This is a genomic window from Youngimonas ophiurae (nom. illeg.), assembly GCF_049803795.1.
Lineage (GTDB): Bacteria > Pseudomonadota > Alphaproteobacteria > Rhodobacterales > Rhodobacteraceae > Thalassobius.
Genome location: NZ_JBNAGJ010000002.1, coordinates 233,921 through 666,982 on the forward strand (window position 1 = coordinate 233,921; position 433,062 = coordinate 666,982).

Genomic DNA, 433,062 nt, shown 5'->3' on the forward strand with positions numbered 1-433,062 from the left:
CTGCCGGCGGGCGTGGCGAACATCCTGACCGGCCCTGCCGAGGATCTGGCCGATACGCTGGCCGCCCATATGGATGTGGATGCGGTCTGGAGCTTTGCCTCGGCCGATCTGTCCCCCCGGATCGAGGCCGCCAGCACCGGAAATCTGAAACGCACCTGGGTGAATAACGGCCAAGCCCGCGATTGGGGCCAGACGGACGCCCAGACTTTCCTGAACGCCGCAACCGAGATCAAGACCATCTGGGTGCCCTACGGCGAGGGCTAGGCCTAAATGTCTGACAGCTCTTTCTGGTGCATCCATTCGGCGTGTTTGGGGGCTTTCTTGGTGCGTGACCATTCCTCCAGCATGTCCCATTTCACCGTGTTCAGACGCGCCAGCATTGCGTCCTCTTTGGGATCGGGGCAGGCCAGCTCTATGCGGTGACCGTTCGGATCGAAGAAATAGATCGAGTGGAAAATCGAATGGTCCGTGACGCCCAGAACCTCGACGCCGCTGGTCTCCAGATGATCTTTGAACGCGATCAGCTCGGCGCGGTCCTTCACCTTAAAGGCAATGTGCTGCACCCAGACCGGGGTGTTTTCATCGCGGCCCATTTCGGGTTTCATGCGGGCTCTCCTCTGGGTCGTGTGACGATTGAGGAGTGGATGTTTGTTGCATTTGCAACCATCAACGGGTGTATTCAAAGATCAGAGCGGCCCAGTGCGGAACAGGCGTACCTTTAGCCCGCCATGGGCGATGGGCGGTCCGGGGGGCACAAAGGGCAGCCCGGTCGCCGATGCCAGCGCATTATCCGAGGTCACGATCCCGACGCGCCACCCCTGGAACCGCTCTTTGAGCACCGCGCCCATCGCGCCATAAAGCCCGAACAGAGGTTTCTTATTCCCGATCCGCGCCCCGTAGGGCGGGTTCACGATCACCAGACCGGGCGGGCCATCGGGCGGGGTGATGTCCGCAATCGGCTTCATCTGGAAATCGGTCCAGGCGGAAACGCCTGCGCGTTCGGCATTGGCCTGACTCATGCGGATCGCCCCCGCATCCCGATCCGAGCCATGGTAGAGCGGCCGCGCCTCATGCACGTCGGGCGTAGCCTGCGCCTTCATCCGCGCCCAGGCGGCGGCGTCGAAACTGGCCAGGTGCTCAAAGGCGAAAGAGCGCGTCCGGCCCGGAGCCAAACCGGCGGCCATCTCGGCCGCCTCGATCACGAAAGTACCCGAGCCGCACATCGGATCCAGCACCGGCATCCCGGCCACGTAACCGCATTCCCGCAAAATCAGCGCGGCCATGGTTTCGCGCATGGGGGCCTTGTTGACGGCCTCTTTGTGGCCACGCTTGTGCAGGCTCTCGCCCGAGCTATCCACGCTGAACGTCACCAGATTATCGTCAATCCGCGCCTTAAGCACCATCTGCGCATCCGGCGCCACGGTCAGACCAGCCGAGGTCAGCCCGCCCTCGATCCGCTGCGCGGCGGCACCGGCGTGGTAGATTTTGGACTTCTTGCAGGTCACCTCGACCCGGACAGGCACGTCCGCACGCAGCACCGCGCGCCAGTCGAATTTCCTGGAACGCTTATCCAGCTGCGCCAGATGGAACGCCCGAAACCCGCCGATCCGCGCCAGCACCCGTGTGGCCCCGCGCAGCATCAGATTTGCGCGCCAGACCTCGGGCCAACCGCCCTGCAACGTCACCCCGCCCGGCACCAGCGCCGCATCGGCAAAGCCTGCCTGCTGAGCTTCGACGCACAGGGCGGGCTCCAGTCCGGGGGTGGCCACCAGAAAAATTTCAAAACGATCCGTCATGGCCCAGCCATAGACCATTCACGCGCCCGCAGCGACCGAATTTTAGCGCTTTAATTCGCGATCAGACCCTTGGGCTGCCCGACCACCACAAAGGTCAGCTTTGCCGGGTCAATCAAGCGTTTCGCAACGCGCTGCACATCGGCCAAAGTCACCGCGTTCACGCGCTCATTCCGGGTGGCGATATAGTCAATCGGCATCCCGCTGACCTGCATTCCCACCAGAATCTGCGCGATATTGCCATTGCCGTCGAACCGCAGCGGATAGGCCCCGGTCAGATAGGTTTTGGCGTCCTGCAATTCCTGTTCGGTCACGCCCTGATCCAGCAGTTTTTGCCATTCATCGCGGATCACCTGAATGGCCTGACCGATGCGCTCATTGCCCGACGCAACCGAGCCCATCCACATTTGCGCCCCGTCCTTATCGGCCAGATAGCTGTAAATCCCATAGGTCAGCCCGCGTTTTTCGCGCACCTCGTGCATCAGGCGGCTTTCGAAACCGCCGCCGCCCAGGATCAGATCCAACACATAGGCGGCAAAGAAATCCGGATCTTCCTGCTTGATCCCCGGCTGGGCGAAAAGCGCCATGGACTGCGGGGTTTCAAATTCGGTGACATGCACGCCGCCGGGCAGGTTCAGATCGGCCGCAGGGGGCAAGTCCGGGCCGGTTGCGGGCAGATTGCCCAGCAGCTCATCCATCAAAGCAGACAGATCCTGCGGCGAGATGTCCCCCACCGCCGAGATATACACCCGGTCTTGTGTCAGGGCGTTCTGGTGGGCGGCGCGCAGATCGTCCTGCGTCAGGGCCGAGACCGTCTCGATCGTGCCGCTTTTGACGCGGGCATAGGGGTGATCGCCATACACCAGCGTCCGAAGCGAAACCGAAGCAATATCCCGCGGGCTTTTCTGATCCGACAGAATGCCCGAAAGCACCTGCTGGCGCACGCGTTCCACCGCATCCGCGTCAAAGCGGGGCTGGATCAGGCTGTCGCGCAGCAGTGCAATGGCCTGATCGCGGTTCTCGGTCAGGAATTTGGCGGACACGGACACGAAATCATCCGACAGATCATAGGAGAAACTGGCGGCCAAATCCTCGGTGGCGCGGGCAAAGGCGCGGGCATCACGGTCGGCGGCACCCTCTTCCAGCAGGCCGACCATCAGGTTCGAGGCCCCGGCCTTATCGGCAGCGTCCAGACGAGCCCCGCTGCGAAACCGCAGTTCCAGCGCAGTGAAGGGGATCGAGTGATCCTCGACCAGCCAGGCCGTCAGCCCACCGGGCGATGTCACCTCTTGGATCTGTACCTCGGCCCGCAGGGGCAGCGCCAGAACCGTCAGGGTCAAAGACAGAAGAATACGTTTGATCATTGGCCTACCTCCTGGGACATCAGCCAGCCGGTGACAGATTTGCGCCGGTCCAGAACATTGCGCGCGGCGGACAGCACATCCTGGGCGGTGACGGCTTGCAGGATATTCGGCCAATCCTGCACGTCCTGCACCGTCAGCCCCTGCGTCAGGGCACGGCCATAGCGGTTCGCCAAGCCTTCGGTATTGTCCAGCGCGTAGATTTCCGAGGCACGGATTTGCAGTTTCACGCGCTCCAGCCGGTCGTCGTCAATGCCGGTTTCCAGCAGGTCCACCAGCACCTGATCCATCGCGTCCTCGGCCTGTTGCAGCGTCACGCCGGGGGCGGGGACCACAACCATATCGAAGGTCGTGTCGTCCAGCGATCCACCACGATAAAACGCGCCGGTATAGATCGCCGTCTGGCTATCGAACTGTAGCTTTTCCGCCAGAATCGAGGTGGTCGAGCCGCCCAGCACCTCGGCCAGGATGGTCAGGGCGGCGGCCTCTTGCTGGGCGCCACTGTCGCGTTCGGGCGCCAGATACGAGCGGCTGACATAGGGCTGGGCGACACGCGCGTCGCGATAGGTCAGCCGGCGCTCGGCGGTCTGAGGCGGCTCGGCGCTGCGATAGCGTTCCATGGGCAGGGCGGGATTGGCGGGAATGGTACCATAATATTCCTGCGCCAGCGCCAGTACCTCATCGGGCTGCACATCGCCGGCCACCACCAGAATCGCGTTATTGGGGGAATAATAGGTACCGTAGAAAGACAGGGCGTCCTCGCGGTCCAGCTCTTCCATCTCGTGTTTCCAGCCGATCACCGGCACACCGTAACGATGGTTCAGATACTGCACCGCGTCTTTTTGTTCCCGAAACAGCGCCGAGGCATTATTTTCGACGCGCATGTTACGCTCTTCCAGAATGACATCGCGCTCGGTCCGGATATCGTCCTCAGAGAGGCGCAGGTTTTTCATCCGGTCGGCCTCCATCCGCATCATCAAAGGCAGACGATCCGCAGCGACACGCTGGTAATAGGCGGTGTAATCGTAGCTGGTAAAGGCGTTGTCCGTGCCGCCATTCTGCGCGACCGTGGCAGAAAATTCCCCCGGTGCCAGCGTGTCGGTGCCCTTGAACAGCAGGTGTTCCAGAAAATGCGCGACACCCGACTGGCCGGGCGGTTCATCGGCCGATCCGGCGCGATACCACACCATATGCACGACGACGGGGGCGCGGTGATCCTCGATCACGACGACCTGCATTCCATTATCCAGAACGAAATCGCTGACGTCCCCGGCGGCCCGCAAAGGCGCAGACAGGGACAGGGTCGCCAGAACGGCAAGGGCGAGACGGATCATGGGCGCTCTCCTGTTGTTTTCCAGCAAGATACGCCCTTCGCGGCCCGCTTCAAGCGCACTGACGCGGATGTGAGATTATTCGTATTCCGGCGGAGCCGTGGGCACATTCGCCCCGGCAGCACGCCAGCGGGCGGCCTCTTTGTAGGCGTCCAGCCGCTGACGGCGATAGGCCTGATTGTAGCGGTCCACCTTGGTGATGCGAATCTTGGTGAACCGGGCCTGGCCCTTGCGGAATTTGGCATCCTCGGCCGCCAGATCCTGACGGATCGAGGGGCTCACCCCGTTGCGGCTGACATAGGTGACCAGCGCGCCCTCGGTTGCGGGAACGCCCGTCGGCACCAGCGCCGAGGCTCGCCCGCCCAGGGCCGCAACGGCATCGCCGCGCGGGTTCTGATCGGTGACATTCCCCCCACCCGGCGTGGGCGCGGGCAATGCGGTATAATCGGCCGGTTTTTGCAGCTCCTTGCCCGGCAGCACCGAGAATTCATCCGGCCCCCCCGTGAACGATTGCAGATCGCGCAGACGCCCGTCACCGCTACAGGCCGACAGGCCCAGAATTGCCATCAGAACTACTGCGCGCGACAGTCGCATCGCCACCCTCCAGATCAGATTGCCCCAGCATTAGCCGATCCTGCGGCCAAGGTCACGAGGGCTTTTTCGCCCCGCCCCACAGGATAAGCCCAAAAGCGCCGATAAAGATCGCAATATCGGCCACGTTGAAGGCATAGGGGTTTTCAAATCCGCAGCAGGACATGTTCAGGAAATCCGCAACGGCACCATACAGGAACCGATCCACCACGTTGCCCAAAGCCCCGCCAATCAGCATCCCGGCGGCGGCCAGTCCCAGTTTGTTCGGCGGATCGCGATAGACCCACCACAGAACGGCGCCGGAAATCACCAACGCAACCGCAATCAGCCCATAGCGCGCCAGATCCGAGCCACTGGACAACAGTCCGAAATTCACGCCCTCGTTCCACGCCATGCGCAGATTCAGCAGGGGCGGCAGCACGTCGATCTCGCCCAGCGTGCGCAGGTCAAGCATATGCACGACCAGATATTTGCTGGCCTGATCCAATAGAAATGTCCAGAAGCCTGCCCAGAAAACCAGCCTCATTTACTTGCCCTATTCTGCCCCGGTGCGGGTCCGTTCAGCGGACCTCGGTCATGGTATTTCCGGCGAGCATACAGCAGCCCGCCGGATTAGTGTAGGTTTGATTCTTCCGCCCTTAGTGGCGGAAATGGCGCATCCCGGTGAACACCATCGCCAGCCCGCGTTCGTTTGCGGCGTCGATGACCTCTTGGTCACGCATAGAGCCGCCGGGCTGGATCAGCGCCGTCGCGCCGGCCTCGGCCGCGGTGATCAGACCGTCGGCAAAGGGGAAGAACGCGTCCGACGCCACAACCGAGCCTTGGGTCAGCGGGGCATCCAGGCCCATGACCTCGGCCATGTCCTGGGCCTTGCGGGCAGCGATCCGGGTGCTGTCCACGCGGCTCATCTGGCCTGCGCCGACACCGACGGTGGCCCCGTCCTTGACATAGATGATGGCGTTGGATTTGACGTGCTTGGCCACTTTCCACGCGAACAGCAAGTCGCGCAGCTCGGCCTCGGTGGGCTGACGTTCGGTGACAACCTTCAGATCGTCCAGCGTGATCGCCCCATTATCCTTACCCTGCACCAGGAAGCCGCCCGCGACCTGACGATAGGTGGTGATCACCGATTTCGGTTCAGGCAGCGCGCCGGTGGTCAGCAGACGCAGGTTTTTCTTGGCGGCAAAGACGGCTTTGGCCTCGTCGGTGGCCTCGGGCGCGATGACGACCTCGGTGAAGATTTTCGAAATCTCCTCGGCGGTGGGGCCGTCCAGAGTCTGGTTCAGCGCGATGATCCCGCCAAAGGCCGAGGTACGATCACAATCGAAGGCGCGGCTGTACGCCTCGGCCAGGGTCGCGCCGGATGCCACACCGCAGGGGTTGGCGTGTTTGATGATCGCACAGGCGGGCGCATCGGTGCCGAATTCCGCGACCAGTTCGAACGCGGCATCGGTGTCGTTGATGTTGTTATAGGACAGTTCCTTGCCCTGATGCTGCTGCGCGGTGGACACCCCGGCGCGGGCGCTGCCATCCTTGTAAAACGCCGCCGACTGGTGCGGGTTTTCGCCGTAACGCAGAGTCTGGGCCAGCTCGCCAGCGAACACGCGGCGGCGTGGGGTTTCTTCGCCAATCGCGCCAGCCATCCAGGTGGAAACAGCCGCATCATAAGCCCCGGTGCGGGCATAGGCGATCTGCGCCAGTTTCTGACGGAACGCGTACGAGGTCTGGCCGTCATTGGCGTCCAGCTCGGCCAGCAGGGCGTCGTAATCCTGCACATCCACAACGGTGGTGACAAAGCCGTGGTTCTTTGCGGCGGCGCGGATCATGGCGGGGCCGCCGATGTCGATATTCTCGATCATCTCGGCATAGTCAGCACCGCGCGCCAGGGCGGCCTCGAACGGGTAGAGATTCACGACCAGCAGGTCGATCCCGCCGATGTCATGCTGCTCCATGGCCGCAACGTGATCATCATTGTCGCGCAGCGCCAGCAGACCGCCATGCACCTTGGGGTGCAGGGTTTTGACGCGGCCGTCCATCATTTCGGGAAAGCCAGTGACATCCGCCACGTCGCGCACATCCAGCCCCGCATCGCGCAGCGCCTTGGCCGAGCCCCCGGTCGAGAGCAGCTCCACACCGCGCGCGGCCAGCGCCTGGCCCAGCTCGGTCAGGCCGGTTTTGTCGGAAACGGAAATCAACGCGCGGCGCACGGGATAGAGATCGGTCATGGGGCAGCTCTTTGGTTCAGTTCAGGTCAGGTCCGGGTCGTCCCGGTTCAGGTCACGGATACTGATGGGCGTATCCTGCGCCTTGGCCAGGGACCAACGGATGCGCGTCGCATAGTCCATCGCGCGCCCAGATAAAACGATTTGTTTGGTCGCACGGGGGCGTAAACGGCCTTTTTCCAGATAAACCGAGGGTTCAAGCGTCATTTGCGCCACCCCTTCGTGCCGGAACAGCCACAATTCCCCGCTTTTCAGCGCCAATGAAATCGAGGCCCCGCCCATATCCACGGTCGCGTCCACCTCAGGGTGGAGGTGGAAACGGATCTGGTAGGGAATGCCCTGCAAGGCCACCGTCTGCGGGCGTTTGTCGAATCGGCGCTTGGCCTTGGTGTTCAGCGCAACCAGCAGTTCCTCGCCGGCCATGGCGCGTCCGTCAAAGGTCATTTCCAGCGTGCGGGCATGGGTCAGCCCGTAGGATTTGACATACCCGTCATGCGCGCCTTCGAACCGGGTGCCGTCCGGGGCCTGGGACACCTCGATCGGGACATCCGTGGGCAGGTCCACCAGCAGGTCGGATTTGCTGCGCGCGCCAAGCCGGGCGCTGGACAGACCGTCCAGACATAATGTCGAATGGCTGGGCGTTGCGCGCCCCGCACGGCGCCATTTCGCCCCAAAGATCGCCCCCGACCCGCAATTCACAATGACCGGACGCCGCCCCGAGGTCAGCTCGAATGCCAGGGTCGAGGCATGGGCATTATAAGACGCCTTGCCCGCGGGCGGCGGGCCGGCATCCACCACAACCGAGCTGCGCCCCGCCGACAGCCGCGCATAGCCCATCGCCAACCCATCGGGCGCGCGGCCTTTGACACCCGAGGCCGCCAGGGCCGTGTCCAGCCGCCCCTCGGCCCCGCGTCCACCCCCATGAAACCGCGCCAGCCCGCCATCCGCATGGCGCAGCGTGCGTAATGTCGGCGCAATCCGTTCTATCGCGGCCTGATGTTCGGGGGGGATCGGCCGGCCGGCCTCGGACAGGGCAGCGGCGGCCCAGGTCAGCAGGGTAAAGACCTCCAGCAGCTCTTCGGGGTTGCGAGTGGGGATACCGCCCTGCCCGTCCACCTGCGAGGCGCAATCCTTTGCCAGCGCCTTCACCGCCGGTTCCACATGTCGGGCCATGCCCTCTAGGGACAGCCCCGCATAGATCAGCCCGGTCAGCGCCTCGAAACGCGGCAGCCCCGGTGAACAGGTGTGCCAGCGGCGCGACAGGAAAATCGTCTGCCGCGAAAGCGAGCGGTAAAACGCGTCGGACTGGTCCTTGTCCACCCCGCGCAGCACGAACAGAGCATGATGTATCCAGCGAATGATCCGCCGTCCGGTCAGATCAGGGATCCAGCCTTCGCCCTTGCCCGCGCCGAACCGCGCGATCCATTCCCACAGCCAGTCCTGCGCGCGCTCGCGAGTTTTCATATCCGCCACCGCCGCCAGATCATCCAGCCAGCCAAACCCGTGCAGCTCTTCTGCATAGGCCAGGTCCGGGGCCTCGATGTCCCACAGCTGCCGGTCCGAGGATTCGACCAGATGTCCGGCAAACAAGAAGTTCCCGGCCACCAACTGACGCCCACGCGCAAAGCTGCCGATGGTGCGGGGCTCGGGCTGGCTGACGAAACCTGTGGCAGGGCGCGCAAAACCGCTGAGCCGGGCATGAAGCCGGTGCATCCAGCGCGTCGGGCGCGCCGTCATCCTGTCGGGTTTGACCATTTGCTCTGCCTCTCGCGCTCTGACGGCGGGTTGCAGGCAGGATACCGTGCGCGCGGGCATCTGTCACCGCCCAATGGGCTGCGGCTGACAGGATTGTTAACTTTTCCTAACGCTTGCGCAGACAGGCCACATAGAACCCGTCCATGCCGCCCTGTTTGCGCCAGTATCCGGGCAACAGACGCAGCCCGCCCTCGGGGGTTTTCCAGGCCGGATCAATCCCCGGCAGATCAAGCGCCTGAGCGTCCACCGTCAGGCCGTCATGGCGCGGCAGAGCCTCTTCGATCTGGCATTCGCCCTCGTCCGGCAGCAAGGAACAGGTGGCATAGACCAGCCGCCCGCCGGGTTTCAGCAGGCTGACAGCGTGGTCCAGCATCTGCGCCTGCAACTGGAACAGTTGCCAGAAATCCGAGCCATCCTTTGCGTGCGGCAAATCCGGGTGGCGGCGAATCGTGCCGGTGGCCGAACAGGGCGCATCCAGCAGGATCGCATCATACTGGCCCGCATGTTCCAGCGCATCGCCGGTTATCAAGGTGGCGCTCAGCCCGGTGCGATCCAGATTTTCCTGCACGCGCGCCATCCGGCTGGCGGAAATATCCAGCGCGGTCACCTGCGCCCCCGCGGCGGCCAGCTGCATCGTCTTGCCCCCCGGTGCAGCGCACATATCCAGCACGGTTTCGCCAGGTTGCACGTTCAGAACCCTTGCCGGGATCGCGGCGGCCGCGTCCTGCACCCACCAGTCGCCCGTCTCGAAACCCGGCAGGGCCGAGACCTGCCCGGCCTCCGCCAAACGAATCGTCCCGGTCGGCAGCAATTCCCCCCCCAGAGCATCGCACACGGCCTGCGGATCGGACTTGGCGGTGATGTCCAGCGGGGCGCCCGCGAAATGGGCCTGCTCCATCCGGGCAACATCATCGGGGCCGTAGCCCTCGATCAGCGGATCGCGCAGCCAGCGCGGCAACCGGGGGGCGCGCAGCTTGGCCCAGTCCTGGGGCGCGGTTTCAGCCACCCGGCGCAGCACCGCGTTCACCATGCCCTTCATCGACTGGATACGCTTGTTGCGGGCGGTCAGGGTGACGGCCTCGTTGACCACGCCATGCGCATCGCCGCCCAGGGCCAGCTCGACCGCCGCCAGCCGCAGGATATTCCGCACCGCCGCCGGTGGGGTTTTCTTCAGATGGCGGGCCAGCAGCTTATCCGCCCGCTCCAGCCCGCGCAGCGTGTCCAGCGCCAGCCGCTGCGCGCGGGCGCGCTCTGCCGGGTCCAGCCTGGCCAGCGCGTGGGCCGTCACCTCAGAGATCATCCGGTGCTCGACCAGAACCTGGTTCAGCAGGTTCAGAGCCGCCATGCGCGGGGTCAGTCTGGGCCGAGAAGTCATCCGTTATCCTTGCGATTGGGGTGCAGGGGCGTATATCAACAGGCAGCCGCATAAGGAAGAGACCATGAGCGAGCCCGAAAAAAACCTGCCCCCCGCCGCCCTGCGCGCCCTGGCCGAGGCCGAAGAGCGCCGCCAGAAGGCCGAAGCCGAGGCCAAAGCCCTGCCCAAGGAACTGGGCGGCCGCGACGGCCCCGAGCCCGTGCGGTTCGGCGATTGGGAAAAGAAGGGCATCGCCGTCGATTTCTGATCGCTATCGCAGCTTCAGATCCGCGAAATCCCCGCGCCCGCGGTCCGAGGTGAATCGCAACACATCGCCTCTTAGCCGCACCGTCTGGCAATTATAGCCGACGGGGGTATCGCCCCACTGCATATCCCGGCAGAAATACTGGCCCTGCCATTGCCACCCCCCCGAGACCGGACGCCCCAGGGCACGCCCGGTGATCCGCCCGTCCGCCAACACAGTCAGGCGTATCCCCGCCCGCCGCAGCTCGCGCCCTTCAATCAGCGACAGAAAGCGTGCCCGGTCCGTGATCGGCACCAGCCCCTCGGCCAAAAGAGGCCGGGGCAACGCCAGGAAAATCATCAGCAAAAACGCAGACCTCATGCTGCCCACCCCGTTTTCTGTTGGTCTGAATACGGAGCAGGCGGCAGATTGGATCAGTCGGGGATTACAGCCCCAGCACGTCCATCATGTCGTATTCACCGGGTTTTTGCCCCTGCCCCCACAGCGCGGCCTTGACCGCCCCGCGCGCAAAGATCGCCCGGTCGGTGGCCAGGTGGCGCAGCACGATACGCTCGCCGGCAGCGGCGAACAGCACGTCATGTTCGCCCACGATGTCGCCGCCCCGGATGGCGGTGAACCCGATGTCGCCCCGTTTCCGAGCCCCCGTGATACCGTCACGGCCCCGATCGGCCACGGCCTCCAGCGACACACCGCGCCCCTCGGCGGCGGCCTCGCCCAGCATCAGAGCCGTTCCCGAAGGCGCATCGACCTTCTTATTGTGATGCGCCTCGATGATCTCGATGTCGAAATCCTCGTCCAGGGCAGCGGCGACCTGTTTGGTCAGCTGCACCAGCAGGTTCACACCCAAGGACATGTTGCCGGCGCGCACAACGGTGGCATGTCGCGCGGCAGCGGCGACCTTGGCCAGATCCGCGTCCGTCATGCCGGTGGTGCCGATCACATGCACGATCCGCGCCTGCGCGGCGATGGCGGCAAATTCCACGGTGGCGGCGGGGGCAGTGAAATCAATCACCGCCTGCGCGTGCAAAAACGTCTCCAAAGGATCATCGGACACGACCACCCCAACAGCACCCCCGCCCATACATTCACCTACATCGCGGCCCACCCAATCGTGGCCCTTGCGTTCGACCGCGCCCACAAGCTTGCACTTGTCGCTGTCCAAAATGGTGCGCATCAGCATCTGGCCCATACGGCCCGAGGCTCCGGTCACGACAATTCCGGGCAGGTTGGTCATCGGTCTTACTCCAAGAAAACTGCGGTGCGCCCTCATAGCCCGTCGCGTTGCGCTTGGCAAAGCCCTTGCGACAGCGTAGATGCAGACCATGGCCAAAGGTAACAGCTCTTTCGGTTCCGGACCCGGTATGCGTCAGCTGCGGGTGGGGGAACAAATCCGCCGGACAATGTCCGAAATCCTGATGCGTGGGGACATCCACGATCCGGACCTGAACCGCATGTCCATCACCGTGGGCGAGGTGCGGCTGAGCCCGGATTTGCGGGTGGCAACGGTCTATGTGCTGCCTCTGGGCGGCGAAGGCAAAGAGGACGCGATCAAGCTGCTGGCCCGCCATCAGGGCGAATTGCGCCGCCTGATCGGCCGCAAATGCGGGCTGAAACACGCGCCCGAGCTGCGCTTCCGCCTGGACGAGACCTTTGACAGGATGGAGGAAACCCGCCGCCTGCTGAACCAGGACGAGGTGCGCCGCGACATCGAGAAGGATCAGGAATGATCCGCCTGTGGGCCAGCTTGTGCCTTCTGGCTATGCTGCCCCGCGCCGCACAAGCGGTTGACTGCCGCGATCTGCAACAGGACGATAATCGCTTCACCATCTGCGAAGTGACCGCAACCGAGGATCTGCGCCTGTTCCTGCGTAACCGGAACGGAGACATCCTGGGGCATTTCTCGGCTATTCAGGACAGCCTGCCGGATGGTCAGGTGCTGGAATTCGCCATGAACGCGGGCATGTATCACGACAATCGCGCGCCCGTGGGGCTGTATATTCAGGACGGCCAGCAGGAAATGCGCGTGGTGCCCAATGCGGGCCCCGGTAACTTCGGCCTGCTGCCGAACGGGGTGTTCTGCATCCGCGAGGGCCGCGCCGATGTGATCGAGACCCGGCGCTATATCGACGAAAACCCCGCCTGCCGCGATGCCACCCAATCGGGGCCCATGCTGGTGATCGACGGCGCGCTGCATCCCCGGTTTCTGCCCGACAGCACGTCACGCTATGTGCGCAACGGGGTGGGCACCTCGGCCGATGGCAGTCGCGCGGTCTTTGCCATCTCGCGCAATCCGGTGACGTTTCACGAATTCGGCAGCCTGTTCCGCGATACGCTGGGCCTGCCCAACGCGCTGTATTTCGATGGTAAGGTCTCGCGGATGTACGCGCCCGCGATTGGGCGTGATGATCCGGGATTCTGGCTGGGGCCGATTGTGGGTGTTGTTGCGCCCGCAAATTGACAGCGCGCGCCGCATGTTCTAACCCGCGCGCTCGGACTGCAACAGGATCGGTGACACATGGGACGTAGACGCAAGGGACGCGACATTTCCGGCTGGCTGGTGGTGGATAAGCCTGCGGGCATGACCTCGACCGCCGTGGTGAACAAGGTGAAATGGGCGTTCAACGCGAATAAGGCGGGCCATGCCGGCACGCTGGACCCTGATGCCACCGGCGTTCTGGCCGTTGCCCTGGGCGAGGCGACCAAGACCGTCCCCTATATCACCGACGCGCTAAAGGCCTATCGTTTCAGCGTCCGTCTGGGCCAGGCCACCAACACCGATGATGCCGAGGGCGAGGTGATCGCCGAATCCGACGCCCGCCCCACGGATGAACAGATCAAGGACGCCCTGGGCGGGTTCCTGGGCGACATCATGCAGGTGCCTCCGAAATTTTCCGCCGTGAAGATCGACGGGCAGCGCGCCTATAAGCTGGCCCGCGCTGACGAAGAGTTTGAGATCGCCGCCCGCCCTCTGTGGGTCGAGGAACTGGTGATGGACGATCGCCCCGACGCCGATCATGTCATTCTGGAAATGGTCTGCGGCAAGGGCGGCTATGTGCGCGCAATCGCACGCGATCTGGGGGCGGCCTTGGGCTGTCATGGCCATGTGGAATGGCTGCGGCGCGTGTGGTCCGGCCCCTTTGACGCCGATGAGGACGGGATCAGCATCCAGCAGATCGACGACATGGCCAAAACCCCTGAGCTGGACGAATTCCTGCGCCCGGTCGAGGACGGCCTGGCCGATCTGCCCGAGGTAAAAGCCACCGATCAGGGCGCCGTGCGCCTGCGCAACGGCAACCCCGGCATGGTGATCGCGCATGATGTGGACTGGGGCGAGGATTGCTGGGCCTCGTATAATGGCAAACCTCTGGCCGTGGGGCAGCTGCAAGGGGCGGAACTGCACCCCAACCGCGTGTTCAACCTGGATTGATCTCTTGCGCTGCGGCCCTCGCGGGGGCACAAACGGGCCATGATCACGCGTGAATTTCAAAAGGGCGACGCCCATTCGACCGCCATCTACTCGGATTGCGAGAAATACCGCTACGAGCTGACCCGCATCTGGGATCCGGCCGGGCGCAAGGCGCTGTTCGTGATGCTGAACCCGTCCACCGCGACCGAGGTGCAGAACGACCCCACCGTGGAACGCTGCGAGCGCCGCGCGCGGGCCTTGGGCTTTGGCGCGTTTCGCGTGACGAATATCTTTGCCTGGCGCGATACCGATCCGCGCGCCATGCGCGCCGCGGCCGATCCGGTGGGGCCCGCCAATGATCAGACAATTGTGGACGGCTGCGCCTGGGCAGATCAGATCATCGCCGCCTGGGGCACGCATGGTGAACATCTGGATCAGGGGCCGCATATCGCGCGGCTGCTGCGCGGCACCGGACGCCAAATCCACCATCTGGGCCTGACCAAAGCCGGCCACCCGAAACACCCGCTCTATATCGCCTATACCCAGCAACCCGCGCTGTGGGACATCCCCAATGACTGACCAGACCGACAAGGACACGCTGGAGGCCATGCGCCACCTGACCCGCGAAATCGAGAAGCTGAACAGCCATCGGTTCATCGCCATTCAGAACTCGCCCCGCCGGATGATCCTGTTTCAGTTCGGGCGCGGGCTGGCCTTTGGGCTGGGCTCGGTGCTGGGGGCGACGCTGCTGGTTTCGCTCATCACCTGGTGGCTGGCGCAATTCGAGTTCCTGCCGATCATCGGCGACTGGATGGCCGTTCTGGCAGACGAATTCGAACGCGCCACCGGAACCACCGGCGGCAGCTCATCGGATATTAACCAATCGACTCAATAGGTTTTGACCGACTCGGGGCACGTATGCCGTAATGCCTGCGGGGTAATCCGTGGGTGAAACATGCTACTTCTTGCTGGACTTTTAGGTGTGGTCGCGGTTGGCGCGGTCTTTGTCGGTTCCGATGTCATGACAGAGGATGACGAGAGCGAAATCCTTGCCGCTCCGGAGGACGAAGAGTTCGAGGACACCGACGGCAATGACATCCTGGCCGGCGGTGACGGGGCCGACATTCTGGATGGCGGCGCGGGCAACGATCAGTTGAACGGCTATGCCGGCGATGACGATGTGACGGGCGGCGCGGGCGACGATGACGTGCACGGCTGGGACGGGGCCGACACGCTGCATGGCGGCGATGGCCACGACACCCTCCACGGCGAGGACGGAGCCGACCTGATCGAGGGCAATGCCGGTGACGATCAGATGTTCGGCCATAACGATGACGACACCCTATTCGGCAACGAGGGGGCCGACAGTCTGGTCGGCAGCGCGGGCGATGATGTGCTGGATGGCGGCGCGGGCGACGACGCGCTGCATGGCGATCTGGACGATGACACCCTGACCGGCGGCACCGGCACTGACACGCTGTTCGGCGGCGCAGGCGATGACATGCTGCGCGGGGACGATGACGCTGAAATGGATTTCTTGAATGGCGGCGGCGGCGATGACACGATCGTTGGCGGCGACGGGGATCTTATTCACACGGGGGACGGCGCGGATACCGTGCTGATCGGCGATTGGGTGGACAACCCGCTGACCATTCAGGACTTCGATCAAAGCTCGGATCAGCTGGCCGTTGTTTTCGACGACGAAAACGGCGCTCAGCCCACTTTGGAGCTTACCCCCTCCGAGGATGGCTCGGGCACCATGATCCTGACCATCAATGGCGTGCAGGCCGCCACGCTGGACGGCGCCGCCGGGCTGAATGTCGAGGATATCGCCCTGATCGCCCGGTCCGCTGCGGGGCTCTGACCGCTTTTTTCCTTTTCTTTTCGGGGGAATCCCCGTAAGAGCGCGCATCCGGTGCGGTTCTGCTGCGCCGGGCACTCCATGGACCTTGCTGGACGACATCCCGGCCTGCGCCCTAACCCTTAACATAACAGGAGACCCCGATGTCGATCACCGCTGAAGAAAAAGCACGCGTTATCAAAGAGTTCGGCACCAAAGAAGGTGACACTGGCTCGCCCGAAGTACAAGTTGCAATCCTGTCCTCGCGCATCGCCACCCTGACCGAGCACTTCAAGACCCACAAAAAAGACAACCACGGCCGCCGCGGCCTGCTGATGATGGTTGCCCAGCGTCGTAAACTGCTGGACTACCTGAAAGGCAAGGACGAAGCCCGTTACCAAGACCTGATCAAACGTCTGGGCATCCGCCGCTAAGACCCTAGGTTCTTGTAAATCGCAAACGCCCGCTCGGCCCCGAGCGGGCGTTTTTCGTTGGCGCCGCTTCTTAACCTTCCAGCACTGGAAGGTTTTGATCCATGTCATATTAATTTTCGCGAATACATGTTGAGACGTCAGCATCTTAAATTCAGGAGAACCCAATGCGCTCTTTCCTCGCCAAATTGATGCTGGCTTTTTCATTGATGTTGATGCCAATCGCTGCGAATGCAGAAGGTAACAAACCCGGCCTGTTCGTAAATCTCACCACTGACGACACCTGGGCCGCCGCCAAGGCCATCATGTTTGCCCACCAGAAATCGCTGAAAAATGGCCATCCAACCGCGATCTGGATGAACGTGCGCGCCGTGTATCTGGCCGATAAAAAACGCCCCAGCCACGTGCATGGGTTAATGGCCGAACACGGCACCTCGATCCAGGATATGCTGCAAAACTTCCTCTCTGATGGCGGCGTCGTCATCATGTGCGGCGCATGTTCAAAAGCCGCCGGATTGACCAAAGCCGACTATATTGATGGCGTTCAGATGGGCAGCGCCGAGCTTGTCGGGGGCTGGCTGTTCGATCCGAATGTAAAAACCCTGGGCTGGTAAGAAACCAACCGAACCAGTTCACCAAAATCGTCGGGGCGGCCTGCCGGGCCGTCCTTTTGCATTTTCCGGGTTCAGATAATCATGGCTTTCAAAACTCTGCGATTTCCTGTATGGCCCCACACATCTGAGACGTGACGCCTTTGACTCCGGGCGCATGAGAAAGATTGGAGTCGGCGGCAATGGGGCCGCCATGCAAAAAAGGAGACGCGGGAGGGCCCGCGAGTGCTCCTTATAAGGATACGATGATGTTCAACGTAACAACCAAATCCATGCAGTGGGGCGATGAGACGCTGACACTGGAAACCGGCAAGGTTGCCCGTCAGGCCGACGGCACCGTGATTGCCACGCTTGGCGAAACCAGCGTCATGGCAAACGTGACCTTTGCCAAGGAACCGAAACCGGGACAGGATTTTTTCCCGCTGACGGTTCACTATCAGGAAAAATACTATGCGGCCGGTAAAGTGCCCGGCGGTTTCTTCAAGCGCGAGGCACGCCCGACCGAGAAAGAAACCCTGACCGCGCGTCTGATCGACCGTCCGATCCGCCCGCTGTTCGTGCCTGGCTTCAAGAACGAAGTGCTGGTGATGTGCACCGTGCTAAGCCACGATCTGGAAAACGACCCCGATATCGTTGCGATGATCGCCGCCTCGGCGGCGCTGACCATCTCGGGTGCGCCGTTCCGTGGCCCGATCGCCTGCGCACGCGTTGGCTTTGTTGACGGCGAATACACGCTGAACCCGTCCGTGGACGACATGCAGGATCTGCGCAACAACCCTGAACAGCGTCTGGACCTGGTTGTCGCCGGCACCAAAGACGCCGTGATGATGGTGGAATCCGAAGCTTACGAGCTGACCGAAGCCGAAATGCTGGGCGCCGTGAACTTTGCCCACCAGCAGATTCAGCCGGTGATCGACCTGATCATCGACCTGGCCGAAGAAACCGCCAAAGAGCCGTTTGACTTCGCCGCGCCGGATTACGCGGATCTGTTCGAAGTGGTCAAAGCCGCAGGCGAGGCCGCCATGCGTGACGCCTATGCGATCACCGATAAGCAAGAGCGCGTTGCCGCTGTTGCCGCCGCCAAAGAGGCCATCAAGGCCGGCCTGACCGAAGAGCAACTGGAAGACGCGAACCTGGGCTCGGCCCTGAAGAAGCTGGAATCCACCGTTCTGCGCGGCTCGGTCGTGAAAGAGGGCAAACGTATCGACGGCCGCGCCCTGGATCAGGTCCGCGCCATCGAATGCGAAACCGGCCTGCTGCCCCGGACCCACGGTTCGGCGCTGTTCACCCGTGGGGAAACTCAGGGTCTGGTCGTGACCACGCTGGGCACCGGCGATGACGAACAGTTCATCGACGCGCTGCACGGCAACTTCAAATCGAACTTCATGCTGCACTATAACTTCCCGCCCTACTCGGTCGGTGAGGTTGGCCGCGTGGGTGGCCCCGGCCGCCGCGAGATCGGTCACGGCAAACTGGCATGGCGTGCGCTGCAGGCAGTTCTGCCCTCGGCCACCGATTTCCCCTACACCCTGCGTCTGGTGTCCGAGATCACCGAATCGAACGGCTCGTCCTCAATGGCGTCGGTCTGTGGTGGTTCGCTGTCCATGATGGACGCCGGTGTTCCGCTGAAGGCCGCCGTTGCCGGTGTGGCCATGGGTCTGGTGCTGGAAGATGACGGTTCCTACGCCGTCCTGACCGACATCCTGGGTGACGAAGATCACCTGGGCGACATGGACTTCAAAGTCGCTGGCACCGAAGCGGGCATCACCTCGCTGCAGATGGACATCAAGGTTGCCGGCATCACCCCGGAAATCATGGAGAAAGCCCTGGCCCAAGCCAAAGAGGGCCGGATGCACATCCTGGGTGAGATGAACAAGGCGCTGTCCGGCACCGCCGAATTCAGCGTCCACGCCCCGCGCATCGAAACCATGCAGATCCCCACCGACAAGATCCGCGAAGTGATCGGCTCGGGCGGGAAGGTCATCCGCGAAATCGTCGAAGTGTCGGGCGCCAAGGTCGACATCAACGACGACGGCATCATCAAGATCGCCAGCCCGAACGGAGAAGCCATTCAGAAGGCATACGACATGATCCACTCGATCGTGGCCGAGCCCGAAGAAGGCAAGATCTACAAAGGCAAAGTCGTGAAGATCGTCGATTTCGGCGCCTTCGTGAACTTCTTTGGCAAGCGCGACGGCCTGGTGCACGTCAGCCAGATCGAAAACCGCCGCCTGAACCACCCCTCGGACGTCCTGAAAGAGGGCCAAGAGGTCTGGGTCAAGCTGCTGGGCTTTGACGATCGCGGCAAGGTGCGCCTGTCGATGAAAGTCGTCGATCAGGAAACCGGCGAAGAGGCCAAAAAAGAAGAAAAAGAGGACTGATCCGTCCCCTTTTGAGCAAAAGAAAGCCCCGGTCGCAGCGCCGGGGCTTTTTCATTACTGGGCACACTATCGCGCGCATTTTCGGCCTTTTACACGAAGATCGGGATCGACGCCGCCCTGAAACACGCCAAGGCCGCCGCCCATAATCGACACAGCCCCCATACTGCGTAGCGTCACCCTTGATGCGGAGCGCCTATCAGACCTTTGAAACCATCGCTTCAAATGTCGCAGCACACTCCCCACCCGACCATTGCATCGGTAAACCCGCAACGCATTCATCAAGAAAACGACAGCAGCCAATATGATGCCGGGCCCTCCAAAACAGCCCGCCATCACCCGCCTTTTCCGGTATCAATAGCGGTAGCCCCAGAGGCACGACTTCATCTTGCCGAAATACTCCGGGGGGAGGCCACAGGCCGGGGGGCAGCGCCCCCCTCTGCCTTGACGCTCCCGTCCTCAGGCCGGGTCTTTGATGGTGCGCAGATAGGGCAGCTTGACGTCCAGCTTGCCGAATTTGGCTTCGGCCTGTTCGTTGCTCAGCGACAGGGCAACGATCACATCCTGACCAGAGGTCCAGTTCGCCGGGGTGGCCAGCGGCTCGCCATAGGTCTTTTGCAGACCGTCCAGAGCGCGCAGAACCTCGGCAAAGTTACGCCCCACCGACATCGGATAGGTCATGATCAACTGCACCTTCTTATCGGGCGAGATGATGAAAACCGAACGCACGCTGGCCGAATCCGCAGCCGTGCGACCATCGGGCAGATAGGCCTCGGCGGGCAGCATATCAAAGGCCTTCGACACCGCCAGATCTTCGTCCGCGATGATCGGGAAGCCGGCCGTCGCCCCCGAGAACCCCTCGATGTCCGATTTCCATTTGACGTGCTCGTCCGCCGCGTCCACCGACAGGCCGATCACCTTTGTGTTCCGTTGCGTCCATTCATCGGCCAGTTGCGCCACGGCACCGAATTCAGTGGTGCAGACGGGCGTAAAATCTTTCGGATGCGAGAACAGGATAGCCCAGCTATCACCGATCCAGTCATGGAAGGTGATGGTGCCCTGGTCGGTTTCGGCGGTGAAGTTGGGGACGATATCATTGATGCGCAGGCCCATTTTCTTTTCCTCTCAAAATGGTCAGGATTACATTCCGTAAATTAGATACATTCTAAACCGCACTTTACCAGCCCCAGACTCGGGGATTTTTCGCAGGGTGACAGAGTGTCGCGATTCCTCAAGGGTCTTAATTTGATCAAATTTCCGAAACCTGTTCAGACTCCCCCTTGCGAAGGGTCAAAACCCCTGACAAACTGCCTTTCAACGTCGCGGCAAAGAATTCTGCATAACGGAATTCCCCGCGAGACGGGAAGGTCTTTTATCGGAGGTCAGAGATGATCGAGAAACGTCAATTCTACATCAATGGGGACTGGGTGGACCCGATTGAGCAGCGCGATCACGATGTGATCGACCCCTCCACCGAAGAACCCTGTGCCGTTATTTCGCTGGGCGCTCAGGCCGATGCGGATGCGGCCGTTGCGGCGGCCAAGGCTGCCTTTCCGGCCTGGATGAACACGCCCCCCGCGGACCGTATTGCCCTGGTCGAAAAGCTGCTGGAAATCTACAAACGCCGCAGCGCCGAAATGGGCGAGGCGATCAGCCTGGAGATGGGCGCGCCGATCGACATGGCGAACACCTCTCAGGTGGGGGCCGGCACCTGGCACATCACGAATTTCATCCGAGCGGCCAAGAATTTCGAGTTCATCCGCCCGCTGGGAGATCATGCCCCCAATGACCGGATCGTGCACGAACCCGTCGGCGTCTGTGCGCTGATCACACCGTGGAACTGGCCGATGAACCAGGTCACGCTGAAGGTGGTCGCCGCCGCGATTGCGGGCTGCACCATGGTGCTGAAACCCTCCGAGGAAAGCCCGCTGGACGCGATCCTGTTCGCCGAAATGATGGACGAGGCTGGCTTCCCCAAGGGGGTGTTCAACCTGGTGAACGGCGATGGTGTGGGCGTGGGGGCGGCGCTGTCCGGGCATCCGGATGTGGATATGGTCAGCTTCACCGGCTCGACCCGCGCGGGCATCGCGATTTCCCAAAACGCCGCGCTGACGCTGAAACGCGTCCATCTGGAGCTGGGCGGCAAGGGCGCCAACATCATCTTTGACGATGCGGATGAAAAGGCCGTCAAACGCGGCGTTCTGCACATGATGAACAACACCGGCCAGTCGTGTAATGCCCCCAGCCGGATGCTGGTGCAGAAAGGCGTCTATGACCAGGCGGTCGAAGCCGCTGCCGAGGTCGCGAATACGGTCACCGTCGGCCCTGCCAGCGCGCATGGCAAGCACATCGGCCCCGTCGTCAACGAGGCCCAGTGGAACAAGATCCAGGGGCTGATCCAGACCGGCATCGACGAAGGCGCGCGCCTGGTTGCCGGCGGCCTGGGCCGTCCCGAGGGGCTGAACAAGGGCTTCTTTGTGCGCCCCACCGTTTTTGCCGACGTCAACAATCAGATGACCATCGCACGCGAGGAAATCTTTGGTCCCGTGCTGTCGATCATCCCGTTCGAAACCGAGGAAGAAGCGGTTCAGATCGCCAATGACACGGTCTATGGCCTGACGAACTATGTCCAGACCACCGATGGCGTAAAAGCCAACCGCCTGGCGCTGCAATTGCGCTCGGGGATGGTGGAAATGAACGGCCAGAGCCGCGGGGCCGGGGCGCCCTTTGGTGGCATGAAACAGTCCGGCAATGGCCGCGAAGGCGGCGTTTGGGGCATCGAGGACTTCCTTGAAGTCAAATCCGTGGCCGGTTGGGCCGCTGAATAAGCGCAACACCATTGCAACACGGTTCAATCCGGGGCTATCACGGCCCCGGATTTCTTTTTCATGGGGGCCTTGGTGGCTGACTTCCCTTCGATCCAGCGCTTTGTGCCCGACACGGTTCTGAAACGTGATGTGTTTTCCGAAACCATCATGGGGCATCTGGCGGATGATCCGTCGGTTAAGGTGGTGCTGCGCCGTCTGGACGGGGTGCCCTGGTGGGCGCGCCCCCTGTCGCAGATGCTGGCCCGCAAAGAGGCCCGCGGGCTGCGCGCCGTTCAGGGAATCGAGGGCTGCCCGATATTGCTGGAAGCCGACCGGGGCGGCATTCTGCGTGTCTGGAGCGAAGGCACACCGCTGCATCTGGCCAAACCCCGTGACCCGCTCTGGTTCAAGGATGCCAAACGCCTGCTGGCGCAGTTGCGTCAGCGCGGGGTCTGCCATAACGACATTGCCAAGCCTCAGAACTGGCTGATGACGCCGGACGGGCGGGCCGCCGTGATTGATTTCCAACTGGCCAGCGTCCATCCGAAGAAGGGGAAGCTCTATCGCGTCGCCGCGCGCGAGGATCTGCGGCACATGCTCAAGCAGAAACGCAGCTTTGCCCACGATCTGCTGACGCCCCGTGAACGCGCGATGCTGGCGCGCAAATCTCTGCCCTCGCGGATTTGGATGGCCACGGGCAAGAAGCTGTATAACTTCGTCACGCGCCGCCTGATGAACTGGTCCGATGGCGAGGGCACGGAAAACCGCATTGCCGAGGATGGCCCGGCGATCCGTGCCGCCCTGATGACGGCGGGCGCGCAGGATGTGGCCTTTGCCGCCTATGCGCTGCCAGCGGGGGGCGTGGGGCTGTATGCCTTTGCCGAGGCCGGGGCAGAGCTGCAAATGCCCGCAGGCGGGCCGCAACCCAATCTGCTGCAAACAGTCAGCGCCCTGCCCCGCGATACTGGGGGCGCCCCGCGTCTGGACCTGCTGGAGCTGATCGCCACCAACCGCCTGGACGAGCTGGAACAGCTGCGCGGCGATGATCCCGCGCTGGAGTCAATCGTGAAACCCATTGTCAGCGCGCGTTTAAATCTGACCGATCGGTCGATGAAATAGGCCCTAAAACGGGGATTTCGTGCGGAAACGAATGCCCTCGCCGCTTTCGGGGTGGTTCACGCGCAGCTCTTCGGAATGCAGCATCAGGCGCGGGAAATCGGCCGCCGCGCCCGTCGCATACAGCGGATCGCCCAGAATGACATGCCCCAGCGCCAGCATATGCACCCGCAGCTGATGCGAGCGCCCGGTCCTTGGCATCAGCCGCACGCGGGTCTCGTTCTCAGCATGGCGCAGCACGCGCCAATCGGTGACGGCGGGCTTACCGTTTTCATGATCCACCATCTGACGCGGCCGATTCGGCCAATCCACGATCAGCGGCAAATCCACTGTGCCCGTCTTTGGCTCTAGCCGGCCCCAGACGCGCGCGACATAGGTTTTCCGCGTGCTGCGTTTTTCGAATTGCATGGACAGGTTGCGCTGCGCATGGGGGCTGAGCGCAAACACCATCACCCCCGAGGTATCCCGATCCAGCCGATGCACCAGCAAGGCCTCGGGGAACACCGCCTGCACGCGGGTCAGCAGGCAATCGGCCAGATGTTCGCCCCGTCCGGGCACAGACAACAGACCCGAGGGTTTGTTAACCGCCAATATCTGGTGATCCTGATGCAGAATCTCCAACGGGTCAGAGGGCGGAGTATAATCGGTGCTGAAGGACATGGGCTCCCTTACGCCGGGATGCCCGCACGCGCAACCCGACGTCACACTTGCGCGATGGCAGGCCCGCTTGCCACCCTGCCCAAAACCGGAGGAGCCCCAATGCACCCAACCATTCAGCGCATGGCCGAGATCGTCGCCTCGGGCGAGGATGAAAAAATCGCAACAATCCTGGCCGAGGACGTGAAATTCCTGCCCCCGACCTATTGGAAAACCTGGCAGGGGCGCGCCCCCGTTGCCGCCGTTCTGGGCCATGTGGGGCAGGTGTTTTCGGATTTCCGCTATCGCCGCATCATGGGTGAAGGCAACGACTGGGCGCTGGAGTTTCAGTGCAAAATCGGTGATCGCGACGCGGTGGGCGTGGACCTGATCACGCTGAACGCAGAGGGGTTGATCTCGGATTTCGAGGTGGTCATGCGGCCGCATAGCTCGGTCGGGGCGCTGCGCGAGGCGATGAATGCCCGCGTGATGACGGACCCGCGTTTCCTGAAATACAAGGACGCGCTGAGCTAACCGCTCAGGGGCGCTGCGGCAGCCCGTCAGTCAGCTGGTAATAGCTGCCCTTGTCGGCGGTAAAGATGTGCTTTTCCAGTGTGACCGACACGGGCGCGTCCAGCGTGCCCAGGCCAATGCTGATGCTGTCCTCGTTCGTGCCCTGCCAGAATAAAAAGGCTCCGCAACCGGGGCAAACCCCGCGCCGCGCCCGTGGCGTAAGCGAGATCCAGTGCACCGGCCCGGTGATCGTCAGCGCCTCTTGCGGCACCTGTGCAGAGGCCCAGACATGCCCCGACATTTTCCGGCACTGGCTGCAATGACAACACGAGCCATTCATGAGCGGCACCTCTGAACTATAGCGAATCTGCCCGCAGGCGCAGCTTCCGGTTGGCATGTTTTTCTCCTGTTGCGCGGCTTATTGGATAAAAATTTCCGCCGCCGTGCAAGCCCGTCTGGCTGCCTCAACGTGCGGGCAGGCAGCGGCGCGTTAAGGTTTCAGACCCACAGTTGCCTAAGTTTTCAGCGATCAACGGAAGCATCCCTGCCCTAAATGCCGCACCGCAGCAATAATGGATGGGCAGCCCCCGCATCTGCCCTACCCTCGTTCCAGGCAAGGGTGCCGGAGGACGCTCTGTGTCGCTGATCAAAAGCGAAGGAGAGTTGCCATGTGTCTGACGACCGAAGCGATTGCACTGTTTATGAACCTGCTAAGCCCGGATGTGATCTCGATGGAGGCCGGGCGGATCACCATTCACGCCACAGAGCGCGATGCCGTCTGGGTCCAGGTCGAGGATAAGTGGTGCACCATGGCACCCCAGATCGACCGCCTGGCGCGATTCGACTGAAATCCGCACCTGGCTGGCGGCTGAATACGGAATGGTAAGGATTTCGTCTTAGCGTCGCTCGGGAAAGAGTGTCGTGAAAGAGGTTTCCATGCAAATGTCCAGTGCCGCGCAAGGCGGTTATCAAGTCGTCTCGGTCGAGGAAGACCGGATTGATGCCGCCGTCGCCATCGCGTTCAAGGATCAGATGCGCCAGCTGACCGAGGGCGGATCTTCAGAGGTGGTGCTGGATCTCAGCACCGTAAGCTTTATCGATTCCAGCGGCCTGGGCGCGATCGTGGCTGCGATGAAACAGCTGGGCAATGCGCGCAAACTCCACCTGGCCGGCCTGATGCCAAATGTCGAAAAGGTGTTTCGCCTGACCCGTATGGATATGGTCTTTGCCATTCATCCTTCGGTCGAAGATGCTGTAGGCCTTCATGCTGATCGGGCCTGAAACGGATTTTCATTTCCCCAAGCGGAGCGAGCTAACCGTGCCGAACCGGTTCGACATCCGATTTGACGCCACTGAAATGGGTGTCCGCCAGACTTTGACCAGCCTGCTGTCCTTTCTGACTGAAATCGGAATCGGAGAGATGGACAGAGGCACCGTGGAAATCGTCCTGGCCGAAGCGCTGAACAACGTGGTTGAACATGCCTATGCCGAAACCGGGCAGGGCAGTATCGAATTGCAGTGCAAATCACAGGTTGACCGGCTGGACGTCGCCATCATGGATCAGGGCCCCCCCGTACCCGTCCACGTTTTTGCCGAAAGATCCGCGCCCGACACAGACGTCCCCCTGGACGATCTGCCCGAAGGCGGGTTTGGCTGGCTGCTGATTCAGAACATGACTGAAAATCTGGCCTATCATCGTGTGGGGGATACAAACTGCCTGCGGATGGCGATTCCCCTCACGTAATCCTGGCGCAAATCCAACGCGCCGCAGAATTGCCCGATTCACCTCATATTCGCGCCCGAAACCTGAGTCAAAAAGACGGTGTAGCTGCAAGAGCTTCCCTCGGCGTCGCGCGTTTACAGCCCCCACCCAGTGCGCGACGTCGAGGTCTACCTTTCTCCTGATCGTTCCGCGGGGCATGGACTTGGCAACAAGATTGCCTAAAGTCCGAAGCGGAACTCAGGGAGCCTCAGATGAGAGATTTTCACCAGCCCGGCCGATCAGCCGTCTTCGCAAGCAATGGCATGTGCGCAACCTCGCATCCATTGGCAGCCAAAACCGCAATCGACATCTTGGAACGTGGCGGCAACGCCGTCGATGCTGCGATTGCCGGAGCGGTGCTACTGGGCATCTGCGAGCCGCAAATGACGGGCATTGGCGGGGACTGTTTTGCTTTGATCAGCCCGGCAGGGTCCGACGAAATCTTGGCGCTGAATGGCTCGGGGCGCGCGCCCGGCAAAGCCACCGCCAGCGATTTGCGCGCAAAAGGGCTGACAACGGTGCCGCTTGACAGTGCAGATGCGGTGACAATCCCCGGCGCGGTCGATGCCTTCTGCCATATGTCGGAGCAATACGGCAAGCTTGGGCTGGACGTGCTGCTGGCGCCCTCTATCCACTACGCCGAAACCGGCGTCCCCGTCGCCCCGCGCGTTGCCTTTGACTGGCCCACTGCGGCCGCGTGCCTGAATGACGCGGGCAAACGCCATTTTCTGATCGACGGACAGCCAGGCAAAACCGGCCAGCTTTTCACTGCCCTCGGACAGGCTGACGTGCTGCGCCGAATCGCCCGCGATGGGCGCAGCGCCTTCTACGAGGGTGAGGTGGCCGAGGACATGCTGGGCGCTTTGCAGGCCTTGGGCGGGCAACACACAGCCGAGGATTTCGCCGCAACAGCCTGCACACCGACGACACCGATCAGCGGCACGTATAAATCCGTCGATCTGGTTGAGCACCCGCCAAATGGGCAGGGCGCAACGGCCATATTAATGCTTAACATACTGAAGCATTTTGATATTTCTGGGATGGATCCATTCGGCAGCCGCCGCGCACATATCGAGGCAGAGGCCGCAAAACTGGCGTATGACGCGCGAAACCGTTTGCTGGCCGATCCTGATCATACCTCGCGGCTGGCGCATATGCTGGCACCGGAAACCGCCGCGAAACTGGCCGGTCTGATCAATCCTGGGCGCACGATTCCTGCGGCAGCCCCGCTGACCGAGGCAATCCACAAAGACACGGTTTATATTACCGTGGTTGACCGGGATCGCATGGCAGTGTCCCTGATTTACTCGATTTTTCATGGGTTTGGATCGGGGATCGCCAGCCCGAAATTCGGGATTTTGTTCCAGAACCGGGGCGCGGGTTTCAGCCTGGAGCCCGGACACCCGAACGAGCTGGCCGGCGGCAAACGCCCGATGCACACCATCATTCCGGGCATGTTGCGCCAAAATGGGCGCGTGACCATGCCCTTTGGTGTGATGGGCGGGGCCTATCAGCCGAACGGCCACGCGCGTTTTGTCTCGAATATCGAGGATTTCGGCTTGCCCCCGCAAGAGGCAATCGACGCGCCCCGGACGTTCAGCGATGCCGGGCAGATGAATGTCGAGCGGGGCTATTCGGAGGCTGTCCGGCAAGAGCTGGCCGATCTGGGCCATGATGTCCGCATCCCCGAACAGCCGATTGGCGGGGCCCAGGCCATTCTTATTCGCGAAGATGGCGTACTGGAGGGCGGCTCGGACCCCCGCAAAGATGGCTGCGCCCTGGGCTACTAAACCCTAGTTCAGCTGAAATTGCAGCGGGTACTGGCCATCTTCGAACGGGCCGAACAGATCAGGGATGTCGGGGTGGCTGACCGGCTCTCCGGAATAGTCGGCGATCAGGTTTTGCTCGGACACATAGGCCACGTAATAGCTCTGATCGTTTTCGGCCAGCAGATGGTAGAACGGCTGCTCTTTCGAGGGGCGGCTGTCCTCGGGGATCGAGTGATACCATTCCTCGGTGTTGTTAAAACGCGGATCAACGTCAAAAACCACGCCGCGGAACGGGTGTTTTTTGTGACGGACAATCTGTCCCAAATGGTATTTCGCACGCGTCTTAAGCATTAGATTGCAGCCCCTTAAAGCCATGGATAGACGTAAACTCGGGTGAATGTCCATGAATTGACAGAAAATAGCGGGAAACAGTCTGTGAACCTTGCTTTGACAGTGTTGGAAATAACGGCGCCGGTGTTCATTTTGGCGGCGGTCGGGTTTGGATGGGTGAAGGTCGGGTTCGAATACCGGGTGGAATTTGTCACGCGGCTGGCCATGACGCTGGCCGTTCCCTGCCTGATTTTCACCGCTCTGATGAAGACGCAGATACAGCCCGAGGCGCTGACCTCGTTGTTTTTTGCCTCGGCGGCCGCATATGGCGTGGTCTCGGTGGCGGCCTGGGCGCTGGTCCGGCTGACGCGGCTGGATGTCCGGACCTTTCTGGCCCCCATCATTTTCGGCAATACGGGCAACCTGGGCCTGCCGCTGGCGATGTTCGCCTTTGGCGAGGTCGGGCTGGGCTATGCTGTCGTGGTCTTCGCGGTGATGGCAGTCTGGTCTTTCACCTTTGGGGTCTGGCTGGTGGCGGGCGGCGGATCGCTGGCCAAAGTCGTCAAGGAGCCTCTGGTTGCGGCGACCCTGCTGGGCGGTCTGTTCCTGTGGCAGGGCTGGCAGACGCCGATTTTTCTGACCAACGCGCTGGAGCTGATCGGCCAGATGGCGATTCCGATCATGCTGATCACCCTGGGCGTGGCCGTGGCGCGGATGACGCCGGGCCATGTGGGCCGCGCCATCTGGATTTCGCTGGCCAAGCTGGCGCTGTGCTTTGGGCTGACCTGGGGGGTGGGGCTGTGGTTTCATCTGGATCGCACCGCCTTTGCCGTTCTGGTGCTGCAATTGTCCACACCCGTGGCTGTCACCTCGTATCTGCTGGCCGAAAAATACGGAGCCGATGCCGAATCCGTCGCCGGGCTGGTGGTGGTTTCAACGGTAATGTCCGTGTTCGCGATCCCGATCATGCTGGCCGTGCTGTTGTAACGCGGACAATCACGCGGAATTGTCATTTCCCCAACGGGCAATTTTCGCTAAAATGCCAAAAAACAAAGAAAGCGAGAGGCAAATGAGCAGAACTCTTCGCGTGTTGGTCATGATTGTGCTGCTGGCATCCTGCGGCGGGGGGAACTATTCGGCCCCGCGCAATTTGGATAATGCCTGTTCAATCCTGGCGCAGCGCCCCAAATATGCCCGCGCCTTCCGCGCGACCGAGCGCCGCTGGGGCGTGCCGGTACATGTGCAGATGGCCACGATCTATCAGGAAAGCAAATTCATCGGCAACGCCCGCACACCGTTCCGCTATGTGCTGGGCGTGATTCCGATGGGGCGGCAAAGCTCGGCCTATGGTTATGCGCAGGCGCTGGATGGCACCTGGGATGAATACCGGCGCGCCACCAACAGTTACGGCGCCCGGCGTGATAAAATCCGCGATGCGACGGACTTTATGGGCTGGTACATGAACAAATCGCGCGAAAAGAACGGGATCAGCCTGCACAATGCGCGTCACCAGTATCTGGCCTATCACGAAGGCCACACCGGCTATGCGCGCGGCAGCTATAAGCGCAAAAGCTGGCTGATGCGGATCTCGGCCGAGGTGGGCGCACGCGCTCAGCGCTATGAGGCGCAGCTGGCCACCTGCCCGCGCCGCTTACGCTAAGCGCGCGGGTCAGCGCCCGTCGGTGATGTTCTCGGTTGCGGCCCGGATGTCGAAGATCGAGTTTTTGATCCGCGGGCCGAACTCCATTTCGCCCAGAACGACGGTCGTTGCGCTGCCGGCCTGATCGTTGATCACCCATTGGCGCAGCTGCACCGGCGCGTCGGTGAATACCAGCTGGATATTGCCGTATTCGGGGCTTTCGGGGTCCATCGCGGTTACCGTCGTGGCGGTGCCGTCATAGGATTTCCCCGCCACCATATCCGAGCGCGTCAAATCCACATTCCGCCGCAGCACGATATTCAGCGGGGTCTGTTTCAGCGGATAGGTTTCGGGGCCGGTGTTGCTTTTGGGGTCAAAGATCGCGACAGCCCCCTGCCCGGCCAGCACCAGCGCCTGCGTCGGCGGGTCGTATTCGAACCGCGCGCGCCCCGGACGTTTCAGCCAGATACGCCCCGTCGAAACCGAGCCATCATCGTTAATTTGGGTGAACTTACCCTGCGCCGTGGCGAAGCTGTTCAGATAATCCGAGATCTGATCCAGGCTCAGCTCGTCGGCTGCGGCGGGGATAGCCAGCGCCGCAAAGACCGGCGCAAGAAGGTAGCGATACATTTTCATATCCCCTAGATAGGCATTCGGGCGCGCGAACGCACCCGAACTTAGCTCACAAATCTGCGATGCGGCGGCTTATTGCTCGGGCACCAGAATTTCGCGTTTACCGACGTGATTGGCGGCGCTGACGACGCCTTCGTCTTCCATCTGTTCCACCAGACGCGCGGCCTTGTTATAGCCGATCGCCAGTTTGCGCTGGATATAAGACGTCGAGCATTTGCGATCCTTGATCACAATCGCCACGGCCGTGTCATAGAGCGCATCCTCGGCGTCCGTGTTGCCGCCGGTGTTCAGGCCCAGCACCGCGTCGATATTGTCGGCCTTATCCTCACCCGGACCTTCGACCACACCGCCGACGTAATCGGGCGGGCCAAAGCTCTTCAGATGGGTGACGATTTCCTCGACCTCTTCGTCGCTGACGAACGGGCCGTGGCAACGGGTGATTTTCGCGCCCCCCGCCATATACAGCATGTCGCCCATGCCCAGCAGCTGCTCGGCACCCATTTCGCCCAGGATCGTGCGGCTGTCCACTTTGGACGTCACCTGGAAACTGATCCGCGTGGGGAAGTTGGCCTTGATCGTGCCGGTGATCACATCCACCGAGGGCCGCTGCGTGGCCATGATAATATGGATCCCCGAGGCCCGCGCCATCTGTGCCAGACGCTGAATGCAGGCTTCGATTTCCTTACCGGCGACCATCATCAGATCGGCCATTTCGTCAACGACAACAACGATATAGGGCATCTTGACCGGAGTGATCTCCTCGGTCTCGAACACCGGATCGCCGGTTTCGTCATCGAACCCCGTCTGCACGGTCCGGCTGAAGGTTTCGTTCTTGGCCAGAGCATCCGCGACGCGGCTGTTATAGCCGTCGATGTTGCGCACACCCATTTTGGACATCTTGCGGTAACGGTCCTCCATTTCGCCGACCACCCATTTCAGGGCCACGACCGCCTTTTTCGGATCGGTCACAACGGGGCTCAACAGATGGGGGATACCGTCATAGACCGACAGTTCCAGCATCTTGGGGTCGATCATGATCATGCGGCATTCATCGGGCGTCAGGCGATACAGCAGCGACAGGATCATCGTGTTGATCGCCACAGATTTACCCGAACCCGTGGTCCCTGCGATCAGCAGGTGAGGCATCTTGGCCAGGTTCGCCACGATCGGCTCGCCGCCGATGTCTTTGCCCAGGGCCAGAGGCAGTTTCATATTCGCATCGCCAAAGGACCGCGCGGCCAGGATTTCGCGCAGGACGACCTTTTCACGATTTTCATTGGGCAGTTCGATCCCGATCACGCTGCGCCCCGGCACGGTGGACACACGCGCGGACAGTGCGGACATGCTGCGCGCGATGTCATCGGCCAGGCCGATCACCCGGCTGGCCTTCAGGCCCGGCGCAGGTTCCAGTTCGTACATGGTGACGACGGGGCCGGGGCGAACGCTGACGATCTCGCCTTTGACGCCGTAATCATCCAGCACGTTTTCCAGCATCCGCGCGTTTTCTTCCAGCGCCTCGTCGCTTAGGTGATGGCGCTGAATATTGGCCGGGTTGGTCAGCAAATTCAGCGGAGGCAGCTCGAATTCCACAGCCATTTCATCGAATTGCAACGACGGCTGCGCCTCTTTCTGCGCCTGGGTCGAGGGCTGGATCGGTTTGCGATTCAACGGTTTGACCACCACTTTGCGCGGCTGTTCTACCGGGATTTGCGGCGGGGCCACGGGCTGCGGCGCAGGGGCCGGGGCCGGGGCCGAAACAGAGGCAGGCGCGGTGTAGCTTTCCTCGGGCATGGTTTCGAACGAGGCATCAAAGATGTTTTCCTGAGGCAACGCGTCCGTATAGGCCGGCTCAACAGGCAGTTCAGGCTGCATTTCGATCGAAGCCGCAGGGACGGCGGTCATCGGCGGCTCGCTGGGCAGGTCCGCATGGGCGGCGGTTAGCGGCGGTTCGGGCGGCAACGGGCCCGGATCGGCCTCCAGAACCAGAGCCGAAGGACCACGGCCCCGGCCCTTGGTCAGGGGCGCGGCAATCTCGGGCTGGGCGGCGGCGCGGCTACGGATCACATCCGCGATCTTGGCCTTAATACGGTCATCGCCGGGGGCCTGGCCGGGATCGGCCGCCAGGGCGGGCTCGACCAGTTCGGATTCGGGCAGCGGCTCGGGCCGGCGGATCAGGCCCGGCACACGCTGCAACAGGCTGGGCTTGGCCGGCTCTTCGATCGCGGGGGCGTCCTCATAGTCATGCGCGGCGTAATTGTCGAAGGGTTCAACCCATTCGTCCTGCGCGCCAGGCGTGGCCGCAGGCGCAGCGGCAGCGCGCGCATCGCGGCGGGCCCGCTGACGCGCCTGCAATTCCTGTGCCGCCACCACAGCCCCCGAGGCCCCACGCCCCAAAGCCGTCAGCAGCACCGCATAAAGCATCACCACCCCGACCAGCAGGAACCGGAACAGGCGGCGCAGTTCGGCCACGGAAAAGCCCAGCACATAGGTGCCCAGAACAATCGCGGCCACAGCAAAAAGCATCGACATCAGGTTGATCCCAAAGGCCATGCTGAACGGCAGGATATTCAGCAAAACCCCCAGAACGGTATCCCCGAAATGCCCCCCCAGGCCAAAGCCCTGCCCCCAATCGGGACCGGGCGCCAGGGTCGAGGCATAGACGGACAGCACCGCCATCCAGATCGGAGTCAGCAGCGCACGGCTTAGCGCGCGCTCCTCGCCCAGATGCAGGCCGAAACGGAATCCCCAGGCCAGCAGGGCAATCGCCAGCCCCCAGGATCCCAGCCCCAGAATCATGAACATCGGCGCAGTAATCGAGGCCCCCAGCCGCCCCAGCAGATTCTGCACCGGCGCGTCCGTGGCCAACATGAACGAAGGATCATCCGGGCTGTAGGACGCCATCATGGCCACGGCGGCCACCCCCACAATCGCCAAAGCGATCCCGATCAGTTCCTTCCCGCGTTTTTCGATCGCAGCCTGCATATCGCTGTCAAAAAGCGGGTCTCGTCCTCTGGTTTGAAATGCCATTCCTGCCCTCGTTCTCTTACCTGTAGATGCAGTCGCGCAGACGGATCAGGCCTGCGCGCAGCTCTTCTTTTGGGGCCACCATGGCGACCCGGATATAGTTTTTGCCGGGGTTTTCCCCGTTCACGTCGCGGCTTAGATACGCGCCCGGCAGGACGCGGATGCCGGTTTCTGTCCAGGCCTTCAGCGCGGCCTGCTCGCCGTCCTCGACAGGAAGCCACAGGAAAAACCCGGCCTCAGGCCCCTGATACCCCTGGATCGAGGCAAAGACCTCATCCGCGACGGCATATTTTTCCCCATAGAGGCGGCGATTCTCGATCACATGCGCCTCGTCTTCCCACACCTTTTGCGAAACATGCTGAATCGGCAGCGGCAAAGGCGCCCCCGCATAGGCGCGCAACTGTTTGATCCGCTTCAGGCTTTCGACACCGCCCGCCACAAAGCCCGAGCGCAGCCCCGGCAAGTTTGACCGTTTCGACAGAGAATGGAACACGATCACGCGCTCGGGATCGGCACCCATGTCCCTGGCCACCTCCAACGCGCCGGGGGGCGGGGTGTCACGGTAGATCTCGGAATAGCATTCATCCGCGAAGATCTGGAAATCATATTGTTCGGCCAGACGGATCAGATCGGCCCAATAGGCGCGGCTGGCCACCGCACCCTGCGGGTTGGCCGGGCTACAGATATAGGCCGCGGCGGTGCGCGTCAGCACGTCGGGCGGCAGGGCGGTATAATCCGGCAGATAGCCGTTTTCACGCGTGGCCGAGACGAAAACAGGCTCGGCCTGCACGGACAGCGTGCCAATCATATAGACCTGATAAAACGGGTTGGGGATCAGAACGGTGGGTTTCTGTCCGTTTCGGGCCTCGGGGATCAAGGCCATGGCCGCGTTATACAGCCCCTCGCGCGTGCCGTTCAGCGGCATCACCTGCGTATCGGGGTCCAGCTGCACCCCATAGCGCCGATCCAGAAACCCGGTGATCGCAGCGCGCAGACCGGGCGTGCCGTCATTGGGCGGATACTGCCCAAAACCCGCGATATTCTGCGCCAGCAGATCGCCCACCCAATCGGGAAAGGCGTGTTTGGGCTCGCCGATCGTCATATGCATGACCGGCCCGCCGGGTTCATGCACATCCAATAGGGCGCGCAGACGCGGGAACGCATAAGCCGGTAGGTTGGAAAACCGCTCGGGAAACATCAGATACTGCCTCGGTGTTCGGGATCATTATCGCCCCGTTTGACGCCAGAGTACCCAAGCGCGCGGCTTTCGTCCAGTCATAGCGATGTAAACGCTGCCCCGGATTGGGAAATCCTGCAACAGATCGGCTGGATCAGCCGCGCAGGACGGGATCGGCGGCGGCGGCCAGGCGCAGCAGGCGTTCCTCTTGCAGGGGCAGCCCGTTGAAGATCACACCACAGGACGGCACGCCCGTCGGCAGCGTCACCCCACAATTGCCCATCAGATTCCCCACACGGGTGTTTTGCAGCGCCAGCAGGTTCTCCGAGACATAATAGTCATCGTCGCTTAGCAGCCGATCCACGTTTGGCGGCAAAACCGGAGAGCTGGGGCACAGCACCGCATCAAAACCCTGCACCCGCGCATACCATGTCAGCCGGAGCTGCGTCAGCTGTTCCCATGCCTGTACATACTCTGGCGCGCTGAACTGCGCCCCGCCGCGGAACCTGTCCAGAATGCGATCGAACATCAGGTCGGGGTTGGCCTCAATGACGTCGCGCCACTGGCCATAGGCCTCGGTTGGGAACAAAGGACCGGCCAACGCCATGGCCTGCGCCACTTCGGGGGCCTCGATGGGTTCGATGATGGCCCCGGCGTCGCGCAGTTTGTCCAGGGCAGAGTTAAACGCGGCCAGCGGCTGCGGGCGAATGCCATCCAGCACCACCGATTGCAGCGCGGCAAAGCGTTTCCCCTTCAGTGTCGCGCCGCGCAGATCGGCCGGTTTGCCGCCCTCCAGCATGGCCAGCATCATCGCCGCATCCGGAACCGAGCGGCACAGCGGCCCAATCGTATCGAAGCTTTTGCACAGGGGCACCACCCCGGTTAGCGGGATGCGCCCGGCGGTGGTTTTCAGCCCCACCAGATCGTTCCAGGCCGCCGGAATGCGCACCGACCCGCCGGTATCCGATCCAATCGCGCAGGCCGCCAGCCCAAAGGCCACCGAGGTCGCCGCCCCCGAAGAAGACCCGCCAGAAACCGCTGCATGATCATTCACACACGGTGACGTCTCGGTCACCGGGTTCAGCCCCAGCCCGGAAAAGGCCAGCTCGCTCATGTGGGTTTTACCCAGGCAGACCAGCCCCAAAGCCGTGGCATTGCGCAGCACCCAGGCGTCGCGGTCCGGCACGCGGCCTTTTAGCAGGGCCGATCCCGCCTCGGTCGCGGTGCCGGCCGAATCGAACAGATCCTTCCAGCTGACCGGAACCCCATCAACGGGGGACAGACGCGCCCCGGCCCTGGCACGGGCCGCCGCGGCCTCGGCCTCGGCCAGTGCGCGGTCATGGGTGACAGCGGAATATATCCGATCCCGAAATTCATGGCCGTCGATCGCCGCAAGATAGGTTTGCGTCAGCGCCACCGCATCAATCGAGCCATCGCCAATCCCGCGCCCCAGATCCGTGGCGCTTTTCCAAAGCCAGTCCTGCATAGCCATCCCTTTTCGGTTTTGTCGCACGGTAGCGGCAGCGGAACGCATGGACAATCCCGCATCACGCGCCATATTTGCCGCATGAACACCGATAGCGACATCCTGATCGTCGGAGGCGGGCTGAACGGCCCCGCTCTGGCGCTTGCCCTGGCTCAGGCCGGGTTCAGCTCAACCGTGATCGACGCCCTGCCGGGCGGCGTTCAGACCGATGACAATTTCGACGGGCGCGGCTATGCGCTGGCGCTGGCCTCGAAACGCTTGCTGACTGGCATCGGCGTGTGGGATCAGGTCGCGCCGCAATCGCAGCCGATGCTGGAAATCAAGGTCAGCGATGGCCGCGCCGGCGAGGGCCCGCTGTCCCCATTCTTTCTGCATTTCGACCATACCGAAATCGAAGAAGGCCCGATGGGCTATATGCTTGAAGACCGCTTCTTGCGCCGCGCCCTGGCTCAGGCGATGGCCCTGACCGACCGGATCACAGTGCTGAACGGCGAAACCGTCACCGCACAAGAAAGCGATGCAACCGGGGTCACGCTGACCCTGGCCTCGGGGCGGTTGCTGCGCGGTAAGCTGCTGATTGGCGCAGACGGACGCCGCTCGGGCACGGCCGAACGCGCCGGGATCAAGCGCAGCGGCTGGGATTACGGGCAAACTGCCCTGGTCTGCGCAATCGAGCACGACCTGCCCCACAAAGGCATCGCGCACCAGTTTTTCATGCCCCCCGGCCCGCTGGCGATCCTGCCGCTGCCGGGCAACATGTCCTCAATCGTCTGGTCCGAAACCCACGAAAACGCCGCGCTGTTCCATAGCCTTTCGGATGAGGACTATGTACAGGTGCTGCGCCCCCGTTTCGGAGACTTCCTGGACAATATCCGTCTCGTCGGGAAACGCTTTACCTACCCGCTGAACCTGACAGTCGCGAACAGCCTTACCGCCCCCCGGCTGGCCCTGATCGGAGACGCGGCCCACGGGATGCACCCCATCGCGGGCCAGGGGCTGAACGCTGGCCTGCGCGATGTCGCCGCCCTGGCACATGTGCTGACCCACGCCAGACAACGCGGCGAAGATTTCGCCTCGGAGCTGGTACTGAACCGCTACCAGGAATGGCGCCGCTTCGATACATCCACATTGGCGCTGACCACGGATCTAACCAATAAACTGTTTTCAAACGACAATCCCCTGCTCAGACTGAGCCGGGACATTGGTATGGGCGCCATCAACGCCTTTCCCGGCTTGCGCCGCAGCTTCATGCGAGAAGCTGCAGGTCTGAACGGAGACCTGCCCGACCTGATGCGCTGATACTCTAGGTTGGAAAATGAGTATTTAGATCAGAAAGAAACAAGATGCTCGGCGATCGCCATGCGCATATCTTGCTGGAAGCGAGGATTTAACCCTCTGATCACCATGGTCCAGACTGTGGCAACCTCAGCCTGCTGATCTAGAGCACAGCAAGCCTTCTGGTACTGATACCCCGCAAGAGAACCACCTCTGCCCTGATAGCACAGATCCTGAGGCCGGGTCAGCCTATGGTCCTGATCAGCGGTAGCACTCATCCCGAACACACGGGACGCGCCCCTCAGAAAAAGCGGATCAGTCCTTCCACAACCGATGACCGACAACAACTCTGCTTATAAGAATATCGCTCAGAGTTTTGCATCGCATCACACTGTCAAGCATGGGAAACAGCACTCCGGCGCGCGCCTCGCTATGCTTAACGGCATCTGATGCAACAATATTCGCTCATCACAAGAAAACACTCTGCCTGGTGGATAAGTGGATTTCTTTTTGACCCAAATACTCCCGCCGGAGGCATCAAAAATCACCACATCAACAATCTGCGTCACGCCCGAGGACGCGGCCGCAGGCCAAGGACGAGACATCCAGAGCGCCGCAGGCGCCCAATCTGATACCGCAAAACGGCAAAAGCCCCGCCAGACCGGCGGGGCTTTCATCGCATTCAGGGGTCGTCAGGTTTAGGCCTTTTTGGCGGCTTTCTTGACGGGGGCCCAGATTTTCTTGTTGGTCAGGTACAGCAGAACCGACAGGATGGTCAGCATCAGAACGGCGACGAAGCCGGTCTGCTGGCGGGCCATCATCTTGGGCTCGGCGGTCCACATCAGGAAGGCCGCGACGTCCTCGGCTTCGTGGTGCAGATCGGTCGAGTGGCCATCGGCGTATTCGACATCCTCACCGGCCAGCGGGGGGGCCATCGAAATCCAGCCGCCGGGGAAGGCGGTGTTTTCGTAGTAGGTGGTGCCCGCTTCCTCTTTTTCCTTGCCGGTATAGCCGGTCAGGATCGAGACGATATATTCGGGGCCACCGATACCTTTGAACAGCTGGTTCATGCCGGTGCCGTAAGGACCGTGGAAGCCCGAGCGCGCCTTCGCCATCAGCGACAGGTCAGGCGCGTTGGGATCGCCCCCTTCGGGGAAGAAGTCCGACGCTTTGCGCGGGCGGTCGTCTTCCAGCTCTTCATCGTAGATGTCGAACTGAGCGGCATAGGCACGCACCTGATCTTCGGGCAGATGCGGGCCGCCTTCGTCGGCCAGGGTGCGGATCGGCACGAATTTCAGGCCGTGACAGGCCGAGCAGACCTCGGTGTAGACCTGCAAACCGCGTTGCAGCTGGTTCTGATCGAATTTGCCGAAAGGCCCTTCGAACGAGAAGTCCACGTCATGCACATGGCCTGCACCACCGGCTGCCAGAGCAGCGCCAGCCGAAAGGGTCAGGGCGGCAACTGCGGAAGTCGCGAGTTTCTTAAACATTATCCCGTTTCCTTACTTATTCGGCGGGTTTGCCGTAGTGGTTGTTGAAGTCTTCCTCGATCGTTTCCGGCATTGCGCTGGGTTTTTCGATCACACCCAGCAGCGGCAGGATGACCAGGAAGTACGCAAACCAGTAGGTGGCGCCAATCAGCGAGATGGTCGAGTACGGAGGCTCGGCAGGCATTGCACCGGCCCACATCAGCACGACAAAGTCGACGGCCAGCAGCCAGAACCACCATTTGAACATCGGACGATACCGGCCCGAACGCACCCGCGAGGTATCCAGCCAGGGGGCCAGCGCCATCACGGCGATGGCACCGAACATGGCCAGCACGCCGAAGAACTTGGCGTCGATGATGCCGCCGGTGATCCAGCTGGCAAACATCACCACCCAGACATCGCCGGTGAAGGCACGCAGGATCGCGTAGAAGGGCAGGAAGTACCATTCAGGCACGATATGTGCCGGGGTAACCAGCGGGTTGGCCTCGATATAGTTATCGGGGTGGCCCAGATAGTTCGGCATGAAACCGACGATGGCAAAGAAGACCAGCAGAACAACGGCCAGGGCAAAGATGTCCTTGATCACGAAGTAGGGCCAGAACGGCAGGGTGTCTTTCTCGGCCTCTTCTTTGGAACCGCGACGCACCTCAACACCAGTGGGGTTGTTGTTCCCGGTGGTGTGGAAAGCCCAGATGTGTACGGCGACAAGCGCAGCAATCACGAAGGGCAGCAGATAGTGCAGCGAGAAGAAGCGGTTCAGCGTGGCGTTATCCACGGCCGGTCCGCCCAGCAGCCAGGTCTGGATCGGCTCACCAATGAAGGGAATCGCGCCAAACAGGCCGGTGATCACGGTCGCCCCCCAGAAGGACATCTGCCCCCAGGGCAGAACATAGCCCATGAACGCGGTGCCCATCATCATCAGATAGATCAGCATACCGATGATCCAGGTGATTTCGCGGGGTGCCTTGTACGAACCGTAGTACAGGCCGCGGAAGATGTGCAGATACACAGCCACAAAGAACAGCGAGGCCCCGTTGGCGTGCAGATAGCGGATCATATAGCCGCCATTCACGTCACGCATGATATGCTCGACCGAGGAGAAGGCCAGGCTGACATGCGGGGTGTAGTGCATCACCAGAATGATGCCGGTGACGATCTGCAAAGCCAGGCAGAAAGTCAGGATAATACCCCAGATCCACATCCAGTTCAGGTTCTTAGGCGTGGGGATCATGATGGTATCATAGAGAAGGCCAACGACGGGCAGGCGCGTATGCAGCCACTTCTCTGCGCCCGTTTTGGGCTCGTAATGATCGTGCGGGATTCCGGACATGTGCGCGCTCCTTAACCCAGTTTAATGGTGGTTGCGTCTTCGAACGCGGCGACAGGCACGTCCAGGTTCCGCGGGGCCGGGCCCTTGCGGATACGGCCGGCGGTGTCATAGTGCGACCCGTGGCAGGGGCAGAACCAGCCGCCAAAGTCACCCGCACCGTTACCGATCGGAACGCAGCCCAGGTGGGTACACACGCCGATCATCACCAGCCATTCGCCAGCTTCGTCCAGGGTGCGGTTCGCGTCGGACGCGTCCGTATCGGGCTTGTTCGCGTTCTGCGACAGCGGGTCGATCAGGGTGGCGCTGTCATCGGCGCGGCCCTGAGCGATCTCTTCCTCGGTCCGGCGGCGGATGAAGACCGGCTTACCCAGCCATTTCACCGTCAGCTGCGTTCCGGTTTCCACACCCGACACGTCAACGCGAATCGAGGACAGAGCCTGCACATCGGCGGAGGGGTTCATCTGATTGACAAGCGGCCAGACGGCGGCACCCGTCGCCACAGCACCGGCGCCGGCGGTGGCGTAATACAGGAAATCCCTGCGGGTGCCTTCGTGATCTTCTGCGTGGGACACGAGGTTTTCTCCATTCTTCGGCCAAAATCGGCCTATACGACGTGGGGCCGCGTGTTGCGCAGCCTTTCCGTGGCGCTATTTAGCCGGGGATTTGCGTTCAGTCCAGCAGACAATGCCGCGCAGGGGTGCCCCATTTGCAACAGGTGCGCATGTGTCGCGCTTGTTGTGTGGAAATTCGGGTCATATGTTCCGATCTGTAGCCTTGTAATTTTCATCCCGCACCGGCCCGAGTCGCATATATCTGCGTCGCATATATCTGCTCCATCAGGGCCGCAGCAAAGAACGGACCGACAGATGTTTAGGAAACTGATCGTCGCTCTGGCTGCCACGACCGCCATGGCCGCGCCTGCAGTCGCAGAGATTGAAATCGACCTTTACCTGGGGGGCGAACAGCCCGGAAACAGCAGTATCAGCGGCTCGGACCCGGCGATTGGCGGGTTTGACGCCGATATCGACTGGCGCGGCAGATCCAATGTGATGCCGCCCTACTATGGGATGCGCGCCGTGTATTGGCGCCCCGACAATCTGGGCTTTGGCCTGGAGTTCAGCCACAACAAGGCCTACGCCCCCGATGCCGACATGGCCGCCACGGGGTTTGACCGGCTGGAATTCACGGATGGGCATAACCTGGTCACTCTGAACGTGATGAAACGCTGGCCCGGCAAGTGGAACCGCTGGACACCCTTCGTGGGGGCCGGCGTGGGCGTTGCCATTCCGCATGTGGATATTCAACCAACGGGCGGAGCGCACACGCTGGGCTATCAGGTCACCGGCCCTGCCATCCGCCTGCTGGCAGGCGCACGTTATCAGATCAATGACAACTGGTCGTTCTTTGGCGAATACCAGTTCACCTGGTCCGACAATGACGTGGACCTGGACGGCGGCGGCACGCTGTCCACCACGCTGACCTCGAACGCATTCAACATCGGGATCGGCTACGCGTTCTAGACGTCGCGCACCCAAGGCCCCCGCGGGGGCCCTTGGGTCTCAGGCCGGGGCCGAGGCTGTCATGCTGGCGCGGTCGGAAAACACCGCGTACCAGTCGTCCAGCGCGCCGCGCCCGGCGCGCCAGTTGCGGGCTCCGTGGCGGAAATCCAGGTATCCCAGCGCGCAGCCCACCGCGATTTGCCCCATGTTCAGCGGCCCATTCAGGTGGCTGATCCAGCGTTGCTCAAGCGCGTCCAGCGCGCCGCATACCTTCTGCCATTGCGCCTCGACCCATTCGCTGTAGATCAGGTGATCGGGGCGCACCCGGCCCTCATAGACCATCAGCACAGCAGCATCCATCAACCCGTCCGCCGTGGCCTCGAGTGTCAGAATTTCCCACAGCGATTCGCCCGGATAGAGCCCGGCCCCCGCGCGATCATCCAGATACCGGCAAATCACCCGGCTGTCGTAAATCGCAGGCCCGTCAGAGCGGATCAGCGCCGGGATTTTGCCGATCGGGTTGGCGGCGCGCACCTCGGACGGGGTGGCAACCGGGGTTGTCATTACCTCGATCAGTTCGATGTCATCCACCTGCCCGGTTTCGTGCATCACAACATTGACCTTGCGCACAAATGGCGAGGCCCCGGAATAAATCAGTTTCATGTGTCCCTCCTATGCTCCGCGCTTAACGGTAGGGCGCGGGCTGGGCGCTGTCCATCATTCAGACCCCGGAGGCGCACGCATCAGATCGGCCAGGGCGGCCAGCTCCATCCCGATTCCGTGCTCGGCCACCACATCGGCCACGGCCAGACGCGCAAAATCCGGTTTGTTCTGCGCCAGTTTCCACGTCCCCTGCACATCCGCGATATTCAGGCAGCAGGGCACGATCATCCGCATCAGGCGCGCCATCTGTTCGTCCGAGACCTTCTCCGCAGTCCATATCGGTTTCGGCAACAGCTGCTCTTCGAAGCGCAAAGACAGCCGATCCAGCACATCCCGCAACCGATCCTGGGCCAGCCTCTGCACGGGGCCGGCCAGATGCACCGCCACGTAATTCCAGGTTGGAACCTGATCCTCCAGCCCGTACCAATCGGGCGAAATATAAGACCCAGGCCCCTGCACGAAAATCTTTCCCGGCAGCCCATCGCCCAGAGCCCGCGCAATCGGATTCGAACGCACCAGATGAAACAGCACCCGCCCGTCTTCGATCACAAAGGGCACATGCGCCATCAACGGCATTCCATCTGCCCCCGACACCGCCAGCGTACCCACCCCGGCCTGGGCGGCAAAAGCCAGGTTTCGCGCCTCGGTCTGTGTGTGAAACACGGGGTTTGGATGCATTGGGGGCTCCTTTGGGTTCCGGCACCGGAGGCGGCTGCCATAAACATATCGCAATTCAGCTGGCTGAACACATTCAATACTTGCAAAAAGACACCGGATGCGCTCATTCAGGCGCAATCGTACTATCGGAGACTGCATGATGCGCGTACTTAAGATCATTTTCGCCCTGACCATGGCGGTGTTTGTGGCTGCCTGCACCGGAAGCGGCACCTCGGGCCGGGCCACCATTCTGGCCGAGGTGGAAAAAGCCGAACCCAACAGCATTTATGTCTATCGTGACACCGGGTTTGCCGGGTCTGGAGCACTGATGGAGGTTCTGATCAACAATCAGAAAGCCGGCACTATCGGAATCAAGGAATCGCTGAAAACCACCGCCAGCAAAGGCCAGAACACGCTGACAGTCCGCTATACCGGCCTGGCCTCGTTTAACACGCCCGGCACCCTGACCTTTGAAAGCAACGGAACCACGCCGAATTTCTTTGTCGTGACGCAAAAGCAATCCCTGATGGGCGCAAAGATCCAGGTTGCGGAAACCACGGCGGGCTCGTTCGCCAATTTGCTTGAGTGATACAGCTTGCGGGCGTGGCTCGGCCGTTACGCCCGCAGACGATCCCCGTCACGGCCGAAAATCACGGCCTTGACGATGGCACCTTCGGTTTGCGGATCGGTGAAATGCACCTCGGCAAACTGTTCGGTCCGGCCCATCAGCGGGTTTTCCATCAACACGTTATGACGGCGTCCCTGCTGGCGGTCCAGATGGGCATCTACCCGCCGCTGCCCCGCCGCGCGCAAAGCCGCCGCCCGCGCTTTGATCAGCCGCCCCTCGACCTGAGGCATCCGCGCCGCAGGCGTGCCTGGGCGCGGGCTGTAGGGGAAAACATGCAGCCAGGTCAGCTGGCATTCCTCGACCAGTTTCAACGAGTTTTCGAAATGCGCGTCGGTTTCGGTGGGGAAGCCCGCAATGATGTCCGCGCCGAATGTCATGTCGGGACGCAGGCGGATTGCCTCCTCAGCAAAGCGGATCGCATCGTCGCGCAGATGGCGGCGTTTCATCCGCTTCAGGATCAGATCATCGCCGTGCTGTAGCGACAAGTGCAGATGCGGCATCAGGCGCGGCTCGGTTGCGATGGCCTGCATCAGGTTTTCATCCACCTCGATGGAATCAATCGAGCTGATGCGCAAACGCGGCAGATCCGGCACCAGTTTCAGAATCCGCATGACCAGATCGCCCAGCTGCGGCTGCGCGGGCAGATCCGCCCCCCAACTGGTCAGATCGACCCCGGTCAGCACCACCTCGTTAAAGCCCTTATCGACCAGCCGTTTGATCTGATCGACCACCACACCGGCGGGCACGGACCGAGAATTCCCCCGACCATAGGGAATAATGCAGAAGGTGCAACGATGATCGCAGCCGTTCTGAACCTGCACATAGGCGCGGCTGCGGGTGCCGAACCCATCAATCAAGTGCCCCGCCGTTTCGGTGACGGACATGATGTCATCGACCTGCACGCGCTCGGTCTGGCCAATGAAATCGGGGCCCATCGCGGCCCACGTTTCCGGCTGCATCTTTTCGCTGTTGCCGATGACCACGTCGACCTCGTCCATATTGGCGAAGGTTTCGGGCTCGGTCTGGGCGGCGCAGCCGGTGACGATCAGACGGGCCGAGGGGTTTTCCCGGCGCAGCTTGCGGATTTCCTGACGCGCTTTGCGCACGGCCTCGGACGTCACGGCGCAGGTGTTTACCACCACCGCGCCCTCGATCCCGGCCTGCTGGGCCAGATCCTTCATCGCCTCGGTCTCGTACGCGTTCAGACGGCAGCCAAGCGTGGTGAAAATGGGCGGTTTGGCAGTCATATCGAGGCCAGGAATTCAGGCGTCAGCTGCGCGGTAAACACATGCATCGTGGCCCCGGTCATCCAGACGCCATCGGCGCGCCAGTCAATCCAGATCGTGCCCCCGTCCAGATCAATCCGCACCTTGCGCCCGGTCAGCCCGCGCCGCGCCGCCGCAACCGCCGTCGCACAGGACGACGAGCCCGAAGCCAGCGTGACCCCCACACCACGTTCCCACACCCGCATCCGCAGATGATCGGGGCCAATGACGCTGGCGAACTGCACGTTGGTGCGTTCGGGGTACAGCGGGTGATGCTCAATCTCAGCGCCGCGGGTTTCCAGATCCACCGCCTCGGCATCGTCCACGAAGAACGTGCAATGCGGGTTGCCCATGCCGGTGGCCGTGGGCGCGCCGTCAATCGGCAGCTCCAGCGTATCCATTTCGCGGGCCAGGGGGATTTCATGCCACATGAGCTGCGGCTGCCCCATATTCACCGAGGTCAGCCCGCCCCCCGCGTCCACCGCATACAGATCGCCGCGATCGGTGGTCAGATGCAGGCTGTCCTTGCCAGTCTCCTCGAACAGATAGCGCGCAATGCAGCGCGTCGCATTCCCACACGCCGCCGAGGGCGATCCGTCCGCGTTATAAAACACCAGATGCGCATCGCCCGCGCCCTGTTCGATCACCGCCAGCTGATCATAGCCCACACCCTTGTGCCGATCAGCGATTGCCACCACCAGATCGGCAGGCAAAGGCACGTCCTGCGCCCGCGCATCCACGACGACAAAGTCGTTGCCCAGCCCATGCATCTTCATGAACGGCAGAGTTTTGACCACATGGTTTTCCATCGCGCCGATATACGCGCGTTTCCCGGACGTTTCCAGACCGACCCGCAAGTTTGTTCCCCCCGCCGCCCCTTGTTTTATTGGACCGGGCCGACAAAAATCGAAAAACTTTCAAAAAGGCGGCTTTTTTGGGTTGACCCTATGGGCGTCTGTTTCTAGAAGCTGCCTCCACAGTGGGCCGTTAGCTCAGTTGGTAGAGCAACTGACTTTTAATCAGTGGGTCGTAGGTTCGAATCCTACACGGCTCACCACTGAAATCAATAACTTAGCGGATTTGAATTCGTTGCCCCGTTTCTAGTGGCTACCACGGGGCTACCACGCTTTGCGATTTCGCACCACTTCATGCATTTGCGGGAAGCAGTATGAAATCCCCGCGCCCCGCAGGGGCAAGCGGCACCGTCGCGCCAGCTTGAGGCCAAACAGGATACCATGAAGAACAAGAGGCGATTTGGGCAAATCGGTGGGTGACATATTGTCCCCAAGGCTCAGGAGTTTGCCGGGTCACTTCAAAAAGCCTGTAACTTCTGTAACTTTGTTACCTGTATATATAACCTATTGTTTTTATTTGTTTATATTTTCCTTCACTAGTTACAAAAAAGGTTACAGAAATATTGGGCTGTTACACCTAACCGATTGATTTAATTGTATAAGTATTTTTGAGACACCCCCCCTTTCAACTTTGCACGCGAAAAAATCTCATTACCGCCGCCGGTCCCCTGATCCACACGCGTGAACTTTTTGTACCCCCTGCCCATGGGCTTTTTTGCCTGACACTGGCCACGCGCAAACAAAGCTATGGTGCGCGGTCGGCACCCAAACGCACCTAACCCCCAGCGAGGTAGCAATCTCACCCGCAGCTGCGACAAGGGCAAAGCGATCCGCAACCCTACGCACTTGGCCATCAGACCCCGGCGGCAAAGCAGATTGAACAAAGCCTTTGCGCAGATCGGCAAGCTTTTCCCGGTATTCCGCCAGATCATCAACCAAAGCGGCCACAAACGCCCGGCCAGCGGTGCCATAGAACGTATTGGCGGATTTTTTCAGGCGCTGGGCAAAGCTGGCTGGATCAACTGCACCGTGGGTATCCTCGAATAGCCCCATGCCAGCGCCAGCATCGGCCCGTAGATCAATGACTCTGACCTCCATCCCAGCCGCGATACGTCCACCACCTTCCTTGATCTTATCAGCGAGGGCGATCTCACCATTGCTCAGAAACAGAACACGCCATTCCAGAACCTTGCGGGCCTGTCCTTCGCGCCCTGCGCGGGCCTTGCCCTTGCCGTTGGCAAGCATATAAGCCGCAGCGCCTGCTGCCTTTGGGTCCACCTGTGACAATTCATCAAGGCACAAGACGCTGTCACAGGACATGCCCGCCACGCTTTCCAGCGCGTTGTCAGTCGCCCGCCAATGGCGCACAAAACCCTGTGTGCCACCGCCACCCCAAACCGATCCGGCCACTGTTAAGGCAGTAGATTTCCCAGAAGATGACGCGCCACGAAAGTGGAAGCCGCCACCGTCATCACCGGACAGAGCCAACATGGGAGCCGCGAACCCAGCGGCAAGGGATAGAACAAGGCGGGAGTTGCCCAGCGCTGGGCTTGCAACTTCTGCCTGCCAATCTGACAGAGTGCCCGCGACATTAAAGGCGTGGTCAGGTTTTTCAGATGTTTGCAACAACACCCGCTCACCATCATCTGCCACACCTATTGCGCCATCGGGTAGCACATAGGTTTCCCCATGCCAGCCAATACGAGAAACACACCGCGCGCGGCCATCAGGATCGGCGCTTTGCAGATATTCGAGAACCCAAGCCCGCGCTTCGCGGCGCGGCTCAATTTCGCAGCCAAGACGTAGCAGCTCAGCCCGCAAGGGTTCGCCTGACCCGGCGAACAAGGCCGCAGGCATAGCCCACCGATGCACGACCCCATCCCGATCCAATACCTCGACTTCGCGGCCCCAGTCTTCGCCGTCTTCATTCCGCGTAAGGGCCTGCACCCAGACAGGTGACATAAAACGCACCCATGTCGTCTTTGTGCCTCCGTCATCGGCTTCACGCTCGACACGCCGATAGGTGCCAGTTTCATCTACCTTGAACGGAAAGGGGCGTTTGATCTTTTTGCGCTGGGCCTTTCCGCTCCGCCCAGCGCCTGATTTTGACTTTGCTGCCTCGACCGCATCGTCTACAGCGGATTTGATGTCCTTTTTACCCATGGGTGTCACCCCGCAGCACATCATTGAAATCAGCCCCGTTGGCTTGAGGTGCAATGATCGAGACTGCGCGCCCTTCTGCCTCAAGTCTTGCCGCTGTTTCTTCAGCTGCGGCCAAGCCCGCCGGGTCATGGTCAGCCGCGATAACGACAACCTCAGCGATCGGAGGGGGCGGCAAAATCAATCCCTTGAGGCCAGAGGTCGATAGCGTAGCCCATACAGTCAGGCGTGACGCGACACCGATGCTCAAGGCAGTCTCTATGCCTTCAGCCAGTGCGATCACGCGCCGATCTGGCCCAAAGCGAACGGAGCCGCCGCCGCATGCACCCAGCATCATTTTTGCGCCACCTTGGAGGTCCGCTTTGTCTGAGCCGTCCGGGCGCAGGTATGTACGGTGGATCCCCATGGGTTTGCCATCCGGCCCGCGCAAACGGGCAATCATCGCGGGCAGATTTTGCTTTGTCCGCGCGTGAGGCAATGCCGCATGGAAGCGCAGCGTGTGGCGCATTTTGTGCCATTGCGCCTTGATCCCGCGACCCTCCAGATAGGATTCCGCCGGGGTGCCTGAGATCGGTACCGCTTGGGAAAAGAGGTCATCGCAATAGCGTTGCGTCTTGATTTTCTGTTTGCGGCGGCTTTCGCGATCACGCTCAATTTCAGCTGGGGACCGCTGCAAGCTGTGCCCATGACCTTGAACAATACCGCGCGCCCGCAGTTCCGTGAAAATGTCAGGGGCTGAGCAACCAGCTTTGTGGCAGGTCACAAGAGTTCGACCAGCCGAATCCTTCACAGACAGCCCGCGTTGATCCCGCCGCCCTTCGGGCTGGCAAATCGGGCACGGCGAAAGGCCATAGTTACTACGCCACTCGCCGCCCAATGCCTTAACGATGTCTTGTGCCTCACTCATCTTGCGCACCCCCAAGGATCGGCAAGGTGGCTTGCTCGTAGCGGCAGATAAGACCCTCAATCTGCTCGACCGAGCGCACAAAAGCATCCCAGCGGTTCAGGGCATCAATAGCAAAACCCAGCTTATCCAGCGTGGAGAGGTCATGCCGTGACAGATCAAGACGGGCATGGTGGCCTTGGTCAGCCTGAGAAAACGAAATTTGCCCGTTTGGCGCGCACAGGACTTTCACAGGTTTGCGATTGACGGTCATTGGCCAACCTCCTGAGAAGTGGATGCGACACGGCGCGCCTCGATCCATTCCCGCACGTCTTGAACGCGATAGCGGACGGCCCGCCCCAAGCGCACCATTGTGGGGCCATCGCCCTTGACTGCGGCAACCTCAAGGAAGCGCCGCGACAAACCGAAACGGGCTTCGACTTCGGCCCGCGCCAGCAACTTATCAGCATCATTTTCTTGCATATTCTTGCACTCCGTTTCGTTTGAACGTGAGTGCAAATTGCGTTCGCCCAGCGCTGGGCTGCCATTCATTCAAACAGCAACCTTTTCAATTGAATCCAATGGGTTCAATTGAAAAGAATGTCATTAGATTGAATTGACAAACCGTCAGAGGGCGCGCGAAATTTCCCGCTTGTCCATCTCAACTACGATTGAATTTAAAGCGGACCTTTCATCCGTGGCGATGTAGGCGGATTTCGCGCTGCTAAGATCAGGGGAACGCGGCAAAATCTCCAGATTCAACTGCTTCAAGGCTTGCTTAGCAGAACCGTTTTTGGTTCCGCCTGCCTTACGCAGAGCAAAATATATCGGTTCAATTTCATCCCAGTGATGCTGATTTGGCGAACTCCCCTTCTTTCGCCCCTTTGGCTGCACGTCTGGCGGATTGACCAGATCAGATACAAGTAATGCGAATATCTTTTCGTTTTCACTGCGCGGGCTACGTTCATAGGTTTCGCCAAAATATGCGCTGTGGACTTCCTTGAAAAATATGCTTTCCAGAGCATCCAACGGACGCCCCCAGAAACCCCAGTCGACTATCGGCTTGTTGCCGTCATAGGTGTCATCCAATCGAATGAATGAGTTCCACCCCGGCAAACGAGGCTTGAGGTAAATCGCCAAGATTTGGTGATCGTACAAATGGCACCAATTGAAGCCAAACGACGAAATTCCCAATTGGGCATAGTCATTAAGATCAGCTGGGCCACCCACGAAAGATAAGCGGTCTTCAAGTCGCTCACTTGCCGTGATTTCTCTCTGATAGCTTTCATCCGAATTTCGGGGGCGAAACTCTGGCGGAACTTTTGACACACTCAGCTTCTGAATCGTGCTTTCGCGCCACCGCAGAATATCGCGCCTCTTGTGCAACAAGGCGCTGCCAAGCAGACGCAAGCCATCTGGGTCTAGTTCTATCTTGTCCATATCGCCCTCGCATGGCGCTCGCACAAAGTTCATGGGCGGCAAGCTGGGTGCGAAATCCAGCCTTTCAGCCGCTAAACCTAATCAACGCTTAGATCGTATACTGCCATTGATCACTGGGCTTTACGCAAGGCTCCGTCCAAATTCCAATTTTCAGGAGATCAGCTACAAGCTTAGAGGGGAGTTGCGGCGGCATCTAAGTTTCAGTGTTGGCGACGATATCAATCCCCAGTTCGTTTATTCTAGTGGTCAGCGACGGGCAACGGGTCTCGCCTTTCTGATTGCGGTGAACCTTTCCATGGCATGGAGCCGTTGGGCATCGGTCTTGCTGGATGATCCCGTCCAGCACATCGATGATTTTAGGAGCGTCCATCTCTCGGAGCTCCTTGGTCAATTGGTTCGTGAGGGCAGACAAGTGATATGTGCGGTTGAAGATCCGGCGTTGGCGGATCTTCTGTGCAGGAAAATGCCAGTAACCAGTTCAGGTGCTGCACGTAGGATTACTCTCGGCGATGAACCAGGCCGAGCTTTACGCCATTTTCAATGGTGCAGACGCCGCGCGGAAAGAGTTCGCCCTCTCTGCCGGAGGAATATCCAAACAATTCGCGATGGATAGGATCGAGTTTGATGAATGCGAAGTTGATCTCTTCACATATTTCACCAATCTGGGCATCTACGATCATCTTCCCAAACACGTTCAGGAGAACCTCCCGCGCGGGCGCCGGTGGATTTGCGCTGCGATCGATACCCGCACACGTGTCATCTTAGGTATTCGGGTAGCAGCTAAACCCTGTGCGGAAGAAGCTGTCAAATTGCTGCGAATGGTTGTTCGCGACAAAACGGACATTGCGAAGGCGATGGGCGCAGAGTCGCCTTGGCCGTTTCACGGCGGTTTGGGCATGGTTGCCTGCGATACCGGATCGGCGTTCGTAAGCGACGAGTTCATCTCAGCTGTGACAGCGCTTGGCGGAATAATGTTCTTTCCACCGGTGAAGATCCCAGAACTTCGCGCCGGATCGAGCGGGTGTTCGGCACAATCAATTCCAAGCTACTGACCCGGATCTACGGGCGTGCTTTTCACAACCCGAAGGCTCGTGGCGACTATGATTCCGAGGGGCGCGCCGTTCTCGATGACGACGAATTGGCGCGAATACTGACGATCTTCTTCGTCGATTTCTACCACCACAATCAGCACACGGGGTTGGATTTCAAAACGCCGGCAAATTCCTGGTTAGAAGTAGAAGACAAATACTACGTCAACGCGCCACCAGATCGGCACACTGTTCGATCTGCCGTCGGTATTGAGATGCAGCGCAAGCTCTCGAAACGCGGAATCGACGTCTTCGGCAACTATTACACCTGTCCCGAGCTGCAAGCCTTTTGGCATGCGTCTTCAAAACGGCAGATGCGCATCAGGGTAGATCCCCACGATATTGGTGCCATCTCAGTGCTGTTCGGAGAAATTTGGGTAACGGCTGATGCTTTGGATTGTGACCTCGACGGCGTTCACATGAGCAGTTGGGTCACCGAATTTCGTGCGATCAAAGCGCACAACAAAGCCGAAAGCGAGTTATCCAGCGACCTGCGGGACCGCGCATTGAAGAACATCGATGCAATTTGTCACAAAGCTGCGCTGCGTGCCGGCATTGGTCCCCACGACCTCACAAAAGAGCAGGTCCTCAAACTTCAGAAAGACTTGTTCCACGGGACCACTTTCAAGCCTCGGCCGGAGATTGGAGCACCCGTGGAGGAGCTTGGCCTGATGGGAACTCGCTTTGAAACGGCTACCGCGCTGGAAGGGTCAAAGCCTTCTCGAGAGCAGATTGCAGATGACGAAACAGATTCCAACGAAACATCTCAACCAATCACAAAACCGACTTGGAATTTGGAGGATAAATAATGTCACTGAAACAGCAGAAAGCGCTCGCCACGGGCAAGATCATCTCTGACCTGTGCGCCAAATTTGTGCCTCATACTCCCTTCTCTGACTTGCAAGACCAGTTCGATCTGTTGCTCTATCGACGTCGCGCCGAATTAGAGACAGGGCGCTCAAGCGAGGCGCGTGGCATCGTTTTGATCGGCCGGTAAATCGACAGCGATGGCCCATCTATTCAATCGACACAAGCACCTGGCCCGACTCGAGCCCAACAAGATAAAGGCGGAGGCGATCAGCCTATCGGTTCCATCCCCGGCAACGCTGAAGCACGTCGGAATGTCATGCCTGAATGCGATCGGCTACCCTATCCGTCGCGATCGTACGGCGGGCATCATCTGGGAACTCCTGCGGAGCCATTTGCGGGAACGTGAGACGCTGTTCTTGCACCTCGACGAGGCACAAGATCTGCACATCAACCGTAACGAACGCGAGATGCAGTCCGTCGTCAATACACTTAAATCTCTCATGCAAAACCCGGTGTGGCCAACCGGTCTGATTTTGAGCGGGATGCCAGCTTTAAAGGATTTACTGCACCTTGATCCACAGCTGTCACGACGCTTCATACCAATCCATCTCGCTCCGATCAGCTTCACAACCCACGGGAACATCTTGCCTGAAGTCGTGGCCAACTACCTCGCCGCAGCCAAACTTCCCATTGCGGATGGAACCTACGATTCCGAGTTCACAAAACGTTTGATCCACGCTGGTGCTGGCGAGTTGGGGCTCGCGATTGAAATCATCATTGCGGCAATCGAAGAGGCTCTGCTGGCTGATCATATGACGGTTGGTTTGGATGACTTCGCATCAGCGTTCCGGCGTCGGTCGGGATGTGTCGATGATCTGAACCCCTTCATTACTGAAGATTACCGCACTGTCGATGCGCGCAAATTGCTTGCGGAGGTCGACGAGGATGAGCCGGATGCCCTGATGCCGCACGCTAAGAAACGCCGGAGGGGAGCGTGATGCAGCTTGGATTGACCCTACCTCTTCGCCCTGCACAAACGACCACCTCGCTGGTTACAAATATCGCAGCCTTCAACGGCAGCCAATATGTGCAGGATTTCTCGCTAGATATGCGGATAAATTGGAAAGGCCTTGTCAAAGGCCTTTCTGAAGAACTCGATCTCGTCTCCAAACTATCAGGCGTGCCGCGCGAGCAGATGGACAAGTATGCCAGCCGTCTCGTTGTCGAACCTGGTGGTCGTAAGAGCTTTGTGATGGCGGGGCAGCACCTGTCAAATCGGCAGTTCGCGCGTGGCAGGCTGCGGGTTTGCCCGAAATGTATCATGGAAGACAAAACCAGATTTGGAGATTTTGGTCCCTACACACGTGTCTACTGGCACGTCTCATCGATCCGGACCTGTCCAGAGCATCAGGTCGCGCTGCTGGAGCTTCCTGCAGCGGAATTCCCGCGTGACATCCATGACACCTTTGGTCGCATCAGAGATCACTGGAGCCTAATCGAGGCGGCTACGCGGTGCCTGGAATTCCGAAAACCCTCATCCTTTGAGCGGTATCAAATCAAGCGATTGGACGGGCAGAAGTCGAAAGACTGGATTGATGAACTGCCCTTCGAAATCGTTGCAAAAACATCGGAAATGTTGGGCCTGGTTTGTGCCTTCGGTCCCCAGAAGGCCTTTTCAACTACTAGTGATGCAGAGCTTGCCGAGGCCGGCCGTCTCGGATTTGAGGCGTTCCGCAAAGGAAAGCAGGGAATAGAAGCTGCGCTGAGTGGCGTGCAAAGTCACTCGGTTGGTTTTCGCTCGGGCCACTACACCGATTTTTGTCATCTCGCGCGCTGGCTGGACCGTCGAACTCATGACGAGCGTTACGATCCTATTTGCGAGGTTTACCGCGATTTTGTCTTTCGCAATTACCCGATTGGGCAAGGCGAGATCGTGTTGGGGAAACCTTGCCCACAGCGACACCTGCATTCCTTCGCCACAATAGCAAAGGAGTTCGACATCGATCCCATTCGCTTGAAGAACCTATTGTGGGGTTTTGGTTTTGGGAACGGCAAGCGAACCAGAGCGCTCTCCACCTGCGAGATCGGATACTTTCCAGCTACTGAAAGCGAGGCAAAAAATCGAGAGATGTTAGATGTGGTGGACCGCGTGGAAGCCGCGAAGCGACTTAATATAAACAGGCCGCTATTTGACCGTTTGCGAAAAAATCGGAGTCATCCAGCCAGCGGCAACATTCGAAGGCTTGAAAGGGCTATACCAGCCCGATCATTTGGATGAGGTTCTTGCGCGCTTTCTCAATCGCGCTGAACCGATCGATGATTTGGTTGGAAAGCAAATGGATGTTGGCGTCGCCTGCAACAAAGCCAAAGTTAAGATCGAACACGTTGTTCCGCTGATTTTGGATGGTCGTCTGAAATGGCTCGGAAGGCAGAAAAGCGTTGAGGGCCTGGCCGCGCTTGCCGTCGACCTCGAAGAGATCCTCGACCTGTTCGAGGGCCCACCTTTGCAGGGATACACGAAACAAGAGCTAAAAAGATTGTTGCGCGTCAACGATCCAACGATAACCCATCTGATTCAGGAAAAATACATCCGGGCACAAAAGACACGGCATCCGCGTTCACGCCGCCCGATGTCGGTCATTCCGCATGAGGCCTATGACGCGTTTTTGAAGCGCTATGTGACTCTGGGCATCCTCGCGCATCAAATTGACACACAGGCCAAGCATGTGTCGTCCCGGCTCGAGAAGCTGAAAATTGATCCGATACAGATGGCGCCTCGGTTCAGCAAAATCTATGAACGCGAAAAGTTGGACGGATTAATTGAAGGCGACATGTGGGTCTCGGGTCCGTCGTTGCAAGCGGAAGGTTGTTAAGATGGTAAATTGGTACACTGCCGACACCCACTTCGGGCATGAAAACATAATTGGGTTTTGCGATCGGCCATTTCGTGACGCTGGGCACATGGATACCGTGTTGATTGAAAACCTTTGGTCCAAGGTCGGTCCCAATGATGATCTATGGATCGTCGGTGACTTTGCATTCGGTCCGAAGGCCAAAGAAGCCACCTACCTAAACGGCATCTTTGGGCAGCTACCTGGTGCTCGGAAGCATTTGATAATTGGCAACCACGATCTTGAACCAACGCTAATGCTTCCGTGGGACAGCATCTCGCATCTGGTCGAGATCCGCGACGGGCCACACGATCAATCCCATACTCTCTGTCATTATCCGATGATCACCTGGAACTATGCACGCCGCCAATCCCTCCAATTCTTTGGCCACGTCCATAACAACTGGCGTGGATCACGGAACAGCGTGACTGTCGGTGTCGATGTTTGGGATTTCATGCCGGTGCGGTTTGAAGATATCACACGACGTGCCAAATCGCTGCCGGTCAACAAGCATTGGCAGGATGTTGAGCGCAATGCGAGGGAGCTCAAGTAATGGAGAAATCTATTATTTTTGGATTGGAGGTAGCCAACGACCGCAGCGTTCGGCCCACCGACACCGCAAGCGAAGAGTGATTGGCTCATGTGTATGACTGACGAGCAGTCTCCACTGCTATTCATTGCAACCCGGTGCCACCATTGGAAAGCGCGTACGGCGTTCAAACCCGTCCAAGCGATACTAAGTGAGAGAGAACAAAATGGATCCCATCCAAAACGAGGCCCAAAGCAAAGCACCCAGTTCGACAGACAGACCTGAAATGGTGTTGGAGAAATGGTTGATTTATGCGACTGGCGCAGTGGCTGCGGTCGTCCTAAATGCCCTATCTGGCTCAGGTGATCACCCGCACTTAGCGGCCATGTTGATCAGATGGTTTGCAGCAATACCACTCTTGATGGCAGGCATTTACTATGCTGGATTGGTGTATTTTAGGCGTTACAAGATACCAGAGCCTTTAGAAGTGGATCGACGGCCCAAGTGGATGATCTCGGTCGTCGACTACTTGGCAAACAAAACACCAGAAAACATGAAGACCGTCATTGTGTGGTCCACGGAAACTTACCTCCTGGTTTTCATGCTAGCAGTTTCGGGACTCTGCTTGCTTTTAGGGTGGGCACTACTTGCCGACGGGTTCGAATTGTTTAACCGGGTAAATTCGCTCCTTTACCAGCAACAGCTTGATTCACTGACCCCTTAGTATGTTCCAAGCATCAGCTTACGCCGATGCTTGGAACGACGGCGGTCAGCAATAGAGGAACACATCAATGACTATCGAAACTTCGAGCGCAGAAACCATTCTGCCCGCAAACGCATCTGCACTGATTGCAACCGTTGCAGGCGATCTTGAGTTCATCATGGCCCATGGGCCGGACGACTCTGAAGTTCCGGCCAATGTACAATTGCTGTGCGCAGTACTCTTGCGCGGCAAAGATCCGGTCTGGGTCAATAAAATGTCCTCATGGCTTGAGGCGCAAAACGGCACCATATGAGCAAGTGGCATTTTCGATGGGCGGCACCTCGAAATAGAGGCCTGTTCGAACGCATACAGCAGACGACGGGCTAGATGTCCGAGAAAACAGAGCCTACTTTAGCGGCCAAAACATCCGCAAGCGACAGGGCTCATTTTCGTCACATACAACCAAACTAATGTGACTTTCATCAAGCATGTTGCCCGGCGTGATGGGCCCCGACGGGTTCGCCGCCCTCCCCATCGCCGCACTCGATCCGCCCCACAGTGCGGCGCCTCCTGCGGTCCCCGCGCTTGATGGGTCCGGGTCCCCAATAACCGTTTCAATCAGCCGCGAGAGATCATGAAGTGAAGGCCTCGTTCTCGGTAATTTTTTCAAATGCGGGTAAAAACGCGTCATGGTGCAGCGACAAGTAACGCGTAATCCGGTCGCAGCGCATCAGTTTCGCGATGTAACCACGGGTCAGGACCAAATTGAGATGATCGGCACCAAAGCTGTCTTCAACAAGGCGGACTTCGCGTTCCAGGTTGGCAGACTCGCGCTCCATAAGCTCCAGTTGCTCGCGTGAAATACCTTTGATCTTTTTTGGCGTTGCCGCCGACACTAACTGGTTTTCGGGCGTCGCGGCCAGAAGCGATCGGGCATAGTTGATCGTGAACTTGTTCATGGCGACCATGAGTTGCGCCGCTTCAATCTGCCGGATGGGCTTCATTTTTTTCAGAATCTGAAACCCGGTCAAAGCCACTTGTTTGTCTTTCAACAATTCCGCCGCCTCATCGCAGATACCATCCAGAAGCTGGCGTTTCTGTTTCAGGGTCTTGATGTTGACATTGAGCGCGCGCGCCAGACGGGCCTCGGGCACGCCAAGAGAGAGGGCTCTCAGGATCATCTTGTGCTCTTGAATGGTCGCGAGACGAGAGATGCGTTTGTTATACGTGAAGGCTTCATCGTCGGTGGAGACAAGACATCGCGCATGTGTCTGACCCTGGTCCTTCAAAACCTCAAGGCGCAGATGCCCATCAAGCAATGTATATTGACCAGCGTTGTTAGGGTCGCGGGACACGACAATAGGTTCAACAAGGCCAATTTCCAGAACAGATGCCGAGATCTGTTTGAACTTAATGCTGGCCTTCTTTTGCGGGGTGACCACGTAGAGTGGCGCGATCTCATCGAATGGAAGCGTTACCAGCTCCTGTTCAAAAGCAGCCGCAACGGTCCGTTCTTTCCGGGTCACTGACATTTGGATGTCTCCTTGGGCTGCATTAGGCGCTCTGCAATTTGTTTTGGCAGACTGGCCACCCCTTCGGCGCGAAGCAATGTGACGAAGTTTTCGTCAGCCATCAGCACCTTGAGCGCTTGTGTCAGAAAAAGCAGTTCGCTCCGCGTTGCGCCTGCCTTTCTCAGCAACACCTTCTTTTTCTCGACATCGTTTTCATAGGTCTTGAGCAGAGTCTCGACAGATAGACTCTTGCGTGGCCGTTCGACAGTGTTCGCGCGGCCCTTGCCGTGTTTCTGGCGCGCTTCAACAAGACGCTTGGCTGCAAGGAGTCTTCCGCCGCGTAGGAGCTTTTTCTCATAAGCCTGCCGGAGAACACGTTGCACGCCGACATCATCGGCGTCCGCAATGTCAACGGCAACACTGACCGGAATCTTACCGCTCTCCACTGCACGCAGGAGGCGATGTTCATGACTTTCCAGAAGCTTAATAACGCCGTGGACATACTTCTTGGACAGCTGGGTCTTGGCGGCGATTTCAGCTGCGGAATATCCGCATTCCTTGAGCCGCCCAATATCTCTGAGCAAATCCAGCGAATGGTGCTGCCTGCGCGCCAGATTTTCTACCAGGCTCATGACAAGGCAGTCTTCGCTGCTGGCATTGATGACGATTGCCGGGATTTCAGATTGGCCAAGAACCTTGAATGCCTCCAGTCGGCCCTGGCCGCAGACCAATTCGTATACCGGCTTGTCTCCGTTTTCAGTCTCACGCGCCGCAACCGTAATGGGTCTTTTCAACCCAAGCTCTGCAATGTTCGCAGTGATCTCATCGAACACCTTTTTGTTCCTGAGCCTTGGGTTGACTACAGTGATTGCATCGACGGGAACAAGAACAGTGTGCTCGACTGGGGCGTGGTTCATCACGCGACCTCCAGTATCGGCGCCCGTGCAGCCATGTCGAAGAAATGCGCCAGACTGCCTGCGCGGAATGCATCAAGGGACAAGCCGTTGTTTTCCGCCAAGCGTAACTGTGATTTGGTCATGTCAAAGGTAGGCAGCAAGTAGTAGTCGAGGGGCGCGGTATTGGCCTGTCCCATCCTGACGACGATGGACAGGTCCGGAAGCTGGCCGGTGCCCAGGCGAATGTTCCAACGATACGCGCCCGCGCCTGTTTGCAGACAGCGGGCGATGACAATGGAAACGGTGAACTCGTCATTGATGATGAGAGTGTCTGCATTGTGGCTTTGGGCGACATTTCCACCAACGGCTTCGACCCCGGCGATGATGTCCCGGACGATGTCGGAATGCAGGCTGCGCAATCGTCTGTTGATCTCAATGTAACGGTAATCTCTGTCAGGTTTGAAGCCAACGAGGCTGTAAGCACGCAACAGGCTACCAAATCTGTTCTGGTAGGCCCCGCTTGATGGAAGCTTTGGTGCTTCATTGATGACAAAGCCTGAGAGGTAGCCGTTTTCTTCCAGTACCTCCTTCAGCCGATCCAGCATTTCGTCGTCGGACAAGACATGTGAACGAGCTGCAATGATTGCTCCGGCAGCGTTGAACAGGTTGGTGTCAACAATTGCTTCAAAGGCACCAACAGCACGGACCCAGTTTTCCGGATCGTTCTGGACATGGCGTTTCTTGAGTTTGAAAGAGTGGCGATTCCAGAGATTGTTCCCGATGTATTTTTCGTTGGTCAGCATTTGACGTACAACCGCTGGTGACCAGTCCCGATCCAGATCGGTTCGGATGCCGCGTCGGTTCAGGTCTGACGCGATTTCGGCTTCTGACCAACCATCCTCCACAAACCTCAAGAAGATCTGGTTTACTATAGCGATTTCATCAGCCGGACCCGGAACAAGCGTAACCCGGTCGGTTTGAATACTCTTGTGCTCTCCTCGCGACAGGATGCCTTTGGTACGACCCGCTTCATCGATCAACATGCGTCGCAGCCCGAACCCAGGTGCGCCGCCTTGTCGATAGCCCAACTCAATCAGCCGGCGCTGTCCTGCAAAGACCTTTTGCGACAGCTCGCGACTGTATTCGCCAGCCATCGCGCGCTTGACGCCTTTCACAATGGTGGAAACGGGGCTTCCGTCATTTTCGAATTGCTCGGCGCAATACTCGACAGAAATGCCTGCGCGCTTGCAGATATACTCATAATAGGCGCTTTCATCCGCATCCTGAAAACGGCCCCAGCGACTGACATCATAGACGAGGACCGTTTTGAAATCGGTCTCACCTGCTTCGATGTCGTAGATGAGTTGCGAAAGACCGGCTCGGCCTTGAATGCTCAACCCGCTTTTGCCAGCATCAGAATAGGTTTGGATGATCTTGTAGCCGCGCTCGATCGCATATCGCTGGATGGCGTCGGCCTGGTTTTCGGTCGAGTACCGCTGGTGCTCGGTCGACATACGGACGTATTGCGCTGCGTTCCGGCGTTGTCCTCCGTCCGACTTGTTAATTGGCCAACTCAATGACGTGCCCCTCCATATTCAAGTTCGTAATTTTGCGCAGCTGTTCTGCGATTCCTTTCACGAACTTATCGGAAGGGAGACGGAAACATGTTTCATAAAAAGGGCAACATCTTTCATGGAGGCAGCCAGGATCTGGTGTCGGCTGTAGAATATCGAGAGGCAGTTAGGTCTGCGCTGACTTATGAGCTGGGTGGCGCGGGCCGAGCGGCGAAAGCAACGATAAAGTGGACAGGAGTAAGCGAAAGAACCGCAAAGAACTGGATAGCGGGTTCATACGGCCCAAGCGGTGAGCATCTGATTGGCCTGATGAAGCATTCGGATGCAGTGCTGGATGTGGTTTTGCAGCTAGCCGGACGCAATGAAGCTTTGGCGATGGAGCGCGTGCGGATTGTCAGGCGAGAATTGGTAGAGGTTCTGAAAATGCTTGATGAAGTATGTGTATCACAAAGTGAGAATTAACCCGGGACCTAGATATTTGATGGTTTTCTTGCAGTGGAAAAAATCTTTGTCGAAAAAGGAAAAACTGTAGTCGGCGAACTTTCTAATAGTTTTTATAAATCAAGCAGATAAGATATCGAAAAAGGAACGATCTCGTGTCATTTCACACGAAGACTTAGACGATTTCGACGTGTAGCCGTGTTTTGCGTGGCTACCACTGTTTCAGATTTCGCGCGGCTTGGGGCGTTACAAAGCGCTGGGATTGTGGTGCAGTAGAATCATTTCCCCCGCAGGGGCAGGCGGTTAGGTTCCGCTCGTTTCAACCTCAGCCTTAGCCATGAAACTAAATGGGCGGCTTTGGGTGTGATCCCGCATACATCGGTCGGGAAGGTGCATGCCGTGGGCTGGGGCGGGCGCGGGGTTTGCCAGCCTAAAAACAAATTCCAGACATGTTCAAAATCCCTGCAACTCTGTAATTTTGCCGAAAACATATATAACACATTGATTTCAATTATGCTTTTCGCACCTCTTTTTGGCGACCGAAAGTAACAAAAAATCGACTTTTACGCGTAAGTCACTGATTTTTATCAATACATACCTTTTGACACACCTCGCGCAAAAGAAAGGTATGTATACACGCCAGTATGCGGCGCAGGTGTCACCGGCTTCAATTAGCGGCCTGGAAACGGTATTGATTGAAACGCCAACCCGCGCAATTGGACTATAGAAATCAGTCTCCTCATCCGTTTATTCGCTTTCATTGCACTTTCCACGAGACACAACGCCCTGGGCCGCGTTTCCCAGCAGGGATTGATCAGAGCCGCATACGAAAAGTGTAACGCCCTTAGCGTGCCATGCCGCAATTTGGTTTGGGTTGCCTACAAAGAGGCCAATGGGAGTATCTGCCCGCTGACTCGCAGCTATAATACGTTCAATCGCCGCGTCCAGTTCGTCAGACGGATACCCCACCTGCATGGATTGGGCCAGATCGGCAGGGCCAATGAACAGCATGTCCACGTCTGCTATCGCGGCAATGTCGTCCAGATTGTCCAGGGCACAAGCATCTTCGATCTGCACCATTACCACGCTGCGCCCATCACACAGCGCTTGATACTCGGGTATCGCAATTCCGCCGTAATTTCCCGCACGCGGAGATGGAGAAAGGCCACGCTTACCTCGGGCAAATCGCACTGCATCGCAGACCGACTCGGCGTCGGGTTTGTCCAGAACGTGGGGCACCATGACCCCGGTCAGCCCCAGATCAAAGAGCGGGGCAATCCAGTCCCGCGTTGCGCCCCAACGTCGCGACAGTAAAGGCAGGCCAGACGCTTTGGACGCCAGCGCCATCATATCCATCTGGGCGATGCCAATTGGGGCGTGCTCTTGGTCAACCACAGCAAAATCCAACCCGGCATGGGCAAGGATTTCAACATTCTGGGGCGCAGGCGTCTTGATGAAAGTGCCAATCAACAGCTCTTTGGCTTTGATTCGGGATCTGAGGTCTTGCATTCGGGTTCCCTTATCCATTCAGGCCGATGGCATCGGCAGCGTTGCTGGCGACCATCTGACGGATTTGCGCATCCGAGTACCCCAGCCCGATGCAGGCGGCGATGCCGTTCTGGAAACCTTCGAGCGGTGTGATCGTACCCACCTGCCCCAGATCAGAGCACAGGATGGTGCGTTCCGCTCCGACCAGATCAATGAAATCGCGCAGTTCCTCATCCGTACGATTTTTGAACTTGGAGCCTTCGGCAAAAAACGCCAGCGAATGTTCAACATAGGCCCCCATGTCGGCGATTTCCTTGGTGTCCTCCATCGAGGCGCCGACGATATCTTCGGGATGGGTAAAGATCAGCTGCTCCACCCCGCGTTTCTTGGCCTCGGCAAAGACGATCTTGGTTTCAGACACATGGATATGACCACTGGCCAGCGCCATGCCGGTGGCGGCCATGACGTCCAGCAAATCCAGCACCTCGGGTCGTAGTTTGTCATCGTCACACAAAGGCACAGCCGACGCCGGGCGTATTTTCTGAGTCGAAGCCGGATGTTCCCACCCGGAAGAGCGCTCCCATTCCAGATGGTTTTCGGCGGCCAGCGTCGGCAGCCAGACAATCCGCCCGTCCATCGCCGCAGTGTGTTCGACCGCGTAGGGGTTAATCCCCCCCACCACGTTGTTGAGCACAATGCCCGAGTAAACCTTGGTGGCCAGATCAGGGTAGTGATCTTGTACCATCCGCGCACAGATCACGCCGGAATAGTCATGATCCTTGGTCACCATCGCGGCAAACCCGTTGTCCGAATACACCTGCGCCAACTCCAGATGATCGACAGCGCGAGGCGCGATTGAAGGGCCTGAATGCACATGCGGATCCACTGCACCTTTTAGGATGTCCGCAATGCGCGCGGCCTCTTGGACTTTGATGCTTTCGATGTCATTCATGGGAGCCTCCTGCTTATTGGTGTTCGTGTCTGTCATGGCTTATCCTTTGCGCGCCCACGCGCCTTCGGGCACGGTGTCTAGCGCGGTGCGCCAATCATCCGTGCGTTGAATGGGCCGTGCTGCAAGGTCGAGCGCTGCTTGGGCCGCAGCCGCAAGGTATTCGGCGCGGGCGGCAGCATCGGTGCGCGGGACGCCATAGCTGACCACCGGCTCAGCCACCTCAAACCCCATGTATTCCAGCGCCAGCTTGCGAATCGGCATTAGCAGCGGGCCGATGGGGCCATAGACACCCGTGTCAGAGAACCGTTCCCGCGTGCCGCCGGTGGTGACACTGATCATGGCGTGGCGGCCTTTGAACAACCCGGTGTCAAAGCGACGCCCATCAACATAGGCAAATCCATAGCTCAGCACGCGGTCGATCCAGCCCTTCATCAGGGCGGGCGCACCACCCCACCACAGCGGAAACTGCAAGATCACATTGTCCGCCCGCGCTACGCGGGCCTGTTCGCGCGCGATATCAGCGGCGAAAGCCATGTGCCGCGCGGCATGGGCCTGTTCGGCCTGCACATGAAAACGACCTGGATCGGCAACGCTGTCTATATCATGGCGCCCAATGTCCGCGCGGAATCTCTCGGCCGCCAAGTCCGAGATGACCACCTCGTGCCCCGCCACGTGCAGCGCATTCGCCATATTATGCGCCAGCGCATGATTGAACGAGCCCGGTTCGGGATGGGCGACCACGATCAACGTATTACGCGCGTCTGACATGGCTTAAAATTCCACCTTGTCAGCGCCACTTAGGCTCAGCATCTCACGGGTCTCATGCACAGCGGTGGCGGTTCCCTCGACTGTGATAAGCTGATGCCGCGCACTCGACGAGGAGCGAATCCCAACCGTCACGGCACAGGAGATGATGATCTTACGTTTGGCCATTTGGTCCTCAGAACAGGGCGCGTGGAATGAACAGGGTCAGTTGGGGGAACAGCGCGATCAGGGCCAGAATGCCAAGACAGATACCGACCAGCGGCAGGGCCTCGCGGATGACTCGCGTTACTGGCTCGCCTGAAATCGCCGAGGCGATAAACAACAAAATGCCCACCGGAGGTGTTGCCATGCCGATCACCACGTTCAACACCACCACGGTGCCGAATTGCACAGAGTCCATGCCGATGATGGCCTGCATTTTCAGCAGGATCGGCATGGTTAGGATCAGAATCGAAATCGGCTCAAGGAACATCCCCAGCACCAGCAGGAACAAGTTCAGAAACAGAAGGATTATCCAAGGATTATCGGTGATCTGAAGCATGGCATTGGCGATCAGGGTCGGGACTTGTTCCAGTGTAAACACAAAGGACACGATGCTGGCCATTGAGGTGATAAACAGGATCGAGGCTGAAACCAGCGCCGTGGCGATCAGCGCATTCCAGACTCGCTCCACAGTCAGATCGCGGTAGATAAACCCGATGAACAAGGCATAGGCAACGGCAACAGCTGCCGCCTCGGTCGGGGTGAAGATGCCTGCCTTGATACCCACCAGAATGATCAGAGGCAGGATCAATGCGGGCAGGGTGCGGCGGGTGGCGGCCAGCCGTTCGGCCAGCGCCATCTTATCGGTCACCGGAAAACCATCGCGCCGGGCGCGCCAACTGGCGTATGTCAGCAAACCTAGGGCAATGCCAATGCCTGGCACCACCCCGGCTAAAAACAACTGGCCGATCGAAGCGCCGGACAGCACGCCGTAAATGATCATAGTTATTGAGGGCGGGATGATCGGCCCCATGACCGAACTGACTGCGATCAATGCCGCAGCGTAGGCAGACGGCATCCCTTGTTTTGACATGGTCGGGATCAGGATTGTTCCTAGCGCCGAGGCCTCGGCCGTGGCACTGCCGGAAATCCCCGCGAAAAAGCCAGAAGACAGGATCGACACAGACGACATCCCACCGCGTCGATGCCCGACCATCGCGCGGGCGAAGTTGACGATCCGATCAGTCACACCGCCCACATTCATCAACGAACCGGCCAGAAGGAAAAGCGGAATGGTCAACAGCACGAACTGATCAATGCCCGCGATCATCCGCTGCGGCAGCATCAGGGCCATCATGCCGTTGCCCGATAGGTACAGATAAATCGTGCCGCCAATCCCTAGCGCCAGCGCGATCGGAATGCCACTAGCCAGCAGCCCGGCGAATACAAAAAAGAAACTGCCCATCACTGTGCCCCTTCGGACGGCGGAGGGCCGTCGTAATCTGTGTTTTTTAGGAATTCAGGGCGAAACCGGGTGATCAGATCAGCCAGCACATGCAGCGCCATCAGCGACAGGCCAACAGTGACCGACACATAGACCCAGCGTATAGACAGGCCCAAAGGAGCACCAGTTAAGGTTTCCCAGATGAAATCCAGCGCCGGGATGGTCTGACGATCAAAGTTCGAAGCAAAGTCATAGCCATGCCACGCCATTAGCCCCAGAAAAAGCAGGATCGGCACGGCCATAACGGCGCTTAACAGCCATTTTCCGCGCGGGGGCAGCTGCGCAGGCACGAAATCCAGCGCCACGAATTCGCCTCGCGTGTAGGCCATGCCAAGCACTAAGAATGTCTGCCAGATCAACAGGTAACGGCACAGCTCTTCAGCCCAGATAAGTGAGTCCCCAAGGACATAACGGGCAAAGACCTGTGCGATCATGATACCCACGATCGACGTCATGCACAGGCCAGCTAAAACGCGTATGGCCCATAAATAAGTGCGGATGATCCATGGAAGTTGGGGTGCCGTTGACATGACCTGCCTTTCAGGTTGCCCCCCGCACGCCTAGAAAGACGTGCGGGGGGTGGACATTTATCCAGCGGCGGCGACCAGCTCGGAAATCAGCGGATTCTTGGCTGCCCATTCAGAGGTCATGCCGGCGGTTTTTGCGCGCATCGCGTCCAGGTCGGTCAGCTCCAACACTTCGACACCTTTGGCCTTCAGCGTTTCCCGGCCCTCTGCATCCTGCGTCTTGGCATAGTCCAGCGTTGCGGAAACCGAACGGCGACCGGCTTCGGTCACTGCGGCTTTCTCGTCGCTGCTCAGCGTGTTCCAGTAGCGGTCTGACATGAGGGTGGTCATGTGCCACGGGTAGTGGCCTGTCAGGGTGAAGTTCTTGCCGACCTCCCACAGGTTTTCGCCCAGCATAGACGACACGTTGATCTCGACTGCGTCCAGAACGCCGGTTTCCAGCGCGCCGTAAATCTCGCCATAGGGCAGCCCTACGGGCGCGGTACCAAGAGTTTCCCAAATCTGTTTGTGCAGGGGCACCGGCACGATGCGGGTTTTCAGGCCGGACAGGTCATCCAATGACGCCACCGGATCTTTGACCGATAAGAAGTGACGCTGGCCGGTGTCGGCGGTAGCCAGGCTGATAAGCCCAGCTTCGCGCAAATCGTCCTGAATTTTCAGGCCAACCTCGCCCAGGGCCAATTCGCCGAAGTGATCATAGTCCCGCACCAGGAAAGGCAACTGCCAAGCGTTCATAGCCAAACGGCCAGTAACCAGTGGGACCAACACGCCAGACACGGCGGTGACATCCATGGTGCCCGCGACGGTGCCTTCCAGCAACTGCTTGTCCCCGCCTAGTTGGCGGTTAGGGAAAATGTTGATATTGAAAGCGCCGGGCATCAGCTCTTCCAGCGTTTCGGCAAAGCTGGTGGCGAGACGGTGGCCTGGGTGTACTTCGCTGGCCGCGTGGGCAATCTTCATGGATTTCCCGGCGGCACGGGCCACATGCGGCGCAGCCAGCGCACCTGCAAAGGCTGCGGCCCCTGTACGCAAAAGAGTTCTTCTAGTGATCATCGGCATCTCCTCCCGAAATATGTGATCGTATGAGTGTTTTATGATTCAGCCCCGACGGTGGTCAGTCTGGCATGGGGTAGTCCTCGGCGTTCAGCACCCAGCCCGGCTTTGCCGAAAAATCCTCTCGCGGGGGGCTGAAAATATCGACCAGATCATTCTCTCCCGCACCTGTTGCCCGTGTGGTGTGGATGACGGGGGGCGGGATCACCAGCATCGACGGAGCCCCCATTTTTACGGCGCGATCTTCGCGCCAATCGGCCATATCGCTGGTCCAAGCCCATCGCAGATAATGGGTAAAGTCCCCCTTTAGCGCCAAAGAGCCTTGCTCGAAATCATCATGGTGGTGCGGAGACATCTTGGACGGGTCACGCGGCCCTTCAAACGGTTCAAGCACGTTGATCATCAGGGTCGTGCAACGGAATATCCGGCCAAACCGCCCCTCTTGTTTGGGCACATCCAAGCTGTATGACCGGATTTTCCAGCCGCCCACCGGATCGGGCCAGGGTGTGAACTCGGGAATGTGGCCGCGTGGCACCTCATAACCTTGGGCATTGACGCAGGCCTCGGCCAAATCGGTGTTCCGGGTCGAAAAGAACCGCACAACCACACCGCCTTCCGGCAGGCACAGACTGCTGTCTCCGGGCGGAACAAAGGTCAGACTGTTGCCCGACACCTCTTCAGCGCTGCCTCTCCAACTGACCACCGCCTCGGCTTTGGGCAGCAATACCGCGTATTCATCTTGTTGCGCGTCCCGCGTAAAAACTGCCCCCGGCGCAGCCTCGGTGTAGGCCACAAGAAAATTATGGCCACGCAACAACCAAGTCTTGCCCGAGGCATCGTTAATCTGGGGGGGCGAGGCATAAAAGAACCCTTCTTGCGGCTCTGCGATCAGCCCGGTTTGGGCAATCGTACTTGCAGCTGGTTTCGACACCAAGGACGCGCGCGGATCAGATTTATCATACATGCTGTATCCACCGCGTCTGGCGACGGAAACACCCGCATGAAAAACCTGCGACTTCATCTAACAATTTTGCGTCCCTCCCTTGATTTTGTTTCACTATGCAATACACTGTTGTGCAATACAGAACGTAAACAACGACTCGCAGAGCTGTCAAGCATTGCGTGAAAAACCGTCTTCACGGGTGTGAGCGGACATACGATTGAAAGTGGAATCGCCAATGGCATCCGAAAAAGACAGCAAAACCGATCTGATCCAAAGTGTCGCCCTTGCCCTGCAACTCCTTGAAACTCTTGCAAATACGGACTCAGATATCGGCGTAACCGCTTTGGCATCGGCATTGGGAACGACCAAAAGCCGGATTCATCGCCACCTGCGAACCTTGATGTCTTTGGGCTATATTACGCAATCCGCCCAGACCGAGCGCTATCGAATCGGTTCGCGCCTGATTGCTTTGGGACAAGCTGCATCCGGCTCTGCCGACCTGACCTCGGTCGCGTTGCCGCACATGAGGGTTTTGCGCGACACCACGGGCCATGCAGTCAGCTTAGGGCAGATTGAAAAGAACGGGATTCGCATCCTCAACACTCTGCACGGCAACATGCAGATAGATGTAGGTGTGCGCCCTGGCTCTTTGCTGGGCTTTACCAATTCGGCCCAGGGCAAGGTCGCCCTGTCCACCATGTCAGAGAAAGCCCGCAGCGCCGCTCTTCCGCGTAAGCTGACGGCCGCCACCCAGTTTACCATCACGGACCAGGACGAGTTTAAAGCCCACATCGCCACCATCCGCAAACAGGGCTGGGCGACGGCTCCAAATGAAACCATGTTGGGGCTCAACGCGTTGTCTTGCCCGATTTTCGATGCAGGCGGCAAAACTATCGCCACCATCGCAATTGTAAGCCTGACCCAGTACATAGAATCCCCCCCAGACGCCAAACAAGTCCACGCCGTGTCTGAAGCCGCGCGGCGTATATCGGCGGAACTGGGCTATGTACCTGCGAGCACTCAATAACGTGGACCATACCGGGGCCCTTTTACAACAATTTTGCTCAATCACAGCCTGATCAGATAATACTGGATTCTCTTCTGACGGGTGAAATCAGGTATCTATGTACTGCCAGCGCACTAATTCTAGCTGACCGCCGCAACCAATTCCGTCAGCATCAACGCCACCTCCTCGGCAGCGTGATCGGCAACGTGGTGGCCCGCATCAAGGCTTCGCAACTCCGCCCCCGGTGTGAGCGCAGCCAACTCTTGCATGTACTCTGGCGTGCGCAATAGATCATGCGCACCCGATCCGTACCAGACGGGGCAAACGATCCGCTTCAAATCGTTTCGCACGTCCGACGCCGCCAACATACGGAAGAAATGCGCAAACGAGGTCGGATCGTTGGCATACCAGCGCCCACGAACTTCGGCAAAATGTCCCGGATGGCGCTGCCGGTAGCGCTCAGGATAGGTGCGGTCGAGCAGGATTGGCTCCATCGCGCGCATCCCCTCGGCCTCCATTTTGTCGGCCAGAGCCAGTACGCCCTCGTGCCCCCCGTCGATCACATTTAGCGCCGGATCGAGCGGCGCAATGGCAAGGCAGCGCTCCGGGGCGTCCAGCGCGAACTGCACTGCAATCGCCCCGCCAATCGCGCAGCCGGCCACCACCACCGGCTCGGTGATCCCCAGATGGTCGAGCAGCGCAGCCACATCCGCCGCCACCGCAGCGAAACTCGGCGTGGCGCTCAGCTTCTGTGATTGGCCCATACCACGCATTTCCGGCAGTACCACACCCTGGTCTGCCGGCAGATGTTCCATCACCCAATCCCAACTTTCGATAGAGCCGCCCATCTCGTGGATCAGCACAAGATACGGACCCTTACCGTACCGGACATGGTAGCGCAGCACCATTTCGTCACTCTCAAACCAGCGCATCTTTTCTCCATATGTTCGCAATACGGACTATTGTCCGGCAATTTGAGGGCAATATTTGCACAGCCCTTTTGCAAACATCAAGGAAAAGCAGCGCACCTGGTGCCGCTACCAGCCCATCGTACCAGAAAGTTTTTGCGCGGACTTCAGCAGCTCGGGCAGAAAATCGTTGCGCAGCTCATCCACGTTGTGGCGTGCCGATATGGTCGAAGCGTTCAGCGCCGCCATGGTTCGCCCGTTGGGGCTGCGGATCGGCACTGAGATCGAACGGATACCGATCTCCAGCTCCTCATCGATAATCGCATAACCCTGCTCACGTATCACACGGATCTCCTGCCAGAAGCGCTCCATGTCGGTGATCGTCTTCTCTGTAAGCTGCTTGAGCGGATAGGAGCGCAGCCAATTGTGCAGATCGCTGTCGGAAAGCGAGGCAAGAAGCACTCGCCCGATCGAGGAGCAGGCCGCTGGCAGCCGTGTGCCGTTCACAATACGCGACGAGTAGATCCGCCGCACTTCTACCCGCTCGATATAGATAATGTCTTCGCCATCGAGGATGCCCACCGAGGCCGACTCGTCAAGCGTGCTGGTCAGCTCCTTCAGGATCGCCGCCGACCCTTCGCCCACGCCAAGCGGCATCAGGAAGCCACGCGAGAGGTTGATCAATTTTGGAGTGAGCCAGAAGAATTTTCCATCGGTATCAACATAGTGAATCTCGGCAAGGGTGAGCAGTAGCCGCCGCGCCGTACCACGGCTCAGATCGGTGAGCTTGGCGGCATCGGTGAGCGTAAGCCGTCCGCGCTGGCGCACTGCTTCGTCAGATGTGAAACACTCCAGGATCGACATCGCTCGTCCTACTGCGCTCACGAAATCCGTGCGGCGCGTGTCCGATCCGGCTTCGATCACCTCATTCTTTCCTGGCATTCACACCCTTCCTCAATAGCGCACTCAGGCCGACCATACACAATTTTCGACACTTGCACCCGTCTCATAGCACGTCACTCAAAAACGGACAATCGTCCGTATAGCAGACACACCCTTGACATGCTATTTGCTGACGTGCATTTTTTGGACAACTGTTCACATTGCGGACATTTGGCGGGAAGGAGCCGGCGCCATTGCTGGCGACGTTGCGTTGAAACCACCGAGAGACGAGGATCAAACTGGAATGATTGACAAATTTGCCCCAGGCATCGCTGAGGCGCTCGCAGAGGTTCCCGATGCAGCCACCATCCTTCTTGGCGGCTTTGGTGCTGTTGGACAAGCGAATCCACTCATTGAAGGGCTGTTAGACACTGGCGTGAGCAACCTCACAATCGTGGCCAATAATGCCGGATACGGCAAAGTCGGACTGGCGCGGCTGCTTAGGGAAGGCCGTGTGCGCAAGTTGATCTGTAGCTATCCGCGCATCGCCGGATCCACCATTTTCGAAGAGCTCTACAGCGCTGGCAAGCTAGAGCTAGAGTTGGTGCCTCAAGGCACGCTGGCCGAACGGATGCGCGCCGCAGGCGCTGGCATCCCAGCCTTCTTTACTCCCACTGGCGCCAACACACTGCTCTCGCAGGGTAAGGAGATCCGCGACTATAACGGCCTCCCCCATGTGCTCGAAGAAGCACTTTACGGCGATGTCGCACTGATCGAAGCCTGGGAGGCCGACAGGTGGGGCAACCTCACCTACCGCGACGCAGGCCGCAATTTCAATCCAATCTGCGCCATGGCAGCCAAGCTCACCATCGCCCAGACGCAGCACACCCGCGAATTGGGCGAGCTGAACCCCGAGCACATCATAACTCCGGGCATCTTCGTCGATAGGGTGGTTCATGTCCCATGCGGCGATCCAGTCGGTTAAGGAGGCACAACCTATGTCAGAACAAAATTATTCCCCCCGTGGCCGCAGCGCCATCGCCAAGCGCGTCGCCGAAGACATTCCTGAAGGCTGGTATGTGAACCTCGGTATCGGGGTCCCTACGCTGGTAGCCGATCAGGTACCCGAAGAGCGCGAAGTGGTGTTTCACGCTGAAAACGGCATTCTCGGTATCGGCCCGTCCCCGGCGCCTGAAGATGTTAATCCGTGGCTCATTAATGCGGGCAAGCAACATATCACGCTGATGAAAGGCGGCTCGTATTTCCATCACGCCGATAGTTTTTCTATGATCCGAGGCCAGCATCTCGATCTGTGCGTTTTGGGCGCTTATGAGGTGGCGGCCAATGGCGATCTGGCCAACTGGGCGCGCTCCTCTACCGATACCGCGCCCGCTGTAGGCGGTGCGATGGATCTTGCCATCGGTGCCAAGCGCGTCTGGGTCGCGATGCAGCACCTCACCAAGGATGGCACCCCCCGCCTTGTGGAGCGCTGCTCCTACCCGCTCACATCGGCTGCCTGCGTCAAGCGCATCTTTACCGATCTTGCTGTGATTGATGTCACCCCGCAGGGCTTCGAAGTCCGCGAAATCATCGACGGGCTGAGCTTTGACGAGCTACAATCCAAAACGGGCGCGCCCTTGATCATGCGGCAAGCCGCCTGATCCGCGCCACGAGGGAGGAGGCCACCATGGCAGACACGATTGAAACCCGGCTCAAAGCACTGGAAGATCGCGCCGAAATCGCAGAACTTCGCGCCCGCTATTGCCACGTACTCGATCACCGCGACTGGGACGCGCTGGCTGAGATGTTCACCGAAGACGGCGAATTCAACGGCCTCGCACACGCTAAAGGCCGGGCCGAGATACACCAGTTTTTCAGCGGCTTTGTCGATAGCATGGCCGAGGGCTTCTGGCATTTCTGCACCAACCCCACGATCCAGCTGAACGGTGATACCGCCACAGGCCGCACCTCAATGCAATATCTGTCGGTGAAACAAGGCGTCAGCTATGTTTCCGCCGGACATTACGACGATAAGCTGGAGCGCGTGGATGGCGTCTGGAAGTTTCGCGAGCGCAAGATCACCTTCTACTATTTCGCGCCGCTCTCTGAAGGGTTTGTCGGCAAACCAACCTATATCGAAATCGACGGCACACCGCGCGTGCCCCAAACGGCCTGAGCCTTTTACGGCAAAAAGGGAGAGACTACATGATTCAAACACGACAAATCGGCAAGGCCCGCGTGTCGCGCGTTGTGGAATATTCCGCGCCCACCCATGATCCGGCGTTCCTGTTTCCCGATCTCGCGCAGACCGATCTGGACGCGCTAGCCGGTAAGCTTGCGCCGCATCACTACGTGCCGGCAATGAACCGCCTCGTGGTCACTATCCAGATGTGGGTGGTGCAGATCGACGACAAAGTGATCATCATTGATACCGGCGTCGGCAACGATAAGCCGCGCACCGCGCCGCGCATGAAGAGCCTCAACAACCGTGTGGGCGAATGGCTCGAAGCCGTGGGCGCGGGTTTCGATAAGGTCACGCATGTCGTGCAGACACACCTGCATTCCGATCACACCGGATGGAACACGGTGCTTGAGCGTGGCAAATGGATCCCTGCTTTTCCAAATGCCCGCTACCTGATGCCGAAAACAGATTACGACTACTGGGTAGACGCCATCACCAAATCCCCCGACATTGCAATGGACAACAGCTGGGAGGATAGCGTGGCCCCCATTGTGGAAGCCGGGCTGGTGGAGTTCATCGCGGATGACGCGGGTGAAATCCTTGGCTGTCTGTCGGTCGAGCCAGTGCCAGGGCACACACCGGGTATGCTGTCCTACCGGCTGCGCTCGGAAGGTGAAGAGGGCCTCTTCTGCGCCGACGTGTTTCACTCACCCGTTCAGATTTACAAACCAGAGATCAACACCGCCTATTGTGTGCTGCAAGATACCGCCCGCGAAACCCGCGCGCGCGTTCTGGCCGAGGCTGCCGACAGCGGCGCACTGATCATGCCAATGCATTTTGGCCTCCCCTGCTGCGGATACATCCGCCGGGAAGGTGAAGGGTATCGGTTCGAGCCCGCGAGCTGGCCAGATTTGAAACTGCCCGCATAAGGCCCTCAGAAAAAGCCCCGACCATCTGGCCGGGGCTTTCTTTTTATTCCTGCGGGCGCGGGTCGTCCTGAAACTCCGTCGCCTTAAACGAGGGCCGCTCTAGTAACCCGTCATGCAACACCGCAAGCGCAGGGCGGGACTTGCGCCACGCCAGCTCATCAAAACGGAAATCAAGATAGCACAGTGCAACACCAATAGAGATATGGCCCGCATCGAAGTCTCGCGCAGCCAGGCGCTCTGCGTTGGCTTCCAAATAATCTAGAGCTGACTTAAACTTGGCCGCACACACATCGAAAACCCGCGGATCCTGTCGAGCTGCCTCACGCATGTTTCGTTCGATCAGCAATGTCACGCCGACTTCGATTATCCCATGTCCTAGTGCCTCATCCGACAAAGCCTGAATCCGATTTGCATCTGCCGGAAACAGACAGGGCCCAAGCTCCGATTGCATGTCCGCCCATTCCATAAGAACGCGCGAGTCCCAGATCGGCGGCTGCCCCGCACGTTCAAGCGTCGGGATCTTGGCCAGCGGGTTCGTGGCGAAAAAATCCTGAGGCGGATACATCGGATCCGCGAGCGTCCGAACTGTTTCGATCTGCTCTGTCAGGCCTTTTTCATGAATCGCGACCATAACCTTGCGCACATAAGGCGAGCGGGGCGACCAGTGTAATGTGTCCATATTCTTCTCCTCCAAAAGGTTCAGGGCTGTCAGCGCCACGCCGCCATGCCAGTGATATCGCGTCCATGAATGAGCGCCAGTATGCCTTGTGTGCCGTCGGGCACTTGGAACACGCGGGCGTCAGCCCAAAGCTGCGCCAGGCCCAGCTCTTCGGTGACGCCCATGCCTCCACAAAGCTGCATCGCGGTATGTATTGCTTTGTTTGCATTCGCCGTGGCCAGCCGTTTGGCCATCGCTGAGAGCCCGTTCGAGCGCGCGCCCGTATCGAGCGTGGCCAGCGCCATTAGGCAGGTGAGCCGGGCCGAGGTGATCCCCGCATCCATGTCCGAAAGATCCTGTTGAACAAGCTGTTTGGCCGCTAATGGCGCTCCGAATTGCTTCCGGTCAGCGACATGTGCCAGCGCGATGTCATACGCCCGTCGCGCGACGCCAAGCGCCATCAAGCCGATCAACGGACGGTTCGCGTTCCACACGATGGTCATGTATTTCCCGGCGTCCCCAGGACTACCGATCAAATGGTTCAACGGCACCTCAGTGCGATCAAAGGTCACCTCGCACAGGTGCCCCTGTTTGAGCCCTGCCAATTCCGTTTCCCGGAAGGCATCGTAGACAAGGCGCTGAAAGGCGAAAAGCCGAACACCGACCGCCCCGGCAAGCATTTGAAGCCGGTAGATATGGAAGCGACCCGCGCAGATTTATCCAAACAGCTTCAAGGCTTTGAGGTCGATGATGAGGATCTGAACGGTTACCTGATGTATCCAAAGGTCTTCTTGGATTATATGGGCCGCCACCGTCAGTATGGCCCTGTGCGCACATTGCCAACGAAAACGTTCTTCTATGGCATGGAGCCGGGCGAGGAAATTTCCGCAGAAATCGATCCTGGTAAGACCTTGGAAATCCGCTTGCAGGCTGTCGGAGAAACCGATGAGAACGGCGAAGTGAAAGTCTTCTTCGAACTTAACGGTCAACCACGCGTGATCCGTGTTCCAAACCGCATGGTCAAAGCTTCAACGGCGGCGCGGCCAAAGGCAGAACTTGGCAACGCGAACCATATCGGCGCGCCGATGCCGGGTGTGGTTGCCTCTGTTGGAGTAACGGCTGGCCAAGAGGTCAAAGAAGGGGATCTGTTACTGACACTCGAAGCAATGAAGATGGAAACTGGCATCCACGCAGAACGCGATGCCTTTGTGAAGGCAGTCCACGTTACGGCAGGGGGCCAGATCGACGCAAAAGATCTGCTGGTTGAGCTAGAGTAAGAGAAACCGAAAAGAGAAGACCCGCTTATGAAAGTGCTTGGGTTTCAACACGCGAGGCCATACGGCCTTCTATAAGAGTGCGCTGATTGCTGCAAACCGCTCTGAAGGGCCTGTCACCTGTCTGGAAATCAGTCTACACCTAAGATTGCACTGAGTATTTAGCTTGCGCCATCAAATTGTGTGATGCAGGCGCGGAATTTGGCAGACTGTGATGAATAATGAGTTCTATGAGACTTTGGGTTACTGGCGTGCGTCGTTGGCAGATGGTGCATTGGGGCGGGGGCGCTTCAGGCAACGGGACCGGAAGGAATTCATCGAACTGTCGAAAGACACGCTGCGCAATGGAGTGCTGCCTAAGAACCAGATCCGCAGGGCTTTTGAAGGACAGAAGCCGGACACCAAGATGGTAGCCGTACAAATCTGGCCGATGGTCATGGCCCGGAGAACTTCCCACGGTGCAACTATATCCAATGGTTTTCCAGAAATCGTCGCACCTGTAGTAACAGAGGCGACCATTGATAGAGACGGCAACATTCGCCCATCCCGAAACGTCATTGCGAGAGACCTGCTGAAGCCACTCCCTAACGATGTTTTTTCGCTCGGCACGGTCGAAGATTTCGATACCTTTCTTTCGGCATCGCCCTTCTTGCCTGACGAAAACTCCTCTGTTTGGGAGCAATATCTAAAACACTGTCGTGCGATGCTTGATGCCGTATCTCCGGGTTGGCCAGCTGACGATAAAAATTATGTCTCTGCTGGCGTCGGGTTTATGGAGATTTCCGGAGAGGCCACCGCCGCTATCGCGCAAGTTATCAGCCTATATGACACGCTGCTTGGTGAAAAACACAAAGCGCCGCTGTTGGAAAATCTGGCCAGGCCGTCTTCGGCCCAAAAGGAACTTTCCCCCCAGACGGAAACGAACTTCATCAATCGACTGGGGCACGCCAGCGATGAATTTCCGCTCGCAGATCATCAACGTCAGGTTCTTTCATATCTCTCAACCGGAAAACCCAGCGATGTGCTTGCTGTCAATGGGCCTCCTGGAACGGGTAAGACGACAATGCTCTTGTCGGCCATTGCGGATGCGTGGGTGCGCGCGGCGCTGCAAGAAAGTACCCCACCTGTTATCGTCGCAGCGTCCACCAATAACCAGGCTGTAACAAACATTATCGACGCGTTCGGCAAGGACTTCTCCGAAGGCGAAGGCCCATTTGCGGGCCGTTGGTTGCCTGATCTCAGAAGCTATGGGTTGTTTCTTCCGGCAAAGTCAAAAGAGGCAGAGGCTGCTCGCCGGTATCAAACTGAGCGGCTCTTCATTGAATTAGAAAGCCATGATTATGTTCCCCGCGCCCGAGATGCATTTCTGGAGGCAGGGAAAACAGCATTTCCGGACCTTGAAAACCCGGATGTGAAAGAGATCGTATCCTCCTTGCACACTCAGATTACTGAAGAGGTCGCAAAACTGTCTGATGCGAACAAGGCGCGGCACTGGGTTGAGGAGACAACATCGAAAGTTGCCAGCCTGCTGGGCGACGATGCCGAGACAGCTTTGCAGCAACTGGCAGAAGCTATGCAGGATAGCGCAGCAGAGCTGGAATGCCACAAGGCTTGGGAATCCGGATGGGCCAAACATCATGCAGAGCAATCTGTCTTTCTCGCCATGTTCAGCTTTCTTCCGTCAGTGGCCCGGAAAAGAGTGATGAAAGGGCGTGTTGCACTGGAAGCCATCGGCTGCACGCTGGATTTCTCAGATAGTCGTTCGGTTGAAAACATCGGGAATAGCCTGCGAGATGCAGTTCGTGTTGCACAGGAGGCTGCTCAATCCTCCGGTGCCAGATATGAGGCAGCCCGATCTGCGTTAGACAATCTAGATCAGGCACAGAGAGCATGGGCGCGCGCAACGGAAAATCTTGGTGCGCCTGCCGTTCCAGCAGCGGATACGTTGGACGTCGATAGGTTTGCCGATTGCCACACCCGTTTTCATCTTTTCCGACTGGCTTGCCACTATTGGGAGGGGCGGTGGCTTCTGGAAATGGAAGATAACCTGGACGATATCGTGGCGTCGCATCGGAAAACCGGACGGAAAACAATCGAACCACGCTGGCATCGCCGTATGATGTTGACACCCTGTGCTGTCTCTACATTTGCGAGCTTGCCAGGCAAAATGAGCTTTGGCCTGAAGTCTGGCGGTGAATGGGGCACAGGTTATTTGTTCGACTTCATTGATTTGCTGATTGTTGATGAAGCCGGGCAAGTCTTACCAGAGGTTGCGGCGCCGTCGTTTGCCTTAGCGAAGCGCGCCTTGGTCATTGGGGACACCCAACAGATCGAGCCGATCTCATCGGTGCCCAAAGCCGTCGATATCGGCAATCTGCAACGTGCGGGTTTTCTGAAAGAGACCTATGCTGAGACCGATTTGAACACACTGTCAGCAACTGGAATGCGTAGTGTTGACGGCAGTGTAATGCGTCTTGCCCAGCAAGCCTGCGCCTACGAGCCCTACCCGGAATTAGAGCGCGGGCTTTACCTGTTCGAGCATCGGCGCTGCTATGACGAAATCATCAATTTCAGCAACAAACTCTGCTACAAAGGATCGCTCAAACCGATGCGAGGCAGTGCGCCCGCGGGGCGCGCTGTGCCGTCGATGGGTTACCTGCATATCGACGGGATGGCGTTAAGCTTCGGCGGCAGCCGCGCTAACGCGACTGAAGCTGCAACAATTGCAGACTGGCTTGCAGAAAAGCGGCAGGATCTTGAAGGCCAGTACAACAAAAAACTGGAAGAGATCGTCGGTGTCGTCACCCCCTTTGGGCGGCAGGTGCAAGAAATCAAACGCGCTTGTGCCGATCGGGGCATTGACGCGAAAATGACCGTTGGCACGGTTCATTCGCTTCAAGGGGCTGAGCGCCCAATCATCCTGTTTTCACCAGTCTATTCCAAACATGCCGACGGGCATTTCATCGACATGTCGCCAAGTATGCTGAACGTGACCGTGTCGCGTGCAAAAGACAGCTTCCTTGTGTTCGGTGACATGGACGTATTTTCGTCGGCTGCGAAGGGTACGCCCAGATCGGTCTTGGCTGAGTGCCTGTTCTCTCAGAGCGATGGGGGGCTTGAGTTTACTGCGCAGCCGCGCCCTGATCTTCAGGATTCAAGTCACCCGCTTTCGACACTAAGAGACGCAGAAGAACACGATCGGTTCCTAAAAAAGGCCCTGTCCACAGCCCGCAAAATAACCATTGTCAGCCCGTGGATCATTGCCTCAACAATGAAACGTGCTGGGCTGCTCGATGCCTTCCAAAGTGCGGTGGCGCGCGGAGCAGAAATCGATGTTTTCGCGGATCCTCTTTTGAACCAGCTTAAATACGATAACGGCGTGACACAGTTGGAAGCGGCAAAATCTGCGTTGCAGGATGTGGGCGTTCGCATTCATGAGGTGCAGCAACTGCATAGTAAGATTGTCATCGTTGACGCTAATCTTCTGTGCATCGGATCCTACAACTGGCTGAGCGCTGACCGAAAAGGCCGATATGCCCGCCATGAAACGTCGATCGTCTACAACGGCGCGCATCTGCAAAACGAGATTGACGTCATCAGGCAAAGCCTAGATGCCCGCGAGAAACGCTAACGCCTCCGCCAAATTTCGTGTCATCTTGCATCTCGCGTGCCGGGCGGCACCCGACTTGGCCATTTGAGCGCTATTTCAAGAGCACAACATGCCGCTGTGCGGGCGGATATGCTGGGCTAGTGCCGCGAAAATGGCATACGCACCGCTGGTTTGACCTGCCCTTCAAGGCCTTAGCGATTTTTGATGCGAAGTAGGAGTAATGGTGGCGGTACAGGGACTTGAACCCCGGACACGCGGATTATGATTCCGCTGCTCTAACCAACTGAGCTATACCGCCGAAAGTGGACGCGAAATACGAAAGCCGCGCGCCCGCGTCAAGACCGAAAACACAGATTCCCGAGGTTTTTTCCCCGCATTCAGACCGAGACCGCTTGCACCAGTTCTTCGCGGGTCAATTCGGATTTGGCACCCTGTTTGAGAACCTCTCCGCGGCGCATCACCACGAACTGATCGGCCAGCCCATAGGCGAAATCGAAATATTGCTCGACCAGCACGATGGCCATGTTGCCCTGATCGCGCAGGTACTCGATCACGCGGCCGATCTGCTGGATGATATTGGGCTGGATGCCCTCGGTCGGTTCGTCCAGCAGCAGCAGCTTGGGTTTGGTGATCATCGCGCGGGCGATGGCCAGCTGCTGCTGCTGCCCGCCGGACAGATCGCCGCCCCGGCGGTGCAGGAAATCCCTGAGGATCGGGAACAGCTCGAACACTTCATCGGGGATAAAATGTTCCGAGCGCGGCAGGCAAACAAACCCCGTTTCCAGGTTTTCGCGCACCGTCAGCAGCGGGAATATATCGCGCCCTTGCGGCACATAGCCCACACCCTTGCGCGCCAGCGCGTGGGCGGGCAGTTTGCCGATCTGCTCGCCGTCCAGCTCCAGCCCCCCGCCAGATCGCGGATGCGTGCCGGAAATAGCCTTCAGCAGGCTGGTTTTGCCCACGCCATTGGTGCCCATCACGCAGGTCACCTGCCCCACATCGGCCTGCATTGAGATACCGTTCAGGATTTGCGAGCTGCCATAATGCAGGGTCAGATTTTCAGTCTTCAGCATGATTCAGCGCCCCAAATAGACATCAATGACGTCCTGATTCTGTGTCACATGGTCCAACGAGCCCTCGGCCAGAACGCTGCCTTCGTGCAGCACGGTGACCTTGCAATTCAGGCGGCGGACGAACTCCATGTCGTGTTCCACGACGACGACGGCGCGGGTTTTCGCGGCCTCGACCAGGATGTCGGTGGTGTGTTCGCGTTCGGACAGAGTCATCCCCGCGGCCGGTTCATCCACCAGCAAAAGGCGCGGTTCCTGCGCCAGCAGCATCCCGATTTCCAGCCACTGTTTTTGCCCGTGCGACAGCTCGCCCGATTTGCGGTCCAGCTCGTCTGTGAGGCCGATTTCGCTGGCCAGTTCCTCGACCTTGCCCAGATCCTTGAACTTGGGTTTGAAGGTCAGCACCTGCCAGGGCGAGCGATCATTTTTCAGCGCCATCAACAGGTTATCGAAAACCGACTGATCCTCGAATACGGTGGGGCGCTGGAATTTGCGGCCCACGCCCGCGCGGGCGATCCTGGCCTCGGACATTTTCAGCAAGGACTGGGATTTTTCGCCCCACAGCACCCGGCCCTCGTCTGGTTTCGTCTTGCCGGTGATGATGTCCATGAATGTCGTCTTACCGGCCCCGTTCGGGCCGATGATGGCGCGCATCTCGGCGCTGCCGATCTGGAAGGACAGGTTGTTGATCGCCTTGAACCCGTCAAAGCTGACGGAGACGCCGGAGACCTCTAGCAGAGTGCTCATTCCTGGGCCTCCTTTTCCTGCAATGATCCGGCATCCGGGCCCAGCGGCTGGCCGTGACGGCGCGGCGCGGCGACGCCTTGCAGCAGGTCGAACAGCCCGCCGATGCCCTTGGGCGCGAACAGCGTGACCAGCACAAAGCTAAGCCCCAGCACCACCTGCCACCAGTCCACCCAGTCGATCGTGTAGACCCCCAGCGGAATGGACGGCGCCTGCCCCCCGGTGAACCACGTGGACACCAGCGACACGAAAGCCGCGCCAATCACGGCCCCATACAGCCGCCCACGCCCGCCAATGGCCACCCAGACGGCCAGGTAGATCGAGGCAATGGGCGCGATTTCAGCCGGGTTGATGATTCCGGCCTGCGGATAATACAGCGCGCCGGCGATACCCGCGATCATCGCGGTCAGCACGAAAATGAACAGCTTATACCCCTCGACCGAGTAGCCCAGGAAACGCACGCGCTGTTCGTCGTCGCGGATGCCTCGGATCACGCTGCCGAATTTTCCGGACACGACCCAGGCGGCCAGAACGTAGCCCAGCCCCAGCGCCAAAGCGGACACCCAGAAGAACCAGATGGACACGGTTGCCTGCGGCACGTCATCCAGGCCGGGCAGGTTTTGCAGGCCCGACAGACCGTTATTGCCGCGCAGCCCGCTGTCGTTCTGAAACAGATACAGCGACAAGGCCAGCGTCATGGCTTGGGTCAGGATCGACAGGTAAACGCCGGTGACGCGGCTGCGGAAGGCCAGCCAGCCAAAGACCAGCGCCAGCAGCCCCGGCACCAGCACCACCAAAGCCAGCTGAATCGCCAGACTGTCGGCAAAGGCCCAAACCAGCGGGAATTCCGAGCTGCCGACCACGCCGAAAATCTGTGTGCCGATGGCGTCCACGATCTCTTGGGGGGTAGGGGGGATTTCCGCATTGGCCATCGAGCTTTCGACGATGCCGCGGGTGCGTTCGTACATCAGCCACATGCCGATCATATAGCCGCCCAGCCCGAAGAAGGCGAAATGGCCCAGGCTGAGGATACCGCAATAGCCCCAGACCAGATCCATCGCGATGGCAATGAGGCACAGGCACAGGGTCTTACCCAGGGTTTTGACGAAGGAGGTAGAGAGCAGCGACGCACCGGTGGCCTCGGACATGAGGGTGACGGTCAGGGTAAAGAGCGCGAGGATACCCAGGAAGATCAGAACCGAAGGGTTCCGCATGATGAAGGTATTTTTCATGGCTTTGACCCGTTTTCAGTGTGGCGGCGGAGGGCCTGTTCCTCAGGCGCGCGGCGGGGGGCCTGCCCCCCGGACCCCCCGGAGTATTTTGACCAGAAAGAAGCGCAGTGGTGCATGTCAGTCTCCTGCTGCGCGACCCTTGAGGGCGATGATGCCTCGGGGACGGAACTGGATGAAGATGATGATAAAGATGATCATGTAGGTTTGGGCGGCCAGGGTATTGGAGGGGTTCAGCCACTCGATCCCTTTTTGCAGGAAGCCGATCATCGCGGCACCGGCCAAGGTGCCCCAGATGTTGCCGACACCGCCGACGACCACTGTCATGAAGCTTTGGACGATGTAATCGCTGCCCAGTTCCGAGGTGACCTTGGCGAAGAGGCCAATGGCGACGCCCGCGATGCCCGCGATGCCCGAGCCGAGACCGAAGGTGAGCATGTTCACGCGGTCTTTGTTAATGCCCATGCTGGAAGCCATCCGCGGGTTTTGCGTGACGGCGCGGGTTTCCAGGCCCAGGCGGGTGCGTTTCATGATGAACAGGAACACGCCCAGGAAGATCAGCGCCAGCACGAAGATCGCAATGCGGATATAGCTGATGGAGACCACATCATTCATCACCCAGGCGCCATCCAGCCAGGCAGGTGAGGTCAGCGGGCGGGCCTGCGTGCCGAAGATATTCTTGGCGATCTGTTGCAACGCGATGGAGATGCCGAAGGTGGCCAGCAGGGTTTCCAGCGGACGGTTATAGAGCCAGCGGATCACCAGGCGCTCCATTGCGACACCGGCGGCGAAGGTCACGGCAAAGGCCAGCGGGATCGCGACGATGATGGACACGGTGTAATCGGGGATGATCTGCTGCACCACATAGCCGGTGTAGGCGCCCATCATGATGAATTCGCCATGGGCCATGTTGATCACGCCCATCACGCCAAAGGTAATCGCCAGGCCAATGGCAGCCAGGAAGTAGATCGAGGCCAGCGACAGCGCGTCCAGCCCCAGATCCAGCGCCTGGTTCATGCCGACGCGCAATTCAATGGATTTCAGGGCCTCGGAGGCGGCATTGGTAATGGCCTTGGCCGGTTCGTCATAGACATCGGCAAAGCTGTGCGCGGCCAGCGCAGCCTGAACATCCGCCGCCGTCGGCGCGGGCGGGACAGTGCCAGCTGCGGCCAGGGCGGTGTAGGCGCGGGTGCGGGCGGCCTGTGTGTTCAGCTGCGCCACGGGGATTCCACCGACCTGCCCCTCGATAATATTGGCGGCTAGGGCGGCGCGCACTTCGCCGGGGGCAATCAGGGCGGGGGCCAATCCGGCTGAGACCAGCAGCTCATAGGCCTCGGGCTGCGGCAGGGCATCGCTGCCCGGCTGAAGCACGGTGGCGATATTCAGCGTGTCGTCAACCGTGCCCGCAAAGGCCATGCGTTTCGTCGTTAGCAGCGGGTTCAGCGTGGCGCGGACGTCCACGCCCAGATCGGTATCAAATGCGTTGATTGCGACGATCCGGTTGGACAGTTCCGTGTCGTAAGCGATGGTCAGCAGGCGCTCCAGACGGCGTTTCTTGGCCTGCAATTCGGGGTCGGGCTCGTTGGCGATGGCCTTGCGCAGCGGGGTCAGATGCTCGGGCGCGGGGTCGCGCTCGATCGAGATCACCGCATCCCAACGCCGCGCCGGATCGGGGTCAGACAGCTGGAACTGCACCAGCGCGGTGCCGATCAGCGCGCGGATGCCGCTGTTTGGCTTCAGCTGTTTCAACTGTTTCTTGGGGTATTCGCCGACAACCTGTCCGGTTTCGAAATCCGTCAGCCGGTAGTCTTTCGAGGGCAGCTTCTCTCCGACAAAGAACAGCCCGTCTGCCTTGCGTTGCCACATGTTTTTGGCTTGCCAGGTTTCCAGAACGGTCTGCGCCTGAGGCAGGCCACTGCTGGCCAGGGCATCAATCGCGGGCTGGATGGTCTTGCGCGAGCTTTTCTCGATCACGCTGCGATATTGTTGCAGAAGATCCTGCACCGGACCGGCGGCGGCCTGCATCGGCAGGGCAAGCATCACCAGTGCGAGCAAGAGAGAGAGAAGGTGCCGCATACCAGGAGATCCGCGAATGTAAGGGTCGTGTTTGGGGAATGAAGGGGGCGCGCCCGCCCCCTTCGGCAGTCACAGAGACAGATCAGTAGTTGGATTTGATCTGAACGCAGGTTTCGGTTTCGGTGTTGTACATACCGCAGCCCAGACCTTTCCAATCGGACTTCAGCACAGCCGATTCCGGCAGGAAGTCGGTCCAGGCGTCGCCGGGAACTTCGGTGGTCTGGCTGATGATGTCGAACTGGCCGTCTTCCTGAATTTCACCGATCAGAACCGGCTTGGCCAGGTGGTGGTTCGGCAGCATCACGGCGGTGCCGCCGGTCAGGTTCGGAACTTCCAGGCCGTACATGGCTTCGCGGACGGCGTCCACATCAGTGGTGCCGGCGGCTTCCAGCGCCTTGATGTACATGTTGAAGCCGATCACGTGCGCTTCCATCGGGTCGTTGGTGACGCGCTCTTCACCCATGCGGGCTTTCCATGCGGCGACGAATTCGTCGTTGATTTCCGATTCAGCCGACTGGAAGTAGTTCCAGGCCGCCAGGTGGCCCACCAGGTTCGAGGTGTCCAGGCCGGCCAGCTCTTCTTCGCCAACCGAGAAGGCAACGACGGGGATGTCGTCAGCCGACACGCCGGCAGCGGCCAACTCTTTGTAGAAACCGATGTTGGCGTCACCATTGATGGTGCTGATCACGCCGACTTTCTTACCGTCTGCGCCCAGGGCCACAACGTCAGCCACGATTTTCGACCAGTCCGAATGACCGAAGGGGGTGTAGTTGACGAAGATGTCCTCTTCGGCAATGCCTTTACTCTTCAGATAGGATTCCAGAATATTGTTAGTGGTCCGCGGGTACACATAGTCGGTGCCCAGCAGCGCGAATTTCTCGACGCCCAGTTCATCCAGGAAATAATCCGTGGCGGGGATCGCCTGCTGGTTCGGGGCCGCGCCGGTGTAGAACACGTTTTTCGAGGATTCTTCGCCTTCGTACTGGACCGGGTAGAACAGCAGGCCGTTCAGCTCTTCGATCACCGGCAGAACCGATTTACGCGACACCGAGGTCCAGCAGCCGAACATCACGTCCACGTCCTGCACGGTCAGCAGCTCGCGGGCTTTTTCAGCGAACAGCGGCCAGTCGGAGGCCGGGTCAACAACGACGGCTTCCAGTTTCTTGCCCAGAACGCCGCCCTTGGCGTTTTGCTCGTCGATCAGCATCAGCATGGTGTCTTTCAGAGTGGTCTCCGAAATGGCCATGGTGCCCGACAGCGAATGCAGCACGCCAACCTTAATGGTGTCTTCGGCAGCAAAGGCCGGGGCGGTCAGGCTTAGCGACAGCGCCCCCGCCAGAGTGGCTTTGATAAAGTTCATGGTCATCCTCCGAGGCGGGGACGCAGGTTTCATCCTTGCATCAGGCAGGCCGAAACCTTACCTGACCCCCGCAACATTGTTTTTGTTGCACAAGTGTGGCGGCCGCTTCTGATTTTCACGTCTTGATCGGTCGTCCACACGCCCTGGCGGCTTTTGCGCCCTGGGCAGGCATAGCAAAGTCACGAAGATCTGCGTTCGGCAAATACCTGACCAAGAGTCACCTTTCCATTCCGCCTCTCTGCACAATTATTAATCCACACAAGCCGCAATTGCCTATTAATGGTGCAAATTAGGCGTGATTTGACGCGATAAGCCCGCTTTTTGAGCATCCATCTTTCATGTGCTGCCTCTCTGTGCGACTCGTTTCAGGCGATTGACGGAGGGGATGATTCAAATTCTGGCGGACATATCACCCAAGGCAGACATGCTGCACCAGCCTCGCGCGGTGGGTCAGGCGCTGGTGTCTTCCAAGGCGCGGGACGGGGGCTCGGCCCTGTCGGATTTCCGCACGTCAGGCTGTCTGAAGACCTTGTTCCCGCATGGCAGCCGTGATCGCCTGACCGGCGTTTTCCTGAACACCGCCGGGGGGATAACCGGCGGTGACCGGCTGAAATTCCGGGCGCGGGCCGGGACAGAATCGCATCTGTGCCTGACCACCCAGGCCGCCGAGCGAATCTATCGCGCGCAACCCGGCGAAATCGGCCATGTCGAAAACCGACTGACCATCGCGCCCGGCGCGCGGCTGGACTGGCTGCCGCAGGAAACCATCCTGTTCGATCACGGCGCGCTGGACCGGACGCTGACCGTTGAAATGACCGCCGATTCCCGCCTGTTGGCTGTCGAATCGCTGATCCTGGGGCGCAGCGCGATGGGCGAGACCCTGACCAACACCCATCTGCGCGACCGAATTCGCATCCGCCGCGACGATGACCTGATCTTTGCCGATACGCTGCGGCTGGACTCCGATACGCTGGCCGATCTGCCAGGCACCGCCATGCTGAACGATGCCGGAGCCATGGCCTCGGTCCTCTTTGCCGCCCCCGAGGCCGAGGCTCATCTGCCCCCCCTGCGCGATCTGATGCCGGACACCGGCGGCGTGTCTCTGATCCGTCCCGGCCTGCTGTTCGCCCGCATTCTGGCCTCTGACGGCTTTGTTCTGCGCCAGTCTCTGATCCCCGTTCTGACCCATCTGAACGGTGCCAACCTTCCTCGAACCTGGATGATCTGACATGCAACTAACCCCCCGCGAAAAAGACAAACTGCTGATCGCGATGGCGGCCGAGGTCGCCCGCAAACGCCTGGCCCGCGGCGTGAAACTGAACCACCCCGAGGCCATCGCCCTGATCACCGACGCCGTGGTCGAAGGCGCGCGCGACGGGCGCAGCGTGGCCGATCTGATGATGGCCGGGGCCCAGGTCATCACCCGCGATCACTGCATGGAGGGCATCCCCGAGATGATCCACGAAGTGCAAGTCGAAGCCACCTTTCCCGACGGCACCAAGCTGGTCACCGTCCACAACCCCATTCGCTAAAAGGACAGCCCCATGAAGACTCTGACCACCGCCGCCCTGACCGCCCTGATCGCCGCCCCCGCCCTGGCGCATGACGGGATGCATCTGCACCCACATGCCGATGACAGCAGCTGGCTGCCGCTGATCGCCAGCTCGATCGCCATTGGCCTGATTGCCCTGATCGCCTGGGGCCGCAAATGATCCCCGGCGAGCTGTTCCCCGCGGCTGGCGAGCTGACCCTGAACGCGGGCAGCGAGCCCATCACCCTGATGGTGGCCAATACCGGCGACCGGCCCGTGCAGGTCGGCTCGCACTACCATTTCTATGAAACCAACCCCGCGCTGGAGTTCGACCGCGAAGCCGCCCGCGGTCTGCGCCTGGACATCGCCGCCGGCACCGCCGTGCGCTTCGAACCCGGTCAACGCCGCGAGGTGACGCTGATCCCGATCTCGGGGGGGCGCACCGTCTATGGTTTCAATCAAAAGGTCATGGGCGCGCTGTAAGCGCCTGTCCGATAACGTCCGAAGGATCTCGCAATGCCCGCCAAAATCTCTCGTTCTGACTATGCCGCCATGTACGGCCCCACCGTGGGCGACAAGCTGCGCCTGGCCGATACCGATCTGATCATCGAGGTCGAACGCGACCTTCTGGCCGAGCGCGCCAACGGCATGGGCGGCAACGCGCCTCTCTATGGCGAAGAGGTCAAATTCGGCGGTGGCAAGGTGATCCGCGACGGCATGGGACAGGCCCAAACCACGCGGGCCGAGGGCGCCGTGGATACGGTGATCACCAACGCTCTGATCGTCGATCACACCGGCATCTACAAGGCCGACGTGGGTCTGAAAAACGGCCGCATCCACAAGATCGGCAAGGCGGGCAACCCCGACACGCAGCCCGGCGTCGACATCATCGTCGGCCCCGGCACCGAGGCCATCGCGGGCGAGGGCAAGATCCTGACGGCGGGCGGTTTTGACAGCCATATCCACTATATCTGCCCGCAACAGATCGAGGACGCGCTGCACTCGGGCCTGACCACCATGCTGGGCGGCGGCACCGGGCCGGCGCATGGTACGCTGGCCACCACCTGCACCCCAGGGCCGTGGCATATCGGGCGGATGCTGCAATCGGCGGACGCTTTCCCGATGAACCTGGCCTTTGCGGGCAAGGGCAACGCCAGCCTGCCCGCCGCGCTGGAGGAACAGATCAAGGGCGGCGCCTGCGCGCTGAAGCTGCACGAGGATTGGGGCACCACCCCCGCCGCGATTGATTGCTGCCTGGGTGTGGCCGACGCGATGGATGTGCAGGTGATGATCCACACCGACACGCTGAACGAATCCGGGTTCGTGGAACACACCGTCGCCGCCATGAAGGGCCGCACCATTCACGCCTTCCACACCGAGGGCGCGGGCGGCGGCCATGCCCCCGACATCATCAAGATCTGCGGCGAGGAACACGTTCTGCCCTCGTCCACCAATCCCACGCGCCCCTTCACCGTGAATACCGTGGATGAACACCTGGACATGTTGATGGTCTGTCACCATCTGGACAAATCCATCCCCGAGGACGTGGCCTTTGCCGAATCGCGTATCCGCCGCGAAACCATCGCCGCCGAGGACATCCTGCACGATATGGGCGCGTTCTCGATCATCGCGTCCGACAGTCAGGCCATGGGCCGCGTCGGCGAGGTTCTGATCCGCACCTGGCAAACCGCCGACAAGATGAAGAAACAGCGCGGACGTCTGCCCGAGGAAACCGGCGAGAACGATAACTTCCGCGTCCGCCGCTATATTGCGAAATACACCATCAACCCGGCCATCGCGCATGGCATCGCGCATGAAATCGGCTCGATCGAAGAGGGCAAACGCGCCGATCTGGTGCTGTGGAACCCGGCGTTTTTTGGCGTAAAGCCGGAAATGGTACTGATGGCCGGCACGATTGTCTGTGCGCAGATGGGCGATCCCAATGCCTCGATTCCGACGCCGCAGCCGGTCTATTCGCGGCCCATGTTTGGGGCCTATGGCCGGTCGGTCGAACATTCGGCCGTTGTCTTCGTATCCGAGGCCGCGCAGGCCGACAGTATCGGGGATAAGCTGGGCCTGGCCAAGCAGACCGTCGCCGTCCAGAACACCCGCAACATCGGCAAATCCGATCTGAAACTAAACGCCGCCACCCCGCAGATCGAGGTGCACCCCGAAACTTACGAAGTCCGCGCGGATGGCGAATTGCTGACCTGTCAGCCCGCCGAGGTGCTGCCGATGGCGCAGCGCTACTTCATGTTCTGAGCCCGGCATGAGCCTTCGTATGTGCCATCCTCTGAATGGGCCAGCCGGGCCGAATGCCGCTTTGCGCGCTGTTTTCACGCAGATTCGCTTGCAGCGCGGCCTCGCGTTTCTGCAATCGCGCGATCTGGGCGCGAATTTCCGTCAGTTCATTGGTCAGGGTCAAAGCGTGCATCTGGGCCTCTGGTCTTGTGCGGTGCTCACACCCTCCGGCAATCTGCTTAACAAACCTTGAATCACCTGGGAAAAACCATGCCCCTGCCCACTGCTCATACATTCACCCGCGATCTGGACGCCAGCGATGCCGCAAAAACCGTCACCCTGTCCTATGACGACCGTTTTTTGCGCCGCAAGCGGTTGCAGGCGGATGACGGCACCGCCTTTCTGGTGGATCTGGAGCACACCGAGAACCTGAACCAGGGCGATGCGTTCACCCTGACCGATGGCACCCATATCCGCGTGCTGGCCGCGCCGGAACAGCTGCTGCAAGTCACCGGACAGCAGCTGCCGCGTCTGGCCTGGCATATCGGCAATCGCCACACCCCCTGCCAGATCGAGGCCACGCGCCTGCTGATCCAGCGCGACCATGTGATTATGGCGATGCTGTCTCATCTGGGGGCGACGGTGACGGAAGTTCAGGAACCCTTCCTGCCCGAAGGCGGTGCCTATGGTCATGGCCGCACCCATTCGCACGAGCACGGCAAGACCCTGCACACGCATGAGCACGATCATTCGCACAGCTACAGCCATGATCACTGACACGCATATCCTGACCCTCATGCAATGGCTGTCGCCGGCCTATCCGGTGGGCGCGTTCAGCTATAGCCACGGGTTGGAATATGCGATTCAGGCGGGGCATGTCACCGATGCGGCCAGTTTTCAGGCTTGGTTAACAGACATCCTGCGGCACGGGACGGGGCGCAACGACGCGATCTTGCTGCACGCCGCCTATCGCGGGGACGATCTGGATGAGGTGGACGCGCTGGCCCGCGCCTTTGCGCCCTCGGCCGAACGCCTGCTGGAAACCCAGCAACAGGGCGCCGCCTTCTGCCGAACCACCGCCGCGATCTGGGGCGCGGATATGCCCGCGCTGACCTATCCGGTTGCCCTGGGCCACGCCGCCGCCCGTCAGGGCATTCCTCTGTCGCAAACCTGCGCGCTGTACCTGCACGCCTTTGCGTCCAACCTGACCTCGGCCGCGATCCGGCTGGTGCCACTGGGCCAGACCGAAGGCCAGGCGATCATCACCGCCCTGTCGCCCCTGTGCGAGGACATCACCCGCGCAGCCGCCAGCCAGACGCTGGACGATCTGGGCGGCACCACCATTCTGGCCGACATCGGCTCGATGAAACACGAAACACAATACACAAGGCTTTTCCGCTCATGAGCTCTCCTCACGGTCCTTTACGTATCGGTATCGGTGGCCCCGTTGGCGCGGGGAAAACCACGCTGACCGCCAATCTGTGCAAGGCGCTGTCCGGCAAATATTCCATCGGCGCGATCACCAATGACATCTACACCCAAGAGGACGCCGAGGCCCTGATGCGCCTGCAAATCCTGCCGCAAGACCGGATCATCGGCGTGGAAACCGGGGGCTGCCCGCATACGGCCATCCGCGAGGATGCCTCGATCAATCTGGCGGCCGTGGACGAGATGCGCCAGCGCCACCCCGATCTGGAAATCGTGCTGATTGAATCGGGCGGCGACAACCTGTCGGCCACCTTCAGCCCCGAACTGGCGGACCTGACGCTTTACGTGATCGACGTGGCCGCAGGCGAGGAAATCCCCCGCAAGGGCGGCCCCGCCATCACCAAATCCGACGTTCTGATCATCAACAAAACCGATCTGGCCCCCCATGTGGGTGCCTCGCTGGACGTGATGGAGCGCGACGCAACCCGGATGCGCGCGGGCAAGCCCTTTGTTTTCGCGTCACTGCGTCATGGCAAGGGCGTGGACGAAATCGTCGCCCTGATCGAAGAGATCGGCGGGCTGGTCGAAACCGCCTGATTTTTCAGCACCCACCACAGGGGGGCCCATCCCCAACGCGGCGATGGGCGTTTCCTCCGGACCCGGCCGACCGGCTGTTTCATACTGAGGGCAGCACTTACTGACAGGCACGCAATGGCCATTATCGCAAGCATCCATCACCTGACCCATTACAAATACGACCGGCCCGTCACCCTGGCCCCGCAGATCATCCGCCTGCGCCCGGCCCCGCATGGGCGCACACGGGTGATCTCGCATTCGCTCAAGGTCGGCCCGCAGCCGCATTTCGTGAACCACCAGCAGGATCCTTACGGTAACTGGCTGGCGCGGTTCGTGTTCCCCGAGCCCGTCACCGAATTCAGGATCGAGGTCGATCTGACCGCCGATATGTCCGTCTACAACCCTTTCGATTTCTTCGTCGAGGAAAGCGCCGAGCACTGGCCCTTTGACTACCCGCTGGATGTGCAGCAGGATCTGTCGATCTATCTGGCGCCCGCCCCCACCGGCCAGCATTTCGACGCGTTCATGGACGCGATCCCGCGCGATAAGGCTCAGATCGTGGATAAGCTGGTGATGCTGAACCAGATGGTTTCAAACCAGGTGGATTACACGATCCGGATGGAGCCAGGCGTGCAAACCCCGGACGAGACGCTGGAAATCGGCTCGGGTTCGTGCCGCGATTCCAGTTGGCTGTTGGTGCAGGTGCTGCGTCACATGGGGATCGCCGCGCGGTTTGTTTCCGGCTATCTGATCCAACTGAAACCGGACCTGAAGGCGCTGGACGGCCCCTCGGGAACGGATCACGATTTCACCGATCTGCACGCCTGGGTCGAGGCTTATGTCCCCGGTGCCGGCTGGATCGGGCTGGACCCGACCAGCGGCTTGCTGGCGGGCGAAAGCCACATCCCGCTGGCCGCCACCCCGCATTATCGCAACGCCGCGCCGATCTCGGGCATGGCCAGCTATGCCGAGGTCGATTTCAACTTCGACATGACAGTGAAGCGCGTGGCCGAACATCCGCGCATCACCAAACCGTTTTCAGATGACGCCTGGGACGATCTGCTGAAACTGGGGAAAAAGGTGGATCAAAGCCTGGAAAGCGGCGACGCACGCCTGACCATGGGCGGCGAGCCCACGTTCGTGTCCATCGACGATTTCGAGAGCGACGAATGGAACACCGCCGCCGTGGGCCCGCAAAAACGCGGACTGGCGGACGATCTGATACGCCGCCTGCGCGACCGTTTCGCGCCCGGTGGGTTCCTGCATTACGGGCAGGGCAAATGGTATCCGGGCGAAAGCCTGCCGCGCTGGACCTTCTCGCTCTATTGGCGCAAAGATGGCAAACCCGTCTGGAAAAACCCCGATCTGATTGCCCGCGAAGCGGCTGACACGGCCCCCACCGCCAAGGACGCGGGCAATTTCATGCAGACCTTCGCGGCCAAACTGGGCATTGATCCCGCCTGCGCGCAGCCCGCCTATGAAGACCCCGGCGAATGGATCCTGAAAGAGGCGCAGCTGCCGCCGAATGTCTCGCCCGAAAATTCAAAACTCAAAGACCCCGAGGAACGCGCCCGTTTCGCGCGCGTGTTCAGCCGCGGACTGGATGAACCGGCCGGATATGTGCTGCCCGTGCAACGCTGGCAAAGCGCCAGCGCCCCCGGCCGCTGGATGTCTGAGGTCTGGAAGGCCCGGCGCGGCCACCTGTTCCTGATCCCCGGCGACAGCCCGGTGGGGTTCCGCCTGCCGTTGGGGACGTTGCCGTTCATCCCGGCCTCGCAATACCCTTATACCTATCCGCCGGATCCCACGATCCCGGTGTCCGATCTGCCCGATTTCCACGCGCAGGGCGCAGCGCGCAAACGCGCTATTCAGGCAGAAATTCAGGCGGAAATCGACCGGATCGCCACCGAAGATGCCGAACGCGCGCGCCTGATCCCCCAGGTCTCGCCCGGACATACGCAGCACGCTGAGACATCCGCGCAGGACGACGCCCACCAGCAGATCAACGCGCAGGGTGTGGACCCTGCCAGCGGCGCCGTGCGTACCGCCATCGCCGTGGAACCGCGCGACGGGCGGCTGTGCGTATTCATGCCACCCACGGAATCGCTTGAGGATTACCTGGACCTTCTGGCCACCGCCGAGGACACCGCCGCCGAGCTGAACCTGCCCGTCCATATCGAGGGCTACGCCCCCCCGCATGACAGCCGCCTGAACGTAATCCGCGTCGCCCCCGACCCCGGCGTGATCGAGGTAAACATCCATCCCGCCGCCAATTGGGACGAATGCGTCGCCACCACGCAGGCCATCTATGAGGAAGCCCGTCAATCGCGTCTGGGTGCCGACAAATTCATGATTGATGGCCGCCACACCGGCACTGGCGGCGGCAATCACGTTGTCGTGGGCGGCGAAACGCCCGCCGACAGCCCGTTCTTGCGGCGGCCCGACCTGCTGCGCTCGCTCATCTTGTATTGGCAGCGACACCCGTGCCTGTCTTACCTGTTCTCGGGGCTGTTCATCGGGCCAACCAGCCAGGCACCGCGCATAGATGAGGCGCGTCACGATACGCTCTATGAGCTGGAAATCGCGCTGAGCCAGATTCCCAACCCAGACGAGGGCACAACGCCTCCGCCGTGGCTGGTGGACCGGCTGCTGCGCAACATGCTGATCGACGTGACGGGCAACACGCACCGCGCGGAAATCTGCATTGATAAGCTCTATTCCCCCGACGGGCCCACCGGGCGTCTGGGGCTGGTGGAATTCCGCGGGTTTGAAATGCCGCCCGATGCCAAAATGTCCCTGGCGCAGCAACTGCTGATCCGCGCCATCATCGCCCGCATGTGGAAATCCCCGATCAAGGGCAAACCCGTCCGCTGGGGCACTGTGCTGCATGACCGCTATATGCTGCCGCATTTCCTGTGGCAGGATTTGCTGGATGTGCTGCGCGATCTGGGCGATCACGGGTTTGATATGAACCCCGACTGGTTCAAGGCCCAGGCCGAGTTCCGCTTTCCCTTCTGCGGCGCGGTCACCTATGAGGGCAACACGCTGGAGCTGAAACAAGCGCTGGAGCCCTGGCACGTGCTGGGCGAAACCGGCGCCATCGGCGGTACCGTGCGCTATACCGACAGCTCGGTTGAACGGTTGCAGATCAAACTGCAAACCCCCAATCCGGATCGCTATATCGTCACCTGTAATGGCCGCCGCGTACCGCTGACCGCCACCGAAGAATCGGGCACGTTCGTAGGCGGCGTGCGGTTCAAGGCCTGGCAACCGGCCGAGGCCCTGCACCCGGTGTTGCCGGTCAATGCGCCTCTGACGTTCGACATCTATGACACATGGTCCAACCGCTCGATCGGGGGGTGCGTCTATCATGTGGCCCATCCGGGCGGGCGCAACTACGATACCTTCCCGGTCAATGGAAACGAGGCCGAGGCCCGCAGGCTTGCGCGGTTCCAGGCAAACGGGCATACATCTGGTTCCTATATCCCGCCCATCGAAACGCCGCACCCCGAGTTCCCCATGACACTGGATTTGCGGCGGCCCACAGGGGTCTGATCCATGTCTGACGCGTTCTCTGCCTCGGTTCCGCCGCCGCACGCGCATATCCTGAGCGACTATACGGTTCCGTCCGGAACCGCAGACGAGCTGTTCGCCCCCAACGGCCAGATGCGGGATGTGTGGGCACCGCTGATCGCGCGATTGCAAGAGCTCTCGCCCGACCAGATCGAGGAACGCATCGCGCGCGGCGATCAATATCTGCGCGATGCGGGTGTTTTCTTTCGCCGGTACTCTGACAAGACACTGGATGAACGCGACTGGCCGCTCAGCCATATTCCGGTGCTGTTGCCGCAATCCGAATGGGACCAGATCGCCGCCGGCCTGACCCAGCGCGCCGAGATATTAGAACGTATCCTGGCCGACATCTACGGCGATCAGATCCTGGTACGGAACGGGTATCTGCCCGCCTCGTTGCTGGCTCAGAATCCCGAATGGCTGCGCCCGATGGTGGGCGTGCGCCCTGTGTCAGGGCATTTCCTGCACCACATTGCCTTTGAAATCGGCCGCAATCCCGATGGCAGCTGGTTCGTTCTGGGGGATCGTACGCAGGCGCCCTCGGGGGCGGGGTTTGCGCTGGAAAACCGCCGGGCCACCTCGCGCGTGTTTCCCGGCCTGTTCGCCCATGCCAATGTGCATCGCCTGGCCGGGTTTTTCCGCGCCTTTCAGGCGGCCTTGGGTGCAGGGAATACGGCCGGAGGGGCGGACAGGGCCGCGATCCTGACGCCGGGGCCGGGCACGGACACCTATTTCGAACATGTCTATATCGCGCGTTATCTGGGGCTTTTGCTGCTGGAAGGCGAAGACCTGACCGTACGCGATGGCCGCGCGATGGTGCGCACGGTGGATGGGCTGCAACCGATCAGCCTGCTCTGGCGGCGGCTGGACGCGCGTTTTGCCGACCCGCTGGAGCTGGACGAGACCAGCCAGATCGGTACGCCCGGCCTGGCCAACACGGTGCGCGAGGGACACTTGCAGATGGTCAACGCCCTTGGCTCGGGCGTGCTGGAGACACGCGCGCTAATGGCCTTTATTCCGCGCATTGCCGAGGCCGCCTTTGGCACGCCCTTGCAGATGCCCAATATCGCAACCTGGTGGTGCGGCACCCAGGCCGAGCGCGATCATGTCATCCGCCACGCCGATCAGATGACGATCTGGCCCGCATTAACCACCGGCCTGCCGTTCGATACGCGCTGGGTCCATGCGATTGCCGGTCAGATGCGCACGCCGGATGCCGGCCCCCTGGCCGATTGGCTGGCGCGCAAGGGCGGCGATCTGGTCGGCCAAGAGGCCGTCACCCTGTCCACCACCCCCGTCTATACCGAAGGCAAACTGCTGCCTCGGCCCATGACAATCCGTGTATTCCTGGCCCGCACGGCCCAGGGCTGGGCGATCATGCCCGGCGGCTATGCCCGTGTCGGAATTTCAGGCGAAAGCACCGCCCTGACGATGCAGGGCGGCGGCTGTGTGTCGGATGTCTGGGTCATGGCGGACGGGCCGGTCGATACGGCCACCCTGGTCCCCCAAACCGCATGTCAGCGCCTGCCGGAAACGCCTCTGCCCAGCCGGGCGGCGGATAATCTCTATTGGCTGGGCCGTTATGTGGAACGGGCCGAGGCCACGATCCGCCTGCTGCGCGCCTATCATCTGCGGTACGAGGAAACCGGCAGCACCGAGGACGCCCGCGTCCGACAGATTGCCACCTATCTGGCGGGGTTCGGCACCGACCCGGCAGAGCCCCTGCCCCGCAGCCTGCGCGATCAGATCGAGGCCGCCGCCGGATGTGCCTCGAAAGTGCGTGACCGTTTTTCCGTCGATGGCTGGATTGCCCTGCGTGACCTGCGGCGCACCCTGTCTGTTCTGGAACGCTCGGCGCAGCCCGGACAGGACAGCGCCAAGGCGATGGGCGTGCTGCTGCAAATGCTGTCCGGTTTTGCCGGTCTGGTGCAGGATAACATGTACCGTTCCACCGGGTGGCGGTTCCTGGAATTCGGACGCGCCCTGGAGCGCGCACAAGGCATGTCTTTGATGCTGGCCGCCTTTGCCGACCCCGCCGCCCCCGAGGGCAGCCTGGATATTGCCGTTGAACTGGGGGACAGCGTGGTGACGCATCAGCGTCACTATATGGGCGATCCAACCCCGCAGAGCGTCACGGATCTGCTGGCGCTGGACCCACGTAACCCCCGCTCGGTCCGGTTCCAGCTGGACACGATGCGCGAGCTGCTGACCAATCTGCCGCAACGGGATGCACCCGGACATATGCCTGACCTCAGCAGGGAAACGCTGCGCCTGCACACCGATCTGGCCATCGCCACCCCTGCCGAGATCCCCCCCGACCGGCTGCGGGATCTGGCTGCGGCGCTGAACAGGGTTTCGAACACCCTAAGCGCGACCTATCTGGGATGACTGAGCATGTTGTACGATCTGACTCTGACGCTGGAAAACACCTATCGGGGCAACACGGACACCGCCCGTAATGTGATCCGGATGCTGCCTCTGACCCTGCCCAATCACCAAGAGCTGATCGCCGGCCGCATTGACATCAACCCCGCCCCGGACGAGCGGCGCGAGCGGAATGATTTCTTTGGCAATGCGGTGACAGAGGTCGCCTTTCGCAAACCGCTCAGAACACTGACTGTCACGCTCAGGGCGCGTGTCGCCCGGCGCCCGCAACCCACGGGAATGGACCTGTCGCCCTCCTTGCCGGGGCTTTTGGCCGAGCTGCGCGCCTGTTCAGATCTGACGCCGAATTCGCCCCTGCATTATCTGACGGCCTCGCCCCGGATCACGCTGGATGACGCCTTTGCGGCCTATGCGCGGACATGCGTTCAGCCGGGGATGACCGTGCTTCAGATCATGCTGGCAATCGGCAAGCGGCTGCACCGGGACATGCGGTTCGATGCCAAGGCCACGGATGTGGACACCCCGCCCCTGACCGCATTCCAGAACCGCCACGGAGTCTGTCAGGATTTCAGCCATGTCATGATCGCCTGCCTGCGCTCGTTGGGTATTCCGGCCGGCTATGTCAGCGGGTTCCTGCGCACCACCCCGCCCAAGGGGCAGCCCCGTCTGGAAGGGGCCGACGCCATGCACGCCTGGGTTCGTGCCTGGTGCGGCAATGAACTGGGCTGGGCCGAGTTCGACCCCACCAATGACCTGATGGTCGGCACCGACCATATCGTCGTGGGCTATGGGCGCGATTATGCGGATGTGGCGCCTTTGAAGGGGGTATTGCGGACCTCTGGCCAGCAATCGGGCACCCATAGCGTAGATGTGATCCCGGTTCCGGCCTAGGCCGTCCCCACAAAGAAAAGCGCGCCCCAAAGGGCGCGCAGTCAGGGGAGGAATTCAATATCGGTTACCAGTCGTTCGGGCCTTTTTCCGCGAACTTGTGAACCAGAAAGTCGATGAAGGCGCGCACCTTGGGCTGTGTGAACCGGCCCGGCGGGTAGACGGCGTAAATCCCCTGCGTCTCTGTCGGCAGATCGGGGATCGCATCCTCGACCAGCCCCTCAGCCATTGCATCGGCATAGAGGAACGAGTGCAGATAGGCGATCCCCAGCCCCGAAATCGCGGCATTCAGCAGGGATTGCCCGTCATTCACGCTTAGCCAGCCGGCGGTACGCACCTGGCGTTTCTCGCCCGAGGGGGCAGTGATTTTCCACACATTCCCCGCCGACTGGCTGGAATAATGCAGCAGTTTATGCTCGTTCAGATCGTCGATTTTCTGCGGACGGCCGTATTTTTCGAAATAGGCCGGGCTGGCGATCATACGTTTGGTGGTCTCGGTCAGCTTGCGGGCGCGCAGGGTGCTGTCTTCCAGCTCGCCGATGCGGATGGCCATGTCAAAGCCTTCGCTGATCAGTTCGACATAGCGGTTGTTCAGCACCATATTGACGGTGATGTCGGGGAATTCGGCCAGAAACTCACCCAGAACAGGGCTGAGGTGATTGACGCCGAAATCCGTCGCCACGCTGATCCGCAGCAGCCCCGAGGGCGCCGATTGCATTGAGGTCACCAGCGCGTCGGCCTCGCCCGCGTCATTCAGGACGCGGCGAGCGCGGTCGTAATAGGCCAGCCCGATTTCCGTGGGCGATACGCGGCGCGTCGTCCGGTTCAGCAGGCGGGCCCCCAGGCGGGCCTCAAGGCTGGAAACATGTTTCGAGACAGCCGATTTCGAGATGCCCATCTTCTTTGCGGCATCCGTGAATCCACCCTGGTCTACCACGGTGGCAAAGGCTTCCATCTCGGTCAGGCGGTCCATGTCGATCCTCTCGGCTCTTCTGATTTCTGGACTACAGGTATCGAAGAAGATTGGGGCGCGACTGGGGCAGTGGGCGGACAATATCAGGGTATTGTCAGGGATCGTTCAAGGCACGGAAACAGGGAAACAACCTGTTTCCGCGCCCTTTCATCACAAAGAGGCCGCCAGGCGCGTGCCCTGATTGATGGCCCGTTTGGCGTCCAGTTCAGCGGCCACATCCGCCCCGCCGATGACGTGACAGGGAATGCCCCCGGCCTCAAGCGCGTCGGCCAGGCTGCGTTCGGGCAGCTGCCCGGCGCACAGGACAATCGTATCGGCCTCGATCAGCGTGGGGTTTTCGCGCGCTTCGCCAAACGAGACATGCAGGCCCTGATCGTCGATCCGTTCGTAATTCACGCCGCCCAGCATTTTCACGCCCTTCATCTTCAGCGTGGCGCGGTGAATCCAGCCGGTGGTTTTGCCCAAGCCCTTGCCCAGGGCCTTGGCCTTGCGCTGCATCAGCGTGACCTGCCGAGCGGGGGCTTCGGGCTGAGGGCCCTCGGGGGCCAGGCCGCTGCGGACAGTGCCCGGATCGGTGACGCCCCATTCCTTCAGCCATTCGGGCAGATCCAGCGTGGGGCTGTCGCCCGTCACCAGATATTCGGCCACATCGAACCCGATGCCGCCCGCGCCGATGATGGCAACACGTTTCCCCACCGGGGCCTTATCGCGCAGCACGTCGATATAGCTAAGCACATTGGCCCCGCCCTGCCCCGGAATGTCCGGATCGCGCGGCACCACCCCCGTGGCGATAATCACCTGATCGAAACCCGTCAGGCTGTCCAGCGTTGCCTCGGTTTCCAGCTGCACAGTGATGCCGGATTTGGCGACCATGCGTTCGTACCAATCGACCAGCCCGTGGAATTCCTCTTTGCCCGGCACCTGACGCGCCATGTTCAGTTGCCCGCCGATCCGGTCGGCCCGATCGATCAGCGTCACGTCAAAGCCCCGCTGCGCCGCGGTCAGCGCGGCGGACAGACCCGCAGGCCCCGCGCCGACAACCGCCAGTTTGCCGTTCGCCGCACCGCCAAGCTGCAATTCGGTTTCATGACAGGCGAACGGGTTCACCAGGCACGAGGTCAGCTTGCCCCCAAACGTGTGATCCAGACAGGCCTGATTGCAGCCGATACAGGGCGCGATCAGGTCGCCCTCGCCGCGCTGCGCCTTGGCCACGAAATCGGGATCGGCCAGGAAAGGCCGCGCCATGGACACCATATCGGCGCAACCCTCGGCCAGGACGTCCTCGGCCACGTCGGGCGTGTTGATCCGGTTCGAGGTGATAACGGGGATACCAACATGCCCCATCAGTTTTTTCGTCACCCAGGCAAAGGCCCGGCGCGGCACGGATGTGGCGATGGTGGGGATACGGGCCTCGTGCCAGCCGATGCCGGTGTTAATGATGCTGGCCCCGGCCTGTTCGATTGCCTGCGCCAGCTGCACCACCTCGTCAAAGGTGGAGCCATTGGGCACCAGATCAATCATCGACAAACGATAGATGATGATGAATTCCGGCCCCACGGCTGCACGCACACGGCGGACGATCTCCAGCGGCAGGCGGATGCGGTTTTCATATGACCCACCCCAGCGATCCGTGCGTTTATTGGTGTGGGTCACGATGAACTGGTTGATGAAATACCCCTCGGAGCCCATGATCTCGACCCCGTCATAGCCCGCCTGCTGCGCCAGCGTGGCGGCGGTGACGAAATCAGCGATCTGTTTTTCGATGCCCTCCTCGTCCAGCTCGGTCGGCGGAAAGGGAGAGATCGGCGATTTCACCGGCGAGGGCGCGACGCATTTGGGATTATAGGCATAGCGGCCCGCGTGCAGGATCTGCATGGCGATCTTGCCGCCCGCATCATGCACGGCCTGGGTGATCACCGAATGGTTGGCCACGTCCTTTTCGTTGATCATCATCGACGCGCCAAAGGCGACCGAGCCTTCGGGGTTCGGACCGATCCCCCCGGTGACCATCAGCCCCACACCCCCACGGGCGCGGGCGGCATAGAATTCGGCCACGCGCGGCCAATCCCCGGTTTCCTCCAGCCCCGTGTGCATCGAGCCCATCAGGACACGGTTTTTCAAAGTGGTATGGCCCAGATCCAACGGGGCCAAAAGGTGCGTATACGTCATTGCGTGCCTCCCAGCTTTGGCCCATCTGGGCAAAGCCGGCCGGGTTTGTCACGCTCAACGCAACGTCAGAGCCGCCACGTCACACGCCGTTATCAATGATGAACATCGTGTCGAAATAGGCGAACTGCGGCGCGCTGCCATACATCTGCGTCGCCATCTGGCACCACTCGGCGTCATGGGCGGCCAGCGCGGCCTCTTTGGTTTTCCACAGGTAAATCCCCCCGCCCCGATTGGTGACAGGATCATACAGATAGGTCTTGCGGATCAGATCCGCATTGGCCCGCCAGCGCGGCACGGTGGCGTTGTATTTGTCCAGAAGCTCGGATTTTGAGATGCCCGGCGGCAGGGCAAAGGTGACGATTTCGGTGATCATGGGCGCCTCGCTTGCTGCGCCCATGATAGCATGGATCGCGTCTCAGGTCGCCTGTTTGAGGTTCACGCGTTTTGACAGCGCTTCCGGGCTTTCCTTGCGTTCGGAATAGCGGTCTACCAGATAGGCCGACTGATCCCGCGTCAGCAGGGTGAACTTGACCAGTTCCTCCATCACATCGACCACCCGGTCATAGAAAGGGCCGGGCTTCATACGGCCGCTTTCAAACTCCAGAAACGCCTTGGGAACCGAGGACTGGTTCGGGATGGTCAGCAGACGCATCCAGCGGCCCAGAATGCGCATCTGGTTGACGGCGTTAAAGCTTTGACTGCCGCCGCAGACCTGCATGATGGCCAGCGTTTTGCCCTGCGTCGGGCGGATGCCGCCGATGGGCGCCAGGGGGATATGATCAATCTGAGTCTTCATGATCCCGGTCATCGCCCCGTGGCGTTCGGGGCTGCACCAGACCATGCCCTCGGACCACATGACCAGATCGCGCAATTCTTGGATCTTGGGGTGTTCGGTGGGGGCGTCATCGGGCAAGGGCAGGCCCGAAGGGTCGAACATCCGGGTGTCGCAGCCCAGACGTTGCAGAATGCGGGCGGCCTCTTCGCTTATCAGGCGCGAATAGGACGTATCGCGCAACGAGCCGTACAGCAGCAAAATACGCGGAGAATGATCCGAGCGCTGCGCCGGGAACAGGCTGTCTTGGTCAATCGGTTTCCAGCTGGGCTCGTCAATATTGGGGGTATCGGTCAACGCGTTCTCCGTTCTTGTTCAAAGTCTTCGGGCGTGCCGGCGAACAATTGTTTCGCCAGGGCAAAGGCAATCAGCCCGCCCATGATCTGCGCGATGATGAAGCCCGGCACATGCGCCGGATTGATCCCCGCAAACGTGTCGGTAAAGGCTCGTCCGATCGTCACCGCCGGATTGGCAAAAGAGGTAGAAGCCGTGAACCAATAGGCCGCCGTGATGTACAGCCCCACCAGCATCGGAATCGCCTGCGCCCGAAACCGGATACCCCCCAGAATGGTCAGCAGCAGGCCGAACGTGGCCACGCCCTCGGCGAACCATTGGGAGGAGCCCGTGCGATCCTTCGTCGAGAATTGCAGGATATCCAGGTCAAACATCCCGTGGGCCATCAGGCTGCCGATAATCGCACCCACAGACTGTACGATAGCGTATGGGGCCAGATCCGCCCATTTCAGATCCCCGCGGATCGCCATCACCAAAGACACCGCCGGATTGAAATGCGCGCCCGAAATCGGCCCCAGGATGGTGATCAGGACAAACAGAATCGCGCCGGTGGGAATGGTATTGCCCAGCAAGGATACGGCCACATCATCGGACAGCGCATCGGCCATGATCCCCGAGCCAACAACGGTACAGACCAGCAGACATGTGCCCAGAGCCTCGGCCAGCAGGCGGTTGGGCAGGGTCATGCCGCGCCCTCCGTTTCTGTGCCGATTTTGGCCATTGCAGCTTTTTGGGCGGCGGTGTCCATCTGATCCAGCGGCAGCGCCAGAAAGGCGTCCACGCGGGCTTTCATCCGGGCAAAGGCCACGCGAAAGGCCTGGCGGTTTTCCTCGTCCGTTTCGCCCGCCCCCGCCGGATCGGGGATGCCCCAATGAGCGCTGACCGGCGCGCCGGGCCAGAACGGGCAGGTTTCCCCCGCCGCGCTAGAGCAAACGGTGATCACGTAATCCATTTCCGGGGCGTCTTCGCCGGCGAATTCATCCCAGCTTTTGGATCGAATATAGGAGGTGTCGTGCCCCAGCCCGTCCAGCAGCTCGATCGCAAAGGGGTTCGGCTTGCCCGTGGGCTGCGACCCGGCCGAAAACGCCCGGAACCGGCCCTTGCCCAGCTCATTCATCAAGGATTCGCCCAAAACAGAGCGCGCGGAATTTCCAGTGCACAGGAACAGCACGTTTTTCATATCATCGGTCTCAGCATTTGCAGGTGAGTGTTTCCAGAACCGGGCGACAGATATCGGGATTGCCGCCGCAGCAGTCTTCCATCAGGAACGCCAAAAGCCCGCGCAGCCCGTCAAAATCGGCAAAATACCGGATCGAGCGCCCCTCGCGCATGTTGCGCACCAGCCCGGCCTGAAACAGGACGGACAGGTTGGCGGACATGGTGTTTTGTTTCACCCCCAGCGCGGCGGCAACGTCCCCCGCCGCCATGCCCTTAGGCCCGGCTTTGACCAGCAGGCGAAAGGCTTCCAGCCGGGTGTCCTGCCCCAGGGCAGCAAAGGAATCGAGAGCTTTTGTTTTATCCATAATTCATGAATTATGGATATTTCAAAGCAAAGCAAGCGCTTTCTTGCGCCCGTTACAAAAACTTCATCTCAGGGCTATTCAGTCTCTACGCAATGCCGGCGGAAGGCGCGTTTGAGCATGTCCAGCTCTTCGCGCAGCAGGCTGACCTCGGCGCGCAGATCATCGCCCAGCGCCTCGCCCGCCAGAACCGAAAAGCTTTCCAGCACATCTCCGTCCCGCTTATCGCGGATCAGAAACGTCTGGATCCCATCTGACAGGGTTTCCAGCGGGACCGGCACGCGCACCACCCAATGCCCGTTTTCCCGATCCTCGGTGATCTCCAGGCCCAGAACCGGCTCGTTCAGATGGGTGACCTCCAGCTGCGGCTGCAGGTTGTCCATGGACGAGGACGTCAGGAACCCTTCCCACACGCCTTCGAACAGGCGGGTCTTTGTCAGTTTCAGCTCGCTCATGTCCTGTCCTTTTACAAATCGGCGCGGGGGCGGCGCGAGAATGTCAGATCGCGGATCGTCACCTGGTTCATCTCGGGGCCTTCAAAGATCAGGTCAATCCAGGCTTTCTCGATCCGTTTTTCGTTCAGGCGGGAATAGGCCAGATCAAATTCGACCATGATGTCGGTTTCATGCAGGGGCAGCTCACGCACCAATTGTTCGGTATTGGGGCCGTGGCGGATGTTCAGGCGGGCGAAAATCTCCAGCGGTTTTTCCATTTCCACGATCGTGTCCATCCGCACCAGATGCAGTTTTTGCAGGCCCTCCACGGCCTCGGGGGGCAGGTCGATCACCAGAGACAGGAACGAGCCGTCGAATTTGAACACGTCCAGCCGCAACCCATAGGGTGCCAGATCCGTTTCGCGGTGATTGCGCAGCTGGCGCAGGGTCAGCTCCGAAAAATGACAATCGTGAAACAGGGTGACCTCGTTCCCCAACTGGCTGCCGCTCTGAACCGAGGACATGCCGGGCACGGGCAGCGGGCCGCGCCACAGTTCGGGCCGCCAGGCCCAATCGGACCCATGCGGTTTGTGAAACGCGGTATTGCCGATCAGGGGCAGGGCCAGCCGGTTGTCTGCCTCGTGAATAAGGCTGTCCAGATGGGCCCGCAATTCGCGCGCCATGGTGCGGCGCTGCCGCAAACGCCGCAGCCCTGTCGTGCCGGCCTCACGCGCCAGGGCAGCCCAGTGACGAACCACCCGGCGATGCATCAGAACATTAAGAATACGGCGATTGATCAGAGACATACGACCCGGCCCATGACTGTCGTTCCTATCCTACGGCTTATGATCATAAGGGAAAGCCCGTTAATTAAATATGCGCTGGAACAGGGATTTCGGCGGGTTTTTGGCATTCTGCGCGGCCTTTTTCACCCGGTTGGCGCTGGCGGCGCGGATTTTCGTGGCGGTTTCGATCAGCAAGGCTTTGCCGCGCCGAGAGCCGATGCTCTGATCTCCGTAGACGGCCAGGGTCAGCAAGGCCTCATTCTGGACCATTGCCGCGCGCCAATGATGCGGGGCGCCGCCGTCAGGAACCAGATCGGGACTGGAGACCTCAACCAGCAGCAGCCCGTCCTGCGCGCTTTGCGACAGAACGTCCTCGGGCTCTAGCGCGCGCAGCATATCCTGAACGTCGGCCCCGCCGTCACGCGGCACCAGCGCCGAAACCGTCAGGATCGCCGGCTTTACCAACGTCCCCGCAGGCAGGCCCATCAGCCCATCGCACCCGGCAATCAGAACGAAACCCGCGCGCGGATGATTGCGCAGGCTGGACGTATCCACGCAATAGCCTGCGGGCGTCTCGATCCCGATGCGCCCCTGTAGCAGCTCGGCCGAGCGCACCGCCGTGGCCGCGGGCTGCGTCTGGGTCTGCGACCGCCCTCCCGGCAGACACCCCGCCAACAGAACCACCGCAGTGATCGAAACCGCGCGATAAAAATGTGTCATGACGCTCGTGATGGCGCTGCCCTCCTGAACCCGTCCGGTCTGGATACCCAAGCCCCTCGCCGCACACAAGAGTCTGATCACGGGGAAGATTGGACGTCTCTTGCCCCTGTTGCTGGCCGCCTTTTCCGGATACACACGGACAAACCCACCCGAGAAAGCCCCGCGCCCCAGCCGATGCAACCTGCCGATGCGACCAGCCTACGCCCCCCATCAGGAATTCCTGCGCCCGGCCCGGCCACGGTCTGAACTCTGGCGCTTGGGGCTCGGGCTGCTGACGGCCTTTGCGATCTTTGCCGCCCTGCAATGGGGGCTGGGGGCGCTGCTGATCGCCACGCTTTCGCCGCAGACATTGATGGAGGTGCAGGCTCAGCTGGCCCTGGGCAACACCCCCGGCGGAGCCACGATGATGCTGGCCAGTTTCGGGCTGATCCTCGTTGCGGTGGGCCTCTCGGTAACGCATGTCCACAAACGATCCGCGCTGACTCTGCTGGGGCCAAAGGCGTTGCTGCTACCGCAATTTACCCGCGTTCTGACAGCCCTGATTGCCCTGAACTTTGCGATCTGGATTCTGCCGCCCTCGGAGTTTCTGCACCCTATCGAGGCAAACCTGCCGCTGGCCACCTGGCTGAGCTTCCTACCGCTGGCCGTGCCTGCCCTGCTGATCCAGGTCAGCGCCGAGGAAATACTGTTTCGCGGTTACCTACAGCAGCAACTGGCGGTGCGCGTGAAATCTCCTTTGGTGTGGATGGTGCTGCCTTCGCTGGGGTTCGGGCTGCTGCATCTGCGCCCGGACCTGCCCGAGACCCGCTGGATTCTGGTGGCCTGGGCCACGCTGTTCGGAATGCTGGCGGCCGATCTGACGGCGCGCTCGGGGTCTTTGGGGCCGGCGATTGCGCTGCATTTCGTCACCAATGCCATGGCGATTTTATGTGTCTCGTCGGATGACATCCTGTCGGGGCTGGCGCTCGGGCGGATGCCCGTCGCGCTCGGAGATCCCGCCCAGTTGACGCCCTATCTGTTGATTGATCTGGGGGGGATGCTGTGCGCGTGGCTGGCGGCAAGGCTGGCCCTGCGATGCTAAGCGCCTATGCCCCTCATGCCCGCTATATCGCGGATGCGCGCCTCACGGCCGATCTGCCGCGCGTGATCCTGGGCGTCGCCCTGATCGAGGGGCTGTATAATATCATGTTGCGGTTGCTGGATACCGGGCTGCTGGGCCTGCCCAGCGGCTTTACCGAAGGGTATTACTATGGCACCACCCGCGCCGGGCTGATCGCGCAACTGCTCAGCTTCGGGCTGCTGGCGGGCGCGGTGATTGTGGTGGCCCGCCTGCTGCACCAACGCAGCGCGCTTAGCCTGATGGGCGGGGCCTGGGGGCTGCGCCAGATGAAACAGGTCACGATTGGCGTGCTGCTGCTGTTTCTGGTCTCGGACCTGCTGCCACCCTACTGGAACACCGAGGGCCTGCATATGAACGGCGGGCTTAGCTGGCTACTGCTGCTTCCTGTTTCCCTGGCGGCGCTGACCGTGCAAATCGGTGCCGAAGAGCTGCTCTATCGTGGGTATATCCAGCAGCAGATCGCCGCCCGGTTCCACAGCCCCTGGATCTGGCTGACCCTGCCCAACGTGATGTTCGCGCTGGCCCATTGGGACGAAACCGCCCCCCTGCCCGAGGCAGTCCAGTACATGATCTGGGCGTTTTTCTTTGGGCTGGCGGCCTCGGATCTGACCGCGCGCACCGGATCGCTGGGGGCTGCCGCCGGGTTCCATCTGGCCAATAACGCCTATGCGTTCCTGCTGTTTGGAGATGCGGGCATGGATGACAGCGGCTTGGCGCTGTTCGTGTTCGATGCCCCTGACGCTCGGCCGGTTGACGCCGCCACAGATGCCCTGCCCCAGCTGTGGCTGCCCCCCGGCTTCGTGATCGAGCTGAGCTTTGTCTTTTTGATGTGGCTGACAGCGCGTTTGGTGCTGCGGCGCTGATTGCATTTCCGTTGCGTCCGCCTTATCTGACTGTGAACATCGGCTATCAGGGGCGCCTCTCGCATGAACTGGATCACCAACTACGTCCGTCCGCGCATTAACTCGATCTTCTCGCGCCGCGAAGTGCCCGAGAACCTGTGGACGAAATGCGACGAATGCGGAACCATGCTGTTCCACCGCGAACTGTCCGACAATCTGAACGTCTGCACCAATTGCGGGCATCACATGGCCATCACCCCGCGTGACCGCTTTGCCGCGCTGTTTGACGGCGGCATTTTCGCCGAGGTCGAAGTACCTGAGCCTAACGCCGATCCTCTGCATTTCCGCGATCAGAAAAAATATCCCGACCGGATGAAAGCCGCCCAAAAAAAGACCGGCGAAAAAGAGGCCATGCTGGTGGCCACCGGCGAAATGGGCCGCACGCCCATCGTGGCCGCCTGTCAGGATTTCAGCTTCATGGGCGGATCCATGGGCATGTATGTGGGCAATGCGATCATCGCCGCCGCGGAAAAGGCAGTCGAGCTGCAACGCCCCCTGATCCTGTTTTCGGCCGCGGGCGGCGCCCGTATGCAAGAGGGCATCCTATCGCTGATGCAAATGCCCCGCACCACCGTCGCTGTGCAGATGCTCAAAGAGGCCGGCCTGCCCTATATCGTCGTGCTGACCCACCCCACCACCGGCGGCGTCACCGCGTCCTATGCGATGCTGGGCGACGTGCAGATCGCCGAACCCAATGCCCTGATCTGCTTTGCCGGTCCGCGCGTGATCGAACAGACCATCCGTGAAAAACTGCCCGAGGGTTTCCAGCGCGCCGAATACCTGCTGGACCATGGGATGCTGGACCGCGTGACCCCGCGCACCGAAATGAAGGACGAGCTGGTCACCATCATCCGGATGCTGCTGAACATGCCTCCCGCGATCAAGGGCGATCTGCCGGCCCCCGAGCCCACAGACGCCCCCACCGAAGACACTCCGGCAGAAAAATGAGCCAGCAAAACTCGGACGTCATCCTGAATCGGATGATGGCGCTGCACCCCAAGGTCATCGACCTGACGCTGGATCGCATGTGGCGGCTGCTGCACGCGCTGGATGACCCGCAGGATCGTCTGCCGCCCGTGATCCATATCGCCGGCACCAATGGCAAAGGCTCGACCCAGGCGATGATCCGCGCCGGGCTGGAGGCCGCGGGCAAAACCGTCCACGCCTATACCTCGCCGCATCTGGCGCGCTTTCACGAACGTATCCGCCTGGCTGGCGATCTGATCTGCGAGAACCATCTGACCGCCGTTCTGGACGAATGCTATGCCGCGAATGACGGCGAAAACATCACCTATTTCGAGATCACCACCGCCGCCGCCCTGCTGGCCTTTGCCCGCACCCCCGCCGATTACACGCTGCTTGAGGTCGGGCTGGGCGGCCGCCTGGACGCCACCAACGTGATCGCCCGCCCCGCGCTGACCATCATCACCCCGGTTTCCATCGACCACGAACAGTTCCTGGGCAACACCCTGGCCAAAATCGCCGCTGAAAAAGCCGGAATCATCAAACGCGGCATCCCCTGCGTCGTCGGCCCTCAGCAGGATGAGGCAATGGATGTGATCGAAGCCACCGCCGCCCGCCTGAACGCCCCGCTGATCGCCTATGGACAGCACTGGCATGTGTACCGGGAACGCGACCGCCTGATCTATCAGGACGAAACCGGCCTGCTGGACCTGCCCCTGCCCAACCTGCCCGGCGCGCACCAGATCCAGAACGCAGGGGCCGCCATCGCCGCGCTGCGCCATCTCGGCACAGATACCACCGCCGCCGAGGCCGCCGTAACCCAGGCCCACTGGCCCGCCCGGATGCAGCGCCTGCAAACCGGCCCGCTGGCAGAAACCGCCCCCCAGGCCGAAATCTGGCTGGACGGAGGCCACAACGCCGCCGCCGGCCAGGCGCTGGCCGCGCATCTGGCCAGCCTGCCCAAACGCGACACATATCTGATCTGCGGAATGCTGAACACCAAGGACATCGGCGGCTACCTGGCCCCCATGGCCCCGCATGTCAGCGCGCTCCATGCGGTCTCGATCCCCGGCGAAGCAAACACCCTGCCCGCCGAAAAAACCGCCGATTTCGCCACCCGAAACGGGATAAACGCGCAGATTGCGGAAAATACCCACAGCGCCCTCCGGAACATCGTCCAGAACACCCCCCAAGCCCGCATCCTGATTTGCGGCTCGCTCTATCTGGCGGGCGCGATCCTGCGTGAAAACGGCTGACGACACGGCAGCTTCCTTGATTCGCCTAAACCGAATCACTTCGCCGTTGACTGATTCGCACCGATTCGCCTATGGTCATCGCAAGGCATTCGTCGGTGGCCCACCCACCGAACCGTTGAGGGCCACACGGCCGATCCGGAACGACAGGTTTGACAGGCAGGTAAGAAAGAGGGGTCGGTTCAACGACCCCCTTTTTATTTCGCGCAACGCCCCCCCGAGGAGGACGCCGCAGGCGACCGACGAGACATCAAGCGTGCGCGCCAGCGCACACAATCGGATCACGCCTCGTTCGCCCAATCCTCCGATTGCATTTCGCGTAAACGGCTGGCCGTCCGCTCAAATTCGAACACGCCTTCGCCCTCGATATACAGGCTCTCGGGTTCGTCCGCTGCGGAACAAATCAGCCGTACCTGCGCCTCATACAGCGCATCGATCAGCGTCACAAAACGCTTTGCCTCGTTGAAATTCGATCGTCCCAGCCGGGGGATTTCCTCTAACACCAGCACCTTCACGGCTTCGGCAATCGCCAGGTAATCGCCGGGCCCCAGCATCTTGCCACACAGATCAAAGAAACTGGCCCGCGCCACACCGTTGCGGAAGGCTGGCAGTTCGACATCGCGCCCCTTGACCTTCAAAACCAAAGGCGCGGCCTCCCCGCCTGACAGGTGCTCCCAGATCTCGCGCAGTTTCTGGCGACTGTCCTCGTTGACCGGAGAAAAATAGACCGGCGCGCCCTTCAGGCGATCCTGGCGGTAATCGCGCGGGCTGATCATTTCCCACACGACCATCTGCTCTTTGATGATTTCGATGAATGGTAGGAACAGCTGCCGGTTCAGCCCGTTTTTATACAGATCATCCGGCACCCGGTTCGAGGTCGTCACAACCACCACGCCCTTGGCAAACAGGATCTCGAACAGCCGCCCCACGATCATCGCATCGGTAATATCGGTGATCTGCATTTCATCAAAGGCCAGCACCTTGACCTCGGCCGCAACGGCGTTCGCGACAGGGGCCAGAGCATCCTCGAGGCCCTTTTTGCGCGCATCGTGCATGGCGGCGTGGATTTCCTGCATGAAAGCATGGAAATGGACGCGGCGCACCGGCACTGTCAGATGTTCCACAAACAAATCCATGATCATGGATTTGCCGCGCCCCACGCCGCCCCACAGATACAGCCCCTTCGGCGGCGGAGGCGCCTTGCGGAACAGCCCCTTTTTCACCGGCCTGGCCAGGTCGGCATGGATTCGTTCAAACTCGGGCAGAACCGCCTGCTGCGCCTCATCCGAGTGCAACAGACCCTCGGCCACACGCTGGGCATAGGTGTCTTGGATACGCGTCATACCGTTTCGCATAGCGAACGCGGCACCGATTGTCACGAAAAGTGATGCTGCACCGCACAAATCCGGAATTGACGCGGTTTCCAATTGTCTTACATTCGGCCCTGCGAAACAGGAGCCCCCATGGAAACCCGCACCCCCTTGTTCAATCCCGTCCTTATTGTCGGCTGTCTTATCATCCTGATCGGGTTTTCCGTGCGGGCCAGCTTTGGGGTGTTTCAGATCCCGATTGCAAGCGAATTCAACTGGCCCCGCGCCGAGTTCTCGCTGGCCATCGCGATTCAGAATCTGGCCTGGGGAATCGGGCAGCCGCTGTTCGGTGCCATGGCGGAAAAAGTCGGAGATCGCAAAGCCATCCTGCTGGGTGCGCTGGTCTATGCGGCGGGGCTGGTGCTGTCGTCCTTTGCTGTTACGCCCCAGGCGCATCAGCTGTATGAAATCCTGGTCGGCTTCGGCATTGCGGGCACCGGGTTTGGCGTGATCCTGGCGGTGGTCGGGCGGGCCTCGTCGGATAAGAACCGCTCGATGTCATTGGCGATTGCCACGGCGGCGGGATCGGCTGGGCAGGTTGTGGGGGCGCCTCTGGCCGAATGGCTTCTGGGGTTCCTCAGCTGGCAAGAGGTGTTCATGCTGTTCGCTGCGGCACTGATCCTGATGCTGGGCACGCTACCGCTGATGCGCAGCCCCGCCGCGCCCGCCGGCAAGGCCGAGCTAGAGGAAAGCATGGGGGCCATTCTGGGCAAGGCCTTTCGCGATCCGTCCTATACGTTCATCTTTCTGGGCTTCTTTTCCTGCGGGTATCAACTGGCTTTTGTCACCGCGCATTTCCCCGCCTTCGTCACCGAGATGTGCGGGCCGATTGCCACGGATGGCCTGCTGGCTTCGATGGGAATCGGAACGACCTCGGCGCTGGGGGCGGCGGCGATTTCGCTGATCGGGCTGGCCAATATTGCCGGCACGCTGCTGGCCGGATGGCTGGGTGATCGGTTCACCAAGAAATACCTGCTGGCGGGCATCTATGCCCTGCGCACGATGATCGCGGCGGCCTTTATTCTGGTGCCGATGACGCCCGCGACGGTGCTGCTGTTCTCGGTCTCGATGGGGGCGCTGTGGCTGGCGACGGTTCCCCTGACCAGCGGGCTGATCGCGCATATCTATGGTCTGCGCTATATGGGGACGCTATATGGTGTGGTGTTCTTCAGCCATCAGCTGGGCAGTTTCCTGGGCGTGTGGCTGGGCGGACGCATGTATGACATCTATGGAGATTACACCGCTGTGTGGTGGATCGGCGTTGGCGTGGGCGCGTTCTCGGCTTTGATCAACCTGCCGGTTCGAGAGAAACGCGCGCCTATCGCAGCCTGAGCCGCTATTGCGCCGCGCGCCATTTATCCAGAACAAAGCGGCTGGTCATCAGATCCAGATGCGCGCCGCCGCCGTTCTTGAACAGAGTGATTTCATCGTCGCTTTGGCGCCTGAACGCGGGCAGGTCATAGTAATCGGCCAACAGATCGCCACGCGTGATCGCGCCGGATTGCAGGGGGATTTCAATCTCGCCGATATGGCCAATAGTGGTGTCCAGACTGTCCACAAAGACCGAGGCACGCTGCAAGGCGGTATCGTCGACCTCGCGCATGTCGGGGCGGTAGGCGCCGATCAGGTCGATATGCTGACCCGGTTGCAGCCATTCGCCTTTGATTGCGGGCTGGGTCGACATGGTGGCGCTGGTTACGATGTCCGCGCCGCGCACTGCGGTTTCCAGATCCTCGGCTGCGCGCATTCCGGGGAAGTCCGCCGCCATCTTTTCCGCATTCGCAAGCGTACGGTTCCAGACGGTGAACCGGGCCTGCGGGAAAGCGGCGCCATAAGCCTGCCGTAACGAGCGCCCCACCGTGCCTGCTCCGACGATCAGGATATTCCGGCTGTCAGGCCGCGCCAGTCTGGTGGCAGCCAGCAGGCTGTCTCCGGCGGTTTTCCATTTGGTGACCAGGTGAAAATCCACCAGCGCCTCAAGCGTGCCATCGGTGTCCGAAAACAGCGACACACCGCCATTCACCATCCCCAGCCCCCGCGCCGGATTCCCCGGAAAGATCGAGGCCGTCTTTACCGCCATCCCCAACCCGTCAATCCAGGCCGAGCGCGTCAGCAGCGTGTCCTGATCGCGATACAGAAACGTGTCGGCGATCTGCGCCTTTGGCAGGTCGTGCCCTGCCGCCAGAGCCTGCATAAACTCGGGCCAATTGAGATGTTTTTCACCCTCTTCAAAGGAAATAATCGGGATCATGGCTGGGTATCTTCCCTCTGTATCAGGCCATGGCTAAGCAGGCATTCGGCCCAGCCATGGGGGCTTTCGAACAGGTGTGTTTTCCAGCCGCGCGCTGCGGCGGCTGCGATATTATCGGGCTTGTCATCGGTGAACAGCAACCGTTCGGGCGCATATCCGCTGCCCTTCTCCAGCGCTGCGTAAAACGCCGGGTCGGGCTTGATCATCTTCATATCCCCCGAGACATACCGCGCGTCGAAACTGTTCAGAAAAGGATAGTGCTGGCAGGCAATCCGGAAGGTCTCAGTCCCGAAATTCGACAGGGCCAGAACCGGAATATTGCGGGCTCTCAGCACCTTCAGCAAATGCACGGACTCTGGGATTTCGGGGCTGGCCATTTCGATCCAGCGATCCCAGAACATCCGGATTTCGGACGCAAATTCAGGGTGTTCCTGCGCGCATTCCTGCATGACCTCTTGCAAGGATTCCCCCGCATCCGAGCGCAGATTATAGCGTTCCAGATCCACCGCTTCGAACAGGGCTTTGCGCCGATCCGGGCCGATCGCAGAATCGAAAAACCGTACGGGATCGTATTCAATCAGCACCCGGCCGATATCCCACACCACCGCATCAATCATGACATTGCCTTTCGCAATACGCGCTCCAGCGCATCCAGAAACCGGGATCTGTCGGATTTCGAGAACCCCTTGCCGCCACCCTGCCGGAACGGATCGGCGGCGCGCAGGTCATACATTAAATCGCGCATCGCCAGAGCATTGCCGATATTGGCCTGGGTCAGCGGCTCTCCATCGTGTTTCAGAACCAGCGCGCCAGCCTGAACGCATTTTGCCGCCAGGGGAATATCGCCGGTGATCACCACATCCCCAGCCCCGGCCCGTTCGGCGATCCACATATCCGCGATGTCCGGGCCTTCGGGCACGATCACCGTTTCAACCAGCGAATTGGCCGAGGGCCGCAGCCCGCCGTTACACACCATTTTCACCGGCACGCGGTGGCGCGTGGCGACGCGTTCGGCCTCGGATTTTACCGGGCAAGCATCGGCATCGACATAAAGAGTGGTCACGAATACAGCGCCTCGGCATGGAACGAAATATGGTCTTCCATGAAGGTCGAGACAAAGAAATAGCTGTGATCATAGCCTTTTTGCAGACGCAGATCGGCGGGGATGCGGCGTTTCATAACGGCCCGAGCCAGCGCCTCGGGCATCAGCAGATCAATGAACTGATCGCTGCTGCCAGTGTCCACCAGCAAGGGAATATCTAGCCCGTTTTCCTGAATCAGCAGGGCGGCGTCATGGGCGTTCCAACTGTCCTCGTTAGGGCCCAGATAGGCACCCAGTTGTTTACGGCCCCAATCGCCCGCCGTCGGATGGCAGATCGGCGCAAAGGCCGAAACAGAACGGAACCGCCCCGGCAAAGCCGCAGCCATCGTCAGCGCCCCGTGCCCGCCCATGGAATGGCCGGTGATCGACTGGCGGTCCTCATCCACGTTGAAATTCGCCGTCAGAATGCGGGGCAATTCCTCGGTCACGTAATCCCACATCTGGAAATGCGGGGCCCAGGGCGCTTGCGTGGCGTTCACGTAAAACCCCGCGCCCTGACCCAGATCATAGTTCGGATCATCGGCCACGCCCTCGCCGCGGGGCGAGGTATCGGGGAACACCAGCGCGATCCCCTGCTCTGCCGCCCAGGCCTGCGCCCCGGCCTTGACCATCGCATTCTCATGCGTGCAGGTCAGGCCCGACAAATACCACAGCACGGGCACGGGGGCGTGATCCGCCTCTTCGGGCAGGAACAGGCCAAAGGTCATATCGCAATTCGTGCTGTGCGACGCATGACGATAAACGCCCTGCACTCCGCCGAAACATCTGTTTTCCGATAGGGTTTCCATGCGTGCTCCTGTTATATGTCAGACCGAGGCCCACCCCGAGCCTTGCGCGAACCTTAGGGCGCTTCGTCCGGGCGGTACACCGTCAAAATCTGCTCGGGCGGTTTCTTGATCTTCGCGACGGCCGGGACGGTGGCGGTTTCGGCCGGGTGCCCCACGGCCAGGATCATCACCGGCTTTTCCGCATCCGGCCGCGCGCACAGACCATTGAGAAACTTCATCGGATTCGGCGTATGGGTCAGGCAGCACAGCCCCGCCTGATGCAGCGCCGTGATCAGCATTCCCGTTGCGATGCCCACGCTTTCGGGGACATAGTAATGCTTGTAGCGGTCGCCTGCGTCGGTGACACCATAGCGCTGCGCGAAGATGACGATCAGCCAGGGCGCGACCGTCAGATGCGGTTTGTCCACGCCAGTGCCGATGGGCTCTAGTGCTTTCAGCCATTCATCCCCCGCGCCGCCCGCATAGAAGCGCTGCTCTTCTTCCTCGGCGGCCGCGCGGATCTGCGCCTTCATCTGCGGATCGGCGATGGCGACGAAATGCCAGGGCTGATGATTGGCCCCGCTGGGTGCCGTTCCGGCCGCGCGAACCGCTGTGGCGATCACCTGCTCGGGCACCGGCCGATCCGAAAAATCACGAACCGAGTGACGCCGCCGCATATGATCGTAAAAAGCCTGAACCGCGTGTAGCATCTCCGGATCGCTCAGGTCGAAACGGTCGGGCAGCGGCACGGGCTCATAGGCCAGCTTGTCTTTTGAATACATGTTGGCCCCTCCTTAGTGCGGCACCGTCACCCAGGCGATCACGGCGGAAACCGTCAGCACGCTGACCGCCGTCGAAATCAGAATCGAGGCCGACACCCGATGCGGCGCAACCCCATAATGCCGCGCCAGAATATAAACATTGCCGGCCACGGGCAACGCGGCGGCGGCAATCATCACGCTGGCCGCATAGGGCTCTACCGGGAAAACATACCACGCGGCCACGGCCACAGCGGCGGGGTGCAGCACCAGTTTCGCAAAGGACAGCCAGCCGGCCACCGCCAGACGCTCGGCCGATTTCGAGGCCAGCGAGGCCCCGATTGCAAACAGCGCGCCGGGCGTGGCCGCATTGCCCAGAATCGTCACGAATTCGTTCAACGGCACCGGGATCGGCAGCCTAAGCGCCGACCAGGCCAGCCCCACCGTGATCGAGACAATCATCGGGTTCTTCAACAGCCCCAGCCCCACCGTTTTCAGGATCGCAGGCGATACCCGCCCATCGCGCGCGCCGGTGATCAGGATCACGATCAGGCTGCCAAAGACGATCAGATCCACCGCCAGCACCAGCATCACCGGCCCGATGGCCTGCGCCCCCATCAGCAGCACCAGCATCGGCACCCCCAGAAAGCCCACGTTGCCGACAACCGCGCATTGCGCCTCGACGGCGGCCTCCTCGATCCCGCGTTTGCGGATCAGCGCGATCAGCGTCGCCAGCACGTAAACCGCCCCGGTCCCCGCCACATAGGCCAGCACAAAGGGCAGGTCGAAAACCTCGGACAGGGACAGGTTCGCCGAGAACCGGAACAGCATCGCCGACAGCGCAAAGTAGAAGACGAATTTCGTCAGCCAGGCCGTGGCCTCGTCTGGGAAAAACCGCGTTTTGCCAGCGCCATAGCCCAATCCGATCAGCGCAAAGAACGGCAGCGTTTTCAGAAAAATCTCAACCATGCAACCTGCGTAACAGGATGCTGCGCCCGGTCAATGGTTTTGCCCTAGCCCGAGCCGATCAGAACCCCGGCCGCAAACACCAGCGCGCCGCCCAGAACCACCTGAAAAGCCGCGCGGAAAAACGGCGTGTCCATGTATTTGTTCTGAATCCACGCAATCGCCCACAGTTCGAAAAACACCACGACAAAAGCGGTGATCGTCGCCGTCCAGAAATCGGGGATCAGATAGGGCAACGCATGGCCCAGCCCGCCCAACGCGGTCATCACCCCCGAGGCAATCCCGCGTTTAAGCGGCGATCCGCGCCCCGACAATTCCCCATCATCCGAGGCCGCCTCGGTGAAACCCATCGAAATTCCCGCCCCGATCGAGGCCGCAAGCCCCACCAAGAATGTCTCCCATGTGTTTTGCGTGGCAAAGGCGGCGGCAAAGATCGGCGCCAGGGTCGAAACCGAGCCATCCATCAACCCCGCCAGCCCCGGCTGCACCCATGTCAGCACGAATTGCCGATGGGCCGAGCGGTCCTCGGCGCTGCGGGCGTCATCGTTCAGATGCTCGGCCTGCAACTTGTCTGCGGTGTATTGATGCCCGGCCTCGGCCGCAGCCAGATCGCCCAGCAATTTGCGGGTATCGGCGTCCGTCGTGCGCTGCGCGGCGGTCAGATAGAACCGTTCGGCATCCTGCTCCATCCTTTCGGCCTCTTCGCGGATGCGTTCCAGGCCCAGATTTTCGACCAGCCAGACCGGGCGGCGTGCATAATAGCCCGCCACATGTTCACGCCGGATCAGTGGAATACCCTTGCCAAAGCGGCGATCATGCAGGTCGATCAGGCGCTGGCGATGCTCGTCCTCTTCGGCGGCCATGCCCTCGAATACCTTGGCCGTATCCGGGTATTCGGCCTGCAACATCCGCGCATAACTGCGGTAGATGCGCGCGTCGTCCTCCTCTGAGGAAATGGCCAGCGCCAGGACTTCTTGCTCGGACAGGTCCCGGAATTTACGGCGGTGGGTCAGAAAACGCATGGCGGCCTCTTGTTTAGAATGATTCTAATATATACGCTGCTTTCCGCCACGCAACCCCGCCGGATGACTTGATGAAACTAAACTGGTCGGTTTATAATTTGGCACAATCTTTGGGCAATACAGCATGAACACAGCCACCAAACCCATCATTCGGACGGGCCGGAAATTCGAACAGGTCCTGCTGGGGGCCCGTGAAATTTTCATGCGCGATGGGTTCGAAGGCGCCAGCGTGGACGATATTGCCAAGGCCGCAGGCGTGTCCAAGGCGACGCTTTATAGCTATTTCCCCGATAAGCGCCTGCTTTTCGTCGAGGTTGCCAGCAACGAGTGCAACCGCCAGGCCGAGGCCTCGATTCAGCTGATTGACCAGACCGCCCCCGCGCGCGAAGTCCTGACCCAGGCCGCGCAGCAGATGGTGGGCATCCTGATCAGCCGCTTCTCGCAGCAGATGTTCCGGGTTTGCGTGGCGGAATCCTTTCGCTTTCCCGAGATCGGGCAGAAGTTCTATCAATCCGGGCCGCTGAACGCACGCCAGCACATGACCGAATACCTGCAAGAGGCCGTTGAACGCGGAGAGCTGCGGATCGCGGATATTACCCTGGCCGCCGATCAATTCCTGGAGCTGTGCAAAACCGACATTTTCCCGCGCGCGGTATTTGGGATTTCCACCAGCTTCTCAGAAACGGAAATCGACCGCATCGTCACCGGCGCGGTCGATATGTTCCTGGCACGATACGGTGCCGTATAGACGCTAAGGTCAGTATTCCACGACGGCCCGGATGGACTTGCCTTCATGCATCAGATCAAAGCCTTCGTTGATCTGCTCCAGCGTCAGTTTGTGGGTAATCATCGGGTCGATTTCGATTTTACCGTCCATGTACCAGCCCACGAACTTGGGCACGTCCGTCCGGCCCTTGGCCCCGCCGAATGCCGTGCCTTTCCAGACGCGGCCAGTGACCAGCTGGAACGGACGGGTCGAAATCTCAGCGCCTGCGGGGGCGACGCCGATAATCACCGACACCCCCCAGCCCCGATGCGAGCATTCCAGCGCATCGCGCATCACCTGCACGTTGCCCGTGGCGTCAAACGAGTAATCCACGCCGCCGAACTGGTCCTTCTCGGTTTTGGTCAGCTCGACGATCGCCTCGACGGTGGATTGGCCGTCCAGCTTGGACGGGTTCACGAAATGAGTCATCCCGAATTTCTTGGCCATCTCGGCCTTATCGTCGTTCAGATCCACACCGATGATCATGTCCGCGCCGGCCATCCGCAGCCCCTGAATCACGTTCAGACCGATGCCGCCCAGCCCGAAGACAGCCGCGGACGAGCCGATCTCTACACCCGCCGTATTGATCACCGCGCCGATGCCCGTGGTCACGCCGCAACCGATGTAGCAGATCTTATCAAAGGGCGCGTCCTCACGTACCTTGGCCAGCGCAATTTCCGGCATCACGGTGTGATTGGCAAATGTCGAACAGCCCATGTAGTGATAGATCGGCGTGCCATCCAACATCGAAAACCGCGTGGTCCCGTCGGGCATCAGGCCCTGACCCTGAGTGCCCCGGATCGCGGTGCACAGGTTGGTCTTGCCCGACAGGCAGGCATGGCATTCCCGGCATTCGGGCGTATAGAGCGGGATTACGTGATCGCCCGGTTTCAGCGTGGTAACGCCTTCGCCGACCTCCAGCACGATGCCCGCGCCTTCGTGCCCCAGAATCGAGGGGAACAGCCCCTCGGGATCCGCCCCCGAGCGGGTGAACTCATCCGTGTGGCACAGGCCGGTGGCCTTGATTTCCACCAGAACCTCGCCCGCCTTGGGGCCCTCCAGGTTTACTTCCATAATTTCCAGAGGTTTGCCCGCCTCCAGCGCGACGGCTGCCTTGGTACGCATCTTCAATCTCTCCCAAAAATTCCCACCCCGTTCGCAGGGGATAATTTTCACTATAGGTAGAGGTTTTCCCGAGGCGCCAGAGCTAATTCACGACCAAAGGCGCGCCCCAAACGACGAGGCGCCAGAATCAAAGGGCGCGCAGACCGCCCACAACGAAATCGGTGGCCAGATCGGCATATGCGGCGCGGCTCATGCCTTTGCCGGGGCGGTGCCACATGTAGAACCAGTTCAGGATAGCGAAAACCGTCATTGTCGCCGCGCGCAGACGGGCCGGATCATCCGCCAGCGTGGGCTGCACCTGCAAAACGGCAGTGCCCATGATGTCCACCAGCGCGCGCTGCGTGGCGATCAGCGGCGCTTTTTTATCGTCCGGCAGAATGTCCAGCGCGTCGATTTGCAGCTTATGTTCGGCATCCGCGTCCTCATAGGCGGTCAGAGTCGCAGCGATCAGTTTGCCCAGCCCCTCGCCTTCGGAGGCCTGCACCAGATCCAGTAGCTGCCCCAGGTGATCGTCCAGAATGTCGAACAGCAGATCCTCCTTTGAGGACCAGTAGTGATAGATCAGCGCCTTGGACACACCGCAGGATTTCGCCGCGCCCGTCATGCTGGCACGGTCGAACCCATGCGCGGCGAAATAGGCGGCGGCCCCTTTGCGCAGGGCCGCTCGTTTTTCGTCGTGATCGCGTGCCAGTCCGCGGGCCATCAGCTCTCCTTGGGGCGATTGTCGATGATGCGCACTGCTTTACCCTCGGAACGCGCCACTTGGCCAGCCCCAGCCACCTGAACCTTGGCGCTGATACCGACATTCGACTTGATTTTACCCGACAAATCGCGCGCGGCGGCGTCCGGATTGCCGGCGCCCTCGGCCAGTTCCACATGGACGGTCATCACGTCCATCCTGTCAGGACGGCTAAGCTCGATCTGGAAATGCGGAGCCAGGGCAGGCACGTCCATCAGCTGTTCCTCGATCTGAGTGGGGAAGACGTTCACGCCGCGCAGGATGATCATGTCATCGCTGCGGCCTGTGATCTTCTCCATCCGCCGCATCGAGCGCGCAGTGCCCGGCAAAAGGCGCGTCAGGTCGCGGGTGCGATAGCGGATGATCGGGAAACCCTCTTTGGTAAGCGAGGTAAAGACCAGCTCGCCCAGCTCGCCATCGGGCAGCACTTCGCCGGTGTTGGGGTCGATGATCTCGGGATAGAAATGATCCTCCCAGATGTGCAGGCCATCCTTGGTTTCCACGCATTCATTGGCCACGCCGGGGCCGATCACCTCGGACAGGCCGTAGATGTCTACCGCGTGCATGTCAAAGGCGTCCTCGATCTCCTTACGCATGGCGTTGGTCCAGGGCTCGGCACCGAAAATCCCCACCTTCAGCGGGCTTTCGCGCGGGTCCAGACCCTGCTGCGCGTATTCATCCAGAATGGACAGCGCATAAGAGGGCGTCACCGTGATCCCGTCGGCGCGGAAATCCTCGATCAGGCGGACCTGGCGCTGGGTCATGCCACCGGACACGGGCACAACGGTCAGGCCCGCGCGCTCGGCCCCGCCATGCACGCCCAAACCGCCGGTGAACAACCCATAACCATAGGCATTGTGCAGCACATCCCCCGGCCGCAACCCCGAGGCCCGCATACACCGCGCCACCACATTGGCCCACATGGACAGATCGTTCCGGGTATAGCCCACAACCGTCGGCTGCCCCGTCGTCCCCGAGGACGCATGTACCCGCGCGATCTGCTCGCGTGGGACGGCAAACAGGCCGAAGGGGTAATTGTCACGTAGATCCTGCTTTACCGTGAATGGAAATCTGGCCAGATCCGCCAGGGATTTCAGATCCTCCGGATGCACCCCGGCCTTATCGAAACTGTCCCGATAGAAGGGGACGTTTTCATAGGCATGTTTCAGCGACCATTTCATCCGCTGCAATTGCAGCGCGGCAATCTCATCGCGCGAGGCAGTTTCGATCGCTTCCAGATCGCCGGGTTTTGGCGATAGATCTTTCATAGCACGTTCCTCCACTAAACGGTGCCGTATGGTTTTTGGGCTCAGACAGATTCCAGCATCAAGGCGATACCCTGACCGACGCCGATACACATGGTGCAGATCGCCCGTTTGGCGCCCGCATCCACCATGTTGATCGAGGCCGTCAGCGCCAGCCGCGCGCCCGACATGCCCAGCGGGTGCCCCAGGGCAATCGCGCCACCGTTCGGGTTCACATGGTCCGCGTCATCGGGCAGGCCCAGCTGCCGCATGGTGGCCAGCCCCTGCGCGGCGAAGGCCTCGTTCAGTTCGATGAAATCCACATCACTGATTTTCAGCCCGTGCCGGTCCAGCAAAGCCTGCGTCGCCGGGGCCGGGCCGATCCCCATGATCCGCGGGGGCACCCCCACCGTCGCCATGGACGCAATCCGCGCCCTGGGGGTCAGCCCGTATTTTTCCACCGCAGCGCCGCTGGCCACGATCAGCGCCGCCGCGCCGTCATTCACGCCGCTGGCGTTCCCTGCCGTCACACTGCCGCCCTCGCGGAAGGGGGTGGGCAGTTTCGCCAGCTTCTCCAGCGAGGTCATCCGCGGGTGCTCATCCGTATCGAACACGATGTCATCGCCGCGCCGCTGCGGGATCGTCACCGGCGTGATCTCGCGCGCCAGCCGCCCCGAGGCAATCGCCGCCGCCGCCCGTTCCTGTGAACGCAGGGCGAACGCATCCTGATCCTCGCGCGAGATATTGAAATCAGCGGCCACGTTTTCCGCCGTTTCGGGCATGGAATCCGTCCCGAATTGCTTGTGCATCTGCTTATTTACAAAGCGCCAGCCGATGGTGGTGTCGTAAATCTCGGCCTTGCGGGAAAAGGCGCTGGTGGCCTTGCCCTGAACGAAAGGCGCGCGCGACATGGATTCCACACCGCCGGCAATGATCACCTCGGCCTCGCCGCATTTCACGGCGCGCGCGGCGGTGCCGATCGCATCCAGACCCGAGCCGCAAAGACGGTTCATCGTGGTGCCCGGCACGCTCTCTCCCAGGCCCGCCAGCAGGGCAGACATGCGAGCGACATTGCGGTTATCCTCGCCCGCGCCATTGGCGTTCCCCATGATCACCTCGTCCACCTGCAACCCGTCAAAAGGTGCGGTCACCTCGCGGATCACATGCGCCAGCATGTCGTCTGGCCGGACCGAGCTAAGCGCCCCCCCATAGCGGCCAATTGCGGTCCGCGTTCCCTCGCACAGAAATGCGTCTCTCATTCTTCGCTCTCCTCGAAATGCTGGCCCTTGATCTGCCGCGACAGGCCCCGGAACAAAGCAACCTTGCGGCCGTCCTCTCCGGTGACGGTGACGTCATATACGCCTGATCGGCCGGTCAGAGCCGCCTCTTGGGCATGGGCTGTCAAGATCTCATCCGGCTGGCCGGGCGACAGGAACGTGATCGAGTTTTCCTGCGCCACCACCAACCGATTGTAACTGTTGCACGCAAAGGCAAAGGCCGAATCCGCCAGGGTAAAGATGTATCCGCCATGGCAGATGCGGTGCCCGTTCAGGAAATCCTCGCGTACCGGCATCGACAGCACGGCACGGCCTGGCCCGATCTCTTGCAGGGTCATCCCCGCGGCCTGGCTGGCCACATCCCTGACCCACATCGCTGCTGCACTGCGCTCGGCGCGCTCTTGCGGTGTCATTTCGGTATTTCCTCCCCGTCGCGATTCAAAGCTTGCACAAAACCGACCAGTCGGTCAATAGTATTGCAATAGGAATTATAATGCCACATACTGCGGACAACCGTTCGAGGAGACCCCAATGCTGAAACCCGAAAGCTATATCGCAGGAAACTGGATCGCGCCCGGCGCTGCGGCCAGCCCCATCATCGGCCCTGTCACGGCCAGCGAAATTGCCCTGGCGGGCGGATCTGCGATGGATACGGACGCAATGCTACAGTATGCGCGCAACGTGGGCGGGCCAGCCCTGCGCGCCCTAACCTTCCATGATCGCGCCAGAATTCTAAAGAAACTGGCCCTATACATCGGCCAGCGCAAAGAAGAGCTATACGCGATCAACGGCCTGACCGGCGCCACCCGGCGCGATGGCGGCGTGGATATCGAAGGTGGGATTGGGACGCTATTCGTCTATGCTTCGAAGGGCCGCCGCGAACTGCCGGATGCGCAGGTCTATGCCGATGGCGAGGTCGAGCAGCTGGGCCGCACCGGTGCCTTCATTGGGCAACATATTGCAACACCTCTGCAAGGTGTCGCTGTCCATATCAACGCGTTCAACTTCCCCGTCTGGGGCATGCTGGAAAAGCTGGCCCCCACCTTACTGGCTGGCGTGCCTGCGATCGTGAAACCGGCGACGCAGACCTGTTACCTGACCGAAGCCTGTTTCCGCATGATCATCGAATCGGGCCTGCTGCCCGAGGGTGCCGTGCAGTTGATCATCGGCCGCACCGGCGATCTGCTGGACAAGATGGGCCCGCAGGATGTGGTCAGCTTCACCGGCTCGGCCGACACCGCGCAGATGCTGCGCACGACGCCTGCGCTGATCCAGAACTCGACCCGTTTCCTAGCGGAACAAGACAGCCTGAACGCCTCGATCCTGGGCGTGGATGCCGATACGGACAGCCCCGAATTCGCGCTGTTCATCAAAGAAGCCGTGACCGAGATCACCACCAAGGCCGGACAGAAATGTACCGCCATGCGCCGCCTGCTGGTGCCCGATCACATGGCCGATACGGTGGCCCAGGCCCTGTCGGCAAAACTGGCCACGATCACCGTCGGCCACCCAGATTCCGAAGGCGTACGCATGGGGGCCTTGGCATCGATGGCGCAGAAATCGGACGTGCTGGCCAAGGCCGCGCAGATCGGCACCGAGGCGCGTCAGATCTGCGGCGCTCTGGACGGGTTCCAGCCCGTGGACGCGGATGCCCAGGCCGCCTTTATCCCGCCGACCCTGTTCCAATGCGACGATCCGGACGGCGCGGAAATCATCCACTCGGTCGAGGCATTCGGCCCCGTATCGACCATCCTGCCCTATCGCGACACGGCCCATGCGGCGGCGCTGGCGAACCGCGGCGAGGGCTCTCTGGTGGCCTCGGTCTTTACCCATGATCCGGCGATTGCGCGCGACATCACCCTGACCAGCGCGGCCTGGCATGGACGGCTGTACATCAACAACCGCGACACCGGACGCGAGGCGACGGGCCACGGCGCGCCCATGCCGCATATGGTCCACGGTGGCCCCGGCCGCGCCGGCGGCGGCGAGGAACTGGGCGGCATTCGCGGCGTGAAACACTACCTACAGCGCACCGCGATCCAGGGCACGCCCGAGATCATCAGCGCCATCACCGGCACCTGGATCAAGGGCGCTCCGCAGTCAGAAAACCCGACCCATCCGTTCCAGCGGACGTTCAACGAAATCCAGATCGGCGAGACGATTCACACGGGCTCGCGCACGATTTCGATGGAGGATATCGAGCATTTCGCCCATTTCACCGGCGACACGTTCTATGCCCACATGGACGAGAACGCGGCGCAGCGAAACCCGTTCTTCCCTGGCCGGGTGGCGCATGGGTACCTGCTGTTGTCCTTTGCTGCGGGCCTGTTCGTGGAACCGAACGAAGGCCCGGTTCTGGCCAATACGGGGCTGAACGGTCTGTCCTTCCAGAAACCCGTCAGTGCTGGTGACAGCATCAAGGTTGCCCTGACCTGCAAGCGCAAAACCAAGCGCACGAATGACTATGGCGAGGTTGCCTGGAACGCGACCCTGACCAACCAGGACAACGAGCAGGTCGCCGAATACGAACTGCTGACCATGGTCGCCTACCAGCGCTGATCCCACGGGGGGCGGCCCGGCGCTGCCCCCACTTCCCCTCAGACATAACCGGGTGTATCAATGGGTTATGGATCCGCTTTCCCCTCTGATTTCCGCCCTGCATGACGAAGGCCGCCTGCGCGTGTGGTCTTTGGTCATTACTGTATTCGGCGACAGTGTGCAGCTGCGCGGCGGCCGGATTGCCAACCTGCGTCTGCAAAAACTGTTGGGCCGGATCGGGATCGAGCCAGGGACGATCCGTACCGCGCTGTCTCGGCTGGGGCGTGATGGCTGGGTGACGTCCGAACGCGAAGGGCGCAACAGTTATTACCGGCTTACCGCCGAGGGCCTGGCGCAATTTGCCGATGCCACCAGCCGGATTTACGCGCCCCCACGCACGTCCCCGGTGACGGAATGGGTGCTGGCCATCGGGCCGGATCAGCCCGGAGTTCCAGTCGCCCCCGGCGTTGTGCTGCGCCCTGCGGATCAGGCCGCCCCCACCCCCGAGTGCGCCGTTTCCGGGGATTTGTCCGCCCTGTCGAAAGCGATGCGCGCGACCCTGCTGACCAAAGCACATCAGGAAGCTTTGACAGCCCTGTTTGCCGATCTGGATGCGCTGGCCGGGTGCAGCCTGACCCCGCTTGAGGCCGCGGCCGCACGCACCCTGCTGATCCATCGCTGGCGCCGGATCGTGCTGCGCCACCCCGAACCGCCCATTGATCTGCTGCCAGAGCGTTTCAGAGCGCGCGATCCGCGTGCTCAGGTGGCTGCGGCCTATGGCGCCCTGACGCAAAGCGCCGAGATTTGGTTCGATACTGCGCTGCAAGATGTCTCGGCCATGCCCTCTGCGCACCCGGATTTCGGCAAAAGATTCCGGCAGGCTTGATTTAACCTCCGATTGGCGCAACTCTGGGCTTATGAACATGCAAGGCCCCACCCCATTTCCCCGTCCCGACGTCCCTTCTCAGGTGGCTTTTGACCGCAAAGAGATGGGCGTGATCATGGGCCTGTATGGCCGCATGGTGGCCGCTGGAGAATGGCGCGATTACGGGATTTCCTGCCTGCGGGAAATCGCGGTGTTTTCAGTGTTCCGCCGCACCGCTGAAACTCCTCTCTATCGGATCGAAAAACACCCCAAGCTGCGCAACAAACAGGGCATGTATGTCATATTCGGCATGGACGGGCAGATTCTGAAGCGCGGGCATGACCTGAAAACCGTGCTGCGCGTGCTAGAGCGTAAGCTGATCCGCTCGGTCGATTAGACCATCTGCCAGCGCCCAAAGCGCTTACCCACCAGCGCGCCGGCGCAATCTGGGCAAGCGCCGGCGCGAGGTCACAGGCCCATCGCCCTGCGCCGCGATCCGGGCGATGGCGGCCTCCATGTCCTCGTATGCCACGGCCATGTGGTGCGCGTTGGCATGAAGCAACCGGCCCTTTCCGGCCACCAGCGCGACATGCCCTTTCCAGAACAACAGATCGCCCCGGCGCAGCTTTGCGGTCTCGCTCAGGGCGCGACCTGTCTGCGCCTCTTGCATGTCGCTGTCGCCCAGGCAGGGTACGCCCACACCGACGCAGGCCGCCTGCACCAGCCCCGAACAATCTATGCCCCAGATCGAGTTCCCGCCCCACAGATAGGGCACCCCCAGATACCGCTCGGCCACTTCGACAGGATCCGAGGCCAGCCGGTCCAGAGCTGCCAGATGCGGACGTGGAATATAGCCCAGCGGCGTTTCAAAAAACCGCTCGGTCTCGCCGATGACCCGGAATTGCGAGCCCATCGACAGGTTCATTCGCTCGTGGCTTTTGAAATCCGGCTCGGTGTACAGATGCGAGGCCCGCGCGATCACCCAATGGGTGGCGGGGCGGCGCTCTTCCAGCTGATCGAAACGCAGATAGCCGACATAGCCGTCCTTCTCGGCCTGTACAAAGGCCCAGCCAGCGCGCTCTTCGAACATCTGAACCCGCTCGCCCAGCAGCAATTGCCGCTCGCGCCGCCCATGCGGGGCGGACAGCAGATCGGCCAGGGGAACGGCGACCATTTTCTCGGTGCCGGCCACATAGCTGGCCGCCTCAACCTGCCCCCGCAAATGCTGCGCAGCGACACGTTTGTTGGCCGGGGTCAGACGACGATCCATGGCTACAGTCCCAGAACGTCCGGCAGGGCCTCAAGCAGGGCGCGCGCGCCCATCCCGACGCCACCCTTGGGCCGCGCGGGCAGAGCCTTGGGGGACCAGCCGTAAATATCGAAATGCGTGTAGCGGCAGCCCGTTCCGGCAAACCGGCGCAAAAACAGGGCCGCCGTGATCGCCCCACCGAAACCACCCTTGGGGGCGTTGTCCAGATCGGCGATACCGGGTTCCAGATCGGCTTCATACGGATCCCAGAAGGGCAAGCGCCAGACCGGATCGGCCACGCGCCCCGCCGCATTCGTCAACGCCTGGGCCAAGGGATCGTCATCGGTGAAAAACGGCGACAGATCGGGGCCCACGGCCACCCGCGCCGCGCCCGTCAGCGTCGCCATCGAGAGCATCAGATCGGGGTTTGACTCGGCCCCCAAAGCCAGCGCGTCGGCCAGAACCAGCCGCCCCTCGGCATCGGTGTTGTTGATCTCAACCGTCAGCCCCTTGCGGCTGGTCAGGATGTCCCCCGGACGGAACGCATTGCCCGAAACGCTGTTTTCCACGGCAGGCACCAGAACCCGCAGGCGCAGGCTCAGCCCCAGCCCCATGATCATATGCGCCAGCCCCAGAACCGTCGCGGCGCCGCCCATATCCTTCTTCATCAGGCCCATCGAGGCCCCCGGTTTCAGGTTCAGCCCACCCGTATCGAAACAAACCCCCTTGCCCACCAGCACCAGCAACGGCCCGTGATCACCCCATTGCAGATCAATCAGACGGGGTGCCTGCCCGGACGCGCGCCCGACCGCGTGGATCATCGGGAAATTCTGTTCCAGAAGCGCATCGCCAAGCGTAACCGTAATCTGCGCGCCATGCTGCGCGGCCAGCCCGCGCGCGGCTTGCTCTAATGCGTCGGGGCCCATGTCGCTGGCCGGGGTGTTGATCAGATCGCGGGTCAGAAACTCGCCCGCGGCGATAGTTTCCAGACGGGGCCCATCCACCCCTTCGGGCGCGATCAGCCGTGCCCCGCCCCCCGATTGAGCGCGATACCGATCGAAGGCATAACCGGACAGCAGCCAGCCCAACGCCTCTTCTTCCAGCTTATCGCCCGGCACGCCGCTGGCAATGCGATACGTCCCTGCGGGCAGGCTTGTCGCCGCCGAGGCCAGATGGAACCGCCCGCGCGCCCGCTGATCCGCCGTGCCATACCCGGCCAGAACCGCCTGAATGCCCCCCGTCTGAGACGGAATCAGTAATGTTTTACCCAGCCCCGCCTGAAACCCCGAGGCCTTCAGCCAGTTCCGAACCTGATCGGATTGCCCCTGCGCCCAGGCGTCAACAGCGCCGGTTTCCAAAACATGAACAGGAATAGCATCGGCTGTCGCCGTGGCAAAAGTAGCAGTCATCTGGGCCCCATTTGTTAATCGCGCCCAGCCTACGCCGATTGTCGGCACCTGCAAGGGGGGCTAGATGGATAGCCCCTGCATATCCCATACCGCTGTCAAAGATTGCTCTCCGATACGCATCAATCGGGCGATTGTGGCGGCCAGCGCCACCGGATCCCCCTGATCAATACACTCGACAACATCCCCGGCAACCGTCGCCAACGCCCACATCCCCACCTGATCCGCAATGCCAATCAATGAACGGACGGTTTTGCGCAGGTCCAGAAACTGTGCGGTCGAGTATTGTCGCTCGGCTTCGGTCAGGCGTTGGGTCAGCTCGTCCATAGCGCGGCAAATCACATCGCCTGCGCCGGCCTCGCCCAGTTCATAGAAAAGATCCCCTAATCTGCCGGCATCCAGTCTAACGGATTCTTCCGGTTTCAGTGTCGTTATGTAGTTCACAGTCTCACCCCATAGTGCGCCCCCACAGGCCCGGATCGAGCTTGCCGTCAAAGTGGTTCCCAAAAGGTTGAGACCGACAATTGTTTTCCCTCGAAAACCGTTTAAATGCAGGGTAATTTCCCCGATCAGAACGACAAGAAACGCAAGGATGACGACATGGACAACGCTAAGCCCCTGCCCGCCTATCTGGTGCAACGGTATCAAGGATGGAAGGCAACGACCTACACGGAAAACCAGAATTGGTATCGTCGCTTAGCAGACGAGGGCCAACGCCCCCGCGCCATGGTGATTTCCTGCTGCGATTCGCGCGTGCATGTGACCGCGATTTTCGGGGCTGATCAGGGCGAATTCTTCATCCACCGCAACATCGCCAGCCTGGTCCCCCCGTTCGAGCCCGATGGCGGCCAGCACGGCACCTCGGCCGCGATTGAATACGCGGTGACGGTGCTGAAGGTGTCGCATGTGGTGGTGATGACCCATTCGCAATGCGGCGGTGTGGCCGGCTGCCATGACATGTGCATGGGCAACGCCCCCGCGCTGGAGGAAAAAACCTCGTTCGTGGGCCGCTGGATCGACATCCTGCGCCCCGGATTTGAAAAGGTGAAGGATGTCGAGGGCGACGACGCGCGCAAGACGGCCCTGGAAAAACAGGCGGCGCTGACCTCGATCGAGAACCTGATGACCTTTCCCTTCGTGCAGGATGCGGTGCAAAGCGGCCAGCTGGCGCTGCACGCGGTGTGGCACAACATCGGCGAAGGCACCGTGGAACAGTATATCGCCGAGGAAGGCCGTTTCGCGCAGGTCTAATCTCTGCATTGGACAAACAAAAAGGGCGCCCCGCCGGGCGCCCTTCGTCATTTCTGGGGGCAAGATCAGCCCTTTTTCAAAACCTCACGGCCCAGCAGCTCGGCGATCTGAACGGCGTTCAGCGCGGCACCCTTGCGCAGGTTATCCGACACGCACCACATGTTCAGACCGTTATCAATGGTGCTGTCCTGACGGATGCGGCTGATGAAGGTCGCGTAATCGCCCACGCATTCGACGGGGGTGACGTAGCCACCGTTTTCGCGCTTGTCGATCACCATGATGCCGGGGGCCTCGCGCAGGATGTCACGGGCTTCGTCTTCGTCCAGGAAATCCTCGGTTTCGATATTGATCGATTCCGAATGGCCCACGAACACAGGCACACGCACGCAGGTGGCCGTGACCTTGATCGAAGGGTCCACGATCTTCTTGGTCTCGGCGACCATTTTCCACTCTTCCTTGGTGGAGCCGTCTTCCATGAAGACGTCGATATGCGGGATCACGTTAAAGGCGATCTGCTTGGGATAGACCTTGGGGGCCACCTCTTGGCCGGGGACATACATGCCCTTGGTCTGATCCCACAGCTCGTCAATCGCGTCCTTGCCCGAACCCGAAACCGACTGATAGGTGCTGACGACGACACGCTTGATTTTCGCGCGGTCATGCAGGGGCTTGAGCGCCACAACCATCTGCGCGGTCGAGCAGTTGGGGTTCGCGATGATGTTCTTTTTCGAATAGCCGTGCACGGCCTGCGGGTTTACCTCGGGGACGATCAGCGGGATGTCCGGATCGTAGCGATAGAGCGAACTGTTATCGATCACCACACAGCCCGCCGCGGCGGCCTTGGGCGCGTATTCCTTCGTCGCGGCCGAACCCACGGCGAACAGCGCCATGTCCCAGCCAGTGAAATCAAAGGTGTCCAGATCCTCGGTGGTCAGGGTCTTGTCGCCAAAGCTGACCTCGGTGCCCAGCGATTTACGGCTGGCCAGCACGGCAATCTTCTCCACCGGGAACTGACGTTCCGCCAGGATGTTCAGCATTTCACGGCCCACGTTCCCCGTGGCGCCGACGACGACGACATTATAGCCCATTTCGAGCAACTCCTTTGTTTAGGACGAGGCTCCATACCGCAGGGGAACGCAGGATAAAAGAGGTTTTGCTAGTCCACGCGGTCTCGGGAAAAGAGGTATAGCGCCAGCCCCACAGCCATCGCGGCAAGAAACAGCACAAAGAGCGCCTCATACGGGGCCTGAGGCGCGCCGCCCTTTGCGCTGACCGCGCGATGCAGCTGCCCCGTGGCCACCTGAAACACGCCCACGCCCCCGATCGAAAACAGGTTCATCAGCGTCACCCCGCGCCCCACCAGATGCGCCGGGAAAAAGCTGCGCCCATGGGCCATGATCATCGGATAGGCCGCGGCAAAGAACCCGACCATCGCAAACAGCGCCATCGCCATCCAGGGGCTGCCCACAGGCAGCAGCCACAGCGCCGCCAGGGCCCCCGCCCCCACCAGATTGCCGGTGAAAATCACCCATTTTCGGGTGCCCAGCAGGCGATCCAGCGGGCCATAGGCAAAGGTGCCCAGGATCATCGCCACCCCCATGATCAGCGTCGCATTCCCCACCCGAGCGGCATCGAAGGCGAAAACCTCGGTCAGGTAGGGGCCGATCCACAGCCCCCGCAGCCCAGCCGCCGGCGCGTATTGCACAAAGGCCAGCGGGAATATCAGCCACAGGGCGGGCATTTTCAGCAGGTCCAGAACGCTGCCCTTTTGCTGGTGATGCACGGTCTCGGGGTCTTTGACCGTCAGCCAGATACCAATCGCAACCGCCGCGCTGACCGCCGCCAGCCCGAACAGAGTCTCGCGCCAGCCAAAGGTCTCTGCCGCCATCGCCATGGGCAACGCGCCCAGCAGGTTCCCGGTGCTGCCCACCCCCAGCAGAACGGCCGCCAGGGTTGCAAACACCTTGGCCGGGTAATTGCGCGCGAAAATGTAATAGCTGGCCATCAGCACGGGCGAGCACCCCACACCGATCAGCGCCATCGCCCAGGAAATATGCTGCGGAGCCGTGGCCACGCCGAACAGGACCGCACCACCGGCGCCTCCGATCAGCAGCAGCGCCCCGGCCGTACGCCGTGGCCCGATCCGATCCAGCGCAGCGCCCACCGGAATCTGCATCGCGGCAAAGGCCAGGAACCATAGCCCCGAGGCATTCGCCAGATCCTGCGCCGTCGCGCCCACGTCCTGCTCCAGTACCGTCGTCAGCACCGCCAGAAACGAGCGATAAAACTGACTAAGAACATAGGCCGCGCAGAGCAGCACCAATCCGGCTCCCATGTTGATCCCTCCTCCCAAAGGTCGTGCAGATTGATCCGAAAACACAAAAGGGCGCAACCCGGAACTTGGTTGCGCCCTTAGGGTTTTGACTGGCGGCGCGCGCCTATTTCCCCGCGCGCAGACGCCCAACCACGCCTGTGGGGAAGAAATAGACGCTTAGGATAAACAGGATCCCCAGCCACAACAGCCAGCGATCGGCATCCAGCAGGTCCGGCAACAAAGGCACCCCCTCAACCGCGCCCGAGGCCGCGCCCATCAGCCCCTGAAGGTAATTTTGCGCAATCACCAGCAGAGCCGCCCCAATCACGGCCCCATACATGGTGCCCATTCCGCCGATCACCACCATCAGCAGGATGTCCACCATGATATCGAAGCTCAGCACCGTGTCGGGCCCCACATACCGCAGCCAGATCGCATAAAGCGCCCCCGCCAAAGCCGCCACCGCCGCCGAAATGCAGGTCGCCGCAGTGCGATAGTTCACCACCCGATAGCCGATGGATTCCGCGCGAAAGTCATTCTCGCGAATGGCCTGCAACACACGGCCAAACGGCGAATTGACGATCCGCAAGAGCAGCAGGAACAACAGGAACGAGCCGATGAAGACCACATAGTAATTCAGCAGCTTGCCGTTGGTTTTGACGCCCAGGATCTCTCCGCCGAAGGTTTCCTTGCCAAAACGGAAAGCCGGGGTCAGCTCGCGCGGGATCTTATAGTTCAGCCCGTCCTCGCCGCCCGTCAAACCGGACAGCTGGCTAACCAGAACCGCCACCGCACTGGCCACCGCCAGGGTGATCATCGCAAAGAAAATCGCACGCACCCGCAGGCTGAACAGCCCGATCAGAAAGGCCACGACTGCCGCCAGAATGGCCCCCGATCCCGCGCCGACAATCAGCGCGCCAAAGCCGCGATCCATATGCGTACAGGCCAGCGCCACGCCATAGGCCCCCATGCCAAAGAACATGGTGTGGGCAAAACTGACGATGCCCCCATAGCCCAGCATCAGATCGTAAGACGCCACCAGCAGGATAAACACGCAGATCCGCGCCGCCGTATCCACGGATCGCACACCAGGAAAAATGAAAGGCGCAAAGGCCAGCGCGAACAGGATCACACCCAAAATGACAGCCAGCACGGTGCTGCGGGGCATATCGCCCGAGAGAAGCTTCACAATCATCTTATTTCGCCTTCACAACCGGGATCATTCCCTGCGGGCGCCACATCAGAATGGCCACCATCAGGGCGATGTTCGAAATCAGCGCGGCCTTGGGTTCCAAAAACGCGATATAGTTTTGCAGCAGCCCCACCAGCAGGGCACCGATGAAACAACCCTCGACACTGCCCAGCCCGCCGATGATCACCACAATGAAAATCAGGATCATCATGTGCTGGCCCATATGCGCAGTGATCACCTCTTGGTAGAGCCCCCACATCACGCCGCCCAGCCCCGCCAGGGCCGAGCCCGCCACGAACACCCCCACAAACACCAGCCGCAGACGATAGCCCAGCGCCTGAACCATCTCTCCGTTTTCAACGCCTGCGCGGACGATCAGCCCGATCTTGGTCGAGCGCAGCACATAACGCATCCCCAAAAACAAAGCCAAACCAACCCCCACAGCCACCAGACGGTATTTCTCCAGCGCCGCCCCGGCAAAGGTGATCGCCCCCTGCAAGGCCTGCGGGCGCAAGATGTAAATCTCCTCAGGGCCCCAAAGCACCACGATCAACTGCTCTACCACGATCAGACCGCCCATCGTCACCAGGATCTGCTTCAGATGAAACCCATAGACCGGCTTCACGATCACCCGCTCGAACGCCCAGCCCAGAACACCCGTCGCCAGCGCCGCCGCGATGATCGCCAGCAGAACGGCCAGCAGATTCAGCATCAGACTGGGGGCCTCGGTCATGCCCGCCAGAACCAGCAACACACTGACCCCCACAAACGCCCCGACCGAAATAAACACCCCATGGCCAAAATTGATCACATCCATCAGACCAAAAACCAAGGTCATCCCACTGGCCATGATGAAAATCATCATCCCCATCGCCAGCCCGCTCACCGTCAGCGTCAACCAGCTCGAACTCGAAGGGATCAGCACCAGCCCCACCAGCATAATCATCGGCACCAACAGAACAGGCAGCCAGGGCCCGATCCGATCGGCCACACTCATCTTCGCCATTGTCGGCGCATGTTTCGGAGCCGCACTCATACGCCACCCCCCTTCTTTTTGACGAAAATACTCCCGCCGGAGGCGCAGAAAACGTCACCTTTTCCACCCACGCCCCCGTGACGACCGTTTCCCAATGCCCCTGACACCCGACGCGCACTCATTGGTGTGCCTCCATGCTCAGCCCCATCAGGCGTTCCTGCAATTCGGCGCTGCCGGCCAGTTCGGCCATCGCGCCGGTCCAGACGACACGCCCATCATCCATCACCACGCAGCTGTCCCCCAGGGCCTTGGCCACGCTGAAATTCTGTTCCACCAGCAGGATCGAGGCCCCCTGCTCTTTCAACTCACGCAGCGCCCGCGCCATGGTCGAGATAATCGCCGGCGCCAGCCCCTTTGTGGGTTCGTCGATCAGATACAGGCTGCGCTCCTCAATCATCGAGCGGGCAATGGACAGCATCTGTTTCTGCCCGCCAGACAGGTTTCCCGCGTGCCCCTTCCAGAAAGTTTTCAGCGGCGGAAAGACGGTGAAAATCCACTCCAGCCGCGCGTTGTCAATCGGCCCCGAGGCCGCCGCCAGGATCATGTTCTCCTCGACCGTCAGATCGCTGAAGATCCCCATGTTTTCGGGCACATAGCCCACACCCATCCGCGCAATCTGCGGCGTCGGCCGGGCGGCAATGTCCTGCCCGTCCAGCAGCACTTTACCGGCCTTGGCCCGCCAATGGCCCATAATGGTGCGCAAGGTCGTGGTCTTGCCCACCCCGTTGCGGCCCAGCAGCATGGTCACCCCGCCGCGCGGCACCTCCAGATCGACACCCTGCAAAATGTGATATTGCGCAATATCGGTATAGACGCCTTCCAGCTTCAGGATCGGGTCAGACATCTTCCAGCTCCTTGCCCATATAGGCCTCTTGGACGACATCGCTGGCCATCACTTCGACCGGATCGCCGTCAGCCGCCAGCGCACCGTTATGCAAAACGATGATACGATCCGCCAGCGTCCGGATCACATCCATCTTATGCTCGACCAGCAGGATGGTGCGGTCTTTCTCGGCCTTCAGCTCGGCGATCAGGTCCAGCACGACGGGGGCCTCATCAACGCTCATGCCGGCGGTGGGTTCGTCGAACATATAAACCAGCGGATCCAGGGCGATCAGCATCGCCACCTCCAGTTTGCGCTGGTTGCCGTGGCTCAGCGCTGAAACCGTCTGATCGCGCAGATCATAGAGCTTTACCTTCTCCAGTACCGCGATCGCCCGATCGGTGATTTCCGCGTGCCCATCCGCCATCGAGAAAAAGCTGAACCCCATCTTGGCCTTTGACTGGATCACCAGCCGGACGTTTTCCAATACGGACAGGTTCGGAAACAGGTTCGTCAGCTGAAACGCGCGCCCAATTCCCAAATCGCAGCGCTGCGAAACCGAGCCTTTGGTGATGTCGCGCCCGTTCAGCTCGACCCGCCCCTCCGAGGACGGAATCTGCCCCGAGATCAGATTGAAATACGTGGTTTTACCCGCCCCGTTGGGGCCGACAATGGCCGTCAGCTGGCCGGTTTTGAAGGCGCAGCTGACGTGATCCACGGCCACATGCCCGCCAAATCGGACCGTCAGGTCATGCGTTTGCAGAATTACCCTGCTCATCGTCTTATCCTGTCAGAGAAAGCCCCACTGTGGGGGAAATACAAACACCGGGGGCAGCGCACAGCCACCCCCGGCGCAAAGCCGTTCAGATTATTCGCCAGTCCGGACCGGGATCGGCAGGTCATCAATGGTCAGTTCGCGCACCAGTTCGGGGATCGCCCATTCGACGCCGTCCTCGACCTTGATCTTGAAGTGATACATGGATTGCATCGCCTGATGGTCCTCGGCGCGGAACTTCATCTTACCCTTGGGCGTGTCCCATTCCATGCCTTCCATGGCGGTGATCAGATCCTCGGTGTCGGTGCCTCCGGCCTTTTTGATCGCCTCAACCACGGCCAGACCGGCTGCCATACCACCCGCAGTAAAGAAATCGGGCGGCGTGCCGTAACGCTCTTGGTGGGTTTTCACCAGCCAGTCGTTGATCTCGTTTTTGGGGTTTTCGTAGAAATAATAGGTCGCGCCTTCCATTCCCGGAAACTGTTTATACGAGGCCAGAGCCGCCAGGATATTGCCCCCGGTTGCCATCTGGATGCCAAAACGGCCCGGATCCATCGCCTGGATCTTGCTCATGGGGTTGCCGCCGCCGGCCCAGATCACGAACAGTTTCTTGGTGCCTTCGACATCCTTCATCGCGTTGAAGATACGCTCGGCCGCAGCGGTGAAATCAGTGGTGTCGGTGGGCACGTATTCCTCGGCCACGATTTCGGTGCCGGTTCCGGCCAGGGCCTCTTTGAACGCAGCGATCCCGTCACGGCCAAAGGCATAATCCTGCGCCAGGGTTGCGATTTTCACGTCATCGCCCGCCAGCGCAATCGCATTCGCCACCGCATCTTGCGAACTGTTGCGCCCGGTGCGGAAAATATAGCGGTTCCAGTTCGCGCCGGTGATGCTGTCGGCCACGGCCGGCTCGACGATCAGGATCTTTTCATATTCCTCGGCCACCGGCAGCATCGCCAGCGCCACGCCCGAGCTGACCGGCCCCACGGCCAGATCAACCTCGTCATCGCCATAGGCCTCTTCCAGCAGGGCCTTGCCGTTGTCGGGCTTCAGCTGAGTGTCCTTTTCGATCACCACGATCTTTTCGCCGTCAATCTCCATCGTGCCGCCGGTCGCATATTCCAGCCCCAGCATCAGCCCGTCATGAGACTGTTTCGCATAGGCCTCGAACGGGCCGGTTTTGCCATAGACATGGGCAATCTTGATGTCCGCCATCGCGCCGGTTGCAGCCAGTGCCAGCGCCGAGACAAGCCCGGTCAGAACTGTACGTTTCACGGTGATCCTCCCTGATCAATATAGACGTGTTGTCTTGGGCTAATGCTAGAAACTGAGCGGGTTAACCGTCAATTCAGTATAAACCCGTATCCTTCTGAACGGGGTTTCCGGGCTTGACGCCAGAAATGTAATGTTATTACCTAATCATTCATAAAACCAAGTGCCGCAATGACCCGAAACCTGTCTACCCAGCTAAAGAAACGCAGACGCGCCGCCGGGAATCCGATGGCCGCCTTTGACAATCTACCCCCCGAGGCCCGCGCCTGGGCGGCCCAGGCAGTCCTGCCCTGGTCTGCGCAGTCCGTTCGCAAAATCTGGAGCCGCGCCCTACGGGAAACTGGGTGCAAAATCAGTGCCTTGAACCGTCTTGACGCGGCCGAGAGGGCGACCCTCTCCAAAGAGCCCGCCCCCAGCCTTTAGATACAGCGCCCGCCATCCACCTCCATCGCGGTGCCGGTGATCATGCTGGCCTCGTCCGAGCACAGAAAGCAGGCCGCATTTCCCAGATCCTCGGGGGTGGAAAACCGCCCGATCGGAATGGTGGACAGGAACTTGGCGCGCATCTCGGGCGTATCCTCGCCCATGAAACTGGACAAAAGCGGCGTTTCCCCCGCTACCGGACACAGGGCATTCACGCGGATGCCCTTGGGGGCCAGTTCCACCGCCATGGTTTTCGTCGCGGTGATCATCCATCCCTTCGAGGCATTGTACCAGTTCAGGTTCGGACGCGGGCTAAGCCCCGCTGTCGAGGCCACGTTCAAAATCGCCCCCGCTCTGGCCGCCACCATCATCGGATTGAACGCCCGCGCCATCAGGTAGACGCTTTTGCAGTTCACGTTGAAAACGCGGTCGAATTCCGCGTCCGTGACTGTCTCCATCGGTTTGGGCAGATGAGTCACCCCGGCGTTGTTGACGATGATCTCCACCCCGGCCCAGTCCAATTGCACCTTCTCCGCCATCGCCGCCACGCTGGCGGCATCCGAGACATCCACCTGCACCGCGATCCCACCGATATCCGCAGCCACCTGCGCCGCCAGATCTGCGTTCAGATCGGCCACCATCACCTGCGCGCCCTCGGCGGCGAATTTCCGTGCGATGCCAGCGCCGAACCCGCTGGCGCCCCCTGTCACGATGGCGCGCTTTCCTTCAAGTCTCATGCATCTCTCCCAGTTTTTCAGTCCAATTCTTCAGTAACTGCCGCGCCGCTTGCTGGCGCAACAGCTGGAATTCCGGCTCGGCTGTGTCCTGGCCGGCCTTGTATCGCTGATCCCCAAGGCGCGTGATCATGACACCGGGCGCACCGAATTGATCGGCCGTCACATCCACGATCCATCCCCCGCTTTGGACCCAGGCATGTCCGTGCCACACCCCGTCCAGCCGGTATCCCTGCGGCCCAAGCGCCGGACTGCCGATCACAAATTCGGCTGGGATTCCACGGCTGCGCAGCACATCCCGCACAAACAGGCTGGAGCGGCCACACGTCCCCTGGCTAAGCGTCCGTTTCTTCGGGCTGCCCGCACGCCGGTGCCATGCCGCCCAATGAGGCTCCAGAAAGGCGCGGGCCTGGCGCGCGGCCTCCAGCAGCCGGTGCGGCGCCGCGTCATCCATGCAAGGCCGCGACAGTTTTCAGCGTGGTGAATCCATACATCGCCTCAAACCCCTTTTCCCGGCCATGCCCGGATTTCCCCATCCCGCCAAAGGGCAGCTCGACCCCGCCACCAGCGCCGTAGTTGTTGATAAACACCTGTCCCGTACGGATGCGTTTGGCCATGCGCATCTGCCGCGCGCCATTCTGCGTCCAGACCGAGGCCACCAGCCCGTAATCCGTGCCGTTCGCGATGGCGATGGCCTCGTCCTCATCCTCGAACGGGATGACCACCTGCACCGGGCCGAAAATCTCGTCCCGCGCCAGCGCGTGATCGGGGGCCACACCGGCGAACAGCGTAGGCCGGAGGAAATTCCCCCCCTCGGGCGCGTCCTGCAAAACCCCCTGCGCCGCGGTTTCCAGATCGGCCCCTTTCGCCAGAAAACCGCTGACAATCCCACGCTGCTTGGCCGAGATCAGCGGCCCCACGTCCAGATCGGCCAACGCAGGCCCCACCTGCAAGGCGCTGTATCGCTCGGCCATCCGCGCCAACACCTGATCGTGCACCGAGCGATGCACCAAAATCCGGCTGGAGGCCGAGCACGTCTGCCCCGCATTCTGAATCCCCGCATTCACCAAAAACGGCAGGGCCGCGTCAATATCGGCATCGTCGAACACGATCTGAGGCGACTTGCCCCCCAGTTCCAGCGTCACCGGCACCACGTTCGGCGCGGCGGCCATCTGCACATTCACCCCCGTCGCGACCGAGCCAGTAAAACTGATATGGTCGATCCTGTCCGAAGCGCTAAGCGCGGCCCCTGCCTCGGATCCCAGCCCAGGCACGACATTCAGAACGCCATCGGGCAGGCCCGCCTCTTTCGCCATATCGGCAAAGGCCAAAGCGGTCAGGCAGGCGTCCTCGGCCGGTTTCAGAACGCAGGCATTGCCCGTCGCCAGAGCCGCGCCAACCGAGCGGCCGATGATCTGCATCGGGTAATTCCACGGCACGATATGGCCGGTCACACCATGCGGCTCGCGCAGCGTATAAACGGTATAGCCCTCCAGATAGGGAATCGTTTCCCCATGCAGTTTGTCCGCCGCACCGCCGTAGAATTCGCAGTAGCGCGCCAGGGCAATCGCGTCCGCCCGCGCCTGTTTCAGCGGCTTGCCTACATCCATTGCCTCGATCCGGGCCAGATCCTCGACTTGGGTCATCACAAGGTCGCGCAGCTTCAGCAGGATACGCCCCCGTACGGAGGCCGGAGTCCGCCCCCACTCCCCTTCAAATGCGGCGCGGGCGGCGTCAATCGCAGCGTCAATATCCTCGGCTCCACCGCGGGCTATCGCGCCGATCTCGGCCCCGGTGGAGGGATCCATCAGCGGCAACACCTGCCCCGAGGCCGGCCTTACCCATTTCCCATTGATCAGGCATTTCGTGGGGTCAAACCACAGGTTCAGCTCGGTCATCGTTCTCTCCGTTTGTCACGTCCTCCGGCAGAACCGGCGCGGCGGCAATCAATTGCTGGGTATAGTCATGCTGCGGGTCGTCAAAGACCTGCGCGGTGGCGCCTTGTTCCACGATCTCGCCCGCGCGCATCACCATCACCCGATCGGTGATCGAGCGCACAACGCGCAGGTCGTGGCTGATGAACAGATAGGCCAGCCGGTATTCCGTTTGCAGCGTCGCCAGAAGATCCAGAATCTGTGCGCGGATGCTGACGTCCAGCGCGCTGACGGCCTCGTCCAGAATTACGATTTCCGGCCGCAGAATAAGAGCGCGCGCAATGGCGATCCGCTGCCGCTGCCCCCCGCTGAATTCATGGATGTAGCGCTCCATCGCGTCGGCGCCAATGCCCACGTCCTCCAGCACTTTGGCGACCCGAGCGCGCCAGTCATCGGGACGTCTGTGCGCCAGATGAAAAGGCTCGGCCACCAGACGCGCAACTTTCCAACGGGGGTTGAAGCTGCTGTAGGGATCTTGAAAAACGACCTGTATACCGGATCTAAGAGAATTGGGAAAATCCCGTCCAACTCTTTGACCAAAAGCGATAATTTCTCCGCCCTGAGTCTCTTCCAGCCCCAGAATGGCACGGGTTAACGTGGATTTTCCGCAGCCGGATTCGCCCACCAAGCCCAGGCTTTCGCCCTGACGCAATTGGAAACTGACGCCTTTCACCGCGCGGAATGTCTGCGTGCCGCCCCACCAGCCCTGACGGTGAATCGTGTAGTCGCGCACGACATTGCGAACGTCCAGAAGAACCTCTGACGGCTCGTCTGTGGAACGGTCGGGCTGATGGGCCGAGGCCTCAAGAAGCGCCTTCGAATACGGGTGCCGCATGTTGCGCAACAGCCAGTCCGCCGCGCCAGATTCAACGACTTCACCTTGGCGCATGATCACGATCTCATCGGCCATATCCGCGACCACCGCCAGATCATGGCTGATCAGCAAAAGCCCCATGCCTTCCTCTTGTACCAGCTTGCGCAGCAGAGTCAGGATCTGCGCCTGCGTGGTTACGTCCAGCGCCGTTGTCGGCTCGTCCGCGATCAGCAGTTTGGGGCGCAGAGCGATGGCCATCGCGATCACCACACGCTGTCTTTGGCCGCCGGACAGCTCGTGTGGATAACGCCCCAGGGGGAACCTGTCTTGGGGAAGTTCGGCCCGTGTCAGCGCCTCGGCTGCGCGGGTCAGAGCCTCGGAGCGACTGACGTTCTCATGAATCAGAATGGTCTCGGCCACCTGATCGCCGATGGTCTTGATCGGGTTCAACGCGGTCATCGGTTCCTGAAAAACCATACCCACATCACGGCCACGCATCTGGCACAGGGATGGCTCGGGCATGTTCAGAACATCCTGCCCATTCAGAATGATCCGCCCAGAACATACGGAGCCGTGTGGAAGCAGTTGCAGCGCCGCAAAAGCAGTCATCGACTTGCCCGAGCCGCTTTCGCCAATCACGCCGACGATCTGGCCGGGCGCAACTGACAGCCCCACATTCTTCAGGATCGGAGCGCCATGAATGGACAGGTTCAGCCCTTCGATCTGCAACAGGCTCATGTCCGTGCTCTCCGCAGTTTGGGGTCAAACAGATCACGCAGCCCATCGCCCATCAGGTTCAGCCCCAACACCGTCAGCAAAATCGCCAATCCGGGGAACAGGGCCATATGCGGCGCGAATGAAATCATCGTCTGACTGTCCGCCAGCATCCGCCCCCAGGACGGCGTCGGCGGCTGCGCGCCCAGCCCCACATAGCTCAGCCCCGCCTCGGCCAGGATGCCCAGTGAGAACTGGATCGTCCCCTGCACGATCAGCAGGTTCAACACGTTGGGCAGGATATGCTCGACCGAGATCCGCGCCGCCGATTTCCCCGACACCCGCGCCGCCATCACATAGTCCCGCGTCCACAGGCTCAGCGCCCCCGAGCGCGTCAGCCGCGCGAAAACCGGGATGTTGAAAATGCCAATCGCGATGATCGCATTCAACGCCGAGGCCCCGAAAACGGCGGTGATCATGATGGCGATCAGCAGGCTGGGAAAGGCAAAAACCAGATCGTTGCCGCGCATGATCAGCTCGTCCATCAGCCCGCCCTTGCGCGCCGCCGCCGCCAGCCCCAACGGCACCCCGACCCCCATACCGATCCCCACCGCCACCAAGGCAACCGCGATCGAGGTCCGCGCCCCCACCATGATCATGCTCAGAATATCGCGGCCAAAATGATCCGTCCCCAAAGGATGCGCGGCACTGGGCGGCTTGATCTTGTTGGCGATGTCCAGCCCGGTCACGTCATAAGGCACCCAGGCGAAACTCAGCACCGCCGCCCCGGCAAAAATCAGCGTCAGAATCGTGCCGATCCACAGGTTCCGATTGCCCATCAGCGCCGCCCCCTCAGCCGAGGATCCACCAGCGCATAGGCCATATCCACCGCGAAATTCACCACGATCACGGCAAAGACAAGCAGCATCACCACCGATTCCACCACAATCAGATCCCGCGCGCTGATCGACTGGAACACCAGCCGCCCCAGCCCCGGCAGGAAAAACACGTTCTCGATAATAATCGCGCCAGCCAGCAGAAACGAAAACTGCAATCCGATAATCGTCAGCACCGGAATCAACGCATTGCGCAACGCGTGCCCCCATAATGCCTGCCGCTTGCTCAGCCCCTTGGCCCGCGCCGTGCGGATGAAATCCTCGCTCAGCGTATCCAGCAAAGACGACCGCATCACCCGCGCCAGAATACTGGCCTGAGGCAAAGCCAACGCCACCGCAGGCAGGGTCAGCGACTTCACCGCCGCAAAAAAGCCAGCCTCCCAGCCAAAAAACCCGCCGGCCGAAAACCACCGCAAATTGATCGCAAAAACCAGCACCATCAGCATCGCAAACCAGAAATTCGGGATCGCCACGCCCAGCTGCGTCACCCCCATCACCCCTACATCCACGGCCGATCCGCGTCTGCTCGCCGCCCAGATCCCGGCAGGAAAGGCAATTGCCGTGCTCAGCGTCAGCGCATAAATCGCCAGCGGCAGCGACACCCAAAGCCGCTCGCCAATCATCTCGGCCACCGGCGTGCGATACGTATAGGACACCCCGAAATCCCCGGTCAGCATCCCGCCCACCCAGGACACATACCGCTCCAGAACCGAGTCATCCAACCCCAGTTCCTCACGCAGCGCAGCCAGCGTATCCTCTTGCGCATTAATCCCCAGCATATAGGCCGCCGGATCCCCCGGCACGACCTCAAGCGCCAGGAAAATCACCACCGAGGCCACCGCCAGGCTCAGCCCCAAAGACACCATTCTTTTCAGAAAATAGCGCAGCATCTCGCCCGTCACCCACCTTACGAGGGCCCCGCACCCTTCTTCGTTTCTTTCTGACGGAAATACTCCCGCCGGAGGCGTCCGCACATCCCCTCATGCACGAACGCCCGCGCTCAGATCACTCGGCCCAGTAAACCCCGGTCATATCCGTCGCCTGGGTCGGCGCATCCTTCCACAGGCCCATCACCTTGGCATTCGCCACGGTCGGGAAGGCCAGCTGGAACAGATAGCCGTTCACATAATCACCGCTGATCTTCTCCTGCATCGCTGTCAGCAGCTCAGAGCGCCGCGCCGGGTCGCTCTCGGCGGCCAGCGCCGTATTCAAGGCCTGAAACACCGCGCTGTCATACTGGAAATAGTAATCAGGCCGCGCATAGATCCCGATGTCAAACGGTTCGGTGTGGCTGACAATGGTCAGCCCGTAATCCTTGCCGCGGAACACCTGCTCCAGCCATTGCGCCCATTCCAGATTGCTGATCTCGGTCTCGATCCCCACGGCGCGTAGCTGGGCCGCGATAATCTCGCCTCCGCGCCGCGCATAGGACGGCGGCGGCAGTTTCAGCGTGGTCTTGAACCCATCGGGGTATCCGGCCTCGGCCAGCAGTTTCCTGGCCATTTCCGGATCATAGGCACTGCCCCCCGTCAGATCGACGTAATCGGGGTTGTGCGGTGCAAAATGAGTGCCAATCGGCGTACCATAACCAAACATCGCGCCGTCGATGATCGCCTGCCGGTCGATCGCATGGGCCACAGCCGCGCGCACTTTCACATTATCCAGCGGAGGCATCTTGTTATTGGTGGACAGGATGGTTTCCCCTTCGGTCGAGCCAACCAGCACCTGGAACCGCGGGTCCGCCTCAAACTGAGGCAGGTTTTCCGGCGCGGGGAAGCCGACGAAAGCATTCACATCCTCGGCCATCACGGCAGCGAATGCGGCGGTCGGGTCGCTGATGAATTTGAAGCTCACCTTATCCAGCTTGGCCGGCGTGCCCCAATACGCGGTATTCTTCTCCAGGTCGATCTTATCGCCCTGCACCCAGTTAGAGAACTTGAACGCCCCCGTGCCCACCGGGGCGGTTTTGATGTTTTCAATCGATTCAGGCGCGACAATCACCGCGTCGCCCCAGGCCATGTTGAACAGGAAGGATCCGTTCGGCCCGTCCAGCGTGACCTTGACGGTCATCGGGTCCACCACGGTCACATCCGTGATCCCTGCAAACAGGGCCTTCTGCGCATTGGCGCTGTCCTCGGCGCGGGCGCGATCCAGGCTGAATTTCACGTCCTCAGCGTCCATCGCGCTGCCATCATGGAAGGTCACGCCCTCATTCAGATGAAAGGTATACTCGGTCCCGTCCTCGGAAATCTCCCAGCTTTTGGCCAGGCCGGGGTTCACAGACCCATCCGCGCCAAACCGGGTCAGCCCCTCGAAGACGTTGGAATACAGCACCGAGTCAATCGCCCCGGCAGCGGCCGAGGTCGGGTCCAGATGCGGCGGCTCCAGCTGCATCGCCACGACAATATCGGTTTTCGCGTGAGCCACCCCAACGCTGGCCGCCAGCGCAAGCGCGCTGATCAAGCCGGTCTTAAGTCCCTTAAAAGTCATCCTCTTTCTCCCTGTTGTCAGGCCGCCTCTTCCGGGCTTGCCAAAAGCTCGATCAGCGTGCGGCCCATCACCTTCGCAGAATCGAGCATATCATCCACACCGACATATTCATCCGGTTTGTGCGCCAAATCCAAAATCCCCGGCCCATAGGCGATGCAGTTATGCAGCTTGCCGATACGGTCGATATGCTTTTGATCATAGGTGCCGGGGCTGACCACGAATTGCGCATCCGTCCCCATCGTGTCCAAAATCGCCTGCGCCACGGTTTTCACAATCGGAGCGTCTTTTTCCGTCATGGTCGGCAGGACGCGGTGCAGCTCGCGCACGTCATAGCGGAAACTGTCGCGGTCGGCCTCGACCTTGCGCAGCACCTCCATCACCTCGGCCTGCACATCGTCGATATCCTCTTCGATCAGGAAACGCCGGTCGATGACCATCCGGCAACTGTCGGGCACGCAGGGGCTGGGCAATCCGGTGAAATCGGCATCCCCCTCGGCCTGACCGCCGTGGATCGAGTTGATATTCAGCGTCGATTGCTTGGCCCCTTCGGGCACCACCGGCATATCCGTGCGTTTCTGCGCCAGGGCAGGGAACAGGCTGTGCTCCATCTCCTCCATCACGGCCCCCATGTGGCGCACGGCGCAGTCCCCCAGAAAGGGCATCGAGCCATGGGCGATCTCGCCAAATGTCTCGATCTCGGCCCACCATACGCCGCGGTGGCCCAGGCAAATCCGGTCCTTGTTCAACGGCTCGGGGATGATCACATGCTGCACCCGCTCGGGGGCGAAAAACCCTTGCTGCGCCAGATAGGCTACCCCGCCAAATCCCCCCGATTCCTCATCGGCCGTGCCGCTGATTTCAATGGCTCCGGCAAAATCCGGACACACGGCAATAAACGCCTCGGCCGCCACGATACTGGCCGCCAGCCCGCCCTTCATGTCACAGGCCCCGCGCCCGTAAACCTTCCCGTCGATCAACGCGCCGCCAAACGGGTCCACCGTCCAGCCCAGCCCCACATCCACCACATCAATATGGCTGTTGAAATGTACGCAATCGCCCAAACGCTTTCCCTCGCGCCGCGCAATCACATTCCAGCGCGGGTATTTCTCACTGTCGCCAGGGACCCCATGCGCCCGCACCAGCTCAATCGCAAACCCCTGCGGGCGCAACCGATTGGCCAGAAACTCGCAGATGTCACGGTAATTCTCACCCGGAGGATTCAGCGTCGGGATGCGGATCAGATCGCCCGTCAGCTGGATCAAATCCTCACGGCGGGCATCAATCTCGTCACTCAGGCGCTGGTCGATGGTCATGCAGGCGATGATCCTCTGCTGCTTGCATTTGCTCTCAAAACCATGCATCCCTAGCGCATACGGTGCCAATACCGTATGAACACGGTGACATATGAACGATCTGGAAACCCTGGCCTTCGACAGCGCCCCCATGGGCATCGCCCTGACCGAGCAACGCGTGATCCGCGCCTGTAATGGCTCGTTTGCGCATATGTTCGGCTATGACAAACAGGATCTGATCGGTCAAAGCTTCCGCCTGCTCTACGGCACCGATCAGGAATTTCACCAGATCAGGGACATCGGGCTGGAACCGCTGCGCCAATCCCTGCCCTATTCCGACGAACGTCTGATGCGCCACCGCGATGGGCACCAATTCTGGTGCCGCTTCCGCGCCCGCACCCTGACCCCGGACAGCCCACTGGACCGCATCGTCCTCAGCTTCGCCCTGATCGACACCGACCCCGAAGGCCCCACCCTCACCCCGCGCGAACGCGAAGTCCTCATGTGGCTCTCACGCGGCTACACCAGCAAGGAAATCGCCAAGGTGCTCAGCCTGTCCCCCCGCACGGTCGAGGACGTCCGCGCCCGCCTCTTGCGCAAATTCAAAGTCAAAAACGTCGCGGTCCTGCTCAGCCGTCTCGCAGGCGTGACGCATTAACCCCGCTTCTTTGCTCTGCAAATACTCATTCCACACTCAAATCCCGGCGCGCCCCAGCGGACAGGCCGCCTCCACCAACCCCGGCAACTCCGTGAAATCGCCAAACACATCCTGATGCGGAATCTGATCGACCGGGCTTTTACGATAGCCTCCGGTGAACAGCGCGAAACGAATACCCGCGCGCTGAGCCGTCTCCGCATCCACCTCGCTATCCCCGACATAAAGCACATCCGCCCGCTCCAGATGCCCAACGATATGCAACAAGGGCGCGGGATCGGGTTTCTTGACATTCAGCGTGTCGCCCCCCACCACCCCGTCAAAGAAATGCGCCATCCCCAGATCACGCAAAATGGCGCGGGCCGGCGCTTCGGGTTTGTTCGTGCATAGCGCCAGAACGTGCCCGGCCTGTTTCAGCCTCTCCAAGGTCTCTGCGACACCGGCATAGGGGCGGGTCAGATCCGTGGCCGCCGCGCTGTAATGAGCCAGCGTGATCGCCGTCAGTTCGGCCTGGCGAGCCTCATCCAGCCCGACCCGCGCGATCACGCGCTCAACCAGCTTCGGCAATCCATTCCCGATAAACGAGACAATCGTCGGCAGATCCAGAGGTTCGCACCCCTCCTCGGCCAGCATCCTGTTCACCGCCGCGCGGATGTCCGGCGCGCTGTCGATCAGCGTGCCATCCAGATCGAAAACGATACTTGCCATGGGCACATCTTTCCTGCCGGGCCCGCCCAGGGGCAACCTGCATAAATTACAATACCTTACTGCGCGGCCTGTGCCGCCGCACGGATTGCGCGGATGTTTTCGCCATAGACCTCCGGGTTCTCAACCGAGCCCCCTTTGAACACGGCCGAGCCAGCCACGAAACAATCCGCCCCAGCCGCCACCAAAGGCCCAACAGTGACGGGATCCACACCGCCATCCACCTGAATCATGATCTCGCGTTCGCCGATCATTTCGCGGATTTGACGGACCTTTTCCACGGATGAGGGAATGAACTTCTGACCGCCGAAACCGGGGTTCACGCTCATGACCAGAACCATATCCACCAGGTCCAGAACCTCAGAGATCACGCTGGCCGGAGTGCCGGGGTTCAGCGAAATGCCCGCCATTTTCCCCGTCGCCTTGATCGCCTGCAAGGTGCGGTGCGGGTGGGGGCCTGCCTCCCAATGGGCGGTGATCATATCGGCACCCGCATCGGCATAGGCCTGAATATAGGGGTCCACCGGCGCGATCATCAGGTGCACATCCATGAAGGTTTTCACATGCGGGCGGAACGCTTTGACCGCGGGCGGGCCGAAAGTCAGGTTCGGCACGAAATGCCCGTCCATGACATCCACATGCACCCAATCGGCGCCCTGGGCTTCGATGGCTTGGATTTCCTGGCCGAAATTGGCGAAATCGGCAGACAGAATCGACGGAGCGATCTTGATGGAGCGGTCAAAGGACATGTGCGTTTCCTTGTCAGATGGGCGATTGACGTGCCCCTTCTATAGTACGCGCTCGGGCGTTTTCGAAGGGGCCCGCCAGCTATTGAACGGTTTTTTTGCCCGCCTTACGGATCCAAAGACCCGTCTGCATAGCGCGCGGCCATATCATCCATCGAGATCACCTTGATCTGGCTGGCATGGCCGGCCGTGCCGAAGCGTTCGAAACGGTCGCGGCACAGGTCTTCCATCTCCTGCATCGCCGGGATCAGGAACTTGCGCGGGTCGAATTCCTGCGGTTTCTGGGTCGCGATTTTGCGGAACTGGCCGGTCATCGCCATGCGGCAATCGGTGTCGATGTTGACCTTGCGCACACCGTGTTTGATGCCGCGCTCGATTTCCTCGACCGGCACGCCGTAAGTCTGAGGCATGTCCCCGCCGAAAGCGTTGATCATGTCCTGCAACGGCTGCGGCACCGAGCTGGAGCCATGCATCACCAGATGGATGCCGGGCAGTTTGCGGTTGATCGCCTCGATCGTGGACATCGACAGGATGTCTCCGTCCGGTTTGCGGCTGAATTTATAGGCCCCGTGCGAGGTGCCGCAGGCAATCGCCAGCGCATCGCATTTGGTGGTTTTCACGAAATCCACCGCCTGATCGGGATCGGTCAGCAGCTGGTCCTGGCTCAGCTTGCCCTCGGCCCCCGAGCCATCCTCGGCCGCCGCCTCGCCGGTTTCCAGACTGCCCAGAACGCCCAGCTCGCCCTCGACACTGGCCCCGACCCAATGGGCCGCATCCGTCACGCGTTTGGTGATCTCGACATTGTAGTCATAGGACGCGGGCGTTTTCATATCCGCCTCAAGACTGCCGTCCATCATCACGCTGGTGAACCCGTGGCGAATGGCGCTAAGGCAGGTGGCTTCGTTATTGCCGTGGTCCTGATGCATACAGATCGGAATATCGGGGTACATTTCCGACAGCGCCTGCACCATGTGACGCAGCATGATGTCCCCGGCATAGCTGCGCGCCCCGCGCGAAGCTTGCAAGATCACCGGCGCGTCCACCTTCTGCGCGGCCTGCATGATCGCCAGACCCTGCTCCATGTTGTTGATGTTGAAGGCCGGCACGCCATAGCCATGCTCGGCCGCGTGGTCCAATAATTGACGAAGGGTGATCAAAGCCATTGGGCATCCTCTTGGAATTTTGACCCCCACGGGGCTGGGCAGCATGAGGCACCAGGTACCTTGCTCAGCCCATAGCCCGCCAGGCGGCGGCGTTCCACCCTTCGGGCGCGCACCCTGTCCTTTTGGACAGGGTTCTGCCGCTTATTTATGATAGGACGCCACGCCATCCACCAGTTCGGCACTGCCAAACACCAGCGGCGCACGTCCGTGCAGCGTGTCGGCGGCCTGCTGCATGATCGGGGTTTCGCCATCGGTGGCCTCGCCCTGCGCCTGTTCCACCAAGAAGGCCATGGGCGCGCATTCATAGACCATCCGCAGGCGGCCGTTCTCATAGCCTGCGCGCGCGTCACGCGGATAGAGGAACAGCCCCCCGCGCGTCAGAATCCGGTGCGTTTCCGCCACCAGAGACCCGACCCAGCGCATGTTGAAATTCTGGCCCAGCGGGCCCTCGGCGCCGGCCAGGCAATCGTCGATATAGGCGCGCACGGGCTTGACCCAATGGCGCTGGTTCGACGCGTTGATCGCAAACTCTTTCGAGGTCGCAGGGATTTTCATCGCCGTCTCGGCCAGCTCGAACAGGCCCGTCTCGGGGTTCAGCACGAATTGCAGCGTCCCCGCGCCAAAAGTCACCACCAGCGCGGTCGCCGGACCATAGACGATATACCCGCCCGCCAGCTGTTCATTGGCAGGGCGCAAGAAGCTTTCCTCGGCCCCGTCCTTGGTGGCGTAAATCGAGAAAATCGTCCCGATCGACACGTTCACATCAATGTTCGAAGACCCGTCCAGCGGATCAATCGCCAGCGCATATTTCCCGGCCGCATTCAGCAGAACCGCGTCTTCCTGCTCTTCCGAGGCATACCAGCGCACCGAGGTATCCTTCAGCGCTTCGGCGAACATCTCATCCGAAAGCACGTCCAGCGCCTTTTGCCCGTCGCCATCGCTGTTCTCGCCCACCTGATGCGCCAGGGACTGGCCCAGCGGGCCCTTGGCAATGATCTTGGCCACATCTTTGGAAACGGCGCACAAAGCCGCGATAATCGGGGCCAATTCGGATGGAATGAGGTCACTCGAGATGACTTGGGTCTGACTGGTCATTTTAATCTTCCGGATTCTATCGATTGCAACACGATGGGTCCGATATGACATGCTTGGCGCGGGAGTTGAATTTAATAAATCCGTCACCGGACAAAGAAAAACCTATCACCGGGCAAAGAAACCATCACGATCAAGCGGTTACACATCCTGCGCGCGGCCCTCGAAAACCGCCTATTTCCGCCATTGCCACGAAACTGGGCGCTCGCCCCCCCTGCGTGGCACGGGCAAATGAAACGCTCGAATCGCATGGCGTCCAACGGAAGAGCCATGGCTGAACACATTGCTTCCACTATGCGGAATTCTATTTCACACCATTGATCGACTCTTCCATCTGTGCCACCTTCCCAAAATGAGGAGGAGGGAACGGTCATGAACAAAATGCACGCGGCCGACAGCCAACCATACGCCTGCGTATATAAGGGCGGCAGAAATGTCTGATCGCCATTTCTCTGTCTGGCCCGAAGGTGTCCCGCATCACCTGGAACTGCCCGATCAGACGATTTTTCAGAACCTGCTGAACAGCGCAACCCAGGCCCCCGATCACCCCGCAATTCTGTATCATGGGGCGCAGATGTCCTATGGGCAGCTGCTGGCTCAGGTCGAATCCCTGGCCGGTTTTCTGCAACATCATGCCGGCGTGCAAAAGGGTGACAGGGTGTTGCTGTATATGCAGAACGCGCCTCAGTTCGTGATCGCCTATTACGCCATTCTGCGCGCCGATGCCGTCGTGGTGCCCGTCAACCCCATGAGCCGCCATGCCGAGCTGATCCACTATACCGAGGATTCAGGGGCCCGGATCATGATCGCGGGCCAGGAACTGCTGAGCCAGGTCTCCCCTCTGCTGGACGAGGACCACCTGCAATGCGTCATCGCGGCAACCTATTCCGAGCAGGCCAATCCGGATTATGACATCCCCCTGCCTCAGGCTCTGGCGCAGCTACGCGCAAGCCAGATCAAGGGGGCGGGCATCGTGCGATGGGCGGATGCTGTCGCCAGCCAATGCCCCCCCGATCCGCATACCGCCCAGCCCGACGATCTGGCGGTGATCCCCTATTCTTCGGGAACGACGGGCCACCCGAAGGGCTGTATGCATTCGCATCGCACCGTTCAGGTCACCTGCGTCGGCGGCGTGGCCTGGAACCCGATGACACGTCAGGACATCAGCCTTTCGGTGCTGCCCCTGTTCCACGTCACCGGGATGCAGGCCGCTATGAACGGGCCGATTTTCTCGGGCGGGACGCTGGTGATCATGACCCGCTGGGATCGCAGCACCGCCGCGCGGCTGATAGAGCGGCACAGGGTCACGCGCTGGCGCTCGATTTCCACGATGGCGATTGATCTGGTCAACGCGCCCGATCTGACGCGCTACGATCTAAGCAGCCTGCAAGCGATCGGCGGCGGCGGTGCCGCCATGCCCAAGGCCATCGCCACCCGTCTGAAAACGCTGACCGGGCTGGATTACATCGAAGGCTACGGCATGTCCGAAACCATGGCCGCGACCCATATAAACCCCACCCATGCGCCGCGCCGTCAATGCCTGGGCGTGCCGGTGTTCGACGTGGATTGCCGCGTGCTGTCCGTCTCTGACGGAACCCAGCTGGGCCCGCATGAGGTGGGCGAGATCGTCACCTCGGGTCCGCAGGTTTTTCTGGGCTACTGGCGCAATCCGGGCGCAACGAACGAGGCGCTGTTCGAGATGGAGGGCAAAACCTTCATCCGCACCGGCGATCTGGGCTATTATGACGAGACCGGCTATTTCTACATGGTGGATCGCGTCAAACGCATGATCAATGCCAGCGGGTTCAAAATCTGGCCGGCCGAGGTTGAAAACATGATGCACAAACACCCCAGCATCGCCGAGGTCTGCATCATCGCAACCCCGGATCAGCGGCGCGGCGAAAGCGTGAAGGCCGTGATCGTTCCCAAACCCGGACAAGCCCCCACCCCCCAAGAGATCATCGACTGGTGTCACGCGGAAATGGCCGCCTATAAATGCCCCCGCGTGATCGAATTCACGCCAGAGCTGCCGAAATCGGGATCAGGCAAGGTGCTCTGGCGCGAGCTGCAAAGCCGCGAAAACGCCAATGTTTAAGGCTGTTAAGCTTGACCCGCGAAGGCCCCATACAGTAGGTCCGATTAACGCCCGCGCCCAAAGACCAGCCCCCCGCCACGGAGACAGACTTGAGAAAGCGTAGCACCGAACTCTCGGAAGATCTGATCGAGAATGAACATTCCGGTGATCGCCAATTCGTAACCGCCCTGCATCGCGGGCTGGAAATCCTGCGGGCTTTCCGCCCGAGTGATCACTCGGGGCTGGGAAATCGCGAGCTGGCCCAGCGGACCGGCCTGCCGAACTCGACCGTTTCACGCCTGACCTACACCCTGCTGAAGCTGGGCTATCTGGTCTATCACGAAGAAACCGGACGCTACCGTATGGGTGTCCCGGTTCTGGGGCTGGGCTATGCCTGTCTGGGGGGGCTGCGCATCCGTGAAACCGTACAGCCGCACATGCAGCGCCTGGCCGATGAATCCGGCGACGGCGTTATGGTCGCGCTGGGGGGGCGCGACGACATGAAGATGACCTATATCGCGGCGGCGCGGGCCTCGGCTGGGATGATTTCGCTACAATTGAACGTGGGCTCGCGGCTTTCCCTGGCGCGCTCGGCAATGGGGCGCGCCTATATCGCGGGCACGGATGAACACGAGCGCAACCAGATCATGCAACGCCTTCAGGAACGCACTCCGCCCGCGGACTGGTCCCGGCTGCAAGATGAGATCGAGGAAGCCGCCCAACAGATACGCACCCGAGGCTTCTATCTGAACAAAGGTATGTGGCAGCCGGATGTGAACGCGGTCTCGGTGCCGTATCGGTCCATGCATGGCGACACGCCGATGCTGGCGTTCAATCTGGGCGGCCCGGCCTATATCCTGCCCATAGACCGGCTGGAAAACGAACTGGGCCCCAAGCTGGTTCAGATGCGCAACACAATCGCCCGGACCAGCGGGTAAGGCGCGGCGCTGCACGCGCCAGCGCCAGTAATATCAGGGGATCAGCACCAGCTTCCCCGTCGCGCCGCGGCCCAGGACACGTTTCAAAACCCCGGCGGCCTCGGACAGCGGATAGCGCCCCTCGATCAGAGGTTTGACCTTGCCGTCCTGATACCAGCCGATCAGCTGCTTCATGTTGTCGGCATAGACCTGCGGCTCGGCGCGGGTGAAATTGCCCCAGAATACACCGACCACGGCATATTCCTTTACCAGCGCCAGATTCACCGGGAATTTCGGAATTTCACCGCTGGCGAAACCGATGATCAGCAGACGGCCATTGCGCGCCATCGAACGCGAGCACGCGTCAAACGCCGCGCCGCCCACCACATCATAGACCACATCCACGCCCTTGCCATCCGTCAGCGCCTTCAGATCGTCCTTGAGACTGTCATAGCCGATGGTTTCGTCCGCACCGGCCTCTTGCGCCAGCTTGCGCTTTTCCGGGGTCGAGCACACGGCAATCACGCGCGCGCCCATGATTTTCCCGATCTGAATGGCCGCGATCCCGGTGGCGCCAGCGCCCCCCAGCACGCACAGAGTCTCGCCCGGTTGCAGCGCCGCGCGCTGTTTCAGCGCATGATGCGAGGTGCCATAGGCCACCATCAACGCGCAGGCATCCGCGCTGTCCATATCCCCGATGGGAAAGACCCGGCGCTCGTCCGCGGCGACTTTTTCAGCATAGCCACCCAGCTCGCAAATCGTGACAACACGGTCCCCGACAGACAGGTTGCGCACATCTGGCCCAACGGTTTCGACCACCCCGGCCACCTCCATCCCCGGTGTGAACGGATGCGGCGGCTTCATCTGATACAGCCCCTGCACGACCAGCCCGTCAGGATAGTTCACCCCTGCGGCCTCGACCCGGATCACCACTTTGCGCCCTTCGGCTGCCGGGTCTGGCGCATCTTCGTATTTCAGCGCGTCCAGCGGCGCGAATTCATGGCTGACAATTGCCTTCATCAGGCTTCCTCCCGTCCAGTTACGGCCCTCCCCGAGCCTCTCGCTGCGCCGCAGCCTAGGGTTAGTCTGACCACAGGGCAACCACCGGAAAAAATGACGGAGCGGCACAGCCCCACATGTAACCGCTTGAAATATTGCCTAAATCCCTGAAATCTCCGGCCTTTTCCATATGTTGAAAAAATCGCATAGCGGAATACATTTTCGCATTTGCGCGTGACCGACTTCGCGCTAACCTCCCCAAGGGAGAAAACGGGAGGAGACTCATGCAAGGCATGATGATGCAGCAGCCGCTGCGGATCAGCGATATTCTGACATATGCCGCCGAGGCCAATCCGAATGCCGAGATCGTCTCGGTTCGGACCGAAGGGGATATTCATCGTCAGACCTATGCGGAAACGCTGCCGCGCGTGTGCCGGCTGGCCCATGCCCTGCGCGGAATGGGCGTGCAACTGGGGGATAGGATCGCCACGCTGGCCTGGAACGGATACCGGCATTTCGAGCTGTACTACGCCATTTCAGGCCAGGGCGCGATCTGTCACACGATCAACCCGCGCCTGTCGGCCGAACAGCTGATCTATATCGTCAACCACGCCCAGGATAAGGTGCTGTTTGTCGATGTCAGCTTTGTTCCGATCCTAGAGGCCGTGCAGAACGACCTGCCCGCCGATCTGACCTATGTGATCATGACCGACCGGGCCCATATGCCTGAAAACAGCCTGAATGCGCTCTGCTATGAGACATTGCTGGACGGGCAGCCCGATCATTTCGACTGGCCGGTTTTCGATGAAAACACCGCCTCGGGCCTGTGCTATACCTCGGGGACGACGGGCAATCCCAAGGGCGCTCTTTATACGCATCGCTCGACCGTGCTGCACGCGCTGATCGTGGGCAATGTGCTGGGCAGCGCGCTTCCTAAAGAGGGCAAAATCCTGCCCGTTGTGCCTCTGTTCCATGTGAACGCCTGGGGGCTGCCCTATACGGCACCGCTTTTGGGAATGTCGCTGGTGATGCCCGGTCAGCATCTGGACGGCGCCAGCCTGTTCAGGCTGATGGATGACGAACAGGTAGACAGCGCCTGGGGCGTGCCCACGGTCTGGCAGGGCCTGATGGCCGAAATCGACAAACAGGGGCGCAAGCCCGCCGGATTCAGCGATGTGGTTGTGGGCGGTTCCGCCGCGCCGCGCGTGATGATCGAAAAGTTCGAGCAAATGGGCGTTGCAGTCGGCCATGCCTGGGGCATGACGGAAATGAGCCCCATCGGCACCCACGGCAACATGCCGCGCTGGGTGGAAAGCCTGCCCTTCGACCAGATGATCGACAAGAAATCGCTTCAGGGCCGACGGGTCTTTGGCGTGGATCTGAAAATCGTGGACGAGGACGGCACCGCGCAGCCTCATGATGGCACCGCCATCGGCGAGCTGTACGTGCGCGGCAATACGGTGGTGTCCGGATATTTCAACAACCCCGAGGCCAGCGCCGCCGCGATGGATGCCGACGGCTGGTTTGGCACCGGAGACATCGCCAGCATCGACCCGCACGGTATCCTGTCCATTCAGGACCGCGCCAAGGATCTGATAAAATCGGGCGGCGAGTGGATTTCTTCGATTGATCTGGAAAATGCGGCCACCTCGCATCCCGGCATCGCCACCTGTGCGGCGATTGCGATGGCCCATCCGAAATGGGACGAGCGCCCGGTTCTGGTGGCCGTCGCGGCAGACAGCGCCCGGCCCTCGCTAGAGGACATCCACGCGCATATGTCCGAACATTTCGCCAAATGGCAGCTGCCCGATGATGTGATCTGGGTGCCGGAACTGCCCCTGACCGCAACGGGTAAAATCTCAAAACTGACCCTGCGCAGGCAGCTGACCGACTATGTGTTGCCGGATCTGCGCTAAGGTCTGATTGCGCAGCACGCCCAGAACGTCACGTCATTTGGCCTGACTTTTGCGAATCTTGGCTTGGCCCACATCGTCTGACGAAAACTACGCGGCGTCACTGGCTTTTGCCGCGCGGGATGGCTTGCTTAAGAGGCGTGAAATTCTATTCTGCATTGCAAAACATGCACCAGAGGGAGGGGTGTCATGACCGATGATTTGGCCAGGTTCCGCACAGACATTGCGGACTGGATTACTGACAATTGCCCGAACACGCTGCGCGGCGAAACGATGGATGAAAATCTGATCGTCTGGGGCGGTAAAAACTGGGTCTTCAAACGGCAGGATCAGAAAAACTGGATGGAGGCGGCGATTGCCCGTGGCATGACGGCTCCGCGCTGGCCCACGGAATACGGCGGCGGCGGGCTGACCCGCGCCCAAGAGAAAATCCTCCGCCAGGAAATGACCCGGCTGGAGGCCCCCACCCCGCTGGAAAGCTTCGGCCTGTGGATGCTGGGCCCGGCCTTGCTGGAATTCGGAACCCACGAACAAAAGGCGCATTTCCTGCCGCCGATCACGCGGGGCGAGATCCGCTGGTGTCAGGGCTATTCCGAACCGGGGGCCGGCTCGGATCTGGCGAATGTTCAGACCAGAGCCGAGGACATGGGCGACCACTGGCTGATCAACGGGCAGAAAATCTGGACGTCCTACGCGGATAAGGCCGACTGGATTTTCGCCCTGGTCCGCACGGACCGCGAGGCCCCGAAACACAAAGGCATCAGCTTTATGCTGATCGACATGAGCAGCCCCGGCGTGACGACGAAACCGATCAAGCTGATCTCGGGGAAGTCACCATTCTGCGAGACGTTTTTCGACAATGTGAAAGTGCCCAAAAGCTATGGCACGGGGGTTTCCTCGATTGTTGGCACGCAGAATCGCGGCTGGGACGTGGCCAAACATCTGCTGACCCACGAACGCGAAATGATCGGCGACGGCGCGCGCGGATTGCTGGGCGAGCGGCCGCTGGGCGGGTTCTTGGCCGGGCTGGAAAATGGCGCGGCAAAAGATGCGGTGATCCGCAGTCAGGCGATGGAGCTGGAGATAGACACCCTGGCCTTCGGCCTGACGATGGAGCGCTACAAAGACCAGGCCGAGGCCGGGCGCGGGTTGGGCAATGCCTCGGCCATGCTGAAATATTACGGCACCGAAATTAACAAACGCCGGTACGAGCTGCTGATGTCCGCCGCCGGATCCGAGGGGCTTGAATGGGACGGGCCGCACGGCGGGCTGGCACCGGAATGGCTGCGCACCAAGGCAAACTCGATCGAGGGCGGCACCAGCGAGGTCATGCTGGACATCATCGCCAAACGCGTCCTGCAACTTCCTTCGGTATAAGGATATTTTCGATGACGAACCTTCTGGAAACCGAAGATGAAACCATGCTGCGTGACGCCGCGCGCGGGTTTTTGGCGGATGCTTCTCCGATCAGATCGCTGCGGGAAAACCGCGATCAGGGGCGGGCGTTTGACCCCGGATTGTGGCGTGAAATGGCGCAGATGGGCTGGGCCGGCGTGCTGATCGGCGAGCCGCAGGGCGGGGCCGACATGGGCCATCGCGCGGCGGGGATTCTCTCCGAGGAGATGGGCGCCGTTCTGGCGGCCAGCCCGTTCATCTCGACCGCGGTCATGGCGGCAACGGCCCTGCGCAGGGCTGCCTCGGATCGTGTGGGGCAGATCGCCGAGGGCAGCGTGACCTATGCGCTGGCCGTGGATGAAGGCAGTAAACACACCCCCGCCGGCACCGCATTGCGCGCCGAAAAATCCGGAAACGCCTACATGCTGTCCGGCGTCAAACGCTTTGTCGCCGAAGGCAGTACCGCTGATCGTCTGCTGGTGCTGGCGCGCACAAGCGGCGCGGCGGGCGACACACAGGGCCTGACGCTTTTCGACATCGAGTCCAGCCGCCCCGGAATTTCCCGCCAGCCCCGTCCCAGCATCGACAGCCGGGACCATGCGCAGATCACTCTGGACGCGGTTGCTGCAACCGGCGACGACATCCTGGGCGAGCTGGACAACGCCACCCCCATACTGAACCGTACGCTTGAGGCCGGACAGGCCGCCCTGGCCGCCGAGATGATCGGTGTTGCAGGCGGGGCCTATGGCATGACCATCGGCTATCTGAAGGAACGCAAACAGTTCGACCGGACGATCGGCAGTTTTCAGGCGTTGCAGCACCGCGCCGCCCATCTGTGGAGCGAAATCGAAGTGACCTCAAGCGCGGTCATGAACGCGGGGCGGGTGTTGGATGCCTCTCCGGAAGAGGCCACATTGGCCGTATCTGTGGCCAAGGCCCGCGCAACCGCAACGGCAAAACTGGCCGTGTCCGAGGGCGTTCAGATGCATGGCGGCATCGGTATGACGGATGAATATGACATCGGTTTCTACATGAAACGCGCCCGCGTCGGGGCCGAATGGCTGGGCGACTATGGCTACCATGCCGAACGCGTCGCTGCGGCGCGCGGGTTCTAAGGAGGACACCATGAAACCCACTGATCTGTTTGATTTAACTGGAAAAGCCGCTCTGGTCACCGGGGGTGCCACCGGGATTGGGCGCATGGCTGCTGAGGGGCTGATGGCCGCTGGTGCCCGCGTGCTGATTGCCAGCCGCAAGGGCGACGCCTGCCAGGCCGTCGCCGCCGAGCTGAACGCGATGGATTACCCCGGCCAGGCCGAGGGCTTTGGCGGGGATGTGTCAACCGAAGAGGGCATCGCCGCCCTGGTGGCCAAGGTAAACGCCCGCACCGACCGCCTGCATATCCTGATGAATAACGCCGGTCGCACCTGGGGCGCGCCCCTGGGCCAGCACCCCTATGAAGCCTGGGAAAAACTGCTAAGCCTGAACGTCACCGGCATGTTCCATCTGACGCAATCCCTGCTGCCGCTGCTGCTGCGGGCCAGCACTCCGACAGATCCGGCGCGGGTGGTCAATGTGGGCTCGGTCATGGGGGATGTCCCCAAGGGCACGGCAACCTATTCCTACGCGGTTTCCAAAGGCGCCGTGCATCACATGACCCGCGTGCTCTCGAACGATCTGGCACCGCAGGGGATCACCGTGAACGCCATCGCGCCGGGGCCGTTCGTGTCGAATATGACCGCCTTTGCCATTGGCTCGGAAGAGGGGCAGGAGCGCTCGGCCAAGGGTATCCCGCTGGGCCGCGTCGGCTGCCCCGAGGACATCGCCGGCGCGCTGCAATACCTGTGCGGCAAGGCGGGGTCTTATGTCTCGGGCGCGATTTTGCCGCTGTCGGGGGGGATGCAATCGTCCAGCACTCAGACCCTGTTTAACGAGAATATCTGATCATGACCGACACCCCCCAGAAAATCTCACGCGCGGAATTCGAGGCGCTGGTCGGCCAGCCGATGGGCAGTTCCGACTGGATGCAGATCACCCAGGCCCAGATTGACGCCTTTGCCGATTGCACCCATGACCATCAATTCATCCACGTCGATCCCGAACGCGCCGCGCAGACGCCCTTTGGCAGCACGATCGCGCATGGGTTCCTGACGCTCTCGTTATTGTCGGCGATGGCCTATCAGCTGCCCGACGTCGAAGGCACCACGATGGCTGTGAATTATGGGTTCGAAAAGGTGCGCTTTGTGTCGCCGGTAAAGGTGGGCGCGCGCATCCGGGGCCATTTCACCATGGCCAGGGTGCAGGAAATCCGCCCCGGTGAATTGCAGACAACGATGACCGTCACGGTCGAGATCGAAGGCCAGGACCGCCCCGCGCTGATCGCGGAATGGATCGGCCGCCGTTATTTCGGAGGCAATTGACATGAGCGAAGTACGTTTTGACGGCCGCGTGGCCATTGTCACCGGCGCGGGGGCCGGGCTGGGGCGCAGCCATGCGCTGGGTCTGGCCGCGCGCGGGGCCAAGGTGATCGTGAACGATCTGGGGGCGGCGACCGACGGCAGCGGCTCGGGTTCTCAGGCGGCGCAGGCCGTGGTGGAACAGATCCGCGCCGCAGGTGGCAAAGCCATCGCAAACGGCGCAAACGTGGCCGAGCCCGACCAGGTTCAGGCCATGGTGGATCAGGCGATTGCCGAATATGGCCATGTGGATATTCTGGTGAATAACGCGGGCATTCTGCGCGATAAAACCTTTGCCAAGATGACGCTGGATGATTTCAGGATGGTGGTGGACGTGCATCTGATGGGCACCGTCAACTGCACGCACGCCCTGTGGCGTCACATGCTGGAACGCGAGTATGGCCGGATTGTCCTGACCACCTCGTCCTCGGGGCTGTATGGCAATTTCGGGCAGTCGAACTACGGCGCGGCCAAGGCCTCGATGCTGGGGCTGATGAACGTGCTGCACCAAGAGGGCAGCCGCAAGAACATCCGCACCAACATGCTGGCCCCCACCGCCACCACCCGCATGACCGAGGAACTGTTCCCCGCCGAGGTGCGCGGCCTGTTGCAACCCGAAACCATCACTCCCGGCCTGCTGGCCCTGGTCAGCGAGCACGCCCCCAGCCGGATGATCCTGGGCGCGGGTGGCGGCTGCTTTGCCGAAACCAAGGTTTACGAAACCCGCGGCGTGGCGCTGATGGGCGATGATCTGTCCCCCGAAGGCGTGCTGGCCAACATGGACACCATCCGCAGCGCAGACGGCCAGACTCCGATGGCCGGCGCCTTTGATCAGACCAACAAATACATCCGCATGGCCGCCGATCTGCGCGGCATCAAGCTAGAGCAAAAGGATTAACCCATGCGTGACGCAGTTATCGTTTCCACCGCCCGTACCCCGATCGGCAAGGCCTATCGCGGCGCGTTCAACAACACCTCGGCGCAGGAGCTGATCGGCCATGCCGTCAGTAACGCCGTCAGCCGCGCAGGGCTGGACGGGTCCGAAATCAGCGATTGCGTGATTGGTGCGGCGATTCAGCAGGGCTCGACCGGGGGGAATATCGGCCGTCAGGCGGTGATCCGCGCGGGCCTGCCCGTCACCATTGGCGGCATGTCGATGGACCGCCAATGCGCCAGCGGCATGATGGCCATCGCCACCGCAGCCAAACAGGTCATCCATGACGGCATGGACATCTGCATCGGGGGCGGCGTGGAATCCATCAGCCTGGTGCAGAACCAGAAAATGCGGATGGACTGGCTGGCCGATCCCTGGACCAAGGAACACAAGCCCTCGCTATATATGTCCATGCTGGAAACCGCTGAAATCGTCGCGGATCGCTATAACGTCAGCCGCGAGGATCAAGACGCCTATGCCCTGCAATCGCAGCAGCGCACCGCAGCCGCGCAGGACGCAGGCAAGTTCGATGACGAGATCGTGCCGCTGACCAGCACCATGGGCGTGATGGACAAGGAAACCAAAGAGGTTTCGTTCAAAGAGGTGACGCTGACCAGGGACGAAGGCAACCGCCCCGGCACCACGCTGGAAAACCTGCAATCTCTGGCGCCCGTGTTCAAGGACGGCCAGGCCGTGCAGGAAGGCAAGTTCATCACCGCCGGCAATGCCAGCCAGCTGTCCGACGGGGCCTCGGCCTCGGTCATCATGGAGGCAAAGATGGCCGAGCAACGCGGACTACAGCCGCTGGGCCGCTATGTTGGCGTGATGGCCGCCGGTCTGGAACCCGACGAAATGGGCATCGGCCCCATCTATGCCGTCCCCAAGCTGCTGGCCGCGCACGGGCTAAAGATGGACGACATCGGCCTGTGGGAACTGAACGAAGCGTTTGCCTGTCAGGTTCTGCATTCGGCCCGCGTGCTGGGCATCCCCGAGGATATTCTGAACGTGAACGGGGGGGCAATCTCGGTCGGGCACCCCTACGGTATGTCGGGTGCCCGTATGGTTGGCCACGCGCTGATCGAGGGCAAACGCCGCGGGGCCAAATACGTTGTCTGCACCATGTGTGTGGGCGGCGGCATGGGCGCTGCCGGCCTGTTCGAAGTCCTATAACATACGGGGGCGTATCCCCCCGGCCAATCGGAAAGACTCATGCCCGAACTTTACCTGATCCGCCATGCCCAAGCCTCGTTCGGGGCCGCAAATTACGATGTTCTGTCTGATCTGGGGCATCAGCAATCCTTTGAACTGGGCAAGGCCCTGGCACGTCAGGGCGTGCAGCCGGACACCCTGTTTATCGGGGCGCAGCGCCGCCACCGCGAAACGCTGGAGGGAATCCTGAAGGGCATGGGGCGCGATCCTGCCGAAGCCTCGATCCTGCCGGGGCTGAACGAGTTCGACTTCAAGAACCTGCTGGACGCCCACTATGCGGACCGCCCCGCCCCCGAGAACATGCATTCCGAACGCAAATCGCATTTCCGGACGCTGCGCGACACGGTGCTGGCCTGGCAACGCGACGAGATTCGCAATCCCCCGGAAACCTGGGCCGCGTTTGCGGCACGGGTCGAGGCCTCGCGTCAGGCGATCACCGCCAGCGGCGGGCAGACGATCGTCGCGGTCAGCTCGGGTGGGGCGATCGGACAGATGATTGCCTCGGTTCTGGACGCCCCCTCTGAACAGCAGATCAAGCTGCAATTGCAGATGAAAAACTGCGCCGTGAACCGCTTTGTCTTTTCTGAACGCAGCTTCTACCTGCACGGTTTCAACGAAACGCCGCATATCACGGCGGCCAATTCCGACCCCTTGCTGACCTATAGCTGAGGAGCGCCCATGACACAAACTGACCCAACCAAGCTGGATACCGACGCCGTTGCCGCCTATCTGACCGGCAAGATACCGGGTTTTACCGGCCCCGTAGAGGCGCAAAAATTCAACGTCGGCCAGTCCAACCCGACTTTTCGGCTGATCACCCCCGCTGGCACCTATGTGCTGCGGCGCAAACCGCCCGGCGTGCTGCTGAAATCGGCCCATGCGGTGGATCGCGAATTCCGTGTGCAACATGCCCTGCAAAACACAGATGTCCCCGTCGCCAGAATGTACCACCTGTGCGAGGACGACGATGTCATCGGCTCGGCCTTTTACGTGATGGAGGAAGTGCAGGGCCGGCATTTCAATGACCCCCGCCTGAACGAACTGACCACCCCAGAGCGCCGCCCAATTCAGGACGCGATGAACCGCGTGCTGGCCGCGATCCACAATGTCGATCTGCCCGCCGTCGGCCTGTCCGATTATGGCCCCCAGGGCAATTATTATCGCCGTCAGATCGACCGCTGGACAAAACAATACCGGGCCTCGGAAACCGATCACCTGCCCGTCATGGAAGAGCTGATCTCCTGGCTGAACGGCAATATCCCCCCCGAGGACGGGCAGCGCACGCTGGTGCACGGCGACTATCGGATCGACAATATGCTGTTCCGTCAGGACCGGCCTGAAATCGCCGCGGTTCTGGATTGGGAACTGTCCACCACCGGCCATCCCTATGCGGATCTGGCTGCCGTGATCATGCAATGGATGATGCCTCCGGGCACCGATGGGCGCGGGCTGGCTGGGGTTGACCGCCAGGCCCACGGGCTGATGAGCGACCAGGAATTCATTGACGCCTATTGCGCCCGTCGCGGACTGCCGGGTGTGGATAAATTCGGCTTCTATCTGGCGTTTACCTTCTTCCGGATGGCCGCGATCATCCAGGGGGTTTATAAACGCGCGCTGGACGGAAATGCCTCGGATCCCGAGCGCGGCAAAGCGCTTGGCAGTTATGTTCAGATGTTCGCCGGGCACGGGCTGGACGCGGGCAAAACGGTGTAACCCATGGATCCTGCCCTGTCCGAAGACCCCTATGCCCTGCAACGTCACCTTGGTTTTGAAATCACCGAATGGCGGCGGGATTTTGCACGGGTCGAGCTGCCCATTCGCCCGCATTTGGGAAATCGCTATGGCATCCCGCATGGCGGGGTTTTCGCTACGATTCTGGATACGGCCATGGGGTTCTGCGGCTGCTACACGGGCTCGGCCACAGAGAAGAAACTGGCGATGACCCTCTCGCTGACCGTCAATTACGAGGCCCAGGCCAGAGGAAAGCTGCTGATTTGCGAAGGCCGCCGTACGGGTGGAGGCCGCCGCACGTTCTTTGCCGAGGGCACGATTTGTGACGAGCTGGGCACACGAATCGCGGCTGGCACCGGGGTGTTCCGTGTCCGTGGCACCTAGGAATTTCGAACAGGAGGAAACCATGACTGATACAATGCACCGCGTGGTGTTGGCCCGCCGCCCCAAGGGCGAACCCGTCCACGCCGATTTCCGTTTTGAAGAGGTCTCGATGCCCGTTCCGGGCGACGGCGAGGTTCTGGTCCGCGTGACTCACATGTCGCTGGATCCTTACATGCGCGGGCGTATGGATGACGCGAAATCCTACGCCGTTCCGGTAGAACTGAACGCCACAATGGAGGGCGGCGCCGTGGGCGAGGTCATTGCCTCAAACCACCCGAAATTCACCCCCGGCGACACCGTGTTCGGCATGTTCGGCTGGGCCTCGCACGGGTGTCTGCCCGGCAATCAGCTGAACAAAATCGACCCATCCGTGCCCTCAACCGCGGCGCTGGGGGTACTGGGGATGCCGGGCTTTACCGGCTGGTTCGGACTGATGGAATATGGCCGCCCGAAAGAGGGCGAAACCCTGGTCGTCGCAGCCGCCACGGGGCCTGTGGGCTCGATGGTTGGGCAGATGGCCAAGCACCTGGGCCTGCGCGTCGTCGGCATTGCCGGGGGCGCGAAAAAATGCGCTCTGGCCAGGGACGAATTCGGATTTGATGAATGTCTGGATCACCGCGACTATGCCGACGCCAAAGAGCTGCGCGCCGCCCTGGCCCAGGCCTGCCCGGATGGCGTGGACATCTATTTTGAAAACGTCGCGGGCAAGGTTCTGGAGGCCGTCCTGCCCCTGATGAACGTCGGCGGGCGCATTCCTCTGTGTGGTATGATCGCGTGGTATAATGCCGGGGCGCTGGGGGGTGACATGACCGGCACCAAGGACAATCTGCCCAAGATGTGGCGCACAATTCTGGTGAATCGCCTGCATGTGCATGGCTTCATCATCTCGGATCATTTCAACCGCCTGCCCGAGTTTCTGGCCAGCGCCGGCCCGCTGGTCGCGCAGGGGAAAATCAAGTTCATCGAGGATGTTGCCGAAGGGCTGGAAAACGCCCCCGACGCCTTTATGAACATGCTGCGCGGGGGTAATTTCGGCAAACAGATCGTCAAGATTTAAGCGAAATAAAAACCCCGGCAGCATCAGTCTTGCCGGGGTTTTCTGTTTATAGTGAACGGCTTAGGCCGCAGCGTTGCCCGCCATCACGCGGCTAAGGTGGTAATCCGTATCCCCCAGCTGCGCGTCCAGCATGATCAGGCGCTTGGCGTAATGCGACACCGGATATTCCCAGGTCATCGCGATTCCGCCATGCATCTGGATTGCCTCTTCGGCCACCAGCCGCGCCGCGCGTCCGATCAGGTTTTTCGCCATGGACGCATAGCGCGAGGCCTCATCGCCACCCAGTTCGGCCGCGGCCTTGATGGTGATCGAGCGCGCCTGCTCGATCTCGGTCAGCATATCCACGGCACGGTGCTGCAACACCTGAAATTTGCCGATCGGAATGCCGAACTGTTTGCGCTGTTTCAGGTAATCCACAGTGATCGCATGGGTGACATCCATCGCGCCCACGGCCTCGGCGCACAGGGCGACGATTCCAGCGTTGATCGCATCCTCCAGCGCCTGCGCCGCGTCCGCAATCAACAGTGTGGCCGGAGTGTCATCCAGCAGCAGCTCGGCCGCGCCGGCACCGTCGATCATCGCATATCCGGTGACACTGGCATCGGCGGCCTGCACCTGGAACAGGGCCAGCGAACCATTCAGCCGGGCGGCCACCAGAACGACATCCGCAACCTGCCCGCCATACACGGTGCTTTTGCGCCCCGACAGGGTATAGGCATCCCCGGCACCCGTCGCTGTGCAGGCGATCTGATCCAGCTCATACGCAGCATCCAGTTCCGAGATCGCAACAGCGTATTTCGTGGCACCGGACAGCAGGGCCTCTTGATCCGCACCTGCCGCAGTCAGCAGACGCGACGCCATGCAGGCCCCCAGGATGGGTTCGGGGGTAATCTGACGGCCCAGAGCCTCGAACACCACCGAGATGTCGAAACCAGTACCGCCCATGCCGCCAGCCTCTTCCGGGGCCAGCGCGAAAAGCGTGCCCAGCTCGGCCATAGCCTCCCATTTGGCGGGGTCGTGGAACGGCGCGGCATACGCTACCGTATTGCGATGTTCCACCGGGTATTGATCGGCCAGGAAACGGGTCAACGTGTCCGCCAGCATCTGGCGGTCTTCGGTCAGGTTAAAGTCCATCTCACAGCTCCAGCATGGTCTTGGTCAGGATGTTGCGCTGAATCTCGTTCGATCCACCGAAAATCGAGGTCTTACGGTTGTTGAAATACCGCGCCGCATTGTGGGCGGTATCGGACGGGCCGAACATCATATTGCCGTCGTTGATATAACCTGGGAAAGGCGCGGCGGCCGGTCCCAACGCGCGGCGCGCCAGATCCTTTAGTTCCTGATGGATCACCGTGCCCTTGATTTTCAGGATCGAGGTTTCAGGCCCCGGCGCCCCCTGCTGCTGCGCCTTGAACAGCATCCGCAGGTTGGTGATCTTCATCGCCTCCAGATCAATCTCGGCCTGAGCGATGCGCGCGGCGAACAGGGGATCCTGGATCAGCGGCTTACCGCCCCGCATCGTTTTACGCGCCAGTGCCTTGACCTCTTCCAGCGCCTGCATGGAAAAGCCAACGCCGGCGATCCCGGTGCGTTCATGCGTCAGCAGGTATTTGGCGATGGTCCAGCCTTTGTTTTCCTGCCCCACCAGATTGCCATAGGGCACGCGGACGTCGGTGAAAAACACCTCGTTTACCTCGTGGCCGCCTTCGATCAGCTTGATCGGGCGCACCTCGATCCCCGGCGTGGCCATGTCCACCAGAATAAAGCTGATCCCTTCTTGCTGTTTGGCATCCGGATCGGTGCGGCACAGGCAGAAAATCCAATCCGCGTGCTGGCCCAGCGTCGTCCAGGTTTTCTGGCCGTTGATCACCCATTCGTCGCCCTCGCGCACCGCACGGGTTTTCAGCGAGGCCAGATCCGAGCCCGCGCCTGGCTCTGAGTAGCCCTGACACCACCAGTCCGTCCCGTCCAGAATGCGCGGCAGATAATGGTCCTGCTGTTCCTTGCTGCCGAATTTTTGCAGCACCGGCCCCAACATCGACAGGCCGAATGGCACGATCCGAGGGGCATAGGCGCGGCAGCATTCCTCCTCAAAAATGTGCTTTTGCACCGGGCTCCAGCCGGGGCCGCCGAACTCTTTGGGCCAGATGGTGGCCAGCCAGCCCTTGGCGTTCAGAATGGCGTGCCATTCCTCCATGATCGGTTTGGTCAGTTCGGCGCCTTCGCGCACCGCATCCGAGATGTGTTTGGGCAGATTTTCCGCCAGATACGCCCGGACTTCGTCGCGAAATGCGATGTCCTCGGCAGAGTAACTCAGATCCATTCATTCCCCTCCGTTATGAATTCAGATCGGCAAAAGTGGTGCCATCATCGGCCATTTTTTGCAGCAGCGCCGGCACCTGCCAGTAGCGGCTGTCCTCTTTCGCGTATTCGGTGATGCGGCGGACCAGCTCGGCCGCGCCGATGGTGTCTGCGTAATGCAGCGGGCCACCCCGATGACGCGGAAAGCCGTAGCCGAACAGGAACACCATATCCACGTCCAGCGGGCGTTTAGCGGTGCCGTCTTCCACGACGCGGGTGGCCTCGACGATCATGGCGGTCATGTAGCGATCCACGATATCCTGATCCGAGAACGTCTGCGGGGTGATGCCTTTTTCGGCGCGCACCCCGTCGATGATTTTCGCAACCTCTGGGTTCGGAATGGGCGCGCCGTTGCCGTAGATGTAATAGCCCTGCCCGGTCTTGCGTCCGAACCAGCCGTTTTCGCAAATCCGATCAGCGACATCGCCGCCATACCGATCCGCCGGGTCGCGCGTGTCTGCGGTGCGTTTACGGTTCGCCCAGCCAATGTCCAGGCCGGCCAGATCGCCCACTTTGTTAGGGCCCATGGCAAAGCCAAAGCCTTCCAAAGCGTCGTCCACCTGTTGCGGGCTGGCGCCATCCAGCACCAGATAGGACGCGGTTTTCAGGTAATGCGCCAGGATGCGATTGCCGATGAAGCCGTCGCAAACCTGCGCTAGAACACCGACTTTTTTCAACCGCTTAGCCAGCGCGAACCCGGTGGCCAGAACGTCGGGCGCGGTCTGAGCCCCCTGCACGATTTCCAGCAGACGCATCACATGCGCAGGGCTAAAGAAGTGCAACCCCAGCACATCCTGGGGCCGGTCGGTGCAATCAGCAATATCGTTCACGTTCAGATACGACGTGTTCGAGGCCAGAATCGCGCCGTCCTTACAAATGGTGTTCAGCTTGCCAAAAATGTCCTTTTTGACGTCCATGCTTTCGAACACGGCCTCGATCACCAGATCGACATCGGCCAGATCCTCCATGTTCAGCGAGGGCTGCAAACTGGCCAGCGCGGCGTCTTTTTTGGCCTCGCTCAGCTTGCCGCGTTTTACCCCGCCTTCCAGGTTTTTGGTGATGGTCGCAACGCCGCGGTCCAGACCGTCCTGGGCGACCTCAATCAGGCGCACGGGAATGCCGGCCATCAGGCAGGACGTCGCGATCCCCGACCCCATGGTGCCGCCGCCGATCACGCCGATCTTGTTAATCTCACGGGTGTTACCCTTGGCCTCGGGGATGCTGGAGACGGCGCGTTCGCCGAAAAACGCGTGGATCAGACCGGCGCGCTGCGGCGTCTGCATCGAGTCCCAGAACGCCTGACGCTCGATTTTCAGACCCTCGGTGCGCGGCAGATACGAGGCGCGGACGGCCTCGACAATCTTATGCGGGGAAAACAGATGCGCTTGCTTGGCCTTCAGCATTGCGGCTGTTTCGTCCAGCGTTTTGTCATCCTTGGGCGTATCCAACGAGCACGTCGGGCGCGCGATCAGTTTTCCATCAATAATGTCCTGCGCGGCGGCCAGGGCCAGATCACGCGGATCGCCCGTTTCCAGACGATCAATCAGGCCCTTTTCCAGCGCTTCCTGCGCGCCAACCATGCGGCCCGACAGCGCCATATCCAGCGCCATGGGGATGCCCGCCAGACGCGGCACACGCTGCGTGCCACCGGCGCCGGGCAGCAGGCCCAGGTTGATCTCGGGCAGGCCAACGCGCAGGCCTTCGATACCCACACGCGCGTGCGCAGCCAGCCCCAGCTCCAGCCCGCCCCCCAGGGCGGTGCCGTGCATGATGGCGACAACCGGGATGTCACTGTCCTCGATCACATTATAAACGTCGGGCAGATGAGGCGTTTGAGGCGGCTTACCGAACTCGCGAATATCCGCGCCGGCGACAAAAGTCCGCCCCGCCGCATAGATCGCGATCGCCTTGGCGGTGTCTTGCTGGTTCAGCTGTTCGATCGCCTCTTGCAGGCCCTGGCGCACGGGCTGCGCGGTTGCGTTCACCGGCGGATTATCAATGCAGACCAGCGCAATCTCGCCCGCATGTTCGATGGAAATCAGGTCATTTACAGGGATTTTCGGAGCCATGTTTCTCTTTCCGTTCTGACTTTTGAACAAGAGGATATGGCCGTCTCCACTGCGGGCGTCTCCTCCTTCGCATGCAAACTAATTCGTCGCAAAAGAGGCGTCAACTTGTGGAATTAGGTTTTGCTATGCAGAAAAATAGAAATGTCGCAGGGTCACGAGATGATCTCGAACTTATTCACGTCCACCAGCCCGCGATCCGTGATTTTCAGCGCAGGAATCACCGGCAGGGCCAGGAACGCCAGTTGCAGGAACGGCTCTTCCAGTGTCACGCCCAGAGATTGCGCGGCTGCCCGCAGATCGACCAGCTGATCGCGGACCCTTTCGTAGGGATCGAGGCTCATGAGCCCGGCAACGGGCAGCGCCAGTTCGGCCAGAACCCGACCATCGCGCACAACGACGAATCCGCCCTCGATCTGGCTCAAACGGTTGGCGGCCAGCGCCATATCGTCGTAATCGGCGCCCACAACGGCGATATTGTGGTGATCATGGCAGACTGTCCCCGCAATCGCACCATGTTGCAGGTCAAAGCCGCGCACAAACCCGGTGGCGATATTGCCGTTTTTGCCGTGCCGTTCGATCACGGCGATCTTGATCAGATCGCGCGCGGGATCGGGACGTTTGTCACCGTCCTGAATGGGGATCACCTCGTGCAGATGTTCAGTGATGATCTTGCCTTCGAGGATACCAATCACGTCCGTGTCTTCGCGGTTACCCGCAGTGCGGAAATTATCGGCCGTGACGCTGGGGGCCGTGACCGAGTGCCGCCCGACCGGATCAATCAGATCACGCGCGGCAAAGGCGGCCTCGGTGACCTGCACACCTGCGCAGAGCACCATCTGAGGGTCGCATTTCTCCAGATCCGTGATCGCTACGATATCGGCGCGTTTGCCCGGCGCCAGAAGGCCGCGATCCTTAAGCCCAAAGGCCTCGGCCGCCGAGATCGACGCGGCGCGGTAGACGGCCAGGGGCGGCGCGCCCAGTTCAATCGCGGTGCGGATCATATAGTCCAGATGGCCGTATTCCGCGATGTCCAGCGGGTTGCGATCATCCGTGCACAGGCAAATATAGGGAGAATTGCGTTCAGTAATGATGGGGGCCAGCGCGTGCAGGTCTTTGGACACCGAGCCTTCGCGGATCAGCACCCGCATCCCCTTGCGCAGTTTTTCCAGGGCCTCGTCAGCGGTGGTGGCCTCGTGCTCCGTGCGGATGCCGGTGGCGATATAGGCGTTCAGGTCGTTGCCCAAAAGTTGCGGGCAATGACCGTCGATGTGCTGACCACGGAAGAGGGCCAGTTTCTCCATCACCACGGGGTCTTTGAACAGGACACCGGGGAAGTTCATAAACTCGGCCAGGCCAATGCCGGTGGGGTGGTGCATCACCTGTTGCAGATCGCCCGCGTCGATGCGGGCGCCGGCGGTCTCCATATCCGTGGAGGGCACACAAGAGGACAGCTGCACACGGATATCCATCAGACAACGCGTCGCCGCATTCTGGAAATAGCGGATACCGTCGAGCCCGATCACATTGGCAATCTCATGCGGGTCGCAGATGGCGGTGGTGATGCCGCGGGGCAGCACGCAGCGGTCAAATTCGAACGGCGTCACCAGCGAGCTTTCGATATGCAAATGCGTGTCGATGAAACCGGGGACAAGGATCTGCCCGCTCACGTCGATTTCGCGGGTGCCCTGATAGGTGCCGCAGGTGCCGACGATGGTATCGCCGCAAATGGCCACGTCGCCCTCTAGCAGGTCACCTGTAATCAGGTCGTAAATCCGCCCGCCCTTCAGGACAAGATCGGCGGGGGCAATGCCCCGGCCCTGGTCGATGATCTGCGATAGCTGGGTCATGGTGTCTCGGGCTCCTTGGGGGAATGGTGGCACAGGTTTTCAGCAATGGCGAGGGGCAGCCGCCCCCCATTGCGGAAAACTGCGGCGCGGTGCGGGCTTGAGCGCAGGGCGCGCGCTTGGTAGCCAGAAAACCAACCAAAAGGAGCCCGCGCCATTCGTATTTTACTGGTCGAGGATGAGCCATTGATCGCGGATGCGATCCGCGTGTCGCTGACGCGCGCGGGCTATCATGTGGATTGGGCCAGCGATGGCGACATGGCGGACGAGGCCCTGCATGGTGACGGGTTTCATCTGGTCATTCTAGATCTGGGCCTGCCGGAGCGCGATGGGCTGTCGGTGCTGGGGGCGTTGCGGCGGCGGCACTCGGACGTGCCGGTGATCATCCTGACCGCGCGCGAGGCAACGGAGAACCGGATCGAGGGGCTGGATCTGGGGGCGGATGACTATATGACCAAGCCCTTTGACATGGACGAATTGCTGGCCCGCTGCCGGGTGCAATTGCGGCGCGGGGCCGGACGGGCAGCCCCGGTTCTGACCCATGGCGCGCTGGAGCTGCGCCCGCAGGAACAGGCGGTGTTTCTGGACGGCGCGCGGGTGGAGCTGCCCTTGCAGGCCTATCGGTTGTTGCTGCTGATGCTGGAACGACGCGGGCATGTCTGTGCGAAATCCGACCTGACCGAGGCTCTTTATGGCTGGGACGAAGGCGCCGAAAGCAATACGATTGAGGTCTATGTATCCCTGCTGCGGCGCAAGCTGGGCAAGGATCTAATCCGCACAATCCGGGGGATTGGTTATGTCATCGACAAACCGGCCTGAGGGCTCTGCGCCCAGCATACGGCAGCGTATCCAACGGCGGCTGGTGCCGCTGATCCTGTTGGCGGGGGTGGTGACGGCGGCTCTGTTGCTGCTCATCACCATCGACGAGGTGGACGAGGCGATCCTGAACAATCAAAACAATCTAAACCACGCGGCGGCGCAGATGTATGGCACCGAACTGGACCTGTCGGGCCTGCCCGCGCTGGAGGCCATCGAGGAACTGCGCAATCCCGAATTCCTGCTGATGATTCAGGGGGCGGACGGGGGGATGGTGCATCAGTCGCACCCGCAGCTGCCCTTGCCCGTGGCGGCACAGGACGGGCCCTTCGAATGGCAGGGCTGGCGCCTGTTTCAAACCCACACGCGCGACGGCCGGGTGATCATTTCCGGCGTCAAACAAGAAGAGCGCGACGAGATGATCCTGGAAATGGTCCTCTCCGCCGTGCTGCCGATGCTGGTGGTGCTGGGCACGCTGCTGCTGTCCGCGCTGTGGTTCGTGCAGGCCGGGCTGCGCCCCTTGCAACACCTGTCCGAGGCCCTGCGCAACCGCGCCCCCCAGGCTCTGACCCCACTAGAAAGCGCAGGGCAGCCCGCCGATCTGGTGCCGATCGTACGGGCGCTGAACGGGCTGTTCGCGCGGGTCCGGCAATTCGTTCAGCGCGAACGGAAATTCATCGACGATGCCGCGCATGAATTGCGCACACCGCTGACCATCATCAAGGCGCAGGTGCAGGCCATCGACCCCGCCGAGCTGTCGCCGGAAAACCGCACCCGGCTGGACCATGTGGTGGCCGGCGTGAACCGCGCCGAGGCCCTGGGCACGGGGCTGTTGCAACAGGCGCGGGCCGAACAGCCCTCGGGTCAGGGGCAGGCGGTGGATGCGCGCGCGGTGGTGCAGCAGGTGCTGAACGATCTGGAGGTGCTGCACGGGGCGCCGATGACACAGGCCGTACTGAGCACGCAGGACGCGCCGCCAATCTGGGCCACCCCCGAAGACTTGCGCGTAATCCTGCGCAACCTTCTGGACAATGCCGCCCGTCACGGCGGGCCGGCGGGCACCCCCGCGCAGCTGCGGATCGAGATCACCACAGAGGGAACCCAGACCCTGATCGCCATCGAGGATGACGGCCCCGGCATCCCCCAAGATCACCGCGCACAGGTGTTCGAACGGTTCTGGCGCGCCGGTCAGACCGAGGGCTCGGGGCTGGGCCTGTCAATCGCCCACACGCTGGCGCGGCGCAACGGCCTGACGCTAAACGTAACCGAAGGCGTGCATCTGGGCGGCGCCCGGTTCGAATTGCGCGGACGCACAGCGGCGGAATAACCGCGCTGTTACCGGGGTGTTACGCAAACTTCAGGTTGGCTTCAGGTTCGATTGTTAGGCGGGGGTAACTGACCCTAGCCCGAGCCCCGGCCATGACCGACACCTCCTTCTCCGGCGCCACAGAGACCCTGCGCCCATCCTGGCAACCCTCTGATTTTTCACGTACAAAGCTGGGATTTCTGCTGGCGCGCAGCCTGCGGGACGAAGGGATGCTATCGCTGTGGTCTGAATCCGGACTGGCCCTGACACAAGCCGCGCAGGGCGCACGAATCGCGGTGGTCGGCAACGCCCGCTCGCTGAGCGAAAAGACCCTGGGCGCGCAGATCGACAACCACGATATTGTGCTGCGGCTGAACACGGCCCCGATGCCCGATCCGCGCAGCCACGGACGGCGAACCGATTGGCTGGCCAGCTCGATCCCTGTCCCCCAAGGCCGGATCGACGCACTGGCCCCGTCGCGCGTGCTGTGGATGACGCGCAAACGCAAACGGCTGCCCTTTGCGCTGGCACAACGCAGCGGGTTTTATCTGAACCCCCAAGGCCCGGTGCACGCTCTGGCCGCACAGATCGGGGCGCCCCCCTCGACCGGAGCAATGGTGCTGGATCTGGTGCGGCGGCTGCCAGTGACGCAGGTGTCGGTGTTCGGGTTTGATTTTTTCGCATCGCTGTCCCATTCGGGACGCCGTACCGCCGCGCGAGTGCCCCATGACTTCGCCGCCGAGCGCGACCACGCCATGACCCTGTTTCAACAAGATGCGCGATTTAAGCTGTACTGAAACGCAAAACGGGGCCTGATGAGGCCCCGTTTTGTTTCATGCGGATGGATCAGAAATCCAGGTTTTCGACGCTGAGCGCGTTTTGCTGGATGAACTCGCGGCGCGGTTCGACGACATCGCCCATCAGTTTGGTGAAAATATCGTCGGCCTCGACCAGATCGTCGATGCGGACCTGCAACAGCGTGCGCGCCTCGGGGTCCAGGGTGGTTTCCCACAGCTGATCGGGGTTCATTTCGCCCAGACCCTTGTAGCGTTGTAGGGTCAGGCCCTTTTCGCCCTCTTTCAGGATCGCATTCAGCAGATCCAGCGGCCCCAGAATCATCTGGCTGCGGTCCTTGCGCACCAGCGTGGCGGGGGTGTCATAGACCTCTTGCAGGCTTTCGGTGAAGCTGCCGGTTTTGCGTGCCTCGCCCGAGCGCAGCATCGGCCCGTCCAGGGTGCGCACTTCCTCGACCCCGCGCAGAATACGCGCCAGACGGATGCCGTGATCCTGTGTAATCCGGCCGGTCCAGCCGCGTTCGTATTCCAGCGCGATCAGATCCAGACGGGCGGCAACCTTGTCGGCCACGCCTTGCAGATCGGCATCCACCGCGCCGGGCACAAAGGCACCGGCCACGGCGGCCTGTTCCAGAATGTGACGCGGGTAATGGGTGGGGAAGGCATCCAGCACGCGTTTCAGTTGCCGGGCTTCCTCGACCACGCGTTTCAGATCTGCGCCGGCCATCTCGACCCCGGAGCCAAGGCGCAACACCGCATCCGCCGTGCCCTGCTCGATCAAATAATCATCCAGCGCGGCCTGATCTTTCAGGTAGACCTCGGATTTTCCACGCGCGACCTTATAGAGCGGCGGCTGCGCGATATACAGGTAACCGCCCTCGATCAATTCGGGCATCTGACGGAAGAAGAAGGTCAACAGCAGCGTCCGGATATGCGCACCATCCACGTCCGCATCGGTCATGATGACGATCTTATGATAGCGCAGCTTGTCGATGTTGAACTCATCCCGGCCGATGCCGGTTCCCAGCGCCATCACCAGATTGCCGATTTCCTGGCTGGACAGCATCCTGTCAAACCGCGCGCGTTCCACGTTCAGGATTTTACCGCGCAGGGGCAGGATGGCCTGGGTCTGACGGTCACGGCCCGTCTGTGCGGACCCCCCGGCGCTGTCACCCTCGACCAGGAAGACTTCGGTCTTGGACGGATCTTTTTCCGAGCAATCCTTCAGCTTACCGGCCAGGAAATTCACATCCATCGCGGTTTTGCGGCGGGTCAGTTCGCGGGCTTTACGCGCGGCCTCGCGGGCCAGGGCGGCTTCGACGATCTTACCGACGATCATCTTGGCCTCGTTGGGGTTTTCCTCGAACCACTCGGCCAGTTTTTCGCCGACCAGGCTTTCGACGGCCGGGCGGACCTCGGACGAAACCAGCTTATCCTTGGTCTGCGAGCTGAATTTCGGGTCGGGCACCTTCACGGACAGCACGCAGGTCAGACCCTCGCGCGCGTCATCGCCGGTGAAATTCACCTTTTCCTTCTTGGCGATCCCGGATTCGGTGGCATAGCGCGTCAGCGTCCGCGTCAGCGCCCCACGGAAGCCCGCCAGGTGCGTGCCGCCATCACGCTGCGGGATGTTGTTGGTAAAGGGCAGCACCGTTTCGTGGTAGCTGTCGTTCCACCACATCGCGACTTCGACGCCGATGTCATCCTTTTCGCCGCGCACAAAGATCGGCGCGTCCATCAGGGACGTCTTCGAGCGGTCCAGGTATTTGACGAATTCCTTCACGCCGCCTTCGTAGAACAGCTCGGTTTTCAGGGGTTCGGCGGGGCGCAGATCCTCTAGGATGATGCGCACGCCCGAGTTCAGAAAGGCCAGTTCGCGCAGGCGTTTTTCCAGCGTTTCGAACGAATATTCCAGGTTCGAGAACGTATCGGTCGAGGCCAGGAACCGGACCTCGGTGCCTTTTTCGCCATCCGCATCGCCCACCACGCGCAGGTGCTGGGTGGTCTCGCCATGTTCGAACTTGGCGTAGTGTTCCTTGCCGTTGCGCCAGACGCGCAGCTCCAGCCAGACGGACAGCGCATTCACAACGGACACGCCCACGCCGTGCAGACCGCCCGACACCTTGTAGGAATTGCTGTCGAACTTACCGCCCGCGTGCAGCTGGGTCATGATGACCTCGGCGGCGGAAACGCCCTCTTCCTCGTGCAGGTCCACGGGGATGCCACGGCCATTGTCGCGCACGGAAATGCTGTTGTCGGGGTGGATCACCACGCGCACAAAGTCAGCATGACCGGCCAGCGCCTCGTCAATGCCGTTATCCACGACCTCATAGACCATGTGATGCAGGCCCGAGCCGTCATCGGTATCCCCGATATACATGCCGGGCCGTTTGCGCACGGCCTCCAACCCTTTGAGAACTTTAATGGAATCCGCGCCATATTCCTGCGCGGTTTGCTCGGTCCCGGACATAGAGCCCCACCTTTTGTTTCGTTGGGGAATATATACGAAACCTTGGGGGGCTTGTCACGCGCAAGCCCCAGAATTTGTAACGTCACGGTAACAGCCGGTCAGCTGATCTGAAGCGGCTCGCGGGTTGCCTCGCGGGTTTTTTCCACCCAACGGTGAATGACGGCCTTGGCGGCCAGCTCGTCCTCGATCTCAATCGCGGCGCGCAGGTCTTTCAGCGCGTTCGCCATCTCCAGCTCGGACAGATAGGCCTCTTGCGCGCGCAGGATTTTCGGATGCGGCGTGGTCAGCATATCGGGCGAGATCAGCAGCTCTTCGATCAGCTTTTCGCCGGGGCGCAGGCCGGTGACGACGATTTCGATCTCCCCATCTGGGTTATCCTTGTCCATGACCGTGTGGCCGGCGCCCTCGATCATCTGGCGGGCCAGTTTGTTGATCGGGACCAGCTCGCCCATGTCCAGCACAAACAGATCCCCGCCCCGCGCGAACGAGCCTGCCAGCAGCACCAGACGGGCCGCCTCGGAGATTGTCATGAAGTAGCGGGCCACATCGTTATGCGTCAGCGTCACCGGGCCACCGCGGGCGATCTGTTCTTCGAACAGCGGAATAACGGACCCGGATGAGCCCAGCACATTGCCGAACCGCACCATCGAAAAGCGGGTATTGCCCGCCCGCGTGGCCAGATCCTGCACGATCAGTTCGGCCAGCCGCTTTGAGGCCCCCATCACATTTGTCGGGCGCACGGCCTTATCCGAGGACACCAGAATAAAGCGGCTGATATCCGCCTTGAAGGCCGCATCGGCAATGGTTTTCGTCCCCAGCACATTATTGCGCAGCCCCGCGATCTGGTTTTTCTCCACCAGCGGCACATGTTTATAGGCGGCCGCGTGCAGGACCACCTCGATCCCGTGGTTTTCCAGAACATGGGCGCACAGCACCGGATCGCAGACCGAGCCCAGAACCGGCACGATCTCGATCCCCTGGGTGATGTCCAGTTCCAGCAGTTCCTTTTCAATCGTGTAAAGCGCCAGCTCTGAATGATCCAGCAGCACCAGTTTTTCCGGGCGACAAGCCACCAGCTGACGGCACAGCTCAGACCCGATCGAGCCCCCCGCCCCTGTGATCAGAATGCGCCGGGCGTGATAGCTGTCGGCCACCTTGGGCAGTTCGGACTCCAGCTTGTTGCGCCCCATCAGATCCTCAAGAGACACCGGCGTGCTGCGTTTGCTCAGGTCTTTTTGCTTGATCAGTTCGGCGAACGAGGGCAGCGAGTGCACCTCGCAGCCCAATTGCCGCAGGCGCATCCCAATGCGAGCCTGCACCGCCGGCGTGGCCGAGGGCATCGCCAGAACAACACGATCAACGGATTTATTGGCGATCAGCTCTTTCAGGCGGCTGGGCGCATAGACCGGCGCCCCCGAGACAGTCAGGCTCTGTAATCGCGGGTTATCATCGACAAAAGCGATCAGAACGATGGTGTCATCCGTCCGCAAAGCCGCAGCCAGCTGCTGCCCGGTCTGCCCCGCGCCATAGACGATCACGCGCGTCCGATTATTGGCATTGCGATAGATCGACAGCAGGATATTCCGCATCAAATTGCGAATCGCCACAACGGAAATCAGGAAAATCATCCCGAACACGATGAACAGCGCCATGGGGAACGGCGTGTCCAGAACGATGTTCAGCACCCCCCCCGAGGCCGCCAGAATCATCGCCAGAATGGCTGTGGGTTTGATCCCTCCGGATTCGAAGGCGTTCAGGCGGATGCGCGGCAGACGCAGCAGCACCGACACCGCGCTTCCCAGCGCGACCAGAAACAGCGTCAGCACCGCCCCATCCGTAACCGTATGGGAAGTCTCGAATTTTTCCCCGAACAGAAAAGCCGAGAATGCCAGGCTCAGGACAATCAGCGCCCCATCAATCAGAACGAATAATTCGCTTTTCTGTTTGACGGTGAGTGACGTGACCAGATCATACAGGTCCGCTTTGCCCTTGAATAAAGTCTTCAGCAAAAACCAGATCCCACCTTAGTTTGTCTTTCCGGAAAGCAATACACACAAAAAGAAACATCTATAAACAACAGTATATTAAGAAAGAGGGCCGTTGCTCAAGGAAGGTATTCCACACCTTTGCTGCAATAGCAAAACTTTGCCGAGCACCGCCACCAATATGTTCAATGTATGCGAATGCGCCGAAAAACGGTTTTCAGCATCAGCAGCATGTCGAAACACAGGGTTCTTTTGCGTTGGTAGATCAGATCCAGGCGTGCCTTTTGCGGGATGCAACGCCGGGTGTATACCTGCTCGGTTTCTTCGGGGGTTTGACAGCCCGCCAGTAGCATTTCCTCGTGGCGGTGATACACCAAAGTGGCCAGCCCCGTGATACCGGGACGGGATTTCAGCACCTGCCCGTAAAGCGCCGGAAACTGTTCGACATAGCGGCGCAGTGGCGGGCGGGGGCCGACAAAGCTGATGTCTCCGCGCAGGACGTTCCACAGCTGGGGCAGCTCATCCAGGCGATACTTGCGCAGCATGGCCCCCGTTTTGGTGATCCGCGCGGCCTTATCCCCCCCAGACACCCCGGAATCATGCTCGACCACGGTCATCGAGCGGAATTTCCACAGCGGAAACCCCTCGGATGCGGTTTTCATACGTTCCGAGATATACAAAACGGGGCGCCCGTCCCGAATCAGGATCATCCCCATCACCCACAGGATCACCGGCGCCAGCAACACCCCCAGAAACAGGGCCGCCAGAATATCCAGACTGCGTTTCGACCAGGTCACTTGCGGCCCTCCAGACTAAGCCAACTGCCCATGATGTGCCTGGGGTCGGTGTCCAGCGGGCCCACCAGCGTTTCCAGTAACGCGCAATCCATCACGGCCTGCTGCCGAGCCCCGTCCGGGGCAGCGCGCCACTGGAACGGATGCTGCGCCGCGCTTAGCAGAGACTCCATATAAACAGGCGCATTCGCCCCGACATTCACCACCTTTGGCAGAGGCTCTGGGTACACCGCCAGATCAACAAGCACCCGCGCCAGATCGGTGGGCGCGATATAGCTGCGCGCAGGGCCACGGCCATCTGCAAACTGATCCAGCGTCACCGCGGCGGCCTGATCGCACCAACCGGCACGAACCGAGCTGGCCAGGCTCTCGGCTCCGGCAACCGATCCGATCCTCAGGATCGTCGCGGCTGGCCCTGCGGCTGTTTGCAGATCCTGCTCCATCCGCAGCTTGGCCCGGCCATAGGGGTTTGGCGGCGCGGTTGGATCCTGCTCGGTCAGCGGGCCTTCTTTGGGCGCATAAACAGCCACCGAAGAACAATGCAGCACGCGCCCGGCCTGGCATTCTGCCGCCACATCCTGCGCAGCAAGGGCCAGTTCTGAATTCATATCCAGCTCTGCCTCAGACCCGTGCGTCACCCCCCACAGCGCAATCACCGCATCCACCCTGCCGAACGGATTGGGCTGGCCGGGGCACCAATGCTGGCCGGGCCCCTTGCGCGATTGATACAGGATTTCCACGTCGGGCCGCTGCGCCGCCTGCCAGGCCAGCCGCATCAATCGGCCAACCCGTCCTGACGCCCCCAAAACCAAAATACGAGCCCGTGCCACTGGCTGAACTTCCTACCCAATTCTCTGCCGAATTGCCTAACACGCCCGCCCCGCCACGAACAGAGCCCGCATCACAGAACCGAAGAAACCGCAGACACACCCTGCGTTTCCGTCACCTCCAGATACTGAGCACGCCGGCCCAGATCGGCAAACAATTCAGGGCCCGTGCCGGTCATCCACGCCTGCGCCCCCAAAGCGCAGATTTCATCATACAGCGCCGCGCGGCGTTCGGCATCCAGATGCGCCGCCACCTCATCCAGCAACAAAATCGGAGCCGCCCCGAAATCCTGCGCCAAAGCGCGCGCATTCGCCAGGATCAGCGACACCAGCAAGGCCTTTTGCTCGCCCGTAGAACAGTCCCTGGCCGGAACGCCCTTGGCCGCATAAACCCCATACAAATCCGCCCGATGCGGACCAACCAAGGTGCGCCCAGCCGCAAGATCGCGAAACCGGCTATCGGCCAGAGCCTCAGCCAGCTCCCCCTCGGCCAAGGGCATCTCGCCCTCTGTCATCGTCAATTCCAGATCGGCCACGGGGAAACCTGTCTCGGCCTCGGCCTGCGCAGCCTGCAACAAATCCAACGCCGCCAGACGATTGGCATGTATCGCCGCCCCTGTCCGCGCCATCTGCGCCTCTAACGCCGCATACCAATGAGCATCGCGCACCTGATCCTTCAGCAGCCGGTTCCGTTCACGCATGGACTTTTCGTAATCCAGCGATAATTCCGCATGTGCGGGAAAAAAGGACAAGGTCATCCGATCCAGAAACCGTCGGCGTCCCTCGGCCCCCTCCAGCCACAGCCGGTCCATCATCGGAACCAGCCACAACACCCTTGAAATCCTGGCCAAAGCATTCTGTGTCGCCGATTTCCCATCTATTTTCAGCTGTCTGGCCGCCCCTTTATCGGACCAGATTTCAACCTCACAGGTGCCAGCCCCATGCAAAACCCCGGTCAGTTTCCACCCCAACGCCTCAGGCCGGCGCGTCATGTCCTCAGCCGAGGACCGCCGCAACCCGCGACCGGGCGAAAACAGCGAAACCGCCTCCAGAATGTTCGTTTTGCCTGCCCCATTTGGCCCATGGATCGCTACGGGCCGCCCGTCACATGCAATCCGCGCCACCACATGCGAGCGAAAATGCGACAACGTCAGTTGCGTCAGGAACAAACCAGACACGCCCCGCCCCTTCTTTCTGAGGAAAATACTCTCGCCGAAGGCACGGGCGTCAGCCCGTTCAGACGCGCATCGGCATCACAACATAGACGGCGCTGGTGTCATTACCTTCGCGCATCAGGGTCGGATCCCCAGCCGAGTTGAACATGAACACGGCGTTTTCCCGATCCACCTGGCTGGCGATCTCCAGCAGGTATTTGGCGTTGAAACCGATTTCCAGACGTTCGTCGCCATAGGCCACAACCAGCTCTTCCTCGGCGGCACCGCTATCGGGGGCATTCACCGACAGGACCAGCTTGTCCTCATCCAGAGCCAGCTTCACCGCCCGCGACCGCTCAGACGAAACGGTCGCCACACGATCCACCGCAGCGGCAAACTCACCGGCATCCACCTCCAGCTTGCGCGTGTTCCCGGCGGGAATGACGCGGGTGTAGTCGGGGAAAGTGCCGTCAATCACCTTGGATGTCAGCGTGATGTCGGGGGTCGCAAAGCGGATCTTGGTTTCGCTGACGGACACAGCGATTTCCATGTCATCGTCATCCAGCAGCTTGCGCAGCTCGCCCACGGTTTTACGAGGCACGATCACACCGGGCATCCCCTCGGCCCCGGCGGGCAGATCTGCGTCGATCCGGGCCAGACGGTGGCCATCGGTGGCCACGGCGCGCAGCACCTTACCGCCATCTGAATCGGCCACATGCAGGTAGACACCATTCAGGTAATACCGGGTTTCCTCGGTCGAGATGGCGAATTTCGATTTATCGAACAGACGCCGCAACACCGGCGCGGGCGCGCTGAAATTCGAGGCATATTCCGAGGTCGCCATGACCGGGAAATCCTCTTTGGGCAGGGTCGCCAGATTGAAATGAGACCGGCCGGCCTCGACGTTCAGGCGCCCGGCAACACCATCATCGGACAGGGTCACCAGCGCCCCATCGGGCAGCTTTCGCACAATCTCATGGAGCGTCACCGCCGACACGGTTGTCGCGCCCGCTTTTTCAACCATCGCGGGGGCTTTATCGACAACCTCGATGTCCAGGTCGGTGGCCCGGAACTGGACGTTATTCCCGTCGGCCTCGATCAACACATTGGCAAGGATCGGAATGGTATTCCGCCGTTCGACAACCGATTGCGCCTGGCTGACGGCTTTCAGTAGAACTGCGCGTTCAATGCTGAATTTCATACCCTTGCTCCTATCGTCTGGCGGCCAGATGCCGGGTGGGGCAAGGTACCAATTTCCCCAAGCGGCTCAAGCTCTTTCTTGCTTTGTCCGCTGGTTTCGCAGGCCCGTCAAGGGGCGTCTGGGCTGTCCATGGTCTGAACAGCCCTGAATATGGGCTTAGGCCTCTAATGCGCGGCGCAGAAGTTCCAGATCTTCGGCAATCTGGCCGTCCTTGGCGCGCAGTTCCTCGATACGTTTGACGCCGTGCATGACGGTGGTGTGGTCACGCCCGCCAAAACGGCGACCGATTTCCGGCAACGACCGCGAGGTCAGCTGTTTACACAGATACATCGCCACCTGACGCGGGCGGGCATAGGTGCGCACGCGCTTGGGCCCGATCATGTCGGACAGGCGGATGTTGTAATGCTCGGACACTTTGCGCTGGATTTCCTCGACGGTGATTTTCCGTTCCGAGGCGCGCAGTACATCGGCCAGGCAATCCTGCGTCAGCGCCATGGTGATCGGCCGCCCCACCAACGAGGCAAAGGCGAACAGACGGGTCAGGGCACCTTCCAGAACGCGCACGTTAGTGCTGATCCGGTGCGCCAGGAATTCCAGAACACCGCTTTCCAGTTCCAGTTCGGGATATTGCTGACGATATTGTTCGACCTTGGACTGCAAAATGCCCAGGCGCAGCTCATAATCCGTGGGATGCAAATCAACGACCAGGCCGCATTGCAGGCGGCTTTTGATACGCTCTTCCAGATCTTTGATTTCCCCCGGCGCACGGTCCGCCGAGATGATGATCTGCTTGTTTTGATCAACCAACGCGTTGAAAGTATGGAAAAATTCCTCTTGCGTTGAATCCTTGCCAGCGATGAACTGCACATCATCCACCATCAGCACATCGACCGAGCGGAACAGCTGCTTGAAGTCCATCATCTTGCGATCACGCAGCGCCTGAACAAAGCGGTACATGAACTGTTCAGCAGACAGATACACCACGTTCAGATCGGGGCGCTGGCTCTGCAATTCCCAGGCGATCGCGTGCATCAGGTGGGTTTTCCCCAGCCCGACGCCACCATACAGGAACAGCGGGTTGAAGCTGACCGGGCCGCCCTCGGCCACACGGCGGGCGGCAGCATGCGCCAGCTCGTTCGGCTTACCCACGACAAACGTGTCAAAGGTAAAACGCGCATCCAGAGGGGCGTTGGGCAGTTGTTCTTCGGTGGTGCGAACAGGCTGCGGCGCATGAGTGGCGGCAGGGGCCTGCGGGCTGTTCTGCGGCGCGGCCTGAGCAGCGGGCCGGGGCAGGGTCTCGGTGCTCACACGGAAATTCAGGCGGCGGACCGCCTCGCCGGCTTGGGTCAGCTGATGCAAAATCAGATCCCCGAAATTGCGCGAAACGTAATTCCCCAGAAACGTCGTCGGCACCGCAAAAGTGGCCACGCCCTCGGCGATTTCTTCGATTTCGAGCGGTTCGATCCAGTTCTTAAAGTTGTGCTGCCCCACCGTGCCAATAAGCGATTGTTTTAGTTGGCCCCATTGATCTTGCGTCATTATTTGTTCCGTCCAGCCTGTTTCCCCAACATGCGGCATTACAGTTGGCGCCGCCTCACACTCGATACCTCAACAATGGCCAAAAGGGTCCGGCTCCCGCTGACACGAATGCAGCGGGCCTTGTCATCCCGATCGGTCCAGTTGCCCCGCAGGCCCGTGCCCTGGTCGTCCCGAAACCAGAGCCAATTTGGGCGCATACGGCGCGTCTTGCTGGACAAGTCGTGGTTGTACCCACATTCAAAGCTAATCATGTCCACACCCGGCAGATCGGGTGCGGTTTGGCAGCTTCTTCAGACCGTGCGCCGCGTAGCGAATAGCGCGTGGTCAACCTGTCCCCCCAAGGCGATGTGAATCGCAAGGAGAAGCTAGCAAGTCGCCTGCGGAGGGGGCAACTGATCTTCTGGGCTTGACTCGGAGAATCCGAAAAAGAATCTCTTGGGATCGCTAAAGATGCGGCCAAGATGTCACAATTTGGGAAAAATGAAAAAGGCGCCCCAAATCAGGGCGCCTTTTTAATCTTGTGATTCCAGTGCCTTAATCGGCGGCTTATGCCATCGATTTAACGCGCGCCGACAGGCGGGACATTTTGCGGGCAGCGGTGTTCTTGTGGAAGATGCCTTTGGTGACGCCGCGCATCAGCTCGGGCTGAGCTTCTTGCAGGGCGGCTTTGGCGGCAGCCTGATCGCCCGATGCGATGGCTTCTTCGACCTTACGCAGGTAAGTGCGGATACGCGAGCGGCGGGCTTTGTTTACGTCGGCACGACGCTCGTTCTGACGGGCGCGTTTTTTTGCCTGAGGCGAGTTTGCCATTTCAAATCATCCCTTTACTGGGGTTAACATTTCGATTGCACGGGGCCCCAGCTGACAGCGTTCATGTCGGGAATGATTCTAGCCAGAGCGGGCCTCACGCGCATGTATTGGGGGCGTATAGAGCCTGTATGCGGAAAACGCAACCCTATTCCGGCGCACCGAAATAGGGCCCTGTGTCAGCGGCCTTAGCGGTCGCGGAACTGCGGGGTACGTTTCTCGACAAAGGCGGCCATGCCTTCTTTTTGGTCTTCGGTGGCGAACATCGAATGGAACAGGCGGCGTTCAAACAACAGCCCCTCTGCCAGCGGCACCTCGAACGAACGGTTCACCGCCTCCTTGATCGCGCAGACCGAGATCATCGACTTTTCCGCGATCTTGGCGGCGGCGGCCAGGGCCTCCTCTTGCAGCTTCTTGACCGGCACGATGCGGCTGACCAACCCGGCGCGTTCGGCCTCTTCTGCGTCCATGAAACGGCCCGTCAGGTTCATATCCATCGCCTTGGCCTTACCGATAGCCTGAGTCAGGCGCTGCGTGCCGCCGATTCCGGCCATCACGCCCAGGTTGACCTCGGGCTGGCCGAATTTGGCAGTGTCCGAAGCGATGATGAAATCGCACAGCATGGCCAATTCGCAGCCACCACCCAGCGCGTAGCCCGAAACAGCCGCGATGATAGGTTTGCGCACACGGCCAATTTCAGCGGTTTCGCCACCGAACAGGTCTTCGGAGAACACGTCGGTATAGCTTTTCTCGCTCATCATCTTAATGTCGGCGCCGGCGGCAAAGGCCTTCTCGGATCCGGTCAGCACGATGCAGCGCACCTTGTCATTCTTCTGAGCCGCGCTCATCGCGTCGGCCAATTCCGTCAGCAGCTGCGCATTCAGAGCGTTCAATGCGTCGGGGCGATTCAGTTTCACCAGTGCAATGTGATCTTCAATTTCTACGATGAGCGTCTCGTATGCCATGAATCCATGCTTTCCTTGTTTCCGGTCAGGCTGATTGATGGCCCGTCCTGCCGCGCGGATCAAGCTATCTTTGACAGGTCGGGCAGTAAAAGGTGGACCGCCCCGACTGCACAATCCGATGGATGACCGAGCGGCAACCGGCGGTGGTGCAAGGGTTTGCCTCTTGGCCGTAAACCCGGAAATTGTGTTGAAAATAGCCCAGTTCCCCGTCCGCCTGGCGGAAATCCTTCAGGCTCGATCCGCCGGCGTCAATGGCTTCGGACAGCACATCGCGGATCACCGGCACCAGAGCCCGCAGCCGGGGCGCGGCGATCTGCCCCGCCTTGCGTTTGGGATGAATTCCAGCGCGAAACAGTGCCTCGCAGACATAGATATTGCCCAGCCCCGCCACGATTTTCTGATCCAGAAGGGCGGTTTTGACCGGGCTCATGCGCCCCCGGAGGGCAGCCACCAGATAGTCTTCGTGAAAATCGTTGCCCAGAGGTTCCGGCCCGATCGAGGCCAGCAATTTATGCTGATCCGCAGTGGCGGTCTCCAGCAGGTCCATTGCGCCAAAACGGCGCGGATCGTTGAACGTAATGCGCGCGCCATTGTCCATGTCCAGCACCACGTGATCGTGTTTTTCCGCCGCCGGATGGCCATGCACGAACTGGCCCAGCGGATCCCCCGATACCGTCATCCGGCCGCTCATGCCCAGATGGATCAGCAGCGTTTCCCCCGATCCCAAATCCGCCAGAATGTATTTCGAGCGCCGCCGCAGCCCCAGCACTTTCTGCCCCGTCAGGCGCTCGGCCATCCGGTCAGGAAACGGCCAGCGCAGATCGGGCCGGTTCACCTGCGCGCGGGTAATCACCGCGCTCTCCATCGCGGGGGCCAGGCCCCGGCGGACGGTTTCGACCTCGGGCAATTCAGGCATGTTTGCTCCTATTAGACAGTTCGGCGCATTGCAGCGCCGTCTCAGCGCCCTATAAGAAGGGGCAGAACAACGCACTGGCAAGAGCCCATGACCCAGACAAATCAGAAAACCACTCATTTCGGCTTTACCGAGGTTCCCGAGCACGAAAAGGCCGGGCGCGTGCAGGGGGTGTTTGGCTCGGTTGCGTCGAAATACGATGTGATGAACGATGCCATGAGCATGGGCATCCACCGTGTGTGGAAAGACGCGATGATGGATTGGCTGGCGCCGCGTCCGAATACGCGCCTGCTGGATGTGGCCGGGGGCACGGGGGACATCTCGTTCCGGTATCTGAGGCGCGCGGGCCGGGCCCATGCCACCGTATGCGACCTGACCGAACCGATGCTGATCGCTGGCCGTCAACGCGCCGAGGCCGACCAGATGGCCGACAGTCTGGACTGGGTGGTTGGCGACGCGATGGCGCTGCCCTTTGCCGATAACAGCTTTGACGTTTACACGATCAGCTTTGGCATTCGGAACGTCACCCGCCCGCAAGAGGCCCTGAACGAGGCCTACCGCGTGCTCCGCCCCGGAGGCCGTCTGATGGTGCTGGAATTCAGCCAGATCCCCAATGATCTGATGCAGAAAGTCTATGATCTGTATTCGTTCAATATCATCCCGAAAATGGGCCAGGTGATCGCGAATGACCGGGACTCGTACCAGTATCTGGTGGAATCCATCCGCAAATTCCCCGATCAGGACACATTCCTGGGGATGGTCAAACAGGCCGGATTCGAGAACGCGAAATACCGGAACCTGACGATGGGCATCGCCTGTCTGCACTCAGGCTGGAAGGTCTGACGATGCGCGGACCTCATAACATTTGGCGGCTGATCCGCACGGGTGCCACGATGGAGCGCACCGGCGCCATGGGCGTGATTCTGGACGCAATGGACGCCCCGCGCCCCGTCCGCATTCTGGCGCGCACCCTGGCCTGGCCCTTTGCCTGGCTGGGCTATAAGGGCGATCCGAACATGCCCCCCGCCACCCGCGCGCTGACCGCGTTGGGCCCGGCCTATATCAAATTCGGGCAGGTGCTTTCGACCCGCCCGGACGTGGTGGGCGCCGATATGGCGCTGCAACTGCGCGTGTTGCAGGACAAATTGCCCCCCTTTTCCATCGAAGCCGCAAAACAGGCCGTCACCAACGAGCTGGACCGCCCGGTCGATCAGATTTTCAGCGAATTTTCCGAACCTGTCGCTGCCGCCTCGATTGCACAGGTACACAAAGCGCGGCTGACAGACAGCGGCGAAGAGGTCGCCGTCAAGGTGCTGCGCCCCGGCATCGAACGTGCCTTTCAACGCGACATCGACGCATTCTATTTTGCCGCCGACGTCATCGAGTTTCTGTCGCCCGCCTCGCGCCGGTTGCGCCCGCGGGACGTGATCTCGCATTTCGAGGGCGTCGTTCAGGGCGAGCTGGACCTGCGTCTGGAGAGCGCCTCGGCCTCGGAATTCCAGGCCAATACCGTGGATGACGCAGGGTTTCAGCTGCCGCAGATCAAATGGGATCTGTCCGGCCGCAGCGTGATGACCATGACCTGGGCCGAGGGCGTCCCGCTGGGCGATAACGATGCCATCGACGCCGCAGGCCATGACCGCCGCGCCCTGGGCGAACGCGTTCTGGGCCTGTTCCTGAACCACGCGCTGCGCGACGGTTTTTTCCACGCGGACATGCATCAGGGCAACCTGAAGGTCGCCGCAAACGGCGACATCATCGCCTATGATTTCGGGATCATGGGCCATATCGACGAATACACGCGCCGGGTTTACGCTGAAATCCTGTTCGGCTTTATCCAGCGCGATTATCAACGCGTCGCCGAAGTCCATTTCGAGGCCGGCTACGTGCCCGCCGATCAGGATGTGGACGAATTCGCCCGTGCCCTGCGCGCTGTGGGCGAGCCGATTTTCGGCATGGATGCCACGCATATCTCGATGGGGCGGCTGCTGAACTACCTGTTCGAGGTGACCGAGCGTTTCGGCATGGAAACCCGTACCGAGCTGATCCTGTTGCAGCGCACCATGGTTGTGGTCGAGGGCGTCGCGCGCTCCTTGCATCCGCAGGTCAACATCTGGGAAGTCGCCAAGCCGGTGGTGCAATCCTACATCACGCAATCCATCGGCCCGCGCGCCGTGGCCCGAGATCTGGCAAAAACGGCCCGAGTCCTGACCCGGTTCGGTCCCCGCCTGCCCGGTCTGGTCGAGGCAATGCTGATCCGACAAACAACAGCAGCCGAACCCCAAACGCCCCCGTCGCGCAAAACGGCGGCCATTTGGGCATTGTTCGGCGCGGTTGTGGGTGGCGGAGTGGTCAGCCTAATTCAGGCATTGCTCTAACGCGGTCATTTCCAACCGCATCGCCTGTGCGTAAACCTTGGCGCCTCTTTGGGTTTTCCACGCGCAATAGGCCGTCATCGCCCAGTGGTACCAGGGCTGCATCTTTTCCAGTCGCTGCTGTATGGCCGAATCCCGATAGGCTTGCAAAAAGGCCTGTCTTTCGTCCCACGTCAGCGCCGCGCCGCGATACACCCATTGCATCGCAGGCGACAGAAAGATCGCCAGATCTTCAACGGCATCGCCCACTGCGGGGCATTGCCAGTCAATAAGGCGCGCACCATGCGGTGTCATGACAATGTTGCCGGGAACGGGGTCTCCGTGCAAAAGCACATACCGCTCCGAGGCAGGCAACGCCATCTGCGGTTTGTGTTTCGATAACCAGCCCGCAATATCCGCTGGAAGCTGTTCCAGAAAGCCAGCCACCCGCTTGGAAACCGGCCCCGAACCCCCAGGTAAAACACGCAATCCCGCGGGTGCCGGCGCTTCATGCAGGCCGCGCAGCAGCTTACCCACTTGCCCGGCATCGGTGGCCCATGCTTTGCCCTCTAGGAATTCGTACACCAGAAAATGCTGTTTGTTGGTGCGAAGCTGCCCCAGGAAACCTGGCGACATCCCACGCCCGGAAAGCGCGCGAAGCACCGCAGCCTCGCACTCCGGACTGTTGGGAAACACCGGATTGCCGTCTGGCTGGGCATAGCTTTTGACAACCGCGCGCCCCACGCGCCACAGCTGGTTGGTCTGCCCCCCTGGCAATGGCTCCCACGTCTCACCCTTTGTGATCAAACCCTTTTCCGATAGCAGGGCTTCTATTTCCAGGGCTTTGGACATGCGGGCTCCGTCCGGATTGGGGATCGCCGGAACCTATGCGATCACAGCAGTCACCGCAATCAGGACTGCGGCCTGCGCACCCCCGTCACACCATCCGAGTAAATCTCACCGCCTCCTTCCAGAACCAGAATAACGGCCCCCGAATCGCTGCGTGCCTCGACAATGGTGCCCCAGGTTTCGCCATAGCTGGTTTCCGTCAGGTTCCCGTCCACATAGCTTTCCACCTGGAACGTATAAAGCCCGCTGGCCAGAGCATCCCCGTCCGGGTCGGTCCCGTCCCAGGTTACCATTTGCGAATCGGCGTCGATACTCATTCGATCCACTTCATTGCCATCGGCATCGTACACCACCAGTTCCGCCGTTTCGGCATAGGTCACGGGGTTGACCAAAACCTCGACCCCTTCGGTGCCATCAAAATGAGCGGGCCCGGTTGAGCGCCCCTGCATCCCAATCCACCCCGCCAGATCCGACATCCCGGATTGGCTGTTCATGTAGATCAAAGACCCCAGCAGATCATTTGTCAGCACCTGCTGCTCCAGCCCCGAAAAAGTCGCCAGTTGCATGGCGTATTCCGAGGAATCCATGGGATTCAGCGGATCTTGGTTCTGCATCTGCACCGTGAGCATCTTAAGAAAAGTCTCAAAATCCGAGTTCAGAACGGTGGCAGATTGCGCCGCCGAGGCGCTGCTGGTGGCCGAGCTTGTTGTATCGATTGTCGTCATGTTGGCTCCTTCCTCAAAGGCGCAGATCCAGGCCCGTCGCCTGAACCATCTGGGTTTCCGGGTCTTCTATCGGCGCGGCGTCCGCCCTGATCGCCGTCCCTGCCCTCTCTTGATTCTGCTGCTGCTGTTGGTCCGAATAGCTGACATCGCCAAACCCCATATTTTTCAGGTCTTGCATCAGATCGGGCAGATGCCGGCGCATCAAATCCAGCGTCTCGGGGCGTTCGGCCTGGACGATCAGCACAACCCCCTGATCTGTCTGACTGGCGGTTAGACGCACCCGGCCCAGCTCTTCCGGGTTTAGAGAAATTTCGACTTTACCGTTGGGTGTCAGGGCATTTTCGGCCAGTTGCTGAACAACCTGCCGCGCAACATTCGCTGATTGCGCTTCAATCCCGCGCCCTGTGGGGGAAAGCTGCGCGGTTAAAATCTCTGTACCTGCCGCGATGGCCATCGCCTCGGGCTGTCCATCGAACCCGGCTGATTCGGCCAGGTTTTTTTCACCCGCGAGTGCTCGCTCGGGTCTGGTGACAAAGGCCATTTCGGCCGGGCTGGGCTGCTCGCCCGCTGGCAACGGGTTTTGCTCTGCACGAGGGGATCTGGCGGCGCCCCATTCAGGCGCCGGGTGCGCAATCGCGGTGTCGTTTTCGACCGTTGCAAGTGCTTTTGTCTCTTCAAGAGGCCCACTGGTGCGCGGGGCAAAAGGCTCTTGCTGCGGGCCACCGACCGCATTCACCGGAACCGGAGTGTCACGGGCGGGTGTAAACTGACCTCGTGACGTCTGGTCTGCCTGTGAAGAAGACGGCGCGAACGACGGAGTATTCGCGCTCAGAAAAAAGGCGGCTGCTTCCTGCACAGGCCGGCTGGCCGGCAGGGGCGCGAAATCTGGGCCCAGGACCGCATCTTTCTCAAACGCCTGCCCCGATTTTGAAGGCGCGTTTTCCGCAGAAACCGAGATATCGGCCCGAGGCGCATCCTGACGCGGCATCGTTTCAATCCGCGCAAAGGCACGAGGCTCTGTATGATCTGCGGCCATTCTCGTGGTTTGGACGGGTTGCGGAGAAACGCCCTCAGCCTCCGGCCCCCAGGACATTTCAGGTGTTGCGGACTGCGCTGAAATCACGGTCGCAAGGGGCGGAGAACTTGCAAATCTGCTGGTTTCTGCGGGGCTCCCCCCCCCTGAAAGAGGGGTTTCCACATGCTGTACCGACGATGGACCCGCGTCAGACGCGGGCATAATCGCCCTCGCCGCGCTATCGGAGTTTGCACGATTCGTAGCTTGCGGTGACGCGACGGATGGCTCTTCCCCCTTCGTAAACCGGGACAGCGAATCAGTGCCCTGGGCGATAAAGGCGCTGGAGTGAATGGCCTCAATGCCTGTGCGGGCCCCTTTGGGGCCAATGGGCTGTATATGATCAGTTTCACTTTGGACTGAGGGCTGGATTGGGCGCAGATTCGGCTGAGACTCGGCGCGCGGCTCACCGGGCGCGTTCGGCGCCTTGCCCGGAGCGGTGGCGACATACGCAGCCTCCTCCGGTATGCGATCGGGCGTTGCTGCGTTCTGCGCGATATCGTTCGTGGCCGGTTTCTCGGCCAGTTCCGCATCTTCGGCGGGTGGCGCATCCTCTGCCTCGGGCAACGCAGCTTCGGAGCTTACATCCGATTCACCCTCTGCTTGCGGCACGGAAATCTCTTGATCCTCGCTCTCCCGAGCAAGAGCTTCCAGCACGGAATCAAAGCTGAAACCAGGGGTTTCAGAGCCTGAAAGAAGCAGTTTTTCTGCATTTTTTCCAATGGTTATACCCAATTCGGATGTCAAAAAGGACAGATTCATAAGCCCCTCCGAAATTCTTTCGTAGGCCTGCAAACTCCGTGATTTTAGTTACCGCTTCTTTACCGCTTTGCCGTCATGCTTGGAAAAAATTGCTCAAATTGGAGAGACCTATGACCCAAATTTCGTCTCTGCCGGAACCGATGGCAGACCGGCTGAGCCAGCTACGCCATGCCGCCGAAAAAATGGAAGCGGCCTTTTTATCCGAAATGCTGAAGGCGGCTGGCGTCGGCAAGCCGTCCGAATCCTTTGGTGGGGGGGCCGGCGAAGAACATTTCGCCTCTTTCCTCCGCGAAGCCCAGGCCGAAGAAATGGTGCGCGCAGGCGGCATCGGACTGGCCGAAACCTTGTTCCACGCACTTAAGGAGAGAGAAAATGCAAAATAACACTGATCTGATCGCCAAGCTGCAAACGCTCTTGGATGAAGAACGCAGCCTGCTGTTACAAGGCAAGCTGGACGCCCTGCCCGACCTTCTGGAGCGCAAACGCGATCTGGTCGAGGGGCTGGGAGAGCCCGGAGAGGCAGATTTGACCGATCTGCATAGTAAACTGACGCGTAATCACGCGCTGCTGAATAGTGCGATGGAGGGCATCCAGCGCGTCTCAGAGCGTCTGGCCACGCTGAAACGTATGCGGCTGTCGCTTGAAACCTATGACAGCCAGGGGCATCGCCAATCGCTGGACACCCGTGCGGTCAGCCGAATGGAAAAACGTGCCTGACCGTTTGAATCAAATTCCAAATATTCAATTTAGGGGTTTAGCGTTCTCTTAGTCTTTGGCGGCACATGGTGATCCCGCATCCAGATTGGGTGGCACAGCGTCGAATGATCTTCGCTGTACGGTCTGAAGGGCCCTCGGTCCGTCCTTTGGGGGCGGGATGATCAACCGGCTGCGAAACGCGGCCAAAGACTTGAGGAAAATGCTATGTCCAGCATTCTGACCAACAATGGCGCAATGGTTGCGCTGCAAACACTGAAATCGGTTAACTCGAATCTGGCCGATACGCAAAATCAAATTTCGACTGGTAAAGAGGTCGCCTCGGCCAAGGACAACTCGGCTGTTTGGGCCATTTCGAAGGTGATGGAATCGGACGTAACCGGCTTCCAGGCTATTTCGGACAGCCTGTCGCTGGGGGAATCCACTGTGGCGGTCGCCGCGAATGCGTCGGAAACCATCACCGATCTGCTGACCCAGATGAAAGAGAAAATCGTCGCCGCACAGGGTGGCAACGTCGATCGCTCCAAGATCAACGATGACGTGACAGCCCTGAAAAACCAGATCGATTCGGTCGTCTCGGCAGCGCAGTTCAATGGTCTGAACCTGGTGGACGGTTCGACGGCTTCAACTTCGGTGTTGGCGTCGCTGGATCGTGACGGCTCGGGCAACGTGACCGCATCGTCCATCTCTGTTTCGGCGCAAAACCTGTCGACCGGTGGCTACACGGCCAAGGCGGTGTTCGATGCAACTAACACCGAGGGCGTCTCGGCTGACGGCCAGGACAGCTTCGGCTTCTCACTGGATGCGAACGGCGGCACGGACGATGACGGTGTCATCGAATTCGAACCTCACGGTACCGCTGCCTATGCGGCAGGCGATAGCATTACGATGCGCCTGGGTGATGTCGAAGTGAGCTATACTGTCACCGCTGAAGACATCGCCTCGACATCAACCGCCGATGTCATTGCCGTTGGCATGAAAGACGCGATTGAAGCGTCCGAAGCGAACGTGACAGTGGACTACAACATCGCCAACTCGGGGCGTCTGACCATCACCAATGATGGTGGTGACAGCCTGCATGTCTCGGGCCAGTTTACCAACGCCAACTCGGGTGGTCTGGGCGCTTTGGCGGCAATTGACGTTTCGACGTCCGGCGGTGCCGCTTCTGCACTTGGCTCCATTGAGACGCTGATCGATACCTCGATCTCCGCAGCTGCGGCATTCGGCTCCGCTCAGGGTCGGATCGAAACTCAGGCTGATTTCGTATCTAAACTGACCGACTCGCTGAAATCGGGGATCGGCTCGATGGTGGATGCGGATATGGAGGAAGCTTCGGCGCGCCTGCAAGCCCTGCAAACGCAGCAGCAACTGGCAATCCAGTCGCTGTCGATTGCAAACCAGGCACCGCAGTCGATTCTGTCGCTGTTCCGGTAATACGGCTTGGCTGAGGCGCCTAGGTGCCTCAGCCCTCCATCACTTGCATTCTTCAGCGACAGGAAGGTTCTTTCGTGAACGCTTTTAATACCGCGCAGCGCGCATACGCGCAAACTGCGGGCCCTATTCGTACGCCCCGCGGCCTTGAATATGAGGCATTTGCCCGGATCACACATCGCCTGAAACGCGCATCGGACAGTGGCTCCGCAACTGCGTTAGCTGCTGCGGTGCACTTGAACCGGCAACTTTGGACGCTTCTGGCCACGGATGTCGCCGACGAGGCAAACGCTCTGCCAAACGATTTGCGCGCGCGCATTTTCTACCTGTCCGAATTCACCGCGCAGTATAGCCGCAAAGTTCTGCGCAGAACATCCGACATCCAGCCGCTGGTGGATATCAACACCGCCATGATGCGCGGACTGAAGCAACAGGAGGGGCATCAATGACTGGCCTCGTGCTCAAGCTAGGACCCAAGGAGCGTTTGCTCATTAACGGCGCCGTCGTCGAAAATGGCGATCGCCGCAGCAGACTGTCCATCGTGACACCGGATGCAAACATTTTGCGTCTCCGTGACGCCATTCATCCAGATGAGGTCACCTCGCCCGTCAGGCGTGTCTGTTATGCAACACAACTGGTACTATCGGGGGACTCTGACCCAGACGAGGCGCGGTTACAACTGCTGCGGCGCATCGAGGAATTGAGCCATATTCTGACGGACACCGACAGCCGGTATTTACTTGATGCCGCGTCGGATGCAGTAATCCACAACCGTTTTTATCAATGCCTCAAAGCGCTGCGTAATCTGCTCCCACGGGAGGATCGCCTGCTGGCGGCGCGACTATCATGAGCTTTCAGCCTATTGTCCCAGCAAGTGGTCTGGTCGGCTGGAACTTTCTGGAGCGGACTTATGAAACGCAAACAGAAGTGTTTAATTCTTCGGTCGTGATCACACGTGACACCGAGTATTTCGAAGCGAATATCTCGAAAGTACAATCTGCCGAAGATCTGGTTAGTGATCGTCGTCTGATGCGCGTGGCCCTTGGGGCATTCGGCCTTCAGGATGACATCAACAATACCTACTTTATTCGGAAAATTCTTGAGGAAGGCACCATTGAGCCCGGCTCCTTGGCCAATAAGATGTCCGACAGCCGCTATGCAGATTTTTCCGAGGCCTTTGGTTTCGATCTTGGCATAGCCAACACTCAATTATCCGACTTCGCAGATAAAATAATCGCAAAATATCGCGCACAAGAATTTGAAATCGCGGTTGGCGAACAAGACGAAGACATGCGCCTCGCGTTGAACGCCCAGCGTGAGCTGACCGAACTGGCCGAAAGCGATGCCAGCGAACGTGCACGCTGGTTTCAGATCATGGGGAATACCCCGCTGCGAACAGTAATGGAAACAGCCTTGGGGCTGCCTGATAGCTTTGCCCAGATCGACCTGGACCAGCAGCTGGAGGTATTCACCGAGAAGGCAAAGCAGCAGCTGGGGATGGACAGCATCAGCGACCTCTCTGATGATGAAACAATGAACAAACTGGTAGAGAGGTTCTTGTTGCGCTCACAAGTTTCTAACTTCGCCAGCACGAACTCAGCCTCGATTGCCCTTACCCTGTTGCAAGCGTGATGGTTGCGCGCCTTGCGCCAAAGGTGCCCGCACAGAAGAACGCGACCGGCGCAAAAGCAATTGCAGCTTGGCAAAGCTGGCATCGCCGCCTTGGGTTTCCTTCAGGCCAATGAACGCGTCCAGTTCCGGCCAGATTGCAACAGCGCGATCCAGCGTTTCATCATTCCCAGCTGCATAAAGGCCGGCCCGCACCATCATTTCAGATTGATCATAGGCCCCTAACAATTGGCGCGCCTCGCTCAGCATCGCATTTTCATCCGCAGTCGCCGCATTCGGCAAGCTGCGAGAAACAGAGCGAAGCAGATCAATCGCGGGATAGCGGCCACGCTCGGCAATCGTCCGGTCCAACACAACATGGCCGTCCAGCACACCTCGCAGGATGTCAGCGATTGGCTCTTCCATATCGGACCCCGCGACAAGCACACTGAAAATGCCCGTGATGTCCCCTGTACCTTTCTCGCCAGGCCCCGCCCGTTCACACAAAGACATGATCATATGCGCCGTTGAGGGTGGGAAGCCACGCAAAGAAGGGGCCTCTCCGGCGGCTACAGCCACTTCTCGGTGCGCTTCGGCAAAACGGGTGATGGAATCGGCAAGGAACAGCACCTGTTTCCCCTGATCCCTGAAATATTCGGCAACGGCCATCGCCGTCCAACCGCAACGACGCCGCGCCAACGCCGACTGGTCCGAGGTCGCCGCAACCACGACAGCGCGCTGCATTCCTTGCTCTCCTAAGGTGTCCTCGACGAAATCCCGGAGTTCCCGGCCTCGTTCCCCGATCAGGGCAATAACCACCACATCGGCCTGCATATTGCGGGCCAAATGCGCCAACAAACTGGACTTTCCGACACCAGAGCCTGCGAACAATCCAATCCGTTGCCCCTTCACAATTGGCAACAGAGTATTCATGATCGCCAGCCCGGTTTCCAGACGGCCGCCCATGGCCCGCCGTTTTGCTGGCGCGGGCGGCGCAGATTGCAGAGATCGGGCCTGCAAGCCACCCAGCAGCGGGCGACCGTCCAATGGCCTGCCAAACGGATCAATCACACGGCCGATCCAGGCCTGCGACGGCGCAATACTGGCCGGAGGGCACAAGGCCACAGCATCGTCCAGGGACACGCCATCATAGGGCTCATCCGGCAGCATCACCAGTTCATCCTGCTCCAGGCGCACCACCTCTCCTCCGATCTGATCGCCGTTTTGACGGGTCAAGCGCAGCTGATCACCGATACGGGCACATTGCGTCAGGCCACGCACCTTTATGATCCCCCCGCTCACGCCCGCAACGCGCCCGATCCGCCGAACCGGCGCAATTGCAGCTATTTGGGCACTCAGGCAGCTCAGGTCAGTCGCAAGCATCGATCTCTCCAATCATTTCCTGACAACGGTTTCTAAAGGAATCAGGGTTAAGCCTTGATTGAAATCGCAGAGGGAGAATCCCGAATGTTTGAAAATCTGGAAATTTTTCGCATGGCACATTCCATGTCAGTTCATGCGGGCAAGCGACAGGCATTGATCGCGCAGAATATCGCGAATGCGGACACTCCGGACTATAAGCCCATGGATATAAAACCTTTTTCCGAGGTTATGAACAGCATGAACGGGTTCTCCAGCGCGCGATCTGGGGAATTGGCGAACACGATCTCTGCGTTGGAACCCTATCAAAGGGCCAGTAACGATTCGCCCAATGGCAACGCCGTCTCGGTCGAAGAGGAAATGGTGAACGCCATCGAGGCCCGCCGCCAGCATGACCAGGCACTGGCAATTTACAAATCCGCGCTGAACATCATGCGCAGCAGCCTTGGCCGCAAATAAGGAGCGTCTGAATGAGTGATTTTGGCAAAGCTCTAAGCGTCGCAGCCAGCGGTCTGAAGGCACAGGCCACCAGGCTGCGACATGTTTCGGAAAATATCGCCAATGCGGATACGCCGGGCTACCGCCGCAAAAGCGTGTCCTTCGAATCCGAAGCCACCGCACAAAATACCGTTGCCAAGGTGCAAACCGGAAATGTGCAGCTGGATCGAAGCGAGCTTAAAAAAATCTATGATCCGGCCCATCCGATGGCGGATGCGACTGGGCATTATCAGGGATCGAATGTCGATCTGATCATCGAAATCGCGGACGCCCGCGAAGCCCAACGCAGCTATGAGGCGAACCTCAAAATGTTCGAACAGGCAAGGCAGATGTCTTCCAGCCTGTTGGACCTGCTGCGCCGTTAACGCCGGAAAACCCGGCCCGAGCAAAGGAGAATCAGAATGGAAATCCGCTCACCTTTTGCCGCACAGAATTATGCGGCAGCCAAGCCTGCAACCGAACCTAAACCGGGAACCGGCGATGTCGGCGCGGTCATGAAAGACGCCGCTCTTGATTTCGCTTCAACCCTGCAAGAGGCCGAAAACACGGCCAAGGCCGCCATGTCCGGCAACGCCGATCCCCATGCGCTGGTGCAGGCTTTGGCACAAACGGAACTGGCCGTCGAAACGGCAGTGACAGTCCGCGACAAAGTGGTCGAAGCCTATCAGGAAATCCTGAGAATGCCCGTCTGATATGGACGAGGCCGTCTTCTTTGACACGCTACGGCAAGGGCTGTGGGTCGCGGTAACCGCTTCGGCTCCCATCCTGGCGGTGGCACTTGTCGTCGGGCTGGCCATTGGCCTGTTTCAAGCCCTGACCTCGATTCAGGAAATGACCCTGACCTTCGTGCCGAAACTGGCCGCGATCGTTGCGGTTTTCTGGGTGTCGATGGGCTTTATGGCTGAAACGCTCGTCTCATTTTTTCAAACCAAACTGATCCCAGCAATCATCGGAAGCTGACAGATGGACAACGCAAGCTACACAACTTTGACGCGTCAATCCGGTTTGATGCGCGAGATGCAAATCGTTGCGAATAATATCGCAAATTCGGCAACGACAGGTTTCCGTCAGGAAGGTCTGATCTTCTCTGAACATGTCAGCAAGGTCGCCCAGGGGGATTCGCTCTCGATGGCGACAGGCAATGTGCGGCAAACATCTATGACCCAAGGCACGTTGACTCAGACAGGCGGGACGTTCGACCTGGCCATCGAAGGAGAAGGCTTCTTCTTAGTAGAAACGCCCGCTGGCGAACGTCTGACGCGCGCCGGCAGTTTCTCTCCGAACGCGGTGGGGGATCTGGTGACCCATGATGGTTTCCGGGTCCTGGATGCCGGTGGAGCCCCCGTTTTCGTTCCGCCTGATGCTGCGGATCTCAGCATCGCATCAGACGGAACGGTTTCGACAAACGGGCGCCCCATTGCACAGATTGGCCTATTTCAACCTCTTGATTCTGTTCAGTTGTTCCGAGAGGACGGCGTGATGTTTCGATCAGACGCCGGGTTTGAGCCCACCGAACAGGGTAAAATTCTGCAAGGCTTTCTCGAAAGCTCAAACGTCGATCCGATTTCTCAGATCGCACGCATGATCGAAGTTCAGCGCGCCTATGAAATGGGCCAGAGCTTCATGCAAGCCGAAGATGAACGAATTCGTAACGCTCTGCGGAGCTTTTCCAAGTAACCCAGTCAAGGAGGTGCAGAATGCGCGCTCTGAAAATTGCAGCCACCGGGATGTCCGCTCAGCAAATGCGAGTCGAGACGATCTCGAACAACCTCGCGAACATGTCGACCACGGGCTACAATGCCCGCCGCGCCGAGTTTGCCGACCTGCACTATCAGCAATACGCCCGCGCGGGGACGGTTAACGCTGCGGATGGCACGGTGCTGCCGACCGGCGTGCAATTGGGGCTGGGTGTACGCCCGTCCGCCGTGTCGGTTCACCTGTCGCAAGGGTCTTTGACCGCAACCCAAGGCGATCTGGATGTCGCCATTGACGGCAAAGGCTTCTTGGAGGTGACCCTGCCGTCAGGCCAGACGGGCTACACCCGTGATGGCGGCCTGAAGCGTTCGGCGGATGGATTGATCGTAACATCGGACGGGTATCCGGTCTCTCCTGAGATCACCATTCCCTCGGATGTTCAGTCGATTTCTATCAATGGGCAGGGCGAGGTTTACGGCTATTTCTCCGAAACGGCCGAGGCGCAGTTGCTGGGGCAGTTCACGCTTGCCGGGTTTGCCAACCCTAAAGGGCTAGAAGCGATTGGCAGCAACTTGTTCACCGAAACCGAAGCGTCTGGCCCAGCGCTTGTGTCCACGCCCGCCGAAGACGGTTTGGGCACACTACGCCAAGGCTATCTGGAGGCCAGCTCGGTAGACGCCGTTCGCGAAGTCACCGAACTGATCGAAGCCCAGCGCGGCTATGAGCTGAACGCCAAGGTGATTTCTGCGGCCGATCAGATGCTTGGCGCAACGACCCAGGTCCGCTGATGCGCACGATTCTGGCTCTTCTTATTCTGGCCACACCTGTGCAGGCTGATGTGGTTCTGGCGGCGCGAACCTTGCGCCCGCAGACCATTGTCACCGCAGCAGATCTGGTGGTGAAAGGCGGCACAATCCCCGGCGTGATTGAGGATCCCGCAGCCCTTCTGGGGATGGAAACGCGCGTTGCGCTCTATGCGGGGCGCCCAATCCGCCCTGGGGATGTCGGCCCCCCCGCGATTATCGAGCGAAATCAAATCGTTTTGCTCACCTTTAATAAAGGCGGGCTATCCATTCAGGCCGAAGGCCGCGCCCTGGCGCGCGCAGGTGCCGGTGATCGCGTGCGCGTTATGAATCTTGAATCACGCTCGACAATTTGGGGCTTTGCCCAGCCCGATGGCAGCGTCTTAGTGAAATGAGGTACCTATGAATTTCCGAACCCTTACCCTCATGTCCATTTGCGGTCTGGCCACTGCCTGTGGTGGTCAGGGCCCTATTGGCGAAGCTCCTGATTTTACACCCATCCAGGGCAGCAACGAGCAAAACGCCATGCTAAGCCCCGGACTGCCCATGACCACCCAACGACAACGACGCGTGGATCGGTCTTCGTTGTGGACTGCGGGCCAAACCTCGCTTCTTGGGGATCGGCGCGCCGAAAAACGCGGAGACATCATGACAGTCGTGATCGAAATTGATGACGAAGCCGAAATCCAGAATTCGACCTCGCGTTCACGCAGCGGCTCTGAATCCATGAACCTGCCGCATCTGTTTGGCATTCCGCAACGACTGAATGAAAAGCTCCCCGAAGGGGCCAGCATGGAAGAGGCTGTCTCGCTCGGGTCCAGTAGCGATTCGAGCGGAGACGGAAGCGTTCGGCGAAACGAGAAACTCACCCTACGCGTCGCCGCGACTGTCACGGGTGTTTTACCTAATGGAATTCTGGCCATCGAAGCCCGGCAAGAGGTCCGCGTGAACTTCGAACTGCGTGAGCTTTTGGTCACCGGATTCGTGCGTCCCGAAGATATCTCGCGTCAGAATGAGATCACCTACGACAAAATCGCTTCGGCCAGAATTTCCTACGGAGGGCGCGGACAGATTTCAGAGGTCCAGCAACCGCGATATGGACAGCAATTCCTGGGCCGTATTTTGCCATTCTAAAGGGGGATCACAATGAAAAAACTACTCCCACTTATTTTACCCATCATCGGTATTGGCGCTGGCGTCGGCGCTGGTATCTTTCTGCAACCGGACCCTCCGCCTGCGGCAGAGGAGTATGCGATGGAGCACAAAGCAGAAGCCCATGAGACCGATGTTCACGAAGATGTCTCCGAGCACGACGCCGAAGGCGATCCGCAATACGTAAAACTGAACAATCAGTTTGTCGTTCCAATCATTGAGCAAGGCACGGTAACCTCGATCGTTGTTTTATCGCTCAGCCTGGAGCTGATGTCCGGCAACCCCGAAGACGTCTACGCCAAAGAGCCGAAGCTGCGGGATGGGTTTTTGCAAATTTTGTTCGATCACTCGAATATGGGTGGCTTCAGCGGCGCATTTACCAGTGCGTCCAAAACCGACACGCTACGGCGCGGCATGTTGTCCTTTGCACGTAAAACCGTAGGGCCTGGCGTGGCCGGTGTTCTGATTACCGATCTCGCCCGGCAGGACGTTTGAGAGCGCGCGCCTGATCCACCAGGCCCGTCGCCACCTCTTTCCGCCCGAAAGCCGTTTTCAATTTGGAAAGGCTTCTTTCCTTTTCGGCGCTCACCTGAGCCAGACGTAAGTTGAGCGCTGATTTCTGTTCGCCGATCCAAGCCTGCCAGAGCACATCCATACGGGTCATCCTAAGCTGCATGTCCTCGGCGATCATCCGTTGAGAGCGCTCCTCTTCCTGAGCTAAATCCGCCAGCTTCTCACGCAGCTTCTGCTGTTCTTGGTTCAGCTTTTGCACCTCTTGGGACTGCGCAGTGAAAACCAGCTGAGTGATCGCTTGCAGGTCTTGGATTTGCTTGATTTTCTTCATGACAGTTTTCGTGCTTTTTCACGCATCTCTTCTGAGAATCTGATTGCAACAGCCACGGCGCGGAAATGCTCTTCGTGAATCTGATCACCAGGTTCAAGCTTGGCATAAAGCGCACGGGCTGTCGGGGGGTCGGAATAGACAGGAATGCCGTTCTCGCGTGCGATTTCGCGAATTTGCAACGCCAGCGCATCGACACCTTTGGCCGCGCAAACCGGGGCCTCACCTGGTTTGCGGCTCCACTTGAGCGCCACGGAATAATGAGTCGGGTTCACAATCACCACATCCGATTCCTTCACCTCGGCGACGGTCTGACGCGAGGCCACCTGCTGTGCCCGGCTGCGGCGTTCCTGTTTCAGATGGGGGTCTCCTTCGGCCTCTTTGTGTTCGTCGCGCAGTTCTTTGTGCGACATGCGGTGTTTCACCAGATGCCGATGGCGCTGCCAGAAATAATCAATGCCACCGAACACCGCCATGATCAGCACAACGATCAGGACGAATTGAATAGCCAGTTCGCCCAGTAGCACCGCGATGCCGCCAGGATCATACTGGACACTTTCGGACACGCGGGGGAACTGTGCCCACAAGAAAAATCCCAATAAAACAGAGTAGATAGAGAGCTTCAAAAAGCTCTTGAAGAACTCAAAAAGCCCACTGATCCCAAATTTGTTCTTTGCGTTCGAGATCAGTGAAACCCGAGACAGTTTCGGCTGTAACTTGCTAGGAGTGAACAGGAATGCTCTTTGTGCGGCCACCGCAGCAATGGCGGCCACGGCCGGCAAACCGAACCAGGCCCCGATCGAGAACGCTGTATCAGCGATCAGCCAAGATGTCAGTCTGTGGGCACCGCCCGAAAGCATATCCTGCGAAATTGCATCCGCTTGCGACAACAGAAGCATCATCGTAGTCCCGAAATGGCGCGCCCCTTCGGCCCCTGCGATCAACAGCGCCAGCAGCAGCCCCCCATAGGCCGCCGCAGTGGTGACATCTGTTGACCGGGCGATTTCACCCTTTTTCTTAGCCTCATCCAGTTTGCGCTGGGATGGCTCATGAGACTTTTCGCTATCGTCTTCCGCGCTCATGGTAAGCCTCCGGCGGGGTTAAGCAAAAATGCCTCCATCGCTGCGCGCCACGCGATTAGAATAGAGGGGCTCAGCAACGCCAACAAAACCATGCCTGCCGCCGTGATTGCCGGCGCGCCAACGAAGGCCACCATCAACTGTGGCATCGCGCGGTTGATGGCCCCAAGCGTCAAATTATACAGCAGCGATACAACAATGAACGGCGCCGAGAGCCGAAACGCCAAGGCGAACGCATCTGCAATCTGGCGCAATCCCCATTCGGAAAGCGCCGCGCCGTCGGGAACCGTTCCGGGCGCAATCAGATCGTAACTATGCAAAGTATAAGCAAGAAATTTAACGTGAACGCCTGAAAGCATTGCCAGAGCCAACCCGCCGATCAACAGAACGTGGCCGATCGCAGGCATTGGCTCGGCCGTGTTACCCAATATCTGCGACAGTGACGTAGATTGCGCCGCAATCGTGCCCGCTGTTTGCAATGCCATTACGAACAGGCGCAGGCCGATCCCGAATAACAAGCCAGCTACAGTCTCGGTCATCAGAAAAATCGCCAGGCTGGAGATATTAAACCCTGCCCCGCCGAAAGGGGGGATCAGCGGGGCCAGAACCATTGTGCTTGCGATTGCCAGGGCCAGTTTGACACGGACAGGGACGGATTGTTCGCCGAAACCCGGTACCAGCCAGATGATTGCCCCTACCCGCAGAAACACCAGGAACCCGTGCCAAAGCCATTCCTGGCTAAGATCGAGCGCTTGCGCCAGATCATTCACGCTGACACCAAGCCGACCAGCGAGGGCCGCGCTTCAAGGCCGATCTCCTCGAATGAAAGGACGGGCGCGGTAATGCCCTTGGCCTTAGCCAGGGTTTTCATAAATCTGCGCCGCTGGGTTGAGGTGACAAGCGCTGGATAAATACCGTGCTCGGCCGCTTCGGTGACTTTGTCGGAAACACCGGCCGCCAGTTTATTAAACAAGTCGGGGGGCAGCGCGATGTTATTTCCGCTCATGTCGCCATCAAGCTGGTAGGTCGAAAAGGAATCCTCCCATTCCGGGGCCAGTTGGATGAGCGGAATCGTCCCGTCTTCGCGTTTCAGACCGGCCACCAGTTGGAACCCCAGACGTTGCCGCACGTGTTCACAGATCAGCTCGGAATTCGGGCTGATTGAACGCCCCTCTGCTACGGCCTCCAGAATAAGGGGGAGGTTGCGGATGGAAACTTGCTCTTCCAACAAAAGTTTCAGAACCGCGTGCAAGGTTTCTAACGGCACCCGTTCGGGGATAAGCTCTTCCAGAAGTTTACGGTTCGCCTCGGATCTGGAGGGATCGGACAGGCTGGTCATCTCATCGAGCAGGCGCCGCATAGCCTTGAATGTGAACAATTTTCCAAAGTTTCGCTTGATAACTTCCAGCAAATGAGTCGCCAGAATTTCTGCGGGCATGACAATCGTCGCGCCAGCAAGCGCGGCCGCCTCTTGATTGCGGGCATCCAGCCACCGGGCGGGCGCATTATAGACAGGCTCGGCAACATCTTCGCCTGCGGGCAGGGCTTCGGCATCGCCCGATACAAGCGCAAGTACTTGTTCAGGCCGAATTCTGGCTCTGGCAATCTCGACCCCCTGAATCCTGATGACATAGGTGCCGGGGGTCAGACTGGGCTCATCCGTCAGGCGAATTTCCGGCAAGATGAGGCCATAAACGCTTGCCACATGCGTCCGCATATTGGCGATCCGCACATCCAGACCCGTTCCGGGCTCGAGTACCATATTCACCAAATCCGGTGCAAATTCGAGATGAATGTCATCCAGCGCCAGGACATCGCCAATCGGTTTTTCTGCTGGCAGGTTCTGGGTTTGCTCGCCCGTTTGTTCGGCCTGAGCTTCGTTTTTTTGCGCGTTATATCTAAGGTAGGCCGCGCCAGCCAGAACCACACCGCCGATCATGAACGGCACAAATGGCAGACCGGGGACCAGCGCAAACAGCACCATCAGAACCGCCACCGTCGCAAGCGCTGCCGGATGGCTACCCAGTTGCTTGACCAGGGTCAGATCCGTGGCGCCAGTCGCCCCGCCACGCGCCAGCAACAAAGCAGATGCAATCGAGATGATCACCGCCGGAATCTGCGTAACCAGCCCATCACCGACCGTCAGAATGGCATAGGTTTCGAAGGCGTCTCCGACGGGCATCCCGTGGATAACGATCCCCATGATCAGCCCCATAATCAGGTTCAGCAAAGTGATCAGAAGCCCCGCAACAGCATCGCCCTTGACGAACTTCGACGCCCCATCCAACGAGCCGAAGAATGTCGTCTCCATCTGTTCTTTCTCACGGCGGCGCCGGGCTTCGGCATGATCAATCGCCCCGGCAGACATGTCGCTATCAATCGCCAGTTGCTTGCCCGGCATCCCGTCCAGGGCAAATCTCGCCCCGACCTCGGCCATGCGCGCGGCCCCTTTGGTGATCACCATGAAGTTCACGATGAGCAGCACGCCAAACACAACCAGCCCCAGAAAGACGCTGCCCCCCATGACAAAATTCGCAAAGCCCTCGATCACATTTCCGGCCGCACGGGTTCCGGTATGCCCCTGCCCGATGATCAGTTTGGTGGATGATACGTTCAGGGACAGGCGCAGCATCAAAGAGGCCAACAGAACCGTCGGAAAGGACGAGAAATCCAGAGGGCGCTCGATAAACAGTGTGACCGTGAAAATAAGAATGGCCAACGCAAAGGATGTCGCCAGGCCGATATCCAGAACGAAGGCAGGCACCGGCAGAATCATCATGACAATGATCGCCATAAGCGCCAGCGCCAGCAGAACCGTCGGTTTGAACAATGTGCTGAGGGATTCGGTATTCATCCTTGCCCTCCGATTGCGATAAAGGGTTTCGCGCCAGTCGTTTGTGGCCCAACAAGCGATCCCAGGCCTCCGCCGGAATTTCCAAGTTGCAGCAATGGAAATCCATTGGCGCGCGCGACGCCCGGTTTGGGCAAAGGCGTGGAGGACAGGGCAGTGCGAATTGCCGTAAACCGCCGTTTGTATTTCTGCGCATAACTGGGTGTATTCGAGTGATAGGCGCCTGCGGCCTCTTCCCAAGTGTGATTGGGTTTTTTCAGGCTTTTCAGAAAATTAGCCGCATAAAGCGCGTTTTCTTCGGGGTCGAACATGGCCTCGATCGACCGAAAAGCATTCCCATGCCATTTATAGTTAATCTGGAAGCAGCCCACATCGAAGCTGCGCGCCCCTGACTTGAAGTGTTTGAAAACATAGGCGCGGGCGGAATCCTCATTCGCGAACCAATGGCCGGCCCCTTCCATATTCACGGTCCAGGGCCAGGGTTGCAGCTTTCCATCCTGACGACGCCCCGTTTCGGTTCGCGTCAAGGCCAGCAGGACATCCAGCGGCACCCCAGTTTTCTGAGCTGCCCTTTGCGCAGCACGATCACAGGTATTCGCCTGCGCCACACAAATCTGAGGCAACAGGACGACCAGCAGAATCCACATCAATTTCAAGCGCATTTCTTGCGTCCGCCTCCGGCTGTTCACATCGGCTTTGCCGACACCGGGACAGATTGCAGACATGAGAATTGAGATTCGGTTACCAGCTTGGTTAATTCTGCGCGCGCATCCACTTTTTGAGATAAGTCTTTAATTTAATACATTATTTTCCCACAATGGTATGGAGAATATTGGTTCATCTCAGGATGCCAACGACACCTCAGTCGATTGTCGGCCTGTATCGACCAAAATACCTAACAATTGATTTGAATTCTCTCCGCTGCGTCTGCCTGGCCTGGCTATCGGCCGGATTCTGACAGCTATGCAACACCTTGATTCGCCGTGATTATTTCCAAATCCAGGCAGAATGTTCGAATTTAGCTTGAATTGAGGCAAAATTTGGGCAGCCTAATTCTCTGCACAATCCCATCAAATCGTTAAAAATCAATACTTTGCGCTATTTTCAACAAAAATGAATGTGACAAGATAGTGGCCAAATCGGCAGCAACCCCCTAGTCTCGGGGCATCTGCTTAGCCGTTTGTGACCACGAAACGGGACCGTCGCGATGGGGATCGCATTATGGGTTCCGTGGAAAGATACGACGATGATTGAATTTGCGCACCGCTGCCTGCGCAGACTTTTGGCGTGTATCCCACGCTTTCTTGTCTGTGCTTTTTTGACGCTTCCTATGGTTCTCGGCCCTGCTGCGGCTGGGCCCACCGCTATGCTTGTCAAAGTTGTCCACAATGATCGTGGCGGCGTTGTCGGGGCGCGAGCTCAGGAAATCGCGGGCATCCAGATGCGTCAACAACGTGTGGAAATTCGCGGGCGCGTTTGCCTGTCCACCTGCACGATGTTTCTGGGCGCAGGGGATGTATGTGTCAGCCCCAACACGAAATTCGGCTTTCACGGGCCCAGCTATTATGGTCGTCCGCTGAAACCTGCGCAGTTCGAGTACTGGTCGCAGGTGATTGCGTCTTACTATCCCGCGGGCCTGAAAAATTGGTACCTGGCCGAGGGTCGCTACAGATCCAAGGGGTATTACACCATGTCTGGTGCGCAGTTGATCAGCATGGGCATTCCCCAATGCTGATGAAACCGGGCGCAGGCCCGGCTTGTGCTTGCCTCTAAGTTACTGAGTGTCCGACGTACTGGACCCGCCGCCCAGCACACCGGCAACAACCGCGCCGCCGCCCAGACCCAGCAGCGGCCCCAGGCCACCGACCAGAGGCACAAAGTTCGTCGCCTCCCCGACATTTGCCGGAGGCACAATCCCACCGTCGCACAGCACACCTACGTTTCCGTGACGACGAAATTCGGCGCGCAGGATTGCCAGGTCCCCGCACATACGGCTCTGTTTGGCGATGCGCAGTGCTTCTTTGTCACTGCGGATCTCGGCCATTGCCGGCGCTGCCGTAAGGGCAACCGAAGCGAGGGCCAAAACTCTGAAAAACATGCTCGATCTCCGTTTTTATTGCCGCACCATAACATGGTTATCCACAAGGTTGAATGAAACCTTACCGAAAACAAGGTTTGGTGCCTTTCCGGGCGACTGACACTCGATTTTCGCGCTTCCGTCCGGATTAGAAGATTGCTTTTGCCCCGGCGAATATGCGAATCATGTCGCAGATAACGAAGGCCTCGATCCACGGGGCGATGAAACAGGCAACAAACAAGAGATGGTTAGGTAACATGCGTCGCGTGCTTATCACCGGCACCGCCGGGTTTATTGGATTTCACCTGGCAAAATGCCTTCTGGCCGAAGGCTTTCGCGTGCACGGGTATGACGGGATCACCGATTATTACGATGTGAACCTGAAAAAACGCCGCCACGAAATCCTGCTGGAGAATCCGAATTTCAGCTGCACTGTCGGCATGCTGGAGGATGACGCGCTGGTAAACCAGGTCGCGGACGAATTTCAGCCGCAGATCATCGTGCATCTGGCCGCCCAGGCCGGGGTGCGGCACAGCCTGGAACATCCGCGCACCTATATCGACTCCAACATCGTCGGCACATTCAACATCATGGAGGTCGCCAAGCGTCTGAAGGTGGAACATTTGCTGATGGCCTCGACCAGCTCGGTCTACGGCGCGAACGAGGACATGCCCTTCGTCGAGACCGAAAAGGCCGACACGCAGCTGACCATCTACTCGGCCACGAAAAAGGCGACCGAGAGCATGGGCCATTCCTATGCCCATCTGTGGGATCTGCCGGTCACCATGTTCCGGTTCTTCAGCGTTTACGGCACCTATGGGCGCCCCGATCTGGCGCTGTTCATGTTCGTGGATGCCATTCTGGATGGGCGCCCGATCAACATCTATAACCACGGCGATATGTATCGCGACTTTACCTATGTCGATGATCTGGCCCGTGCGATCCGCCTGCTGATTGACGCCGTGCCGGAACGCCCCGCCGATAAACAAGTGCCCGAGTGGGACAGCCTCAGCCCTGTTGCTCCGTTCCGAATCGTGAATATCGGCAATTCGGACAAGGTGCGCCTGCTGGATTTCATCGACGAGATCGAGAACCAACTGGGACAAAAGGCAATCCGCAATTACATGGGGATGCAGATGGGCGATGTCCCCGCCGCCTGGGCAGATGCGACGCTGTTGCAGCGCCTGACGGGCTATACTCCGAAAACCGATGTCCGTGATGGGATTGCCCGGTTCGTTGAATGGTTCCGTGGGTATTATGGGAAATAGCGGGGGGCAAACCATATGAGCCATGCAGACAAGAAAATCGCTGTCATCGGGCTGGGCTATGTCGGGCTGCCCCTGGCGGTTGAGTTTGGTAAGAAACGCCCCGTTGTCGGGTTTGACATCAATCTGGGCCGCATCGGCGCGCTGCAATCGGGTGTGGACACCACGCTAGAGGTAGACGCCGAAGAACTGGCCGAGGCCACCCATCTGACCTATAGCGCCGATCCGCAGGATCTGGCTGATTGCCAGATTTTCATCGTTACCGTGCCCACGCCGATCGACGCGCATAAGCGGCCCAATCTGACACCTCTGCTGAAGGCCTCGGAAACCGTGGGGGGCGCGCTGAAAAAGGGCGACATCGTCATCTACGAAAGCACCGTTTACCCCGGTGCCACCGAAGAGGATTGCGTGCCGGTGCTGGAACGCGTTTCCGGGCTGACCTTCAACCAGGACTTTTTCGCGGGCTATTCCCCCGAACGGATCAACCCCGGCGACAAGCTGCACCGCCTGCCGGACATTCTGAAGGTCACCTCGGGCTCGACCCCCGAAGTGGCCACCGAGATCGACGCGCTGTATGCGCAGGTTGTCACGGCGGGCACCTACATGGCGGAATCCATCCGCGTGGCCGAGGCCGCCAAGGTGATTGAAAACACCCAACGCGACCTGAACATCGCCCTGGTGAACGAGCTGGCGATTATCTTCAACAAGATGGGCATTGATACCGAGGCCGTGCTGAAAGCCGCCGGGACCAAGTGGAATTTCCTGCCCTTCCGTCCCGGTCTGGTGGGCGGGCACTGTATCGGCGTGGACCCGTATTACCTGACCCACAAGGCCGAGGCGACGGGCTATCACCCGCAGGTCATTCTGGCCGGGCGCCGGATCAATGACGGGATGGGCGCCTATGCGGCCGGGCAGATGGTGAAATCCATGCTGCGTCAGAAAATCCAGGTGAATGGCGCCCGCGTGCTGGTCATGGGCCTGACCTTCAAGGAAAACTGCCCCGATCTGCGCAACACGCGCGTTGTGGACATGATTGCCGAGCTGGAAACATTTGGCGTTCAGGTCGATGTGCATGATCCTTGGGTCGATCCAGAGGAAGCCACGCAGGAATATGGCATTGCCCCGGTCGGCGATCCGCAGGACGGCCAGTATGACGGTGTGATCCTGGCGGTCGCGCATCAGGCGTTCCGCGATATGGGGCTTCGGAAAATCCGCGCGTTGAGCCGCGAGCCCAGCGTGTTCTTTGACCTCAAGAATGTGTTCGACGCCTCGGACAGCGATCTGAGGCTCTAACCTCAGGAAAGGCCAGACCATGACCGCGCCCGCCCGTCGGACCTTGTTTCAGGATCTTACACAGGTTCTGAAGTCCGGCCTGTTCAAAACAGGGCTGGGTGCGGGGGCCGTTCGCATCGCCGGATTGGCTCTGATGCTGGCGGTTTCGGTCGTGTTGGCGCGGGTGCTGGGCGCGAACGGTCTGGGGCAGTATGCGCTGGCGATCTCGGTAATCAATCTGCTGGGTCTGCCCGCGCTGATGGGTTTGCCTTCGCTGGTGACGCGTGAAACGGCCCGCGCTCTGGCCGTGCAGGACTGGCCGATGATGCGCGGGCTGTGGTTCTGGGCAACCGGGCGCATTCTGGCGCTGTCCTGCGTGGTCATCGCTCTTTGTTTGCTGGTGTTGCTACTGTTGCCCGCACTGATCGAGGACAACGCCCGACAAGTCCTGCTGTGGGGGCTGCCTTTGGTGCCGTTGCTGGCGCTGTCCGCCGCGCGCAGCGCCGCACTCAGCGGGCTGGGCCGGGTGGTTTGGGCACAAATGCCCGATAACCTGTTTCGCCCCTTTGTCATGATCGTGTTGCTGAGTGGGGCATTCATCCTTGGCGGCTCTGACATATCGGCGCAATTGGCCATGAGGCTACAGGTCGGCGCGGCTGCGGCGGCCTTTGCCATCGGGTTGGTGCTGTTCCTCAAGGCCCGCCCGACAGAGGTGACCGAAAACACCACCCGCACCCAGCAGACCCGCGACTGGAACGCCGCGATCTGGTCGATCGCCCTGATCGCCTCGGCCCAAAGCCTGATGGCGAATGCGGACCTGCTGATGCTGGGCTGGTGGCGCAGCGCCCCCGAGGTGGGCTACTATAAAGTTGCCTCGACCGGCGCCAGCCTGTGCGCCATCGGCATGGGAATCGTCGCCAGTGTGATCAACCCACGTTTCGCCGCGCTCCATAAAACCGCAGAGACTGGCAAACTGGCCCGGATCGCCAGCTGGGGGGCTGCGGCGGGGTTCGCGATGGCCTTGCCCATGGCTCTGGTGTTCTTTCTGTGGGCCGGGCCGGTGCTGCGCCTGGTTTATGGCGAGCCCTTCGTGCCGGGCGCGACCGCGCTGATCATTCTGACCGCAGCGCAGGTTGTCAGCACGTTCTTTGGCTCTTGCATCGGGCTGCTGAACATGACCGGGCACGAGAAACACACAATGCGTGCCTTTGTGCTGGCGACCGTTGTGAATATCGGTCTGAATGCGGCTCTTATCCCCCAATTCGGCGCATCCGGAGCCGCCTGGGCCACGTTCTGCGCGGTTGTGCTGTGGAATGTGATGCTCTGGCTGGCGGGGCTGAAACTGCTGCGCATCGACAGCTCTGTCCTGGGTCTTGTGCGGAAGGGAACGGCATGAAACCGATCCGCGCCTTGCATGTCATCGACAGTCTCGGCCGGGGCGGAGCCGAGCAGATGCTGGTCACGCTTCTGCCCGCACTGGCCAAGCAGGGCTGCACCGCGCAGGTCGCTGTGCTGCGCCCTCCGTATGATTTGCAGCCCATGCTGGAATCGCACGGTATTCACGTGCATCGCCTTACGGCATCGAGCAAATGGAACCTGCCCCGCCGTGCCCGCGCGATTGCCCGGATCGCACGAAAAGCCGACGCTGACATCATCCACGCGCATCTGTATTTCCCCGCGATCACCGTGGCGCTGCTGCGCCTGATGCGGCTGCACCGCGCCCGGACGTTTGTCAGTTTCCACAATCTGGCCTATGCGGGCGCGAACAAAGCCGGGCTGGGCCTGTGGGCCAAGCGTCAGATCGCGCGGGTTCTCTATCCGTTGGGAATTGATCAGACGCTTGCCGTGTCGCAGGCCGTTGCACAGCATTACCGCGCCGCTTTGGGGCTGAAGACGCCCAAGATACTGTACAACCCGGTTGAGATTCCGCCCCTGCCGGACCCGCACCCCGCACGTACTCTGTTTCGTGTGGTTGTGCCTGGCAGGCTGGTCCATGAAAAAGGGCACCAGGATCTGATTCAGGCTCTAACCTTGCTGAAAACGCCCATCGAAATGGTGTTTGCCGGCGGCGGGCCCTTGCAGGAAATCCTGTCCGAAACCGCCCCTGATGTGCGCATAACGGGCCCGCTGTCTCATGCGCAGATGCAACAGGAAATCCAGTCTGCCGATCTGGTGGTCCTGCCCTCACGCTACGAAGGGTTTGGCCTGACCGCAGCCGAGGCAATGGCCCTTGGCCGCCCTGTTCTTGCGACAACGGCCGGTGGTTTGCCCGAAGTTCTGGGCGATGCCGGCCGCCTGGTCCCCGTGCAGGATGCGCCGGCCCTGGCTGCCGCTCTGGACGCATTGTTACAAGATGATGCAGAACGCCAGCGTCTTGGTGCCGCCGGACGCCTACGCGCCCAGACGTGCTTTGCCACGCCCGCGATTGCGGCCCGATTGGTGGGCTTCTATCATGAGGCCCACCGCAAGGAGCCAAGATGAACACCGCCCCGAAATCTGCTTTGCCACCGGCCGTCGTGATGGGGCTGTCGCCGACCGGGCTGCACGTCATCCGCGCTCTGGGACGCGCCGGAATCCCGGTCATCGGCGTGACAGACGGCACTCAGGCGGGGACACGCTCACGCTATTGCAAGACGGTGATTTCAGTCTCTGATCCAGCAGAAAAGCTGGAAAAACTGTGCCGCGCCTTCCCCGCAGACGGGCCGAAGCCCATCCTGATTCCAACCTCGGATCAGGATATTGATCTGCTCTGTGACAATGCCGAAAGACTGGCCCGGCATTTCCGGTTTCAGCCCAGTTATCGCGATGGGCTGGCCCGGCAGATCATGGACAAAGAAAGCTTCTATCGTCTCTGCAAAACGCATGGCGTTGCCTATCCTCAGCTGTGGTCCGGCACGAAGGATCAGATTGCCGGACTGGCCTTGGACATTCGGTATCCGTGCATGATCAAGCCCGCCCTGATCCAGCTGGTGAAGGACCAGATGAAGGGACAGAAAGGCTGGATCGCCCAAAACGCGCAGGATTATGCGCGCCAGATTGAGCAAATCCCCGCCCAGGCGGGAACCCTGCTGGTGCAGGAAATCGTGCCCGGCCCCGAGAGTAATATCTCGCTCTGGTGCGGTTATCTGAATGGCCAGGACACGCACGCAAGCTTTACCGCGCGCAAGCTGCGGCAGTTTCCACCGGGTTTTGGCTCGGCCTCTTTGGTTCAAAGCCACCCCGAGCCCGACAGCGCCGGGATTGCCACCCGTTTTCTGACGGCTCTTGGGTATCGAGGCATTGCTGCGGCAGAGTTCAAAACAGACCCTAACACAGGCAAACCCATAATTATCGAGATCAACGTCCGCCCCTCGCTGTGGTTCTCGATCACCGAGCCAGCCGGGCGGCCGGTGGTGCTCAGCGCCTATTGCGATATGGCGGGCCTGCCGGTGCCGCCCGCACGTCCGCAGATTGACAGTCTGCGCTGGCGTTATGGCCCAAAAGACCTGTATTCGAGCCTGTTTTATCGTCTCAGACATGGCTTTGTGCTGCCCACCCCCAAGACCGAGGCCACCGGCCCCGCGCAGCAGCGAACCTATGCGGTTTTCGCATGGGACGATCCAATGCCCGCGCTGGCCGAGCTTGGAAATTTCGCCCGAAAAGCCCTGCGCCGCCTGATTGGAGGACGTAATGGCGGGTAGGCTGATTATCTCTTTGGATTTCGAACTGATGTGGGGCGTGCGGGATCATCGCAGCGCCGAAGACTATGGCGATGCGGTGCTGGGCGGGCGGCAGGCGATCCCACGGATGCTGGCGCTGTTTGAACGGTTCGGCATCCGTGCAACCTGGGCCGCGGTTGGGCTGCTTTTTGCCCGGAACAGAGACGAAATGTGGCTCTATTCCCCCTCAACTCGTCCAGAGTACGCGCACGAAACCCTGTCCCCCTATCCCGATCTGAACCAGATTGGACAAGATGAATCCGAGGCGCCTTTGTATTTCGGGCGTTCCTTGCTGGACCGGATTGCGCAGACAGACGGGCAGGAAATCGCCTCGCACACCTATGGCCATATTTATGCGCTAGAGCCGGGAATGACCCAGGCCGCCTGGCACGCGGATCTGATGGCGGCGCAGGCCATTGCAAACCAGGCCGGGCACAGGCTGACCAGCATCGTCTTTCCCAGAAATCAGTTCAGCGAGACGCATGTTCGGGCCGCGCGGGACTGCGGCATGACCGCCTGGCGCGGTGTCCCCACGGGCCAGGTGTATCGCAGCCGCGCCGAGCACGAGCTGTCATTGCCCATCCGCGCCGCGCGTTTTTTGGACGGGGCGCTGCCCTTGCTGGGCACGCAGGCTGCCCCTCCGGTACAGGCGCGAAACGGCAGCCTCGATGTGCCGGCCTCGCGGTTTCTGCGTCCCTGGTCGGCGCGGTGGCCGCTGTATTCCCTGCTGCATCAGAAACGGATCATAACCGAGATGACACATGCCGCGCAGAGCGGTAAACACTATCACCTGTGGTGGCACCCGCATAATATGGGCCGCAATATCGAGCAGAACTGCGCACAGCTGACCACCCTGCTGGAGAGTTTCCAAAAGCTGCGGGATCTCTATGGGTTTCAGAGCGCCTCGATGGCCGACATCGCCAAACAGGAGGGCGTCTTTTGATCACCTATCTGACGCTTTTCACCACGGCCTCGGTACTGGGCCTGTCAGTGTCCGATCGCCGGAATCTGGCGGCAATGCTGGGGATCAGCCTGTTTTTGCTGTGGTTCATGGGGTCTCGTGTGAATGTGGGCTGCGACTTTACCGGGTATTATTTCCGCTATGTCAACACGCTGCCCGGCCTGCATCTGGGCGAAATCCTGTCCCGGCAAGAGCCAGGGTTCGAGCTGCTGAACGGTATCCTGAAAACCATCGGCGCGCATTATATGTGGGTGAATGTCTGCGCCTCGGCGCTGATGATCGTTGGGTATTTCATCTTTGCACGCGCCCATATCAACCCGGTGATGATCATGGCATTGCTGTTTCCGGTGATCATCGTGCAGCTGGGCATGTCCGGTATCCGGCAGGGGATTGCGACTGCGGCGTTGATGCTGGCCTCGGTTAGTTTTCTGAAAGGGCAGCGGCTGACGACGGCTTTGATCATCCTGGCTGGCGCGCAGTTTCACAGCTCGGCCTATATGTTCCTGCCCCTTGCGTTTCTGGCCGGGCGCCGCGTCAATGCCATGCAGATCGGAGCGGCCGTCCTGTTGCTAAGCCCGCTGGCGATCTACCTGCTGAGTGACCGTCTGGACGTCTATACGGATCGCTACGTGGATCAGACCTATGGCGAGGTCACCTCGAAAGGAGCGTTGGTCCGATATGCGCTGATCATGATCCCGCAGGTGTTTTTCCTGTTTTATTACAAACAGCTGCGCGCTCAGTTCCCGCAAGTTTACGGGCTGCTGAAGCTGTTTGTAATCATCTCTTTCTGCCTGTTGCCCGTGGCGGCCTATTCGTCCATCGCGCTGCACCGGCTCAATTTCTATATCATGCCGTTCAGCATTCTCAGCTTTGTGTATCTCAGCCATGCAATCGCCCCCAAGGGCCGCGTGCTGTTCACGCGGATGATGCCCCCGCTGGCCTATGGGCTGTATCAGCTGTTCTGGTTTCTGACCTCCAGCCACGCGCAGAATTGTTATGATCCCTATAACAGTTTCAGCCTTCTGATTTTCGCCGGAGGATAAGCGCCGATGCGGGTTTTGATGACGGTCAATACGGCTTGGAACATCGTCAATTTCAGGCGCCCCCTGGTCGAGCACCTGCTGGCCGCCGGGCATGACGTGACCGTGCTGGCCCCCGCCGACGGGGCCGAGCAAACTCTGCGTCAGATGGGCTGTGCCTTCGTGCCGCTGAGGATGAACGCCAAGGGCCTGTCCCCTGTCGATGGATGGCGTCTGATGCGGCGGATGAAGCGGGCCTTTCAGGAACTGAACCCCGATCTGGTGCTCAGCTTTACTATTAAAAACAACCTGTTCGGAGCCCTGGCCGCGAAATCTCTGCGTATTGCCTTCATTCCGAACGTGACGGGGCTGGGCACGGCTTTCCTGTCCGGGCCGGCGCTGCAAAAAGTGGCTGAAACGCTGTATCGGCGGTGTTTTCAAGACCTGCCCGTCGTGTTTTTTCAAAACGAGGACGACCAGGCACTGTTTCTGGAACGCGGTCTGATCCGGGCGCATCAAGCGCGTCTGCTGCCCGGTTCCGGTATTGATCTGCAACGGTTCCAGGCAACGCCCCTGCCTGCGGACACGCCTCCGGTTTTTCTGATGATCGCCCGTCTGATACGGGACAAGGGCGTGCTGGAATATGCGCGGGCCGCGCGGATCGTGAAACAGACTGTCCCGCAGGCGCAGTTCCGGCTGCTGGGCCCGCTGGGGGCAGAAAACCGCACGGCAATCCCGCCCGAGACCGTCGCGGAATGGTCCCCTCGGGTGGATGTCGATTACCTGGGCGAGACCGCAGATGTCCGCCCGCATATCGCTGCGGCGCATTGCGTCGTGCTGCCGTCGTACCGTGAGGGTGCGCCCCGCACGCTGATCGAGGCCGCCGCCATGGCCCGCCCGCTGATCGCCACCGATGTCCCCGGTTGCCGCGCGGTTGTCCAGAACGGCGTGACCGGCTTTCTGTGCCAGCTGCAAAGCGCCGAAAGCCTGGCCCGGTCGTGCCAGGAATTCATGGCTCTGGTCCCCGAGCAGAAACGCTCGATGGCGCTGGCCAGCCGCCAGAAAATGGAGCGCGAGTTCGACAAATCCGTCGTCGTCAGCGCCTATCAGCAGGCCATCAGAGACGTCACCGCAAAATGATGGACACCGGGTTTTTCATTCTGTCCAAACTGGTCGGTGCCCTGCTGCGCGCCGAAACCTGGATAGTATTACTGTTGCTACTGGGGGCCTGGGCCGGCTGGCGCGGGCGGGTTCGGCTGGGGCGCATCCTGTCCGGGCTGGGGATTGCTCTGCTTCTGACGCTATGCGTGTTTCCCGTGGGCGAGCTGCTGCTGCGCCCGATCGAGGCCCGCTATCCCGTCGCCCCGCCCCTGGGCAAAGTGGACGGGATCATCGTTCTGGGCGGGGGTGAGCGCGCCGGTCGGGCGTTGCGCTGGGGGCTGCCGCAAACCAACGAAGCAGGCGAGCGTTTCATCGAAGGCGCCGCCCTGGCCCATGCGTATCCGCAGGCGCGGCTGCTGTTTACCGGGGGCAGCGGCGCGTTGGGCGATCTGGGGCGCGCGCAGGTTCCGCAGGCACAAATGGCTGCCCAATTATTCACCGCGCTGGGGATTGCGCCGGATCGGATACTGCTGGAACGGACCTCGCGCAATACGGCCGAGAATGCCCGCAACTCGATGGCCCTGATCCAGCCCAAACCCGAGGAAGTCTGGGTGCTGGTGACCTCGGCTTTTCATATGCGCCGCGCGATGCGCAGCTTCCGCTCTGCCGGCTGGCCTAATATCGTGGCATGGCCTGTGGATCATCGCTCGGGCAGTTTTCGCGTCGGGATAGGCTGGAACTTGGCGCGCAATCTGCATGTGCTGAACACGGCCACGAAAGAAACCATTGGTTTGATGGCCTATAAGATGACGGGACGCTAAGTTCTTTTGCGTCTTGCCAATGGGTTACCGCTGAGTATTCATGAAACAATGGCAGCGCTTAGGACGATCTTTGGCCGGAAAAACGGCCCCGAGAAAGCAAACGGTTTCTCCAGCCCGATTGCACCCGATCAGCCGTTTCTGGCGATTGGCGACGTGCACGGGCGGGTCGATCTGGTCCAACATCTGGAGCAGCTGATCCTAGAAAAAGCCCCCGGCCTGCCCGCAGTGTTCGTTGGTGACTATCTGGACCGCGGCGAGCAGAGCGCCGAGGTGCTTGACCTGCTTATGTCCGCATCAGAGCACGGCCCCCAACCCGTCCATTGCCTGCGCGGCAATCACGAGGACATGTGCCTTAAATTTCTGGATCACCCGGTCGAATACGGAGCCCGCTGGCTGAAATTCGGCGGGCTTCAGACTCTGTCCAGCTATGGCGTAAAACTGATTGGCACCGATGACAAAGCGCTGCTGAAACTGCGCGATGCCCTGGCCCAAGCGATGGGGGACGCGGCAATCGACTGGCTGCGCGCACGGCCTGTCCACTGGCGCAGTGGCAATGTGCATGTCACCCATGCGGGCGCCGACCCCGCCCGCCCGATTGATCAGCAACCCGAACGCAATCTGATCTGGGGGCACCGGGATTTCGCCGAAAAAACCCGGACAGATGGCCAATGGGTGGTCTATGGCCACGTCGTTGTTGACAAACCCAAGGCCGCGCGGGGCCGGATCGCTATTGATACGGGTGCCTATGCCACAGGGCGGCTGACGGCGGCCCTTATTTCACACGGCACGGTCGAGTTTCTTTCGACCTGATCGCCCTGAGGCGCAAAAATCCGCAAAAAAACGGTTAAAGACCCCCTACATATTGTGTCATACTCAGGGGGACTGCTGCTGTATCGTGATGATAACCGAAAACCTGGGATGAAACGCCGGACTGTATACAACTGGTGCAGGACTATTCTGTCCTGCGGAGCGCTGATCAGCGCCACCCCCGCCGTGCCGCAACAGGCGGGCGGGTTTGCGGGCTATGCGGGGTATAACAGCTACGGCTATCCGGGGATGATCGACATGCCCTCGGCCTTTAGTCGCCCGGATGGAGAGCTGTCCTATACCTCCAGCCATTTTCGGAACCAGACACGCAATACGCTGACGTTTCAGATCTCGGACCGGCTGTCGGGCAGTTTCCGCTATGCGCTGCTGTATGATGTGCAGCCCTATCTGGATGGAGTCATCTCGGACTATCGGTTCGACCGCAGTTTTTCCGTGCATTACCGCCTGATGGACGAGGACCACCGTCGCCCCGCCGTGGCCATCGGCCTGAACGATTTTCTGGGGACGGGGCTGTATTCGTCGGAATATGTGGTGGCCTCGAAATCCCTGTCGCCAACGCTGCGGGTGACGGGCGGGATTGGCTGGGGGCGGCTGGCAGGAGTCGGTGCGTTCCGCAACCCGCTGTCGGTGATCTCGGACAGGTTCGATACGCGGCCGGGTCGGGATGGCGATAACGGTGGCCTGGTCCGCACCAATAACTGGTTCCGCGGAGATGCGGCCTTTTTTGGCGGGATCGAATGGCAGGCCACCCCGAAACTGCGCCTGATCGCTGAATATTCCTCGGATGCCTACCCGCACGAGGACGGCAGCGCCTTTGACCGCAAATCGCCGATCAACCTGGGCCTGAACTATGCGTACCGGCCGCATATCAATGTCGGGCTGAACTATCTTTACGGTTCGGAAATCGGGGTGATGGCCACTTTCGGAGTGAACCCGAAAACGCCGCCAGCCGGGGCCGGCCAGGATAAGGCCCCGCCCCCCGTGGTGCCCCGCGCCGATCTGGCCAAGCTGGGCTGGACGCCAGAGATGCTCGATACGCAGGCCGAACGGATCAACGCGGCCCTGCTAAACGACGGTATTCGCGTCCATGGCCTGTCCGTTGGTCAACACAGCGTCACGATCGAGATCGAGAATGAGACCTACGCCACCATGGCTCAGGCGGTGGGGCGCACCGCGCGGCATCTGACGGGGCTGGCACAGCCCTCGGTAACACATTTCGTGATTGTCCCCATGGCCGCCGGAATGCGCGGCGAGGCCATCACGCTGCGCCGCGCAGACATGGAGCGGCTGGAATTCAAGGCCGACGGATCCTGGGCCAGCTATACCCGCGCCCGGTTTGATACTGTCCAGCAGGGGCTGAGCCCGATCTCCGGCCGCTATCCCAAATTCGAATGGGACTTCAAACCTTACCTCTCCCCCAGCTTTTTCGACCCTGACGCCCCGTTGCGCGCGGATTTCGGAGTCGAGCTGTCGGGCAAATACGAACCCGCCCCCGGCCTGATTTTCCGGGGCACGATGCGGAAAAAACTGCTGGGCAATCTGGATGAATCCAACCGGCCCTCGACCTCGGTGCTGCCGCATGTGCGTTCTGATTTCAACATCTACGAACGCGAGGGCGACCCCGCGCTGACGGAACTGACGGGCGCCTATTACTTCAAACCGGGCAAGGAACTATACGGCCGCTTTACCGCTGGCTATCTGGAGCAAATGTACGGCGGCGTCTCGGGCGAGCTGCTGTGGAAACCCGACAATCGCCGCTGGGCCCTGGGGGTTGAGGTGAACCACGTTCGTCAGCGCGATTTCGATCAGCTGTTCGGGTTTCAGGATTATGAGATCACCACCGGCCATGTCTCGGCCTATTTCGATCTGGGCAAAGGCTATCGCGGGCAGGTGGACGCGGGCCGCTATCTGGCCGGGGATTGGGGCGCGACGCTCAGCCTGGACCGGGAATTCCGCAACGGCTGGAAAGTCGGGGTTTTCGCCACGTTCACCGATGTCAGCTTTGATGATTTCGGCGAAGGCTCGTTTGACAAGGGGCTGCGGATCACGGTGCCTTTGAACTGGGTGTCGGGCCAGCCCTCGACCGACCAATACACCACCACGATCCGCCCGGTAACGCGTGACGGCGGCGCGCGGCTGAACGTGAACGGACGGCTTTATGACACAGTGCGCGGCCTGCAACGCGAGGATCTGCGCGATGGCTGGGGGAGGTTCTGGCGATGATCCGTTGGTTTGCTGCCCTCTTGGTTTTGGCCGCCTGCACGCCGCCTCGGGCCGTGCCGGTCAGCATTGACAGCCTGGTCAGTCGCAAACAGCTGGATCAGGTGGAAACGCCGCTGCTGGCGGCCTCGCTGACCGGGCCGGGAACATTGGCCACGATGCAGCCTGCGGGGCGGAACGGGCAAGTCGTGACCTGGCGCGCCGCAGACGAAGTCACCCTGTCGATGAAAAACGGGCTGATTGTGGCCACGCGCGGGCTGGGTGACGATCTGATGGCCGCCGATATCGAGGACACGCGCGCCGTGCTGTCCGGCCACAGGGCCGGCACTGATTACGCCCGGATTCACACCTATCTGGATGGCGAGTATCAGACCACCTTTCGCGCATTCCGATGCCGGATCGAGATCACCGCCCCCGACACGATCCGCATCGTCGGCGCCACGCATCCAACCACCCGGTTCGAGGAAACCTGCTTCTCACCCGAGGGAAATATCGCAAATACCTACTGGCTCGGCGACGACGGGACCATGTGGCGCTCAAAGCAGTGGATCAGCCGCTCTCTGGGTTATATGGAAACCGAGTTGCTGGTAAAGTAGACGCAAATCAGGGCCGGACGGACAGGCGGCCCCAATAAAGGACGAGCATCATGGCAATCAAAAGAGTTACACAAGCTCTGCTATTGGGAACAGCGCTGGCTACCAGTTCTTGTGGTGTGTCGTATCACAGCCCCTCGGTCAAACAGCAGACCAAGGGGGCCGAGGTGCGGGTTGTCTCTTTGAATGCTCAGACGGTTATCGTGGCCAATCGCCAGCCCTACACGCCGCGCAGCCTGCCCGCAGAATTTTCCCAGGTCAGCTATCCCGGCACGCCGCGCGGGCTGGGCGCTTTGCCCGAACCGCCGCTTAGCTCGTATGATCAGAAACCCGTGCTGGAAACCCGGCTTCCGCCCTCGGTGACGCCAGAATCCTATCGGATCGGCGTGGGGGATGTGCTGCTGCTGGCCACCAAATCCGCCGCCTCGACCGTCGAGCAGCTCACCGGGCTGCTGGCCGCGCAGAACCAGCGTCAGGGCTATACCGTGCGCGACGATGGCGCGATTGCGATCCCCGACATCGGGCCGGTCAACCTGGCTGGCATGACCCTGGACGAGGCCGAGGCGCAACTGTTCCAGGTTCTGGTGGAAAACCAGATCGACCCGGCCTTCTCACTGGAGGTCGCCGAATTCAATTCGCACCGTGTTTCGGTGGGCGGGGCCGTGCGTAATGCCTCGATCGTGCCGATCACGCTGAACCCGCTGAACCTGTCCGAGGCTCTGGCAGCGGCCGGCGGTCTGACCGTAAAGGACCGCGAATTTGCCTCGATCCGGATCTATCGCGACGGAACCCTGTACCAGATCCCGATGGAACAATTCATCAAACAGCCCAAACTGGGGAAAACCCTGCTGCTTGATGGCGACGCGGTGTTTGTGGACACGTCCTATGATCTGGATCGCGCGATTGAATTCTATACGCAGGCCCTGCGCGCCAAAGAGATGCGCCGCACCGCGCGCTATACCGAATTACAGGCGCTGCACGCGGAAATGGATCTGCGCCGGCAAGTTCAAATCGACAAACGCGAGAATTTCCAGGCCCGGACGGAATTGGGCGCCACTCAGCGCGACTATGTTTACCTGACCGGCGAAGTCTACAAGCAAAGCCGCGTTCCGTTGGCCTTTGAGCACCAGGTCACGCTGGCAGATGTGCTGTATGAAAAGGGTGGTTTCAACACATCCACGGGCAATCCGGCGCAGATTTACGTGCTGCGGGCCTCGGCCAACCCCGAGGAATTCGGTGCCGTCACCGCCTGGCATCTGGACGCACGGAACGCCATCAACATCACGCTGGCCACCCGAATGGAGATGCGCCCCAATGACGTGATCTTTATCGAAGAGCAGCCGATCACGAAATGGGGCCGCGCTGTGCAGCAGTTCTTCCCCTCGTTGCTGGGCAGCCTGCAAACGGCTGCAAACTAGGCCCTTGCTGAAGTCCGCGATGCCTTACAGCTCGTAATAGGAGGCGCCGTAGTTCGCATAGGCCCCGTATTTTCCGCCATAGCCGTAGCGCTTCATTTTGGACGGGTCGATCTGCGACAGGACCAGCCCGGCGACCTTCTGGTTGACCAGCTCGAACTGTTGCAATCCCTCGACGACCTGCGCCTTGGTGGTGCTGTCCCACGCAACCGAGAACACCACAGCATCCACGGATTGCGCAATCACCCGCGCGTCCGGAACCACCAGAACGGGCGGCGTGTCGATGATGATCGAGTCATATTCCGCGCGGGCCTGTTCCAGAAAATGGTGAAAGGCCTCAGAGCTGAAAACATCCGCAGCGTTCACATTCGTTTTCTCGCCCATCAGAACATCGGCATTCAGCAGGCTGTCCCGCACCACGGCATCCTTCAGCGGAACCGAGCCCGACAGGACCGACAGCACTCCATAATCGACAACCTTGTCGAAATACTTGGTAAAGGTGCGGCGGCGGATATCGCCTTCGATCAGCAGCACCTTTTTACCCAGCCCCGACAGGTTATGCGCCAGGGCAATCGCCTGCGTGGTTTTCCCTTCGGCCGGAACCGAGGAGGTAGACATGATCACCTGTGGCGGGTTGTCCAGATCAGACAACAGGATCGAAGTCCTGAGATTCCGCACGGCCTCGGCGGCGGCCGAGGTGGGTTTGTCCACCAGATAGGGCAGCAGTTCGGATCGGGATTTGATCGGGAATCGGGGGATCTGACCCAACACCGCCAGCCCGGTATGTTTGCTCAGGTCATCGGCGGTGCGGAACCCGCTGTACAGGAACTGCCGCAGCAGGATGACCAGCGTCCCCAGCACCGCACCCAGAACCATCGAAATGGCCAGGATCATGGATTTGCGCGGCTCAACATATTTTCCGCGCCCCGCTTCCGAGATCACTCGCACATCGGCCTGTTGCAGACCGCGCTGCACTGTTGTCTCTTTCAGGCGCGATAAGAAGGTTTCGTACAGAACGCTGGTGGCCTCGGCCTCGCGTTCCAGCTGCACCAGCTTGGCCAGATCCTCGGCCTGTTCGGCAATCTGGCCATTCAGACGTTCAACAGCGGTTTGCAGGGCCTTTGCCTGCGTCTCAAAGCGCTCTGCCCCCGTCCGAACGCGGGACAGCAGCAACTCCGCGCGCGCGTCAAACAGGCGGCGGGCGTTTTCTGTGCCGACCTCGGTTTCCTTCAGCAGGCGTTTCAGGGTGGGATCGTTCAGCGCGTCAGACAGCGTCTGAATGTCCCCACCTTCCCGCAACTGTTCCAGACGCGCCAGTTCGGCACGGGCGGCGGCAGCGGATTGCAGCGTTTCCTGCAAACGGTCACGGTTTTCCTTGGCCTGACGGTTCAGCGCCTCCAGGGTCTGCGCGTTGATCAGATCGGTCTGAGAATGGATCTGCTTGATCGCGTCCTCTTTCTCTTTCAGATCTGCCTCAAGCGCGGCAACACGTTCGGACAGCCAGTCGATCGCCTGCTCGATCGCCTCGTATTTCACGGCGATCTGGTTCTCGATATAGGTTTCGGCAACCGCATTGGCGATCAGGCCCGCCTTCACCGGATCCCGAGAAAGCGCCGTGATTTCAAAGATATAGGTATAGCGCTTGGCCTCGGCAAATACCGAGCCACGGACGCTGGACACCGTAGTATTGAACGTCGCCGGAGAATCCACATCGAAGTTTTCAGGCGCATTAGGCAGATTGATCCCGAACAATCCGCGGATGCTGCGCTTGATCCCCGCCATTGAAAACGCCGGGATTTCCCGCAAAGCCGGGTTAAATTCAGGGTCTTTCGTCAGGTCCAGCTTGCGGACCACCTGCTCCATGATCCGGCGCGAGGTAATGACCTCTAGTTCGGTATACATAGCCGAGAAATCAGGCGGGATCGCGGCCACGGCGCTGTCAACTTCACGCACCAGCTGGCTGCGCATCTGCAAGGCCAGGTTGGACGTCGCCGCGTAGCGCGGCACCGCGACCTGAAAGGCATAGTAGCCCCCGATCAACGTGGCCAGCACGATGCAGGCTGCGATCAGCCATTTTCCCTGCCACAAAGTCGTCAGCAGATGAAGAAGGTCCAGCCCCTCGTCATCATGTTGGCTGTTTTGCCCCCTGGATCCCGTATGCGCCATGTTTTATCGCCCGCGCCGCCCTTTTACCGGGCGGTCTGCCTGTTCTGGTGCCACGCACCGCCTGTCTGGCGCCAGCCCCTGATCAGGCTCCGGCGCGTCCGAATACGGTCATCAGAGTACGCCAGAAAATCCAAGCTTCCAACGCAAAACCCGTATGGGTGATATAGAAAAGATCCGCCTGAACCTTACGCTGCGTGGCCTCGATGCCTTCGACATAGCCGACCTCGGTTTGCGCCAGGCCGCTGATGCCGGGACGCACCAGATGACGTTCGCGGTAACCCTGCACGGTTTCCAGATAGGTAACCGCATGGTCATAATAGTCGGGGCGCGGGCCGATCAGGCTCATGTCGCCCAACAGGACATTCAGGATTTGCGGAACCTCATCCAGACGGGTGCGGCGCAAAAAGCCGCCCAGACGGGTGATGCGGTCTCGTTCCAGCGGGTCATTGGGGCCGCGAGTAACCTGTGCCTCAATCATTGTGCGGAACTTGATCGCGCGAAACGCGCGGCAATTCCGGCCCATACGGGACTGCACAAAGAACAGGCTGCCTTTGTTGAAAAACGGGTTCAGCACCAGAAGAACGACCATCAGACCGATCAGGACCGGCATCAGGAACAGGCTCATCAGGATGTCAAAGACACGTTTAAGCGCGCCAAACGCTGTCCAGCGCACGGATGCGGGAAGGCGCAGTTGCGCGCCGACAGAATCCGTAAGGATCCCTTGGGAACCAAAATCAAACATTACGCACCTGCCTCGGTGATCTTTATCTGCTCGTTCAGGCGTATTTCGCCTTTGGGGCAATTTTTTGCCCTCATTGAGGTAATTTCTCCGATAATTTTAGCGATTTGAAAAGACATTTTTTCCCCTTTCGCTATGGATCAGTCGAAAATTCGCCCTTGAATCGAGCATCTTAGCCACCACACCCCGTCAGAAGTGTGCATTCAGGCCCTGGCCAGCTTTGTGGCTTGGCCCTTAAAAATATAGGAAGCGCGCGTGCGGCCGACCTGTGGGAAAGTCATGGTTAATTTCCCCGGAGGGCTTGGAGCAGGCAGAAAGATGTTGTCAAAAGGCAACAAAAAAAGCCCGAGACCTTAGCGATAGGCCATCGCCTGCATGTCATCCCCATCCAGAATTGCGCGGTAGATCTGACTGGTCCGCGCACCTTTTTCAGCCCAGGGGAACAGCTCGAACGCATAGTCGCGCCCGGCCTGCGCCAGGGCGGCACTGCGCGCACGGTCAGTGACGGCTGTCTCCATCGCCTGACGGAACCCCTCGGCCAACTGCGCAAAGGGCGCCATCCGAACCGCATCCCCCCGCGCACCATGACCCGTCAGATCGCCGGGCGCGCCGTAATCCACGCAGATCATGTGCTGCCCGCAGGCCATGGACTCGATTACCACACCGGCGCCCAGCTCGCGGATCGAGGGAAAAACGAAAACGTCGCAATCGCGCATCCAGTCGGCCACTTCGGATTGGGATTTCCGCCCTTCCAGCGTCACACAATCCTGCAAGCCATGCTGTTCGATAAAGCCCTGCATTCGCGGCAGCTCTGGCCCGTCGCCCAGAATGTGCAGATGATGCTGACGCAGCAGATCGGACCCGGCAAAAGCGTGCAACGGCAATTCGGGCAGCTTGTAAGGCACCAGACGCCCGGCAAACATGAAGCGCACCTTATCCCCACCACGTTGCCCGGCAGGGCGCGCGCCGTGGTCATGGAAAATCGCCGGATCAAAGCCGATTTCGGGGAACATCACGATCCGATCGTCCGGCACTCGCGCCAGATCTGCACGCGTGTGGCTGAATCCCGTCAGCACGCAGGCCGCGTTATCATAGGTCGAGCGGGCAAAAGGCAGAAATTTATACAGGTCACGCAGTTTGCGCAGCCCCTCTTTTTCGCGGGTCTGCTCTTCTGCAAAGGCGGCCGGCCAGTCCAGAGCCCCATTCAGCGGACCAAGCACAAAAGGCACTGGGGATTTATGCGCGATATAGCTGGGCATCGTCGGAGACATCGGCGTGATCCGGTGCACGATGTCAAATTCGCCGGCCTTCAGCTGCGGCTTGAAACGCTTCCAGACGCCGCGTTCAAAGGCGACATAGGGGACATAATTCATGATCTGCGAGGTGGACCAGCCCACCTCTTCGCCGCCACGCAACAGCCGCGCCAGTTTGAACATGGGGGCGGCGATATACTCATTGTCGATATAAACGATGTCCAGCGGGGCCTGCGCCTTCTCTAGGTTTTCGCGGTTGCGGACATGGGTGGCAATCGTCAGGTCGCAATGCCTGGCCAATTCCAGCGCATATTTATAGGCCACGATCGGCAACGAGGGCCACTCGGGGTTAAACTCATCCGCAAGGATCAGAATGCGCGGTTTGCGATTGCCTTGTGCCACTGGCTGCCCCTTTGCCTGCCCACCGGCAGTATAGCCCCGTTTTTCAGACCGTGTAGGGGCCAAGATGGGCGGAATAATGGCGGCAGAGGGGTATTCCTGGCGCTCAGCGCGGGTGATTGTACTTGAACGTGCCCATAGCAGTGGCGGCCAGATTACCGGCATCGTCCCGCAATTCAGCCTGCGCATAGAAGATCGAGCGCCCACCACCCGTGCGCCGCCCGCTGCCATGCAGTACGCCCCCCGCCACAGCGCTGACGAAATTGGTGGTCAGAGACAGCGTTACACAGGTTTTCCGCGTCTCGCCCTCATCAAAATACAGGCCAGCCATACCGCAGGTGAAATCCAGAAAGCTGCAATAAACACCCCCGTGCACAATACCCTGAGAGTTCATCAGCTCGGGGCGTAGGGTCAGTTCGGTGCGGGCCAGATCCGGGGCCCAATCTACCAGCCGCCCACCCAACAGCCGATTGAACCCGGACATCTGTTGCACAGCATCGTCCAGACGCGACATCGCCGTACCCTATTCCTGAACCGAGCGCGGCAGCACGATGTCGGGATCGTCTTTCATCGCTTCCAGCAGGTTTTTGCGGATGTGATGCATGGTGCTCAGCAGGGTTTCGATTTCGGCATCCGACAACCCCTCCATCGAAGCGGCGTTCACATTCTCAGCGGCTTCGCGCAGGACCTGTTTCTTTTCCTCGGCCGCCGGCAAAAGCCAGATCCGGTTCGAGCGCCGATCCCGTGGGTCAGGTTTACGCACCACCCATTTGGCGGCTTCCAGCCGGTCGATCAGGCCGCTGACGGCCACCGTTCCGATCCCCAGATAGCGCGCCAGTTCAACCTGGGTCAGCCCATCCTGGCGCATCAGATAGTTCAACGCAAAAACCTGAGCCGAGGTCAGCCCATGCGGCGCCAGTTTCTGATCATACAGACGGCTGCGCAGACGCGCTACGTGTTGAAAAATTAGCCCGACGCGTTTTTCGATTTTGTCTTGATCGCTCATACCAGTCCGCTGTGCCACGAAGGTTAAAAGCTTATCGGCAAAATCCGTTCCGGGATCAATAGACTTGCCGCCGCAGGCCCAGAGAACTGTCTATTTCGAATCACTCTCGCCTGTCATTTGGTCGGTTTCCGAGACAATTCCGCGGAATTTCCGCCATTGTTTGACGTCATGTTTCCACCAAAGGTTGTTTTGACACAAAGTCGCAAGAGCGCCACATTTCCCACCACCCTCTGCCACCGATACGCCCGCAGGTTGCCACATTCCTGCCCTATTTGGCCTAAGTGACGCACGAGCCGCCACCATTTCGGCCAATTTGTCTTAAATTATCTTCGTGGATTAAGTAAAAAATTTGGCGAATTAGGGCAGGATTGTTGCGCTATCTGTGCCCCTTCCATTCTATTTTTCGGATTTGTTCCCAAATTCACAACAATTTCTTTGCTGACTCATTTGGTCGCGCTGGCCCGGCTCTACCCAAAAGTGCACGTTGCCCGCCTTCTCTGTGTAGTCTCCTCTGGGGCGATTTGAAGACGCGTGAAACGGCGAATTCGGGTGGTTTGCCCCATCGTGCCTCAGTTGCATTTTCGTCAGGTCAATTGACGTTTGAATCCGGAATTTCGTAAAAATAGACACAAGAGAGCGCAAAAACTCTCTTAAACGCCACAGGAAATCGGATGGGTACCGAGATCAGGTGGAGCGCGGTTCACAACGGACCGACATCACAAATTTTGCAGGCGCTTCTGCCGCGCTTGTGAATTTACCGAAACCGAATGGCTGTAGCCACCGGACCTGTCCGGTGGATCGGGTGGATTTTTGTCGGGCAACCGACGTCACGAGTGAAGAGACATCAGGGGAGTTATCCTGTGAATATCCAAGCTGATACAGCCTTTGAACTGGCCCGTCCGGTTCTTCCGTCGCCCATCGCCGCCAAGCCACGCACACAAACCGGCCATGGCGCGTATCGGTCCTACGGCAAACGCGCGCTGGATCTGACAATCGTCGCGATGGCTGCCGTTCCTGTTGTGCTGGTTACGCTGGTTCTGGCTCTGATCGTGATGCTGGACGGCAAATCCCCCTTCTATTCGCAAAACCGGGTTGGCCTGAATGGCCGCAGCTTCCGTATGTGGAAATTGCGCAGCATGGTCCCGAACGCGGACGATGTGCTGGCCGACTATCTGGCCACCAACCCCGAGGCCAAGGCCGAATGGGATCGTGACCAGAAACTGAAAAACGACCCACGCATCACCAAATTCGGCCGGATCATCCGGGCCACGTCTCTGGATGAGCTGCCGCAGCTGCTGAACGTCGCCACCGGGGAAATGTCTTTGGTCGGGCCCCGCCCCATCATGTGCAGCCAGCGCGTGATCTATCCGGGGACCGAGTATTACGCCATGCGTCCGGGCATCACCGGGTTCTGGCAGACATCAGAGCGGAACGAGACCAGCTTTCGTCAGCGCGCCGACTATGACGCAGACTATTTCGCCCAGATGTCGCTGCGCACCGATGTCAAAACGATCCTGCGGACCTTTGCCGTAGTTTTCAAAGCCACCGGGCACTAAGCCGCGCGGGCGCGCTGTGCGGCATCTTTGACAATCAGGTCCGCCGTGGTTTGCGCCCAGGCGGACCAATTCAGTTTTTCCTCATAGAGCGCGCGGGTGCTTTGACGCAAAGCCGCATAGCGCGCGGGCGTATTCAGGTAGCCCTGCACAAGCGCAACATAGTCCTGCGGGCTGGCCTCTAATGGCAGGGCATGGCCATTCACCCCGTCCTCGATCGGCACGCCGCCTGCGTTCAGGCATAGCGAGGGCAACCCAAAGGCCGACGCCTCGCAGAAGGCAAAGCCATAGGATTCGAACGAGGGCATCATCATGAAATGCGCCTGCTCATACAGCGATTGGAACAGGGCCAGCTCATCCGGCAGAGTTTTGTTCAAAGACGGATAAACGGTCAGCGCGGATGCGGGCAGGTTCAGATCCGGAGGCACGCAGCCGACCACCGTCAACCGCGCCTCAATACCGGCGGCCCGCAAGGCGTGGATCGTTTCAGCCGTCAGCGCCCCACCCTTGGCCCACCAATCCCGGCCAACGAACAGAAAATCAACCGGAGCACCGGCAGACAGCGCCAGCGCAGGGCCAGACAATTCCGGCGCCGGAATATTCGCGCCCCAGGGCACGACGATAGATTTCGCGGGGTCCAGATCATACAGCGGATCAGCGGACTCTTTCAGCCAGCGCGACGGCCAAAGCAACAGGTCAGCCCCCTGAAACGTGCGGCGCTCGGCCTTTAGGATCAGCGGGTCCAGACGGCGCGACAGGGCAAACCAGGACTGGAACGCCTGCCCGACAACCGAGTTCTTATAGGCCGTCGGCGTCGCATCCGACGTATAGACCACCGTTACCCCTTTGGGCACGCGCACGCGAAACAGCGAATGAAAACTGTAGGCACAGAACAGAACGTCATAGCCCCCCTGGCGCAGCTCTTTTTCGACCTGGCGACGGATAATCCCGGCAAACAGCAGATGCAGCCGCCATCTGGCCCGTAGTTGCACACCAAAGGGCAGCTTCAGCAACAGACGGCGCAGCGGCTCGATCAGTCCCCAGGACTGGCTGAGAATGCCGATATTGGGCAGTTCCTCTTTCAGGGCGTTGTATATCCGCGTATTGCCCCCCGAATAGGGCCACGGGTCCAGCGGGGTCGAGTCGCACAGATAGGCAACCTTGAGCGTGGGTTTCTGCGGATCGGAAACAGGCATAAGAGGGTCAAATTTCCCTTAGGTCAGCGTTAAAATACGAGATGTCACTTAATTGCGTTCACAGTTTAGCCAACACGAGGCATTTAGGCCATTATTTTGCCGTACCACTTTGCTAAACAGGATAGAAACAACAAGAACCCCGAGCAGATGCGGCGCCACAATCCGGCCCGCGCATAGGATTGATGCCAAACAGTTTCGCATTTCTGGTACTGGCCCTGTCGCCACTGATCTGCCTGGTGATTTTCCGGTCGATGCCCCCTGGCCGCGCGCTGATTGTCAGCCTGTTGGGGGCCTATCTGTTCCTGCCACCGCAGCCGACGGCGTTTGACCCGCCTCTGTTGCCGCCGCTGAACAAGGAATCTCTGCCGAATCTGACGGTTCTGATCCTGTGTCTGGCGCTGTACCGGGACCGCATCCAATTGCTGCCCGACAGCCGCGTGGCGCGGGTGTTTCTGGTGCTGTTCGTCATCAGCCCTCTGGGCACGACCATCACCAATCTGGAACCCGTCTTCTTCGGGCGGATCGGTCTGCCGGGCATGGGGATCAAGGACATGGTGTCCACCATGTTCCGCCAGATGTCCATCATCGCGCCCTTTTTGCTGGCGCGCAGCCTGCTGAAAACCTCCAAGGACCAGCGCGATCTGCTGATCGCTTTTGTCGCGGCCGGGCTGATCTATTCGATTCCGATGCTGCTTGAAGTCCGGCTAAGCCCGCAGATCAACATCTGGGTCTATGGGTTTTTCCAGCACAGCTTTGAACAAATGATCCGCGAGGGCGGATTCCGTCCCATCGTGTTCCTGTATCACGGGCTGTGGGCTGCGTTTTTCATCATGGGAACGATGGTGTCTGCGGTAATCCTGCTGCGCGGCGAAACCGGGCGCACCAAAACCTACGCCATGGTCGCGGCTGCGTATCTGTTCGGCGTTCTGGTGCTGTGCAAATCCCTGGCGTCCCTGATGTATGCGATCCTTCTGCTGCCGCTGCTGTTGTTCCTGCCGCGCCGGATGCAGTTGCTGACCGCAATGTGTCTGGCAATTCTGACGCTAAGCTACCCCATGCTCAAAAGCGCCAATCTGGTGCCCGAGCGCCAACTTCTGGAACAGGCCGAGAAAATCAGCGAGGATCGCGCCGGATCGCTGCGCTACCGGCTGGAAAACGAAAACGTCCTGCTGGAACGCGCCCTGGATAAGCCCCTGTTCGGGTGGGGCAGCTGGGGGCGCAATCTGGTGCTGAATCCGGCAACCGGCACGCCTGAAACCGTAGCCGACGGTTACTGGGTGATCATTCTGGGCGTCTTTGGCTGGGCCGGATGGCTGGCGATGTTCGGGCTGCTTTTGTGGCCGATCTTCCTGTTATGGCACAAGCTGCGCGGCTCGGTGCTGGAACATGCTTCGCCCTATGTAACGGGCATGGCCCTGTTTTTAGCCCTGAATGTGTTCGATCTGTTGCCCAATGCGACGCTAACGCCGCTGACCTGGCTGTGGGTGGGCGCTCTTTTGGGCTATGCTGAGCGGGATGACATCTATGTCCGTTCATCGAAGATGAAATTGAAAAGTGTGATGTAAAGAGGGAACCCCAAGCTCATGCGATTTGCCAAGTTCTGGCTGGCGGCCTGTCTGTCGCTGCTGGTCAGCCCCCCCGTCCAAGCGACCGAACGCAGCCAAGTCACCGCCTATTTCTTTGGCAACAGCCTGGTTGAACACCCCAGCGACACGCATGAGACCTCGGCGGTGTATTGGCTGAACTATATCGCCAGGGCCGCCGGCAAAGAGCTGCGCGCCGATGGCACCTGGGTGTTCCTTCAGGACATCATGGGTAAACTGCCCCCCCAGGCTGAATGGAGCGTGAAGGGCGTGAAATCCGCCTGGCGCGGGGATGTGTCAGCCTATGACGCGATGATCCTGACGCCGACGAACTTCATCCAATACCTGCGCCCCGATGAATCCTTTGACGAAAACAATCCCAATGGGCTGACCGCCAATAAGGCCGCGCAGATGGCCTTTGATCTGGCTGGGCCCCAGACGCGCCTGTTCGTCTACGAGGGCTGGGCCGATATGGGTGTGGTGATCGGGCGCTATCCGCCCTCGGCCCGGCAATTGCGCAAATATCACCGCGCCAACGGCGGGGAGTATCATGATTGGTACGTGGATTATGTGCAGGCTTTGGGGCAGATTTACCCCTCCAACCCGCCAGAGCTGATCCCGGTGGCCAGCGTATTGGCGCAAATCTATGCCCTGCCCGAGCTGAAAAAGCTGGAGGGCACCGATCTCTATCTGGATGACGCCCCGCATGGCACGCCCACCACCTATTTTCTGGCGGCAATGGTGACCTATGCGGTGCTTTATGATGTGGCGCCTCCTGCGGCTTTGGTGTTGCCGTCCTCGATCCATCCGCTGGTGCGAGCGAATTATGCGGAAATCTCGGCGCTGGTCGCGCAGGCCACGGGCACCAAACGCGCCGCGCTGAACAGCGTGGCCCCGGTGCCGACCTCTGCTCAGCCTGCCCTGGCGATGGGGCTGGACGGGATTCACGACTGGGCGACTCAGTACCCTTTTTTGAACGTGATGAAGACCGCGCGCCCCTGGCTAGGCCATGTGAACGGTCAATTCGGCGGCTTCGAGGCCACCCAGCTGGAGGAAGAACTGTATCTGGACGAACACGGCTGGCCAATGGAACTGCCCGAAGGTGTGGACAAGCTGGAAAGCTATCTGCTGACGGATCTGCCCCGCGAGGCGCAGTATTTCACCGGCCGCTATCGGCTGACCTACGAGGGCACCGGCACCCTGCGCGTTGGCGGCCGCGCCCGCAATGCCCGGTATGAGCCCGGCCAGGTCAGTTTTACCTTTGAACCGGGCGAAGGCCCCGTTGCCGTGTCCATTCTGGCCACCGATCCGAACGATCACATCCGCAACATCGCCATCGTGCATCAGGATCACGCGGATCTGTACGATATGGGGGTGACGTTTAACCCTCTGTGGGTCGAACTGATCCGAGACCTGCGCGTCATCCGTTTCATGGATTGGATGATTACCAATGGCTCTTTCGTCAGCGATTGGCAGAACCGTCCCGTCCCACAAGATTACACCTATGGCCGCCGCGGCGTCCCCGTCGAGGTGATGGTGCAACTGGCCAATCAGATCGGCGCGGATCCGTGGTTCAACATGCCTCATGCCGCCGATGACGCCTATATCGAGGCGTTCGCCACTTATGTGCGCGATCATCTGGACCCGCGCCGCAAGGCCTATGTGGAATATTCGAATGAGATGTGGAATTTCCTGTTCTCACAGACCCGCTGGGCGATCGAGCAGGCCAAAACCCGCTGGGACGGGGCCGAGGGCGATGCCTGGATGCAATGGACAGGGATGCGCGCGGCGCAGGTGATGGACATCTGGACCCGCGTGTTTGGTGGCACCGAACGGCTGACCCGCGTGGCGGGCGTGCATACCGGCTGGCCGGGGCTGGAATCGGCCCTTCTGGACGCGCCTCTGGCCGTAGCCGAGGGGCTGCCGCGCCCCGCCGACAGCTTTGATGCCTATGCCGTGACCGGCTATTTCGGCCTGGACGGGGATGACACGGAAATGCCCGCGCGCCTGCTGCGCTGGGACACGCAGGGCATTCTGACGGAAAAACTGACCGCCTATCTGCGCGATGGCCCGCTGAAAAACCTGACCGAAGAGGTATTTCCCTATCACGCCAAAACCGCCCAGCGGTATGGCCTGCGCCTGATCATGTACGAAGGCGGCACTCATCTGGTGGGGCTGAATGAATGGGTCGATAACGAAGACCTGACGCGCATCCTGACCGCGTATAATTATGCGCCCGAAATCGGCGGGTTATATCAGCTGCTGCTGAACGGTTGGCAGGCATCAGGCGGTGTGTTGTTCAACGGGTTTGTGGATGTGGCCAAGCCCTCGAAATGGGGCAGCTGGGGGGCCAAACGGCATCTGGCGGATAAATCGCCCCGATGGGATGCGCTGATGGCTCATAATCGCAGCGGCCCTTCGGATTGGGAAACCCGGCCAAAGGACGCGTTTGACGATGGTGTGTTCCTGCCCGGCGACGCCAGCAACCAAGAGCTGATCGGCACCCGCTGGATGGATATTCTGATGGGCCAGGGCGGGGATGATCGGATCGTCTCGAGCGGCGGGCCGGATATTATCCACGGGGGCACAGGCACGGATACCGCCGTTTTACCCGGTATTTCAGACGATTACGCGCTGGCGCTGTGGGGGGACACCTGGCTGGCCGTCGGCCCGGACGGAGAAATCGCCCTGCGCGATATCGAAGCCCTGGAATTCGAATCCGAACCCGGCACCCGGCTGGAACTGGCCTTCTGACCCTTAGGGCCAGATTTCCGAAACCAGCGTTTCCGCCCCCAGCCGCGCGGCAAAGCGCTGCTCGATGGTCTGGCGCCCGGCCGCGCTAAGCTGCGTCAGCAAATCCGGATCGCCCACCAGACGCGCAATGGCATCGGCCATGGCCTGCGGGTCTTTGGGAGGCACCAAAATCCCGTCGCGCCCGTTCTGTATCAGCTCGGGCACGCCGCCGGCATCGGTGCCGATTGTGGGGGTCGCGCAGCTCATGGCTTCCATATAGGCAACTCCCAAAGGCTCGGCCCAGCTGGCCAAAACAAAGAGATGCGCGTCGCACAGGCGGCGCTTGACCTCATCCGCATCAATCGCCCCCAAAAGCGTCACATGCGCTGACAGGTTCAAAGCCCGGATTTTTTGCTCCAGCACATGACGATACCCCGAGCCGCCATCGTCATCCTCGCCTGCGATGTCCAGCCGGACGTTCTGACCCCGCTCCACCAGCAACCCGATCGCATCCATCAAATCCTGATGGCCTTTGACGAAATGCAGCCGCGCGCAGGTGAAAATTCGCAAGGGCTGTCCCTCGCTGGGCGGCTGATAAGGCGCATCCCGCCGCAGAACATCAGTATCCACCCCCATGCCCCGAACGGTGACGCGGGCCGGAAAATCAGCGCCCAGCTCTGCCTGCGTTTCGCCATAGATCTTCTGCGTGATGATCGTCGCAAACCGCGCGCGGCGCCATTTGAAATGCTGTCCGGGGCCGTAATCCTGCATAGGGCCATGCAGCGTAACCGAATACTCCTGCCCGCCAAACCGATTGGCCAAAGCCGCAATCATCGCCGCGCGCCCGCACGAATGCGCGTGAATATGCGTGATCCCGCGCGCCTGACATTCGCGCACCAGCCGCTGCGCTGCGGGAATGCAGATCAGCGCATCCTTGGCCACGGCGCGGCCATCGCGTCGCACCTCATGGATCAGCTCGGCCAAGGGCAGGCGGGGCAGCGACCGCATCAAATCCAACACCGAGCGCGAGCCCAGATAGGTCGTCCGTGCCATCGCCTCATCCGACCAGCTATGCGAGATCAACCCCGGCGGCGGCGGCAGGGTCGAGAACAGATGCACCTCGATGCCCATCTTTTCCAGATGCTGAATCTCGCGCCAGAAAAAGATGTGGGTCTGACCCGGAAACTGGGGCACAAGATACGCAAGTTTACGCGGCATGGACGGGATCCCGGTGTTATTCGCACTTGCAACATAAACCGCGTTCCGGCCCAATTAAAAACATAAACCACCGATATTTCTGTGCCCCGGCAAGAAAGAGCAGAGCCTTTACATGATCAGCATCATCATCCCTGCGAATAACGAAGAGCAGATGATCGGCCGGTGCCTGGATGCCCTGGCCCGCTCTGATGCGACGCCCGAGCCGGTCGAGGTGATCGTCGCCGCCAATGCCTGCCAAGACCGGACGGTGCAGGCGGCGCAGGGTAGACAGACGGCGCTAAAGGCCCGAGGCTGGGCCCTGGCCGTGCTGGACCTGGCCGAGGGTGGGAAAATGAACGCGATGAACCGCGCGGATGACATCGCCCAGGGGGACAAGCGGATTTATCTGGATGCGGACGTGGTGGTGGACCCTGCGCTGATCGGCCAAATCGGGCGGGTGCTGGACGGTGACCAACCGCGCTATGCCAGCGGTTCGGTGCGGATCGCGCAGCCCGAAACCTGGGTCAGCCGCGCCTATCGTCAGATCTATGCGCGGGTGCCGTTCTTTGCTCAGGATGTGCCCGGATGCGGTGTGTTCGCAGTGAACGCGGCCGGGCGCAAACGGTGGGGGGATTTTCCCGACATCATCTCGGACGATACCTTTGTGCGGCTCAGCTTTGCCCCGTCCGAGCGGGTGAAGACGCGCGCCGGCTATGACTGGCCGATTGTCGAGGGGTTCTCGAACCTGATCAAAGTGCGGCGACGGCAGAATATCGGCGTGGATCAGGTTGGCGCGCTTTATCCGGATTTGCTGGCGAACGATACCAAACCGCGCATGTCTGTCCCGATGCTTCTTGGGTTAATGTTGCGCCATCCCTTAGGGTTTGTGGTATATGCCGGGGTCGCGCTTTGCGTGAAACTGACCCCGGACCGTGATGGCGCGGACTGGATTCGGGGGCGCTAAGGCAATGGCCAACACACTGAAAAAAAAGGATTCCAAATGATCAGCCGGGTGGTCGGGCGGTATACAAAGGGCGGAGGCCTGATGGAACGGGCTGTGCGCAGCTCTTTGCTGACCATGGTGGGATTTGCCTCGTATCAGGGGCTGCGGCTGCTGTCGAACCTGGTGCTGACACGCATTCTGTTCCCCGAGGCCTTTGGGATGATGGCCCTGATCACCGTGTTTCTGGTGGGGCTGACGATGTTCTCGGATATGGGGGTGGGCCCCGCCATCATGCAGAGCAAACGCGGCGACGAGCCCGCGTTTCTGGACACCGCCTGGTCCCTGCAAATCCTGCGCGGCGGCGCTTTGTGGGGGGCCGCCTGCCTGCTGGCCTATCCTTTGTCACTGATCTACGAGGAACCCGCGCTGGCCTGGTATCTGCCGGTCTCGGCATTGACGCTGCTAATCACCGGGTTCAACCCCACGAAGTTCGAAACCGCGAACCGGCATATGCGCGCCGGCCGCGTCACCATCGTTGAGATCGCCACCCAGGTTGTCGGTTTGATTGCCGCGATTGCGCTGGCCTATGCCACGCGGTCCGTGTGGGCGCTGGTGGTGTCGGGGATTGTCAGCTCGGTCGCGCAGCTGCTCTTTATGCATGTGCTGATCCCTGGGCCGGGCAATCGGTTCCGCCTGGAAAAAGCCGCCACCCAAGAGTTGATACATTTCGGCAAATGGATTTTCCTGTCCACGCTGTGTGGCTTTGTGATCATGCAGGGGGATAAGCTGATCCTGGGTAAGTATCTGGATCTGGATCAGTTCGGCGTCTACAATATCGGGTATTTCCTGGCGTCCTTTCCCCTACTTCTGGGGGCGATGGTGATCCGCCGGGTCGTCATTCCGGTGCATCGCGAAAGCCCGCCCAGACAATCGCGCGAGAATTTCCTGAGACTGCGCAAAATGCGGTTCATCGCCACCGGCGTGTTGATGGTGATGCTGCTGACGGTGGCTCTTTTGGGCGTGTGGCTGGTGCAGGTGTTGTACGATCCTCGCTATCTGATGGCCGGGCCGGTGGTGGTGGCCTTGGCCTGTATGCAGGTGCCTCAGATCATCGTGCTGACCTACGATCAGGCCGCCCTGGCCGAGGGCGATTCTCAGCGGTTTTTCGTGCTGTCGGCGGCCAAGGCCGTGGCGATGACTCTGAGCCTGCTGATCGGATTTGAGATGGGCGGCCTGTTTGGCGCTCTGATCGCGCAGGGCGTAGCGATGGTGGCGATTTATCCCGTGGTGATCTGGCTGGCGCGCGCCCAGGGGGCCTGGGATCCGCTGCACGATCTGGTGTTCTTTGGGGCAGGCACAGTATTGGCCACATCGGTGTTCTGGCTGCATTGGGATGATATTTCCCACCTTATTCAGTAAGTTACCCAGAATCGTGAACAATCTGGCCAAAATGACAAAATTGACCAGAAATTCACTCTAGCGCCCTATTGAGACCTTATTTTATTGGCATAAACGAGCTTGGATATTTTCGTGTGAGTGGGCTTTATGACGGACGAACAGCATTCAGGAGCTGACATTGCAATTGTCGGGATGGCTGCGCACCTGCCGGGGGCGCAGACCGTTGATCAGTATTGGCAAAATCTGCGCGACGGCGTGGAATCCATCCGTCACCTGACCCGCGATGACCTGATCGAGGCCGGAGAGGCCCCTCACCTGATCGACCGCCCCGATTACGTCCCCGCCGCCGCCGTGCTGGAGGGGTTCAAAGGGTTTGACGCCGATTTCTGGGGCCTTGGCCCGCAGGACGCCGCGATCATGGACCCGCAGCACCGTCAATTCCTTGAGGTCAGCTGGGAGGCCCTGGAAAACGCCGGCCACATGCCCGAGAATTTCGACGGCCCCATTGGCGTTTTCGCGGGCTGCGGCATGGGCAGCTATTTCTATTTCAACATCTGCTCGAACCCCGATCTGGTGCAGAACGTGGGTATGTTCCTGCTGCGCCACACCGGCAACGATAAGGATTTCATGTCCACGCGGCTTAGCCACATTCTGGATCTCAAGGGCCCTTCGGTGAATGTGCAGACGGCGTGTTCTACGTCTCTGGTGGCCACGCATTATGCCTGTCAGTCGCTGCTGAACGGGGAATGCGACATGGCCCTGGCGGGCGGCGTCACGATCGAGCTGCCCCACGCCCGTGGATACCTGTTCAAAGAGGGCGAGATTCTGTCGCCCGACGGCCATTGTCACGCGTTCGACCATCGCGCGCAGGGCACGGTGTTTGGCTCGGGCGCCGGTGTCGTCGTGCTGCGCCGCCTTGAAGACGCGATCAAGGATGGCGATCACATCTGGGGCCTCATCAAATCCTCGGCGGTGAATAACGATGGCGCGGATAAGGCCGGGTATCTGGCCCCCAGCGTCGAAGGCCAGGCCGCCGCGATTGCCGATGCTCATGCGCTGGCCGAGATTCCCGCCGACACGATTGATTACGTCGAATGCCACGGCACCGGCACCTATCTGGGTGACCCGATCGAGGTGGCCGCCCTGACCAGCGCCTTCCGCGAAAGCACGGATGCGGTGGGGTTCTGTCGGATCGGCTCGGTAAAGACGAATATCGGGCATCTGGATACGGCGGCGGGCGTGGCCAGCCTGATCAAGGCCAGCCTGGGCCTGACGCATAAACAGATGCCGCCCTCGTTAGGGTATGAAAAGCCGAATCCCGCGATTGATTTCGATGGCTCGCCCTTCCGGGTGAATGACCGGCTGACCGATTGGATCAGCCGCAAAGGGCCGCGCCGTGCTGGGGTGAATTCATTGGGCGTGGGGGGCACGAACGCGCATGTGGTGCTTGAAGAGGCACCCGAACGCGCGCCCTCGGACGCCGCGGATTTTCCGTTTCAGCTGCTGACGCTTTCGGCCCGGTCGAAAAAGGCCCTGGACGATAGCGGCGCACGCCTGGCGCAGCACCTACGCCAGCGTATGGATCAACCCTTGGCCGACGTGGCCTGGACCCTGCACAAGGGACGCCGTGCCTTTGATCGCCGCCGTGTGATCGTGGCCGATACGCATGACGAAGCCGCCAGTCTGCTAGAGCAAAACGACCCGCGCCGCGTGTTCACCCACCAGGTGGTGGGCCCGGACCCGGACGTCGTTTTCATGTTTCCGGGCGGCGGCGCGCAATACGCGGGCATGGCGCGGGATCTCTATGAAACCGAGCCGGTTTTCGCCGACTGGATGGACAAGGGGCTGGAGGTTCTGCAACCCAAGCTGGATTACGACATCCGCGCGCTGTGGCTGCCCGAAGAGGGGGCCGAGGACGCCGCGAATGAGGCGCTCAAACGTCCGTCCGCGCAGCTGCCGCTGATCATGATCACCGAATATGCTCTGGCGCAGCTGTGGATGTCCTGGGGGGTAAAGCCCGCCGCGCTGATTGGCCATTCGATGGGTGAAAATACCGCCGCATGTCTGGCCGGCGTGATGAGCTTTGAGGACTGTATCGGGCTGGTGCATCTGCGCGGCTCGCTATTCGATACGGTGCCGTCTGGTGGTATGCTCAGCGTGCCGATGGATGCCGCCGAATTGCGCCCTCTGCTGGGCGATGATCTGGATCTTGCCGCCGTGAACGCGCCGGGGCTGAGCGTGGCCAGTGGCGCTCAGGACGCGCTGAACGCCTTGGCAGGCAGGTTGGCCGGGATGGACATCCAAACGCAGCGTATTCCGATCGACATCGCCGCGCATTCGGCCATGTTGAATCCCATTCTGAAACCGTTTGGCGATTACCTGCGGTCGATCAGACTCAGCCCGCCGCAAATTCCATTCATCTCAAACCGTACGGGTGCGTATATAACGGATGCCGAGGCCACAAATCCCGACTACTGGGTGCAGCATCTGCGCGGAACCGTGCATTTCGCGGATGGGATCACCACGCTCAGCGAGCAGCCCGAACGGGTGTTTATTGAGGTCGGTCCGGGTAAGGCTCTGGCTTCGTTGACGGGGCAGCATCCGAACGTGCAGGCAAACCAGGTGATCGGGACGCTGCGCCACCCGGACGATCAGATTTTTGACGATAAGTATTTCATGGCCATGTTGGGCCGTGTCTGGGCCGTTGGTGTCGAAATCGACTGGCAACAAATCTGGGGAGACGCGCGGCGCAACCGCGTGCCCCTGCCCAGCTATGCCTTTCAGCGGTCGGAATATTTCATCGAGCCGGGCACCGCGCAGACGGACACCCCCGAGGCATTCCTCATGCGCTCGGATAATCTGGAAAGCTGGGGCTATCGCCCGTTCTGGAAACCCGCGTTCGCGGACATTGATCTGGACGTAACCGAGGAACTGGGCGCCCCGCAAACCTGGCTGTTTTTTCAAGACGATACCGGCGTGGCCGAGCAAGCCGCCGCGCGTCTGCGCACCGGCGGGCACCGTGTGATAACCGTGGTGCCCGGCGACGGGTTCGCGCAGCTTTCGGACGACAGTTTCGTCCTCTCGCCCGAGCGGGGGCGCGAGGATTATGACCTGCTGGTGCAGACGCTGGCAGCACAGGGCAGCTTGCCTGACAGGATCGGCCATTTCTGGTTGGTAACAGAAAAAGAAAGCTATCGCCCCGGCAGCAGTTTCTTTCATCGCAACCTAGAGCAAGGCTTCTATGCGCTGACGTTTCTGGCTCAGTCCCTTAGCGACGAGGGTGTCGAAAACGCGCATCTGACAGTCATCACATCGGGCGCGGCGCAGGTGAAATCCGAACCGCTGCCCTATCCGGAAAAATCCACCGTCATGGGCCCTGCCCGTGTGATCCCGCGTGAATTCCCCGGCATGACCTGCACGGTTCTGGATATTGAAACCAAACGTAAGCGTATGGATATTCAGCCGGTGCTTGAGGAACTGCTGGCCAACCCTGCCAATAGCGTCGCCGCCCAACGCGGATCCAAGCGTTTTGCCCAAATTTACCGGCCCGTCGATCTGACCGAAACCCCCGTCACCATCGACGGCGGCACTGTGATGATCACTGGCGGATTCGGCGGAATTGGCCTGACCATCGCAGCCGAATTGATCAGGCAACACGGCACCAACCTCGTGCTGCTGTCGCGCGATGGCCTGCCCGATCGCGCACACTGGCAGGACGTGCTGGCCAAAACCGCGCCCAGTGCCTCGGTCGTGCGCCGCATTCAGGCCGTTCAACAGCTTGAAACCCTGGGCGGCAGAGTTCTGGTTATCGGTGCCGACGTGTCGAATGTCGAAGAGATGAAAGCCGCCAAAGCGCAGGCCGAATCCGAATTCGGCCCGATCACCGGCCTGATCCATGCCGCCGGTGTCATCAGTGACGCACCGATCCTGGGGAAATCCCTGACCCAGATCGAGGATGTCTTTACCCCGAAAATCCACGGCACACAGGTGCTGGACGGGCTGTTCCCCGATGGTAGCCTGGATTGGATGGTGCTGTTTTCGTCCTCCTCGACGGTGACGGCGCCGGCCGGGCAGGTGGATTACGTCGCTGCCAATGAATATCTGAACGCCTTTGCCAAGGCCCGTCAGGGCGGCAAAACCCGCGTGCTGGCGATTGACTGGGGGATCTGGGCCGATGTCGGCATGGCCGCCGAGGCAATGGCCGCGCGCACCGGAACGCAAGAGCCCGCACCGGAGCAGCCGATCTCGGGCTCTTTGCTGGATTGGGCCAGTTTCGACACTGACGGCAACCGGACATTTTGGGCCGAATATTCCCCGCAGGATCGCTGGATTCTGGACGAACACCGCACCCGCACAGGGCAGGCCCTGGTGCCTGGCACCGGCTATCTGGAACTGGCCTACGAGGCCCTGCGGGCGCAGGGGGAAACCGGCCCGTTCGAGCTGCGCAACCTGACCTTTCTGGCCCCTTTGCAGGTGGACGATCAGGGGCGCTCGGTTCGTGTGACGCTGCCGCGATCCGATCTGGGGTATGATTTCCGGGTCGAAAGCACCGGCCCGGATGGGGCCCTGGAACAAAACGCGCAGGCCGAGATTTCCCTGTTGCCAATCCGCCAGCCTGCGGCCTTGCCGCTTGCTGAAATCCAAGCGCGCTGCCCGCGGGTTCAGACTTCGGACACGCATATCCGTTCCCCGCAAGAGGCACATCTGATCTTCGGCCCGCGCTGGCATGTGCTGCGCAAAACAGCCCTGGGCGAAAACGAGGGGCTGGCGCATCTGTCGCTGGATTCCACCTTTGCTGGGGACGGTTGCGGCCTGCATCCGGGCCTGATGGACCTGGCCACCGGCTGGGCGATGGAACTGATCGACGGCTATCAGCCCACCCATCTGTGGGTGCCGATGTCCTATGGCTCGGTCCGGGTGTTTCAGCCGATTCAGGACCGGATCGTCAGCCATGTGCGCAATGCCAGCGCCAATTCCGCAGATGGCATGACCGCCAGCTTTGATGTAACGATCTGCGAACCAGACGGCACCGTATGCGTTGTGATCAAAGACTTCACCATTCGCCAACTGGACAAGGGATTCGAGTTCGCGCGCCGCAACAGCGCTCCGCAGGCCGAGCCTGCCGCGCGTCCGCTGTCCCCCGCCGAGCAGCGCCTGCGGCACAACCTTTCGCAGGGTATCCGCCCGTCCGAGGGCGCGCAGGCCTTTTTCCGCGCGATGACGACAGGCCTGCCACAAGTCATTGTTTCCTCGATGGATTTGCAGGGGCTGATCGCTCAGGCCGCCATGACCGAAGCCACGCAAAGCGCCGAACAGAAGTTTGAACGCCCCGAGCTGGACAGCGCATATGTTGCCCCCGAAGGCGAGACCGAACAGCAGCTGGCCACCATCTGGCAGGATCTTCTGGGCGTCGATAAGATCGGGGCCGAGGACAGTTTCTTTGATCTGGGCGGGCATTCCTTGGTTGCGGTGCGCCTGTTCGCCAAGGTGAAAAAGGTCTTTGGCGTGGACTTCCCAATCTCGGTTCTGTTCGAGGCGCCAACGATCCGCAAATGCGCCGCCCTGATCGCTGAGGCCGGAGGCTCCGCCGAAAGTGTGACTCCCAAGGACGCGCAGCCCACCGCAGCCAAGCGCCGCTTTACCCATATCGTGCCCATGCACTCGGGCGAGGGCGGGCCGGAAACGCCGTTCTTCCTGGTGGCGGGCATGTTCGGCAACGTGCTGAACCTGCGTCATCTGGCACATCTGGTGGGGCATGACCGGCCCTTCTATGGGCTGCAAGCGCGCGGCCTCTATGGCGAGGACGCGCCGCATGACGATCTGGTGCAGGCAGCGCGGGATTACATCGCCGAAATCCGCCAGGTGCAACCGCACGGGCCCTATATGGTGGGCGGATTTTCAGGCGGCGGGATCACCGCCTATGAGATCGCGCAACAGCTGAAGGTTGCAGGCGAAGAGGTGCAGGTTCTGGCGCTGCTGGACACGCCTCTGCCCGTGCGCCGCCCGCTGACCCGTCAGGACCGTATGGAGATCCAGAAACAAGAGCTAAAAGCCGGCGGGCTGGGCTATATCGCGAAATGGGCGATCAACCGGGTGAAATGGGAAATCGCCAAACGTCGCGGTATTCAGCCCGATCAGCCCGAGGCCGCCCATAGTTTCCACAACGCCCAGATCGAGGAGGCCTTCCTGCGTTCCGTCGCCAAGTATCGTGTCCGCCCGTGGGACGGCCCGCTGTGCCTGTTCCGCCCGCCTCTGGTTGGGAAATGGGAGGTCGGGCCGGGCCGCTGGGTGAACTCGGAACGCGCCTATGTGCTGGACGATAACGACTGGGCCCAACACGCGCCCAACATCGCCGTGTATGAGGTGCCGGGGGATCATGACTCGATGGTTCTGGAGCCCAATGTCCGCGTTCTGGCCGCCCGCATCCGCGAGTGTATTTCAGAGGCCGCGTCGTTTGAGCTGCCGGAGGCTGCCGAATGACTCAGGCCAAGCTTCTGACCGTTATCCTGAACTGGCGCACGCCGGATATGACCCTGCGCGCAGTCAAAGCCGCGCTGACCGCAATGGAGGGTATCGCAGGGGAAATCGTTGTGGTGGACAACGACTCGGGCGATGGGTCTTTTGAGAAGATGCAAAACCATACGCAAGCGCATGGTTGGGATCAGAACAACCGTGTGCGCATCCTGCAATCCGGCCATAACGGCGGGTTCGGCGCAGGCAATAACGTGGGGATGCGCGCGGGGCTAAGCGACGGAACACAGCCGGATTTCGTGTATATTCTGAACTCGGACGCTTTCCCGGCTCCGGATGCCATCCGCCGGCTGATTGACGCGCTGGATAAGGACGAACAGCTTTGGTGCGCGGGCAGCTACATCCACGGCGAGGACGGAGCGCCGCATCAGACCCTGTTCCGCTTCCCCTCGGTTGCGTCAGAATTCGAGGGGGCCATTCGCTTTGGGCCTGTGTCCCGGCTGCTGCGTCGGCATATCATCGCCCTGCCCGTACCGCAGACAAATGCCCAAGCCGACTGGATGGCAGGCGCAAGCGTATTGATGCGCTGGAATGCCCTTCGGGAAATCGGCCTGTTTGACGAAACCTTCTTTCTGTATTTCGAGGAAACCGATCTGTTTCTGCGCGCCCACCGCAAGGGGTATCGCTCGGTCTATGTGCGCGATAGCCAGGTGATGCATATTGGCTCGGTCTCGACCGGGATGAAGGAATGGGCCCGCGTTCCGGACTATTGGTTCGACTCGCGCCTGCATTATTTCACCAAGAACCATGGCGCAGCCTATGCCGTTGCTGCCACCTGCGTTCATCTGCTGGGCGGGGGGCTGTATTGGCTGCGCCGCCAGCTGGACCGCAAACCCACCGGCATGGCGCCGCATTTTCTGCGCAGCCTGCTGGCCCATGATCTGAAATCCATTCTGCGTGCCTCGGTCGGGGCGCGTGAACCCAGCCTTGCGCGCCCTGTTCCAGACGCAGAGGGCAAACCGGAGTAGTCACCATGTCCAATTTTTCCACGCTTCTGATCGGAAATGAATCGCTCGCCATTCAGTGCGGAGACGTGCTGCTGTCGCAGGGGCACACGGTGTGCGCGGTCGTGACCCGCAACGCAAGCGTCGCGGCCTGGGCAACAGGCAAGGGGCTGACGGTGATCGAGGCAGGCCCCGGCCTGGCAGACCGCGTGAATGTGGGCTATGACTGGCTGCTGTCAATCGCCAATCTGGACATTATCCCGCAGGCTCTGCTGGAACGGGCAGCCAAGGGCGCGGTGAATTTCCACGACGGCCCCCTGCCCCGCTATGCCGGACTGAACGCCCCCGTATGGGCGCAGATCAACGGTGAGCCGCAGCACGGCATCACCTGGCACCTGATCGAAGGGGGCATTGATGAGGGGGACATTCTGGAGCAGGCACTGTTCGACATCACCCCCGATGACACGGCGCTGACGCTAAACACCCGCTGCTACGAAGCCGCGATACAGACTTTTCCGGCGCTGGTTCAGCAACTGGCCAGCAAGGCCCCGGCGCGCCGCGCGCAGGATCTGTCTCAGCGCAGCTATTTCGGGCTGAAGGACCGCCCCGAGGCCGCCGCCGTTCTGGATTTTGACCGCCCAACGGCCGATCTGCTGCGCTTTGTCAAAGCGCTGGATCATGACACGTTCCGCAACCCTCTGTTTCTGCCCAAGGCGCAGCTCGGTGAAGATGTGATCCTGCTGCGTCATGCTGATTCGGCTGCCGGTCAGGGGGCCCCCGGCACCGTGCTGGCGACCACCCCGGATACGCTGACCGTGGCCACCTCGGATGGGGCGATCAGCCTAAGCGGCCTGACCCTGCTGAACGGCGCCAAGCTGCCCAAGGCCGGGGATATTCTGGATCGTCCCGACCCCGCGATAACCGAGACGATGAAACCCGCCGTCGAGGCCGAGCTGGCCTATCGCCCGGTGCTGGACAGCTACGCGCCTGTCCGTCTGGCCTTTACCCGGACCGCAGACGCCGGCATCCGCCAGATCTCATTAAGCGCGGGCGATCATCTGCTGCCGGCGATGGCCCTGATCGCAGCGCGTCTGTCGGGAACAGAGACCGCCGACCTGTCGCTGATCCTGACAGCGGACACGCCGCATGTCACGGGTTGGGCTCCGATCCGCGTGAACCTGCACGCCGATGCAGCCGATCAGGCGCAGGCCATCCGGTCACAGATTGAACGCGCGCAGGCCAAGGGCGGGTTCCCCGCCGATGCCTTTGCCCGCCGCCCCGATCTGGCGGATATTGCCGTGCCGGATGTGGCTCTGTCTTGTGTCCCTGAACATGCCCCCGGTGCGGCGCTGACCCTGTTTCACGATGGCGCTCAGGCCATGCTGTTCGCCGATGCAGCCCGCGTGTCTGAAACCGCACTGGCCCGCATGGCCGCGCGCCTAGATAAACTGGCCGCAGGAGTCAGCGGGCCTGTCTCGGCGCTGAACATCATGCCCGATGGGGAACGCCAACTGGTGCTGACCGACTGGAACGCCACACAGGCCGATTATGACGATCAGCTGTGCATCCACCAGATGTTCGAACGGCAGGTCTCCAAAACCCCGGACGCCCCCGCGCTGGTGTTCGAAGGCGAAGAGCTGACCTATGCCGAGCTGAACACCCGCGCCAACCAGCTGGCCCATGTTCTGATCGGCAAGGGGGTGAAACCCGGTACGCTGGTGGGGCTGCACACGCAACGCTCGGTCCATCTGCTGGTCGGGGCGCTTGGCATCCTGAAGGCGGGCGGGGCCTATGTGCCGCTGGACCCGGCCTTCCCTGCTGATCGGATTGCTTTGTATATAGAAGACTCCGGTTGCCCGCTGATCGTGGCGCAGCAATCGCTGGTCGCAGAGCTGCCCAAGGGCACCGCCCAGATCGTGGCAATTGACAGCGATCCGGCGATCCTGACCGCGCCCACGGATAACCCGAATGCGGGCACGCGCGGCGAGGATCTGGCCTATATGATCTACACCTCGGGGTCCACCGGGCGGCCAAAAGGCGTGATGGTGGAGCACCGCAACGTGTCGAACTTTTTCACCGGCATGGATGACCGTATCCCGCATGAGGGCGGCACCTGGCTGGCCGTGACCAGCCTGTCCTTCGACATTTCGGTGCTGGAGCTGTTCTATACCCTGGCGCGGGGCTTCAAGCTGGTCGTCAGCAGCGATGAGAACCGCGCGCTTGTGTCCTCGGGCGCGATGAATGTCACCGGCAAGGGGATGGAATTCAGCCTGTATTACTGGGGCAATGACGATGGCGTCGGCCGCGATAAATACGAGATGCTGTTCGAAGGCGCCAAGTTCGCCGATAACAACGGGTTCGTCGCTGTCTGGACGCCCGAACGGCATTTCCACGCCTTTGGCGGGCCGTATCCGAACCCCTCGGTGACGGGCGCTGCCGTGGCTGCGCTGACGAAAAACCTGGCCGTGCGCGCGGGCAGCTGCGTCGCCCCGCTGCACCATCCCGCCCGCATTGCCGAGGAATGGGCGGTGATTGATAACTTGACGAACGGGCGGACCGGGCTGGGCATTGCCTCGGGGTGGCAACCGCATGATTTTGTGCTGCGTCCCGAAAATCGCCCCCCGAACAACAAAAAGGCCATGCTGGAAAGCATCGAAACCCTGCGCAAGCTCTGGTCCGGGGACGAGGTGGAATTCCCGCTGGGCAATGGCGAAACCCACGCCGTGGTGACGCAGCCGCGCCCCGTGTCCAAGAAGCTGCAAGTCTGGGTGACGACCGCTGGCAACCCTGAAACGTGGAAAGAGGCCGGCAAGATCGGCGCCAACGTGCTGACCCACCTGCTGGGCCAGTCGGTGGACGAAGTGGCCGGGAAAATCCGCCTCTATCACGAGGCGCTGCGCGAGGCGGGGCATGATCCGGCCGATTTCAAGGTCACGCTGATGCTGCACACTTTCGTGGCCGAGGACCGCGAAAAAGCGCGCGAAATCGCCCGTGGGCCGATGAAGGATTACCTGCGCTCGGCCGCCGCGCTGATCAAGCAATTCGCCTGGGTCTTCCCCGCGTTCAAACGCCCCGAGGGCGTCAGCAACCCGTTCGAACTGGACCTTGGCAACCTGTCCGAAGACGAGCTGGACGCCATCCTGGAATTCGCCTTCCTGCGGTATTTCGAGGATTCGGGCCTGTTTGGCACCGTCGACGACTGTCTGAACCGGGTGGAACAGCTTAAACGTATCGGCGTGGATGAAATCGCCTGCCTGATCGACTATGGTATTGAAAAACAAACGGTTCTGGACGGGCTGCAACACCTGGCACGCGTGCGTGAGCAGTCGAATATCCAGGCCGAACTGGACGCGGATGATTTCTCGATCGCGGCGCAGATCATTCGCCATGACGTGACCCATCTGCAATGCACGCCGTCCATGGCGCGGATGATCGCGATGAATGACGAGGCGCGCTTTGCCCTTGGGCACGTCAAACACATGATGATCGGTGGCGAGGCCCTGCCCGGCGCGCTGGTCAACGATCTGCGTGAAACCACCAGCGCCACCATCGAAAACATGTATGGCCCCACGGAAACCACGATCTGGTCCACGACGCAGACCGCCGGGCTGGGTGAAAACATCGTGAATGTCGGCACGCCCATCGCCAATACGCAGGTGTATGTTCTGGACGAGACGATGCAGCCCGTGCCCGTCGGCGCGGCGGGGGAACTGTATATCGGGGGTGCCGGTGTCACGCGCGGCTATTGGCAGCGCGAGGATCTGACGGCGGAACGCTTCTTGCCCGATCCTTTCGTTCCCGGCAATCGCATCTACCGCACGGGCGATCTGGTGCGCTGGCGTGATGACGGGCGGCTGGACTTTATCGGCCGCGCCGATCATCAGGTGAAAATCCGCGGCTACCGGATCGAACTGGGCGAGATCGAGGCGCTGATGGATGCCGACCCCGCCGTCCGTCAGGCCGTTGTCATCCCGCGCGAGGACACCCCCGGCGCGCTGCGTCTGGTGGGGTATTACACTACCTCGGGCCAGGTCTGTCCGGTGAAACTGCGGGATCGTCTGGCCGCCGCTTTGCCCGATTACATGGTGCCTCAGGCCTTCATGCAGATGGAGGCGTTCCCGCTGACTCCGAACAAGAAAGTGGATCGCAAAGCCCTGCCCGTGCCCACCGAAGGCCCGCAGACCGAAACCGCCGAATATGTTGCGCCGGAAAACACGGTGGAACAGGACATCGCCGCGATCTGGACCAGCATCCTGGGCGTACAGAATATCGGAGCCAGGGATAATTTCTTTGCGCTGGGGGGGCATTCCCTGCTGGCCGTGCAGGCGCACCGGGAAATCCGTCAGAAACTGGGGGCGGAGAAGCTGTCGATCACCGATATCTTCCGTTTCCCGGTTCTGTCCGCCCTGTCCGCCAAGGTGATCGAGATGACCGGCAGTGCCTCCTCCCAGGCACCGGCCACCGATACCGAAGAGCAAAAGGCCACCCGCTCGGACGCCATGGCGAAACGTCGCCAGATGCGCGCCCGGCGGATGTCGCGCACCGGATGACACCATCGCAAATCGCAGCGCTTTTTGAATGCCCGGTGGGTGTTGGGGTTACAGACCCCAAGCGCCCCTCGGGCTTTCTCTATCCAGAAGAGGCGGCGCAAATGGCCCGCGCGGTTCCCAAACGCCGGGCCGAATTTCAAGCCGGGCGCACCGCCGCCCGCGCCGCTCTGACTGCGCTGAAGGGCCCCGCCTGCGCGCTGCCTGCCGACGCTGACCGCGCCCCGATCTGGCCACGAGGGTATGCCGGTTCGATCACCCATTGCGAGGATATGTGCCTGGCCGTTGCCACGCGCGCCGCGCGCTCGGTTGGGCTGGATATTGAACCCGCCCTGGGGTTAGAGCGCGCGCTGTGGGACACGGTATTGCTGCCCGCCGAACAACGAAAAGCCGACGCCGCCGCGCATCCCGGCCAATATGCGAAACTGATCTTCTGTGCCAAAGAGGCCGCCTACAAGGCGCAGTTTCCGCTCAGCCGGACCCTGTTCGATTTTCACGGTTTGCAGATCAGTTGCGATGCCAGCGGCCAGTTCTCGGCCACTTTCCGCCTGAAAGCCGGAGAGTTCCAGCCAGGCCAGCAACTGACCGGGCGGTATCTGATCGATTCGGATCACATTGTGACGGCTGCTCTGATCGGCTGATCCCACGGTGCCCCATTTATCGCCACATTTTCGCCGCATGCGTACAGCCTGGGCTTGCCCCAGTTTTGCCCGATTTTTCAGAATATTTCGGGTGAAATTCGCCTTAAAACCCCACTTTTCGCACAAATATGGCGAAATTGTGTTCCCGCTCCACAGAGTCGAAATGCACTGTTTCCAATTTGGCGCGTCGCAAAGATGGAAAGAATGTGGCGACTAAGGTAAATTGTGACGCAATTAGGGCAGCTTTCTGACGCAAAATGGCGTCTGGGGGCGAAAGGTGCCTCATTCTGGTAACCGCGCGACGGGCATTTATATGCTGTTCGCGCCGGACGATGTATGAGGAAAACCAATGAGCCAGGCATTTTCGATCTCGGCAATTTTTCAGGCGCTGTTGCGCCGGTTCTGGATGATCTTTGCGATCACCGTTCTGGGCACGGCCGGGGCCGTCGCCTATGCGCTTAGCCGCCCCGCAATCTTTGAGGCCACAGCCGTCATCCAGATTGAAATGGCACAGATCGAGGAAAACCTGGCCGTGCCGGGAACCTCGCGCAGCAGCGCAGTGGAAACGCGCCTGAAGCTGATCGAACAAAAGCTGATGTCGCGCGATAGCCTGATCGAAGTAATTGAAAAATATGATCTCTTTGCCGGCGATCCGTCGATGTCCATGGCACAGAAAGTGGGCCTGTTCCGCGGGGCCGCGCAGATTCAGCAGCTTCTGGATCCCGAGCAGGCCTGGCGTCCGAATGCGCAGCCCTCGGGTCTGATCATCACCGTTCGGATGGAGGACGCGCAGCTGGCCGCCGACGTGGCAAATGACCTGCTGTCCCGTGTCCTGATCGAAGGCAAATCCCGCCGGTCCGGCCGTGCGGCCCGCACTCTGGCGTTTTTCGAAGCCGAAGAGGCCCGCGTCGGCACTGAAATCGCAACGCTTGAGGAACAGATCGCGACCTATAAAACCCAGAATCGCGCCTCGCTGCCGTCGAATCTGGTGAACCAGCAAACGCAGCTGACCCGTCTCAAGGAAAGCCAGCTGGAGATCGAGCAGCAGTTGATCGAATTGCAAACCCAATCCGATCGCCGCCGCGCCGAGGATTTGCAACGTCAGACCACTCTGCTGCGGCAGCAACAGTTGCTGCTGGAGGAACGGATCGTCGTGATCGAACGCGCGCTGGCCGCCGCACCCGAAGTTGAACGCCAGCTGGGTGCCATGGAACGGCAGATGTCGCAACTTCAGGAAGAGCTGTCCGTCATCACCACCCGCCGCACCGAGGCCGCGATGAATCAGCAACTGGAAAGCCAGAACCAGTTCGAACGCTTCGAGGTGCTGGAAACCGCGATTGTGCCGGAATACCCGGTCTCTTCAGGGCGGCGCAAGCTGGCCATGGCGGGGGCGATGGGCTCGGGGATGCTGGCGGTAGGGCTGGCGCTGGGGCTGGAATTCATGAGCGCCGGGATTCGCAGCGCTTCGCAGCTTGAACGAGAGCTGAACATGCGCCCCGTTGTCGTTATCCCGAAGCTGGATCAGAAAAAGGCGCAGCGCCGTCGCCGTCTGGGCTGGATCGCCGGGCTGCTGGCGCTGATCGCGGGGGCAGTGATTTTGCTGAAAGGCCAGGCGCAGGATCTGCTGAATATGCTGAACATTTTCCGCAAGGGGCCACGCCGCGCCTGATCAGTAGCCGTATTCCTCGATCGGAGCGCCGTCCGCCTTATTCAGGATGACCCCCAACAAGGGCACATCATCCCCCAGACGCCGCATTGTCTCGCGGATTTCGGCGGCGGTGGTTTGCCCGCCCCCCGCGACGATAAACACGCCATCATACATGTGACGCAGGGCCATCACATCATCCTGCGCCAGGGCCGGCGGCAGATCGAACAAGACAATATCGGGTGATAGCTGCTCATCCAGCTGTTCAAGCCGCTCTTTTGTTTCGGGCTTCTGAAGCAATTCGGCAGCGTATGGTTCAACCTTATCGTTCAAAGCAACCGCCAGGGTTTTCCCGATTTTCAGGGTGTTATCTGCAAAGCGGCGGAACTGCTGGCGCGTCTGGCGCGTGCCGCGCAGCCAGTCCCCCAGGCTTCCGACGTCTTCAAGCCCCAGAATATGCGCCAACGAGGGGCTACGCATGTCCATATCCATCAACACCGTGCGGCAATTGTCATATCGGGACAATGTGATCGCCAGGTTCATCGCAACAAAGCTTTTGCCGCACCCGCTGGTCGGCGAGGTGATCGCAACCCGGCGCCAGCCGTGCTCGGACAGGGTTTGTACCAGACGCGTGCGCAACACATCAAAAGTCGCGTGTGCCGGATCATGACGCGTGGCGGTGATAATCAGATTTTCGTCCATCTGACGCCCGTCCACCGGGATCAGCGCCAGTTCGGCCCATAAATCCGGCTGCGCGGGGATGTCAGCGCGCAGGGCCTCTCGAACGGCGTCTTCCTGCGCATCGGTTTGCGCAGCCTGCTGCGCCACACGCTCCATCAGAACCGGGCGTTCGGTTGGCTTTTCTTGCTCAATCTCTTTGCGCCGGTTGCGGCGCAGGACGTAATTTACCATGTGCTCTGGCCCCCGAAATGAGGCTCCTGTTTCTGGCGAATATGTAAACGACCCAGCCGAATCCTGAGTTTTGTTCACGCCCAGATGACAAAAAAATCTGGGCGAAATTAAGCCGGAAACACAGCATTTCCGGCTTAAAACAGCCTACAAACCGAATAGATTAGCCCTTGTGATCGCTTTTTCAATGAATGCAGAGCGATCCGTTTCCGGACGCCAGCCCAGGATGTCCTTGGGCCTGCGGTTATCGAACTGAGCGAAATGCGCTCGCGATTTCCAATCGGACAGGGACGGGCGCACCACGCCCTTTTTGCGCAGCACGAATTTCTTAAGCGCGTATTTCACCCCGTCAGCCGCGTAGAAACTGGTCAGATCGCCCGAGTTCACCTTGATCCGCGCGCCCGTCGCCTGATGGATCGCGTTAAAATAGTCCAGCGCAGTCATCATCGGCTCGCCGATCAGGTTAAAGGACTGGCCGATCGCCTCTTCGGTTTCCATCATCCGGATCAGCGCGTCGGAAACATCATCGGCCAGAACGAACGGCAGGTTATGCCGGCCCGCGCCCCAGATACGCACCGCGCCAGCGCCATGCCAGCGGCCGATCCCCCAATGCTGTAACGGGCCGCCCTCGCCCACCACAATCCCAGGGCGCGCAATGACCAGAGGCAACCCGCGCCCCTCGTACATCTCGGTCAGGCGGCGTTCGCATTCAGCCTTGGAGCGGGCATAGAGGTTTCGTTCGTCCATATCGCCAAATTCGGTGTCTTCGGTGATCTGGCTTTCGGGGCTGGACATGTCATAGGACGCAATCGTGCCGGTATAGATCAGCCGTTTGACCCCGGCCTCCAGGCAGGCCTCGGCCACGCGGACGGCGACACCCACATCGTTTTTCAGCGCGTCCTCCCAAGTGGTATCCAGCGATTTGGCCAGGTTATAGACCGCATCTATGCCCTCCATCGCCTGGATCAGCCCGTCCTTATCCTGCAACGAGACCGAGACCGTTTCCACATGATCGGCAATGTCATCGAAGGGGCCGGTTTTGCCCCGGCTCAGCACCCGCACATCATAGCCCCGCTGCACCAGCACCCGCGTCAGATTGCGCCCGATAAAGCCGGTGCCGCCGATCACCATCACGGTGGGCTTGGGCGTGCCGGATTTGGGCTGAGGATCGGTGGGCAGATCGGTTTTGGCCAGGGTCTGTTCAAGCGCGCCCATGACCCGCAGCGCAGCGGCCCCGTCGTAACGCGCATCCATCGGGGTACGGTGGCGGATCGCATCGTAGATCGCGTTTGTGGTGCCTCGGAACGACAGCCCATAGGGGGATTTCTGGTTCAGCGATACCAACTGGCGGGTGGCGTTGCCCAGGCCTTCGCGCAGGTGCTGCCAGGACAGGTTCATCTGTTTCAGCAGCGGATTCATCACCAGATCGGCGGTGTTTTCCGAGCCGGTGATCAGCGTGTCGGCCGCATAATCCAGCCGCGCCATCCCAGACGAGCCCCGCACCACAACCGAGCGATCATCATAGGTTTCCACCAGCGAAAAGTTAAAGCTCACGTCCACCGCCCCGGCCCGCGCCAGAATGCGCCAGGATTGATGACGCACGGCGCCTCCGGGCAGGGTGACGGGTTGGCCCAGCTGGGTGCCCAGGATCTCTAGCTCGCCCAGCAGATCGACGGCAAAGGCATAGGGATGCGCGCCCAGTTCCAGCAGCAGGTTCTGCGGATCGCGCAGCAGCCACAGGTTATAGGGCCCGGCGCGCAGAGGGCCCATGGGCAGGGCCCAAGTCACCTCGACCGAGGACACCTTTCCCAGATCCCCCGCCTGCACGGCCGTTTTCAGACGCTGATAGGACGGCACTCCCAAGAAGTTATGCCCGGCAGCGAATTGCACGCCCCTGGCCTTGGCGGCCTCGGTGATTTCTTGGGTTTCGGCTGCTGACAGGGCCACGGGTTTTTCCACGATCACATGCAGCCCGGCCTCGATACATTGTAAGGCGATGGGGTGGTGCAGGTGCGGTGGGGTCAGGATATGCACGGCCTGAACAGTGCCCGAGGCGATCATGTCCTCAACCGAGGTATAGGCCGCAATGCCATAGCCCTGGGCCAGCCCCTTGGCCGCGGTGGCCGAAACATCGCAAATACAAGACAACTGCGCATCCGGGCAGGCCTGCACCGCATCCGCGTGCCAGGTGGCGATATAGCCTGCTCCGATCAATCCTACCTTGATACCTGCGCTCATAAGAGTCTCCGTTACTTATACTCGATAATTTTCATGTCCGCCCCGGTCAGGCGGCGTTTGTAATAGGTCAGCATACCCAGGAAATTCGGAATCTTGGACAGACTCAACAGGACCGATAGCCGCTTTGCCTGGTCGCGGGGCAGGCCTTCGGAGTGCAGCCCGGAAACCGTGCGGAAATAAGACAGCCCATAGGCCGCCGCGATCGCCACCACCCCCGCCCAAACGCCCGTTACCATCGCCACCAGAGCCAAAGCCGGCAGCAGCGCCCCGAAAATCCAGACGCGTTTGCGCTCGGCCACGAAATGTTCGGGGTGCAGCGCGCCGACCTGTGCAAACCCGTGCCCCGAGCGCACGGCCCGCCGCCACCATTCGCTGAATCGCATCATATTGGCGTCGTGCCGCGTCATGGGTTCGGGCAGGCGCCACAGGGTCTTGCCCGATTTACGCAGACGGGCGCAAAATTCATCGTCCTCGGCGGCGATGACCACCGGGTTGAACCCGCCCAGAGCATCGAATTCAGCCGCGCGCACCATCATGTCCCCTCCGCAGGCCTGTATCTGCCCCGCCGGGCGGTGCCATTCGAAATCGGCAATGGCGTTATACAGGCTGCGATCTGGGTGGATTTCCTCGCGCCAGCCCGTGACCAGACCCAGTTCGGGACGCTCATCCAGCTCGGCGGCGGCTTGGGCCAGCCAGCCGGGCGTAACCCCGCAATCGCCGTCCACAAACTGCACATAGTCCGGCAAATCCGGTTTCAGCGCCTCGAATCCCGCGTTGCGGGCCCGTGCAGCGGTAAACGGCACCGCGTTATCCAACTGCACCACCTGTACCCCCATGGCCCGCGCCATCTGGACGCTGTCGTCATCCGATCCGGAATCGACATACACAACACGTTCGGCCTGCTGCACCAAGGACGTCAGACACCGACGCAGGCGTTCGCCCTCATTTCGGCCAATAGCCACGGCGGCGATGGTGCTCATGCGTCGATCTCCGGACGTTTGGAGGCAGGCGGGATGCCCTCGATGTACCCGCGCAGCAGCTGGCCCAGCCAGGCGGCCTCTTGCTGGATATCGAATTCAGCGGCGACCCTGGCGCGACCGGCCTGGCCCATCCGCTCAACCGCTTCCGGGTCTGACAACACACGAGCCAGCGCCGCCTGCAACGCGGCCGCATCCCCCGGCGGAACCAACAGACCCGAGACACCATCCTCGACCAGCTCGGGCACCCCGGCGATACGAGTTGTGACCACGGGCAGCGTGGCCGCCATGGCCTCCATCAACACGACGGGGACGCCCTCGGCAAAGCTGGGCAAGACCAGAAGATCATGCAAGGCCAGCGCGGCGGCGACCTCTTCCTGAGACTTATAGCCCACGAATGACACATGATCCGCCAAGCCCATTTCCCCGGCCGATTGTTCCAGCGCGTGGCGCTCGGGTCCGTCTCCGATCAGGGTCAGGTGAAAATCCGGATGGGTCTGAACCAGGGATTTCAGGGCCTCGAACAGCACCGGCACACCCTTTACCGCCGCCAAACGGCCAACGAAAAGCGCTTTGTTTCCAGCGCGTTGTCTGGGGCTTTCATAACGATCCGGGAACACGCCGCAATGCACGATATGCAGCTTATTCCAATCCTGAGGTGCGGAAAACACCATCCCCTGCGAGCGGCAAAACTCGGAAATACAGGCCACAAAGGACGCCCGCGCGATTTTCTGATCCAGACGCCAGCGGAGCGGCTCGAAGAAGATGTCCGGCCCGTGCAGGGTAAAGCTGTAGGGAATGCCGCTGATCTCTTGGCAGAGCATGGCAACAGTGCAGCTGGCCTTGGCGATATGGTTGTGCAGATGCTGAACATTCTGCGCGCGCAGGTGATCGCCCAGCACCACGGCCTCGGCGAAATAGAACAGCTGATAAAGCGTGGCCCTGGCCCCACCCGGAGACGTCCGCAACGCAAGCCGCAGCCCCCGCCACCAACCGCCCGCATCCCGCCGCAGCGCCCGCCAATGGGCCCGAACAGACCGCATAGGCGAGGCCGCGGCCGACAGCACATAGAAAGTATTCGCCGCCTCGGTCTTTTGTTCGGGGCCGACCAGATGCTCGGCGCCCGTCCGGCGGATAGAACATGTCGTCACCTCAAACCCCTGCCCGCGCAGGGCGGCGACCTCTCGTTGGATAAACGTGTCCGTCGCGCGGGGGTATTCGCCGGTCAGATATGCAATTTTGGGCATCAGCCTTCTCCGTCCCGATCTTGCGGGTCATCCACCCCCATGGACACGGCAAAAGACTGCTCAAAGCTGGGCATCGGCCCCATGTGCAGCCGGTGCTTCAGCCGGTCATTGGGATAAAACAAGGGCTGCATCCGGGCGCGCAGCACCTCTTGGCGCAGAATGCCCGGACGGCCCGGAAGCCAGCCCAACAGGCCCGAGGCCCAATCGAACAATCGCCAAGAGACCGGCAAAACCACCCTGGGCCAGCCCGTCCGCGCCATTGCATTCAGGAATCGCACGCGATCTGGCAGATCATCGTCGATCAAATTCAACACGTCGATCGCACCATCGGGGCCATCGGCAACCGGGTACTCGCAGGCGCGGATCAGAGCCTCGGCGCAATTTGCAATGTGGCACAGCGGGATTTCACCCCCCGCCGCCAGACGCAGGACAATGGGGCCAAATCCGGGGCCAATATGGGCGTTCCACAGCCGATCGGGCCCGAAAACCGCCCCCAGACGCAGGACACGCAGCTGGCCTCCGATCACCTGGATCGTTTCGGCGGCCAGCTGTTCCTGCGCCAGCTTGGCCCGGCAATACGCATCGCGTTGATCGGGGTGGCGCTCCAGCGCAGAGGTTTCATCGACAATCCCGTTCGGGGCCAGATCCGCCCCGGAATAGACCGCGACCGAGCTAACAAGAACCAGACGCGGCGGCACATCCGCCTGAGCCATCGCCGCCAGCAAATGGCGTGTCCCGTCCAGAGTGTTGCGCGCCTGGGCGGCATCATCGCCGGTCAGGCTGGCGGCGGCATGGATCACCGCGTCAACGCCCAGCATATCCAGCGCCAGAACCGAGGAAGGCGCGGACAGGTCCGCCTCGACCAGCTCAATCCCGTCGTCCTGATCCCAGCCATCCGGCGTGACCCCGGCCAGCCGGACAACGGCCACCACGTGATGGCCGCGGGCACGGGCTGCGGCCACGGCGGCGCGCCCCACATAACCCGCCGCGCCAGTGATCAGGATCGTCATCGGGCCTTTCATGTCGCCGCTTATGTCGCCCATGGCATTGGCTCCATCGGGGGGCAGCGCGTGGTCATTTCCTGCGCGCCGGTCGTGGCCCCTGCATTCTGCACGGCCAGAGTGACCTCATTCAGATGCAAGGCAAAATCCGAGGACAGCCGGCACGGGCGCTTTTCGGCGATTGCGGCCAGCATCTCGGCCGGGCCCAGAGCGAAATTCATTGAGGCCGCCCCCCAGCGCCCCACTTTGGGGTGGGTTGGCCGGCGCAGCTTGATCCTGCGGCCCAGTGGGCTTTCCAGCAGCCGCCGACGAATTCGCATCCGGCGATGGAATCGAACCGCAGCACCGTTATCCCAGGCCTTTTGCAACGCCAGCACGCCCGCATCTCCGATCACGCGAATCCGGTGATCGTGCGGCGCCGCGATCGAGCAGGTCAGACGCGTCACAGGACCGTTTTCAAAGAACAGCGTCGCAACCGAGAAATCCGGCGCGGCCCCCTGCACGCCCAGCTTGTCCGGAATGACCGAAGCCGAGGCCGCCGTCACGGACTTTACGGTTCCGAACATGCCGATCAGCCAGGTCAGGTAATAGCCCGCGTGCTCCAGCGTACAGCCAACCTGAAACTCATCCTCATAGGGCCAGGGCGCGCCGGTTTCGCTGCGCCACTCCCGCACCGGAGCCTGCGGAATGAAACCATCGTCCAGCTCGGCATAGATCAGACGCGGCGTGCCGGCTACGCCATCGCGGACGGCCTTGGCCAGGGTCTGCGCAGCCTCGCCCAGCACCGAACAGGGGGCCGAGGCCAGCAGCAGGCTCTTTTCCGCCGCAAGCCTGTGCAATTCGCGGGCATGGGACATTTCCAGGGCCAGAGGCTTCTCTGAATAGACATGATGCCCGGCCAGCAGGCAGGCCTTGTTCACGTCATAATGCGCCGACGGGTTCGTCAGGTTCAGAACCACGCCATCACGCGGCTGAGCCTGCAACACAGCTTCAAGCGTATCACACCGCGCCACGCCCCAATGGTGGCAAAACGCGGCCAGGCGATTCGTGTTCAGATCATAGGCCCCCAGCACGGGAATCCCGGAAACCTGCAAAGACCGCATATACAGGTCCGCAACAAAGCCACAGCCGATGATGGTGACGCCGCTCATGCTGCGTCTCCGGTTTGCTGATTATTCGTGCTGATGCCCACCCACATACCTGCGCGACCGTACCCGTTTCTGCTTATCGCTGCAAAACAGCATAGGAAAATGTCAACAGTTTGTCTTGGGCAAAGCGGTTTCGGGGAAAGGGGCGTTGCCAAGCCCCCCTGACCGCGTATCCTGCAAACCAGCGCGAGAAACAGGAGACGGGCGTGCAATTTTCAATCGGGAGCTACCAGCTGGCCGTCAACGTCCCGAACTGGGCCACGCTGAGAGCGCAGATCACGCAAAGGTTCGACACCGCCGATGGGTTCGCGCTGGCCACTTTGAACCTGGATCACCTGGTCAAGCTGCGCAGCGATATGGAATTCCGCGCGGCGTATAAAGCGCAGGATTTCGTTGTTGCCGATGGCAACCCGATTGTCTGGATGTCCAGGCTGGCACAAAACCCCGTGACGCTGATGCCGGGCTCGGATCTGATCCTGCCGCTGTGCTTTCTGGCCGCAGATCACAAAGTCCCCGTGGGGCTGGTTGGCACCACAGATGACAGCCTGAAACAGGCCGCCGCCGCGCTGGAGGCGCAGGTGCCCGGACTACAGATAACGCAGCGGATTGCGCCGCCCTTTGGTTTCGATCCGCAGGGGGGGCAGGCGGATGATATTCTGCGTCATCTGGAAAACGCCGGGATCAGGCTGTGCTTTGTCGCTCTGGGGGCACCAAAACAAGAGCTGTTTGCCGCCCGCGGGCGGACCGTTGCGCCCTCGGTTGGGTTTGCCTCGATCGGGGCGGGGCTGGATTTTCTGTCTGGCAGCCAGAAACGCGCCCCACGCTGGGTGCGCGCCCTTCAGCAAGAGTGGCTGTGGCGGATGCTGGAAAATCCCAGCCGGCTGTTTCTGCGCTATCTGCGGTGTTTCGCGATTCTGCCCGGCCACATGTGGGCCTCTTGGACGCTTAGGCGCCGCCGGTAGGGCGCTATTCGGCGGCCAGACGAAACGGTTCCTGAATCACGCTGAACCGCGGGGCGGCCTGCTTGCTCAGATAGGTCAAAGCGCCCCCGCAAATCGTTGCCTCTACCTGTAAGGTTTCGCGATGGATCACCACCAGATCGGCGCGCTTGCCATAGTCGATCACACCGCGATCAGACAGGCGCAAAATCTGCGCCGGATGGGCCGAGACCATATCCCAGGCCTGCGGCAGTCCCATGGATTTACTACGAACCAGATCGAATGCCGCCCGCACCGGCGCTGCGGGTGCATTTGCGGAAACCAGCGCGCGGGTCATCCGATCCCGTATCAGGTGGCTGACCGGAATATTGCCCTGCAAATAAGTCCCTGCCAGAATATCCTGCGCTGACAGCACCACCGGATCGCCCATGGCAAAGGCCGCAGCCGCCGGGCGCCGGTTGGCGGGCAGAGCGCTTAGCCGCGCGCCGATCATCGCGAAACGCTCGCGCCGTTCGGCGGTTTTATCCCCAAGCGTGCCATAGCTGACGCCCAGAGCGTCGAATTGCTCGGCCAGTTCGCACAGGTGCCGCACAACCTGCGGCGTCAGCTCGCGCGCTTCGTCCATTTGGGCCGGGAACAGCACCAGATCCAGCCCATACGCATGAAGGGCACTGAGCAATCCGCTGCCCGCACCGGGCAGGATCGCACCCGGCAGAACCGGATCATAGCAGACCTGAAGCCGCAAATCCGTCAGCGCATCCGGGCGATAACGGTCCAGCAGATCCAGAACGCCAAGAATCGTATCCGGCCCGTGATCGGCCGTTGCCCAATCCAGCATCTGCCACGCGGTTGTGACGCCCTGCGCCGCCAGGGCGCGATCTGTCCCACGCATGGCAGAGACCGCATCCACGCCCTGCCGCAAGGCGTGGCGCAGGCTGGCTCCGTGCAGATCAATAATGCCGGGCATGATATAATGTCCGCGCAAATCCACCGCCGGGTGCGGCCCCTTCGAGATCCGCCCGTTTTCGATCACAACGGATCGGTCCTGCATTTCTCCGTCCCGCAGGGTGGTGGCACCAGTCAGGCGCACAGGAGACAACATTCGAGGCATGTCGGACCCTTGCCTTGCACGATTTGCCTCGTTCTAGGCGCGTTGCATGTCGGAGATATGACACACAGGCGCCCATTCCCCCGGAAAACAAGGGATTTAGCCTGTGGATAATTTCCACACCCCTATCCCAGCAGGGGAAGGCGCTCGATCAGGTGGAACATCCCCGCGGCATCTTCGCCAACCAGACAGAGCGATTGAACCTCGAACGGCACGGGAAGAAGCGGAGACAGCAGAGGCAATAGCCGGTCGCGCAGCGCGGCGGCCTCGGCGCGGGGCATCCGGCCTGTCAGCGTGATATGAAACCGAAATTCCTCTTGTACATAGGGATACCCCCAGGCAGTCAGCAAGGCCTCTTGTCGTTCGGTCAGACGGGATTTGCGACGACGCTCCAGCTCGGATTCGTTCAGGGGCGCGCGGAACGCATCCAACTGCGTGACCGTCTGCCCCGCCAAAGCGTTCAGTTCCGTAAGATCGCCCAGCGCGGTCAGAGCCAGAAAACCACCCAGCCGGGTCAGCTCCAGCCCCTCCAGCCGGACAGGTGCCGTCCTTTTGCACAAACCGCGCGCCGCAGTTTGGAACTGAGCGAATTCAACACCCTCGGCCAATCGGAACGGAGGCTTGATAGTCCCATGCAACCCATATTTCCGAGGCGTCTGCGTCACCTGCGCGACATCCACATCAGCCAGATCCGGATGCCCCACCGCAGCGCCTTTGGCCAGATCCCACCCCAGCCAAGACGCTCCGAAATCGGCCAGGGGGCCGGGCTCTGGGACATAATAGATGGCGTATCTGCGAAACTCGGTCATCGGTGGCCCCGGTGCTGTCTGCGCGCAAAATGGCAAATTTCCCGCCCGCTGCCAATGCCTCTTTCCGCTGGGTGTCCGGGCTGAAAATCCCTGGCATTTTATCTGTTAGGACATTGGTAACACCCGCTTTGCTATCCCTGTACTCGGGTGAGAAAGAGGTGGTGAGATGGGCTCGCAAACGAATGCGGCGCCAGTCATCATCAAGAAGAAAAAGGTCGTTGGCGGCGACGGGCACCACGGTGGGGCGTGGAAAGTGGCCTATGCTGACTTCGTGACCGCCATGATGGCCTTTTTCATGTTGATGTGGCTGCTGAATGCAACAACTGAAAAACAGCGCAAAGGGATTGCGGATTACTTTAGTCCGACCGTTGCGATCAATCGGATCTCGGGCGGCGGCGATGGCGCTTTCGGTGGGGATTCGGTCTTTTCCGAACAGGTTCTGGCGCAGAACGGAACGGGGGCAACGAACCAGCGCCCGACCCGGCACCAGAATTCACGCGGAGAGCTCGGTCAGGACGAAAAAGCCGAAGAGCTGGAACTGCGCGAGGTTGACAGCATGTTGATGGCGCGGGGCGGCGAAAGCATGTTCAGCATCGAAATGCAGCGCCACATCATCACGCGCGTGACCGACGAAGGCCTGGTGATCGAGCTGTTTGACATTCCGGATGCCACCCTGTTCGCACAAGATTCAGCCGCGCCAACCCCGCTGCTGAACGAGCTAGCCGACATGCTGGTACGCGTCTTCGGACTGGTCCAGAACAATGTGGCGATCGAGGCGCATACGAAATCCTATCCTGTTGTTTTAAAACACAATCCCGTGTGGGAACTGTCCTCGGAACGTGCTGATGTCATGCGGCAGCTGATGCTGGATCAGGGCCTGCATCACAACCGGGTCAAACGGATCACCGGACATGCAGACAAAGAGCCTGCCTCTTACGATCCGACAAACCTGCGCAACAACCGTCTGGAGGTCGTGCTGCTCCGCAAAAATGTCGAGTGACGCGGGAAAATAGGGGCAATTTTAGCTATTAGCGGGCTGTTAAGCGACGCCTTGTAATGCTGTGCACAACATTTGGTTTGATGCAGCAGAAAGGCGTATCCATGACGATTTCCTCTTCTCTTAATGCAGGCGTGGCCGGGCTGTCCGCGAATGCGAACCGGCTTGCGACGATTTCGGATAATATCGCGAACTCCTCGACCTACGGGTACAAGCGGATGCAGACCGATTTCCATTCGATGGTGATTTCGGGCGGCAATGGCGGTGCCTATTCCGCCGGGGGGGTACGCGTGACCACGCAGCGTCTGGTCAGCCAATCCGGATCGCTGGTCACGACCAGCAACGCAACAGATCTGGCCGTGCGCGGCCGCGGTTTTCTGCCAGTTGCCAGTTCATCGGAAATCAATCTGGATAACGGCAACACCCAGATGATGCTGACAACCACCGGCTCGTTCCAGACAGATAGCGAGGGGTATCTGGTCACGCAGTCCGGCCTGACCCTGATGGGATGGCCAGCCCTGGCGAATGGCACGGTGCCCACTTATCCGCGTGACACCGGCGCCGGGCTGGAACCCGTTCAGGTGAACGTCAACCAGCTGACGGGCGAACCGACGACTCAGATCTCGCTGGGGGTCAACCTGCCCGCGACGGAAACCGATGCCACCGCAACCGGCGACGCCCAGGCGCTGTCGATCGAATATTATGACAATCTGGGTATTTCCCAGAATATTGAAATCGAGTTCACCCCGACCATTCCTGCCGACGGATCCTCGAATGAATGGACGATGGTGCTACGCGATACGGCCCAGGATGACGCCATCATTGGCGAATATGTCCTGACCTTCGATGACGGGCGCGATGCGGGTGGCACTCTGAATTCGGTGACCGCCGTGTCTGGTGGGGCATATGATGCGGCGACTGGTGCCCTGATCGTGGATGTGGCCGGCGGCCCGCTGGAAATCAACATCGGTCAGCCGGGTGACCCGGACGGGTTGACGCAACTGTCCAGCAGTTTTGCCCCGGTTTCGATTGACAAAGATGGCTACCCCGTCGGCAACATGACCTCGGTCGAGGTGGATTCCAACGGATATGTCCACGCGATCTATGACACTGGAATCACGCGCACAATCTTCCAGATTCCGCTGGTTGACATGCCGAATCCCAATGGCCTCGTCGCTATGGATCACCAGACCTATGCAACATCACCGGACAGCGGCACGTTCTTTCTGTGGGACGCCGGTGACGGCCCGACCGGCGATATCGTGTCCTACGCGCTGGAAGAATCGACCACCGATGTCGCTGGCGAACTGACGGATATGATCCAAACGCAGCGGGCCTATTCCTCGAACGCGAAAGTCATCCAGACCGTGGATGAAATGCTACAGGAAACCACAAACATCAAACGCTGACCTGCGCTTTGAAATCCTGAATTAGAAAGGAGCGCACATGTCTCTGTCCAGCGCTTTGTCCAATGCTTTGTCTGGCCTGACGGCCTCAGCCCGTGGGGCTGGGGTGGTCTCGTCCAACATTTCGAATGCCATGAATGACGGGTACGCCACCCGAGAGCTTTCCCTGTCCGCACGTACCGGCGGCGCAAGTGGCGGCGTATCCATCAATGGGGTAACCCGGCTGGTGGACCAGGCACTGTTGGGTGACCGGCGCCATGCAGACAGTACGCAAGCTGCGGCTCAGGTAACAAGTGGGTATTTGGACCGGCTTTCGACGGTGATTGCCGACCCCACCAAGCCCAGTTCGCTGACGTCTCTTGTGGCTGATTTTGAGTCTGATTTGATTGCCGCCGCCAGCTTGCCGGAATCCGAAACCCGCCTGCAATCCGTATGGAATTCGGCCACTGCGATCGCGGATTCGCTGCATAGCATGTCCCAAAGCGTTCAGTCCCTGCGGGCCGAAGCCGACAACGCTATTGATACCCAAATCGCCAAGCTGAATCTCGCGCTCGAAAATGTTGAGCAGCTAAACAAAGATATCATCGCCGCAACAACGCAGGGCCGGGACACTGCGGGCCTTATGGATCAGCGCCAAGCCGAGATCGACACGATCTCGCAAATGGTTCCCGTTCAGGAACTTCAGCGCGACATGGGCACTGTCGCGCTGATGACGCCCGGAGGCGCTGTTCTACTGGATGGGCAAGCGGCCGAGCTAAGCTTTACGCCCAACAATACAGTTGTCGCGCATATGTCTTTGGAAAACGGGTTGCTGTCCGGCCTGCAGATCAATGGATCGGATGTTTCCACAGCTGACGGCGGCGCGATGTCCGGCGGGTCTTTAGGCGCGCTTTTTACCGTCCGCGATGAACTGCTGCCGGAAATCCAGTCCGAATTGGACACAATTGCCCTGGACTTGATCGAGCGGTTTGGCACTGGTTTTGATGACAGTCTGCCCCCCGGAGAGCCCGGCCTGTTCTGGGATGATGGCGCTACGGCTGGCGTAACAACGGGTCTTGCTTCTCGGATCGGGCTGAATACAGCAGCCGACCCGGATGCAGGCAATCTTTGGCGACTGCGTGATGGCCTTGGCACAACGACAGAAACAGCAGGCGGCAACGCCACGCTTTTGCAGTCAATGCAAGCGGCTTTGAACGCAATTTCCAGCCCGTCTTCGGATGCTTTGGGCAGCGCGTCGCGGGATACCGCAAGCCTGATTTCAGACTTCCTGTCATCTATGGGGCTTCGTGAAACCGAAACCGCACAGGATCTGAGCTTCGCCGCGGCACGCCAATCCGAACTGAAAGAGATGGAACTGGCATTAGGCGTCGATACAGACGCGGAAATGCAAAAGCTTCTATTAATCGAACAGTCCTACGCGGCAAACGCAAAGATCATTCAGGCTGTCGATGAAATGCTTCAACAATTGATGGAGATCGGCTGATGAAATTGGTTTCAATGGGTGATCTGGCTCAGACTTTCGCCTTGCGACGGCAGAACTCTTCCCTAAGTGCCGAAATCGCAAAGCTGACAGAGGAGCTGGCCTCGGGCAGAACAACAACACCTGCAACACATTTGGCTGGCGATTACCGTTACCTGTCTGACATCGAACATAGATCCAAAACTGCACAAGCCTATGAAACAGCAACGAATGAGGCCAAAGGCCTCACGACAGCGATGCAGGCCGCTTTGGAGAATGTCCAAAATACAAGCGAGACACTTGCCGCAGATCTTCTGAGCGCCGGCCACGCCACACAAGAGACCTGGAACACTCTGTCGTCCCAGGCAGAGCAACAATTCTCGACGGTTATCAACTCGCTGAATACGAGCTACGCTGGACGTTCGGTTTTTGCGGGGGACATAACAAATGGCCCCGCTCTCGCCAGCGCGGATGACATTTTGACAGCACTGCGCACCGCCATCGCCGGTGCGAGTACCTATGACGATATTCAGCAAGCCGTAAACGATTGGTTTATGTCAGACGCCGGCTTTGGCACCACAGCCTATCAGGGATCTGACCAAAACCTGGCACCTCTCAAACTCGGAGAGCAAGACACGATCCATTTGGATTTGCGGGCGGACGCAAGCGAATTGCGCAGCTTGATGGCGGATATGGCCCTGGCCGCAATCAGTCAGGATTACGCGGACCAAGGTTTCCAACAGGATCTTCTGGTGCAATCTGGCATGAATTTGCTGGAGGAACAGGACAACCTCACGGGGCTACGCGCTGATCTGGGTTTCGCAGAGGAACGCATCGAAGAAATCGGCGTCGCCCTATCCGCAGAACAGCTGTCTTTGCAGTACGCCCGCGAAACGCTGCTGGGTGTCGATGAATACCAAACCGCCACAGAACTGGAGAACGCGCAGTTCCAACTTGAAGCGCTCTACACCCTAACCGCCCGCCTGTCTGGGCTATCACTGGTTAACTATCTGTAATGAAAAAAATTCTTGCAATTCTGACACTCGTTCTGTGTGCCATCCAATCGACGGCCGCCGCCAATACCATTCGCCTGAAGGATCTGGTCGAATTTGATGGGGTCCGTGGGAATGACTTGGTTGGATATGGCTTGGTGGTTGGTTTGAACGGCACTGGCGATGGTTTGCGCAACGCTCCGTTCACCGAAGAAATCATGTCAAACATTCTGGAAAGGTTAGGCGTCAATGTCGCAGGCGAGCAGTTCCGCCCCAAAAATGTCGCCGCCGTGTTTGTGACTGCCTCGCTACACCCCTTTGCGCGAACGGGTTCTCAAATAGACGTAACAGTTTCCGCAATTGGAGATGCAAAAAGCCTGCTTGGCGGCACGCTTGTCATGACACCTCTCAATGCGGCTGACGGACAGATCTATGCTGTGGCCCAGGGCACTGTGATAGCTGGCGGCGCCTCGGCTGAAGGTGCAGCGGCAAGCGTCGTACAAGGTGTCCCCACCTCTGGCGTCATCCCATCAGGAGCCCGCGTAGAGAGAGAAGTCGATTTCGAATTCGCCTCTCTGACCAGCCTGCGGCTTGCACTCAGAGAGCCAGATTTCACCACCGCCGGTCGAATCGAACGCGCAATCAACAAGGATTTCGGTAAACGCGTGGCGCTTATGCTGGACGCCGGCACTGTACAGCTGGACATCACAGCAACACGTATGCGTTCACCAGCACATACCCTTGGGCGCATCGAGAATATCTCGATCCAACCAGAGAGAAAGGCACGAGTCGTCGTAGATCAGCGATCCGGCACAATCGTCATGGGGGAAGACGTCAGAATTTCCCGAGTTGCGGTGTCGCAAGGCAACCTGACACTACGAATCCAAGAAGCCCCCGTTGCGGTTCAACCGAACCCATTTTCTGAGGGCGAAACGGTGGTCGTTCCTCGGTCTCGCACAGAATTGGAAGAGGAAGATGGCCCTCAATTAGCCGAAGTCGATGGCGGAGCATCTCTGTCTGAGGTTATTTCCGGGCTGAATGCCCTGGGCGTCTCACCCAGGGACATGATCGACATCCTCAAAAGCATCAAAGCAGCAGGCGCCTTGCACGCAGAATTCGTAGTTCGCTAATCAGAAGTAGCCAGTGACCAGAGCACTGGCTACCAAAGACCATCCATCGGCGATGACAAAGAAAGCCAGCTTGAATGGCAGCGAAACAACGGCAGGCGGCACCATCATCATCCCCATCGACATCAAGATCGCAGCAACAACTAGATCGATGATGACGAAAGGAAGAAAAACCAAAAAGCCAATCTGGAATGCACGCGCAATCTCAGACAACAGGAAGCTTGGCATCAAAATGGAGAGAGGGGCCTCTTGCGCCGCTCCAATTCCGGAATCTAACCCGCGCAAATCTGAAATTTGTTGAAAAGTTTCCGCATCCAATCGGGCAGCCATAAAAATTCTAAAGGGCTGGATTGCACGCTGAAAAGCTGCTTCCAGCTCAATTCTATTTTCAAGCAGGGGCGCAATCCCTTCGCTCCAGCTTTTTATGAACACAGGCTCCATAACAAAATAGGTAAGGAACAGTGCCAAACTGACGATCATCATGTTTGGCGGTGCCTGTTGCAGGCCAATCGCCTGTCTAAGAATAGACAAAACCGTCACCAGAAATGGGAAACATGTTAACATGATTGCGATTCCAGGTGCCAAACTTAGTACCGATATTAACAGGAATAACTGAATAGAGCGTCCCGTCATTGAATCTTCGCCAAAGTCTATGCTGATGCTTTGTGCTTCGGCAGTTACAGGTAAACAGACCAGAAAGATTCCAAAAAGGAACGCTAATTTTTTCACTTTGAGCTCTCCTGCATCGACGACACTTCAGTCAGACGAACGGCCAAATTGCCTTTTTGTTCACCAGGTAATTCCTCCAATTGGCCGCGCGCGATAAGCCGATCACCGATATAAAGCTCGACAGGATCCTCGACGCGTTTGTCGAGTGGCAAAACCGAGTTTTCCTCAAGCGCGAGCAAGTCCCGGATCAGCGGGCGCGCTTTGCCGACGGATATTGTGATCTCCACTGGCACAGAGGAAAATGGATTCTGTTTGGGGCTTGTGCTGTCTTTAGCTTCATCCATGGCTGGACATCCTTTCAGTTTCATTTCCAAATGCTTCAATCGCTTCCGTCAGTTCAACGATCACCTGGTGCAGATCGATGCTCCGCTCTTGCGTTTTGTTTGAAATCTCAACCTGACCGCGCACAAGAGCCGGTTTTGTCTTTATTTGAAGCGATGCTCCGCCAAAGTTCTTTGCAACAGACTCGATCGAAGCGCGATCTGCTTCGGAAACAGCCAGCGTAAGCGTGTCCCCCAAGTGTTCAGCCGCCAAAGCCGAGAGCTGCTCAGACACAAGCAGAGGCAACGACACATCACCCATTTGTGGCAAAACCGTTTCAGCGATCTGCTGAAACAGCGGGCGCAAAGATTTCAAGACTTGGGTCTGCGCTTCGACAAATGTAAACGACATTTGCTGCAAAGATTCCGCAAGCTCATTGCTCACACGCGTGTGGTCTTCTGCATGAGCTTTGGCCGAGTCTTCCCACCCGGCTTGATAGCCCTGCTCGAATGCCTCAAGCTGATGCTCTTCAAGAGTGGCATCCGTCAGTACCGGGTCAGGCCCGCTGCCGTGATATTTGCCAAAATCCTGCAAGAGATGAGTAATCGCCATCACGCTCTCTCCTCTTCATCCTCCAGCCAACTCCTTAGAATCTCGACTGTTTCGTCACGGCGGTCATTGATCAGGCCGCGCAACCGCTCGACTGCGTCTTCTTGAGTCTGGGCGCTAACCGCAGCAATTGCTGTATCCGAGCTGACGACAGGAAGATCCGAAAGATCAGCCTCGCTATCGTCGATTTCACCAGTCAATGCGGGCGGCGAGGATTCGGCCGGCGGCAATGCCGGGGCGGGCGCAGGCAGTGGGGCTTTGGACAGAATCGGGCGCAAAACAAACAGCCCCATGATCAAGGTCACAAGCGCCACGACCGCAAGTTTGACGATGCTCATCACATCCAGCGGGGGCAGAGTGAACAAACTTGAGCTCGCCTCGGTTCCCAGGGGGACGACCGGCTGAAAAATAAGTGATTTCATAGTGATAACGTCACCACGCTCGGCGTCGAACCCAACAGCAGAGGCCACCAGTTCCTTCAACGCATCCAGCTCTTCCTGAGGACGCAATTGCAGGCTTTGCTCTCCTTGATCATCCGTCACCAGGGCACCGTTCACCAACGCGGCCACGGTCAGCCGTTTAACGGATCCGGGTGCGCGAATAATCTCACGCTGCGTCTCGGAAACCTCGTAGTTCACGCGCTCGCGCGTCTGACTGGTCTGCGCCGAAGAATTTCCGTCCCCGCCCGCTTCACCATCCGGAAGGTTCGAGGCAATCGTCACGTCCCCGCCAGCGGCATTCTTGGAATTATTCGTGCTCTCTTCGGTATCCGAGCTGACCAAAACCCGCCCGTTCGGATCAAAGGTGCGCTGACGGATCGATTCGCTTTCGGTTATGGTTTCGACGGAAACTTCTACAACTGCGTTTCCGGGGCCCACACGCGCCTCCAGAATTCGTTGCACCCGGTCTTTCAGTTCGGCAGACCGATCATCGCCAGCCGCAGGGACGGCTGTTTCATCGGCACTGATCAGGCCCCCACTACTATCTATGATTGCAACATCGCTTGGTTCCAGCCCTGACACCGCCGAGGCCACAAGAAAGCGCAACGCTTTGGCATGGTTCGCCGTCAGCCCGCCCGTCGCATCCACCGAAACAGAGGCCGTCGGCCGTAGATCCCGCTGAAAGGGGTTATTGGCAGTGTTGGCAATATGAACGCGCGCCTTGGTGATACTGGGGCTGGCCAGCATCGTACGGGCCAGTTCACCCTCTTTGGCGCGCCAATACGCAGCATTGAACATCTGGGCCGTCGTGCCAAAGCCCGTCAGATTATCCAGCAGTTCATACCCACTGCTGCTATTGGCTGGCAGCCCCTCACTGGCCAGGGTCATGCGCAGTTCATCCCGACGCGTATCAGGGACAAAAATCGAGCCCCCCCGCACCTGATAATCCACCCCGCGCTGTTCCAGCGCTTGCACCACATCCCCCGCGGCCGAGCTTTCCAGTCCCGCATAAAGCAGCACCATATTCGGCGCCGACACGATTCGGGACATCGCCAGGATCGAGGCGAACATGGCCACGGTAGCCAGTCCAACAAGGATTCTTTTGCGCATATCCAGCGCTGACCAGACTTGTAGAAGCTGTTGCACGACATTCCTCCGTCACAGCGGGCGTTCTGCCCTGTGTCAGCGACTTTCCATCATCAGCCTTAACAATCGGTTAGTTCCTCTCGGGCTATTGAGGATTTGTTCAAACAAACGAGGACGACCATGACGGCGACCGAGGCTCCTGAAGAAGAAATCACGAAGAAATCGTCAAAACTGCCTATGATCATTGGGGTTTTCCTGGCTGTGGCTGGTGGCGGTGGCGGCTTTTTCGCGGCGCAATCCGGGATGTTGCCCTTTGGCGAATCGTCTCATGCGGCAGAGCATGAGGCATCTGCAACGCATGACGAAAAAGACGGAAACGGCCAGCCGATGGATGCCGCCAGCGACGTTTCCTTTGTCCCGATCGACCCGCTTTTGATCTCGCTCGGCCCGCGGGCAACCGCGCAGCACCTGCGCTTCAAAGGGCAGGTCGAAACGCCCTCGGAATACGCCAAAGAGGTTGAAATGTTGATGCCGCGCATCGTGGACGTGTTGAACAGCTATCTGCGTGCGGTCGACGAATCGGATTTGGAGAAACCCACATCTCTGGTGCGTCTTCGCGCACAGATGTTGCGGCGCGTGCAGATCGTTGTCGGGCAGGATCGCGTGAACGACCTGCTGATCATGGAATTTGTCCTGAACTAAGAGGAAATGGGAATGGAATTTATCGCGGACGTTTTGCTGGTTGCTGGCGCGCTAGGGGCCGGTTTCTATTGCTTTATTCTGGCCAGACGCCTGAGCAGATTCAACGATCTGGAAAATGGGGTTGGCGGGGCTGTTGCGGTGCTGTCCTCGCAGGTGGATGACCTGACGAACACACTAAAGGCGGCCCAGTCGGTGGCAGATTCGTCAACGGAATCACTTGATGGATTGACCGACCGGGCCGAGCAGGTCGCCAAGCGGCTTGAGCTTTTGGTTGCCTCTATGCACGACCTGCCGGACACGCCCCCTGCACAACCCCAGGCAGAACCGCAACCCGAAGCGATGTTCTTCCGCCACGGTCAGGAAGGAAGGCAGCTATGAGCAAACGAAAACGGCGCGGCGCACGCGTGGGCCGGGGCTCTTTGTCGGTCATTGCCTGCTTGCTCTTGGGGTCGGCGATTCTGCGGATAACCACGGGCGCGGATGAGGCCTGGGCCAAAGCCGAAGAGCATTTCCAAGCACAACCCGGCACTTTGCAAACCTCTTTGGCACCAGAACCCGTACAGACCCAGGAATGTAAAACCGAAGGCGAGCTTGAAGCGATGCTCCAGGCCTTCTCAGCCCGCGAAGAGCAGCTTGATGAGCGCGAAGCAAAGCTCGAAGAGCGTATGAGCACATTGGCAATCGCAGACCGCGAAATCACAGCGCGTTTGGCTGAGCTGCGGCAAATCGAGGCTGAACTGAGCCGCACCCTGGCCGTAGCGGATCAAGCCGCCGAACGGGACATCGGTCAACTGGTCGCCGTCTACGAAAACATGAAACCCAAAGATGCAGCCGCCCTGTTTGAAGAAATGGACCCGAATTTCGCGGCCGGCTTTCTGGCGCGCATGCAGCCCGAAGCCGCCGCAGGCGTGCTGGCCGGGCTTAGCCCGAATGCGGCGTACACCATTAGCGTGGTGTTGGCCGGCAGAAATGCCGAGGTACCCAAAGAGTGAAAATCCCCTGTTAACCCAAAACGTCCAAACTGAGATTTCCACACACGGAGAAAAATAACATGTTCGGCCTGATCGGGATCGTCGTAATTTTTGCCATGGTTTTCGGTGGCTACCTGGCAGCAGGCGGCAAACTTGGAATCATCCTTAAATCCCTGCCGTTTGAAATGATGATGATCGGAGGCGCCGCTGTCGGGGCATTCCTGATCAGCAATGACCTCGCTGGGATCAAACATACAGTCAAAGACATTGGAAAGGTCTTCAAAGGCGCCAAATGGAAGAACGAGGATTATAAAGACCTGCTTTGTCTGCTCTTTGAACTGATCCGCGTCGCCCGTTCCAACCCCGTTGGTCTGGACGAGCATATCGAGTCGCCTGAAGAATCCTCAATTTTTGGAAAATATCCCAAGATCTTAACTGACAAAGAAGCCGTGAACCTTATATGTGACACGCTTCGGTCTGCTGCGATGAACTATGACGACCCGCATCAAGTTGAAGAGGTTCTGGAAAAACGGATGGAAGCGAACCATCATCACGCTCTCCACTCCAGTCACGCTCTGCAAACTGTTGCCGATGGCCTTCCCGCACTTGGCATTGTTGCAGCGGTTTTGGGCGTTATCAAAACTATGGGGTCGATTGATCAACCCCCTGAAATTTTGGGGAAAATGATTGGTGGCGCATTGGTCGGGACATTTTTGGGCGTTTTTCTGGCCTACGGCCTGGTCGCACCTTTTGCTTCCAAAGTGAAAGCAGTCGTTGAAGAAGACGGCCACTTTTACCATCTCATTCGAGAAGTGCTGGTGGCAAACCTGTACAACCACCCAACAAACATGTGCATCGAAGTCGGCCGTCAAAACACCCCCTCTCATCATCGCCCCAGCTTCACAGATCTGGAAGAAGCCCTAAAGACAATAAAACAAGAGGCAGCCTGAGTATGAGGTTTCTGCGCGCCGCTCTGTGTATTATTTTACTGGCCTCACCGCCCGCGTTTGCTGATGCCGTGCGCGTTTTGGGGGGTGAACATGCGGATTTTACGCGGCTTGTCCTGCATTTGCCAAGCGAATTGAACTGGTCGCAAAAAAAGACCGAGAACTCAGTTTCACTCGTGATGTCTGGGCAAGATACCACATTCGATATCAGCAAAGCATTCGAACGCATTCGCCGTGATCGTATCAGTTCTCTGGCCGCGACACCTGGCGTTCTGGAAATTAGTCTCGGCTGCCAATGCGAGGTTTCCATCTATCGTACCGGCCAACGAATGTTGGTCGTTGACGTGCGATCAGAACCTGAAAACCAGGCACTGCCGCCGCCTCGGCCGAGTGTACTGGGTAGTCTTAAAAGAAGCGAAGTTAGCCCGCCCAAACACAAGATGGCTGAGGAAAATTTTACACAGGCCCAAAACAGCACAATAGAGAAGCCTCATCCTCAGGTCCAAGGCACCGAGCGCAAACTGCTGGAGCAACTCTCCCGTGCAACCAATATGGGCTTGTTGGAACTCTCACCCTCACCGCCTCAAAAGCAGCCAAACAGCAATACGATACCTTTGAACGACGCGCCGAAAGCAATCCCGCGATCAAATGTTACCTCCAATTTGCCCGTCCATAGCGCGCTCCAAAATTTGATGAATACACCAGATGTTTCAGATAGCGGGATCGAATGTATCGCGGACACTAGGCTTGAAATCGCTGATTGGCAGGTTGGTGAAAATTTCCCGGATGGCCTCTCAAAACTAAGAAAATCCCTTGGTGGAGAGATAACACCAATCAATCAAGAGAGCGCCCTTCGCATGGTGCGCCACTACTTGTCCTATGGCTTTGGTGCCGAGGCAATCGCGCTTCTGCGGGAAATGGAAAACTCTGAGGATGGCCCTCTACTTGAATCAATGGCCATGACGATTGACCAGATAGAGGGGGTGGCCCCAATCAACTGGAACGCCCTGACGACCTGTAAAGGCAGAATCCTATTGTGGGCCTTGGCATCTGGCGGGGATTTCAGGGATTTGGATACAAAATCCGTGGCGCTTAATTTCACCTATCTGCCCGAGGATCTTCAAAATCTTCTGGGGCCGCGTATCGCCGAACGACTGTTAAAACTCAGCGCGAAAGAAGAGGCGGATTTCATACTTGGGAATGTGGCGCGTCAGCAAATGCGCGAAACGGCTGAATACCATTTTGCAAACGCTAAATCACACCTCCATGAGGGTAACGCACCCAAAGCAACTGCCGAATTTTCAGCAACGGTCCAATCAGAAGCACCGATTTCAGCGGAGGCACTCATTCAGCTCATTCTGACTGAACTGGATGCAAAGCGTCCGGTATCGGATGAAACACTCGAGCTGTTGATCGGCTACGCATATCAATACCGAGATGAGGAAATCGCTCAAAGGCTCAATCGAACCTTGTTTTCTGCGCAGCTTGCGGCAGGACATTTCGCAGATGCCTGGACACTGCGCGAAACTTTTGATCCGGACAAAGCGCCAACAATCAACGTAGAGACCGAGTTTTTAACAGCGCTTGTCGAAGCCGCGCCGGACTTTGAATTCATGCGCTATAGCACGTCGCTGGCAGATCAAGCTGATGGATTGCCTCCAGGATTATCTCTTTCTGTCGCGCGCCGTTTCTTAGACCTTGGCTTTCCCGATATGGCGTCCAAATATTTGAATAGGGTTTCAGGCCCATCTGTTCAGCGTGACCGTCGCCTGTTGCAAGCCGAGATTTTACTGGCCACTGGTAACCACCTTGCCGCCAAGGCTGAGCTTTTGGGCCTGCGCGGCGAGGATGTTGATCAGCTCCTGACACGGGCAAGATCTGCCGAGCCACCAAACAGGCAATTTCCCGCCCCTCCTGAGAAGCCCCCGTTGCGCCAGGCTCCCTCGACTTTGGCTGAGGGTCATGACGCCTTGAACAAGAGTCGCGAACTACGCAGTCGCCTAGAGGAAATTCTTGCCCAAACCTCAACGAATTTCTGATGATCACCACGCCGGATAGAATCGCCAATTAACGTGACCGAATGATCCTGTACGACGCGCCTGACCGAATCGGCCCCTTGATCGCGGTTTCTGAGCCATCCGGCCAGCGAACAGTCAAAGCCTTGGCCGTCATCGCCGTCCCTAGGCCAAAATGCGCGACAGGCGCGTCGAATGACATAAAACCACCCCCCAATTGCACTTCGCGCAGGGCTTTGCGCCCATCATCCATGGTAAGAGCAATCTGCGCCCCGATACCATCTCGGTTTCCAACCGTGTCATGCAGCGAAACCGAAATCGCCTGCGCCTGGTTGTTATTTCGGAAGAGAACAATCGGCCCGTTCACAGTGTGGGTTAGCACATCCAAATCACCGTCATTGTCCATATCGAACTGAAGTGCTGCGGCGGTCATCAGATAATCCTCTAGGCCATAAGGGCCGCTGGCCTCACGAAAATGCCCGTTTCCATCATTTTCAAAAAACAGGTTAGAGGGCGACACCTCGTTCGGCACCCAGGTTCCATTCACAACATAGACATCCAAATCACCATCATTGTCAAAATCACCCAGCTTGGTATCCCAGCTCCACCCCCCGATTTCCAACCCCAATGCGCCGGCCTGATCCAAATATCGGGCCCCATCCCACTGCAACAACACGTTCGAGCGCAGAACCTGCTCTATCGCCTGATCCGCCTCTTGCGCTGTAACGGGGCGCGGCGCTTTGAAGTGGATGTCGCAATAGGCGCGCGGCACCGGCTGCGACGCAGGAATCAGTGCGCAAATAGAGGCATCACGGCGCTGAATCGCCAGATCCTTAACCAGCATCGCTTTGCACTCGGCCTGATACCGCCCGGTCAGCTTCTGACAATTACTGGCGTAGGTCGGGTCAAAATTATTCCCCGACCTGTACCAGGCCTTAATCTGCATGTTCTTCTGGCACAGCGCACGATCCTGAGGATTTTGAATCACGTCACAATAGTGCGCAAGCGGCTGCATCTTCAGCTTTTCGGAAACACCAGAGGACCGCCCGGCAATCTGCGCCAGATAGATTTCCTGCCGTCCATCATTTGTCAGGTCTCCGACTGCGATGGCCATGGTGGTGGTGGTCGTATGCGGAATAAGCGCATCCGACCTGGTGATTTGATGAAAACCACCCTGCCCATCCCCATGATAAAAATAATCCGGAACAGCAAAATCATTGCCCACGATCAAATCCGCCGCGCCATCGTCGTTGATGTCGGAAAACAGCATGGTCAGGGTTTCACCGGGAATGCCGGGCAGCGCGGTAAAATCATCCCCTGTCAGAGTGCCAGCCTGGTTCCACAGGATGCGATTGCGCGATTCTTCGCCGGGGATCCGCCGATACCAGCCTGCTGCCCAGTTTCCCAAAGCGACGTCCAGGTCTCCGTCGCGGTCCGGATCGGCAATCGACAACGCCAGCGTCAGCGGCGTATCGGGGTTGTTCACGACAGGCTGCGCGGGCTGGTGGCCGAACCGGCCTTCGACATTGCGCCACAGATAATTCCCCTGGCCATAGGACGTCAGGAACAAATCCGGCCAGCCATCATTGTCGATATCCGCAAAGGCGGCGTTGAACAGCTCTAGCCCGGTCAGCGGGCCCAGATCGGGGGTCAGACGCGTGAACTGCCCCGTGCCGTCATTTTCATAGAGATAAAGCGTCTGCTCGGTCGAGGCGATGGCGATATCCAGATCTCCGTCGCGATCGAAATCAGCGGCGGCCAGACTGCGGCCTTCCCAATACGGTGGCCACATATCGCGGAAAGAAAACTCCAGCGGTTTGTCGATCCCGTGACTGCGCGCCTCGACACGGGTAAAGGGCAGCGCGTCCGGAGCCGAGGGCGCATTGAACGGAACCGCCTGAATCGTGATGCGATCCGCGTCGGGGCTGACAACCTGCGGCATGAGATCCGGCTCGGCCGTCGCGGCCTGAGCCGCCATCCACGGCGCCGAAACCGCACCTTGCAACATGCGCAGCGCCCGATCCGATTGCCATTGGTGGTATTGATGCACCCCAGACCCCGTGATCGCGCCGCAAATCGCAACCGAGGCCGCCAGCATCCACCCGGCACGCGCGCCCAGGGCCTGCACAACAATCATGAACGAATAAACCGAGAAACTGCCCAGCGTGAACAGCAGCGCCATGACATAGCCATGCTCTAACCCCGAGGCCAGCAACACGCCGGCCATCACCACATCAAACCCGATGGGCACCGGCAGGAAAACCCCGATCACAACCAGGACGGCCAGCACCAGAAAAGAGAACGGCAGATCCATGATCACCTCTCCGGGCAGGGCGACGGCGACAATGGTGCCCAAAATCCCCGCCAACAGCATCAGCGGCACGGTTTTGACGATGATGTACCACAGGTTTTTCGCATAGGTGACGGCGACCCCGATCAGGGCCTGGGGCAGGGTCTCAGCCGAGGGCGCGCCCAGTTCCGCGGCGCTCCATGGGGTGGGCGCGCTGATCTGCTGGTCGGCGGGCAATTGCGTCTGCGGCAGCAACCGGCAGATCACGGGCACCAGCGCCAGGATAATCAACAGGCTGAACGCCACCTTTGTCACCGCCATATAGAACGGCATCAGACTGAACAGCATCGTCAGCACCACCACGTTCAACGTCGGCGAAGCGATCATCGCGCTTAGCGTCGTTTCAGCGCGCAGCCCGCTGGAATACATCCCCCGCGCAATCGGCGCAGCGCAGTTCACACAAACCCCCAGCGGCGTCCCGATCGCCAGCCCCAGAAAGGAATTCGCCAGCCCGCCACGAAAGCTTTTGATGCGCAGGTAGGACACGGCCGTCAGAAAGGCCGCAGCGAACAAAACGCCGAATGTCATGCCTTTTTTATTGGTGTTGATCCAGTTCAGTGTGGACCAGAAAATCCGCTCGAATATCCCCATTTCCGGTGTGATCGGGAACCTCGCTTCAAAGCTCAGCACGTCCTCCAGCTGGATCGCGCCGGACATCATCGCCTTTTCGTTCAGCGCCGGATAACGAGAGCCCGTCCAAAACAGATAGGCCAGAATGGCGACGATCAGCAGCGCCAGAAAGAAGCGTTTTTCATAGGGTTTCCGGATGAACTCGACCATGTTGATCCTAGCGTTGCGACCAATTTATTCCTGCAAACTGGTCTAGAAACTGCGTGTTCTCGCGATAGGCTTCTTCGATCCTCGCGCGTTGCGCGGGCGTAACCTGATCCGGCGTCACCAGCACGTTACGAGAATATTCCGATTTCGCCCGCGCCCTCAGGGTAAATCCGGGAATCCCAAGCTTGGCCAGCAGGGCGGGCAGCTCTGTCTCCAGCCGATCATAGCGCAATATATGCGTCGCCAGACTGACCCGACGCCCCTCTTGCACCTCAGAGTACATGTCCAGATCAATGGTAAACTCTCCGGCTTCGACAAACTCGTCCCAGCTTAGCTGATAGGCCCCGCCGGGATTGTGCAGTTCCGAGTTCCGCCGCATGTGGAAATAGCTGATACATTTCCGCACAGGTTCGCGTTCAACGCAAATCCGCGTCATGGATTGGAATTTCTCTGCCCCTAGCCTGTCGCGTATCAAACTGGCCGGCATGTGATTGAAATAGAGCTGCTCACCCTTTTCGTTTTGGTAATTGCGCGCCTCATGTCCGGGCATCGGCGGAATGATCGGTGTCACGACCGCCCCGGTTTCCAGACGCTGAGAAAGATCCGTTTCAATGCTGGTGCCCGCGGTTTTCCGGGTCTTAAAGAAGATCAGATTGTGATCGAATGAAACCAACGCCATATGCGTGAATCCTTGGGTAATGGTTAGCCGTATCCAAACTGGTCGGCATCTTCTTTGTAGCGGTCCAGCACCAGATCCCGAAGCGCCAGATCCTGCGCCAGTTCTTGTTTCAGCGTGCCGGTTTCCGCAGTTTTGTTTACATGCGGCATCTGGCCGGACACATCTACATTCAAGCCCAGCGCCCGTGTCGTGCGGGCCAGGTCTTCTTCTATTGTTTCGAAACGAATAACATGGTCAGGCTGCGCCACAGCGCCCGCCAGCCGCAACCAGTCCGTCGCGGCCGGTAACTGACCAGAGTCGAGATAGGCCAGAAACGCGGTTTTGCTCCATTCCGGGGGGCGCATCTCAAAGCCTCCGTTCTGGGCGGGCTGCATCCAGCGATGCGGCGAAAAATACCCGGACAAAGCGCGCAAATAGGGATCGCGCACAGAGATTATCACCTGATTTTGCTTTGAAATTCCGGGGCAAGCCTGTTCGTACCGTTCCAGAAAGGCATGTTTTTCCGGAGTAATACTGCCCGTCAGGCCAAACCGATCCACCCCATCCTGATGCCCCGAGACGACCTTCTTATCCTCTGAAAAAGGCAACAGAATCTGCTGAATAGAGTTCCCCCCGGTCTTGCTGACATGGAGGTAGATAAAGGCATGTTTCAACGAATACATTCAGCAATGGATCTTTTGCAGAAAAGTGAATTCGGCGCCATGATAGCGCCGAATTCCTTAGATTCATGTCGCAATAAGCCGCAGGCTTACTGCATCGAGGTCACTTCTTGCAGGCGCTGCTCCAGGGCGGCGATCTGATCCTGCTGTGCCAGTGTGTACAGGGTCAGCTCTTCGACCTTCTCCAGCAGCGACAGCTGCATCGAGGTCAGATCCAGACCGCCTGCGTTGATTTCCGCAGCCGAGGGAATCTTGGGCAGGTGGCTGTTGGCATCAATGAACGCCGCCACTTCGGACAGCGGCATCAGATCGTAATCATCCGCGAACACGTAATCGGGCACGTTCAGCGTGGTGCCACTTGCGACAAAGCTGTCCGCATACATCGACCCCGAGGCCGTCAGGTTGCCCGATTCCGTCAGTTCCAGTTCAACCGCGCCGCTTCCGACATATGAGAAGCGGATAGTTTGGTTCGCCTGAATACGGAAAGCAGCCGCAGTATCCGCCGTGTTGTCCAGGGTAATATTGGTCGGCGCGCTGTTCTCAATCAGGATGTTGCCGCCCCGAACTTCGACCATTTCCGTAGGGGCAGAGTTCGAATCGCTACTTTCAACAATCAGCGAACCGCGGGTGACGTGCAGGGCCGCATCGGGCGATTGTGTGGCCAGACCAATGTCGTTGTCCGACGCGATGAACAGCGCGTTGTTGTCAGCGCCGGGCTTGATTTTGAATGGCAACTGGTTGCCGTTTGTAGCATCACGGATGAAGAAATTCGCTTCGTTACCTGCAATGTCCCAGATCTGCGCCTGGAACCCGTCCGAGCCGTCCTGGTTCAGGCGGATACTGGGGGTGTTGCCGTCAACGATATCAAGTTTCAACACCGGGGTCGCCGTCCCGAACCCGACATTGCCAGACGCGTTAACATACATCGAGTTTGCAGGCGCACCGGCATCCACGCGGAACACATTGCGATTGGTAACCGCGTCTTGGATTGCAAAGTAGTTCGCGCCACCATTGCCGGTATCGTTCACCTGCAAACGCCAATCGTTGCTGGGGAAACTGGCCGAGGCCGAGGTGTCCTCAAACTTCAGGCGGAGGTTGTTTTCTTTAAGGACGATGGTGTCAAACCCAAAGGCCATGCCGTTTGTGCAGTCGAAACCGGCGCAAAGGCTGCCTTGGACGATCACATCGGTGGTAAAGACCTGACCCGCCGAGGCGGTTGCTGCCATCAGGCACAGCGCGCAGGCGCTGGTGCCCATCAAGGCCATGGATTTTGAAAGAGTGCGTTTCATTTTGTGTCTGTCTCTCTGTAATAATGCGGGGCTGCGATCCCGCAGGTTATTGTTCTTTGACATCTGCAGGTGTGATGATCACGTTGCGTGAAACAACGAACCTGCCCGACATGTAGAAGGACTTGTTCGTTTCGTTCCGCGCGTTTTCACCGCGCCCGTTGTCGATCGGGTTGACGATCTCGACCATCTCATCGGTCGCGGCGCTGATCTCATATCGGTACACGCCATCCAGAACGGTATCGCCGCTCAGACGGAAAACCGGCGTGCCGGTTTCTGCAGTGATGGTTTCAATTTTTCCATTGGGAAATACCACAACCATCTGGGCCTTTTTCAGACCCGTCCAGTTTTCGAACCAAATCGCGTTCGAGTTATGCTGCTGAACCGGCTCAGGAGGTGCCGCAAAAACAGCGCCGGCCGTACCGATCGCAAAAATGACGCCCAAAATACCGGATTTAATCGTCATAATTCAATGACCTCCTTTAAAGTGATTCAACAAAATGGCTTCTAATGGCCGAGATTGACGTAATGTTAACCTATTAGCTAAAATTTTCCAAACCAATTGGTAAATAATTCGAAAAACCGAATATTTAAGCTTAATGCTTTGCTTGTAAATAGGCCATGGCCTTCTCTTGTGCCTCGTCAATCTGACTGGGCAGCAGATTTCGTGATAGCTGTGCGTTCACCGCCTGAATCTGCGCGTCGCCCGACGCGCTGGCCAGCACCAGCCACATATGCCCCAATACATAGTCCTGAGGTACGCCCAGACCGCTGAAATACATCCATCCCAGGTTCGCCATGGCGCTGCTCAGACCGGATTTTGCGGCTTCCTCCATCAGGCGCGCAGCAAGGCGCTGATCTTCGAACGGAACCGTCCGGGGCTGCAACAGCAGCCAGGCCAGCTGAAACTGCGCGATGGGGTCTCGGGCCTGGGCAGACCTTTGCAAAATCTCCTGGGCCTCGGGGGTCATGACAGGCGGCGCCAGCCGCGGATCATAAAGCGGCAGAGCAATCTGTTCCCCGGTCTCTTTGCGCCCCCCCATGCGATAGAGCTCATGGGCCCTGGTTTCGTCCCGTTCTACTCCGAACCCGTTTTCATACATGACGCCAAGGTTCGTCATCGCGGTATGAAGCCCCTGCTCGGCGGCCAGCTGAAACAGCTGCGCGGCATGTTCATAGTCCTGCTCAACACCGTCGCCGCGCACGTAAAGCAGCCCCAGATTGTTCTGAGCCCGCGCCAGTCCGGCATCTGCGGGCCCTTCATACAAAGCACGCGCCCGTTCTAAATCCTGAGGCACGCCCTGACCGTTCTGATACAGAACCCCCAGGCTGGTCTGCGCCTCAAGATGGCCCTGATCTGCCGCCAGCAGATAGACCTGCGCGGCCTGTGTCTCCATGCCCATGGTCTGCAACGCCGTGGCATAATCGAACTGATACCCGGCATCGCCGCTCTCTGCCGCGCGGGCAAACCAGGTCAGCGCGGCTTGAGTATCCTGCGCAGTGCCCAGCCCTTCGAATAAATGCTGCGCCAGCCTGTTCTGGGCCGCCGGATGGCCCTGATCTGCCGCCTTGGCGTACCATTCGGCCGCTTGCGCATAGTTCTGCAACACACCTTCGCCCGTCTGGTATTGCAGACCCTTCTGGTACATGGATTCGGCATCATTTGCGGCCTGCGCCTGCGCGCACAGCGGCAGCGCCAGACACAAGACAAGCAGAATACGCGACAGATTCATTCGCGCCCTGCCTCCTGAGCGCTGTCCAGACCGGCCTTGCGGGCCGCCTGAAAATAAGCGCGCGTCAGCGCCTGAGCCTCGGCCACCTGTTCCGGGGTTAGCAAATCATTCAGGACATCGCGCTTCTGCGCGGCCTCGGTATGGCCGCTTGTGGCAGCGATATTCATCCAGGAATGCGCGCGAACATAGTCCTGTTCAATCCCGTTGCCGGTCGTCCGCATCAGGCCCAGCTGGTATTGAGCATCAATCCCGCCCTTCTGCGCGGCCGATTGCAAAAACGCCACGGCGTCGGTGGCCCGGCCTTGCTTCGTCAGCCAGATCCCATACGTGGCTTGTGCCGGGCGCAGTCCCGCTTTGGCTTGGCCATGGACCCAGTCCAACGCGGCGGAATCGCCATTGTCAGCCGCCGCCATCGCCCAGGGCACCGCCAGATGCGGAGGTGCCAACCCCTCTAGCGTCCCTGCCCCAGCCATCTTGCCCAGATGCACCGCCGCCGCCTGATCGCCCTGCTGCAACGCCCGGCGATACAATGTGACGGCATCGGCCAAATTCACCGTACCAAGCTGGCCGGTCTCTAACATCCGCCCCATCGCCGTGGTTGCCAGGCCATAACTGTGCTGCGAGGCCGCATGGAACATGTCCCAGGCCTGTTTCGCATCCGCCGGAATGCCGAAATCCCCACGAAAGGCCGTTCCCATCAGGTAATATGCCACCCCATCGCCGGCTTTGGCGGCGGATTGCAGCCAGCGGACCGCTTCGGCTTCGTTTGCCTCGGTCCCGTCGCCTTGCAGGTATTTTTTACCCAAAAAGCGCTGCGCAATGACATGCCCGGACTCTGCCGCGCGCCGTAGCCACCCCAAAGCCGCCCTGCGATCCAATGGCGCGCCCTGCCCCTGATCCATCGCCATAGCCAGAAAGAACTGCGCATTCGCATGCCCCCCATCTGCTGCCATGCTAAGCCAGCGCAGGGCCTGGGGCGTGTTTTTAGGCGTTCCGAAACCTTCGGCATACGCATTCGCCAGCTCATATTGCGATTCAATATAGCCCTGCTCGGCCGAGGCCAGCAGCCAGTTGAACGCCTGAGTCAGATCCTTGGGCAGGCCCTCGCCCTGCTTATACAGCAGCGCCAGATAGTATTGCGCTTCGGCCTCGCCTCGGGTGGCGGCCTTGTTCAGTAAAACCGCCGCCTGCTCGGTATCACGCGCAGGGCCGTTCGGCATCTGGCTTAGGTAGATACGGGCCAGCAAAGTGGCGGCTTTCACATCATTGCCATCTGCCGCGCGCTGTAACCATTCAACGGCCCCCGGAACATCCACGGGACCGCCCCGGCCTTCCAGCAGCACGCGCCCGTAACGATAATGCGCCAGCGGGCGATCCGTCTGTTCGGCCAGTTGTTTCAGCCCCTCACGGACAGTGATGAAATCGCCACGCTGCCAGGCTTGTTCAATCGCGGACATCTCAGGTAAATCCTGAGCCACCAACAACTGAGAGCTAAAGGTCAGCGCAGCCAGCGCAGCGGCGCCTGGCCGCAAGAAGGATCGTAGCCGAAACATAATTCAATCTGTCCAAAAAACTGCGGATAATCTTTGGTGTTCGCGCCGTCACCCTAGGCGGATCGGATTGAAAATTCAACGACTCAGAGCGGCACTGCCAGAACACGCGCCAGCCACAAGGCGCCCGCCGATCCGCATAGGGCGGCCCCAAACGGAAGCGCGCGCAGGGCCAGCGGCTTTGTCCCCCGAGAACGCGCCAGCACGCGCGGCACAAGCGCAACGGCCAGGGCGCAGGAGGCGGCAATCAGCACCAACAGAGGGAGGTCTCTTACCCCGCTCCAGGCCCCCAGCCCGGCCATAAGCTTCACATCCCCCAGGCCCAGGCCCTCGCGCCCGCGCAGCGCCCGGTATCCCCAGCGCAAAGCGGCAAAGCTGCCCGCCCCCGCCAATGCACCAGTCAAACCCGCCTGCATCCCGATCCCGCCGGGCATAACCGCAATGACCAGAGCCACGACAAACGCACATAACGTCAGCGGATCGGGCAGACGAAACCGAGTCAGATCGCACATCGCCAAGGCCAGCAGCAGCCAAAGCCACACGGCCCAAACCCAGGCCAGCCCGGCCGACGGTGCCGCCATCGCGGCCAGAACAGCCCCCCCCGTGGCCGCAATTTCCAGATACAGAACCCAGGGCGCGATCCCCCCTGCGCAATGCCGGCACGCCCCTCTTAGCCACAGATAGGAAACCACCGGAATCAGATCCCGAAACGCCAGCCGGGTGCCGCACCGACGGCAGGCAGATCGCCCCCAGACAACATCCTGTCCGCGCGGCAGCCGATCCACCAGCACCCCCAGGAACGACCCCACAAAGGGGCCGCACATCACCAGCAGCAAAAGGATCGGGTCAGTCAGTTGCATCCGCCGCAGTTTTGACCTGCCCCCCCGCTTTTGTCCATTGCCCGCAAGCCGCGGCTTGCGTTAGGCATCAGTAGACAGCGCGCGCGACTTCTCTTTATCATGCGGGCGCAGCAACAGGATTTTTCTATGACCCAAGCCGATTTACCCCCTCATTCCGAAAAAGACGCCGGTTTCTCTTTGCTTGAACTGATGGTTGTCGTGGTTATTCTTTCGGTGCTGGCGCTGGTGATCGTGCCGCGTGTCATCGACCGCCCCGATCAGGCTCGCGCCGCCCGAGCCCAGGCCGATATCGCCGCCATTGCCAGTGCCGTGCAGCTGTATCGCCTGGACAATTTCCGCTATCCCACGTCCGAACAGGGGCTGTCTGCGCTGGTCACCCGGCCCGGCTCAGATCCGGTGCCCGCGAACTGGTCGCAATATATGGATCGGCTGCCGGTTGACCCCTGGGGCCAGCCTTATCAATACCTTACTCCCGGCGTACACGGAGATTTCGACATCTTCACCTATGGTGCGGACGCGTCCCCCGGCGGGGATGGCGCGAATGCGGATATCGGATCATGGAGCGCCAAGTAACCCGCATTCCAGCCCCGCGCGGGTTCACTCTGATCGAGCTGATGGTCGCCGTCGCGGTTCTGGCGGTTCTGTCTGTCGGGGCAACGCTGGCGCTTGGCCGATCGGACGGGCCGGGGGCCTCGGCGCAGTCTCTGTTTCAGCAGGCCCATCGGAATTTGCGCACCCTGGCCATCACCGGGCAGCAGATCCGCGGCCTGCGGGTCGAGCCGCGCGGCATGTTCCCCGCCAGCCACACCCCCGACGGCTGGAAGATCGCCGAGACACGCGTCACCTGGGACGGTCAGGTGGTGCTAAGCATCCTCCGGAACCATCGCTACGGCCCCGCCAGCGCCCCGCAAATCCTGTATTTACCATCGGGGCAAAGCACCCCGTTCACCATCCAATTCCCCAGCGGAATCCAGTGCCGCAATGACGGCTGGAGCACCCTGACATGCGACGGATGAAGCGCATGAAACGTCAGCGCGGGCTGACTTTGCTTGAACTGGTGGTGGCCATTGCGGTTCTGTCCATTGGCAGTCTGGCGGCGCTGCGCAGTTCCGATCAGGCCCGCGCCGCCATCGGCGCCGAGCTGCCCCGCCTGCTGGCCGACACCGCCGCACGAAACCGCGCGCAAGAGCTGCAACTGCTGGGCCCCTTTGCCAACCTGCCAAGCGTCGTAAAAATCGGCCCCATGGACATCACTCTTAGTCAAACACGTCAGCGCACCCAGGCCGGGCTGGTCAAGACCACGCTCTTGGCTCAGACACCTTCGGGGCAGAAATCGGGGCTGACGCTCTATCTGCCGCCGGACATCCCAGGGGCATTCAGATGAGCCGCCTGCGCCATACGCGCGGGCTGACCCTGATCGAGCTGGTCGCCGCCATGGCCATTTTCGCGCTGGTCGCCGTGATGGGTGCCCAGGCCCTGTCTGCGATGCTGCGTCAACGCGACGGCCTGCTGGATCGCTCGGACCGGATGCAGGAAATCTCGGTGGCGATCAGCCTGATCCGCGCTGATCTGAATGCCGCCGTGCCCATGCTGTTTTTCCCACCCGAGCGCGCGCCGCCCCGCTCGGCTGCGGCGGAAACACTGGATGGCTTTGCGCTGTCCATCGGCGGGCAAAACGGGCTGAATCTGAATGATCCGCCGCGAATGCACCGGGTTTCATACCGGCTGGATCGTCATACCCGGCAGCTGTGGCGCACCGTCTGGCCCACCTTGATTCCGGCCTATCGGAATGCGCAATTCCCCGAAGTTCTGCTGCTCGAAGGGGTATCGGACATGCAGATACGCAGCCATTGGGGGCAGGCCGGGTGGAAACCGGGGCTAAGCGGAACGGGCGATTTCGGGCTCGGCGCGGGCGGGCCGGATTCAGATGGCGGGGCGCCCGTGCCACAGCTGTATTCCAGCTCTTTGCCTCGGGCTATCGAGATCACCCTGCATCTTGACGGTATCGGCCCCGTTCCCCTGCTGGAGACCCTGCAATGAACCCCGGCACGCGCGGATTTGTTCTGGTGAACGCCCTGATCCTGGTGGCTGCTCTGACAACGATTGCAGTGCTGCTGCTGGCGCGGGCCGAAACCGGGCGCGCGCAGCTTAGCCAAAGCCGCGCGACGGCTCAGATCACGCTGAATCTGGACGCGTTCGAGTCCCTGGCCATCCAGATCCTCAGCCAGTCCGCGGACGGAGGCCCCGACCACCTTGAGCGCATCTGGGCCAAAACCGCCTATGACGTTCCGCTTGAACGTGGGCGCGTCGCTGGCCGGATTGCGGATTTGCAGGGGCGCTTTAACGTCAACTGGCTGAACGATCCTGAAAACGGGGCCGCGCAGGCGGCGTTTGACCGGCTACTCGATGGGCTGAGCGTGTCCGAACAAGACGGCAAAACCCTGCGCGCCTTACTGCAAAACGGAGGGCCGTCTGACCGGGGGGCTTTCTTGCGGCTCGATCCGCCACAAGACCCGGTTGGCGGGGCCCTGCTGATGATCCGGCAACTGGACAGGATGCCTGGTCTCTCGGATCGTGGCCGCGAACTGCTGCGCCCCTATCTGACCGCCCTGCCAGGGGGCAGCAAGCTGAACCCGAATACGGCCGACCCAAAGGTTCTGGCGGCTTTTCTTCCGAATCTCAGCGCCCCTGCCATTGATCAACTTCTTGCCGAACGCCGCGAACGGCCTTTCGCATCGGTTCAGTCCTTCATGGTCGCCGTCGGCCTGGCCACCGCAGACGAGACGGATTCAGGCGATTCAGAGACTGATACAGACCCTGAGCAGATACGAGAAAACCAGCTAGAGGTCAGCTCGGAATGGTTTGGCCTTGAGATTACGGCCAGCGTGGATGGCCAGCACGCAAGCCGCCAGGTACTGCTGAACCGCAAGGGCGTTCCTGCTGCGCTGACGGTCATTTGGCGCCTGACCTCGCGGCCTTAGCGGGATTGCACAATTCGCCCCCAGCCGTCACAATCGCCCAAAGCCTGAACCCAAAGAGCCCGCATTGCCCACCCAACCCGCCGATCATTCAACGCCGTCCTTTGTTCGTCTGGACGCCAAGCAGCCGCCAAACGCGCAGCAGATCGTACTGGTGTCGGGGCTGGACGTGCCGCTGATCCGGCTCGATCTGCCGGCCGGTCTGCGCGGTATCGCGCGCGAACAAGTGGCCCGACGGCAATTATCGGATCGGCTGGGGCTGGACATGTCGGCAGTGCAGATGCGTCCCTTTGCAGCCGCGAACGGTGCCGACGATTGGAACCGCGTTCTGATCACCGACCCGGCACATCTGGCCCAATGGAAACAGACCTCGGCACGCGCTGTTTTGCCCGACTATCTGTCACTGCCCTGTGCGGCGCAGATCTGGTGCCTGGATACGGATGAAACAGGCTCTGTTCTTGCCCGATTAGGCCCTCAGGATGGGTTTTCAGCGCGGCCCGCGATGCTGCTTTCGATGCTTGAAAGCGCCCTGCAAGAGACCGAAGAGAAGCCTCTTGCCATACATCTTTTATCGCCATTGGCCGATGCGGAAATCTGGGCTCGCGAACAGGGCCTGCCAGTCACGCGCACGGAAAAAGAGCTGGCCGCGCTGGACCTGCCCTTACCCGGTGTGCTGACCCATAACGAGCTGTCAGCCGATTTGCGCGCGGATCCGATGGCGGCCAGATCCCGCCTGGCGGCACGCGTTCTGCCGTGGCGGTGGCCGCTTTTGGCCGGCACTCTGGCCGCGGTCCTGTTCGGCGCGGTTCAGCAGCTTCAGACCAACAAACTGACAACCGACACCGCCCGGATCAATGCCCAAACCCAGGCGCAGATCCAGACGGCTTTTCCGAACCTTGGGCCCCTGCTGGATATTCGCCTTCAGGTGACGCGTGCTTTGGCCGATCTTCAGTCGAAGGCCAGGCCCGAAACCCGCAAGGATCCGATCGAGCTGACCCGCCTGGTCGCGCAGGCCACCCATACATTCGGAACGATCCCCGAGCAGCTTTCCTATACGGAAAACGATGGCATTGTGCTGGCCCTGCGGCTACCGGATTTCGCCACAATAGAGCGACTGGCCGAAGCGCTGCGATCTGCCGGTTTGACCGCCGAGGTCACGGATTCTCGCGCCTCGACCGATACGGACGGTGTGCGCGCCGAATACCGCATTCAAATGCAGGAGGCTCGGGAATGAGCAATCGTCTGATCGACCTTCTGCTCTCGCTTAGCCCCCGCGAACGGCTGCTGATCGGCGTGGTGACGTTTTTCATATTGCCGCTGGCGGTGGTGTTCGGGCTGCTGCTGCCGATGGTCGAGACACGAAAACAGGCGGAACAGGCTCATATTCAGGCTCTGGCATTGCAGTCCTGGGTGCGGGATCGCGCTAACCAGGCCGCCACGCTGACGCCCGCCCCGTCGCAACGCGTTGGCCCGCCGCTGGGTCTGGCCGGGCTTGAACAGAGCCTGATCCAGGCGAATCTACGCGAGGACGTTACCGCGCTCAGCGCGCGTGGAAATGACGGGATTGCGCTAACCTTTGACCAGGTGGATTTTCTGCGCTTCACAACCTGGCTGGCCGGGCAACATCCGCAATGGGGCTATGTGCTGGACAGCTACCGGATAGAGGCCACCGAAACAGCCAGCGTGATCTCGGTCACGCTGATCCTGTCGCCGCGCTGAATTACAGCCGTTTCAAGCGCGCCTGAATGGCCGCACGCCGCCCGGCAAGCGACCCCAAAGGATCCAGATCGGGATGGGTTTTCACGACCTCGGACAGGGCTTTTTCGGCTGCGGTTAACAGCCCTTTCCCCGATTTCGCATCCCCCTTTTGCAGCATGGTCAGCCCCAGTTCATGCTGAGCCGTCCCCTGCACGGACAAGGCCGCCGCGCGATCCTGCCCTTTTTGGTTCTCCGCCAGATCCGAGGCCAGCCGCGCGGCTTCGGCATAGTTTCCGGCCCGCAATTCGCTGTGGGCATATTCCAGTTGCAGACGAGGCCGCAGGGGTCCGGCCGTTTGCATGAGCTGACCATAGGCGCGGCTGGCGCGCGCGTAATGGCCGCTCTCCAGCGCATCGCGCGCAACGACATATTGCTTTTGAAATCCGCCCTGACCGTTCGTTGGCGCGTCACAGCTGCCCAGCAAAAGCACGATGCCACCCGCAATCGCGAGTTTGGAAAAAGAGATTGCCTGCATTGTCTGCTCGTATCATTTTTATTTGATTGCTAGGATCATAGCACAATCCCAGATGGGCGTCTATCATCGCCCGTATTCCCCGTGTCAAGGCAGGAGACCTCATGCGGCTGTTGGCAGCGATCATCACCCTGGCATTGCTGGGAACGGCCGGCCTGGCCGGGCACGCATTATGGGTGATGTCGGGCATGGCGGGGCCGCAGGCGCGCTCTGTTCTGCTCAGCGCGCCCAAGATGCCAAACCGCGCCAGACAGGCTGATCCCGAGCAGGGCGCCCCAGAGTCCAGCGCCCCGATTGTTGCGCGCCATTGGCCCCCGCTATTCGGCGAGCCCCAGCCCCCCGCGCCGCCGCAGGCACAGCCCTCCGCCCCCACGCAAACAGCCGCGCCGCCCAAGCCTCCGCTCGAAAGTCTCGGGTACACGCTGAACGGCGTGGTGCAGACAGATACCGGCGTCTGGGCCATGGTGGGGCATCCCGCCGGGGGCCGTCTGCTGCGCAAGGGTGACAACCTGGAGCCGGGCATCATCGTTACCCGCATTGACGCCAGAGGGCTGTGGGTTTCGCGCTACGATGACCCGCCCGAGCTGCTGGCCTTTCCTGAGAAACCGCTACAATAGGGTCTGAAACAGGCTCTAACCTGCCACAACTGCCTGTAGATCGAAGATCGGTAACAGGACCGCCAGCACAATCACCAGCACCATGCCACCGACCAGCATCATCAGCATCGGCTCTAGCAGGGCCGCGATGCGTTTGCGTTCCGTAGACAGGCGATGCTCGACCAGGGCAGCGGCGCGTTCGGTCATCGGTGCCAGCCGGACCGAGGCCTCGCCCGCCGCGATCAGCTGCCGCGCAACCGGGGGCAGAAAGCTCAGCCGGTCCAGCGCGCGTGACAGGGTTTCGCCCTGCCGGACGGCGGTGGACACCTGGGTGCCTTCCTGACGAAAAGGCTTGATGGTCAGAACCTCTACGGCGCTGTCCACGGCGCTAAGCACCGCATGACGACTGCCCAAAATCAACGCCAAGGTGCGCATATATTGCACCGAAACCGCCAACCGGGTCAGCCGCCCCAGCACGGGCAGGCGCAGAACGATCCGGTCTCGGGCATCGCGCAGCCGCGGAACTCGGGGGGTCAGGATGGCCAGCACGACCAGCCCGGCCAGCACAATCGCAATCCCCAGCCAATGCGCCCGGATCCAATCCGAAACCGCCAGCACATTGCGCGTCAACGCAGGCAGAGGCCGCCCGGACATCTCGAACATGGCCACGATCTCGGGGGCGACATTCACCATCAGGATACCGCAGACCAATATGGACACCGCCGCCACAAAGGCCGGATAAACCAGCGCGGTTGAGATTTGCGCCTTATCGGTGCCCAGCTGTTCCAGGTGGTCCGCCAGCTCATTGAAAACCGAGGCCGTTTCGCCCGCAGCCTCGCCCGCCTTCAGCGCCGCCAGATAGTAGGGCGCGAACCCCGCGCCGGTACGTTCAAGCGACTCAGACAGGGGGGCACCGTCCATCACCCCGGCCCGAGCCTGCGCGGCCACCGCATCCAGCGCGGGATGACCGCCGGTTCGGACGGCCTCAAGCGCGGCCTCTACGGGCAGTTCAGCCGCCAGCAGCACCGCCATCTGCCGGGTAAAAACCGCTTGCAGATCCGCCGACAGGCGCACTTTGCGGGTCAGGGTCAAACCCCGCGCGGCTTTCTCTCTGGCTTCGGAAATCTGCGAGACGAACAGCTCTTGGCGCGCCAGCTGAAGCGAGGCGTCTGCCTCGGTTTCCGCAACAATAGTGCCGCTTTTACGTTTCCCCGAGGCCGTATAGGCCGTGTAGGCATAGGCTCTCATGCGACGTCCCCGACAACGCGCAGGGTTTCCGTCAGGCTGACGGCCCCCGTGGCCGCAACACCCAGCCCCTGACCGATCAGCGTCTCACCCGCAGCCAGAGCCTGAGCGCGCAGTTCGGTTTCGGTGGCACCCGCGTCAATCGCCCCGCGCAGCGCGTCATCAACCTCGACCATCTCAAAGATACCCATCCGCCCGGCATGGCCCGAGCCACCGCATGACGCACAGCCCATCGGTTCGTACAGCTGATCCGGCACAGGCAGACCATGGCGGACAAATCGCGCGGCCTCCTCGGAGGTGGGGGCGTGGGGGCGCTTGCACTCAGGGCACAGCTTGCGCAGCAGACGCTGAGCAATCACCCCGCGCAGCGTGGCCGCGATCAGAAAGTTATCCAACCCCAGATCCCGCAAGCGCACAATCGCCCCGACCGAGCTGTTCGCGTGCAGCGAGGAAAATACCAAATGCCCGGTCAGCGCCGATTGCGTGGCAACCTGCGCGGTTTCGGGGTCACGAATCTCGCCCACCAGAATGACATCGGGATCCTGGCGCAGGGTCGCGCGCAGGCCGGCGGCGAAGGTCATGCCGATCTCAGCGTTGATCTGAGATTGGCTGACGCCGGGCAGGTCATATTCAATCGGGTCTTCGATCGTGACGATGTTGCGCTCGTCCCGATTGGCCAGCTGCAACAGGGAATACAGCGTCGTCGTTTTACCGGCCCCCGTTGGCCCCGTCGCCAGAATGATCCCGTTGGGCAATGCCGCCAGCCGCGCCAGCACCGTTTGCTGCGCCTCGGACAAGCCAAGCGCGGGCAACGGCATCAACCCGGTAGAGCGATCCAGAATCCGCAGCACGATCCTTTCGCCATAATGCCCCGGCAAAGAGGACACCCGCGTATCAATCACCCGCCCGCCCATGGCCAGCGGGATGCGGCCATCCTGCGGCAGGCGCGTTTCGGCAATGTCCAGCCCGGCCATCACCTTTAACCGGGACACAATCCGTTTCACCGGCACATCGCTGCGATCCAGAATTTCCTGCAAATAGCCATCCACACGCATCCGCACGCGCAGGCCCTTCTCGTGCGGCTCGAAATGCAGATCCGAGGCCCCGTTCTGCACCGCGCGCCGCAGCAGCCGGTTCACCAGCTGGATCACAGGCGCATCGCCCGGATCCTCCAGCAGGTCACGCTGGCGGGCGCTGGCGGGGGTTTCCTCCAGCTCGAACAGAACACCGTCTTCGGGTTTGTCGCCCTCGTCGCTGGTATCATAGGCCCGCGCCAGAGCCTGAGCGAACCCAGGCTCGTCCAGCCGGGAGACCTCGGTCAGATCGTGGCCCAGGCGCCTTTGTGCCTCGCGCAGGCCAACCTGCGTGGCGCCCGGCCCCAGAATAACCTGCCCGCCCGCGATCACCACCTGCTGATCCCGCGCGAAAATGAAGGGCAGCCTAGCGTCCTTCAAACCGGAGCCGGCTGGGGAGAGGGGGAAAGTTTCTGCTTTGTGCGACGTCATCAATAAAACCGGCGTCAAAGGGTTGGTTCAGATCGGCCCCGTCAAAGGGCAGGCCACCCCCAGATGTACGCGGAAACGTCTTATCGTCCAATGGCTGGATTGCGGCGGCGGCCTGTTTGGCCTCGCGCGCGATCTGACGCGACAGTTTGCGGGCCTCGGCCTCTGAGTTCACCACCTGCGGGCGCAGCAGCACCAACAGAACGCGCTGGTTCTTGCTGGCGTTCTTGGCGCGGAACAGCCCGCCAACCAACGGCAGCTTGGACAGGCCGGGCACCCTCTGCTTGGTGGACCCGGCGCCGTTTTCCAGCAATCCACCCAGCATGATCACATTGCCATCACGCACCAGAACCGTCGTGGACAGCGCCCGTTTCGAGGTAATTTCCCCCCCGGCTGAGGATTCCGAGCTGGTCAGGTTCGAGACCTCTTGCTTGATCTCCATCTTCACGGTGCGATCCGCGTTGATCTGAGGGGTCACATTCAGGGTCAGGCCCACGTCCTGCCGCTCGATCGTCTGGAACGGGTTTTCCACCGCACTTTCGCTGACGGTTGAGTACGATCCAGTGACGAAGGGCACGTTTTGCGCCACGACGATCTCGGCCTCTTTGTTGTTCAGCGTCATGATCGAGGGCGTGGACAGCAGGCGCGTGCTCTGGGTCGAGGCGATGGCCGTCAACAGCCCCGCCACCCCGCGATCCCCCTGATCAGGCACCCCGGCCAGCACACCCCCCGCGCCAACATCCAGCGATTGCCCGTTCAGAACCGAGCTAACCAGATTGGTCAGGCTGGGCCGCCCTTGCAGGGAAAACTGCGCGCCGCCGATCACCGCGTTGTTCAAAATGCCCGCGAATTGCACCGACAGATCTGAGAACCCGGTCACCGACATTTCAAAGATCACGGCCTCGACCAGCACCTGTTTGGGGCGTTGATCCAGATAGCGCACCATCTGCAGAATATCCTGCATCCGGTCCTGCGGCGCGGTGATCAGCAGGGTATTCGTCTGCGGTTCGGGGACGATACGGATGGTGCCCTGGGTCTGCTCGCCCTCATTGTTCAGCGCGCGCAGCACCACATCGGCCATGCTGGCGGCCTCGGCATAGTTCAGGCTGATGGCGGTGCTGGCCACATTGTTCTGCTGCGTGTCCAGACGCGAGGCCAGCACACGGATTTTCTCGCGCAGGGCATCGGGCCCCGAGACCACCAGCGCGTTTGACCGGCGATCCACCGACAGCGCCGCGCCTTCGGGCAGGATGTCCATCGCGGTGATGACCTGAGACACCTCGGTTGCGTTCGCATTGCGCAGGCGGATCATCTGAATGGGCTCATCGCGGGGCTGGTCCAAACGGCGGATCAGCGCCTCGATCCGGCGGAAATTCTGCCCGCGATCCGACAGGATAATCAAGGAGGTTCCCGGCACCGGCGTCATCACGGCCTCGGCGGGCAGCAGGGGGCGCACCACCTCGACCACCTCGTTGACCGGGGCGTGTTTCAACTGGATGACGCGGCTTTCATAAGCGCCGGCTCCACCCTGGGAATCGGGCCCCGAGGACAATTCGCGCGCGACGCTCATGCGGACGATCCGATCCGCGCCTGTTCCTTCGATTAGGGTCAGACGGTTCAGCTCCAGCACGGTCAGGAACACTTCGTAGAGCTCGGCCTCGGTCATTTCATCGGGGGCCAGCACCGTCACGCGGCCCCGGATTTCGGGGTCCAGAACGAACCGGCGCCCGGTTGCCTCGGATACGATTTCTACGAAAGCTTTCAGATCCGCATCGCGCAAATTCACGACCACCTGAGCCTGCGCGCCGACGGGCGCAAAAAACGAAACAGGCCCGATCCCAAACGTCAGGATCAGCCCCATTACGGCCAGAAACGGCCGAATCGCGGAACGGTAAGTCATAACCTGCTCTCTAACCTATGAGCCGTCGGGCCGCCTGTTGCCTGCGATCCCCGCCCTGCCTGTTTTGCCACAGCATACAAATTTCGGCGCAAAATGGCAGGGTTTTCTTTGACCGAACGGAAACTGTGGCACGCGCGCATCTTTGCAACCGCAAAAGAGGCGCGCGATTTTGCGCCAGGCCCCGGTTCGGGCGGCGCAGCGGATTAGTGATGCGGATCCTTACCCAGGGCAATCTGCATGTGGTGGGCCTGATGATGCGCACCGATGGTCATGACGCCAAAGAAGCCAAGCCCCTGGACGCGGGCGCGCTCTTGATCGGTTTCGACGGTGATCCGCATGATGGCTCCGTCTGGCGACGGTTCGGCAGCCACGGCCCAGCCCGAGGCCATCTCCAGCATCGGCGAATGCGCCAGCACCATACGTCTGACCGCAGCCGCCACATTTCCTGTACCGCTGATGGTGAATTCCACAAGGCGGCCTTCGGTCTGGCTGCGTACAGTTGCCTGTGTCGTAACCAGATCCATATCCACCAAATGATCGCGCAGGGCCTGAATGTTGACTTTGCTCCAGTCGGTCCGGGGATCCTGGGACAGGATTTGCACGATCTCCGACAGGGCGGCAAAGGCGGACTGCCCCGTTTCACTGGGCCCGCCCGAGCCATGGTGCATATGCTGGGCCGTGGCAGGAAGGGCTGCAAACGCGAGGAAAGCGCAAAGGGTCACTCTGATCATGGGGTCTCCGATCTTGCGGTTGGGGGTGGCGGCTTGCTACACCTCTGGCACAGAATGCAATATGACTGAGATCACATGCTGCCCGCTCCGTTCAACGCATTGGACAAAAAATCCCTGTCCCAAACGGTCTATGAGACCGGAGACCATGTGTTCCGACAAGGCGACCCGGCCAAGGGTATCTTTTTCGTTCTGTCCGGTGCCGTCTGCCTGACCCGCGTCACAGAATCCGGCAATGCCGTCACGATTTTCAACGCGCACTCCGGAGACATGTTCGCCGAGGCCTCTCTCTATTCGGATTGCTATCATTGCGATGCGATGTGCACGGTTCCGTCCAGGGTTATTCGGGTTGCCAAACAGGCCATCGTATCGCGGCAACGCGAGGATTCCGCCTTTTCCGACGCGATCACCAAACGGCTGGCGGCGCAGGTACAAAGCTACCGCCAACTGTTGACGCTGCACGCGGTGAAATCAGCGCATGAACGTGTCCTGCTGGCGGTGGAACTGGGCAAGCTGACTGGCTCGGTCACGCAATTCGCCAGCCAGATCGGACTGACCAAAGAGGCCTGCTATCGGGCACTCAGAGACCTGTCCGATCGTGGATTGCTGATAAAAACCGGGCGCGGGCGCTATGTTCCGGCACCGCGCGGTAAGGGCCGCCTGCCTTAGTCATGCACAGGATTGCGGCTGGCATGGATCTGCTGCACGCGGGCGGGCCAGGTGGATCGGATATAGGCCAGAATGTCCCAGATTTCCTCGTTGCGCAGGGTGTCGCCAAACCCCGGCATCCCGCTTGCCACGCCAGTGACACCACGCGCGGCCAGCGCCTGAGCCCCGCCGAACCGGGTGTAGTCGAACAGAAGCTGATTGTCGTGATGCCAGGTGTGCCCGGTCTCATCATGAGGCGGCGCAGGCAGAACGCCATTTTCGTCGGGCGAGCGCCAGTCGGGTTGCCCCTCAAGGTTGGCGCCATGGCAGGAGGCACAGTTTTCGGCATAGAGCACCCGGCCATTGGCCAGATCCCGGCCCTCTAGTTCGTGACCGGCGCTTGCACTGGTCGCGATACTACATGCGGCGATGATCAGAATGCGTTTCATGTGACCTGAACCCATGTTTTCATACCTGCTGCCTGATGACCCAGCATATGACAATGCAGCAGCCATTTACCGGGGTTATCGAACACGCAGACGATATCGCGGCTCTCGCCTGCGTCCACAAGCGTTGTGTCCCGCAAAGCGCCCAATGTGCCGTCGGTTTCGACCTCAAAGAAGTGATGCCCGTGCAGATGGATACCATGCGGGAAACGGGTATCGTTCACCAGGCGAATACGCGCGGTTTGCCCTCGTTCGAAGGCATGAAACGGGGTGTCTGTCAGGCCAGATTGACCGTTGAACGCCCAGATATTGCCTCCCATCATGCCCTGCATCATGCGGCGGCTCATGGCGCCGCCTTCCATGCTAAGCGTCAGGGAAACCGCGTTGTCCATGTCTGGCTGCGCCATCTCGTTTGGTGGCAAGGCGGAAATCTCAGAGGCTTGCCGCATGGAATTCACCCCCTCAACCGGGATTTCGCCCAGCAGATAGGGGCCATCCTGCGTTCGAAAGACAAAGGCGATAGGGTCGGCTGACACGACATCTGCAATAATGTCCGCGCGTTGCGCCGGGGCCAGGACGAGACCGGACAATTCCTGTGGACGGCCAAGCGGCATTCCATCCAGGGCAACCACCTTGCCATCAATGCCTTCCAGCTCAACCGGGAAAATCCGATCTGTCGCGACGTTGATCAGCCGCAGACGCAGGCGATCTCCCCGGCGGGCGGGCGTGCTCGGCACAATCAGCGCGCGGGCGAAATTGCCAAGCCGCCCCTGATGCGCCTGATCGTGCCTGTTGTCGAAATCATCGGCCAGCGTTCCGCTGTCGGTCATGCGCCAGTCGTCAATCATGACGATCAGATCGTGATCCACATCGGGGGGCGTTTGTTCCTCGACGATCAGCGGACCATAGAGCCCCCTGGCAACCTGTTCCCAGGACCGATTATGCGCGTGATACCAGAATGTCCCCGCATCGGGCGCGCGAAAACGGTATGCGAATGCGTCACCCGCGCTGACAACGCCCTGGGTCATCCCCGGCACGCCATCCATCGTGTTGTCAATGCGCAGCCCGTGCCAATGCACCGCCGAGCCCTGGCCGATCTGGTTCAGGAACCGGATGTCAAATGACTCGCCCTGGCGGGCCCGCAAAACCGGGCCCGGTGTGCTGCCGTTGAAGCCCAGCATCGGAGTGGCTGGCGCGCCGTCGGGCAGAATCTGCGCCGTGACCGGCTGCGCAACCAGTTGGGTTGGGGCCGACGCAAGCGCAATACGCGGGGTCAATGCCGCCGCGCTGGTTGTGATCAGGAAGTCTCGCCTGTTCATGGGATACCTCAGTTCGGGAGGGTCAGAACACTGGTAAGCGTCGCAGTCGCCGCAAGCACCACCAGAATGACCCCAGTTTCGATTTCGATAGAGCGCACCAGATGGCGCGCGGCGGTGCCGTCCCCGGCCTGCATGGCGGGAACAAAGCGCAGCTTGTTTGCAGCGGCCAGCGCCAGAACCACCCCGACAAGCACCAGCTTGATCAGAAGGGCTTGGCCGTAGCCTGTTGTCGTCAGCATCCGCAGATCCCCCACCAGCAGCCAGGCCATCAGCAATCCGGCCAGGATCAGAACGGGCACGATCACCGAAGCGGCCTGCCCAAAGCGGTGCCCCAAGGCGGCTGCGTTGCGCAGGCACTCGGGCCGCCGAGACAGGCTGTGCAGCGGGCCAAGCACACCGATCCAGAATGCAACCCCCAGCAGATGCACAAGCAAAAGCAGGCGGATACCCGTTGTCTCCAGCTCGGGGATATGGCCGATCCGGGCGAAGGACCACAGGGCCAGCATCCCCCCGGCCAATGCAATCCATTGCCCCAAAAGAGGAATGAACAGCCCCAGGACGATCAGATCCGCCCCAACGCTCCGATAGATCAGAACGTCGCCAACCGGCGTCTGCCACAGCAGGCCCAGCATTTCAGGATCGGTCATGCCACCGGCATCGCCCGTCAGTGCGGCCCCCCGCAACATGAAGCCCAAACCAGCAGCAGCCAGCGAAAGCCCCGCCAACAGCGCGGCCTGCACGCGAATCCTGTCGGCAACAGGCGACACCAGATCGGCAAAGACTGCGCGGATCAGCACAAGCCCAACCGACCCCGCCACGCCAATATACAGCATCAGCTTGGCAAGGATCGCAGCTATTCCCCAGATGTCCGGCATGATCAGTCCACCGTGAATGTGAACGCGCCCTGCATGGCGTGCCCATCCACACCCAGGCCGCGCCATTCAATGCGGTAGATGCCGTCCCCCATGCTTTGCAGCGGAAGCGTGAACACCCGGTCAAAACTGGTCTGCCCCCCCAGATCGAGCCTGACGGGGGGCTGATCCTGATGGGTCATGTCCACCCGCGTCAGGCGAATATCGGCCGCGAAATTAAAACCGATCTCAGCGGGCACTTCGGCCATCACCGCGCCGTTCTCAGGCGTCGTGGTATCCACGCGGGAATGGGCAAAAGCACCCGAGGCCAGCGTTGAAATCAATGCAGCAGTCACAAGTGTCTTCATCAGAGGTATCCTTTAGTTAATTCCATTGGCGCGCTGGATTTCGCGGATATAGGTAATGACCATGGCGACATCGCCACGGGTCAGGCCTTTGACCGGCGGCATGTTGCCAAACCGCCAGTGATGGCTTCTGACCCCCAAAGCAACCGCGCGCTGAAAGGTTTCGTCAGCATGGTGACTGGGTTCATAGATAACATGAATCAGCGGCGGACCCGCCCCCTCGACACCAACGCCGCCCGCCCCGTGACAGGCAACACAGGCATTTTCAAAGATACGCTGCCCGATCGCGGCGTTGCCCTCGATGGCGGGCATCTGAATGGCAACCAAAGCGCCATCTTTCAGCGCAGCCGTTTGGGCGGCGTCATCCGCAGGTGCGGGGCGCAGGACGATATAGGCAGCAACAGCCGCCGCGGCGCAAGCGCCGACAAGTAGATATTTTCGGTTCATACAGAGATCCTAACCTTGTGAAACAGGGGTGCCGCAAATTCAGCACGGCACTCCGGAACGCACTCATCCTCATGAGCGGCGATGAAAGCCTGTTTCAAAGGTTCGGGGGTCTGTCCGGATTGTTCGGCTCTTCCAGAGAAGAGAGCAAAGCAACATGCCACATCCGGGTCGTCTTGGACGGAGCGAAAATCACATCGGAATGGAACAAGGCGACTGCCAAGACATTACACAGGAACGGATTGCACCCTTCATGCCCCGCGCCGCCTGAATCTGAGGGCACCTGCCCGGCAAAATCCATCGCAGCATGGCCAGCATTTTGAGTATCTGCCGACATATGCACATGTTCCGCACAATGCCCGCCAGCGCAATCCCCAGACAATGCGTGCGCGGGGCCGCTCAATCCGGTCACGACAACCAGAACGGCAGCAAGCATCACGGACAGTATCTGTTTTGCGCATATCATCTGTGGAACCCTAATCGACCATTTCCAAGATGACAACGCTGGCATCGCTTCAAACGCCCGCTGTCCAGATTTCCAAATCAGACCGGAACAGAACAGAGCATTTGGACAACGGCGAGGCCCCGTTCTGATTCAGCCTTGCGCGGCAGCCATTCAGCCGTTAAACGAGCGCCATTGCCGCCGTCGCTTAGCTGATAGAGCGCGTCATTCGTAAGTAGCGGGTCCGCTCGCGATTGACGTTTGATGCCAATGAGTTGGAGACGGCACGCAGTAACGAGTAGGGCCATAGTAGGGCCGCAGAAAGAGAAGAATGCCGGTGTAGCTCAGCTGGTAGAGCACGTCATTCGTAATGAGTGCTCAAACCGACCATTTCCACAGTATCATCAAGACGTTAGGTGTTTTCGAGAATGTTACGAGAATTTCACGGGCTCGTAGCCTCGCGGTTCTGCGGGCCGGTAATGCGGAATGTAGCCCTTGGTGATCCAGTTCGCGACGGACTGGCGCGTGTAGCCAAACGGGCGAAGCGCCTCAAACAGTTCCGGGAATGTCTTGTCCGCAGCCGCACACTCCTTGCTCACCCGAAGTATCTCACTCCAAGTTAGAAGGTCGCAGTTTTTGATAGGGACGCTGCTCGAATCCATGCCAGCCTTCACGTAGGGATGTTGCTTCAGATCAGCGGGCCTGTGCCCGTCGCGCCGCGCCGCGCTTCGCGCTCCCGTTCCTCAAGTACCTCGCGCCACATATCATAGGTGGAGGCGACCATGAGTTCGAGTTCTTCGCGCGAATAGAGGTCAACGCCTTCATCCGTGTGGAGTCTGACGGCCCGGCGGTCGTCCGATGGATCGCCAAACTGCGCGATGGTCAACCGAACCTCGGCAAAGTCCTCGTCAGCCGCCCGGATGCGCTCGTGCATCATCGAGAATGCGAAACGCCTACCCTCTGCCGTCAGGCCTCGCGACCGGCGCGGCTCGATAAACAGCGCGCTGGCTTGCTCGTCGATGGCAAGAATCATCGGCAGCCAGAAAGTCACTTTCCGGCCCATGCCCATCGAGAGCGGGAAGAATTCGTGCTTGCGTCCAAAAACCCGGCCAGAAGTGGCGAAGTCATGCAGGCCAAGGGCTACGCGCCGGTTGTATGTGAATTCTTCGTCCGACTTGGACCGCTTCCGCAACTCCGCCTCGATCACGGGCCAAGGTGTCGGTTCGGCAATACCAAGATCCAACTCGGGTTGGATGTTGAAAAGGTCGGAAAAGCAGGATCGAACGGGCTTGTAGGAGAACGTCGAGAACCCGCCCTTCATCTGCTCTAAGCTCTTGCGCTTCATGTCGTCGCGCTGGGGCGCGATCCGCGCAAGGTCAATGTCAGGCAATGGGCGTATCGTCACTTGGCGGTTCTCCTGCGCGAGGTGTAGCGTTCAAGGACACCTTGTGGTGTTGGAATCGGTCTAGGATCACATTATCCGGTATCCGCATTCCAAAAGCAACGTTCGTTCTCGCTTTGTCCACCACCACGCTCCATGGGGAGCCCTTTGCGTGAGACAGGTCCACCAACCGTCCCGGGGACATAGGGCCGAAATGTCGGACAACATCACTGATCAGATCAACAACCGCCATATCGTCTGGTATAGGCAGTTCACTCGTCCGCCCTGTCAGAGGGTCTTGCTTTACAGCCCGAAAGGCAATCGGTTCTGCGCCGTTTCTCTTGAACGCTCGATAGACAGCCGGATGCACCGGGCCATACTGCCACGCCTCGAAGTAGCCTGAGACAAGCGGCCCTTTCCCGCGCTTCATGTGGATTCCGTGCGCGAAATAGAGTAGCTTTTGAAGTGCCAGGTTGCTGATCTTGATGCCACGTCGATCCGCCTCGTCTAGCATGAGGTTCGCTATTGCCCTCGGATCGTATGCGCTCATCGTCTCATCTCGTCGCTTTCGTGTTCTCATTCTGTTCGCGCAATAGTGCACGACAATGGGGTGATTTGGCAAGTCAGGGGAATGGTGCCTCAAGAGGGACTCGAACCCCCGACCTTGTCCTTACGAAGGACCTGCTCTACCAGCTGAGCTATTGAGGCGGACCGACCGTGCGTTTAAACGCAGCGGACGGCTCATTCAAGCGATTTCAGTTAGAAAGCAGCGAGAATCTCGTCGTCGCTGTTCGGGTCTACTCGCTCACATGCTGCGATGTAGAACCAGTCGCCGCGCATTCGGTTCATCTTCCAAGGAATGGCGCGAAGGTTCCACGGCACATGCAGCCCCGAGATCACCTGATCACCGGCTTTGTTCTTGCCGACAAGCTGGACGATGTGATCGACCTCATGCGGCACACCGGTCAGACGCTCCAGATCGTCCGCTTCTTGATAGATCGCCAGCATGGCCGCTTTGTCGGCGTCAGTCAGCCACGGTGGCACGGCTTCTGCATTTCTCGCGCGGCGCATCGCTTCATCGAAGTTCTTCTTCACCCGGCGCCTAAGGTTGTGACGGTGGTGCTTGGTCGGCAAGCTGGAGATATACGCTTCACGTTCGGCTGCTCGCTGGGCCTCGAATTCTGCCGTCTCGCGCTCGGCCTCGGCGGCTTCGGCTGCCGCCTCTGCGGGAGACAGCCCGCAACTGTAGTGATCGAACATACCTGATCCTTTCGCTGGACGGCGACGGAACAAGCTTAGGTAACCGACACCGAAGGGTTGGCTTCCTCTGGGCAATCAGCAGTGAGCGGATTGGGGGCGATCTCGGAACAGGTACCGCCAGCATGCGGAGCGGCTACACCAGCAGGCCGCTTGAGTCAAGACTCTGGGCGTGGCAATGTGGTCCAAGAACGTTGACGCCGGATGCACCGCCGCACTATAAGTTCTCAAAATGTTCGCAGGAGGCAGTGATTTGGGGCTGACAAGCATAGACCTATTCTGTGGGGCCGGAGGACTAAGCCTCGGGCTGGAAAACGCAGGGTTCAGGTCTTTGATGGGCCTCGACACCAACAAGGACGCTATGGCGACGTATCGCAAGGCGCTTCCCCATGCGGAAGCCGTCGAGGGGTCAATAGTTGGATACGATTTCCGGCAATGGAGAGGCGTTGACTTAGTAGCTGGCGGACCTCCCTGTCAGCCGTTTTCGAACGGTGGAAAGCGGCTGGCCGCGAAAGATGACCGAGACATGATCCCCGAATTTGCGCGTGCCGTGAATGAGATTATGCCACGCGCATTCATTATGGAAAACGTCGCTGGCCTTCTCGCGCCTCGCAATAGGGAATACATGGCGGAAATCCTGTCGCTGTTCTCCGACAAATACACCATATTGCCGCCGCGCTTGATCAACGCTGCTGATTACGGGGTGCCCCAAAAGCGGATGCGGATTGTGCTTATCGGCCTGCTAAAAGGTAGCATCAACTTCCCAGTGCCTACCCACACGCCCGGACGATACGTTACTGCGGGCTCTGTTCTGCGTCGCGGCGAAGTGCAGGGGCAGCCTAACCCGTCGAAGGTGGTTTATGCGCGGAGGCCTGACCTCCGCCCAAGTCCGTATGCCGGTCAACTGTTCAACGGCGGTGGCCGCGCAATCAATCTCGATCAGCCGGCACCGACGATCCTTGCATCTGCTGGCGGCAACAAGACCCACTTCCTCGATGAATTAGAGGCAGTCCCTCCGTACCACAAGCACCTCTGGGACGGCGGCAAACCTCGCACCGGAGAGTTGGAGGGCGGGCGACGCATCACCATCTTGGAATCCGCGCTCTTGCAGACATTTCCGGCGGGAATGGAATTCGCAGGATCAAGAAGCTCTCAGTATACACAGATCGGCAACGCCGTTCCGCCTCGGCTGGCCGAGGTTGTTGGCGCATCAGTTGCCCGCGCGCTCCACTAGGTTTGCGGCGTCCAGCCTTCGCACCAATTCGTTCACTCGCTCCGTGTCGGGTTGATAGCGGTCGAGGTATTCGTAAAGGCGGACAAGCGCCTCCGCACGCTGCGGCCTCGTCAGAACCGCTGTAAGCACCTCCACGGCCTGTCGCACGTCCAGCACCGCTACGTCCTCTGCAAGCTGGTTCAACCTCTCGCTTGCGGCTTTCCGGTCTCCTTCGGGCCGATTGGCAACGATGTGGAGCCGTGACAGGTCATTGTCGCGGATCGTCTTCGACGCGCCGTCAATTTTCGTCGCCCAGTTGTTTGCCGTAATTTCGAACGCTTCGATTACCCGGCTGCCAGTGGCGATTTGGACGTCGCCAGCAGCGAAGGAGCTTCTATCCGAAGCGTTGAGACTTTTAGTTTCGACGCGCACCTGATCCGCCGCGTGACTTGCCACCATCGTATGCAGCAGGGCCGCGAAGGCGAACTGCTCGTATGCGCCGCCAGATGGGACATTCAGTAGGTCCAGCAGCAAGCCAGTGGTTCTCGCGAAGGTGAGGGCGCTACGGTTCAATTCCGGCATTGGCAGCACCGGGCGCGCGGTCGCGGCGACGGCTGCACATGCGAAACCAAGGGCAGCTTCACGGTCGCCCTGGCTCACGCCGTTCGCCCAGTGTAAGAGCCGATCAAACTCTTCGACGTTCCCACGGGCGAGGCGGTCAGTGTTTTTCGCAATGTTTTGGTAGGCGTCTTTCACTGCCGTGATGTGGCGCTCCGAGAGAAAAACACCGAGTTGTTGCGCCATACCCCGCGCCCCTTCCGGGCGACGGGTCAAATCGAGTGTCGCGTCTTCGAGGCCATAACCGAGTTGTATGAGCACGCCGTCTCGGTAGCTGATCCGCCGGTCGCCAAGAACGCTTTCAAGGTCCGCAATCGCATCAGCGGGCAGTGACGCGCGAGCATCGTCAATCGCCTGTGTTCCGGCGGCTGGGTCGGCAATAAAGCCATCAACTAGTTCAAATACGCGGTCGCGTGCATCGGTGCCAGTGCTCATGCGGCGACTTTATCTCGATTCCTCAATGGGAAGCGAGTGCGATTTGTGACCGTCAGAGAGCCTCAGAGATACGCATATGCGAATTTGCGGGGTCAGCATAGGCCGCCTGCTCAGACACCGCATAGACGCCTAGCAGCGCCGCGCTTTCACCAGTATCCGCGCAGGTGGCTCACTTCGATGGACCGGGGCGCGAAATGAGTCTCCGAGAGCAACGCGAGGCACATGGCGACGAAGCGGTCGGCATGGTGGCCGCGCCCGCCGCCTTGGAGGGTGAGGTTGCCCGCCGAGGTCATCTTGAACTCGACCGAGGTGGACTCGCGGATCAGTTCCTCTTTCTCGGGGAGGTCGTGGGCGATGCGTAGGGAACCATTCTCAAGGCAGGTCGCGGCATTTTCGAACAGAACGTTCTTCGAGCAGGTGATCCGGTTGCCTTTGCGATTGATGGACGAGCCAGCCGTCATGGTTACGGCATTGACTGGCACCTTGGCCTGTTCGAACAATCCCACGAGCGGGGCGCCCATGCCGGTCGCATCCATCGTCAAGGTCCAGTTTTTCAGCTTGCGCAGGATCGACGCCACCCAGTCGATCACGTCAACGGCCTCGTCGAGTTTCGCGGTCTCGGTATAGACGACGGTATATTCTGGTGCTGTCAGCGCCTGTTCCCAGCCTCGCCCTGTCATGAAGGGCCGCGACTCCGCCTTGATGATCGCCAGCGCCGAAGGGTCTTCGCCTCGGCCTCCTACATCGAGGCCAACCGCATACCGGCGGAAGCCCTTCACCGAATGCCCAGCCGCTGCCGGATCAGAAGAGGTCGGCATGATCAAGGTGCCGTCGTCGCGTTCGATCAGTTCATAGGACAAGGGCTTGCTCCGTGTTGTTGGTCGCTCGCATGAGCGTGGCGTGAGAAACGAGGGGGTCGCCTCCACCTGCGAAAATGCAGTCGTATTCGCGGGCGAAGCGTTGGGACGAGATCACGTCACGCTCCTTTTCGATGGCCGCGATCAATTCGGGATCTCCGCAATCGCGGAAGTGGCCGAGAATCTTCTCGAAGTCGTTCGGCCCTGTCCACCAGCGATAGAAATCGCCGTCCTTCCACATTGGGGTCGAGGTGACGAGCAACCGGCCTGTCACCTTCCGGCGCAAAGGCAGGACCGCTGCAATGTCGTCGTCGGCAATCAGGGCGGCTTCATCGAGGCACAGAATGTCCGCCGTGAAACCGCGTGCGCTGTCAGTCGCTGGCATGGCTAGGATGCGCCCTTTGTGGTTTGCGGCAGACACCTCGGTTTTCAGAAACTGAATGTCGCGAGGGGCGAATGGGTCGGCGTCTCGGAATTCCTTCACGCGCAGAAGAAACTCTTTTGCTTGCTTCTCGGTCGGCGTGATCACGACAACTGTCAGCCCCCGGAGAAAGCCATCCCAAGCGACGCACGCCACCGCCGTGCTTTTGCCCAACTGCCTGCTCGCCATAAGGATGATGTGGGAAGCTGTGGATGAGAGCAATTGCCTTTGAAACGCGCGGGGCTCGACGCCCATTGTGGTTCGAAACCGGGCGATGGGATCGAGCGAGACGGCCAGCCCGCCAAGGAACCTGTGAAGGGCAGGATCGAGTGCGGTCATGGCTGATGCTCGATCACTTGGAGTTGCTGCATTTCCGTCAGGAAGTCGGCCTTGGCCGAGGGGTGCGCCTCCAGCACTCTCAGGATGATCTGCCGCAAAAGCAGGAATTGCGGGGACGTTCCGAGGTCGACCGTCACGTCGATTTTCTGGCTGAACATGCCCCGGACCTTTGCGAGGTCCATCAGAGTGTTCCGCATTTCCCGCATCTGGGCGAGTTCCAGCAGCTTGTCGTCGTCGTCACCGCAGGACTCGATTGCTGACCGCAGGCGGCGCACGAGCCAGCGCAGATCGTTGTCAATGTCGTCGCCATCAGAAACAGCCGCTGCGGCCTCTTTCACTGCCGCAACATGCTCTGACTGTCGGACCCGCGCTGCGATCAACAGGCGCTCATCTTCGGGTACTTTCTTCCACCAGCGTTTGACGGACGTATCCGACACCCCGAATTGCTTGCCGATGGCAAGCATCGAGCGAGAGCCCGTCGCGAGTTCTTCCTTGATGCGGTCCTGCGTCGCCTGCGGCAGTTCGTCGAGCTTATGCCTGCGTCCCATGCCGCCCCCAAAGATGAAGCGCGAGACCGGCAATGGCGACGAGTTCGATCCGATCAAGGACGCGGGCAAGCCACGGCTGCTGGCCTGTCAGTTCCTTGGTCAGGCCTTCATCCGCCCAGCCGATCCATTCGGCCACCATCGCTTTGACGGCAACAATGGCATGTTCTTTCCGGCGCGTCGGCTGGTCATCGACCCATACAGACAGGTCCACGGGATCGACCGTCACTCGATCCCAATGGACCCCGAGCAGGACCGATGCAGCCGCCCGCTTCGTTGCGACTTGTTCCGCCGAAAACATCAGTCGTCCGCCACGATTTCGAGCGGCACGCCGCGATCCGCAGCCTCGGCCTTCGCCGCCCGGTATTTCGACACCGACCGCGCATCCGTCTTGCGGATTTGCACCGGGGCCTTCGCGGGATCGAAGCTGCCCTTCTCGGCCTCCGCGAGTTGCGCCGCAAGGTCCGATGAGTGGCCTGCTGCTTCGATCCGACGAACCATGACTCCTCGCCCAGGATGAACGTCTTCGCGAACATATCGGCGTTGCCCTCCACGTTCATCAGCGCCCATTCCTCGTTCATACGCTCGACGGCTGAATAGGGCGTCTTCGGCTCGACCTGTTCTAGCGCCTTCTTCGGACAGGAAAAAGGCAATCGCATCAGCGACTTCTTCGGGCTCGGCCATGCGTGGATGAAAGGCTTTTCCGGTCAGGCGCTGCGCCTGATCTGCGGGCATGTTCGCCGTGATCGAGGTCCGCGTCAGGCCGGGCGCCACACAGTTTACCGTCACATGCGGGGCCAGTTCCTCGGCCATGCTGCGCGTCAGGGAGGCCACCGCCGCCTTGGCCGCCGCATAATCCGCCTGACCTGCCTCGCCTCCGAACACGATCGAGCTGACATTGACGATCCGCCCCCAGCCCCGCGCGATCATGCCCGGCGCAAAGGCCTGAGACAGATGAATCGTGCCCATCAGGTTCAAATCCAGCGTCGAGCGCCATTGGGCCGCGTCGATCTCCAGAAACGGCGTATAGAGCTGCGCAGACCGGATGCCTCCCACAAGATTGACCAGCAGATCAACCTGTCCCAGCTCGGCCAATGCCGTGTCAGCAAAGGCGCGGGCCTGATCCTGGTCGGTGATGTCCGCCCGCGTCGCAGACACGAGCAGATCACGGGGCAACGCCGACTGTGCCGCGTCCAGACGGTGGGAGGAGATATCCGTCAGCGCCACCCCGCGAATGCCGCCCGCGACCAGCCGGTCGATGACGGCCCGCCCCATTGGGCCGCCCGCACCCGAGACCGCCGCGATGCGGCCTTGGGAGCTCATGCGAGCCCCATCTCATCGCGCAGCATCTTGCGCAGCGCGAATTTCTGGATTTTGCCAGACGCGGTCGAAGGCAGGGCCTTGCGGATTTCCAGCCGCTCGGGCCAGTAGTTCTTCGAGAAGTGATGCTGCGACAGGAAGCTCTGCATCTCCTCGAAGCTAAGCGCCTGCCCCGGTTTGGGCACGACAAAGGCGCAGGCCCGTTCGCCCAAGCGGTCATCCGGGTAGCCAACGATCGCCACGGTGGCGACAGCCGGGTGTTTGAACAGGGCGGTTTCCACCTCGACCACGGGGATGTTTTCGGCGCCGCGGATGATAATGTCCTTGGACCGGCCGCAGATACGGATATAGCCGTTTTCATCGGCGCGGGCGATGTCACCCGTGTCGAACCAGCCGTCGGCATCCACGGTGTTCCACTGCGGACGTTTCAGATAGCCGCCGAAATTGGAGCAGCCGCGAACGTACAGCTCTCCCTCTTCGTGGGGCTGGGCGATGGTGCCTTCGGGGGTGCGGATCTGCACCTCCATCCCGGCCAGGGGATAGCCATCACTGTGGATCGAGCGTTCGTCCGGGTCGTCCAGATTGGTCAGCGTCACGGCCCCGTTTTCCGTCATGCCCCAGGCGGACACGATCTTAGTGCCCAGCACGGCGCGGGCGCGTTCCACCACCGGGCCGGGAATGGCGGTGCCGGCACATAGGAAGGTGCGCAGCGATGCGGAATCGGTGCCGTCTTCCTCGACCGCATTGGACAGATCCATCAGGAACGGGGTCGAGGCCATGGTGAAGGTGCAGCCGTCCTGCTCTACCACCTTGGCGGCCAGGGATTTGTCCCAGGTGTCCAGCAGCACGGCGCGGGCCTGCAATTGCACGGGCATCAGCAGCCCATACATGAACCCGGTCTGGTGCGCCATGGGCGAGGCCATCAGCACCACGTCATCCGCGCCCAGATGCAGGCGGTCTGCATAGGGGACCAGATTGGCATACATGGTGTTGGCGGTATGCATGACGCCCTTGGGCTCACCCGTGGTGCCCGAGGTATAGATCAACTGGCACACGGCATTGGCATCAGGGCGGTTTTCGGTGGTGATGCGGGCCATGTCGGGGTCATCGTCCAGGGCCGGGTCGAACAGGGTGGTCTCTAGATCGCGCGCGCCTGTGCCGCCCTGCACCAGCACGTGTTGCAGATCGGGCAAGTCGGGCAGCATGGCATCGGTCATCGCCTCGTGATCGAAGCCGCGGAACAGTTTGAGGATGACAAAAACCTTGGCCTCGCCGTGGCGCAGCATGAAGGTCAGCTCGTGTTCGCGGAAGATATGCATCACCGGGTTGAACACGGCACCTAGGCGCGCGCAGCCCAGATAGGTGGCCACGAATTGCCAGCTGTTGGGCAATTGGCAGGACACGACATCATCGCGCCCCACACCCAGACGCGACAGGCCCACGGCGGCGCGGTTGGCCAGAACGTCCAGCTCGGCCCAGGTCAGATCGCGGCGCGCGCCCGTGCTGACCACGACCGAGGTCAGCGCCGGTTTGTCAGGACAATCGCGCAGGCATTCGTCAAAATAGTCATTGACCGTTTTCCCGTGCCAGAACCCTTTTTCCGTCATCTCTTGGATACGAGGTTCGATCAGAACAGCATCGAATTGCATGGGGTCTCCTCCTCCATGGGGTTGGCGCACCGGCCTGCGCTCCTCTTGCAGACCGGGCGGCAGATTGGTGGCGTGCCGGCCGGTTTACGCCGCACGCCCCGCCCGTTCGCGGGCGATAATGTTTTTCATGATGTGCGCCGTGCCGTCCCCGATTTGCAGGCCCAGCACGTCGCGCAGGCGCTGCTGGAAGGGGAAGTCCTCGGAATAGCCGGCATGGCCGTGGATCAGCAGACAGGCATGGATCGCCTCATAGGCCAGAAGGGGCGGCCACCATTTGGTCATTGCGGCCTCGGCGGTGTGGGGCAGACCCTGATCCTTCAGCCACAGGGCATTCATCGACATCAGGCGGGCCGCTTCGAGTTTCGTGTCGAAATCGGCCAATTGGTGCGTCACCCCCTGAAAGGCCGACAGCGGTTTGCCAAAGGCCTGACGTTCGTTGATATAGGACCACGTTTCATCCAGGCTTTGCCGCGCGGTGCCGATACATTGCAGCCCGATCAGCGAGCGCGAGAAATCGAACCCGTGCATGACCTGGCCAAAGCCCTTGCCCTCTTCGCCCAGCAGATATTCGGCGGGGACGCGCACATTATCGAACCAGATCGAGCCATGCCCGACCGAGTTCTGCCCGCAATTGGCGAATTTCGAGGTGGTGATCCCCGGCAGGTCCAGCGGCACCAGGATGGCGGACACGCCACGCGCGCGGTCCTCGGGTTTGCCGGTGCGCGCAAAGGTGACGACGCCCTTGGAAATCTGGTTGGCCGAGATCGAGGTTTTTTCACCGTTGATGATATAGTGATCGCCGTCGCGTTCCATCCGCAGGCCCAGATTGGCCGCGTCCGATCCGCCCTTGGGTTCGGTCAGGGCGATGGCCAGCATATGCTCGCCAGCGATCAGCCCCGGCAGCCAGTCCTGCGCGATTTCCGGCGCTGCGAACTGGCGCAAAATCTGCCCGTTCAGCGACGCCAGCAGCGACGTATAGGCAAAGGTGAAATCGGCGCGGGCGATTTCTTCGGTGATCACGCCGGAATAAAGATAGCTGGCGCCCATCCCGCCGAACTCTTCGGGCATTTCGGGGGCGATCAGGCCCAGTTGCCCCATTTCGCGCAGCAAATCCATGTCGAATTTACCCACTTTTTCCCGCGCCAAATAGCCGGGGGCGACCCGCTCTTGGGCGAATTTGCGTGCCAGATCGCGGATCTGATCCAGCTCTTCAGTATCGAAAATCGTTTTCATCCTGTCCTCCCATATGCAGGCCGTTGGGTGGGGCCCGCAGGCCCCAACCCGTTGGATCACTTGCCGAATTTTCGGAAATCGGGCTTGCGCTTTTCCTTGAAGGCGATGCCGCCTTCTTTGCTTTCGTCCGTGTCGTAGTAGAGCGACAGGCCCAGCATCCCGAGGCCAGCAATGCCACGCTGGTGTTCGGTGTCCATGTTGAAGCTGCGCTTGGCCAGGGCGATGGCGGTGGGCGATTTCTCCATGATCTCGGCGCACCATTTGGTGACTTCGGCGTCCAGCGCGTCATGCGGCACGACGCAGTTGGCCAGCCCCATATCCACGGCTTCCTGGGCGGAATACCGACGGCACATGTACCAGATTTCGCGGGCTTTTTTCTCGCCCACCACGCGTGCCAAGAAGGCCGTGCCGAACCCCGGATCGACCGAGCCGACCTTGGGGCCGACCTGACCGAACTGCGCGCGGTCACCGGCGATGGTCATGTCGCAAATGGTGGCCAGCACGTTGCCGCCGCCGATGGCAAAGCCCTGCACGCGGGCGATCACGGGTTTGGGCACATCGCGGATGATGGTGTGCAGATCCTCCATCGGCAGGCCGATGGTGCCGCGCCCGTCATACTGGCCTTCGTGGGCCGACTGGTCGCCGCCGGTGCAGAACGCCTTGTCGCCCGCGCCGGTCAGCACGATGACGCCAACGGATTTGTCCCAGCCGGCGGTGTTGAAGGCGTGGATCAGCTCTTCGCAAGTTTGACCGCGAAAGGCGTTATAGACCTCGGGGCGGTTGATGGTGATCCAGGCGGCGCCGTCTTTTACCTCGTAGAGGATGTCTTCGTAGGTCATGTGGGCCTCCTTAGCCGTGCATGGTCAGACCGCCGGACACCGACAGAACCTGACCCGTGATAAAGCCCGCGTCGTCGCTGGCGAAAAAGGCGATTGCACCGGGCAGATCGCCGGGCTGCCCCAGGCGGCCCATCGGCACCGCGCGGGTAAAGGCCACGCGCAATTTTTCCTTGTCACCGGCGGCCTCCATGAAGGCATCCAGCATCGCGGTATCGGTCACGCCAGGGCAGACCACGTTGACCGAGATCCCCTGCCGCGCATGTTCACGCGCGATGGTTTTGGAAAAGGCAATGACGCCGGCCTTGCAGGCGGCATAGACGCTTTCGCCAGACGACCCGCCCCGCGCTGCATCCGAGGCCAGCGACACGATTTTACCGGCGCGCCGCTCGGCCATCTTGGCCAGAACGGGATGGGTGATGTTCAGCACACCGCGCAGGTTGATGTTGATGATCTTGGTCCAGAAATCCGGGTCGCTCTTGAGGAAGGGCGTGAACACGTCCCAGCCAACCCCGTTCACCAGCACGTCGATGGGACCCAGCTCGGCCTCGATCTGCTCGACCGCCGCAGCCGTTGCAGGGGCATCCGTCAGATCCACGGACACGGCCATGCCGGTCGCGCCAATGGCCTCGATTTGTTGGACCACCGCCTTGGCCGCCGATTCGTTCAGATCGACCACAGCCACGCGCGCGCCCTCTTCGGCAAAGCGCAGGCAGGTTGCCGCACCAATACCGCCACCACCACCTGTTACGACAACAGTTTTACCTTTTAGCCCTTTCACGGGTTCCTCCTTAATGCAACGCGAGAAACATGAAGATCACACACGCGCATGATAATGCGTGTTAATTCTCCTCCCTATGTGTCTCGCCTCCAAAACTAGACAGGTTGGGACGATACTTACTGGATATTTTATGTCAAGTAGTTGTCATTAATTTCTGGCAAGCATCCAATCAAGCTCGGTTGACTTGCCCCGCATTTCCCCAGATGAATGTCCCCCATGAACGAAGATGTTGATTTCCCGCAGCCTTCTCAGGTGGACGACCTGGCGAACCGCCTTTTCTTTCGGCTGTACCAGTCTGCTAACCTGCTCCATAAAACCGGAACAAAGGCGCTGGACGACACCCACATCACGACTCAGCAATGGGCTGTTGTCGGCGCGCTGGCCCGTCAGGGGTATGAACAGGGAATCGCCGTGGGCGAGCTGACCAAGTTCCTGCTGGTCAGTCGGCAAAACCTGTCGGGCGTTCTGGCCCGTCTGGAACGGGACGAATTGATCGAGCGCGTGGTTTCCCCACATGATAGCCGCAGCCGTCTGATCCGCCTGACAAAACGCGGGCGCCACCTGTGGCGCACCGACATGAGTGACCGTATCTCTCGCTTCTATGACGAGGCTTTGGCGGGGTTTTCGACCACCGACAAGATTCACGCGATCCACTATTTCGACAAGATCCTGACGAACCTCAAGCAGATCGAGCAGAATCAGGGCGAGTCATAGGCCCGCCCGCTCCCGCGCCTGTGCGGCCATGCTGCGCGCGATGATCCCCTGTTGAACCTGGGTCGTGCCTTCGTAGATACGGAACAGGCGCGCATCGCGGAACAGCTGTTCGGCGCGATATTCGCGGATATACCCCGCCCCGCCATGCACCTGCACATTGCGATCCGCCACACGCCCCACCATTTCCGAGGCAAACATTTTGGCACAAGAGGCCAGCGTACTGACATCCTCGCCTGCATCGCGCCGGCGCGCGGCATCCTCGACCATGGCGCGCGCGGCATAGGCCTCGGCACGGCTGTCTGCGAACATCACTTGCAGCATCTGGAAATCCGCAATCGGACGGCCGAATTGCTTACGCGACACGGCATAATCCATCATGTCGTCGATGATCCGCTCGGCCAGCCCGACACAGGCCGCCGCGATATGCAGCCGCCCTTTGTCCAGCACCTTCATCGCGGTTTTGAAACCCATGCCCTCGACCCCGCCGATCAGGGCAGCCGCGGGGATTCGGCAATCTTCGAAGATCACGTCACAGACATGCGCGCCCTGCTGACCCATCTTCTTTTCGGGCTTGCCGGTGGACAGACCCGGCGTTCCGGCTTCGACCACAAAGGCGGACACGCCCGCCGCGCCCCTCTGCGCCGGATCGGTCCGCGCCATCACGGTAAATGCCCCCGCCAGCGGCGCGTTGGTGATAAACCGCTTGGTCCCGTTCAGCACATATGTATCGCCATCGCGCACCGCCGTGGTCCGCACGGATCCCGCGTCCGATCCAACATCCGGCTCGGTCAGCGCAAAAGAGCCGATCAGCTCGCCAGTCGCAATTCGCGGCAGATAGGTGGCCTTTTGCGCGTCCGTGCCATCAATCACGATCCCCTGCGAGCCGATCCCCACATTCGTTGCGAAAATCGAGCGGAACGCAGGCGCGGCGCGGCCGATCTCGAAGATCAAGGCCGCCTCTTCGGACATGTTCAGCCCCAGCCCGCCATACTCTTCAGGGATCGACAGGCCGAACAGGCCCAGATCGCGCATCTCTTGAATGATGTCCTGCGGAATTGCATCGGCTTCCGCGACCTCCGGCTCGGCCGGGATCAGCCGCTGATCGACAAATTTGCGAATCGTATCGACAAGCTGCACGCGGATCTCTGGGTCAAGCATTGTGTCCTCCCTCTGGCCGAATCTGGCCATGCACATTTGGCTAGTTAATCAATATATTGTCATATTAAGGCACCCAAAGCCTGGCAAGCATAGATTTTCGCATCTCCAGAATCATAGGTTTATCACCTTGCTTTTTAATATACTTTTGAATTCGACCGCTATCCTCAAGTGTTCACCCATAACAAGACGTGTATTCAGACTTGCTTTATATGACAATCTATTTACATTAATAACGGGAGGAACACAGAATGAAAGCATTCATTCTCAGTCAACGCGGCGACGGAGAGGTCGGCGAGGCCACCTGGGGCCTGTCACTGCCTGCGGCGCGGGGCGGAGGGCATCTGGTAACCAGCGGCGCCCAGCCAGGCGCCGGCTTGCAGCGCCTCAGCGCGCCAGACCGTTTTGGCAAGATCGTGATTTCGATCGCCGCCCCCTCTTCCACCGGAGACACCCCATGAAAGACACCGCATTTTCCACCGTACTGACGCAAACCGACGGCCCCGTCGGCATTGTGCAGCTGAACCGCCCTGAGGCGCTGAATGCGCTGAATCAACAAATCACAACCGAACTGGGCCTGGCGCTGGATGCGTTCGAAGCGGACGAATCGATCCATGTTATCGTGCTGACAGGCAATGACCGCGCCTTTGCCGCTGGGGCGGATGTGAAGGAAATTCAGCACAAGACCTCCTCGGATGTGTACGAAGAGGATTTCATCACCGCCACTTGGGAACGGGCCGCACGTTGCCGCAAACCCATGATTGCCGCCGTGGCCGGGCACGCGGTGGGCGGCGGCTGTGAGCTAGCCCTGATGTGCGACATCATCATTGCGGCAGATTCCGCCCGATTTGCCCTGCCCGAAACGCGGATCGGGGTGATCCCCGGCGCGGGCGGCACGCAGCGCCTGACCCGGATCGTCGGCAAGGCCATCGCCATGGACATGATCCTGTCCGGACGGACGCTGAGCGCACAAGAGGCCTTGGCGCATGGGTTGGTCAGCCGCATTTCAACGCCAGACAGTTATCTGGACGACGCAATCGCCCTGGCCATGAACATCGCCAAATCCTCGCGCCCGATTTTGCGGCTGGCCAAGGAAGCCGTGAACCAGGCGTATGAGACCCCCCTGTCCGCCGGCATCCATCTGGAGCGCCGCCTGCTGTACGCCACCTTCGCCACCGAGGACCGGCTGGAAGGGATGACCGCCTTTATCGAAAAACGCCCCCCGACGTTCCGGCACCGCTAAACCGCAGCGGCCGGGCACGCCGTACATATGCAGATTGTACAATCCCAAACATCCCCATGTCCACGCCGCCCCATGAATGAGCCACACAACACGACATTCCAGACCCCTTGCAGCAAAGGAGCAGTACACGCACAGGCCTGAATCTCATGCTCTCGAATTGCACGACCATCCATAGAGAACCCGACCGGGGCAGGTAGCAGTTCAACGAATTGTACAATTAATACCGACCATTTTCCATTCAGGCCCTCGCGGATTCTTGTGAGTGTGCCGGTCAAGGAGATGGTGACGGAGGAGAGCCCACCACTTCAGCGGCTCAGGCCATTCTGACCGCCAAGAAGACCGCCCCGGACATGCTCTGGGGTGAACGATACCGCTTTGTCATTAAAAGGGAGGAAACCATGAAACATGACAAACCCATCCGCACGCTGGCCGTGGCCGCTGCGCTTTCGACAGTACTAACCGCCACATCCGCGCTGATCGCACCCAGTGCCGCGCAGGCCGCCGAGGTTGACGGCCCCAAAGTCAAATGGCTGGTGTCGCTGTGGGGCGCGCGCCGGGGTTTCACCGAAGGCGTCGAGGGCCTGAAGGCAGAACTGGCCGCCAAGACCGACGGGAATTTCGAGCTGGACCTGCAATATGGCGGCGTTCTGTCGGACCCCAAGGAAAACATCGACGGGCTGCAACTGGGCGCGTTCGAAGCCGCAGCTGTCTGCCCCTTCTACCACCCCGACAAGACCCCTGCCTCGATGGGGCTGAGCCAGGCATTCCTGCCGCTGCCCACCTTTGAGGTGCAGTACAAGGTTTACGGCGAATACCTGAAACACCCAGCGCTGGTGGCCGAATGGGACAAGTGGAACGCCACGCCGATCATGTCCACCCTGATGCCCAATTATGAGATCATGGGCAAAGGCGACGCTCCGGCCTCGTTGGCGGATTGGGATGGTGTACGCGTAAACGCCTCGGGCGGTCATGCCGCGCTGATGGACGCAATCGGGGCTGTGCCCTCGACCATGCCGGCGCCCGATTTGTACAACTCGCTGGAGCGCGGCGTGGTGGACGGGATCGTGTATCCCTATACCTATGCCTTTGTGGCGTATCGCTTCCACGAGCTGTCGAACTGGGTAACCGATGCCTGGAACCTGGGGACGATCCAGTGCTCGCTGGCCGCCAACAAAGATGCCTATGACGCGCTGCCCGACCAATACAAACAGCTGCTGGCGGACTCGGTCATCCCCGCCTACGCGCACCAGATCGCGGCCTATGCCGAAATCGACGCCGCCAACGAGAAAGAGTTCGAGGCCCGTGGCCTGACCCGCATCCCGCTGACCGACGATGTGAAGGCAGCCCTGGAGGCCGCAGTGCAACCCAGCTGGCAGAAATGGATCGACGATACGACCGCCAAGGGCCTGCCGGGCCAAGAGCTGTTCGACATGATCCTGTCCGAGGCTGAGAAAGCACGCGCTGATCAGTAACCTCCCCTGATCGTTGTGCATGATCGGTCCGGCGGATTGTACCCGCCGGGCCGATTCAACAAAGGAACTCTTTGATGAAACGCGCTATTGATATTGCTGACACGGTTTTGGGCCATGTCGAGAAAACAGCGGCCCTGGTTGCGGGATTGCTGATCCTGGCCCTGATGACGCTGGTTTGCGCCGAAGTCCTGGGGCGGGGCCTGTTCAATCACCCTGTGCATGGGTCGATTGATATTGTCGAGCAACTGATGGTGGCGCTTGTCACCATGGGTATCGCCTATTGTCAGAGCCATTTCGGCAATGTGCGCATGACCCTGCTGAGCGACCGCTGCCGAGGCCGCGCCAAATGGCTGACCGAAGTCATCGCCCTGACCGTGGCCCTGTTTGTGGTTGTGATCCTGACCAAGGGCAGCTGGCTGAACCTGATGCGGTCCTGGAACAACGGGGGCGACACGCCGGAAATCGGCATTCCCTTGTGGCCCGGCATCGCCATCGTGACCGGGGCGCTGGCCCTGCTGGGAATCCGTCTGGCCCTGCAACTGACCGAGGCTCTGCGCCTGCTGGCCAAGCCCCAGGACAGCTCTCCGATTTTCTCGCATCCGGTGGATGCGATCGAAACCAGCCCGTACGAATAAGAAGGCAAGAACATGGACCCGATCACTCTTGGATATATTGGCATTGCGGCCCTGGTTTTTCTGGTGCTTGTCGGCATTCCGGTGGCCTATGCCGCCGCCTTCACCGGCATTGTGGGGATGATGATCCTGCGCAATCCGACCGTCGCAACCGGCCTGGCGGGCATCATCCCACACGCCAATTCCGGGCATTACGCGCTCAGCGTGCTGCCATTGTTTATCACCATCGGTTTTTTGGCGATGCACGCGGGGATCACCACATCCGCCTATGACGCCGCTCGCAAATGGGTGGGGCGTGCGCCCGGCGGTCTGGCCACCGCGACGATCTTTGCCTCGGCCGGGTTTGCAGCGGTGTCGGGGGCCAGCACGGCCTCGACCGCGGTGTTCACCCGTCTGGCCCTGCCGGAAATGGAGGCTCGCGGCTATGACAAACGCCTGGCCGCCGGGGTTGTGGCCGTTGGGGGTACGCTGGCCGCGCTGATCCCGCCCTCGGCCATTCTGGTGATCTATGGCATCATCGTGGAGCAATCGGTGGCCAAGCTGCTTCTGGCCGGCCTGGTGCCCGGATTGCTGTCGATGTTCGTCTATCTGATCGTCATCACCGTGGTGGTGAAACTGAACCCCGAAATGGCCCCGGTCGAACCCGGCACCACCTTCACCGAGAAGCTCAAGGCCCTGCCCCAGGTCAGCGGCGTGTTTGCCGTGGTCGGTGTGATCCTGGGCGGGATTTACCTGGGCTGGATGACACCGACGGAATCCGCAGGCGTGGCCACCGCGATCATTCTGGTGATGGCCCTGTTCAAGCGTATCGGCCTGCGGGATTTCCATAACGGCCTGCTGGATACGGTACGGACCACCGTGATGATCTTTATGGTGATCTGGGGTGTGCTGATCTTTGTGCGATTTCTGGCCTTTACCGGCCTGCCCGGCGCGGTGACCGATCTGGTTGTCGGGCTGGACGTGCCGCGCGGCGTGATCCTGCTGGGGATCATCGTGATGTATCTGCTGATGGGGATGATCCTGGACGGGCTGGGCATGATGATGCTGACGCTGCCCGTTGTCTATCCGGCCATTATCGGGCTGGGCTATGATCCCATCTGGTTCGGCATCCTGCTGGTCAAACTGATCGAGGTGGGCGTGGTCACACCGCCGGTTGGGCTGAATTGCTATGTCGTGAACGGCATTCGCCCGGATATCCCGCTGGAAAGCGTGTTTCGCGGTGTGACGCCCTTCTTGATTGGCGAAGTGTTCATCATCTCGATCATCGTGGCCTTCCCCGATCTGATCCTGATCTTGCCGAACCTGATGAACTAAGGGCACCGGGGGCAGGATATGTCAGATCATCCAACGGTCTTGATTACGGGTGCGGCGGACGGGATTGGCTGGGCGACGGCCACCCTGTTCGCCGCGCGCGGCTACCGCGTTGTGATTGCGGATCTGAGCGGCAACAAGTCCACCCAACGCGCCCAAGAGCTGGGCCCGTCCCATCTGGGGCTGGCCTGCGATGTCACGAACGAGGACGCCGCTTCACACACCATCGACACCGTGATGCAGCGCCTTGGCCGGCTGGATGTGCTGGTGAACAACGCCGGGATCGGCGACACCAGCCTGCCCACAACCCAGCAAACCAGCGCCCATTTCCGCAAGGTGATTGATGTCCACCTGACAGGCACATTCCAGATGTCCCGCCTGGCCGCGCAGGCCATGCAGGGCTCGGGCCGTGGCGGGGCCATCGTGAATTTCAGCTCGATCGCCGGGCTGACCGGATTGCCCCGCCGCAATGCCTATGGCGCGGCAAAGGCAGGGATCATCGCCATGACCCGCGCGATGGGGTCTGAATGGGGGGCACAGGGCATCCGCGTGAATGCCGTAGCACCCGGATATGTACGCACCGCCCTGGTGGAAAAACTGATCGCCGAAGGCCTGCTGGACGTGGACAGCCTGATTGCCCGCACTCCACTAGGCCGCCTGCTGGAACCCTCGGAGATTGCCGAAGCGGTATATTTTCTGGCCTCACCCGCGGCATCGGCCATCACCGGAACAGTGCTGAGCGTGGACGGCGGATGGGCCGGGTTCGGCGCTGCGGGGGCACCGTCAGGCTGACGATCACCGCAATGGCGAACAGCTAAGCGCCCGCAGCAATTCATGCCGCTCGGCCCCCGGTGCCGTCGAAAACGGATCATCCCGACGATGGCGGTACAGCGTCGTCACCTGCCCCGGATTTTCCCCCGACACACAGCGCCATCGCCCCAGAATCTCGGCCCCGTCGGCCCGTGCCGGACCACTGGTCAGTGACAAATAGTCGGGGCCAAACACCGGATCGGCGTCCCCCTGCCCCGCATGAGATTCGCGCCGCGCCGCAACCACGGCTTGCAAATCCGAGGAGGCCTCGGTCACCTCCATCAACATGTTGCGCTGCGACAGGATCAACGGGAACCCTTTGGGAACAAAGCGGGTATTCCAGTCCGCATCCGTCGCCAGCCCGGCCCGACATTCCATCCGTTCCTCCAGCGACTCGTATATCCACAGGTGGTACAGCCGGTTCAACATCCCGCTATCGGTCAGCCAATAGCCCCCCATCGGCAGGTGGCGAGTGACATATTGCACCCCGTCCTTGCGAAACAGATCGATATAGTCCGGCGCCTTGCCCGGAATCAGATCATAGGCCCTGAGTTCGAAAATCATGTGCGGTCTCCTTCGTCGGGCCATCCTGACCAAACCGCCCCGCCCCGAAAATGGAGAGTTCCGCCAAACGCTTGGACTTTCGCTTAGTTCGCCAGGTCTATTCGTTCCTGTTCGGCCCCCTGGCGCGCACGATAGGCCCCCGGCGGCTGCCCCACCCGCTGAGAAAAGAACCGCGAGAAATAGGCCGGATCCTCGAACCCAAGATCATAGCCGATCTCGGCCACCGTCATTTCCATATACAGAAGGTATCGTTTGGCCTCGATGATGGCGCGTTCATGCAGAATTTCCGAGGCGGTCTTGCCCGCGCGGGATTTGCAGGCCTGATTCAGACGCTGCGTGCTGATTCCGATCTCTCCGGCATAGAAATCCATCGCTTTTTCCTGACGGAAATTATGCTCGACCAGTTCTTTGTACCGCATCAGGATGTCATAATCCCGGTCCCGTGCCGCTGTTACGGTTTGCAACTGGACACTGCGCAGCCGCACGGCCGCCACCAGAATACGCATGAAATGCGCCATCACCGCCAGCCTGCGGCCCGGCGCGGACCAGATATATTCGCGCAGCAGCCACTCAAAGGCGTCCTTCATGGCCTCGGCGCTGACCCCGGTGCCGGAAATCGGATAGACGCCCGGCTGGCTGAGGGTCTCCAGCAGGCGTTTGTCACCCTGGGACACGGATGTCGCATAGGCCGAGGCCGCCGTGACCACGATCCCGTCCGTATCGGCTCCGAAATGGATTTCATGCACCATCGCGGCCGGGATGACGATCAGGCTGCCGGTAGGAGTGGCAATTTTCTGGCCTTCGATCACGATCTCTCCGCCGCCTTTTTCCACCAGCAGCAGTTGATGGTGATCCGGATGGGCATGTGCGCGAATAGTCCAATCATGCGCACCGCTTCTCTCGCGGATCGGCTCCACATGGATAAAGTTCAACTCGACGTCATTAACCTGATCTCCGTAAAGATAATATCGCGGAATAGCGGCATTTTTGGCCTGCCCCATTTCATTTCTCCCGATCAGACGATGACAGCCACTCAAACGAATTATGCAATAAATCTCTGCCTTGGTCCATTCGATCATGCCCCCTGAAATGCGACTCTCCCGATCGAGGAGAGACAAGGGGAGTTCCGTCATGTCCACGAAATTAAGCGAAAACCATACCTGCGATGTTCTGGTGATCGGGTCCGGTGCCGGCGGCATGTCAACGGCGATCACAGCGGCCAAAAACGGGTTGAATGCGATTATTGTCGAAAAGGAAGACGTCTTTGGCGGCACGACAGCCTTCTCCGGCGGCGTCTTGTGGATTCCCGGAAACAGCCATTGCGGCGTGCCGGACAGTCGTCAGGCGGCTGTCGATTATATGAAGGCCGAGACGGGCAACCTCTATGATGCCGAAACGGTCGAGGCATATCTGGATGCCGGGCCCGAGATGCTGAAGTTCTTTGAAGCCGAAACCGCCGTGGAATTCGTGCCCACGCTGTATCCAGATTACCACCCGGACGCGCCGGGCGGCGTGGATGCGGGGCGCTCGGTGCTGGCCAAGCCCTTCGATACCTCGGTCTTGGGGCCAGACATCAAGCGGCTGCGCCCGCCGCTATCGACGATTACGTTCATGGGCATGATGTTCAATTCGTCGAACGCGGACATCAAACACTTCTTCAACGCGACCAAATCCCTGACATCGTTTGCCTATGTGACCCGACGGCTGGTCGCACATTTTGCCGAGGTCGCACGCTATGGCCGCGGCACCAAGGTCACCTCTGGCAACGCGCTGGCCGCGCGCCTTGCCAAAAGCTGTTTTGACCTGGGCATTCCGATTTACACCTCCTGCCCCGCGAAAGAGCTGATTACATCCGACGGCGCCATCCAAGGCGCGCTGGTTGAGAGCAGCGGCAAAACGGTGAAGATCACTGCCCGCAAAGGCGTTGTTCTGGCGGCTGGCGGATTTGCCCATGACCTTGACAAAATCCGCAAAGCCTATCCGCATCTGCGGCGCGGGGGCGAACATCTTTCCCCGGTTCCCGCAGGGAATACCGGCGACGGTATCGATCTTGGCACCTCGGTCGGGGCTAAGTTCGACATGCATTATCCCAGCACCTCTGCCTGGATGCCGGTGTCCAAAGTCCCCACGGGCAAAGGCACGTTCAAACCCTTTCCGCATCTGCTGGATCGCTATAAGCCGGGTATTATCGCCGTTCTGAAATCGGGAAAGCGCTTTACGAATGAAAGCAACAGCTATCACGACGTCGGCACGGCCATGATCGAGGCCTGTGCAGGGCAAGAAGAGACCGCCTGCTGGCTGATCGCCGACCGCCCGACCATTCGCAAATACGGGCTGGGATTTGCAAAGCCGGCCCCGGTGCCTTTGCGCGGCTATATCGCCAACGGCTATATCCAGACGGGCCGCACGCTGAAGGACCTGGCCAGGGCCTGTGGCATTGATCCGACCGGGCTGGAAGATACCATTCGCACCTACAACGAAGGCGCGCGTAAAGGCGAGGATGCGGCCTTTCACAAGGGCCGGACCAGCTTTAACCGCTATCTCGCCGATCCCGACCACACACCGAACCCCGCCGTTGGCCCGGTCGAGACAGGCCCCTTCTATGCGTTGAAGGTGGTGATGGGCGATCTTGGGACGTTCGACGGATTGCAAACCACGGTCGAGGGGCAGGTTCTTGACACGGAAATGCATCCGATACCGGGACTTTACGCTGTGGGCAACGACCGCGCGTCCATGATGGGCGGCAACTATCCCGGCGCGGGTATCACGTTGGGTCCGGCCATGACCTTTGGATTCATCACGGGCCGGCATCTTGCCAGCATGAAAAAGGAACAGATCGGATGACTTGGCTCGGATTGGATAACAAGGTTGTCGTGGTAACCGGCGGCGCCGGAGGAATAGGCCGCGCTTGTCTGGCCGCCTTTCACGAGGCCGGCGCAAAAGTTGTTGCCCTAGATCGTAATCCGGACACGGCGAACACGCTCATGGCCGAGATGGATCCGACAGGGCAGACCGCGCTGGCCTATGATTGTGACATCGGTCAGCCCGAATCTGTCGCGATGGCTGCATCCTTTGTAGAGGAAAATCTCGGCGGGGCGGATGTGGTGATCAACAACGCGGGCATTTTGCGCCCCGCCCCCCTTAGCGAAGTCACGGATGACGACTGGAACGATCTTCTGAACATCAATCTGAGCGGCTCGCTCAGGGTCGCCAAGGCGTTTTGCCCGCAGATGGTCGCCAAGGGGAAGGGCGCGATTGTTCAGATCGCCTCGATCGCGGGCAGCCATCCTCAGCCTGCATCGGGAGCCTATAGTGCAAGCAAAGCTGCGGCTCTGATGATGGTGCGCCAACTGGCCTACGAATGGGGCCCCAAAGGGATCCGGACAAATTCGATCAGCCCTGGGCTTGTGATGACGCCGCTTTCTGCCGCATTCTATGCGGATGCCAAAGTGAAAGAAGCGCGCGAAAACATGGTCCCGTCGCGCCGGATTGGCGACCCCGACGACATGGCAAATACCGCCGTGTTCCTGGCCAGCGACCGCGCGGGCTATATCAACGGGCAAGACATCACTATCGACGGCGGACTGTCCCAGGCGCTCATGGGGTTGGTGCCGCGACCTGGCTACTAAATGCGGCCCCCTCAACGCAACTTGATCGCGTTGAGGGGTTTTAAGCTTGAATTGGATTGACCGCCAACCTGACCAGCGGTGCCTTTGGGATCATCCAATAAGCTGCGCCCTTTGACGCCTGAAACCCTATTTCGCCTCTTGCGGTGGTGCGTCTACCTCGGAGGGGTCATCAATGATTTCCGCATCGACAACCGGCGGCGTGGGTTCTTCTTCGGGCTCCTCTGGCGCGCTTTGGTTTTCAAGCGCACCCACGATCAGCGGCAGCATGGCAACGCCTGTTGCGCTTTGGACCTCGGCCGCCGGAGGGGCCTTCCATTCCAAAGTATCGAAAGCCTGACAGTTTTCGCATACAGGCACCCATTCAGTGTGAATGTTGTGACAGTTTCCACAAACCCATTGCGGCCCCCGAGGCGCATTCAGCGCGCGGGCCAGCCAGCCCTTGACCACCTGATCCGAGGCCCCCTCGCCGCGTTCAATCGCGGCCATGATCGTCAGGGCACGTGAATCCGGAGCATCTTCGATCAACTCACCCAAGGCGCGGCGCGCGGCGGGGAAGTCCTCGGCGGCGATTTGCAGCTCGGCCTCGACCAGACGGGTTTCGCGGTGATCGGGGTGCAGCTTGAACAGTTGCTGAAAGCGTTTCAGCCGCTCGGCGGGCGTTTCATCGGGGACAATCGCAGCAAAAGCAGCGGCCAGATCGGGATGCGGCTGGGCACCCCAGGCCTTTTTCAGAAGGCGAGTCGCCAGCTTGGGCTTGCCATTTTCAAGATAGCTGCGCGCCGCATAACAGGCTGCGGGGATCAGATCAGGAGACAGGCGATTTGCCTCGATCGCGGCCTCGCGGGCCTTGATGTCATTGCCCTCGTCCAGAATACCCTTGGCCTGAGACAGCGCCAGAACCGCGTCCCGGCGTTTATGCACATCGCGCGGCAAAGAGCCGTGTTTCAGCTTCAGGTTCAGGGTCTCACGAGCACCAGACCAATCGCGCGCCTCGGCCTGAAGTTTCAGCAAAATATCCTGCGTTTCCACATGTTTGGGGCGTAGGGAAATCGCCTTTTCCGCCAGTTTGCGGGCAGTATCCCCGTCACCGTCGGCCAATTTTTGCTTCATGATCCCGCGCACACCGACAAAACGGGTGCGGTCCTCGGACAGCAGTTTTTTGTAGGTTTCCTCGGCCTTTTTGCGATCACCGGCCATTTCAGCGGCCTGAGCGGTCAGCAGGTTGGTCAGCTCGGGTTTTTCCAGGTAACGCTCGGCTTTGGCGGCCTTGGACATGGCCAGCCGCGCCTCACCCGAGGCCAGCGCCATCATGCCCTCGGTCAGGGCCTTATAGCCTTTGCGCTCGCGATTGCGATCAAAGTAGCGCGACAGGGCGGTTTCGTCCCCATTCAGGAATTTCAGAACCGCCACAGTCAGCGAGGCCAGCTTCAGCAGCAGCCAGATCGCCAGCACCATCAGCAGCAACCCGATAACCGCGGTCAGCGGCGTCAGGTTCAGCTCGATCCCGCCAACGGCGATGCGCACACCGCCATCCAGTTCCAGCAAATACCCCGCACCCAAGGTCGCAGCCGCGACCAGGGCAACGAAAACGACAATCTTAATCAGAGACCACAACATTTTCGTTTCCCCCTTAGTTCGAAGCCACTTGGGCGCTCAGCGCTTCGGCCGCTGACAGGGCCTGGGCGCGTTGGGTGGCTGCTGCCATCCAGTCGGTCAGTTCCACGCGGGCCTGTTCGGGCAACGCCTGCAATTCGGCCAGCGCGTCGGTCAGCCGTCCATCCGCCATCGCCGCCTCGGCGCGCGACAGGATTGCATCGGCATCGGTGCCCTCTTTAGGTTCCAAAGACCGCACGCCCAACTGGTTTCGCATGAAGTTCCACAGGTTCCCGCCGGTGCCCTCTTCTTTGCGCGCGGCGGTCAGGGCAGTCCGCGCCGATTGCGGAAACTCAAGCGACAGCTGCGCCATGGTGGCCACGCCAGATTTTGCCGTCTCCAGCGCGGCGGGCACGGATACGCCCGCGTTCTGCAAATCCGAAACCGCATCGGCAAAACCTGCCCCGGTATCCAGCGCAATCTGAATGCGTGACACGGCAGAGCGGATCATCGCCTGCTGAGCCGTCATTTCAGCGCTGGCCTTATCCTCTTCGGCAGCGGCAACCAGAGCATCCACCTCGGCTTTCTGTTGCTCCATCGCGTCTCGCAGGGCGCGCACTTCGCGTTCATATGCCTCGACCGCTGCGGCATTTGCGCCACCTTCGGCCGGCTGTTTTTCAAGCATCGTCAGGCGCGTATCCAGGGCGTTCAGCTGTTGCTCTAACGCCGAGACAGTGCCGGCAACCCTGGCGATCTCATCTGTCGCCGGGGTCAGATCCGGCTGCGGGATGGGGGCATTTTCGGCGGCCTTCAGCCGCGTTTCCAGGCTGGTCAGGGTCTTATTCTGCTGCTGAAGCTGCGCAGTCAAAGCCTCAACGGCCGCATTCGATCCAGCGCCGGGCCAACCGTCGGGAAACACGAATTTGGACGCCCCGAACCCGATACCCGCCGCAACGATGCCGCCCAGGACCAGAGGAACAAACCCCACCTTCTTTACCTCGGTGGGGGAAACGGGCTCTTGTGCCGGCGCTTCGGTGGGCTCTGCGGGCTCTTCCAGATTGATTTCCTCGGCAGGCGCGTCAACCGGGGGCTCTTCCTCCTGCTGCGCTTCGGGCTCAGGATGCTTTTCAGGGGCGTCCCGGTCCGGAGTATCCTCGTCTTCGATGACGACTGCGTCCACGATATCTTCTGCCTGCGCCTCGGGGGAATTCTTGTCTTTTTCGGGGTCGGACACCGCGGGTCATCCTTTCGAATCTGGAAACAAAATCACTTAGCTATGGATAAGACTAATGGCAGGAAGAATAACCCTCAAGTTAACTCACTGCGTCCATCAGTCCTTTGATTGTCATTAACATCGCTTCGGCATCCGGGCGATGCGCAATTTCCAGACGTTTCGCGGCCTTTGGCAGTTCTGCTGCCACTGCGGGGCTTAGCGCGGCGATATGCAGGTGGGTCCAGTCTGTTACCTCTTGGGCAAACAGACGGGCCGTGCGGGGCGAAAAAATCGGCACTATTACCGCGCAATTTGCCCCGATTACCTGTTTGGCCCGGTCCGTCAGAGGCACCGGAGTCTGCGCATAAACCACTGACTCCTCGGTTTTGCATCCTGCTGCGGTAAGAGTCTGGGCAATCTCTCCGCGCGCGAATGCTCCGCGCAAATGCAAAAGCGGGCCAGGCTCTTTGTCGGCCAGAATCCGCCGTATCAGTGACGTGGCGTCCTGGGCGGTGTGAATAACGGACAGGCCCGCGGCCTCAGCCGCCCGTGCAGTCGTCTGACCCACCACATAGCAACGCGCGCCAGCCGCACCGAAACCAACCGCATGTGCCGAGGTAAAGATCAGCGCGCGATAGGGCGTAACGTCGGGCCGGGTGGAGGCCGGTTCAATCTGTAGCAACGGCGAAATCACGATCTCAAGCGGCCCAAACCTGTCCTGCAACTGCGCGGCAAAACGCGTGGCGCTGTCTTTCGGTCGGGTCAGCAGGATCAGAGGGCGCATCGCATCAGGCCGGGATTGTTTGAGACTGTCTCAGGTGTTACCTGCCGTATATCTTTGTTGCAACGGACATGACATGACGCAAACGGTAACCATCCTGGGGCTCGAGAGCAGCTGCGACGATACAGCCGCCGCAATCGTGCGTGTCGGCGGGGTGCCTGAAATCCTGTCCTCGGTTGTGCATGGGCAAACGGATCTTCACGCCGCCTATGGTGGGGTTGTCCCCGAAATCGCCGCCCGCGCCCATGCCGAGAAACTGGATATCTGCGTGAAACAGGCTCTAAATCAGGCGAATCTGACCCTGCGGGATGTTGATGCTATCGCCGTAACCGCCGGGCCGGGCCTGATTGGCGGTGTGATTTCCGGCGTCATGTGCGCCAAGGGAATCGCGGCCGCGACGGGGAAGCCTCTGATTGGCGTGAACCATCTGGCCGGGCACGCCCTGACCCCGCGGCTGACGGATCAGGTGGCGTTTCCCTATCTGATGCTGCTGGTTTCCGGCGGGCATTGCCAGTTCCTGATCGTACACGGCCCAGAAGAATTCACCCGCCTTGGCGGCACGATCGACGACGCCCCAGGAGAGGCCTTTGACAAAACCGCGCGCTTGCTGGGGCTGCCTCAGCCCGGCGGCCCCTCGGTCGAACACGAGGCGATGGCCGGGGATTCTCTGAGATTCGCCTTCCCGCGCCCCCTGCTGGATCGTCCGGGCTGCGATATGTCCTTCTCGGGGCTGAAAACCGCCCTGCTGCGGACCCGCGATCATATCATCGCTGAAAAAGGCGGGCTGACCCGACAGGACCGCGCGGATATGAGCGCCGGGTTTCAGGCTGCCATCCGCGATGTTCTGGCCAAAAAGACGCGGCGCGCGATTGATGAATATCTGACCCTGACCCCCGCGCAGCCCCTGCTGGCTGTTGCTGGCGGTGTGGCCGCAAACAAGGCTATTCGGGCCGAGTTAGAGACTGTTTGCACCCAAAACGATGTGCAATTCAGCGCGCCCCCCCTGGCGCTGTGCACCGATAATGCCGCCATGATCGCCTATGCCGGAGCCGAGCGTTTTCTGGCCGGACAGACAGACGACATGAGCCTGACCGCTCGGCCGCGCTGGCCTCTGGATAAACATAGCCCCGCCATGCTGGGCAGCGGTAAGAAAGGCGCAAAGGCTTGACGGCCCGCGCCCACACATGACCTTATACCTCTAGAATTGGAGACCCGAATGTACATCGCCCTGATCGCTCGTGACAAACCCGGAGCGCTTGAAATCCGCAAGGCCAACCGCGCCGACCACCTGGCCTATATCCAGGAAACCGGCATTGTTGCTCAGGCCGGGCCGCTGCTGGATGACGCGGCACAGATGTGTGGATCGCTGGTGATCCTGGATGTCGAAGATATGGCACAAGCCGAAGCCTGGGCCGCCGGTGACCCCTATGCCAAGGCCGGTCTGTTCGAAAACGTCGAACTGATCGCCTGGAACCGGGTAATCGGCTGATGCGCTACTGGCTGTTCAAATCCGAACCCGACACCTGGAGCTGGGACAACCAGCAATCCAAGGGCGATCTGGGCGAAGAATGGGACGGCGTGCGCAATTATCAGGCGCGGAATTTCATGCGAGAAATGGCCCTGGGCGACCTGGGCTTTTTCTATCATTCGCAGAAACAAAAGGCGGTGGTGGGCGTTGTCCAGATCATCGCCGAGGCACACCCCGACAGCACAACCGACGATGAGCGCTGGGAATGTGTAGACATCAAGGCTGTTACATCCGTCAAGACTCCGGTCACGCTTGATCAGATAAAGGCGACGCCTGAACTGGCCGATATGGTGTTGGTGAAAAACTCGCGGCTGTCGGTTCAGCCAGTCACCAAGGCTGAATGGGATCTGATCTGCCACATGGCGGGACTCGAGGTTTTGGGCTGAATTAGAGACTGTTTCAAAGGCAAGCTCATGCAACATTTGGACATTCTGCTTGCGGCTTTGGCTGCCTATGGGTTCGGTGCAATCTGGTACATGTTCCTGGCATCGCATTGGGTGAAAGCCACCGGCATTGCCACCGACGACAGTGGCCAGCCGCTGAACAAAGGTGCGCCAGTGCCGTATATCATCGCCTTTGCCAGTTGTTTGCTGGTGGCGGGAATGATGCGATTTGTGTTTACGCAAGCCGGAATCGACACCTGGAATGAAGCCCTGATCGGAGGGATTCTGATTGGGCTGTTCCTGTCAGTGCCCTGGCTGGCAACCTGCTATTCCTTTGCCGGCAGGCCGGTTCAGCTGATCCTGATCGACGGCGGCTATGCCGTCGGAGGCAGCGCCCTGGCCGGGCTGGTGCTGGGCGTGCTGTGATCAGGCGGCCTGTTCGACCGCGGTACAGATCTTGGTGATGATACTGTCCAGCAGGGCCTTATCCTCGGCCTCTCCCATCACGCGGATCAACGGCTCGGTGCCGGATTTGCGGATCAGCAGGCGCCCGGTGCTGCCCAGAGCTTTCTCTCCATCTGCGATGGCGGCCTGCACATTGTCGGAATCCAGCGGCTGTTTGCCCTTGGTGAAACGCACGTTCCGCAGGATTTGCGGCACCGGCTCGAAGACTTTGGTCAGCTGGCTGGCGGTTTTGCCGGTTTCGACCATCGCACGCAGGAACTGAAGCGCCGCAATCAGCCCGTCCCCGGTGGTGGCATAATCCGTCATCACGATGTGGCCGGATTGCTCTCCGCCCAGGTTGAATCCGCCCTCGCGCATCCGCTCGACCACATAGCGATCCCCAACCGAGGTTCGCTCCAGCCCAATCCCCTGATCGTTCAGGAACCGTTCCAGCCCCAGATTCGACATCACCGTCGCAACCAGAGCATTCCCCTGAAGCAGCCCCTCTTTGGCCCACATCGAGGCAATCAGACCCATGATCTGATCCCCATCCGCGACCTTGCCGGTTTCGTCCAGAATGATCACGCGGTCTGCATCGCCATCCAGGCAGATCCCCAGATTTGCACGGGTTTCACGCACTTTGCGCGCGGCGGCCTCGGGGCTGGTCGAGCCGCAATCCTCGTTGATATTGCGCCCATTCGGGGTGACGCCAACCGGGACAACCTCGGCACCCAGTTCCCACAGCACATTCGGCGCGGCCTTATAGGCGGCCCCGTTAGCGCAATCCAGAACCACGCGCAGCCCGTCCAGGCGCAGCCCGCGCGGGAAAGTCGTTTTGGCATATTCCACGTAGCGGCCCAGCGCGTCATCCACACGTTTCGCCCGCCCGATATTTTCCGGGGCAGCCAGCGCCACACCTTCGTTCAGCAGGCGCTCGATCTCGATCTCGGCCTCATCGGACAGTTTGAACCCGTCGGGGCCAAAAAACTTGATCCCGTTGTCATAGGCCGGATTATGCGAGGCGGAAATCATCACCCCCACATCCGCCCGCATCGAGCGCGTCAGGTACCCGATCGCCGGCGTGGGCATGGGCCCCAGCAGAAACACGTTCATCCCGGTCGAGGTGAACCCGGCGGTCAGCGCGTTTTCCAGCATATAGCCAGACAGGCGCGTGTCCTTGCCGATAACAACGCGGTGATCCTGCTGATCACGGCGAAAATAACGCCCGGCAGCTGCGCCCAGCTTCATCGCCAGCTCGGCCGTCATGGGATGAGTGTTGGTCAAACCGCGCACACCATCGGTGCCGAACAGAGAACGAGACATATGGAAACCGCCTGAATTTGCTGTTTGTGCCTGTCTAAGGCTCTGGGGCGCGTTAGTCCAGACGGGTGATTCTGGCCAAATGTTAAGCATCTCACTGGAAAAATACTGCTTTGCAGCATAAGCTGGCGATCAAGTCTTGTCGGAATCGCCCTTCGTCATGACCATTTTATATATGCCCTTCAGGATTCCGGTGTTTGATACCGGAAATAGAATTTTAAAATGAAAAAAGCGCTTGCCTCCCCCCGGCAATTTCTGACCCGCTCGGATGATGCTATACCTCGGGTACAGCGGCTATTCCGTCTTATTTCAGGCATGGAACGCACGCAGAAAGCCCTGATTTTGCAAGGTGTCGAGGCCAGCGCCATTACCCTGGCCTTTGGTTTCAGCCTGCTGAGCTTTCACGGGTTGATCCAGAACCTGCCTGGTTTTGCGCTGACGGTTTCCTGGCTGGGGGCGCTGCTTCTGTCCGGCGGGCTAAGCCGCGCATTGGGCCTGAATCACACACGCCTGATTGGGTATCGCGCAGCAGAGATGCTGCAATCAGGCCTTGTGGCGGTGGCTGTCGCTGTTGCTGCGCTGGTGCCTCCGGCGCTGGTTAGCCAGCCCATGCCAATCGCATTCGGGATTCTGTTCGGCGTGCTGTATCTAAGCCTGAATATCGCGATGCGGATCAGCATGAGAGCCGCCGTCGTGCATCTGTATGAAACGGGCCAGGCGCGCAAACGCGTGCTGATTTACGGCGCGGGCCAGACCGGATTGCAACTGGCTGCCGCTTTGGCAACGGATCATGCGGTGCGCCCTGTGTGTTTTGTCGATAGCGATCCCACGCTGCAATCGCGCAGTCGCCGCGGCCTGCCTGTCTATGCACCGGAACGCATCCCCTCTTTACTGCGCAGCGGCGAAATCGACCGCATCGTTCTGGCCATCCCCTCTGTTGGTCGGGCCGAGCGCGCACGTATCGAACGCAGCCTGCGCTTGATGGGCGCCGAGGTTCAAACCATGCCGTCATTTGCGGATTTCCTCGAAGGCCGCATGGAGGACGCCCCCCTGCAACATGCCGGGCTGGAAACCCTGATGGGCCGCGAGATGATCGAGAATCAGCTGCCCGAGGTCCGCGATGCCTATTGCGCCAAACGTGTCCTGGTGACGGGGGCGGGTGGCTCGATCGGGTCCGAGATTTGCCGTCAGCTGCTTATGTGCAAACCCGAGGTTCTGGTGCTGCTGGATCATTCCGAGCTGATGCTGTTCGAAATCGAACGCGAACTGGCAGACCTGCGCCCAGAAACGCGCTTGATCCCGGTTCTGGGTTCTATCTGCGAAGGCGACTTGGTGCAGGACGTGCTAAAGCGCTATCAGATTGACACGGTTTTGCACGCGGCGGCCTATAAACATGTGCCGATGGTGGAATGCAACCTGATCGAAGGGCTGCGCAACAATGTGCTTGGCACCAAGGTGCTGGCCGATGCTGCAATGGCGGCCGGGGTTCAGCAGTTCACGCTGATTTCCTCGGACAAGGCCGTACGGCCGACCAGCACGATGGGCGCCTCGAAACGGCTGGCCGAGCTGGTGGTGCAGGATCTGGCAACCCGCAGCACGCAGACAAGATTCGGGATGGTCAGGTTTGGCAATGTTCTGGGCTCTTCGGGTTCGGTTGTCCCGCTGTTTCGCGAACAGATCGCCCTGGGCGGCCCCGTCACGGTGACGCATCCCAAAGTGTCACGCTTTTTCATGACGATCTCCGAAGCCGTGCGCCTGGTTCTGCTTGCTGGCTCGTATGCCGAGCACGGCGATGTTCTGGTTCTGAAAATGGGCGATCCCGTCCTGATCCGCGACATCGCCAGACAAATGATCGAGGGCGCGGGGCTGACCGTGCGCAACGCCACCAACCCCCAAGGCGATATCGAGATCACCTACACCGGCCTGCGCCCCGGCGAAAAGCTGAAAGAAGAGCTGCTGCTGCGCTCGGACATGATCACCACCCCGCACGATAAGATCATGCGCTCGCCGGAAAACGGGCTGTCCGAACTGGAAATCGCCTCGGCCTTGCGGGATCTACGAGCGGTTATCCGCCAACGCGATGAATCCGCCGCCAAATCGCTTCTGGATCGCTGGATAGAAGGCCGGAACGCGCCACAAGCCCCCCAAATTCTGCCAGCAGAATAACGCCAAAGCGCCCGAATGCGATGGCGGGCTATCTCTGACTGCGAAACTCTGATATTAATTAGAAAAAATTGGCAGTCGAGTAATGTCAGAAAACAATGATACCCCCCGGAACTACTCTCGGCGCGACGCGCTCAGAGCAGTTGGCAAGTATTCAGCGGCCCTGACCGGGGCCTCTATTGTTGCGCTGAGCGCAGAAGAGGCCGCCGCACAGGCCGCTTGCAGCACTCCGAATCCTCCGTGGTGGTGCGATAATCCCGGCGGCGGTGGCCCAGGAGGCGGGAACGGCGGTGGTCATGGTGGCGGCCATGGCGGTGGTCATGGTGGAGGCCGTGGCGGCGGGCGCGGTGGCGGACGCGGCTAAAATCTACAACACAAACTTAGGTGCCCAGAAGATGTCAGATGAGCCCAAAAACCCAGACAGTCCGAATGTCTCGCGTCGGGATGTTCTGAAATCCGTAAGCAAGTATTCAGCTGCGGCGGCCGGTGCCTCGGTTGTTGCAATCACCGCATCCGAGGCCCTGGCACAGGCCAGCACCAGCGACGAATGGAATTGCCGGGACTATTACCCATGGTGGATTTGCTGGTGGTTCGGATTTCAGGAAGGGCCCGAAACCCCGAAATACGGCGGCTGGAATGACTTCCCCGAGAACCGAAACCTGCAAGACGGCTGGCGCAAAGACTTCAATTGACCGGAGGCTTCTGATCCTCTTTTCTGGTTCTAAGAAACGCAATTTCAGGCCCCTGCATGTCGCCCGCCCCGTCCTTACCTGATGCTTCGATCGCTCAGAGCATTGTCCGCGCGACGCTTGGCCAATCCGTGGCACTGTTGTCTCCGGTATCGGGGACGATCCTGCTGACGAATGCCTTTGGCCTGCGCATTCTGGATGGGCTGTGCCAGGCGCGGACACCTCAGCAGATCGCCAGACATATCGCCGAGACACCAGACGACATTACACCGGCCTATGATGCGGTTTGCTCGGTCCTGGATAGCTGGACGGAATCGGGGCTGCTGATGGACGGGCCTCCTGCTTTTCCCGATCCCGTGCCCTATCGTGCGCTGGCAGGCACCGAATTGCTGTTCGCAGGGGCCGGTGGCCGCGTGCGATTCCGCTGCCCCGATGCGATTTTAACCGAGCAGATTGACGTGATCCTTGGGCATATGACCACGGCCCAGCCCGCCCCGGCCACCTGTCTGGAGGTCATCCCCGACGAGGCAGGTTTCGCCATTTTCCGCGATCAGACCCCTCTTACCGGGCGTATCAGCCTGGACGCCGCGCGCTTTGTGATCGTCCGAGAGATCGCTGAAATCATTTGCGGCCCTTCCGATGTTGCGGCCGTGTTTCATGCCGGCTGCGTGGCGCAAAACGAGCGGTCATTGTTGATTTGCGGCGATAGCGGTCAGGGAAAATCGACCCTGACTTTGGGGCTTGTCGCAGCCGGGTGCGATTATCTGGGCGACGATCACATCCCCCTGCATCACAATGGCAATGACATCTTATCCTTTCCCACATCCGCAGGCGTAAAACCCGGATCGTGGGGGCTGAACGAAGTTATCCAGCTTCAGCATCGTTTTGATCTGACCCCCAGACAGCCGCGAATGGGTGTGCGCTACCTGCCCCTGCATCTTGCGAACGCTCCAAAGGTTGGACAGCCTGTTTCTGTTGCCGCGATCATATTCCCGAATTTCAACCCCTCGGTAGATTGTGAAATACAGCAGATTCCGCCGGAACAGGCTCTGATTGAGGCTCTGAAAGCTGGATCGCGCCTGTCCGGTTCCCACCGCGCTGACCTGTCTGTATTGGCCAGCTTTCTGAACCGCGTACCGGCCTATCGGTTGACCTATGACTCATCAGGCTATTCAGTGCCAACATGTCTGGAATTGCTGAACGCCCCCCGGCCCTGAACGCCTGTGGCTCTGCCCCGCACCGGGCAGTCCTGAGCCTGTTGGCAATCGCTTTGGGCCGTCCGGCACCATCCGGGCTGAAACAGGATCTGACGCAAAGCCGCCCGGAAGAGATCGCAACAATTGCCAATAACGGGCATGTTCAAACCGTTCTGCACAGCGCGTTTCTGAATTCCGCCGACCTGGGCTCGGCCCTGCCCCAAGACTTGCTGATCTACTTTACCGAAATGCAGCGCGCAAATGCCGCGCGGAACACAGCGGCGCGCGGGCAGATGTCTCAGATCGCAAACATCCTGTCCGGCCATGGTATCCCCGTTCTGGCACTGAAAGGGGCGGCAGACATTCTGGACCCGCTGCATCCGACCCCGGCGCATCGCTATATCAGCGATCTGGATTTGCTGGTGCCAGAATCGCGCGCTCAGGATGCGGCGCATTTCATTCGCGCGGCAAAGGGGCTTGTGACGGACAGCTCTGCCTTGCATGTGGGCGATCACCATCACATGGCGCAGATCGTTCATCCGGATTGGCCGCTGACTGTCGAACTGCATCTAAGGCCGGGGTCGGAGGCTGTTTGCTCTGTGCTGACTGCATCGCAAATGTTCAGAGATTCGCAGCCCAGCCCCGTTTCCGGCGTCCGCATTCCATCGCTTGAAGATCGGTTTTTGCATCATATCCTGCACGGGATGGAGCTGCGCCACCAGACGGCCGCGCTGAACCTGCGCCTTCTGGCCGATCACATCTGTTATCTGAGGCGGATCAGCGACGAGAGCCAGAAACAGGCTCTGATCCGGCTGAATCGGCGTGGTCTTGCTGACTGGCAAACCGATCTCGGAGCGCTGGCCGAGGCCTTGAACGGGATCCTCCCAGAGCCGGGCAGCTGGGCCACACAAGCCCTGGTGAATTTCGCAAACCCCGATGCCTCCAGGCACCAGGACACGCGGTTCTGGATGCGCCGATACGTTCAAAGACTGATGGGCCCCCCGCACCAAAGACGGCAACTGCTGCGCAAAGCGCTCAGCCCGGCTGCCTGGGCTGAGTTCATTCAGTTCCATCGCGACAGGCGGCGAAAATTCAAATGAATGTGCGGAGGGCCCGAGACATAATCGGCCCCTCCGCTCCCCACGTGCTCCCTACTCACCACACGTGTAACTGGATTGGATCCGGCCGTCCTGACTCGGTTTAATCAACCATAGCGCAAGTCGATGTCACGCCAAACACCCGAGTATTTAGAATACCCTTCAAATGCGCAACGCCCGCCACAATGGGCGGGCGTATTGGAAAAATCCAAAGGGGCAAATCAGCCGTAGATGGATTCTTTGCCGAAATGCTTGGCCAGCATGTAGTAAACCACGGCGCGGTATTTGTTACGCTCGGAGCGGCCATAGGTTTCGATCACCGAGTTGATGGCAGCCATCAGCTCGGGGCCGTCGGCCAGGCCCAGCTTCTTGATCAGGAAGTTGTTTTTAACGGTTTCCAGCTCGCTTTCCTGAGTGGCCGCGACGGTCGAGGCGTCGTCATTGTAAATCGCGGGGCCGCAACCGATAGTGACCTTGGTCAGCAGGTCCATATCGGGCTCCATCCCGCATTTGTTTTTCAGATCGTCCGCGTATTTAGCGATCAGATCGTCGCGCTTACCCATGAGCTTACTCCCATTCCGACGGCTATTGTGTGCCTTTTGCTCTTGAAACTTCGGGGTCGAAGTTGGGCAGAGCCTACTGGCTTCTCCCTTCGGAACAAGAATTTTTTCCGGGCAAAACGCATATCTGAGGCAAAGCCTGGGAAATTTCCCCCCTTTTCGCAGAAAAACGCCCGCCTGGATGGCCAGACGGGCGTTTGCGCAGTCGATTTGCCGCAGTTTAGTAGCGGTAATGCTCGGGCTTGAACGGACCCTCGGGGGTGACGCCGATATAATCCGCCTGGTCCTTCGTCAGCGAGGACAGCTTCACGCCGATGCGCTCCAGATGCAGGCGGGCGACTTTCTCGTCCAGGTGTTTGGGCAGGATGTAGACCTTGTTTTCGTATTCATCGCCCTTGGTGAACAGCTCGATCTGGGCCAGCACCTGGTTGGTGAAGCTGGCCGACATCACAAAGGACGGGTGCCCGGTGGCGTTGCCCAGGTTCAGCAGGCGGCCTTCGGACAGCAGGATGATGCGGTTGCCGCTGGGCATCTCGATCATGTCCACCTGGTCTTTGATGTTGGTCCATTTGTGGTTCTTCAGGCTGGCGACCTGAATCTCGTTGTCGAAATGGCCAATGTTGCCGACGATGGCCATGTCCTTCATCGCGCGCATATGCTCGATGCGGATAACGTCCTTGTTGCCGGTGGTGGTGACAAAGATGTCCGCCTCGGACACGGCGTCCTCCAGCGTGGTCACTTCGAACCCGTCCATCGCGGCTTGCAGCGCGCAAATCGGGTCAATCTCGGTGACTTTGACGCGAGCCCCGGCGCCGCGCAGCGACGCGGCCGAGCCTTTGCCCACATCGCCATAGCCGCACACGACGGCAACTTTACCGGCCATCATCGTGTCGGTCGCGCGGCGGATGCCATCAACCAGCGATTCCTTGCAGCCGTATTTGTTGTCGAATTTCGACTTGGTCACGCTGTCGTTCACGTTGATCGCGGGGAAGGGCAGCAATCCGTCGCGCACCAGCTGATACAGACGGTTCACGCCGGTGGTGGTTTCCTCGGACACGCCTTGGATCGCATCGCGGGTTTTGGTGAACCAGCCGGGGCTGGCGGCCATGCGCTTGGCGATCTGCGCCTTGATCACAACCTCTTCTTCCGAGGAAGGCGCGGGCAGAATATCCTCGCCCGCCTCGGCGCGCGCACCCAGCAACACGTACAGCGTTGCATCGCCGCCATCGTCCAGGATCATGTTCGGCCCCTCAGGGAAGAGGAAGGATTTATCCAGGTAGTCCCAGTGCTCCTCCAGCGTCTGGCCCTTGATCGCGAAAACAGGCACACCCGCCTGGGCAATCGCTGCCGCCGCGTGATCCTGCGTGGAAAAGATATTGCACGAGGCCCAGCGCACATCGGCCCCCAGCGCCACCAGGGTTTCGATCAGAACGGCGGTCTGGATCGTCATATGCAGCGAGCCAACAATCCGCGCGCCCGCCAGCGGCTTGCTATCACCGTATTCGGCGCGCAGAGCCATCAGACCCGGCATTTCGGTTTCGGCGATGTCCAGTTCCTTGCGGCCGAAATCGGCCAGGGTGATGTCTTTGACGATGTAATCGGTCACGGATGTTGCTCCTGCGGTGTTTGGGGCGCGTCTATCACTGTTGGTGTCATCTAACAATGACATGCACGAGGTCAAATCCTTGCCAGATGCTGCGACAGATGGTTCAATTACACTTAAAAACAAATCGAGCGTAAAAATGTATGATCTTCCACAAGACTGGTTCCAGAATAACTATGGCCGGTATTCCGTCCCCGAGGGGCTGGACCATCGCCCCGCCGTGCGCCTGATCAAGGCCGGCAAAATCTATGAGCCAAACACCATCCGCTTCATGCGTACCCATGCCGGGACGGGTGACATCATCCATGCCGGGACATTCTTTGGCGATTTCCTGCCGGGGCTGAGCGGCGCCATGGCCCTCGATGCCCGCATCTGGGCGTTCGAACCAAACCCGGATTCCCACAGCCACGCCCAGCGCACGATTGCCATGAACGCGCTGGACAATGTCACGCTGACCCATGCCGCCGTGTCCAATACCGATGGCGTAATCCGGTTCCAGACGCGCGATACGCAGGGCAATCCGCTGGGCGGGCATTCGCGGTTTGTCACCGCCGACGGGCCGGGGGTGGAACAGGTGCCAGCCATTCAGCTGGACAATGTGGTGCCACAGGACCGGCAGGTCTCGATCCTGCAACTGGATGTCGAGGGACACGAACGCGCCGCCCTGGACGGTGCCATGGGCATCATCACCCGCTGCCGCCCGATCCTGATCCTTGAAGAGTTCCGCTATAAACGCTGGATCAAGGCCAAGCTGGGCCATCTGGGATATGAGCTGAAACAAAAGATCCACGCCAACCGCATTTTCGCCCCTGCGGACCGGACCCTGTAATGGCCAAATCCCCCCGCGCCTGGCAACGGATGCTCTCGGGCCGCAGGCTGGACCTGCTGGATCCGACTCCGATGGATATTGAAATCGAGGACATCGCCCACGGGCTGGCCTTTGTTGCGCGCTGGAATGGGCAGACGCTGGGGGATTTTCCCTACTCCGTGGCCGAGCATTCCATTCTGGTTGAACAGCTGTATGCCCGCATGTACCCCAATGCGCCGGTGAAATGGCGGCTGGCCGCCCTGCTGCACGATGCGCCCGAATACGTGATCGGGGATATGATCAGCCCGGTAAAGGCTGCCGTCGGCCCCGGCTATGGCGCACTGGACGAGCGGCTGACAGCGGCAATTCACATTCGCTTTGGCCTGCCCGCGCAGATTCCCGCCAGCGTCAAGAAACAGATCAAACGCGCGGATCGCGTCAGCGCCTGGATGGAGGCAGTGCAGATCGCCGGCTTTTCCACCACCGAGGCCAACAAGTTTTTCGGCAGGCCCGACCCGGCGCTGTTCGAAGGGCTGGACATTCATTTGCGCCCGCCGGTTCAGGTTCGTCAGGACTATACCCAGCGGCACGAAAGCCTATTGGAACAAATCTGATGATCATTCGGCGCGCAGGGCCCATGGACGCGGGGGCAATGGCGGATCTGTTAAATCAGATCATCCGCAAAGGCGGCACAACAGCCTATACAGAGCCTGTATCCCGCGCGTTTGTCATGCAGAAGATGGCGAACGCACCACGAGGCTCGGCCTGGCACGTAGCCGAGGATGACACGGGGGCTTTGCTGGGGTTTCAATGGATCGCGCCCAACCCCGATCTGCCACCCGAGGCCGCGGATATTGCCACTTTCGTCCGTCTGGGCAAAACCGGGCTGGGCACCGGATCAAAACTGTTCGAAGCCACGAAATCAGCGGCGCTGGCCCTGGGCTATACCTGGATAAATGCCACCATTCGCGCCGATAACGCGGGTGGGCTGATCTATTACCAAAGCCGTGGATTTGAAGATTATCACCGGCTGAAAGACATTCGTCTGGGGAACGGGCAGATCGTCGATAAGATCTGCAAGCGGTATGATCTTTAGCGCGGGCTGCGCTTGGCCAGGATCCGCTGCAAGGTCCGGCGGTGCATGTTCAACCGGCGCGCGGTTTCCGAAACATTGCGGTCACACAGCTCATAGACGCGCTGAATATGTTCCCAACGCACGCGATCCGCGCTCATTGGATTTTCCGGAGGCGGAGGCAGTTCATCTTCCTTGGTCAGCAGGGCGTTGGTAATGTCTGTCGCGTCCGCTGGCTTAGACAGATAATCCGTCGCGCCGATTTTCACAGCCGCCACCGCCGTCGCGATGGCGCCATAGCCCGTCAGAACCACAACCCGGCAATCGGGGCGTTTTTCGCGCAGCACCTCGACCACGTCCAGGCCGTTGCCATCCTCAAGCCGCAGATCACAGACCGCATAAGCCGGAGGGCGCGCAGTGGCGATCGCCCTGCCCGCCGCAACGGAGCCAGCGGTTTCAACCGCGAACCCGCGTTTTTCCATGGCTTTGGCCAGCCTTTTCAGGAACGGTTCGTCATCGTCCAGCAGCAGCAGAGTGTTGTCTTCACCGATGTCCTGAAGGTTTTCTGCCATGCCTGTCTCCTCTGGGCCGGTAAGCTGAGTTAAAAATCGTTTTATAACGGCCCATTGCCTGCGTCAAACATTCGCAGTTTGTTATTTGGCGTCCATAAAGCACTGAATCGTGTCTGCCATCTGATCCGGGGTCAGATCCCGGCGGAAGAATTCAATAAACCCTTCTTCGGGAAACACCAGATAGCTAAAGGTCGAATGGTCGATCAGATAGTATTCCTCGTCTCCTTCTTCGGGTTCCTGTTTCTGATAGAAGGTCCGATAGGCCATGCTGGCAGCCTTGACCTGTTCGGGCGTGCCCGTCAGGCCCAGCATCCGGGGATGCAGGTTATCGGTGAAATCGGCCAGCACCTCAGGTGTGTCGCGATCCGGGTCCACGGAAATAAAGACCGGCTGCACAATGGTGCCGCGCTCTTCGAGCAGCTCAATCGCTTCGGCATTGCGCGAATTGTCCAGCGGGCAGACATCCGGGCAGAACGTATACCCGAAATACAGCAGCGAGGGCTGATTGATCACGTCCTTATCCGTCACCACCCGGCCTGTTTCGTCGGTCAGCGTGAACGCCCCTCCGATCTGCGCGCCACCGCCCGCCACCGCGCCCACCCGGCAGTCTGCGTATTTGTCGGCATCTTTCGGGCCGGTCGTCACATAATAGGTCGCGCCCAGCAGGGCAGCGACGGCAACGGACGAGGTTACAGCGATCAGGGCGCGGGACATTGGTCTTCCTTCCGGGGATCGTTATTGATCTGTTGTCCCTGCATATTTAACACTGAAAACATAAGTTCAACGGGACGAAGCGGCGCACATGGAACAGACGAATTTTGATCTGATGAAGGGCCGCGAGCGCGGCAACTGGATCAAGCTGCGCACGATCACCTTATTGCGCTGGGTCGCCATTGCCGGGCAACTGATCGCGCTGGTTGTCGCTCAGCAGATTCTGGATCTGACGATTGAGATGGGGCTGTGTCTGCTGGTGGTCTCGGTTTCCGTGGTGGGGAACCTGATTGCCACGGTGATTTTCCCCGAAAGCAAACGCCTGAACGAAACCGAAAACCTGCTGATGGTGCTGTTCGACCTGCTGCAACTCAGCCTGCTGCTGTACCTGACGGGGGGCTTGCACAATCCGTTCTCGATTCTGATTCTGGGGCCGGTGACCGTGTCCGCCTCGGCCTTGTCGCTCAGGTCTACGGTTTTTCTGGGGATCACGGCCATTCTGGCTGTCACCCTGCTGGCGGAGTTCCATCTGCCGCTGCGCACCGAGCAGGGCTTTATCCTGCGGGTTCCGGATTTGTTTGTCTTCGGCAATTGGGCGGCGATTGTGATCGCGGTGGTGTTTCTGGGGATTTATTCGCGCCGGGTGACGGTGGAAATGCACGTGATGTCAGACGCCTTGCAGGCCACGTATATGGCCCTGTCGCGCGAACAGAAACTGACGGACATCGGCGGGATTGTTGCTGCCGCCGCGCATGAGCTGGGCACCCCTCTGGCCACGATCAAACTGACCAGCGCCGAGCTGGCCGAAGAGCTGGAAGGACGCCCCGACCTGCAAGAGGACGCGCAACTGATCAAAGAGCAGGCCGATCGCTGCCGGGACATCATGCGCTCGATGGGGCGCGCGGGCAAAGACGATCTGCACATGCACCAGGCCCCCCTGTCCGCCGTGATCCAGGAAGCCGCCGAACCGCATATGGATCGCGGCATTGCGCTTCATCTTGAACAATATGCCGAAGGGCAGAACCCGATGAATCAGCCCAGCATCCTGCGACGCCCCGAGATCATCCACGGCCTGCGGAACCTGATCCAGAACGGTGTGGATTTCGCCCATAAGAACGTCTGGGTCGAATCCGAATGGTCCCAGGACAGCATCCAGATTCGCATCATGGATGACGGCAAGGGGTATCCGCCCCATCTGATTGGCCGCATCGGAGACCCGTTTATGCATCGGCGCCGGCCCTCTTCGGAAAGCAGCCAAAGACCGGGGTACGAGGGCATGGGGCTGGGCCTGTTTATCGCCAAGACTTTGCTTGAACGCTCGGGTGCCGATCTGACATTTGCCAATGGAAGCGACCCGTCGCGCCAGGATTATGTTAAAGGCCACCGGATTGGCGCTATCGTAGAGGTTGTTTGGCCTCGGGCAAAGATTGATGGGCGGGCAGGGGAAAATGCGGTTCCTATCGGAGAAAACCAGCCCTTAAGTATCTGATTTTGTGTGACGTTAACCTTTTGTTAACCTTTTACTACGCAACCTGCCCTTGTATTGATGCGTTCTGGGAGTTGCCATGATTGACGTCACAGCGATTTTGCTTTCGGCCATTTTGTCCAGCGTCGCAGCTGGCGCGGTTGCCTTTCATTTTCTGCGCCAAACCGCCCCTCAGGGCGCAAATCGCTCTATGCCCGATCATGATGCGCGTTTCTTGTTTCAGGGGCGCGAATTGTTGAATGTCTCGGGCGGGGGGCAATGGCTGTTTGAAACCGGGCACGGCAAAGGCGATAGCGACTGGGACCAGTTGCGCCACGTACTGGCGCCGCGCTTTCCCGGCTTACCTGTCTTGCCGGAAAACATGGACGCCGATATCGTCACCTGCCCCACCAACCTGCCCGATGACGAAGCCGAACTGCTGCTGGAGCGTATCAACGATCTGACCCGCGTCACGCTACTGCAACACGGGGACAGCACGGCTCAGCCCGCAGACATCCATCGCCGCCTGATGACAGATACCCGGCTGGAAACCCTGGAGCAGGCGGTCGAGGGCAGCCCCTATCCGATCTGGGCCTCGAACTGCGACGGGCGGATCACCTGGGCCAACGACGCCTATAAACGGCTGGCGGAAAACGCCGATACGCTGGACAATGCCGACATTCCCACGCTGTTCGATCTGCCCGAGGTCACCCCCCCGGCCGTACCCCGGACCCGGCTTTCGCTGACGCTGAAGGAAAGCGACAGCAACATCTGGTTTGACGTGACCTCATCCCAGAGCAGCGTCGGATGTATGCATTACGCGATCGACATCAACGCCGTGGTTCAGGCCGAAATCGCCCAGCGTAACTTCGTCCAGACCCTGACGAAAACCTTTGCGCAACTGTCCATCGGACTGGTGATTTTCGACCGCCGACGTCAGTTGGCGCTGTTCAATCCGGCGCTCATTGATCTGCTGGGCCTGTCCCCGGAATTCCTTAGCAGCCGGCCGACTTTGTTCAGCTTCTTTGATCGCCTGCGCGATATGCAGATCATGCCAGAGCCCAAAAACTACCGGAACTGGCGCGAGGACATGTCCGATCTGGTCACTGCCGCCTCGGACGGAGGCTATCTGGAGACATGGAACCTGCCCTCGGGGCTGACGTATCGCGTCAGCGGACGGCCACATCCCGACGGGGCCATTGCGTTCCTGTTCGAGGATATCAGCTCAGAAGTGTCCCTGACCCGCCGGTTCCGTTCGCAATTAGAGGTGCTGCAAGCGCTGGTTGACGGGATGCCGCAGGCCGTTGCCATCTTCTCGCCCTCCAGTGTTCTGACCTTTGCAAACGAATCCTACCGAACCCTGTGGCGCTGCGATCCGGACAGCAGTTTCGCCGATCTGACCCTGGATGACGCCATGCGCCACTGGATGACTCGTGCCACGGCCCAGGCCGATCTGACCCGCATTCATCCCACTCAAACGGATATCATCAGCATTCCTCTGATCAACGGCCAGACACTTAGCTGTCGGGTTCAGCAGTTGATGGGCGGGAATTTTGCTGTGATCTTTGGGCAGGAACAGGATGCGCCGCATCTGCCCTTCTTGCAGAATAGCGCCTGAACCTGCTTGCGGGTGGCGCGTGGTCGGGTAATCTCGCGGCATGTCCGCAACGCGCTTTGAAACCCGGTTCCAGACCCCCGAAGACACCAGCCGGTTTGCCGTTTCCCTGGGCCAAATGCTGCGTCCGGGTGACGTTATTCTGCTGGAAGGCGGCATTGGCGCGGGCAAAACGCATTTCGCGCGCGCTCTGATCCAATCCTTGATGCCCGAACCCGAGGACGTGCCCTCGCCGACTTTCACGCTGGTGCAGGTTTACGAGGGGCCCGGCTGTGAAATCTGGCACGCTGATCTTTATCGTCTGACCGACCCGAACGAGGCAATTGAACTGGGCCTGGACGAGGCATTTGAAACCGCAATCTGCATGATCGAATGGCCCGACAGACTGGCCGATCTGACCCCGCAAGGGGCGCTTACCCTGACCTTCGAAGCGCAAGAGGACGACTCTCGCCTGCTGACGGCAACGGGGCTGGGCTGGGCAACTCGACTGGAGGGGCTATCGTGCCTTCAAGAAGCGACTTAGCGACCACATTCTTGTCCGGCACCGCCTGGGCGGGGGCTCGGCGTGGCTCTTTGGCTGGCGATGCCTCGAACCGGCGTTACGAGCGTCTGGTTCTGGACGGGCGCACCGCTGTTCTGATGGACGCCCCCCCGCAAAAAGGCGAAGACATCCGCCCCTTTGTCAGGATTGCGGAATTCCTAAGAGCCTGCGGCCTGTCCGCACCTCAGATTCTGGCGCAGGATTCCGAGAATGGTTTCTTACTGCTAGAGGATCTGGGAGACGATCTGTTTGCCCGCGTCGTCGTCTCAGATCCGGCGCAAGAGATGCTGCTTTATACCGCCGCAACGGATGTTCTGGTGGCGCTGCATCAGGCAAATCCACCTGAGTTAGAGCCGTATTCCCCGGAATTCATGACCGAAATGGCCGGTCTGGCCTGGCGTTGGTATCAGAAGGGAATCACCGGAACGGACGCCGGGCGCGCCGCGTTCGAAACCGCGTTTTTGCCCGCGCTCCGGGCTGACGCCTCCGAGCAAACCGCCCTTATCCAGCGCGACTATCACGCCGAGAACCTGCTATGGCTGCCCCGGCGTTCGGGTGTTCAGCGCGTGGGGCTGTTGGATTTTCAGGACGCCCGCACAGGCCATCCCGCCTATGATCTGGTTTCCCTGCTCAAGGACGCGCGCCGGGATGTATCCCCCGATGTCGAAGAGGCGATGATTCGACACTATATCGCCGCAACCGGATGGGACTCTGGCCGCTTCCGCAGGGCCTATCAGTTGCTGGGCGTTCAGCGGAACCTGCGTATTCTGGGCGTTTTTGCCCGGCTTTCCCTGCATTTCGGCAAACCCCATTATATCGATCTGATCCCGCGCGTTTGGGATCATCTGATGACCGGCGCGCAGGCCTGCGCGATGCAGAATCTTGTGCAGACTCTGCCCAAACCGACCCCGGAAAACCTGCAAAAATTGAAGGATCAAGCCGGATGCGTCCCGACTCTGTAATGCTGTTTGCCGCTGGCTTCGGCACCAGAATGGGTGCGCTGACCTCGGACACCCCCAAACCCATGATCCGGGTTGCGGGAAGGCCTCTGATTGATCACGCATTAGAGCAGGTGAACGCCATTCAACCCAAACGGATCGTTGCCAATCTACATTATCTTCCAGATCAAATTCGCACGCATCTGGATGGTCAGAATATCGCGTTTTCCGATGAAACAGAGACGATTCTAGAGACCGGAGGCGGCCTGCGTGCTGCCTTGCCTCTTTTGGGGTCCGGCCCCGTATTCACCATGAACACCGATGCCGTCTGGCGCGGGCCAAATCCGTTTAAGCAGTTGCTGGCAGATTGGAATCCAGAGCTGATGGATGCGCTTTTGTTATGTATTCCGCGCGCGAACGCGGTCGGCCATTCTGGGCGCGGGGATTTCCTACTGGATCGGGCGGGGCGCCTGTCGCGCGGGCCGGGGCTGGTCTATACCGGCGTGCAAATTGTCAAAACCGAGGGGCTTGGCGATATTCCGCAAGCCGCCTTTTCGCTTAATCTGCTGTGGGACAAGATGCTGACCGCAGGCCGATTGTTTGGCACATCCTATCGGGGGAAATGGTGCGACGTCGGATCCCCACACGGAATGACACTGGCCGAAGAACTGATCGGCGACCCCCATGTTTGAGCCTTCGGATAAACCCCGTATTTATGGCGTCCCCCTGGGTGTCGATTTCCCGAAAGAGCTGGCCCGAGGCGTTCAGGATCGTATGCGCTTGCGCCAGCAATCGGACTTGGCCCGCGTTCAACTGGTGCTGAACACCCGCCGTATGCAGCGCCGCGTCCGCGAGCTGTTCGACACAGGGCCAGCAACACTGTTGCCGCGCTTGCAGATGGTGACGGATATTTCTCTTGCGGCGGCTTTTGCCGATATTCCGCCTGCGGTGTCGTCCTTGCGTCGCCGGTTAGAGATTACGCAGCTGGTCTCGATCCTGCTTGAGCGCGAACCCGATCTGGCGCCGCGCTCTTCGCTGTTTGATCTGGCGGACAGTCTGGCGGCGCTGCTTGAGGAAATGCATGGCGAAGGCGTATCCCCCGATGCCATTCAGAATTTGGATGTCGCCGACGAATCCGGGCATTGGAAACGCTCGCTCAGCTTCCTCAGTATCGTTCAGCACTATTTTGACGACGTGCATGAAGCGCCGGATAAAGAAAGCCAGCAAAGACTGGTGATTCAGGCTCTAACCCAGCTTTGGAATGACATTCCTCCGCAGAATCCGATTGTCATTGCGGGCTCGACAGGTTCGCGCGGAACAACCATGACGCTGATGAAAGCCATCGCCAAATTGCCCCAGGGTGCGATCGTTTTGCCGGGCTTTGATTTTGATATGCCGCTTAGCGCCTGGGAGGATTTAAAAGATCCGCTGACCTCAGAGGACCACCCTCAGTTCCGGTTTCGCAAATTGATGGACGCTGTGGGAATTGCGCCTCAGGATGTTCAGCCCTGGACGGATGCGGTGCCCTCTTGCCCCGAGCGGACCAAACTGATTTCGCTGGCTTTGCGTCCCGCCCCGGTCACCGACCGCTGGCTATCCGAGGGGCCGCATCTGCCAGCGCTGCCCGCCGCGATGCAAAACGTGACCCTGGTCGAGGCGACCTCTCAGAGGGACGAGGCTTTGGCCATCGCGATGCGCCTGCGTCAAGCCTGCGAAGATGGGGTGACCGCAGCGCTGATCACGCCCGACCGGATGCTGACACGACAGGTTTCCGCTGCCTTGTCGCGTTGGAAAATTACCCCCGATGACAGCGCCGGAACGCCATTACAGCTTTCGCCTCCGGGGCGGTTTTTACGGCATGTTTCGGCTCTGTTTCACCAGAAACTGACCGCCGAAAGCCTGCTGACACTGCTGTTTCATCCCCTGACGCATTCGGGGGGCGGACGCGGTCCGCATCTGCGCCTTTCCCGCGAGCTTGAGCTTTTTATCCGCCGCAAGGGCATTCCTTTTCCGGATGCGGATAACCTGCAAGCCTTTGCCGCATCTCGCAAAGAGGCGCAGGATTGGGTGGCCTGGATCATCCGGTGTTTTGTTGATCAGCAACGCGAGACCCGGTCCTTGTCTGACTGGCTGACCGATCACTTGGCCCTTGCCGAGATGATTGCGAATGGCGCGGCGGCAGAGCAGACCTCTGAGTTATGGAAAGAGGACGCCGGCCGCGCCGCGCTGTCAGCCATAACGGATCTGAAGCAAGAGGCCGAGGCAGGCGGCGATCTGGCCGCCCGCGATTATGCCGATTTGTTTGGCGCTATTCTGGCGCGGCAAGAGGTCCGAAACCCAGATGCCCCTCATCCGAATGTGCTGATCTGGGGAACGCTTGAGGCCCGTGTTCAGGGGGCCGATCTGCTTATTCTGGCCGGGCTGAACGAGGGCAGCTGGCCTGAATCCCCCTCTCCTGATCCTTGGCTGAATCGTCAGATGCGGCTGAAATCGGGTCTGTTATTGCCCGAAAGACGTATCGGTCTTTCCGCTCATGACTTCCAGCAGGCTGTCGCCGCCCCCGAGGTTTGGCTGACGCGCGCGATCCGGTCGGATGATGCGCAAACGGTGCCTTCTCGTTGGTTGAACCGAATGACCAACCTGTTGCAGGGCTTGCCCGATCAGGATGGCCCCGCCGCCCTGGAAAACGCCAAGGCGCGCGGAAACGAATGGCTTGCTCTGGCGCAGAAGATGGAAGAGCCCGGATTTACGCCCCCCGCACCGCGCCCATCGCCCATGCCGCCGATGACAGCCCGCCCGCGTGAGCTGTCGGTTACGGATGTGTCCAAACTGATCCGCGATCCCTATCATATCTATGCGAAACGGGTGCTGCGCCTCAGGCCTCTGGATCCGTTGATGAAAGTCCCCGATGCGCTGTTGCGGGGGACTGTCGTGCATTCCGTTTTCGAGGTTTTCCTGAAACAGGTCCGTCAGGATTCCGGCGCGCTGAGCGCCGAGAAGCTGAACCAGATCGCCGCCGATGTATTGGCACAAACCGTGCCCTGGCCAGAAATCCGTAGCCTTTGGTCTGCGCGGGTCGCCAGAGTCGCGGATTGGTTTGTCGAGCACGAGAAAAGCCGCCAGCAGGAAACGCACCCTGCTCAACTTGAGATTTCGGGTAAGGCCAGCATTCCCCAGCTTGGATTCACGCTCAGCGCCAAGGCCGACCGGATTGATCTGGACGCGCTGGGGCGGGCGTATCTGTATGACTACAAAACCTCGAACCCGCCGATGCCGGCACAGCAGAAAGCCTTTGACAAACAGCTACTGCTAGAGGCCGCCATGGTCGAGCGGGGCGGGTTTGATCCGCTGGGTCCGCAGAAAGTGGCTCGGGCAACCTATATCGGCCTGGGTGCCACACCCAAAGAGGTGGATGCTCCTCTGGGGGATGAGCCGCCAGAAGTGGTATGGGCCAAGTTCGAACAGCTTATTTCCGCCTATTTAGAGCCTGATTCCGGTTTCACCGCCCGCCGCGCGATGTTCAAAGATCAGGACATTTCCGACTATGATCCGCTGTCCCGATTTGGGGAATGGGATCTGACCGTGCCCCCCAGCAAAGAGGACCTGAGCGATGCGCAATGACGCGACCGAACGGCAGGTAACGGCGGCTCGGCCCGACTGGTCTACCTGGTTGTCAGCCAACGCAGGATCGGGAAAAACCCGCGTGCTGACCGACCGGGTGGCGCGGCTGTTGTTGCGGGACGTTCAGCCTCAGCACATCCTGTGCCTGACCTACACCAAAGCCGCCGCCAGCGAGATGCAGAACCGTCTGTTCAAACGGCTGGGTGAATGGGCGATGCTGCCTGACGCCTCTTTGCGTGAACAGCTCAAAGAGCTGGGGATCGACGGGCAAATCGACACGGAGGCGCTGCGCAATGCGCGCACCCTGTTTGCCCGCGCGATCGAAACCCCCGGCGGGCTGAAGATTCAGACGATCCACTCGTTTTGCTCGTCCCTTTTGCGGCGCTTTCCGCTAGAGGCCAAAGTCAGCCCGCAATTCAGCGAGATGGAGGGCCGCGCCGCCGCGCTTCTGCGCGAAGAGGTTCTGCGCGATCTGGCCGATGGGCCGAACCGCACAATCGTTGACGGCATCGCTGCCTATGTGACAGCGAATGATTTCGAAGCGCTGACCCGTGATATTGTCGGCAAACGCGGGGCGTTCCGGGTGCCTCTTACCCGTCGGGAATGCTTGGCTCTTTTCGATCTGCCCGATGATTTCAGCATTCAAAGCTTGCTAAGCGGGGTCTTTCTGGGCGGCGAAGCCGAGCTGCTGGCCGAGCTGATCACAACCCTGCGGACCGGCAGCGTCACCGATGGCAAAGCCGCTGACAAGCTTGCCCGAGTCACGGGGATAGATGCGTCGGCATTGCCCGTTCTTGAGAGCGTTTTCCTGACCGGAGCCAATGCGAAATCCCCGTTTTCGGCCAAGTTAGGCTCTTTTCCAACGAAATCGCTGCGCGAAAAACACCCAGACCTGATGAACCGGGTCGAGCCCCTGATGCGGCGGGTCGAAGATGCGCGCGCTCAGCGCCTGTCTTTTGCCGCCGCTCAGAAATCCATGGCCCTGCACGCCTTTGCCGGGACGTTCCTGGACTCTTATGAGCAAAAGAAACAACAACGCGGATGGCTGGATTTTGACGATCTGATCCTGCGGGCCCGCGACCTGCTGACAGACCCGGCGGTGGCGGCCTGGGTGCTCTATCGTCTGGATGGCGGAATTGATCACATCCTGGTGGACGAAGCACAGGACACCAGCCCCGTACAATGGCAGGTGATCGAGCTGCTGGCGCAAGAGTTCACCAGCGGGGATGGCGCCCGAGCAGGGATGGAGCGTACGATTTTTGTTGTCGGAGACAAGAAACAGTCGATCTATTCCTTTCAGGGTGCCGACCCGGATGAGTTTGACCGGATGCAGCGCGACTTTGCCGAACGGCTGAACCAGACTGAACGCCCTCTGGCCGAACTAGAGCTGGAATACTCGTTCCGGTCTTCCCGTGCCGTTCTGGATCTTGTTGACGAAACCTTTCGGGAACACGAGGCCTCGGGCTTTCCTGTCGGCGGCGTGCACAAGGCGTTCAAGGATCAGATGCCCGGCCGCGTCGATATATGGCCCGTGCTGGACAAGGTGAAAGAGGACGACGCAGAAGAGTGGTTCGATCCGGTCGATCGGCTGGGAGAAAAACACCACAATGTCCGGCTGGGCGATCAGATCGCGGACACAATTGCCCATCTGATCGACACTCAGCACCCCATTCCCGAAGAGATTGGCCATTCGGGTGAATACTGCTTGCGGCCCGTACGGGCGGGCGACTTTTTGATCCTTGTTCGGCGGCGTTCGGGTCTATTTCCTGAGATTATCCGCGCCTGCAAGGAACGCAAACTTGCCATCGCCGGGGCCGACCGCCTGAAGGTTGGCGCCGAATTGGCGGTCAAGGATCTGGCCGCGCTTCTGTCATTCCTGTCCACCCCCGAGGACAGTTTTAATCTGGCCGTCGCTCTGAAATCGCCTCTGTTCGGATGGAGCGAAAAGCAATTGTTCGACCTGGCCCATGGGCGCGAAGATGCCTACCTGTGGGAGGCCATGCGCAAGAACGCGGAACGCTATCCCGCGGAAATGACGATCCTGAACGATCTGCGCGGACAAACCGATTTTCTGCGTCCGTTCGACCTGCTGGAACGTATCCTGACACAGCACAATGGCCGCCGGAACCTACTGGCGCGTCTGGGTATCGAGGCCGAGGATGGCATCAACGCTTTCCTGGCGCAGGCGCTTTCATACGAACGGAACGCCATCCCCAGTCTGAAAGGTTTCCTGGAATGGATGGTCACCGACGATCTGGAAATCAAACGGCAAATGGACAGTGCCGAAGATCAGATCCGGGTGATGACGGTGCACGGCGCCAAGGGGCTTGAGGCTCCGATCGTGATCCTGCCGGACACCATGAAACGCCCCCAGATGTCGCGCGGCGAATTGCAGATAACCGGGGATACGGCCGTTTGGAAAATGCCCTCGGGGCAGTCGCCGAAATTGCTGGATCAGGCCCGAATCAGAGAGGCGGAAAAAGAGCGCGCCGAGAGTGACAGGTTGCTCTATGTCGCCCTGACTCGGGCTGAAAAGTGGCTGATGATCGCCGGGGCAGGGGATTGGAAAAAGGGCGACGAAAGCTGGTATGATAAAATCCGGCTGGCCGCCACACGCCTGGATACCTCGGAGGCGGACATGCCCACCGGCCCAGGCCTGCGTCTGGAGCATGGACAGTGGTCGGGCCCCGCCCAGAGCGATACGCCGGAACCCGCCCCCGCTTTGCTACAACTTCCGGAAATCTATGAAACCCCCGTTCCGCCGCCCACAAAAGACAACACCACGATCAGCCCTTCGGATCTTGGCGGTGCCAAGGCCCTGCCGGGCGAGGCCGGCCTGGACGAGGAGGCCGCCAAACAACGCGGCACCTATCTGCATTCCCTGCTTGAACATCTGCCCGGCACCGATCCCGCCGAATGGGAACGGATCGCACGCGTGATTTGCGGCGACACCCCCCTGACGCAGGAATTGCTGACCGAGGCAGCCGGCGTGCTTTCCAACCCCAAGCTGGCGTTCCTGTTCGATGCCGATGCGCTGGCCGAGGTGCCGCTAAGCGCCGATCTGCCCACGCTTGGGCGCAGAATGCACGGGATTATCGACCGGCTGATCATCCTGCCGGATCGCGTTCTGGCCGTGGATTACAAATCCAACGCGGTTGTGCCGCAAAACCACGCGGCCGTTCCCGACGGGATCTTGCGGCAGATGGGAGCCTATGCGCAGGCGCTCTTGCAGATATATCCGGACCGCCGGATCGAAACGGCGATTTTGTGGACCAAAACCGCAGAATTGATGCCTCTGCCGCACGAAACCGTGACTGCGGCACTGGAAGCTGCGCGCCTCTCTTGACGCTGCGGGGCAGTCTACCTAATTTCCCATCCCAAACACACTCTTTCAGGAGAACTCTCATGGCCACCGTTGCCGTTACCGACGCTACCTTCGACGCCGAAGTCAAAAACTCTGATGTCCCCGTTGTTGTGGATTTCTGGGCAGAATGGTGCGGCCCCTGCAAACAGATCGGCCCCGCCCTGGAAGAGCTGGCCGCTGAAATGGACGGTCAGGTGAAGATCGCCAAAGTGGACGTGGATCAGAACCCGAACGCCGCTGCCGCCATGGGCGTGCGTGGCATTCCCGCACTGTTCATCTTCAAGGACGGTCAGGTCGTTTCGAACCGCGCCGGAGCCGCCCCCAAGGCCGCGCTGCAAGCCTGGATCGAAGAATCGATCTAAACTCGGATCCCATTCGAAGATTGTGAAACCCTGGCCCTGTGCCGGGGTTTTTCATACCGGGGTGTCATACTGGCCAGCCGTTCAAACGCAAGAGAGCGGCAATCTTCTCCTCGGCCTCTTCTCGGCCGGCATTTATTGACATCTGCTGCCAGAACCAATGGATATAGCCCGCGTAATCGGGCTTCATTGTCAACACCTCTTCGAACGCATTCGCGATGCCCATCCGTTCCACACTGGCCGTGATATGGTGAAAATCCGACCGGGCGAACAACACGCAGGGTTTGCCAAAGAAAAACCCGTTGAACGCGACCGAGGAATTCTGCGTCACCACATAATCGCATCCTTGCAGCAGCCGCACCATATCGCCGCGCTGCACGGTCAGATGGCCAAATCTCTCTTGTAGCTGATCCAGGCGTTTTTCCTCATCCCGAGTGTAATGCTCGGACGGGTGCAGGGTTGCGATGACGCGCCTTTTCGGATCGTGGCTCAGGACCGAGTGGATCATCTCAATCGGGCTGGCAAACTGGAACGAGCGCCGCTCAAACAGCCGTCCCTGAAGCGGGACATAGACAAAACCGTCGTGGTGCGTTTCAGACGCGGCCCCATCAAACAGCCTGTTCTGCCAGCGACGATAGAAGGATTTGGCCTGTTTAGGGTCTGTTTTTTCGGGTTGGAAGCGGGTGTTCGCCACCTGCCAATGCCACCGTTTCCCTGTCGGCTCGATCGCCCAGAACGGGTAGTGATAGACCCGGCGTAGCGTCAGCCCGTTGCTGGTTGTCGGCTCTTCCATGTGAAACAGCGCATAGCCGCCACGCGTCATGCTGGCGCCACGTTCGACCAGAGAATTCGAGTGAAATGCCACCTCAAACCCTGCGGATTTCACCACCGAGACGATCTTGTTGATGAAGTTATGCGTCCCGGCCTGGGCGCTACTACGCAGCCCATCCTCTAGATAGAAACGCAGGATTTTCTGCTCGCTCATTGGGTCAGGCTACTGCTGCGGCGGCCAGTAAACAAGCGCTACCCTTGTGCGTCGGGGCGGCAGGTTCCATATAGGCGATCAAGCAAACGGAGGATGCAGATGGCGGATGATACTTTCCCCGGCTGGCACGGCACCACCATTATCGGTGTGAAAAAAGACGGCAAAGTGGTGATTGCTGGCGATGGTCAGGTTTCTCTGGGCCAGACCGTGATCAAGGGCAGCGCGCGCAAAGTTCGCCGGCTGAGCCCCGGTGGCTATGACGTTGTGGCCGGGTTTGCCGGCTCGACCGCCGATGCCTTTACCCTGCTGGAACGTCTGGAAACCAAGCTGGAGGCAACCCCCGGTCAGCTGGCCCGCGCCAGCGTCGAACTGGCCAAGGACTGGCGCACCGATAAATACCTGCAAAAGCTGGAGGCGATGCTGATCGTCACCGATGGTGCGGATATGTTCGTGATCACCGGGGCAGGGGACGTGCTGGAACCGGAACACGATGTGACGGCGATTGGCTCGGGCGGGAATTTCGCCCTGGCGGCGGCGCGCGGCATGATGGACACCGACAAAACCGCCGAGCAGGTCGCGCGTCAGGCCATGGCCATCGCGGCCGATATCTGCGTGTACACCAATGGCAATCTGACCGTGGAAAGCATCTCGAAATGACCAATCTGACCCCGCGTGAAATCGTCAGCGAGCTGGATCGCTTTATCATTGGCCAAAGCGATGCAAAACGCGCTGTTGCCGTGGCCTTGCGGAATCGTTGGCGCCGCAAACAGCTGCCCGATGATCTGCGCGACGAGGTATATCCCAAGAATATCCTGATGATCGGCCCCACCGGCGTCGGCAAAACCGAGATCAGCCGCCGTCTGGCCAAACTGGCGCGCGCGCCCTTTATCAAGGTCGAAGCCACCAAATTCACCGAGGTCGGCTATGTCGGCCGCGATGTCGAGCAAATCATCCGTGATCTGGTGGACAGCGCCATCGCGATGACCCGCGAACACATGCGCGAGGACGTCAAGGCCAAGGCCCATGACGCCGCCGAAACCCGCGTGATCGAGGCGATCGCCGGCACAGATGCCCGCGACGCCACGCGCGAGATGTTCCGCAAAAAACTGCAAAGCGGCGAGCTGGATAATACCGTGATCGAGCTGGAAGTCACCGACAGCTCGAACCCGATGGGGATGATGGACATCCCCGGCCAACCCGGCAGCCAGATGGGCATGATGAACCTGGGCGATATTTTCGGCAAAGCCTTTGGCGGACGGACCGTCAAACGCAAAATGACCGTCGCCGAAAGCTATGATGTGCTGATCGCCGAAGAGGCCGACAAGCTGCTGGACGATGAAACCGTCACCCGCGCTGCCTTGGAATCGGTGGAACAGAACGGCATCGTGTTTCTGGATGAGATCGATAAGGTCTGCGCTCGCGCCGAGACGCGCGGCGGCGATGTCAGCCGCGAGGGTGTACAGCGTGATCTGCTGCCTCTGATCGAAGGCACCACCGTCAGCACCAAGCACGGGCCGGTGAAGACCGATCACATCCTGTTCATCGCCTCGGGGGCGTTCCATATCGCTAAACCCTCGGATTTGTTGCCGGAATTGCAGGGGCGCCTGCCCATTCGGGTCGAGCTGAAGGCCCTGACCGAGGCCGATTTCGTCCGAATCCTGACCGAAACGGATAACGCTCTGACCCGGCAATACACCGCCTTGATGAGCACCGAAGAGGTGACCGTGACCTTCACCGAAGATGGCATCGCTGCGCTGGCCAAAATCGCGGCTGATGTGAACCAGACGGTGGAAAACATCGGGGCGCGGCGGCTTTATACCGTGATGGAACGCGTGTTCGAAGAGCTGTCCTTTACCGCGCCGGATCAGGCGGGGCTGTCCGTCACCGTCAATGCGGATTTTGTACAACAGAACCTGGGTGAACTGACGAAATCCGCCGATGTCAGCCGCTATGTGCTCTAGAATCCGGATGAGTACCTGAGTAACGTCCCGCCAAATGGCGGGGCGAGCAGTGAACATATTTTTCCGAGTCTTTCTGATCCTGTTTCTGGTCTCTGCCTGTAGCGACCGGACGCTGATCCATGTCGATCCACAGGCGGATGAGGTGGGCACACCCTATACGGCCTATGTGGCCACATTGCGCGAACGAACAGAAAGCGGCTGGTTCAATGGCGAACGCGCGCAGGATCTGGATTTCGTCAATGTGAAAGTCACGGTTCCGCCCGCACACAGGGGCAGCGGGATTCCTTATTCGCACCGTATGGCCAGGGCCGATCGTTTCTTTACCTTTGCCGATCGCACGGATTACGCGAATGACCGGGCGTTTTCGGCGGGGCTGCGCAAGGCTCTGTCGCGGCAGAAGCCGGGCGAACGGGATGTCATGCTGTATGTGCACGGCTATAATAACAGTTTCACGGACGGAGTGTTCCGAACTGTTCAACTGATGCATGATTTCCGGCTTCCGGGGATCGGAGTGCATTTTTCCTGGCCCAGCGCCGCGCATCCTTTGGGCTATACCTATGACAGGGACAGCGTGCTTTATGCGCGCGACGGGCTTGAACAGCTTTTGCGTCAGGTCAGCGCCGCGGGGCCGGATCGGATTATTCTGGTGGGGCATTCTCTGGGCTCGATGCTGGTGATGGAGACCTTGCGCCAAATGGAAATTCGCAGCCCGGCCTGGGCGCAACGCAATTTGGGCGGCGTGGTTCTGGTATCCCCCGATCTGGACGTGGATGTATTCCGCCAGCAATCCACCCGCTTTGACAGCCTGCCCGAACCGTTCGTGATTTTCGTGTCACGCAAAGACCGCGCGCTGCAACTGTCCTCCAGAATCAATGGGAATAAAAAGCGGCTGGGCATTCTGGAAGACGAGGCCAAGCTAGAGGATCTGCCCGTAACCGTTGTGGATGTTTCCGAATTTGCGGAATCCTCGGGTGACAGGCATTTCACGCTGGGCACTTCGCCGCTGCTGATCGAGCTGTTACGCAACAGCAACGCGCTAAGCACGACGTTCAATTGGGATGCAGGCGGGCGAACCGGCCTGCTGCCGGGCACCGCGATCACCGTTCAAAGCGCAACAAAAATCATCCTGTCGCCCCTGCTGCTCAGAACAAACTAACGGTGGCGCCGCAGGTAAACGTAATACGCCCCGGTGCCACCATGGCTGACATGCGCCTGTGTGACCTGCAAAACCACGGCATTTAGCGGCGGCATTGACAGCCACTGCGGGACATTATGTTTCAGAACGCCTCGGCGAACGGGGATGGGGCCGTCATCCTCTTTGGTTTTGCCTTTGCCCGTGATCACCAGCACCAGCCGCGCCCCCTGCGCATGAGCCCGCAGGATAAACCGCAACAGGGCAGGGTGCGCCCGGTCCAAAGTCATCCCGTGCAGGTCGATCCGATCCTCAGGGGCCAGCTTACCGCGCTTCATACGCGTGTTGGTTTTCTTATCCATCCGCAGGGGCGCGTTGTGCAGCTGTTCGGATAATCCGGGCCGCAGATTATGCCCGATCTGCGTGTGGGGCGCGGACTGACCGACCGAGAAATCCTGCAAACGGGGCTTCGGAGCTTTATGAGGCCTGGGTTTCGGTTTGGGCAGCTCGGCGGCTTTGCTTTTGGGGTGCATACGCGCGGTCGTATCCGTGACCTTGCGCCACAGCTCGATCTCTTCCTCGGTCAGTTTGCGGCGGCTCACTGCTGGGACTCCGGCAATAGCGCATAGGCGCGCTGGATCGGCAGCAGCACCATCATACGGCCCGGATCCTTCAGCTTACCCGCAGCGCGGCCCGCCTGATCCCCGGTGCCAAAAAAGATATCCGCACGCTGAGCGCCCTTGATCGCAGACCCTGTATCCTGCGCCACCATCAACCGGCGCAGCGGGATCGCTCCGTCTTTTTCCACCCAAACCGGAGCGCCCAGAGGCGTAAAGCCCGGATCCACCGCAACCGAACGCATATCCGTGATCGAGCGATTCATCGCGCCCAGCGGGCCTTTTTCAGCAGGCACCTGGTTCACAGTCCGGAAAAACACATAAGAGGGATTGTGGTGCAGCAGTTCGGGGCCATCGACAGGGTTACGCCGCACCCAATTCTTGATTACCTGCGCCGAAACCTGATGCGGGCTGTAGATGCCGCGCCGGATCAGCTCGACCCCAACCGAACGATAGGGATGCCCATTCGCCCCGCCATACCCCACGCGGATATGTTTGCCATTTGGCAGACGAATACGGCCAGACCCCTGAATTTGCAGGAAAAACAGCTCAACCGGGTCATCGACCCAGGCGATTTCCAGCCCGCGGCCTTTCATCACCTCCGAGGTCTCGATCTCGCGCCGGGACAACCAGACCGTGCTGCGACGCGCCTCGGACGGCATCCGGTAAACCGGATAGCGATACCGATCCGAAGGGCGGGTTGCGCCGTCCAGCTCGGGCTCGAAATACCCCGTGAACAGGCCGTCAGCGCCATCTTCGATCAGAACGGGGCGGAAAAACAGCTCGAAAAAGGATTTGGCGCTGGTGATATTCTGCGCCACAGCGCAGAGCGAGGCCCAATCTGGATCATCCAAATCCGGACAGGTGTTTTGAAAAACCTCCAGGGCGGCGGCGTGGTCATCCTGATCCCACCCATCCAAATCCTTGAAATCAAGAATTTTATAGGTGGGGTCCTGAGGTTGCTGAGACTGAACCGGGCCCGCCATCACCAACCCCAATGCTATTGCCGCCAGGGCCCGGATCATCCGCCCGTAGCAACAAGTTGCCAGTTCGGATCGTCGGTGCCCATGGTGCGGGCAAAGGTCCAGACATCGCGCTGTTTCTTGGGCGAGTTGGGGTTGCCCTCGATGATCTCACCGGCGTTGTCACGCACGGCCGAGATTAGCTCGCCGACAAACCGAATCGAGATTTCAGCGATGTTTCCATCCAGCAGCTCGGCCTCAACCAAAGAGGTTTCACGCACGCCCAGGAATTCGGCCTCAATCGTCAGGCCCTGCGCTTCGCGGTCCTCGACGACCTGGGCGAAGGTTTCATAGACCTCTTCGGACAGGAAAGGTTTGATCTCGGCCAGATCGCCGCGTTCAAAGCCCATCAGGATCATCTCATAGGCGGCCCGCGCACCCTGGATGAATTCGTTCACGCTAAAGCTGGGCTCAAGCCGTTTCATCTGCGACAGGGCCAGCGCCGTATCCGAGCCTTCCTCGGCGTGGTCGGTGATGTCACGATCCGGGCCGCCCTCGATCACCGACAGATCGGGTTTGCGCGCCGAAGGTTCCGCCTGACGCGGCAGGGTGGGCTTTTCGAATCCCTCTCGGGTTCCCAACACGTTTTTCAGCCTTAGGATAAGGAAAACGGCGATGCCGGCCAGCACCAGAAGCTGTAAAATAGGCGAGTTCATGTGATCCTCTTGGTCGGGGGGTCATTTAAACCTGTGAAACTCGTTCTTATGTAGGGGCTACCGGCGGCCAAGTCCACCGCACGGGCACGAAAGGAGAGCACGTTCATGTGGCTGTTAATTGCTTTTATCGCGGTTCCGATCATCGAGATCGCCCTGTTCATTCAGGTTGGCGGTGCAATCGGGACCTGGCCCACTTTGGGGATCGTCATTTTGACGGCCATCCTCGGGACATCCCTGATGCGCGCACAAGGGCGGCTGGCCATGGGCAATCTGCAACGTAGCTTTGCCGAATTGGACGACCCGACCGAGCCCCTGGCCCATGGCGCCATGGTTCTGATTTCCGGCGTGTTGCTGCTGACGCCGGGGTTTTTCACCGATGCGATGGGCTTTGCCCTGCTGATTCCGGCCGTGCGTTCGGCGGTTTTCCACTACCTGCGCAAACGCGTGAAGGTGCAGAGCTTTTCCATGGGTGCCGGGCCGATGCATCAGCCCCGCGCGGACTCTGACACGATCGACGGCGAATTTTACGAGATTGACCCTGGAAACCGTACGACTCATCGGCCTTCGGGATGGACCAAGCATTGAGGGCGTAAAACCATCCTGATACACAACGGCCAAGTAATTTTGTCAGGAGACCGAAATGTCCGAAAATGGCGCCGCCGCTGCCGCACCGCAACTGAAGATGAACGTGCTGAACCAGTTCGTTCGCGACCTGTCCTTTGAAAACATCCTGGCGCAAAAAGGCGCCAGCGGTCAGGCCGTTCCCGCGATCAATGTTCAGGTGAATCTGGATGCAAAGAAACGCTCGGCCGAGCATCAGTTCGAAGTCGCGATCAAGCTGAACGTGGAATCGACCTCGAAGGAAGATGGCGAAAAGCTGTTCCTGATGGAGATTGACTATGTGGGCCTGTTCCACATCGAGGGCGTGCCCGAGGATCAGATGCACCCGTTCCTGCTGATCGAGTGCCCGCGCATCCTGTTCCCCTTCCTGCGCCGGATCGTCAGCGACGTCACCCGCGATGGGGGCTTCCCGCCGCTGAACCTGGAAACCATCGATTTCGTTGCGCTGTATCGCAACGAGCTGGCCCGGCGTCAGGCCGAGCAGGGCGCAGCCCCGGTTTCCTAAGAGCCCAGCTTCTTCCACAAAGCGCCGTCGCCCATCTTGTCTACAAAGGCCTGATGGGCGGCGGTTTCTTCTTCTGTGACACGCGAGGGCAGAGGGGCAGGGCGCGGAAACGGGCGCCAATCGCTGTCATATCCCACATCAGAAACCCGGCTTTCAACCACGGCATTCAACGCGAAATCCGGCTGACGCCCGCCGATCAGTTCCAGATAGACTTCGGCCAGAATCTCGGAATCGAGCAATGCCCCGTGCAATGTCCGGTTCGAGTTATCAATCGCAAATCGACGACACAGGGCATCCAGTGTCGCAGGCGAACCCGGAAATTTCTGCCGCGCCATGCCCAGGGTATCAATCGCGCGATCCATGGGGATTTCGGGCAGACCCATCCATTTCAGCTCGGCATTGAGAAACTTCATATCGAAGCTGGCATTATGAATGACCAGCTTGGCAGTCCCGATAAATTCGTGAAAATCGCGGCCCACCTTGGCAAAAACCGGCTTGTCCAGCAGTGTCACTTCGCCCGCGCGTGCATCCCGTGGCGGATCCAGCAGATCTGGGCCGATTCCATGCACGCCGAAAGCCTCGTCCGGCATCCCCCGTTCGGGGTTGATATAGACATGGAACGTGTTGCCGGTAGGCATGTGATTATCCAGCTCCACACAGCCGATTTCAACGATCCTGTCGCCTCTGAACGGATCAAAACCCGTGGTTTCCGTATCCAGCACGATTTCACGCAATGGCCTGGCCCTTTCTGATTTGCTCCAGAATATCCTGAATCTGTGCGCGCGCATGGCCCAGACTGTCCGTGATTACCACGAAATCCGCACGCGCGCGTTTTTCAGCGTCGGGCATCTGTTTGGCTTTGATCGCCTGAAACTGGGCCTCGGTCATCGTGCCACGCGCCATGACGCGATCCCGCTGGATATTTTCAGGGACGGAAACAACCAGAACCGCATCCATATTCCGATCGCCGCCCGTTTCGAACATCAAAGGCACATCGAACACCAGAATATCCGCGTCAGCCGCAGCGATGAAATCAGCACGGTCTTCAGCCACCAGAGGATGCACGATTGTCTCGATCTTTTTTAACGCGGACGGGTCCGCCTGAATGATCGCTCTAAGCCGATCACGCGACACAGCGCCATCGACGATTGCATCCGGAAACAGGCTCTGCATAGGTGCAACGGCCTTGCCGCCGCTGGAATACAGGCGGTGCACGGCTGCGTCCGCATCCCAGATTGCGCAGCCTTCTTCGGCCAGGATTTTGGCCGTGGTCGATTTGCCCATGCCGATAGAGCCAGTCAGTCCGAGTTTGAAGCTCATGCCAGCATGATCCTGCGAATTTCCTCGTCTACCTCGGGGCGCTGGCCGAACCAGCGCTCAAATCCGGGGACTGCCTGATAGATCAGCATCCCAAGCCCGTCCACGGTATGACAGCCGATTTCCTCGGCCACTTGCAACAGCCGGGTTTTCAGCGGGGCATAAACAATGTCGGTGACAACAGCACCAGAGTTCAGACCGTCCAGAGGAATGCGCAACTCGGGGCTGCCGGTCATGCCCAAAGAGGTCGTGTTTACCAGCAGCGCCGCGTCCTCCATGACATTGCCGGCTTGTACCCAATCGACAACGGTAATCCGTGCGCCGAACTCTTGCTGCAACGCTTCGGCGCGGATTTTGGTGCGGTTGGTCAGCAGAATTTCAGGCACACCGGCCGACAAAAGCGAGGCCAAAATCGCGCGCGCGGCCCCACCGGCACCCAGAACCACCGCGGGCCCCGAGACCGGATCCCATTCAGGCGCGCCCTGACGCAGGTTTTCAAGAAAACCGTAGCCATCCGTATTATCTGCGTGAATTTTGCCATCTTCGCGGAAAATCAGCGTATTCGCCGCTCCGATCAAAGTAGCGCGGTCGGTGATGACATCGGCAATTTCCAGCGCGGCCTCTTTGTGGGGGACGGTGATGTTGGCCCCAACGAAGCCAGCCTTAGGCAGGGTGCGCAGCACGGTTTCCAGATCGTCCGGCGCAACCTCCATCGGGATGTAATGGCCGGGAAGCCCGTATTTCTTTAGCCAATGGCCATGCAAACGCGGAGATTTGGAATGACCGATTGGTGAACCGATCACCCCTGCCAGCGGTATCTTTTGCGTACTCATCCTGGTAGGTCTCCTCGGATGGTCAGGTAACTCAGTAATTCCAGCAGGGGCAGGCCCAACACGTTAAAATAATCGCCATCCACGCTGGAAAACAAGCGGACGCCTTCCTCTTCCAGCTTATATCCCCCCACACTGTCCCCGATACCGGGCCAGTTGCGTGTCAGATAGTCTGTTAGATACTCATCCGAGAAGCTGCGCATTCGCAGACGTACCTGCCCGATATGACGCCAGATAGGTTTGCCGTCCTCGCAGATCACCGCAGCCGAGAGCAACATGTGACGCTGCCCACGCAGGGCAAGCAGCTGGTTCCGGGCCTCCTCGATGTCGTGGGGTTTTGACAAAATGCGCCGGTCGAACTCCAACACCTGATCGCAGCCCAGAACCAGCGCGCCGGGGTTCTTTTCGCTGACTTTCTGTGCTTTGATCTGGGCCAGAGCATCCGCAATGTCGCGCGGCTTTGCCTCTTCGGCCAGCAGCGAATCGCGGATCATGATTTCGTCAATCCGCGCCTTTTGCACGGTCAGGGGAACGCCCGCATTCATAAGCAGCTGACGGCGGATTTCAGACCCGGATGCCAGGATCAGGTTCATGGCCATGTGGATAACCTCGTGGAAGACTCATCGAACTTCTTAAGGAAGGATTTCGGACAAGTCACCGAGGTTTCTGAACTGTTGAAAACTCAGGCATTTTCCACCTGCCGGATCACAGTTTTTCCCCAAGAGGACAAGGAAAACCAAAGCGCGGTGGATAAGTTGTCTGCCCACATATTTCCCACGGGATATCCACATGCTTCTTCAATCTGTGGGAAAATACTAAGTACATGAAATTTATGATAGAAATAGTTAATGTGCACAGAATCGGCTAAGATTTCACGCCCCGTACGAAAAAGATGATAACAGGTGGAATAACCCAGTAATCCACGGAAATCTGGATACCTAAATCATCATCATCCTTTCTTTTCTTTTTATATTTTATTTAGGACCGGGCGATCAGCCCCGGTTTGATCCTCTGAGCCTAAGTCCCCATTGGTTAATCCCGGTTTAAACTTAGAAAATGCGAAAGATTTGACTCGGTCCCGAGGACAGCCTATTTACCTATCCAACCCCTCGTCCGAGGGAGCGATTTTCCATCCATATGAAATGAAGCGTGCCCAATGGGGCCGTTCAGGGTGCTATTTACATGTCCGAACCACGTCTGAATCTGTCTGAACTCAAAGCCAAGAGCCCCAAAGATCTGCTGTCCATGGCCGAAGAGCTGGAGATCGAAAACGCCTCGACCATGCGTAAGGGCGAGATGATGTTCCAGATCCTGCGCGAAATGGCCGACGATGGCTCGGTCATTGGCGGTGATGGCGTGCTGGAAGTGCTGCAAGACGGTTTTGGTTTTCTGCGCTCGCCCGAGGCAAACTATCTGCCCGGCCCCGATGATATCTATGTCTCGCCTGACATGATCCGCAAACATTCGTTGCGGACCGGGGACACGATCGAAGGAGTGATGAAAGCGCCCCAGGAAAACGAACGGTATTTCGCGCTGACCGAGGTTGAAGGTATCAACTTTGAAAGCCCTGAAAAGGCGCGTCACAAGATCGCGTTTGATAACCTGACGCCGCTGTACCCTGACGAGCGCCTGAAAATGGAAATTGAGGATCCGACGATCAAGGACCGCTCGGCCCGGATCATCGACCTGGTTGCGCCGATTGGTAAGGGTCAGCGTTCGCTGATTGTGGCGCCTCCGCGGACGGGTAAAACGGTGCTGCTGCAAAACATCGCGCACAGCATCGAGGCCAACCATCCCGAATGCTATCTGATCGTCCTGCTGATCGACGAACGCCCCGAAGAGGTGACAGACATGCAGCGCAGCGTGAAAGGCGAGGTTGTCTCCTCGACCTTTGATGAGCCAGCCACGCGCCACGTTGCCGTGTCTGAAATGGTGATCGAAAAAGCCAAGCGTCTGGTCGAGCATAAACGAGATGTTGTGATTCTTCTGGACTCGATTACAAGACTTGGTAGGGCGTTCAACACTGTCGTGCCGTCCTCGGGTAAGGTTCTGACCGGTGGTGTGGACGCAAACGCGCTGCAACGCCCCAAGCGTTTCTTTGGTGCCGCGCGGAACGTGGAAGAGGGCGGTTCGCTGACCATCATCGCCACCGCGTTGATCGACACCGGCAGCCGTATGGACGAGGTGATCTTTGAAGAGTTCAAAGGTACTGGTAACTCGGAAATCGTGCTGGATCGTAAGGTGGCGGATAAACGCGTCTTCCCGGCGATGGACATCCTGAAATCCGGCACCCGGAAAGAGGATCTGCTGGTGGATAAGATCGACCTGCAAAAGACCTTTGTCCTGCGCCGTATTCTGAATCCGATGGGCACCACGGACGCGATTGAATTCCTGATTTCCAAGCTGAAACAGACCAAAACGAACAGCGAGTTCTTCGATTCAATGAACGCCTGATCCAGCGGGCAGGGGATTTAGAAGATGGACACGATTTTCGCCCTTGCCACGGCTTATGGCAAGGCCGGGGTCGCGGTGATCCGCGTTTCCGGCCCTTTGGCACATCATGCGGGGGAAACCCTGTGCGAGGGGAAACTGCCGAAACCTCGGGTGGCTGGTCTGCGCATTTTGCTGGATTCTCAGGGTGGGCGACTGGACGAAGCCTTGGTGCTTGTCTTCTCGGGTAAAGCCAGTTTTACCGGCGAACCTGTTGTCGAATTTCAGCTACATGGCAGCACGGCGATCACCTCGGCGGTGCTACGCGAACTGGCAGAAATTGAAGGGCTGAGACCCGCCGAACCTGGAGAGTTTACCCGCCGTGCGCTTGAAAATGGGCGTCTGGACCTGGCTCAGGTCGAAGGATTGGCGGATCTTATTGATGCGGAAACCGAGGCGCAAAGACGTCAGGCGCTCAGGGTTTTTTCGGGTGATCTGGGTAAGAAAGCCGAGGTGTGGCGGACTGATCTTATACGTGCGGCTGCTCTGTTAGAGGCTACGATTGATTTCGCTGACGAAGAGGTTCCTACGGATGTTTCGCCCGAAGTTTCTGAATTAATTGATAAAACAGTCGCCTCGCTTGATATTGAGGTCAAGGGGGCGTCGGCTGCTGAACGGGTACGCACTGGATTCGAGGTGGCGATTGTCGGCGCGCCGAATGTCGGAAAATCCACGCTGCTGAATGCTTTGGCGGGTCGGGATGCGGCGATCACCTCTGAATTTGCCGGGACAACGCGCGACGTTATCGAGGTCCGGATGGATCTGGGCGGCGTCCCGGTCACCGTCTTGGATACGGCAGGTTTGCGCGAAACAGAGGATAAGGTTGAGGAAATCGGAATCGCGCGGGCACGTGAACGCGCGCGTCTTGCGGATCTGCGTGTTTTTCTGATTGAGGACGGGAATCCTCCGGATTTTGAACCCGAACCCGAAGATCTGATTTTCCGGGCTAAGGCTGATCTGCTGAAGGATAAGACGGATGCCATTTCCGGGATCAGTGGCGCGGGTGTTTCGAATCTGGTAAGCAAGGTTACTCAAATTCTGGGGGAGCGCGCCTCGTCTGTTGGGGTTGCCACGCGCGAACGGCATAGGATTGCGATGATCCAGGCAGCGATGTCTCTGGCAGTTGCTAGGGATTTAGCCCTATCCGGAGAAGAAATGACTGATCTGGCAGCCGAGGAATTACGAACGGCAATTCGTGCCTTGGACTCCTTGGTTGGCCGCGTAGATGTGGAAAATGTTCTGGATGAGATTTTCTCGAGTTTTTGTCTTGGGAAGTAAGGAGTGTTTCACGTGAAACAATTCGACTTCGATGTTGTTGTCATTGGCGGAGGTCACGCAGGATGCGATGCCGCCCATGCGGCTGCGCGTATGGGTGCAAAGACGGCCTTGATTACGCTGACCTATGCGGGAATCGGCGTGATGTCCTGTAATCCGGCGATTGGGGGGCTTGGGAAAGGCCATCTTGTTCGAGAGATTGACGCCATGGACGGCGTGATGGGACGTGTGGCCGATGTCTCGGGTATTCAGTTTCGATTGTTAAATCGCAGAAAAGGCCCAGCTGTGCAGGGGCCCCGAACCCAGTCGGATCGTAAACTTTACCGCCATGCTATGCAAAAAGAGCTGGCCGAGGCGCAGAATCTAACCATTCTGGAAGGCGAGGTTACCGATTTTATCCAGTCAAACGGGCGTATTCGCGGGGTCATCTTAGAAGATGGCAGTATGATACCCGCCCGGAATGTCGTCCTGACGACCGGGACATTTCTGCGCGGCGTGATTCATATTGGGGATGTTCAACACCCCGGAGGCCGGATGGGAGATCGCCCCTCAGTCCCCTTGGCTGAACGGATGGATAGTTTCGATCTGCCTCTGGGACGTTTGAAAACGGGAACTCCGCCTCGCCTGGATGGGCGCACAATCAAGTGGGATCTTTTGGATTCGCAGCCGGGCGATGATGATCCGGCAATGTTTTCTTTCCTATCGAAAGGGCCCCAAGTTCGTCAGATTTCTTGCGGAATCACCCACACGAATGAGACAACCCATCAGATCATTCGGGATAACCTGTCTCGGTCCGCAATGTATGGCGGGCATATTGAGGGGGTAGGGCCACGATATTGCCCCTCGATTGAGGATAAGATCGTACGATTTGCCGATAAGGCCTCGCATCAGATTTTCCTAGAGCCAGAAGGTCTGGATGATCATACGGTTTACCCGAATGGTATCTCTACGTCGCTTCCTCAGGATGTTCAGGAATCCTATGTACGGTCAATCTATGGGCTTGAGGATGCGGAAATATTACAGCCTGGATATGCGATCGAATATGACTATGTTGATCCACGTGCGCTGGATGATCGTCTGGCGGTAAAAACCGTTCCTGGCCTTTATCTGGCTGGTCAAATCAACGGCACCACCGGATATGAAGAGGCCGCTGCACAGGGGCTGGTTGCAGGTTTGAACGCTGCGGCCGATGCTCTGGGTAAGGATCCAATTCATTTTAGTCGCCGAGAGAGCTATATCGGCGTCATGATTGATGATCTGATCACCCGAGGCGTTTCTGAACCCTATCGCATGTTTACCTCGCGCGCTGAATTCCGCCTGTCTTTGCGCGCGGATAACGCAGATCAAAGACTGACGCCTTTGGGGATAGAAATTGGATGCGTTGGCTCTGAACGTGCGGGTATATTCCTGGAAAAAGCTGATAGGCTCTCGAAAGGAGAGGCCCTGTTGAAGGGCTCGGATTTCTCTTCTCGGGATTTGGCGAAGGCAGGAATGAAGGTGAATCAAGACGGGGCTCGTCGCAATCTTTACCAGATTCTGGCTTTTCCGGACGCTGATTTCGGGCTTCTTGAAAAGCTGGATCATAGCGTTTCTGAATTGGATGAAGAAACAAAATCGCAGCTGGCCAAGGATGCGCTTTATGCGAATTATATTGATCGGCAGAAGCGCGATGTCGAGGCAATGAAGCGCGATGAGCAGCATGTTATTCCTGATGCGTTCTCGTATGAGGGTGTAGAGGGGTTGTCGAATGAGTTGACTAAAAAGTTGACTTTGGCGCGACCTCGAACTTTGGCTCATGCCAGTCGTGTCGAGGGAATGACCCCAGCCGCCTTAATGCTGCTGTTGGCCAAGCTAAGGCAGGAAAAGAGAGATCGTTCAGCGTGACCAAAGCAGACCTGGATGTTTCACGTGAAACAATCGAGAAGCTCGAAACCTATGTAGAGCTTCTGAAAAAGTGGAATCCCCGCATCAATCTGGTGTCCAAATCCACGATTGATGCGGTTTGGCAGCGCCATATCCAAGATTCAGCGCAGATTTTCGATCTTGCGCCGGTAGATTTTCAGCATTGGGTTGATTTGGGAAGTGGCGGAGGCTTTCCGGGGCTTGTTTGCGCAATATTATCCCAGGGACGCAACCCGCAGGCGTTGTTTACATTGGTTGAAAGCGATGCACGTAAATCTGTCTTCCTGCGGACAGTTATTCGTGAAATTGGGCTGAATGCCCAGGTGATCACCGATAGAATCGAGCAAACTTTACCGTTGAACGCCGATGTCCTATCTGCACGAGCATTGGCGGATTTGTCCGTTTTGTTAGAGTTTTCTCAGCGTCATATGCAAGAATCGGGCATTGCTTTGTTCCCCAAAGGCGTCAACTGGAAAAATGAGGTTCAAACGGCAGAAGCCTCGTGGTTTTTTGAATGGGAACAGACTAAGAGTAAAACGGAACCAGGGGCCGTCATTCTAAGAATCGGAGGTATTTCCCGTGTCTGATCCGACCCGTCCGCCCGGACCGAAAATCATTGCCGTAGCCAATCAGAAAGGTGGGGTCGGAAAAACCACAACGACGATCAATCTTGGCTCGGCGCTTGCCGCATTGGGGTGTCGCGTGCTGATTATTGACCTTGATCCGCAGGGAAACGCTTCAACCGGGTTGGGAATCGAAACCGAAGATCGTGAATTCACTACCTATGAGCTGTTGCTTGACGATGCTGATCTGTCAGAGGTGATTCAACAAACGAACACCAAGGATTTGTCCATCGTCCCGGCGACGGTTGATTTATCATCGGCGGATATAGAGCTGATTTCAAATGAAAAAAGGTCATTCCTGCTGCATGATGCCTTGCGACAGCACGCGATGGATGCTTATGCCTTTGATTTCGTTCTGATTGACTGCCCGCCTTCGCTAAATTTGCTGACTGTGAATGCAATGGTTGCCGCGCATTCCGTTCTGGTGCCTCTACAATCCGAATTCTTTGCGCTAGAGGGATTGTCGCAATTGATGTTGACCATCCGAGAGGTGCGGCAGACGGCGAATCCGAACCTTCGGATCGAAGGTGTTGTGTTGACGATGTATGATGCACGCAACAACTTGTCTCAGCAGGTCGAAGATGACGCGCGCGATAATCTTGGGGATTTGGTGTTTTCTACGGTCATTCCCCGAAATGTCCGTGTGAGCGAGGCGCCCTCATTTGCGATGCCCGTTCTGGAATACGATCCGAAATCCAAGGGCGCTTTGGCCTATCTGGATCTCGCGCGCGAGCTTTTGAATAATAACGTCCGCGCCGCGGCATAAGAAATAAATGAGGCTGATATGAGTGAAAAACGAAACAAACCCCGCGGTTTGGGGCGTGGCCTGTCCGCGTTGATGGCTGATGTTGCTCCGACTGAGACTGCCCCTGAAGAGGGAGGTCAGCGACGTGCGGATTTGACGGTTCCAGTCGAGAAGATTTTCCCTAATCCGGATCAGCCTCGGCGTACTTTTACTGCTGAACAGCTGGATGAACTGGCCGCCTCGATCAAGGAAAAGGGCATCATTCAGCCGTTGATCGTGCGCCATCGCCCTGGAAAAAGTGGCGAGTATGAGATCGTCGCAGGCGAGCGCCGCTGGCGTGCGGCTCAGATGGCTCAACTGCACAGCATTCCTATCTTGGTGCGTGAGTTTAATGATACCGAAGTTCTTGAGGTTGCGATCATCGAGAACATCCAGCGCGCGGACCTGAATGCCGTCGAAGAGGCTGCGGGCTATCGCCAGTTGATGGAGAAATTCGGACACACACAGGAAAAACTGTCTGAGGTTTTAGGGAAAAGCCGCAGCTATATCGCCAATCTGGTGCGTTTGCTGAACTTGCCTGAAGAGGTTCAAGAGTTTGTCCGCGATGGGAAATTGTCGGCCGGCCATGCCCGCGCGCTGATCACCGCCGAGGATCCGGTTGCTTTGGCGAAACGTGTGATCAATGGAAATCTCTCGGTACGTGAGACGGAAAGACTGGCAAAAGGCCCGAAGGAATCGACCCAAACATCGCCTAAAACGGCTCGATCCAAGCCTGAGAAGGACGCAGATACCCGCGCATTAGAGGGCGATCTGAGCGCAAATCTGGGTATGAAAGTCTCGATTGATCACTCTGACGGGCAAGAATCCGGTAAGGTCACGATCAGCTACAATAATTTAGAGCAACTGGACGAGGTTTGCCGCCTTCTGTCATCTATGAATTAGGGCGCGTCCAGATGAAAGTCAGAACTGCGCCCAGCGTGATGGCCTGAATAATCAGGATCATCGGGCGCAGACCCATGATCAGCGAAATCGCAAAAACCACGGCGATTGAAAGAGTGGCAATACGCTTACCCTTTGCGCTGATCGCTCCGTGATCCTGCCAGTCCTGGATCGAAGGCCCAAAGGTAGGATGAGAGATCAGCCAATTGTGCAGCCTCTCGCTAGAGCGGGCAAAAAAGAACGCAGCCAGAATCATAAGAGGCACCGTTGGGACAAGAGGTAAAATGATCCCAACAAGCCCGATTGCGACACTAATCAACCCTAAAATGGCCCATATGTAGCGCATAGTCAGTCTATCAACAGTTCTCGGATAACAGTATTCAACACCATTCTACCCTCTTTGGATACTGACAGACTGTCGCCTTTCAGCGCGATCATGCCGATATCCTGTAGGTAGCTTAGTTGCTTGGCATTCAAGGGGCGGTTCGCCAGATTTTCCAGCCGTGAGACTGAGATACCTTCTTGTAGGCGCAGCCCCATCATCAGATATTCATTCCCCTGGTCATGCGGGCAGAGCGGTTCAAATTGCCGCTCGGTCTGTCCGCTCACGCTGAGATCAAGCCATTTTTGGGGATTCGAATATGCTTCGGTAGCGTGTTTCTGGCCGTTTAGCGTCAGGCGTCCATGCGCACCGGGGCCGATGCCGATGTAGTCTCCGTAGCGCCAATAGATACAATTGTGCAGGGACTCGGCGCCGGGCTTTGCGTGATTTGATACCTCATAGGCCCGCATTCCAGCTTCACCGCAGATGTCCTGTGTCGCTTCGTACATATCTGCGGCCAGATCATCAGCAGGCAGGCCCTTTAGCCCGCCGCGATTATAACGATCGCCAAAGGCTGTACCTTGCTCGATTGTCAGCTGATACAGAGACACATGATCAATCGCCATCGAGAGGGCTTCGCGCAGTTCGGCCTGCCAATCGGCCAGGGTCTGATCCTGCCTGGCGTAGATCAAATCAAAGCTGACCCGATCAAACTGAGAGCGGGCGATATCGAAGGCGAATTTGGCCTCTTCGACAGAGTGAATACGCCCCAAAAGACGCAAATCACGGTTATTCAGAGCCTGAATCCCCATCGAAACGCGATTCACCCCCGCCTGTGCATAGCCAGAAAAACGCCCCGCATCGACAGAGCCGGGATTCGCTTCGAGCGTGATTTCAGCATTATTGGACAGTGACCAGTTCGAGCGGATACGCTCCAGAATGCCATGAACCACCTCGGGGTCCATCAAGCTGGGCGTCCCTCCGCCAAAGAAAACCGAGTTCAGAGGCCGTCCACCGCACATCTCGGCGTATCGGTCAATTTCGGATAAATAGGCTCTAAGCCAGCGGGATTGATCAATTTCTCGGGCAACATGGCTGTTGAAATCGCAATAGGGGCATTTGGCCTGACAGAACGGCCAATGGACGTAAATCCCGAAGCCACCGTTCTGCCAATCCTCAATCAAAGCAGCCTGCCACCAGTTTGGCAAAAGCGTCGGCGCGGTGGCTCATCTTGTGTTTTTCTGCGGGGTCCATTTCACCAAAAGTGATGTCGAACCCGTTGGGCACAAAGATCGGATCGTAGCCAAAACCGTGTTCGCCGCGCATGGGCCAGGTGACCTGGCCTTCGACTTTGCCGACGAACAGTTCATCATGGCCATCTGGCCAGGCCAGGCAAAGCGTGCAGTTGAACGCGGCGGACCGGGGGAAGGGGGCGTTTTTCGCCTCTAGCAGGGCCCAGGTTTTTTCCATCGCCATGGCGAAATCACGCCCGTTCGGTGTTTCGGCCCAATCAGCGGTGTAAACGCCGGGCGCGCCGTCCAAGGCATCCACGGAAATCCCGCTGTCATCGGACAGCGCGGGCAGGCCGGTTTTTTGCGCGGCGTAATGCGCCTTGATCCGGGCGTTTCCGGCGAAAGTGTCCTCGGTTTCTTCGGGTTTGTCCAGGCCATGATCGGCGGCCGAGGACACAGAAATCCCGAAAGGTGCCAGCAAAGCCGCGATTTCCCGCAGCTTGCCTTTGTTATGGCTGGCCAGAACCAGCTGATCGCCGTCGAACTTACGCATCAACAGCGGCCTTTTGCGCTGCGGCCAGTTCGGCGACGCCTTTTTCGGCCAGATCCATCAACTGGTTCATCTGGTCGCGCGTGTAGGTGGCGCCCTCGGCGGACATTTGCACCTCGATCAGGCGACCGCTTTCCAGCATGATGAAGTTTCCATCCACGCCGGCCTCGCTATCTTCGGGGTAATCCAGATCCAGCACGGGCTGACCGGCGTAAATCCCGCAGGACACGGCGGCGACGGGCTCGACCAACGGATCGGTCTTTACGATACCGGCCTTCATCAGCTTATTCACGGCCAGACGCAGCGCAACCCACCCCCCGGTGATCGAGGCGCAGCGGGTGCCGCCATCAGCCTGGATGACATCGCAATCCACGGTGATCTGACGTTCGCCCAGGGCAACGCGATCCACGCCAGCGCGCAGGGATCGACCAATAAGGCGTTGAATTTCAACGGTTCTTCCGCCTTGTTTGCCCGCTGCTGCCTCGCGGCGCATCCGGCTGGTGGTGGATCGGGGCAGCATCCCGTATTCCGCTGTCACCCAGCCCAGACCCGAGCCCTTGATGAACGGAGGCACGCGGTCCTCGATCGTGGCGGTGCATAGAACATGGGTGTCGCCCATGCGGATCATGCACGAACCCTCTGCATGTTTGGTGACGCCAGTTTCAATCGAAACCGTGCGCATTTCGTTCAGCTGTCTACCGGATGGACGCATGATAATTCCCCTTTTGTTAAGGGTCAGATACAGGGCAAGCCTTCTGAAACGCAAGGGTGATTGACCTTTGGCGCGTTGGCTCTTTAATGGCGTGCTGGTAGGGTAGGGGCCATGGTGTCGGAAAACAACATTCTGGAAGAGCTGAACGACCGCTCGCGCGAGGTGTTTCGCCGCGTTGTCGAGGGCTATCTGCATAATGGTGAACCCGTCGGATCGCGCAGCCTGACCCGCACACTAAGCGAGAAGGTGAGCGCCGCCACCATCCGCAACGTCATGCAAGACCTAGAGTATATGGGCCTGCTGGACAGCCCCCATGTGTCCGCCGGACGTGTGCCAACGCAGATGGGGCTGCGGATGTTCGTGGACGGGTTCCTGGAGGTGCGGGATCTGGATCAGCAGGACCGGCTGAAACTGGATGAAACCCTGACGACGAATTCTCATGATGTGGGCGGGCTTTTGGATCGGGTCAGCACGGCCTTGTCCGGGGTGACGCAGGGGGCATCCATTGTTCTGACCCCGAAACACGAGGCCCCGATCAAACATCTGGAATTCGTGTCCTTGGGGGCGGAGCGGGCCTTGGTGGTGCTGGTCTTTGCCGATGGTCATGTGGAAAACCGGCTGTTCACGCCGCCGCCCGGTCAGACGCCCTCGTCCATGCGGGAGGCCGCGAATTTCCTGAACGCGCTGATCGAGGGCAAAACCCTGTCCGATCTGCATACCGAAATCCGCAAGGCCATCGACAGCCGCCGGCAAGAGATTGACGCGCTGGCGCGCGATCTGGTCGAAAGCGGGCTGGCCGTCTGGGAAAACGAGGGCGACCGCAACGAGCGCCTGATCGTCCGCGGCCGTGCGAATCTGCTCAGCCCCGAAGGCAACGGAGAAGACCTGGATCGCATTCGCGTGCTGTTCGACGATCTGGAACGCAAGCGCGACATCGAGGAATTCCTGCAACTGACCGAAGCGGGCGAAGGTGTGCGCATTTTTATCGGCTCGGAAAACAAACTTTTCTCACTTTCGGGTTCCTCTTTGGTGGTTTCTCCTTATATGAACGCTGATCGTAAAATTATCGGTGCGGTGGGCGTGATCGGCCCCACGCGCCTGAACTATGGACGGATCGTGCCGATTGTGGATTACACGGCACAACTGGTCGGAAAAATGATTTCGGACCGGAGCTAGAGGTAGAACTATGGCAGAGCCCAAGAACGACGATTTTCTTGACGACATCGAAACCGCCGAAGCCGAGGCCTTTGCAGACGAGATGGAAGAGATCTCGGACGCCGAGCTGGAGGTGGATGCGCTGCGTGCCGAACGCGACGACTACAAAGATAAATTCATGCGCGCGCTGGCCGATGCCGAAAACGCGCGCAAACGCGCGGATAAACAGCGCCGCGAAGGGGAGCAGTACGGCGGCTCGAAACTGGCCCGCGATGTGCTGCCCGTTTATGACAACATGAAACGCGCGCTGGATGCGGTCACGGATGAGCACCGCGACCAGTTCGGCGCCGTTCTGGAAGGTGTCGAGCTGACCATGCGCGAACTGCTGAACGTGTTCAAAAAGCACGGGATCGAGCTGATCGCGCCTGAAGTGGGCGAAAAATTCGACCCGAACCTGCACGAAGCCATGTTCGAAGCCCCCGTGCCCGGCACCAAGGCAGGTGACATCATTCAGGTCTCGGCCGAAGGGTTCAAACTGCATGATCGCTTGCTGCGCCCGGCGCAGGTGGGCGTGTCCTCGACCCCGGCATAAGCGCGGTTCCATATGAAACAGTCAGCTCCCGCTCTTTGGCGGGAGTTTTCATTTCAGGGCTTTCAGCTCGTAAATCAGATCCAAAGCCTGACGCGGAGTCATCGTGTCCGGGTGGACGTCCTCTAGGCGCTTTTCCACCTCGGAGTCCCTGGTCTGAACGGGGGCGGGCGGCGGCGCGGCAGAAAACAGTGGCAGATCGTCAATCGTCGCCTCTTTCTTGGTGCCCTCACGCTCGCCTTTTTCCAAAGCATCCAGAACGATCCGCGCGCGGGCGACAACGGCCTCGGGCAGACCGGCTAGTTTGGCGACCTGAACACCGTAAGACCGATCCGCCGCGCCCTTGCGCACCTCGTGCAGGAAAATCACCTCGCCCTCATATTCCTTCACTGCGACGGTGGCGTTTGCCACGCCGGTCAGCTTCTCAGCAAGCGAGGTCATCTCGTGATAATGCGTTGCGAACAGGGCCCGCGATTTGTTCACGTCATGCAAATGTTCCAGTGTGGCCCAGGCGATGGACAGCCCGTCATACGTAGCGGTGCCGCGCCCGATCTCGTCCAGGATTACCAGCGCACGGTCGTCGGCCTGGTTCAGAATTGCGGCGGTTTCGACCATTTCCACCATAAAGGTTGAGCGCCCCCGCGCCAGATCATCCGAGGCTCCGACGCGGCTGAACAGCTGGCTGACCATCCCAATATGCGCCGATTGAGCCGGCACGTAACTGCCGATCTGAGCCAGCAGCGCAATAAGAGCATTCTGCCGCAGAAAGGTCGATTTACCGGCCATGTTCGGGCCGGTCAGCAGCCAAATTGCGGCGCTGTCATTTTGCGCGGTCAGGTCACAATCATTGGCAACGAAAGGCGTATTTCCCTGTTTGCGCAGCGCCTGTTCGACAACCGGATGACGCCCGCCCTGTATGTTCAGCGCGCGGCTGTTGTCTACCTTGGGTTTGCACCAATTCTCGCCCCGCGCCAGATCGGCCAGAGCCGTGGATAGGTCAATTTCTGCCAGCGCGCGGGCGGCGGCGTTAACCTTGTCCGCGACGTGCAGAATAGCCTGACGGAGCGTCTCGAATACGCGTTTTTCGATCTCCAGAGCGCGGCCACCGGCGTTGAGGATTTTCGTCTCCATTTCAGATAGTGGCACTGTGGTAAAGCGCACCTGATTGGCCGTTGTCTGGCGATGTTTAAACGTGTCCGACAGGGGTTCGGACAGCATTTTTTCGGCGTGGGTCGCGGTGACCTCAACGAAATAGCCAAGAACATTATTATGCTTAATTTTCAAAGAGTTAATTCCGGTATCAGCGATGTATTCCTGCTGCATTCCGGCAATAACGCTGCGGCCTTCGTCGCGTAGTTGGCGCATTTCGTCCAGCTCGTTATCAAAACCGGGGGCGATAAAGCCGCCGTCGCGCGTCAGAAGGGGGGGCTCGGCGACCAGGGACTGATCCAGCAGGTCCAGCAGATCTTCGTGTCCGATCAGATCCTGCGCGGCCTGGTTCAGAAGCTGGGGCAGGGGGGCGCCGTTAAGAATTTCCGCGATTTGCCCGGCTTGCGCCAGGCCGTTCCGGATTGCGGCCAGATCACGCGGACCGCCCCGATCCAGACCAAGACGGGAGAGCGCGCGATCCAGGTCAGGCACCTTACGCAGTGCGTCATTCAGATCAGCGGCGACGCGGGTGTTTTCATAGGCGAAATCGACGGCGCTCAGGCGATCGTGCACGACATTCAACACGCGCGAGGGACTGGACAGCCGCCGCTCAAGCAGGCGTGCCCCGGCGGCGGTTACCGTGCGATCAATCGCCGCCAGAAGCGAGCCAGCCCGGCCGCCGCTTAGCGCATGGGTCAGCTCCAGATTTCGGCGCGTCGCGGCGTCGATCTGAACCACGCGGGCCTCGGCTTCGCGCTGGGGGCGGCGCAGCAGCGGCAGTTTGCCCTTTTGCGTGATTTCCAGATATTGAACGGTGGCGCCCATCGCGGACACCTCGGCGCGGGTGAATTGCCCGAACGAATCCAACGAGCCGACATCAAACAGCGCGCAAAGCCGCTTTTGCGCCGAAGTAGAGTCGAATGCAGCGGGCCCCAGAGGCGTGGCCGCAGCGCCGTTTTCGTCGATAATCTCGGTCAGGTTATGGGCATCGGAGCCAGCAATATACAGATCGTCGCTATCGGGAATGATCACCTCGGACGGGCGCAGACGGGCCAGTTCAGGGCCCAGACGCACCGGATCCAGAGGCATCACGTGGAATTCGCCGGTCGAGATATCGACCCAGGCCAAAGCCGCCTGATCACGTACCTGGGCGTAGCTGGCCAAGAAGTTGTGACGGCGGGCCTCAAGCAGGGATTCCTCGGTCAGGGTGCCGGGGGTGACCAGCCGCACGACCTCGCGTCGGACCACGGATTTCGAGCCGCGCTTTTTGGCTTCGGCCGGGTCTTCCATCTGTTCGCAGACAGCAACGCGGAAACCTTTGCGGATCAGGGTCAGGAAATAGCCCTCGGCGGCGTGAACGGGGACGCCGCACATGGGGATGTCCTGATCCTGATGTTTGCCGCGTTTCGTCAGCGCGATGTCTAGCGCCTCGGCTGCGGCGATGGCGTCCTGAAAAAACATCTCATAGAAATCGCCCATCCGGTAAAACAGCAGGGCATCGGGGTGGCCCTCTTTGATTTCCAGATATTGCGCCATCATTGGCGTGACTTTACCCACGTCCGTCCCCCTGTTCGTTCCGGCAAACCTTACAAATCCGCGCAAACAGGTGAAAGCCGAAAACGTGTTTGTGTTGAGACTGAGGCCAGAGACATGTATGAGGCGTGAGCCCAACCATTCACAGGCCCGATCACATGACGAAAAACCGCATCACCCCCGAAGAGGCGCTGGCCTTCCATCTGGAACCCAGCCCCGGCAAATTTGACATCACCCCCAGCGTGCCGATGACCACGCAGCGGGATCTGTCGCTGGCCTATTCGCCGGGTGTGGCGGTTCCCTGCGAGGCGATCGCCGCGGTGCCGGAAACGGCCTATGACTATACCAACAAGGGGAACCTTGTGGCCGTGGTTTCGAACGGTACGGCGGTTCTGGGGCTGGGGAATCTGGGGGCGCTTGCCTCGAAACCTGTGATGGAGGGCAAGTCGGTTCTGTTCAAACGGTTCGCGGATGTGAACAGCATCGACATCGAGCTGGATACCGAAGACCCCGATGAGATCATCAAGGCCGTGAAGCTGATGGGCCCCACCTTTGGCGGGATCAACCTTGAGGACATCAAAGCGCCCGAATGTTTCATCATCGAGCAGAAGCTCAAGGAAGAGATGGATATCCCCGTCTTCCACGATGATCAGCATGGGACAGCGGTGATTTGTGCGGCGGGCCTGATCAACGCGCTGCATATCTCGGGTAAGCAAATCGAAGATGTGAAAATCGTGCTGAACGGTGCGGGGGCTGCCGGGATCGCTTGTATCGAATTGCTTAAGGCGATGGGCGCGCGGCACGAAAACTGCATCGTGTGTGATACCAAAGGTGTGATTTACCAGGGCCGGACCGAGGGCATGAACCAGTGGAAATCGGCTCATGCGGTGAAAACCGAGTTGCGCACGCTGGAAGAGGCGATGGTGGGCGCCGATGTGTTCCTGGGCGTGTCGGTCAAGGGTGCGGTAACGCCTGAAATGGTGGAATCCATGAACGACAATCCGGTGATTTTCGCCATGGCGAACCCCGATCCGGAAATTACCCCCGAAGAGGCCCACGCCGTGCGCGCCGATGCGATTGTTGCCACCGGACGGTCGGATTACCCCAACCAGGTGAACAACGTGTTGGGCTTCCCGTATCTGTTCCGCGGGGCGCTGGATATTCATGCCCGCGCCATCAATGACGAAATGAAAATCGCCTGCGCCGAGGCGCTGGCCGAACTGGCCCGTGAGGATGTGCCGGATGAGGTGGCGATGGCCTATGGTAAGGCGCTAAGCTTTGGCCGCGACTACATCATTCCCACGCCGTTTGACCCGCGCCTGATCTATACGATCCCGCCCGCCGTGGCCAAGGCCGGGATGGACACGGGGGCCGCGCGGCGCCCGATCATCGACATGGACGCCTATGAGGTGTCGCTGAAAACCCGGATGGACCCGACCGCCAGCATCCTGCGAGGGATCAACGCGCGCGCTCGGAACGCGCAGGCGCGGATGATCTTTGCCGAAGGCGACGACCCCCGCGTGCTGCGCGCGGCGGTGCAGTATCAACGCTCGGGCCTGGGTAAGGCGCTGGTTGTGGGCCGTCAGAACGATGTGAAGGAAAAGCTGGAAGCCGCCGGTATGGGCGATGCGGTACGCGAGCTGGAGGTGGTGAACGCCGCCAACACCCGCCATTTGGATGCGTACAAGGATTTCCTGTACGAGCGGCTGCAACGCAAGGGCTATGACCGGCACGATATTCACCGCCTGGCGGCCCGTGACCGGCATGTCTTCAGCGCGTTGATGCTGGCGCATGGGCATGGCGATGGTCTGGTCACTGGCGCGACCCGGAAATCGGCCCACGTGATGGAGCTGATCAACCATGTGTTTGACGCCGATGCCGAACATGGCGCGGCTGGCGTCACTGCGATCATCCATAAGGGGCGGATCGTGCTGATCTCGGATACGTTGGTGCATGAATGGCCCGACGAAGAGGATCTGGCCAACATCGCTGAACGCTCGGCCGGGGTGGCGCGGCATCTGGGGCTGGACCCGCGTGTGGCCTTTGTCAGCTTCTCGACCTTTGGCTATCCGGTGTCCGAACGGGCCGAGAAAATGCACATCGCCCCCAAAGTGCTGGAGGCCCGCGGCGTCGATTTCGAATACGAGGGTGAGATGACCGTCGATGTGGCGCTGAACGCCAAAGCCGCCGAGGCCTATCCGTTCCAGCGCCTGTCCGGCCCGGCGAATATTCTGGTGGTGCCTGCGCGTCACTCGGCCTCGATCAGCGTGAAACTGATGCAGGAAATGGCAGGGGCCACGGTGATCGGCCCGATCCTGTCCGGCGTGGATAAGTCCATTCAGATTTGCTCGACCAACGCGACGGCAAATGACATTCTGAACATGGCCATTCTGGCCGCGTGTAAGGTGGGTTAACCCAGGGAGGGCCCGAATGACCATCTGGAACCTCGGGTCTATCAATGCCGATTACCTGTATCGCGTGCCGCATCTGCCCGAACCGGGCGAGACAATTGCGGCCTCTTCGCTGGTGCGTGGGCTGGGCGGCAAAGGCGCGAACATGTCGGTGGCCGCCGCCCGTGCCGGTGCGCGGGCTGCGCATATCGGGGCGGTTGGATCAGACGGGCGCTGGGCGGTGGATCGGCTGACGGAATACGGTGTCGATACCCGCTGGATTCGCGAGGTTTCGGAACCGACGGGCCATGCAATCATTCATCTGGATGATGAGGGTGAAAACGCCATCGTGATTTACCCCGGTGCCAATCGCGATGTTCCTGAATCCGTTGTGGGACTGGCCCTGGCCGAAGCACATCACGGTGACATTCTGCTGATGCAGAATGAGACCAACAAACAGAGGTTTGCCGCTGAAATAGGCTCGAAACTGGGGCTGACGATCGCCTATGCCGCCGCTCCTTTTTCCGTTGCGGCAATCACTGCAATTCTGCCGATGCTGGACATGTTGATCCTGAACGCGATCGAGATGGAGCAGCTGCATTCTGCAACCGGGCTGGTGCCCGGCCCCGAGATGGATGTGTCCACGGTTTTGGTGACACGCGGCGCTGAGGGCTGCGTTCTGTTCGAGCGGCATCGTGATTTCGAACCTCAGAGCTTTCCCGCGCTCAAGGTCGATCCTGTGGACACTACGGGCGCAGGCGATACTTTCACCGGCTATTTTCTGGCGGGTCTGGATCGCGGGCTGCCCGCGGCTCAGGCCATTGATCTGGCCACGCGTGCGGCTGCTTTGATGGTGACTCGTAAAGGCACCGCTGACGTCATCCCAGATCTGAAAGAGGTGCAGGCGTTCTAATGTGCGAAGGGCGCTGCCTTTCCCCATAGCTGCTTAACCCGCTTGTCGCGTCCGCAGGCCTCGCGGTATTTTTTATACGCCTTGGATTGTTTGACCGGGCCAAAGCGAGTCAGGACGATTTTGTCCCCCTTATAGTAATCCTGGTGATATGCCTCGGCCTTGAAAAAGCGTGTTTCGGGCAGGATTGGGGTCACAATTTTTTGCCCCAGCGATTTCTGTGCCTGGTTTAGCGCAGTTTCGGCAATCGCCTTTTCCCTGGTGCCGGATACAAAGATTGCGGTGCGATAACTATCCCCGCGATCACAGAATTGGCCACCCGCGTCCGTCGGATCGACCGAGCGGAAAAACATGTTCAACAGCTGGGCTGCGCTGACGACATCAGGGTCATAGTGGATCTGAACGGCCTCATAATGCCCTGTGCCGCCGCGTGTCACCTGTTTGTACGTCGGGTTCCGGACCGACCCGCCGGTGTAACCCGAGACAACCTCTTGCACGCCTTTGACCTGCTCGAAATCCGATTCCACGCACCAGAAGCACCCACCGGCTACGGTCAGAGTCTGAGTGGGTGCGGCCTGGGCGCGGCTGCATTCCAGCAGCACTCCGAAAAGGATGGCAAGCACCAATAAGGCAGGTTTAAGCGTCTTGAAATGTGTGGTCATGGCTATTCCCCTTTGGTGTCAGGATGACTTACGCCCAGTTGTTCGCCAATCCCCTGCAATCGAATGTCACGCAAGGGTGAGACGCCGTGAAGCCGCTTGCGCCAGTTGAATCCAGATGTAGCTTGGTCCCGAAGGAGACCGCGTATGACAGATCACGTCACGACTCATCAAGCCGAAGAGGACGCCCGGAACGAGCAGATTCTGATCTATCTGAACGGGGCAATCGTGCCGAAGCACGAGGCCAGGGTTTCGGTTTACGATAGCGGCTTCATGCTGGGGGACGGCGTGTGGGAAGGGCTGCGATTGTATGATGGTAAATGGGCTTTTCTGGACGAGCACATGGACCGCCTGTTCGAGGCAGCCAAAGCCATTGATCTGGATATTGGGATGGATCGGAATGGCATGATTTCCGCCTTGTTAGAGACACAAAAAGCCAATCGCATGGTCACGGACGCCCATGCGCGGCTGATGGTGACGCGCGGGCTGAAGGTGCGGCCGTTTCAGCATCCGTCCTTGTCGCAATCCGGCCCGACCGTGGCGATTATCATGGAGCATTCCCGCCCCTCAATCCCGCGCCCGATCAGCCTGGCGACGGTGCCGCATATCCGGGGTCTGCCGATGACGCAGGATCCGAAACTGAACTCTCATTCGAAACTGAACTGCATTCTGGCCTGTATCGCGGCGGAAAAGGCGGGGGCGGATGAGGCCTTGATGCTGGATGTGAACGGGTTCGTGAACACGACGAATGCCTGTAACTTTTTTATCGTGCGGAAGGGGGCGGTTTGGACCTCGACGGGCGATTATTGCATGAACGGGATTACGCGCGGCAAGGTGATCGAGCTGTGCCGCGCAAACGGTATCCCGGTTTTTGAGCGAAACTACTCGTTGGTCGATACCTATGGCGCGGACGAGGCGTTTTTGACCGGCACGTTCGGCGCGCAAACCCCGGTGGGGATGATCGACGGGCGGCAGATTGGCGACGGGCAGATGGGGCCGGTGACGCGGCACCTGCGTGCGCTGTACAAAGACCTGATCGAGAAGGAGTGCGCCTGATGCGGATTGCGATGTGGTCTGGCCCGCGGAACCTGTCCACGGCGATGATGTATTCCTTCGGCGCGCGGCCCGATTGCGCCGTGCTGGATGAGCCGTTCTATGGCCCATATCTGCGATTGACGGGGTTGGATCACCCGATGCGGGAGGAGATTTTGGCCTCGCGCCCCGAGGGAGCCGAGGAGGTTGTGGCGCAGATATTAGGCTCTGTTCCGGCGCAAAAGCCGCATTTTTACCAGAAACACATGACGCAACATATGGTGCTGGGGATGCCTAGGGATTGGATGGCAGAGGTCACGAATGTGTTCCTGATCCGGCACCCGGCGCGGGTGATCGCCAGTTTCGGCGCGAAATGGGATGGCTTCAGGCTGTCCGATATCGGGTTCACGCAGCAGACGGAATTGTTTGAGTATTGCCGGGCGCTGGGCCAAAATCCGGTGGTGGTGGACAGTTCTGACATCCGCCGCGACCCTGAGGGGATGCTGCGCAAATTATGCGCGGCGATCGGGTTGGAATTTGATCCAGCGATGCTGTCCTGGCCGCGCGGAGGGCATCCGACGGATGGCGTCTGGGCCGCGCATTGGTACGGCGCGGTACATAGCTCGACGGGATTCGCGCCCGCCGAGGGGGAGTTGCCTGCGTTGGAGGGGGTGGCGGCGGACCTGCTGGCCGAGGCGTGGCCGCATTATGAACGCTTGGCGCGGGTGAAGATTTAACATCTACACCCGCCCCGCTGAGCCTTAGCGAGTGTGGCAAGCGCGGCAGCAATAGTAGCAGCCGTCGGAGTTTGCGTAGTGATTGTTCTTTGCTTCTCGCACAGCGTCTTTGCAGTTGTCGTAATACCCCACGTAGGTCTTGGAGTTTACCAAAGCCAGCCGAGCGCAATCGGACTTATGTACTTCGTGCTCTCCGTTAGGTTGAGCGTTGTCGTTTACATAGTAGTATTCATAACCAGCAGTCATTGCCGAGATCCTTCAGTTTAGCGAAGGGTCGCTTGACACAATCGTGCTGATTCAGGAGAATCAGGGTGCTCATCGAATGCCCGCTGCGACCCTACTGGGAACTAGCGGATAGGGAGTGTCGCGCCGCTCGAGGTACCAGCTTGGGCGGCGCATCTTTCCCTAGAGTCACCCTACAGGATCATGAATCGTTTGGGTTGAGTCAAGAGGTATGCCATATCTCGTAAGTGTAGGGTCTAAAAACCACTTAATGTAGACGACAACCCGAACTCTAGGAGACATGAGCTATCATACTACAATAGCTCTTTCAGCTTCATCGCCACTGCCGGGTTTCCGGCCAGTTTGATTTTGCCCATCATCACGGCGGTCATGGGGTTCAGTTTGCCTTTGATCAGCTTTTCCACGTTCTCGGCCGACATTTTCAGGGTCACGTCGGTGTCGCGGTCTTCCAATGACACGGCGCGGTCGGCGATGACCAGCACGCCCTGATCGCCGCAGTCGAATTTCAGGCTGTCGGTAAAGTTGCTGGCGGCGACCGAACTGCGGATCATCTCGGCAATATCAGAAAGCGTCATGGTGTCCCCCAAATGAAAAACGCCCCCCAGCAATAGGAGGGCGTTTCAAGCTCAACAATTATGACTTGGCGTCAGCCTTTGAGGCGGCGATTGCGGGCAGCCAGCAGCTTCAGCCGCAGGGCGTTCAGCTGAATGAACCCAGCCGCATCCGTCTGGTCATAGGCACCGGCGTCTTCTTCAAAGGTCACGTGGGCCTCGGAATACAGGCTATGATCGGACCAGCGCGCCACAGTAAAGGCCGCGCCTTTGAACAGGCGCAGACGGACCGTGCCGGTAACATGTTCCTGCGATTTGTCGATCAGGGCTTGCAGCATCTCACGCTCGGGCGAGAACCAGAAACCGTTATAGATCAGCTCGGCATAGCGCGGCATGATCGAGTCCTTCAGGTGCCCGGCGCCCGAATCCAAGGTGATCTGTTCGATGCCGCGGTGCGCTTCCAGCAGGATGGTGCCGCCGGGGGTCTCGTAGATGCCGCGCGACTTCATTCCGACGAAACGGTTTTCCACGAAATCCAGACGGCCGATCCCGTGGGTTTTGCCATATTCGTTCAGTTTGGTCAGGATGGTGGCGGGGCTCATCGCTTCGCCGTTGATCGCAACCGCGTCACCCTGTTCAAAGGTGATTTCGATATACTCGGGCTCATCCGGGGCCGAGACCGGATCATCGGTGCGCTGGAACACGTATTCGGGTGCCATTTCGGCCGGGTCTTCCAGAACCTTGCCCTCAGAGGAGGTGTGCAGCAGGTTCGCATCCACGCTGAACGGCGCTTCACCACGTTTGTCCTTGGCAATCGGAATCTGGTTCTTCTCGGCAAAGTCGATCAGCTTGGTGCGGCTGGTCAGATCCCATTCGCGCCAGGGGGCGATCACCTTGATGTCGGGGTTCAGCGCATAGCAGGCCAGTTCAAACCGAACCTGATCGTTGCCCTTGCCGGTCGCCCCATGGGCCACGGCATCCGCGCCGGTTTCGGCGGCAATTTCCACCAAACGCTGCGAAATCAGCGGCCGCGCAATCGAGGTGCCCAGCAGATACAGCCCCTCATACACCGCATTTGCGCGGAACATCGGGAAAACGAAGTCCTTAACGAACTCTTCGCGAATATCCTCAATATAGATATTCTCGGGCTTGATCCCCAGCAACTCGGCCTTTTGGCGGGCGGGCTCCAGTTCTTCACCCTGGCCCAGGTCGGCAGTAAAGGTCACAACCTCGCAACCGTATTCAGTTTGCAGCCACTTCAGGATGATCGAGGTGTCAAGACCACCGGAATAGGCCAGGACGACTTTCTTGGGCGCGGACATCACATTCCCCTTATTTCGCTAACTCTCCGGCGCTTATCGGGTTTTGCAGTTAAGGGCAAGGTCACGGGGCCGCCCCACCTGGCTTAACAAGCACAAATTGCACCAATGCGCGCCGCGCCTTTCTTTGCTCCCCAAATACTCATTCATTGTGTACCACGGTCTATTTTTCGCACGCCCCTTGCCTTTGCGCGATGCCTGTTCCACTGAAAAGCATGACCGATTTCAAAACCCATGCCCAATCAGCCGAGCGCGCCATGCGCGAGGTGTTCCCCGCGACGCCTTTGCAGCGAAACGCGCACCTGTCCGAGCGTTTCAACGCCGATATCTGGCTAAAGCGCGAAGATCTGTCACCCGTGCGATCCTACAAGATCCGAGGCGCCCTGAACGCGATGCGCAAACTGCGGGCAGAAGACCCCGATCAGCATGTTTTTGTCTGCGCAAGCGCCGGCAATCACGCGCAGGGCGTGGCCTATATGTGTAAGCATTATGGAGTTTCGGGCGTGATTTTCATGCCCGTGACGACGCCGCAGCAAAAGATCGAAAAGACCCGGATTTTCGGCGGTCAAAACGTAGAAATTCGCCTGATTGGCGATTATTTCGATGACACGCTGGCCGCCGCGCAGTCCTATTGCGCTCAGGAAGGGGCTTATTTTCTATCGCCTTTTGACGACGAAGATGTGATCGAGGGGCAGGCCACAGTTGCTGTCGAAATGATCGAACAATTGGGTAAAACGCCTGACCATATCTTACTGCCGGTCGGCGGTGGCGGCTTGTCTGCGGGCATTCGCAGCTATCTGGATGGGCCGCATTTTACCTATGTTGAACCAGCGGGCGGGGGCAGTCTGCTGGCGGCTTTGGTGGCGGGGCGGCCTGTGATTCTGGACAAGGTGGACAGTTTTGTTGATGGGGCTGCTGTGGCTTGCATCGGGCAGAAAACCTTTGCCCGCCTCCGGGATGTCGAGCCTGCGGATGTTATTCTGGCACCGGAAGATCGCGTTTGCACCACGATTCTGGACATGCTGAACGTCGAAGGGATTGTGCTGGAACCCGCCGGAGCCCTGGCAGTGGACGCTTTGACCGATGTCGCGGATCAGATTTGCGGTAAAACCGTCGTTTGCGTGACCTCGGGGGGGAATTTCGATTTCGAACGTCTGCCCGAGGTAAAAGAGCGCGCGCAGCGGTATTCTGGCGTGAAGAAATACTTCATTCTGCGGCTGCCACAGCGCCCCGGAGCCCTGAAGGATTTCCTGAAAATCCTGGGTCCGGATGATGATATCGCCCGGTTTGAGTATCTTAAGAAAACGGCGCGGAATTTTGGCTCGGTCCTGATCGGGATCGAGACAAGCAAGTCCGAGAATTTCCGGGTTCTTTTTGCCAGACTGGATGCTGCCGGGTTTACCTATCGTGACATCACCAATGACCAGATCCTGGCCGAGTTCCTGATCTAGGCCGCGAACCGGGTTTCCAATTCCTCGGTGAACAGGTGATGCGAGGAATCGAAGCTGTCCAGAATGGCTTGCAGGTCAATTCCACCGGACTGCCCATTGGCGGCCTGACGCTCTCCGACATGGCATTTCTCAGAGAAATCCGCAAAGCCAAGGTTCAGGGCGCTTCCTTTCAGAAAATGCAGCTGCGCCTCCAGGTCTTCTTTTTCGGGGGCGGTGCGTAAACGTGTGATCACTTCCATCACCTCATCCAGAAACAGTTCGACCACTTCGCCAAAATCATCGGCGCCGATCTGATCCCGCAATTCCGATACCCTGTCCCAATCAATCATCGCACTCTCCTGCGTGGTTGGGGGCAGGGTGACTCAGAAAGATTAACAAACTGCTGATGCCTGAAATCGAGTCAATTTGATCGCTTCACCAGTCGTTAAAGCCTTGGGGTTTATGACGTGAGCAACAGGGAAAACAGCCAAAGCGCGGAGATCAGGGTGAGAGACCCGGAAATGCATATGGAAACAGAGGTGGCAGGGGCTGCCATCCACAACGTGCTGGTCGTCGATGACAGCCGTTTGCAGCGGCGCATTCTGGCTGCCTCGTTGGCGCGCTGGGGCTATAATGTGATTGAGGCGAATTCCGCCGAAGAGGCTTTGGAGCTGTGCTCTGCCAACCAGCCTGATCTGGTGCTGAGTGATTGGATGATGCCAGGGATGGATGGGCTGGAATTTTGTCAGACTTTCCGCCGAATGGAGCGCGAAAGCTATGGTTATTTCATCCTTCTGACCTCGAAAACCGAGAAAGAGGCCGTGGCCCGTGGGCTGGATTGCGGCGCGGACGACTTTCTGACTAAGCCGGTCAACGCTGCCGAACTGCGAGCGCGCATCAACGCCGGCGAGCGCATTCTTCAGATGGAGCGTGAACTGACAGAGAAGAACAAGCTGGTCGGTGATACGCTGGTGAAATTGCAGTCGATGTATGACGCGCTGGACAGTGACCTGATCGAGGCCAAGAAGCTGCAACAATCCCTGGTACGTGAACGTCACAGGGATTTCGGTGCCGCGCAGGTGTCATTGCTGTTGCGGCCCAGCGGCCACGTAGGCGGGGATCTGGTTGGCATGTACCCCATTTCGGATACGCGAATCGGGCTGTTTGCCATTGATGTGTCAGGGCATGGGATCAGCTCGGCTTTGATGACGGCGCGCTTGGCGGGATACCTGTCCTCGGCCGTTCCGGAGCAGAATATTGCGTTGGAAAAACAGCCAGATGGGACATATGCGCCCCTGCCGCCCTCTGATGTGGTTGAACATCTGAACACCATCGTTCTGGAGGAGATGGAGACAGAGCATTATTTCACCCTGGTTCTGGCTGATGTGAACCTGGAGGATGGGCGCGTTCAGATGGTGCAGGCCGGGCATCCGCACCCTCTGATTCAGCATGTCGATGGTAGCAGCAGTATCATTGGTGTCGGTGGGATGCCGGTTGGGCTTTTACCGGGTGTCACGTTCGATCAATTCGAAATCACACTACAACCGGGAGAGCGTCTTCTGATTCAATCCGACGGTTTTACCGAATGCCCCGCCCCTGACGAATCCATGCTTGAAGAAGAGGGGCTGATGGACCTGCTGAAAGAGCTAAAAGACGTGCGTGCCACCGCGTTGATGGAGGCGTTGATCTGGCGCTTGGCGGATTTCGCCGGGCAGGATGAATTCCCCGATGATGTCTCGGCCGTTCTGTTGGAGTTTCAGGGATCAGAGGGCACGACTGGCCAATAGCGCGGCGAAATGGCGATCACCTGCATTGCCAAGCATTTTAAAGGCCTGTGTGATCGGCACCCAGACGGCCGTGTGTCCGGGTTCGGTTGGCGGGGCGATCTGTCGGGCTGGGCGCGCGATATAGATTGCGCACAGCTTTTCGGCCCACATTTCGTACTCCGGCATATAGGTGAACCGGCGAAATGCCCCCACGCGGCGCGGGCGAGACACGGACCAGCCGGTTTCTTCGAGAATCTCGCGATGCAGGGCCTCAATCGGATGCTCGCCCGGATCGATGCCGCCGCCGGGCAATTGGAATTCGGGCCAGGGTTCGGCCTGGTGGGTCATCAAGAGGGAATCCCCAAGCGGCAGCAGCGCGTAGGCGCCCGGCCGACGCGTGTATTTCACGCCTGCTTTGCGGGGATCACCGAATCGCCTGATCATTCTGACACCTCTTACACCTTGGCCTGCGCCTTGCGGCACCTATATTCACGCGGTATGCCAAGGCAAGGCCTGTAAGGAAACCCCATGACTCTTGGAAATAAACTCGCCTGGGACGACACTGTTTTGCCGTTCCAGCTGGATAAATCGGACATTCGCGGGCGTGTTGCCCGTTTAGACGGCGTTTTGGATGGCGTGTTGAAACAGCACGATTATCCGCCGCTGGTCGAGGCCCTTGTCGCCGAGATGGCGCTGCTGACCGCGCTGATCGGGCAGACAATCAAACTGCGCTGGAAACTGTCGTTGCAGGTGCAGTCGGATGGGCCCGTGCGCATGATTGCCACGGATTATTTTGGTCCTACGGACGAAGGAGAGCCCGCTAAAATCCGTGCCTATGCCAGCTTTGACGCGGATCGCCTGACTCAGGGCGCTCCGTTCGATCAGATCGGCAAGGGGTATTTTGCGATCATGATCGACCAGGGGCGGGGCACCGCGCCCTATCAGGGCCTGACCCCTCTGGCGGGCGGGTCCATTTCAGCCTGCGCCGAGGCGTATTTCGCTCAATCCGAACAGATTGCCACGCGGTTTTCCTTAAGCTTTGGTAAATCACAAGAGCCGGGCATCGCCGAATATTGGCGCGCGGGCGGTGTGATGTTGCAGCATATGCCCAAAGCTTCGCCCTTTGCCAAAGGCGAAGAGGCAACCGGAGAGGGCGGCCTGCTGCACCCACGCGATCTGATTGACGAGGATGCCGAGGAAAACTGGAATCGGGCGAATATTCTGCTGGATTCCGTTGAGGATCTTGAACTGATCGGCCCGTCGGTCACGCCCGCCGATTTGCTGGTGCGCCTGTTCCACGAAGAGGCTCCGCGCGTCTATGATGCTCAGCCCGTGCGGTTCGGGTGCACCTGCTCTGAGGACAGGGTGCGGCAAACGATGTCGATCTATTCGCAAAAGGACATCGAAAAGATGACGACAGACGCCGGGCGCGTCACCGCAGACTGCCAGTTTTGCGGGGCGCATTACGATCTGGATCCGGCGACTTTGGGGTTTGATGCGCCCAATGCCTGATCCGTACAGGGGCATAAAACAGGCTCTGACAAGGCCCAGTTCGTCCTCTTCTGATTTCGATCTGAACCCGGATTTCAAACTGCCGGCGGGGCGAAAACTGCGCCCGGCCGGTGTGTTGGCCGCCTTCGTAGACATCAAACAAGAGCCGCACCTGATCCTTACCAAACGCGCCTCGCATCTGAAGCATCACCCTGGGCAGATTGCCTTTCCTGGCGGCAAACAGGACGATACCGACGTAGATGTCGTGGCCGCCGCGCTGCGCGAAGCGCACGAGGAAGTGGGGCTGCATCCGCGCAGCGTCGAGGTGCTGGGCACTCTGCCCGCGCACGAGACCGTCACGAGTTTTACCGTCACTCCGGTTTTGGCACGCGTGACTGGCGCCTTCGATCCTGTTCCCGAACCGGGCGAGGTAGACGAGATCTTCTATGTACCGTTGTCGCATGTGACCGATCCGCGCCGGTATTCGATTCAGGGGCGGCGCTGGCGCGGGGTGCGCCGGCATTATTACACTGTCGCTTATGGGCCGTATTACATCTGGGGCGCGACCGCGCGCATTCTGCGGGGGCTGGCAGATAGGATGAACGGATGAAAGTTTCGGGCGACTGGATCGAAAACCCGGCCACCCAAGCCGTGTGCAAGATGCTGGAACAGGGCGGGCACCAGGCCTATTTTGTCGGTGGCTGCGTGCGGAATGCCCTGATCGGGGCAGAGGTCGCGGATATTGACATCAGCACCGACGCAAGGCCCGAACAGGTGTTGGGTCTGGCCCGGAAAACAGGCCTGAAATCGGTTCCCACAGGGATAGATCACGGCACCGTCACAGTGATTTCCGGCGGAATCCCGCATGAGATCACCACGTTTCGCCGGGATGTCGAAACCGACGGTCGGCGCGCCATTGTCGCCTTTTCCACCGATATTCTCGAAGATGCCCTGCGCCGCGATTTTACGATGAACGCGCTTTATGCCGACAAAGCCGGCAGGGTGCTGGATCCGCTGAATGCGGGCCTTGTGGATCTGGGCAAGCGCCAGATCCGCTTTATCGAAGACCCCGAGCAGCGGATCAAAGAGGATTATCTGAGAATCCTGCGGTTTTTCCGGTTCTACGCCTGGTATGGCGATCCTGAACAGGGGCTGGATGCGGATGGTCTGGCGGCGATCGCGGGGAATATTGACGGCCTGGCCGGGCTCTCGGCCGAGCGGGTTGGCGCAGAGCTTCTGAAACTGCTGAACGCCCCCGATCCGGCGCCGGCAGTTGCCGCGATGCAAGCCTCAGCTGTGTTGTCAGCGGTGGTGCCGGGCGCGGACGCCAGGGGGGTGACGATCCTGGTGCATCAAGAGGTTTCGGCTCACCAGCCCCCCGATGCCCTGCGCAGACTGGCCTGTCTGGGGGGCGAGAGTCTGGGCCAGCGCCTGCGTCTTTCGAAAGCGCAGCAAAGACGTTTGGAGCAATTGAGATCAGGCATTGAATCGACCCTAACCTTGCCTGAAATCGCCTATCGGCAGGGGCCGCAGATGGCTGTGGATGTGGCCTTGTTGCGGGCGGTGGCGTTTGAAACGCCGGTTTGTCTGGACCGTGCGCAGATTGATCGCGCCGCCACCGCGATTTTCCCGCTTACGGGGCGCGATCTGATGCCTGGGCTGTCGGGTGCGGAATTGGGGGCGGCGCTCAAACGGTTAGAGCAAGCCTGGATCGCGTCAGGCTTTGCGCTAAGCAAACAGCAGCTGCTGGAGATGCTATAAGGGCTTTCGGTGCGGCTGACTTGGCGCTATCTGAGGGTATGGCAGACTACACAATTACTCGACTGGGGCACCAAGGCGACGGGATCGCTGCGGGCCCGATTTTTGCTCCGCTGACCTTGCCGGGTGAGGTGGTGACGGGCACTCTGAGCGGGCAAAAGCTGACGGATATTCGGGTTGTGACGCCTTCTTCGGATCGGGTGTCTGCGCCGTGCCGGCATTTCAAGGCCTGCGGTGGCTGCCAGCTGCAACATGCCAGCAATGATTTTGTTGCGGATTGGAAAGTCGGGGTTGTTCGCTCTGCCCTGACCGCGCAGGGGATTGAGACCGCGTTTCGCCCAATCCTGACTTCGGCCCCTGGCACGCGGCGGCGAGCCAGCTTCTCGGCGCGCCGCACAAAGAAAGGCGCGATGGCCGGGTTTCACGCGCGTGCTTCGGATACGATTGTGGCGATTCCCGATTGTCAGCTGATCGAGCCTGCGCTGCTGGCTGCTGTTCCCGTGGCCGAAGAGCTGGCTCAGATCGGTGGCAGCCGCAAGGGTGAATTATCGGTTCTGGCCACGATGTCCGAGGCCGGTCTGGATATCGCCGTCACGGGTGGTAAGCCGCTGGATGGGCAGCTGCGTATAGATCTGGCCGCACAGACTGAAAAACACGGGCTTGCGCGTCTGGCCTGGGGGGATGAGGTGGTCGCGATGCGCCATCCTCCGGTGCAGAATTTGGGGGGTGTGCAGGTTGTGCCGCCGTTTGGCGCCTTCCTTCAGGCCACCAAAGACGGAGAAGAAGCGCTGCGCAGCGCGGTTCAGGAAATCGTTGCGGGCTGTGATCCCGTTGTGGATCTGTTCGCCGGATGCGGGACGTTTGCCCTGCCCATGGCGCGCGCGGCCGAGATTCATGCCGTCGAAGGTGCGCCCGATATGATGGCTGCGCTGGATCGCGCCTGGCGCGAAGGAACGGGGCTAAAGCGCATCACCCACGAAGCGCGCGATCTGTTTCGCCGCCCCTTGCTGCCGGATGAGCTGGCCAAATTCGGGGCTGCGGTGATTGACCCGCCGCGCGCTGGAGCCGAGGCTCAGGTGCAGGAACTGGCGCAGTCCGGCATTCCGGTGATTGCCTTTGTGTCCTGTAACCCCGTGACGTTTGCGCGGGATGCCAGGATTTTGCTGGCGGCGGGGTATCGGCTGAATTGGGTGCAGGTGGTGGATCAATTCCGCTGGTCCTCGCATGTGGAACTGGTCGGTAGTTTCTCCCTCACATCCGCGTGAGCCGTTTGTCGGGGCTACCCGCAGGCGGCAAAAAAAGCTACATTCCCCGCAAAACAAAACCGGGGCAGAGCAGATGCGGAACATGAAATTCCTGATGATCGGGCTGATTTTGATTGGGCTGGCGGGGTGTTCATCCAAGTTCAGATCCTATCACGGCCCCGAGGTCACGCGGGTTGTTGTCCTTAAAGAGGACCGGAGAATGCACCTGCTGCACCATGAAAAGGTGCTTAAATCCTATGATATGGGCCTGGGTTTTGCACCTGAGGGGCACAAGCGTTTCGAAGGTGATGGCAAAACCCCCGAGGGCCACTATGTCATTGACCGCCGCAACCCTAATAGCGAATTTCACCTGTCCGTGGGGATTTCGTACCCAAATCCACTGGATCGCGCGCGGGCCAATGCCTCGGGCAAAAGTCCGGGCGGCGATATTTTCATCCACGGTAAGCCCAAGAAATACCGAAATGCCGGACGCGACTGGACAGCCGGCTGCATTGCGGTTTCAAACCGCGAGATGGAGCAAATCTATGCGATGGTGAAGAACGGGACGCCGATCTCGATTTATCCCTGAGGGATCGCGGCCAGCGACCGGCCCATGACCAGGGTCCACCAGATTTTCCCGTTTTCCTCTTGGTACCAGGCGAAACCCATCTGATCGCTGTTCGGGTCCAGAATCACGCGGCGGGTGTCATCCTGTTCCATCCAGGCCGATAGGGTTTCCAGCTCGGTTTCATAGGTTTCCGAGATATTCTCGCCCCCCAGCTGCCCGCCATAGCCCACCCGAGCGACCCGCTCTAGCGGCGAGGAGCCGTCAGAGCCGAAGTGCCAGGGGCGATTTTGCACCGACATGTCCCGCGAATGCGTCGCGGCGGCGGCGGTCAGCTGCGCGTCCAGCGCCACGGGCTGCGCGCCCGACGCCTGCCTAAGAGCATTAACCGAATCAAGCATCCGATACTGAATCCGGCCCTCATCTGATTTCGAAATCCGGTACAGACGTGGCAGAGGTTTGCCGTCGGCGCCCAATGTCGGCGCGGTTGTGGTGGTGCAGGCTGACAGGCTTAGCGATCCGATAAGCAGCAAAACCAAAAGACGCAGCATAGTGAATTTCCTAATTTAGTACCTGACCGCTCTAGCGCGTCTTGCGTTGCCGATCAAACTCACATCCGCGAGAGTTGGCCTGTTAACGGGGGTTTGATTTGCGACTGCGGCTTTCCGGCCATAATATCGCGCGATAACCGGATAGGACGGCGGCAGCAAGGATTTCCCGCCGAGGAGTATAAAAATGAAACGCAGAGACTTCCTGGCAGGTAGTGCCGCTTTGATCGGCGCGCCGGCAATTGCACAGGATCAGGATTTGGACGCAGACCACACTGTTGAGGTGGAGCGCGATATTACCCAGGTCGTTCGTCGCAACATTTCCAGCTTTCGTTCGCTGGACTGGCGGCCCTATTTCGACAATCTGCGCAATGGTGCCATCCTGGTGGATATCGATTCGCGGGCTTTGCACTACTGGTCTCAGGATCAGACGATCTACAAGCTCTATCCCTCCAGCGTGCCGCTGACCGAGGATTTGACGCGCCGCGGCCGTACCAAAGTCGTGCGCAAGGTGGATGGCCCCAGCTGGCGGCCGACTCCGTCAATGAAAAAGCGCAATCCCGAATGGCCGGATTATGTGCCTCCGGGGCCGGACAATCCGCTGGGCACCCATGCGCTGTATCTGAGCTGGACCTACTATCGCATTCATGGCACACATGACACGCGCAAGATCGGCCGGCGCTCCTCTAACGGTTGCATCGGTTTGTATAATGAGCATATCTCAGAGCTGTTCGCTCTGGCGAAAATTGGCACACAGGTGTTGCTTATTTGACGACAATTTGTCCGTCACGGCTGACTGTGCGCGAAGTAAAGTTTGCAATTAAATCAGAATACTGATTAGACCAGAAATACGAGGTAAGTCTTGGGTGCTTGCCATGCGCAATGCGTGGTGGGCTTATATCTGGAGGATACTATGAAGAAACTCGTTCTCGCCGCTGCTCTGACCGCCGCTGCTTCGACCGCATTTGCCGGCAACATGGCAGAGCCCGTGATCGAAGCCCCGGTTATCGTTGAAGAAGCTTCCAGCTCGTCCGCTGGTGGTGTTCTGGTGCCGCTGGTTATCCTGGCCGTGATCGCAGCGATCGCCGCTGACTAATTCAGTCGCGCAGGCAAAAAATAAAAAGGCGGTGGTCCACTTCCACCGCCTTTTTTATGTTCTGGGTTCGGGTGTCAGTCCAGCCAGCCCTTCAGGTTTCGTTCAATGACACCAGTCAGCGCCGCGATATGCGCCGGTTCGTCATTCAGGCAGGGGATATAGGTGAAGACCTCGCCGCCCGCATGTTCAAAGCTTTCGCGGATCTCTTCGTTGATCTCTTCCAGGGTCTCGATGCAGTCGGCTGAAAACGCGGGGGCGATCACGGCAATGTTCTTTTTGCCCTCGCGCGCCAGGTCGGCGACGTGATCCACGGTATAGGGGCGCAGCCATTCCTCGGGGCCGAAAACGGATTGGAACGTGGTGGTGATTTCAGTGTCTTCCCAGCCCAGGCGCTCTTTTAGCAGGCGCGTCGATTTCTGGCACTGGCAATGGTAGGGGTCGCCCTCCAGCAGGTATCGTTTGGGCATCCCGTGATAGGATACGACCAGAATGTCGGGGCGTTTGTCCAGCTGGCCATAGGCGCGCTCCACCGATTGGGCCAGAGCGTCGATATAGGCCGGATCATCGAAATAGGCAGGGATGGTGCGCGCGGCAGGCTGCCATTTTTCCTTCATCAGGGCGCGGAAAAACTGATCATTCGCCGTGCCCGAGGTCGCCCCCGCATATTGCGGATAAAGCGGGACAAACAGGATCTTGGTGCAGCCGGCCTGAACCATTTCGCGGACTTTGGATTCGGTCGAGGGATTTCCGTAGCGCATACAGAAATCCACCATCACCCGGTCGCCATAGCGCTGGGCAATCGAGTCCTGCATCGCCGCCACCTGATCCTTTGTGATCGTCATCAGGGGGCTTTCGTTCTTTTCCTCGTTCCAGATGGATTTATAGGCCGCGCCCGAGGAAAACGGCCGTTTCGTCAGGATGATCAGTTGCAGCAGCGGCTGCCATTTCCAGCTGGGATAGTCGATGACGCGTTTGTCTGACAGAAACTCGTTCAGATAGCGGCGCATGGACCAGTAGTCGGTGCCGTCCGGGGTGCCCAGGTTGGCCAGCAAGACGCCTACTTTCTCGGTGGGCAGTTTGGGGTGATCCGCCGGGGCGTGGGCCGGGCACTTTGCTTGGTCCGTCATATGGTCCTATTCCGTTTCATAGCTGCTATCACCCCAGATAAAGGCCAGAGGCCACAGGTCAATCCGGAAGCTTGATTTCTGTTGTGCCCAGGGCATCCGCCAGCCGGGCCGAGGCCGATCCGGGGCGCAGGGGCTGCGGTTGGCTGTCGTCGGGGGCCCAGCCCAGCAGGAAGATCAGTTCGAACGTGGCCGGAATGCGCCCATCCGTGCCAAAGCTGTCCTGATAGATCTGCGCGGCGGTTTGGAAAAGACTGCGGCGCGTTGGGTGGCGCAGGCGGGCGTCTAGGGCGTTTGCCTCGCCCATCGCGCGCAGATCGCGCATCAGATGAAAGGCCGACCGATAGCTGACATCCAGCGGCACGCTATCTGCCACCGGCAGGGCAAATCCGGCCCGTTGCAGCAGACCGCCCAGATCGCGGATCTCGGCCATGGGGGCGACGCGAGGGGACAGACCGCCGCAGATGCGGGCTTCGGCCTCGGCCAGCGCGGCGCGCAATTCGTGCAAAGTCTGCCCGCCGAACAGTGCCGCGACGAACAGCCCGTCCGGTTTCAGCGCGCGCCGGGCCTGAATCATCTGCCCCACCGGATCGCTGGCCCAATGCATCGACATCGCGTGCAGCACCAGATCGTGGGCACCTGGCTTTAGCTCCAGCACGTCGGTATCCGCGACGATCTTGGCGTTTGGCAGGGTGTTGGTCCAGAAATCGGGAAAACCTGTCACGATCGCCGGAAATTTAAAGGTTCTGTTAACCAAAGAGAGCCGATCCTGAAACTCCTCCCACGCGGTTTCGTGCAGGAACAGCGCCGGATCGCGCAAAGCGCGGGCGCGGTTGCGGGCCAGGGCCGCCGGGTCGGTTAGTTTGGGCATCTCAGTCATGGGCGCACAGATAAAGCGATGATGGCAAAGTTTCAAACCGCGTTACGTGCGATATATCCGCCGCGTTGCCTGTGTTGCGGTGATATGGTGGAATCCGAGTTCGGCCTGTGCGGCACTTGCTGGCGCGATACGCCGTTTATCACCGGGCTGACGTGCGATGCTTGCGGGGTGCCTCTGCCCGGCGAATCGTCTGAGGCCGAACTGTGTGACGATTGCCTGACCACTCCGCGCCCCTGGTCACGCGGGTGCGCGGTGTTTTTGTATGATGGGAACGGCAAGCGGCTGGTGCTGGATCTGAAACACGGGGATCGCCACGAAATCGCGCGGGGGGCTGGGGTGTGGATGGCCCGCGCCGGACGCGAGCTGATGCAGGGCGATTGCCTGCTGGCTCCGATTCCGCTGCATTGGACGCGGCTGCTGAAACGGCGGTTCAATCAAGCCGCCCTGCTGGCGCAATCGGTGGCGCGGAACGCGGGGGTAGAGTGTTGCCCGGATCTGCTGATCCGACCGCTGAGGACGCTGAGCACGCAGGGCCAAGGCCGCGATCAACGGTTCGCCCAGATGCAGGATGCGATCAAGCTGCACCCCAAAAGGCGGGACAGATTGCAGGGTCGGCATGTCATTGTGGTGGATGATGTGATGACGACAGGGGCAACGCTGACGGCCGCCGCAGATGCGTGTTTGGCGGCCGGGGCTTGCGATGTTTCCGCACTGGTACTGGCGCGCGTAACCAATAGGCCCTAGATTCAGCGCAAACAGCGAACATGCTCGGAACAAGCCCAAGGACCGCCAGAATGAAACTTGTTGAGATTTACACATCCCCGCTTTGTGGGTTTTGCCATGCTGCGAAACGGCTGCTGAACCAGAAAGGTGTGGAATATACCGAAATTGACGTGCTTGAGGCGCCGGATCGCAAACCCGAGATGATCCAGCGCGCCAATGGCGGGCGGACCGTGCCGCAGATTTTCATTGGCGATACGCATGTTGGTGGCTGCGATGATCTGTACGCGCTGGAGCAGGGCGGCAAACTGGACGCATTGCTGGCCTGATGCGTGTTGCTCTGTTGCAGCTGAATGTCTCGGATGATCCTGGGGCAAACCTGACCGTCACCCGCGCCATGATCCAAGAGGCCGCGCAGGGCGGGGCCGGTTTTGTGCTGACGCCCGAGGTGACGAATTGCCTGTCCTCCAGCCGGGCGCATCAGGAACAGGTTTTGCGCCCTCAGGACAGGGATGAGACCCTGGCCGCCCTGCGCGCGCAGGCACAAGAGCTGGGGATTTGGCTGTTGATCGGCTCGCTTGGGGTGAAGACCGACGATCCGGACGGGCGGTTTGCCAATCGCTCGTTTTTGATTTCTCCTGAGGGCAGTATCGCCGGGCAGTATGACAAAATTCACATGTTCGATGTGCAGGTGTCAGAAACCGAGACCTACCGGGAATCTGCCGGTTACCGCCCCGGAACGCGGGCGGTGGTGGTGGATGCGGGCTTTGCCAAAATCGGTCTAAGTATTTGTTATGATGTGCGGTTTGCCTATCTCTATCGCGCTTTGGCGCAGGCCGGGGCGCAGATTTTGACCGTTCCGGCGGCGTTTTCGCCTGTGACTGGCCGCGCCCATTGGGAGCCCCTGCTGCGGGCCCGCGCGATTGAGACAGGGTGCTTTGTTCTGGCTCCGGCGCAGACTGGCACCCACACAGCAACCCAGGGCAAACCACGCCAAACCTATGGGCACAGCATGGTTATTGCGCCCTGGGGTGAGGTTTTGGCCGATGCGGGAACGGAAACTGGTATTACATTCGTTGATCTTGATCTGTCTGCCGTGGCACAAGCACAAGCGCGCGTTCCCGCGCTGACACATGACCGAAAGTTTGACGGCCCCTGATGAACGATCCCAGCTCTGCCCTTGCGATTGCCCTGTTCAGCGAGTTGCTGACCGCCGACCAGCTGGTGCGCAACCGGCTGAGCAAAGTGTTGCCCAAGGGCATGGAAATCTCGCATTTTTCCGTGTTGAACCATCTGGCCCGCGCAACCGAGGAACGCAGCCCCGCGCAATTGGCCAAAAGCTTCCATGTCACGCGCGGTGCGATGACGAACACGCTGAACAAGCTGGAGTGGGCGGGCTATGTCCACATCCGCCCTGACTGGGATGACGCGCGCCGGAAAATGGTGGCGATCAGCCCGGCGGGCCGTCAGGCGCGGGATGCGGCACTGGCCGCGATCTCGCCCATGATTAACGAACTGGTCCGCGATCTGGGCGATGAAAAAGTCCGCGCCGCGCTGCCGATCCTGCGGGAATTGCGGGTCAAACTGGAAGAGAATTAGACCCTATTTCAGCGCATCATGCAGATTGCTGGGCAGGAACTCCGTATAGGAATAGCTGGCAACATTGGCGGTGACGAAGGGATCGGCAGCCAGATACTCTTCTGCCTCTGACAGGGATTTCGCGTGCATTACGATTACCCCGCCGGTGCGCGGCACCTTCGCGCCCGAGGCCAGGAAACGACCCTGGCCATAGGCGGCGCGGACGAATTCCAGATGTGGCTCTAACACGGCCTGAATCTGCTCCATCGGGACGGTGTATTCCAGATCGACGATGAACAGGGAATGCCCTTCGGGGATGATGCTCATGCCTGGGCCTTTGTGCTGGCGGTGACGTAGTTGACGGACAGGTCGCGATCGGAAATCGACCATTGCCACGAGATCGGATTGAACACGAACCCCTTGCGGTCCACGGGTTCCAGTCCCGCGTTCGAGATCAGGCCGAACAATTCATCCGGGGTGATGAATTTGTTCCATTCATGCGTGCCCTTGGGCAGCCAGCGCATCACATATTCCGCGCCGACGATGGCCACGGCAAAGGATTTGGCATTCCGGTTGATGGTTGAACAGATCATCAGCCCACCGGGTTTCAGCAGGTTATGACAGGCGGTCAGATAGGCCAGCGGATCGGCGACGTGCTCGACCACCTCCATGTTCAGGACCACATCGAACTGCTCGCCCGCGGCGGCCATTTCTTCGGCGGTGATGTTGCGGTACTCGATCTCCAGCCCCGATTGTTGCGCATGGACCTGCGCGACGGGGATGTTCCCGGCGGCCGCATCGGCCCCCACAACGGTGGCACCCAGACGAGCCATCGGCTCAGACAGCAGCCCGCCGCCACAGCCGATGTCCAGCAGGCGCAGGCCCTTGAACGGGTCGGGTTGGGTCAGATCCCGGCCGAACTCGCCCGCGATTTGCCGGGTGATATAGTCCAGGCGGCAGGGGTTCATCAGGTGCAGGGGTTTGAACTTGCCCTTGGGATCCCACCATTCGGCGGCCATTGCCTCGAATTTCGCCACTTCGGACGGGTCAACTGTGGTCTGAGCGGTTTGCATTCTGCTCTCCATATGCTCTTTTGGTCTTAGATCCCTATATAGGATGATTATGGACAAATTCTCGGGCCAAAAAAGCGCAGTTCAATATCTGTACCCGCCGGTTGATCCTTTTGATCAGCGGATGCTGGATGTTGGCGACGGGCACAAGATTTATCTTGAGCAATCGGGAAATCCCGAGGGTATCCCCGTGGTCGTGTTCCATGGCGGCCCAGGCGGGGGGTGCAGCCCTGCGATGCGCCGCTATTTCGATCCGCGCGCTTTTCGGATTGTCCTGTTTGATCAGCGCGGGTGTGGGCGCTCGCAGCCCCATGCGTCGGTGCAGGATAACACGACCTGGCATCTGGTCCGTGACATTGAACTGATCCGCGAGACGCTGGAAATCCCTGACTGGATCGTTTTTGGCGGCAGTTGGGGCGCGACGCTGGCGCTGATCTATGCTCAGGCACATCCAGACCGGGTGCAGGCGCTGATTTTGCGCGGTGTTTTCCTGGCCACGCAGGCCGAGCTGGATTGGTTCTACGGTGGCGGCGCGGGTAAGTTCTGGCCCGAAACCTGGGCGCGTTTCGCGGATCTGATTCCCGCAGACGAACAGCACGACATGATCGCCGCCTATCACAAACGCCTGTTCAGCGGCCATATGCCCACCGAGGTCAAATACGCGCGGGCCTGGGCGCAATGGGAAAATGCTCTGGCCTCGGTCAGCTCCACTGGCCACGGAGGCGAGGCACCGGGCGAATATGCGCGGGCGTTCTCGCGGCTTGAAAATCACTATTTCACCCATGGGGCCTTCCTTGAGGAGGACGGCCAGATTCTGAATCAGATGGAGCGAATCGCCCATATCCCCGGTGTGATCGTGCAGGGGCGTTATGACATGATCTGCCCGCCCGATGGTGCGTGGACTCTGGCGCGGCGCTGGCCCAATGCAGAGCTAAAGATGATCCGCACCGCCGGCCATGCCCTGAGCGAGCCAGGCATCAGCGCCGAACTGGTCCGCACCATGGATCGTATCGCCGAAGAGGGCGGGCTGGCCTAGCCGCGCGTGCCCAGCAATCTGCGGACGCGGCTGAATTCGGCCTTGCCCTTGGTCAGCCAGGACAGGCCAAAGGCCCAGATGCCCATCGCCTCGACCCAGAAAACCACGCGGTTTTCGATAACAAAAGCCTGCGCCCGAGGGGATCCGTAGACCTTTTGATAAGAGGCCACCGTGGCCAGCACCCCGCCCAGCAGAATGAACCAGCCACACAGCAGATAGACGCGTTTGCGCTGTGGCTTGGCCGTGCGGGCGAATTTCACCAGACAGAAATAGGCCAAAGCCCCCAGAAACAGCATCGCACTGGCATAATGCGCAAAAGCGGCCAGTTTATGCCCCAGCAGCACCTGTGATAGCGTCGCGGCCTTTTCGGGGATCACCGTTTCATTGGGGAAAATCGCAACGCCAAAGGCAGCGATTCCGGCGATCGTGCCCACCAGATCGTCCGACAGCCATTCGCCTGCCTTCCGGCGATACCCTTTGTAAGAGATCAGGAACACGCCAATCGCAAACAGGCAGCCCACGAAAATATCACGCATCGTTGTGTGATAATAATCGCTGACCGAAGGCGCGACACCATGTTGGGCGATCAGGCCTCCGGCGATCAGAAGAACAGGAAAAACCATCCCCAGAATACCCAGAGCCTGGCGGACGCGTAGATAGGACAAGACCAGCTCGTCTCGGGTTTGCTCGGGCATGAGACCTCCGGTGTGCGCAAGGAAAGCAAACACCAAGAGCCTACCCATCGCTGCGTTTCCCACAAGCAAGGGAAGCAGGACTTGCACTATGGGCAGAACAGGCGTATATGCCTTGTTAACAGCGGTGCGCTGGGGCCTGGCCCTGACGCTCCATCGGAAATTTCGACGGGCCCCGCTGGCCCGTTTTTTTGTGCCTGAATGAATAAGGCGTGGATAAAGCATGAGCAACGACCTGATAGCCAAAACCGCGATTGACCGCCGTCTGGCTGAAATCGTCGGCCCCGTGATCGAGGACATGGGATTCGAACTGGTGCGCGTGCGCCTGATGGGCGGCAAGACGAACACGCTGCAAATCATGGCCGAACGCCCCGAAGGCGGGATCGAAGTGGACCAGTGCGCGGACATCAGCACCGCCGTTTCCGCTCTGCTGGATGTCGAGGATCCCCTGGTGGATCAATACGTGCTTGAGGTCTCCAGCCCCGGTATCGACCGCCCGCTGACCCGGATGAAGGACTTTGAGACCTTCGAGGGCTACGAGGCCAAGCTGGAAACCGCCGACATGGTTGCGGGCCGCAAACGCTTTAAGGGCGAGCTGGCCGGCACCGAAGACGACGAGGTTCTGATCAACATCGAGGAACACGGCGAAACCGTCACCGTGGGCCTGAAATTCGACTGGCTGGCCGATGCCAAGCTGGTTCTGACCGACGATCTGATCAAGGAAATGCTGCGCCAGCGCAAGGCGGCGGGCACCTTGGACGAAGACAATTTTGACGATATCGAAACCGATCCCGGTTCCCAGGAGGACTGAAACCAATGGCAATCACTTCTGCAAACCAGTTGGAACTGCTGCAAACCGCCGAGGCCGTCGCCCGCGAAAAGATGATCGACCCCGGTCTGGTCGTCGAAGCGATGGAAGAATCGCTGGCCCGTGCCGCGAAGTCTCGTTACGGCAGCGAAATGGACATCCGCGTGTCCATCGACCGCAAGACCGGCAAGGCCACCTTTACCCGCGTCCGCACCGTGGTCGAGGATGAAGAGCTGGAAAACTACCAGGCCGAGCTGACCGTCGAACAGGCCAAGCAATACATGTCTGACCCGGCCGTCGGCGACACCTATGTCGAAGAAATTCCTCCGGTTGAACTGGGCCGGATCGCGGCGCAGTCCGCGAAACAGGTGATCTTGCAGAAAGTCCGCGAAGCCGAGCGTGATCGCCAGTTCGCCGAGTTCGAAGATCGCGTTGGCACCATCATCAACGGCACCGTGAAACGCGAAGAATACGGCAACGTGATCGTGGACGTGGGCCGCGGCGAGGCGATCCTGCGCCGCAACGAAAAAATCGGCCGCGAGGCATACCGCCCGAACGACCGCATCCGCTGCTACATCAAGGACGTGCGCCGCGAAACGCGCGGCCCGCAGATCTTCCTGTCGCGCACCGCGCCGGAATTCATGGCCGAGCTGTTCAAGATGGAAGTGCCGGAAATCTATGACGGCATCATCGAAATCAAAGCCGTCGCCCGCGACCCCGGTTCGCGCGCGAAGATTGCCGTGATCAGCTATGATGGCTCGATTGATCCGGTGGGTGCCTGTGTGGGGATGCGCGGCAGCCGTGTGCAGGCCGTCGTGAATGAGTTGCAGGGCGAGAAAATCGACATCATCCCGTGGAACGAGGACACGCCGACCTTCCTGGTGAACGCGCTGCAACCGGCCGAGGTATCCAAGGTGGTTCTGGACGAAGACGCCGAGAGGATCGAGGTGGTTGTCCCCGACGAACAGCTGTCGCTGGCCATCGGCCGCCGCGGTCAGAACGTGCGTCTGGCCAGCCAGCTGACCGGCCTGGACATCGACATCATGACCGAATCCGAGGACAGCATCAAACGTCAGAAAGAGTTCGAAGAGCGCACCAAGCTGTTCATGAACGCGCTGGATGTGGATGAATTCTTTGCTCAGCTGCTGGTGGCCGAAGGCTTTACCAACCTCGAAGAGGTGGCCTATGTCGAGCTTGACGAGCTGCTGAACATCGACGGCGTGGACGAAGGCACCGCAGGTGAGCTTCAGGCGCGTGCGCGTGACGTGCTGGAGGCCGAAGCCAACGCCGCCCTGGAGCGCGCCCGCGAACTGGGCGTTGAGGACAGCCTGGTTGACTTTGACGGCCTGACACCCCAGATGATTGCAGCCCTGGCCGAGGATGGCGTGAAAACGCTGGAAGACTTTGCCACCTGTGCCGACTGGGAACTGGCCGGCGGCTGGACCACTGTCGAGGGCGAGCGCGTCAAGGATGACGGCCTGCTGGAGCCTTTCGACGTGTCCCTGGAAGAAGCGCAAAGCCTGATCATGACCGCGCGCATCGCGTTGGGCTGGGTCGATCCGGCCGAGCTGGAAGCTGACGAAGAAGAGCTGGAAGAAGACGCTGCCGACGCCGAAGGCGACGAAGCCTGAACCTGTAGTTAGGGGCCTAAACGCATGACGCGTGGTGGAAAAACCAAGCATCGGGACGATGGTCCTGAACGCAAATGCATCGCCACCGGCGAGGTTCAGCCCAAACATGGGCTGATCCGTTTCGTCGTGGGCCCCGAAGGGCAGGCTGTGCCCGATCTGGCAGAAAAACTGCCGGGTCGGGGGATTTGGGTCTCGGCCGATCGCAAGGTGCTGGAGACGGCGATCGCGAAGAAGATGTTCTCGCGTTCGGCCAAGGCGCAGGTGCAGGTTTCGACCGATCTGATCGCCCAGACCGAAGAGCTGCTGACCCGCCGGGTGATCGACCTGATCAGCCTGGCGCGCAAGGGCGGCGGGGCGGTCTCGGGCTTTGAGAAGGTCAAGGATTGGCTGAGCAAAGACGAAGCCGAAGTGCTGATTCAGGCCTCTGATGGCTCGGGTCGCGGTAAGTCCAAGCTGAGCACGCCCTATGGCGGTTCGTTCATTGGATGGCTGACGGCAGACGAGCTGGGGCAGGCCTTTGGGCGACAAACTGTAATTCACGTTGCGCTAGGCGCTGGAGGTTTGACGCGACGTGTTGTAGATGAGGCCGCAAGACTTAAAGGTTTGCGTGCTTCGGACGGCGGATCCGACCGCCGGAAAGGATAGAAGAGCCACATGAGCGATAACGACGGTAAAAAGACTTTGGGCGTCCGTGGTGGAGGCCCCCGTGCGGGCAACGTGAAGCAAAGCTTCAGCCATGGCCGGACCAAAAACGTCGTGGTGGAAACCAAGCGCAAGCGCGTTGTGGTGCCCAAGCCTGGTGCGGCCAAGTCCGGCGGCTCGGGCAATCCGGCACTGGGTGACCCCAAGAAACGTCCCGCCGGGATTTCCGACGCGGAAATGCAGCGCCGCCTGAAGGCCCTGCAAGCCGCCAAGGCCCGCGAGACCGAAGAGATTGCCAAGCGCGAAGCCGAGGAAAAGGCCCGCGAGGAAGAACGCGCACGTCGCCGTGCCGAGGCTGAGGCCAAGGAACGCGAAGAGCGTGAGCGCGAAGAGGCACTGAAGGCCAAGGCCGAAGAAGAGGCCCGTAAAAAGAAAGAGGCCGAAGAGGCTGCCAAACGCGCGGCTGCTCAGGCGGCGGCGGCGGCCAGCGCCCCGGCCGAGGATAAAGCCGCACCGCGCAAGGCCAAAGAGGCTCCGGCCGCTGCGCCGCGCGGAGGTCGTAAGGACAACCGCGACAACGATCAGAACCGTAGCCGCAAAGGCCGCGATGACGGTCGGCGCTCGGGTAAGCTGACGCTGAATCAGGCGCTGTCCGGCGGTGAAGGCGGGCGTCAGAAATCCCTGGCCGCGATGAAGCGGAAACAGGAGCGTCTGCGCCAGAAAGCCATGGGCCAGCAAGAGCGCGAGAAGATCGTGCGCGATGTGCAGGTGCCCGAAACCATCGTGGTGTCCGAACTGGCGAACCGTATGGCCGAACGTGTGGCTGACGTGGTCAAAGAGCTTATGAAAATGGGCATGATGGTCACGCAGAACCAATCCATCGACGCCGATACCGCAGAACTGATCGTCGAAGAATTCGGCCACAAGGTGGTGCGCGTATCGGATTCGGACGTCGAGGATGTGATCGACACCGTTGAGGACAAAGAGGCCGATCTGAAGCCGCGCCCGCCCGTGATCACCATCATGGGCCACGTGGACCACGGCAAAACCTCGTTGCTGGATGCGATTCGCAACGCGAACGTGACCGCAGGCGAGGCCGGCGGCATCACCCAGCACATCGGCGCCTATCAGGTGACCACCGAATCCGGCGCTGTGCTCAGCTTCCTGGATACGCCCGGCCACGCGGCGTTTACCTCGATGCGGTCGCGCGGGGCTCAGGTGACGGATATTGTGGTGCTGGTTGTGGCGGCGGATGACTCGGTCATGCCGCAGACCATCGAGGCTATTAACCACTCGAAGGCCGCTGGCGTTCCGATGATCGTCGCGATCAACAAATGTGACCGCCCCGAGGCCGATCCGATGAAGGTCCGCACCGAACTGCTGCAACACGAAGTGGTGGTCGAGGCCATGTCGGGCGAGGTTCAGGACGTCGAAGTGTCCGCCAAGACCGGCCAGGGCCTGGACGAACTGCTGGAAGCCATCGCGCTGCAAGCCGAAATTCTGGAACTGACCGCCAACCCCGACCGTGCCGCCGAAGGCGCCGTGATCGAGGCTCAGCTGGACGTGGGCCGCGGCCCCGTTGCCACCGTTCTGGTTCAGAAAGGTACGCTGCGCCAGGGCGACATCTTCGTTGTGGGCGAGCAGTGGGGTAAAGTCCGCGCGCTGGTCGATGACAAGGGTGATCGCGTCCAAGAGGCCGGCCCATCCGTCCCCGTCGAGGTTCTGGGCTTGAACGGCACCCCCGAAGCGGGCGACGTGCTGAACGTGGTCGAAACCGAGGCGCAAGCGCGTGAAATCGCCGATTACCGTATCGGCGTGGCCAAGGAAAAACGCGCTGCCGCCGGTGCCGCGACGACCCTGGAACAGCTGATGCAGAAGGCCAAGGACGACCAGAACGTCGCCGAGCTGCCGATTCTGGTGAAGGCTGACGTGCAGGGCTCGGCCGAGGCCATCGTGCAGGCGATGGAAAAAATCGGCAACGAAGAGGTCCGCGTGCGCGTGCTGCACTATGGTGTGGGTGCGATCACCGATACCGATGTCGGCCTGGCCGAAGCCTCGGGTGCGCCGATCATGGGCTTTAACGTCCGTGCGAATGCCTCGGCGCGGAATTCGGCCAACCAGAAGGGCGTGGAAATCCGCTATTACTCGGTGATCTATGACCTGGTGGACGACGTGAAAGCCGCCGCAAGCGGCCTGCTGAGCGCTGAAATCCGTGAAAACTTCATCGGCTATGCCGAGATCAAAGAGGTCTTCAAAGTGTCGGGTGTTGGCAAGGTTGCCGGCTGTATCGTCACCGAAGGCGTGGCCCGCCGCAGCGCCGGTGTGCGCCTTCTGCGCGACAACGTGGTGATCCACGAAGGTACGCTGAAGACGCTGAAACGCTTCAAGGACGAAGTCAAAGAGGTTCAGTCGGGTCAGGAATGCGGTATGGCATTCGAGAACTACGACGACATCCGCCCGCAGGATGTGATCGAGATCTTTGAGCGCGAAGAGGTCGAGCGTCAGCTGGACTGATCCGCGCCGCGCATCAGACAAACAAAAAGGGACGGTGAGAACCGTCCCTTTTTTCGTTCGTACTTGATGGTGTTACGCAGCGCGGGCCGGTACCGGCATTCCCGCGAATTCGCGGTCTCCGACGCGTACCAGAATCTTGCCATCCGGAAGCCCACGAACAAAGGTTCCCTGAACAGAAACACAGCTTCCAATAATGATCGTCCTTAGCATGTCAAAACCTCCCCAAACGATGTTGACGTCCTGAGATGCTAGAGCAGCTAGGTAAACAAATCACCTAAAAAACATGTATTCTACACACAAAGTATACGAAAGATCCGTGTGAACCGTGCTTTATCTTGTGGGAATCCCGTATTTTCGGAGGGTTTGATCAGTTTTTATGCACTCAAAGCAGATCCCGCAGAATCGGAATCAGCGGGATATCGGCGGGGGGCATCGGATAGCTGTTCAGATCACGGGCATGGGCCCATTTCAGAACCTGCCCTTCGCGCGGGGTGGGGATGCCTTCCCATTTGCGGCAGGCAAACAGCGGCATCAGCAGGTGGAAATCGTCATAGCTGTGCGAGGCAAAAGTCAGCGGAGAAAGGCAGCTGGACCAGGTGTTGATGCCCAGCTCTTCCTCCAGTTCGCGGATCAGGGCGTGTTCGGGGGTTTCTCCGGGTTCGATTTTCCCCCCCGGAAACTCCCACAGGCCGGCCATGGATTTGCCCTCGGGGCGCTGCGCCAGCAGCACCCGCCCGTCCATATCAATCAGCGCGACGGCTGAAACCAGAACCGTTTTCAATGCGTCCTCCTACGAACGATAATCCGCGTTGATTGTGATGTAGCCATGCGTCAGATCGCAGGTCCAGGCGGTGGATTTGCCCTTCCCCAGGCCCAGATCGACATTGATCGCCAGCTCCTGGCCTTTCATATAATCGGCGCCCAGCTGCTCTTTATACTGGGGCGAGACCCAGCCGTTGTCGGCCACCAGAATGTCACCGAAGCGGATGCTCAGCAGATCACGATCCGCGGCAGCGCCGGATTTGCCGATCGCCATCACAACGCGGCCCCAGTTCGGATCTTCGCCGGCAACAGCGGTTTTCACCAGGGGCGAGTTTGCAATGGCCATCGCGTGGGTCCGGGCATCGGCATCGCTGGCCGCGCCGGTGACGTTGATTTCCACGAATTTCGTAGCGCCTTCGCCGTCGCGGACCACCTGATGCGCCAGGTCCAGCATCACCTTGTGCAGAGCCTCTTCAAACGCGGCGTTGTCATCGACATTCACCCCTGAGGCCCCCGTCGCCGCCAGCAGCAGCGTGTCCGAGGTTGAGGTGTCACTGTCCACGGTGATGCAGTTAAAGGTCGTGTCGGTCAGCTTGTTCAGCAGCTTTTGCAGCTTTTTCTGATCGGCCTGCGCGTCGGTGAAAATATACACCAGCATCGTCGCCATATCCGGCGCGATCATGCCCGAGCCCTTGGCGATGCCAGCGATTTTCACGGTTTTGCCGTCCAGCTCGATTTCGGCGGTGGCACCTTTGGCAAAAGTGTCCGTGGTTCGGATCGCCCCGGCGGCGGCCTCCATTGCGGCGGGGCTTAGCGCGGCGGCCATTTCCGCCAGTTTGGCTGTGATACGGTCATGCGGCAGGGCCTCGCCGATCACGCCGGTGGACGAGGAAAACACCCGGTTCTCTTCGATCTCCAGCGCCTGGGCCACGGCCGAGGTCACGGCGTGCGTGGACTCGGTGCCGTTCTTGCCGGTAAAGGCGTTTGCATTGCCAGAGTTGACGATGATCGCGGCGGGGCCGCTATCGAGCAGTGTGATTTTCTCTTGGCAGTCCAGAACCGCCGCCGAGCGCGTGGCCGACCGGGTGAACGCCCCGGCCATCACGGTTCCGTCCGCCAGGCTGACCAGCATCACATCGTCGCGATCTTTGTATTTCACACCCGCCTGCGCGGTGGCAAAGCGGGCACCCTCGATGACCGGCAGTTTCGGAAAAGAGGCAGGCGCCAGAGGCGATACGGCAAGGGTTTTTCCCATGGTTACTCTTCCAGCAGGAGTTCGATTTGCTTGATCAGCGCAGGATCCAGGGTTTCGGCACCCGAGGTGTCGATCTTGGCGGCGTTGGTCAGCTCGGTCACTTTGTCATCGACGGCCTGGTTGTCCAGCGTCGCGCGAATTTCATTCTGAACCACCTCCAGCGGTGGGGTGTCCTGTTTGCGCGTCTCGCTGAGCAGGATCACGTGCCAGCCGAATTGCGTTTTCACCGGCTGCGAGATCTGTCCGGGCTCTAGCGCCATCACGGCGTTTTCGAAGGGCTTGACCATCTGACCAGGGCCGAACCACCCCAGCGCGCCCCCGTTCGGACCCGAGGGGCCGGTGGATTTTTCCTTGGCCAGTTCGGCGAAATCCTCGCCTGCATTTAGCCGCTCGATCAGGGCCTTGGCCTCTTCTTCGGTGTCCACCAGGATATGCGAGGCCTTGAATTCGGGCGCACCGGGTTTGCCCTGATAATGTTCGTCGTAATAGGCCTTGATCGCTTCGTCCGTGACTGCTGCTTCGACGACGGATTGCAGCACCTCGCCGGATTTCAGGCTGCGGCGCTGGTTTTCGACCGACAGGCGCACCAGACGGGAATCCTCGGCCGGGGCGGTCTGCATCAGCAGGGTTTGGCGGATCACCTGATCCAGAATGCCGGTGAACAGCATTTCGGACGGCATGGTCTGGTATTGCTGCGGCAGATTTTGCTGCACCAGGATCATATGGCCCAGCGTGATTTCGGTGCCATTTACCGTGGCGACAACCGTGTCGGCGGTCGGGGTCTCTTCTGCGGCCAGGGGCAGGGCCATGCACAAGGAAAGGGCCATACCCGACAGAAAAGTGAGACGTTTTGACATTAGTTTTGTCCTTTGGTTGCGGCACTAAGGGCGCCGACGTTGACACTGCACCACCCGGCCCTTACATCGCCTTGAGGCCTTTGTAACGCTGGATTTCCACAATGTTTTAGGCGCTGTGGTTTCAGCGGGCAAGCAGATGCCGCGCACGATGATGTCAACGACCGGATCGGAATAGATATGCTGGGTTTGGGAACTATCGCCAAAAAGGTTTTCGGAACGCCGAATGACCGCAAAGTAAAGGCGACGCGCCCCTTGGTGGCCAAGATCAACGCCTTGGAGCCCGAATTCGAACAGCTTTCGGATGCGGGGCTGATCGAGAAGACCCAGGAATTCAAATCCCGTGTCGCAGAGGGCGAAAGCCTGGACGCGCTGCTGCCCGAGGCCTTTGCCAACTGCCGCGAGGCCGCCAAACGCGCCCTGGGGCTGCGGGCCTTTGATACGCAGCTTCTGGGTGGGATTTTCCTGCACGAAGGCAACATTGCCGAGATGAAAACCGGCGAGGGGAAAACTCTGGTCGCCACCTTCCCGGCCTATCTGAACGCGCTGACCGGCAAGGGTGTGCATATCGTCACCGTCAACGATTACCTGGCCCGCCGTGACGCCGAATGGATGAGCAAAGTCTACGGCGCTCTGGGCATGACCACCGGGGTTGTATACCCGCAGCAGCCCGAGGATGAGAAGAAACAGGCCTATGCCTGCGATGTCACCTATGCCACCAATAATGAGCTGGGCTTTGACTATCTGCGCGACAATATGAAATCGGAACTGGCCGACATGAGCCAGCGCGCCCATCATTTCGCCATCGTGGACGAGGTGGACAGCATTCTGATTGATGAGGCGCGCACGCCGCTGATCATCTCGGGGCCGTCGCAGGATCGCTCGGATCTCTATGTTGCGCTGGACAAGCTGATCCCCGAGCTGACCGAAGAACATTACGCCCTGGACGAAAAAACGAAAAACGTCACCTATACCGACGATGGCAACGAGTTTCTGGAACAGCGCCTGCATGAAATGGGGCTGCTGGAGGAAGAGCAGACGCTCTATGATCCGGAATCCACCACCATCGTGCACCATGTGAATCAGGGCCTGCGCGCGCATAAACTGTTCATCCGCGATAAGGACTATATCGTGCGGGATGGTCAGATCGTGCTGATCGACGAATTCACCGGGCGGATGATGTCGGGTCGCCGTCTGTCCGATGGTCTCCATCAGGCGATCGAGGCCAAGGAAGGCTGCCAGATTCAGCCCGAAAACGTGACTCTGGCGCAGGTGACATTCCAGAACTATTTCCGCCTCTATGACAAACTGGCCGGCATGACTGGCACCGCCGCCACCGAGGCGGATGAATTTCAGGAAATCTATGGTCTTGGCGTGGTCGAGGTGCCCACCAACCGCCCCATCGCCCGCCTGGACGAGGACGACGCCGTTTACCGGACCGCTCAGGAAAAATTCCAGGCCATCGTGGACACGATCAAGGAAGCGCATGAAAAGGGTCAGCCGATCCTGGTGGGCACCACCTCGATCGAGAAGTCGGAATTCCTCAGCCAGATGCTGACGCAGGCCGGTGTGCCGCATAATGTTCTGAACGCGCGCCAGCATGAAAAAGAGGCCCAGATCGTGGCCGATGCCGGTAAGCTGGGCGCGGTGACCATCGCCACCAACATGGCTGGCCGCGGCACTGACATCAAGCTGGGCGGGAACGTCGAATTCAAGGTGATGGAGGCCATCGCCGCCAATCCCGACGGCAACCCCGATGAGATCCGCGAGCAGATCGAAGCCGCGCACGAGGCCGATGAACAAGCGGTCAAGGATGCCGGTGGCCTGTTCGTTCTGGCCACCGAACGTCATGAATCGCGCCGGATCGATAACCAGCTGCGCGGCCGTTCGGGGCGTCAGGGGGATCCGGGGCGCTCGTCCTTCTTCTTGTCGCTCGAAGACGATTTGATGCGTATTTTCGGATCCGAAAAGTTGGATAAGGTGCTGTCCACGCTGGGCATGAAAGAGGGCGAGGCCATCGTGCACCCCTGGGTCAACAAATCGCTGGAGCGTGCGCAGGGGAAGGTCGAGGGCCGCAACTTCGACATCCGCAAACACCTGCTGAAATTCGACGATGTGATGAACGAACAGCGCAAGGTGATCTTTAAACAGCGCCTGGAAATCATGGAAAGCGCCGACCTGTCCGAGATCATCGGAGACATGCGCCACGAGGTGATCGGTGATCTGGTGGACCAGTACATGCCGCCGAAAACCTATGCAGATCAATGGGATGTGCAGGGGCTCTATGCTGCGATTCTGGAAAAGCTGAACCTGGATACCAAGGTGATCGAATGGGCCGCCGAAGAGGGCGTGGACGGCGAAGAGGTGATCGAACGCATCGCCGATGCTGCCGACGAATCCATGGCCGAAAAGACCGCAGCCTTTGGCCCGGAAAACATGCGCCAGATCGAAAAACAGCTGCTGTTGCAAACGATTGACACCAAATGGCGCGAACACCTGCTGACGCTGGAGCATCTGCGCTCGGTTGTCGGTTTCCGTGGCTACGCGCAGCGCGACCCGCTGAACGAATACAAAACCGAGGCCTTCCAGCTGTTCGAAAACATGCTGGACAGCCTGCGCGAGGACGTCAGCCAGAAGCTGGGCCAGGTGCGTCCGCTGACCGAAGAAGAGCAGCAGCAGATGATTGCTCAGATGGCGGCGCAGCAGCAGGCGATGCAGCCCCCCGCCGTCCCCGAAGCCCCCGCCGGAGAGGCCAAAGAGGGCTTCGATGAAAACGATCCCTCGACCTGGGGCAATCCGGGCCGGAATGAGCTGTGCCCCTGTGGCTCGGGCAAGAAATTCAAGCATTGCCACGGTCGTCTGGCCTGATCCGATTGGGCCTGAAATGGCCCGATTGACTCCGCCAAGGCGCCACATACGCGCCATTTTTCCCTGAGACATTGCCTTCAACCTGAATTGGGTTGGAGGCAGACATGATCCATAAAAGAGCATCCAGTATCGCGTTGATGGTCGGCACCGTCGGCATTGCGCTTGGCTCGGGCTATTTCATGGAAAACAGCGCGCCAACCGTGTCACGCAATGTGAAACCTGCCCCGATCCAGGTGGCAGCGATCCCGGCCCCGCATGTCGCGCTGGATCAAGTCGAGCTGACTGCCTCGCCCCTGCCGGAAATCCCCGCGGATATCTTTCAGGAACTGAACATGCCGCAGCGCGATGTTATCCCGGCGGCCATCAGCGAAGCAGAAATCGTGATCCCCGAAACCGTGCCCGCGCAGGGTGGTTTCGCCTGCGAGATCGACATGTCCGCCGAGGCCACCATTGCCGCGCTGGTGAATATTGACATCAAGGCCGCCTGCCTGCCCGATACCCGTGTGACGTTGCATCATAATGGGCTGATGGTATCGGAAATGACCGATGACCGGGGCGAGCTGTTCCTGACCATCCCCGCCCTGGCCGAAACCGCTGTTTTCATGGCGGATTTGGGGGACGGTAAGATTGCCAACGTGACGGTCAAAGTGCCCTCATTGGAGTTTTACGACCGTGCTTTGGTGCAATGGCAGGGTGATGCGGGCATTCACCTGCACGCGATGGAATTCGGTGCCGCCTTCGGAGAAGAGGGCCATGTCTGGGATCAGCAGACCGGATCTTTGGAAAAAACCATTCGCGGTCAGGGCGGTTTCCTGACTCAGATGGGGAATCCGGACATCACCGAAAGCCTGCAAGCGCAGGTTTACACCTATCCGTCCGGCACCTCGGCGCGTGCGGGCGATATCGTGCTTGAGATTGAGGCAGAAGTGACCCAGGCCAATTGCGGCCGCGACATCAGCGCGCAGTCCATGCAAATTTCCGAGGCAGGCCAGCCCCGTGTGCAGGATCTGGCGCTGAGTATGCCCGATTGTGATGCGGTTGGTGATTTTCTGGTGTTGAAAAACGTGCTTGAAGACCTGAAAGTCGCATCCAAGTGATTTGTTAGGTCAGGACTGGATTTCATGAAACCGGCGCGTGCGGTGGTCTTCGCCGCACTTTTTCTTTTTGGGGTTCTCTCGGCCGCGATGGCCCAGGATGTTACGCTGCTTTCGCCGGATGGAGAGGTCGAAATCAGCGGCACTCTGTTGGGATTCGATGGCGAGTATTACCGGGTGGATACGATCTATGGCGAGCTGACCGTCGATGGCTCGGGCGTGCGTTGTGAGGGGCCGGCCTGTCCTAATCTTGAGGATTTCGTGGCCGAGCTGGCGCTGTCGGGCGAGCGCGCAATCGGGGCGGTACTGATGCCAGCGCTGATCGAATCCTTTGCGCTCAGGTCCGGGCTGGCCGTCCGACGCACGCAGCAAACCGAAGAAGAGACCCTGTTCACCCTGACGAATCGTGCCACACGGAAGGTGGTGGGCCAGTTCACCGTGCGGGCGACGAATACGGACGAAGGCTTTGCCGATCTGCTGGCGAATGAGGCCGATATCGTGATGTCCCTGCGCGAGATTCGTGAAAATGAGGCCCGGCTGGCGCGAGAGGCCGGGCTGGGCAGGCTTCAGGAGGTCGGGCGCAGTCGCGTGCTGGCCCTGGACGCGTTTGTGCCCATCGTCGCGCCGGAAAATCCGCTGCACAGTATCACGACGCCGCAACTGTCCCGCGTTTTCTCGGGTCGGATCAGGAATTGGAAGGAGCTGGGCGGTCCGGATGCTCCGATCACTGTACATCTGCGGGACGGTCAGTCGGGGCTGGGGCAGGCGGCTGTGGATCGGCTTTTGTCGCCCGTGGGGGCCGATCTGCTGCCCGGAGCGATCCGGCATAAATCCAATCAGGCCCTGGCCCGCGCCGTTGTTGCCGATCCGTTTGGGATCGGCCTGTCCAGTGAATCCGGCATTGGCGAGGCGCGCCCCGTGCCCCTGAGCGGCAATTGCGGTTTCATCCTGACCGCCGAGCGCAAGACGGTAAAGACCGAGGATTACCCGCTGACCGCGCCCATTTTCCTTTATTTACCCGCCCGTCGTTTGCCGAAATTGGCGCGTGATTTCATGGTGTTCACGCGCGGGACTTCGGCGCAGATGGTGATCCGGCGGGCCGGGTACACAGATCAGGCGCCCGAATTGGTGCCCATTGATGATCAGGGTAACCGATTTGCCAACGCCATCGCGCAATCGGGCAAAGAGATCTTGCTGGAAGATTTGCAGCGTATGGTGGCGGCTTTGGCCCCGATGAAGCGGCTGACCACGACTTTCCGGTTCGAAGCGGGGTCAACCCGTCTGGATGCGCAATCGCGGTCTAATGTGAGCCAACTGGCGCAGGCGCTTGAGGCCGGTCAGTATGATATGCAGCGGTTGCTTTTCGTTGGGTTCAGCGATGGGGAAGGGCCCGCCGCTGGTAATCTGGCCATTGCCCTGCGCCGGGCCGAAGCAATCCGCGAGGCTGTGATGTCTGCCGCCGAAACCGCGAATTTCGACCGGCTGCAACTGGATGTCGATGCCTTTGGCGAGGCCATGCCCATGGCCTGTGATGACAGTGCCTGGGGGCGGCGTGTCAACCGGCGGGTCGAGGTCTGGGTGCAGCCCTCACAATAACCCCTCCGAACGAAAACTCAGTTCGGCCGAACGCCCGATGATCAGGTGATCGTGTAGCACAATGTTCATGGTCTGACAGGCATCGTGGATCTGATTGGTAACGGTGATGTCCGATTCCGAAGGCGTCGGATCGCCCGAGGGATGGTTATGCACCAGGATCAGCGCGGCGGCGTTCAGTTCCAGCGCGCGTTTGATCACCTCGCGCGGGTAGACGGGGACGTGATCAATGGTGCCACGGGCCTGCTCTTCGTCCGCGATCAGGATGTTTTTGCGGTCCAGGAACAGGATACGGAATTGCTCGGTCTCACGATGGGCCATCGAGGTGTGACAGTAATCCAGCAGCGCATCCCAGCTAGAGATCACCTGTTTGCGCAGCACCCGTGCGCGGGCCAGACGGTGGGCGGCGGCCTCGATGATCTTCAGTTCGCAGATGACGGCCTCACCGATGCCCGGCACCTCGGCCAGGCGCGCGCGGGGGGCCGAGACCACGCCGTTGAAATCGCCAAATATGTCCAGCAGGCTGCGCGCAAGCGGTTTGACATCGCGGCGGGGGATGGCGCGGAACAGAACCAGTTCCAGCAGTTCATAATCCGGCAATGCCCCTGCGCCCCCCTCCAGAAACCGTTCGCGCAGGCGTTTGCGGTGATCCCGAATATAGGACGGCTGTTTGACGCTGGGATTGACCGCCGCCTCATCCGGGGCGGGATCGAAGGAAAACAGCGAGGGCATTTCCTGAAAAGAAGAGCGGAGCCGTGACATGTGCCAAGGCTCCGCCGATTCGCTTACGGTTTGGTTAACAAAGGCCTGAAATCAGCCCTTCATCCGTTCAAAAAAGCTCTTGGCTTTCGACAGGAAGGACGAGCTTTCAGGGTTGTTATCGTCGCTCAGCGCCTCAAATTCGCGCAGCAATTCCTTCTGCTTTGAATTCAGGTTCACGGGCGTTTCAACCGCCAATTCGATGAACATATCCCCGCTGCCAGCGCCGCGCAGGGCGGGCATACCCTTGCCACGCAGGCGCATCTGGCGGCCCGATTGGCTGCCCGAGGGGATTTTCACGCGCGAACGGCCGCCGTCAATCGTCGGCACTTCGATGTCACCGCCCAGGGCGGCGGCGGTCATGCTGACGGGCACGCGGCAGAACAGGTTCATGTCCTCGCGTTCGAACAGCTCGTGTTTGGCGACCTCGATAAAGATATAGAGATCCCCCTGAGGGCCGCCGCGCATCCCGGCTTCACCCTCGCCGGACAGGCGAATGCGGGTGCCGGTTTCCACGCCCGCCGGGATGTTCACGCTGAGCGAGCGTTCGGTATGAATGCGGCCCTGGCCGTTGCAGGATTTGCACGGGTTCTTGATGATCTGCCCCATGCCCGAGCACGTCGGACAGGTGCGTTCCACCGTAAAGAACCCCTGCTGCGCGCGCACCTTGCCCATGCCCGAACAGGTGGGGCAGGTGGTGGGTTCACCGCCGCCCTCGGCGCCGGTGCCATCGCAGGCGTCACAGGCCGTCGAGCCTGGCACATTGATGGTTTTCTGCGCGCCGGCAAAGGCCTCTTCCAGGGTGATGCGCATGTTATACCGCAGGTCAGCGCCACGGGTTGCCCGCTGACGGCCACCGCCGCCGCGCTGCCCCATGAAATCACCGAACAGATCGTCGAACACATCCGAGAACGCGCTGGCGAAATCGCCCTGATTGCCGCCACCAAAGCCGCCTCCGGGATGACCGCCGCCCATTCCGCCCTCAAAGGCGGCGTGGCCATAGCGATCATAGGCTGCCTTTTTGTCGGCATCCTTCAGGCAGTCATAGGCCTCGTTGACTTCCTTGAACTGAGCCTCGGCATCCGGGTTGTCGGCATTGCGGTCGGGGTGCAGCTCTTTGGCCTTCTTGCGATAGGCCTTTTTGATTTCGTCAGCAGAGGCACCCTTGGACGCGCCAAGCACATCGTAGTAATCACGTTTTGACATTGGGTATTCCCCTTTCAGGAACGAAAAGGGCCGGCCCGGTCAGGACCGGCCCCATATGGTTCCGACGGATTCTTACGAACGCTTGTCGTCGCCCAGGTCTTCGAAGTCAGCATCGACGATATCGTCGTCCCCACCCGGAGCATCGGCTGCGGCAGGTTCGTCAACGGGTTCGTCCTGGCTGGCTTTGTAGATCGCCTCGCCCAGTTTCATGGCCGCTTCGGTCACGTTCTGGACGCCCGACTTGATCTTCTCGGCGGTGGCGTCTTCTTTTTCCAGGTCGTCCTTCAGCGCGGCGATGGCCAGTTCGATCGCTTCGATCGTGGTCGGGTCCACCTTGTCCGAATGCTCTTCCATCGACTTCTCGGTCGAGTGGATCAGGCTTTCGGCCTGGTTGCGGGCTTCGACCAGTTCCTTGCGCTCTTTGTCCGCTTCGGCGTTGGCCTCGGCGTCCTGAACCATGGCTTCGATGTCCTCGTCGGACAGACCGCCCGAGGCCTGGATGGTGATCGACTGCTCTTTGCCGGTGCCTTTGTCCTTGGCGGCCACGGACACGATGCCGTTGGCGTCAATGTCAAAGGTCACTTCGATCTGGGGCATACCACGCGGTGCGGGCGGGATGTCCTCAAGATTGAACTGACCCAGCAGTTTGTTGTCCGAGGCCATCTCGCGCTCCCCCTGGAAGACGCGCAGGGTCACGGCCGACTGGTTGTCCTCGGCGGTCGAGAAGATCTGCGATTTCTTCGTCGGGATGGTGGTGTTGCGGTCGATCAGGCGGGTGAACACACCGCCCAGCGTTTCGATCCCCAGCGACAGCGGGGTCACGTCCAGCAGAACCACGTCTTTCACGTCACCTTGCAGAACACCGGCCTGAATGGCGGCACCCATGGCAACCACTTCGTCGGGGTTCACGCCTTTGTGGGGCTCTTTGCCGAAGAACTTGGTCACTTCTTCAATGACGCGGGGCATCCGGGTCATACCGCCGACCAGAACCACCTCGTCGATGTCGCTGGTGGTCAGGCCCGCGTCCTTCAGAGCAGCCTGGCAGGGCTTGATCGAGGCCTTGATCAGGTCGCTCACCAGCGATTCCAGCTTGGCACGGGTCAGTTTCAGGACCATGTGCAGCGGCGCGCCGGATTTCGGATCCATCGCGATGAACGGCTGGTTGATCTCGGTCTGTTGGCTGGAGGACAGCTCGATCTTGGCTTTCTCAGCGGCTTCTTTCAGGCGTTGCAGAGCCATCTTATCGGCGGTCAGGTCAACGCCGTGCTCTTTTTTGAACTCGTTCGCCAGGTAGGTGACGATGCGCATGTCAAAGTCTTCACCACCCAGGAAGGTGTCACCGTTGGTGGATTTCACCTCGAACAGGCCGTCGTCGATTTCCAGAATGGTCACGTCGAAGGTACCGCCGCCCAGGTCATAGACCGCGATGGTGTGGGTGTCTTCTTTGTCCAGACCGTAGGCCAGAGCCGCGGCGGTCGGTTCGTTGATGATCCGCAGCACCTCCAGACCGGCGATTTTACCGGCGTCTTTGGTGGCCTGACGCTGCGCATCGTTGAAATAGGCGGGCACGGTGATCACGGCCTGAGTGACGTCTTCACCCAGGTAGGATTCTGCCGTTTCCTTCATTTTGCCCAGGATGAACGCCGAAATCTGGCTGGGCGAGTATTTTTCACCCTGCGCCTCGACCCAGGCGTCGCCGTTGCCGCCGTCGATGACGTTGAACGGCATGTTCTTCTTGTCCTTGGCCAGATCCGCGTCATCTGCACGGCGGCCGATCAGGCGTTTCACACCGAAAACGGTGTTGGTTGCGTTGGTGACGGCCTGGCGTTTGGCGGCCTGGCCGACCAGACGTTCGTCATCCGTGAACGCAACGATCGAGGGGGTGGTACGCGCACCCTCGGAATTTTCGATAACTTTGGGCTGCGAGCCGTCCATGATTGCGACGCAGCTGTTGGTGGTACCAAGGTCAATACCAATGACTTTAGCCATGTTTTCGATCCCTTCATATTCAAGGCGATGACACGAGACGTGGACCCGTTACGGCATCCTGCCCCGATCCTGTTTTGCGGCGTTCCGGATTGGGTTCACCGCGCTTCTGGGCGTATATAAGGAGGGCGAAAGCACCCTGCAAGCATTGCGACGCGGCGGATTTTACGATTCCGCGTGAAAATGGCGTCAGGGTATGAATTTCGGGTAAAAGGTGATGAAAATGGCAGAGATCGACATCCGGGGATTTCGGATTTTGCAGGGGTATCTGGAGGGCGCGGCGCAGGAATCGCTGGTGCAGGATTTGCGGCAGGTGATCCTGGCCGCGCCCCTGTTTTCGCCGCTGACACCTTATGGAAAGCCGATGAGCGTCCGGATGACCTCGGCCGGACGCTACGGCTGGTATGCGGATCGCCGGGGCTATTGTTACAGGCCGCGTCACCCGCAGGGCGGGCCATGGCCGCCGATCCCCGAGGCTATTTTGCAAATCTGGCGGGCGCTGGTCAGCGCTGAGCGCGATCCGGATTGCTGCCTGATCAATTTCTATGGCGAAGGCGCGCGTATGGGGATGCATCAGGACAGGGACGAGGCGGATTTCACCTGGCCGGTTCTGTCTGTTTCCCTGGGGGACGAGGGGCTGTTTCGGATCGGTAACGAGACGCGCGGCGGTAAGACCGAGAGTATCTGGCTAAACTCCGGGGATGTGGTGGTCATGGGCGCCGCCGCGCGGCTGACCTATCACGGGGTGGACCGAATCCGGTTCGGCTCGTCCCGGTTGTTGCCCAAAGGCGGGCGGATCAACCTGACCTGCCGTGTGGTCGATTAACGCCGCGCGCCCCAACTGACCGAGGAATGCCGGCGGGTATAAAACTCACCCATCAGGCCGATCATCAGGAACACCAGCCCGAAATAAAACGGATATGTTGCCGAGGTATTGCGCGGCACATAATTGATGAACACGAACCCGCGCGACTGATCAATGCAGTGAAACAAGGGGTTCCAATCGAACATGGCCAACATGAACGAGGGCAGCGAGTTGGCCACGAACATCTTCCCCGAGGCGATCATATTCGCCCGCTGATACACCATGGTGAAAATCCGCACTGGCGTCGGAAACCAGGGTTTCGCGGCCAGCAGCACCATCCCGATGCCCAGCCCCGAAAACCAGGCCAAAAGCAACATGCCAAACGCCTCGACCGGCTGTTCGATGGTGAAGTGCTGAAAGCCCACATAATAGACAAACAGAATGACCGCCAGAGACAGCACCTGAATGTAAAGCGCGCTTAGCGCGCCGGCGGCGATGGCGATAATTGTGTTCATCGGCGCGTGCAGCATCATCGGCGAGGTCGGCCCCTCGGATCCGACAACGGCACCGATGGTCTTAATCTGGGTCATATAAAGGAAAACCCCAGACATCAGATACAGCAGGAAATCCCCCCGGATCGCCGCAGACCGCAGCCCCAGAACCGAGAACATGACATAAAAGGCCATCACGAAAATGATCACTTGCAGCATGTTCATGAACAGCGACATGAACGCATTGCCGTGGGTTTTCCGGATCGAGCGCGCGATGGAATGATAAATCAGTTCGGCAATCGTTAATGCCGATCCCAAATTGGACGTTCGCTTGGTCTGGTGGAACATTTCCGCGCCGATCTGCCGTTTCAATGGTTTTTTCGCATGGAATTCTTGCCGTTCCGTTAGCAGAATATCATAAGGGGAAAGACGTGAATAATCAACAAAACCCGACTTTTGCGGGATAGCACTTAGGGCAGAAGCTTTGGATTACGAAAAACTGACCACCGTGATGCGCCGCCTGGCGTTGGAAGCGGGCGACAAGATCATGGAAATCTACAATTCCGACGATTTCGAGGTGAAAACCAAATCCGACGAAAGCCCCGTAACCGAAGCCGATGAGGCGGCGGATGCTCTGATCTCGGCCGGGCTGCGCGCTGAATTCCCCGATGTAACCCTGATCACCGAGGAGCAGGCCGACAGCCACAGCACCAAAGCCGAGACCTTTCTGATCGTTGACCCGCTGGACGGGACCAAGGAATTCGTCCACCGCCGCGGCGATTTCACCGTCAATATCGCCTATGTGGAAAACGGCGTGCCGACCCGCGGCGTCGTTTATGCCCCGGCAAAGGATCGGATGTTCCTGACGCTGGCCGATGGCTCCTCGGTTGAGGAAACAGGCGATTTCGCCAAGGACGCGATGGGGGCAACCACTGCGATTCAGGTCTCGGACGCGGATAATACGGCGCTGCTGGTCGTGGCCTCGAAATCGCACCGCGATCAGGCGACGGACGATTACATCAACAAATACGCGGTGGCGGATTCCAAAAGCGCGGGCTCGTCGCTGAAATTCTGCCTGGTGGCCACGGGCGAGGCCGACATCTACCCCCGCGTTGGCCGCACGATGGAGTGGGACACCGCCGCGGGCCACGCCGTTCTGCATGGCGCAGGTGGCAAGGTTGTGCGTTTCGACGATCACAGCCCGCTGGTTTACGGCAAAGAGGACTATGCCAACCCGTTCTTCATCGCCTATTCTCCGAGTGTCGCGCTAAAGCAGGCCTAGGCGGATCACCCGGCCTGGCCGAGGAGGACCATGGATCAGCCGCCCATCAGTGTTGTTGTGGTCAGCCGGGGCAGGCCAGCCAGCCTGTCCCTGTGTCTGACCGGCCTGGCGCGGCTGTATTACCGTAATCATGAGGTTATCGTCGTCGCGGATGCCGCCGGGCTGTCTGCGGCTCGCGCTTTGCCGTTTGCCCGGCACCTGAAGCTGATCCCGTATGAGGTGGCGAATATCTCGGGTGCACGGAATTTGGGGATTTCGGCTTCGGCCGGGGAAATCGTGGCCTTTATTGACGATGATGCCGTGCCCGAACCCACCTGGCTGACCCATCTGGCCGAGGCATTTTCGGATTCCAAAGTGGGCGCTGCCGGAGGATTTGTCATCGGGCGGAACGGGATTTCCTGGCAATGGAAGGCCCGCGCGCTGAATACCGGCGGGCAAGCCAGCGCTCTGAATGTAGATGAGAGCGTGACAACTGTCCTGCACCCCTCGGCGGGGCGGGCCGTGAAAACCGAAGGCACCAATATGGCCGTGCGGCGCTGGGTGCTGAAGAAACTGGGCGGGTTTGACGAAAATTTTCGCTTCTACATGGATGAAACCGATCTGAACATGCGTCTGGCGCAACTGGGGATTGCGACGGCGATTGTGCCGTCCGCCATTGTGCACCATGCCTATGCCCCCAGCGCGCGCCGTCGTCAGGACCGGGCGGTTCTGGATTTGTCGGATATCGGGCGCAGTTCGGCTCTGTTCTGGCGCAAACACGCCTTACATCAAGACCGGGGCAGGTTTCGCACCGATCTGGAAACCGAGCAGCGCAAACGCGTTCTGCGCCAGATGACCGCAGGCCTGCTAGAGCCCGGCGCCGCCCGAGCCGCGCTGAAATCCTTGCAAACCGGACTGACCGAGGGGGCTGTCGCCCTTCAGGTGCCACCAACGCATATTGCCCGCCGCCCCGATGATTTTCTGCGGTTTCCCAGCCTGGCGACGGGTAAGGCGATCACGCTTTGCTCGGGTCGGTTGGGGCGGCGCAAGATGATGCAACAGGCGCGTGATCTGGCCGCCCAGGGGCATACTGTTTCGGCCTATAGTCTGACGAAAACGGCGGTTTTCCATACTGTTAAATTTCTGCCAGATGGGTATTGGTTACAAACAGGAGGACAATTCGGAAGAAGCAACCGGGGCACGGCCTTGTTCCGCCTGATCAGCCGGAAATCCCGGCTGCGGCAGGAACGAAACCGGGTCAGGAAATGGCGAGAGATCGCCTAAGTTTTCATCGAAAAAGCGGATCACGCCGCCAATTCGCATAAAGAGACGCCTGTTTGATCGGCTTTTGCCCAAAACCGCGCCATATCTCGGGGATAGTTTCCGTTTTTCTGGATCATGAGGAATTCCAAAGGACTTGATGATGACACGTAAGGTTACGAAGGCGATTTTTCCTGTTGCCGGCCTGGGGACGCGTTTTTTGCCCGCGACGAAATCGGTGCCCAAAGAGATCATGACGCTGGTTGACCGCCCGCTGGTCCAATACGCCATCGACGAGGCGCGCGCCGCCGGGATCGAGGAATTCATCTTTGTCACTTCGCGCGGGAAATCGGCGCTTGAGGATTATTTCGATCAGCGCCCCTATCTGGAAGACGAGCTGCGCAAGAAGAACAAGACCAAGCTGCTGGAGGTTCTGGAAACCACCAATATGGAAAGCGGCGCGGTGGCCTATATCCGCCAGGCTCAGGCGCTGGGTCTGGGACATGCGGTGTGGTGCGCGCGCCGTCTGATCCATGACGAACCCTTCGCGGTGATCCTGCCCGATGACGTGATCGCGGCGGAAAAGCCCTGCCTGCAACAGATGGTCGAGGCCTATCAGGAAACCGGCGGCAGCATGGTCGCCGCGATGGAAGTCCCGCCCGAGAAAGTCTCGGCCTACGGGGTGCTGGACGTGAAGGAAGACATGGGCTCGGTCGTGTCGGTGAACGGCATGGTGGAAAAGCCCCCCGCCGGCACCGAGCCGTCCAACCTGGCGGTGATCGGCCGCTATATCCTGTCGCCCAACGTGCTGAAAACGCTGGATAAAAAGGAAACCGGCGCGGGCGGAGAAATCCAGCTGACCGACGCCATCGCCCGCGAGATCACCCAGGGCCGCGGCGTCTACGGGCTGCGTTTCAACGGCGAGCGTTTCGATTGCGGCTCCAAGGCGGGCTTCTTGCAGGCCACCATCGCCTTCGGCCTCTCACGCGACGACCTGCGCGATGAGCTCATGGACTACCTGCAGGCCGTGACC

General features: G+C 60.1%; 424 protein-coding genes, 3 tRNA genes and 1 pseudogene (1 of these 428 running past the window's edge). 212 read left to right on the top strand and 216 right to left on the bottom strand.

Annotated elements, in window-relative coordinates:
* Positions 1-264 carry the 3' end of an aldehyde dehydrogenase family protein gene (locus ACP15O_RS05565; protein ID WP_425095055.1) on the top strand. The gene continues 2,073 nt to the left of window position 1, outside the view, so only the last 264 of its 2,337 coding nucleotides appear in the window; its start codon lies beyond the left edge, outside the window; its stop codon occupies positions 262-264.
* A gap of 2 nt (positions 265-266) precedes the next feature.
* Here ACP15O_RS05565 and ACP15O_RS05570 read toward each other — a convergent pair whose 3' ends face one another.
* The 9 genes from ACP15O_RS05570 to ACP15O_RS05610 form a co-directional block, all read right to left on the bottom strand.
* The gene (locus tag ACP15O_RS05570) at positions 267-683 is read right to left on the bottom strand and encodes a VOC family protein (RefSeq protein WP_425095056.1); all 417 of its coding nucleotides are present in this window, start codon (positions 681-683) and stop codon (positions 267-269) included.
* Positions 684-686: 3 nt separating this feature from the next.
* Complete coding sequence (locus ACP15O_RS05575) at positions 687-1,814, bottom strand: THUMP domain-containing class I SAM-dependent RNA methyltransferase (protein WP_425095057.1); 1,128 nt, start codon at positions 1,812-1,814, stop codon at positions 687-689.
* Positions 1,815-1,846: 32 nt separating this feature from the next.
* The gene (locus tag ACP15O_RS05580) at positions 1,847-3,157 is read right to left on the bottom strand and encodes a M16 family metallopeptidase (RefSeq protein WP_425095058.1); all 1,311 of its coding nucleotides are present in this window, start codon (positions 3,155-3,157) and stop codon (positions 1,847-1,849) included.
* Positions 3,154-4,488 carry a M16 family metallopeptidase gene (locus ACP15O_RS05585; RefSeq protein WP_425095059.1) on the bottom strand — a complete coding sequence of 445 codons (1,335 nt, stop codon included), beginning with the start codon at positions 4,486-4,488 and terminating at the stop codon, positions 3,154-3,156. The genes ACP15O_RS05580 and ACP15O_RS05585 overlap by 4 nt, the downstream gene beginning before the upstream one ends.
* A 75-nt stretch (positions 4,489-4,563) precedes the next feature.
* Positions 4,564-5,079 carry a DUF3035 domain-containing protein gene (locus ACP15O_RS05590; RefSeq protein ID WP_425095060.1) on the bottom strand — a complete coding sequence of 172 codons (516 nt, stop codon included), beginning with the start codon at positions 5,077-5,079 and terminating at the stop codon, positions 4,564-4,566.
* Between the two features lie 52 nt (positions 5,080-5,131).
* Positions 5,132-5,602, bottom strand: coding sequence for a signal peptidase II (gene lspA / locus ACP15O_RS05595; protein ID WP_425095061.1), 471 nt, complete (start codon positions 5,600-5,602; stop codon positions 5,132-5,134).
* Between the two features lie 112 nt (positions 5,603-5,714).
* Complete coding sequence (purH, locus tag ACP15O_RS05600) at positions 5,715-7,301, bottom strand: bifunctional phosphoribosylaminoimidazolecarboxamide formyltransferase/IMP cyclohydrolase (RefSeq protein ID WP_425095062.1); 1,587 nt, start codon at positions 7,299-7,301, stop codon at positions 5,715-5,717.
* A 21-nt stretch (positions 7,302-7,322) separates the two neighbouring features.
* On the bottom strand, positions 7,323-9,053 hold the full coding sequence (locus ACP15O_RS05605) for a heparinase II/III family protein (RefSeq protein WP_425095063.1): 1,731 nt from the start codon (positions 9,051-9,053) through the stop codon (positions 7,323-7,325).
* A gap of 106 nt (positions 9,054-9,159) precedes the next feature.
* Positions 9,160-10,428 carry an RsmB/NOP family class I SAM-dependent RNA methyltransferase gene (locus ACP15O_RS05610; RefSeq protein ID WP_425095064.1) on the bottom strand — a complete coding sequence of 423 codons (1,269 nt, stop codon included), beginning with the start codon at positions 10,426-10,428 and terminating at the stop codon, positions 9,160-9,162.
* A gap of 64 nt (positions 10,429-10,492) precedes the next feature.
* Here ACP15O_RS05610 and ACP15O_RS05615 point away from each other — a divergent pair, with 64 nt between their 5' ends.
* A complete protein-coding gene (locus ACP15O_RS05615; RefSeq protein WP_425095065.1) occupies positions 10,493-10,675 on the top strand; it encodes a DUF1674 domain-containing protein in 183 nt (60 codons plus the stop codon).
* Positions 10,676-10,678: 3 nt separating this feature from the next.
* On the opposite strand, the gene ACP15O_RS05620 is transcribed toward ACP15O_RS05615, so the two are convergent.
* Both ACP15O_RS05620 and dapB read right to left on the bottom strand, forming a co-directional pair.
* The gene (locus ACP15O_RS05620; protein WP_425095066.1) at positions 10,679-11,032 is read right to left on the bottom strand and encodes a dihydrodipicolinate reductase; all 354 of its coding nucleotides are present in this window, start codon (positions 11,030-11,032) and stop codon (positions 10,679-10,681) included.
* 64 nt (positions 11,033-11,096) lie between these two features.
* On the bottom strand, positions 11,097-11,906 hold the full coding sequence (gene dapB, locus ACP15O_RS05625; protein ID WP_425095067.1) for a 4-hydroxy-tetrahydrodipicolinate reductase: 810 nt from the start codon (positions 11,904-11,906) through the stop codon (positions 11,097-11,099).
* Between the two features lie 88 nt (positions 11,907-11,994).
* Here dapB and rbfA point away from each other — a divergent pair, with 88 nt between their 5' ends.
* The 9 genes from rbfA to pnp all read left to right on the top strand — a co-directional run bounded on the left by rbfA (position 11,995) and on the right by pnp (position 19,341).
* Complete coding sequence (rbfA, locus tag ACP15O_RS05630) at positions 11,995-12,399, top strand: 30S ribosome-binding factor RbfA (RefSeq protein ID WP_425095068.1); 405 nt, start codon at positions 11,995-11,997, stop codon at positions 12,397-12,399.
* The gene (locus tag ACP15O_RS05635; protein WP_425095069.1) at positions 12,396-13,130 is read left to right on the top strand and encodes a phosphodiester glycosidase family protein; all 735 of its coding nucleotides are present in this window, start codon (positions 12,396-12,398) and stop codon (positions 13,128-13,130) included. Before rbfA ends, ACP15O_RS05635 begins: the two co-directional genes overlap by 4 nt.
* Positions 13,131-13,187: 57 nt before the next feature.
* On the top strand, positions 13,188-14,099 hold the full coding sequence (truB, locus tag ACP15O_RS05640; RefSeq protein WP_425095070.1) for a tRNA pseudouridine(55) synthase TruB: 912 nt from the start codon (positions 13,188-13,190) through the stop codon (positions 14,097-14,099).
* Between the two features lie 39 nt (positions 14,100-14,138).
* Positions 14,139-14,657, top strand: coding sequence for a DUF1643 domain-containing protein (locus ACP15O_RS05645; protein ID WP_425095071.1), 519 nt, complete (start codon positions 14,139-14,141; stop codon positions 14,655-14,657).
* Positions 14,650-14,973: a DUF5665 domain-containing protein gene (locus ACP15O_RS05650; RefSeq protein ID WP_425095072.1), complete on the top strand. Its 324-nt coding sequence runs from the start codon at positions 14,650-14,652 to the stop codon at positions 14,971-14,973. The genes ACP15O_RS05645 and ACP15O_RS05650 overlap by 8 nt, the downstream gene beginning before the upstream one ends.
* 60 nt (positions 14,974-15,033) lie before the next feature.
* Positions 15,034-15,942 carry a calcium-binding protein gene (locus ACP15O_RS05655; protein WP_425095073.1) on the top strand — a complete coding sequence of 303 codons (909 nt, stop codon included), beginning with the start codon at positions 15,034-15,036 and terminating at the stop codon, positions 15,940-15,942.
* Between the two features lie 140 nt (positions 15,943-16,082).
* The gene (rpsO, locus tag ACP15O_RS05660) at positions 16,083-16,352 is read left to right on the top strand and encodes a 30S ribosomal protein S15 (protein WP_425095074.1); all 270 of its coding nucleotides are present in this window, start codon (positions 16,083-16,085) and stop codon (positions 16,350-16,352) included.
* Between the two features lie 164 nt (positions 16,353-16,516).
* Positions 16,517-16,963 carry a DsrE family protein gene (locus tag ACP15O_RS05665; RefSeq protein ID WP_425095075.1) on the top strand — a complete coding sequence of 149 codons (447 nt, stop codon included), beginning with the start codon at positions 16,517-16,519 and terminating at the stop codon, positions 16,961-16,963.
* Positions 16,964-17,208: 245 nt separating this feature from the next.
* Positions 17,209-19,341, top strand: a complete 2,133-nt coding sequence (pnp, locus tag ACP15O_RS05670; protein ID WP_425095076.1) for a polyribonucleotide nucleotidyltransferase — start codon at positions 17,209-17,211, stop codon at positions 19,339-19,341.
* A gap of 456 nt (positions 19,342-19,797) precedes the next feature.
* On the opposite strand, the gene ACP15O_RS05675 is transcribed toward pnp, so the two are convergent.
* A complete protein-coding gene (locus tag ACP15O_RS05675; RefSeq protein ID WP_425095077.1) occupies positions 19,798-20,451 on the bottom strand; it encodes a peroxiredoxin in 654 nt (217 codons plus the stop codon).
* Between the two features lie 275 nt (positions 20,452-20,726).
* Between ACP15O_RS05675 and ACP15O_RS05680 the strand changes: the two genes are divergently transcribed.
* Entirely contained in the window at positions 20,727-22,166 is a 1,440-nt protein-coding gene (locus ACP15O_RS05680; protein ID WP_425095078.1) for an aldehyde dehydrogenase family protein, read from the top strand.
* A 72-nt stretch (positions 22,167-22,238) separates the two neighbouring features.
* Entirely contained in the window at positions 22,239-23,264 is a 1,026-nt protein-coding gene (locus ACP15O_RS05685; RefSeq protein ID WP_425095079.1) for a phosphotransferase, read from the top strand.
* A gap of 3 nt (positions 23,265-23,267) precedes the next feature.
* Here the strand turns inward: ACP15O_RS05685 and ACP15O_RS05690 are convergent, their stop codons facing one another.
* Positions 23,268-23,921 carry an RluA family pseudouridine synthase gene (locus ACP15O_RS05690; RefSeq protein WP_425095080.1) on the bottom strand — a complete coding sequence of 218 codons (654 nt, stop codon included), beginning with the start codon at positions 23,919-23,921 and terminating at the stop codon, positions 23,268-23,270.
* Positions 23,922-24,020: 99 nt separating this feature from the next.
* Between ACP15O_RS05690 and ACP15O_RS05695 the strand changes: the two genes are divergently transcribed.
* On the top strand, positions 24,021-24,431 hold the full coding sequence (locus tag ACP15O_RS05695; RefSeq protein WP_425095081.1) for a nuclear transport factor 2 family protein: 411 nt from the start codon (positions 24,021-24,023) through the stop codon (positions 24,429-24,431).
* Positions 24,432-24,435: 4 nt separating this feature from the next.
* Here the strand turns inward: ACP15O_RS05695 and ACP15O_RS05700 are convergent, their stop codons facing one another.
* Positions 24,436-24,807, bottom strand: a complete 372-nt coding sequence (locus ACP15O_RS05700; RefSeq protein WP_425095082.1) for a GFA family protein — start codon at positions 24,805-24,807, stop codon at positions 24,436-24,438.
* Between the two features lie 271 nt (positions 24,808-25,078).
* On the opposite strand from ACP15O_RS05700, the gene ACP15O_RS05705 reads away from it, so the two are divergent.
* The 4 genes from ACP15O_RS05705 to ACP15O_RS05720 all read left to right on the top strand — a co-directional run bounded on the left by ACP15O_RS05705 (position 25,079) and on the right by ACP15O_RS05720 (position 27,962).
* Positions 25,079-25,258 (top strand): hypothetical protein, encoded by a 180-nt coding sequence (locus ACP15O_RS05705; protein ID WP_425095083.1) that lies wholly within the window; start codon positions 25,079-25,081, stop codon positions 25,256-25,258.
* Between the two features lie 88 nt (positions 25,259-25,346).
* Positions 25,347-25,691: an STAS domain-containing protein gene (locus ACP15O_RS05710; RefSeq protein WP_425095084.1), complete on the top strand. Its 345-nt coding sequence runs from the start codon at positions 25,347-25,349 to the stop codon at positions 25,689-25,691.
* Positions 25,675-26,154, top strand: a complete 480-nt coding sequence (locus ACP15O_RS05715; protein ID WP_425095085.1) for an ATP-binding protein — start codon at positions 25,675-25,677, stop codon at positions 26,152-26,154. The genes ACP15O_RS05710 and ACP15O_RS05715 overlap by 17 nt, the downstream gene beginning before the upstream one ends.
* A 230-nt stretch (positions 26,155-26,384) precedes the next feature.
* The gene (locus tag ACP15O_RS05720; RefSeq protein WP_425095086.1) at positions 26,385-27,962 is read left to right on the top strand and encodes a gamma-glutamyltransferase family protein; all 1,578 of its coding nucleotides are present in this window, start codon (positions 26,385-26,387) and stop codon (positions 27,960-27,962) included.
* 3 nt (positions 27,963-27,965) lie between these two features.
* On the opposite strand, the gene hspQ is transcribed toward ACP15O_RS05720, so the two are convergent.
* Positions 27,966-28,292: a heat shock protein HspQ gene (gene hspQ / locus ACP15O_RS05725; protein WP_425095087.1), complete on the bottom strand. Its 327-nt coding sequence runs from the start codon at positions 28,290-28,292 to the stop codon at positions 27,966-27,968.
* Between the two features lie 84 nt (positions 28,293-28,376).
* Between hspQ and ACP15O_RS05730 the strand changes: the two genes are divergently transcribed.
* Both ACP15O_RS05730 and ACP15O_RS05735 read left to right on the top strand, forming a co-directional pair.
* Positions 28,377-29,258, top strand: a complete 882-nt coding sequence (locus ACP15O_RS05730) for an AEC family transporter (RefSeq protein ID WP_425095088.1) — start codon at positions 28,377-28,379, stop codon at positions 29,256-29,258.
* An 82-nt stretch (positions 29,259-29,340) separates the two neighbouring features.
* Positions 29,341-29,931, top strand: a complete 591-nt coding sequence (locus ACP15O_RS05735; RefSeq protein WP_425095089.1) for a transglycosylase SLT domain-containing protein — start codon at positions 29,341-29,343, stop codon at positions 29,929-29,931.
* Between the two features lie 9 nt (positions 29,932-29,940).
* On the opposite strand, the gene ACP15O_RS05740 is transcribed toward ACP15O_RS05735, so the two are convergent.
* The 4 genes from ACP15O_RS05740 to ACP15O_RS05755 all read right to left on the bottom strand — a co-directional run bounded on the left by ACP15O_RS05740 (position 29,941) and on the right by ACP15O_RS05755 (position 36,230).
* Positions 29,941-30,546, bottom strand: coding sequence for a LolA family protein (locus ACP15O_RS05740; protein WP_425095090.1), 606 nt, complete (start codon positions 30,544-30,546; stop codon positions 29,941-29,943).
* Between the two features lie 69 nt (positions 30,547-30,615).
* Positions 30,616-33,570: a DNA translocase FtsK gene (locus ACP15O_RS05745; protein ID WP_425095091.1), complete on the bottom strand. Its 2,955-nt coding sequence runs from the start codon at positions 33,568-33,570 to the stop codon at positions 30,616-30,618.
* 16 nt (positions 33,571-33,586) lie between these two features.
* Positions 33,587-34,765, bottom strand: a complete 1,179-nt coding sequence (locus ACP15O_RS05750) for an aminotransferase class I/II-fold pyridoxal phosphate-dependent enzyme (RefSeq protein ID WP_425095092.1) — start codon at positions 34,763-34,765, stop codon at positions 33,587-33,589.
* Between the two features lie 133 nt (positions 34,766-34,898).
* Positions 34,899-36,230, bottom strand: coding sequence for an amidase (locus ACP15O_RS05755; protein WP_425095093.1), 1,332 nt, complete (start codon positions 36,228-36,230; stop codon positions 34,899-34,901).
* An 81-nt stretch (positions 36,231-36,311) separates the two neighbouring features.
* On the opposite strand from ACP15O_RS05755, the gene ACP15O_RS05760 reads away from it, so the two are divergent.
* Positions 36,312-37,529 (top strand): UbiH/UbiF/VisC/COQ6 family ubiquinone biosynthesis hydroxylase, encoded by a 1,218-nt coding sequence (locus tag ACP15O_RS05760; RefSeq protein WP_425095094.1) that lies wholly within the window; start codon positions 36,312-36,314, stop codon positions 37,527-37,529.
* 674 nt (positions 37,530-38,203) lie between these two features.
* Here ACP15O_RS05760 and ACP15O_RS05765 read toward each other — a convergent pair.
* The 3 genes from ACP15O_RS05765 to petA are packed head-to-tail and all read right to left on the bottom strand — an operon-like array spanning position 38,204 to position 40,897.
* Positions 38,204-38,995 carry a cytochrome c1 gene (locus tag ACP15O_RS05765; protein WP_425095095.1) on the bottom strand — a complete coding sequence of 264 codons (792 nt, stop codon included), beginning with the start codon at positions 38,993-38,995 and terminating at the stop codon, positions 38,204-38,206.
* Between the two features lie 16 nt (positions 38,996-39,011).
* Complete coding sequence (petB, locus tag ACP15O_RS05770; RefSeq protein WP_425095096.1) at positions 39,012-40,325, bottom strand: cytochrome b; 1,314 nt, start codon at positions 40,323-40,325, stop codon at positions 39,012-39,014.
* A gap of 11 nt (positions 40,326-40,336) precedes the next feature.
* The gene (gene petA / locus ACP15O_RS05775) at positions 40,337-40,897 is read right to left on the bottom strand and encodes a ubiquinol-cytochrome c reductase iron-sulfur subunit (protein ID WP_425095097.1); all 561 of its coding nucleotides are present in this window, start codon (positions 40,895-40,897) and stop codon (positions 40,337-40,339) included.
* A 294-nt stretch (positions 40,898-41,191) separates the two neighbouring features.
* On the opposite strand from petA, the gene ACP15O_RS05780 reads away from it, so the two are divergent.
* The gene (locus tag ACP15O_RS05780; protein WP_425095098.1) at positions 41,192-41,845 is read left to right on the top strand and encodes an outer membrane beta-barrel protein; all 654 of its coding nucleotides are present in this window, start codon (positions 41,192-41,194) and stop codon (positions 41,843-41,845) included.
* 39 nt (positions 41,846-41,884) lie between these two features.
* Here the strand turns inward: ACP15O_RS05780 and ACP15O_RS05785 are convergent, their stop codons facing one another.
* Together ACP15O_RS05785 and ACP15O_RS05790 are read right to left on the bottom strand one after the other, a co-directional pair.
* Positions 41,885-42,487, bottom strand: coding sequence for a glutathione S-transferase (locus tag ACP15O_RS05785; protein ID WP_425095099.1), 603 nt, complete (start codon positions 42,485-42,487; stop codon positions 41,885-41,887).
* A 54-nt stretch (positions 42,488-42,541) separates the two neighbouring features.
* The gene (locus ACP15O_RS05790) at positions 42,542-43,165 is read right to left on the bottom strand and encodes an FMN-binding negative transcriptional regulator (protein ID WP_425095100.1); all 624 of its coding nucleotides are present in this window, start codon (positions 43,163-43,165) and stop codon (positions 42,542-42,544) included.
* Positions 43,166-43,301: 136 nt separating this feature from the next.
* Between ACP15O_RS05790 and ACP15O_RS05795 the strand changes: the two genes are divergently transcribed.
* Complete coding sequence (locus ACP15O_RS05795) at positions 43,302-43,733, top strand: hypothetical protein (protein ID WP_425095101.1); 432 nt, start codon at positions 43,302-43,304, stop codon at positions 43,731-43,733.
* A gap of 26 nt (positions 43,734-43,759) precedes the next feature.
* Here ACP15O_RS05795 and mtaB read toward each other — a convergent pair whose 3' ends face one another.
* Positions 43,760-45,019, bottom strand: a complete 1,260-nt coding sequence (gene mtaB / locus ACP15O_RS05800) for a tRNA (N(6)-L-threonylcarbamoyladenosine(37)-C(2))-methylthiotransferase MtaB (RefSeq protein WP_425095102.1) — start codon at positions 45,017-45,019, stop codon at positions 43,760-43,762.
* A complete protein-coding gene (gene dapF, locus ACP15O_RS05805; protein WP_425095478.1) occupies positions 45,016-45,846 on the bottom strand; it encodes a diaminopimelate epimerase in 831 nt (276 codons plus the stop codon). The genes mtaB and dapF overlap by 4 nt, the downstream gene beginning before the upstream one ends.
* A 172-nt stretch (positions 45,847-46,018) precedes the next feature.
* Here dapF and ACP15O_RS05810 point away from each other — a divergent pair.
* Positions 46,019-46,094 (top strand) — tRNA-Lys (locus ACP15O_RS05810).
* Between the two features lie 448 nt (positions 46,095-46,542).
* Here ACP15O_RS05810 and ACP15O_RS05815 read toward each other — a convergent pair.
* The 5 genes from ACP15O_RS05815 to ACP15O_RS05835 all read right to left on the bottom strand — a co-directional run bounded on the left by ACP15O_RS05815 (position 46,543) and on the right by ACP15O_RS05835 (position 50,374).
* The gene (locus ACP15O_RS05815) at positions 46,543-48,054 is read right to left on the bottom strand and encodes a DUF927 domain-containing protein (protein ID WP_425095103.1); all 1,512 of its coding nucleotides are present in this window, start codon (positions 48,052-48,054) and stop codon (positions 46,543-46,545) included.
* Positions 48,047-48,958, bottom strand: a complete 912-nt coding sequence (locus tag ACP15O_RS05820; RefSeq protein ID WP_425095104.1) for a DUF7146 domain-containing protein — start codon at positions 48,956-48,958, stop codon at positions 48,047-48,049. The genes ACP15O_RS05815 and ACP15O_RS05820 overlap by 8 nt, the downstream gene beginning before the upstream one ends.
* Complete coding sequence (locus tag ACP15O_RS05825; RefSeq protein WP_425095105.1) at positions 48,951-49,208, bottom strand: hypothetical protein; 258 nt, start codon at positions 49,206-49,208, stop codon at positions 48,951-48,953. The genes ACP15O_RS05820 and ACP15O_RS05825 overlap by 8 nt, the downstream gene beginning before the upstream one ends.
* Positions 49,205-49,417 carry a helix-turn-helix transcriptional regulator gene (locus ACP15O_RS05830; protein ID WP_425095106.1) on the bottom strand — a complete coding sequence of 71 codons (213 nt, stop codon included), beginning with the start codon at positions 49,415-49,417 and terminating at the stop codon, positions 49,205-49,207. The genes ACP15O_RS05825 and ACP15O_RS05830 overlap by 4 nt, the downstream gene beginning before the upstream one ends.
* Positions 49,418-49,561: 144 nt before the next feature.
* Entirely contained in the window at positions 49,562-50,374 is an 813-nt protein-coding gene (locus ACP15O_RS05835) for a hypothetical protein (RefSeq protein ID WP_425095107.1), read from the bottom strand.
* A gap of 509 nt (positions 50,375-50,883) precedes the next feature.
* On the opposite strand from ACP15O_RS05835, the gene ACP15O_RS05840 reads away from it, so the two are divergent.
* The 9 genes from ACP15O_RS05840 (at position 50,884) to ACP15O_RS05880 (ending at position 56,708) form a co-directional block, all read left to right on the top strand.
* A complete protein-coding gene (locus tag ACP15O_RS05840) occupies positions 50,884-51,426 on the top strand; it encodes a hypothetical protein (RefSeq protein ID WP_425095108.1) in 543 nt (180 codons plus the stop codon).
* Complete coding sequence (locus ACP15O_RS05845; RefSeq protein WP_425095109.1) at positions 51,396-52,271, top strand: Mu transposase C-terminal domain-containing protein; 876 nt, start codon at positions 51,396-51,398, stop codon at positions 52,269-52,271. Before ACP15O_RS05840 ends, ACP15O_RS05845 begins: the two co-directional genes overlap by 31 nt.
* Positions 52,271-52,459, top strand: a complete 189-nt coding sequence (locus ACP15O_RS05850; RefSeq protein ID WP_425095110.1) for a hypothetical protein — start codon at positions 52,271-52,273, stop codon at positions 52,457-52,459. The genes ACP15O_RS05845 and ACP15O_RS05850 overlap by 1 nt, the downstream gene beginning before the upstream one ends.
* 10 nt (positions 52,460-52,469) lie before the next feature.
* A complete protein-coding gene (locus ACP15O_RS05855; RefSeq protein WP_425095111.1) occupies positions 52,470-53,270 on the top strand; it encodes a TniB family NTP-binding protein in 801 nt (266 codons plus the stop codon).
* Entirely contained in the window at positions 53,270-54,550 is a 1,281-nt protein-coding gene (locus tag ACP15O_RS05860; protein ID WP_425095112.1) for a TniQ family protein, read from the top strand. The genes ACP15O_RS05855 and ACP15O_RS05860 overlap by 1 nt, the downstream gene beginning before the upstream one ends.
* Positions 54,543-55,145: a hypothetical protein gene (locus ACP15O_RS05865; protein ID WP_425095113.1), complete on the top strand. Its 603-nt coding sequence runs from the start codon at positions 54,543-54,545 to the stop codon at positions 55,143-55,145. Before ACP15O_RS05860 ends, ACP15O_RS05865 begins: the two co-directional genes overlap by 8 nt.
* 88 nt (positions 55,146-55,233) lie before the next feature.
* The gene (locus ACP15O_RS05870) at positions 55,234-55,716 is read left to right on the top strand and encodes a metallophosphoesterase (RefSeq protein ID WP_425095114.1); all 483 of its coding nucleotides are present in this window, start codon (positions 55,234-55,236) and stop codon (positions 55,714-55,716) included.
* A gap of 202 nt (positions 55,717-55,918) precedes the next feature.
* A complete protein-coding gene (locus tag ACP15O_RS05875) occupies positions 55,919-56,416 on the top strand; it encodes a hypothetical protein (RefSeq protein ID WP_425095115.1) in 498 nt (165 codons plus the stop codon).
* A gap of 67 nt (positions 56,417-56,483) precedes the next feature.
* On the top strand, positions 56,484-56,708 hold the full coding sequence (locus tag ACP15O_RS05880; RefSeq protein WP_425095116.1) for a hypothetical protein: 225 nt from the start codon (positions 56,484-56,486) through the stop codon (positions 56,706-56,708).
* Between the two features lie 319 nt (positions 56,709-57,027).
* On the opposite strand, the gene ACP15O_RS05885 is transcribed toward ACP15O_RS05880, so the two are convergent.
* The 3 genes from ACP15O_RS05885 to ACP15O_RS05895 are packed head-to-tail and all read right to left on the bottom strand — an operon-like array spanning position 57,028 to position 60,367.
* Positions 57,028-57,927, bottom strand: coding sequence for a plasmid partitioning protein RepB C-terminal domain-containing protein (locus ACP15O_RS05885; RefSeq protein ID WP_425095117.1), 900 nt, complete (start codon positions 57,925-57,927; stop codon positions 57,028-57,030).
* Positions 57,918-58,823: a plasmid partitioning protein RepB C-terminal domain-containing protein gene (locus ACP15O_RS05890; RefSeq protein ID WP_425095118.1), complete on the bottom strand. Its 906-nt coding sequence runs from the start codon at positions 58,821-58,823 to the stop codon at positions 57,918-57,920. The genes ACP15O_RS05885 and ACP15O_RS05890 overlap by 10 nt, the downstream gene beginning before the upstream one ends.
* Positions 58,823-60,367, bottom strand: coding sequence for a recombinase family protein (locus ACP15O_RS05895; RefSeq protein ID WP_425095479.1), 1,545 nt, complete (start codon positions 60,365-60,367; stop codon positions 58,823-58,825). Before ACP15O_RS05895 ends, ACP15O_RS05890 begins: the two co-directional genes overlap by 1 nt.
* Before the next feature lie 99 nt (positions 60,368-60,466).
* On the opposite strand from ACP15O_RS05895, the gene ACP15O_RS05900 reads away from it, so the two are divergent.
* On the top strand, positions 60,467-60,838 hold the full coding sequence (locus ACP15O_RS05900) for an XRE family transcriptional regulator (RefSeq protein ID WP_425095119.1): 372 nt from the start codon (positions 60,467-60,469) through the stop codon (positions 60,836-60,838).
* 726 nt (positions 60,839-61,564) lie between these two features.
* Here the strand turns inward: ACP15O_RS05900 and ACP15O_RS05905 are convergent.
* From ACP15O_RS05905 to ACP15O_RS05935, 7 genes are all read right to left on the bottom strand, one after another.
* A complete protein-coding gene (locus tag ACP15O_RS05905) occupies positions 61,565-62,344 on the bottom strand; it encodes an HpcH/HpaI aldolase family protein (protein WP_425095120.1) in 780 nt (259 codons plus the stop codon).
* On the bottom strand, positions 62,337-63,257 hold the full coding sequence (locus ACP15O_RS05910) for a DUF6282 family protein (protein WP_425095121.1): 921 nt from the start codon (positions 63,255-63,257) through the stop codon (positions 62,337-62,339). The genes ACP15O_RS05905 and ACP15O_RS05910 overlap by 8 nt, the downstream gene beginning before the upstream one ends.
* A gap of 39 nt (positions 63,258-63,296) precedes the next feature.
* Entirely contained in the window at positions 63,297-64,025 is a 729-nt protein-coding gene (locus ACP15O_RS05915) for an NAD(P)H-dependent oxidoreductase (RefSeq protein WP_425095122.1), read from the bottom strand.
* A 172-nt stretch (positions 64,026-64,197) separates the two neighbouring features.
* A complete protein-coding gene (locus ACP15O_RS05920) occupies positions 64,198-65,469 on the bottom strand; it encodes a TRAP transporter large permease (protein WP_425095123.1) in 1,272 nt (423 codons plus the stop codon).
* The gene (locus ACP15O_RS05925) at positions 65,469-65,963 is read right to left on the bottom strand and encodes a TRAP transporter small permease (RefSeq protein ID WP_425095124.1); all 495 of its coding nucleotides are present in this window, start codon (positions 65,961-65,963) and stop codon (positions 65,469-65,471) included. Before ACP15O_RS05925 ends, ACP15O_RS05920 begins: the two co-directional genes overlap by 1 nt.
* 132 nt (positions 65,964-66,095) lie before the next feature.
* On the bottom strand, positions 66,096-67,088 hold the full coding sequence (locus ACP15O_RS05930; protein ID WP_425095125.1) for a TRAP transporter substrate-binding protein: 993 nt from the start codon (positions 67,086-67,088) through the stop codon (positions 66,096-66,098).
* A gap of 61 nt (positions 67,089-67,149) precedes the next feature.
* Entirely contained in the window at positions 67,150-68,052 is a 903-nt protein-coding gene (locus ACP15O_RS05935; protein ID WP_425095126.1) for a cupin domain-containing protein, read from the bottom strand.
* A 214-nt stretch (positions 68,053-68,266) separates the two neighbouring features.
* Between ACP15O_RS05935 and ACP15O_RS05940 the strand changes: the two genes are divergently transcribed.
* Complete coding sequence (locus tag ACP15O_RS05940) at positions 68,267-69,058, top strand: IclR family transcriptional regulator (RefSeq protein WP_425095127.1); 792 nt, start codon at positions 68,267-68,269, stop codon at positions 69,056-69,058.
* Between the two features lie 119 nt (positions 69,059-69,177).
* Here the strand turns inward: ACP15O_RS05940 and ACP15O_RS05945 are convergent, their stop codons facing one another.
* Both ACP15O_RS05945 and ACP15O_RS05950 read right to left on the bottom strand, forming a co-directional pair.
* A complete protein-coding gene (locus ACP15O_RS05945) occupies positions 69,178-69,969 on the bottom strand; it encodes an alpha/beta fold hydrolase (RefSeq protein WP_425095128.1) in 792 nt (263 codons plus the stop codon).
* A gap of 105 nt (positions 69,970-70,074) precedes the next feature.
* Positions 70,075-70,887, bottom strand: coding sequence for an IclR family transcriptional regulator domain-containing protein (locus tag ACP15O_RS05950; protein WP_425095129.1), 813 nt, complete (start codon positions 70,885-70,887; stop codon positions 70,075-70,077).
* Between the two features lie 244 nt (positions 70,888-71,131).
* On the opposite strand from ACP15O_RS05950, the gene ACP15O_RS05955 reads away from it, so the two are divergent.
* From ACP15O_RS05955 to ACP15O_RS05970, 4 genes are read left to right on the top strand one after another with little or no spacing between them, the layout of a single operon-like run.
* Positions 71,132-71,812: a 3-oxoacid CoA-transferase subunit A gene (locus ACP15O_RS05955; RefSeq protein ID WP_425095130.1), complete on the top strand. Its 681-nt coding sequence runs from the start codon at positions 71,132-71,134 to the stop codon at positions 71,810-71,812.
* A 13-nt stretch (positions 71,813-71,825) separates the two neighbouring features.
* Complete coding sequence (locus ACP15O_RS05960) at positions 71,826-72,488, top strand: 3-oxoacid CoA-transferase subunit B (RefSeq protein WP_425095131.1); 663 nt, start codon at positions 71,826-71,828, stop codon at positions 72,486-72,488.
* Between the two features lie 26 nt (positions 72,489-72,514).
* The gene (locus ACP15O_RS05965; RefSeq protein ID WP_425095132.1) at positions 72,515-73,003 is read left to right on the top strand and encodes a nuclear transport factor 2 family protein; all 489 of its coding nucleotides are present in this window, start codon (positions 72,515-72,517) and stop codon (positions 73,001-73,003) included.
* Between the two features lie 29 nt (positions 73,004-73,032).
* Positions 73,033-73,938, top strand: coding sequence for an MBL fold metallo-hydrolase (locus tag ACP15O_RS05970; protein WP_425095133.1), 906 nt, complete (start codon positions 73,033-73,035; stop codon positions 73,936-73,938).
* Between the two features lie 43 nt (positions 73,939-73,981).
* Here the strand turns inward: ACP15O_RS05970 and ACP15O_RS05975 are convergent, their stop codons facing one another.
* On the bottom strand, positions 73,982-74,617 hold the full coding sequence (locus ACP15O_RS05975; protein WP_425095134.1) for a glutathione S-transferase family protein: 636 nt from the start codon (positions 74,615-74,617) through the stop codon (positions 73,982-73,984).
* 29 nt (positions 74,618-74,646) lie between these two features.
* The gene (locus ACP15O_RS05980) at positions 74,647-75,099 is read right to left on the bottom strand and encodes an acyl-CoA dehydrogenase family protein (RefSeq protein WP_425095135.1); all 453 of its coding nucleotides are present in this window, start codon (positions 75,097-75,099) and stop codon (positions 74,647-74,649) included.
* A gap of 57 nt (positions 75,100-75,156) precedes the next feature.
* Between ACP15O_RS05980 and ACP15O_RS05985 the strand changes: the two are divergent.
* Together ACP15O_RS05985 and ACP15O_RS05990 are read left to right on the top strand one after the other, a co-directional pair.
* Positions 75,157-75,873, top strand: a pseudogene (locus tag ACP15O_RS05985) (biotin/lipoyl-containing protein); the annotation flags it as partial.
* 211 nt (positions 75,874-76,084) lie between these two features.
* The gene (locus ACP15O_RS05990; RefSeq protein ID WP_425095136.1) at positions 76,085-79,501 is read left to right on the top strand and encodes an AAA domain-containing protein; all 3,417 of its coding nucleotides are present in this window, start codon (positions 76,085-76,087) and stop codon (positions 79,499-79,501) included.
* Between the two features lie 200 nt (positions 79,502-79,701).
* On the opposite strand, the gene ACP15O_RS05995 is transcribed toward ACP15O_RS05990, so the two are convergent.
* The 6 genes from ACP15O_RS05995 to urtA all read right to left on the bottom strand — a co-directional run bounded on the left by ACP15O_RS05995 (position 79,702) and on the right by urtA (position 85,959).
* Positions 79,702-79,778, bottom strand: a tRNA-Met gene (locus ACP15O_RS05995).
* A gap of 79 nt (positions 79,779-79,857) precedes the next feature.
* The gene (urtE, locus tag ACP15O_RS06000; RefSeq protein ID WP_425095137.1) at positions 79,858-80,553 is read right to left on the bottom strand and encodes an urea ABC transporter ATP-binding subunit UrtE; all 696 of its coding nucleotides are present in this window, start codon (positions 80,551-80,553) and stop codon (positions 79,858-79,860) included.
* 3 nt (positions 80,554-80,556) lie between these two features.
* The gene (gene urtD / locus ACP15O_RS06005; RefSeq protein ID WP_425095138.1) at positions 80,557-81,297 is read right to left on the bottom strand and encodes an urea ABC transporter ATP-binding protein UrtD; all 741 of its coding nucleotides are present in this window, start codon (positions 81,295-81,297) and stop codon (positions 80,557-80,559) included.
* Positions 81,294-82,526, bottom strand: coding sequence for an urea ABC transporter permease subunit UrtC (gene urtC / locus ACP15O_RS06010; RefSeq protein ID WP_425095139.1), 1,233 nt, complete (start codon positions 82,524-82,526; stop codon positions 81,294-81,296). The genes urtD and urtC overlap by 4 nt, the downstream gene beginning before the upstream one ends.
* Before the next feature lie 117 nt (positions 82,527-82,643).
* Positions 82,644-84,599: an urea ABC transporter permease subunit UrtB gene (urtB, locus tag ACP15O_RS06015; RefSeq protein WP_425095140.1), complete on the bottom strand. Its 1,956-nt coding sequence runs from the start codon at positions 84,597-84,599 to the stop codon at positions 82,644-82,646.
* An 82-nt stretch (positions 84,600-84,681) separates the two neighbouring features.
* Positions 84,682-85,959 (bottom strand): urea ABC transporter substrate-binding protein, encoded by a 1,278-nt coding sequence (gene urtA / locus ACP15O_RS06020; protein WP_425095141.1) that lies wholly within the window; start codon positions 85,957-85,959, stop codon positions 84,682-84,684.
* 385 nt (positions 85,960-86,344) lie between these two features.
* Here urtA and ACP15O_RS06025 point away from each other — a divergent pair, with 385 nt between their 5' ends.
* From ACP15O_RS06025 to ureC, 5 genes are read left to right on the top strand one after another with little or no spacing between them, the layout of a single operon-like run.
* On the top strand, positions 86,345-87,187 hold the full coding sequence (locus tag ACP15O_RS06025) for an urease accessory protein UreD (RefSeq protein WP_425095142.1): 843 nt from the start codon (positions 86,345-86,347) through the stop codon (positions 87,185-87,187).
* 1 nt (position 87,188) lies between these two features.
* Complete coding sequence (locus ACP15O_RS06030; RefSeq protein ID WP_425095143.1) at positions 87,189-87,491, top strand: urease subunit gamma; 303 nt, start codon at positions 87,189-87,191, stop codon at positions 87,489-87,491.
* Positions 87,492-87,503: 12 nt separating this feature from the next.
* Positions 87,504-87,671 (top strand): peptidase M23, encoded by a 168-nt coding sequence (locus tag ACP15O_RS06035; protein WP_425095144.1) that lies wholly within the window; start codon positions 87,504-87,506, stop codon positions 87,669-87,671.
* Positions 87,668-87,973, top strand: coding sequence for an urease subunit beta (locus tag ACP15O_RS06040; protein WP_425095145.1), 306 nt, complete (start codon positions 87,668-87,670; stop codon positions 87,971-87,973). Before ACP15O_RS06035 ends, ACP15O_RS06040 begins: the two co-directional genes overlap by 4 nt.
* A 33-nt stretch (positions 87,974-88,006) precedes the next feature.
* Positions 88,007-89,752 (top strand): urease subunit alpha, encoded by a 1,746-nt coding sequence (ureC, locus tag ACP15O_RS06045; protein ID WP_425095146.1) that lies wholly within the window; start codon positions 88,007-88,009, stop codon positions 89,750-89,752.
* Here ureC and ACP15O_RS06050 read toward each other — a convergent pair.
* Positions 89,742-89,924, bottom strand: a complete 183-nt coding sequence (locus ACP15O_RS06050; protein WP_425095147.1) for a hypothetical protein — start codon at positions 89,922-89,924, stop codon at positions 89,742-89,744. The two genes, ureC and ACP15O_RS06050, sit on opposite strands and share 11 nt — an antisense overlap.
* Before the next feature lie 77 nt (positions 89,925-90,001).
* Between ACP15O_RS06050 and ureE the strand changes: the two genes are divergently transcribed.
* From ureE to ACP15O_RS06080, 6 genes are all read left to right on the top strand, one after another.
* Entirely contained in the window at positions 90,002-90,508 is a 507-nt protein-coding gene (gene ureE / locus ACP15O_RS06055; RefSeq protein WP_425095148.1) for an urease accessory protein UreE, read from the top strand.
* The gene (locus ACP15O_RS06060) at positions 90,468-91,136 is read left to right on the top strand and encodes an urease accessory protein UreF (RefSeq protein WP_425095149.1); all 669 of its coding nucleotides are present in this window, start codon (positions 90,468-90,470) and stop codon (positions 91,134-91,136) included. The genes ureE and ACP15O_RS06060 overlap by 41 nt, the downstream gene beginning before the upstream one ends.
* On the top strand, positions 91,133-91,756 hold the full coding sequence (gene ureG, locus ACP15O_RS06065; protein WP_425095150.1) for an urease accessory protein UreG: 624 nt from the start codon (positions 91,133-91,135) through the stop codon (positions 91,754-91,756). The genes ACP15O_RS06060 and ureG overlap by 4 nt, the downstream gene beginning before the upstream one ends.
* Before the next feature lie 114 nt (positions 91,757-91,870).
* The gene (locus ACP15O_RS06070) at positions 91,871-95,290 is read left to right on the top strand and encodes a transglutaminase family protein (RefSeq protein ID WP_425095151.1); all 3,420 of its coding nucleotides are present in this window, start codon (positions 91,871-91,873) and stop codon (positions 95,288-95,290) included.
* Between the two features lie 3 nt (positions 95,291-95,293).
* Positions 95,294-97,696 carry a circularly permuted type 2 ATP-grasp protein gene (locus ACP15O_RS06075; protein WP_425095152.1) on the top strand — a complete coding sequence of 801 codons (2,403 nt, stop codon included), beginning with the start codon at positions 95,294-95,296 and terminating at the stop codon, positions 97,694-97,696.
* A 6-nt stretch (positions 97,697-97,702) separates the two neighbouring features.
* Positions 97,703-98,584 (top strand): transglutaminase family protein, encoded by an 882-nt coding sequence (locus tag ACP15O_RS06080; protein ID WP_425095153.1) that lies wholly within the window; start codon positions 97,703-97,705, stop codon positions 98,582-98,584.
* 64 nt (positions 98,585-98,648) lie between these two features.
* Here ACP15O_RS06080 and ACP15O_RS06085 read toward each other — a convergent pair whose 3' ends face one another.
* The 10 genes from ACP15O_RS06085 to ACP15O_RS06130 all read right to left on the bottom strand — a co-directional run bounded on the left by ACP15O_RS06085 (position 98,649) and on the right by ACP15O_RS06130 (position 106,308).
* A complete protein-coding gene (locus ACP15O_RS06085) occupies positions 98,649-99,554 on the bottom strand; it encodes a LysR family transcriptional regulator (protein WP_425095154.1) in 906 nt (301 codons plus the stop codon).
* A 150-nt stretch (positions 99,555-99,704) separates the two neighbouring features.
* On the bottom strand, positions 99,705-101,723 hold the full coding sequence (locus ACP15O_RS06090; RefSeq protein WP_425095155.1) for an FAD-dependent oxidoreductase: 2,019 nt from the start codon (positions 101,721-101,723) through the stop codon (positions 99,705-99,707).
* 79 nt (positions 101,724-101,802) lie between these two features.
* Positions 101,803-102,096 carry a hypothetical protein gene (locus ACP15O_RS06095; RefSeq protein WP_425095156.1) on the bottom strand — a complete coding sequence of 98 codons (294 nt, stop codon included), beginning with the start codon at positions 102,094-102,096 and terminating at the stop codon, positions 101,803-101,805.
* Positions 102,097-102,138: 42 nt separating this feature from the next.
* Positions 102,139-102,852 carry an arsenical resistance protein ArsH gene (arsH, locus tag ACP15O_RS06100; protein WP_425095157.1) on the bottom strand — a complete coding sequence of 238 codons (714 nt, stop codon included), beginning with the start codon at positions 102,850-102,852 and terminating at the stop codon, positions 102,139-102,141.
* The gene (locus tag ACP15O_RS06105; protein ID WP_425095158.1) at positions 102,849-103,535 is read right to left on the bottom strand and encodes an MIP/aquaporin family protein; all 687 of its coding nucleotides are present in this window, start codon (positions 103,533-103,535) and stop codon (positions 102,849-102,851) included. Before ACP15O_RS06105 ends, arsH begins: the two co-directional genes overlap by 4 nt.
* Positions 103,532-104,029, bottom strand: a complete 498-nt coding sequence (locus ACP15O_RS06110) for an arsenate reductase ArsC (RefSeq protein WP_425095159.1) — start codon at positions 104,027-104,029, stop codon at positions 103,532-103,534. The genes ACP15O_RS06105 and ACP15O_RS06110 overlap by 4 nt, the downstream gene beginning before the upstream one ends.
* A 10-nt stretch (positions 104,030-104,039) precedes the next feature.
* A complete protein-coding gene (locus tag ACP15O_RS06115) occupies positions 104,040-104,372 on the bottom strand; it encodes an ArsR/SmtB family transcription factor (protein WP_425095160.1) in 333 nt (110 codons plus the stop codon).
* Between the two features lie 74 nt (positions 104,373-104,446).
* On the bottom strand, positions 104,447-104,824 hold the full coding sequence (locus tag ACP15O_RS06120) for a hypothetical protein (protein ID WP_425095161.1): 378 nt from the start codon (positions 104,822-104,824) through the stop codon (positions 104,447-104,449).
* An 11-nt stretch (positions 104,825-104,835) separates the two neighbouring features.
* Positions 104,836-105,609: a DUF6478 family protein gene (locus ACP15O_RS06125; RefSeq protein WP_425095162.1), complete on the bottom strand. Its 774-nt coding sequence runs from the start codon at positions 105,607-105,609 to the stop codon at positions 104,836-104,838.
* A gap of 60 nt (positions 105,610-105,669) precedes the next feature.
* Complete coding sequence (locus ACP15O_RS06130) at positions 105,670-106,308, bottom strand: hypothetical protein (RefSeq protein WP_425095163.1); 639 nt, start codon at positions 106,306-106,308, stop codon at positions 105,670-105,672.
* 187 nt (positions 106,309-106,495) lie between these two features.
* Here ACP15O_RS06130 and ACP15O_RS06135 point away from each other — a divergent pair, with 187 nt between their 5' ends.
* The 4 genes from ACP15O_RS06135 (at position 106,496) to ACP15O_RS06150 (ending at position 110,549) form a co-directional block, all read left to right on the top strand.
* On the top strand, positions 106,496-107,389 hold the full coding sequence (locus tag ACP15O_RS06135) for a CPBP family intramembrane glutamic endopeptidase (protein ID WP_425095164.1): 894 nt from the start codon (positions 106,496-106,498) through the stop codon (positions 107,387-107,389).
* Positions 107,356-108,291, top strand: coding sequence for a CPBP family intramembrane glutamic endopeptidase (locus tag ACP15O_RS06140; RefSeq protein WP_425095165.1), 936 nt, complete (start codon positions 107,356-107,358; stop codon positions 108,289-108,291). Before ACP15O_RS06135 ends, ACP15O_RS06140 begins: the two co-directional genes overlap by 34 nt.
* A 63-nt stretch (positions 108,292-108,354) precedes the next feature.
* Complete coding sequence (gene accD, locus ACP15O_RS06145; protein WP_425095166.1) at positions 108,355-109,278, top strand: acetyl-CoA carboxylase, carboxyltransferase subunit beta; 924 nt, start codon at positions 108,355-108,357, stop codon at positions 109,276-109,278.
* The gene (locus ACP15O_RS06150) at positions 109,275-110,549 is read left to right on the top strand and encodes a bifunctional folylpolyglutamate synthase/dihydrofolate synthase (RefSeq protein ID WP_425095167.1); all 1,275 of its coding nucleotides are present in this window, start codon (positions 109,275-109,277) and stop codon (positions 110,547-110,549) included. Before accD ends, ACP15O_RS06150 begins: the two co-directional genes overlap by 4 nt.
* A 278-nt stretch (positions 110,550-110,827) precedes the next feature.
* Here the strand turns inward: ACP15O_RS06150 and zapE are convergent, their stop codons facing one another.
* A complete protein-coding gene (zapE, locus tag ACP15O_RS06155; RefSeq protein ID WP_425095168.1) occupies positions 110,828-111,889 on the bottom strand; it encodes a cell division protein ZapE in 1,062 nt (353 codons plus the stop codon).
* Between the two features lie 120 nt (positions 111,890-112,009).
* Here zapE and ACP15O_RS06160 point away from each other — a divergent pair, with 120 nt between their 5' ends.
* The gene (locus ACP15O_RS06160; RefSeq protein WP_425095169.1) at positions 112,010-113,248 is read left to right on the top strand and encodes an MFS transporter; all 1,239 of its coding nucleotides are present in this window, start codon (positions 112,010-112,012) and stop codon (positions 113,246-113,248) included.
* A 4-nt stretch (positions 113,249-113,252) separates the two neighbouring features.
* On the opposite strand, the gene ACP15O_RS06165 is transcribed toward ACP15O_RS06160, so the two are convergent.
* The 7 genes from ACP15O_RS06165 to mbfA are packed head-to-tail and all read right to left on the bottom strand — an operon-like array spanning position 113,253 to position 118,782.
* Positions 113,253-114,167 (bottom strand): ornithine cyclodeaminase family protein, encoded by a 915-nt coding sequence (locus ACP15O_RS06165; RefSeq protein ID WP_425095170.1) that lies wholly within the window; start codon positions 114,165-114,167, stop codon positions 113,253-113,255.
* Positions 114,164-114,784, bottom strand: coding sequence for an HAD family hydrolase (locus tag ACP15O_RS06170; protein WP_425095171.1), 621 nt, complete (start codon positions 114,782-114,784; stop codon positions 114,164-114,166). Before ACP15O_RS06170 ends, ACP15O_RS06165 begins: the two co-directional genes overlap by 4 nt.
* The gene (locus tag ACP15O_RS06175) at positions 114,781-115,230 is read right to left on the bottom strand and encodes a YaiI/YqxD family protein (protein WP_425095172.1); all 450 of its coding nucleotides are present in this window, start codon (positions 115,228-115,230) and stop codon (positions 114,781-114,783) included. The genes ACP15O_RS06170 and ACP15O_RS06175 overlap by 4 nt, the downstream gene beginning before the upstream one ends.
* The gene (gene fghA, locus ACP15O_RS06180; protein ID WP_425095173.1) at positions 115,227-116,057 is read right to left on the bottom strand and encodes an S-formylglutathione hydrolase; all 831 of its coding nucleotides are present in this window, start codon (positions 116,055-116,057) and stop codon (positions 115,227-115,229) included. The genes ACP15O_RS06175 and fghA overlap by 4 nt, the downstream gene beginning before the upstream one ends.
* Before the next feature lie 53 nt (positions 116,058-116,110).
* A complete protein-coding gene (locus ACP15O_RS06185) occupies positions 116,111-116,818 on the bottom strand; it encodes a nitroreductase family protein (RefSeq protein ID WP_425095174.1) in 708 nt (235 codons plus the stop codon).
* A 12-nt stretch (positions 116,819-116,830) separates the two neighbouring features.
* Positions 116,831-117,763 (bottom strand): AEC family transporter, encoded by a 933-nt coding sequence (locus tag ACP15O_RS06190; protein ID WP_425095175.1) that lies wholly within the window; start codon positions 117,761-117,763, stop codon positions 116,831-116,833.
* A 44-nt stretch (positions 117,764-117,807) separates the two neighbouring features.
* Positions 117,808-118,782: an iron exporter MbfA gene (mbfA, locus tag ACP15O_RS06195; RefSeq protein WP_425095176.1), complete on the bottom strand. Its 975-nt coding sequence runs from the start codon at positions 118,780-118,782 to the stop codon at positions 117,808-117,810.
* Between the two features lie 124 nt (positions 118,783-118,906).
* Here mbfA and ACP15O_RS06200 point away from each other — a divergent pair, with 124 nt between their 5' ends.
* Positions 118,907-119,530 (top strand): TetR/AcrR family transcriptional regulator, encoded by a 624-nt coding sequence (locus ACP15O_RS06200; protein WP_425095177.1) that lies wholly within the window; start codon positions 118,907-118,909, stop codon positions 119,528-119,530.
* Positions 119,531-119,539: 9 nt separating this feature from the next.
* Here the strand turns inward: ACP15O_RS06200 and ACP15O_RS06205 are convergent, their stop codons facing one another.
* From ACP15O_RS06205 to paaI, 5 genes are all read right to left on the bottom strand, one after another.
* On the bottom strand, positions 119,540-120,673 hold the full coding sequence (locus ACP15O_RS06205; protein WP_425095178.1) for an S-(hydroxymethyl)glutathione dehydrogenase/class III alcohol dehydrogenase: 1,134 nt from the start codon (positions 120,671-120,673) through the stop codon (positions 119,540-119,542).
* Between the two features lie 127 nt (positions 120,674-120,800).
* Positions 120,801-121,376: a TetR/AcrR family transcriptional regulator gene (locus tag ACP15O_RS06210; protein ID WP_425095179.1), complete on the bottom strand. Its 576-nt coding sequence runs from the start codon at positions 121,374-121,376 to the stop codon at positions 120,801-120,803.
* Positions 121,376-122,680, bottom strand: coding sequence for a phenylacetate--CoA ligase PaaK (gene paaK, locus ACP15O_RS06215; protein WP_425095180.1), 1,305 nt, complete (start codon positions 122,678-122,680; stop codon positions 121,376-121,378). Before paaK ends, ACP15O_RS06210 begins: the two co-directional genes overlap by 1 nt.
* A 41-nt stretch (positions 122,681-122,721) precedes the next feature.
* Positions 122,722-123,915 (bottom strand): 3-oxoadipyl-CoA thiolase, encoded by a 1,194-nt coding sequence (gene pcaF / locus ACP15O_RS06220; RefSeq protein ID WP_425095182.1) that lies wholly within the window; start codon positions 123,913-123,915, stop codon positions 122,722-122,724.
* Positions 123,912-124,346 (bottom strand): hydroxyphenylacetyl-CoA thioesterase PaaI, encoded by a 435-nt coding sequence (gene paaI, locus ACP15O_RS06225; protein ID WP_425095183.1) that lies wholly within the window; start codon positions 124,344-124,346, stop codon positions 123,912-123,914. The genes pcaF and paaI overlap by 4 nt, the downstream gene beginning before the upstream one ends.
* A gap of 118 nt (positions 124,347-124,464) precedes the next feature.
* Between paaI and paaZ the strand changes: the two genes are divergently transcribed.
* The 3 genes from paaZ (at position 124,465) to ACP15O_RS06240 (ending at position 127,733) form a co-directional block, all read left to right on the top strand.
* Complete coding sequence (gene paaZ, locus ACP15O_RS06230; RefSeq protein ID WP_425095184.1) at positions 124,465-126,492, top strand: phenylacetic acid degradation bifunctional protein PaaZ; 2,028 nt, start codon at positions 124,465-124,467, stop codon at positions 126,490-126,492.
* Between the two features lie 67 nt (positions 126,493-126,559).
* Entirely contained in the window at positions 126,560-127,357 is a 798-nt protein-coding gene (locus ACP15O_RS06235) for a PaaX family transcriptional regulator C-terminal domain-containing protein (RefSeq protein WP_425095185.1), read from the top strand.
* Between the two features lie 31 nt (positions 127,358-127,388).
* Complete coding sequence (locus ACP15O_RS06240) at positions 127,389-127,733, top strand: DUF2794 domain-containing protein (RefSeq protein ID WP_425095186.1); 345 nt, start codon at positions 127,389-127,391, stop codon at positions 127,731-127,733.
* A gap of 24 nt (positions 127,734-127,757) precedes the next feature.
* Here ACP15O_RS06240 and ACP15O_RS06245 read toward each other — a convergent pair whose 3' ends face one another.
* Genes ACP15O_RS06245 through ACP15O_RS06255 form a run of 3 tightly spaced genes read right to left on the bottom strand, consistent with a single transcriptional unit; the run spans position 127,758 to position 130,435 of the window.
* Positions 127,758-128,606, bottom strand: a complete 849-nt coding sequence (locus ACP15O_RS06245; protein ID WP_425095187.1) for a C40 family peptidase — start codon at positions 128,604-128,606, stop codon at positions 127,758-127,760.
* Between the two features lie 2 nt (positions 128,607-128,608).
* Complete coding sequence (locus tag ACP15O_RS06250) at positions 128,609-129,994, bottom strand: leucyl aminopeptidase family protein (protein WP_425095188.1); 1,386 nt, start codon at positions 129,992-129,994, stop codon at positions 128,609-128,611.
* A 60-nt stretch (positions 129,995-130,054) separates the two neighbouring features.
* A complete protein-coding gene (locus ACP15O_RS06255; RefSeq protein ID WP_425095189.1) occupies positions 130,055-130,435 on the bottom strand; it encodes a hypothetical protein in 381 nt (126 codons plus the stop codon).
* A gap of 156 nt (positions 130,436-130,591) precedes the next feature.
* Here ACP15O_RS06255 and ACP15O_RS06260 point away from each other — a divergent pair, with 156 nt between their 5' ends.
* Entirely contained in the window at positions 130,592-131,242 is a 651-nt protein-coding gene (locus tag ACP15O_RS06260) for a carbonic anhydrase (protein ID WP_425095480.1), read from the top strand.
* 65 nt (positions 131,243-131,307) lie between these two features.
* Here the strand turns inward: ACP15O_RS06260 and ACP15O_RS06265 are convergent, their stop codons facing one another.
* The 7 genes from ACP15O_RS06265 to ACP15O_RS06295 form a co-directional block, all read right to left on the bottom strand.
* Positions 131,308-132,330, bottom strand: coding sequence for an aspartate-semialdehyde dehydrogenase (locus ACP15O_RS06265; protein ID WP_425095190.1), 1,023 nt, complete (start codon positions 132,328-132,330; stop codon positions 131,308-131,310).
* A 68-nt stretch (positions 132,331-132,398) separates the two neighbouring features.
* Positions 132,399-133,577, bottom strand: a complete 1,179-nt coding sequence (locus ACP15O_RS06270; protein WP_425095191.1) for an MFS transporter — start codon at positions 133,575-133,577, stop codon at positions 132,399-132,401.
* Between the two features lie 103 nt (positions 133,578-133,680).
* The gene (locus ACP15O_RS06275; protein WP_425095192.1) at positions 133,681-134,751 is read right to left on the bottom strand and encodes a branched-chain amino acid ABC transporter permease; all 1,071 of its coding nucleotides are present in this window, start codon (positions 134,749-134,751) and stop codon (positions 133,681-133,683) included.
* Position 134,752: 1 nt separating this feature from the next.
* Positions 134,753-135,784: a branched-chain amino acid ABC transporter permease gene (locus ACP15O_RS06280; RefSeq protein ID WP_425095193.1), complete on the bottom strand. Its 1,032-nt coding sequence runs from the start codon at positions 135,782-135,784 to the stop codon at positions 134,753-134,755.
* 118 nt (positions 135,785-135,902) lie between these two features.
* Positions 135,903-136,628 (bottom strand): ABC transporter ATP-binding protein, encoded by a 726-nt coding sequence (locus ACP15O_RS06285; protein ID WP_425095194.1) that lies wholly within the window; start codon positions 136,626-136,628, stop codon positions 135,903-135,905.
* The gene (locus ACP15O_RS06290; RefSeq protein ID WP_425095195.1) at positions 136,621-137,385 is read right to left on the bottom strand and encodes an ABC transporter ATP-binding protein; all 765 of its coding nucleotides are present in this window, start codon (positions 137,383-137,385) and stop codon (positions 136,621-136,623) included. Before ACP15O_RS06290 ends, ACP15O_RS06285 begins: the two co-directional genes overlap by 8 nt.
* 90 nt (positions 137,386-137,475) lie before the next feature.
* Positions 137,476-138,657, bottom strand: a complete 1,182-nt coding sequence (locus ACP15O_RS06295) for a substrate-binding domain-containing protein (protein WP_425095196.1) — start codon at positions 138,655-138,657, stop codon at positions 137,476-137,478.
* A gap of 168 nt (positions 138,658-138,825) precedes the next feature.
* Between ACP15O_RS06295 and ACP15O_RS06300 the strand changes: the two genes are divergently transcribed.
* Entirely contained in the window at positions 138,826-139,077 is a 252-nt protein-coding gene (locus ACP15O_RS06300) for a DUF6525 family protein (protein ID WP_425095197.1), read from the top strand.
* Here ACP15O_RS06300 and ACP15O_RS06305 read toward each other — a convergent pair.
* The 8 genes from ACP15O_RS06305 to ACP15O_RS06340 form a co-directional block, all read right to left on the bottom strand.
* The gene (locus tag ACP15O_RS06305) at positions 139,074-139,814 is read right to left on the bottom strand and encodes an SDR family oxidoreductase (protein WP_425095198.1); all 741 of its coding nucleotides are present in this window, start codon (positions 139,812-139,814) and stop codon (positions 139,074-139,076) included. The two genes, ACP15O_RS06300 and ACP15O_RS06305, sit on opposite strands and share 4 nt — an antisense overlap.
* Positions 139,804-140,265 (bottom strand): transglutaminase-like domain-containing protein, encoded by a 462-nt coding sequence (locus ACP15O_RS06310; RefSeq protein WP_425095199.1) that lies wholly within the window; start codon positions 140,263-140,265, stop codon positions 139,804-139,806. The genes ACP15O_RS06305 and ACP15O_RS06310 overlap by 11 nt, the downstream gene beginning before the upstream one ends.
* Positions 140,258-141,709: an aldehyde dehydrogenase family protein gene (locus tag ACP15O_RS06315; RefSeq protein WP_425095200.1), complete on the bottom strand. Its 1,452-nt coding sequence runs from the start codon at positions 141,707-141,709 to the stop codon at positions 140,258-140,260. The genes ACP15O_RS06310 and ACP15O_RS06315 overlap by 8 nt, the downstream gene beginning before the upstream one ends.
* Positions 141,684-143,297: an ABC transporter ATP-binding protein gene (locus ACP15O_RS06320; protein WP_425095201.1), complete on the bottom strand. Its 1,614-nt coding sequence runs from the start codon at positions 143,295-143,297 to the stop codon at positions 141,684-141,686. Before ACP15O_RS06320 ends, ACP15O_RS06315 begins: the two co-directional genes overlap by 26 nt.
* Complete coding sequence (locus ACP15O_RS06325; RefSeq protein WP_425095202.1) at positions 143,294-144,112, bottom strand: ABC transporter permease; 819 nt, start codon at positions 144,110-144,112, stop codon at positions 143,294-143,296. The genes ACP15O_RS06320 and ACP15O_RS06325 overlap by 4 nt, the downstream gene beginning before the upstream one ends.
* Positions 144,112-145,059 carry an ABC transporter permease gene (locus ACP15O_RS06330; protein ID WP_425095203.1) on the bottom strand — a complete coding sequence of 316 codons (948 nt, stop codon included), beginning with the start codon at positions 145,057-145,059 and terminating at the stop codon, positions 144,112-144,114. The genes ACP15O_RS06325 and ACP15O_RS06330 overlap by 1 nt, the downstream gene beginning before the upstream one ends.
* Positions 145,060-145,174: 115 nt before the next feature.
* Positions 145,175-146,659: an ABC transporter substrate-binding protein gene (locus ACP15O_RS06335; protein WP_425095204.1), complete on the bottom strand. Its 1,485-nt coding sequence runs from the start codon at positions 146,657-146,659 to the stop codon at positions 145,175-145,177.
* 17 nt (positions 146,660-146,676) lie between these two features.
* Positions 146,677-147,972 (bottom strand): acetylornithine deacetylase/succinyl-diaminopimelate desuccinylase family protein, encoded by a 1,296-nt coding sequence (locus tag ACP15O_RS06340; protein ID WP_425095205.1) that lies wholly within the window; start codon positions 147,970-147,972, stop codon positions 146,677-146,679.
* Positions 147,973-148,063: 91 nt separating this feature from the next.
* Here ACP15O_RS06340 and ACP15O_RS06345 point away from each other — a divergent pair, with 91 nt between their 5' ends.
* The gene (locus ACP15O_RS06345; protein WP_425095206.1) at positions 148,064-148,609 is read left to right on the top strand and encodes a LuxR C-terminal-related transcriptional regulator; all 546 of its coding nucleotides are present in this window, start codon (positions 148,064-148,066) and stop codon (positions 148,607-148,609) included.
* Between the two features lie 36 nt (positions 148,610-148,645).
* On the opposite strand, the gene gph is transcribed toward ACP15O_RS06345, so the two are convergent.
* From gph to ACP15O_RS06365, 4 genes are all read right to left on the bottom strand, one after another.
* Positions 148,646-149,314 carry a phosphoglycolate phosphatase gene (gene gph / locus ACP15O_RS06350; RefSeq protein WP_425095207.1) on the bottom strand — a complete coding sequence of 223 codons (669 nt, stop codon included), beginning with the start codon at positions 149,312-149,314 and terminating at the stop codon, positions 148,646-148,648.
* Between the two features lie 56 nt (positions 149,315-149,370).
* A complete protein-coding gene (gene rpe / locus ACP15O_RS06355; RefSeq protein WP_425095208.1) occupies positions 149,371-150,060 on the bottom strand; it encodes a ribulose-phosphate 3-epimerase in 690 nt (229 codons plus the stop codon).
* Positions 150,061-150,164: 104 nt separating this feature from the next.
* Entirely contained in the window at positions 150,165-151,220 is a 1,056-nt protein-coding gene (gene fba / locus ACP15O_RS06360) for a class II fructose-bisphosphate aldolase (RefSeq protein ID WP_425095209.1), read from the bottom strand.
* Positions 151,221-151,361: 141 nt separating this feature from the next.
* Positions 151,362-152,315, bottom strand: a complete 954-nt coding sequence (locus tag ACP15O_RS06365; protein ID WP_425095210.1) for a class 1 fructose-bisphosphatase — start codon at positions 152,313-152,315, stop codon at positions 151,362-151,364.
* Positions 152,316-152,745: 430 nt separating this feature from the next.
* Here ACP15O_RS06365 and ACP15O_RS06370 point away from each other — a divergent pair, with 430 nt between their 5' ends.
* Together ACP15O_RS06370 and ACP15O_RS06375 are read left to right on the top strand one after the other, a co-directional pair.
* Positions 152,746-154,407 carry a long-chain-fatty-acid--CoA ligase gene (locus tag ACP15O_RS06370; protein WP_425095211.1) on the top strand — a complete coding sequence of 554 codons (1,662 nt, stop codon included), beginning with the start codon at positions 152,746-152,748 and terminating at the stop codon, positions 154,405-154,407.
* A gap of 89 nt (positions 154,408-154,496) precedes the next feature.
* Positions 154,497-155,324, top strand: a complete 828-nt coding sequence (locus ACP15O_RS06375; RefSeq protein WP_425095212.1) for an IclR family transcriptional regulator — start codon at positions 154,497-154,499, stop codon at positions 155,322-155,324.
* A gap of 33 nt (positions 155,325-155,357) precedes the next feature.
* Here the strand turns inward: ACP15O_RS06375 and ACP15O_RS06380 are convergent, their stop codons facing one another.
* Complete coding sequence (locus tag ACP15O_RS06380) at positions 155,358-156,323, bottom strand: NADPH:quinone oxidoreductase family protein (protein WP_425095213.1); 966 nt, start codon at positions 156,321-156,323, stop codon at positions 155,358-155,360.
* 263 nt (positions 156,324-156,586) lie between these two features.
* On the opposite strand from ACP15O_RS06380, the gene ACP15O_RS06385 reads away from it, so the two are divergent.
* The 11 genes from ACP15O_RS06385 to ACP15O_RS06435 all read left to right on the top strand — a co-directional run bounded on the left by ACP15O_RS06385 (position 156,587) and on the right by ACP15O_RS06435 (position 167,381).
* Positions 156,587-158,218, top strand: a complete 1,632-nt coding sequence (locus tag ACP15O_RS06385) for a long-chain fatty acid--CoA ligase (protein WP_425095214.1) — start codon at positions 156,587-156,589, stop codon at positions 158,216-158,218.
* A gap of 186 nt (positions 158,219-158,404) precedes the next feature.
* Entirely contained in the window at positions 158,405-159,592 is a 1,188-nt protein-coding gene (locus tag ACP15O_RS06390) for an acyl-CoA dehydrogenase family protein (protein WP_425095215.1), read from the top strand.
* Positions 159,593-159,603: 11 nt separating this feature from the next.
* Positions 159,604-160,725: an acyl-CoA dehydrogenase family protein gene (locus tag ACP15O_RS06395; protein WP_425095216.1), complete on the top strand. Its 1,122-nt coding sequence runs from the start codon at positions 159,604-159,606 to the stop codon at positions 160,723-160,725.
* A gap of 10 nt (positions 160,726-160,735) precedes the next feature.
* Positions 160,736-161,554, top strand: coding sequence for an SDR family NAD(P)-dependent oxidoreductase (locus ACP15O_RS06400; RefSeq protein ID WP_425095217.1), 819 nt, complete (start codon positions 160,736-160,738; stop codon positions 161,552-161,554).
* Positions 161,555-161,556: 2 nt separating this feature from the next.
* Positions 161,557-162,030 carry a MaoC family dehydratase gene (locus ACP15O_RS06405; RefSeq protein WP_425095218.1) on the top strand — a complete coding sequence of 158 codons (474 nt, stop codon included), beginning with the start codon at positions 161,557-161,559 and terminating at the stop codon, positions 162,028-162,030.
* A gap of 1 nt (position 162,031) precedes the next feature.
* A complete protein-coding gene (locus tag ACP15O_RS06410; protein ID WP_425095219.1) occupies positions 162,032-162,964 on the top strand; it encodes an SDR family NAD(P)-dependent oxidoreductase in 933 nt (310 codons plus the stop codon).
* Positions 162,965-162,967: 3 nt separating this feature from the next.
* Entirely contained in the window at positions 162,968-164,170 is a 1,203-nt protein-coding gene (locus ACP15O_RS06415; RefSeq protein WP_425095220.1) for an acetyl-CoA C-acyltransferase, read from the top strand.
* A gap of 39 nt (positions 164,171-164,209) precedes the next feature.
* Positions 164,210-164,878 (top strand): histidine phosphatase family protein, encoded by a 669-nt coding sequence (locus tag ACP15O_RS06420; protein WP_425095221.1) that lies wholly within the window; start codon positions 164,210-164,212, stop codon positions 164,876-164,878.
* Positions 164,879-164,887: 9 nt separating this feature from the next.
* Positions 164,888-165,922, top strand: a complete 1,035-nt coding sequence (locus tag ACP15O_RS06425) for a phosphotransferase family protein (protein WP_425095222.1) — start codon at positions 164,888-164,890, stop codon at positions 165,920-165,922.
* Between the two features lie 3 nt (positions 165,923-165,925).
* A complete protein-coding gene (locus ACP15O_RS06430) occupies positions 165,926-166,324 on the top strand; it encodes a PaaI family thioesterase (RefSeq protein WP_425095223.1) in 399 nt (132 codons plus the stop codon).
* A 22-nt stretch (positions 166,325-166,346) separates the two neighbouring features.
* Positions 166,347-167,381 carry an NADP-dependent oxidoreductase gene (locus ACP15O_RS06435; RefSeq protein ID WP_425095224.1) on the top strand — a complete coding sequence of 345 codons (1,035 nt, stop codon included), beginning with the start codon at positions 166,347-166,349 and terminating at the stop codon, positions 167,379-167,381.
* A 60-nt stretch (positions 167,382-167,441) separates the two neighbouring features.
* Here ACP15O_RS06435 and ACP15O_RS06440 read toward each other — a convergent pair whose 3' ends face one another.
* From ACP15O_RS06440 to ade, 4 genes are all read right to left on the bottom strand, one after another.
* Positions 167,442-168,515: an acyl-CoA dehydrogenase family protein gene (locus ACP15O_RS06440; RefSeq protein ID WP_425095225.1), complete on the bottom strand. Its 1,074-nt coding sequence runs from the start codon at positions 168,513-168,515 to the stop codon at positions 167,442-167,444.
* Position 168,516: 1 nt separating this feature from the next.
* On the bottom strand, positions 168,517-169,704 hold the full coding sequence (locus tag ACP15O_RS06445) for an acyl-CoA dehydrogenase family protein (protein ID WP_425095226.1): 1,188 nt from the start codon (positions 169,702-169,704) through the stop codon (positions 168,517-168,519).
* Between the two features lie 13 nt (positions 169,705-169,717).
* Positions 169,718-171,811, bottom strand: coding sequence for a 3-hydroxyacyl-CoA dehydrogenase NAD-binding domain-containing protein (locus ACP15O_RS06450; RefSeq protein ID WP_425095227.1), 2,094 nt, complete (start codon positions 171,809-171,811; stop codon positions 169,718-169,720).
* 152 nt (positions 171,812-171,963) lie between these two features.
* Positions 171,964-173,658, bottom strand: a complete 1,695-nt coding sequence (gene ade, locus ACP15O_RS06455) for an adenine deaminase (protein WP_425095228.1) — start codon at positions 173,656-173,658, stop codon at positions 171,964-171,966.
* A 165-nt stretch (positions 173,659-173,823) separates the two neighbouring features.
* Between ade and ACP15O_RS06460 the strand changes: the two genes are divergently transcribed.
* The 3 genes from ACP15O_RS06460 to ACP15O_RS06470 all read left to right on the top strand — a co-directional run bounded on the left by ACP15O_RS06460 (position 173,824) and on the right by ACP15O_RS06470 (position 176,574).
* A complete protein-coding gene (locus ACP15O_RS06460; RefSeq protein ID WP_425095481.1) occupies positions 173,824-174,474 on the top strand; it encodes a response regulator transcription factor in 651 nt (216 codons plus the stop codon).
* Positions 174,452-175,798 carry an ATP-binding protein gene (locus tag ACP15O_RS06465; RefSeq protein WP_425095229.1) on the top strand — a complete coding sequence of 449 codons (1,347 nt, stop codon included), beginning with the start codon at positions 174,452-174,454 and terminating at the stop codon, positions 175,796-175,798. Before ACP15O_RS06460 ends, ACP15O_RS06465 begins: the two co-directional genes overlap by 23 nt.
* A 92-nt stretch (positions 175,799-175,890) precedes the next feature.
* The gene (locus ACP15O_RS06470) at positions 175,891-176,574 is read left to right on the top strand and encodes a glycosyltransferase family 29 protein (protein WP_425095230.1); all 684 of its coding nucleotides are present in this window, start codon (positions 175,891-175,893) and stop codon (positions 176,572-176,574) included.
* 49 nt (positions 176,575-176,623) lie between these two features.
* On the opposite strand, the gene gyrB is transcribed toward ACP15O_RS06470, so the two are convergent.
* The 10 genes from gyrB to mutM form a co-directional block, all read right to left on the bottom strand.
* Positions 176,624-179,041, bottom strand: coding sequence for a DNA topoisomerase (ATP-hydrolyzing) subunit B (gene gyrB, locus ACP15O_RS06475; protein WP_425095231.1), 2,418 nt, complete (start codon positions 179,039-179,041; stop codon positions 176,624-176,626).
* Positions 179,042-179,139: 98 nt separating this feature from the next.
* Complete coding sequence (locus tag ACP15O_RS06480) at positions 179,140-181,050, bottom strand: polysaccharide biosynthesis protein (protein ID WP_425095232.1); 1,911 nt, start codon at positions 181,048-181,050, stop codon at positions 179,140-179,142.
* A 161-nt stretch (positions 181,051-181,211) separates the two neighbouring features.
* Positions 181,212-181,823, bottom strand: coding sequence for a sugar transferase (locus tag ACP15O_RS06485; protein ID WP_425095233.1), 612 nt, complete (start codon positions 181,821-181,823; stop codon positions 181,212-181,214).
* On the bottom strand, positions 181,820-182,650 hold the full coding sequence (locus tag ACP15O_RS06490; protein ID WP_425095234.1) for an NAD-dependent epimerase/dehydratase family protein: 831 nt from the start codon (positions 182,648-182,650) through the stop codon (positions 181,820-181,822). Before ACP15O_RS06490 ends, ACP15O_RS06485 begins: the two co-directional genes overlap by 4 nt.
* Positions 182,651-182,721: 71 nt before the next feature.
* On the bottom strand, positions 182,722-183,825 hold the full coding sequence (gene recF, locus ACP15O_RS06495; RefSeq protein WP_425095235.1) for a DNA replication/repair protein RecF: 1,104 nt from the start codon (positions 183,823-183,825) through the stop codon (positions 182,722-182,724).
* Positions 183,826-183,883: 58 nt separating this feature from the next.
* Positions 183,884-185,002 (bottom strand): DNA polymerase III subunit beta, encoded by a 1,119-nt coding sequence (gene dnaN / locus ACP15O_RS06500; RefSeq protein ID WP_425095236.1) that lies wholly within the window; start codon positions 185,000-185,002, stop codon positions 183,884-183,886.
* 156 nt (positions 185,003-185,158) lie between these two features.
* Positions 185,159-186,541, bottom strand: coding sequence for a chromosomal replication initiator protein DnaA (gene dnaA, locus ACP15O_RS06505; protein WP_425095237.1), 1,383 nt, complete (start codon positions 186,539-186,541; stop codon positions 185,159-185,161).
* Between the two features lie 546 nt (positions 186,542-187,087).
* Positions 187,088-187,351, bottom strand: coding sequence for a 30S ribosomal protein S20 (gene rpsT / locus ACP15O_RS06510; protein WP_425095238.1), 264 nt, complete (start codon positions 187,349-187,351; stop codon positions 187,088-187,090).
* 185 nt (positions 187,352-187,536) lie between these two features.
* On the bottom strand, positions 187,537-188,313 hold the full coding sequence (locus tag ACP15O_RS06515) for an enoyl-CoA hydratase (RefSeq protein ID WP_425095239.1): 777 nt from the start codon (positions 188,311-188,313) through the stop codon (positions 187,537-187,539).
* Between the two features lie 64 nt (positions 188,314-188,377).
* Positions 188,378-189,229 carry a bifunctional DNA-formamidopyrimidine glycosylase/DNA-(apurinic or apyrimidinic site) lyase gene (gene mutM / locus ACP15O_RS06520; RefSeq protein WP_425095240.1) on the bottom strand — a complete coding sequence of 284 codons (852 nt, stop codon included), beginning with the start codon at positions 189,227-189,229 and terminating at the stop codon, positions 188,378-188,380.
* 87 nt (positions 189,230-189,316) lie between these two features.
* Here mutM and ubiE point away from each other — a divergent pair, with 87 nt between their 5' ends.
* Together ubiE and ubiB are read left to right on the top strand one after the other, a co-directional pair.
* Positions 189,317-190,069, top strand: coding sequence for a bifunctional demethylmenaquinone methyltransferase/2-methoxy-6-polyprenyl-1,4-benzoquinol methylase UbiE (gene ubiE, locus ACP15O_RS06525; RefSeq protein ID WP_425095241.1), 753 nt, complete (start codon positions 189,317-189,319; stop codon positions 190,067-190,069).
* Positions 190,070-190,071: 2 nt separating this feature from the next.
* On the top strand, positions 190,072-191,604 hold the full coding sequence (ubiB, locus tag ACP15O_RS06530) for a 2-polyprenylphenol 6-hydroxylase (RefSeq protein WP_425095242.1): 1,533 nt from the start codon (positions 190,072-190,074) through the stop codon (positions 191,602-191,604).
* Here the strand turns inward: ubiB and ACP15O_RS06535 are convergent.
* The 3 genes from ACP15O_RS06535 to ACP15O_RS06545 are packed head-to-tail and all read right to left on the bottom strand — an operon-like array spanning position 191,584 to position 194,988.
* The gene (locus ACP15O_RS06535; RefSeq protein WP_425095243.1) at positions 191,584-192,432 is read right to left on the bottom strand and encodes a phosphotransferase family protein; all 849 of its coding nucleotides are present in this window, start codon (positions 192,430-192,432) and stop codon (positions 191,584-191,586) included. The two genes, ubiB and ACP15O_RS06535, sit on opposite strands and share 21 nt — an antisense overlap.
* 59 nt (positions 192,433-192,491) lie before the next feature.
* On the bottom strand, positions 192,492-193,154 hold the full coding sequence (locus ACP15O_RS06540) for a flagellar hook capping FlgD N-terminal domain-containing protein (protein WP_425095244.1): 663 nt from the start codon (positions 193,152-193,154) through the stop codon (positions 192,492-192,494).
* 13 nt (positions 193,155-193,167) lie between these two features.
* A complete protein-coding gene (locus tag ACP15O_RS06545) occupies positions 193,168-194,988 on the bottom strand; it encodes a flagellar hook-length control protein FliK (RefSeq protein WP_425095245.1) in 1,821 nt (606 codons plus the stop codon).
* Positions 194,989-195,098: 110 nt separating this feature from the next.
* On the opposite strand from ACP15O_RS06545, the gene ACP15O_RS06550 reads away from it, so the two are divergent.
* The 6 genes from ACP15O_RS06550 (at position 195,099) to ACP15O_RS06575 (ending at position 198,765) form a co-directional block, all read left to right on the top strand.
* On the top strand, positions 195,099-195,371 hold the full coding sequence (locus tag ACP15O_RS06550; RefSeq protein WP_425095246.1) for a rod-binding protein: 273 nt from the start codon (positions 195,099-195,101) through the stop codon (positions 195,369-195,371).
* The gene (locus ACP15O_RS06555) at positions 195,361-195,705 is read left to right on the top strand and encodes a flagellar biosynthesis protein FlgN (protein WP_425095247.1); all 345 of its coding nucleotides are present in this window, start codon (positions 195,361-195,363) and stop codon (positions 195,703-195,705) included. Before ACP15O_RS06550 ends, ACP15O_RS06555 begins: the two co-directional genes overlap by 11 nt.
* Positions 195,706-195,909: 204 nt before the next feature.
* Positions 195,910-197,136, top strand: coding sequence for a flagellin N-terminal helical domain-containing protein (locus tag ACP15O_RS06560; protein WP_425095248.1), 1,227 nt, complete (start codon positions 195,910-195,912; stop codon positions 197,134-197,136).
* A gap of 74 nt (positions 197,137-197,210) precedes the next feature.
* On the top strand, positions 197,211-197,582 hold the full coding sequence (gene flaF, locus ACP15O_RS06565) for a flagellar biosynthesis regulator FlaF (protein ID WP_425095482.1): 372 nt from the start codon (positions 197,211-197,213) through the stop codon (positions 197,580-197,582).
* Positions 197,579-197,983, top strand: coding sequence for a flagellar biosynthesis repressor FlbT (gene flbT, locus ACP15O_RS06570; RefSeq protein WP_425095249.1), 405 nt, complete (start codon positions 197,579-197,581; stop codon positions 197,981-197,983). Before flaF ends, flbT begins: the two co-directional genes overlap by 4 nt.
* The gene (locus ACP15O_RS06575) at positions 197,980-198,765 is read left to right on the top strand and encodes a DUF1217 domain-containing protein (RefSeq protein WP_425095250.1); all 786 of its coding nucleotides are present in this window, start codon (positions 197,980-197,982) and stop codon (positions 198,763-198,765) included. The genes flbT and ACP15O_RS06575 overlap by 4 nt, the downstream gene beginning before the upstream one ends.
* Here ACP15O_RS06575 and ACP15O_RS06580 read toward each other — a convergent pair.
* Positions 198,730-200,124 (bottom strand): FliI/YscN family ATPase, encoded by a 1,395-nt coding sequence (locus ACP15O_RS06580; protein WP_425095251.1) that lies wholly within the window; start codon positions 200,122-200,124, stop codon positions 198,730-198,732. The two genes, ACP15O_RS06575 and ACP15O_RS06580, sit on opposite strands and share 36 nt — an antisense overlap.
* 84 nt (positions 200,125-200,208) lie before the next feature.
* Between ACP15O_RS06580 and ACP15O_RS06585 the strand changes: the two genes are divergently transcribed.
* From ACP15O_RS06585 to ACP15O_RS06625, 9 genes are read left to right on the top strand one after another with little or no spacing between them, the layout of a single operon-like run.
* The gene (locus ACP15O_RS06585; protein WP_425095252.1) at positions 200,209-200,580 is read left to right on the top strand and encodes a FlgB family protein; all 372 of its coding nucleotides are present in this window, start codon (positions 200,209-200,211) and stop codon (positions 200,578-200,580) included.
* 11 nt (positions 200,581-200,591) lie between these two features.
* Positions 200,592-200,984, top strand: a complete 393-nt coding sequence (flgC, locus tag ACP15O_RS06590) for a flagellar basal body rod protein FlgC (RefSeq protein WP_425095253.1) — start codon at positions 200,592-200,594, stop codon at positions 200,982-200,984.
* A gap of 36 nt (positions 200,985-201,020) precedes the next feature.
* Positions 201,021-201,311, top strand: a complete 291-nt coding sequence (gene fliE / locus ACP15O_RS06595) for a flagellar hook-basal body complex protein FliE (RefSeq protein ID WP_425095254.1) — start codon at positions 201,021-201,023, stop codon at positions 201,309-201,311.
* A gap of 1 nt (position 201,312) precedes the next feature.
* Positions 201,313-201,579: a flagellar biosynthetic protein FliQ gene (locus tag ACP15O_RS06600; protein ID WP_425095255.1), complete on the top strand. Its 267-nt coding sequence runs from the start codon at positions 201,313-201,315 to the stop codon at positions 201,577-201,579.
* A 3-nt stretch (positions 201,580-201,582) separates the two neighbouring features.
* Complete coding sequence (locus ACP15O_RS06605; RefSeq protein ID WP_425095256.1) at positions 201,583-202,296, top strand: flagellar hook-basal body complex protein; 714 nt, start codon at positions 201,583-201,585, stop codon at positions 202,294-202,296.
* A 20-nt stretch (positions 202,297-202,316) separates the two neighbouring features.
* Complete coding sequence (gene flgG / locus ACP15O_RS06610) at positions 202,317-203,102, top strand: flagellar basal-body rod protein FlgG (RefSeq protein WP_425095257.1); 786 nt, start codon at positions 202,317-202,319, stop codon at positions 203,100-203,102.
* Positions 203,102-203,512 (top strand): flagellar basal body P-ring formation chaperone FlgA, encoded by a 411-nt coding sequence (flgA, locus tag ACP15O_RS06615; protein WP_425095258.1) that lies wholly within the window; start codon positions 203,102-203,104, stop codon positions 203,510-203,512. The genes flgG and flgA overlap by 1 nt, the downstream gene beginning before the upstream one ends.
* Before the next feature lie 31 nt (positions 203,513-203,543).
* Positions 203,544-204,251 (top strand): flagellar basal body L-ring protein FlgH, encoded by a 708-nt coding sequence (gene flgH, locus ACP15O_RS06620; protein WP_425095483.1) that lies wholly within the window; start codon positions 203,544-203,546, stop codon positions 204,249-204,251.
* A gap of 12 nt (positions 204,252-204,263) precedes the next feature.
* Positions 204,264-204,764, top strand: coding sequence for a flagellar basal body-associated FliL family protein (locus tag ACP15O_RS06625; protein ID WP_425095259.1), 501 nt, complete (start codon positions 204,264-204,266; stop codon positions 204,762-204,764).
* Here the strand turns inward: ACP15O_RS06625 and ACP15O_RS06630 are convergent.
* The 5 genes from ACP15O_RS06630 to ACP15O_RS06650 are packed head-to-tail and all read right to left on the bottom strand — an operon-like array spanning position 204,736 to position 209,702.
* Entirely contained in the window at positions 204,736-205,113 is a 378-nt protein-coding gene (locus ACP15O_RS06630; protein WP_425095260.1) for a hypothetical protein, read from the bottom strand. The genes ACP15O_RS06625 and ACP15O_RS06630 overlap by 29 nt on opposite strands.
* Entirely contained in the window at positions 205,110-206,192 is a 1,083-nt protein-coding gene (locus ACP15O_RS06635) for an EscU/YscU/HrcU family type III secretion system export apparatus switch protein (protein ID WP_425095261.1), read from the bottom strand. Before ACP15O_RS06635 ends, ACP15O_RS06630 begins: the two co-directional genes overlap by 4 nt.
* Positions 206,189-206,959, bottom strand: a complete 771-nt coding sequence (locus tag ACP15O_RS06640) for a flagellar biosynthetic protein FliR (protein WP_425095262.1) — start codon at positions 206,957-206,959, stop codon at positions 206,189-206,191. The genes ACP15O_RS06635 and ACP15O_RS06640 overlap by 4 nt, the downstream gene beginning before the upstream one ends.
* On the bottom strand, positions 206,956-209,043 hold the full coding sequence (gene flhA, locus ACP15O_RS06645) for a flagellar biosynthesis protein FlhA (protein WP_425095263.1): 2,088 nt from the start codon (positions 209,041-209,043) through the stop codon (positions 206,956-206,958). Before flhA ends, ACP15O_RS06640 begins: the two co-directional genes overlap by 4 nt.
* The gene (locus ACP15O_RS06650; RefSeq protein WP_425095264.1) at positions 209,040-209,702 is read right to left on the bottom strand and encodes a transglycosylase SLT domain-containing protein; all 663 of its coding nucleotides are present in this window, start codon (positions 209,700-209,702) and stop codon (positions 209,040-209,042) included. Before ACP15O_RS06650 ends, flhA begins: the two co-directional genes overlap by 4 nt.
* 704 nt (positions 209,703-210,406) lie before the next feature.
* Here ACP15O_RS06650 and ACP15O_RS06655 point away from each other — a divergent pair.
* On the top strand, positions 210,407-210,775 hold the full coding sequence (locus tag ACP15O_RS06655) for a hypothetical protein (protein ID WP_425095265.1): 369 nt from the start codon (positions 210,407-210,409) through the stop codon (positions 210,773-210,775).
* Between the two features lie 39 nt (positions 210,776-210,814).
* Here ACP15O_RS06655 and ACP15O_RS06660 read toward each other — a convergent pair whose 3' ends face one another.
* Positions 210,815-211,138, bottom strand: coding sequence for a hypothetical protein (locus ACP15O_RS06660; RefSeq protein ID WP_425095266.1), 324 nt, complete (start codon positions 211,136-211,138; stop codon positions 210,815-210,817).
* A gap of 236 nt (positions 211,139-211,374) precedes the next feature.
* On the opposite strand from ACP15O_RS06660, the gene ACP15O_RS06665 reads away from it, so the two are divergent.
* The 13 genes from ACP15O_RS06665 to ACP15O_RS06725 all read left to right on the top strand — a co-directional run bounded on the left by ACP15O_RS06665 (position 211,375) and on the right by ACP15O_RS06725 (position 226,313).
* Entirely contained in the window at positions 211,375-212,385 is a 1,011-nt protein-coding gene (locus ACP15O_RS06665) for an NAD-dependent epimerase/dehydratase family protein (RefSeq protein WP_425095267.1), read from the top strand.
* Between the two features lie 15 nt (positions 212,386-212,400).
* Complete coding sequence (tviB, locus tag ACP15O_RS06670; RefSeq protein ID WP_425095268.1) at positions 212,401-213,675, top strand: Vi polysaccharide biosynthesis UDP-N-acetylglucosamine C-6 dehydrogenase TviB; 1,275 nt, start codon at positions 212,401-212,403, stop codon at positions 213,673-213,675.
* Between the two features lie 19 nt (positions 213,676-213,694).
* On the top strand, positions 213,695-215,050 hold the full coding sequence (locus ACP15O_RS06675; RefSeq protein ID WP_425095269.1) for an oligosaccharide flippase family protein: 1,356 nt from the start codon (positions 213,695-213,697) through the stop codon (positions 215,048-215,050).
* Entirely contained in the window at positions 215,047-216,135 is a 1,089-nt protein-coding gene (locus ACP15O_RS06680) for a glycosyltransferase family 4 protein (RefSeq protein WP_425095270.1), read from the top strand. Before ACP15O_RS06675 ends, ACP15O_RS06680 begins: the two co-directional genes overlap by 4 nt.
* Entirely contained in the window at positions 216,132-217,334 is a 1,203-nt protein-coding gene (locus ACP15O_RS06685) for a carboxylate--amine ligase (protein WP_425095271.1), read from the top strand. Before ACP15O_RS06680 ends, ACP15O_RS06685 begins: the two co-directional genes overlap by 4 nt.
* The gene (locus ACP15O_RS06690; protein ID WP_425095272.1) at positions 217,324-218,295 is read left to right on the top strand and encodes a polysaccharide deacetylase family protein; all 972 of its coding nucleotides are present in this window, start codon (positions 217,324-217,326) and stop codon (positions 218,293-218,295) included. Before ACP15O_RS06685 ends, ACP15O_RS06690 begins: the two co-directional genes overlap by 11 nt.
* Positions 218,292-219,356, top strand: coding sequence for an EpsG family protein (locus ACP15O_RS06695; RefSeq protein ID WP_425095273.1), 1,065 nt, complete (start codon positions 218,292-218,294; stop codon positions 219,354-219,356). The genes ACP15O_RS06690 and ACP15O_RS06695 overlap by 4 nt, the downstream gene beginning before the upstream one ends.
* A gap of 6 nt (positions 219,357-219,362) precedes the next feature.
* Positions 219,363-220,472: a glycosyltransferase family 4 protein gene (locus ACP15O_RS06700; protein WP_425095274.1), complete on the top strand. Its 1,110-nt coding sequence runs from the start codon at positions 219,363-219,365 to the stop codon at positions 220,470-220,472.
* The gene (locus tag ACP15O_RS06705) at positions 220,469-221,254 is read left to right on the top strand and encodes a YdcF family protein (protein WP_425095275.1); all 786 of its coding nucleotides are present in this window, start codon (positions 220,469-220,471) and stop codon (positions 221,252-221,254) included. Before ACP15O_RS06700 ends, ACP15O_RS06705 begins: the two co-directional genes overlap by 4 nt.
* A 48-nt stretch (positions 221,255-221,302) precedes the next feature.
* On the top strand, positions 221,303-222,064 hold the full coding sequence (locus ACP15O_RS06710) for a metallophosphoesterase (RefSeq protein WP_425095276.1): 762 nt from the start codon (positions 221,303-221,305) through the stop codon (positions 222,062-222,064).
* 108 nt (positions 222,065-222,172) lie between these two features.
* Complete coding sequence (locus ACP15O_RS06715; protein ID WP_425095277.1) at positions 222,173-224,305, top strand: YjbH domain-containing protein; 2,133 nt, start codon at positions 222,173-222,175, stop codon at positions 224,303-224,305.
* Positions 224,302-224,898 carry a YjbF family lipoprotein gene (locus ACP15O_RS06720; RefSeq protein ID WP_425095278.1) on the top strand — a complete coding sequence of 199 codons (597 nt, stop codon included), beginning with the start codon at positions 224,302-224,304 and terminating at the stop codon, positions 224,896-224,898. The genes ACP15O_RS06715 and ACP15O_RS06720 overlap by 4 nt, the downstream gene beginning before the upstream one ends.
* 50 nt (positions 224,899-224,948) lie before the next feature.
* Complete coding sequence (locus ACP15O_RS06725) at positions 224,949-226,313, top strand: polysaccharide biosynthesis/export family protein (RefSeq protein ID WP_425095279.1); 1,365 nt, start codon at positions 224,949-224,951, stop codon at positions 226,311-226,313.
* 24 nt (positions 226,314-226,337) lie between these two features.
* Here the strand turns inward: ACP15O_RS06725 and ACP15O_RS06730 are convergent, their stop codons facing one another.
* The 5 genes from ACP15O_RS06730 to ACP15O_RS06750 all read right to left on the bottom strand — a co-directional run bounded on the left by ACP15O_RS06730 (position 226,338) and on the right by ACP15O_RS06750 (position 231,873).
* Positions 226,338-228,476 (bottom strand): GumC family protein, encoded by a 2,139-nt coding sequence (locus ACP15O_RS06730; RefSeq protein ID WP_425095280.1) that lies wholly within the window; start codon positions 228,474-228,476, stop codon positions 226,338-226,340.
* Between the two features lie 82 nt (positions 228,477-228,558).
* Entirely contained in the window at positions 228,559-229,218 is a 660-nt protein-coding gene (locus tag ACP15O_RS06735) for a sugar transferase (RefSeq protein WP_425095281.1), read from the bottom strand.
* Positions 229,219-229,568: 350 nt separating this feature from the next.
* A complete protein-coding gene (locus tag ACP15O_RS06740) occupies positions 229,569-230,870 on the bottom strand; it encodes a glycosyltransferase (protein WP_425095282.1) in 1,302 nt (433 codons plus the stop codon).
* A 103-nt stretch (positions 230,871-230,973) separates the two neighbouring features.
* Positions 230,974-231,381: a PaaI family thioesterase gene (locus ACP15O_RS06745; protein WP_425095283.1), complete on the bottom strand. Its 408-nt coding sequence runs from the start codon at positions 231,379-231,381 to the stop codon at positions 230,974-230,976.
* A gap of 9 nt (positions 231,382-231,390) precedes the next feature.
* Complete coding sequence (locus ACP15O_RS06750) at positions 231,391-231,873, bottom strand: MarR family winged helix-turn-helix transcriptional regulator (protein ID WP_425095284.1); 483 nt, start codon at positions 231,871-231,873, stop codon at positions 231,391-231,393.
* Positions 231,874-232,733: 860 nt separating this feature from the next.
* On the opposite strand from ACP15O_RS06750, the gene ACP15O_RS06755 reads away from it, so the two are divergent.
* Positions 232,734-233,429 (top strand): sugar transferase, encoded by a 696-nt coding sequence (locus ACP15O_RS06755; RefSeq protein WP_425095285.1) that lies wholly within the window; start codon positions 232,734-232,736, stop codon positions 233,427-233,429.
* On the opposite strand, the gene ACP15O_RS06760 is transcribed toward ACP15O_RS06755, so the two are convergent.
* Positions 233,426-234,622, bottom strand: a complete 1,197-nt coding sequence (locus tag ACP15O_RS06760; RefSeq protein ID WP_425095286.1) for a glycosyltransferase family 4 protein — start codon at positions 234,620-234,622, stop codon at positions 233,426-233,428. The two genes, ACP15O_RS06755 and ACP15O_RS06760, sit on opposite strands and share 4 nt — an antisense overlap.
* 182 nt (positions 234,623-234,804) lie before the next feature.
* Between ACP15O_RS06760 and ACP15O_RS06765 the strand changes: the two genes are divergently transcribed.
* Together ACP15O_RS06765 and ACP15O_RS06770 are read left to right on the top strand one after the other, a co-directional pair.
* Positions 234,805-236,187, top strand: coding sequence for a hypothetical protein (locus tag ACP15O_RS06765; RefSeq protein WP_425095287.1), 1,383 nt, complete (start codon positions 234,805-234,807; stop codon positions 236,185-236,187).
* A gap of 18 nt (positions 236,188-236,205) precedes the next feature.
* A complete protein-coding gene (locus tag ACP15O_RS06770; RefSeq protein WP_425095288.1) occupies positions 236,206-238,959 on the top strand; it encodes a calcium-binding protein in 2,754 nt (917 codons plus the stop codon).
* Between the two features lie 3 nt (positions 238,960-238,962).
* On the opposite strand, the gene epsE is transcribed toward ACP15O_RS06770, so the two are convergent.
* Positions 238,963-240,156: an exopolysaccharide biosynthesis GT4 family glycosyltransferase EpsE gene (gene epsE, locus ACP15O_RS06775; protein ID WP_425095289.1), complete on the bottom strand. Its 1,194-nt coding sequence runs from the start codon at positions 240,154-240,156 to the stop codon at positions 238,963-238,965.
* A gap of 112 nt (positions 240,157-240,268) precedes the next feature.
* Between epsE and ACP15O_RS06780 the strand changes: the two genes are divergently transcribed.
* From ACP15O_RS06780 to ACP15O_RS06810, 7 genes are all read left to right on the top strand, one after another.
* A complete protein-coding gene (locus ACP15O_RS06780) occupies positions 240,269-241,099 on the top strand; it encodes a glycosyltransferase family 2 protein (protein WP_425095290.1) in 831 nt (276 codons plus the stop codon).
* A gap of 81 nt (positions 241,100-241,180) precedes the next feature.
* Positions 241,181-242,497 carry an oligosaccharide flippase family protein gene (locus ACP15O_RS06785; RefSeq protein ID WP_425095291.1) on the top strand — a complete coding sequence of 439 codons (1,317 nt, stop codon included), beginning with the start codon at positions 241,181-241,183 and terminating at the stop codon, positions 242,495-242,497.
* A gap of 126 nt (positions 242,498-242,623) precedes the next feature.
* Positions 242,624-248,956: a type I polyketide synthase gene (locus tag ACP15O_RS06790; protein ID WP_425095292.1), complete on the top strand. Its 6,333-nt coding sequence runs from the start codon at positions 242,624-242,626 to the stop codon at positions 248,954-248,956.
* Positions 248,953-249,975, top strand: coding sequence for a glycosyltransferase family 2 protein (locus tag ACP15O_RS06795; protein WP_425095293.1), 1,023 nt, complete (start codon positions 248,953-248,955; stop codon positions 249,973-249,975). The genes ACP15O_RS06790 and ACP15O_RS06795 overlap by 4 nt, the downstream gene beginning before the upstream one ends.
* A 5-nt stretch (positions 249,976-249,980) precedes the next feature.
* A complete protein-coding gene (locus ACP15O_RS06800) occupies positions 249,981-254,501 on the top strand; it encodes a MupA/Atu3671 family FMN-dependent luciferase-like monooxygenase (protein WP_425095294.1) in 4,521 nt (1,506 codons plus the stop codon).
* Positions 254,498-255,139, top strand: coding sequence for a 4'-phosphopantetheinyl transferase family protein (locus tag ACP15O_RS06805; protein ID WP_425095295.1), 642 nt, complete (start codon positions 254,498-254,500; stop codon positions 255,137-255,139). Before ACP15O_RS06800 ends, ACP15O_RS06805 begins: the two co-directional genes overlap by 4 nt.
* 349 nt (positions 255,140-255,488) lie before the next feature.
* The gene (locus ACP15O_RS06810; protein ID WP_425095296.1) at positions 255,489-256,808 is read left to right on the top strand and encodes a Wzz/FepE/Etk N-terminal domain-containing protein; all 1,320 of its coding nucleotides are present in this window, start codon (positions 255,489-255,491) and stop codon (positions 256,806-256,808) included.
* Here the strand turns inward: ACP15O_RS06810 and ACP15O_RS06815 are convergent, their stop codons facing one another.
* The 6 genes from ACP15O_RS06815 to ACP15O_RS06840 form a co-directional block, all read right to left on the bottom strand.
* Positions 256,809-257,696 carry a CpsD/CapB family tyrosine-protein kinase gene (locus tag ACP15O_RS06815; protein WP_425095297.1) on the bottom strand — a complete coding sequence of 296 codons (888 nt, stop codon included), beginning with the start codon at positions 257,694-257,696 and terminating at the stop codon, positions 256,809-256,811.
* Positions 257,697-257,840: 144 nt separating this feature from the next.
* On the bottom strand, positions 257,841-259,931 hold the full coding sequence (locus tag ACP15O_RS06820; RefSeq protein ID WP_425095298.1) for an NAD-dependent epimerase/dehydratase family protein: 2,091 nt from the start codon (positions 259,929-259,931) through the stop codon (positions 257,841-257,843).
* Positions 259,932-259,942: 11 nt separating this feature from the next.
* The gene (locus tag ACP15O_RS06825; protein ID WP_425095299.1) at positions 259,943-260,911 is read right to left on the bottom strand and encodes a glycosyltransferase family 2 protein; all 969 of its coding nucleotides are present in this window, start codon (positions 260,909-260,911) and stop codon (positions 259,943-259,945) included.
* Positions 260,908-262,155: a glycosyltransferase gene (locus ACP15O_RS06830; protein WP_425095300.1), complete on the bottom strand. Its 1,248-nt coding sequence runs from the start codon at positions 262,153-262,155 to the stop codon at positions 260,908-260,910. Before ACP15O_RS06830 ends, ACP15O_RS06825 begins: the two co-directional genes overlap by 4 nt.
* Positions 262,155-263,198 carry an NAD-dependent epimerase/dehydratase family protein gene (locus tag ACP15O_RS06835; RefSeq protein WP_425095301.1) on the bottom strand — a complete coding sequence of 348 codons (1,044 nt, stop codon included), beginning with the start codon at positions 263,196-263,198 and terminating at the stop codon, positions 262,155-262,157. The genes ACP15O_RS06830 and ACP15O_RS06835 overlap by 1 nt, the downstream gene beginning before the upstream one ends.
* Entirely contained in the window at positions 263,186-264,307 is a 1,122-nt protein-coding gene (locus ACP15O_RS06840) for a Gfo/Idh/MocA family protein (RefSeq protein ID WP_425095302.1), read from the bottom strand. Before ACP15O_RS06840 ends, ACP15O_RS06835 begins: the two co-directional genes overlap by 13 nt.
* A gap of 203 nt (positions 264,308-264,510) precedes the next feature.
* Between ACP15O_RS06840 and ACP15O_RS06845 the strand changes: the two genes are divergently transcribed.
* On the top strand, positions 264,511-265,266 hold the full coding sequence (locus ACP15O_RS06845) for a WecB/TagA/CpsF family glycosyltransferase (protein ID WP_425095303.1): 756 nt from the start codon (positions 264,511-264,513) through the stop codon (positions 265,264-265,266).
* Positions 265,267-265,270: 4 nt separating this feature from the next.
* On the opposite strand, the gene ACP15O_RS06850 is transcribed toward ACP15O_RS06845, so the two are convergent.
* Positions 265,271-266,353 carry an amidohydrolase family protein gene (locus ACP15O_RS06850; RefSeq protein ID WP_425095304.1) on the bottom strand — a complete coding sequence of 361 codons (1,083 nt, stop codon included), beginning with the start codon at positions 266,351-266,353 and terminating at the stop codon, positions 265,271-265,273.
* A gap of 122 nt (positions 266,354-266,475) precedes the next feature.
* Positions 266,476-267,159: a DUF1045 domain-containing protein gene (locus tag ACP15O_RS06855; RefSeq protein ID WP_425095305.1), complete on the bottom strand. Its 684-nt coding sequence runs from the start codon at positions 267,157-267,159 to the stop codon at positions 266,476-266,478.
* Positions 267,160-267,325: 166 nt separating this feature from the next.
* Here ACP15O_RS06855 and ACP15O_RS06860 point away from each other — a divergent pair, with 166 nt between their 5' ends.
* The 5 genes from ACP15O_RS06860 (at position 267,326) to ACP15O_RS06880 (ending at position 273,143) form a co-directional block, all read left to right on the top strand.
* Complete coding sequence (locus ACP15O_RS06860) at positions 267,326-268,159, top strand: flagellar motor protein MotB (protein WP_425095306.1); 834 nt, start codon at positions 267,326-267,328, stop codon at positions 268,157-268,159.
* Positions 268,160-268,260: 101 nt separating this feature from the next.
* Entirely contained in the window at positions 268,261-269,565 is a 1,305-nt protein-coding gene (locus ACP15O_RS06865; protein ID WP_425095307.1) for a flagellar hook protein FlgE, read from the top strand.
* 37 nt (positions 269,566-269,602) lie between these two features.
* A complete protein-coding gene (gene flgK, locus ACP15O_RS06870) occupies positions 269,603-271,045 on the top strand; it encodes a flagellar hook-associated protein FlgK (RefSeq protein WP_425095308.1) in 1,443 nt (480 codons plus the stop codon).
* Positions 271,045-272,037: a flagellin gene (locus ACP15O_RS06875; protein ID WP_425095309.1), complete on the top strand. Its 993-nt coding sequence runs from the start codon at positions 271,045-271,047 to the stop codon at positions 272,035-272,037. The genes flgK and ACP15O_RS06875 overlap by 1 nt, the downstream gene beginning before the upstream one ends.
* Positions 272,037-273,143 (top strand): flagellar basal body P-ring protein FlgI, encoded by a 1,107-nt coding sequence (locus tag ACP15O_RS06880; RefSeq protein ID WP_425095310.1) that lies wholly within the window; start codon positions 272,037-272,039, stop codon positions 273,141-273,143. Before ACP15O_RS06875 ends, ACP15O_RS06880 begins: the two co-directional genes overlap by 1 nt.
* Here ACP15O_RS06880 and fliP read toward each other — a convergent pair whose 3' ends face one another.
* The 4 genes from fliP to fliF are packed head-to-tail and all read right to left on the bottom strand — an operon-like array spanning position 273,144 to position 276,325.
* On the bottom strand, positions 273,144-273,869 hold the full coding sequence (fliP, locus tag ACP15O_RS06885; protein ID WP_425095311.1) for a flagellar type III secretion system pore protein FliP: 726 nt from the start codon (positions 273,867-273,869) through the stop codon (positions 273,144-273,146). It lies immediately after the preceding gene.
* Positions 273,866-274,153, bottom strand: coding sequence for a FliM/FliN family flagellar motor switch protein (locus ACP15O_RS06890; protein ID WP_425095312.1), 288 nt, complete (start codon positions 274,151-274,153; stop codon positions 273,866-273,868). The genes fliP and ACP15O_RS06890 overlap by 4 nt, the downstream gene beginning before the upstream one ends.
* Positions 274,146-274,742: a FliH/SctL family protein gene (locus tag ACP15O_RS06895; protein ID WP_425095313.1), complete on the bottom strand. Its 597-nt coding sequence runs from the start codon at positions 274,740-274,742 to the stop codon at positions 274,146-274,148. The genes ACP15O_RS06890 and ACP15O_RS06895 overlap by 8 nt, the downstream gene beginning before the upstream one ends.
* A complete protein-coding gene (gene fliF / locus ACP15O_RS06900; protein ID WP_425095314.1) occupies positions 274,742-276,325 on the bottom strand; it encodes a flagellar basal-body MS-ring/collar protein FliF in 1,584 nt (527 codons plus the stop codon). Before fliF ends, ACP15O_RS06895 begins: the two co-directional genes overlap by 1 nt.
* 120 nt (positions 276,326-276,445) lie before the next feature.
* On the opposite strand from fliF, the gene ACP15O_RS06905 reads away from it, so the two are divergent.
* The 5 genes from ACP15O_RS06905 to ACP15O_RS06925 are packed head-to-tail and all read left to right on the top strand — an operon-like array spanning position 276,446 to position 280,924.
* The gene (locus ACP15O_RS06905) at positions 276,446-276,967 is read left to right on the top strand and encodes a flagellar basal body-associated FliL family protein (RefSeq protein ID WP_425095315.1); all 522 of its coding nucleotides are present in this window, start codon (positions 276,446-276,448) and stop codon (positions 276,965-276,967) included.
* Between the two features lie 12 nt (positions 276,968-276,979).
* Positions 276,980-277,345: a hypothetical protein gene (locus ACP15O_RS06910; protein WP_425095316.1), complete on the top strand. Its 366-nt coding sequence runs from the start codon at positions 276,980-276,982 to the stop codon at positions 277,343-277,345.
* Positions 277,346-277,386: 41 nt separating this feature from the next.
* Complete coding sequence (locus ACP15O_RS06915) at positions 277,387-277,959, top strand: MotE family protein (RefSeq protein WP_425095317.1); 573 nt, start codon at positions 277,387-277,389, stop codon at positions 277,957-277,959.
* Between the two features lie 59 nt (positions 277,960-278,018).
* Complete coding sequence (motA, locus tag ACP15O_RS06920; RefSeq protein ID WP_425095318.1) at positions 278,019-278,888, top strand: flagellar motor stator protein MotA; 870 nt, start codon at positions 278,019-278,021, stop codon at positions 278,886-278,888.
* 2 nt (positions 278,889-278,890) lie between these two features.
* On the top strand, positions 278,891-280,924 hold the full coding sequence (locus tag ACP15O_RS06925) for a hypothetical protein (RefSeq protein WP_425095319.1): 2,034 nt from the start codon (positions 278,891-278,893) through the stop codon (positions 280,922-280,924).
* 28 nt (positions 280,925-280,952) lie between these two features.
* Here ACP15O_RS06925 and ACP15O_RS06930 read toward each other — a convergent pair whose 3' ends face one another.
* From ACP15O_RS06930 to ACP15O_RS06965, 8 genes are all read right to left on the bottom strand, one after another.
* Positions 280,953-284,030: an FG-GAP-like repeat-containing protein gene (locus ACP15O_RS06930; RefSeq protein ID WP_425095320.1), complete on the bottom strand. Its 3,078-nt coding sequence runs from the start codon at positions 284,028-284,030 to the stop codon at positions 280,953-280,955.
* A 7-nt stretch (positions 284,031-284,037) separates the two neighbouring features.
* Entirely contained in the window at positions 284,038-284,706 is a 669-nt protein-coding gene (locus tag ACP15O_RS06935; RefSeq protein WP_425095321.1) for a hypothetical protein, read from the bottom strand.
* Between the two features lie 23 nt (positions 284,707-284,729).
* Positions 284,730-285,368, bottom strand: a complete 639-nt coding sequence (locus ACP15O_RS06940; protein ID WP_425095322.1) for a sulfotransferase family 2 domain-containing protein — start codon at positions 285,366-285,368, stop codon at positions 284,730-284,732.
* Positions 285,369-285,454: 86 nt separating this feature from the next.
* The gene (locus ACP15O_RS06945) at positions 285,455-286,654 is read right to left on the bottom strand and encodes a hypothetical protein (protein WP_425095323.1); all 1,200 of its coding nucleotides are present in this window, start codon (positions 286,652-286,654) and stop codon (positions 285,455-285,457) included.
* Between the two features lie 46 nt (positions 286,655-286,700).
* Entirely contained in the window at positions 286,701-287,117 is a 417-nt protein-coding gene (locus ACP15O_RS06950; protein ID WP_425095324.1) for a hypothetical protein, read from the bottom strand.
* Between the two features lie 130 nt (positions 287,118-287,247).
* Entirely contained in the window at positions 287,248-288,384 is a 1,137-nt protein-coding gene (locus tag ACP15O_RS06955; RefSeq protein WP_425095325.1) for an SEL1-like repeat protein, read from the bottom strand.
* Positions 288,381-289,841 (bottom strand): tetratricopeptide repeat protein, encoded by a 1,461-nt coding sequence (locus ACP15O_RS06960; protein WP_425095326.1) that lies wholly within the window; start codon positions 289,839-289,841, stop codon positions 288,381-288,383. The genes ACP15O_RS06955 and ACP15O_RS06960 overlap by 4 nt, the downstream gene beginning before the upstream one ends.
* Positions 289,842-290,020: 179 nt before the next feature.
* Positions 290,021-290,794 (bottom strand): prepilin peptidase, encoded by a 774-nt coding sequence (locus ACP15O_RS06965; RefSeq protein ID WP_425095327.1) that lies wholly within the window; start codon positions 290,792-290,794, stop codon positions 290,021-290,023.
* A gap of 126 nt (positions 290,795-290,920) precedes the next feature.
* On the opposite strand from ACP15O_RS06965, the gene gspG reads away from it, so the two are divergent.
* The 7 genes from gspG to gspM all read left to right on the top strand — a co-directional run bounded on the left by gspG (position 290,921) and on the right by gspM (position 295,491).
* Complete coding sequence (gene gspG / locus ACP15O_RS06970) at positions 290,921-291,367, top strand: type II secretion system major pseudopilin GspG (RefSeq protein WP_425095328.1); 447 nt, start codon at positions 290,921-290,923, stop codon at positions 291,365-291,367.
* On the top strand, positions 291,352-291,810 hold the full coding sequence (locus tag ACP15O_RS06975; RefSeq protein WP_425095329.1) for a type II secretion system protein: 459 nt from the start codon (positions 291,352-291,354) through the stop codon (positions 291,808-291,810). The genes gspG and ACP15O_RS06975 overlap by 16 nt, the downstream gene beginning before the upstream one ends.
* A gap of 5 nt (positions 291,811-291,815) precedes the next feature.
* Positions 291,816-292,178 carry a type IV pilus modification PilV family protein gene (locus ACP15O_RS06980; RefSeq protein WP_425095330.1) on the top strand — a complete coding sequence of 121 codons (363 nt, stop codon included), beginning with the start codon at positions 291,816-291,818 and terminating at the stop codon, positions 292,176-292,178.
* The gene (locus ACP15O_RS06985; RefSeq protein WP_425095331.1) at positions 292,175-292,834 is read left to right on the top strand and encodes a type II secretion system protein GspJ; all 660 of its coding nucleotides are present in this window, start codon (positions 292,175-292,177) and stop codon (positions 292,832-292,834) included. Before ACP15O_RS06980 ends, ACP15O_RS06985 begins: the two co-directional genes overlap by 4 nt.
* Positions 292,831-293,775, top strand: a complete 945-nt coding sequence (gene gspK, locus ACP15O_RS06990) for a type II secretion system minor pseudopilin GspK (RefSeq protein WP_425095332.1) — start codon at positions 292,831-292,833, stop codon at positions 293,773-293,775. The genes ACP15O_RS06985 and gspK overlap by 4 nt, the downstream gene beginning before the upstream one ends.
* Before the next feature lie 64 nt (positions 293,776-293,839).
* The gene (gene gspL, locus ACP15O_RS06995) at positions 293,840-295,006 is read left to right on the top strand and encodes a type II secretion system protein GspL (RefSeq protein WP_425095333.1); all 1,167 of its coding nucleotides are present in this window, start codon (positions 293,840-293,842) and stop codon (positions 295,004-295,006) included.
* A complete protein-coding gene (gspM, locus tag ACP15O_RS07000) occupies positions 295,003-295,491 on the top strand; it encodes a type II secretion system protein GspM (protein ID WP_425095334.1) in 489 nt (162 codons plus the stop codon). The genes gspL and gspM overlap by 4 nt, the downstream gene beginning before the upstream one ends.
* Position 295,492: 1 nt before the next feature.
* On the opposite strand, the gene ACP15O_RS07005 is transcribed toward gspM, so the two are convergent.
* Positions 295,493-296,005: a tetratricopeptide repeat protein gene (locus ACP15O_RS07005; RefSeq protein WP_425095335.1), complete on the bottom strand. Its 513-nt coding sequence runs from the start codon at positions 296,003-296,005 to the stop codon at positions 295,493-295,495.
* Positions 296,006-296,106: 101 nt separating this feature from the next.
* Here ACP15O_RS07005 and ACP15O_RS07010 point away from each other — a divergent pair, with 101 nt between their 5' ends.
* Entirely contained in the window at positions 296,107-296,619 is a 513-nt protein-coding gene (locus tag ACP15O_RS07010) for a hypothetical protein (RefSeq protein ID WP_425095336.1), read from the top strand.
* Positions 296,620-296,634: 15 nt separating this feature from the next.
* Here ACP15O_RS07010 and ACP15O_RS07015 read toward each other — a convergent pair whose 3' ends face one another.
* The 4 genes from ACP15O_RS07015 to ACP15O_RS07030 all read right to left on the bottom strand — a co-directional run bounded on the left by ACP15O_RS07015 (position 296,635) and on the right by ACP15O_RS07030 (position 301,976).
* Complete coding sequence (locus tag ACP15O_RS07015) at positions 296,635-297,846, bottom strand: type II secretion system F family protein (RefSeq protein ID WP_425095337.1); 1,212 nt, start codon at positions 297,844-297,846, stop codon at positions 296,635-296,637.
* Complete coding sequence (locus tag ACP15O_RS07020; protein WP_425095338.1) at positions 297,843-299,297, bottom strand: GspE/PulE family protein; 1,455 nt, start codon at positions 299,295-299,297, stop codon at positions 297,843-297,845. The genes ACP15O_RS07015 and ACP15O_RS07020 overlap by 4 nt, the downstream gene beginning before the upstream one ends.
* Complete coding sequence (locus tag ACP15O_RS07025) at positions 299,284-301,245, bottom strand: secretin N-terminal domain-containing protein (RefSeq protein ID WP_425095339.1); 1,962 nt, start codon at positions 301,243-301,245, stop codon at positions 299,284-299,286. The genes ACP15O_RS07020 and ACP15O_RS07025 overlap by 14 nt, the downstream gene beginning before the upstream one ends.
* 203 nt (positions 301,246-301,448) lie before the next feature.
* Positions 301,449-301,976, bottom strand: a complete 528-nt coding sequence (locus ACP15O_RS07030; protein ID WP_425095340.1) for a hypothetical protein — start codon at positions 301,974-301,976, stop codon at positions 301,449-301,451.
* A 75-nt stretch (positions 301,977-302,051) separates the two neighbouring features.
* Here ACP15O_RS07030 and ACP15O_RS07035 point away from each other — a divergent pair, with 75 nt between their 5' ends.
* Entirely contained in the window at positions 302,052-302,642 is a 591-nt protein-coding gene (locus ACP15O_RS07035; protein ID WP_425095342.1) for a Crp/Fnr family transcriptional regulator, read from the top strand.
* Here ACP15O_RS07035 and ACP15O_RS07040 read toward each other — a convergent pair.
* From ACP15O_RS07040 to ACP15O_RS07085, 10 genes are all read right to left on the bottom strand, one after another.
* Positions 302,639-303,070, bottom strand: a complete 432-nt coding sequence (locus tag ACP15O_RS07040) for a c-type cytochrome (RefSeq protein ID WP_425095343.1) — start codon at positions 303,068-303,070, stop codon at positions 302,639-302,641. The two genes, ACP15O_RS07035 and ACP15O_RS07040, sit on opposite strands and share 4 nt — an antisense overlap.
* On the bottom strand, positions 303,067-304,386 hold the full coding sequence (locus ACP15O_RS07045; RefSeq protein WP_425095344.1) for a multicopper oxidase family protein: 1,320 nt from the start codon (positions 304,384-304,386) through the stop codon (positions 303,067-303,069). The genes ACP15O_RS07040 and ACP15O_RS07045 overlap by 4 nt, the downstream gene beginning before the upstream one ends.
* 8 nt (positions 304,387-304,394) lie before the next feature.
* Positions 304,395-305,261 carry a copper resistance D family protein gene (locus tag ACP15O_RS07050; RefSeq protein ID WP_425095345.1) on the bottom strand — a complete coding sequence of 289 codons (867 nt, stop codon included), beginning with the start codon at positions 305,259-305,261 and terminating at the stop codon, positions 304,395-304,397.
* Between the two features lie 2 nt (positions 305,262-305,263).
* Positions 305,264-305,605 (bottom strand): copper resistance CopC family protein, encoded by a 342-nt coding sequence (locus ACP15O_RS07055; RefSeq protein WP_425095346.1) that lies wholly within the window; start codon positions 305,603-305,605, stop codon positions 305,264-305,266.
* A 12-nt stretch (positions 305,606-305,617) separates the two neighbouring features.
* On the bottom strand, positions 305,618-306,049 hold the full coding sequence (locus ACP15O_RS07060; protein WP_425095347.1) for a c-type cytochrome: 432 nt from the start codon (positions 306,047-306,049) through the stop codon (positions 305,618-305,620).
* Between the two features lie 870 nt (positions 306,050-306,919).
* Positions 306,920-307,087, bottom strand: coding sequence for a hypothetical protein (locus ACP15O_RS07065; protein ID WP_425095348.1), 168 nt, complete (start codon positions 307,085-307,087; stop codon positions 306,920-306,922).
* 89 nt (positions 307,088-307,176) lie between these two features.
* Positions 307,177-307,893: a type VI toxin-antitoxin system SocB family DNA replication inhibitor toxin gene (socB, locus tag ACP15O_RS07070; RefSeq protein WP_425095349.1), complete on the bottom strand. Its 717-nt coding sequence runs from the start codon at positions 307,891-307,893 to the stop codon at positions 307,177-307,179.
* Positions 307,871-308,449 carry a type VI toxin-antitoxin system SocA family antitoxin gene (socA, locus tag ACP15O_RS07075; RefSeq protein ID WP_425095350.1) on the bottom strand — a complete coding sequence of 193 codons (579 nt, stop codon included), beginning with the start codon at positions 308,447-308,449 and terminating at the stop codon, positions 307,871-307,873. The genes socB and socA overlap by 23 nt, the downstream gene beginning before the upstream one ends.
* 52 nt (positions 308,450-308,501) lie before the next feature.
* Positions 308,502-308,577 (bottom strand) — tRNA-Thr (locus ACP15O_RS07080).
* Between the two features lie 51 nt (positions 308,578-308,628).
* Positions 308,629-309,129 carry a hypothetical protein gene (locus ACP15O_RS07085; RefSeq protein WP_425095351.1) on the bottom strand — a complete coding sequence of 167 codons (501 nt, stop codon included), beginning with the start codon at positions 309,127-309,129 and terminating at the stop codon, positions 308,629-308,631.
* 229 nt (positions 309,130-309,358) lie between these two features.
* On the opposite strand from ACP15O_RS07085, the gene ACP15O_RS07090 reads away from it, so the two are divergent.
* Positions 309,359-310,360 carry a DNA cytosine methyltransferase gene (locus tag ACP15O_RS07090; protein WP_425095352.1) on the top strand — a complete coding sequence of 334 codons (1,002 nt, stop codon included), beginning with the start codon at positions 309,359-309,361 and terminating at the stop codon, positions 310,358-310,360.
* On the opposite strand, the gene ACP15O_RS07095 is transcribed toward ACP15O_RS07090, so the two are convergent.
* The 10 genes from ACP15O_RS07095 to ACP15O_RS07140 all read right to left on the bottom strand — a co-directional run bounded on the left by ACP15O_RS07095 (position 310,337) and on the right by ACP15O_RS07140 (position 319,373).
* A complete protein-coding gene (locus tag ACP15O_RS07095) occupies positions 310,337-311,392 on the bottom strand; it encodes a hypothetical protein (RefSeq protein ID WP_425095353.1) in 1,056 nt (351 codons plus the stop codon). The two genes, ACP15O_RS07090 and ACP15O_RS07095, sit on opposite strands and share 24 nt — an antisense overlap.
* Positions 311,393-311,538: 146 nt before the next feature.
* Complete coding sequence (locus ACP15O_RS07100; RefSeq protein ID WP_425095354.1) at positions 311,539-312,252, bottom strand: hypothetical protein; 714 nt, start codon at positions 312,250-312,252, stop codon at positions 311,539-311,541.
* Complete coding sequence (locus ACP15O_RS07105; RefSeq protein WP_425095355.1) at positions 312,242-313,009, bottom strand: terminase large subunit domain-containing protein; 768 nt, start codon at positions 313,007-313,009, stop codon at positions 312,242-312,244. The genes ACP15O_RS07100 and ACP15O_RS07105 overlap by 11 nt, the downstream gene beginning before the upstream one ends.
* A complete protein-coding gene (locus tag ACP15O_RS07110) occupies positions 313,006-313,557 on the bottom strand; it encodes a hypothetical protein (protein WP_425095356.1) in 552 nt (183 codons plus the stop codon). The genes ACP15O_RS07105 and ACP15O_RS07110 overlap by 4 nt, the downstream gene beginning before the upstream one ends.
* Positions 313,541-313,855 (bottom strand): hypothetical protein, encoded by a 315-nt coding sequence (locus ACP15O_RS07115; protein ID WP_425095357.1) that lies wholly within the window; start codon positions 313,853-313,855, stop codon positions 313,541-313,543. The genes ACP15O_RS07110 and ACP15O_RS07115 overlap by 17 nt, the downstream gene beginning before the upstream one ends.
* On the bottom strand, positions 313,855-314,877 hold the full coding sequence (locus ACP15O_RS07120; RefSeq protein ID WP_425095358.1) for an SDR family NAD(P)-dependent oxidoreductase: 1,023 nt from the start codon (positions 314,875-314,877) through the stop codon (positions 313,855-313,857). The genes ACP15O_RS07115 and ACP15O_RS07120 overlap by 1 nt, the downstream gene beginning before the upstream one ends.
* Complete coding sequence (gene aliA, locus ACP15O_RS07125; RefSeq protein ID WP_425095359.1) at positions 314,874-316,523, bottom strand: cyclohexanecarboxylate-CoA ligase; 1,650 nt, start codon at positions 316,521-316,523, stop codon at positions 314,874-314,876. Before aliA ends, ACP15O_RS07120 begins: the two co-directional genes overlap by 4 nt.
* Positions 316,524-316,607: 84 nt before the next feature.
* On the bottom strand, positions 316,608-317,756 hold the full coding sequence (gene aliB, locus ACP15O_RS07130; RefSeq protein WP_425095360.1) for a cyclohexanecarboxyl-CoA dehydrogenase: 1,149 nt from the start codon (positions 317,754-317,756) through the stop codon (positions 316,608-316,610).
* A 56-nt stretch (positions 317,757-317,812) separates the two neighbouring features.
* Complete coding sequence (badI, locus tag ACP15O_RS07135) at positions 317,813-318,595, bottom strand: 2-ketocyclohexanecarboxyl-CoA hydrolase (protein ID WP_425095361.1); 783 nt, start codon at positions 318,593-318,595, stop codon at positions 317,813-317,815.
* A 10-nt stretch (positions 318,596-318,605) separates the two neighbouring features.
* Entirely contained in the window at positions 318,606-319,373 is a 768-nt protein-coding gene (locus ACP15O_RS07140; RefSeq protein WP_425095362.1) for an SDR family NAD(P)-dependent oxidoreductase, read from the bottom strand.
* A gap of 216 nt (positions 319,374-319,589) precedes the next feature.
* Here ACP15O_RS07140 and ACP15O_RS07145 point away from each other — a divergent pair, with 216 nt between their 5' ends.
* On the top strand, positions 319,590-320,087 hold the full coding sequence (locus ACP15O_RS07145) for a MarR family winged helix-turn-helix transcriptional regulator (RefSeq protein ID WP_425095363.1): 498 nt from the start codon (positions 319,590-319,592) through the stop codon (positions 320,085-320,087).
* Here the strand turns inward: ACP15O_RS07145 and ACP15O_RS07150 are convergent.
* The gene (locus tag ACP15O_RS07150) at positions 320,082-321,245 is read right to left on the bottom strand and encodes an acyl-CoA dehydrogenase family protein (RefSeq protein WP_425095364.1); all 1,164 of its coding nucleotides are present in this window, start codon (positions 321,243-321,245) and stop codon (positions 320,082-320,084) included. The genes ACP15O_RS07145 and ACP15O_RS07150 overlap by 6 nt on opposite strands.
* Positions 321,246-321,493: 248 nt before the next feature.
* Here ACP15O_RS07150 and ACP15O_RS07155 point away from each other — a divergent pair, with 248 nt between their 5' ends.
* The 6 genes from ACP15O_RS07155 (at position 321,494) to ACP15O_RS07180 (ending at position 326,692) form a co-directional block, all read left to right on the top strand.
* On the top strand, positions 321,494-321,703 hold the full coding sequence (locus ACP15O_RS07155) for a hypothetical protein (protein ID WP_425095365.1): 210 nt from the start codon (positions 321,494-321,496) through the stop codon (positions 321,701-321,703).
* The gene (locus ACP15O_RS07160) at positions 321,700-322,485 is read left to right on the top strand and encodes an enoyl-CoA hydratase-related protein (RefSeq protein WP_425095366.1); all 786 of its coding nucleotides are present in this window, start codon (positions 321,700-321,702) and stop codon (positions 322,483-322,485) included. The genes ACP15O_RS07155 and ACP15O_RS07160 overlap by 4 nt, the downstream gene beginning before the upstream one ends.
* 398 nt (positions 322,486-322,883) lie before the next feature.
* Positions 322,884-323,957, top strand: a complete 1,074-nt coding sequence (dctP, locus tag ACP15O_RS07165) for a TRAP transporter substrate-binding protein DctP (protein ID WP_425095367.1) — start codon at positions 322,884-322,886, stop codon at positions 323,955-323,957.
* Between the two features lie 74 nt (positions 323,958-324,031).
* On the top strand, positions 324,032-324,592 hold the full coding sequence (locus ACP15O_RS07170; RefSeq protein ID WP_425095368.1) for a TRAP transporter small permease: 561 nt from the start codon (positions 324,032-324,034) through the stop codon (positions 324,590-324,592).
* A 12-nt stretch (positions 324,593-324,604) separates the two neighbouring features.
* Positions 324,605-325,903, top strand: coding sequence for a TRAP transporter large permease (locus ACP15O_RS07175; protein ID WP_425095369.1), 1,299 nt, complete (start codon positions 324,605-324,607; stop codon positions 325,901-325,903).
* 18 nt (positions 325,904-325,921) lie between these two features.
* Entirely contained in the window at positions 325,922-326,692 is a 771-nt protein-coding gene (locus ACP15O_RS07180; RefSeq protein WP_425095370.1) for an SDR family NAD(P)-dependent oxidoreductase, read from the top strand.
* A 3-nt stretch (positions 326,693-326,695) separates the two neighbouring features.
* Here the strand turns inward: ACP15O_RS07180 and ACP15O_RS07185 are convergent, their stop codons facing one another.
* Together ACP15O_RS07185 and ACP15O_RS07190 are read right to left on the bottom strand one after the other, a co-directional pair.
* Positions 326,696-327,274: an NIPSNAP family protein gene (locus ACP15O_RS07185; RefSeq protein ID WP_425095371.1), complete on the bottom strand. Its 579-nt coding sequence runs from the start codon at positions 327,272-327,274 to the stop codon at positions 326,696-326,698.
* Between the two features lie 83 nt (positions 327,275-327,357).
* The gene (locus ACP15O_RS07190) at positions 327,358-328,275 is read right to left on the bottom strand and encodes a helix-turn-helix domain-containing protein (RefSeq protein WP_425095372.1); all 918 of its coding nucleotides are present in this window, start codon (positions 328,273-328,275) and stop codon (positions 327,358-327,360) included.
* 130 nt (positions 328,276-328,405) lie between these two features.
* Between ACP15O_RS07190 and ACP15O_RS07195 the strand changes: the two genes are divergently transcribed.
* Positions 328,406-330,118: an FAD-dependent oxidoreductase gene (locus ACP15O_RS07195; protein ID WP_425095373.1), complete on the top strand. Its 1,713-nt coding sequence runs from the start codon at positions 328,406-328,408 to the stop codon at positions 330,116-330,118.
* A complete protein-coding gene (locus ACP15O_RS07200) occupies positions 330,115-330,903 on the top strand; it encodes an SDR family NAD(P)-dependent oxidoreductase (RefSeq protein ID WP_425095374.1) in 789 nt (262 codons plus the stop codon). The genes ACP15O_RS07195 and ACP15O_RS07200 overlap by 4 nt, the downstream gene beginning before the upstream one ends.
* A 126-nt stretch (positions 330,904-331,029) precedes the next feature.
* On the opposite strand, the gene ACP15O_RS07205 is transcribed toward ACP15O_RS07200, so the two are convergent.
* The 3 genes from ACP15O_RS07205 to ACP15O_RS07215 all read right to left on the bottom strand — a co-directional run bounded on the left by ACP15O_RS07205 (position 331,030) and on the right by ACP15O_RS07215 (position 334,493).
* The gene (locus tag ACP15O_RS07205; RefSeq protein WP_425095375.1) at positions 331,030-332,520 is read right to left on the bottom strand and encodes a heme biosynthesis protein HemY; all 1,491 of its coding nucleotides are present in this window, start codon (positions 332,518-332,520) and stop codon (positions 331,030-331,032) included.
* 13 nt (positions 332,521-332,533) lie between these two features.
* Complete coding sequence (locus tag ACP15O_RS07210) at positions 332,534-333,730, bottom strand: COG4223 family protein (protein WP_425095376.1); 1,197 nt, start codon at positions 333,728-333,730, stop codon at positions 332,534-332,536.
* A 79-nt stretch (positions 333,731-333,809) separates the two neighbouring features.
* Positions 333,810-334,493: a uroporphyrinogen-III synthase gene (locus ACP15O_RS07215; protein WP_425095377.1), complete on the bottom strand. Its 684-nt coding sequence runs from the start codon at positions 334,491-334,493 to the stop codon at positions 333,810-333,812.
* A 73-nt stretch (positions 334,494-334,566) separates the two neighbouring features.
* Between ACP15O_RS07215 and tsaD the strand changes: the two genes are divergently transcribed.
* Genes tsaD through ACP15O_RS07235 form a run of 4 tightly spaced genes read left to right on the top strand, consistent with a single transcriptional unit; the run spans position 334,567 to position 336,827 of the window.
* Positions 334,567-335,658 (top strand): tRNA (adenosine(37)-N6)-threonylcarbamoyltransferase complex transferase subunit TsaD, encoded by a 1,092-nt coding sequence (tsaD, locus tag ACP15O_RS07220; protein ID WP_425095378.1) that lies wholly within the window; start codon positions 334,567-334,569, stop codon positions 335,656-335,658.
* A gap of 48 nt (positions 335,659-335,706) precedes the next feature.
* Entirely contained in the window at positions 335,707-335,979 is a 273-nt protein-coding gene (locus ACP15O_RS07225) for a YciI family protein (RefSeq protein WP_425095379.1), read from the top strand.
* The gene (locus ACP15O_RS07230; RefSeq protein WP_425095380.1) at positions 335,979-336,404 is read left to right on the top strand and encodes an EVE domain-containing protein; all 426 of its coding nucleotides are present in this window, start codon (positions 335,979-335,981) and stop codon (positions 336,402-336,404) included. The genes ACP15O_RS07225 and ACP15O_RS07230 overlap by 1 nt, the downstream gene beginning before the upstream one ends.
* A 27-nt stretch (positions 336,405-336,431) precedes the next feature.
* Entirely contained in the window at positions 336,432-336,827 is a 396-nt protein-coding gene (locus ACP15O_RS07235; RefSeq protein WP_425095381.1) for a DUF1761 domain-containing protein, read from the top strand.
* On the opposite strand, the gene glmM is transcribed toward ACP15O_RS07235, so the two are convergent.
* A complete protein-coding gene (glmM, locus tag ACP15O_RS07240; RefSeq protein WP_425095382.1) occupies positions 336,828-338,168 on the bottom strand; it encodes a phosphoglucosamine mutase in 1,341 nt (446 codons plus the stop codon). It abuts the gene before it with no gap.
* A 219-nt stretch (positions 338,169-338,387) separates the two neighbouring features.
* On the opposite strand from glmM, the gene ACP15O_RS07245 reads away from it, so the two are divergent.
* The 4 genes from ACP15O_RS07245 to ACP15O_RS07260 all read left to right on the top strand — a co-directional run bounded on the left by ACP15O_RS07245 (position 338,388) and on the right by ACP15O_RS07260 (position 343,313).
* A complete protein-coding gene (locus ACP15O_RS07245) occupies positions 338,388-340,331 on the top strand; it encodes a polysaccharide biosynthesis protein (RefSeq protein WP_425095383.1) in 1,944 nt (647 codons plus the stop codon).
* Positions 340,332-340,624: 293 nt separating this feature from the next.
* Positions 340,625-341,020, top strand: a complete 396-nt coding sequence (locus tag ACP15O_RS07250; RefSeq protein ID WP_425095384.1) for a hypothetical protein — start codon at positions 340,625-340,627, stop codon at positions 341,018-341,020.
* 128 nt (positions 341,021-341,148) lie between these two features.
* Positions 341,149-342,234: a hypothetical protein gene (locus tag ACP15O_RS07255; protein WP_425095385.1), complete on the top strand. Its 1,086-nt coding sequence runs from the start codon at positions 341,149-341,151 to the stop codon at positions 342,232-342,234.
* Positions 342,201-343,313, top strand: a complete 1,113-nt coding sequence (locus ACP15O_RS07260; RefSeq protein WP_425095386.1) for a nucleotidyltransferase family protein — start codon at positions 342,201-342,203, stop codon at positions 343,311-343,313. The genes ACP15O_RS07255 and ACP15O_RS07260 overlap by 34 nt, the downstream gene beginning before the upstream one ends.
* A gap of 218 nt (positions 343,314-343,531) precedes the next feature.
* On the opposite strand, the gene ACP15O_RS07265 is transcribed toward ACP15O_RS07260, so the two are convergent.
* Positions 343,532-343,873 carry a DUF2853 family protein gene (locus ACP15O_RS07265; RefSeq protein WP_425095387.1) on the bottom strand — a complete coding sequence of 114 codons (342 nt, stop codon included), beginning with the start codon at positions 343,871-343,873 and terminating at the stop codon, positions 343,532-343,534.
* A gap of 217 nt (positions 343,874-344,090) precedes the next feature.
* Positions 344,091-345,476 (bottom strand): adenosylhomocysteinase, encoded by a 1,386-nt coding sequence (ahcY, locus tag ACP15O_RS07270; protein ID WP_425095388.1) that lies wholly within the window; start codon positions 345,474-345,476, stop codon positions 344,091-344,093.
* 136 nt (positions 345,477-345,612) lie between these two features.
* Here ahcY and ACP15O_RS07275 point away from each other — a divergent pair, with 136 nt between their 5' ends.
* Genes ACP15O_RS07275 through ACP15O_RS07285 form a run of 3 tightly spaced genes read left to right on the top strand, consistent with a single transcriptional unit; the run spans position 345,613 to position 347,377 of the window.
* On the top strand, positions 345,613-346,302 hold the full coding sequence (locus ACP15O_RS07275) for an FkbM family methyltransferase (protein WP_425095389.1): 690 nt from the start codon (positions 345,613-345,615) through the stop codon (positions 346,300-346,302).
* The gene (locus ACP15O_RS07280) at positions 346,302-346,895 is read left to right on the top strand and encodes an HD domain-containing protein (protein WP_425095390.1); all 594 of its coding nucleotides are present in this window, start codon (positions 346,302-346,304) and stop codon (positions 346,893-346,895) included. The genes ACP15O_RS07275 and ACP15O_RS07280 overlap by 1 nt, the downstream gene beginning before the upstream one ends.
* Positions 346,892-347,377, top strand: coding sequence for a GNAT family N-acetyltransferase (locus tag ACP15O_RS07285; RefSeq protein ID WP_425095484.1), 486 nt, complete (start codon positions 346,892-346,894; stop codon positions 347,375-347,377). Before ACP15O_RS07280 ends, ACP15O_RS07285 begins: the two co-directional genes overlap by 4 nt.
* Here the strand turns inward: ACP15O_RS07285 and ACP15O_RS07290 are convergent.
* Together ACP15O_RS07290 and ACP15O_RS07295 are read right to left on the bottom strand one after the other, a co-directional pair.
* On the bottom strand, positions 347,374-347,925 hold the full coding sequence (locus ACP15O_RS07290; protein ID WP_425095391.1) for an ActR/PrrA/RegA family redox response regulator transcription factor: 552 nt from the start codon (positions 347,923-347,925) through the stop codon (positions 347,374-347,376). The genes ACP15O_RS07285 and ACP15O_RS07290 overlap by 4 nt on opposite strands.
* Positions 347,926-348,006: 81 nt before the next feature.
* Positions 348,007-348,639 carry an SCO family protein gene (locus ACP15O_RS07295; protein WP_425095392.1) on the bottom strand — a complete coding sequence of 211 codons (633 nt, stop codon included), beginning with the start codon at positions 348,637-348,639 and terminating at the stop codon, positions 348,007-348,009.
* A gap of 88 nt (positions 348,640-348,727) precedes the next feature.
* Between ACP15O_RS07295 and regB the strand changes: the two genes are divergently transcribed.
* From regB to trxA, 8 genes are all read left to right on the top strand, one after another.
* Positions 348,728-350,125, top strand: a complete 1,398-nt coding sequence (gene regB, locus ACP15O_RS07300) for a sensor histidine kinase RegB (protein WP_425095393.1) — start codon at positions 348,728-348,730, stop codon at positions 350,123-350,125.
* A gap of 76 nt (positions 350,126-350,201) precedes the next feature.
* Positions 350,202-351,719 carry a PAS domain-containing protein gene (locus ACP15O_RS07305; RefSeq protein WP_425095394.1) on the top strand — a complete coding sequence of 506 codons (1,518 nt, stop codon included), beginning with the start codon at positions 350,202-350,204 and terminating at the stop codon, positions 351,717-351,719.
* Positions 351,720-351,759: 40 nt separating this feature from the next.
* The gene (tsaE, locus tag ACP15O_RS07310) at positions 351,760-352,239 is read left to right on the top strand and encodes a tRNA (adenosine(37)-N6)-threonylcarbamoyltransferase complex ATPase subunit type 1 TsaE (RefSeq protein ID WP_425095395.1); all 480 of its coding nucleotides are present in this window, start codon (positions 351,760-351,762) and stop codon (positions 352,237-352,239) included.
* Positions 352,218-353,219, top strand: a complete 1,002-nt coding sequence (locus tag ACP15O_RS07315; protein WP_425095396.1) for an aminoglycoside phosphotransferase family protein — start codon at positions 352,218-352,220, stop codon at positions 353,217-353,219. The genes tsaE and ACP15O_RS07315 overlap by 22 nt, the downstream gene beginning before the upstream one ends.
* On the top strand, positions 353,201-353,887 hold the full coding sequence (locus tag ACP15O_RS07320) for a nucleotidyltransferase family protein (RefSeq protein WP_425095397.1): 687 nt from the start codon (positions 353,201-353,203) through the stop codon (positions 353,885-353,887). The genes ACP15O_RS07315 and ACP15O_RS07320 overlap by 19 nt, the downstream gene beginning before the upstream one ends.
* Positions 353,880-356,816 (top strand): double-strand break repair protein AddB, encoded by a 2,937-nt coding sequence (gene addB / locus ACP15O_RS07325; protein WP_425095398.1) that lies wholly within the window; start codon positions 353,880-353,882, stop codon positions 356,814-356,816. Before ACP15O_RS07320 ends, addB begins: the two co-directional genes overlap by 8 nt.
* Positions 356,806-360,162 carry a double-strand break repair helicase AddA gene (gene addA, locus ACP15O_RS07330; RefSeq protein ID WP_425095399.1) on the top strand — a complete coding sequence of 1,119 codons (3,357 nt, stop codon included), beginning with the start codon at positions 356,806-356,808 and terminating at the stop codon, positions 360,160-360,162. The genes addB and addA overlap by 11 nt, the downstream gene beginning before the upstream one ends.
* 59 nt (positions 360,163-360,221) lie before the next feature.
* Positions 360,222-360,542: a thioredoxin gene (gene trxA, locus ACP15O_RS07335; protein ID WP_425095400.1), complete on the top strand. Its 321-nt coding sequence runs from the start codon at positions 360,222-360,224 to the stop codon at positions 360,540-360,542.
* Between the two features lie 64 nt (positions 360,543-360,606).
* Here the strand turns inward: trxA and ACP15O_RS07340 are convergent, their stop codons facing one another.
* Positions 360,607-361,524: a hypothetical protein gene (locus tag ACP15O_RS07340; protein ID WP_425095401.1), complete on the bottom strand. Its 918-nt coding sequence runs from the start codon at positions 361,522-361,524 to the stop codon at positions 360,607-360,609.
* A 99-nt stretch (positions 361,525-361,623) separates the two neighbouring features.
* Between ACP15O_RS07340 and hslV the strand changes: the two genes are divergently transcribed.
* Genes hslV through ACP15O_RS07355 form a run of 3 tightly spaced genes read left to right on the top strand, consistent with a single transcriptional unit; the run spans position 361,624 to position 364,641 of the window.
* A complete protein-coding gene (gene hslV, locus ACP15O_RS07345) occupies positions 361,624-362,181 on the top strand; it encodes an ATP-dependent protease subunit HslV (protein WP_425095402.1) in 558 nt (185 codons plus the stop codon).
* Complete coding sequence (gene hslU, locus ACP15O_RS07350) at positions 362,178-363,485, top strand: ATP-dependent protease ATPase subunit HslU (protein WP_425095403.1); 1,308 nt, start codon at positions 362,178-362,180, stop codon at positions 363,483-363,485. Before hslV ends, hslU begins: the two co-directional genes overlap by 4 nt.
* A gap of 49 nt (positions 363,486-363,534) precedes the next feature.
* Positions 363,535-364,641, top strand: coding sequence for an alpha/beta hydrolase (locus ACP15O_RS07355; RefSeq protein ID WP_425095404.1), 1,107 nt, complete (start codon positions 363,535-363,537; stop codon positions 364,639-364,641).
* Here ACP15O_RS07355 and ACP15O_RS07360 read toward each other — a convergent pair.
* Genes ACP15O_RS07360 through ACP15O_RS07370 form a run of 3 tightly spaced genes read right to left on the bottom strand, consistent with a single transcriptional unit; the run spans position 364,638 to position 366,912 of the window.
* Positions 364,638-365,219: a Smr/MutS family protein gene (locus ACP15O_RS07360; protein ID WP_425095405.1), complete on the bottom strand. Its 582-nt coding sequence runs from the start codon at positions 365,217-365,219 to the stop codon at positions 364,638-364,640. The genes ACP15O_RS07355 and ACP15O_RS07360 overlap by 4 nt on opposite strands.
* On the bottom strand, positions 365,216-366,259 hold the full coding sequence (gene mltA / locus ACP15O_RS07365) for a murein transglycosylase A (RefSeq protein WP_425095406.1): 1,044 nt from the start codon (positions 366,257-366,259) through the stop codon (positions 365,216-365,218). Before mltA ends, ACP15O_RS07360 begins: the two co-directional genes overlap by 4 nt.
* A complete protein-coding gene (locus ACP15O_RS07370) occupies positions 366,256-366,912 on the bottom strand; it encodes a Tim44/TimA family putative adaptor protein (RefSeq protein ID WP_425095407.1) in 657 nt (218 codons plus the stop codon). Before ACP15O_RS07370 ends, mltA begins: the two co-directional genes overlap by 4 nt.
* Before the next feature lie 105 nt (positions 366,913-367,017).
* Between ACP15O_RS07370 and ACP15O_RS07375 the strand changes: the two genes are divergently transcribed.
* Both ACP15O_RS07375 and secB read left to right on the top strand, forming a co-directional pair.
* Positions 367,018-367,497 (top strand): FxsA family protein, encoded by a 480-nt coding sequence (locus tag ACP15O_RS07375; protein ID WP_425095408.1) that lies wholly within the window; start codon positions 367,018-367,020, stop codon positions 367,495-367,497.
* A gap of 55 nt (positions 367,498-367,552) precedes the next feature.
* Positions 367,553-368,038: a protein-export chaperone SecB gene (gene secB / locus ACP15O_RS07380; protein ID WP_425095409.1), complete on the top strand. Its 486-nt coding sequence runs from the start codon at positions 367,553-367,555 to the stop codon at positions 368,036-368,038.
* Here the strand turns inward: secB and dnaQ are convergent.
* From dnaQ to ACP15O_RS07400, 4 genes are read right to left on the bottom strand one after another with little or no spacing between them, the layout of a single operon-like run.
* The gene (gene dnaQ, locus ACP15O_RS07385; protein ID WP_425095410.1) at positions 368,035-368,772 is read right to left on the bottom strand and encodes a DNA polymerase III subunit epsilon; all 738 of its coding nucleotides are present in this window, start codon (positions 368,770-368,772) and stop codon (positions 368,035-368,037) included. The genes secB and dnaQ overlap by 4 nt on opposite strands.
* Complete coding sequence (coaE, locus tag ACP15O_RS07390; RefSeq protein ID WP_425095411.1) at positions 368,765-369,358, bottom strand: dephospho-CoA kinase; 594 nt, start codon at positions 369,356-369,358, stop codon at positions 368,765-368,767. Before coaE ends, dnaQ begins: the two co-directional genes overlap by 8 nt.
* Positions 369,355-370,188 (bottom strand): shikimate dehydrogenase, encoded by an 834-nt coding sequence (locus ACP15O_RS07395; RefSeq protein WP_425095412.1) that lies wholly within the window; start codon positions 370,186-370,188, stop codon positions 369,355-369,357. The genes coaE and ACP15O_RS07395 overlap by 4 nt, the downstream gene beginning before the upstream one ends.
* Positions 370,185-370,784: a Maf family protein gene (locus tag ACP15O_RS07400; RefSeq protein WP_425095413.1), complete on the bottom strand. Its 600-nt coding sequence runs from the start codon at positions 370,782-370,784 to the stop codon at positions 370,185-370,187. Before ACP15O_RS07400 ends, ACP15O_RS07395 begins: the two co-directional genes overlap by 4 nt.
* A 583-nt stretch (positions 370,785-371,367) precedes the next feature.
* Here ACP15O_RS07400 and rho point away from each other — a divergent pair.
* From rho to ACP15O_RS07430, 6 genes are read left to right on the top strand one after another with little or no spacing between them, the layout of a single operon-like run.
* Positions 371,368-372,639, top strand: a complete 1,272-nt coding sequence (gene rho, locus ACP15O_RS07405) for a transcription termination factor Rho (protein WP_425095414.1) — start codon at positions 371,368-371,370, stop codon at positions 372,637-372,639.
* A gap of 24 nt (positions 372,640-372,663) precedes the next feature.
* Positions 372,664-373,953, top strand: coding sequence for a tRNA uridine-5-carboxymethylaminomethyl(34) synthesis GTPase MnmE (gene mnmE, locus ACP15O_RS07410; protein WP_425095415.1), 1,290 nt, complete (start codon positions 372,664-372,666; stop codon positions 373,951-373,953).
* 12 nt (positions 373,954-373,965) lie between these two features.
* On the top strand, positions 373,966-375,834 hold the full coding sequence (mnmG, locus tag ACP15O_RS07415) for a tRNA uridine-5-carboxymethylaminomethyl(34) synthesis enzyme MnmG (RefSeq protein ID WP_425095416.1): 1,869 nt from the start codon (positions 373,966-373,968) through the stop codon (positions 375,832-375,834).
* Positions 375,831-376,439 (top strand): 16S rRNA (guanine(527)-N(7))-methyltransferase RsmG, encoded by a 609-nt coding sequence (gene rsmG / locus ACP15O_RS07420; RefSeq protein WP_425095417.1) that lies wholly within the window; start codon positions 375,831-375,833, stop codon positions 376,437-376,439. The genes mnmG and rsmG overlap by 4 nt, the downstream gene beginning before the upstream one ends.
* Positions 376,432-377,241, top strand: coding sequence for a ParA family protein (locus ACP15O_RS07425; protein WP_425095418.1), 810 nt, complete (start codon positions 376,432-376,434; stop codon positions 377,239-377,241). Before rsmG ends, ACP15O_RS07425 begins: the two co-directional genes overlap by 8 nt.
* A gap of 18 nt (positions 377,242-377,259) precedes the next feature.
* Positions 377,260-378,162 carry a ParB/RepB/Spo0J family partition protein gene (locus ACP15O_RS07430; protein WP_425095419.1) on the top strand — a complete coding sequence of 301 codons (903 nt, stop codon included), beginning with the start codon at positions 377,260-377,262 and terminating at the stop codon, positions 378,160-378,162.
* Here ACP15O_RS07430 and ACP15O_RS07435 read toward each other — a convergent pair.
* The 4 genes from ACP15O_RS07435 to rph are packed head-to-tail and all read right to left on the bottom strand — an operon-like array spanning position 378,152 to position 380,975.
* Entirely contained in the window at positions 378,152-378,505 is a 354-nt protein-coding gene (locus tag ACP15O_RS07435; RefSeq protein ID WP_425095420.1) for a YbaN family protein, read from the bottom strand. The genes ACP15O_RS07430 and ACP15O_RS07435 overlap by 11 nt on opposite strands.
* Before the next feature lie 2 nt (positions 378,506-378,507).
* Positions 378,508-379,665 carry a radical SAM family heme chaperone HemW gene (hemW, locus tag ACP15O_RS07440; RefSeq protein WP_425095421.1) on the bottom strand — a complete coding sequence of 386 codons (1,158 nt, stop codon included), beginning with the start codon at positions 379,663-379,665 and terminating at the stop codon, positions 378,508-378,510.
* Positions 379,658-380,266, bottom strand: coding sequence for an RdgB/HAM1 family non-canonical purine NTP pyrophosphatase (gene rdgB / locus ACP15O_RS07445; RefSeq protein WP_425095422.1), 609 nt, complete (start codon positions 380,264-380,266; stop codon positions 379,658-379,660). Before rdgB ends, hemW begins: the two co-directional genes overlap by 8 nt.
* Positions 380,259-380,975 carry a ribonuclease PH gene (gene rph / locus ACP15O_RS07450; protein WP_425095423.1) on the bottom strand — a complete coding sequence of 239 codons (717 nt, stop codon included), beginning with the start codon at positions 380,973-380,975 and terminating at the stop codon, positions 380,259-380,261. Before rph ends, rdgB begins: the two co-directional genes overlap by 8 nt.
* A gap of 111 nt (positions 380,976-381,086) precedes the next feature.
* On the opposite strand from rph, the gene hrcA reads away from it, so the two are divergent.
* A complete protein-coding gene (gene hrcA, locus ACP15O_RS07455) occupies positions 381,087-382,151 on the top strand; it encodes a heat-inducible transcriptional repressor HrcA (RefSeq protein WP_425095424.1) in 1,065 nt (354 codons plus the stop codon).
* A 10-nt stretch (positions 382,152-382,161) separates the two neighbouring features.
* Complete coding sequence (locus ACP15O_RS07460; RefSeq protein ID WP_425095425.1) at positions 382,162-382,722, top strand: nucleotide exchange factor GrpE; 561 nt, start codon at positions 382,162-382,164, stop codon at positions 382,720-382,722.
* A gap of 48 nt (positions 382,723-382,770) precedes the next feature.
* On the opposite strand, the gene mutS is transcribed toward ACP15O_RS07460, so the two are convergent.
* The gene (gene mutS, locus ACP15O_RS07465) at positions 382,771-385,407 is read right to left on the bottom strand and encodes a DNA mismatch repair protein MutS (RefSeq protein WP_425095485.1); all 2,637 of its coding nucleotides are present in this window, start codon (positions 385,405-385,407) and stop codon (positions 382,771-382,773) included.
* 152 nt (positions 385,408-385,559) lie between these two features.
* On the opposite strand from mutS, the gene ACP15O_RS07470 reads away from it, so the two are divergent.
* Positions 385,560-387,815: an NADP-dependent malic enzyme gene (locus ACP15O_RS07470; RefSeq protein ID WP_425095426.1), complete on the top strand. Its 2,256-nt coding sequence runs from the start codon at positions 385,560-385,562 to the stop codon at positions 387,813-387,815.
* Positions 387,816-387,831: 16 nt separating this feature from the next.
* Positions 387,832-388,704: a ribokinase gene (locus tag ACP15O_RS07475; RefSeq protein ID WP_425095427.1), complete on the top strand. Its 873-nt coding sequence runs from the start codon at positions 387,832-387,834 to the stop codon at positions 388,702-388,704.
* On the opposite strand, the gene msrA is transcribed toward ACP15O_RS07475, so the two are convergent.
* Entirely contained in the window at positions 388,701-389,363 is a 663-nt protein-coding gene (gene msrA / locus ACP15O_RS07480) for a peptide-methionine (S)-S-oxide reductase MsrA (RefSeq protein WP_425095428.1), read from the bottom strand. The genes ACP15O_RS07475 and msrA overlap by 4 nt on opposite strands.
* A 144-nt stretch (positions 389,364-389,507) precedes the next feature.
* Here msrA and ACP15O_RS07485 point away from each other — a divergent pair, with 144 nt between their 5' ends.
* Positions 389,508-390,416 carry a D-amino acid aminotransferase gene (locus ACP15O_RS07485; protein WP_425095429.1) on the top strand — a complete coding sequence of 303 codons (909 nt, stop codon included), beginning with the start codon at positions 389,508-389,510 and terminating at the stop codon, positions 390,414-390,416.
* Positions 390,416-391,129, top strand: a complete 714-nt coding sequence (locus ACP15O_RS07490; RefSeq protein WP_425095430.1) for a sulfotransferase-like domain-containing protein — start codon at positions 390,416-390,418, stop codon at positions 391,127-391,129. Before ACP15O_RS07485 ends, ACP15O_RS07490 begins: the two co-directional genes overlap by 1 nt.
* Before the next feature lie 536 nt (positions 391,130-391,665).
* Here the strand turns inward: ACP15O_RS07490 and ACP15O_RS07495 are convergent.
* Positions 391,666-391,947 carry an SCP2 sterol-binding domain-containing protein gene (locus ACP15O_RS07495; protein WP_425095431.1) on the bottom strand — a complete coding sequence of 94 codons (282 nt, stop codon included), beginning with the start codon at positions 391,945-391,947 and terminating at the stop codon, positions 391,666-391,668.
* 71 nt (positions 391,948-392,018) lie between these two features.
* Positions 392,019-393,245, bottom strand: a complete 1,227-nt coding sequence (locus ACP15O_RS07500) for an argininosuccinate synthase (RefSeq protein ID WP_425095432.1) — start codon at positions 393,243-393,245, stop codon at positions 392,019-392,021.
* Positions 393,246-393,457: 212 nt separating this feature from the next.
* Here ACP15O_RS07500 and ilvA point away from each other — a divergent pair, with 212 nt between their 5' ends.
* On the top strand, positions 393,458-394,693 hold the full coding sequence (ilvA, locus tag ACP15O_RS07505; protein WP_425095433.1) for a threonine ammonia-lyase IlvA: 1,236 nt from the start codon (positions 393,458-393,460) through the stop codon (positions 394,691-394,693).
* Here the strand turns inward: ilvA and ACP15O_RS07510 are convergent.
* Positions 394,690-395,022 carry an Hpt domain-containing protein gene (locus tag ACP15O_RS07510; protein WP_425095434.1) on the bottom strand — a complete coding sequence of 111 codons (333 nt, stop codon included), beginning with the start codon at positions 395,020-395,022 and terminating at the stop codon, positions 394,690-394,692. The two genes, ilvA and ACP15O_RS07510, sit on opposite strands and share 4 nt — an antisense overlap.
* Before the next feature lie 177 nt (positions 395,023-395,199).
* On the opposite strand from ACP15O_RS07510, the gene ACP15O_RS07515 reads away from it, so the two are divergent.
* Positions 395,200-396,459: a PP2C family protein-serine/threonine phosphatase gene (locus ACP15O_RS07515; RefSeq protein WP_425095435.1), complete on the top strand. Its 1,260-nt coding sequence runs from the start codon at positions 395,200-395,202 to the stop codon at positions 396,457-396,459.
* Here ACP15O_RS07515 and ACP15O_RS07520 read toward each other — a convergent pair.
* Positions 396,436-396,882, bottom strand: a complete 447-nt coding sequence (locus ACP15O_RS07520) for an NUDIX domain-containing protein (RefSeq protein WP_425095436.1) — start codon at positions 396,880-396,882, stop codon at positions 396,436-396,438. The genes ACP15O_RS07515 and ACP15O_RS07520 overlap by 24 nt on opposite strands.
* 84 nt (positions 396,883-396,966) lie before the next feature.
* Between ACP15O_RS07520 and hslO the strand changes: the two genes are divergently transcribed.
* From hslO to ACP15O_RS07545, 5 genes are all read left to right on the top strand, one after another.
* Positions 396,967-397,950 carry an Hsp33 family molecular chaperone HslO gene (hslO, locus tag ACP15O_RS07525; RefSeq protein ID WP_425095437.1) on the top strand — a complete coding sequence of 328 codons (984 nt, stop codon included), beginning with the start codon at positions 396,967-396,969 and terminating at the stop codon, positions 397,948-397,950.
* Entirely contained in the window at positions 397,943-398,539 is a 597-nt protein-coding gene (locus ACP15O_RS07530; RefSeq protein ID WP_425095438.1) for a CoA pyrophosphatase, read from the top strand. Before hslO ends, ACP15O_RS07530 begins: the two co-directional genes overlap by 8 nt.
* Complete coding sequence (locus tag ACP15O_RS07535; protein WP_425095439.1) at positions 398,536-399,690, top strand: CCA tRNA nucleotidyltransferase; 1,155 nt, start codon at positions 398,536-398,538, stop codon at positions 399,688-399,690. The genes ACP15O_RS07530 and ACP15O_RS07535 overlap by 4 nt, the downstream gene beginning before the upstream one ends.
* Positions 399,691-399,728: 38 nt before the next feature.
* Positions 399,729-400,952: a class I SAM-dependent RNA methyltransferase gene (locus ACP15O_RS07540; protein ID WP_425095440.1), complete on the top strand. Its 1,224-nt coding sequence runs from the start codon at positions 399,729-399,731 to the stop codon at positions 400,950-400,952.
* A gap of 82 nt (positions 400,953-401,034) precedes the next feature.
* Positions 401,035-401,520 carry a L,D-transpeptidase family protein gene (locus ACP15O_RS07545; RefSeq protein WP_425095441.1) on the top strand — a complete coding sequence of 162 codons (486 nt, stop codon included), beginning with the start codon at positions 401,035-401,037 and terminating at the stop codon, positions 401,518-401,520.
* Here the strand turns inward: ACP15O_RS07545 and dalA are convergent.
* Positions 401,511-402,047 carry a divisome-associated lipoprotein DalA gene (gene dalA / locus ACP15O_RS07550; protein WP_425095442.1) on the bottom strand — a complete coding sequence of 179 codons (537 nt, stop codon included), beginning with the start codon at positions 402,045-402,047 and terminating at the stop codon, positions 401,511-401,513. The two genes, ACP15O_RS07545 and dalA, sit on opposite strands and share 10 nt — an antisense overlap.
* Before the next feature lie 184 nt (positions 402,048-402,231).
* On the opposite strand from dalA, the gene ACP15O_RS07555 reads away from it, so the two are divergent.
* Positions 402,232-402,816, top strand: coding sequence for a L,D-transpeptidase (locus ACP15O_RS07555; protein ID WP_425095443.1), 585 nt, complete (start codon positions 402,232-402,234; stop codon positions 402,814-402,816).
* A gap of 141 nt (positions 402,817-402,957) precedes the next feature.
* Positions 402,958-403,140: a hypothetical protein gene (locus tag ACP15O_RS07560; RefSeq protein WP_425095444.1), complete on the top strand. Its 183-nt coding sequence runs from the start codon at positions 402,958-402,960 to the stop codon at positions 403,138-403,140.
* 74 nt (positions 403,141-403,214) lie between these two features.
* On the opposite strand, the gene hemH is transcribed toward ACP15O_RS07560, so the two are convergent.
* Together hemH and ACP15O_RS07570 are read right to left on the bottom strand one after the other, a co-directional pair.
* Entirely contained in the window at positions 403,215-404,267 is a 1,053-nt protein-coding gene (gene hemH, locus ACP15O_RS07565) for a ferrochelatase (protein WP_425095445.1), read from the bottom strand.
* 58 nt (positions 404,268-404,325) lie between these two features.
* On the bottom strand, positions 404,326-405,144 hold the full coding sequence (locus ACP15O_RS07570; protein ID WP_425095446.1) for a methyltransferase domain-containing protein: 819 nt from the start codon (positions 405,142-405,144) through the stop codon (positions 404,326-404,328).
* A 21-nt stretch (positions 405,145-405,165) separates the two neighbouring features.
* Between ACP15O_RS07570 and ACP15O_RS07575 the strand changes: the two genes are divergently transcribed.
* Genes ACP15O_RS07575 through ACP15O_RS07590 form a run of 4 tightly spaced genes read left to right on the top strand, consistent with a single transcriptional unit; the run spans position 405,166 to position 407,463 of the window.
* Complete coding sequence (locus ACP15O_RS07575) at positions 405,166-405,888, top strand: ComF family protein (RefSeq protein WP_425095447.1); 723 nt, start codon at positions 405,166-405,168, stop codon at positions 405,886-405,888.
* Positions 405,889-405,938: 50 nt separating this feature from the next.
* Positions 405,939-406,193 carry a glutaredoxin 3 gene (gene grxC, locus ACP15O_RS07580; RefSeq protein ID WP_425095448.1) on the top strand — a complete coding sequence of 85 codons (255 nt, stop codon included), beginning with the start codon at positions 405,939-405,941 and terminating at the stop codon, positions 406,191-406,193.
* Positions 406,193-407,023 carry a carbon-nitrogen hydrolase family protein gene (locus ACP15O_RS07585; RefSeq protein WP_425095449.1) on the top strand — a complete coding sequence of 277 codons (831 nt, stop codon included), beginning with the start codon at positions 406,193-406,195 and terminating at the stop codon, positions 407,021-407,023. Before grxC ends, ACP15O_RS07585 begins: the two co-directional genes overlap by 1 nt.
* The gene (locus tag ACP15O_RS07590; protein WP_425095450.1) at positions 407,023-407,463 is read left to right on the top strand and encodes a MarR family winged helix-turn-helix transcriptional regulator; all 441 of its coding nucleotides are present in this window, start codon (positions 407,023-407,025) and stop codon (positions 407,461-407,463) included. The genes ACP15O_RS07585 and ACP15O_RS07590 overlap by 1 nt, the downstream gene beginning before the upstream one ends.
* 3 nt (positions 407,464-407,466) lie before the next feature.
* Here the strand turns inward: ACP15O_RS07590 and ACP15O_RS07595 are convergent, their stop codons facing one another.
* Both ACP15O_RS07595 and ubiG read right to left on the bottom strand, forming a co-directional pair.
* The gene (locus tag ACP15O_RS07595) at positions 407,467-407,769 is read right to left on the bottom strand and encodes a YciI family protein (protein WP_425095451.1); all 303 of its coding nucleotides are present in this window, start codon (positions 407,767-407,769) and stop codon (positions 407,467-407,469) included.
* Positions 407,766-408,515 carry a bifunctional 2-polyprenyl-6-hydroxyphenol methylase/3-demethylubiquinol 3-O-methyltransferase UbiG gene (ubiG, locus tag ACP15O_RS07600; protein ID WP_425095452.1) on the bottom strand — a complete coding sequence of 250 codons (750 nt, stop codon included), beginning with the start codon at positions 408,513-408,515 and terminating at the stop codon, positions 407,766-407,768. The genes ACP15O_RS07595 and ubiG overlap by 4 nt, the downstream gene beginning before the upstream one ends.
* Positions 408,516-408,564: 49 nt before the next feature.
* Between ubiG and pip the strand changes: the two genes are divergently transcribed.
* Positions 408,565-409,548: a prolyl aminopeptidase gene (gene pip, locus ACP15O_RS07605; RefSeq protein WP_425095453.1), complete on the top strand. Its 984-nt coding sequence runs from the start codon at positions 408,565-408,567 to the stop codon at positions 409,546-409,548.
* Here the strand turns inward: pip and ACP15O_RS07610 are convergent.
* On the bottom strand, positions 409,545-410,243 hold the full coding sequence (locus tag ACP15O_RS07610; protein WP_425095454.1) for a hypothetical protein: 699 nt from the start codon (positions 410,241-410,243) through the stop codon (positions 409,545-409,547). The two genes, pip and ACP15O_RS07610, sit on opposite strands and share 4 nt — an antisense overlap.
* Positions 410,244-410,463: 220 nt before the next feature.
* Between ACP15O_RS07610 and rimP the strand changes: the two genes are divergently transcribed.
* From rimP to infB, 4 genes are read left to right on the top strand one after another with little or no spacing between them, the layout of a single operon-like run.
* Complete coding sequence (rimP, locus tag ACP15O_RS07615; RefSeq protein ID WP_425095455.1) at positions 410,464-411,051, top strand: ribosome maturation factor RimP; 588 nt, start codon at positions 410,464-410,466, stop codon at positions 411,049-411,051.
* Positions 411,052-411,056: 5 nt separating this feature from the next.
* Complete coding sequence (gene nusA, locus ACP15O_RS07620) at positions 411,057-412,679, top strand: transcription termination factor NusA (RefSeq protein ID WP_425095456.1); 1,623 nt, start codon at positions 411,057-411,059, stop codon at positions 412,677-412,679.
* A 24-nt stretch (positions 412,680-412,703) separates the two neighbouring features.
* Positions 412,704-413,324 carry an RNA-binding protein gene (locus ACP15O_RS07625; RefSeq protein ID WP_425095457.1) on the top strand — a complete coding sequence of 207 codons (621 nt, stop codon included), beginning with the start codon at positions 412,704-412,706 and terminating at the stop codon, positions 413,322-413,324.
* A 9-nt stretch (positions 413,325-413,333) separates the two neighbouring features.
* Complete coding sequence (infB, locus tag ACP15O_RS07630; RefSeq protein ID WP_425095458.1) at positions 413,334-415,835, top strand: translation initiation factor IF-2; 2,502 nt, start codon at positions 413,334-413,336, stop codon at positions 415,833-415,835.
* A 382-nt stretch (positions 415,836-416,217) separates the two neighbouring features.
* On the opposite strand, the gene mutT is transcribed toward infB, so the two are convergent.
* The 3 genes from mutT to ACP15O_RS07645 are packed head-to-tail and all read right to left on the bottom strand — an operon-like array spanning position 416,218 to position 418,709.
* Positions 416,218-416,616: an 8-oxo-dGTP diphosphatase MutT gene (gene mutT, locus ACP15O_RS07635; protein ID WP_425095459.1), complete on the bottom strand. Its 399-nt coding sequence runs from the start codon at positions 416,614-416,616 to the stop codon at positions 416,218-416,220.
* A gap of 9 nt (positions 416,617-416,625) precedes the next feature.
* Positions 416,626-417,852 (bottom strand): bifunctional glutamate N-acetyltransferase/amino-acid acetyltransferase ArgJ, encoded by a 1,227-nt coding sequence (gene argJ / locus ACP15O_RS07640; RefSeq protein WP_425095460.1) that lies wholly within the window; start codon positions 417,850-417,852, stop codon positions 416,626-416,628.
* Between the two features lie 2 nt (positions 417,853-417,854).
* Positions 417,855-418,709: a peptidylprolyl isomerase gene (locus ACP15O_RS07645; protein WP_425095461.1), complete on the bottom strand. Its 855-nt coding sequence runs from the start codon at positions 418,707-418,709 to the stop codon at positions 417,855-417,857.
* 177 nt (positions 418,710-418,886) lie between these two features.
* On the opposite strand from ACP15O_RS07645, the gene secA reads away from it, so the two are divergent.
* The 3 genes from secA (at position 418,887) to ACP15O_RS07660 (ending at position 424,264) form a co-directional block, all read left to right on the top strand.
* Complete coding sequence (gene secA / locus ACP15O_RS07650; protein WP_425095462.1) at positions 418,887-421,574, top strand: preprotein translocase subunit SecA; 2,688 nt, start codon at positions 418,887-418,889, stop codon at positions 421,572-421,574.
* A 104-nt stretch (positions 421,575-421,678) separates the two neighbouring features.
* Entirely contained in the window at positions 421,679-422,671 is a 993-nt protein-coding gene (locus ACP15O_RS07655; RefSeq protein WP_425095463.1) for a hypothetical protein, read from the top strand.
* A gap of 24 nt (positions 422,672-422,695) precedes the next feature.
* On the top strand, positions 422,696-424,264 hold the full coding sequence (locus ACP15O_RS07660; protein ID WP_425095464.1) for a substrate-binding domain-containing protein: 1,569 nt from the start codon (positions 422,696-422,698) through the stop codon (positions 424,262-424,264).
* On the opposite strand, the gene radC is transcribed toward ACP15O_RS07660, so the two are convergent.
* The 3 genes from radC to dnaK all read right to left on the bottom strand — a co-directional run bounded on the left by radC (position 424,256) and on the right by dnaK (position 428,215).
* Positions 424,256-425,023, bottom strand: a complete 768-nt coding sequence (gene radC, locus ACP15O_RS07665; protein WP_425095465.1) for a RadC family protein — start codon at positions 425,021-425,023, stop codon at positions 424,256-424,258. The two genes, ACP15O_RS07660 and radC, sit on opposite strands and share 9 nt — an antisense overlap.
* Before the next feature lie 51 nt (positions 425,024-425,074).
* Entirely contained in the window at positions 425,075-426,226 is a 1,152-nt protein-coding gene (gene dnaJ, locus ACP15O_RS07670; RefSeq protein ID WP_425095466.1) for a molecular chaperone DnaJ, read from the bottom strand.
* Between the two features lie 72 nt (positions 426,227-426,298).
* Positions 426,299-428,215, bottom strand: coding sequence for a molecular chaperone DnaK (gene dnaK / locus ACP15O_RS07675; RefSeq protein WP_425095467.1), 1,917 nt, complete (start codon positions 428,213-428,215; stop codon positions 426,299-426,301).
* A 220-nt stretch (positions 428,216-428,435) separates the two neighbouring features.
* On the opposite strand from dnaK, the gene ACP15O_RS07680 reads away from it, so the two are divergent.
* A complete protein-coding gene (locus ACP15O_RS07680; RefSeq protein WP_425095468.1) occupies positions 428,436-429,038 on the top strand; it encodes an alpha-ketoglutarate-dependent dioxygenase AlkB family protein in 603 nt (200 codons plus the stop codon).
* On the opposite strand, the gene ACP15O_RS07685 is transcribed toward ACP15O_RS07680, so the two are convergent.
* On the bottom strand, positions 429,035-429,856 hold the full coding sequence (locus ACP15O_RS07685; RefSeq protein WP_425095486.1) for an ABC transporter permease: 822 nt from the start codon (positions 429,854-429,856) through the stop codon (positions 429,035-429,037). The genes ACP15O_RS07680 and ACP15O_RS07685 overlap by 4 nt on opposite strands.
* 136 nt (positions 429,857-429,992) lie before the next feature.
* On the opposite strand from ACP15O_RS07685, the gene cysQ reads away from it, so the two are divergent.
* The 3 genes from cysQ to galU all read left to right on the top strand — a co-directional run.
* Complete coding sequence (gene cysQ / locus ACP15O_RS07690; RefSeq protein WP_425095469.1) at positions 429,993-430,790, top strand: 3'(2'),5'-bisphosphate nucleotidase CysQ; 798 nt, start codon at positions 429,993-429,995, stop codon at positions 430,788-430,790.
* 30 nt (positions 430,791-430,820) lie between these two features.
* Entirely contained in the window at positions 430,821-432,053 is a 1,233-nt protein-coding gene (locus ACP15O_RS07695; protein ID WP_425095470.1) for a glycosyltransferase family 2 protein, read from the top strand.
* Between the two features lie 139 nt (positions 432,054-432,192).
* Positions 432,193-433,062 (top strand): UTP--glucose-1-phosphate uridylyltransferase GalU (gene galU / locus ACP15O_RS07700; protein WP_425095471.1); only part of this gene is annotated, 870 nt, incomplete at its 3' end.

Bases quoted from the DNA above. Each gene is read 5' to 3' on its own strand.
- ACP15O_RS05575 (WP_425095057.1), bottom strand. From the start codon at position 1,814: ATGGTCTATGGCTGGGCCATGACGGATCGTTTTGAAATTTTTCTGGTG.
- ACP15O_RS05580 (WP_425095058.1), bottom strand. From the start codon at position 3,157: ATGATCAAACGTATTCTTCTGTCTTTGACCCTGACGGTTCTGGCGCTG.
- ACP15O_RS05585 (WP_425095059.1), bottom strand. From the start codon at position 4,488: ATGATCCGTCTCGCCCTTGCCGTTCTGGCGACCCTGTCCCTGTCTGCG.
- ACP15O_RS05590 (WP_425095060.1), bottom strand. From the start codon at position 5,079: ATGCGACTGTCGCGCGCAGTAGTTCTGATGGCAATTCTGGGCCTGTCG.
- lspA (WP_425095061.1), bottom strand. From the start codon at position 5,602: ATGAGGCTGGTTTTCTGGGCAGGCTTCTGGACATTTCTATTGGATCAG.
- purH (WP_425095062.1), bottom strand. From the start codon at position 7,301: ATGACCGATCTCTATCCCGTGCGCCGCGCGTTGATTTCCGTTTCCGAC.
- ACP15O_RS05605 (WP_425095063.1), bottom strand. From the start codon at position 9,053: ATGGTCAAACCCGACAGGATGACGGCGCGCCCGACGCGCTGGATGCAC.
- ACP15O_RS05610 (WP_425095064.1), bottom strand. From the start codon at position 10,428: ATGACTTCTCGGCCCAGACTGACCCCGCGCATGGCGGCTCTGAACCTG.
- ACP15O_RS05615 (WP_425095065.1), top strand. From the start codon at position 10,493: ATGAGCGAGCCCGAAAAAAACCTGCCCCCCGCCGCCCTGCGCGCCCTG.
- ACP15O_RS05620 (WP_425095066.1), bottom strand. From the start codon at position 11,032: ATGAGGTCTGCGTTTTTGCTGATGATTTTCCTGGCGTTGCCCCGGCCT.
- dapB (WP_425095067.1), bottom strand. From the start codon at position 11,906: ATGACCAACCTGCCCGGAATTGTCGTGACCGGAGCCTCGGGCCGTATG.
- rbfA (WP_425095068.1), top strand. From the start codon at position 11,995: ATGGCCAAAGGTAACAGCTCTTTCGGTTCCGGACCCGGTATGCGTCAG.
- ACP15O_RS05635 (WP_425095069.1), top strand. From the start codon at position 12,396: ATGATCCGCCTGTGGGCCAGCTTGTGCCTTCTGGCTATGCTGCCCCGC.
- truB (WP_425095070.1), top strand. From the start codon at position 13,188: ATGGGACGTAGACGCAAGGGACGCGACATTTCCGGCTGGCTGGTGGTG.
- ACP15O_RS05645 (WP_425095071.1), top strand. From the start codon at position 14,139: ATGATCACGCGTGAATTTCAAAAGGGCGACGCCCATTCGACCGCCATC.
- ACP15O_RS05650 (WP_425095072.1), top strand. From the start codon at position 14,650: ATGACTGACCAGACCGACAAGGACACGCTGGAGGCCATGCGCCACCTG.
- ACP15O_RS05655 (WP_425095073.1), top strand. From the start codon at position 15,034: ATGCTACTTCTTGCTGGACTTTTAGGTGTGGTCGCGGTTGGCGCGGTC.
- rpsO (WP_425095074.1), top strand. From the start codon at position 16,083: ATGTCGATCACCGCTGAAGAAAAAGCACGCGTTATCAAAGAGTTCGGC.
- ACP15O_RS05665 (WP_425095075.1), top strand. From the start codon at position 16,517: ATGCGCTCTTTCCTCGCCAAATTGATGCTGGCTTTTTCATTGATGTTG.
- pnp (WP_425095076.1), top strand. From the start codon at position 17,209: ATGTTCAACGTAACAACCAAATCCATGCAGTGGGGCGATGAGACGCTG.
- ACP15O_RS05675 (WP_425095077.1), bottom strand. From the start codon at position 20,451: ATGGGCCTGCGCATCAATGATATCGTCCCCAACTTCACCGCCGAAACC.
- ACP15O_RS05680 (WP_425095078.1), top strand. From the start codon at position 20,727: ATGATCGAGAAACGTCAATTCTACATCAATGGGGACTGGGTGGACCCG.
- ACP15O_RS05690 (WP_425095080.1), bottom strand. From the start codon at position 23,921: ATGTCCTTCAGCACCGATTATACTCCGCCCTCTGACCCGTTGGAGATT.
- ACP15O_RS05695 (WP_425095081.1), top strand. From the start codon at position 24,021: ATGCACCCAACCATTCAGCGCATGGCCGAGATCGTCGCCTCGGGCGAG.
- ACP15O_RS05700 (WP_425095082.1), bottom strand. From the start codon at position 24,807: ATGCCAACCGGAAGCTGCGCCTGCGGGCAGATTCGCTATAGTTCAGAG.
- ACP15O_RS05705 (WP_425095083.1), top strand. From the start codon at position 25,079: ATGTGTCTGACGACCGAAGCGATTGCACTGTTTATGAACCTGCTAAGC.
- ACP15O_RS05710 (WP_425095084.1), top strand. From the start codon at position 25,347: ATGCAAATGTCCAGTGCCGCGCAAGGCGGTTATCAAGTCGTCTCGGTC.
- ACP15O_RS05715 (WP_425095085.1), top strand. From the start codon at position 25,675: ATGCTGATCGGGCCTGAAACGGATTTTCATTTCCCCAAGCGGAGCGAG.
- ACP15O_RS05720 (WP_425095086.1), top strand. From the start codon at position 26,385: ATGAGAGATTTTCACCAGCCCGGCCGATCAGCCGTCTTCGCAAGCAAT.
- hspQ (WP_425095087.1), bottom strand. From the start codon at position 28,292: ATGCTTAAGACGCGTGCGAAATACCATTTGGGACAGATTGTCCGTCAC.
- ACP15O_RS05735 (WP_425095089.1), top strand. From the start codon at position 29,341: ATGAGCAGAACTCTTCGCGTGTTGGTCATGATTGTGCTGCTGGCATCC.
- ACP15O_RS05740 (WP_425095090.1), bottom strand. From the start codon at position 30,546: ATGAAAATGTATCGCTACCTTCTTGCGCCGGTCTTTGCGGCGCTGGCT.
- ACP15O_RS05745 (WP_425095091.1), bottom strand. From the start codon at position 33,570: ATGGCATTTCAAACCAGAGGACGAGACCCGCTTTTTGACAGCGATATG.
- ACP15O_RS05750 (WP_425095092.1), bottom strand. From the start codon at position 34,765: ATGTTTCCCGAGCGGTTTTCCAACCTACCGGCTTATGCGTTCCCGCGT.
- ACP15O_RS05755 (WP_425095093.1), bottom strand. From the start codon at position 36,230: ATGCAGGACTGGCTTTGGAAAAGCGCCACGGATCTGGGGCGCGGGATT.
- ACP15O_RS05760 (WP_425095094.1), top strand. From the start codon at position 36,312: ATGAACACCGATAGCGACATCCTGATCGTCGGAGGCGGGCTGAACGGC.
- ACP15O_RS05765 (WP_425095095.1), bottom strand. From the start codon at position 38,995: ATGTTTAAGAAACTCGCGACTTCCGCAGTTGCCGCCCTGACCCTTTCG.
- petB (WP_425095096.1), bottom strand. From the start codon at position 40,325: ATGTCCGGAATCCCGCACGATCATTACGAGCCCAAAACGGGCGCAGAG.
- ACP15O_RS05780 (WP_425095098.1), top strand. From the start codon at position 41,192: ATGTTTAGGAAACTGATCGTCGCTCTGGCTGCCACGACCGCCATGGCC.
- ACP15O_RS05785 (WP_425095099.1), bottom strand. From the start codon at position 42,487: ATGAAACTGATTTATTCCGGGGCCTCGCCATTTGTGCGCAAGGTCAAT.
- ACP15O_RS05790 (WP_425095100.1), bottom strand. From the start codon at position 43,165: ATGCATCCAAACCCCGTGTTTCACACACAGACCGAGGCGCGAAACCTG.
- ACP15O_RS05795 (WP_425095101.1), top strand. From the start codon at position 43,302: ATGATGCGCGTACTTAAGATCATTTTCGCCCTGACCATGGCGGTGTTT.
- mtaB (WP_425095102.1), bottom strand. From the start codon at position 45,019: ATGACTGCCAAACCGCCCATTTTCACCACGCTTGGCTGCCGTCTGAAC.
- dapF (WP_425095478.1), bottom strand. From the start codon at position 45,846: ATGGAAAACCATGTGGTCAAAACTCTGCCGTTCATGAAGATGCATGGG.
- ACP15O_RS05815 (WP_425095103.1), bottom strand. From the start codon at position 48,054: ATGGGTAAAAAGGACATCAAATCCGCTGTAGACGATGCGGTCGAGGCA.
- ACP15O_RS05820 (WP_425095104.1), bottom strand. From the start codon at position 48,958: ATGAGTGAGGCACAAGACATCGTTAAGGCATTGGGCGGCGAGTGGCGT.
- ACP15O_RS05825 (WP_425095105.1), bottom strand. From the start codon at position 49,208: ATGACCGTCAATCGCAAACCTGTGAAAGTCCTGTGCGCGCCAAACGGG.
- ACP15O_RS05830 (WP_425095106.1), bottom strand. From the start codon at position 49,417: ATGCAAGAAAATGATGCTGATAAGTTGCTGGCGCGGGCCGAAGTCGAA.
- ACP15O_RS05835 (WP_425095107.1), bottom strand. From the start codon at position 50,374: ATGGACAAGATAGAACTAGACCCAGATGGCTTGCGTCTGCTTGGCAGC.
- ACP15O_RS05840 (WP_425095108.1), top strand. From the start codon at position 50,884: ATGAACCAGGCCGAGCTTTACGCCATTTTCAATGGTGCAGACGCCGCG.
- ACP15O_RS05850 (WP_425095110.1), top strand. From the start codon at position 52,271: ATGTCACTGAAACAGCAGAAAGCGCTCGCCACGGGCAAGATCATCTCT.
- ACP15O_RS05855 (WP_425095111.1), top strand. From the start codon at position 52,470: ATGGCCCATCTATTCAATCGACACAAGCACCTGGCCCGACTCGAGCCC.
- ACP15O_RS05860 (WP_425095112.1), top strand. From the start codon at position 53,270: ATGCAGCTTGGATTGACCCTACCTCTTCGCCCTGCACAAACGACCACC.
- ACP15O_RS05870 (WP_425095114.1), top strand. From the start codon at position 55,234: ATGGATACCGTGTTGATTGAAAACCTTTGGTCCAAGGTCGGTCCCAAT.
- ACP15O_RS05875 (WP_425095115.1), top strand. From the start codon at position 55,919: ATGGATCCCATCCAAAACGAGGCCCAAAGCAAAGCACCCAGTTCGACA.
- ACP15O_RS05880 (WP_425095116.1), top strand. From the start codon at position 56,484: ATGACTATCGAAACTTCGAGCGCAGAAACCATTCTGCCCGCAAACGCA.
- ACP15O_RS05885 (WP_425095117.1), bottom strand. From the start codon at position 57,927: ATGTCAGTGACCCGGAAAGAACGGACCGTTGCGGCTGCTTTTGAACAG.
- ACP15O_RS05890 (WP_425095118.1), bottom strand. From the start codon at position 58,823: ATGAACCACGCCCCAGTCGAGCACACTGTTCTTGTTCCCGTCGATGCA.
- ACP15O_RS05900 (WP_425095119.1), top strand. From the start codon at position 60,467: ATGTTTCATAAAAAGGGCAACATCTTTCATGGAGGCAGCCAGGATCTG.
- ACP15O_RS05905 (WP_425095120.1), bottom strand. From the start codon at position 62,344: ATGGATAAGGGAACCCGAATGCAAGACCTCAGATCCCGAATCAAAGCC.
- ACP15O_RS05910 (WP_425095121.1), bottom strand. From the start codon at position 63,257: ATGAATGACATCGAAAGCATCAAAGTCCAAGAGGCCGCGCGCATTGCG.
- ACP15O_RS05915 (WP_425095122.1), bottom strand. From the start codon at position 64,025: ATGTCAGACGCGCGTAATACGTTGATCGTGGTCGCCCATCCCGAACCG.
- ACP15O_RS05920 (WP_425095123.1), bottom strand. From the start codon at position 65,469: ATGGGCAGTTTCTTTTTTGTATTCGCCGGGCTGCTGGCTAGTGGCATT.
- ACP15O_RS05925 (WP_425095124.1), bottom strand. From the start codon at position 65,963: ATGACGTCGATCGTGGGTATCATGATCGCACAGGTCTTTGCCCGTTAT.
- ACP15O_RS05930 (WP_425095125.1), bottom strand. From the start codon at position 67,088: ATGATCACTAGAAGAACTCTTTTGCGTACAGGGGCCGCAGCCTTTGCA.
- ACP15O_RS05935 (WP_425095126.1), bottom strand. From the start codon at position 68,052: ATGTATGATAAATCTGATCCGCGCGCGTCCTTGGTGTCGAAACCAGCT.
- ACP15O_RS05940 (WP_425095127.1), top strand. From the start codon at position 68,267: ATGGCATCCGAAAAAGACAGCAAAACCGATCTGATCCAAAGTGTCGCC.
- ACP15O_RS05945 (WP_425095128.1), bottom strand. From the start codon at position 69,969: ATGCGCTGGTTTGAGAGTGACGAAATGGTGCTGCGCTACCATGTCCGG.
- ACP15O_RS05950 (WP_425095129.1), bottom strand. From the start codon at position 70,887: ATGCCAGGAAAGAATGAGGTGATCGAAGCCGGATCGGACACGCGCCGC.
- ACP15O_RS05955 (WP_425095130.1), top strand. From the start codon at position 71,132: ATGATTGACAAATTTGCCCCAGGCATCGCTGAGGCGCTCGCAGAGGTT.
- ACP15O_RS05960 (WP_425095131.1), top strand. From the start codon at position 71,826: ATGTCAGAACAAAATTATTCCCCCCGTGGCCGCAGCGCCATCGCCAAG.
- ACP15O_RS05965 (WP_425095132.1), top strand. From the start codon at position 72,515: ATGGCAGACACGATTGAAACCCGGCTCAAAGCACTGGAAGATCGCGCC.
- ACP15O_RS05970 (WP_425095133.1), top strand. From the start codon at position 73,033: ATGATTCAAACACGACAAATCGGCAAGGCCCGCGTGTCGCGCGTTGTG.
- ACP15O_RS05975 (WP_425095134.1), bottom strand. From the start codon at position 74,617: ATGGACACATTACACTGGTCGCCCCGCTCGCCTTATGTGCGCAAGGTT.
- ACP15O_RS05980 (WP_425095135.1), bottom strand. From the start codon at position 75,099: ATGACCATCGTGTGGAACGCGAACCGTCCGTTGATCGGCTTGATGGCG.
- ACP15O_RS05990 (WP_425095136.1), top strand. From the start codon at position 76,085: ATGAATAATGAGTTCTATGAGACTTTGGGTTACTGGCGTGCGTCGTTG.
- urtE (WP_425095137.1), bottom strand. From the start codon at position 80,553: ATGCTGAAGACTGAAAATCTGACCCTGCATTATGGCAGCTCGCAAATC.
- urtD (WP_425095138.1), bottom strand. From the start codon at position 81,297: ATGAGCACTCTGCTAGAGGTCTCCGGCGTCTCCGTCAGCTTTGACGGG.
- urtC (WP_425095139.1), bottom strand. From the start codon at position 82,526: ATGAAAAATACCTTCATCATGCGGAACCCTTCGGTTCTGATCTTCCTG.
- urtB (WP_425095140.1), bottom strand. From the start codon at position 84,599: ATGCGGCACCTTCTCTCTCTCTTGCTCGCACTGGTGATGCTTGCCCTG.
- urtA (WP_425095141.1), bottom strand. From the start codon at position 85,959: ATGAACTTTATCAAAGCCACTCTGGCGGGGGCGCTGTCGCTAAGCCTG.
- ACP15O_RS06025 (WP_425095142.1), top strand. From the start codon at position 86,345: ATGATTCAAATTCTGGCGGACATATCACCCAAGGCAGACATGCTGCAC.
- ACP15O_RS06030 (WP_425095143.1), top strand. From the start codon at position 87,189: ATGCAACTAACCCCCCGCGAAAAAGACAAACTGCTGATCGCGATGGCG.
- ACP15O_RS06035 (WP_425095144.1), top strand. From the start codon at position 87,504: ATGAAGACTCTGACCACCGCCGCCCTGACCGCCCTGATCGCCGCCCCC.
- ACP15O_RS06040 (WP_425095145.1), top strand. From the start codon at position 87,668: ATGATCCCCGGCGAGCTGTTCCCCGCGGCTGGCGAGCTGACCCTGAAC.
- ureC (WP_425095146.1), top strand. From the start codon at position 88,007: ATGCCCGCCAAAATCTCTCGTTCTGACTATGCCGCCATGTACGGCCCC.
- ACP15O_RS06050 (WP_425095147.1), bottom strand. From the start codon at position 89,924: ATGCACGCTTTGACCCTGACCAATGAACTGACGGAAATTCGCGCCCAG.
- ureE (WP_425095148.1), top strand. From the start codon at position 90,002: ATGCCCCTGCCCACTGCTCATACATTCACCCGCGATCTGGACGCCAGC.
- ACP15O_RS06060 (WP_425095149.1), top strand. From the start codon at position 90,468: ATGAGCACGATCATTCGCACAGCTACAGCCATGATCACTGACACGCAT.
- ureG (WP_425095150.1), top strand. From the start codon at position 91,133: ATGAGCTCTCCTCACGGTCCTTTACGTATCGGTATCGGTGGCCCCGTT.
- ACP15O_RS06070 (WP_425095151.1), top strand. From the start codon at position 91,871: ATGGCCATTATCGCAAGCATCCATCACCTGACCCATTACAAATACGAC.
- ACP15O_RS06075 (WP_425095152.1), top strand. From the start codon at position 95,294: ATGTCTGACGCGTTCTCTGCCTCGGTTCCGCCGCCGCACGCGCATATC.
- ACP15O_RS06080 (WP_425095153.1), top strand. From the start codon at position 97,703: ATGTTGTACGATCTGACTCTGACGCTGGAAAACACCTATCGGGGCAAC.
- ACP15O_RS06085 (WP_425095154.1), bottom strand. From the start codon at position 99,554: ATGGACCGCCTGACCGAGATGGAAGCCTTTGCCACCGTGGTAGACCAG.
- ACP15O_RS06090 (WP_425095155.1), bottom strand. From the start codon at position 101,723: ATGACGTATACGCACCTTTTGGCCCCGTTGGATCTGGGCCATACCACT.
- ACP15O_RS06095 (WP_425095156.1), bottom strand. From the start codon at position 102,096: ATGATCACCGAAATCGTCACCTTTGCCCTGCCGCCGGGCATCTCAAAA.
- ACP15O_RS06105 (WP_425095158.1), bottom strand. From the start codon at position 103,535: ATGACCCTGCCCAACCGCCTGCTGGCCGAGGCTCTGGGCACATGTCTG.
- ACP15O_RS06110 (WP_425095159.1), bottom strand. From the start codon at position 104,029: ATGAAAAACGTGCTGTTCCTGTGCACTGGAAATTCCGCGCGCTCTGTT.
- ACP15O_RS06115 (WP_425095160.1), bottom strand. From the start codon at position 104,372: ATGGATAAAACAAAAGCTCTCGATTCCTTTGCTGCCCTGGGGCAGGAC.
- ACP15O_RS06120 (WP_425095161.1), bottom strand. From the start codon at position 104,824: ATGAGCGAGCTGAAACTGACAAAGACCCGCCTGTTCGAAGGCGTGTGG.
- ACP15O_RS06125 (WP_425095162.1), bottom strand. From the start codon at position 105,609: ATGTCTCTGATCAATCGCCGTATTCTTAATGTTCTGATGCATCGCCGG.
- ACP15O_RS06130 (WP_425095163.1), bottom strand. From the start codon at position 106,308: ATGACACATTTTTATCGCGCGGTTTCGATCACTGCGGTGGTTCTGTTG.
- ACP15O_RS06135 (WP_425095164.1), top strand. From the start codon at position 106,496: ATGCGACCAGCCTACGCCCCCCATCAGGAATTCCTGCGCCCGGCCCGG.
- accD (WP_425095166.1), top strand. From the start codon at position 108,355: ATGAACTGGATCACCAACTACGTCCGTCCGCGCATTAACTCGATCTTC.
- ACP15O_RS06150 (WP_425095167.1), top strand. From the start codon at position 109,275: ATGAGCCAGCAAAACTCGGACGTCATCCTGAATCGGATGATGGCGCTG.
- zapE (WP_425095168.1), bottom strand. From the start codon at position 111,889: ATGACGCGTATCCAAGACACCTATGCCCAGCGTGTGGCCGAGGGTCTG.
- ACP15O_RS06160 (WP_425095169.1), top strand. From the start codon at position 112,010: ATGGAAACCCGCACCCCCTTGTTCAATCCCGTCCTTATTGTCGGCTGT.
- ACP15O_RS06165 (WP_425095170.1), bottom strand. From the start codon at position 114,167: ATGATCCCGATTATTTCCTTTGAAGAGGGTGAAAAACATCTCAATTGG.
- ACP15O_RS06170 (WP_425095171.1), bottom strand. From the start codon at position 114,784: ATGATTGATGCGGTGGTGTGGGATATCGGCCGGGTGCTGATTGAATAC.
- fghA (WP_425095173.1), bottom strand. From the start codon at position 116,057: ATGGAAACCCTATCGGAAAACAGATGTTTCGGCGGAGTGCAGGGCGTT.
- ACP15O_RS06185 (WP_425095174.1), bottom strand. From the start codon at position 116,818: ATGTATTCAAAAGACAAGCTGGCCTATGAGCCCGTGCCGCTGCCCGAC.
- ACP15O_RS06190 (WP_425095175.1), bottom strand. From the start codon at position 117,763: ATGGTTGAGATTTTTCTGAAAACGCTGCCGTTCTTTGCGCTGATCGGA.
- mbfA (WP_425095176.1), bottom strand. From the start codon at position 118,782: ATGCGTTTTCTGACCCACCGCCGTAAATTCCGGGACCTGTCCGAGCAA.
- ACP15O_RS06200 (WP_425095177.1), top strand. From the start codon at position 118,907: ATGAACACAGCCACCAAACCCATCATTCGGACGGGCCGGAAATTCGAA.
- ACP15O_RS06205 (WP_425095178.1), bottom strand. From the start codon at position 120,673: ATGCGTACCAAGGCAGCCGTCGCGCTGGAGGCGGGCAAACCTCTGGAA.
- ACP15O_RS06210 (WP_425095179.1), bottom strand. From the start codon at position 121,376: ATGGCCCGCGGACTGGCACGCGATCACGACGAAAAACGAGCGGCCCTG.
- paaK (WP_425095180.1), bottom strand. From the start codon at position 122,680: ATGAAAGATCTATCGCCAAAACCCGGCGATCTGGAAGCGATCGAAACT.
- pcaF (WP_425095182.1), bottom strand. From the start codon at position 123,915: ATGAGAGACGCATTTCTGTGCGAGGGAACGCGGACCGCAATTGGCCGC.
- paaI (WP_425095183.1), bottom strand. From the start codon at position 124,346: ATGACACCGCAAGAGCGCGCCGAGCGCAGTGCAGCAGCGATGTGGGTC.
- paaZ (WP_425095184.1), top strand. From the start codon at position 124,465: ATGCTGAAACCCGAAAGCTATATCGCAGGAAACTGGATCGCGCCCGGC.
- ACP15O_RS06235 (WP_425095185.1), top strand. From the start codon at position 126,560: ATGGATCCGCTTTCCCCTCTGATTTCCGCCCTGCATGACGAAGGCCGC.
- ACP15O_RS06240 (WP_425095186.1), top strand. From the start codon at position 127,389: ATGAACATGCAAGGCCCCACCCCATTTCCCCGTCCCGACGTCCCTTCT.
- ACP15O_RS06245 (WP_425095187.1), bottom strand. From the start codon at position 128,606: ATGGATCGTCGTCTGACCCCGGCCAACAAACGTGTCGCTGCGCAGCAT.
- ACP15O_RS06250 (WP_425095188.1), bottom strand. From the start codon at position 129,994: ATGACTGCTACTTTTGCCACGGCGACAGCCGATGCTATTCCTGTTCAT.
- ACP15O_RS06260 (WP_425095480.1), top strand. From the start codon at position 130,592: ATGGACAACGCTAAGCCCCTGCCCGCCTATCTGGTGCAACGGTATCAA.
- ACP15O_RS06265 (WP_425095190.1), bottom strand. From the start codon at position 132,330: ATGGGCTATAATGTCGTCGTCGTCGGCGCCACGGGGAACGTGGGCCGT.
- ACP15O_RS06270 (WP_425095191.1), bottom strand. From the start codon at position 133,577: ATGGGAGCCGGATTGGTGCTGCTCTGCGCGGCCTATGTTCTTAGTCAG.
- ACP15O_RS06275 (WP_425095192.1), bottom strand. From the start codon at position 134,751: ATGATTGTGAAGCTTCTCTCGGGCGATATGCCCCGCAGCACCGTGCTG.
- ACP15O_RS06280 (WP_425095193.1), bottom strand. From the start codon at position 135,784: ATGAGTGCGGCTCCGAAACATGCGCCGACAATGGCGAAGATGAGTGTG.
- ACP15O_RS06285 (WP_425095194.1), bottom strand. From the start codon at position 136,628: ATGTCTGACCCGATCCTGAAGCTGGAAGGCGTCTATACCGATATTGCG.
- ACP15O_RS06290 (WP_425095195.1), bottom strand. From the start codon at position 137,385: ATGAGCAGGGTAATTCTGCAAACGCATGACCTGACGGTCCGATTTGGC.
- ACP15O_RS06300 (WP_425095197.1), top strand. From the start codon at position 138,826: ATGACCCGAAACCTGTCTACCCAGCTAAAGAAACGCAGACGCGCCGCC.
- ACP15O_RS06305 (WP_425095198.1), bottom strand. From the start codon at position 139,814: ATGAGACTTGAAGGAAAGCGCGCCATCGTGACAGGGGGCGCCAGCGGG.
- ACP15O_RS06310 (WP_425095199.1), bottom strand. From the start codon at position 140,265: ATGGATGACGCGGCGCCGCACCGGCTGCTGGAGGCCGCGCGCCAGGCC.
- ACP15O_RS06315 (WP_425095200.1), bottom strand. From the start codon at position 141,709: ATGACCGAGCTGAACCTGTGGTTTGACCCCACGAAATGCCTGATCAAT.
- ACP15O_RS06320 (WP_425095201.1), bottom strand. From the start codon at position 143,297: ATGAGCCTGTTGCAGATCGAAGGGCTGAACCTGTCCATTCATGGCGCT.
- ACP15O_RS06325 (WP_425095202.1), bottom strand. From the start codon at position 144,112: ATGGGCAATCGGAACCTGTGGATCGGCACGATTCTGACGCTGATTTTT.
- ACP15O_RS06330 (WP_425095203.1), bottom strand. From the start codon at position 145,059: ATGCTGCGCTATTTTCTGAAAAGAATGGTGTCTTTGGGGCTGAGCCTG.
- ACP15O_RS06335 (WP_425095204.1), bottom strand. From the start codon at position 146,659: ATGACTTTTAAGGGACTTAAGACCGGCTTGATCAGCGCGCTTGCGCTG.
- ACP15O_RS06340 (WP_425095205.1), bottom strand. From the start codon at position 147,972: ATGACCATCGACCAGCGCCTGAGTGACGAGATTGATGCCCGCCGTGAG.
- ACP15O_RS06345 (WP_425095206.1), top strand. From the start codon at position 148,064: ATGAACGATCTGGAAACCCTGGCCTTCGACAGCGCCCCCATGGGCATC.
- gph (WP_425095207.1), bottom strand. From the start codon at position 149,314: ATGGCAAGTATCGTTTTCGATCTGGATGGCACGCTGATCGACAGCGCG.
- rpe (WP_425095208.1), bottom strand. From the start codon at position 150,060: ATGTCCTTTGACCGCTCCATCAAGATCGCTCCGTCGATTCTGTCTGCC.
- fba (WP_425095209.1), bottom strand. From the start codon at position 151,220: ATGGCTTTGATCACCCTTCGTCAATTATTGGACCACGCGGCCGAGCAT.
- ACP15O_RS06365 (WP_425095210.1), bottom strand. From the start codon at position 152,315: ATGACCAGTCAGACCCAAGTCATCTCGAGTGACCTCATTCCATCCGAA.
- ACP15O_RS06370 (WP_425095211.1), top strand. From the start codon at position 152,746: ATGTCTGATCGCCATTTCTCTGTCTGGCCCGAAGGTGTCCCGCATCAC.
- ACP15O_RS06380 (WP_425095213.1), bottom strand. From the start codon at position 156,323: ATGAAGGCAATTGTCAGCCATGAATTCGCGCCGCTGGACGCGCTGAAA.
- ACP15O_RS06385 (WP_425095214.1), top strand. From the start codon at position 156,587: ATGCAAGGCATGATGATGCAGCAGCCGCTGCGGATCAGCGATATTCTG.
- ACP15O_RS06390 (WP_425095215.1), top strand. From the start codon at position 158,405: ATGACCGATGATTTGGCCAGGTTCCGCACAGACATTGCGGACTGGATT.
- ACP15O_RS06395 (WP_425095216.1), top strand. From the start codon at position 159,604: ATGACGAACCTTCTGGAAACCGAAGATGAAACCATGCTGCGTGACGCC.
- ACP15O_RS06400 (WP_425095217.1), top strand. From the start codon at position 160,736: ATGAAACCCACTGATCTGTTTGATTTAACTGGAAAAGCCGCTCTGGTC.
- ACP15O_RS06405 (WP_425095218.1), top strand. From the start codon at position 161,557: ATGACCGACACCCCCCAGAAAATCTCACGCGCGGAATTCGAGGCGCTG.
- ACP15O_RS06410 (WP_425095219.1), top strand. From the start codon at position 162,032: ATGAGCGAAGTACGTTTTGACGGCCGCGTGGCCATTGTCACCGGCGCG.
- ACP15O_RS06415 (WP_425095220.1), top strand. From the start codon at position 162,968: ATGCGTGACGCAGTTATCGTTTCCACCGCCCGTACCCCGATCGGCAAG.
- ACP15O_RS06420 (WP_425095221.1), top strand. From the start codon at position 164,210: ATGCCCGAACTTTACCTGATCCGCCATGCCCAAGCCTCGTTCGGGGCC.
- ACP15O_RS06425 (WP_425095222.1), top strand. From the start codon at position 164,888: ATGACACAAACTGACCCAACCAAGCTGGATACCGACGCCGTTGCCGCC.
- ACP15O_RS06430 (WP_425095223.1), top strand. From the start codon at position 165,926: ATGGATCCTGCCCTGTCCGAAGACCCCTATGCCCTGCAACGTCACCTT.
- ACP15O_RS06435 (WP_425095224.1), top strand. From the start codon at position 166,347: ATGACTGATACAATGCACCGCGTGGTGTTGGCCCGCCGCCCCAAGGGC.
- ACP15O_RS06440 (WP_425095225.1), bottom strand. From the start codon at position 168,515: ATGGACTTTAACCTGACCGAAGACCGCCAGATGCTGGCGGACACGTTG.
- ACP15O_RS06445 (WP_425095226.1), bottom strand. From the start codon at position 169,704: ATGGATCTGAGTTACTCTGCCGAGGACATCGCATTTCGCGACGAAGTC.
- ACP15O_RS06450 (WP_425095227.1), bottom strand. From the start codon at position 171,811: ATGGCTCCGAAAATCCCTGTAAATGACCTGATTTCCATCGAACATGCG.
- ade (WP_425095228.1), bottom strand. From the start codon at position 173,658: ATGACCCAGCTATCGCAGATCATCGACCAGGGCCGGGGCATTGCCCCC.
- ACP15O_RS06465 (WP_425095229.1), top strand. From the start codon at position 174,452: ATGTCATCGACAAACCGGCCTGAGGGCTCTGCGCCCAGCATACGGCAG.
- ACP15O_RS06470 (WP_425095230.1), top strand. From the start codon at position 175,891: ATGACCGACACCTCCTTCTCCGGCGCCACAGAGACCCTGCGCCCATCC.
- gyrB (WP_425095231.1), bottom strand. From the start codon at position 179,041: ATGTCCGGGACCGAGCAAACCGCGCAGGAATATGGCGCGGATTCCATT.
- dnaN (WP_425095236.1), bottom strand. From the start codon at position 185,002: ATGAAATTCAGCATTGAACGCGCAGTTCTACTGAAAGCCGTCAGCCAG.
- dnaA (WP_425095237.1), bottom strand. From the start codon at position 186,541: ATGACGCAAGATCAATGGGGCCAACTAAAACAATCGCTTATTGGCACG.
- rpsT (WP_425095238.1), bottom strand. From the start codon at position 187,351: ATGGCAAACTCGCCTCAGGCAAAAAAACGCGCCCGTCAGAACGAGCGT.
- ACP15O_RS06515 (WP_425095239.1), bottom strand. From the start codon at position 188,313: ATGGCATACGAGACGCTCATCGTAGAAATTGAAGATCACATTGCACTG.
- mutM (WP_425095240.1), bottom strand. From the start codon at position 189,229: ATGCCTGAATTGCCCGAGGTCGAAACCGTCCGCCGGGGCCTGGCCCCC.
- ubiE (WP_425095241.1), top strand. From the start codon at position 189,317: ATGACCCAGACAAATCAGAAAACCACTCATTTCGGCTTTACCGAGGTT.
- ubiB (WP_425095242.1), top strand. From the start codon at position 190,072: ATGCGCGGACCTCATAACATTTGGCGGCTGATCCGCACGGGTGCCACG.
- ACP15O_RS06535 (WP_425095243.1), bottom strand. From the start codon at position 192,432: ATGTCCAAAGCCCTGGAAATAGAAGCCCTGCTATCGGAAAAGGGTTTG.
- ACP15O_RS06540 (WP_425095244.1), bottom strand. From the start codon at position 193,154: ATGACGACAATCGATACAACAAGCTCGGCCACCAGCAGCGCCTCGGCG.
- ACP15O_RS06545 (WP_425095245.1), bottom strand. From the start codon at position 194,988: ATGAATCTGTCCTTTTTGACATCCGAATTGGGTATAACCATTGGAAAA.
- ACP15O_RS06550 (WP_425095246.1), top strand. From the start codon at position 195,099: ATGACCCAAATTTCGTCTCTGCCGGAACCGATGGCAGACCGGCTGAGC.
- ACP15O_RS06555 (WP_425095247.1), top strand. From the start codon at position 195,361: ATGCAAAATAACACTGATCTGATCGCCAAGCTGCAAACGCTCTTGGAT.
- ACP15O_RS06560 (WP_425095248.1), top strand. From the start codon at position 195,910: ATGTCCAGCATTCTGACCAACAATGGCGCAATGGTTGCGCTGCAAACA.
- flbT (WP_425095249.1), top strand. From the start codon at position 197,579: ATGACTGGCCTCGTGCTCAAGCTAGGACCCAAGGAGCGTTTGCTCATT.
- ACP15O_RS06575 (WP_425095250.1), top strand. From the start codon at position 197,980: ATGAGCTTTCAGCCTATTGTCCCAGCAAGTGGTCTGGTCGGCTGGAAC.
- ACP15O_RS06580 (WP_425095251.1), bottom strand. From the start codon at position 200,124: ATGCTTGCGACTGACCTGAGCTGCCTGAGTGCCCAAATAGCTGCAATT.
- ACP15O_RS06585 (WP_425095252.1), top strand. From the start codon at position 200,209: ATGTTTGAAAATCTGGAAATTTTTCGCATGGCACATTCCATGTCAGTT.
- flgC (WP_425095253.1), top strand. From the start codon at position 200,592: ATGAGTGATTTTGGCAAAGCTCTAAGCGTCGCAGCCAGCGGTCTGAAG.
- fliE (WP_425095254.1), top strand. From the start codon at position 201,021: ATGGAAATCCGCTCACCTTTTGCCGCACAGAATTATGCGGCAGCCAAG.
- ACP15O_RS06600 (WP_425095255.1), top strand. From the start codon at position 201,313: ATGGACGAGGCCGTCTTCTTTGACACGCTACGGCAAGGGCTGTGGGTC.
- ACP15O_RS06605 (WP_425095256.1), top strand. From the start codon at position 201,583: ATGGACAACGCAAGCTACACAACTTTGACGCGTCAATCCGGTTTGATG.
- flgG (WP_425095257.1), top strand. From the start codon at position 202,317: ATGCGCGCTCTGAAAATTGCAGCCACCGGGATGTCCGCTCAGCAAATG.
- flgA (WP_425095258.1), top strand. From the start codon at position 203,102: ATGCGCACGATTCTGGCTCTTCTTATTCTGGCCACACCTGTGCAGGCT.
- flgH (WP_425095483.1), top strand. From the start codon at position 203,544: ATGTCCATTTGCGGTCTGGCCACTGCCTGTGGTGGTCAGGGCCCTATT.
- ACP15O_RS06625 (WP_425095259.1), top strand. From the start codon at position 204,264: ATGAAAAAACTACTCCCACTTATTTTACCCATCATCGGTATTGGCGCT.
- ACP15O_RS06630 (WP_425095260.1), bottom strand. From the start codon at position 205,113: ATGAAGAAAATCAAGCAAATCCAAGACCTGCAAGCGATCACTCAGCTG.
- ACP15O_RS06635 (WP_425095261.1), bottom strand. From the start codon at position 206,192: ATGAGCGCGGAAGACGATAGCGAAAAGTCTCATGAGCCATCCCAGCGC.
- flhA (WP_425095263.1), bottom strand. From the start codon at position 209,043: ATGAATACCGAATCCCTCAGCACATTGTTCAAACCGACGGTTCTGCTG.
- ACP15O_RS06650 (WP_425095264.1), bottom strand. From the start codon at position 209,702: ATGCGCTTGAAATTGATGTGGATTCTGCTGGTCGTCCTGTTGCCTCAG.
- ACP15O_RS06655 (WP_425095265.1), top strand. From the start codon at position 210,407: ATGCTTGTCAAAGTTGTCCACAATGATCGTGGCGGCGTTGTCGGGGCG.
- ACP15O_RS06660 (WP_425095266.1), bottom strand. From the start codon at position 211,138: ATGTTTTTCAGAGTTTTGGCCCTCGCTTCGGTTGCCCTTACGGCAGCG.
- ACP15O_RS06665 (WP_425095267.1), top strand. From the start codon at position 211,375: ATGCGTCGCGTGCTTATCACCGGCACCGCCGGGTTTATTGGATTTCAC.
- tviB (WP_425095268.1), top strand. From the start codon at position 212,401: ATGAGCCATGCAGACAAGAAAATCGCTGTCATCGGGCTGGGCTATGTC.
- ACP15O_RS06675 (WP_425095269.1), top strand. From the start codon at position 213,695: ATGACCGCGCCCGCCCGTCGGACCTTGTTTCAGGATCTTACACAGGTT.
- ACP15O_RS06680 (WP_425095270.1), top strand. From the start codon at position 215,047: ATGAAACCGATCCGCGCCTTGCATGTCATCGACAGTCTCGGCCGGGGC.
- ACP15O_RS06685 (WP_425095271.1), top strand. From the start codon at position 216,132: ATGAACACCGCCCCGAAATCTGCTTTGCCACCGGCCGTCGTGATGGGG.
- ACP15O_RS06690 (WP_425095272.1), top strand. From the start codon at position 217,324: ATGGCGGGTAGGCTGATTATCTCTTTGGATTTCGAACTGATGTGGGGC.
- ACP15O_RS06700 (WP_425095274.1), top strand. From the start codon at position 219,363: ATGCGGGTTTTGATGACGGTCAATACGGCTTGGAACATCGTCAATTTC.
- ACP15O_RS06705 (WP_425095275.1), top strand. From the start codon at position 220,469: ATGATGGACACCGGGTTTTTCATTCTGTCCAAACTGGTCGGTGCCCTG.
- ACP15O_RS06710 (WP_425095276.1), top strand. From the start codon at position 221,303: ATGGCAGCGCTTAGGACGATCTTTGGCCGGAAAAACGGCCCCGAGAAA.
- ACP15O_RS06715 (WP_425095277.1), top strand. From the start codon at position 222,173: ATGAAACGCCGGACTGTATACAACTGGTGCAGGACTATTCTGTCCTGC.
- ACP15O_RS06720 (WP_425095278.1), top strand. From the start codon at position 224,302: ATGATCCGTTGGTTTGCTGCCCTCTTGGTTTTGGCCGCCTGCACGCCG.
- ACP15O_RS06725 (WP_425095279.1), top strand. From the start codon at position 224,949: ATGGCAATCAAAAGAGTTACACAAGCTCTGCTATTGGGAACAGCGCTG.
- ACP15O_RS06730 (WP_425095280.1), bottom strand. From the start codon at position 228,476: ATGGCGCATACGGGATCCAGGGGGCAAAACAGCCAACATGATGACGAG.
- ACP15O_RS06735 (WP_425095281.1), bottom strand. From the start codon at position 229,218: ATGTTTGATTTTGGTTCCCAAGGGATCCTTACGGATTCTGTCGGCGCG.
- ACP15O_RS06745 (WP_425095283.1), bottom strand. From the start codon at position 231,381: ATGTCGCGTCTGGACGATGCTGTGCAACAGATGTCCGGGTTCAATCGG.
- ACP15O_RS06750 (WP_425095284.1), bottom strand. From the start codon at position 231,873: ATGAGCGATCAAGACAAAATCGAAAAACGCGTCGGGCTAATTTTTCAA.
- ACP15O_RS06760 (WP_425095286.1), bottom strand. From the start codon at position 234,622: ATGCCTGTTTCCGATCCGCAGAAACCCACGCTCAAGGTTGCCTATCTG.
- ACP15O_RS06765 (WP_425095287.1), top strand. From the start codon at position 234,805: ATGCCAAACAGTTTCGCATTTCTGGTACTGGCCCTGTCGCCACTGATC.
- ACP15O_RS06770 (WP_425095288.1), top strand. From the start codon at position 236,206: ATGCGATTTGCCAAGTTCTGGCTGGCGGCCTGTCTGTCGCTGCTGGTC.
- epsE (WP_425095289.1), bottom strand. From the start codon at position 240,156: ATGCCGCGTAAACTTGCGTATCTTGTGCCCCAGTTTCCGGGTCAGACC.
- ACP15O_RS06780 (WP_425095290.1), top strand. From the start codon at position 240,269: ATGATCAGCATCATCATCCCTGCGAATAACGAAGAGCAGATGATCGGC.
- ACP15O_RS06785 (WP_425095291.1), top strand. From the start codon at position 241,181: ATGGAACGGGCTGTGCGCAGCTCTTTGCTGACCATGGTGGGATTTGCC.
- ACP15O_RS06790 (WP_425095292.1), top strand. From the start codon at position 242,624: ATGACGGACGAACAGCATTCAGGAGCTGACATTGCAATTGTCGGGATG.
- ACP15O_RS06795 (WP_425095293.1), top strand. From the start codon at position 248,953: ATGACTCAGGCCAAGCTTCTGACCGTTATCCTGAACTGGCGCACGCCG.
- ACP15O_RS06800 (WP_425095294.1), top strand. From the start codon at position 249,981: ATGTCCAATTTTTCCACGCTTCTGATCGGAAATGAATCGCTCGCCATT.
- ACP15O_RS06805 (WP_425095295.1), top strand. From the start codon at position 254,498: ATGACACCATCGCAAATCGCAGCGCTTTTTGAATGCCCGGTGGGTGTT.
- ACP15O_RS06810 (WP_425095296.1), top strand. From the start codon at position 255,489: ATGAGCCAGGCATTTTCGATCTCGGCAATTTTTCAGGCGCTGTTGCGC.
- ACP15O_RS06815 (WP_425095297.1), bottom strand. From the start codon at position 257,696: ATGGTAAATTACGTCCTGCGCCGCAACCGGCGCAAAGAGATTGAGCAA.
- ACP15O_RS06820 (WP_425095298.1), bottom strand. From the start codon at position 259,931: ATGAGCGCAGGTATCAAGGTAGGATTGATCGGAGCAGGCTATATCGCC.
- ACP15O_RS06825 (WP_425095299.1), bottom strand. From the start codon at position 260,911: ATGAGCACCATCGCCGCCGTGGCTATTGGCCGAAATGAGGGCGAACGC.
- ACP15O_RS06830 (WP_425095300.1), bottom strand. From the start codon at position 262,155: ATGCCCAAAATTGCATATCTGACCGGCGAATACCCCCGCGCGACGGAC.
- ACP15O_RS06835 (WP_425095301.1), bottom strand. From the start codon at position 263,198: ATGGGCGACATAAGCGGCGACATGAAAGGCCCGATGACGATCCTGATC.
- ACP15O_RS06840 (WP_425095302.1), bottom strand. From the start codon at position 264,307: ATGAGCGGCGTCACCATCATCGGCTGTGGCTTTGTTGCGGACCTGTAT.
- ACP15O_RS06850 (WP_425095304.1), bottom strand. From the start codon at position 266,353: ATGCCTCGAATGTTGTCTCCTGTGCGCCTGACTGGTGCCACCACCCTG.
- ACP15O_RS06855 (WP_425095305.1), bottom strand. From the start codon at position 267,159: ATGACCGAGTTTCGCAGATACGCCATCTATTATGTCCCAGAGCCCGGC.
- ACP15O_RS06860 (WP_425095306.1), top strand. From the start codon at position 267,326: ATGGGCTCGCAAACGAATGCGGCGCCAGTCATCATCAAGAAGAAAAAG.
- ACP15O_RS06865 (WP_425095307.1), top strand. From the start codon at position 268,261: ATGACGATTTCCTCTTCTCTTAATGCAGGCGTGGCCGGGCTGTCCGCG.
- flgK (WP_425095308.1), top strand. From the start codon at position 269,603: ATGTCTCTGTCCAGCGCTTTGTCCAATGCTTTGTCTGGCCTGACGGCC.
- ACP15O_RS06875 (WP_425095309.1), top strand. From the start codon at position 271,045: ATGAAATTGGTTTCAATGGGTGATCTGGCTCAGACTTTCGCCTTGCGA.
- ACP15O_RS06880 (WP_425095310.1), top strand. From the start codon at position 272,037: ATGAAAAAAATTCTTGCAATTCTGACACTCGTTCTGTGTGCCATCCAA.
- ACP15O_RS06890 (WP_425095312.1), bottom strand. From the start codon at position 274,153: ATGGATGAAGCTAAAGACAGCACAAGCCCCAAACAGAATCCATTTTCC.
- ACP15O_RS06895 (WP_425095313.1), bottom strand. From the start codon at position 274,742: ATGGCGATTACTCATCTCTTGCAGGATTTTGGCAAATATCACGGCAGC.
- ACP15O_RS06905 (WP_425095315.1), top strand. From the start codon at position 276,446: ATGACGGCGACCGAGGCTCCTGAAGAAGAAATCACGAAGAAATCGTCA.
- ACP15O_RS06910 (WP_425095316.1), top strand. From the start codon at position 276,980: ATGGAATTTATCGCGGACGTTTTGCTGGTTGCTGGCGCGCTAGGGGCC.
- motA (WP_425095318.1), top strand. From the start codon at position 278,019: ATGTTCGGCCTGATCGGGATCGTCGTAATTTTTGCCATGGTTTTCGGT.
- ACP15O_RS06925 (WP_425095319.1), top strand. From the start codon at position 278,891: ATGAGGTTTCTGCGCGCCGCTCTGTGTATTATTTTACTGGCCTCACCG.
- ACP15O_RS06930 (WP_425095320.1), bottom strand. From the start codon at position 284,030: ATGGTCGAGTTCATCCGGAAACCCTATGAAAAACGCTTCTTTCTGGCG.
- ACP15O_RS06935 (WP_425095321.1), bottom strand. From the start codon at position 284,706: ATGGCGTTGGTTTCATTCGATCACAATCTGATCTTCTTTAAGACCCGG.
- ACP15O_RS06940 (WP_425095322.1), bottom strand. From the start codon at position 285,368: ATGTATTCGTTGAAACATGCCTTTATCTACCTCCATGTCAGCAAGACC.
- ACP15O_RS06945 (WP_425095323.1), bottom strand. From the start codon at position 286,654: ATGAAACGCACTCTTTCAAAATCCATGGCCTTGATGGGCACCAGCGCC.
- ACP15O_RS06950 (WP_425095324.1), bottom strand. From the start codon at position 287,117: ATGACGATTAAATCCGGTATTTTGGGCGTCATTTTTGCGATCGGTACG.
- ACP15O_RS06955 (WP_425095325.1), bottom strand. From the start codon at position 288,384: ATGAATCTGTCGCGTATTCTGCTTGTCTTGTGTCTGGCGCTGCCGCTG.
- ACP15O_RS06960 (WP_425095326.1), bottom strand. From the start codon at position 289,841: ATGTCCGCGATTGAACAAGCCTGGCAGCGTGGCGATTTCATCACTGTC.
- ACP15O_RS06965 (WP_425095327.1), bottom strand. From the start codon at position 290,794: ATGCAACTGACTGACCCGATCCTTTTGCTGCTGGTGATGTGCGGCCCC.
- gspG (WP_425095328.1), top strand. From the start codon at position 290,921: ATGACCCAAGCCGATTTACCCCCTCATTCCGAAAAAGACGCCGGTTTC.
- ACP15O_RS06975 (WP_425095329.1), top strand. From the start codon at position 291,352: ATGGAGCGCCAAGTAACCCGCATTCCAGCCCCGCGCGGGTTCACTCTG.
- ACP15O_RS06980 (WP_425095330.1), top strand. From the start codon at position 291,816: ATGAAACGTCAGCGCGGGCTGACTTTGCTTGAACTGGTGGTGGCCATT.
- ACP15O_RS06985 (WP_425095331.1), top strand. From the start codon at position 292,175: ATGAGCCGCCTGCGCCATACGCGCGGGCTGACCCTGATCGAGCTGGTC.
- gspK (WP_425095332.1), top strand. From the start codon at position 292,831: ATGAACCCCGGCACGCGCGGATTTGTTCTGGTGAACGCCCTGATCCTG.
- gspM (WP_425095334.1), top strand. From the start codon at position 295,003: ATGAGCAATCGTCTGATCGACCTTCTGCTCTCGCTTAGCCCCCGCGAA.
- ACP15O_RS07005 (WP_425095335.1), bottom strand. From the start codon at position 296,005: ATGCAGGCAATCTCTTTTTCCAAACTCGCGATTGCGGGTGGCATCGTG.
- ACP15O_RS07010 (WP_425095336.1), top strand. From the start codon at position 296,107: ATGCGGCTGTTGGCAGCGATCATCACCCTGGCATTGCTGGGAACGGCC.
- ACP15O_RS07015 (WP_425095337.1), bottom strand. From the start codon at position 297,846: ATGAGAGCCTATGCCTACACGGCCTATACGGCCTCGGGGAAACGTAAA.
- ACP15O_RS07025 (WP_425095339.1), bottom strand. From the start codon at position 301,245: ATGACTTACCGTTCCGCGATTCGGCCGTTTCTGGCCGTAATGGGGCTG.
- ACP15O_RS07030 (WP_425095340.1), bottom strand. From the start codon at position 301,976: ATGATCAGAGTGACCCTTTGCGCTTTCCTCGCGTTTGCAGCCCTTCCT.
- ACP15O_RS07035 (WP_425095342.1), top strand. From the start codon at position 302,052: ATGCTGCCCGCTCCGTTCAACGCATTGGACAAAAAATCCCTGTCCCAA.
- ACP15O_RS07040 (WP_425095343.1), bottom strand. From the start codon at position 303,070: ATGAAACGCATTCTGATCATCGCCGCATGTAGTATCGCGACCAGTGCA.
- ACP15O_RS07045 (WP_425095344.1), bottom strand. From the start codon at position 304,386: ATGAACAGGCGAGACTTCCTGATCACAACCAGCGCGGCGGCATTGACC.
- ACP15O_RS07050 (WP_425095345.1), bottom strand. From the start codon at position 305,261: ATGCCGGACATCTGGGGAATAGCTGCGATCCTTGCCAAGCTGATGCTG.
- ACP15O_RS07055 (WP_425095346.1), bottom strand. From the start codon at position 305,605: ATGAAGACACTTGTGACTGCTGCATTGATTTCAACGCTGGCCTCGGGT.
- ACP15O_RS07060 (WP_425095347.1), bottom strand. From the start codon at position 306,049: ATGAACCGAAAATATCTACTTGTCGGCGCTTGCGCCGCGGCGGCTGTT.
- socA (WP_425095350.1), bottom strand. From the start codon at position 308,449: ATGAGAACACGAAAGCGACGAGATGAGACGATGAGCGCATACGATCCG.
- ACP15O_RS07085 (WP_425095351.1), bottom strand. From the start codon at position 309,129: ATGTTCGATCACTACAGTTGCGGGCTGTCTCCCGCAGAGGCGGCAGCC.
- ACP15O_RS07090 (WP_425095352.1), top strand. From the start codon at position 309,359: ATGTTCGCAGGAGGCAGTGATTTGGGGCTGACAAGCATAGACCTATTC.
- ACP15O_RS07095 (WP_425095353.1), bottom strand. From the start codon at position 311,392: ATGAGCACTGGCACCGATGCACGCGACCGCGTATTTGAACTAGTTGAT.
- ACP15O_RS07105 (WP_425095355.1), bottom strand. From the start codon at position 313,009: ATGACCGCACTCGATCCTGCCCTTCACAGGTTCCTTGGCGGGCTGGCC.
- ACP15O_RS07110 (WP_425095356.1), bottom strand. From the start codon at position 313,557: ATGGGACGCAGGCATAAGCTCGACGAACTGCCGCAGGCGACGCAGGAC.
- ACP15O_RS07115 (WP_425095357.1), bottom strand. From the start codon at position 313,855: ATGTTTTCGGCGGAACAAGTCGCAACGAAGCGGGCGGCTGCATCGGTC.
- ACP15O_RS07120 (WP_425095358.1), bottom strand. From the start codon at position 314,877: ATGAGCTCCCAAGGCCGCATCGCGGCGGTCTCGGGTGCGGGCGGCCCA.
- aliA (WP_425095359.1), bottom strand. From the start codon at position 316,523: ATGCAATTCGATGCTGTTCTGATCGAACCTCGTATCCAAGAGATGACG.
- aliB (WP_425095360.1), bottom strand. From the start codon at position 317,756: ATGAAAACGATTTTCGATACTGAAGAGCTGGATCAGATCCGCGATCTG.
- badI (WP_425095361.1), bottom strand. From the start codon at position 318,595: ATGACCTACGAAGACATCCTCTACGAGGTAAAAGACGGCGCCGCCTGG.
- ACP15O_RS07145 (WP_425095363.1), top strand. From the start codon at position 319,590: ATGAACGAAGATGTTGATTTCCCGCAGCCTTCTCAGGTGGACGACCTG.
- ACP15O_RS07150 (WP_425095364.1), bottom strand. From the start codon at position 321,245: ATGCTTGACCCAGAGATCCGCGTGCAGCTTGTCGATACGATTCGCAAA.
- ACP15O_RS07155 (WP_425095365.1), top strand. From the start codon at position 321,494: ATGAAAGCATTCATTCTCAGTCAACGCGGCGACGGAGAGGTCGGCGAG.
- ACP15O_RS07160 (WP_425095366.1), top strand. From the start codon at position 321,700: ATGAAAGACACCGCATTTTCCACCGTACTGACGCAAACCGACGGCCCC.
- dctP (WP_425095367.1), top strand. From the start codon at position 322,884: ATGAAACATGACAAACCCATCCGCACGCTGGCCGTGGCCGCTGCGCTT.
- ACP15O_RS07170 (WP_425095368.1), top strand. From the start codon at position 324,032: ATGAAACGCGCTATTGATATTGCTGACACGGTTTTGGGCCATGTCGAG.
- ACP15O_RS07175 (WP_425095369.1), top strand. From the start codon at position 324,605: ATGGACCCGATCACTCTTGGATATATTGGCATTGCGGCCCTGGTTTTT.
- ACP15O_RS07180 (WP_425095370.1), top strand. From the start codon at position 325,922: ATGTCAGATCATCCAACGGTCTTGATTACGGGTGCGGCGGACGGGATT.
- ACP15O_RS07185 (WP_425095371.1), bottom strand. From the start codon at position 327,274: ATGATTTTCGAACTCAGGGCCTATGATCTGATTCCGGGCAAGGCGCCG.
- ACP15O_RS07190 (WP_425095372.1), bottom strand. From the start codon at position 328,275: ATGGGGCAGGCCAAAAATGCCGCTATTCCGCGATATTATCTTTACGGA.
- ACP15O_RS07195 (WP_425095373.1), top strand. From the start codon at position 328,406: ATGTCCACGAAATTAAGCGAAAACCATACCTGCGATGTTCTGGTGATC.
- ACP15O_RS07200 (WP_425095374.1), top strand. From the start codon at position 330,115: ATGACTTGGCTCGGATTGGATAACAAGGTTGTCGTGGTAACCGGCGGC.
- ACP15O_RS07205 (WP_425095375.1), bottom strand. From the start codon at position 332,520: ATGTTGTGGTCTCTGATTAAGATTGTCGTTTTCGTTGCCCTGGTCGCG.
- ACP15O_RS07215 (WP_425095377.1), bottom strand. From the start codon at position 334,493: ATGCGCCCTCTGATCCTGCTGACCCGACCGAAAGACAGCGCCACGCGT.
- tsaD (WP_425095378.1), top strand. From the start codon at position 334,567: ATGACGCAAACGGTAACCATCCTGGGGCTCGAGAGCAGCTGCGACGAT.
- ACP15O_RS07225 (WP_425095379.1), top strand. From the start codon at position 335,707: ATGTACATCGCCCTGATCGCTCGTGACAAACCCGGAGCGCTTGAAATC.
- ACP15O_RS07230 (WP_425095380.1), top strand. From the start codon at position 335,979: ATGCGCTACTGGCTGTTCAAATCCGAACCCGACACCTGGAGCTGGGAC.
- ACP15O_RS07235 (WP_425095381.1), top strand. From the start codon at position 336,432: ATGCAACATTTGGACATTCTGCTTGCGGCTTTGGCTGCCTATGGGTTC.
- glmM (WP_425095382.1), bottom strand. From the start codon at position 338,168: ATGTCTCGTTCTCTGTTCGGCACCGATGGTGTGCGCGGTTTGACCAAC.
- ACP15O_RS07245 (WP_425095383.1), top strand. From the start codon at position 338,388: ATGAAAAAAGCGCTTGCCTCCCCCCGGCAATTTCTGACCCGCTCGGAT.
- ACP15O_RS07250 (WP_425095384.1), top strand. From the start codon at position 340,625: ATGGTGGCGGCCATGGCGGTGGTCATGGTGGAGGCCGTGGCGGCGGGC.
- ACP15O_RS07260 (WP_425095386.1), top strand. From the start codon at position 342,201: ATGTCTGGAATTGCTGAACGCCCCCCGGCCCTGAACGCCTGTGGCTCT.
- ACP15O_RS07265 (WP_425095387.1), bottom strand. From the start codon at position 343,873: ATGGGTAAGCGCGACGATCTGATCGCTAAATACGCGGACGATCTGAAA.
- ACP15O_RS07275 (WP_425095389.1), top strand. From the start codon at position 345,613: ATGTATGATCTTCCACAAGACTGGTTCCAGAATAACTATGGCCGGTAT.
- ACP15O_RS07280 (WP_425095390.1), top strand. From the start codon at position 346,302: ATGGCCAAATCCCCCCGCGCCTGGCAACGGATGCTCTCGGGCCGCAGG.
- ACP15O_RS07290 (WP_425095391.1), bottom strand. From the start codon at position 347,925: ATGGCAGAAAACCTTCAGGACATCGGTGAAGACAACACTCTGCTGCTG.
- ACP15O_RS07295 (WP_425095392.1), bottom strand. From the start codon at position 348,639: ATGTCCCGCGCCCTGATCGCTGTAACCTCGTCCGTTGCCGTCGCTGCC.
- regB (WP_425095393.1), top strand. From the start codon at position 348,728: ATGGAACAGACGAATTTTGATCTGATGAAGGGCCGCGAGCGCGGCAAC.
- ACP15O_RS07305 (WP_425095394.1), top strand. From the start codon at position 350,202: ATGATTGACGTCACAGCGATTTTGCTTTCGGCCATTTTGTCCAGCGTC.
- tsaE (WP_425095395.1), top strand. From the start codon at position 351,760: ATGTCCGCAACGCGCTTTGAAACCCGGTTCCAGACCCCCGAAGACACC.
- ACP15O_RS07320 (WP_425095397.1), top strand. From the start codon at position 353,201: ATGCGTCCCGACTCTGTAATGCTGTTTGCCGCTGGCTTCGGCACCAGA.
- addB (WP_425095398.1), top strand. From the start codon at position 353,880: ATGTTTGAGCCTTCGGATAAACCCCGTATTTATGGCGTCCCCCTGGGT.
- addA (WP_425095399.1), top strand. From the start codon at position 356,806: ATGCGCAATGACGCGACCGAACGGCAGGTAACGGCGGCTCGGCCCGAC.
- trxA (WP_425095400.1), top strand. From the start codon at position 360,222: ATGGCCACCGTTGCCGTTACCGACGCTACCTTCGACGCCGAAGTCAAA.
- ACP15O_RS07340 (WP_425095401.1), bottom strand. From the start codon at position 361,524: ATGAGCGAGCAGAAAATCCTGCGTTTCTATCTAGAGGATGGGCTGCGT.
- hslV (WP_425095402.1), top strand. From the start codon at position 361,624: ATGGCGGATGATACTTTCCCCGGCTGGCACGGCACCACCATTATCGGT.
- hslU (WP_425095403.1), top strand. From the start codon at position 362,178: ATGACCAATCTGACCCCGCGTGAAATCGTCAGCGAGCTGGATCGCTTT.
- mltA (WP_425095406.1), bottom strand. From the start codon at position 366,259: ATGATCCGGGCCCTGGCGGCAATAGCATTGGGGTTGGTGATGGCGGGC.
- ACP15O_RS07370 (WP_425095407.1), bottom strand. From the start codon at position 366,912: ATGAACTCGCCTATTTTACAGCTTCTGGTGCTGGCCGGCATCGCCGTT.
- ACP15O_RS07375 (WP_425095408.1), top strand. From the start codon at position 367,018: ATGTGGCTGTTAATTGCTTTTATCGCGGTTCCGATCATCGAGATCGCC.
- secB (WP_425095409.1), top strand. From the start codon at position 367,553: ATGTCCGAAAATGGCGCCGCCGCTGCCGCACCGCAACTGAAGATGAAC.
- coaE (WP_425095411.1), bottom strand. From the start codon at position 369,358: ATGAGCTTCAAACTCGGACTGACTGGCTCTATCGGCATGGGCAAATCG.
- ACP15O_RS07395 (WP_425095412.1), bottom strand. From the start codon at position 370,188: ATGAGTACGCAAAAGATACCGCTGGCAGGGGTGATCGGTTCACCAATC.
- ACP15O_RS07400 (WP_425095413.1), bottom strand. From the start codon at position 370,784: ATGGCCATGAACCTGATCCTGGCATCCGGGTCTGAAATCCGCCGTCAG.
- rho (WP_425095414.1), top strand. From the start codon at position 371,368: ATGTCCGAACCACGTCTGAATCTGTCTGAACTCAAAGCCAAGAGCCCC.
- mnmE (WP_425095415.1), top strand. From the start codon at position 372,664: ATGGACACGATTTTCGCCCTTGCCACGGCTTATGGCAAGGCCGGGGTC.
- ACP15O_RS07430 (WP_425095419.1), top strand. From the start codon at position 377,260: ATGAGTGAAAAACGAAACAAACCCCGCGGTTTGGGGCGTGGCCTGTCC.
- ACP15O_RS07435 (WP_425095420.1), bottom strand. From the start codon at position 378,505: ATGCGCTACATATGGGCCATTTTAGGGTTGATTAGTGTCGCAATCGGG.
- rdgB (WP_425095422.1), bottom strand. From the start codon at position 380,266: ATGCGTAAGTTCGACGGCGATCAGCTGGTTCTGGCCAGCCATAACAAA.
- rph (WP_425095423.1), bottom strand. From the start codon at position 380,975: ATGCGTCCATCCGGTAGACAGCTGAACGAAATGCGCACGGTTTCGATT.
- hrcA (WP_425095424.1), top strand. From the start codon at position 381,087: ATGGTGTCGGAAAACAACATTCTGGAAGAGCTGAACGACCGCTCGCGC.
- ACP15O_RS07460 (WP_425095425.1), top strand. From the start codon at position 382,162: ATGGCAGAGCCCAAGAACGACGATTTTCTTGACGACATCGAAACCGCC.
- mutS (WP_425095485.1), bottom strand. From the start codon at position 385,407: ATGATGGCGCAATATCTGGAAATCAAAGAGGGCCACCCCGATGCCCTG.
- ACP15O_RS07470 (WP_425095426.1), top strand. From the start codon at position 385,560: ATGACGAAAAACCGCATCACCCCCGAAGAGGCGCTGGCCTTCCATCTG.
- ACP15O_RS07475 (WP_425095427.1), top strand. From the start codon at position 387,832: ATGACCATCTGGAACCTCGGGTCTATCAATGCCGATTACCTGTATCGC.
- msrA (WP_425095428.1), bottom strand. From the start codon at position 389,363: ATGACCACACATTTCAAGACGCTTAAACCTGCCTTATTGGTGCTTGCC.
- ACP15O_RS07485 (WP_425095429.1), top strand. From the start codon at position 389,508: ATGACAGATCACGTCACGACTCATCAAGCCGAAGAGGACGCCCGGAAC.
- ACP15O_RS07490 (WP_425095430.1), top strand. From the start codon at position 390,416: ATGCGGATTGCGATGTGGTCTGGCCCGCGGAACCTGTCCACGGCGATG.
- ACP15O_RS07495 (WP_425095431.1), bottom strand. From the start codon at position 391,947: ATGACGCTTTCTGATATTGCCGAGATGATCCGCAGTTCGGTCGCCGCC.
- ACP15O_RS07500 (WP_425095432.1), bottom strand. From the start codon at position 393,245: ATGTCCGCGCCCAAGAAAGTCGTCCTGGCCTATTCCGGTGGTCTTGAC.
- ilvA (WP_425095433.1), top strand. From the start codon at position 393,458: ATGACCGATTTCAAAACCCATGCCCAATCAGCCGAGCGCGCCATGCGC.
- ACP15O_RS07510 (WP_425095434.1), bottom strand. From the start codon at position 395,022: ATGATTGATTGGGACAGGGTATCGGAATTGCGGGATCAGATCGGCGCC.
- ACP15O_RS07515 (WP_425095435.1), top strand. From the start codon at position 395,200: ATGGAAACAGAGGTGGCAGGGGCTGCCATCCACAACGTGCTGGTCGTC.
- ACP15O_RS07520 (WP_425095436.1), bottom strand. From the start codon at position 396,882: ATGATCAGGCGATTCGGTGATCCCCGCAAAGCAGGCGTGAAATACACG.
- hslO (WP_425095437.1), top strand. From the start codon at position 396,967: ATGACTCTTGGAAATAAACTCGCCTGGGACGACACTGTTTTGCCGTTC.
- ACP15O_RS07530 (WP_425095438.1), top strand. From the start codon at position 397,943: ATGCCTGATCCGTACAGGGGCATAAAACAGGCTCTGACAAGGCCCAGT.
- ACP15O_RS07535 (WP_425095439.1), top strand. From the start codon at position 398,536: ATGAAAGTTTCGGGCGACTGGATCGAAAACCCGGCCACCCAAGCCGTG.
- ACP15O_RS07540 (WP_425095440.1), top strand. From the start codon at position 399,729: ATGGCAGACTACACAATTACTCGACTGGGGCACCAAGGCGACGGGATC.
- ACP15O_RS07545 (WP_425095441.1), top strand. From the start codon at position 401,035: ATGAAATTCCTGATGATCGGGCTGATTTTGATTGGGCTGGCGGGGTGT.
- dalA (WP_425095442.1), bottom strand. From the start codon at position 402,047: ATGCTGCGTCTTTTGGTTTTGCTGCTTATCGGATCGCTAAGCCTGTCA.
- ACP15O_RS07555 (WP_425095443.1), top strand. From the start codon at position 402,232: ATGAAACGCAGAGACTTCCTGGCAGGTAGTGCCGCTTTGATCGGCGCG.
- ACP15O_RS07560 (WP_425095444.1), top strand. From the start codon at position 402,958: ATGAAGAAACTCGTTCTCGCCGCTGCTCTGACCGCCGCTGCTTCGACC.
- hemH (WP_425095445.1), bottom strand. From the start codon at position 404,267: ATGACGGACCAAGCAAAGTGCCCGGCCCACGCCCCGGCGGATCACCCC.
- ACP15O_RS07570 (WP_425095446.1), bottom strand. From the start codon at position 405,144: ATGACTGAGATGCCCAAACTAACCGACCCGGCGGCCCTGGCCCGCAAC.
- ACP15O_RS07575 (WP_425095447.1), top strand. From the start codon at position 405,166: ATGGCAAAGTTTCAAACCGCGTTACGTGCGATATATCCGCCGCGTTGC.
- grxC (WP_425095448.1), top strand. From the start codon at position 405,939: ATGAAACTTGTTGAGATTTACACATCCCCGCTTTGTGGGTTTTGCCAT.
- ACP15O_RS07585 (WP_425095449.1), top strand. From the start codon at position 406,193: ATGCGTGTTGCTCTGTTGCAGCTGAATGTCTCGGATGATCCTGGGGCA.
- ACP15O_RS07590 (WP_425095450.1), top strand. From the start codon at position 407,023: ATGAACGATCCCAGCTCTGCCCTTGCGATTGCCCTGTTCAGCGAGTTG.
- ACP15O_RS07595 (WP_425095451.1), bottom strand. From the start codon at position 407,769: ATGAGCATCATCCCCGAAGGGCATTCCCTGTTCATCGTCGATCTGGAA.
- ubiG (WP_425095452.1), bottom strand. From the start codon at position 408,515: ATGCAAACCGCTCAGACCACAGTTGACCCGTCCGAAGTGGCGAAATTC.
- pip (WP_425095453.1), top strand. From the start codon at position 408,565: ATGGACAAATTCTCGGGCCAAAAAAGCGCAGTTCAATATCTGTACCCG.
- ACP15O_RS07610 (WP_425095454.1), bottom strand. From the start codon at position 410,243: ATGCCCGAGCAAACCCGAGACGAGCTGGTCTTGTCCTATCTACGCGTC.
- rimP (WP_425095455.1), top strand. From the start codon at position 410,464: ATGAGCAACGACCTGATAGCCAAAACCGCGATTGACCGCCGTCTGGCT.
- nusA (WP_425095456.1), top strand. From the start codon at position 411,057: ATGGCAATCACTTCTGCAAACCAGTTGGAACTGCTGCAAACCGCCGAG.
- ACP15O_RS07625 (WP_425095457.1), top strand. From the start codon at position 412,704: ATGACGCGTGGTGGAAAAACCAAGCATCGGGACGATGGTCCTGAACGC.
- infB (WP_425095458.1), top strand. From the start codon at position 413,334: ATGAGCGATAACGACGGTAAAAAGACTTTGGGCGTCCGTGGTGGAGGC.
- argJ (WP_425095460.1), bottom strand. From the start codon at position 417,852: ATGGGAAAAACCCTTGCCGTATCGCCTCTGGCGCCTGCCTCTTTTCCG.
- ACP15O_RS07645 (WP_425095461.1), bottom strand. From the start codon at position 418,709: ATGTCAAAACGTCTCACTTTTCTGTCGGGTATGGCCCTTTCCTTGTGC.
- secA (WP_425095462.1), top strand. From the start codon at position 418,887: ATGCTGGGTTTGGGAACTATCGCCAAAAAGGTTTTCGGAACGCCGAAT.
- ACP15O_RS07655 (WP_425095463.1), top strand. From the start codon at position 421,679: ATGATCCATAAAAGAGCATCCAGTATCGCGTTGATGGTCGGCACCGTC.
- ACP15O_RS07660 (WP_425095464.1), top strand. From the start codon at position 422,696: ATGAAACCGGCGCGTGCGGTGGTCTTCGCCGCACTTTTTCTTTTTGGG.
- radC (WP_425095465.1), bottom strand. From the start codon at position 425,023: ATGTCACGGCTCCGCTCTTCTTTTCAGGAAATGCCCTCGCTGTTTTCC.
- dnaJ (WP_425095466.1), bottom strand. From the start codon at position 426,226: ATGTCAAAACGTGATTACTACGATGTGCTTGGCGCGTCCAAGGGTGCC.
- dnaK (WP_425095467.1), bottom strand. From the start codon at position 428,215: ATGGCTAAAGTCATTGGTATTGACCTTGGTACCACCAACAGCTGCGTC.
- ACP15O_RS07680 (WP_425095468.1), top strand. From the start codon at position 428,436: ATGGCAGAGATCGACATCCGGGGATTTCGGATTTTGCAGGGGTATCTG.
- ACP15O_RS07685 (WP_425095486.1), bottom strand. From the start codon at position 429,856: ATGTTCCACCAGACCAAGCGAACGTCCAATTTGGGATCGGCATTAACG.
- ACP15O_RS07695 (WP_425095470.1), top strand. From the start codon at position 430,821: ATGGATCAGCCGCCCATCAGTGTTGTTGTGGTCAGCCGGGGCAGGCCA.